A 458,487-nucleotide genomic window follows, 5' to 3' on the forward strand; every position below is an offset into this window, starting at 1 on the left:
CAAGGGAAGTAATGACCCGACTACTGGGTTAACCGAACAAATCCTGCTGGGCGTGAGGTGCTCGGAATTGCGTGGTATCCAGGCCCGCTTCCGCGCGTCGTTCCAGACCCAGGCGCAAGGCCGTGCGGCGAAAACGCTGGCCGATCATGTCGACGAATATTCCGTCGCCCCGCATGCGGTGGCCAAAGCGGCTGTCGTTGTTCTCACCGCCGCGAGATTGACGGATCAGGCTCATCACCTTGCCCGCGCGTTCCGGATAGTGCTCATCCAACCAGGCTTCGAACAGCGGGGAGACTTCTCTTGGCAGTCGCAACAGTGTCCAGCTGGCGGTCCGGGCGCCGGCCTCAGCCGCCCGCGCCAGCAGCGTCTCGATCTCGCAGTCGTTGATGGCGGGGATCACCGGCGCCACCAGCACGCCCACCGGGACCCCGGCTTCATGCAGCTCCCGGATGACCTTGAGGCGTGCCGCCGGGGAAGCGGTGCGCGGCTCCAGCGTGCGCTTCAGCTCGTTGTCGAGCGAGGTCAGGCTGACGAAGACACGGACCAGCCGCTCCCGGGCCATCTCGGCGAGTAGCTCCCGGTCGCGCAGAATCAGCGCGCTCTTGGTCACCAGCGTGACCGGATGGCGACACGCCAGCAGCAGTTCCAGCAACGAACGCGTCGTGCCATGTTGTGCCTCGATCGGCTGGTAGCAGTCGGTATTGCCGGAAAGATTGATCGGCCGGCAGACATACCCAGGTTTGCACAGCTCCTCGCGCAATCGATCCGCCATGCCAGTCTTGGCGATCAGGCGCGTCTCGAAATCGATGCCGGGAGACAGGTCCCAGTAGGCGTGGCTGGGGCGGGCATAGCAGTAAATGCAGCCGTGCTCGCAGCCGCGATAGGGATTGAGCGAGCGGTCGAAGCCAAGGTCCGGCGACTGATTCCAGGAAAGCGCCGAGCGAGGCGCCTCGAGCTGAACCTGGGTGGCGATCCGGCCAGGCACCTCTTCCTCCCACCAACTGTCGTCTTCCGCGATGCTGTGAGTCGGTTGGAAACGGTTGTCGGGATTGTAGGTCGCCCCACGGCCCTTAATTGGCCGGGAAGGGCGAGAGGGAGACGACATGGCAGCGACTCCTGTGGTGGGCGCTTGGTAACTGTTTATTTATACAGTATTGTGAGCCAGCCGTGTCAATTCGGCAAGCGGAGATGCTGCGCCCGCTCGGCCGTCTTCTTCCCGATTTTATGTGCGTCCGATTCAGCTACAGATAATTTTTTTGCCCGCCAAGATTTTTTATGACGGTTTAATAGACGTTTAGATTTTGTTTGAGCTCAATGCTGTCTACCGGTCGACTTACGAAAAAGTTTGTCTTCATGATTAAAGATTGATGCCGTTATTTCTTGATCAAGGAGCACGGCAGTCTTAACCGGACCTTAAATAGGGGAAGATATTTTACTGAGGTTGGTAATTTTACCTTAAGACGCCCCCATCATTATCCGCCTTCTAAAGCCAGCCCAGCCATGGAGAGCTGACAATCCGACTTTAGAGAGGCCAAACCTTAGTGAAGACAACGACCGATCACTCCGTCATTCCTGCACGCAAAGGAGTGACGAGGATTCTGCACGCAGCGAAGTACTCCGCGGCAGGCCTTCGGCATGCGTGGCAACAGGAAGCAGCATTCCGGCAGGAGGTGGTTTTCTGTGTGCTATGTCTTCCTGTCGTGTTGATGGTGGATGTCTCAGGGTTGGAAAGAGCCATGCTCTTCGGCACGGCGGTAATGGTCGTTGTTGTCGAGCTGATAAATTCAGCGCTCGAAGCCGTGGTGGATCGGATCGGGTTTGAATATCACCCTCTTAGCGGTAACGCCAAAGACATGGGGTCGGCATCCGTTTTCATAAGCCTGTTTTTGATGGTGGGAGTATGGCTATGCATACTCCTGTAAATTTTGAACGCCATCTTTTGAGACTGTTTTATGGGTGGCTTTTTTTTGCTCCTGTTTTAATGCTGTTCAAACTTTACGGCGTTGATTTTTACATTGCCGATTATTTTTATTACCTGGAAGGCGGGCAGTGGTTGCTAAAGGACAATGTCATCGCCAAATCCGTTTTTCACGATGACGGTCGTGTCTTGAGCGAGTTGATGGGTGTATTGCTGATAGGGTTTACCGTGACCGCTTTCCTGAAAGAAAGCCTGAGTCACTGGCGACGCCCTCTGCTTTATCTGATTGCGGCCGTCACGGCATCGACCGTAACGGTGAGTGTTATCAAGCACGCGATCAGCATGGAATGCCCTTGGGATCTGGCACGCTACGGCGGTGACCTGCCTTTTATTGGTCTCTTGGAAACCCGGCCTGTCGGCATGCCCGACACAGCGTGTTTTCCCGCAGGGCACGCCAGTGCCGGATACGCCTGGGTGGCCCTGTACTTCTGCCTCGCCGTCAGAGCGACGTGCTGGAAATACGTTGGCCTTGCCCTAGGGCTGGGTATGGGCCTGGTCTTTGGTGTCGATCAGCAACTCAGAGGCGCCCACTTTTTATCCCATGATCTGTTCACGCTCATGATCTGTTGGACATGTAGCACCGTCTTGGGATGGCTGATGTTGAGAAAAATCGGTATTGGCCCCGAATCGAGTAGAGCACATGGTTCAGCGAACTCCCGTCACGATTCACGCCTCGGTTATCACGCAAAAAGGGGGGAGGCATGAGCAAAATCGTTGGCTTTCTGAGTCGTCGCCCTGTCATTAGCCCTGAACTTCTGACGTTAATCGTCTCGATATCGTTTACGCTTTTTTATAACGGCGCGTTCTGGGGGAAGGTATTTGAGCTGCACTCCCCAGGGCTGCCAGGGTCGTGGTTGACCCTGATAGGGTATGGGGTGTTGATGACCCTGATCCAATATGTGGTCTTTATGCTGTTTGCGACACGTTATACTGTCAAGCCGGTTCTGATGGTATTGATGCTGATTGCAGCCAGTGTCAGTTATTTTACGGCTAGTTATCACACCTATTTCGACACGACGATGGTCGTCAATACGTTACAGACGGACCCGCATGAGGTCGGTGAGTTATTGACGGTGGGACTTTTCAAGCATCTGCTTGTCTTTGCCGTATTACCCATCGTGATTCTGCTCAGGCTAAAGGTATCCAGCAGCGGCTGGAAGATGGCGCTCATCAGAAAGGTCGCTTATTTCTTGGGTGGCGTAGCCCTGTTGATCGGGAGCGCGCTGCTGATCTACCAAAGCCTATCTTCGGAGATGCGAAACAATCCAGAGATGCGCTATCTATTAACGCCTGGAAACTACATCGTCTCCCTGACCAGAGTGCTGACTGCCAATGAGAAGAGTCACCTCGAGAAAAAAATACCTTTGAGTGCTGAAGCAACCTACGTGGGCGACGTCAGGCTCAAGTTGATTGTTATGGTGGTGGGTGAGACGGCCCGCGCAGCCGACTGGGGGCTCAACGGTTATGATCGACAGACGACGCCGGAGCTTGCCAAGCGCGACCTGGTCAATTATCCCGATGTAAACTCCTGTGGTACGAGTACGGCCGTATCGGTCCCATGCATGTTTTCTCCCTGGGGGCGAGACAACTACGATGGCACCGCAATAGAACAACATGAGTCACTTCTGGACGTGCTGAAGCTGGCGGGCTTCGATGTGCTTTGGATCGACAATCAGTCAGGGTGTAAAGGCGTTTGCGATCGGGTGTCGAGTATCAAGACGGATTCATCAAAGCTTCAGTTGGGCTGTACTCAAGATGAATGCTTTGACGATACGCTGCGGGAAGCACTGGAAGAAAGAACTAAAGATCTCAAGAAGAACACCGTCATCGTTCTGCATGAGATGGGAAACCATGGTCCCAGCTATTATAAACGCTACCCCAAGTCGTATGAGAAGTTTACACCAGTGTGTCGCCAAGACGATCTCAGTCGATGTGATGCCCAAAGCATCAGGAACGCTTACGATAACGCGATCCTGTATAACGACCACGTCTTGTCCGGGATGATCGATTATCTGAAAAAGCAGGACACCTTCGATGCAACGTTGATTTACGCATCTGACCATGGCGAATCGCTGGGGGAGAATGGCGTTTATCTCCATGGGTTACCCTACTTGATTGCCCCTGACGAGCAGACGCATGTCCCCATGATCTGGTGGCTTTCCAAGTCTATCCTGCGCGATGAAGGAATCGACTACGGTTGCATTCAGTCGAATGCCACCTCGCATCATAGTCACGCCAATCTGTTTCATACCATCCTGGGGTTGGCGCAGGTCAAAACTGACGTATACGATCCGGGTTTGGATATGGCCGCTTCCTGTAAGTTGCCGTGATAAGTCAATGAGCCCCGATCGGGGCTCATGCTGATTTATTCAATCGAAGCGAATTAGCAGTCGTGTTTGATAGATCAGAGTGAGCTGTTCCAGTTCGGACTTGCCATGAAGCCCAAGGCTGTAGAGTGCCAATTTTTCAAGCTATGGAGTGACTATCCTTGATCGATTTCGTTTTACATCTGGATCAGTATCTCGAGATTCTGATTCAGCAGTACGGTATCTGGGTGTATGGCTTGCTGTTTGTTGTTCTTTTCTGTGAAACCGGGTTCGTTGTTACCCCATTCCTGCCCGGCGACTCTCTGCTATTCATCGCCGGCGCTTTCGCGGCTTTGGGTAGCCTCAACCCATGGCTACTGGGCATTCTCCTCTTTCTGGCTGCCGTACTCGGCGATACCGTCAACTACTGGATCGGCCGCACCTGGGGAACGCGTCTGTTTGCCAATCCTGACTCTAAGGTCTTCCGGCGCGACTATCTGCTGCGCACCGAGGATTTTTATGCCCGGCACGGCGGTAAAATGGTCACGTTAGCGCGGTTCGTGCCCATCATTCGTACCTTTGCACCCTTCGTGGCGGGACTGGGGCATATGCGCTATGCCCCGTTCCTGAGTTTCAACATGTTGGGCGCGCTACTATGGATCAGTATTCTGCTATCGCTGGGTTATTTCTTCGGCAATATCCCGTTTCTCAAACACAATATCGACTTATTCAGTTTTGGAATCATTGTTATCTCTTTGCTGCCGGTCGCGTTTGAAATGCTGCGTCATCGTCTGTCGAAATCATCGCATTGATGATATGTAGTGCAGCGAGACGAACAGCTCTTGGGAGTCGTCAATTGTGAAAGCTACCGCGCACAAGTCGTCCAGAATCCGCAAGTGGTTAACCTATGCTCTCGCGGGCATCGTTGTGCTGGTGTTGGCAGGCTCAGCGGTCGGCATGGTAATTCTGAAAAAGCATGGCTACTCGATCGCCGACTATCTTCCCGGCACGGTGGCTCATCAGGTTCCGCCTTATGTGCAAAACGTGACCCGCAATTCAGCTTCCTTGCTGTGGAATACCACGAAGCCAGGCGATACGAGTGTCAACTACGGGGTAACTTCGGATCTGGGCAATACGGTCTCCGGTCAGCCCGGGCTCAGACATGAGGTCAAACTAACCGGCTTGAAGGCGGATACCTTGTATTACTACCGGGTCCAGGATAGTGGCCCACTTGATGATGTTCACGCTTTTCGGACCGCTCCGGGCGTCGAGGCCACGGTGACGTTCGCCGCGCTCGGCGATAGCGGCGATGCCAGCAAGGCGCAGTACCAAATGGCGACCATCATCGCCAAGAGCCATCCGCAGCTGGTGCTGCATCTCGGCGACGTCGTCTATAAGACCGGCGCCGAACGCCAGTACGACTCACGCTTCTATCTCCCCTACAAAGGGTTGCTGAGTTCGATACCCTTTTATCCGTCGCTGGGCAATCACGATGTTCGCACCAATGATGGCCAACCCTACCTGAATGCCTTTGATCTTCCGACGAACAATCCGCAGCAGACCGAACGTTACTATTCGTTTGACTATGGTCCCGTACATTTTATCGCGCTCGATAGTGAGCTATATGCCGGCGACCATTCATTATCGACGCAGGCCCAGAAGACCTGGCTGCAAAAGGATCTCGACCAACGACAGCGCCCATGGACGATCATCTTCTTCCATCGACCGCCGTTCAGTTCGTCGTTGGGCCCTCATCCGGGTGGGGATACACGCATACGCCAGGATCTGGTACCGATATTCGAGCGCGCCAACGTCGATCTCGTGCTCACCGGACACCAGCATAATTACGAACGACTCGAGCCGATCAATGGCGTCAACTATATTGTCTCCGGCGGGGGTGGCGCGGATTTATATCCGATCGAGCCCGGTGAACGCTCGGCCTATGCCGTGTCTCGCCTCAATGTGCTCGAGCTAAAGGCATCGCCCCACGAGTTGAAGGTCTATGCCGTCGGAGAGGACGGCGCCGTGTTCGACAGCGTAAGATTAACCCAGTAGCGAGTGGCCCAGCGTTCGAAGCAGGAGCCTTGAACGACAACGGCGATAAGGGGCAAATCGAGGCGCTTCACGATGGCTGATGTCAGGTAGGCGAAGAGATGACGTTGCCCTCACCAGGCGTCGTACGAAAACCGTGTAGATGACTGAAGAATGGGGGCATGTTGCCGATAACTCCTAAAGCCTTCTGACTAGGCGCTGAAAGCGTCCGGAAGATACAGAGGAAGCGTCGCAATGGTTAATGTTCCCGAGACTCAGGCGATCGAAGAGTACGAGCGCAGGCGACTCATGACGCTGCGGCAGCTCAACCTGCTCGATACCCCGACTAGTGAGAGTTTCGACCGCATCACGCGCATCGCCAGCGAGCTTTTCGATTTACCTATCGCCGCCGTTTCGCTGACCGACGAGGATCGCCAGTGGTTCAAGTCTCGGGTGGGAATCGATCATTGGGAAATACCGCGTTTCAAGGCGTGCTGCGGGGAGGTGGCCGACACATCCCAGGTACTCGTGCTGCCGGATCTGCTCGAATCGCCGCACTACCGTAACAGCCCCCTGGCGCAATCGGGCATTCGCTTCTATGCCGGGGCGCCGCTGCAAACTTATGACGGCTATACCCTGGGCGCGATGTGCGTTCTGGGCCGTGAGCCGCGTAGCGTCACCGACCATGAAATCCGGGTGCTTCAGGACCTGGCGGCGATGGTCATGGGCCAGATCGAGCTACAGCATGCTTTCGGCAGGGTCGATCCGCTCACCGGGCTCTCCAACGGCAGCAAATTCATCGAGGATCTCGAGGACCGGAGCCGGGATAATGCCGGCAGGAGCTGTTTCGCGCTTTACATCGAACTGATCGATATCGCCGAGATGCACTCGTTGCAGCGCGTTCTCGGGCTGGCCTGTCTCGACGAAGCGGCGCGTGAGGCGGCCATACGGCTGCAACTACGGCTGGGCACCGGCAAGGTGCTTTACCAGGTAGGCCTGGGGCAATACGTGCACATCCTGGAAAGCGCCGAGCGATGCCCGGATGAGAGCGAAGCGCTGGATATGGCGTTGGATCTCAGGCAAGTGCTGTTGAGCATGCCGCTCGGCGATGCCGCGCCTTTCATGCTGCATCCAGTGGTGGGGGTGATGCCTTTCCGGCTGGGTGAAATCGCTCCCACCGATGTGCTGCGAACGGCTCAGAGTGCCTGTCAGTCCGCCCGCGACAGCGAAACCGGCGTCAGCCTGTTCTCGTCCGCTCTAGACGAGCAGGATATGCGCCGCTTCGCGCTGATCAGTGGTTTTCGCCATGCACTCGAGGACGCCGGGCAGCTGCAACTGCTCTATCAGCCGAGGGTGTCCCTGGTCTCGGACAAATGCGTGGGCGCAGAGGCGCTCATTCGTTGGCAGCATCCGACTCTGGGTCCGGTCGCCCCTGACGAATTTATCCCGCTGATCGAGCATACGCCCATGGCTCGGCTGTTGACCGACTGGGTGCTGCGCCATGCCGTCGATCAGGCTGCCGTCTGGCACCGGCGCGGCCTGGGGTTGCGAATGTCCATCAATATCTCCGCAGCCAATCTTCTAGAGTCCGATTTCATCACTCGGCTCAAGTCGTATCTGACCGAGCAGGCGTTACCGGTGACGGCCCTCGAACTGGAGCTGACCGAGAGGGCGCTGATCGGCAATACCCGGGCCTCTACCGAAGCGCTCGACGCACTGGTCGAAGCCGGCATCAGAATCGCCATCGATGACTTCGGCACCGGCTATAGCAGCCTGGCCTACTTGCAGGAGGTGCCGGCCGACGTGGTGAAGATCGACCGTTCGTTCGTCGCCCAGATCGATCATGAAGCGCGTAGCCAGACCCTGGTCAAGGCGATGATCTCCATGGCTCACGACCTTGGCTATCATGTGGTGGCCGAGGGCGTCGAGACTGAAAAAAGCTACCGGTTGCTGCAGGCGCTGGGCTGCGACGAAGCGCAAGGGTACTGGCTGGCCCGGCCACTGACCGTCGAAGCCTTCGATGACTGGCTGACGTCACATCGTGGTTTTTAGGCCGGCTTCCAACAAAAACCCCTCGCCACCGTTGGGGGCGAGGGGTTGGCACTACCGATTTCCGGAAGAAGGATCTCAGCCTTTCCAGGTTAGAAACTGAGCTTCACGCCGCCCTCCAGGTAGCGATCCTGGGTGTTGTAGCCATCCACCAGCTGATAATCCTTGTCGAAGGCGTTCTCCAGCTTGGCCGAGAGTTCGACGGTCGGCGTGACCTGCCAGGCGGTACGCAGGTCGACCACGCCGTAGCCGGCGGTGGTGGTGTCGCCAAAGGTGACGGCATCGACATCGCGACGGTCGCCGGCGCTACGCAGTGTCGCTCCGAAGTTCCAGTTCTGGACCGCGTAATCGGCGTCTAGACGGCCGAAGGTCCGGGCACGTCTCTGTAGCCGCTCTCCGGTATCCCGGTCCTCGGGATCCTGATAGGTCAGGCTGGCGCGCAGGGCGAGACCATCCTGATGCCAGCCGCCGCTCAACTCGACGCCGCGGATGCGTGACTCGTCCACGTTGTAGGGGATGTAGGTCAGCGAATCGTAGCTGATTAGATCGTCGATTCGGCTCTCGAAGGCGGTGACTCGGGCATCCCACGGGCCGCGATTCAGCGCCCAGAAGGCTTCCAGCGTCTTCGAGGTTTCGGCGTCGAGATCCGGGTTGGTGCCGTAGGGTCCGTAGAGGTCGATCAGGTTGGGCGCCTTGAACGCGGTGCCGTAGCTGACGCCGACACGCTGGAACTCGGTCAGGTGGTAGGCATAACCCAGATTGCCGGTGGTCTCGTCGCCGAAGCGCGAGTCGTCATCGTAGCGCAGCGATCCGGTCACTTCGTGGGCGCCGTACTGACGCTGAACCATGGCGTACAGGCCGTAGTTCTCGCGGCTGTCCTTCTGGTACTGCGAGCCGTAGGCGTAATCGTCGTAATCGAGCCGTTCTTCACGATAGTCCACGCCCAGTACATCGACGCCATGGCTGCGGGTGAAGCGATGTTGCAGGCCGAGTTCGTTGCGATGCGATTCGGTTCGGCTGTTGCGGTTGCCGGCGTAACGCTCCTCGCGTTGCTCGTCGAAATGTCCGGCGGTGAGAATCATGTCCCAGTCCGGTTCGAGCGCGACATCGAGCTGGCCGCCGAAGGTCTGCAGATAACCCTTGGATCGGCAATCCTGGGAAGCGCCGAGCGCATTGGTCGGGTAACAGTCGTCGTAATCGGTATCGAAGTTCTGGCGCAGGGCATTGAAGCTGAAATCGACTCGATCGCTGAACCGGTGTGACAGGCCCAACTGGCCGCCGCTGCGCTCGAAGCCATCGCGCTCGCCGCTGGTATCGGCCGCGGTGGCGTTGAAGCCATCGCCGTCACGGCGGAACAGGCTGGCGTTGAGGCGGGTATCGGCATCCCCGGTGGACACGAACAGATTCTGCTTGTTGGTGCTGTCTTCGCCGACCCTGAGATTCAGCGCTCCCCGAGTGCCCTCGCCACCGTGCCGGGTGAATATCTGGATCACCCCGCCGATGGCATCGGCACCATAGGCCGCGGCACGCGGGCCGCGCACGATCTCGATGCGCTCGATCGCCTCCGGTGGCAGGAACTCCAGGCTGGCGCCGCCGCTGGAAGCCGAATTGACCCGCACGCCGTCGACCAGCACGACACTGTGATCGGATTCACTGCCGCGGATGAACAGGCTGGTGAGACTGCCCGGTGCGCCGGTCTGAGCAATTTCGATGCCGGCACGCGCCTGCAGCAGTTCGATCACGCTATCGGCCTGGCTGCGTTCGATCTCGGCGCGGTCGATGATGGTGGTACTCGCCAGCACGTCGGCCTGCGACTGTGGCAGGCGATTGGCGGTGACCTGTACGTTGTCGAGTTGCTGCTGTGCGTCGACCCGTTGTTGATTGTCGACTCGTTGCTGTTCGTCGAGTCGTTGCTGGGCCTGGGCCGATAGTGAAGTCATGGCCACGGCGAGCGCGACGCCCGAGGCGACGGCATTATTATGGTAACGCATGCGATGTGATCCCCAACTGCGTACGGAACGAAGACGCAATGGGAGGACGACGTGACGAAGCCCGCCGCGGACAGTGAGAAAGTCCGGGCAGGGGTGCCGCCACTGGATGAGCCCTCCGCATCAACCAGTGAAGAGAAACGTGCCGGTCTCCGGACTCTCGCGCGATGACCTGAAGTCATCCGACACTCACGCCTTCCCATGCCGATGGACGTTCCCTTGACGCGTTGTCCATTCGATCACAGTGGCTGGATGGCCTGGCGGCACATCCGGTGGTGTCCAAGGAAAAGTAGGGTTCCTAACGCGATTACCGTTGCGGGGGCAGTTCAGGGTTTTCACCTGATTCCCGTGCACACGTCTCTCGACGCGCCGGATTGTCGCAGCTTCCTGTCGACAAGTGAATTCCGGCGCCCCGAGGTTCGGGAGCGCGCGCCGAGAGCGTGCGCCGGGAGCGTGCGCCGAGAGCATGCGCCGGGGGCGTTCTCATGGCGTCGGTGAGTTCGGCTCCTGCAGTACCAACTCCACGCGGCGGTTGCTGGCACGGCCGGCGGGAGTGTGATTGCTGGCCAACGGGTGGGTCGAAGCGTAGCCGATCGCGCGCAGCCGCTCGCCGTCGATCCCGGCCATGCGCAGGACACGTACCACCGCCGAGGCCCGAGCCGCCGACAGCTCCCAGTTGGAGGGAAAGCGCGATGTCGAGATCGGAACGCTGTCGGTATGTCCCTCGACCGAAATCGTGCCGTGGAAATCCTGCAGCATCGGAATCAGCCGTTCGACCAGCTCCCGCCCGTTGTCGCTGAGCCCGACGGCACTGCTGTCGAACAGCAGATGATCCTGTATACGCAGGTTGAGGCCGTGGGGAATCGCCGTCACCTCGACGCCATCGATCTGCGGCAGGGCGGGCACCGGTTGCGGATCGGGCAGATCGAACAGCGGCACGCTGAAAACCATCGGGGCTGTGGCCATGACTTTCTCGGGGAGCGCGTCAGGCCCGGGTGAATAGAAGCCGATGTCGCTCGCGACCGGGGCCGGGCTGAGCCGGCGCGGCGGGCGATAGAATTCGCCGATGTTGAGCGCTGGCAAAGCGACGGGCGTCGCCACCGACGGTTTCACCGCCGGGACGTGCAGCGGCAGTGCGATGGAGACCGGCGTATCGACGCTGTCGCGACTGGCCAACTGTCCGCCATATAGTGCCAGCATCAGCACGAAGAACGTGATCAGCAGCATCAGCATGTCGAGATAGCTCATCAGCCACGAATCGCTTTCGCTGCTCCGCCCGCTGTCGTCGAAAGGGCCATCGTCGAACAGCAAATCGGCGAAGGGGCCGCCGGGGGAGATAGCGGCCTGACTCATGCGGACTCGGCCGAGGCGTCGGCAGTCTGCGGACGAGGCGTATCGCGCATCTCGTCATGATAGTCGGCCCGATAGGTATGCAGGGCCTCCTCGATGAACGCCGGCAGCCGCCGCTTGCTGACCATCGCCACGCCTTCCAGAATCAGTGTCATCGCCATCAGCCGCGATTCGGTGCGGCGCTCGAGTTTGACCGCGATCGGCTTGAACAGCAGGTTGGCCAGCAGAATGCCGTAGAACGTTGACATCAGCGCCACCGCCAGACGTGGCCCGATCACCGCCAGATCGCCGGCCTGGATCACCTCGAGCATGTTGATCAGCCCGACCAGCGTGCCGAGCATGCCGAACGCCGGGGCGTAGACGGCCATGGTGCGCAAAATCTGCGCTTCGGTGCGCTCCTTGGCTTTGACCCGCACCATGCGCCAGCGCAACATCTCGCGGATCTCCTCCTCGCGAGTGTTACTGATCACCATTTGCATGCCGGTACGCAGAAACGGGTTGGTGGTGCTGTCCAGGGCGCCCTCGATAGCGCGGATATTGCCGCGACTCCAGTGGCGCGACATCTCGATCAGCTGCTCGAGATCGCTCTCCAGATCGCTTGCCTGGGGCTCGCGCCGGAATACCACGGCGATCTGCCGGCACAGGCGCTGCATTTCCTGCAGCGGGTAGCTGATGAAACTCGCCGCCAGCGTACCAGTCAGCACGATCGCCAGCCCCGGCAGATTGAAGAAGCTGCTGGGGGCCTGGGCGGTGAATAGCACGACGGTCGCCAGTAACAGAGCACTGGCGATGATGCCGATGAGCGTGGAAGGATTCATGAACGGCTCGCAACCTGGAAAACGGGCATGGTGCCCATCTTAAGCGCAGGCGCTTGCCGTCAAAGGCGCTAATTGACGCGTGTATCAGGCGCTTTTTGCACCCGACTGCCGCGCTGTCTCTTCGGCGTGGATGACGAAGCGGGTCGGATCATCGCTGATTACGCCGTCGACGCCCCAGTCCCAGAGCTTCTCGAAGGTGACCGGATCGTTGGCGGTGTAGCAGAACAGCTTGATCTGCTCATCGGCGATCTCCAGGGCGTGCTTGATCTTCAGCTTGCGCCAGTCCAGGTGCAGGCTGTAGGCGGAAAGCCGTTCGGTTTCCAGCCACCAGCGCTTGGGCGCCTTGTCGTCGAGGATGCCGAGACGCAGGCGGTCGGGGTCGGATTCCAGCGCTCGCGCAGCGGTCAAGGCATGACGATCGAATGACGAGACGATCAGCTTGTCGGCCGGCAGCGCCTCCAGCGTCGGCGGCAGCGCCGCCTGGACGAGTTCGATCGCATTGCGTCCCCGGGACACCTTGAGCTCCAGATTGAGGCCCATGCCGAGGCGCTGGATGAGCGTCAACATCGACTCCAGCGTTGCCATGGCTTCACCTCGGTACTGGGGCCCGAACCAGCTACCGGCGTCCAGTTTGGCAGCGCTTTCGGCATCGAGCCTGAACAGCTTGCCACGGCCGTCGGAGCAGCGCTTGAGCCCGGCGTCGTGCCAGATCACCGGCGTGCCGTCGCCAAGCAGCTGAACGTCGAGCTCGACCCAGTCGCAGCCGGCGTCATAGGCGGCCTGAACCGCTGCCAGCGTATTCTCCGGGGCGCGCGCGGAAAGACCGCGGTGGGCGATATAGCGGGGCGTGGCGTTATCGACGTGGTCGGCGCTGGCGGCGGGGCGCGGCTGGGTCATGCGTTGGGGATCTCCGTCGAACGCCGGGGGCCGGCGTTCATGGCTGTCAGAATCGAGGGCGAACGCGCGTCGAGCGGTGGCTGTCGCCGTCCAGGCATTGACCTTCGTTCACCCTCTGCGTGGCGTCAAGCGGGATCATCGCCGAGCCGGGTTCGAGTCTCGTCACTGCCGGTGCGAAGTGTAATCGATCGACGTTACATAGGGGTGACCCGATGGCCGGTTCGAGGGATTCGATGTCGGTCGGAGAGGCTCATGGGATGGGGGCGGAGGTGCTCGAGAGGGGGGCGGCAGGCATAGTGATTGGGCAAGCGGGTGGGGAAGTGGTCGGGGAAGCCGACGGGAAAGCGGTCGGAAGAGTGGCCGCCGGCGGATTATGCTAGGCTGCGCGGCCTAATTACACCGGCCCGAAGCCGCCGGCTGGTTATCCGGCCCGAAGCTGCCGGTTACATCGACCCGAAGCCTCGGATTACACCGGCCTGAAGCCGTCGGTTACGCCGGCCCGGAGCCGTCGGTTACACCGGCCTGAAGCTGTCGGCAGTGCGCCGAAAGGCTACCAGCCAGGGAGAAGCATGATGAAAGTCGTCCACGTCAGAAATCCTGAAACCCGCGAGGCGTGTCTCGCCAAGCTCTGTGCCAGTGTCTACGGTCAGCAAGCCGGCCTGGCGCCGCTGGTGACCTTCGCCGGCACCCAGGGCGTGCTGTTCGAACAGGAGGCCGCACGCCTTTTCGCGCTGACCGAAGACGACGGCACGATTCTGTGTCTGACGCTGATCTCGTCCGACGTCGATGGCGGCACCATGGAGATGGGAATGCTGTCGACGCCTGAAGGCAAGGGCAACACCCGGCATAGCCGGCATCTCGTCAAGACGCTGGCGGAGAAGGCGCCGCTGCGGGTGACGGCGTCCGACGAGGCAGGTGAAGCGTTCTTTCGCGGTTGCGGTATCGAACGCTGGATCGATGGCGATGATGGTCTGCGAGTCGGGTTGGGGCCGTTGCATCCGTCGCCGGTCAACGGCGTGCTGCCCAGCCTGGTACACTTCAACGCCGACGGTATCGTGCGCACCTTCAAGCAGGAGCCGGAGACCTTCGAGGATTACAAGACACGTTTCGTCGCCGCGCTGGAGCGGTACGCGGACATCCTTTGATCGTGGACTCGACCAGCCCCTGCCGGGCAGGTCGCTGAATCCGACGGCGATCCGGCTCGCGTCGTACCTGATCCATACGATCTCTGTCCGCACGATCTCTGGTCCGCACGATCTCTGGTCCGCACGATCTCTGGTCCGGACCGTCTCTGATCCGCGCCGCACTTGACCCGCCTCGGGAATGGCGCTTGGATGGCAGACCGATAGTCATCAGCCTACTAAGGAAACGTCATGGCCAAGCGCATTCAGTTCGCCCGCACCGGCGGCCCGGAGGTTCTCGAGACCGTCGAGTTCGAACCTGCCGCACCCAAGGCGGGGGAAGTCCGAGTCAAGAACCACGCCATCGGGCTCAACTTCATCGATATCTATTTTCGAACCGGGCTCTATCCGGCGCCGTCCATGCCGTCCGGATTGGGTACCGAAGGTGCCGGCGTGGTCGATGCGGTGGGTGAAGGCGTGACCCATCTCGAGAAGGGCGATCGCGTCGCCTACGCTCAGGGGCCGCTGGGTTCCTATTCGGAATTTCACGTGCTGCCGGCCAGCAAGGTGGTCGAGCTGCCCGAGGATATCCCCTTCGAGACCGCGGCTGCCGCCATGCTCAAGGGCTTGACCACGCAGTATCTGCTGCGCCAGACGTTCCCGCTGGAAGGCGGCGAAATCATCCTCTTCCATGCCGCTGCCGGCGGTGTCGGCTCGATTGCCTGTCAGTGGGCCAAGGCCCTCGGCGTCAAGTTGATCGGCACGGTCGGTTCTGCCGAAAAGGCGGAACTGGCTAAGAAAAACGGGGCCTGGGCAACGATCAACTATCGCGAGGAGAACGTGGTCGAGCGCGTTCGCGAGCTGACCGACGGCGCGATGGTTCCGGTGGTCTACGACTCGGTGGGCAAGGATACCTGGCTAACGTCGCTGGACTGCCTGGCGCCGCGTGGCCTGATGGTCAGCTTCGGCAATTCGTCGGGCGCCGTCGAAGGCGTCAACGTGGGCATTCTCAATCAGAAGGGCTCGCTCTATCTGACCCGCCCCAGCCTCAACGGCTACGCCGATACCCGCGAGCGATTCGAGGAGATGTGTCTCGATCTGTTCGACATGCTCGAGAGCGGCAAGGTCAATATCGATATCGCGCAGCGCTTCAAGCTGGATGAAGCCGGCAAGGCCCAGGAAGCCCTGGCCTCCCGCCGGACGACGGGGTCGACGATTCTCGTCCCGTAACCCTCCAACGAATCATTGGCGTATGATATCCAGGCCGGCATCGCGATAGCGCGTTGCCGGCTTTTTCGGTCATGACGGGCGCCATTCGCTCTCATCTGTCCTCGTTCGCACAAGGAGCGTGTCGATGCAGGATGCAACCTGGGTATTCCTGATACTGGCGATAACGCTGGTCGCTTTCGTCTGGGGGCGGTTTCGCTATGATCTCGTTGCCATGGCAGCGCTGCTGAGCTGTGTGCTGCTGGGCGTGGTACCCGCGGACGAGGCTTTCTCCGGCTTCGGCCATCCGGCGGTGATCACAGTGGCGGCGGTCCTCGTGCTCAGTCGCGGTTTCGAGCACGCCGGTGTGGTCGACTGGATCGCCGAGAAGGCGCTCAAGGCGGGTAGCCAGCCGGTCTGGCAGCTAGTGGTCCTGACCACGACCGTGATTCTGATGTCGGCGATCATGAACAATGTCGGCGCGCTGGCGCTGCTGCTGCCGGTGGCAGTCCGGGTCGCCCGCGAACACGGGACTTCGCCCTCCTTTCTACTGATGCCGCTGGCTTTCGGCTCGCTGCTGGGCGGATTGATCACGCTGATCGGCACGCCACCCAACATCATCATCAGCACCTTTCGCGCCAGCCAGGGTGAGGGCGCCTTCCGGATGTTCGATTTTGCCCCGGTAGGTGTCGGTGTGGCGTTCGTCGGGCTGCTGTTCATGGTGCTGGTGGGCCGCAAGCTGACGCCGCAGCGCCAAGGGCAGGCCTCGGCCGCCGAGCTTTTCGAGACCTCGGCCTATCTCAGCGAATTGACGGTAGGTGAGTCGGCCAAGGCCGTGGGCTGGACGCTTCGCGAACTGCGTGAGGTATGCGATGAGCCGGTGCCGATTCTGGGCATCATCCGGGGTGACAAGCAGCATTCGGGGCATCGCTTCTTCGGTCCGCTTCAGGCGGGCGACATTCTGCTGCTCGAAGCGGGACCAGAAGATCTCAAACAGCTGGAGGACAAGGGCGGCTTGACCCTCGGCGCCCGGTCCCGGGATGACGAAGCGGCCGGGGATGGGGTGTCGGAGAGTGACGAGGAAGCGAGCGCTGCCCGCGTTCCCAAGCTGGATGCAGAGGACCTGCAACTGGTGGAAGCAGTGGTGCGTACCGATTCGATGATGATCCGGCGCACCGTGACGCACCTTCGCCTGCTCAATCAGCACGGGTTGCATCTGGTTGCTGTCTCCCGTGACGGTGCGCGGTTGAAGCAACGTCTTCGCGAGGTTCGCTTTCAGCCAGGCGACGTGCTGCTGCTGCAGGGTGACGAGAACGGCCTCAGCGACAGCCTCGCGGCGCTGGGCTGCCTGCCGCTGGCCAGTCGCAAGCTGTCGCTGGGCAAGCCTCGCCAACTGCTGCTGTCGGTGGCGATCTTTGCGGTAGCCATTGCCGCGATGATGTTCGACCTGTTGCCGGCGGCGATCGCGATGTCGTTGGCGGCGCTGGTCACGCTGGCTTCCGGCGTGCTGCCGTTGCGCGAGGGCTACGACGCCATCGAGGGGCCGGTGATCGTGCTGCTTGCGGCGATGCTGCCGGTCGGCCAGGCACTGGAGACCAGTGGCGGGGCACAGATGGTTGCCAACGGCATGATGACACTCGGCGATGGCTGGCCGCCGGTGATCACGTTGGTGGCGCTGTTCGTGATAACGCTGCTGCTGTCCAACGTGATCAACAACGCCGCCGCGGCGCTATTGATGGCGCCGATTGCCGCCAATCTCGCCAGCGGTCTGAATGTCTCTCTCGATCCGTTTCTGATGACGGTGGCGGTCAGCGCCTCCTGCGCGTTCCTGACGCCGATCGGGCATCAGTCGAATACGCTGGTGATGGGGCCGGGCGGCTACCATTTTCGCGACTACTGGAAGCTGGGGCTGCCGCTATCGGTGGTCGTGATGGCAACCGCCATTCCCTTGATTTTACTTATTTGGCCGCTATCGTGAGCCGATCGTCGATTATCGTTGTCTGATCTCGACGACTTGTATGATTTCGACAACGAGTCCGAGTTCAACGACTCGTCTGATCTCGGCGACGGCGTCTGCTTGCCAGGTTCATTATCAGACGCGCCGATGCCGGATCGGCAATGGCCTATCGAGCCTATAGCCTATCGAGCTTATAGCCTTGGGGTTTATAGGAATGGCCAATAGAAATGGCTAATAGAAAGAGCCAGGTTAACTACGATGACATCAGAGCTCACTGACGACAGATCCTCGCCGCTCCGGCGGCCGGTGTTGCGACGGCCGCAACCGCCCAAGTGCCTGTTGGCCGGCGCCATCGTCTCCATCCTGCTGGCGGGCTGTGCCTCGACCCATCATCCGCAGGGCTGGGACGCGACCGCGCCGCCCCAGCCTGCCGCAACGGCTGGCAAGCCCGGCGCCAAGGCTGGCAAGAAAGAGCCCGGCAAGAAAGAGGTTGGCAAGAAAGAGTCCGGCGCCAAGCGCAGAGCATCGGGTTCGACTTCCGATCGGCAGGCCAGTGCGGCCGCTCGAGTGCAGGCGGATGCCGCGGCTGACAAGAAGCGTCTGGGGGAAGCGACCTTTTACGCAGCCTATTTCGAGGGGCGGCCGACCGCCAGCGGCGAGCCCTACGACAGCCGGGCAATGACGGCCGCCCACAAGACATTGCCGTTCGGGACCAAGGTAAAGGTGACCGCGCTGGATTCCGGCGAGACGGCCGTGGTGCGCATCAACGATCGCGGCCCGTTCGTCGATGGGCGCATCATCGATCTCTCCCGGAAGGCGGCGGAGCAGCTCGGCATGGTTCATGACGGTGCCGCCGAAGTACAGCTTCAGATACTGGAATAGACCAAGGTACTGGAATAGCCCCAGATACTGGAATCGCTCCGGATACTCACAGATTCCTCAAGCCGTGCCCCTGAAAAGCCGAAGCCCCCGTTGTTTGGACGGGGGCTTCGATTTATTGCGAGTGATGTTCCACCAGCGGCGTTAGACGGTGGTCTCGTCCTCGGCTGGCGCCGGTTCCCGCACTGTCTGATGGGTGACAAAGGCATCGAACGCGAAGTCGTCGACCGTCAGCATGTCCAGCACCTCGGCTTCGTGCGCACGCATGAATGCCGCATCTTCCTCGCTGAGGACCCCGGCCGCGAGACCGGCGTCGATCCACTGTTCGGGATGCAGCGCGGTCTCCGGCAACGTCTTCTTGGCTCTGGCCTTGTTGAGGGTGCGATAGATCGCCTCGGCACGTTCGGCGTTGGCCAGCAGGGCGTTGTAGCGCGCCAGCGCGTTGTCCTTCTGACCTTCTTCCCAGGTATCCCAGGTATTGCGGGTCAACTTGTGGCGCAGCGCGCTGTCGGTGGAGATCGCCTTGGCGATTTCGCGGGTCAGCGTGTCCTGCGGCTTGTGCCAGCGACGCCCAACCGGCTGGGTGACGAACGATAGCGTCATGCCCAATGCGCGATTGGGCAGGTTGTCGAACAGATCGGCCATCGCCTGCTCGGCGCGATTCAACAGCAGCCGACAGCTGTAGTGGAACAGCGCCGCTTCGTTGTCGACCCGATCCGTCTCGTGCCACTGCTTGAGCACCATCGACAGCAGATACAGATTCGACAGCACGTCGCCGAGACGGGCCGAGATCATCTCGCGCTGCTTGAGCTTGGAGCCGAGGCTCGCCATGGCGGCATCGGCGCAAAGGCTGAAGGCGGAGGAAAGGCGTGCGGCATCCTGCGCGTAGGGCGCGGCGATGCCGTCGAACGGCACGCCCGGCTTGCCCAGTCCCAGCGCCTGGGTGAAGGCGCGCGCACCGTTGCCGAAGATCAGCCCGATATGGCGGAAGAACAGCCGATCGAAAGCGTCGAAGTCATTGGCATCCTTGGCCGCCAGCTCGTCGAGGACGTAGGGATGGCAGCGAATCGCGCCCTGACCGAATATCATCAGATTGCGGGTCATGATGTTGGCGCCCTCGACAGTGATCGAGACCGGGTTGGCGCTGTAGCCGATGCCGAGATAGTTGCGCGGCCCGAGCGTCACCGTGCGGCCGCCGTGGACGTCCATGGCATCGGCCAGCACGTCACGCTGGAATTCGGTCAACTGGCTCTTGAGGATCGCCGACGGCACCGCCGGCTTGACGCCATGATCGATGGTATTGGCGGTCTGGATGACGGCTGCCTGAGTGATATAGGCCTTGGCCGCGATGCGCGCCAGCGGCTCCTGGACGCCTTCCATGTCCGCCACGGCGATATTGAACTGGCGCCGGATTCGGGTGAAGCCGCCGCTCCAGCCCACCGCGTAGCGACCGATGCCGGCGGCGCCCGACGGCAGCGTGATACAGCGACCGACCGAGAGGCACTCGACCAGCATGCGCCAGCCCTGGCCGGCCATGTCGAGGCCGCCGATCAGGTAGTCGAGCGGGATGAACACGTCCTTGCCACGAATCGGGCCGTTCATGAACGGGCTGCCGATCGGATGGTGGCGACGTCCGATCTGCAGTCCCTCCGTCTCGCGGGGGATCAGCGCGCAGGTGATGCCGATATCGCTTTCGCCACGTTCCAGCAGGTTGTCCGGGTCGAACATGCGAAAGGCGAGGCCCACTACGGTCGCGACCGGTGCCAGCGTGATCCAGCGCTTGTCGAACGTCAGCTTGAGACCCAGCACTTCTTCGCCATCGTGCAGGCCACGGCAGACGATGCCGACGTCCGGAATCGACGTGGCGTCGCTGCCAGCGCGCGGGCCGGTCAATGCGAAACAGGGGATCTCGCGGCCGTCGGCGAGGCGCGGCAGGTAATGGTCCTTCTGCGCCTCGGTGCCGTATTTCAGCAGCAGTTCGCCGGGCCCGAGCGAGTTGGGCACGCCCACGGTGCTCATCAGTGTCTCGTTGAAGGCCAGTTTCTGCAGCACGGCGGACTGCGCCTTGGCGGAAAAGCCGAGGCCGCCGTAGGCCTTGGGAATGATCATGCCGAAGAAACGTTCGTTCTTCAGGTAGGTCCAGAGCGCTTCGGGCATGTCGGCACGCTCGCGGGCGATCTCCCAGGCGTTGCACATGCCGGCGGCGACGGAGCACTGATGGTCGACGAACGCCTGTTCTTCATCGCTCAGCCCCGGATTGTCGAAGGCGAGCAGCTTCTGCCAGTCGGGGCGGCCGCTGAAAAGCTCGCCGTCCCAGGCCACGGTGCCGGCATCCAGCGCGACGCGCTCGGTTTCGGAGACCCGCGGGGCGATTTTCTTGTACATGGCGAATAGTCGCGGCGACAACCACAGGCGTCGAATCGGCTTGAGACCACAGACGGCGACGCCGATCGCCGCGATCAGCAGCAAGGTGCCGATCACTTCGGCATCCAGCGCCAGCCCGACGATACCCAGAACCGCCAGCACGGCGATCGCCGCAAGCGCGCCGGCTTCACGACGCATGACGACCAGACAGCCGACGACGGCCAGGACGATGAGCAGCAGTGTGATCATGATGGACTCCGAGAGGAAAACGAAATTCAGACGAGCGTTTGAATTTGATTGTCAGACTAGCCGATCGGCCGCCGGCTGACTAGAGCCGGCGGGGTTATCCTTTGGGCTAGAGCGCCGTGAGCCACGAGTGACGAGCGACGAGCGACGAGCTACGAGCTACGGGCAACGAGCTACGGGCAACGAGCTACGAGCTACGAGCCACGAGCCACGAGCCACGAGCTACGAGCTACGAGCTACGAGCTACGAGCTACGAGCTACGAGAAAAGCTTGCGGGCCCGAAGCTCACGCTTCGCGGGCACGGTCCGAGCCGATCTGTCTTGGCCGCAGCCGACGGTGCAGCCTGTCGAGGTAGAGGTAGACCACCGGGGTGGTGTAGAGCGTCAGTATCTGGCTGATGATCAGGCCGCCGATGATGGTGATCCCCAGCGGCGCGCGCAGGCCGGCGTTTTCGTCGGTGCCGATCAGCAGCGGCAGGGCGCCGAGCAGGGCCGCCAGGGTGGTCATCATGATCGGCCGGAAGCGCACCAGTGCGGCGTGACGGATCGCGTCCTGCGGTGACATGCCCTGATCGCGCTCACACACCACCGCGAAGTCGACCAGCATGATGGCGTTCTTCTTGACCACGCCGATCAGCAGGATGATCCCGATCAGTGCGATCAGCGTGAACGGTGTGTCCAGCATCATCAGCGCCAGCAGCGCGCCGACGCCGGCCGACGGCAGCGTCGACAGGATCGTCAGCGGGTGGATATAGCTCTCGTAGAGAATCCCCAGCACCAGGTAGACCGTGATCAACGCCGCCAGGATCAGCCACGGCATCGCCTCGATGCCGCTCTGGAAGGTGCCGGCGCTGCCCTCGAAATCGACCTGTACCGATGTCGGCAGATGGAGCTCGTCGACGGCCTGGCGAATGCGCGCGGTGGCATCGCCCAGCGAGACGCCGTCCTCGAGATTGAACGAGATCGTCGAAGCGGCGAACTGGCCCTGATGGTTGACGGTAACGGGTGTGGTGCTGCGCTCCACATGGCTGAACGCCGAGATCGGAATCATCTCGCCGTCGTTGCCGCTGACGTAGAGATCGCTGATGGCGTCCGGCGCCTGACGGTAGGGCGCATCCACCTCCATCACCACATAGCGTTGCTCGTCGGCGTCAAAGAGACTCACCACCTTGCTCTGGGCAAAGGCGTTGCCCAGTGCGGTGTCGATGGTGCGCATGTCGACGCCAAGGCGGGAGGCGGTATCTCGATCCACAACCAGCTTGGCGGCCAGGCCGTCGCCGCGGCTGTCGCTGTCGACGCCGGTGATACCGTCGACCTGCTGCATCGCCTGCTGGACCTGGCTAGCACCGTCGCCAAGCAGTTCGAGGTTGTCGCTTTTCAGCGTGATCTCGTATTGCGAGGCGCTGCTGGAGCGTCCGCCGACGCGAATGTCCTGCAAAGGGAACATGAAGGTGCTGACCCCGGTCATGCCCTGCAAGCTGGCGGTCAGACGATTGCCAATCGATTGCGTCGAGCCCTGGCGGTCGGCTTTCAAGGTGATGAACAGCGTCGCCGAGGAGCCGCCGCGACCCGGACCGCCGCTGCCCATGAAGCCCAGTACGCTGTCGACGGCCGGATCGGTCAGCAGCCGCTCGCGAACCTGATCCAACTTCTCCGACACGGCCTCGAACGACAGCGCCTGATCGCCGCGCAGGGTGCCGAGCAGACGGCCGGTGTCCTGATCCGGAATGAATCCTTTATCGACCGCGGTGTACAGATAGCCGTTGAGCACGATCACCGCGACCAGCGACAAGAGCGTCAGGCGGCGGTGCTTCAGCGCGATGTCCAGGGTTCGCGCGTAGCCGTTCAGGAACCAGCCGCCGAAGACGGCCAGACCGCGCTCCCAGGCGGGTTGCCGCTCGCGTCTGGGATGCGGCTTGAGCCAGCGCGCGCAGAGCATCGGTGTCAGTGTCAGCGAGACCAGCAGCGACACCCCGATCGCCAGCGACAGCGTGACCGCGAATTCGTGGAACAGACGCCCGATGAAGCCGCCCAGCAGCAACAGCGGAATGAACACCGCCACCAGCGATACGCTCATCGCGGTAACGGTGAAACCGACCTCCCTGGCGCCTAGCAGCGCCGCCTTGAACGGTTTCACGCCCTGTTCGATATGTCGGGCGATGTTCTCCACCACCACGATGGCGTCATCGACCAGAAAGCCGATCGAGACGATCAGCGCCATCAGCGACAGCGTGTCGAGCGAGAAATCGAATACCCACATCATCGCGAAGGTGCCGATCAGCGAGACCGGTATCACCACGCTGGGGATGATGGTGGCGCGGGCGTTGCGCAGGAACAGGAACACCACCAGTACCACCAGCACCACCGCCAGCAACAGCGTCAGCTGGGTCTCCTGCAGTGACGCCTGAATGCCGGGCGCGCGATCGAGCTGTACGCTGAGATTGACGTTCTCCGGCAGCAGACTCTGGACCTCGTCGAGCCGTTCCCGCACGCCGGCAATGGTGTCGATGATATTGGCACCACTGGCGCTGCTGATGACCAGCAGTACGGCGGGGAGCTCGTTCTGGAAGCCGACGTTGTAGCGGTCCTCCACGCCATCAGTGATGGTGGCTACGTCGCCCAGGCGCATCAGCGAGCCGTCGCCGCCGCGGGCGATCACGATCTGGCTGTAGTCACTCGCTTTCAGCAGTTGGGAGTCGCTCTGGACTTCCCAACGATGCTTGACGGTCTGCACGAAGCCGGTGGGCGACTGCGTCGTGGCCGCACGCAGGGCGCCGGCGACCGCGTCGAGAGTGATGCCGGCATGGTTGAGCTTGCGCGGATCGATCGAAACGCGCACCGCCGGCGACGAGCTGCCGCCGACGTTGACGTCGCCCACGCCGGGAACCTGGGCGATCGGCGGGGCGATTTTGCTGTCGGCGAGCTGATAGAGCTCGCTGGTGGGAATGGAGTCGGAGGTCAGCGACAGGATCATCACCGGCGCCGATGCCGGATTCAGCTTGCGGTAGTGGGGCCTGCTGGTCATGGCGCTGGGTAGCAGCGGCTGGGCATCGTTGATGGCAGCTTGCACCTCCTGGGCGGCCACGTTGATGTCCTTGTCGAGATCGAACTGGATGATCACTCGAGTGGAGCCGTCCGAGCTCGACGAGGTCATCTGGGTGATACCCGGAATTCGCCCCAGCGAGCGCTCCAGCGGTGTCGCCACCGTTGACGCCATGGTCTCCGGATTGGCCCCGCTGAGGCTCGCCGACACCATGATGGTCGGGAACGACACATTGGGCAGCGGCGCCACCGGCAGCCGATCGTAGGCGAGCGACCCCAGCAGCACGATGGCCAGTGCCAGCAGGATCGTGGCGACCGGGCGGCGAACGAATGGCGACGACAGACTCACGGCTTGGCCTCGACCGAGCTGCCGTCATGATCGTCGTCACGACCGGCTTCGTCATCGCGACGGCGGCGTGTAGCCAGTCGATTCCAGCGTGACGCCAGGCGATCGAAAAACAGATAGATCACCGGCGTGGTGAACAGCGTCAACAGCTGGCTGAACAGCAGTCCGCCGACCATGGTTATGCCCAGTGGCTGACGCAGCTCGGCGCCGTAACCGCTGGCGAACATCAGCGGCAGCGCCCCCAGCAGGGCCGCGCAGGTGGTCATCATGATCGGCCGGAAGCGCAGTAGCGCCGCGGTGTGAATCGCCTTCTCCGGCGACATGCCGCGCTCGCGCTGCGCCTCCAGCGCGAAGTCGATCATCATGATGGCGTTCTTCTTGACGATGCCGATCAGCAGGATGATGCCGATGATCGCCACCAGACCCAGCGAGTAGCCGCTGATCTGCAGCGCCAGCAGGGCGCCGATGGCGGCGGACGGCAGCGTCGACAGGATCGTCAACGGATGAATGTAGCTCTCGTAGAGAATGCCCAGCACGATATACATGGTGACAATGGCGGCGAGAATCAGCCACAGCGTATCGCTGGTGGAGTTGGTATACGCCAGTGCCGAGCCACGGTAATCCAGCGAGGTTTGATCGCTGAGCGTCCCGGCGGCCGCCTGGTCGACGGCGTCGAAGGCATCCGACAGTGAATAGCCATCGGCGACGGCGAACGACATCAACGCCGACGGGAACTGGTTCTGACGCTGCAGCGACAGCGGCGTGGTGCGCTCGGCCAGGGTGACCAGCGTCGACAGCGGCACCAACTCGTCGTCGTCATTGCTGACGTAGAGCCGCGACAGCGCTTCCGGGCCGTCGTCGTTAGCCGCATTGGCGGCGAGCACGACCCGATACTGGCTGGCCTGGGTAAAGATCGTCGAGATCAGGCGCTGGCCGAAGGCGTCATAGAGCGCATCGTCGATATCGGCGACGCTGACCCCGAGGCGCCCGGCGCGGGCACGGTCGATGGTGACCTCGAGCTTGCGTCCCTCGTTCTGCACGTCGCTGCTGACATTGGCAATGGCCGGCGAGCGCTCGAGCGCCGCCAGCAGTTTGTCGGCATCGGCGTTCAGCGCTTCGCGGTCGCCTTGGGTCAGCGAGAACTGGTAGGGATAGCGACTGATGGTGTCTTCCAGCGTCAGATCCTGTACTGGCTGCAGCGCGAGGGAGAGGCCGGGGACATCGTGGCTGGCGTTGCGCAGGCGCTTCAGCACGCTGTTCAGGTCGCCACGATCGTCCAGCGGTTTGAGATTGATCGAAAGCCGGCCGCCGTTGAGCGTGGTATTGGTGCCGTCGATGCCCACGCTCGAGGAGATGTTGGCGACGTCGGGGTCTTCGAGCAGCCGATCGACCAGCTGCTGCTGGCGAGCGGACATTGCCTCGAACGATGTCGACTGGGTGGCCGTCGTGGTGCCGCGAATGACGCCGGTATCCTGTACCGGAAACAGACCCTTGGGCGTGGCGAGGAACAGCAGCGCGGTGACCCCCAGGGTGGCGACCGCGACCAACAGCGTCAGTGTCTGATGACCCAGGATCCAGTCCAGGGCGTGTTCGTAGCCGCGAGTGACGCGGCCGAACAGCCCCTGGCGGTTGCGGACCAGGGTCTCGTCGTCCTCGTCGTCGGCGTCATTCCCGCTACCGGCGTCCTCCGGACGATGTTTCAGCCAGCGCGCGCAGAGCATCGGTGTCAGCGTCAGCGAGACGAAGGCCGAGATCACGATCGAGATCGCCAGGGTCAGCGCGAACTGGCGGAACAGCACGCCGACCACGCCGCTCATGAACACCAGCGGTATCAGCACCGCCAACAGCGAGATCGTCAGCGACAGGATGGTGAAGGCGATCTGACGCGAGCCCTTGAGCGCCGCGGCCAGTGGCTTCTCGCCTTTCTCGATGTAGCGGGTGATGTTTTCCAGCACCACGATGGCATCGTCGATGACGAAGCCGGTGGCGATGGTCAGCGCCATCAGGGTGAGGTTGTTGAGGCTGAATCCTGCCAGATACATCGCGCCGAAAGTGCCCACCAGCGACAGCGGCACCGCCAGGCTGGGGATCAGCGTGGCCGGAATGTTGCGCAGGAACAGGAACGTCACCATCACCACCAGGCCGATGGCGAGGATCAGCTCGAACTGGACGTCTTCTACAGCGGCGCGGATGGTAGTGGTGCGGTCGGTGAGGACGTCGACGTCGACGCCGGCCGGCAGCGTGTTCTCCAGCCCCGGCAGGCTCTGCTTGATGGTGTCGGCAACGCCTACGACGTTGGCGCCGGGTTGACGCAGCACGTCGATCAGGATGGCGCCCTGACGATTGGCCCACGCCGACAGATTGGCGTTCTCGGCGCCGTCCTCGACGCTGGCGACGTCCGACAGCCGCAGCACCGAGCCGTTGTCGTTCTTGAGAATCAGGTCGCGATAGCCGCTGGCCGACAGCAACTGGTCGTTGGCATCGATGCTATAGGCACGGTAGGGCCCATACAGCGTGCCCTTGGCCTGATTGACGTTGGCCGCGGCGACGGCGCTGCGGACCGCCGCGAGATCGAGCCCGTGGGCCGCGAGCTGGCGCGAATCGACCGAAATGCGCACGGCCGGCTGATGGCCGCCGGCCAGCTTGACCTGGCCCACGCCACTGATCTGGGCGATCTTCTGCGCCATGCGCGTATCGACCAGATCGTAGACCTGGGTCAGGGGCAACGTGTCCGAGCTGACCGCCAGCGTCATGATCGGGGTGTCGGCGGGGTTGACCTTGCTGTAGCTGGGCGGGCGAGGCAGATCGTCGGGTAACAGCGTTTCGGCCTGGCTCAGTGCGGCCTGAACTTCCTGCTCGGCGACGCCCATGTCGGAATCGAGCGAGAAGCGCAGCGTGATCAGCGAGGCGCCGCCGGTGCTGGTCGAGCTCATGTCCTCCAGACCCGAGATCTCGCCGAGTTCGTCCTCCAGCGGCGAGGTGACGTGGGAGAGCATCACGTCCGGCCCGGCGCCGGGATAGAGCGTGGTGACCTGAATGGTCGGAAAATCCACCTCCGGCAGCGACGAGATCGTCAGCAGCCGATACGCCAGCGCGCCCGCGATCAGGATCGCCAGCATCACCAGCGAGGTGGCAACCGGGCGCAGGATGAAGAGGCGGGACGGGTTCATGAGGCGCTGCCGCGATTCGCACTGTTATCGCTGGCTTGGTTCGCAGCGCTCCTGCTGGTCTGGTTCTCGGCGCCACCGCCGGCCGGGTCGGCGACCTCGTCGCTGGACTCTCCCGGCAGGGCATCGCTGACCACCCGAACCTTGGCGCCTTCGCGCAGGCTGTCGACACCGTCGACTACCACGCGCTCGCCGGCCTCGACGCCTGACGAGAGCGCGCTCTGGGAGTTCTGGGTCGCCACCAGCGTGACGTCCCGACGGGTGACAGTATTGTCAGCCTTGACCACGTAGACGTAGTTGCCGTCCTGGCCGGTCTGAACCGCCGGCTCGGGCACGATGACCTGGTCACGCAGGATCTGCGAAACCAGGCTGACATCGACATAGGCGTTGGGGTAAAGCCCCCCGGCCGGATTGTCGAAGGTAGCGCGCAGGCGAATCGTGCCGGTGGCACTGTTGATGTTGCTGTCGATGCTGCTGAGCTGACCCGAGTAGGTTTCGCCGTTGGTGCCGGTGACACTGACCTGGGGGCGATCGCCATCGGTCAGACGACCCCTGACGGTATCGATGTAGCGGCTGGGCAGCGAGAAGATCACCGAAATCGGATCGAGCTGGGTAATGGTGACGATCGGATCGTCGTCGCCGAGCTGGATGATGTTGCCGGGATCGACGTTGCGGATCCCCACCACACCGGTGATCGGCGCGACGATGTCGGTGTAGTCGAGCTGCACCTGGGCGCTCTGGACGCTGGCCCGATCGCTGGAGACGGTACCCTGGTACTGGCGGACCAGCTGGCGTTGCTGTTCCAGCTCCTGCTTCGAGACATAGTTGGAGCCAATCAGCTTTTCATAGCGCGCCAGATCCTCTTTCGCCGAGGCCAGCTGAGCCTGATCCTGAGCCAGTTGGCCCTTGGCCTGGTCCAGCAGCGCCTGATAGTCGCGCGGATCCACCTGGGCAATCCGCTGACCTTTCTTGACCGTCTCGCCTTCCTCGAAATTGACTGACAGCAGTTCGCCTTCGACACGCGGCCGCACCGTCACGCTCGAGAGCGGACGCACGGTGCCCAGCGCGGTCAATTCGATCGGCAGATCGCCCTGGCTGGCCGCGACGGCGGATATCGCCGTCGCCGGTGGCGCGCCACCGGCCGGCCCTGCGGCGTCTGCGGCCGTTTCGGACTCGCCGCCGCGGCCAAACACGTAATAGACGACGGCGGCCACGATGACGATCAACGCCAGCAACCAAAGCCAGCGTAGCGGGCGACGAGCGCGAGACGACGAAGGAGAAGAGGACATGTCGAGAAGCGTTCCTTGTACTGACTTTATGACGTGGCCCCACACCGATCGAACGGGCCTGGGTCTAATGAGCCTGAATCTAATGAGCCTGGGCCGAATGAAACTAGAGCCGGACGAACGTGGAGTCGAACTAGCGTAAAGGCGAACTCAGTGTAACGGAACACTGTTCGCACAATGCGCAATTAGCGCGCAAATAATCGCACGACAGCCAGCCGACAATGGCGCGGATGACAGCGACAGACGAAAGAAGCCCGGCGCCAGGGCCGGGCTGAGGAACAGACGAAGTTGGAACCCAAAAAGCGTGTCAGGCGCTTCTGGCCGGTGTCTGACGCGCCGGTGCGCCGTTGGCGACGTAGTAGGGGGCTTTAGACGTCGGCAGCGGTTCGCGGTCACGAACGCAGTCGGCGAGTTTCTCGGCAATCATGATGGTGGTTGCGTTGAGATTGCCGGTCACGATCTGCGGCATGATCGACGCATCGATGACGCGCAGGCCCTCGATGCCATGCACGCGGCCTTCATGGTCGACCACGGCGTCGTCATCGGATCCCATGCTGCAGGTGCCGCAGGGGTGATAGGCGGTTTCGGCATGCTCGCGAACGAAAGCATCGAGCTGTTCATCGGTCTTGACGTCCGGCCCCGGGGAAATCTCTCGACCGCGATAGGCATCCATCGCCGGTTGATCGATGATCTCGCGGGTCAGCCGGATCGCGGCGCGGAATTCCTTCCAGTCACGCTCGGTCGACATGTAATTGAACAGAATGCTGGGTGCGCTACGCGGGTTCTTGTCGACCAGCTGGACGCGGCCGCGGCTCTCGGAGCGCATCGAGCCGACGTGGGCCTGAAAGCCGTGGGCCTGGACCGCGCTCTTGCCGTTGTAGCTGATCGCGATCGGCAGGAAGTGGTACTGAAGGTTGGGCCACGGTTCACTGTCGTCGCTGCGAATGAATCCGCCGGCCTCGAACTGGTTGCTGGCACCGATACCCTTGCCCAAGAACATCCACTCCGCGCCGATCTGGGGCTGGTTGTACCACTTCAGCGACGGATACAGCGAGATCGGTTGCTTGCACTCGTACTGGATGTACATCTCCAGGTGATCCTGCAGGTTCTCGCCGACGCCCTTGAGATGGTGCACGACGGGAATGCCGAGCTTTTCCAGCAGTTCCGGGTTGCCCACGCCGGAGCGCTGCAGGATCTCCGGCGAGGCGATCGCGCCGCCACACAAGAGCACCTCTCGCCGAACCAGGGCCTGACGCGGCTGGCTGTTGTTGAGATGGTCGTGCAGATAGTTGACACCCACGGCACGCTTATCTTCGAACAGAATGCGATCGGTAGTGGCGTGGGTGACGATGGTCAGGTTCTCGCGCTGCTTGGCGATGTCCAGATAGCCGCGGCCCGTCGCGGCGCGGCGCCCGTTGGGCGTCGTCGTCCGGTCCATCGGCCCGAAGCCTTCCTGTTGATAGCCGTTGAGGTCGTCGGTGCGCGGATAGCCCGCCTCGACACCCGCGTCGATGAAGGCCTGGTAGAGCGGGTTGTTGCCGGCTTTCGGGGTCGCCACGCTCAGCGGGCCGTCGCCGCCGTGATAGTCGTTGGCACCGATGTCGCGGCTTTCCGCCTTGCGATAGTAGGGCAGGCAGTCGAGATAGCTCCAGCTTTCCAGCCCCGGCCGCTTGGCCCAGTTGTCCAGATCCAGCGCATTGCCGCGGATGTAGCACATGCCGTTGATCAACGAGGAGCCGCCCAGGCCCTTGCCACGGCCGCATTCCATGCGACGGTTGTCCATGTGCGGTTCCGGGTCGGTCTCGAACGCCCAGTTGTAGCGTTTGCCCTGCAACGGGTAGGCCAGCGCCGCCGGCATCTGGGTGCGGAAATCGGCGCGGTAGTCCGGTCCACCAGCTTCCAGCAGCAGCACGCTGATGGCCGGGTCCTCGGTCAGACGCGTCGCGAGCACGTTACCCGCCGAACCGGCGCCAATGATGATGTAATCGAATTCCTGAGCCTGTTGCATACACACGCTCCTTATTAGAAGAAAATGGGCTACGAGCTACGAGCTACGAGCTACGAGCTACGAGCTACGAGCTACGAGCTACGAGCTAGAGAGTTCAAAAGCGATCCGAGCATTCGGGAAAGCTGAAAAGATTCGTCGCGCCATTGGTGGCCAATGGAATGGTCGATGTATCCCACCTCGAGACCAATCAGTGTCTGAGTGGCAAATTCCCCGCAGGAGCCTTTGGCAATCGAGACGAATCGAAATTTTTCGCGCTCGGTATAGCGTTCAAAGCCTTCCGCGATATTGCTGGGGATCGAGAGAGCCGACCGCGTAATCTGATCCTTGAAGCCAAAGTCACGAAGTTCAGCCAGTTCACGATAGACCGCCACGCTGAGATCCTTGCTACGAACCCAAACCGCCATTTGCTCATGCTTCATTGCCAATCGCCTTATGGAAGTCCAGCCTCCGGTGCCTCTATCGACTGGGGGCTCGTAGCTCGTATCTCGAAGCTCACGGCTGATGTCAGAACACCGATTCGAACGGCCCCATCTCGATCTGCACCGATTTGGTTTGGGTATAGTGCGCCAGCGTCTCGACGCCGTTCTCGCGGCCGATACCCGACTGCTTGTAGCCGCCGACCGGCATTTCGGCCGGGGAGTCGCCCCAGGTGTTGATCCAGCAGATACCCGCTTCGATCTGATGAATGACGCGGTGGGCGCGATTGAGGCTTTCGGTGAACAGGCCGGCGGCCAGGCCGTACTCGGTGTCGTTGGCGCGGCGGATGACCTCCTCTTCGTCATCGAAAGCCAGAATCGCCATGATCGGGCCGAAGATCTCTTCGCGAACGATGCGCATGTCATCGTCGCAATCGGTGTAGGCGGTGGCCGCGACCCAGGCGCCCTTGCCGAAATCGCCGTCGGTCATGCGGTTGCCACCGACGAGCAGGCGCGCGCCGTCCTGCTTGGCGATCTCCAGATAGCTGGCGACTTTCTCCAGGTGCTCGAAGCTGACCAGCGGGCCGAAGTTGGTGGCGGGATCCAACGGATCGCCGGCCTTGATGCGGTTGACGCGCTCGATAATCTCGGCCTCGAAGGCCTCCTTGACCGAACGATGTACGAACACGCGGGTGCCGTTGGTGCAGACCTGGCCGCTGGAATAGAAGTTGGCCATCATCGCCCCGTCGGCGGCGCGATCGAGATCGGCGTCCTCGAATACGATCAGCGGCGACTTGCCGCCGAGCTCCATGGTGACATCCTTGAGCGTGGAGCCGGCTGCGGCGGACATCACCTTCTTGCCGGTGCCGACTTCGCCGGTAAAGGTGATCTTGGCCAGCCCTGGATGCTCGGTGAGCATGGCGCCAACGCTGCCGTCGCCCTGAACGACGTTGAACACGCCATCGGGAAGGCCGGCCTCGGTAAAGATCTCGGCCAATCTCATCACGGTCAGCGGGGTGACCTCGCTCGGCTTGAAGACGACGGCATTGCCGGCGGCCAAGGCCGGGGCCGCTTTCCAGCAGGCGATCTGGATCGGGTAGTTCCACGCGCCGATGGCACCGATCACGCCCAACGGTTCTCGGCGGGTATAGACGAACGAGTCTTCGCGCAGCGGAATCTGCGTCCCCTCGATGGCGGGTGCCAGCCCCGCGAAATACTCGAGCGCGTCCGCGCCCGTCACGATGTCGACGCCGGTCGTCTCGCTGATCGGCTTGCCGGTGTTCAGCGTTTCCAGCTCGGCCAGTTCGTCATTGCGTTCCCGCAGCAGCGCGACCGCCTTGAGCAGAATGCGCGAACGCTCCATGCCGGTCATCGCTGCCCACTGGCGCTGGCCGCGCTGAGCGCTTTCGATGGCCTTGTCGACGTCGGCAGCGGTCGCCTGCTGGACGCTGGCGATGACTTCGCCATTGGCCGGGTTGACCGCGTCGAAGGTCTGATTTCCGCTGGCCGGAGTGCGGCGGCCGTCGATATAAAGTGTCTGTGTCTCGAGTCGTGCCATGTGACTCTCCTTCGAATGGCGAATGAAATAGCGTTGCTGGAGTGTTTGTGTGCTTCAGGCGAGCGCTCGAGCCCGGCTTGCGGTGTCAGCGTGTCGCGTATCCGTTCAGGCGTAATCGTTGGCGCGGGTTCTGACGTGGCGTGCCGATTCGAGCTGGACGCGAACATAGTCATAGGCTAGCTGACGGGCGCGGTCGACGTTTAGCCCTTCGGGGGCCAACGCGCCGCGAAGCCACAGGCCGTCGATCAGCGCCGCCAGGCCGCGGGCGGCGTTTCTCGCCTCCCGCTTGGGTAGCACCCGCCGAAACTGACAGCTCAAATTGGAGTAAAGCCGACGATCATTGACGCGCTGCAGTCGCTGAAGCTGAGGGTGATGCATGCTGCTGGCCCAGAAGGCCAGCCAGGTTTTCATCACCGATTGGCTGGTCTGGCTACGGTCGAAGTTGCCGTCGATAATGGCGTGCAGGTGCGCTTCCGGCGGCGCATTGCCCAGTGCCGCGCGGCGCTCCAGTACGGCCGTGCCCAGATCGCTCTGGACGTGACGCATGGTCGCTTCGAGCAGCCCATCCTTGCCGGCGAAATAGTGGCTGATGATGCCGGTGGAGACGCCCGCACGCTTGGCGATTCGCGCGATCGTGGCATCGGCCAGACCCGCTTCATCGATCGCTTCCAGCGTCGCCTGAATCAGCTGACGACGGCGGATGGGTTGCATACCCAGTTTCGGCACGGGCTTGTCTCCTGAATCGGGGCTGTAGAATGAAAGCCTGCGGATGATCCGTTTCGGGGGCCGGTCCCGTAGACCTTGCCCGATGAATGGCTGCGCTAGGGCTGACTGACCTCGAATACGCTAACCTTCATCCATCCCGCTCTCCTTAACTTGGCTTTCATCGCCAGCGAACGCCACCATTATGGAAATTTTTTATTGAACGGTCAATCAATAAAAACTAGTGTATTGTTCTATCGAATGGAAAGTTCAGCATTCGATAAGCAGTGATTATTGACGATAACTCATAATACGATCAGGGAGTTCAAGCATGAAACACCAACCGATCCTCTGGACCCTAGCCAGCGTAGGTTTGGCAACAGCATCGCTGACTCAGGCCCAAGCCCAGACACAACAACAGGAACCCGAGAGCTGTCAGACCGTTCACTTCGCGGAAGTGGGCTGGACCGATATCCAGGCCACCACGGCACTCGCCAGTGTCGTCCTCGAAGATCTGGGTTACGAAGCGACTTCCGACACCGTCTCCGTACCGGTGGCCTACGCGGGCATGAAAGGCGGCGATTTCGACGTCTTCCTGGGTAACTGGATGCCGTCGATGAAATCGATCAGCGACCCGTACATCGAGAAAGGGCAAGTCGATCGCCCTCGCGCCAATCTGGAAGGCGCCAAGTACACCCTGGCCGTGCCGCAGTACGTCATCGACGCCGGTGTCACCTCGATGGCCGATCTCGACGCGCATGCCGATCAGTTCGGCCACAAGCTGTTCGGGATCGAAGCGGGTAACGACGGCAACATGATCATTCAGCAGATGATCGACGATGACGCCTTCGGGCTTGGCGACTGGCAACTGGTCGATTCCAGCGAAGCCGGCATGCTGGCCGAGGTGAAAGCGCGTACCCAGAGCGACGGCTGGATGGTGTTCCTGGGCTGGGCGCCGCATCCGATGAACACCAATTTCGATATCGGCTACCTCTCCGGTGGGGATGACTACTTCGGGCCGGATTACGGCGGCGCCACCGTCTATACCAACACTCGCGCCGGCTATGTCGACGAGTGCGGCAACGTCGGTCAGCTGCTCCAGAATCTGAGCTTCACGCTCGATATGGAGAACGAAGTCATGGGCAGCATCATGGATGACGGTGAAGACGAGAAAGACGCCGCCCGCGCCTGGCTCAAGGCCCATCCCGATACGCTGGATGCCTGGCTCGAAGGCGTGAAAACCGCCGATGGCGAACCGGGATTGCCGGCGGTCAAGGAAGCCCTGGGCGTTTAAGAAGAAAGCCCTGGGCGTTTAAGACCGAAGGCAATGGCGAAAAATCGCCTGGATTGTCACTGCGGGCTTGGGAAGCGCTGAATAAATCGACGAGCGGAGTAAAGCGCGAGGCGTACGGCGCACAGGAACCGGAGCCTATGGGGTATAGGTGAGGATTCCGATCGGACCGGCGCTCCGGCACCGCACAACGAAGTGATTTGCCGGGGACGCCGAGTTCGCGCAGACATTTATGCAGTGTTTCCCTTGTCGAAGCGCGGGCCCGCAGGTATAGTCCGCCCCCATTGCCGCTCGGCAACGTTTGCCGTCTTCAGGCAACCGCGTTGGCTACGTAGCTCAGCTGGTTAGAGCACATCACTCATAATGATGGGGTCCCCTGTTCGAATCAGGGCGTAGCCACCAACGCATCTCTTCTCGATACGCCGTCTCCAGCACGATACTGCCTGAATCCGGGATCCCGTTCTGACCGGGCCACACCCTGTTGGTCACGCAGCGTATTGATTGTGCTGGGTAATTCGTTCTCTCTGTTTTGAACATTACTGCCAGTCGGTCTTGACGCAAAAGACTCAACGCGTATACTACGCCGCGTGCTGAAGGATGGTCCCCGATAGCTCAGTTGGTAGAGCAAATGACTGTTAATCATTGGGTCACAGGTTCGAGTCCTGTTCGGGGAGCCAACATCAGCCAGCGGTGAACGACGATCCCCGATAGCTCAGTTGGTAGAGCAAATGACTGTTAATCATTGGGTCACAGGTTCGAGTCCTGTTCGGGGAGCCATCGCCGACACCGTATGACATCATTGCCGCATCGATCCCCGATAGCTCAGTTGGTAGAGCAAATGACTGTTAATCATTGGGTCACAGGTTCGAGTCCTGTTCGGGGAGCCAATGCGATGATGTTTTTCCTCGCAAGATGATTTCCCTCCGTTTGATGTTTTTTCGCATGCTGCCGTTTTCCTGCCTTCCTGGCGGTTTCTTGAATTCCTCTGCGCACGTTCGTCTGTATCGAAACGTTCATCTCAATATCACCAATCTGTCACGCTGCTGACATAAAACCCCCGCACACTGAGGTCATTCCTGAATAACGGGATCCGACGACCAGGAGCGAGTCATGGCTGAAATGATCGAGCAGCAGGAACTCAAGCGCTACAGCATCGAGCTGACCGAGCGTCCGGATGGTTCCTTTGGCGTCGTTGTCGCCAACGAGGAATCCGACGACAACCTGGAACTGCTGGCCGGGGCGCTGTGTCAGATCGCACTGGACCTGTATCAGCAGTCCAAGTCAAAGACCCACTGAACCGTTATCGCTCGTCCTGCCCTGGGGCGAGCAGCAATACCTGCCTTCCAGTCCATCCAGCTTGCCCAGCTGAGCCAGTCCATCCGAGCCCATGGCGAGCCGCCTGACCTCCTATCTACCGCTCACCGCTCACCCTGCCCCTGTTTCTGCTGACGTACATGCTGTTTTCCGGAATCGTCATCGTTAAGTTGATTTTAAAAATATTTTGTTAATTATAATTAATCAATGTTGGCTATTCTAATTAGCTGGCAAATGATAATGTGTTTTTGACCGCATATACATGTCGGGTAGTGAGAGTTTCTCGACGATAGGTTAAGAATACTTAGCCATGGCTTGCCGATCGGGATTCTAAGCATGGTTTGGTTTTTCTAGGCCTGATACGGATAGTTCTCTAGCTGCAAGAGCACTGAGGCTGGGAGCAATCGAGGAAGGCGATAGAAATACTTTCGCGCGGTCATTTTTTTTTAAAATGTTTTTCACATACCGCGAAGGAAATCGTATGCCTATCCATCATGTCGACGCAGATGACCAATCGAGCATCCGAGATATCTATACCACTGATGCTTCGCAAGTCAGTCTTCCAAAATTCCGGATTCCACAAGGGCGAACTGAACCACACGCCGCTTATTCCCTCGTTCGGGATGAACTATTGCTCGACGGTAATGCGCGCCAGAATCTTGCCACGTTTTGCACTACGTGGGTCGAGGATGAAGTCAAACAGCTGATGTCGGATGCCGTCGATAAAAACATGATCGACAAAGACGAATATCCTCAGACGGCGGAGATCGAGAATCGCTGTGTGCATATTCTTGCCGATTTATGGCACGCACAGAAATCGTGGGAGACGATCGGCTGCTCGACGACGGGATCCAGCGAAGCGGCGATGCTTGGCGGACTTGCATTCAAATGGAAATGGCGTCAACGGCGGGAAGCTGAAGGGAAGGACGCGAGCAAGCCCAATATTGTGACCGGCCCCGTTCAGATCTGCTGGAAAAAGTTTGCGCGTTACTTCGATGTCGAGATTAGAGAAGTTCCGCTTGAAGGGGAGGCGCTGGGATTACAACCCGCGGATCTTCGAAAGTACTGCGATGAAAATACGATAGGGGTTGTTGCAACGCTTGGGGTGACGTTTACAGGCATCTACGAACCCGTGGAAGCCTTAGCGCGAGAGCTTGACGCCATCGAGCGCGACTTGGGGCTGGATATTCCTATCCACGTCGATGCCGCATCTGGTGGTTTTATCGCGCCGTTTATCCAGCGTGATCTGGTATGGGATTTTCAGATCGAACGGGTGCGCTCCATCAATGCATCGGGCCACAAGTATGGGCTAGCCCCGCTAGGCGTGGGTTGGATCATCTGGGCATCAAAAGAAGATTTACCAGAAGATTTAATTTTCTACGTTGACTATCTTGGCGGCAATATGCCGACTTTTGCACTCAACTTCTCTCGTCCTGGCGGAGAGATCATTGCGCAGTACTATAACTTTCTGCGTCTGGGGCGTGATGGTTATACGGCTATTCAGCAAGCCTGCTCCGATACGGCACAGTGGTTGGGCAATGCGCTGGCGAAGATTGGGCCGTTCGAAATGGTTTACGACGGGCATGGTGGGTTGCCGGCGGTGGCTTATAAGCTGACCGATTCCGATCATGGCTTCAGCCTTTACGATCTATCTGAGCGGCTTCGGATGCGGGGTTGGCAGATCGCCTCTTACCCGCTGCCCTCGAATCGTCAGGAAACCGTCGTTCAGCGTATCTTGATCCGACATGGGGTGAGTCGTGATCTGGCACGTTTACTTCTCGACGATATGAAGCGTGCGATTAAACACCTATCGGAAAACCCTGTGCCTAATTCGACGGCCAAACCGGGGTTCCATCATGGTTGACATACATCGTTGTGTTCGATCGGTATCAGGCATCTTCATTCGCTATTCGGGCTTGGCATTTCTATTTTTTACAGGACCTGCCGTTGCCCAGGATAGCGCGTCCTCCGCAGGAGGGCGCGTCATTGGCCAAATCTTCGATAGCGTAAAACCCGTAGCAGAAACCGGAGTACACGGTTTTTTTGAGCTACTCGGAAATCAGCCAATTGCATTTATTCTTCTCGCATTGGCGCTTGGTAATCTGATAGGGAAAGTCGATTTCAAGGGCGTCTCCCTAGGCTCAACGGCTGGTTCATTGCTGGTCGGTGTCATCATTTCGATGGTGGCGGAGGCCGTTTACGGGATCACCTATTCCATCCCTGGAATCTTATCCTCCTTCATGCTCTTGCTATTCATGTATGCACTGGGCTTGAAGGTGGGGCCGCAGTTCTTTTCTGGTCTTCGAAAGGGGGGGCTGGCCTTTATTGGAGTTGGCGTCATCGTTTGGGCATTGAATTGGGTCATTTGCTATTTCGGCGCGTCTTGGGTGGGGTTGGCACCCGGATATGCGACAGGATTGATTTCAGGCAGTTATACCATCACGGCCATTCTCGGTGTCGGTCAGAGCGCACTGTCGAGCGGTGCTTATACGCCCCCTATGGGGATGACAGTGGAAGAGGTCGGAGCCAATATGGCTGCGGCTTATGCCATCAGCTATGTATTATCGAGTGTCGGCATTATCCTGTTGATTCGATATCTGCCGCGGATTTTTGGTCGCGATGCCAAGGCGGATGCGAAGCTGGCCGAGACTGAATACAGTGGTGGCGCGACGCATCCTGTACCGGGAGCGCCTGGCGCGCTAATAATGGGATTCTCGCCGTACGATCTACGCGCGTTTTGTGTGACTCATGAACAGCTCATCGGTCTTAGTCTTGCTCAGCTAGCTAAAGACTACCCTCAGGTACCGATACTGCGTGTCGTGCGAGACCATAAAATCCTCGATTTGTCCGATGATCTCGTGCTTGCGATGAACGACATTGTAACGGTGCGTGGGAACGTACATGACCTAATACTTGAAGAGGGAGAGTTGATAGGACCGGAGTCCGATGAGGCTCTTGCTCGGAATGTTCCTCTGGAAGTGGCTGACGTCCACATTGGCTCTCATGCTATCTCGGGGAAGACGCTTCAAGAGTTGGCAAGTCACGGAACCGGAGGCGTGGAAGTACAGGCGCTTTTCAGAGCTGGCAATGAACTTCCGCTTGGACCAGCTAGCATCGTGTCATTCGGCGACGTGGTGCGTTTGACTGGGCCCGATGCAGCGCTTAAGGCTGCCGCAAAGCAACTGGGCGGACGCGCGATCCTATCGACAATGAAATCCGAGGTGCTCTATCTCGCACTGGCCATGTTGGTGGGCTATCTGGTTGGCATTGTTAGTGTCTCGATCTCGGGTATTCCATTCTCTCTAGGCACTTCAGCAGGGTGTATTCTCGCAGGCGTGGGCGTGAGCTACTTCCGGAGCCGCAATCCTGAGTTCGGCGGGCCGGTTCATGAAGGCGCACGGAGTTTTCTTCAGGACTTTGGATTGAATGCGTTTGTCGTGGTTCTATCTGCGAATGTCGGACCCAAAGTCATCACTGCGCTCGGTGGCGACACCTTGGTGTGGTTGGCCCTAATAGGGACGCTAGGTGCTTTGGTCCCACCGTTGATTGCATTCTGGGTCGGATTTAAATTTTTTGGGCTTAACTCCATCATCGCCGATGGTGCCACCACAGGTGGGCGCAACAGTACGCCAGGACTGAATGCGATCATTGAAGAGTCGGGGAGCTCGGTAGCCGCCGTGCCTTATCCGGTCAGTTACGCTCTGACGACGGTTCTGGCGCTGATCGGTGGCTATTTCTCGATGATTTTATCGTAACTTACCGATGACACCGAAAGTCAGTTCGATAGTTCTTGACGAACTACTTCGGTGTCTATGATGAGCGCATCACTAGTACTGCTTTAAAAGGGAAGATGGCAAAGTTTGAGTGCCGCTATCGCATGCCGTTTGTCTACTGCCTGGCCTGCGACGATCTGAATCTTGCGAGCATGGATGTCTGAAGTTGACTGAAAGCGTCGACGTATGAATGTCGGCTCCGCATCGCATCGGCCACGAGCCGGTAGAGGAGGAAGGTATGCCTGAGTTCATGAAAGCGGCGGTCGTTCACGAGTTTGGCCAGCCGCTGGTAATCGAAGAAGTGCCGGTGCCGCAACCGGGGCCGGGCGAAGTGCTGGTCAAGATCAAGGCCAGTGGCATCTGCCACACTGATTTACACGCCGCTCACGGCGACTGGCCGGTCAAGCCGACCCCTCCTTTCATTCCTGGCCATGAGGGCGCTGGCGTAATCGTTGCCTTGGGCGAAGGCGTCACGCATCTCGAGGAGGGTGACTCCGTCGGCATCGCTTGGCTGCATGACGCTTGCGGGCACTGCGAATTTTGCCTCACCGGATGGGAGACGTTGTGCGAGAGCCAGAACATGAGCGGCTATACCGTCAACGGTAGCTTTGCGGAGTACGCTACCGGTAACGCCGACTATGTCGCACGCTTGCCGGATGGCGTTGACTATGCTGCCATCGCACCGATCCTGTGCGCCGGCGTCACTACCTACAAGGGTATCAAAGAGACCGACACCAAGCCGGGGGAGTGGATCGCGATTTCCGGTATCGGCGGATTGGGCCACATCGCGGTGCAGTATGCGAAGGCGATGGGCCTGCATGTGGTAGCGCTGGACGTCTCTCAGGAAAAGCTCGATCTGGCCAAACAGCTGGGAGCCAATGTCTCGGTCAATGCCCTAGACGAAGACGCCGTCGATCAGGTGATTGCTGCGACCGGTGGTGGTGCGCACGGGGTGTTGGTCACAGCGGTCTCGGTCCCAGCTTTCAATCAGGCGCTCAGCTATGTCCGCCGTAAAGGCACTATCAGCCTCAACGGTTTGCCACCGGGGGAATTCCAAACGCCAATCTTCGACGTGGTGCTCAAACGCATCACCTTGCGTGGATCTATCGTTGGGACGCGCAACGACATGGCCGAGGCTCTGCGATTCGCCGCTGAAGGTAAGGTCAAGGCGCATATTCATAAGACCCGACTTGAAGACATAAACCAAGTCTTCAGCGATCTGGAAAAAGGGGTTGTAGACGGCCGGATGGTAATGGTCATGGAGTAACCCCCTTGGGTGTGTCGCTCCGCTGCATTCTATTACCTCCGGTTCTCTTCGATTGTTCTTCCAATAGTACGAATTTGTCACAGTGCTGGAATATTGGACCGCAATACTATTTCGTGGTTGGGAGACAAAACTCGATAAACGATGAGTACGTCATGGGCGAGTGAATACTTGCCTCTTGGCCCGCCTGAGCTATCTCCAAGCAACGGGCGCCTGTTGGTGCGTCGTGTTCTGGCGTGTCCAATTCGTTCTGTAAACCATCCTTAAATTTGAAGTTAACTAATTGCCGTGACACCATGCCGTCAACCATCGATTTCATATAGGTTGACTAATAGCATGGCGATGCCTTCATTTCCTTCCCTGAGCGCGACGCTGCGCCACGACTGGCAGCGCGACGAAATCCAGACACTGCTGGAGCGTCCGTTCAACGATCTGCTGTTTCAGGCTCAGGGCGTTCACCGCCAGCATTTCGATCCCAACGCAGTGCAGATATCCACGCTGCTCTCGATCAAGACCGGTGCCTGCCCGGAAGACTGCAAGTACTGCCCGCAGTCCGGGCACTACAACACCGGGCTCGAGCGCGAAAAGCTGTTGCAGCTCGAAACCGTGATGGAAGAGGCGCGCAAAGCCAAGGCGGTCGGTGCCAGCCGTTTCTGCATGGGTGCGGCATGGAAGCATCCCACCGCCAAGGACATGCCGCTGGTGCTGGAGATGGTTCGTGGCGTGCGCGCCATGGGGCTCGAAACCTGCATGACGCTGGGCATGTTGAACCGCGATCAGGCCGAGCAGCTCGGCGCCGCCGGGCTCGACTACTACAACCACAACCTGGATACCTCGCCGGAGTATTACGGCGAGATCATTACCACCCGCACCTACGCCGATCGCCTGGAAACGCTCGATCACGTGCGGGAATCCGGCATGAAGATCTGCAGCGGCGGCATTCTGGGGATGGGCGAAAGCGTCAGCGACCGCGCGGGATTGTTGCAGCAGCTCGCCAACCTGTCGGTGCATCCCGAGAGCGTGCCGATCAATATGCTGATTCGAATTCAGGGGACGCCGCTGGAGCACGTCGAGGATCTCGACCCGATCGAGTTCATTCGCACCATCGCCGTGGCCAGAATCCTGATGCCGCAGTCGCATGTGCGCCTGGCCGCCGGGCGCGAGCTGATCAGCGACGAGACCCAGGCGCTGGCGTTCTTCGCCGGTGCCAACTCGATCTTCTACGGCGAGCGTCTGTTGACCGCGCAGAACCCGCAGGCGGCCCACGACCGTCAGCTTTTCGAGCGTCTCGGGTTGCATCCCGAGCAGCGCGAAGACGTCGATGATGCGGCGCATGAGGCCGCCCTCGAGGCGCACGTGACCCGAGCACGGCTAGACGCCATGGTCACTGACGCCACGACGTCGAATACGGCCCGGGCCTGACATGCGTGACACCGCAGTGCCGGGGGCATCATGCAATTCGCCGAGCCATTCACCGAGCGATTCGCCAAACGAGTCGCTAAAAGAGTCGCTGGATGGTTCATTGGATAGCTCGTTGGATTCGATGCTGGCGACGCGCCTGGCACTGCAGCGAGAGCGCCAACGCTACCGTCGGCGCGTGACCACGACAGCGATCGGGCCACGCTTTCGGCGCAGCGGGCGTGAGATGCTGGCGTTTTGCAGCAACGATTATCTGGGACTGGCAGGCGACCCGCGATTGGCTGAGGCGCTGGCCGACGGCGCGCGCCGTTTCGGCACCGGTGGCGGCGCCTCACATCTGGTCTGCGGTCATAGCGAAGCCCACGAACGCCTCGAATCCCGACTCGCCGAGTTGACGGGGTGTCCACGGGCGCTGCTGTTTTCCAGCGGCTACCAGGCCAATCTCGGCGTGATCTCGACACTGCTGGGTCGCGGCGATATCGCCTTGCACGATCGGCTCAATCACGCCTCGCTGCTCGATGGCACCCGTCTGGCCGGCGCCAGGCTGCAACGTTTCGCGCACAACGATCCGGCCGACTGCAGTGAACAGCTCTCCAGGCTCGATCCGGCACGCCATCGACTGGTGGTCAGCGACGGCGTGTTCAGCATGGACGGGGACGTCGCCGATGTCGCCGCGCTGGTGGCGCAGTGTCGTCGACATCGCGCCTGGCTGATGATCGATGATGCTCACGGTGTCGGCGTGTTGGGCCCGCAGGGTCGCGGCACGCTGGCGGATCAGGGGGGCGACCCCAGCGAGGTATCGGTGATCCTCGGCACGCTGGGCAAGGCGCTGGGGACCCAGGGCGCCTTCGTTGCCGGCAGCGAGACCCTGATCGAGGCGCTGATTCAGTTCGCGCGCCCCTATGTGTATACCACCAGCCTGTCGCCGGCCCTGGCCTGGGCCACGTTGACCAGCCTGGACATTCTGCGCGACGAACCGCATCGGCGAACGCAGCTGGCGACGCTGATCGATCGTTTCCGCGAAGGCGCCGCTGCACTGCGCGATTTCGACCTCCACCTGATGCCGTCGCGGACACCGATTCAGCCGCTGGTTCTCGGCCCTCGCTGGGGAGACGCCAGGGGAGGTGGTCAAGACGCCGCGGCCGTCTCGCTGGCGGCAGCACTGGAGGCGTCGGGAATCTGGTGTACCGCGATTCGACCGCCGACGGTCCCCGCCGGCACCTCGCGGTTACGTATCACGCTGTCGGCGGCCCATACCCCAGACGACCTCGAGCGCCTGCTGGCCGCACTGGTCGATAGCGCGCGTCGCCTGATACCGAATCGCGAGGAGGTGACATGAAGACCCAAACGCTGGTGCTGTTGCCCGGCTGGGCGCTGGGGCCGTCACCGCTGGCGCCTCTGGTGCAGGCATTACGTCAGCGGTTACCCGACTTCGACGTCGAGTGCGTCGCCTATCCCGAGCTGACCAGTCATCGCCCGGAAAGCTGGGTGGCGGCGCTCGATCACGCCTTGCCCCAGGATGCCTGGCTCGCCGGCTGGTCGCTGGGTGGCATGCTAGCCACGGCGCTGGCCGACTGGCGCGGGCGGCGGGCACGGGGATTGATCACCCTCGCCACCAATGCCAGTTTCGTTGCCCGCCCCGGTTGGCCCAGCGCCATGACGGCGGAGACGTTCGGCGCGTTTCGGGAAGGAATTCATCGCACGCCCGGGCGTACCTTGTCCCGGTTCGCCCAGTTGAGCGCCCAGGGCGGGCGTGACTCGCGCCAGCTAGGGCGCCAATTGCTGACGGCACTCGAGGCGACTCCGCTGGATCAATCGCTGGCAGGGCTGGCACTGCTGTCGCAGCTCGATCTTCGCGACACCCTGGGCCGGCTGCGAATTCCCCAGATGCATCTGTTCGGCGACAACGACCTGCTGGTGCCGTCGTCCGCCCGCGAGGCCATCGCCGCACGCCTGCCCGCGGGTGGTCGCACGGCATCGATAGCGGACGCGGGTCACGCCTTTCCGCTGACGCAGATCGACGAGACGGCCGAGCTGATGGCGTCTTTCCTGTGCTCGCGTTTCTCTTTATCGCACCCGAAGCCGTGCGTTGGCTCACCGCATCCGCGTTCGCGAGGTGCATCATGACTGCCGAGTCCAATGTTGCGCTTTCGTTTAATGACGCCGCACGACAGGCTCGAATTGCCGCCAATTTTTCCCGCGCGGCGGCCTCCTATGACGCCGCCGCACAACTGCAGCGCGAGGTCGCCGACGACCTGCTGGCCCGACTGCCGCAGGGCCTCGCCCCCCGCACGCTGCTGGATGTCGGCTGTGGCACCGGTTATCTGGTGTCGCATCTGTCGCAGCGTTATGACGCGGTGTCGATCGGCCTGGATATCGCCCCGGGCATGCTGGCCGAGGCGCGGCGGCGGTACGCCGGCCGACCGATACGATGGCTGACCGGCCCGGCGGAACAACTGCCGCTGGCCGATCGCAGTATCGATCTGATGGTCTCCAGTCTGGCACTGCAGTGGTGCGACTCTCTCGATGGCTTCCTGGCGCAGGCGGCGCGGGTGCTGCGGCCGGGCGGCTGGCTGGCGTTCACCACGCTGTGCGACGGCACGCTGGAGGAGCTGCAGCGCGCATGGCAACAGGTCGATGGCGCTCGTCACGTCAACGAATTCATGGCCGAAGCCAGGCTGATCGACGCGCTGAAAACGCCCGGTTGGCAGCTGCAAGACGTGGTCATGACCACACGCCGGACCTATCACGCCACGCCAGCCGATACGCTCCGCGCCCTGAAGCGTATCGGCGCCAACACGATCACTACCTCGAAGCAGGCCGGTGGAGGACTGGCTGGCCGTCGCCGCTTCGCGCAACTGGCGCAGGCGCTGGAAACCTGGCGAGAGGGCGCAGGCATACCGACTCGATACCGCGTCGCCACCGTGCTGATGCAACGTCCTAGTCTCGAGGCAACGTCCTAATCCCGATGCAACGTACTAACCCCCCGGAATTGACTCATGAACGCCTATTTCGTCACCGGCACCGATACCGATGCCGGCAAAACGGTGGTGACTGCGGGCCTGCTGGCGGCGGCAAGACGCAGAGGATTGACCACGGCCGGCGGCAAGCCAGTCGCCTCCGGCTGCGAGCGGGCGCCCCAAGGGCTGCGTAACGCCGATGCGTTGGCGATCCAGGCCCAGTGCCGCCCGGCGCTGCCGTACGAGGCGATCAATCCCTTCGCCTTCGAGCCCGCCATCGCGCCGCAGTTCGCCGCGCGGGAGGCGGGCGTCTCATTGTCGTTGTCGGCCCTGGCCGAGCCTATGCGCGCGCTGCTCGCGCGCCGTGCCGACATCACCCTGATCGAGGGCGCCGGCGGCTGGCGCGTACCGCTCGATGATCACGAATCGCTGTCGGATCTGGTGATCGCACTGGCGTTGCCCGTCGTGCTGGTGGTCGGCGTTCGGCTGGGCGCAATCAATCACGCTCGACTGACGTTGGACGCGATCCGTCACGACGGGCTGCCAGTCGCAGGGTGGGTCGCCAACATGATCGATCCCGAACTGCCGCGAAAGCAGGAAAATCTGGACTCGCTTACCCATTGGCTCAGCGAGCAGGCCGGCGTGCCGTGTCTGGGTGTCGTGCCGTGGTTGGGCAAAGCGCCATGGTTGGGCAAAGCGCCGTGGTTGGAAAAAATACCCGGGCTGCAGGCGCCATCGGCCGAACGTGTCGCCAGCTTTCTGGATATCGAGCCGTTGCTGACCAAGATCACCAATACCCAAACCCCTGACCATGGATATATCGAATGAGCGCCAACAACGACTGGATGCAGCGCGACCTGGCCAGCCTGTGGCACCCCTGTACGCAGATGAAGGACCACGAGACGCTGCCTGTCGTGCCGATCCGGCGCGGCAAGGGCGTATGGCTCGAAGACTTCGAAGGCCAGCGCTATCTGGATATCGTCAGTTCGTGGTGGGTCAATGTGTTCGGCCACGCCAATCCGCGCATCAACGACCGCATCAAGCACCAGCTCGATGAGCTGGAACACGTGATTCTGTCCGGCTTCACCCATCAGCCGGTGATCGAATTGTCGGAACGCCTGGGCCAATTGGCGCCCGCCGGCCTGGGGCACTGCTTCTACGCCGATAACGGCTCTTCCGCCGTCGAGATCGCGTTGAAGATGAGCTACCACTACTGGCGCAATGTCGGCCGGCCGGAGAAGAGGCGCTTCCTCACCATTTCCAACGGCTATCATGGCGAAACGCTGGGCGCGCTGTCGGTAGGTGATGTCGCGCTCTATACCGAGACCTACCGCTCGCTGCTGCTGGACGTGATCAAGGTGCCGGCGCCAGATGGTTTCGGGCTGCCACGGGACCAGTGGATCGATCAGGCTCGTGTCGCCTTCGTGCAGATGGAAGCGGCGCTGGCGCGCCACGCGGACGAGCTGGCGGCGGTCATCGTCGAACCGCTGATCCAGTGCGCCGGCGGCATGCGGATGTATCCGCCGGAGTATCTGAGCTGGCTGCGCGAGGCCTGCGATCACTACGGTGTGCAACTGATCTTCGACGAAATCGCGGTCGGCTTCGGCCGCACCGGCACGCTGTTTGCCAGCGAGCAGGCCGGCATTCGGCCGGATTACCTGTGTCTCTCCAAGGCGCTGACCGGTGGCTACCTGCCGTTGTCGGTGGTGATGACCACCGACGAAGTCTATGCCGCCTTCTACGACGACTACGAAACGCTCAAGGCGTTTCTGCACTCCCACAGCTATACCGGCAATCCGCTGGCCTGCGCCGCCGCGCTGGCCACGTTGGATATCTTCGAACAGGACGGCGTGATCGCCGCCAACCGTGACAAGGCCGCCCTGATGGGGCGGCTCGCCGAACCGATGCGCGATCATCCCCACGTCGGCGATGTGCGTCAGACCGGCATGGTGGTGGCGATCGAGATGGTCAAGGACAAGGCCAGCCTGACCCCTTACGACTTCCGCGAGCGGCGCGGGCTGCGGGTGTTACGACACGCCATGTCGCGAGGGGTGATGCTGCGCCCGCTGGGCAACGTGATTTACTGGATGCCGCCGTACGTGATCACCCCGGAGGAGCTGGGAATGGTGGCGGAAGTCACTCGTGAGGGGCTGGAACTGGCTACCGCGGATTAATAATTTGAAACCCGGCTAACTTCCTGTCGACGAAAGTCGCAGGGCCGTTGGCCGGTGACAGGCAAGTTGGCAGTCACGTCTTGGTCGAGATCATGGCGCATGGGTATCCCCAAGATGATGAAACCTTGGAGGTTTTGGAAGCGGCCCGAAATTTGGCTGGGAGACGTTGGTTTTCCGGCAAATGATATCCCTGCGCTGGAACGATGGAGATCATACGTCATACATGACTACAGGATTGATCCATAAGCGCCATTTTTGGTAGAAGCCTTACCATGATGGCGGCTAAGTACGGATTGTTGCCGTGGCATCGCTTCTCACATAGTGAACTCGCCGATGGGGCATTTTTTCTCATTGTCAGAATTAAAACGGACGTTTTTTATCCGTTGAAAATGACACGGGAAGAAACCGGCTCCAGGAGAGTATTCCCATTCCTGTGTGGAGACAGTCATGTCCATCTATCAGAGCGATATCGATTCACTCGAGCGATTGCGTCTGGAACAGAACGGCCGCTGGAACAACATCGATCCGGAAAACGTGGCCAGAATGCGAGCGCAGAATCGCTTTCGTACCGGGCTCGACATTGCTCGCTACACCGCTGGCGTGATGCGCCGCGACATGCGCGATTACGATGAAGACGCGTCGCGCTACACGCAGTCTCTGGGCTGCTGGCACGGCTTTATCGGTCAGCAGAAGCTGATTTCGATCAAGAAGCACCACGGCACCACGAAGGGTAAATACCTCTACCTCTCGGGCTGGATGATCGCCGCCATGCGGTCCGATTTCGGGCCGCTTCCCGACCAGTCGATGCACGAGAAGACGTCCGTTCCGGCACTGATCGAAGAGCTTTATACCTTTCTAAGGCAGGCCGACGCGCGTGAGCTGACGCATCTTTTCCGTGAGCTGGATCAGGCCAGAAAAAGCGGCAACGAAGTGATGACCCGGGGAGTTCAGGAGAAGATCGATCATTTCGAGACGCACATCGTGCCGATCATCGCCGATATCGATGCTGGATTCGGCAACGAAGAAGCGACCTACCTGCTGGCGAAAAAGATGATCGAAGCGGGCGCCTGCTGCATCCAGCTCGAAAATCAGGTTTCCGATGCCAAGCAGTGCGGGCACCAGGACGGCAAGGTCACCGTTCCCCACGAGGATTTCGTCGCCAAGATCAACGCCGTTCGCCATGCGTTCCTGGAACTCGGCGTGGAAGAGGGCGTGATCGTCGCCCGGACCGACTCGCTGGGCGCCGGCCTGACCCAGAAACTGCCGGTCAGCAAGGAGCCGGGGGATCTCGCCCACCAGTACAACAGCTTCCTGTGTACCGTGCCGATCTGCTCGGCGGACGATGTCAACGAGGGCGACACGATCATCAAGCTCGACGGCGACCTGCGTAAACCGCTGCGCCTGGCCAACGGGTTGTATCGCTTCCGCTCCGACACCGGCGAGGATCGCGTCGTGATGGACTGCATCAACGCCCTGCAGAACGGCGCCGACCTGCTGTGGATCGAGACCGAGAAACCCCACATCGGCCAGATTGCCGGAATGGTCGACCGCATCCGGGCCGAGGTGCCGGATGCCAAGCTGGTCTACAACAACTCGCCCTCGTTCAACTGGACGCTCAACTTTCGTCAGCAGGTCTTCGACGACTGGGAGCGAGAAGAGCAGACAGAAGGGCAACGAGAGGGGCGGTCGCTCTCCGGCATCGAACGCAGCCAGTTGATGAGCGTGGATTACGATGGTTCCGAGCTTGCCCAGGAGGCGGATCGACGGATCCAGGCATTCCAGCGCGACGCGGCCCGCGAAGCCGGCGTCTTCCACCACCTGATCACCCTGCCGACCTACCACACGGCGGCGCTCTCCACCGACGAGCTGGCCGAGGGTTACTTCGGCGAGGCGGGGATGCTGGCCTACGTCGCCGGTGTCCAGCGCCGGGAGATCCGGCGAGGCCTGGCCTCGGTCAAGCATCAGGACATGGCCGGCTCCAACCTCGGCGACGACCACAAGGAGTACTTCTCCGGTGCCGCCGCGCTCAAGGCCGGCGGCGGGCTCAATACCATGAACCAGTTCGGCTGAGCGTTGACTTCGGGTGAGCCTAGCCGATTAGCCCAACCTGCAACGACGGCGGGCCATGTCTCGAGGAGAGACATGGCCCGCTTTTTTATCGCCCCGGGCTCGTAGCCCTTGGCTCGTGGCTCGTAGCTCGTGGCTTCAGCCTACAGCTTGTACGACGCCGGGTTGTCCCAGATGCTGTCCTCCTCGGCAAAGGCCGGGTTGTCGTCGGTGATCGCACGCTCGCCGATCAACTGCATCCAGGAGTCGATGTCGGCGCTGCTGATCTTGCCGTCCGAGCCGTCCTGCTTGTGTAGCGTGTCCAGCAAGGCGAAGAAGTCCTCATTATTGAGCAGGAACTCGGCGGCCGCCTGTTCCTCTTTCGAGTGGCCGTTTTCCGGATCGGCGATCTTTTTCAGATCCTTCTTGCTGACGATATCGTCGCCGCCCGTCCAGTCATTGCCGCCGTCGCCTTCGTCCCAGTTGAAGAGAATGGTATCGATGGTCTCTTTGTGCTCCTGGTAGAACTCCTGGCCGTGGATATTGAGCTGCATCTGGTCCTTGTCGAAATCGAAGAAGAAGTCATCGACGTTGCCATTCTCCTCGATCTCCTGAGTGAACTTGTCGTACTGCTCTGGCTGCGCCTCCCACGCCGCCATGTCTTCGGGGAACCACTCCTTGAACAGGGGGTCGGGCTCCTTGTCGTCGTCTCCGGCGTGCATCATCTCCTTGAAGCCGTAGCTCGAGTTGATCAGGTAGTTGAACTTCTCGCCCCAATCGTCCTCGGTCACGCCATCCTCGGCGAACTGCTCGAACTGATCGCGTATCTTGCCCTCGGTCTCGGCGCCTTTCTTCTGGGCCATTACCGCATTGAGAATCAGGCTGGCGAAGCCGACGCCCAGCCCGATCAGGTTGCCGATAGGGCCGGCGGCACGAAGACCCGCGCCCAGCCCGGAAAGCACGCGCGAAGCCGTCTGCAGTGACGCTCCGATCTCGGCGGCGCCGCCGATGGTGAAGAACGAGCCGGAGACCACGCCCGTCGAACTGGCGGCGAACTCCATCGGGGTGCCGCCGTTCTTGATCAACTGATCCAGCCCAATGCCCGCGACGACGGTATCGAGAATGCCGCCGGCGAAGTCGGTCATGTAGGCCAGGCCCTTGAGCGCAGGGCCGAAGATATTGGTCTTCTTGTTGCTGCTGGTATCACCGCTGGTACCCCCGAGGCCATCGGGCGACGTGCCACCCTGGGTACGTTCTCCGTTGGTCATCACGTCGGCTTCGTCATCCAGCGCCTGGTTAAAGGGCTGCATGGCGACTCTCGACGATTCGCCGTTGGCGGGATCGAAGCGCTGGTGGAGATCGCCGCTGAGGCTGTCGAGGTCGTCCAGCGCGTCACCGGCGCCGCTGGGCAGGGCGCCGCCGTCCGTCGGGCGGACGTCTTCCAGGCGGTTGGCGATCTCGTCCAGCCGATCGAGCTGCTGTGCGCGATCGCTGTCGGAGAGCGTCGGGTCGGATTCGATAGAGGAGCGGATGGCACGATGCTTCTCCATGATGTCGTCGAACAGTGCCGGCGCCTGTTCCGGCATCTTGCCTTTGCCCTTGCCATCGGCATCCATTAACTGGCGGTAATCTGCCACGGCCCGATCGAAGTCGTCGATCTGGGCAAAGCGCTGCTCCGATGGCGTCGCCGAGGAGGCGAAAGGCTGGATCTCTTCGAACAGGTCGTCGACCAGCCCCCTGAGGTCGTCCGCATTCTGGGGCGCCAGGCCCTCCTTCTTCATTTCGACCTTGTCGAGCCGATCCTCGATCGTGTCCAGGCGCTGCTGGATCTCTTTCTTCTCGTCGTCGCTGAGCGAGTCGGAGTCCTTGACGATGCGGTCGACCTCGTCGAGTTGGCCCTGGATATCGTCGACCAGGCCCTGGGCCTTCTGCTCGAAGTCGGCGGCATCCGGTCGATCGAGAAGGGTATCGAACGATTCGAGCTTGCCGCGAACGTCGTCCAATTTGCCCCGCGCCTGCTCGCCAGGGTTGAGGGAGGGCGCCTTGTCGCCATTGAACGTGTCGGGAAAGCGCTCGCGCAGGACTTCGCCCATCTCTTTGTCGAGACCGAGCGCCTGGGTGATATTGGTGGTGCCGAACAGCTTGGTCAGCCGGCTGCCCTCGTCGAGTTTGGGGCCCACCGCATCGGTGATGCCCTTGAGCGCGAAAGGCGTGGTGCCGATGAACACCAGCATGCCGCGCGCGACGGTCATGCGCTCTTGCCAGGTGTCCCCGAAATCGTCACCCGAGCGGCGATAGATGGCGTTGGCCAGCGCTGCGGTACCGCCGATCGCGAACATCGTGTTCGAGCTCATCAAGCTGCGGAACTGGGATTTCAGCGAACTCTGCACGTTGGTGCGCTGGCTGTCGCTGAGCTCGACGATGGGCGGCTGGCCGTCGCGGCTGGTGGTCATGTTGCGGAACTGCTCGTTCACCTTCTTCATGACATCGCGCATGAGAGACGAATCCTTCAGCGCCGTCTCGACGTTGCTCCCGCTCAACGCCGCCGTCTTGATGACCTCTTTGAGGCCGGCGGCGATCGCCAGGATCTTGGTGAACTGCAGCTTTTCCTTCTCCGTCAGATTTGGCGGCACGGTGCCCTTGGGGTCGGTCTTGTCGGCGGAGAGTGCATCCTTCACCGCGTTCCAGACGCCATCGGTGGTCTGGATGCCGAAGGTGCTGTAGGTAATGCCGGTGAGGACGGTCGGCACCATGTCGGCAGCGACCTGCCCCGCGGCTTCCTCGCTCTCCGGCGATATGTCGTCGCCGTTCTGAGAAGCATCGTATTCGGCGTCGATGTCGCTGAGTTCCTCCTCGAGGCCTCTGGCGGTACTGGCCGCCGTGATGCTACCTCTCGCTTCGGCCGCGCGGTCGGGGTCGAGCGCTTGCAGCGTGTTCAGATCATTGTTCAAACGCGTGGCGGCTTCGTCACCGAAACCCTTGTCACGCAGGTCTTCGATGGCATCGAGGTATTCCGCCCCCTTGTCGCCGGTCAACGAGTCGTAGATCTTGTCGGCGAGCCCGTCGCGATCCTTGATCTTGCTCTGGGCCTCCGTCATCGCCTCGTCGGTGAACTTGGCGATTTCCTCGTCCCCGAGCAGTTTCGAGAGCTCCTCGCCGAGCTTCTCTTCATGGATCAGGCCGCGCAGGTCGGCGGGATCCATGCCCTGGGTATCGCTGGCATAGTAGGTCCAGTCGCCGCCGTGATTGACCGTCATGTAGGGCAGATACTGGAAGCTGCCATCGTCCAGTTGGGATTTGAGTTCGAGCAGGCGGGCATACTTCTTGAAGTTCTCGTTGTCCGAGTTTTCCGCCTTCTCCTCCAGCTTCTCCATGTAGAGTTCGGTGACCGTCTTCGCCTCGCCGTCGTCGTTTTCGACGGTGGTCTCCTGCCCCATCAGGTTGGTCTCTTCCGACTCGGGCAGGTCGTGATCGGCAAAGACATCGTCGATGGCATCCTTGCTCGATGTCTGCTGGAAGCTGGAGGCCGCCTCAAAATGCTCCGGTGTCACCCCCTTCGATACCACGAACTTCTCGCCATCGACCTCGACCAGTTTGAGCCCTTCGATGACGTCACCGTGCTCGTCGGTGGCGCTCTTGACGCTGTCTCCCTTGCCGAGAACCGGGATGTCCTCGTCGGCGGAGCGCAGCTTGTAGCCGTCGTCCTCGAGCTCGTGGATCCGGTCCCAGGTTTTCTGTGCGTTGGAAACCGTTTCGAACAACGCTGGCGTCAGGGCCTTCGATACCACCACATTCTTGCCATCGTGGGTGGTGAAGCGAATGACGTCGTCACGCGCGTCGTTCTGCCAACTGAAATTCTTGAAATCGTTGAACTCGGGCGCTTTGGTATCGGCGCCGGCGATGGTGGCGCCATCCTCGACCGCGCCATCGATGGCATCCTGATGCTCGGCGTTACCGCCCAGGGTCGCGTACTGCTCGCTCAGGTAGTCATAGAGTTCCGGATTGTCGCTGCGCGCCACGACGAACTTCTCGCCGTCATGCTCGTAGCGAATCACTTCCGGGCCGACTTCACCGGGCGCGCCGACCTCGGTGTTGTAATAGGAGGGCGGGGTGGCGTCGCCGCCGATGCGCTTGTAGCCGTCCGATTCGCTTTCATTAATGCCGATCAGGCTTTGGTAATCCTTCTTGATGGCGGCGTAGAGCTCCGGGGCGGCGCGTTCGGCGACCACGACCCTGGTGCCGTTCTGCATCTCGTAGCGGATGACACCCTTGGCAACTTCGTCGGGCGGGGCGATGAACCGATAGTCGCTCAGCTTGCCGGGCGGCTCGGCATCCAGCGGCAAGACGCCATAGCCGTCCTCCCCGCTCTCGTTGAGTGCGGTCATCTGGGCGGCATCCTGCTTGACCGTCTCGAACAACGTCGGCGTGGAATGCCGGTCGATCTCTACGCTCTTGCCGCCCTTGGTCTCGTAGCGAATGAGATCATCGCCGATCGTCACTATCTGTTTGTAATCGTTTAGATTCCGGGGCGATTTAGTCCCGCCATCGGCCCGGTTCCACGTTCTGGATTCATCGTCATCGGATTCGGCGGCCTTCTTGCTCAGATTTAGGGTGTTGGACAATGTCGATACCCAACGCTCAGCGCTTTGCTCGCGAGCGGCCGGATCGCTGGTTTCAGGCACGTTATTTGATGCATTCTTCAGCGTGAGTTCCTGGGGCATGACAATGACCTCCCTGTTGTTTATTTAATACTCGTTCAATATCCGCCCGGATTCAGTGCTGATTGGATAAATGCCGTGTTTTTCTGTGGCTAAATCGTCAATGATTGTGGGGTTTGCGTAAGCTGCCGGGCGCCAGTCCGTATCTACGCCTTTTACTTCTAATCGCCTCCCGCCAATCGACGGCGTTCGACCGTTTTCGAATGTATTAATGGACTTATGTTGCCCAGGCGTTTTCTCGCCGCAGTAAGACGTTACGAACCCGCTCGAGCGGCTGACGTACTATTCATCGGGCGCTGAATAACAACAAACTGACGTTTAGGTCGCGACGCGGCCGGGGAGCGTTCATGCCGGGGTTCGTCGACGAAGTCACTCCGCAGTTCGTTAGAGGCTGGTACGTGGCCGATAACCGAGAGCCCGTCGAGCGGGGTGTGATCATTTCGGTTAACGGTGAAGTGCGCTACTGCGCGCTGTGTCAGGAGGCGCGGCCCGATGTGGTCGAAGCGGGTATCACGACCCGCCTCGAAGTCGGCTTTCGGGCGCCGCTCGCGTTGCAGATCGGCGATCTCGTCCGCGTGCGGGCGTTGGACAGCGGCCGGCTGCTGGGCAGCGGATTGGCGGTCGTGATGCCGGAATCCGCGCCGGACGGCTGGCTTTCGGCGATGTCTTACGGCGATCTTCCGGCGTTCCGCCCATTTTTGCAGCCGCTGGCGGCCAGTCTCGACGTTCAAGCGTTTAGGCCGTTGTTCGGGCATCGAGGCAACTTGTCGGCGGTGGGTGTTCGAACGCTGAGGACCTGTTATGTCATCCATCGCGCTCGCCCGCACCACCATGCCGCGTGGCTGGAACGGCTCCATCGTTGCGTGCTCGAGCCCCATGCCGTCGGTGCGCCGTTATTGGAAGCGGTTATCCGACGAGGAGAGTCCGCCAGTCTGATGGTCGAGCATATCGAGGGCCAGACGCTGGGCCCGTTTGTCGCGTCGTCTGTCGCTACGTCCAGCGACGGGGCAGATGACCCAGGCAATCGACCTGATGTCGCATCGACGGCGAGCAACGAGCAGGCGTATCGCGACACCATCGCCTCGGTCATTGCGTTATCGCGCGTCGGTTGGCCCGATGAAATGCGGAGAAGTAAGAGCGATCATATGACCGGCGCTGACATGACCAGCGCAGACACGACCAGCCCTGGGAGTGTCGGCGCTGGCCGAGAGGCAGACCGCCGAGGGCGCCATGCCCTGAGAAGAATGGTCAGAGACGTCTGTCTTTCCGCGTTGAACCAAGGGCGTTGGCTCGAGTTGGCGCTGCTACTGCGAATGGCAAGAATCCTTTACCGTTTACCCCGCGTCGTCTCCCATGGCGATCTTCATCCTCAGAACGTGCTGATCGAAACGCATACCGGCCGGCCGGTGTTCATCGACTGGGATCACGCCGGCATGCTGCCGCCGGGCCTCGATCTTGCTCGATTGCTGCTGAGTGTGCCGCCCGCGCTGGCGGAGCGCTGGATCGGTGATGATCGGGAACGCCGACTGGGATGGCTGATCATGACCTATGTCGCGCAGTCGCAGCGACAGCCTGACTTCCATGCGACCGATGCCGGCGTCTATCTGCGTCGGCGCTTTCGCGAACTCGCCAGTCATGCGGGACTCAATCCCGAGATGACCTCACCGGTTCGGTAAAACCTCGGCTTGCGCTGAGCGGAGTTGCAAAAAGAAGTATGCGAAGAGGACGCGAATTTAGCGATTGATTGGTCTCAATCTACCTTCATGCCAGGTCGGCGAAGCGCTCGATGGTTGGTTGGGCGCGGTGTTCGGCCTGCCATAAGTCGTAATCGCCTTGCACAGCCAGCCAGGTACGCGCCCGACCGATACCGGCCCGCTCCAGGCGAACGGCCAGGTCGGGACTAATCGGCGCCCGTCCGTGAAGAATCCGCGACAAGGTTTCCCGCGCTAGCCCCAGGCGACGAGCCATTTCCGTCACGCTGATATCCAGCGCTGGCAACACGTCTTCGCGCAGCGTCTCACCGGGGTGCGGGGGGTTGTGCATGTAAGTCATGTGCCACCTCCTAGTGATAGTCTAGGTAATTGACCAGCTCGACGTCCGGCCCAGTGAAACGGAAGATAATCCGCCAGTTGCCGCTTACCGTGATTGACCAGAACCCATTCTGTTCGCCCTTCAACGGATGCAACCGCCAGCCTGGCAGGTTAACCGCTTCTGGGTCTTCTGCGCGGTCGAGCATCGCAAGAATGCGCCCCAGTCGCTTAGCGTGATCGGAGCGGATCCCCTTGGTAGTGCCTGTTTCGAAGAAAGCGCGCAGACCTTTATGTCGGAAGCTGATGATCATGCTTGGAGTGTGATGTATTGCATCACGGATGGCAAGCCTTTACTTCACTCGGTAATCGTACCCGGCCCCAACAAGTCTATCTGTGTAATCCACAAGAGTTCGATGGAGCCTCACCAACCAGATATTCTGGACACCCGCAGCGGCGGCTCGGTGTTTGTTGCTAGAATAGCGCAGCAGAAGTTTGAATTCGGATTTATGAGCAGGTGACAACCATGCGTGCGATTGAGTTTGAAGTTGATATTCGAGATGGCGTGGTAAGAATTCCAGACGAGTATGCCCACTTGATGAACAGGCATGCCAGAATCGTCGTGCTCTATGGCGCTTCGGCCGAGGAGGATGGCGTCGCCCGGCAGCGGGAAGGTATCGATTTTTCAGGTGTCAAAGCCCCTTCACTGACCGCTCACGACGGAGTCGAGTATCAAAGGAGCCAGAGGGATGAATGGTAGCTATCTGCTATATACCAATGTCTTCATCAATGCCATTCGGGGTCAGCTTCAGTCACCAGCCGCTTAATGAATTTGACGCGCCGCTTATTAAGTCTATGCGGTCATCACGGAGCTTGAGCTCCTTCGCATCCACCCCTCGCTATCGTCCCGCCAGTTCGCTCATCTCATTGATCTCGTCATATCCTTCCTGAAACTAGCCATCGTCTTCCTGAGAAAAGCCGCACTGGTAGCCGCCATGGCTGGCGGCTTAAAATGCGACCAACGTGGAATGCGGCGGGGTTGTCGTCGACCGTTTTTCGATTACCGGATTCAGACGCTGTAACTCGGTGCAGCCCAGGCATGGAGTGGGAGGAATATGGGTATCGATGCCTGGTTGAGTATCACCACGGTCGTGGCCGTACTCGCTACGCTCGTGTTCACGCGAATCGCGCCGGACGCTATCCTGGTCGGCGCGATGGCATTTCTGATCTTTGCCGATGTGTTGACGCCGGAAGAAGCGCTGGCCGGCTTCGCCAACACCGGCGTGATGACCATCGCGGCACTTTACGTCGTTGCCGCCGCGCTCAAGGAGACCGGCGCGATCAAATGGATCGCGGCGATGCTGCTCGGCCAACCCTCGACCCTGCGTCGGGCGCAGTGGCGCGTCATGCTGCCAGCCTCCATTCTGAGTGCGTTCATGAACAATACCACCGTGGTGGCGATGTTCATTCCCGCCATCCAGGACTGGTCGAATCGCCTGCGGCTACCGCCTTCCAAACTGCTGTTGCCGCTCAGCTACATTTCCATTCTGGGCGGTACCTGCACCCTGATCGGCACCAGTACCAACCTGGTCATCGACGGCCTGCTGCAGAGCCGGCAGGGCGTGTCGCTGGGCATGTTCGAGCTGACCTGGATCGGGCTGCCGATCCTGATCGTCGGCGGGGGCTTTATCCTGATCTTCGCCAAATGGCTGCTGCCCCAGCGCGACGGCACTCACGAGCAGCTCGATCAGATTCGCGAGTACAGCGTCGAGGTGGCTGTCGAATCGGGCGGGCCGCTGGCGGGCAAAACGATCGCCGACGCCGGCCTGCGTAACCTGCAGTTCGGGTATCTGGCCGATATTGAGCGCGGCGATGAGCTGCTGACGGCGGTACCGCCGGACACCAGACTGCGCGACGGCGATACCCTGGTATTCATCGGCACCCCGGAGTGCGCCCGCGAGCTGCGCGAAATTCGAGGGCTGAGCCCCGCCAACGGCAACGTTCAGAAGTTGCAGGTGGCGCGGCATCGGCGCTGTCTGGTCGAAGCGGTCGTCAGCCCGGATTTCGTGGGGATCGGGCAGACGGTGCGGGAGTCGCGGTTTCGCTCGCGTTTCCAGGCCGTGATCCTGTCGATTTCCCGCCACGGGCTGCGGCTGAACGGCAAAGTCGGGGACGTCGAATTTCAGGTCGGCGATACGCTGCTGCTGGAAACCGGGCAGGAGTTCGTCGAGCAGTATCGCTACCGCAAGGATTTCCTGCTGGTCAGCCAGCTCAACGACTCGACGCCGCCGAACTTTCAGAAAGCACCGCTCTCGCTGGGCATCCTCGGCGTGATGGTCGTGCTCAGCGCCACCAATCTGCTGTCCATTCTCGAGGCCGCGTTTCTCGCCGCCGGGGCATTGTTAATGACCGGCTGCCTGACCATGGGCAAGGCGCGGCGCTACATCGATCTATCCGTGCTGATCGTGATCGCCGCGTCGTTCTCGCTCGGCGCCGCGATGACCCAGTCGGGCGCGGCGCAGACCATCGCCGAGCGGGTCGTCGCGCATATCGATTCCCCGTGGCTGGCGCTGGCGTTCGTCTATTTGATGACGGTACTGTTTACCGAGATGATTACCAACAACGCGGCGGCGGTGCTGATGTTCCCCATCGCGATCGCGGTTTCGCAGCAGCTGGGCGTGGATTTCATGCCGTTCGTGATCGCCATCACCATCGCGGCCTCGGCCAGCTTCATGACCGCGCTGGGCTACCAGACCAACCTGATGGTCATGGGCCCGGGCGGCTACCGTATGCATGACTATCTCAAGCTGGGCTTTCCCGTGAGCGTCCTGGTGGGGATCACCTCACTGTTATTGATACCGCGAATCTGGCCGTTCTAGCGCCCTGTACTGAGGAGAGTACCGAGGGGAGTGCAGAAGGGGCGAGCCACACCCACACTCACACCCACACCAGGAGCTCGCGCATGACGATCGATGAACCGCTCAGGCGAGAACTGATCCGCGGCGTGCTCGACGCTGGCCAACGCGTGCTGCAGATCTACGCTCAGGATTTCAGCGTCGAGACCAAGGCCGACGATAGTCCGCTGACCCAGGCAGACATGGCCTCCCACCACGCGCTGAGCGATCTTCTCCAGCGCCTGACGCCCGAGGTCCCGATTCTCTCGGAAGAGAGCGCCCCCATCGCCTACGAGACCCGCCGGCAGTGGTCGTGCTACTGGCTGATCGACCCGCTGGACGGCACCAAGGAATTCGTCAGAAGAAACGGCGAGTTCACGCTCAACGTCGCGCTGATCGACAACGGCGTTCCCGTGTTCGGTATCGTCCACGCCCCGGTCCTCGACGTGACCTGGTGGGGCGATGCCGAGCAGGGCGCCTACAAGATATCGACCGAAGGCGAACGGGCGATCCACGTTCGTAAGCTGCCGGCGGCCGATGAGCGGCCCTGGCGAATCGTTGGCAGCCGTCTGCATGGCGTCGGCGCGTTCGATATCTTCTGCGACCAGTTGCCCAGCCACGAGCGCGTCTCCATGGGCAGCTCGCTCAAACTCTGTCTGGTAGCGGAAGGCGCGGCCGACCTCTACCCGCGGCTCGCGCCAACGTGCGAGTGGGATACCGCCGCTGCGCAGGCCGTGGTCACCGCCGCCGGCGGCTACGTGCTCGACGCCGAAACCCTCCAGCCCCTTCGCTGCAATCAGCAGGACAGCACCCTCAACCCGTTTTTCATCGTCTGCGGGCAGCGCCACGAACGGTGGATCGAGGCTTTGAAAGCGGCGCTTCGCGGTTGACGTGAAGCGTGGCAGTTTTCGGTCGCCATTGAAGTCCTTGTCATTTGAAAACCACTTTTCCAATTATCGAGTAGATATTGGCTATTTTTGCTAGCCGCGATTTAACCGCGCATGACTTTACTGTTTGAGTTATTCGATAACTTGGTATGAGACTAGGTGTGAGATTACCGTTGTTATACGCATGGCTGAACTAATACTCCACCGATATGACTACAAAAATGATTTTGTGATTTCTTGTTAGCTGTTGGCGACAAATGTAATATTTTCGTGTTCGGCTTGGCGTGAGCCGATGAATGAAGATATTTCGTGAAGCTTCGTGCCTTAACGCGTTTGACGATAAATCACAGAATGGCAGCCTAAGCATGAACAAATTAGAAGGTTTGAGCGTACAAGCATCGAACGACGGTGAAGCTAACGATAAAAAGAGTTCATGCCTTGAGCTGGCGCACGATTTAAATCGTCAGAATAGCAAGCCGCAAAAGACATCGTCTGCCGAAAATGTTAAGGGGACAGTTAAAGCACTTTACAAGCATCTGTTTTTGAATCGATGCAAATCGACGAAGATGCGAGTTCAACCTTATAATCAGTTGATGCAAGCCAAGGGTGCGAAAAAAAACCGGTGGCAATCACTTGGCGAGGACCCCTATTTCATACTGTTTCCGACACGTCCTACGGTATTGGAACTGGGCGGCTGGTTTCGACTTGAATATGATTTCAAATGCCAGGAAACGGTAGTTCAACAAATTTATATCGATTATGGTGCGGGTTATCTGCCCGATGTGGCGATTACCTATACGCTGGAAAAAGATCAGCGGGTATTGATACCGTTATTTTTGCCGGTTTCCACTCGGGGTGTCCGGTTGGATCCGATGACCTCCGCTGTCGGTTTTCAAATCGACGATATAATGTTGAGGAAAATAGAGGAGCCCGTTTCGAGCGATAAAATCAATGCGTATCTGCAAACGATCGATCATTCTTCTTTCTTTTTGAGTGCCATGGGGCAAGTGACTCGCTGCCTCGAGGACGGCTATCATTGGAAATCCCTAGGTATCGATCCTTGCTTTTTTGCCAACCTGAAAGAACCGGGTGCCATTGCCGCCGGATGGTATATTGTTGAATTTTGTATCGAGAGCGAATGGGGCCAAGGAGACGCCAAGCTCTATTTTGATACAGGCGACGGATATAATGAAAAGGACTCCGTTATCGTGCCGTTTGAAAACCATAGCACAGCCGTACGGGCGGTATGGATTGACGGCGAAGTCACTGACTTTCGCTTTGACCCCCAAGAGGTGAAAGGCAGGTTTAGTATTCATGGTTTGGAAATGAAGGCCCTAGTCGAGGGACAAGCAATTGATATTATGTTGGCTCGAGTGATGGAGTGTCATACTGACTTTGCAGGACTCACCCAAAGCCAGGCGAAAGCTGCTATCGGTAATAAGGCGGTGGCGTCGCCGGATCGAGCATGGGTCGAATGCTTGCTTGCGCTCTATGATGAAACGTTCGTACTGAAAAGCGACATTGCCAACCAGCGACTCGAATACCAGGATTGGATCGAACGGATCGAGAATAAGAAATGGCCCGCGCTCGATAAAGTTCAGAGCTTCATAAGGCCATCCAACCGCTTGCCAAATATTTCTATTATCGTGCCTGTCTATAATACTTCTCGAAAACTGTTGGAGGCATGCATTGAGTCGGTGCTGGCGCAATCTTATCCCTACTGGGATCTTTGTATCGCCGATGACGCCTCTACATTGGGTTATATTAAAGAGCTGTTATTGAATTATGAAATGCGCGATGAGCGAGTGAAAGTTGTTTTTCGCGAAGAAAATGGTCATATTTCTAAAGCGTCGAATAGTGCGTTAAGTGTTGCTCAGGGTGAATATATAGCTCTGCTCGATCATGACGATGTTCTCTCTCCCCACGCTTTGTATTTTATGGCCACGGCGATCTGCGAAAATCCCAATGCTGCCGTTCTCTATAGTGATGAGGATAAGATCGACGGAGAGGGTAACCGTTTTGAACCTCATTTCAAATGCGATTGGAATTTGGATCTATTTCTATCTCAAAATTATATTTCTCATCTTGGCGTCTACAAAAAATCACTCATCGATAATATTGGCGGCTTCCGAGAGGGCGTAGAAGGAGCCCAAGATCAGGATCTTCTTTTGCGCTGTTTGCGATTAGTGAACCAAGACCATATCGTCCATATACCCCATGTTCTTTATCATTGGCGTGCGCTGGAAGGGTCGACAGCCTTAGCGACGGAAGCAAAAGACTACACCGCAACCGCCGGTATCAAGGCATTGCAAAGCTATATCGAAGAACAGGTTCCGTTGCAAGGAACCGTCTCTCCGGGGCTAGCGCCAAACACCTATCGTATTCAGTGGGCGTTGCCGGCAGCCGAGCCTCTCGTCAGCTTATTGATGCCCACGCGTGACCAGCGAGCGCTGACTGAGCTAGCGATTCGTAGCATTCTGGATAAAACGGTCTACCAGAATTATGAGATCATTATTCTGGATAATGGCAGCGTCGAACCAGAAACCCTTGATTTTTTCGAATCGATACAAAGAGAAGATCAGCGCGTTAAAGTCGTTCAATATGACCAGCCGTTTAATTATTCCGCTATTAATAATTTTGGAGCGAAACAGGCTGCTGGTGAATTTTTGGGTTTGATCAATAATGACGTGGAAGTCATTTCCCCTGAATGGCTAACAGAAATGGTGAGCCAAGCCGCAAGGCCTGAAGTAGGCTGCGTGGGAGCTAAGTTATATTACAGCAACGATACGATTCAGCATGCTGGCGTTATCGTGGGATTGGGCGGGGTCGCAGGTCATTCGCATAAGCATTTTCCTCGAGACGCTGCTGGCTATTTCAATCGATTGAAGTTGGTACAAACCTTGTCGGCAGTGACAGCAGCCTGTCTGGTCCTGCGTCGCGAGGTGTACGAGGAGGTCGGCGGGTTAAATGAAGAAGATCTCAAAGTGGCTTTCAATGATGTGGATTTCTGCCTGAGAGTTCGTGATGCAGGATACCGTAATATCTGGACGCCCTATGCGGAGTTGTATCATCATGAGTCCGTCAGTCGGGGCCACGAGGACACGCCAGATAAAATAGCGCGTTTTGCTAAAGAAATAGAGTATATGAAAGAGCGGTGGGGGGAAAGTTTGAACAGCGACCCCAGTTATAGCTTGCATTTGACGCGAGTTAGAGAGGACTTTTCCATTGGCGGGCTGAACGCGTAGCAAAATTGTCATCCTGGTCGATGATCGTTAGGCACTTTAGTATTTTGGAAGCTTCGAATGATGAGTGGTCCCAGACAGATAAGTCTCCTATCAGCGGCGTAATTTTCGCGAAGCGAGAACGGCGGGCCATATCGACGTCGATGCGGCAACGGAACTGGCCCCGGTCTCACGGCTACCTCGGCAATGCTGCCGATGTCGCTAGGGCAGGCCATCTAGTCTGGACTGACGACGCATGGGTATGCGGCAGTGCGGAGTGCTCGGTATGGGAGGGCACTTGGACGAAGTCCAGATTACAGTGTCAGTCTTGCCAGAGGTTATGTAGGTTTTGTAATAGCGTACTTTGTTAATAAGTGCTGAGAGCCGTTGGGGGTGGGATGAATTACTCGGTTAAATTGTGCGCAATTGCAAAAGATGAAGCGGCATATATTCCTGAATGGATATTCCATCATCTTTATTTTGGCTTTTCTAAAATAGAAATCCATTTGAATGGGACGACAGATAATGGCCGGTGTTTAATTGATGTTTTTCGGCACGTTGAATCAGTTGATATAATGGATTCTCAGGTAGATCTGGAATATTGTATTGGCGAAGATTTGCCGTTCCAGTCTTATATTTATAATAAGTCCATAGAGCTGGAAAGAGGGCGGAGTGAAGGGGCAGCCACTCATGTTATGTTCTTGGACCTAGACGAATTTTGGATTCCAAGAAATTTCGAAACCGGTATTGTAAATGCCATTTATGAAAATGGAGAAAAATCGTCGCTTTCATTTCTTTGGTATTGGAATGTTCCTTCTAGGGAAAAGTCACCTTTTTCTAACGCATTTGATTCTGAAAATTTAGTTCAAGCCAATAGGCACGTAAAATCGCTTGTCAATGTTCGGGCTGATATTTTGAGGTATGTCGTTCATAACGCCCTTCTTCGTAATGAAGACTATTGGTTGGAAAATGGTCAGCGATTCCAGCTGGGGGAACCTGCAGATGAGCACTTTTTGATCAGGAGAGATGTTTTCGAATCACGGTACCTGAATTCTATACCTCCCTATTTTATTTACCACTGTCTTTACCGCAGCGAGATGGAATATGTGTCATCGTTGTCTCGCGGTCGAGCGCATGCAAAAGACAATAGGCCTATTAAAGTTAATAGGTTTGGGTTTGTTCCCTATCCTAACGTGCCGACCTTGAATTTTTCTATAGGCAAGGAAAAACTAAAACGGTATTGCAAGCGATACGAAGAATTTTTAGAACAAATCGAACTGAAGGGCGTTGTAGAAGAATCTCGGCTGTTTGTTAGTAATAGATTTAGTGAGGTCAGCAATCTTGTTGGCTCAAACCCTGAGGTTTTAGAAACTTATGCTGCTATGTTTTCTGGTACTTCATTGGCCTATGCCGGCAAAAAGAACGCTCTTAAGGTTTGCGTCGATAATGCGCATGTAAATAAAGAGCGTCAGTGTATGGTGATTACTGGATGGGGGTATAATGTAGACACAAGCGAATTCGATTTGAACTTAAGTCTTAAGCTGGAAGGTAAAACTTATCCGGTTGATAAGACCTTTGTTAAGAGGATTAATCGCAAGGATGTCCAAATTGCTTATGCTAAAGCCCCCCTGAGCGCTGGCTTCGAAATGACATTTTTTTCTTCGGATCAGGACCTCCTTCATTCTATAAAAGAAAAAGGCTCATTGGTGTTTTCAGACGCACTGCTCTCAAAAGAGGTGCGGTTGAGCTAAGCGTGGCCGCAATTTTTTTAGACTTTTTATAAGCGCTCCAGCATCCAATCTTCAGGTAACCAGTATCGGTCAACTGGTGCCTTCCACGAACGAGAACATAGATCCCGAGCCACACCAAACTCTGCTTGAGAAGACGGCAGCTAGGTCGGGATCGCTTTCCTATCTGCCACATCGTGGCGTGTCACAGGCTCGGCCTTTGCCTGCCTTGCTCGATATCGAATTTGTGGCGGCATCATATTTGATGCATGATGGCATCAAATATGATGCGAGGGCCTAGCGGTGCGAACGACTGTCACTATCGATGATGCTCTGTATGAGCAAGCGTTGGAGTTTGCTGAGCCGGGTATGGACAAACCATCGGACCTCTTTCGTGAGGCCGTGAAGACTTATGTACGGGTACAGGCGGCCCGTCGCCTTGCTGCCTTGGGTGGCACCGCTCCTGAGATGCCAGACATACCACGCCGTCGCGGGGAGCCCGAGGCGCAATGAATGTGCTCATCGATACTTCGGTATGGGTGGATCATTTCAGGAAGCGAAACGACACTCTGGTCGGGTTGATCGAAAAAGATCTGGTATTGAATCATCCAATGGTCCTGGCGGACCTGACTTGTGGAACACCTCCTGAACCACGTGCTCAAACGCTGCAGAACATTGGTCTTCTAAGATCCTGCTATCAGGCTAGCTTGCACGGGGTGATGGGTTTCATCGAGCGCGAAAAGCTGTATGGCCTTGGGTGCGGTTTGGTCGATATGTGCTTGCTTACCTCTACACTCATCATGCCCGGTATACAGCTGTGGACGCTCGACAAGCGTCTTGCCGATATGGCGGAGAGGTTCGGCGTAGCCTATCAGGTGCCAGTGCTTTGACGCTCGGAGCCGCCAAGCTTGCAGGCTCAAGTGGCCTGCGTCATCGACATCGGCGAGTTCGACGTCCAAGACGCCGCTAATGGCGTCACTTTCAATCCCAATCCCAACCCCAACCCCAACCCCAACCCCAACCCCAACCCCAACCCCAACCCCAGTCGCCTACGCGCCATCGCTTTAGCGCTCGCAGCACTCCTCGCAACACCGTCGCAGTAATCCTCGTGATACGCCCCCACCGCCGTCGAAATGGATACTCTCGCTTTGATTTGTAAGAGATTTGCCATGGTTGGCTGAATAAAGTCATGTTCTAATAGTTACCTAAATTAACGCTGTCTATACACCCCCTCCTAGAGATGCACCATTTTGGTTGTAGGCAAGCTGCTGCTGGCACCATACAATCGTAGGGTTATCAGGCAACGGATTGAGACTACTTTTCAGCTCGCTTGATGATCGCATCAGTCAGGGTGTGATGGATGAGATTTCTCAACCACTCTGGCGACTCGCGGATCGCGCGGGGGTAGATCGATCCACCGGCAGTGGCCCCCGAGGGGGAGCCACTGTCGGTTTTCCAGTTTTCGTCCATCAGGTTGAACAGACAACATGCCAAACGTTTTCAACGGGGTGTCCGCCGGTTGCGGTCGGCTAGGAAGGTGGTTAGCGGTGGGGGCCTTGGCCGTGACCTTCGCGGGCTGCGCTTCCCAGAGCCACTACGGTGGCGACAATGTCGGCACCATGGAGGGCGGCGCCGCTCTCGGCCCCGAGATATCCAGCTTTCTAGACAACGCCACCCCCGGCAGCATCACGACTTTCCCCAAGAGCCCGTGGGGCTCTAACGTTTCCGTCATCGTTCAGGAACGCTACTTCGCCGCCAGTGGCCGGCTCTGTGCGCACCTGGATGTCGCAAGAGACGGTGCGCCCGCGAGCGCCAACCGCGCCCAGGTAGCATGTCTCGTGAAAGATAGTGGCTGGTACGCCCAGCGCTTGGTCACGCAGATGTTGGTCAATCCCAGCACTCCGTAACAAAAATCCCTGCTTGAGCGTCTGCGCTCGCGTGTATCGTTTTCGAACAGCCAGATCGTTTGTCGAACCGCTGGAAAGCAGGCCTTGAGCCGCGCGAATACAACAGGAAGTTTCGCATGAAACATGCAGCATCGTTTTTCCGGGCCGGGTGCCTGGTGGCGGTAGCGTGCCTGAACGTCAGTTTGGCCAACGCGCAATCTTTCGGATCCGGCAGCATCGTCCCGCAGGACCAACAGGCCCAGTCGATGACCTCCCAGGTTCAGGGGAGCGACGGTCAGCAGTCCCAGCAGCAGGCGGGCCAGCAGGCGGTCGACGATCAGCCGCGAGCCAACTGGAACAGCTCGAATTACGGTCCGATCGATCCCAACTCAAGCCAGGTCGACCCCAACACTTTGCCGCCGTTCGGGGCCAACCTGTTCACCGGTGGTTTCCGCGGCGTCATGGCCGACGGTCTCAACCCCGGTTACACCATCAAGCCCGGCGACCAGATCAATCTGCGCGTTTGGGGCGGCACCGAGATGCAGAGCGTGCTGACGGTGGATTCCCAAGGCAACATCTTCCTGCCGGGCATCGGACCGCTCAACGTCCAGGGCACGACCAACAGCGGGCTCAACTCGCGAGTCACCTCGGCGATCAAGTCGGTCTATCCGGAAAACGTCGAGGTCTACACCAACCTCCAGGGCGTGCAGCCGGTGGGCGTGTTCGTCACCGGTTACGTCAAGAATCCCGGCCGCTATTCCGGTACGCCCAGCGATTCGATGCTCTACTTCCTCGATCAGGCCGGCGGCATCGACCAGGCGCTGGGCAGCTACCGTCAGATCGTGGTCAAGCGGGGCGGCCGCACGGTCGACACCATCGACCTCTATGACTTCCTGATCAACGGCGAGATGCCGCATCCACAGTTCCGTGACGGCGACACCATCGTGGTCGAAGAGCGCGGACCGGCCGTGGCGGTCGTCGGCGATGTCGAGCGCCCGTTCCGTTACGAACTGGCGGGTGAAACCCTGACCGGTGGCGATGTCAGCAATCTGGCCCGGCTGCGCGCCGGCGTCTCTCACGTGCTACTGCGCGGTGATCGCCCCGACGGGCCAATGGCACGTTACCTGACGCTCGATGAATTCCGCACCGCCACCATCGAACGCGGCGATGAAGTGCTATTCAGTGCCGACAAGCGTAGCGAGAGCATCGTGGTGCAGGTCGAAGGCAGCTTCTACGGGCCTTCACGTTATGTGCTGCCGCGTGACGCCCACCTGGGCGAGTTCTTGAACGCGATCAGCGTACCCAAGAACATGACCAGCTATCAGGACGTTTCGATCCGGCGCGAGAGCGTGGCCGAACAGCAGGAAGAATCACTCAACGAAAGCCTGGACCGGCTCGAGCAGACCTACTTGGGCTATCCGGCGAGGACAACCGGGGAAGGCGAGATTCAGGTACGCCAGGCCGAACTGATCGAGAAGTTTGTGCAGAAGGCTCGCCAGACTGAACCGACCGGCCGTCTGGTCGTCGCTCGCGGCGACAACATCGCCGATATCCGCCTGCAGGACGGCGACGTCGTCACCATTCCGGAAAGCTCGGATTCCGTACTGCTGAGCGGCGAAGTCACCATCCCGCAGGCGATGGTCTACACCCCCGGCATGAACGCGGAAGACTATATTCGACAGGCCGGTGGCATGACACCGCGTGCGGACGACGACCAGGTGTTGGTCGTGCATCGCAACGGTGCCGTGATTCGCGCCGGCGATACCGACGTTCGCGCTGGCGACGAGATCATGGTGCTGCCGGCGGCACCGACCAGCAATATCGAACTGGCCACCAGCATCACCCAGATCCTCTACCAGGTTGCGGTGGCGACCAAGGTCGCGCTGGATCTTTAATCGTAATCGGCTGTACCCAGGCCCCGCTTATGGCGGGGCTTTCTTTTAGTTCTCTCTATTTCGACTCTTTCTACTTTAGCGTTTACGAGAGAGTCATTTTTTAGAGGAAAAGTTATTTGAATCACCTACTGAGGCAAAGTCATGAGTGACATGACTCACCCTTCTCAGCATCAACCCTCCCAGCATCAGCCCATGGAACACCAACCCCGCAGCGCGCTGCGCGTCACGTGGGATGTCTGGTCGGCAATGACGTTGCGCGAATTCATCGCTCGCACCACGGCGGACCGCATGGCCTGGTTCTGGATGATCTTCGAGCCGCTGGCCACCATCGGCCTGATGATTTTCATCCGCACCTATATTCGAAGCTCGAGACATATTTCGGGGGCCGAGTTCATTCCTTGGATGATAGTGGGTTTGATGGGATTCTATATTTTTCGCGCTTGTATGATGGCGCCGATAGGAGCGATCGATGCCAACAAGGGGTTGTTTACCTATCGGCAGATTACTCCAGTTGACTCCGTCCTAGTGCGCTGCTATGTCGAGGGCATGCTGAGAAGTTTTATTTTCCTGGCGTTCATCCTGATCGCGATGCTGTTCAAGATCGATATGACGGCCTATCACGCCGTGGGTGTATTGATGGATTGGCTCTCGTTATGGGCCTTGGGTTCGGGCCTTGGAGTTCTGTTCTCGGTCGTGTGCGGTTTGGTGCCGGAAGTGGGCAAGATCATCAGGTTGATATCATTCCCGCTATTGATTCTTTCCGGCGTTATCTTTCCAGTTACCTACTTCCCCCATCAGGCGCAGGAATACATGCTCTACAACCCGATCCTGCATGGGTTGGAAAGCATGCGGATGAACTACTTCCAGTATTACCATTCCATCGAAGGCATCGATATGACCTACGTCTGGTACTGGGCGCTGACCAGCATGACGTTGGGTTTGATGATGCATATCCGCTTCGCACCGCGCCTCAAGATGCGCTAATCGGCGGAGCCCGAAACGACATGATCGAAATTCGTAATCTGTATAAGCGTTACCACGGACCGTTTGGCGGCAACTGGGTACTCAAGGATATCAACCTGACGTTCCCGACCAATGTGAGTGTCGGCCTGATCGGCCGCAACGGGGCGGGCAAGTCGACCTTGCTGCGCTTGATCGGCGGCATGGATTTTCCCGATAAGGGCGTGATCGACCGCAAGGCTCGCGTTTCCTGGCCGATCGGCCTCGCGGGCGGCTTCAAGGGCAGCATGACCGGGCGCCAGAACGTCAAGTTCGTCGCTCGCATCCATGGGGTCAGGAAAGACATTCATCAGTTGATCCAGCGAGTGCAGGATTTCGCCGAGATCGGCAAATCCTTCGATGAGCCCGTCAGTACCTATTCCTCCGGCATGCGTTCGAGGCTGGCATTTGGCCTTTCGCTAGCGTTTGACTTCGATGTCTACCTATCGGACGAAGCCACGGCGGTGGGGGATAGAGCGTTCAAGCAGAAAGCCAAGGATGCGTTCAACGAACGGGTCAACTCCGCCAGCCTGATCATGGTCTCTCACGGTGAAGGTATTTTGAGGGATCTATGCCAGGCCGGCGTCCTACTCGAAGATGGGCACGCCACCTGGTTCGACGATATCAACGATGCCATCGAGCATTACCACAACACCTCGGGTAAGAAGTAAGCCTTCCTATGACGCAAACAGCTACCACGGCCAGCGCGCCGCATCGATGGTTGGATTTCGCCAAGCGCCAGATCCACTGGACTCTCTGTATCGTCCTGATTCTGCTCGTCAGCTTTTATTGGGCGATCTGGGCTTCTGACCGTTACGTTTCTCATGCTCACGTGATCCTGGAAAGTCCGCAGATATCCACGCCCGAACTCAGCTTCAGCTCGATCCTCTCTGGCGGTGGCGGTACGAACTCGGCGGATATGCTGTTGCTACGAGACTACATGCTTTCCACCGATATGCTGCACTTCCTGGAGAAGAATGCGGACTTCCGTGAGCACTATGCCAATAATGGCGATTTCTTCAGCCAGCTAGGTGACGAAAACGCACCGACGGAAAAGCTGCTGAAATACTTCCAGAGTATGGTTTCTGTCGAGCTGGATGAATATGCCGGTGTGCTAAGAGTTGACGTGAACGCCTTCACGCCGGAAGAAGCCAACAAGATCGCCAAGCTGATGTTGCAGCAAGGCGAGCGCCATATGAACGAGATGGGTCAGCGCCTCGCGCAAGAGCAAGTCAAATTTCTGGAAGAGCAGGTGGGTGTACTCGAAAAGCGCTTCGAAGAAACCCGGCAGGACCTGCTCGAGTTCGAGAACGAGAATGGCCTGGCTTCGCCGACCGCGACGGTTCAGAGCCTGGGCACCGTCGTCGCCAAGCTGGAAGGCGAGCTCGCCAGCCTAAAAGCACAACGCGCTGCCATGGGCAGTTACCAGAGCAAGACCTCATCTCAGATGGTCCAGGTGCAAAGCCAGATCAGTGCACTACAGAGCCAGATCGAAGAAGAGAAAGGCCGCCTCGCGGCGCAGTCCGGTGACGCGCTCAACGCGGTTTCCAGCAAGTACCAGACGCTGCAGCTACGCGCGCAATTCGCACAGGAAGCCTACTCCGGCACCTTGGCGGCCCTGGAAAATACCCGTGTCGAGGCCGCGCGTCAGTTAAAGCAGCTATCGGTACTGCAGTCGCCGACGATGCCGGAGTACCCAGAAAAGCCTGAACGATTCTATATGATTGCGGTGTTTTCTGTTATTGCGCTATTCGTAACACTGATCATTAATATGCTGATCTTGATCGTTAAAGATCATAAGGATTGATTGCTAGTGTTTTGGTGTGAAGTTGATTTTTGGAGAGGCTGTTATGAAAGACTTTAATGTGGTTGGGATAACTAGGTTTAATATAGTTACGAAAGAATCTAGAAGTTGGTTTCATGGGACACGAAATCTTTCTCTTGAAGAAGCGGAAAATAAAGCCTTTGAATATCATTCGATGAAGCATCGGGTTGATTTGCTTAGCTCTTTTGCTCTTAATACATACCAGCATCTGAATTCTGCAAGCGACACATCTTATGGCGTTGTCGTTATTTCCGATAACATGCCGAAAGAGTGGAAAGAGAGGGTGTATGATTTGGTTTCTGTAGTTAATAATGTTGAAATACTTGAAATTCCTGTTGAGTCACAATTTAAAAGTGAGGTATCAAAATACGTAATCTCAAGATTTTCTGGTCGTAAAGTGTTTAGTTATAGGCTAGATGATGATGATGTGCTTTGCGGTGATTACGTGGAAAAAATCCACGAATTATTTAAAGATGCAAGGCACAAACAGGTGATCTGTTTTTCTGACGGTTACCAAATGACACGATACGGAGAGAATGATTTCAGAATAGTAGACAGGAATTGGCCAAATATAGGGCTTGGTATGGGCGTTTTTAACCTTAAAGACGATGGCGAAACTATATTGCATATGGGTAGTCATGGAGATATGGAGAAAAGGCACGATTTTATATCAATTCAAGGTGGGCATCATTGGATCAGAACGTTACATTCAAGCAACGATTCTAAAACAAATAGAATGAAGTCTCCGGCGTTAACGTTGCTTGAGGCAGAAAAAGTTTTGAAAGATAGGTTTCCGCATATTGATCGTTACGTTTTAGAGTCAATGTCAATACGTGACCGCGATCTAGTTACCTAAGGCTAAGACGATTGAGGTGGAATTGTGGCAATAATTAATTTTGCTAATAATAACCCTGAGCTTTTTCCCGAGAAAGTCGTAGATCACGATGAAGGTAGTTACTGTATAGCCTTTGCGTTTGACTATGGCTATTTAAATTGTTTTAAAACAATGATAGCCAGTTTAGCAAGAAATGGAGCATTTTTAAAAAATCAAGTAGTTGTTTACACCGATGACCCTTTAGTTTTAGAGGATTCGTTTGTTAAGTTTGTTGCTGATAAGTTAATTCTTGTCAAAGGGGAAAAGAAAAATATTCTGTACGATTTAGCAGAAAATAACGTAAGGCGCCCCGAGAAAGCAGGTTGGAATAGAGGCACATTTTTAAAATGGGCAGCGTTTGAAGAGCAAGATGTTAAGAACTTGATTTTTTTTGATGTCGACATGATTTGCCTCCAGGAAATGTCTGGTCTTACAAAATTGAACGAGTCAGCGGACTTTTTATGCACTCCTCAGTTTCAAAGGAAACTATTTCCAGATGCAGATTCAGATAATCTGGCTAATTTGAAAAAGATGGTGCGTGGCAGCTATTGGGGGGCGCACAAATCTCGAGTTAATAGCGGTGTAATGATTCTACGGCAAGACCTTTTAAGAAACGATTTCTTTTACGATATCACTAAGTACGTCTCAGAGAGAAACGAGATACATGAGCAGGGTCATCTAAGTAGATTTTTTTCTGAAACAAATGATTTTAAAAGATTTATGCTGCCTGCAGCATATAACTTTCAGGAGATATACCTCAAGCTCCTTGACGACTCTCAGCAGCGCGAGGTTTTGTCTGGGATTAAAATGCTACATTACGCGGGAGGACAAAAACCATGGAAGTTCAAGCCAAATTATGATACCCGAATATCTTTCTTGCTATGGTTTTACTATTCATCTTGCGCAAGCGCTATCAATGTAGTCGGCTAGACTTGGGGTTCCCAAATGAATAAAACTGATTACTATGCTGTAAAAAAATCAAAGCTTATTAATTCGGCTTGGTACTTGCAGCAATATCCTGATGTTTCTATGGCTGGAATTGATCCGGTTCGGCACTATATGAAGTATGGGTGGCGTATGAAGCGTAATCCATGTCGCCGGTTTGATAGTGAGCTTTATTTATCCGATAACCCTGAAGTTGCAAGTTCAGGCCAGAATCCCCTGTTGCACTATATATATCATGGGCGAAAAGAAGGTAGGAGGACGAGTCTTGAATATCTTAATGATTTCGAGAGGGATTTAGAAAAACGGCTAAATGAACACCTATGGGGAGCCTACCCAAGCCATGCATCCAGAGATCTGCAAAATATTGTAGATTTAGAATTCTATGCAGCGTCTTTAAGAGCTAGGGCGGCGTGGAGTCTTGCTAGATGGGAGTTTTTTAACGCTAATTACGAGCGTTCTCTTTATCTAGTAAAGATTTCTGAGGAGCTAGATACAAGTAGTGCGAGTTCAAAAAAACACACCATTTTAAAGTCTTTCTGCTACCTCAATTTAGGTAAAGATGCTGCGGCAGCTCAGGAAATAAAGCGATACGAACAAAAGTATGGATACGATTCGGATTTGGGTCTTGTGTATGCTAATACATTGAATGGTGATTTGGTACGGCTTGAAGCGATAAATAAGTGCTTTGTTTCAAATGGGCTTTCGCCAATTAGTTTGCTTGACCCAAAAAAGGGGTTAAATTTTGAAAACTTGACTTCAATGGTGTTGGGTTCTGGCTTCGACTGCGGAAAAGTTACCGTTATTTTGCCGGTATTTAACTGTGAAAATAACATTGATGTTGCTCTAAGCGGGTTGGCATCACAGACTTATAAGAATATTGAGGTTATAGTAATAGACGACAAAAGTGATGATAATACTTACCAAAAAGCGCTAAAGTGGGCTGAGCTGGATTCTAGGTTTAATGTTTTCAAAGTTGACGAAAATGGAGGGGCGTATAAAGCCAGAAACGTCGGCTTAAAGTATATGACAGGAGATTACTTTACGACCCATGATGGAGACGATTGGTCCCATCCGCAAAAACTTGAGCTCCAAATTCGCTTTTTGGAAGAAAATCCCGATGTTGAAGCTGTCATGCTTCATTGGGTTAGAGCTCTTGAGGGGTTGTATTTCACTCCTAATTGGCGCCCAGGTAAAGAAATAATACACTGGAGTCATTCGTCTTTTCTGGCAAGGCGCAGAGTATTTGAAACATTAGGTGGTTGGGACAATGTTCAAGTTGGTGGTGATACTGAGTATATCTGGCGCGTCCAAGCTAAGTATGGCAAGTTGAGTGTTAGAAAGATACACCCTGGTATGCCTTTGTCATTTGCTATGGATGATGCTGGCTCTTTGACTAGAAATAAGGTCACTCACGTAAAAAGTATCCATTTCGGCCTTAGGCATATTTACCGTGAAATTTGCCGTTGGCGACACAAAAAGTCTAGTATGTCTCCTGTCTCAGGACATGTAGAACACTTCGCTAGCGGGTTTCCTAGCCCTAACAGAATGTTTTCACGAGATCCCATTATGCTCTCTTTTGATGAGCTATATGTTTCTGATTTTTCAGATAAGAAGTTATCTCAGCCGGTTTTCGACGCTATTAGTCAGTTGGATAGAGACGAAGTTAGCAGAGTGGCGTTTTTACATCTGCCTAAGTACGAGACTGTGCCCGGCAGGTTGTTGGATTCTTATTTCAGTGCGCTTGAAAGTGGAGTCGTTCCAGTTGTGCTTGGCGAATACATTAACGCCGAAAAAGTAATGGTAGCTTCTAACCTGATGGAGGGCGGAGCTTCGGAGTTGCGTTCGTCTATTTCAAGTTTTGGGAGGTGCTATTATTTTGGTGATGACTCATTTGAAGAGTATGCTGTGCATACTTAGTGCCTGTTTTTATTTTATTGACTTTGCCATTAGATTTTGCAGACTGCTTTGGTCCACGTAAAAGTGAAAATCGCTCATCTTTTGGGTCTGCACGATTTTTAATGCTGGGACTCTGCTTTTTGGTGTTGCAAGTTTTGCTTTAATTTTGTAGTGGTTTGTTGTTGGTGGCGTCTGACGTTAAAATAGGTTATATCTTTTATTAAAAGCAGCTTTTTTGTTAGCGCCAATGACGGCTGTAGTTTATTTTATCCAATGGTTCGAACTGCATTGACTTGCTGCTCAACAAGCTGGGTTGGTAAGTCGGCTGGCGCTGTGATCTGTGCGTAAGCTAGTTGATATTTCCATAAAATACCTAATGCACGGCGTTTTCACGAACAGGTTAAGGTGCGCGCTGAGTCAGAACGTAGTTGTGAAATAAATGAGTAGTCCTGTAGCCTTAAAGTATCTGGTCGATACTGACAACGCCTCGTGGAAATCATGGTTTTCTATAGAAATGTTGTCAGTAATCATCAAGTTCGCGACAATAATCTACGACAAGTAGGCATCGAAAGGCTACCAGTAGACACTGGACAACATTGATTACCAGGCGGCACAGAGTAGTGATCCTCTAATCCAGCCGTCGGTGAAAGAAGTGGTCGGTGCAGTAGGTAATGAGCTGGGGCATGATGTTCGTGTTTTGCTGCGTAAATCCGGCACCGAGCCCCCCATTCGCGTTATGCTCGAAGCGACCGACGCCGAGACTGCCGAAACTGCAGCCTCGAAAATTGCAGAGCAGATTCGCCACTCCGTAGACTAGGCACTTTGATGCGGTGCCTGCGCTACGGGTGAGCCAGCTAGCTGAAAAATTGTAAATAGTATCGATAAGGATATTGAGTATGAAAGTCGCTGTTGCTGGAACAGGCTATGTAGGTCTATCCAACGCCGTATTGCTGGCTCAGCACCAGGAAGTGGTGGCAGTGGATGTCGTTGCCGAAAAAGTAGAGCAGATCAATGCACGCCAGTCGCCCATTGAAGATGCTGAGATCGAATCGTTCTTTCGGAACAAGAAGTTGAACCTCACCGCGACCTTGAACGGTCAGGAGGCGTATCAGAACGCCGAGTTCGTGATCATCGCCACACCAACGAACTATGACCCGGTCAATAACTACTTCGATACCTCCAGTGTCGAGTCGGTCATTCAGAGCGTAATGGCGGTCAACCCCGAAGCGGTGATGGTGATCAAGTCCACCGTCCCGGTGGGTTACACCAAGGAAGCCTGCGAGCGGTTCGGCACCAACAACCTGATCTTCTCGCCGGAGTTCCTGCGTGAAGGCAAGGCACTTTATGACAACCTGCACCCGTCACGCATCGTCGTGGGGGAACGCTCCGAACGCGCCGAGCGCTTCGCCAACCTGCTGAAGCAAGGCGCGGTAAAGCAGGACATTCCCACGCTGTTCGTGGATAGCACCGAGGCAGAGGCGATCAAGCTGTTCGCCAATACGTATCTCGCCATGCGCGTGGCTTACTTCAATGAGCTGGATACCTACGCCGAAACCCATGGTCTGAACACCAAGCAGATCATCGAAGGGGTGGGGCTCGACCCGCGTATCGGCACGCATTACCACAACCCGAGTTTCGGCTACGGGGGTTATTGCCTGCCCAAGGATACCAAGCAGCTGCTGGCCAACTACGTAGACGTGCCCAATAACCTGATCGGTGCCATCGTCGAAGCGAACCGTACCCGAAAGGATTTCATCGCCCAGGCGGTGCTTAAGCGCAACCCCCAGGTCGTGGGTGTCTATCGCCTGATTATGAAATCGGGTTCGGATAATTTCCGTGCCAGCGCCATGCAGGGCGTGATGAAACGCATCAAGGCCAAGGGCGTGGAAGTGGTCGTGTACGAGCCGGTGCTGGAAGAAGACGAGTTCTACGGTTCGAAGGTGATGAGGGATCTCGAGGCGTTCAAGCAGCGCTGTGACGTTATCATCGCCAACCGCCTGATGGATGACATCGCCGATGTGCGGGATAAAGTTTACACACGTGACCTGTTCGGTAACGACTGACTCGATTAGCATCGAGACTTCCTAATGCTTCCGGGGCCACGGCATGAGCCAGAATAAGACTAACGCAAGCCCGTCAGACAAGCTATCGCCCGCCGAGGCCCTAGAAACGTCGCGACTTGCAGCCTTTAATAAGTCGTTGGAATTCCGGCTGGGGAAGCTCCAGTCCTCCTTGCTCTCAAAGCAGCAGGAGATGGATCGTCAACTTTACCGGCAGTTCGAGGCGTTTCACTGGCTCACAAAGCGGCTCAAGATTCAGGGTCGCTTGCCCCCGTTACGTGGTTGGCCGCTGTCGCCAGATGTGCTGCTGGAACTCCATGAATGGATCATGGAGACTCGGCCCAGGCTGATCGTGGAGTTCGGCAGCGGTTCGTCGACGCTGGTGATTGCTGATGCTTTGTCCCAGGTCGGTGCCGGTCGGCTGGTTTCGATCGAACATTCCGCGCATTACGGCCGGCAGACGCAGGCCAATCTCGAGCGAGAAGGGCTGAGCGAATGGGTCGACTTGCGCATCGGCGAGCTGGAACCGTGGCAGGGTGAGCATCTCAACAACCGAGAAGACCAGACCGTCAGCTGGTATCCGGTGGCGCTGCTCGAGGATCTGCAAAATGTCGATTTCGTCCTCATCGACGGCCCGCCGGCCAAGACGTGCGAGTTCGCCCGCTACCCAGCGGTGCCGGCGTTGATCGATAAGCTTTCCCCCAACGCGGCGGTCTGGCTGGACGACGCCGCGCGCGGTGAAGAAAAGCGGATCTGCCAGAGTTGGACCGAAGTTTTCGGGGGCTCCTTCGAGATGGTGCCGATGGAGAAGGGGCTTGGCGTGTTTACCTTCGAGCGTAAGCCTTCTGTCGATACCGATACCGATACCGATACCGATACCGATACGTCAGGCAATACCAATACCCGCATCGAAACGCCGGACGATACCGATTCCGATACCCGCACCGAAACGCCTGGCGATGCCGAGCGATGAACTTTCCTTCCTTGTGAACCCTGGCCGATCCGGCCAGGGTAGATGATTTCCCTATGAGTCTGACTTTTCTGGTGACCGGTGGCGCGGGCTTCATCGGTTCCGCCGTCGTTCGCGAGCTGATCGGCAATACCGAGCATCGTGTCGTCAACGTCGACAAGCTCACTTATGCGGGCAACCTGGAATCGCTGCCCGCGTTCGTGACCGATAGCGCGCGTTATCGTTTTCATCGGGCCGATATCGGTGACCGAGAGGTGATGGCGCGCATCCTCGAAGAGGCGCAGCCGGACGTGATCATGCATCTGGCGGCGGAAAGCCATGTCGATCGCTCCATCGATGGCCCGGCGGCCTTCGTTGAAACCAATATCGTCGGCACGTATCAACTGCTGGAAGCGGTGCGAAGCTACTGGCAGGCGTTGACCGAGCGAGACGCCAGCCGCGCTCAGCGGTTTCGCTTCCACCATATCTCGACGGACGAGGTCTACGGCGATCTCGCGCCCGAAGATCCGCCGTTTGCCGAAGCCCACGCCTACGCGCCGAGTTCCCCCTACGCTGCCAGCAAGGCGAGCGCCGATCACTTGGTGCGGGCGTGGCGGCGCACCTACGGCCTGCCGACTCTCGTTACCAACTGCTCCAACAACTACGGCCCGTATCACTTCCCCGAGAAATTGATCCCGCTGATGATTCTCAACGCGATCGCCGGCAAGCCGTTACCGGTCTATGGGGATGGTCTCCAGGTACGGGACTGGCTCTACGTCGAAGATCATGCGCGGGCGCTCGTCCATGTCGCGACCCAAGGCGAAGTTGGGGAGACGTACAACATCGGTGGCTGCAACGAGGTTCGCAACATCGATGTCGTTCGAACCGTCTGCCAGTTGCTGGAAGTGTTGAAGCCCGAAAAACCCGCCGGGGTGGGGCGTTACGCGGACCTGATCACCCACGTGACCGATCGCCCGGGTCACGATACCCGCTACGCGATCGACGCGGGCAAGCTGGAGCGCGAGCTGGGCTGGCGCCCGCAAGAGACGTTCGAAAGCGGCCTGCGCAAGACGGTGGCGTGGTACCTGGAAAACCCGCAGTGGTGGCAGCGCATTCAGGATCAGCGCTACCAGGGTGAGCGGCTGGGGCTGGCTGCTACCGTGGATGACGCCCCCGAGACTCCAGCCAAGAACGGCGGGGCGAATGACGCATGAAGATTCTGATTACGGGCGGCAGCGGCCAGGTCGGGTTCGAACTGTGCCGAACGCTTGCGCCATTGGGGCCCATTCTGGCCCCGAATCGCCAGGCGCTGAATCTGGATCGCGCGGATGACGTTGCGGCTTATCTCGAGCGTCATCGGCCTGATTTGATCGTCAACGCCGCCGCCTTCACTGCGGTGGACGCAGCGGAAAGCCAACGGGAGGCCGCCGAGCGGCTCAATGTCGGCTTGCCCTTGCAACTGGCGACCCACGCTCGTGAGCATGGCGTCCCGCTGGTTCATTACTCTTCCGACTACGTCTATCCCGGTAACGGCGACACGGCCTGGCAGGAAGGCGACGCTACCGGGCCGTTGTCTCATTACGGGGCAACGAAGCTGCAGGGTGACGAGGCGATCCAGCAAAGCGGCGCGGCGCATCTGATTCTGCGCACGAGCTGGGTGTACAGCGCGCGCGGCAGGAACTTTCTCGATACCATGCTGCGCCTGGGCCGGGAACGCGAACGTCTGTCTATCGTCGATGACCAGATCGGGGCGCCTACGCCGGCTCGGCTGATCGCCACGGTGACGCTGCTGGCGTTGCGCGAATGGCAGCGCGGTGCGTTGGAAGGCGGTCTCTATCATCTGGCGTCGCGAGGAGAAGCCAGCTGGCATGAGTTCGCGAGCGAGATTTTTCGCCAGGCCATCGCGGCGGGGGAACCGCTGGCAATCTCGCCTGAGGCGGTCTCCGCGATCCCGACCCGCGATTACCCGACGCCGGCCCCGCGCCCGCTCAATTCGCGCCTGGCGGTCGACAAGCTGGAAACCGCGCTGGGGATCACCTTACCGGATTGGCAAACGCAATTGGCCTTGACGCTGGAAGAGTACCTCGCACCCTAGCAGCCCGGTCCATGCCGGGCTTGGCATCTCGACGAAAATGCTACAGTGGGTTCGTTTTCGCCCTTGCTGAGGAGGCATCATGCGGCTTTCAGACAGAGAGATCGGCGCCATCAAAAATGCGGTAAGAGACGTCGTTGGCCGAGATGCACAGGTCAGGCTGTTTGGTTCTCGTACCGATGACGCTGCCAAGGGAGGAGATATTGACTTGATGATTACGGTAGACCGTGCCATCGAAAATCCCGCGTGGGCAATCGCCAGGGTCGAAGCCAAAATTATTCGTCAACTTGGTGAACGCAAGATAGATGTCGTTCTCAACGCGCCTAACATGACCAAGGCATTGATTCATCGCATTGCCCAGGACAAGGGGATGCTGTTATGAATCTCGCGCCGGAAACACAGGCTCGATTGGCCTTCCTTGTACGGGTCGTTGATAAGGAAATAAAACATCTGGACTATGCAGATAGCCAGACTTTTTCGCCCTCGCTTAGCTTGAAGGCCGTAGAGGGCCTTGACGAGAATCCAGAGCTGGCGCTTAGGCTGGAGGCTTTTACCAGCCGGTTTTGTCGGCTTCAAGATACGCTCGGTGATAAGCTTTTGCCGGCACTACTCGATGCTCTCGGTGAACCCGTTAAGGCCTTGCTTATCAATCTGGATAAAGCGGAAAAATATGGTTGGCTGGAATCAGAGGAAGAGTGGTTAAGCCTACGTCAGCTGCGCAATAAAATGATCCATGAGTATATTGAAGATGCTGATATTCTTCACAGTTCACTGATCACCGCTCACGAAAGACTGGGTGTGCTGAAAAAGTTTGCTGGAAATCTGACTTCGCAGGTTCAGCAGTTACAGGAATGGTAATTACACCCTTAGAAAATCCGCAGATTCATGTGGCGACGCACACGGAAGTCGTGAAGGCGTACCATCTCGATGGCCGCAACTAAATCCGCCATATCGAAGTCGTTTGGGCCGTCTGAGAGTGGTGATTGATGAGCCCGAAAGCCAGAGCGAATTGGCCGATCGATCGGATCACCGGCTGTCTGATCAGTATGCAGAACGCTCTAGTGATGAATAAGGATTCAAGATGACACGCAAAGGAATTGTGCTGGCCGGGGGCACCGGCTCGCGTCTCTTTCCGATGACGCTAGGCACGTCCAAGCAGTTGCTACCGGTTTACGACAAACCGATGATCTACTATCCGATCTCGGTGCTGATGTTGGCGGGTATTCGCGAGATTTTGATCATTTCTTCACCGGATGCACTGCCGCAGTACCGCCAGTTGCTGGGTAGCGGTGAGCAGTTCGGCGTCAGCTTCGAGTATGCCGAGCAACCGGCGCCGGAAGGGCTCGCGCAGGCGTTTTTGATCGGGGAGTCGTTCATCGGTCAGGATTCGGTGTGCCTGGTGCTGGGCGATAACGTCTTCCATGGTCAGCACTTCTCCGAGCAGTTACGCGTTGCCGCGCAAAAGCCGCATGGTGCGACGATCTTCGGCCAGTGGGTCAAGGATCCGGAGCGCTTCGGCGTGGTGTCGTTCGATCACTCCGGCCAGGTTAAAAACATCGAGGAGAAGCCCGCGCAGCCGCAATCTCCCTATGCCGTTACCGGGCTCTATTTCTACGATAACGACGTGGTCGAGATCGCCCGCGGCGTCACGCCCTCGGCGCGGGGCGAGCTGGAAATCACCTCGGTCAACAATGCCTATCTCAAACGGGGCGATCTGTACGTCGAACGCCTGGGCCGGGGCTTCGCCTGGCTGGATACCGGGACGCCGGAAAGTCTGATGGAAGCCAGCCAGTACGTACAGAGCGTGGAGCACTGCCAGGGATTGAAAGTCGCCTGCCTCGAGGAGATCGCCTGGAACAGCGGCTGGCTGGATGACGATGCACTGCTGGCATGCGCCGCGATGTTCGAGAAGACCGGCTACGGCGAGTATCTGGCACGTCTGATTTCTCAGCAGAAGGCAGGTTTCGCATGAACTATGAACCGCAAGCGATACCCGAAGTCGTCCTGCTGACGCCGCGCCGTTTCGAAGACGAGCGCGGCTTCTTCATGGAAACGTTTCGTCAAAGTACCTTTCAGGAACACTGTGGCGAGCACACCTTCGTGCAGGACAACCACTCCCGCTCCGCTCGCGGCGTGCTGCGAGGGTTGCACTATCAGATTCGTCAGCCTCAGGGAAAACTGGTGCGCGCCGTGGTGGGTGAGATTCTGGACGTCGCGGTCGACCTGCGAGAACAGTCCAAGACCTACGGCCAGTGGGTCCGCGCGCGCTTGAGCGCCAGCACCGGCCAGCAATTGTGGGTACCGCCGGGCTTCGGTCACGGGTTTCTGGTGCTGAGCGAGGTGGCCGAGGTCGTCTATAAAACCACGGATTACTACGCACCTGACGCCGAACGTGCCGTTCGCTGGGACGACCCCGATCTGGCGATCGACTGGCAGCGAGAGGCGTGGTCCTGGCATGGCGAACCGGAACTCTCGGCCAAGGATCTGGCTGCTCCCGGTTTCTCCACGGTCAGTGATTCAAGAACGTAGCCACCGTTCGAAGCGATGCCGGCTCATGAGAGCGGGTAAAAGCTCCGAGTGGCGCTTGAATCCATTCATGTTATCGAAGCTGGGCAACGAGGAAGATGCTTCCATGTATTTGAAGAAAATCGAGTTTGTCAGAAGTTCAGGGTTTTTCGATGAAAGCTGGTACGTAAAGCAGTACCCGGACGTGAAGAAGTCCGGCCTCGACCCGGCTCTGCATTATCTGAAGTACGGCGAACCGTGGGGACGGCAGCCGTCGCGCTTCTTCGAGCCCAACTACTATCTGAGAAACTATCCGGATGTGCAGTTCTCGGAAACCGGGCCGCTCCTGCACTACCTGATGCACGGCATGAGAGAAGGTCGTCGGCCGGCGAGTAAAGTCTCGCGGCAGTCGGTAGAAAACGCGAAGCAGCAGAGCCGGCGTTCGAAGAAGAAACAGGCTCAGCGCATCAAGGACATCGTCGCGCGGATCTACGATCTCGAATTCTCGAACGTGGCGGTGCCGGAACTCGAGGCCATCGTTCGGGATGAAATTGGAACTTCGCGCCAGCTCGCGCTGTGGGAACTTGGGCTGTGGTACTCCGCGCAATCGACCTCGGCGAGCTTGAGCAAGGCCGGCGCGTTCCTCGAAGCCTTCATCGATTCCACCAAGGATGAAGCCTCGCAAGCGCTGGCGAGAAAGCTGCTTTCGCAGGTTCATGCCAAGTCCGATCGACCTGTGCAAGCGCTCGCCGTATTGGCGGAAGTGCCGGCAAGTCTGAGAGACGACGATTGGCGCCTTTGCCATATCAACGCCGAGCCGGATTTGCTGGCACGGCTGGCCGTCGTCAACGAGCTGTATCAAAGCCACGGGCTCGAGCCGATTCATCTATCGGGAAATGAAACGGCGGGTTTCTACGAGCGTGTTCGGGCCCGGGCCACTACTGCCAGTCCATCGAACTCGCTGGTAAGTGTCATCATTCCCGCTTACAACGCGGCCCAGACGCTGCCGACGGCGATCGAATCACTGCTGGCGCAATCTCATCGCGAGTTGGAGATCATCGTCAGCGATGATGCCAGCACCGACGACACGGTGCAGGTCGCCGAACGTTACGCGGCGAAAGACTCTCGTATCCGTGTGCTGCAAAGCGAGATCAACCAGGGGCCTTACGCCGCGCGTAACCACGCTCTGGATCACTGCGCCGGCGATTACGTCACCACGCACGATGCCGACGATTGGTCACACCCACGCAAGCTCGAAATTCAGGTGGCGCATCTGGATGCCAACCCGCAGATCGTTGCCAACTGCTCGCGTCAGATACGTCTGGAAGAAGATGGCCGTATCTATCTCCGGCCCAAGTCACGCACGTTTGTGCTGATGAACCTCTCGTCGCTGATGTTCCGCCGGCAGCCGGTGGTCGAACGGCTCGGCTACTGGGATAAGGTGCGTTTCGCGGCGGACTCGGAATTCCTGGCGCGCATGCGCGAAGCCTTTGGGCGGGAAGCGGTGGAAACGCTCGACGGCGCGCCACTGTGCTTTCAGCGTCAGGCCGAGGGTTCGCTCACGGCAGACAGCGCGTTCGGCTACCTGGGCTTCAAGACCGGAGCTCGCAAGGAGTACGACGAATCGGCCGCTTATGCGCGCAAGCAGAGCCACTCGCTTCGCTACGGCGCGGAAGGGGCGGCGAAGCACTTTGCCAGACCCAGCCCGATGTTGCCGGACAAGGGCGTCAGCCGAACGCACTACGATGTCATCATCGCGTCCGATTTTCGTCTGCCAGGTGGCACGAGTCACTCCAACATCGAGGAGATCAAAGCGCAGCGCTATTTCGGCCTCAAGACCGGGCTGCTCAACCTGCCGCGTTACGATCTCAACCCGGGCCGCAAGATCAACGACAACATTCGTAACCTCGTCGACGGCGAGTCGGTGTCGTTCGTGGTGCAGGGGGAATCGGTCACCTGTGACCATCTGGTGATTCGTCATCCGCCGGTGGTGCAGCATCTGCAGGATCGTATCCCGCAGGTCTCGGCCAAGCGCGTTTCGGTCATCGTCAATCAGCCGCCGAAGCGGGAATACAGCGAAACCGGTGCGACGCTCTACGATATTCCCACGTGCCATCGCAATATCGTCAAAGCCTTCGGCGTTGAAGCAAGCTGGCACCCGATCGGCCCGCTCGTTCGGGCATCGCTGTTCGACCATCACGCGGATGAATTGGCCAACATCACCCTGGGCGACGAGGACTGGGTCAATATCATCAACGTTGCCGAGTGGCAGCGGGCGCCTCATACGCCGGGCGACGGCCCGATCCGTATAGGCCGTCATTCTCGCGATCAGTACGTCAAATGGCCGGAATCCGCCGAGGTACTACGCGAGCTATACCCGGCTGACGAACGTTTCAGCATTCACGTACTGGGTGGGGCAAAAGCCCCGGCAGAAGTGCTGGGGCATCTTCCGGACAACTGGGTCGTGCATGAATTCGGCTCGGTTCATCCCGCCGAATTCCTCAAGGATCTGGACTTCTACGTCTACTACACCCACTCGGACTGGATCGAAGCCTTTGGCCGCGTGATGTTCGAAGCCATGGCGGTGGGCGTGCCGGTGATCATCGATCCCAAGTACAAACCGCTGTTTGGGCCGGCTGCTATATATGCAGAGGCCTCCGGCGTTACCGAAGTCATAGGTAGCCTAGCGTCTTCTCCTGATCTGTATCAGCGACAGGTTGATATTGCCCATAATTTCGTAGTCCAAATGTTTGGCTATTCTGCTCACAAGAAACGCTTGAACCTACTAACGGAGCGAGAAGAGTGAGAAGTAAAGGCGAACTCTTTTTCGAAGAACTGGCTGAGAAAAGGCCTCTGGAAATAGCGACGAGAAAGAACCTCGACGCTATAGCGAACTTATATAGTCGGGTAAAGAAGCAAGGAGCGCAGTCGTCCGGTTTGGAAGAAGTCTTGTCTGCTGGCTACTGGGCTCAAAACTCTCAGGTTGCAGATGAAATATTAGGATTTCTTAAGATTTATAATTTGATAAAGCTATGGTTTGAGAAAGGCAAGTTGGCCAAGCTTAAGTTGTCTGACGTCAACTCTAAATCTCGAAAAGAGCTGTTTGACTTGGCGAGTCGCGCAATTGAAGGCGGTGATGTTCAAGAGCGGGCTCCAATGGCAGCTGAATTCTTTTGTGGTTTGTTAAAAGAATTTTGTTTTGGCGATGTGGTCGCTCTAAAGCGAGCAGTGACGCGCATTAGTTGTAACGAAGAAGTGTTTAAGGTTTTTTGTTCTCTCGAACAGGGAATGAGTACGTTTTTGCCTGTGAAGCATGAGTTATATTCAGTTGCTGAATTGGGAGATATCCAAAAATTACATTCCTCAGCGCCAGCAGATCCGCGATTTTTGTGTCTTTATAGCGTAAACTTGGGATATTTTAACAAATATTTTAACCAGATAGTGGCAGCATCAAAAGCTTCGTCCGCAACTGGCGGTTCTGTAACTGTCAATGTGGTAAGAGAGAAGGGGGGGGAAGCTGACAAAGATATAATGGAGTATGAGAGTATCGTTGAGACAATACGTTTAACATCAGTTGGAAGTTCGAGGTACAATCTTCAGATTAATGAGGAGTGGCGATCCTCAACTTGGCGAAACGCTAAAACATACTATGCATGTAGTCGTTTTTTGAGGGCCAGGGAGAATATTGAAGATTTGAAATGCCCTATCTTTTTCCCGGACGCTGATAGTATGCCAATGAATTCAATTCAAAAGTTTTTGAAAAGCTTTGATAGTTGGTCTTGCGGAATAGGTGTGACTCGTGGCATTAGGGCCATTTATCCATGGCGAAGAACATTGGCTTCACAGCTGTTTATCAATAAAGAATCTGGTTTGGATGTTTTGCACAATGTGGAAAATTTTATGCTAAGTCAGGGTGGTGCTGAAAAAAACTGGTTTTTAGATCAGAACGCTATTTTTGACGCTGTTAGCGGTATGTGCGGGCAGACCAATGACTTTAAGGTCTTCGATCAGGGCGAATCGGGTTTCCCCTTTATACAAAAAAGAAACACGACTAGTTTCGCTTGAGGTGAATGATATGGCACATGGATGGTTGGCATCGTCATCTTTTTCCAGCAATCCAAATCATTTCAATGGGGTGGCATACACAGAAGATAGTGCCATACTTGGTACCCGAGGGTTCAATAAATATGTCCAAGAAAATGGGGTAGAATCTTTCCTGGACGGGCACCGGGGAGGCAGGTTTTTTGCTTTCTTAAAACATGGAAAAACCGCTTTTGCGATAGTGGACTCCATGGGGCAAGATACACTTTTCTATTATTCTAACGGCGCTGATTGGGCTATTTCTAATTCAGTGCTAACTCTTGCAGAGTATCTCAAAAGTATAAGCGTTCCTCTATCCCTTTATGTGCCTGCATTTCTTTCGTTGCTGACAGGTCAAAATAGCGGAGTTGGTTCTCAATTGGTGTCTAATAACACTCCAATTGCTGAGATCAAAGTGCTGCCTATAGGCAGGCGTGTAGAAATAAATGATTCGGGGTTCTCCATAAAACAAGACTCTGATCTAATTGTGGCTTCAGAGAATAGTTATCGAGATTTGCTAGTCAGCTCCTTGGCGGATAGTGTGCATCAGATAAATTCCTTGCGTGCTTCAGGTATTTCAATAAAGGCTGATCTATCAGGAGGGCAGGACTCGCGCGCTGTTTTTGGTCTCCTAATGCATTCGTGTTTCAATCATAAGCAAAAGCCTCGCATTGTATCCAATCCAAGGAAGAAAGACGATTATGTAGTGGCGCAGTCACTAGCCAAATATTATGGCTGTGATTTGTATTCTAATACTGGTGGAGCGAGGTCTGGAAAATTAAATGATGCTTACAGTGCTTGGAAGACGGCCAACTTTTGCAATTACTTGCCTGTCTACATTCCGAGCTCGGATGAGCCAGATTATTCGTCTATAAAAGCAAACGGTGCAACAGCTTTAGTCAAGAATTTTGCACGTATGAGCCCATTAGAGCATTCTTATAAATTAAAAGAAAAAGCGATTGACTCTGATGCGGCCGAGTTAATCGCTAACGAGTTTCTAGGCTCTTTCGATTCTCTTGACGTTGATAGAGAAGATCCTAGCGCCATGGATTATTTCTATCTGAACTTCAGGTCGCGGTTCCATTATGGTAGAAATTGGTATGCATCACTTATGACCCCGCTTTTTTCTCCACTAATGGATCCCAGGCTTTTTAGAGCATCTATGCTTACATCATTAGAAAAGCGCCGGCGCGGCACTTTGTTTATGGATATTCTTCTAGCAATTGATCCGATATTAGCGCTCCATCCTTATGATCAAGCAGAAAAAGCTTTTTCTGTAAGCAGTATTAGTGGTTCAGAGTTTTGGGGGAAGTCAGCAGGTGTCAATTGGAAAGATGTTAATGAAAAACCTTTTCTGAAAGTCTATGCAGGCGCTGCAGTTGAAAGTCGTAGTGACGTGCCTGCGAAGCATTCATTTGTAGAGAGCGCTTTCGTGGAAAAGATGAGGTCGGATGTCGAGTTTTATTCAAAAAGCTCCGGGCTTGTTAATAAGTATTTTGGCCGTAAGATGATTCAAACTGCTGTGAGTGAGTTGAGTTCAAGCAAAAAATTATCGGATAAAACGCGTCTTGCCTCACAGCTAATTTTCTGTGGAATGCTTGATGAGTTGATTTCTGTATAAAAGAAGCTTTTGGTTATCGACATCTTTTGGTATTGGAAATTCAAGTCAGGGGTAAGTGATGAAGTTAAGCAAACAGGATGGTGGTGACCTTCGCAGTGCTCCGCTTCAGTCGCTGGCGCAAGGATCCATGTTCTGGCGTCCGGATCATGTAGAGCAGTCGCCGTGGCTGGATCACCTGCCCTTAATGTTCTGGTTGATGGAGGCAATGGCTCCCAAGAGGTGTGTGACTCTTGGAGTTGGGCCGGGAAGTCCGCATCTGGCTTTCTGTCAGGGTGTTCAGCGGCTGGGGCTCGACAGCGAGTGCCTGTTGATCGCTGCGGACCAGGACGAGATGGCAGGTGAACTGCATGCCAGGGCGGACCGCCGTTATGGCGCGCTGGCGGGGCGAATCAACGTGTCGCCCCGGCGTGGCGCCAAGCAGCTGGAAGAGGGGAGCATCGATATCCTGGCCTTGGATATTCCCCCCGACGACGAGGACATGGAGGATGTGCTCGAGCGATGGCTGCCTCGTGTCTCCGAGCGTGGCGTGATTCTGATCCCGGGTATCAATCGTCGTGAACCGGGCTGCATCGCACATCAAAACTTCCTGGCGCTGCAGAATATTTATCGCTCCATCACCTTTCATCATGGAGACGGGCTAGGGGTCTTGATCGTTGGCGAGAAGCCCCCCGCGTTACTGGAAACATTAATGTCTCGCTGGAATTCGCCGACAGCGGCACGAACCGTTCGTGAGGTGTTCGCCAGATTGGGTCGCGCTTCGGTGGACCAAGCCATGGCCGATACGCAGAAGGCGCGTTTGCATAGTGTCAAGGAGCGCTTGGAAACCGTCGAGCAGGAACGTCTCGAGCGAGTTGCGCTACTGGCGCAGTTACAGACCCAGTTGAAAGAACGCGACGATTATCTCGAAGAGCTGGAAGCTGATAAGCTGCATTTGGCAGAAGAGAACGCCGATACGCAGCGCAAGATTCAGGGGTTGCAATCCGAGTTGGCGCAAGTCCGTATGGAACTGAGCGACAAGGACTCCGCCTATCAAGAAGTCGAACAGCAAAGGCGCGTGCTCGAAACCACCGTGGCTGAGCGTGATTCTTTGATTGCCGAGAAAGAGGCCAGTATCCAGACGCGGTTTCGTGAACTGGCAACAATGACGAATATTGCCGAAGAAGCCGATCGTCAGACGCAGGTCTTCAAGAATAAAGCAGATCTTTTCAATGAGAGAAACGAGGCTAAGAAACCAGAATTAAAGGCACTGAGAAAACAGCTTAGAAAGCTGGACAGCGAAAAAGCCGCTTGGCAATCAGAGAAGAGTGAGCTTTTAGCTCAGGCCCAGACGACCGAGAGCCTCCAGATCGAGTATGAGCAGGCTCTCGTTAAAATGGCCGAGCTGGAAGCACTGGTTAGCTATCGTGATGCCGATTTACAACAGGCAGAAGAAAGCCTGCGCGAGACAAATGCGAGGAGAGGGGAAGTCGTTAGCCAACTCGAGGAACGGTTGGCATCATTAAAGGCGGACAAGAAAGTCTCTGATCGTAGCGTGGCCGAGCTGGAAGCACTGGTTGGCTATCGTGATGCCGAGTTACAACAGGTAGAAGAAAGTCTGCGCGAAACGAAACAGGCAGAAGAAAGCCTGCGGGAGACAAATGCGAGGAGGGGGGAAGTCGTTAGCCAACTCGAAGAACGGCTGGCGTCATTGAAGGCGGATAAGAAAGACTCTGATCGCAGCGTGGCCGAGCTCAAGAAACTTCTCAAGAAGCGTGAAAAGTCCTTGGCGAGCCGTTTTGATGAGCTGGGTTCGCTAACCGCGGCAATGGAAGAAAAGGATAAAGAGCTTACCCTGCTGAAAGGGGGGGCTGACGGGCGGGCGCGTCAAGGCCAGGCAACGACGAAACCGGGTTCTTCCGCTGGCTTGTTGCACTTCCCTACGTTCAGGGGCAAGTCCGAAAGGCGAAAAGATCTGGAACGCAAGCGCCGTAAACAGCAGGAGTCGCTCGCGGAACTCGAAGCCAGCGAATGGTTCGATTCTCAATGGTATCTCAAGCAGTACCCGGATATCGCCAGCGATGATAGGTATAGCTCGAATCCCGCGCTTCACTATTTGAAGTTCGGCGGTTTCGAAGGCCGCGATCCTTCGCCGCATTTCGACAGCGCGGGTTATCTGGAAGCCTATCCGGACGTGGCGTTCACCGAAATCAATCCGCTGCTGCATTTCATTCGAGACGGCATTGGAGAGGGGCGCTCCCCGCGACCGTGACTCATCCCATGATCGGACATCTCAAACGATGGTTCGGCATCGGCGGTCAGAGACCCGACCCTGACGCCACGCTCGTGGCGAACTCCGGCTGGTTCGATGCCGATTGGTATCGCCTGCAGGCCCAGTCGGCGGGAATGACGGTTCGCGCTGACGATGCCGTGCGTCATTACCTGCGCGAGGGCGGCAACCGTGGGTTGGCGCCATGCCCGCTGTTCGATGCCGCGTGGTACCTGAGCGCCTACCCGGATGTTGCGAACGCCGGGCTCAATCCGCTGGTTCATTTCCTGAAGTTCGGTCAGATGGAGGGGCGGTTGCCGCGACGTAACCGCGCGCTCGCCCGTGATTTTCATCTCTGGCGTGGCGCCGGCCCGGTCATGCTCGAGCGGCTTCAGCGGCTGAGCGAAGCCGAAGATGCCACGGAAGAAGAGCGCCACCACGCACGTTGGGCGCTGGCGCGCTGGTGGGCGTGGCAGGGCGAGCCAGGCAAGGCGATCGATTATCTTCTTCGTGACGGGGAATTGATTGCCTGGCCCAGAAGTCCGGCGCCGGCGTTGCTCGCGCTGGAGTGTCTGGCTCATGTGGGCGCGGATGTCGAGCGGATGGCCGTGCCCCTGGCCGTCCTTGATCGTGATTGGCCGCAAAGCGCAAACACGGCGCTGGCGCATGCCAACGTCTCGGCGGTGTCAGGAGCGGCGCTGGAAAAACGTCTCGAGTGGATCAATGCGCCCTGGCGGCTTCGGGCGTTGCCGACGGTCGGCATCTCGCCCGGCGATGAGGCGCTGATCGATCGGCTCGTCAGCGACACGTCGACGTTCGAGCCGATCCGCACCGAGCGCGGGCCGTTGGTCAGCGTGATCTTGCCGATCTTCAATGCGTCCAGAACGATCTCGACGGCGATCCGCAGTTTGTTCGCGCAGCGCTGGGGTCGGTTGGAGATCATCGCGGTCAACGATGCGAGCACGGATGACACCTCGGAGGTGCTCTCGCGGTTGCAGCAGGCGTGCCCGCCGGGCATGTCGTTCCGGATCGTCGATCAAGCGGAAAATCGCGGTGCCTATGCGGCGCGCAACGCGGGCCTGGCGGTGGCGCAAGGCGAGCTGATCACGACGCACGACAGTGATGACTGGTCTCATCCCGACAAGCTGGCACTTCAGGTGGCCGCGCTCGTGCGGGGCGCTGGCCCGGCGAACATCAGTTTCTGGTCGCGGGCGACGCCTGCGTTGATGTTCCATCGTTGGCGTCTCGAGGACGAAGGCTGGGTGCACCGTAACCTGTCGTCACTGATGTTTCGCCGCGAGGTGTTCGAACGGCTGGGGTTCTGGGACGAGGTTCGCGTCAACGCGGATTCCGAATACCTGGCCAGGATCGAGGCGGCCTATGGAGCGGATTCAGTCGCAGAGGTGGAGCCGGATCTGGCGCTGGCATTCGGCCGGGCTTGCGAGTTTTCGTTGAGCCAGCATGGTGAGACGCACCTCAGCACGCAGTTCGAGGGCGTGCGGGCGCAATATATGGCCGCCGCCCGGCGCTGGCATGAACGCGCCAGGGCGAACGGTGATTTCTATCTGGCGGCGGGCGCCGAGTCGCGGCCGTTCCCGGCCCCGCTGGCGTTTTTGCGTGGCGAACCGAGTGTGGCAAGCGATGACGATCGAGATCTCATCGAGGACTCCGGCTATTTCGACGCCGGCTGGTATCTGCGGCGCTATCCGCAGCTGCAGGACACCCGCATCGAGGCATTCGATCACTACTGGCGGGAGGGTCGGTTTACCAGTCACGATCCGGGTCCTGATTTCAGCCAGTCCGGCTATGCCCGCCAACTGGGCGAGGCGATTGCCCTCGAAGACGCTCTGGTGCATTTCCTGCGCAACGAGCGCTCGGCAGGGTTGAATCCGCTGCCGGTGATCGACGGTCAGCAGACTCGCGGTGGCGATGCCACAGATGCCACGACCGTGTTGCTTTGCGGGCATCAGGCTGGAACCGAGCTCTACGGCGCCGAGCGGAGCCTGATCGACGTTGCCAGCGGCCTCGATGAGTTGGGGTATCGCGTTCTCGTCGTGCTGCCCACGGCCGTCAATGCGTCCTACATCGAGACCCTGCGCCAAAGCTGCAGCGCGATTGCGATACTGCCGTTCGGCTGGTGGCAAAAGGGGCGCCCGCCGGAGCCTGTCACGGTCGGGCATTTCGAGCGTTTGATCGAGCACTACGCGGTTGACCTGGTGGCCATCAACAGTCTGGTTCTGGATGAGCCGTTGGCGGCGGCCCGGCGCCGTAGCCTGCCGGTCGCCGTTCATCTGCGGGAACTGCCGCGGCGGGACCTGGCGCTCTGCGACACGCTCAATGGCGATGCGCAATGGATCATCGAGACCGTGCGACAACGCGCGGATCTGTTGATCGCCAACTCTGGGTTCACGGCGTCCCAGTTCGTGCTGGAGGGCGAGCCGGCAATTCGGATCGCGACCGTCCCCAATACGATCGACATGGCGCCATTGCTGGCGCTGCCGTCTCCCGACATGACCGAGGCGGGTGAGCTGGTGGTCGGCATTCTTTCCAGCGGCCACGCCAACAAGGGGCTTGCCGATCTTGAGACACTAATGGCAGCGCTCGACGAAAGAGAGTTGGCGGTGCGAATCATCGTGTTCGGGCCAGTCACGCCGGCGCTGGAGGCGCTCTGCCAGCGCCGCGGCGAAGACACGTGTGCGAAAGTCGAGCTGGCCGGTTACGTGACGTCTCCGGCGGCAGCATTAGCTCGCGTCCAACTAGTATTGAGCCTCGCACGTTTTCAGGAATCTTTTGGTCGGACGGCACTGGAAGCAATGGCGGCCGGACGGCCGTTCATCGGGTATCATCGTGGCGCGCTGCCCGAGGTGGTGGGAGAAAACGCCGGCGTACTGGTGCCGTTTGGCGACATCCCTGCCCTTGCCGATGCGCTCGCCGGTTTTATCGAATCGCCTGCTCGGCTCTTGTCGATGGGGCAGCAAGGCCGGGAGCGCGCCGTGGCACAGTTTGGATGGAAATCGTTCGTGGCTTCATTGGAAGAAGCCTATTCAGCAGTCTCCCGCAAGCCGGGAGCGCGACAGATGTGATTGGAGTCATTGGTGAAGCTGGCTATCGCTGCAATTGTCAAAGATGAGATCGATTCGCTGGCCGAATGGATTGCTTTTCACCGGGTCATCGGTGCCGACTATTTTTTGATCGCCGACAATGGCAGTACGGACGGTACCAGGGAGTATCTCGAATCGCTGAGCGGCGGCGACTGGTTGCAGACCATCAGTGTGGCGACACCGCCGGATCGGGCACCACAGCTCGTCGCCTATCGCGAACTCACGGCGCTTTGCCCGGAAGACGTGGATCTCATCGCCTTCATCGATGCCGACGAATATATCCTCCCGGTACCGGCAGCGGGTGAAGAGACTTTTGACCCGCGTGCCAGGATGCATCGTTGGCTCGAGGTGCGGTTCGGTGACGGCGAGGTCGGTGCCATCGCACTCAACTGGTGCTGTTTCGGCTCGTCCGGGCATCGATTTCGCAAAGAAGGGCTGGTAATCGAACGTTTCCAGCAGCGCGCCAGACAGGGCTTCGGCCCCAACCATCACTACAAATCCATCGTGCGGCGCACGGCGCTCGACAGGATGCAGAACCCGCACCACCCCGGATTGACCGCCGGCACGATGCTCAATGCCAAGGGTAAGCCGTTCGAGTACCGTCTTTCCCGCGAAGGCGTGCTACGCCGGGGCCTGTCGGAAGAGATCGTGTGGGACGAAGTTCGCCTCAACCATTATCTGGTGAAGTCGGTCGAGGAGTTCGTGCTCAAGAAGGCGCGTCGGGGCAGCGCGGCGACCGTCGGCTACACCAAGACGGCGGTCTATTTCGAACGTCACGACAAGAACGACGAGCCGTGCGGGATGGCCGCCGCCCTGGCGCCGCGGGTTCACGACGAATTACGGCGGTTGGAAACGATCGTCGAGCTCGATCGTCGTCTGGCGGGTGTCGAAGCGCCCGCCGAACCCAGGAAGGATCGCCCGTTCTTTCAGCGCAAGCGTGCCGAACCGTCGTCGCCGGTTCGGCGCCTTGTCGTGGATTATCCGCAGGAGGAAGGGTTGGCTCGGATCGAAGGCGGCCAGACCCTGGTGCAGGGCTGGCTGTTTCTGACCGACGAATTCGCCGATTTCAACCCGGATGCGCGTCTGATCGCGCGCTGGTCGCCGGAATTCGAATTGCGGCAATCGCTATCCAAAAAGCGTGCCGATGTGGTCGCGCACTTTGGCTACGAGAACCCGGAGGATCACCCGCAACTGCAGTGCGGTTTTCAATTCTTTTTGCCGTTGGGTATCAACCACTGTGAACTCGAGCTAGAGCTCGGGCACCAGCGCTGGCCGTTGCAGACGCTGAAAATCCGAACGAAAGCGCAGGCGCCGCAGGAATCCGAGAAGGTGCTGATCGGCAAGAACGACTGGCTCTTTCTGCGGGCGGATACCAACCTCAGCCTGGAGCAGCACCGCGGCAACCTGCTGTTGACGCCAGCCGGCCTGCAGAGCTGGAGAGCCTATTTCCATGCGCTGGAGGCGATTGCCAAGACGCACGAGGCGGAGTGCCGGGTTCTGGTCACGCCTTCCAAGGAGACGGTGCTGGAAGAGGCCTACGGGACGCCCCGGGCAAGCCGTACCGCGATCGACCAGATCCTGCAGCTGGCGTCTAGCACGACGCTGTATCCGGTCGACGTCTTGAAGGCGCTCGGCGATGAGAGCTTCTATCGAACCGATACCCATTGGACTCACAAGGCGGCGATGAAGACATCGGTCGAGCTGGCGGTATCGTTGGGTATCGATCGCAAGGCGCTCGAAAAGCGGTTCGAAAAAGACCGCTACCGCGAGGTCTCGCACAAGGGGGATCTCGGCGGCAAGCTCGAGCCGCCCGTTCTGCAGCCGGTGAAGATTCTCAAGACGTTCTCGAATCAGCGCCTTAAGGTCTACGATAACGCCATACCCAATTTTGGCCGTCTCGCCATTTTCGACAACGACGACCCGCTCGACGACGGCGTTCTGCTGCTTTGCGGGGCATCTTCTAGTGCCGGGCTGTTCAATTATCTTTCGCGAATCTTTGCCCGAGTGATCTTCGTACACACCGCCGGCAATCTGGATGTAACGCTGATCGAGGAGTTCAAGCCGGACTTTCTCATCATGCAGACGACGGCCAGGTTCGCGATTCGTCCGCCGATCACCGACTTCTCGTTCGAAACGTCGTTGAGACAGAAAATCGCGTCACTGGATTCGGAAGCACTGCAAAAGATCGAAAAGAAACGCGTCGTCGCCGATGCTGCGACGGCCAATCCGCCTTGGGAACGCTGGGAAAATCTCTATCAACGCTATGCCACCGAGCGACATGCTCAGCAACATCGGCACGGAGGTGATGCCCCATGAAACCCGATCGTCGTATGGCTATCCGATCGCGCCAGTTCAGACTGCGCTATCCCCGTTTCAGGACCCGCCCCGGGCTGATGCCCATGGGGCAGATGCGTCCGGTCGTCGATAACGATACCCCCGAAAGCGCCGACTACGATTGGCGCGTCGGCGAAGGCGAAGGCAATTTCATTCTGCTTGGGGATCGGCCGACTGCAGGCTGGAACATGATCGAGCTGGGGATCACTCACGATCAAAGATCGGCCGCGGCTTGCATCACATTTGACCTTGGGCGCGGTTTCGAACGGCGCCACAGTATTTTTCTGGTCATTCGGCGCGGCAAGGTCTCCAAGCGTGTCTGCTTCGTGCCTTACGGGACGAAGCGCATTCGGCTCGAGCCACTCGTCGGCCAGCAGGGCCAGTTCCGGATCGAGCATTTCAACTTCGTCTGGCTGACGCCGCGGTTCGCCTATGGCCGCATGATCAATCGGTTGGCGTACGCCGATAAGCGTTTCCACGAAGTCGACGAGAAAGCGATCGTCCGCTCGCTCAAACAGGAAGGCAAGGAAGAGGGCATCAGCTGGAAAAAGCTGATGGGCGCCTACTACGAAGCGACGTTCATTCATTGCGCACCGGAAACCAGCTACGAGTACTGGCAGGAACATATCGAAATTCTGCGGGAGCCTTCGGCGAACAAGGTCGCCCGGCAACAGGCGCAGTTTCAGAATCCGATCGAGCTTGCCGTCGTTCTGATACCCAGCGGTAAAGAAGCCCTGGCGGCGGGGGACCATCATCAGTTGCTCGAGTCGGTTCGCTCGATAACCGAGCAGCGTTATCCCCACTGGCATCTTTACCTCGCGGAGTCTCTACTCGAGGCGCACGATGGTCAGACATGGGCAGAACGCGTGGTGGCTCGAGACGGCAGAATCCGCCGAGTCACCGGTGGTGTGGGCGAGGCAGTCAAGATGGCCTGCGATCCGAACGGCGAGTCCTGTCACTACGTCATGTTCGTGCGCGTTGGCGATCGATTGGGGCTTAACTCGCTTTTCCATATTGCCAACCACTGCCAGATAACACCGGATGCGGCGCTCATCTACGGCGATGAAGATATCATCGACGCCAGCGGTCAGCGGACGGCGCCCAACTTCAAACCGCACTGGAATCTCGATTTTCTGCTGGCCACGAATTACATCGGCCATGCCGCCGCCTTTGCGAAGGATCAGCTCGAATCACGCTTGCAGGTATTCTCGCGCGAAGGCGGTCTCGAGCTGCATCGACTGCTGCTGGAGCTGATCGTTGGCGTGGACGAGACCAGAATTCATCACGTGCCGTTCGTGATCTACCACAACGCCGAAGCCAACCGGGTTTCGCCGGAGCGGCGCATCGACGAGAGCCGTGAAGCCATTTCGGCCTACGTCGAAAGCGTGGATCCTCAGGCGATGGTCAGCCCGGCCGGGGACAAGGGCTGTCGAATCGCCTGGTCGGTCCCTGAACCCGCGCCGCTGGTTAGCCTGCTGGTGCCGACGCGAGACCGTGTCGAGATTCTCAAGCCGTGCGTGGATACGCTGCTGGCCCTGACGAGTTATCCCCACTACGAGGTAATCATTCTCGATAACGGCTCCACCTGCGTGGAAACGCTGGCCTACATGGAGGCCATCGAGAACGACCCGCGTGTTCGCGTATTACGCTACGACAAGCCGTTCAATTACTCCGCCATCAACAACTTCGGCGTGCGGCATGCCAAGGGATCGATCATCGGGCTGGTCAACAACGACATCGAACCCATCAACCCCGACTGGCTGACCGAGATGGTCGGCCATGTCTGCCGACCGGATATCGGCTGCGTGGGTGCCAAGCTCTATTACCCCAACGACAGCGTGCAGCATGGCGGCGTGATCCTCGGTTTGGGGGGTATCGCCGGCCATGCCCATCGGTTTTTCCCGAGAGCGCATCCTGGCTATCAGAACCGGTTGAGCCTGGTCCAGAACCTGTCGGCGGTGACGGCGGCCTGTCTGCTGGTGCGGCGTGAGGTCTACGATGAGGTCGATGGACTCAACGAACGCGATCTCACGGTCGCCTACAACGATGTCGATTTCTGTTTGAAGGTCCGCGAGAAGGGCTATCGCAATCTGTGGACGCCGTTCGCCGAGCTTTATCATCACGAATCGATCTCTCGCGGGGCCGACGACAATCCGGTCAAGCAAGCGCGCGCCAAGCGCGAGGTGGATTACATGCGCCGCCATTGGCGCGAGGCACTTCAGCAGGACCCGGCTTATAATCCTAATCTCACGATGAGCTATGAAGATTTCTCGCTGCGCTGATCGCGATCAGGCCGTTGCGTCACTCGAGGGCCTGGTTTGAAGCCGTATTTACCGTGTCGGTGGCTGGTGTTGAGCGACGGCGCGCATCCGACGGAAGATATCTATTTCAGCCATGTTGCGAAGTGGTTGGCGTCTCGTGGCTATCGAAGCGCCTACGTCGATACCCGCGAAATCTCGCCGTGGCGCTACTGGCCCTGGCAAGGATATGCCTGGCATCGCGCGAACGTGCTGGTTACGCGCTCGCTCAAGGAGCCTTGGCTGGGCTGGCTGGAGCGGCATCGCGACTGGTTCGGCGAGATCTATTATCTGCTCGATGACGATCTGCTGGCCGCGGCGCGGGATCTTTCCGTGCCCGAAGAGTATCGCCTACGCATGCGCGATCTGGTCTGCAATATTCAGCCCAGGCTTTTTGCGCTGGCGGATGAGGTGGTCGTCTGTAGCGAGGCGCTGGCAACCGTGACGCGACACCACCATTCTCGCGTATCGGTGCTGACACCGTCGTTGATTTCCGAATTGCCGGACCTCGACCATCACAAGCGCATTCGCCGCGATATCGGGTTTCATGGCACGCGTGCGCATATCGGCGATCTGGAGGCGATCACATCCGCGATCCAGGCCGTTCATGGACACTATCCACAGAGCGATTTCGAGATCATGCTGGGTGACAATACGCCCGATTCGCTCAAGGCGCTGGAGCGAGTCGAGTGTCCGACGGCGCTGAAATGGCGCGAGTTCCTCGACTATCAGCGAGGGCGGCGATTACATATCGGCCTCGCGCCTTTGTGGCCCTCGGCTTTCAATCGGGGCAAGTCCTGGATCAAGGTGTTGGATATCGCGGTCATGGGTGGGGTGGGTATCTACAGTGCCCGTCCCCCATACTCCGACGTTGTGACTGATGGGGAAGATGGCCTGTTGGTCGAAGATGACCCGCTGGCCTGGCAGTCGGCGCTGGAGCGCCTGTTGGACTACCCGAGCGATACCGAGCGTATGGCGAAAGCCGCAGGCAAGACGGCTGCCGACATCGGCAATACGGTGCAGGCGCAGGAATTCTGGTGGCAACGGACCAAAGGGTAGCTTGGCGATACTGGCTTCAACAGTGAGAGGCTACACGGCATGAAATTCTGGACTCGATATCCGCTCTGGCTCGGTGAACTTTTCACCGGGGCGAAATCGTTCAAGGCCAACCCCATCATCGGTAGTGAGCGGTTGAACCGCTACGGTCTGCACGCCGGTCGGGTATGGTCCGCGTATTGGCTTTCCCGCCTTCGTATGGCGTGGTTCGCACCTGGCGTACCCAAAGCGGATCGCGCGCATTTCCGACAGTACGGCTATGTGCTCAAGGAAAACTATCTGCCCGAGCAGCAGTTTCAGGCTCTGATCCAGGAAATTGGCGCTTTCGAGGGCGAAATTCGCGAGTGCTGCCAGGGTGACACCAACACGCATCGGATTCTGCTGGCGCCAGAAGTCGTCGATCAACTACCGATGGTCAAGGCGGTACTGGAAGACTCCAAATTGAAGCGGCTGTTCCGCTACTGCGCCGGGCATGCGCGCCTGCCGATCTGCCATATCGAGAATGTGCACAACGGCAGTCGGGATAGCGTGACGGAGCGCGACCCGCAGAAGAATCTGCACGTCGACACCTTTCAGCCGACGATGAAGTTCTGGCTCTATCTCGAAGACGTGACCGACGAGAATGGTCCATTCGTTTTCGTGCCCGGTTCCAATCACCCGCATCGTGAGCGGTTGAAGTGGGAATACCAGATGAGCCTGCGAGCCAAGGAACACGCGGACCGTTATACGGCGCGCGGCTCATTCCGGGTGAGCCAGGAGGAAGCCGAACGGCTGGGGGTTTCCGGGCCGCAGCCGTTCCGGGTCAAAGCCAATACTCTGTTGATCGCCAACACTTTCGGTGTTCACGCCAGAGGCAATGCCGAGCCAGGAAGCTCGAGACTGGCGCTTTGGGGCATGAGCCGGACCAATCCGTTTCTGCCGTTGCCGGGGCTAGGGTTCGGTTATTTCAATCGCCTGCAGTATCGCGTGCTTCAGCGTATGCGTCGTCAGGAAGACGCCAGGGCTGCCGCCAAGGGGGGGCAGTCCTCCTGGCACGTGATCGAGCAAAGACGAATCTAGATTTCGCACAAATTTCATTCGTTTTAAAACAAAGCCACCTTCGGGTGGCTTTTTTTGTTTCCGGGCTAGGTGTTGGGGCAAGCGCAGACCGTGAAGCTGTCGAGCTGATTCAGGCGCGAAGAATATTACAAGTCGATTAATCAACGAGCTTATTTTGAGCCGGAGAATAAGTGCTAGAGAAACCATCTTGCTGGTTATTTGATGTTCCGCGATGCTGCTTTGCGCTTTTCCCGAATCCAAAGCTGTTTCGGCCCCCCGAATCCGGCTCATGTTAATCGTCGATATTCAGCATCGTTTTAATAACAGCCAAGCGCCGTGGCGCTTGAGGGATCCATTCATGAAACCGCTTTTCAAAGTTTGCGCCGTTGCCAAGGATGAAGGCCCATATCTGGCGGAATGGGTCTTCCATCACCTGCATTTCGGGTTCGATTTTATCCATGTCTATATCAATCGGACTTCGGATGCTTCGGCCGCGGTACTTGAAAAAATCAATCAGTCACATCCTCAGGTGACGTTCGAGTTCATCGATTGGGTCGATCTCTGCGATCCCGGCGTTAGTAGCAAATTGCAGACCATTGCCTACGCCAGGGAGCTCGACCGGTCCCGGCAGCAGGGCATGGATTGGCTGCTGTTTCTGGATATCGATGAATTCTGGACGCCCGACGACTTCGCTACGCCCGTTGATCGCTTCGTGGCTCGAACGTCTGGTGACCAGAAGCCGGCGCCTATCTGCCACCTGTGGCACTGTGAACTGGGCCAGCACGCGCCGTTTACGCCCCTTCAACGAGGCGCAGGCTACGAGTTGTCTTCGCATTTGAAGACGCTGATTCCGCTCGACGGTGTCGAGATAAAGCACGTGCGGGTTCATCATCCGATTTTTGGAAAATCGGTGGTGCCGGTTGGCGCGGATGGCGAGCCGATGGTTTTCGACGAAAAGCAGCCTGAGCTGGCAAATCGCGCTGCCATTCGCCCCATGAGTGCCTATGTCATTCATCGAATGTATCGTTCAGAGGACGAATACATGGCGATGATGCTGCGTGGCAGACCCTCCCAGAGAAAGCAGTTGAAGCTGAATCGACCGGGTTACCGATCGCACCGGAACGTGACCGTGCGCCACCGTTTCTTCTGGCCCGAACATCCATTTCAGGATTACGATCTGGCCCGCCGCAGCTTCCTGGAAGCGAACGATATCGACAGTATCATCCGCGATGATCGGCGCGCGATTCTCAACAGGGCGAAACTCGCCGTATCGATGATCAAGGAGCTACTGGAAACGCCGGATCGCGACCGCGCCGTCGCCTTCCTGAGAGGCACCCGCCACGCCGTCGTGGCCAGCGACGAAGCGCCGGCTCCCGCACCGGCGGCGATTCAGCCTGTCGCCTTCGAAGGGCAACTCCCGTCCCGATCAGTCCAGGCCGCGCCGGATCATCCCGAATCGGTTCATCCAGAGCCAGTTCAGATAGATTTGACGCAATCAGAGCCGACGCTTTCCGAGTCGGTTCGTCCAGAGCCAATTCAGGCCAAGCGCGCGGCCGAGATGTTACCCGTCGGTGAAACGAGGAGACGGCGTTCCTGGTTTGCAGCGCTGGTAGGGAGGTCTTAAATGAGCGGATATCAAGAAGAACGATTGCAGGACAAGCGGTAGCTGGCGCGTCGAGTTTTCAGGCGCGACTTCAGCAACAAAACGGCCTTGTCATCCATTCGGATAACAAGGCCGTTTTCGTTCTCGCTCTGCCGGTAGCTTGGCGTCAGCCAGTTCGCGCTTTCCACTCGGTCTCCAGCACGTCGAGCGTCTGGTCGATCTGCTCGCGAGTGTGGTCGCAATTGAGGAAGAAGCGCAGGCGCGCGCTTTTCTCGGGCACGGCGGGGTGAAGAATCGGCTGGACGTTGATGTCGTGCTTGAGCAGGGCGTCCGACAGCCCGGCGGCGAGCACGGAGCTACCGACGATCACCGGCACCACCGCGACACCGATGCTCTCGCCGATGTCGAACCCTTTGACCTTGGCCTGCTGCAGGAAGTAGCGCGAGATGTCGTGCAGCCGCCTCAGGCGCTCGGGTTCATCCTTCATGACCTGCAGGGCGGCTAGCGAGGGTCCGGCGACCTGGGCGGGCATGCCCACGCTGTAGAGGAAGCCCGGGGCGAAGTAGCGCAGCATTTCCACCAGTTCCCGACAGCCGGCGATGTAGCCGCCGCAGCCGGAAAGTGTCTTCGAGAGCGTACCCATCCAGATATCGACGTCCGTCGATGGCACGCCGCAGTATTCCCGGAGTCCCAGGCCCTGATCGCCCATTACGGCGAAGGAGTGGGCTTCATCCACCATCAGCCAGGCCTGGTGGCGCTGCTTGATCTCGACGAAGCGCTTCAGGTCCGGGGCGTCGCCGTCCATGCTGTAGAGCCCCTCGATCACCACCAGCACGCGCTCGAATTGGCGGCGATGGCGCGCCAGCAGGTTCTCGAGCGCGGCCGGGTCGTTGTGCGCGAAGCTCATGCGGCGGGCGCCGGATAGCTGCGCGCCGACCACGGTGCTGTTATGGATGTATTCGTCGTGAAGCAGCAGGTCCTTGGGGCCGAGCAGGTAGCCCAGCGTCGACACGTTGGTGGCGTGGCCGCTGACGAAGACCACCGACGCCTCGACCTCGTAGGTCTCGGCGATGGCCTGTTCCAGCTCGTGGTGGATCGGGCGTTCGCCGGATACCGGCCTGCTGGCGGATACCGAACTGCCGTAGCGCTGCAGGGCATCGATGCCGGCCTGAATCACCGCCGGGTGGTGGGCCAGGCCGAGATAGTTGTAGCTGGCGAAATTGATGCATTCGCGCCCGCCGATCACGGTGGTCGCCCCGGCGGTACTTTCGTGGACCTTGAAGAACGGGTCGGGAATGCCGAGCCGCTGGCCGCCTTCGCGCATCATCTTGAGCTGCTGATAGCCCGGATGCCGATCGAAGCGAGTGAAGCGCTCGTCAACGCCAGCAGTCGCCGATTTGGGGGCGGTGTCGCCTTCGGGGCGCTGCTGGCGGCGCTGGCGCGCCTCCTGCAGCAGGCGCTGTTTCAGCGCGTCGCGGGATTGGCTCACGATTTTGCCCCGCCGTCTTCCTGTGATCCATGGCCGTTCTGAAGCACTTGGACACCGTTCTGAAGCACTTCGACGCCGTGCTGAGCGGCCAGACCGCTGAGCGCATCCTCGTCGCTGTCGGATTCCGTATCATCGCCGCGCAGTTTGCCCATCAGGTAATCGCACAGCTTGGCCAGCGTACCAGCTTCACTGAGCACCATCACCGGAACCTGGATGCCCAGGCGGGCTTCCAGTGCGGTGACGAGTTCGACCCCCATCAGCGAGTCGAAGCCCATGTCATAGACGGATTTGTGGATATCGATCTTCTCCTCGTCGATCAGCAGAATCTTGGCGAGTTCCTTGCTGAGCACATCGATCAGGGTGGCGTAGAGCGCTTCCGGCGCCAGACTGGCCAGCAGCTGCTGCAGGTCGTCGTCGCCTTCCTGACTGCCATCGTCCTTGGCCGTGCGGGCGATCTCGCGATAGCGCGGCGCTTCCGCGGTGGGCAGGAAGCGCGCCAGGGCGTGCCAGTCGAGCTCGAGAACACCGAGCGAGGCCACGTCGGCCACCAGCATACGCTCGAGAACGCCCAGCGCGTCGGCGGAGGTCAGTGCCTGACCGCCAAGACGCTCCTGCAGGCTGTCGCGGGTCTGGGTATTGCGGGCCAGGAAGCCGACGTCCTCGATCGCGCCCCAACGGACCACCGTTGCCGGTCGACCTCGGGCGCGACGATTGGCGGTGAATGCTTCCAGCCAGTGGTTGGCGGCCACGTAGCTCGCCTGGCCAGGATTGCCGAACAAGGTAGTGGCGGAGGAGTAGACGACGAAGAATTCGAGCGCATCGCTTGCCGTCAGCGTATCCAGATGACGCGCGCCTTCGAGCTTGGGTGCCATGGCGTGACGAATGCGCGATTCGTCGAGATTGCGGATCAGGCCATCGTCGATGACGGTCGCCGCATGCACGATGCCACGAATCGGCCCAAGGGTCTGACGCGCGTCTTCCAGCACGTGCTCGAGCGCCTGGGCATCGGTCACGTCGCAGGCGCGGACCGCGACCGTGACGCCGAGCGCTTCGAGCCGCGCTACGCCGCTTTTGGCTTCCTCGGTGGTCGCACCACGGCGGCTCAGCAGCAGCAGTTGGCGGGCGCCCTTGGCGGCCAGCCATTCGGCCGTCGCCAGCCCGAACCCGCCGAGACCACCGGTCACCACGTAGGTGCCCGCAGCGTCCAGCGTCAGCGGAATGTCTTTAGGCGCGGCAGCGGCCATCTGCGGCGGGCGTTCGTAGGTGACGACGACCTTGCCGATCTGGCGGGCCTGCTGCATGTAGCGGAAGGCCTCGACTACCCGGTCGCTGCCAAAGGCGATGTACGGCAGCGGCGACAGCGTGCCGTCGGCGAACAGCGCCATCATCTCGGCGAACAGCTCACCGGTCAGCTCGGGCAGCTCGCTCATCAGCTGGTCGGAGTCGACGCCGAAGTAGCTCAGGTTGTTGCGGAACGGGCGCAGGCCGACCTTGGTGTTCTCGTAGAAGTCACGCTTGCCGAGCTCGATGAAACGACCGAACGGCTTGAGCACCCGCAGGTTCTGATTGATCGCTTCTCCTGCCAGTGAGTTCAGCACGACGTCCACGCCATCAACGCCGGTACCTCGGCCGTTGCCGCCGTTCTCCAGGGCCTGTCGTTCAATGACGTTATCGTGAAGAATCTCTTCGGCGAATGTCAGGCTGCGCGAGTCGTAGATGCGCTCGACGCCCAGCAGGCGCAGGAAGTCCTGTTTTTCTGGCGAGCCGACGGTGGCGTAGATCTCGGCGCCCAGCCAGCGGCCGACCTGAATCGCGGCCAGACCGACGCCGCCGGCGGCGCCATGAATCAGCAACCGTTCGCCGGGCTGCACGCGGGCCAGATGCTTGAGCGAGTAATAGACGGTGAAGAAGGTCGTCGGGATCGTCGCTGCGGCGGCGTAGCCGATCTCGGCGGGGATCGGCGCGACGGCGTTGACGTCGGCGATCAGCCGGTCGCTGAAGCTGGCCGGGCCGAAGCCGACCACCGCGTCGCCGGGGCGCAGCGAGCCGTTCGGGTCGCCGACGCTGATCACTTCACCGGCGAACTCCAGACCCAGGGTGGGCCCGGCGAAGCCGTTCTCGATCGCTTCGTCGGAGAGCAGGCCGAGCGCGTACATGACGTCGCGGAAGTTGAGCCCGGTGGCCTTGACCGCGATCTCGACCTGCCCGGGCTGCGGGGCGGGTAGATCATGCGGCTGCCAGCGCAGATGGCGCAGCTGGCCCGGCAGTTCGAAGCCGAGGCTGACGGCGCGATCGCTGGCAGGTTCTTCGGTGCCGACCGGCGTGCCGGGCGCCGCTGCCAGACCCAGCCTGGGTACCCAGCGCTGACCGTCGGTATCCAGCACGATCTCGGTTTCGGCGTCGGGTGCGCTGAGCTCGAACAGCAGCGCATCCAGCACCTCGTGGGGAAGCGAATTCCGGCTCGAGAAGGGAAGATCCAGCAGCCGTACCTGACGATTGCCCGCCTCGTTCTGTAGCGAACGACCGAAACCCCATAGCGCTGCATCTTCGGGGAGCATGGAAAGTGCTGCATCTTCGGGCAGCGTAGAGAGCGCAGCATCCGCAGTGGTGTCGGACGGCTTGGAGAGCTCGGGTAGTGAAGACGAATCGACTGCGGCACCGGGCAGGGTAAGCGAATTGACTGCGGCACCGGGCAGTGTAGAAAAATGCGCTCCCACGCCCAGGGTGATCCACCACAGCGCGGCGTCACTTCCTGCCGATTCCAGCGTCTGCAGCCACTGGGCGGCCAGCACGCAGCGATCTTCCGCTGCGGTTGCCAGCCCACGCAGGTCGACGATCTGGCTCGGGCTGATGCTCTCCAGCGCCAACGGCAACAGATCCCCGGGGGCCAGTTCACTACCGGCCAGGTGCAGTACCGGTTCGTCCAGCGAGCCGAAACGTGTCACCAGTGCGGCGGCGAGCCACGCTGAGGCATCGTCGCTGATCACCAGCCACTGTTCGGAGGACTGGGCTTCGGTGTGCCCGGCAGCGCCAGTGTCGGACCGTGTTTCCTCGGCCGCCAGCGGCGCCTGGGCGGTCAGCAGCTGCAGGCCGCCCTGTTCGTTTTCCAGCGTATGCCGCTCGACCTGACGATAGCCCAGCACGTTCAGCTGCTGGATGACGCTTTCGAGATCAGCCGGGCGCGACTGGGGTTCCATCGGCAGCGACAGGAACGACTGCCAGTCGGTGTCCCCCAGCGCCAGAATCGCGATCTGGGCGTCCTCGGCCAGCTGTGGCGGTAGCCACTGCAGCAGTGTGTCGATCTCGCCCTGGGTGCCATCCAGCGTTACCAGCGCGACGTTGGCGCCGATCTCTGGCGCGGCGGCACCGGGCGTCAGCAGGTCGACGCGCGGATCGTGTTCGGCCAGAGACTCCGCATCGCTCAGCGCGCTGTCTCGCAGCGCGACGAAACGATACTGGGCACGATCGCCTGGAAGACCGCTCATCAGTCGTTCGCCGAGCTGCGGACGCAGCGCCGAGGCTTCGAGCATGATCAGACGCTGATGGGGCGGCAGCAGCTCGAGCGACATGGCGTATTGCGCCAGCCAGGTCTCAGCCAGCGCGTGCCAGCCGCGCTCGCCGACGGCGGTTTGCACCAGTCGGGTCAGGCGCGGCGCGTCCAGCGCCAGCGTGGCCCGGCTATCAAAATGATCGTCGAGGCGCTCTTCGAGCCAGTCCGTCAGATGGAGACCGAAGCGGCCGATGCTGTGGGTCAGCGCGGCGTAGTCCGGGTAGTCCCGGATCAGCAGATTCCAGACCGTCGGCGCGTCGATATCCGGGGTTTCCTGCAGCTGCCAGCCGGCCGGCGTTTCCGACACGATGCCGGTGGCCAGCGCCAGCTCGATCAGCGCATGACGGCGCTGGCGGGCTTCGGTCGCTCCGGCATCAAAACGCCCGGCGAGCAGTTGCCCGTCGCTATCGGCGTAGCCCCGCAGCGCCTCGTCGAGAAATGCGGAAACCAGCGTTTCCAGTAGCGGCTCGACTTCATTGCCATAGCGGCTTTCGGTCACGCGACGATAGTTGTCGACCAGTTGAGCCAGCGCCAGCTCGGCGGTGGCCTCGTCCAGCGGCAGCGCGGCGGCTTCGCGCGGTGCCGGCACCAGGCGATGATCGAGGTAGCTCAAGCGATGCTGAACGGCGTGACGCAGTCGGGCGGCCTTAAAACGCGCGCCTTCGACCACCGCCACGGCATTGCCGGCGGCGTCGAACAGCGCCACGTCGGCGCACAACGAGTGCGGGGCGCGGCTGGTCAGGCGGACTTCCATCGACGCCGGCGGCGCGGCATCGACCTGGAGCTGCAGGCGTTCCAGACGCACCGGCACGAAAGCCAGGCCGCCGGCTTTGGCGAGTTCATCGGCCAGCAGCGGGATGAAAAGCTGAAAAGCGCTGTCGAGGATACCCGGCGCCAGCAGGCAGTCGCGCTGATCCTCGGCAATCGCCGAAGGGAGATCGATGCGAGCCATGGCACGATCTCGTTCGATCCAGACCTCGCTGATCGCCTGGAAGCCGGGGCCGTATTCCAGCCCGACGTGAGCGGCCATCGCCAGATGCTGCGCTCGCGTGACGTCCGCCGGCCGGCTCGGCAACGGCGTGCCGCGACGTGTCAGCAGCAGGCCACGGGTCTGCACGGCGATGCGGGCGCGGGCGTTGAGCGTCCAGGCGTCGTCGCTCGCCGGCTCGCGGGTCTTCATGGTCAGGGTGCCGTCGGCGTCCTGAATTTCCACCTGCATCTTCTTGCCATGGGTGGCATCCAGCAGCAGCGGGCTGAGGATTTCCAGCGCTTCGATATCCAGCAACGGTGACGCCTTGGCGGCCGCTGCCGCGGCGAGCGCGAGTTCGGCGAAGCCGGCCCCCGGGAACACCGTGGCGTCGCCGACGCGGTGATCAGCAAGCCACGGAAGGCGGCGAGTATCGAGCTGGCTTTCCCACGCCATGCCTTGACGTGGCAGACGATAGCCCAGCAACGGATGTTCGTAGTGCCGCGCCATCAGGCCCTGGGAGTCGCCAGTCGTCTTGACCCAGTAACGCTCACGCTGCCATGGGTAGTGCGGCAGGTCGACGAAGTGCCCGATGACCGGGAACCACGCCCCGGGAGAAACGGCGCCGCTGACCAGCAAACTGGCCAGGCTGGACTCCATGGCGCTGGCGCCGTCGTTGTCGCGGCTCAGCGTGGCGATGACCTTGCCGGTAACGGATTGCGCGGTGAGCGCATCGGTCAGGTAACGCCGCAGGATCGGCTGGGCGCCGATCTCGATGAAGGCGCGGGCACCGGAGTCGATCAATGAATCGATCGCCGGCGCGAACTGGACCGGCTCGCGGATATTGAGCCACCAGTATTCCGCACCCAGTTCGCTGCCCGCCAGCGCCTTGCCGGCCACGGTAGAAAGGAACGGAATGCGGGCGTCGCGGGGTGCCAGATGCGCCAGCGCGTCGATGACGTCCTGGCGGATCGAATCCATGGCGGGGCTGTGGAAGGCGTAATCCAGCGCCAGGCGCTTGGCGAAGATACGCTCGCCGGAAAGCGCCGATTCCAGACGCTCCAGCGCTTTCGTCGGGCCGGCCAAGGTCACGCCCTTGGGGCCATTGACGCCGGCGATCACGACCTCGGCATGCGCGGGGTCTTTCAGCCATGCCTGCATCGCTTCGGCGCCGAGGCCGACGGCGGTCATTTCGCCACTGCCACGGGTACGCCCCTGACACGCGCTGCGGTGATAGATGACGCTGACCGCTTCGGCGAGTGTCAGGGCGCCACAGGCCCAGGCCGCCGCAACTTCACCCACGCTGTGGCCGGTCACGGCGGCGGGATGCACGCCTTCGGCTGCGAGCACACGGGTCACGCCGACCTGCAGCGCGAACAATGCCGGTTGGGCGATCTCGGTGCGAGCCAGCCGCTCGTCACCGTCGGTCGAATTCTGTTGATTGGAACCGTCCAGCTCGGCACGCAGCGAGAAGTCGGCATATCTGACGAACAGCGCGTCGACTTCGTCGACGGCGGCGGCGAACACCGCCGATTCACTCAGCAGCGTGCGGCCCATCGCTTCCCACTGGCAGCCGTTGCCGTCGTAGACGAATACCGGGCCGTAGCCGGTATCGACCCGCTCGCCGACGGCGGAACCGGGCACGCTCTCGGCGGCAGCCAGGGCGTCCAGCCGGGTAATCGCATCGGCGGCGTTGTCGATCAACAGCACTGCGGCGTGGGGATGGCTCTCGCGACGGAAAGCCAGGCTGTAGGCGGTGTCGTAGAGCGACACGCCGCCCGCGGTCAGGTTGTCGCTGAGGCGTGCCGCGAACTCGCGCAGGGCTTCCGGGCTGCGCGCGCTCAGGCACAGCGGCAGTCGACGCACGGGTGCATCGACGGCCTCGGATGCCGGCGTTTCGAGCGCAGACTGTAGGATGACGTGCGCATTGGCGCCGCCGAAACCGAACGAGTTGATGCCGATGGTCAGCTGGCCTTCGGCCTTCAGCTTGCGCGGCTTGTCGACGATGTCGAGATTCCAGCCTTCGAGGTCGATCCGCGGATTGACCTTGCGAATGCCGATGGTGGCCGGGACTTCGCGCTCGCGCAGGGCATACAGCGCCTTGGCCAGGCCGGCAACGCCGGAGGCGGTTTCCAGGTGACCGAGGTTGCTCTTCACCGAACCGATCGGCAGCGGCGTCTTGCGCTTCTGGCCGATAGCCGCGCCAATGGCGCGGGTTTCCAGCGGATCACCGACCGCGGTGCCGGTGCCGTGGGCTTCCAGATAGTCGATATCGTCCGGCGTCAGCCCGGCGCGTTCCAGGGTCTGGTTCATCAGCGCGACCTGGGCGTCGGGGTTGGGGACCGTCAGCCCCTTCTTGTAGCCGTCGGTGTTGACGCCGCTACCGGCGACCACGGCCAGTATGCGATCGCCATCGGCGACGGCCGTGTCGTAATCCTTGAGCAGGAAGATCCCGCCGCCTTCGGAACGCACGTAGCCGTCACCGGCTTCGTCGAAGACCTGACAGCGCCCGGTGGGCGAGAGCATGCTGGCCTTGGCGAAGATGATGAAGCCGAACGGATGCAGGTGCAGGCTGATGCCACCGGCCAGCGCCATCGTCGTTTCGCCGCTGCGGATCGACTGGCAGGCCTGGTGAAAGGCGACCAGCGACGAGGAGCAGGCGGTATCCATCGACATGCTCGGACCGTGCAGGTCGAACAGGTAGGAAATCCGGTTCGAGGCGATGCTCGAGGTATTGCCGGTCGCCGTCGAGGTGTCGATCGCCGACATGTCGTCGGCCATGCGATACGAATAATCGAGACTGGCAATGCCCAGGAACACGCCGCACTGGCTGCCGCGCAGCGCCTGCGGCGGGATGCCGGCGTCTTCCATCGCTTCCCAGGTCATTTCCAGCAGGATGCGCTGCTGCGGATCCATCTGGGCGGCTTCACGCGGCGAAATACCGAAAAAGCCGGCATCGAAGCCGGAAATGTCGCCGAGGCTGCCGGCGGCAAAAGTATAGCTGGTGCCCGGATGTTGCTTGTCCGGGTGACGATAGGCTTCCAGGCCCCAGCGGTCTTCGGCGACCGTGGTGACGAGGTCTTCGCCGGTCTTGAGCGCTTGCCAGAAACGTTGGGATGTCGGGGCGCTCGGAAAACGGTGAGCCGCGCCGATGATGGCAACGCGTTTGGTCATTGGGACTCCTTGCTTCGTAGCGCGCGGGCTACGCCTTTCTCAATTCGCACCAAGCTTGCCTGCGTGGTCGATAATTCTGTCGTAGATTGTGGTTCCCAGCTTATCGGCTGGGAGCGTCATCCGCACGTTATCCCCTGAACGGGGCGCTGTCTGCCAGATGAAATAGTTCGTGAAACCATCCGGCTCGCCATGCTGTGCGTAGACTTTCGGCATGATCGGCACATGGTCGCCGTAGAAACCCAGAATGCCGTGCCGGCTGCTTTTATGAAGCTCGTTGTTATCCTGCAGCTCGCTGTTTTGTTGCAGAGAGTCCCTGAGTCGTTCCAGCATACTATCGGTATTGCGTAGATGCCTCAGATAAACCGTTAGCTCTTCGCAACCGGGAGTAACGCCGCCTTCGACCCACCGCTCGGCAATGGCCGGGTCCGGCGTTTCGAGATGGAGCGGGCCGTGATTCTCCATGCTGATCACGAAGATGAACAGCGGTTTTTCGTCCGCCGTTGCCAACTGTTTCTGAACCCGCTCTGCCAGCGCCAGATCGCCGGTGTACTGACCGTCGCGCTCGCTGAGATCGAAATCGGCGATATCGATGAAGGTGTCGAACCCGAGATTAGGGTAGACCCGATCGCGCAGGTAGAAACTGACGGGATACGGATGGATACAAACCGTGCGATAGCCCAGACGTTTGAGGGCGCCGGCGAGATTGTTGACCGGCAGCTTCGAGAGCTGGTGGTAAGGATTGAAACGATGCACGCCGAGCCGTGACGGGGTGAATCCGGTCAGGACCGCGCATTCGGTGCGCACGGTATTGGCGCCCCAGGCGGGCACGTCGAAGCGTCCCGACTGCAGAGATTCGGCCATCAGCGCATCGTATTCACCCAGCAGTTCGCGCCGAATGTCCGGGTGCCAGTCGCGGGGATCGAAGAAAGATTCGCTTTGAACCAGCACGACATTGGGCAGCGTAGCGGGATCGACGGGTTCGGATTCCAGATCCCAGGGGGCGGCGAAGGCGCTGTCGTTGTCGTCGCGGTCGATGGGCAAGCGAGTCATGCGTCCATAGGCCCAGAGATAGGGATAGAGGCCGAGTCGCACGAGATCCTCGTTGGGTTCCAGCGTGCATGCGGGCAGCCGGGGCAGTTGCCAGCTCAGCACGGCGACGGCAGCCGCGGTCAGCGCCAGCGTTCCCGCCAGCGACCAGGGCGCGTCGGCGTGACCGAAGAGCGACGGCTCGAGCCAGAAACCGATGCCGATGGCGATGGCGCCGGCCAGGCTGGCGCCAATCGTCAAGCCGACACCAAAAAACGGGATATAGAGCCGCGGATGGCGAATGGCGTCGATGAAGTATTCGAAATCCTGGCACAGGAAGGGCTCGCGCAACGATGTTGACTTGGTGTTGTTGACCTGGATCACCACCATCTGCAATGACGCGGCGATGACCAGCGCAAACCACGGCCGCTGGACGATCAGAAGCCAGAATGTAAAGTGTAGGGCGGCCGTTGCCAGGTGCACGGCAACCGCGGCTGGCGGGCGTTGCCACAGCGGCTGCGGGCGCGGTTTCAATATCATTTCGCACAGGCTGGTCACCACCAGCGTGGCAATCGCCGCCCAGAACCCGTTCCAGAATCCGTGAATCATCGATGCGCTCCGTCGCCGTGGTCGTGGTCATAACCGAACAGCGTCAGCAGGCGCTGCGAGATCGCCGCCGGTAATACGGCCAGCCACCAGCAGCCGAAATTGAGCGGAAAGGGGAAGCTGATCCTGGCGCGATTCCTTTCGATGCCCTGGGCGATGAACCGGGCGGCGCGCTCGGGCTGCCAAAGAAACGGCTTGGGGCCGGGCATCTCATCGCACATCTTCGAGCTGACGTAGCCCGGCATCACCACGCTGACGCCCACACCGTGCGGCGCCAGCCAGCCGCGCAGCGCTTCGCCGTAGGCCTTGACGCCGGCCTTGCTGGCGCTGTAGCTCGGCGTCACCGGCAAGCCGTGATAGGCGGCCAGCGAGCTCATCAGCACCAGCTGGCCGTGACCGGCGGCGCGCATGCGTTTGCCGAGGTGGTTGCCCATAGCCATCGGCACACGCAGATTGATTTCGAGCAGGCGGCTGGCGTCGTCCCAGTCTTCGCCGCTGGCATCTTCTCCGATATCGATGTTCATGCCGGCATTGACGATCACGATATCCGGCACCGTCGGCGTGCATAGCGTTTCCAGCCAGGCGAACAGGGCATCGTCGTCTTCCAGTGCGACCTGATCCAGCTCGACCTCGGCACCGGCGTGACGACACGTGGCCGCCAGGGTCTCGAGCACGTCGAGCTGGCGGCCATGCAGGATCAGTTGGTTACCCGGCTTCGCGTAGACGGCGGCCAGTGCCTGACCGATGGCACCGGTGGCACCGGTAATGACGACTCGGGTCATGACGCGATCTCATCCATGAGTTGTTGTAAGGGGGAGCGTTCCCGCTGTAACGCCTGAAGGGCGTTTTTCGCCGCCAGGTCGATTCCCGGACGGCAGTAAAACCCGCCGTTGATCTGAACCGTCTGGGCAACGGTCCGGCGGTAGGCCCGGAACAGTTCCGCGTCCGGTTTGGGGACATTGTGCCAGAATTCGTCCAGCGTGCCCTGATGGGTCAGGCCGGCCATGTCATAGACCGGCGAGGCCAGCGTGTGGGTCGGGCAGTCGAAACCGAGCGAGACGTTGCCGGCGGTGCTGTTGACCGTCACCAGTCCGCTGGCGTGCTTGAGCAGTGCCTCGAGATTGCCGCCTTCGAGATAGACGAGGCGGTCGCCCAGATCGTATTCGTGCGTCAGTACCTCGATCAGGCTCGCGTACTGGGCCAGCCCCATGTCGAGGGGATGGTTCTTGATTACCAGGAAGGCATCGCGCGGGGCGTGGTAGGCGAACGATGCGGCCACCTTGCCGATCACTTCCTGCATGTTCTTGTAATCGGAATGGTAGCGAATCTGGGCATCGCTCTTCAGCTGCAGGGGCAGCAGGTAAAACGGCCGTTTGGCGTCCAATAGCGCTTTCACGCGCTCGTTGTCGCGCCGTTTCAGGTACGGCATGCGCATCTTGCGCAGCAGAAAGCCGGCGTATTCCACCGGCGCGGTGACCAAAGCGTGGTTGCGGTAATGCGGGTGGAGAAACGGATTGGCGATCCCCGCCAGATGATAGATCACATCGTGGCGCGCCCGGGTGTGGAACTGGTTGGGAAACGCCATGGGTCGCCCGGCGCTGGGCAGCCGCCTGCCGGCTTCGCGGTACCAGTCCGGATCCCGCGGCAGCAGCGAATGGGCGTTGACGCCTTCGCGCTCCAGCGTCACCCAGTAAGGCCGGAAATAACCTTCCTCGAAGACGTGATTGCGGATACCCCGGCGCCGCGCGGCCAGAATGGCGCGTCGATGCACCGGGCGACGGTCCCCGAAGACGACCTGATCGGTAATTTCGTGGCGATCCCATATCTGCGAAAGATATTCGGGTATGTCCTTCGCCTGTCCGCGGTAGGCGTAGGTATTGCCCTGACGCCAGAAAGCGCTGTCGCCGACGGTGAAATTGATCTTGATCACCTCGTGTCCCGCGGCCAACAGCTGTTCGCCCAGCCGGTCGAAAAACGGCGAGCAGACACCTTGCAGCAACAGAAAGCGTTTGTGCGCGCTGCTCAAAGTCGAAGCACTCAATTCATTGCCTTTGGGAGAACAGGTTGCGGTACAGACGATACAGACGCACACGAAAGGGCAGGCCCGAGCGCTGATCGCGTTGCTGTTGCATCAGCTCGACGGCGGTGTCGGCATTGCAGAATTCGCCGCTCAGAGGATCGACATAGGTCGGATAGATCAGCAGCGCGCCGGCGATCAGGGCATCCAGTGTCAGCTGTCGTTGGCGACGCGGGGAGGATAGCCGATCCTGCGTCAGACCCCAACCGGCATAGAAGGGGAGGCCGTAGGTATGCACATCCACCTCGCGCATCAAGCCTTCGAAGCCCGTCAGCGAACACATGGTATGGATCTCGTCGGCCAGCTCGATCAGATCGATGATGTCGTAGTGAACCAGCTCGAGGTCATAGAGTTCGCTGGCACGCTTGTCGAGCAGACCGACCCGCGCGCCGGAGACCACATCCGGGTGGGGCTTGTAGATGATGAACGCATCGGGTCGGTTGTGCCTGACGGCTTCGAGCAGCGCCTGGTTGGTCTTGATTTCGGGGGAGCCATGCGCGATCGAGGCGTCGCTTTCGACCTGGCCCGGGACCAGCACGATGGGCCGCGAACCCGCTACGCCTTCGGGCAGCGTGGGTAGCGTCTTGCCGCGGACGTTGTATTTCGACAGCTTGAGCTCGGTCAGGCGTCGGCGCAGGCGCTCGGCGCGCGCCAGTAGCGCCGGCTCGAATTCCGTCTCCGTCAGCAGCCGTTCGAGATCGCTTTCATGATTGGCGTCGTAATAGAGCCCGCGTGAATCGAAGGCCAGCGACAGCGGCCGGGTCAGGTCGACCCCTAGCCCGACCGAGCGCACGAACCCATCCTCCATTCGCCACAGTTTGAGTCCGTGCTGACGGCATAGCGCCTTGAGCTCATCGGTGGCCTTCTGGCCCCACACCACCAGACTGTCGCGACCCTCGAGTTCATGGGGCTGCGGCCGGTCGCTCTGAAGGAAGCGCACGCTCGACGCCGGACCGAGAAAATCGGTAATGAAAGCCCGCTTCCAGCTGGAAAAGCCGACTGCCAGCCAGCGTCCGGCGAGGCGATCGCGCTGGCGCTTCTGATCGGCGATCAGATCGATGGTGGCCTCCAGCGTCGAGGGCAGACCGGTGTAGGGGTTGGCATAGCGGCAGTAGCGCAGATAGGCCGCGGCGAAGAGTTCCGGCAGCGAGCGTTGTCGCTGGCGGCGTTCGCAGTGGAGCTCATCGAAGGTCAGTCCCCAGCCGGCATAGAACGGCATACCGAAACAGTGCACCGGCTTTTCCGCCATCAACGCTTCGAATCCCAACTGACTGGTGACCACGTAGACCGCGTCGACAGCGTCGATCAGCGCCCACGGGTTGATGTCGTCGCCGATCAACCGGCAGCGAGGATGTGTCGAGGCCTGAGTCAGATACCCCTGCTTGCGCCCGGCGATGACGTCGGGGTGGGTCTTGATCAGGATTTCGGCGTCCGGATGATCGGCGATCGCGCTCTCCAGCATGCGCTTGAACGAGCTGGCATCGGCCATGCCATGGGTAATCGAGGCGTCGTCGCGGGTCTGGTCGATGACCAAAACCCGCGGCCGATCAGAGGTCGGCAGGGGCCGATCCGGCGCATGGTTGTACTTCGACAGACGACACCGGCGCAGACGCTGCATGGCCTGGCTGGCGCGTGCCAATTCCTCGGTCTCGAAGACGGCCTCGGCCAGCAGTGTTTCCAGATCGGACGGCCGGGTCGCATCGTAGTAGATACCGCTGTAGTCCACGACCAGGCTGTGGGGCTGGGAGTAATGGACGCCCAGCCCCAGCGAGCGCAGGAAGCCATCCTCGATCGCGACATAGGGCAAGCCGCGGCGGGCTGCCATGCGTCTTGCCCGGGTCGATGTGGGCTTCAGTCCCCAACCGAGAATGGCATCCACGGGCTGGCGGCTGCCCGGCTTGAGGCGAACCTGGCGCGAATATTCCGGTAGCAGGCAGCGGATGATGTGCCAGCGTGCCAGGCCCTTGGAGAGGTAGCCGGCCACACGCGGGGAGGACGGTCGCAGAACTGTCGAATCGTTATGCATGGGTCACGAAAAGCCAATGCGGTCCGTCGTCGAAGAGAATTGCGGCATCGCTATTCCTGGGCCGAAGGCCCGACGCGCCGTGAATGTGAAAAGGCGCCAAAGCTACTCAAGTCTGCCGCTTTAGGCAATCGAATGCGCAGTGTACCGCATACCAGGGTGGGCGAGCGCTTTTGCGCTGTAGCGAAATGATAAGAGCAGACATGTCGTGATCACATTCGCAATTGTTAGGTGAGTAGTGAATGCGGCAAATGTAAGCAAACTTTTCTCATAGAAAAATCGATGTTTACGGTATTAACAAATTCACACTTTTCCCGGTGCGGGCGATGTATTTATTTCCTCGCCTTTGTCTCTAAAAACAGGAGGGAGAGCGATTTCAGGCGCTTAACATTTCCCTTTGATGGTTTTATTGAACGTCGTTAATGACGTCCGATTAGCATTTTCTAGACGGGGTTTCTATCGAATATAATCAATAAAAACAATGGTTTACTGAAAGTACTAGTTCGCCGTTTTTTAGCATGATTCCTTCCCGTGTAATGTTTTATTCGACGCACCCCGAAAATGAATTTTGACATTTACATGAGCTTACTTTTGGCGATTTTAATATTTGACTCGAGGGTCTCGTTTGACCGAAAAGGAGTCTCGAAACAACAAATCAAGGCAACGATCGTTGATGTCTGGTCCGTTTCAGGGCCAAGGACTCGGGTTTCGTTACTCTCGATCGGCTGCACGGGAACGTTATGCGCGAACTCACACACAGGGCTCACATGCACCTTCGGCAACTCGAGGCGGAGTCGATCCAGATCATCCGGGAGGTGGTTGCGGAGTTCCGCAACCCGGTAATGCTCTATTCGATCGGCAAGGACTCTTCGGTGATGCTGCATCTGGCGCGTAAGGCGTTCTATCCGGGAACGCCGCCGTTCCCGCTACTGCATGTCAACACCACCTGGAAGTTCCGCGAGATGATCGAGTTCCGCGATCGGACGGCGGCTCAGGTCGGTATGGAACTGATCGAGCATGTCAACGAGGAAGGTCGCGCCGCAGGGATCAATCCGTTCGATCACGGCAGTGCCAAATACACCGACGTGATGAAGACCCAGGCACTCAAGCAGGCGTTGAACCAGTACGGCTTCGACGCCGCTTTCGGTGGTGCCCGCCGCGACGAAGAGGCTTCTCGGGCCAAGGAGAGAGTCTATTCGTTCCGGGACAGAAACCATCGCTGGGATCCCAAGCAGCAGCGCCCGGAACTGTGGAATCTCTACAACGGCAAGGTAAGCCAGGGCGAATCGATCCGGGTGTTTCCGCTCTCCAACTGGACCGAGCTGGATATCTGGCAGTACATCCGTCTCGAGTCGATCTCGATCGTGCCGCTCTACTACGCCGCGCCGCGTCCCACCGTGGTTCGTGGCGGCATGTTGCTCATGGTCGACGATGGTCGATTGCCGCTCGCGGCCGGGGAAGTGCCCGAGGAGCGCTGGGTACGCTTTCGCACGCTGGGCTGTTATCCGTTGACCGGCGCGATCGAATCACGGGCAACCACCTTGCCCTCGATCATTCAGGAAATGCTGCTCACGCGGACCAGCGAGCGCTCCGGGCGTGCCATCGATCACGACGGCGCCGGGTCGATGGAGAAGAAAAAGCGTGAGGGATATTTCTGATGATCCCTCATTCCGCACGGTTCACCCCCAACCTCGAAGGGCATCTCGCCGCGCATCCGGAGAGTAAGACTCACGAGGGCAAGGATCTGCTGCGCTTCATGACCTGCGGCAGCGTCGATGACGGCAAGTCCACTCTGATCGGGCGGCTGCTGCATGACTCCAGGATGATCTTCGATGATCAGCTGGCGGCCCTGACCCGTGATTCGAAGTCGCGAGGCCACCTCGGCGGCGAGCTGGACCTCGCTTTGCTGGTCGATGGACTGCAGGCAGAAAGAGAGCAGGGCATCACCATCGATGTCGCCTATCGGTTTTTTTCCACCGACAAGCGCAAGTTCATCATCGCCGATACGCCTGGCCATGAGCAGTACACCCGCAACATGGCAACCGGGGCGTCTACCGCCGATCTGGCCGTCATTCTGATCGATGCCCGCTTCGGGGTGCAGGTGCAGACGCGCCGACACAGCTTCATCTGCGATCTGCTCGGTATCCGGCATTTCGTGATTGCGATCAACAAGATGGATCTGGTCGGCTACTCCCAGGCGCGATTCCAGGAGATCGTTGCCGACTACCGCGGCTTCGTCAGTCAGCTGGGCGTTTCCGACGTTCGCTATCTGCCGATATCGGCACTGGATGGCGACAACGTGGTCAACTCGAGCCCGCATATGAGCTGGTTCGACGAGCCGCCGTTACTGGCCCAGCTCGAGCAGATCGAGGTGCTGTCGGCGCGCAGCCTGCACGAGCTGCGCTTTCCGGTGCAGTACGTCAACCGGCCCAATCCCAACTTCCGCGGCTACTGCGGGACGTTGGCCGCCGGTGCCGTCGAGGTGGGTGCCGACATTCGAGTCGAGCCTTCCGGCAAGCGCTCTAGCGTCGCTCGAATCGTCACCAATGACGGCGATCTGGACGTGGCGTATGCGGGGCAGTCGGTCACGCTCACGCTGCAAGATGAGATCGATGTCTCGCGCGGGGACGTTCTGGTCGCGGCCAACAGCGACATCGAGCCCTGTACCGCTTTCGTCGCCGACGTGGTGTGGATGCACGAGACGCCACTGGCAGTGGGGCACGAGTACGAATTCAAGGCCGGCGCGCGCGTCGTGCCGGGACGCGTCGTTCGTTTTCTCTATCAGGTCGACGTCAACACCCTCGAGCACCACCCGACCGAGACGTTGCCGCTCAACGCCATCGCCCGCTGTCAGATCGAGGTTGCCGAGCCGCTGGTGCTGGATCGCTATCAGCACTCGCCCGAGACCGGAAACTTCATCTTCATCGACAAGCTGAGCAACCTGACCGTGGGCGCCGGCATGGTGGCCGACGTACTGAATTCGGGCCATGTGGTCTGGCACGACATGGCCGTCACCAAGCACCGGCGCGCAGAGCGCAATCGTCAGAAGCCGAGCATCATCTGGTTCACCGGGCTCTCCGGCGCAGGCAAATCCACCGTTGCGGATGCGCTGGAGCGGCAGCTCTTCGGCATGGGCCACAACACCTACCTGCTGGACGGCGACAACGTTCGCCACGGTCTTTGCCGTGACCTCGGTTTCAGCAATGCGGATCGTCAGGAGAACATTCGGCGCATCGGCGAGGTGGCCAAGCTGATGGTCGACTCGGGGATGCTCACGCTGGTCTCGTTCATCTCGCCGTTTCGTGAAGATCGTCTCGAGGTTCGCCGCATGGTCGAAGCCGGCGAGTTCATCGAGGTCTTCGTCAATACCCCGCTTTCGGTTTGCGAGCGCCGGGATCCCAAAGGGCTTTATCGGAAGGCCCGCCGCGGCGAGATTCAGCAGTTCACCGGTATCAGCTCACCTTACGAAGCTCCCGAGTCACCGGAAATCGAAATCGATACCTCCGCCTGTGATCTCGAGGAAACCGTCAGACGTCTCATCGTGGCGCTGCGTCGCCACCGAATTATCTAGCGGTCATCAATATCCGGAATTCGACATTTCAGAAAGAGAAGTTCACGTCAGGAAGAGAAGTTCACGTGGAAAAGGCGGCAACGACGTTGGGCGCTACAGACACATATCAGGCTAGGTTCTCGGCGATAACGCGCGAGAAATCGAGGGGAAGGGTGGTCGCGATGAGACAGGAAAAAGAGCAGGTCATCAGCAGGAAGTCCGTAACCCGGTGGATGGCTTTGACGTTGGCACTCGCCGCCGTTTCGGGGTGTGCCACGTCACAGCAACACGGTGACTCGATGGCGGCGATGCCCATGGATGGCGCAACGCCGGTAAGCGGTCCGCTCGCCAGCTTTCTCGATCGTGCCGCGCCTGGCAGCGTCACCACGATGGCCACTTCACCCTGGGGTGCCAACGTCTCGATACACGCCCGGGAGCGCTATTTCTCGGCAAGCGGTCGGCGCTGCCTGCTCCTCGACGTGACACGCAATACGGCACCGGCCGGTCTGCCGGTAGGCGAAGTGACCTGCCTGGTGCCGGAAAAGGGATGGTATGCGCAGCGATTGGTGACGGAAATCATTCGCTGAGGATCGATGCCGACGCGCAGTCGGACATGTCCTCGACGAAGCCGTCGAAAGCCGTCGTTCCCGATGCCGGAACGACCTATCTGCCAACGAATCACTGAGTGCCATTAAAGGCATTCAAGCGGATCTCAGTTACCGAAATCCGACGTTCGATGGCCTGAAAACGTGAGAAAGGGAAACATCATGAAGCGGGCAGCAATGATTTTCCGGGCCGTGTGCCTGGTGGCGGTAGCGTGCTTGAGCGCCAACTTTGCTCACGCGCAGGCGATCGGGCTGAGCAGTAGCTCGTTGCTTGGCGGCGACCAGGAGGCCCAGGCGTTGACCTCGCAGTCCGACGATGCCCAGGGTGCCGAGGCCTCGCCGAGAGCGGATTGGAACAGCGGAACCTATGGCCCCGTCGATCCGAATGGATCAGTCGATCCTCGGTCGCAAGCCGTAGTCGACCCCGAGAATCTGCCCCCGTTCGGCGAGAATCTTTTCAGCGGCGGCTTCCGCGGCATGATGGCCGATGGCCTCAATGCCGACTATCTGATCAAGCCCGGCGACCAGATCACGATTCGGGTCTGGGGCGGGGTCGAGATCGATCGCGTGCTGGCCGTGGATGCTCAGGGCAACATCTTCCTGCCACGAATCGGGCCGTTGCAGGTTCAGGGAATATCCAACGCCCAGCTCAATGCCAAGGTGCGCGGAGCGATCAAGTCGGTCTACCCGGAAAACGTCAGCGTCTACACCAACCTCCAGGGCGTGCAGCCGGTGGGGGTCTTCGTCACGGGTTACGTCTTGAATCCCGGGCGCTACTCCGGAACGCCCAATGATTCGGTGCTCTACTTCCTCGATCAGGCGGGCGGTATCGATCAGGCCCTGGGCAGCTATCGTCAGGTCGTGATCAAGCGGGGAAGCCAGGTCGTCGATTCCGTCGATCTCTATGACTTTCTGATCAACGGCGATATCGCTCGGCCCCAGTTTCGCGACGGCGACACCATCGTGGTCGAGGAGCGCGGTCCTGCCATCAGCGTCGTCGGCGCTGTACAGAAAAGCTATCGCTACGAACTGCTTGGCGATGCGCTGACCGGGCAGGACGTGATCAATCTGGCTCGCTTGAAATCCGGCGTCTCGCACGTGCTGCTGCGTGGCAGTCGTTCCTCGGGGCCGATCTCCCGTTATCTGCCACTGGCCGACTTTCGAAGTGCCGAAGTTCGTCGTGGCGATGAAGTGATGTTCAGCGCCGATCAGCGTGACGAGACCATCGTGGTTCAGGTGGAAGGAAGTTACTACGGGCCGTCGCGATACGCGTTGCCCCGCGACGCCAAGCTGGGTGAATTCCTCGACGCGGTCAGCGTGCCGCAGGGCATGACCAGCTACCAGGATGTTTCCATCCGCCGCATCAGCGTGGCTGAGCAGCAGGCGCAATCGCTGAAGGACAGTCTGCGGCGCCTCGAAACCACCTATCTCGGCTATCCGGCGCGTACTGCCAAGGAAGGGGAGATCCAGGTTCGTCAGGCCGAACTGATCCAGCGGTTCGTGCAGAAGGCCTCTCAGGTCAAACCGACCGGCCGTCTGGTCGTCGCTCGCGACGGCAATGTCGCCAATATTCGGCTGCAGGATGGCGACGTCATCACGATCCCCGAGAGTTCGGACTCTGTGCTGCTGAGCGGCGAAGTCATCATTCCTCAGGCGATGGTCTATACGGCGGGCATGAGCGCCGAGGACTACATCCAGCAGGCTGGCGGATTCACGCCCCGCGCCGACGAGGGGCAGGTGCTGGTCGTTCACCGCAATGGTGCCGTCATCAAGGCCGATCAGACCCGCATGCGTGCCGGCGACGAAATCATCGTTCTGCCCGCGGCGCCGACCAGCAACATCGAACTGGCCACCAGCATTACCCAGATCCTCTATCAGGTCGCCGTGGCCACCAAAATAGCGCTGGATCTATGAGCGCGCTCGATCCGCGGTCCTGCCGCGCCCTTGCTGCGGGACAGGGTTTCCGCGGCACCTTCGGGGGGACTCCGTCATGGCTATAGATTCTTCACGATCGGGGCTTTTACCACCGGGCTTCCCGCCGGGGTTTCCCGGGCCGGGTTTCGCAGGACCTCCAGGGGGGCCTTCGCGGTCGCCTTGGCGAGTCGCCCGAAGCGTCTGGTTCGCCATGTTCATGCGTGAGGCGATTTCTCGGACCATGGCCGACCGCATGGGCTGGTTCTGGATGATCTTCGAGCCGCTGGCGATCATCGGCGTGATGGTATCGGTACGCGGGCTATTCATGTCCGGCCGGCATATCGCCGGCGCCGACTACGTCGCCTGGATGGTGGTCGGGCTGATGGGCTTCATGTTGTTTCGCGAGAACATGATGCGTTCGATCGGCGCGGTCGAGGCCAATCGCGGGCTATTCGCCTATCGCCAGGTCAAGCCGATCGATCCGGTGCTGGTGCGCTGCTTCCTCGAAGGCATGCTCAAGTCGCTGATCTTCATCCTGTTCATCACCATCGGCAGCCTGCTCAAGTTCGAGCTGATGCCGGACTACCCGGTCGGCGCGATGATGGACTGGATGTCTCTATGGGCGCTGGGCTGGGGATTCGGGCTGACGCTGTCGGTGCTGGGCGATCTGGTGCCGGAAATCGGCAAGATCGCACGCATTCTCAACCTGCCGTTGCTGTTGCTTTCCGGGGTCATTCTGCCGGTGCTCTACGTGCCCCATCAGTATCGGGAATATCTGCTGCTGAATCCGATCGTGCACGGTCTGGAGAGCATGCGGCTGAACTTCTTCGCCGGCTACCACACGATCGGCGGTATCGATATGACTTACCTGTGGCTCTGGGCGCTGGCGTCGATTTCGCTGGGGCTGGTCCTTCACCTGCGTTTTCGCGATCAGCTGAAAGCGCACTAGGAGATCTGCCCACATGATCGAGATCCGCAATCTCTACAAGCGCTACCACAATCATCACGGCAGCCAATGGGTGCTCAAGGACATCAACCTGACCATCCCCTCCGGTGTCAGCGTAGGGCTTCTGGGCCGCAACGGCGCCGGCAAGTCGACCCTGCTGCGGCTGATCGGCGGGATGGACTCACCGGATCGCGGCGACATCATCCGCAACAGTCGGGTTTCCTGGCCGATCGGTCTGGCCGGCGGTTTTCAGGGATCGATGACCGGTCGCCAGAACGTCAAGTTCGTGGCCCGTATCCACGGGGCGGAGGAAGAAATCGAACGGGTGATCGAGGAGGTCGAGGCCTTTGCCGAGATCGGCAGTGCCTTCGACGAGCCGGTCAAGACCTATTCGTCGGGGATGCGTTCGCGCCTGGCATTCGGCCTGTCGCTGGCCTTCGATTTCGATGTCTACCTCTCGGATGAGGCGACCGCGGTCGGTGATCGCGCGTTCAAGGCCAAGGCTCAGAAGGCATTCAAGGATCGTATCGGCAAGGCCAGTCTGATCATGGTCTCCCACGGCGAGGGGGTCCTGCGGGAGTTCTGCGAGGCCGGCATCGTGCTGGAGAAAGGGCAGGCGCAATGGTTCGACGATATCGAGGATGCGATCGGCGCTTATCACGAAGCGACTGATGGCAAGAAGACCGCGCCGCCGATCGTGCCCCAATCGCTCTCCGAAGCGAAGCAGGCGCTGATGCAGGCCAATCGCGAATTCGAGCAGGTGCGTCTCGACTACCAGATCGCCAGCGACGATCCCGCTCGCAACGATCCGGATGACACCCTGCGCTGGCGCATGGAAGAAGCCCGCGAGCGCATGCATGAAGCGCGCCGCTATGTACAGCAGTTCCAGGCGCAAGCGAAGCCCAGGCCCACGCCCAAACCTCGTAATCGAACGACAGCGCCTACGACACAGACGCCGAACAAGACCCCGAAAAAGACTCCGAAAAAGACAGGTCGGCCATGAACAAGTCAGCTCATACCCATAAGTCATCCCGGTTACGCAAGTCATTCCACTGGATCGTGTGCTTCATCGCGATCGTCGTCGTCTCACTCTACTGGGCGCTATGGGCCAGCGACCGTTATGTCTCTCATACCAACGTGGTACTGGAAAGCCCCCAGCTCGCTTCGCCGACCTTGAGCGTGAGTTCGCTGTTGAGCGGCGGCTCTTCCAGCAATCTCGCGGACATGCTGCTGCTGCGCGATTACATGCGCTCCGTCGACATGCTGAAACTGCTCGTCGATGAGGCGGATTTCCGCAATCACTACGCCAACTCCGGCGCCGATCTCTTCAGCGCGCTTAGCGACGAGAACGCACCGCTAGAGGAGCTGCACGACTACTTCCTTTCGCGGATATCGGTGGAGCTGGACGACTACGCCGGCGTATTGCGGATCGACGTCGAAGCCTTTACCCCGCAGGAAGCCAACAAGATTGCGCAGCTGCTGCTGGAAGAGGGCGAACGCCACATGAACCTGATGGGACAGCGGCTGGCGGAAGAGCAGGTGCGCTTTCTCGAACAGCAGGTTTCGCTGTTGGAAGACAAGTTCCAGCAGACCCGAGACGCGCTGGTCGATTACCAGAACTCCAATGGCCTGGTCTCGCCGACGGGCACGGTGGAGAGCCTGAGCTCGGTGGTTTCGACCCTGGAAGGACAGCTCGCGGTCGCCAAGGCGCGCAAGAGTGCCCTGGCAAGCTTCCAGAGCGTTCGTTCTCCGGAAATCGTGCGCGTCAGCAGCGAGATCAAGGCGCTCAACGATCAGATCGTGCAGGAGCAGGAGCGGCTGGCCCGCCAGTCGGGTGACGCGCTCAACAGCATTTCCTCGAAATACCAGACCTTGATGCTGCGCGCCCAGTTCGCTCAGGAGAGCTACTCCGGGGCGCTGGGGGCACTCGAAACCACCCGTATCGAGGCTGCCCGCAAGTTGAAGCAGGTTTCCGTGCTGCAGACGCCGACGATGCCGGAATATGCCGAGCAGCCGGAGCGCGTCTACAACTCGGTGGTTTTCGCGGTGATCGCGCTATTCATCACGCTGATCATCAACATGCTGATCCTGATCGTGAAAGACCATCGCGACTGACGTTCGCCATCGATCCAGCAATGAGCGTTGCACGACAAACCCACTATGGGTCGTGGCGCTATCAACAGTAGTTTCGACGGGGGAAATACCATGAGCATGACATTCCTAGTGACAGGGGGAGCCGGATTCATCGGTTCGGCAGTGGTGCGCGAATTGATCGAAAAAACGCCACATCGCGTGGTCAACGTCGACAACCTGACCTATGCGGGCAACCCGGAATCGCTGGCTCGCGTCGATAGCGACGAGCGCTACGAGTTTCGTCTGGCCGACATCTGCGATGCGGCGGCGATGGCCAGAATCTTTCGCGAGTATCAGCCGGATGTGGTCATGCACCTGGCGGCTGAGAGCCATGTCGATCGCTCCATCGATGGGCCTGCGGCGTTCATCGAGACCAACATCGTCGGCACCTATACCTTGCTGGAGGCGGCGCGCGTCTACTGGAAAGGGCTTCAGGACAGCGCGCCGCAGAAAGCGGCGAATTTCCGGTTTCATCATATCTCCACCGATGAGGTCTACGGCGATCTGCACGGCGTCGACGACCTGTTCACCGAGACGACACCGTACGCGCCGAGCTCGCCCTATTCGGCCAGCAAGGCCAGTTCCGATCACCTGGTGCGCGCCTGGAATCGGACCTTTGGTCTGCCGACCCTGGTGACCAACTGCTCCAACAATTACGGGCCGTTCCATTTTCCGGAAAAGCTGATTCCGCTGATGATCCTCAGCGCGCTGGCGGGGCAGTCGTTGCCGGTCTACGGCGATGGCAAGCAGGTTCGCGACTGGCTGTTCGTCGAGGACCATGCGCGGGCGCTGGTTCAGGTCGCCTGTGAAGGCAAGATCGGCGAGACCTACAACATTGGCGGCCATAACGAGAAGCAGAATCTCGAGGTCGTCGAGACGATCTGCGACCTGCTCGAGGAACTCGCGCCGCGCAAGCCCCCTGGCGTCGAAAACTACCGGGATCTGATCACTTTCGTTGCCGATCGGCCGGGACACGATCAACGCTATGCGATCGATGCGTCCAAGATTCAACGGGAGCTGGGCTGGACCCCCCGGGAAACCTTCGAAAGCGGCATGCGCAAGACCGTGTGCTGGTTCCTCGAGAACGAGGTGTGGTGGCTACGTGTGCAGAACGGCAGCTACCAGGGCGAGCGACTGGGGGTGACCGCATGACCATCCTGATTCTGGGCGGCAACGGTCAGGTCGGTCACGAGCTGCAGCGGGCGTTGGCTCCGCTCGGGAAATGTGTCTCTCCCGGTCGCCGATCGCTGGATCTGCAGGATGCCGGTGCCGTGGCTCGATTGCTGGACTCGCTACAGCCCAGCCTCATCGCCAATGCCGCTGCCTGGACTGCCGTGGATGCGGCCGAAAGTTCGCGTGACGAGGCCTTCCGGTTGAATGCGGCGCTGCCGGCGCAACTGGCCGATTACTGCGCATCGACCTCGGCGCGGCTCGTGCATTACTCGTCTGACTACGTCTATCCCGGCGATGGAGAAAAGCCGTGGCTCGAGAGCAGCGAGACGGGTCCGCTCTCCATTTATGGCCAGAGCAAGCTGGCGGGTGACGAGGCGATACTGGCCAGCGGTGCCGACGCGCTGATCTTTCGCACCAGTTGGGTCTACAGCGCCCGCGGCCACAACTTCCTGAAAACCATGCTGCGCCTGGCCCGGGAACGCGAGGCGCTTAGCATCGTTGGCGACCAGATCGGCGCGCCGACGCCAGCGCGGCTGATCGCGGAGGTCACGTTGCTGGCGGTGAGGGCACGGATGGAAGGCCGCCTGGCCTCCGGCCTCTACCACCTCGCGCCACGTGGCGAAACCAGCTGGCACGGCTTCGCTCAGACGATCTTTCGCCAGGCCGAAGCCTTCGGGGAGACGTTGCGGGTACAGCCGGATCGGGTGGTTTCGATTCCGACCGCCAATTACCCCACACCGGCGCGACGGCCGCTCAATTCGCGCCTGGCGCTGGAGAAACTCGAACAGGCGCTCGGCATCACGCTGCCGGACTGGGAGTCCCAGCTGGAGCTGACGCTGGCGGAGCTGCTCGAAGCCGAGTAGAGGCCTCTCGTGCGGGAAATTCTCTAATTATACCGTTATCTAACATCTGAATCGATCCTGGCATCGAATAGGAGCTTAACCATGGCACGTAAGGGCATCATTCTGGCCGGCGGTTCCGGCACACGGCTTCACCCGATCACGCAGGGCATCTCCAAGCAGCTGCTGCCGGTCTACGACAAGCCGATGATCTACTATCCGATTTCGGTGCTGATGCTGGCCGGAATCCGCGAGATTCTGATCATCTCGACACCGTCCGATCTGCCGCAGTATCGGTATCTGCTGGGTGATGGCACCCAATTCGGGGTGCGCTTCGAATATGCCGAGCAGCCGTCGCCCGATGGCCTGGCCCAGGCGTTTCTGATCGGCGAGTCGTTCATCGGCAGCGACTCCGTGTGCCTGGTGCTGGGAGATAATCTCTTCCATGGACAGCACTTCACGGAGCAGTTGACCCGGGCCTCGGAAGCGAAAAAAGGGGCGACGGTGTTCGGCTATCTGGTCAAGGATCCGGAGCGCTTCGGGGTGGTGGATTTCGACGCCTCGGGCAAGGCGCTATCGATCGAAGAGAAGCCGATCAAGCCGAAATCGCCCTATGCGGTCACCGGTCTCTACTTCTACGACAACGATGTGGTCGAGATCGCCCATCGGGTCAAACCGTCCGAGCGCGGCGAGCTGGAGATCACCAGTATCAATAACGCCTACCTCGAGCGTGGCGATCTGCGCGTCGAGCGGCTGGGCCGCGGCTTCGCCTGGCTCGATACCGGGACCCACGACAGTCTGCTGGAGGCGGGTCAGTACGTGCAGACGATCGAGCACCGTCAGGGGCTCAAGGTTGCCTGTCTGGAAGAGATTGCCTGGAATCAGGGCTGGATCGATGACGCGACACTGGCCGAACGCGGCAACGCGCTCAAGAAAACCGGGTACGGCCAGTATCTGCTGGAGCGCCTGGAGGACTCGCGACGTGGAGCGACGGTAGCGAAAGCGGCAGCCGTTGGCGGTCAGTAACCCGACGCGCCCCATCGTAGTCTAAGGAACGAATGACATGAATTACGAAAAATTGGCCATCCCTGACGTCGTGCTGATGACGCCCCGAACCTTTGGCGACGAGCGCGGGTTCTTCCTCGAAACGTTTCGTCACAGCGAGTTCATCGAGCACTGCGGCGACTGCACCTTCGTACAGGACAACCACAGCAAGTCCGGCCAAGGCATTCTGCGGGGCCTGCATTATCAGCTGCAACGGCCCCAAGGGAAGCTCGTGCGGGTCACTCGAGGCGAGGTCTACGACGTCGCGGTCGACATGAGGCGCAGCTCAGCCACTTTCGGCCAATGGGTCGGAGCGCTGCTGAATGAAGACAATCGCCAGATGTTATGGGTGCCGCCAGGATTCGCTCATGGCTTCTACGTGACCAGCGACGTCGCCGAGTTCCAGTACAAATGCACGGACTACTATGCGCCGGGCGACGAATACAGCCTGCACTGGAACGATCCGCAGCTGGCCATCGACTGGCCATTGGTTGGCGACAGACCGATGACGTCCGACAAGGACGAGCAGGGGAGTTCTCTGGCTGACGCGGCGACGTTTGCCTAGGCGTCAGTCAGCCTGGATTTCCATCGAGCGCTCACCTGAGCGTTCGTCTCGACGGGATTCGGGCTCTTGGGTACTCGCTATCAGGCGTCAGGCCATCCGGTCTTGCCATCTCGACTTTCTGAGCTGCCCCGCAGGCAGCATCGCACACTCTTGGGAGTTTCTCGGATGAAGATCACCGTTTTCGGTACCGGCTATGTGGGCCTGGTTACCGGCGCCTGTCTGGCGGATGTTGGCCACGACGTGGTCTGTGTCGATATCGATCAGAACAAGATCGATCGCCTGGTTCAGGGAGAGATCCCGATCTATGAACCCGGCCTCGAGTCGATGGTGCTTCGCAACGTGGAAGCCCAGCGACTGCGATTCACGGTCGACGCTGAAATGGCAGTCGCGCATGGGGCCCTCCAGTTCATTGCCGTTGGGACCCCGCCGGATGAGGACGGCAGCGCCGATCTGCAATATGTGCTCGCGGTGGCCGCCACCATTGGCCAGTACATGAATGCTTACAAGGTCGTCATCGACAAGTCGACCGTCCCGGTCGGTACCGCCGACAAGGTCCACGACCGTATTGCAGGCATCCTTGCGGAACGCGCCATCGAACTCTCGTTCGATGTCTGTTCCAACCCCGAGTTCCTCAAAGAGGGCTCGGCTCTGGAGGACTTCACTCGAGGCGCTCGTATCGTTGTCGGCACCGACTCGGATCGCGTCAGCGACCTGATGCGTGAATGTTACGCGCCCTACAACCGCAACCGCGAGAAGCTGATGTTCATGAGCGTCAGGGCGGCGGAGCTGACCAAGTACGCTGCCAACGCAATGCTGGCGACCAAGATCAGCTTCATGAACGAAATTGCCAACCTGGCGGAGCGTCTGGGGGCAGATATCGAGGACGTTCGTCGCGGCATCGGCTCGGATCCTCGAATCGGCTACCACTTCATCTACCCAGGCTGCGGCTATGGCGGCTCCTGCTTCCCGAAGGACGTCCAGGCGTTGGCTCGTACTGCCAGCAAGGTCGGTTACGAAGCCGAGCTGCTCCAGGCGGTCGAAGCGGTCAACAAACGTCAGAAGTCGACGCTGTTCGAGAAGCTTTCCCATGCCCTGGGCGGGGAGCTGGAAGGCAAGACGATCGCGGTCTGGGGGCTGGCGTTCAAGCCGGAAACCGATGACATGCGCGACGCGCCGAGTCGGACGCTGATGGAAGCGCTATGGGCGCACGGTGCCACGGTACAAGCCTACGATCCCGAGGCGATGAAAGAGTGTCGTCGGATCTACGGTGAGCGTGACGACCTGGTGCTGGTGGCAGACCGTATTCAGGCCGTCAAGCGAGCCGACGCGCTGGTGGTCTGCACGGAATGGAAAGAGTTCCGCACACTCGATGCCGAATGGATCCGTGCGCAGTTGACCTTTCCGATCGTGGTCGACGGCCGAAATCTGTTCGATCCGGAAGCGATGTCCGCCGCCGGTGTCGACTACTACGCCGTCGGCCGTGGCAAGACGCTCGTTTCCTCGACTGAAACTCGTCGCTGAGTGACTCTTCGCTGACGCTCGTTCCGAATCCCCGCTGGAAAACGCATCGTCGATTTTCTACGGCGCTTTATTATCGGAATATCTCTATTTACTGTTTTTAATACTGTCGATTATGAGATATCTGATATTGATCGTCGATTTTTAATGAGTGGATTGCTGGATGGTGAATATCGATGAGTAAATTCATCTTCACCAAAAGCCGGGTCGCGATTAACCTGACTAAAGTCTAGCAATAAACTGCGATCGTCGATTGGAAGGTGTTGAAAGTCGAAAGTATTTGACACGCTGAAGTTAACGGCGGGGAAAGTGTGGGCTGTCATGGTTCCGCAACATTGTAGCGATGTCATGTCGTTATTCTGCGACACTTCAAGCCTCAGGGTTCATTTGTTGGTCAGTTTTTCGATTGATTGATCGATACTGGGTTTTGTAGACACGCATGTCGTTAGCCGCGCCGTTAGCAAGATCGACTGTCATGATGAAGATTATGACAGGAATAGTGTTTGTAAAATTTTTAGTTTAAACGCTACTTGATTCAAGAGCCAAGCGATTGAACGGTATTTAAGAGCCCAGCGATTGAACGGCCGATAGGAATGTCGTCGTTTTAGTCAGCCTGCTGTTCGTCGTATCGACACCATGAAAAAGATGAAATCTTCGGCTCCCCGTCAGACGCGCCGAAATGAATAAAGAAACGTCACGATTCGTGGCCAATAACATATCGACGAGGCGTCATCATGCAAGCCAAGAATCGAGCACTACATGAGTTCGGGGCAACCTTTCTTGGGCCCGCGCTGCACGTGTATGCCGAATCCATTGAAGCGGAATCCGACGGCCACCTGCCTGTCTGTCTGGCGCGTGAGGGGTGGTGCTTCCATCGTCTGCTGACTCGCTTGCAGCGTGAATCGTCGATCGATCTACAGCATAACCCTGTCTATCTACGGGTGTCCCGGACGCTGCTTTTCCGCGCCATGCTGGGGTCGGAGACGATCATGCCGATGGCGCTGAGCAATGACTTTGCGGGCAGCATACTGGACCTCATGCGAAAACGGTTCGGTCTCCAGCTGCATGAAATCTTTTCGGCATTGCCGTTCGAGCTTCTTCGCTTCAACTGCGAGCTACCCAAGGACCGGGACCTGGTTCTGCAATGGCTGACGCCACACTTCAATGCCTTGAAAAGCGTCGTTTCTCCGACATATCGGTCATTGGTTGCCTATTTGAGCCGAAGTGGCTTGATGGACCCCGACAAGCGGCCCCTGATGCTGGATCTGGGTTACTCCGGCACGATTCAGAAAATTCTGACCCATATTCTGAAACGGGATACGACCGGTCTCTATTTCATCGCGACCAAGCCGGGTGACTCGGCGATCAGCGATCACCATGCACTGTTGAAGGGTGTTTTTCATGAGGGAGTCGGATGGCGCGACGGCTGTACCATGCTCGACCGCTCTCTGCTTTTCGAATGTCTGTTGACTGCGCCTCACGGACAGATGGTCGATATTCGCCAGAAAAGCAATCGGGAATTCGAATATTTCTATGGGCGTGAAGCGGCAACCCAGCGCCACTTTCAGGATCTGAAAACGGTCTTCGATGGTGCAATCGATCATGTCCTGATGTGTCGACGTCATGGTGTGAATTACACGAGCGAAGATGTGCAGGATCTCTATGAAGTCTTTGCCACTCGCCCCAACTGCATTCCTCATGATGTACGGCACCTTTTTAACGTCGATGACGATATCGCCGGTAACGGTATGGTCAGCCCGATGCAAATGTTCGCAATATAAATCAATAGGCGGGGGCCCACATGAAACCAACGGGAAAAATGATGTCGCTACTACCGTGGCTATTTCAGACCCAGATCGCCAGTGAAGCCCGCAGGAAAAGGCTGGCTGCCGAAGAAGTCTTGGGGATGGATGACAATATCGTCACACCCCAAACCCGACCAGACCTAGACACTGAGGAAGAAGACCGTCAAGAACCGCACATCGATAGTCATAGCTTCGTCACTTTGACTGATGCCGGTGTTATCTCGGACGCCGCTGCGAACGATAATTCACCTGCCGCCGAGTGTAGAACATTCGTTGGCAGTAAGGCCCTCGAAGGCGAAACATCAGCTACCGAAAAGATGCATCCTGATAACGATGACACGATGGTTGCGGTTGGCGATGTAGCCAAAGACCAACCGTTGTCTGAAAGCGATATGGCCGACACGGATAATGTCGTCATCGGAAAAGAACGAGCCGCCAATGACGACATCATAGGCGTAAATATCGATGCAGCTGAGGATGATGCGAAGATCGAGGCTACTGCGGCCGACAGTGAAGATGCAACTATCGAAAAGGACAATATTGCCAACGACGGGATTATGGGCGTGAATAATGGTGCAGCTGAGGATGAACCTGCTATCCATGAAGCCGCCGCGCTCTTACTAACCACGCCCGCTGGACAAATCCTTGCAACTCATGACGATTCTCTGACTGCGGAAGAAATCGCAGTCGAAGCTGAGGGGGATGATGATGAGACGAATCATCCTGGAAGAGCATTCGACAGAGGTCTGGTAGTCAGCGAGGGTCCGGCCGACGGGGAAATGAGTCGCGTCCAGTCTGGGTCGGATCGAGGGTTACGGGTAGCGGATATGCCCTTAGGGGAGACAGCCGGTAATGGTAGTGCCCACGCTGCCATGATGGGGCAGGCGTTCATGGACGCGCTCGGCACGGGGTTGTTCGATCCCAAGTGGTACCAGGCTACCTACGGTTTACGCTTCTCGACGCAACGCGAAGCCTTCGATGACTATATTCGTAAGTCCCGCTTTGCCCCGGTGAACCCGTCACCACGCTTCGATAGCGAGACCTATCATCGGATGTATATCGATGTCTTCCATGCTCAGCAGAGTCCGCTACAGCATTATCTGCTGCATGGACGCAGCGAAAATCGCAAACATGTACCTGCGTCAGTACGCTGGTATCCCCGGGAGATCATCGAGTCCGGCAACACGCTGACCCAGGCGGCTAGCGAGCTGAAAGTCGCGCTCTGCCTACATGTTTTCTACGTCGACTTCCTCGATCGGTTTGCCAAGGCGATCGAGCAGTTCCCGGTGGTCGTGGATGTCTATCTGACGCTGGCGGACGCCAGCTTCGAAACACATGCTCAGGAAGTGTTCGGCAAGCATGCGCGTGTTGGCAAGCTGGAGACTCGTGTAGTGCCTAACCGCGGGCGAAATTTCGGTCCGGCCCTGGTGGAGTATGGTCAGGCGCTACAGGGCTACGATCTGTTCTGTCATCTGCACTCCAAAAAGTCGCTCTATTCGGGCAAGGAACAGACCCAGTGGGCAGAGTATCTGATCGAATATTTGCTGCGCGACACTTCGGTCATTACGCGCCTGTTGAATGCCTACGCGGCTGATGAATCGTTGGGGCTCTACTACCCGACCACGTTCTGGATGATGCCTTCCTGGGTCAATCATCAGACCATGAACAAGGGCTTCATGCGCGAATGGCAGCAGAAGCTGGGGCTGAAACACGTCCCCGAGTTCCTGAGCTATCCCGCAGGGGGGATGTTCTGGTCTCGCCCCGGAGCCATGAAGGGGGTGCTGGATCAGACATGGTCCTATGAGGACTTCCCGGAAGAGCCGTTGCCCAACGACAACTCGATGCTTCACGCGCTCGAGCGAATTCTCGGCCCGCTGGCCGAGAATCTCGGCTACAAGCAGCTGTTTTATTACCCGCCTACCGGCCAGTTTACGACGGATAACGGCTACATCACCGCGAGCTATCACGGTCGGCTGGAGCAACACATCGCCAGTATCCAGGCGCATGCCTGCATCAGTTTCGATGTCTTCGATACGCTGGTTCGCCGTGAGTTCACCGTGCCCGATTACGCCAAGCTGAAGCTGGGAAAAATGCTGGCCGAGCAGGGATTCGTCAGCTCCGCCCAGGCATTCGTCAAGCTGCGCAACGATGCCGAATCGACGCTGCGCCAGCGGGCCAATTATCAGGGTGACGTTCGCATCGAGGCCATCTACGACGAGCTGGCAGATCAGCTGAATGTGGATTCCGAAGCGGCTCAGGAATGGATGGAACTCGAGTACGAACTCGATCTCGAGATGATTCAGCCCAAGGACGAAATGGTCGAGCTGTTCAACCATCTCGCCGCACACGGCCACATTCTCTGGGTCATCTCCGACACCTACTACAACCGCGAACAGGTGGGACTGATGCTGCGCAAGGCCGGTATTGCGGCGGCCTATCGGTTGATGGTGTCGAGCGAAGAGCAGCTGCGCAAGGACAACGGATCGATGTGGCGCAAGGTGAAGCAGGATCTCGCCAACGAAGGTATCGATCGCCATCTGCACATCGGCGACAACGTGGTGGCTGACGCCCAGATGCCCGGCGACCTCGGGCTGACGACGTTCCATATCCTGCATCCGATGGATAAGTGGGCGGCGTTGGGATTCCCGGCAGTACTGCACGGCGCGGATGCGCTGGATGAAATGGAAATTCTCAAGTGGGGCCGCTTGATCAACGAAGTGGGCCGAAATCCATTCATTGGCGAGTGATGGCACTGGCTGATTCGAGCGCCTGGCCGACACCTGGTGTCGGGTTGGCAACAAGAAATCTCGCAGTTGATCTGTCTTCGACGGGCCGAGTCATCCGCTACCGATGGCCGGCGCCGTGCGACGACAGAAGCCGTGGTAAAGGGCGCCGGGAATCCTGGACGTGATGGTTATCAATTTAGTGGTCGAGGGGGATGCGTGACAGCCGATCCAATGCGCGCGGATATCCGCGCCACGATGAACATCTGTTTTACCGCCCTCACCATGGTGCGTGGCGAGAGTGACATCGTCTGGTCATCGCTGCTGCATCATGCCCGCCTGGGGTTCCAGCGTTTGATTGTCATCAGCTATCTGGAACACGACTTTCTGCGCCAGTGCGTCGATAAGCTACGCCAGGATTTTCCTGGCCTGGAAGTCAATCTGGTCGAGCTGGAGAGCCGTGGCCATTTCGGCAGGCGCAAGGCGTTTTACGTCAACCGGGCGTTGTCATTGTTCGTCGATCCCAAGATGGAAAACTTCGTCTACTGCTTCGATGCCGACGAGTTTCTTTCGTTGGGGCCGTACCCGTCGATAGGCGCGTTCTTCTCCGCGTTCGCCGCCGAGTTGCCAGACAGGGTGATCCACGGAACGACAGGTGAGTGCTTTCCGCTGCCCTGGCTCAACCTGATACCCAAGCGTCGCCACTACGAGGAACGGGATCTGAGCGGTCAGTTTCTCGAGGGAGAGTATCTCTGCGTCGACAGCCGTCAGAACAGTCGTCACAAGGTGCTGTTTCGCAAGCGCCCCGGCACGCGCGTGCACATGGCCTATCACCAGGCGTTCGCGGGGGAGAAGGATGTCCCCATTCTGCCGGAGCCCGAGGCCTTGGCGTTCGTCGAAAAGAGCGGGGCCTGCGTCTATCACGTTCCGTTACGCAGCCCCGGCCAGTTTCGGGATCGGCTGGAAGGACCGATGCGACGCGTCATGATCCATTCCGTCAGCGGTCACCCGGCCACGCCTGCCGAGGCGTCTTTCGATATCGCCGCCGAGCTCTACTCGGCGTGTACCGCCAGTCAGCCTCGATTCACGAGTCTTGCCGAAGCCGCAGATGTCTTCGGGGAAGCCATTACCGATAGAAAGATCCGGGCCATCACTCGATTCATCTACCGTCATCGAGTGGACGTCGGCCCGGTTTTGGGATCGGCGAAGTAGTCGCCGCCCCGAGTTGCCTGGGAACTTACGCCAATGATTTCACGCACCGCCAATCAACCCCGTTATCGATTTGCGATGGTCGCCATCGTCAAGAATGAACGTCAGTACCTCCCCGAGTGGATTGCTTACCACCAGCTGATCGGCTTCGAACACTTTTATATCGCCGATCACGGCAGCAGCGACGATACCGAGCTGTTGTTGGCGAAATGGCAAAGCCAGGGATTGGTCACCGCTTGCCAGTGGGAGCCTGAAGAACGAGCACAGATCCTGTGGTATCAGCACGTACTCGAGCACCACGGGCATGAATCGACCTACATGGCCTTTATGGATGTCGACGAATTTCTGGTGCATCCGCACTGCGACAGACCGTTGGAATGGCTAGCTCCCACACTCGCGTCGGAGGAAGTGGGCGCGGTGGCGATCAACTGGCGAATTTTCGGGTCTTCCGGGATGCGGTTTCGCCAGCCGGGAGGCGTATTGGAGCGATTCAGCATGGCCAGCGATTGTGCGCGAGTCGTCAACTGCCACGTGAAATCGATCGTCAAACCTTCGCGGGTACTGTCGATGACGCCACATACGGCACAGCTGAAACCGGGTTATCGCTATCTCTCGGCGGATGGCCAGACGGTGGATTTCATCGAGGGCAAGGCGCAGTCCGGGCGCACCCAAAGCGTGATCGACACGCCGATGAAGATTTACCACTACAACATCAAATCGCAGGAGGAGTTCGTCGATACCAAGATGTCCCGCGGACGCGCCAACATGGGGCCGATGCACTCCCGCGACCTGAGTTATTTTAACCGCCACGACATGAACGACGAGTCGGTCCAGTTCTCGTCGGAGCTTTTGAGTCGCGTTCGCAAGGCCAGTCAGGATCTCGCTCCCGAAGCCTTCCCGGCCCGGCGCCAGCCGTGTTTCTTCGTGCATATCCCTAAGACGGCGGGGACGAGCTTTCGCCTGGGCGCCAAGGCCTATCTCGGTGAAGACCGGGTATGGCACGACTACGGGGAAAAGGAGCCTGAAACCGCTCCCGAAGTGGTGCGCTGGGGCTATGAGCGCCGCGATGTATGGCAGCTGTGGCAGACGCTTTGCGCCCAGGATGTGAAACTGCTTGGGGGCCACGTCCGGTTGGACAAGTACGCGCATCTGGCGGGGCTGCGCCACTGCTTCTCTTTCGTGCGTGATCCCTTGCAGCGCCTGGCCTCCGATTATCATCACTTCGTTCGTCACCATGGCTACCAGGACACGTTCTCGGCGTTCTACCGTCGCCACGACATGATCAATCGGCAGAGTCGCTTCCTGGAGTCGACTCGAATCGAGGCTTTGGGATTCATCGGGCTGACGGAACGCTATCCCGAATCGCTGGCGATGCTGAACGCACTGTATGGCTGGGAAATTCCGGGTATGGCCAAAAATCTGGGCCACGCGTCGCTGGATCATAGCTATGACGTCGATGAGGAAGACGAAAACGCCTTACGGGGGCTGAATGCCGAAGATTTTCAGCTCTATCAGCAGTGTCAGCGGCTGTTCGATTCCCGGCTGGCGCTGTTCGAGCAGGGTCGACCCTTCGTCCACGGCGCGATTCAACAGTGCGTGGCCGACAAGGTGGTGGGCTGGGCCTGGTGGGCCGGCGACGACAGCCCCGTCGAGATCGATGTCTGGGTCAACGATCGCAAGGTCGGTCGCACGCTGGCCAATGCGCTGCGTCCCGGGATGCTGCGATGGGGCGCACCGCGCGGCGCTTTCGTGGGTTTCCATCTGCCGCTCGAGGCCGGTCAGGGGGACATCGTCGATTGCCGCGTCACCCTGACCCAGCAGTCATTGGGTCGCCATCGCGTGCAGCGAACCGTCACTCTCCAGCCCGTGCTGGAACCATGAGGGGCGTACCGATGCAGACCTCGCTGTCGTCGACCTCAGCTTCCAGGGACTGGATGTTCTGGCGCGGCCTCAAACGCTCCACGCGAGTGGTCTGTTACCCCCGTCTGAAGCCCATTCATCAGCTCGAGGCCCTGACGGTCGATGACGGTGTGGCTGGCCTTTATAACTGGCGTTCGCTGGGCAACGATCCGCAATTCGCCTGGCGTCGCCAGCTACCCCTGCCGGGCTGGAACATGCTCGAAATCGGTATCCGCCATGATCAGCCGAGCGGCTCGGCGCGGCTATATGTCGATACCGGACAGGGATTCAACGAGGCGGAAAGTTTTTACCTGACGCTACGGCCGGGGCGGATCGCCAAACGGTTGTGTTTCATCGGGGCCGGTATCCGAGGAATCCGCTTCGATCCGCTGGAAGCGGAAGGGTGCTTCGTCGTCGATCATCTGCGGCTGGTGTGGCTAACCCCATGGTTCGCCCACGATCGTCTGGCTCAGCGGCTGGCCAATCTGCACGGTCAGTGGCTCGAGACGCCCAAGGCCAGGGTGCTTGCCCAACTGAAGTTGAGCGCACAGGCGCAGAAGCTTCATTGGCGCGCGCTGGCGTTGAAGCAGTACGAGGAGACTTTCGTTCGCCTCTGTCCGCGCAAGAGCTATCGGCAATGGCTGGTACAGCAGCCGGTGCTCTCCATCGAGCAGATATCTCGGCAGCTGACCACTTTTTCCTATCGTCCGCTGATCTCGATCCTGCTGCCGACCTATAACCCCGTCATCAAGGATCTCGATCACTGCATCGAGTCGGTGCTGGCCCAGCATTATCCTAACTGGCAGCTATGTATCGCCGACGACGCCTCGACCGATCCCCGCGTGCATGAACGGCTTTCCCACTATGCCGAGCGGGATTCTCGCATCGAGGTGGTCTTTCGCCCGACCAACGGCCATATCTGCGCGGCCAGCAACACCGCGCTGGCACGTGCCCGCGGTGACTATGTAGCGCTGCTCGATCACGACGACCGTCTGGTGCCGGAAGCGCTCTACCACGTGATCGAGACCTTGCAGCGACAACCGCAGGCGGCGCTTCTGTACAGCGACGAGGACAAGATCGATGACTTCGACGAGCGCTTCGACCCGCACTTCAAGCCGGCGTGGAATCCCGACCTGCTGCTGGGACAGAACTATGTCTCGCATCTCGGCGTTTATCGCACCGAGCGCGTCAACTCTCTTGGGGGATTCCGCCAGGGCTTCGAAGGCAGTCAGGATCATGATCTGACATTGCGTTTTTGTGCCGGACTCGATCCGGACCAGATCGTCAGAATTCCGCATGTGCTCTATCACTGGCACGCCGGTCAGGGCTCGACGGCGTCGGCCGCCGTGGAGAAGGCGTACACCGCAGATGCCGGTCTGCAGGCGGTGCAGGACTACCTGACTCGGCACGCCGCAGGCGCGAGTGTCGAGCCGGGGAAATTCCCCAATACCTACCGTGTCCGCTGGCCGATCCCGGATCCCGCTCCACTGGTGAGCCTGCTGATACCGACCCGCGATCAGGTGTCGATCCTGCGGCCCTGCGTCGAGGCGATACTCGAGCGGACGCGCTATCCGCATCTGGAACTTCTGATCCTCGACAACGGTTCGACCTGCCCGCAGACACTGGCCTTTCTCGATGACATCGCGACGGACCCGCGGGTGCGCGTGCTGCGTTGGGCGCAGCCGTTCAACTACTCGGCCATCAACAACTTCGGGGCGCGTCACGCCAACGGGCACATTCTCGGCCTGATCAACAACGATATCGAACCGATCAACGAGGATTGGCTGGAAGAGATGGTCGGTCAGGCCTGTCGCGACGAGATCGGCTGTGTCGGTGCCAAGCTCTACTACCCCGACGGCACGGTCCAGCACGCCGGCGTCCTACTCGGGGTTGGCGGTGTCGCCGGCCACGCGCACAAGTACTTTTCGCGTCACGAACCGGGATATTTCAGCCGTCTGCATCTGGCGCAGAATTATTCCGCCGTTACTGCCGCCTGTCTGGTGGTGCGCAAGTCACTGTTCGATGCCGTGGGCGGTCTCGACGAAGAGAATCTGGCGGTGGCGTTCAACGATGTCGATTTCTGTCTCAAGGTCCGGGAAGCGGGTTACCGCAACCTGTGGACGCCGTTTGCCGAACTCTATCACCACGAGTCCGTTTCTCGAGGCGCCGACGACACCAACGCCAAGCGGCAACGGGCGAGCCGGGAAGCGGATTACATGCGCCGGCGCTGGCGGCATCGACTGTTCGATGATCCGGCCTATCACCCCAGCCTGACACTGACTTACGAGGACTTTTCGCTGCGTTGAGTCGCAGCGGGAAGAATGAATTTCCAGCCTACGAGGGGACTGATCATGAACTATCCGCGCTGGGTGGTTTTGAGTGATGGAACCTGTCCGACCGAAGATATCTACTTTCTGAAATCGGTGGCTCCGTGGCTGCAATCACGTGGCATCGAAGTCAAGCGGATCGACACCAGCTACTGGCGGCTGCCGGTCATGTGCATGCCCTGGCTGGTGGGCGAACTGCGCGATGCCCACATCCTCGTCTGCCGGTCGCTCAACGGCGCCTGGATTTCCTGGCTGGAAGACAACCGTCACCGTTTGTCCACCATTCGCTATCTGATCGACGACGATGTCGATGCCGCTGCGCAAGACGAAGAGCTGCCGGAAACCTACCGGCGGCGAATGGCGCATGTGGCCTCTCACTTGCAGCCACGCTTGCTGGCGATCGCCGACGAAGTGATCGCCTGCTGTGAACCGTTGGCGAGACACTTCAGTCGTCGTCACGATTCGGTTGCGCTCCTGGCCCCGTCATTGATTGCGGCGATGCCGAGTCACGATCATTTTTCGATGCTGGCACCCTGTGTGGGGTTTCACGGTTCTCGGGCTCACCTGGCCGATCTCGAGAACATCACGCCGGCGCTGGTCGATATCCACGAACGCAACAAGGCGTTGACGTTCGAGATCATGCTGGGAGGATTTTCGCCGGTCTCGCTACGCGGGTTGCAGCGGGTCCGGACGCCCAAGCCTCTAGGCTGGCGGGCCTTTCAGCGCTACCGCGGTCGTCAGCGAATGCATATCAGCCTGACGCCGATGCGCGACACGCCGTTCAACGCCGGCAAGACCTATATCAAGTTTCTGGACAACGCGGCGATGGGGAGCGTCGGCCTTTACAGTGCGCGTTCTCCCTACCGGGAGATCGTCTCGCACGGCGAGGACGGTTTACTGGTCGAGGACACGCCCGAAGCCTGGCGTTCGGCGATGCAACAGTTGATCGACGATCCGGCGGGCGCACGTCTGATGGCGCAGAACGCCGCTCGTAAGGCGATGGATATCGGTAATCCGGAGAAGGCTCGAGCTTTCTGGTGGGTGCGCCGGTGACACTGAACGGAAAGTGCGGGAATCGACATTATTGCGCTGAGGTCAAAATAGTGGCGTTGAGGTCAAAATGGTGGCGTTGAGGTCAAGAGAATCGCGTTGAGATCGAGAGGATCGCGTTGACGTCAAGAGGATCGCGCTGATCCCGAGCGTCGATCCTGTGTGAGCACGCCGGCTCCGTTTCCCACTTTGTGTCGCCGCCACGGCGGCAAGTATCTTTAACATGACAGGAAGCTCAATCATGAATATCGAATTTACCGCCATTACGATGGTGAGGGGTGAAGAAGACGTCGTCTTCGCGTCTTTCCTGCATCACCTGCGGTTGGGATTCGACCGGCTCATCGTACTCAGCCATATCGAGCACGATTTCCTCAGAGAGTGCGTCGCCGAGCTGCGTGACCGCTACCCGGAAAAGGAGATCGCCTTCGTCGAGATCGAGGACGAACAGGGCTTTTCCAGGCGCAAAGCCGACTATATCAACGGGGCGCTGGATATCTACCTGAAAAAGGACTGCTTCAACGTCGTCTACGGCTTCGACGCCGATGAGTTCCTGACTTTCAAGAACAGGCTCACGGTCAAGGACTTCTACGCGGCATTCGCACAGCGATTCCCGGGGGAAGAAAATCTGAAGCGATTCTACTTCCGGCTGCCGTGGATCAACGTGATCTGCAAGGAGCGGATCGCCTATCAGCAGGATCTGGAAGGCAAGCTGCTGGAGGCCGAATACTGGTCGCTGGGGGAGCAGGCCTCCGATACCAAGGCGCTGTTCATGCATCGCCAGTCCCATCGTCTGCATATGGGTTATCACTGGCTGATGGCCAAGCAGGATGGCACAGTGCTGGAGCCTGAGGCCGAGATCATGAATTTCGCCCGGGAGTGGGAAGCCTGCATCTATCACTTGCCGCTACGGAGCGTGGAACAGTTCTTCGCGCGGATGGGCAACTACGTTTCCAGTGCGGCGAAACAGGAAAAGCACAACCGCTTGAGCCAGTTCTTCATCGACAATCCGCACATCAATCGCCAGCACTTCTTCGAGATGTGCATCGCGCCGACGCCGAGTTATCCGAGTTACGAAGCGCTCAAGGCGGATATGGGGCCGGCGATCGAAGAGATGGTCTTGATGGCGTTCACCAAGTTGATGGTGAAACCCCGAATCGACATTGGAAGGGCACTCTCTCCGGCTAATTCCTAGGCGGATTCGACGACCGAGCGGGTAGCCAAAAGAGCGGCCGGGTGACAATCACCTGGCCGCTTTTCTTTGTAAGGATAGGGACGGTTCGTCAGCAGAACGGATTGCTCGAAAGCTACCGAGAATCGAACCTAGGGTTTGTACGAAAAGTCTACGAGGCGACCGGTAGGCGAGAGTCCCACAGTAGCCGCTCGATAGGGGAGATGTCCTGGGTCAGATGCGCCACGGCATTGATCACGGCCAGGTCGATGCCTTCGCGATCGTAAAAGCCGCCGTTGATCTGAGTGGCATGAATGACGACTTTGGCGAAGCTTCGAAACAGGCGCCTCTCGGGACCGATCGGATAGCGCCAGAAGTCCTCCAGAGTACTGGCGGAGGTCAATCCAGGCAGGCGGTAGATCGACTCCCCCAGTGCCAGGGTCGGGCACCCGCTCTCCAGCGCTGCAAACCCTTCGCGGCCATTGATCGTTACCAGCCCCGAAGCATGATCGATCAGCGTTTTCAAATCGATCCCGGACAGGAACACCAGTCGCTCGCCCAGGTCGGTTTCTCGCGCCAGATCCCGTAGTCGGCGAACGTAGCCCGTAGAAGCCGTTCCCTTTGGATCGAGAACGACCAGCCGTGTATGTCCCGGTGCGAAACGGGCAAACGAGCCGACGACCCGCGTCACGCCTTCGGCCATATCGGCATAGGGCGAGTGGCAAAGAATTTGGCTATCGCCATCCTGCTGGAGCGGAAACAGAAAGAACGGCTGCCTCTCGTCGAGCAGTCGCCGACAGCGGATGGCAGATCGGCGTCGACCTCGGCCGATGAGTCGTCGATAGTCGATGTCGCCGCAGGATCGGGTGTGACGGCGCGTGTGGCGAAATCGCAGCCAATCGGTCATATCGGCCAGCTGGTAGCCGATATTCCGCACCAGATGTGGTGTGAGGCGCTGCTGGAAAGGTCGGGGAGGCAGCGCGTGAGGGATGGTCGGGCCAACGCTGTGATACCACTCGGGATCCCGCGGAAGCAGCGAGTAGCCGTCGACGCCTTCACGCTCGAGTGTGGCCCAGTAGGGTTGAAAGTACCCGGGCGCCAGAATGTGGTTACGAATGCCGCGTCGTCGCGCTGCGCCCAGCACTCCCTTGTGGACGGGCCGACGGTCATCGAAGGCAACCTGGTCGGTGATGCCATGACGTCGCCACAGGTCGGTGACGAACTCGCCCAGCATGGGCAGGGGATCACGAAAGGTTTCCGCCGATTTCCCATGCCATCCCAGCTGATCTCCAACGGTGAAGTTGACTTTGACGACCCTGTGGCCGTCGTCACTGAGTCGCTGCCCCAGCTGGTCGAAGAAGCGTGAGCGGGGACCTTGCAGGAACAGGAAGGATCGCCTTGCGGGGAACATCGTGTCGATCCCTCTCTCTGGTTATGGACCTTCGGGTATGGACCTTCGGGTATGGACCTTCGGGTATCAGCCTCTGAGCGTGGCCATTTGGAGCTGGACGACCGGATAGAGGCATTGCCTGTCGGCGATAGGTCGTTCGGACATATCGATGAGATATGCCACGGAAGGCCGCCGGTACGCAGACACGAGGTGACTGTAACGCGACTTGGCAGCCCCGCCATGCCGCGTTTTCTTGAATCGGACGGTGGTTTAAATGGTTCTGCAGAGATGAGTCTTGTCAGACCGACTTGCCGTCACCGGCAAGTGGCCTGACAGGCGTTCGACCAGATTTCGACGAATGCTGGCGGTAGGGCGGGGTGCTGAAGACGGGACTGGCGATTCACAAGGTCGTCGTCGGCGTTTGGAAAATCGTGTCGAGCAGGGCATCGATGGTGGGGTGGTGGAAGAAGGTCGCCAGTCGTTCGCTGCGGACGACGCCGATGCCATCGAAGGTTTGCCAGGATGTCGCCGAGCGTTCGCGCAGCCGGTTCAATGAGGGCGCGAGTGCCGCCTGCTCGACGGCTGCTGGTATCGGTGGCATGCCCAGAGCGACGAGCCACTGTCTTTGGCTCGCGTTCTCGGCCTCGTCGAACGCGCCGATCCACTGCCGAGCGCGCGTCTCCCCGACGCCAGGCAGGGCTTGAAGCTGGGCGACATCCAGTTGTCGCCAGGACAATAGATCGTCGACCAGGCCGGCGTCGACCAGCGCGGCCCAGGCGGCGGGGCCAATGCCGGTCATGTCCAGGCCGTGAGCGCTGCCCAGCCATTCCAGCCGGGCCAGGAACTGTTCCCGGCAGCCGGGTGTCAGGCGCAGACAGGACAGCGCGTCGTAGCGTCGAGTGTCGGGCAGCTCCAGCGGCTGTCGTGGCGTGGCCGGTATCACTACCCGGTCGATCTGGGCAATGGTGGCGCCGGCGAGAGAGATCGAAACCTGATCCCCGGGGTGAACATCCAGCGTTTGCCAATGATCCAGCGAGCCCAGGCTGATCGAACTGACTTCGCGGTCGTCGAGCAGGACCGGATCCAGTCGGGCGATCGGGGTCAGGCGGCCGGTTCGCCCGACCGAGACGTCGACGGATTCGACCACGGCCAGCGTCTGCGCCGCCGGATATTTCCAGGCAATGGCCCAGCTCGGCGGCTGCGGCTGCCAGTGTTGCCCCGACGGGCGCTCGCTCCGCTTGATTACCACGCCGTCGGAGGCGAAGGGTAGTCCGGTGCGATACCAGCGATCGCGCCAGTGTTCGACCTGTGCCAATCGGTCGGTCGGGGAGGAGCCCTCGATGCGCCGGGTGTAATGGGCGGTATCGACGAACCCCAGCTGCGTCAGCTGTTCGAGCCGGCTGTTACCGGTCACAGGCCCATCCGGCCAGGCCCAGGCGAAGAAGCCGACCGCCTCGGCATCCTGCGCCGATAACGTCTTCCGGTTCATCAGTCCGGCGACCTGTGAGCGCGCCGAAACACCGCCATCCCGGGCCTGAACGTGGTCGGGCAGTCGCAGGAAGAGCTCACCTTGAAGTGTTATCGGTGCCTCGTTGCCCAGCTGTTGCGGGATGCCGGCTATTCGTTGGGCCTGGGCGGTCCAGTTCTGTCCATACTCGCCGTCGCCTCGACTGATGGCGGAGGCGAGCTTGCCACCGCGATAGACCAGGGTGACCGCGACACCATCGACCTTGGGCTGAATCCATAGCGCCCGCCCCGATTGCCGCGACAACCACTCACCGACGGCCTTTCGATCGGGCAGTTTGTCGAGTCCGGTCTGAGCGAAAGGGTGCTTGAGATCGTCATTAGCTGACGAAGGTGTGGCCTGGTGGGTTGTCGCGGCAGCTGGCTCGAGACAGCGACGCCAGCGCTGCCAGCGACGTTTGGCTTCGTCGTAGACCCCGTCGTCGACCAGGCGTTCGTGACGTTGATAATAGGCCTCATCCCACCGCTCGAGTCGTCGAGTCAGTGCCTCGTAAGCGCTCTGCTGTTGTGCCCTAGCCGCGCCAGGTGGGCATGAGATCTCCAGCGTGCCGGGGTGAACTGCAGGAGTGGGGCTGGGATGGATTGTGTCCGCCTGGGCAATTCCTGATAGACCCAGCCAGAGGAGCACCGCTGCTCGGATCAATGTCGCCATCATGATGTCGCTCTCGAGTCTTCCAGACGTTCAACGACCGATGAGCGATTTTCTGAACCCTTGTTTCTGAATCCTTGTTTTCTGAACCCGTGTTTCCAAGCCCTTATTTTCTAAACCCTAGGCAGGCCGGGTTCGACGTTGCGGCTGCCATCAAGCATTAAACGAAAAAAGGGCCTTGCGAGTTCGCGAGGCCCTTGGCTGATGCTAAATTCGACTGGCTAATTCTGGGTTCGACACGTCGGAGCTTACTGGTCCGTACCTGGCGCCGGATGACCGCACGCCGGGCGCGATAGATTATCCGTTGGACTTCAACTGCACGTAGTCAAGCAATATCTGCGAGGTTTCCTGCAGTTCGGCGCGATCGATCGGTTTGGCATCGTCGGAATCGGCTGCATCTCCCTCGCTGCTATCGTCGGCAGCCGCGCCTTTACCGTCCTTACTGCCGGAACCTTCGCTCGCCTTGTCCTCGGCCTCGCCCGACGTGCTCCCATCTTCGCGGGCATCGGTCCAGTGCTCGAGCGGTTCCATTCCCAGCGCTCGGCGTCGTTGATTCTCCAGCGCCAGCTGCTCGCTTTCCTGGGCGTCCATCTCGCGCTGACGCTGATCCTTGTTGAGACTGATGCTGGTCTGCTGATCGCGTAGACGCTTACTCAACTGGGCCTGCTTCTCGAGATAGACGAAATCGGGATCGTTGGCGATGCGTCGCTCGTGACGGTCCTGCAGTCCCTCAATATACCGCCACGGCTCTCCATAGAGGCGGTACTGCACCGGGCGTACTCGATCCCAGGGCAGGGCGTTGTCGAGGGCGCTTTCACCGATCTCGTCGGGGTCGATCAAGCTGGGATAGAGAATGTCCGGTTCGACGCCGCGATGCTGGGTGCTCTCGCCGGAAATCCGGTAGAACTTGGCGCGTGTCAGCTTGATCTGTCCATGGCTGAGATCGGTCAGGGTCTGCACCGTGCCCTTGCCGAAGGTTCGACTGCCGACCACCAGACCTCGACCGTAATCCTGAATCGCACCGGCAAAGATCTCGGAAGCGGAAGCGGAGAGGCGGTTGACCAGCACGGCGAGCGGGCCGTCGTAGGCGACACCGGCGTCGGTATCGCCATAGAGGTTGATGCGTCCCTGAGCGTCGCGAACCTGTACGGTCGGCCCGCGGTCGATGAAAAGGCCGATCATCGAATTGGCTTCCTGCAGCGCGCCGCCGCCGTCATTGCGCAGATCGAGCACGATACCTTCGACGTCTTGCGCCTTGAGCTTGTCGATCTCCTTGGCGACGTCGCGGGTGGTGCTGCGATAATCGGATTCACCGGCTTGCCAGGCGTCGAAGTCGACATAGAAAGCCGGCACCGTGATGACCCCGATCTTGTGCGTCTCGCCATCACGCTTGACCTGCTCGATCCGGCTGTGAGCGGCCTGGTCCTCCAGCTTGACGGTATCGCGAGTGATTCTGACGGTGTGTGTGCGCGTCACGTCGACGGCCTTGGCGGGAATGACGTCCAGACGTACCGTCGAGCCCTTTTTCCCACGAATCAGATCCACCACTTCATCGAGGCGCATGCCGACCACGTTGACCATGTCGCCATCTTCATCCTGACCCACCGCGACGATACGGTCCGCCGGTTGCAGCACGCCGGCCTTGTCCGCGGGTCCGCCGGGTACCAGGCTCGATACCTTGACGTACTCACCGTCGCTCTGCAGCAGTGCGCCGATGCCTTCCAGCGACAGCCGCATCTGAATATCGAACGATTCGCTCTGCTGCGGCGAGAAATACTCGGTATGAGGGTCGACGGTGCCGGTGACTGCCGCCATCAGCAGCACCAGTACATCTTCGGCGTTGGTCTGGCGTACACGGTTGAGCTGGTTGGTGTAGCGATCATGCAGCGTCTTCTGGATCTCCTGCGGCGACTGGTCGCTCAGCGACAGCGTCAGCGCGGCATTCTCCAGACGTTTGTTCCATAGATCGTCCAGCGAACTCTCGCTTCCCGCCCAGGAGGAATCTTCCCGATCGAGCGCCAAGCGTTCGTTGCTGGCGTAGTCGTAGTCGATCCCCTGATCGACTCTTTTCACCAGCCACTGCAGTCGGGCTTCGAGTCGATCCTGATAATGTGAATAGAATGCATAGACACGATCGAGATCGCCTGACTTGAGCGCATCATCGAGTGTCGTTTCCAGATCGCTGAAGTTGTCGACGTCTCGCTGCAGGAGGTAGGCGCGCTGATCGTCGAGGACGTCGAGCAGGCGCTTGAACGCACGCTTCGACCAGGCGTCGTTGATCTCGACCTCGGCGTAATGCCCATACTCCAGCGATTCGGCGACTTCGCTTGCCGCCTGACGTTGGTCATCCGTTGGGGTGGGACCGGCTAGCGCCGTGACGCTCCATGCCAGCAGTAGCAAACACATGGCCGCGTACCGAGCGGCGACAATCAGGGTCATCAATGAAGCACTCCCGGTTTCCTGTACACTCTCTATTCCCTAGAAGACCACCGGATCCATGAATCTTTTTCAGGTCCGGGATTCATTGTAGCAGTCAGTTTGCGTGACTACAGACCGACATCCGAGGAAACCCATGTCAGACCATGCCGCCGACAAGGCTCTCGAAGATCGCTTGATCGATTTCCTTCAGCATTCGCCCTCTCCCTGGCACGCCACCACCAATCTGGCGGCAAGGCTGGAGGCGGCAGGATATCGGCCGCTCAAGGAAACTGACAGCTGGAAGTTGTCGCTGGGCAAAAAATATTACGTGACGCGCAACGATAGTGCCTTGATTGCGTTTCAACTACCTGACTCTTCGCTCGAAGCGATGCGTATGGTCGGCGCTCACACGGATAGTCCAGCGTTGCGACTCAAACCGCAACCGGCGATCGTCAATAAAGGCTGGCTGCAGTTGGGCGTGCAGGTGTACGGCGGGGCGTTGCTGGCGCCGTGGTTCGATCGCGATCTCGGCATTGCCGGTAGGGTTCACGTGCGCCGGGCCGATGGCACCCTGCAGGGTGTGCTGCTCAACGTGGCGGAACCGGTGGCGATCATTCCCAGTCTGGCGATTCACATGGATCGCGAAGCCAACAATGGCCGTGCGTTGAACGCGCAGACGCAGATGGCGCCGTTGATGATGCAGGGTGGGGACGCGCCGGATTTCGACCGTCTACTCAAGCAGTGGATCGAGCACGAGCACGCCATCGAGGTGGCGGATATCGTCGATTTCGAACTGGGCTTCTATGATGTACAGCCGCCGGCGCGGGTGGGTGTCAATGGCGAGATGATCGCCAGTGCCCGACTCGACAACCTGCTTTCCTGCTTCATCGGTGTCGAAGCACTGTTGGCGGCCGACGGTCGGCAGGGCGCGCTGTTCGTCGCCAACGATCACGAGGAAGTCGGCAGCGCCAGTGCCTGTGGCGCCCAGGGCCCGTTTCTCGCCGACGTGCTGCGGCGCGTGAACTCGGCGCTGGGTGAGCCGGGCGACGAGGGCTTCGTGCGGCTGATCCAGCGCTCGCTGATGATCTCCTGCGATAACGCTCACGCCGTTCACCCCAACTTCACCGACAAGCACGACCCGAACCACGGACCGTCACTCAACGCGGGGCCGGTGATCAAGGTCAATGCCAGCCAGCGCTACGCCACCAACAGCGCCACCGGGGCGCTGTTCCATGAAATCTGCCGTGAAGCCGGCGTGCCCGTTCAACAGTTCGTGACCCGTGCGGACATGGGCTGCGGCAGCACCATCGGACCGATCACCGCGACCGAACTTGGCGTGCCGACCATCGATGTTGGCGTGCCGCAGTTCGGCATGCATTCGATTCGCGAAACGGCAGGCAGTCGTGACCCGGCGTATCTGATCCGCGCGTTGAAGGTATTTTTTGACCGGCCCGAGCTGGCGATCGATTGAGTCTTCCGCCACATTGGCAAGACAGCCACATAAAGCGATGAAAGTGCTCGCTGGCTGGCTGCCGAGCGGCTTTTTCCTTTGAAACGAGTAGTGATGACATGCTCAAGACTCCCTATCTGTTGTTCCTGGGCGATGTGCCCGATCCGTTATCTGCCAAGGTCGCTCAGGGCATTCGTGACTGGCGCCCGGAGTATGCGTTGGGGCAGTACCGGCTACCCGGCTGCCAGGCGGATATGAAGCTTCCGGATCTCGACATCGATGCGGCGGTGGCCCAGGGGGCCAGAACGCTGGTGATCGGCGCGGCGAATCGTGGTGGCGTGATTTCCCGCAGTTGGATCGCCGTGCTCAAGGAGGCGCTGGCCGCGGGGATGGATATCGCTTCCGGCCTGCACAACCTGCTGCGTAATGAGCCGGAGCTGGTGGCGGCGGCGGAGAAGTACGGCGGGCGCCTCATCGATGTGCGCGTACCCCAGGTTCAGTATCCGATCGGCGACGGCAAGAAGCGCAGTGGCAAGCGCTGCCTGGCCGTGGGTACCGACTGTTCGATCGGCAAGATGTACACCGCCTTGGCGCTGGATATCGCCATGCGCGAGCGGGGCGCGAAGTCGAGCTTCCGTGCCACCGGTCAGACCGGCATCCTGATCACCGGTGAAGGCGTGCCGCTGGATGCCGTCATCGCCGATTTCATGGCCGGTTCGATCGAATGGCTGACCCCGGACAACGATGACGATCATTGGGACATCATCGAAGGGCAGGGCAGTCTGTTCCATCCTTCCTACTCCGGCGTCACCCTGGCGCTGATTCACGGCGGCCAGCCGGATGCGCTGATTCTGTGCCACGAACCCACTCGCACGCATATGCGCGGCCTGCCCCATTACTCACTGCCGACGCTTGAACAGCTGCGCGATACGGCGTTGCCGCTGGCGCAGGTGGTGAATCCCGCTTGCCGGGTCGTCGGCGTTTCGGTCAACACCGCCGCCATGCCGGTCGACGAGGCGGATCGCTATCTGGCCGAGCTGGAAACACGATTGAGCCTGCCCTGCGTGGACCCTTACCGCCAGGGCGCCGAGCGTCTGGCGGAGGCGGTGCTGGCATGCTGAAACTGACCGTCGAGGAGCAGGTCTTCCCGCTTGCCGAAGTCTTCACCATCTCCCGTGGTTCGCGAACCGAAGCGCGTGTGGTGATCGCGACGTTGAACGACGGGACGCATGCCGGGCGCGGTGAGTGCGTTCCCTACGCGCATTACGGCGAGTCGGTCGATAGCGTCATCGCCGAGATCGAGTCGATGCGCGATGCCTTGGCAAACGGTATGGATCGCCTCGAGCTGCAGACGCGACTGCCGGCCGGCGCTGCGCGCAACGCCCTCGACTGTGCGTTCTGGGATCTGGAAGCCAAGATTGCCGGCAAGCCGGTCTGGGCGCTTGCCGGCATCGATGAGCCCAGAGCCGAGATCACGGCCTTTACGCTATCCCTGGACACGCCGGACGTCATGCGCGAGAAGGCCAGGCGTCACGCCGATCGGCCGCTGCTCAAGCTGAAACTGGGTGGCGAGGGGGATATCGAACGCCTCGAGGCGGTTCGTGAGGGCGCGCCGGAAGCGCGGATCATCGTCGACGCCAACGAGGGATGGGACCGAGAAGCCTACCAACGTCTGGCGCCGACCCTGCTGGCGCTCGGCATCGGCATGGTCGAGCAGCCGCTGCCGGCTGGAGACGACGCGCCGCTGGCGGAGATCGAACGACCGCTCCCGGTCTGCGCCGACGAGTCTTGTCACGATCGCCGCTCGCTGCCGAACCTGGTGGGTCGCTACGATATGATCAATATCAAGCTCGACAAGACCGGTGGCCTGACCGAGGCGTTGGCGCTCAAGCAGGAGGCGCTGGCCCAGGGTTTCGAGATCATGGTGGGTTGCATGGTGGGATCGTCGCTGTCGATGGCGCCGGCGTTGCTGGTCGCGCAGGGGGCGGCGGTGGTGGATCTTGACGGACCGCTGTTGCTGGCGCGGGATCGTGAGCACGGCATGCGTTTCGACGTTGAGGGTGTGCACCCGGCAACGCCCGCTCTGTGGGGATGAGCAGTCGTCATGGAGCTACACTCTGCGTCGCGAGGTTCAGCGACAATCGGCCTGAACATGAAGACAGATACTAGAGACGGCATGAGATGACACAGCGCACGGTTTACGTGAATGGCGATTACGTCGCGGAACGGGACGCCAAGGTATCGGTCTTCGACCGCGGTTTTCTGCTCGCCGACGGGGTCTACGAAGTGTCGTCGGTGCTGGATGGCAAGCTGATCGATTTTTCCGGGCATATGCAGCGGCTAAAGCGCTCGGCCGGTGAACTCGAGATGGCGTTGCCGTGGAGCGACGAGACGTTGTTGGAGATCCACCGCGAGCTGATCCGACGCAACGCGCTGGAGGAGGGCATGGTCTACCTGCAACTGACGCGAGGCAGCGCCGGCGATCGTGATTTTGCCTATCCGGATGCTTCAACGCCGCCGACGCTGGTGCTGTTCACCCAGGCCAAGGCCCTCGTCGATAGCCGCAGTGGCAGCGAGGGTATTCGCGTCGCGACACAACCCGATTGGCGCTGGACACGGCGTGACATCAAGACGGTACAGCTGCTCTATCCGGCGATGGCCAAGATGGCGGCGAAAGCGGTCGGCGCCGATGATGCCTGGCTGGTCGAAAATGGCATGGTGACGGAAGGGGCCTCCAACAATGCGTGGATACTGACGCACGACGGCGTGCTGGTGACGCGCGAGCTATCGCACGCCATCCTGCCCGGGATCACGCGGGCCGTCGTTCTGGAAATCGCCGCAGCGTTATCGTTGGATGTCGAGGCGCGCGCTTTCAGCGTCTCGGAAGCACAGAGTGCCAGAGAGTGCTTCGTGACGTCGGCATCCTCGTTCGTCACCCCGGTCATCGCGATCGATGGGGTAATGATCGGTGACGGCCGGCCCGGCGATGTCTCGCGCCGATTACGGTCAGCCTATATCGAGGAAAGTCGCCGCCGCGCTATCTGAGTCGCATTCGAAGGTCGTGGACGGTCATTCGATATTCAGCGAGCCAACTGAACCTCCAGCAGACGAAAACGACGAAGCCCGCCGATCGTGAGAACGGCGGGCTTCGTCGTGATATCTGGTGGCTACGCCCTGATTCGAACAGGGGACCCCATCATTATGAGTGATGTGCTCTAACCAGCTGAGCTACGTAGCCTTTGAGGTAGCCATGTCGAGGCAACCGTGTCTAGGTGACCATGTCGAGGTGGACAAAGTCGTCTGACAACGGTTGCGAATACTACCATAACCCGATGAAACGTCAACGCTTTCCCGGGTTCATACCGCATGCTTTCGACGTCCTGCGCCGTGGTCGGTCTCAGACGTTGAAACGGAAGTGCATGATGTCGCCATCCTTGAGCACGTAAGTCTTGCCCTCGAGACGCCACTTGCCGGCTTCCTTGGCACCGTTCTCGCCGCCCAGCGCCACGAAGTCCTCGTAGCCGACGACTTCCGCGCGAATGAAACCTTTCTCGAAATCGGTATGAATTACGCCGGCCGCCTGCGGTGCGGTAGCGCCGATCTTGACCGTCCAGGCACGCACTTCCTTCACGCCCGCGGTGAAGTAGGTCTGCAGGCCCAGCAGGCCGTAGCCGGCACGGATGACACGATCGAGACCGGGTTCTTCCATGCCCATCTCTTCGAGGAACATGGCGCGCTCTTCGTCTTCGAGCTCGGCGATCTCGGCCTCCAGCTTGTTGCAGACCGGCACCACCACGGCGTTTTCCTGAGCCGCGATCTCGCGCACGGTATCGAGATGGGGATTGTTCTCGAAACCGTCTTCGTTGACGTTCGCGATGTACATCGTCGGTTTGAGGGTCAGAAAACCGAAGCTGCGCAGCTGATACTGCTCGTCGGCGTCGAGCCCGAAGCTGCGCAACGGCTGGCCTTCGGCCAGATGCGGTTGGATCCGGTCGAGGATCGCCTTGGTCGCGATCGCATCCTTGTCGCCGCCCTTGACCACGCGCGTCAAACGCTGGATCGAGCGTTCGACGGCATCCAGATCGGCCAGTGCCAGCTCGAGATTGATGGTCTCGATGTCGGCGGTCGGGTCGACCTGGTTGGCGACGTGGATCACATTGTCGTCGTCGAAGCAGCGCACGACATGAGCGATGGCGTCGGTTTCGCGGATGTTGGCCAGGAACTGGTTACCCAGTCCTTCGCCCTTGGACGCGCCCTCGACCAGCCCGGCGATGTCGACGAACTCCATCGTGGTCGGTACCACTTTCTGCGGCTTGACGATCTCGGCGAGTTTGTCGAGACGCGGATCGGGCATTGGCACGATCCCGGTATTGGGTTCGATGGTGCAGAACGGGAAGTTTTCCGCGTCGATACCGGAGCGTGTCAGCGCATTGAAAAGAGTCGATTTACCGACGTTGGGCAAACCGACGATGCCGCAATTGAAGCCCATAATGTGATCCTGAGAACGGTATGATCCTGAAGCCAGCATGCTTTTGGGGACGTTCGGGTCGCGAGACACGAACGACAGCACGACAAACGAATGGCGGGCATTCTACGGGACGCGGCCGACAGGGGCCAGACTCTTGCCAGCTACGAGCTACGAGCTACGAGCTACGAGCTACGAGCTACCCGAGCTACCGAGCGAATCAGTCAGGCTTGAAACTGTGCAGCCGGTTCATGGCCTTGGCCCAATTGCCAGCGAGAGCATCGGGGAGGGTATGGACGGTCTCGGTTAGGACGTCGTCGATCAACTCGCGTTCTCGCTTGCCAGGGCGGCCGAGAACATAGTGGGTGACCAGTTTGGCGCTGCCGGGATGGCCGATGCCGACTCGGAGCCGGTGGAAGCCGTTGGCATTGGCCGACGCGCTGATGATATCTCGCAGACCGTTATGCCCACCGTGTCCGCCGCCCGTCTTGTAGCGGGCGCAGCCAGGGGCGATATCGAGCTCGTCATGGGCGACGAGAAGCTCGTCCGGTGCGATCTTGAAGAACTGGCACAGCGCGGCCACCGAGGCACCGCTGCGATTCATGAAGGTGGTGGGGTTGAGCAGGTGAATATCGTGCTCGCCCAGGCGGACCTTGGCATAAAGGCCCAGAAACTTGCGTTCGGGGCGCAGCGTTTCCGCTGCGCCCCGAGCGATTTGTTCGACCAGCCAGGCGCCGGCATTGTGGCGGGTGTCTTCGTATTCCGGCCCGGGATTACCCAGGCCGATGATCGCTTTCACTGCCATGCCGACTACCTGTTGTCCGGTCTATGACGGAAGATTACTCGCCGTCTTTCGGTTCGCCATCTTCGTCGACGCCTTCACCGGCGATCTCGTCGTCGCTGGCGACGGTCGGGTGCGTGACGCTGACGACGCCGGCATCGTGCTCTTCACCATGGCTGAGCTCGACCAGAGTCACGCCTTCCGGCAGCTTGATGTCGGACAGGTGAATGGTCTCGCCAAGTGCCAGGTCAGCCACATCGACTTCGATGTATTCCGGCAGCTTGGACGGCAGACAGCTGATCTGAACGTCGTTGTTCTGGACGTGGAGTACGCCGCCCTCGTCCTTGACACCTTTGCACGACTCTTCGTTCAGGAAGTGCAGCGGTACGTTCAGGGTCAGTTCGTGAGTCGCATCGACGCGCATGAAGTCAGCGTGAGTGATCAGGGCCTTGTAGGGATGGCGCTGCAGATCACGGATGACGACCTGCTCGCTCTTGCCGTCGATACTGATGTCGATGATCGAGGAGAAGAAAGCTTCGTCTTCGATCGCCTTGTAGAAGGCCGGCTTGTCGATGGTGATCGGCTGCGGTTCAGTGGAACCGCCGTAGATGATGGCAGCGACCTGTTCGTTCTTGCGGCGCAGGCGGCGGCTCGCACCTTTCCCCAGCTCCTGACGAACATTGGCGGTCAGAGTGTAATGATGGGACATTGATTGTCACCTCTAATAGTCAAGTAATGGAAAGCGGCATCGCCCGCGACCAGACGATGCCGTTCCAGTAGGGGCCACTGCCGTCACGGCAGTAGCCCGCGTATCCGCGCGTGATTCCCTGTCGCTATGAACAACCGCTATGAACAACCTATCGTCATGAAACAGCCGAGAAGGTCATTACGAGAGGGTCGTTACACGTGCGATCAGTGGAACATCGCGCTGACGGATTCCTCGTTGCTGACACGGCGAATGGCTTCGGCGATCAGGCCGGCGACCGTCAACTGACGGATCTTGCCACTACGACGTGCAGGTTCGGAGAGCGGTATGGTATCGGCAACGACGAGTTCGTCAAGCACCGAACCACTAATATTGTCCACGGCCGGCCCCGAAAGGATCGGGTGGGTGGCGTAAGCGACCACGCGACGGGCGCCGCGCACCTTCAATGCTTCGGCAGCCTTGCACAGCGTGCCGGCGGTATCGACCATGTCGTCGACCACGACGCAGGTTCGATTCTCGATTTCGCCGATGATGTGCATTACCTGGGCCTGGTTGGCCTGAGGGCGACGTTTATCGATGATCGCGAGGTCGACATTGAGCTGCTTGGCGATGGCGCGGGCACGGACCACGCCACCGACGTCGGGGGAAACCACGACCAGATCGTCGTAATTCTGGCGCTCGATATCGTCGAGCAGAATCGGCGAGCCGTAGACGTTGTCCACGGGAACGTCGAAGAAGCCCTGAATCTGATCGGCGTGAAGATCCATGGTCATGACCCGATCGACTCCAGCCTTGACCATCATGTCGGCAACGACCTTGGCCGAGATCGGTACGCGGGCCGAACGCACACGGCGATCCTGACGGGCGTAACCGAAGTAGGGCACCACGGCAGTGATGCGGGTCGCCGAAGCACGCCGCAGGGCGTCGACCATCAGGATCAGTTCCATCAGGTTGTCGTTGGTCGGGGCGCAGGTCGATTGCAGGATGAAGACATCCTTGCCGCGGACGTTTTCGTTGATCTCGACGGCTATCTCGCCATCGCTGAACTGGCCTACCGTGGCATGGCCGAGTCGGTTATCCAGACTCTCGGCTACCTTGGTGGCGAGGCCGACGTTGGCGTTACCGGTGAAAACCATCAATTTAGACACGCGCGGCCACCTTATGAGAGCGGTTGAAGGTCGGTGAGGACATTCGTTTCGAACCAGGATGGGTGACAAGGCGACAGAGGGAAGACGAGACAAGAGGCAGGATGTCGAAGACACCACGCGTGCCCGCCGACGATACCCGGGAGGATCGTCGAGCTACGTCGAGACGGCAGGAAAAACAACCGCAGCGCCGGTGGGGAAATCGTGTGGGCTGAATGGCCATCGCGTCCCGGTTTCCGTATGCAGGCTTATCGAAATTCAGGAAGTGGCTGGGGTACCAGGATTCGAACCTGGGAATGCTGGTATCAGAAACCAGTGCCTTACCACTTGGCGATACCCCAGCAATTCAATCGCGCTCATTATGCGCAAAAGCGTCAACCGTTGGCTAGGTCTTGACGGAAAACCAGCCGTGGGATCATCAACAGTCTGAGAAGTCTGACAAAAACCGCGTAATCGAAGCGGTCCTGGCAGCACTGACGGTATGGTGACATCACGTCTGTATTCTGTCCAAACCCTTGGCTGCTTTCAGGGCATGGTGCAGCGAAGAAACATCGCTGCTGCGTGCCTTGAAGGCGTGCCATTCGTCCGGAAGCTCGAGCAGTACCTGCTCGGCGTGCGCTTCGTCCTTCAACGGGCAGAAGACGCAGGCTCCGGTCCCTGTCAGCATCGCCTGACCCTGTCGGCCAAGCCAGGTCAGTGCGCGATCGACCTCGGGATATTGCGCTCGCACGGTGCGCTCGCAATCGTTGCGCCACACGGTGTCCGGGGAGGCCCGGTCGAGTGCGCGTCGCATACTAATGACCGGGCTGTCGCGTGTCAAACCGGGGTCGCCGAAAATCGCTGCGGTGGAAATCTCGATGCCGGGATGGATGACGACGAACCAGCAGGGCGGCAGTTCGACGGGGACCAGACGCTCGCCGACGCCCTCGGCCCAGGCGGTATGGCCGCGCACGAAGACGGGGACATCGGCGCCCAGTTCCAGCCCCAGTGCCGCCAGCCGTTCGATCCCCAGGTCCAGCCCCCACAGATGATCGAGTGCCAGCAGCGTGGTTGCGGCATTGGAGCTGCCGCCGCCCAGACCGCCGCCGATCGGCAGGCGTTTTTCCAGTTCGATGATCGCGCCCTGGCGGCAGCCGGTTTCGCGCTGAAGGCGGCGAGCAGCGTGCACGATCAGATTGTCCTCGTGGGCGACACCGGTCAGTGCCGAGCCCAGTTCGATGTCATGGCTATCGGGCGTCGCGGTGAAACGCAGGATGTCACCATGGTCGAGAATCTGAAACAGTGTCTGCAGCGAGTGATAGCCGTCCGGACGACGGCCGGTGATGCGCAGCAGACGGTTGAGCTTGGCCGGCGCGGGCAGGGTCAGCGTTGTCATGGGGCCGCGTCTGATGAAGTTGGGCTGGGTGTGTCGTTCGATGCCCCGTCCGGCATCGCTTCAGGCTGCCACTGATTGACCACCAGCGTGGCGCGAATGTCGTCGTAGGTCATGACCAGCCGGCTCGGCAGCCACAGCGACCCGGCGTAGGTCCAGTCGCGATAGCGGATGTTCCAGCCATCCTGCTGCAGTGTCTTGGGAAACCCCAGCTCGTCCTGGGTCTGATCGTGGGCACGATGAGGCGCCGGCAGGCCGCGAACCCAGTAATCCAGCGACGAGATCGGCAGCGACCACCCCAGCTGCTGCTGCATCAGGGCCTCCGGAGACGAGGCTTCGAAGCGGCCGTCACCCGTGGTCAGACTGACGCGGCCTTGCTTGCCTTCGAGCACGCTGCGTCCGGCGCCAAAGGGTCCGCTGATCAACATGCGATAGTGATCGGGGGCCTGGGACCAGTCGAGGTTGGCGCTGCGACTGTCTTCGGCGGTTCTCAGACCCACCTTGCCGGCCACTTGCCAGGTATCGAGCGCGACGAGATCGTCCTGCTGGCGCTGCCAGTCATCGGGCTGGCGCGGTACGTCCGGCGCTGGCGCCTGTCCGGCGCAGCCGGCCAGCCAGGCGACCACCAGCAATGTGCCAAGCGGCTGCCACCACCGAGTGCGCGGCGTCGCGGCGCGATATGGGCTTTCGGTGGCCGGGAAAGAGTATGGCATCGGGTTATCCTGTAAGTGCAAGAAGAGATGCGAAGCGATCGGCGACGGCAACCATCGACGTCCAGCTCGAGAAGGGGAGCGACCTCGGCTAGGGGGCCAATTGCGGATAGCGTTTCAGGAGGTCGTCGATATCCGGGTGAGAGTCACTGCCCGCCAATGCCGACTCGACCAGTGCGCGGGCCTCGGACTGCTGCTCCAGCGTGACCAGAACCTCGGCCAGGTGCGCGGCCACCTCTTGATCCGGTTGTCCGGCGTAGGCGCGGCGCAGGTAGCCCAGCGCTTTCTGCGGTTCACCGCGTTTGAAATGGACCCAGCCCAGGCTGTCGAGAATGGCCGGGCTCTGCGGCTCGAGAGCATGCGCCCGTTCGATGAGATCCAAGGCTTCGTCGAAGTGCTCGGTGTTTGTCGCCAGGGTATAGCCGAGCGCGTTGAGGGCTGCGGCATTGTCGGGATCGCGAGCGATGACATCGCGCATCTGGGTCATCATCGTCTCGACGTTGCCACGCTCGAACTCTCTCATCGCCCGGGTGTAGAGCAGATCGGTATCATTCGGTGACTGCTTGAGGCTGTCGGCGAGCAGGGCATCGGCGGCAGGAGTCTGTCCGTCGTGGTCGAAGGCCTGAAGGCCGATCTGCGTCAGCGATCCGCGCTGCCCGGGATGACGCAGCATTTCGATGCGCAGGAATTGCTGGGCGTCTTCGGCACGGTCGTTGGCGATCAGCATCTGCGTCGCCACGGCGCGGGATTCGAGGAATCCGGGCCCGGCCGGCACCTGTCGATAGTAGAGCAGAGCGTTATCGATCTCGCCCTGAGTCTCGGCGATGCTGCCCAGCACCAGATAGGTCGCCGGCGGCGTGTCGTCGCGATCCAACAGGGGTAGCAGCAGACGGCGTGCTGGATCCAGCGCCCCGGCATCCAGGTAGAGCTGCGCGAAGCCGATGCGCAGCGACGGCGTATCGTTGTATTGCGCCAGCAGCTGATCGATCTGGCGTTCAGCGGCCGCGACGTCGCCACTGGCAATTTCGGCCTGGGCCAGCGCCAGCAGGAATCGGCTGTCGTCGGGGGCGAACTCGCGCCCACGGCGTGCCGTCGAAGCCGCCTCGGCATAATCGCCGGCATCCAGGGCGATCTGCGATCGGGTGAGCCACAGCTCCGGCAGCTCGGGGTGACGGCGGGTCAGTTGCGCCAGCCGTTGTCGTGCGTCGTCGAGCTGACCATTGGCCGCCTCGAGCCGGGCGGTCGCCATCTGGGCGTCGGCATGATCCGGGTTGGCCGCGGTAAAATCGCGTAGCTGGGCGATCAGCGGCGGCAGATCCGCCTGTGACTCCACCATCAGGTCGGAGAGTTCGAGAAGCTGGGCATCCTGTTCGGCGCGAGCGAGCTTGAGCCTGTGACGTAGTGCCGCAGGCCAATCGCCGCGGTCCACTGCGATACCCGATAGCAGCTTTTCAGGGGCCGGGTCCTGCGGTGCCAGCTGCTGCCAGCGGGCGGCGGCCGATTTCAGCAGTGACGTATCGTCGGTGTAGCGAGCCGCCAGGGTGGCACGCTCGGCCAGGTCGGCGGAACGATAACGGTCGGCGGCTGCCAGATAGCCCTGGGTGGCACGGTGGAAGTCGCCGCGCTGACCGGCCATTTCCGCCAGCAGCACCTGCGACAGGCCCGAGGCATCGAACCCCTGGGTGATCGGCGGCGCCGTGGCCATGGGGTCGTCCAGGGACATGGACGCGTTGTCAGCCGACATGCTTTGACAGCCAGCCAGCAGGGCCGCACAGCTGGCGGCGTAGAACAGACTTTTGGGCATGCCGTCCTCGAGATCGATCAATCGCTCCAGCATAACGGTTGGCGGCCGGGGGTCAATCTCCCGGCACGCGCCATCGGCGTGATTCATTGCCTGCTAAGCGTCTTTTGGCTGTGCTAAAATGGCGCCGCCTGGCTGAGCGGACCACAATAGGCTGTGCTTCTGACCAGTACCGTGCTTCATCCCGATTTCCATGCCGATGTATGGCGCGCGGCTTCGACGGCCTTCGCAGACGCAAAGGTCGGGTCCACGCAAGACAATTGACCGTGATTTCATGACGCTGCTAGCTCTGGGTATCAATCATAGAACGGCTGCGGTCGACATGCGCGAGCGTGTTGCCTTTTCGCCGGCACAGCTCGAGTCGGCGCTGAGCCAGCTGCGGGCGTTGCCCGACGTGCGTGAGGCGGCAGTGCTTTCGACCTGTAACCGCACCGAGCTCTACTGCATCACCGTGGCCGACGGCGAGAGCCAGCTGCTCGAGTGGCTGGGCGCGTTTCACGGCATGCCGGCGCAGGAGCTTCTGAGTTGCGCCTATCACTACCATGAGGGCGAGGCGGCGAAGCATCTGATGCGGGTGGCGGCCGGGCTGGATTCCATGGTGCTGGGGGAGCCGCAGATTCTGGGCCAGCTCAAGGATGCCTACCAGATCGCGCGCCAGCATGCGGGTCTCGGCAGCGAGCTCGAGCGTCTGTTCCAGCAGACGTTCTCCGTTGCCAAGCAGGTTCGCAGCGAAACCTCGATCGGCGAAAATCCGGTCTCGGTCGCCTATGCCGCCGTCAGCCTGGCCAGTCGAATCTTCGACGATTTCAGTCGTGCCCGCGCGCTGTTGATCGGTGCCGGTGAAACGGTCGAGCTGGTGGCCCGTCACTTGCGTGAAGCGGGCATCATGGGGTTGACCGTCGCCAACCGCACGCTGGCGCGGGCTCAGGCGCTGGCGGAGACCTGCGACGCCAGGGCAATCGAACTCAGCGCGATTCCCCAGGCGCTGGAACAGGCTGACATCGTCATCGCCTCCACCGCCAGCGAACTGCCGATTCTCGGCAAGGGCATGGTCGAACGCGCGCTCAAGGTGCGCCGCCATCGCCCCATCTTCATGGTCGACATTGCGGTGCCTCGCGATATCGAGCCCGAAGTCGGCGATCTCGATGATGTCTTTCTTTATAGCGTCGACGATCTTCAGCAGGTGATCGCCGAGAACCGGCGCCATCGGGAAGTCGCCGCGCGTCAGGCCGAAGTGCTGATCGAAAGCGGCGTCAACCACTGGCTGCACGAGCGACGGGTGCGCGGCGCCGGCGACCTGATCCGCCGTTATCGCCAGCACGGCGAGACACTGCGGCGCGATTCCGAGTCCGAGGCGCTGGCGCAGCTGGCCCGCGGCGAGGATCCCGAAGCGGTCATCAAGCGACTTTCCCATCAGCTCGCCAACAAGCTGATGCACGGTCCGACCCTGCGCCTGCGCGAGGCGTCGGGCCAGTCCCGCCACGATATCATCCAGGCCGCCGATAGCTTGCTCATCGAAGGGCCCGCCACGACACAGGACTCGGTATGAAAACACAGGACTGGGCATGAAAGCGTCTTTACGCGAACGACTCGATGCCTTTCAGGAACGTTTCGAGGAGCTATCGGCGCTACTCTCCGAACCCGAGGTGATCACCGACCAGCCACGCTTTCGCGATTATTCCCGCGAGTATGCCGAGCTCGAGCCGCTGGTCGCAGCCTGGCTCGATTATCGGCGCACCGAGGGCGATATCGAGGCGGCCGACCAGATGCGCCAGGACAGCGACCCGGACATGCGCGAGCTGGCCGAGGAGGAGTGGCGCGCTTCCCGGGCGCAGCTCGATGAGCTCGAGGAGGAGGTCAAGCGGCTGCTGGTGCCGAAAGATCCGGATGACAACAACAACGTCTTCCTGGAAGTCCGCGCAGGGACCGGCGGTGACGAAGCCGCGTTGTTCGCCGGCGATCTGTTTCGGATGTACTCGCGCTATGCCGAAAAGAAAGGCTGGGGCGTGGAAGTGGTCAGCGCCAGTCACGGCGAGCAGGGCGGTTACAAGGAAATCATCGCTCGGGTTAAGGGTGATAACGTCTACGCCGCCTTGAAGTTCGAGTCGGGCGCTCACCGCGTGCAGCGGGTGCCGGCGACGGAGTCCCAGGGCCGCATTCACACCTCGGCTTGCACGGTCGCGGTGATGCCGGAAGCGAGCGAAGTCGGCGATGTCGATGTCAATAGCAACGATCTGCGAATCGATACGTTCCGTTCCAGCGGCGCCGGGGGCCAGCACGTCAACACCACGGATTCCGCCATCCGCATTACCCACCTGCCGACCGGGCTGGTGGTGGAGTGCCAGGAAGAGCGCAGTCAGCACAAGAACCGGGCCAAGGCGATGTCGCTGCTGGCGGCGCGATTGAAGCAGGCCGCCGTCGACACGCAGCGCCAGCATCAGGCCGATACGCGGCGTTCGCTGGTGGGGTCGGGCGATCGCAGCGAGCGAATCCGAACCTACAATTTTCCTCAGGGGCGTCTTACCGACCACCGTATCAACCTGACGCTCTACAAACTCGTCGAGATCGTCGCCGGCGATCTCGACGAGGTCATTCGGCCGCTGGTCAACGAATACCAGGCCGATCAGCTGGCGGCGCTGCAGGGCGAGTGATGACGATAGACGATGCCTTGCGTGAGGCGACGGCGCGATTGAGTGCATCGCCGACACCGCGACTGGATGCCGAAGTGCTGTTGGCCCATCTCTGCGAGCGCAGCCGGACCTGGCTCTACACCTGGGGCGATCGTGCCCTGACGGACGATCAGACCGCTCGCTTCGACGCGCTGCTCGAGCGGCGTGGCGAAGGATGGCCGGTGGCCTATCTGACCGGTTCACGCGAATTCTGGGGGTTGGACATTCAGACGTCGCCGGCGACGCTGATCCCGCGTCCCGATACTGAGCGTCTCGTCGAAGTGGCGCTCGAGTCGGCCACGGTGGCGAACGGCGAGCTGCTCGATCTCGGCACCGGCACGGGGGCGGTGGCACTGGCCTTCGCCAGCGAGCGTCCCGGCTGGCAGGTGACCGGGGTCGACCGGGCCGCTGACGCCGTCCGCCTGGCGCAGTCGAACGCCGAGAGACTGGCGATAGCCAACGTGCGCTGGCTGGAGAGCGACTGGTTCTCCGCGTTGTCCGGGCAACGTTTCGATATCATCGTCGCCAACCCGCCTTACATTGCTGCCGACGACCCCCACCTGACGCGGGACGATGTCCGCTTCGAGCCACGCTCGGCACTGGTGGCCGAAGCCGCCGGCCTTTCCGATCTCGCATGGTTGGCCCGGCACGCCTCCGCCTACCTGAAGCCGGAAGGCTGGCTGTGGATGGAACATGGCTACACGCAGGCCGAGACGGTGCGTCACACGCTGATGCATTTTGGCTTTCTAGGCGTCGTTTCGCGACAGGATCTGGCGGGGCACGAGCGAATAACGGGTGGGCAGGGGCCTCGCTGATGGCGGCGATGCCGTCCCGCTTTCCGTCATGTCGCGCGATTGGCGTTGAACGCTTAGCGTTGAACGATAGTTGCCAGGCCAGTTAGTGAATCGTAACCGCTCTGTGATAGTAATAATCCCGCTGCGAGCGACGGGTCGATGAGTGTCTGCTCGTTGATCCTTTCGCCACGCGTTCGGATGGCCCTCGTTCGGCCTCGTGCCATTCACGGAGCGCTTCTATTCACCGGCTGGAACAATTACACCAATGAAAGCCAAGTCTCGATCACTCGATCGAATCGATCTCAACATCCTGCGCTGTCTGCAGGATAATGCCCGTATTTCCTACGTGGATCTGGCTTCGCAGGTGGGTCTGTCGACAACGCCTTGCCTGGAGCGGGTCAAGCGTCTGGAACGGGCGGGTATCATCCGCGGCTACAAGGCCGTGCTCGACCCGCAGGCCCTGCGCGCCAATCTGCTGGTGTTCGTCGAGATCAGCTTGAACACGCAGTCGCCGTCGGTCTTCGACGAGTTCCGCAAGGCGGTCGCCACACTGCCGCAAATTCAGGAATGCCACCTGGTGTCGGGTCAGTTCGACTATATCCTCAAATGCCGTATTCCCGAGATGTCGGCCTATCGTCAGCTGCTGGGAGACGTGGTGCTGACGTTGCCGGGGGTCAAGGAATCCAAGAGTTACGTCGTGATGGAAGAGGTCAAGGAGGAGTTGGCGTTGCCGATCCCCGATCTCGATCCGGAAGACGCTCGATAACGCCCAGGAGCGGTAGCCGATGACGGCCGTTCCTGCGTTTCAGGAAGGTTCATGAACGACGAAGCACTGTTACGCTACAGCCGCCATATCATGCTCGAAGAGATCGACATCGTCGGTCAGGAGCGGCTGCTGGCTTCCCGCGTGCTGATTATCGGCGCCGGGGGGTTAGGCTCCCCGGCCGCGCTCTATCTGGCCGGCGCGGGAGTCGGGTGTCTGTCCATTGCCGATGACGATGTCGTCGAGCTGTCGAATCTGCAGCGTCAGATCGCGCACACGGAGGCCTCGCTGGGCCAATCCAAGGCGAGATCGGCTGCTGCCACCGCCGGCGGTCTCAATGCCGGTTGCGAGATTCGTCCGTTGGAGACCCGTCTCGTCGGCGATGCCTTGCTGGCGGAGGTCGATGCTGCGGATGTAGTGCTGGACTGTACCGACCGATTCTCCAGTCGCTTCGCGATCAATCGGGCCTGCGTCGATACTCGCACGCCACTGGTCAGCGGCGCTGCCATTCGTTTTTCGGGTCAGCTCGCGGTATTCGATCCGCGTCAGCCGGCATCCCCCTGTTATGCGTGCCTTTATGGCGAGCACGGAGATGACGACGCGCTGACCTGTGCCGAAAGCGGGGTGGTCTCGCCGCTGGTGGGCGTGATCGGCAGCTTTCAGGCGCTGGAGGCGATGAAGCTGATCAGCGGGGCCGGCCAGCCCCATCGCGGTCTCTCGACCTTCGATGCCTTGACCGGGCAGTGGCGCCATTTTGCGCTTTCGAGAGATCCCGAATGCTCCGTATGCCGTCGTCATTAGGCGATCGTGTCTCCTCAGGGGTTGTCATGATCGAAAGCCCGATCCCTTGGCGGTGAACTTGAGTCGGTAGTTCGGTTTCATCCAGTATTACTAAAGTATGTGAAAATTCGACTTCCGCATTATCCCCAAAGACTGATAATCTAGTAGCCAGAGCAGGAAATTGGACCGGTTTTCTACCAGATATTGATTTTCGCTATGCAATTTTAAGCTGATTGAGCGAAGCGGACATCAGAAGTTTCAAGCGTAGACCTCGCAGCATTGCGTTTGAGACACGACGAATCGGATGAGAGCGCGCCAACGAAGCGTGCTTTTAGCCACACAGGTTCATGGTCGCGATTCGCGATCTTTTGGCCCGGCATACTTCACCTTCAGAGCGGTAAAGTATGCCGGGCGTTTTTTTGAAAGACCTGCCAGTTGACAGTCACAGGCCGTTATGCGCCTATGCTGCTATTACTGAACTTCTCTAAAGATCTCTCTCGTCCCTCATTTTGATGAGCAAGGCCCTATCGGCCATTCGTTTTTTTAACGACGCTTTCCGAACTTATTGCCGCTGATTTGACCTGCGTTAAGTCGTGTTGGGTAGAAAGCCCGCAACATTGTTAAAACACGTAACATGCTAAGTATTGTTAGTTTTGTTCTGACATGGATGCCCCGCCCTCCTAATTCGTGACGATCCTCGGACTGATAATGAAATTGACCGCACGAGATTTTCGGCCCACCCCGTGTCAGAAGAAAAGCGAGCCCAACATGGGAACGCTTTCTCAGCGTGCCAAGGCCATTGGCATGCCCGTGGGCACATTGAAAACGCGGATCAAAAAACTGATGGATAGTGGTATCGAACGAGAGCGCGCCATCGAAATTGCGCTAAGTCGGCCCGTTGGCCCTCAAGGGCGACCCCGCAAGCCTACCCATCGCTAACGTCTATTTTGTCTCGCCGTCCCGGTATTCGTGAGAGGAGAACTTCGTTTCCCTGGCGGATAACCCGGGTCTTAGATATTCGAGTCGGTATTCAAGCCGATATTCGAGTCGGTATTCGAGCCGGTGTTCGAGAGTGGGTCTTTTGATAGCCCGCGACCCCGAATTAGTGATGAAGGGTCGCGGGAGCCGGCAGGGGCGTCCAGCGCTCAAGAAGACTGAGCGTCCCCGTCCCACTGCGGTTTGCCATCGCGCATCAACACGCGGTCGCTATCGGGTTTGTCGTCCAGCTTGGCTTCGTGCACCTCCCCATCGTAGCGGTATCGAACGTCGTAGCCGACGGTCTCATCCTTGCTGTCGTTGACGGTGCTGCAGCGTTTCTCGGTAGTCTGATAGGTATCGCCTTGCTGCATCCGTTCCTGGACCTGATTGCCGGCGACGCCGCCGCCGACGGCGCCGGCCGCCGTCATGATCTTCTTGCCGCTACCACCGCCAAACTGATTGCCAACCACGCCGCCGACGATGGCGCCGATGGCGGTGCCGGCAATACGATGGTCATCTTCCACCGGGCGCTGATGGGTCACGGTCACGTTTTTGCAGACCTGACGGGGGGACTCGGTCGTCTGTACGATCGGATCGACGCTGACGATATCCGCGTAGCGTGGTCCCTCTTCGGAAGACTGATAGGAACCCACCGCCACGCCGCCGGCGATGCCCAGCGCGGCAATGATGCCGCCAATCATGATCGGTTTGTTCATGGTCCTGCTCCTTTTCCGTCCGCATCGATTTCGTGAGTGCGTGCCAGTTCTCGCGAGAGGCTGGCGCCGAAACCTGGCGGTTCGTGAGAATTTTTCTGGTCCAAGACAAGGCTCATCATGCCGCAGTCGAGGGTCGATCGTTCGCGATTGACTCAGCCACTACGACGCTCGTCTCCAGATACATGAAGTATAATCCGTAAAATTCTGTTAATCGCTCGGGAATCGCGTTCTTGAACGCTGTTTCCATATTGAAAAAGTCGTGTATCCAGATAGCGACACACCGTCTATGGGGCGGTTAATGATATGTCTGAATGGCGTGGAACGAGAGGCGGAGACAAGGCGCGAAGACAGGAGGCAACGACAAGAGGTCAAGACAAGAGACAAAGACAAGAAGCGAGCAGCATCTCGACGGTGGGCGCGGTCGAATCCCGCGCCCTGTATCGGAGGGGTTACAGCGTGAATTCGGCCAGCTTGCGTTCGACCCTGGCCTTTTTCAGTTTGGCGACCATGGGCAGGCCATTTTCGAACGGTGGGAAGTCTTCGCCCACGATCAGTGGCGCGAGGTAACGCCGGCCCGCTTCGCTGATGTAGAGGCCGTCTTCACTGATGTAATCCCTGGGCATGAATTTTTCATGATTGGCGATCTCCGCCAGCGGCGCCGGCTCGATCTTCCAGGTGTAAGGCGATTCCGACACTCGCTTGATGGCCGGCATCATCGAATTCTGGCCGCTCAGTGCCAATTCCACTGCAGCTTCACCGACCGCGTAGGCCTGGTCGACGTCGGTCTTGGAGGCGATGTGGCGCGCGGCGCGCTGCAGGTAGTCTGCCACTGCCCAGTGGTATTTGTGGCCCAGATCCTCCTTGACCATCGATGCCAGCGCGGGGGCGACACCGCCGAGCTGCTTGTGGCCGAAGGCATCGACGCTGCCGCCATCGGCAAGAAAGGTGCCGTCGGCATACTGGGCGCCTTCGGAGACCACGATCACACAGAAGCCGTGACGCTTGACGGCCTCGTCGATGCGCGCCATGACGATTTTCCGGTCGAAGGCGATCTCCGGAAAGATGATCACGTGTGGTGCCTCATCAGAAGAGGCACCGGATAGCGCGCCGGCAGCCGCGATCCAGCCTGCATGGCGTCCCATCACCTCGAGGATGAATACCTTGGTGGACGTGGCGCACATCGACTCGATGTCGAGTGCCGCCTCTCGCGTCGAGGTCGCGACGTACTTGGCAACGCTGCCGAAACCCGGCGAGTTATCGGTGATCGGAAGATCGTTGTCGACGGTCTTGGGCACATGGATAGCCGTTAACGGATAGCCCATCGTCTCCGACAGTTGCGAGACCTTGAGGCAGGTGTCCGCGCTATCGCCGCCGCCGTTGTAGAAGAAATAGCGGATGTCGTGCGCCTTGAAGACTTCGATCAGCCGCTCGTATTCGGCGCGGTTGTCTTCGATCGACTTCAGCTTGTAGCGGCAGGAGCCGAAAGCGCCGCCGGGTGTATGGCGCAGGGCGGAGACGGTTTCATCGCTCTCCTGATTGGTATCGATCAGGTCTTCCAGCAAAGCACCGATGATACCGTTATGCCCGGCGTAGAGATGGCCGATGCGGTCTGCATGACGGCGGCAGGCCTCGATCACGCCACAGGCGCTGGCGTTGATGACGGCAGTGACGCCACCGGACTGTGCGTAGAACGCATTGTGCTTGGCCATGTCGGCTTTCATCTCCTGATGTTCGGATTGCTGAGCTCGCGTTTTCGATCCCGCCATGCGCAGCGAAAGAGCGCGAGTCGGATGCGCGCTCAGCATAGCCGAAAGGCGTATGCCTGTTAATACGATAGCCGTGCCGCCACCACGGTCATTTTTCTGCGACTAGAAGATGAGTGACCGACTGATTTCCGTTCTCAATCGTCCGTTCGGCCGCCAGTCATGGGCCGGTTGGGAGGGTGGGTTCAGAACGCCTTCGAAGGCGGGTAGCCGGGGCCAACGCCCATGAACTGGTCATGGCAGGAGCTCGACATGAGCCTGAAATAGGCGCCGGTAGCCCGGTTCAGGAGGCCGTGCTAGGCTCGCCGGTTCATACGGGGAGAGTGCCGGAGAGCGTAGTGAAGAGAGTTGGGGAGAGAGTCGTGGAGAGAGTTGTTGAGAGAGTAGTGGCATGCACGTTCACGTAGTGGGGGTCTGTGGAACCTTCATGGGCAGTCTGGCGCGACTGGCAAAGGCATTGGGGTATCGAGTCACCGGCTCGGATGCCAATGTCTACCCTCCGATGAGCGTTCAGCTCGAGGAGATCGGTATCGAGCTGATGGAGGGCTATCGCGCCGAAAATCTCACCCTGGCTCCCGACCTGGTCATCGTCGGTAACGCGCTCTCGCGGGGTAATCCGGAAATCGAGGCGCTGCTCGATGCCAGGCTTCCCTACCTTTCGGGTCCGCAATGGCTGGCGGAGCATGTGCTGCCCGGGCGCAAGGTGCTGGCCGTGGCGGGCACCCATGGCAAGACGACAACGGCAAGCATGCTGGCCTGGATACTCGAAACCGCAGGGCTGAAGCCCGGTTTCCTGATCGGGGGGGTGCTGGGCAACTTCGGCCTTTCCTCGCGTCTTGCGGCGCCTGGCGCGCCTTTCGTGGTGGAGGCGGACGAGTACGACACCGCGTTCTTCGATAAACGCTCGAAGTTCGTTCACTACCGCCCGGATGTCGCCGTACTCAACAACCTCGAGTTCGATCACGCGGATATCTTTCCCGATCTGGGCGCTATCGAACGCCAGTTCCATCATTTCGTGCGGACCGTGCCCGGTAACGGCGGGCTGGTGGTCGCCGACGGTGAGCCCGCGCTGGAACGCGTGTTGGCAATGGGCTGCTGGACGCCGGTCGAGCGCTTCGGGGAACGTCCCGACAGTGATTGGCAACTGCTGCTCGATCCCAACGATAGCCGCGCCTTCATGGTTGCGCACGGCGGCGAGCGCCATTCGGTGCGCTGGGGGCTAAGCGGCAGGCACAACGCTGCCAACGGGGTGGCGGCGCTGGCGGCGGCCAATCAGGCGGGAGTGTCGCTGGCCGACGGCTGCCGGGCGTTGACGACGTTCACGGCGCCCAAGCGGCGTCAGGAAGTGCGTGGTGACGTGGCCGGGATCCAGGTGCTGGATGATTTCGCCCATCATCCGACCGCGATTGCACTGACTCTCGAAGGGCTCCACCGGGATCGGCACGGCGGCCGGTTGCTGGCCGTGATCGAGCCGCGCTCCAACACCATGCGCCAGGGCGCCATGAAGACGCGGCTGGCCGACAGCGTGGTGGCGGCCGAGCGCGTCTGGTGGTATCAGCCCCCGGGGCTCGACTGGTCGCTGGCCGAGGTGGTGGCCGGCCATGCTGCCAGCCGCGTCGAGAGCGATCTCGAGATGATGGTCGATGAGATCGTCGACGCGGCGCTGCCGGGTGACCGCATCGTGGTGATGTCCAACGGCGGATTCGGCGGTATCCACGACAAGCTGCTGCACGCTCTGGAGGTCCGTCATGGCGGTACACACTGAGGTTCCACACACCGAGATTTCATCCCGAGCGCCCTATTTTGAGCCCTATGCCGCGCCGATCGCCGTCGCGATCACCGGCGCTTCCGGCGTGCAGTACGGGCTGCGGCTGATCGAGTGTCTGGTCGGTGCCGGGCACGAAGTCTACGTGATGATCTCGAAGGCGGCCCACCGCGTGATCGCGGTCGAAACCGACATCGAGCTACCGGCACAGCCGGATCGACTGGCGCAGGATCTGACGGCCCGGTTCGGGGCGGGCGAGGAACAAATTCGCTGTTTCGGACGGGAAGACTGGATGGCCCCGGTGGCCTCCGGTTCCGGTAACTGGCAGGCGCTGGTGATCTGCCCGTGCTCGACCGGCACGCTCTCCGCCGTGGCCTGTGGCGCCAGCAACAACCTGATCGAGCGCGCCGCGGATGTCGCGCTCAAGGAGCGTCGACAGCTGATCCTGGTCCCCCGGGAGACACCGCTCTCGGCGGTGCATCTCGACAACATGCTCAAGCTCACGCACATGGGCGCCGTCATGCTACCCGCCGCACCGGGGTTTTATCATCGGCCGGACAGCGTCGAGGCGATGATCGATTTCATCGTCGCTCGTATTCTCAACCAGCTGGGCATTGCTCAGACCCTGATGCCCCGCTGGGGGGATTAAGCCGTCTCCGCTTAGAACGGCAGTCGTGTCCGCATGGACGGCAGTCGTGGATAGCGGCAATCAGACGGGGCCAAAGAACACCACGCGCCCGGTTTCCAGTGCCAGCGAGGCGATGCATAGCCAGATCCAGGGCGGCATGTCCCGGCCGGGCTGCTGGAAGTGCTGATAGCTGATGCGAGTCAGCGCGCAGACCGTGAGTCCGAGCAGAGCGCCGCCGACCAGGTCGCTGGCCCAATGCACGCCGATGACCAGCCGGGATAGCGCCATCGGCACGCAGGTGAGGATTCCCAGCCAGTAGGCGTAGCCGCGATAACGTTGCGGCATGACCTGGGCGGCAAAAGCCGCCGTCAACCCAATCACGACGACGATCGTCGATGTGTGAGCGCTGGGGTAAGACATCGAACCGGTCAGGTAGTCCGGTGTGTCTGGCCGTGCCCGGCCGGCGAGATCCTTGAATACGGTATTGCTGACCGCGATGAGACCCAAGGCACCTGCGATATGCAGTAGTCCAGCGAACCGTCTGGCGTAAAGCAACCACAGTAGCCAGGGCGCCATCAGTACGCTGATCCCCAGAGCGTCACCGATCTCGGCCAGCGTTTCGCTGGTCCCGACCAGCCAGCTGCGCTGCAGCAGCTTGGCGAGGGAGTGGATCTGTTGATCCATTGGCAGCGGCCCGTTGTGGGCCAGTACCCACGCCGTCCAGGCGACCAGGGCGATCAGGCTCGTCAGTAGCAGCGACAGTGACGCCAGGGGGAACTCGTTGGCGGGCGGTGGCGAGCAGAGCGATTTCCATCCCCTGGTCAGCACAGGGCTTCGAGCCATGCGTTCTTCCAGCCAACGGTGCAAGCGACCGTCGCCGCTGAGCTGGTAGCGAATAGTCGAGAACAGCAGCGCCAGCGCCAGTACCGCCAGCGACAGCGTCAGCAGCCAGCGTTCGGCGCCGGGAGGCAGGTGCATCAGTTTTTCCCACGATCGCCCCAGCAGATAGCCGGGCAGCAGATAGGCCGGGGCCCATGCCAGGGCGGAGACGATATTGACCAGCACGAAGCGCTTCGTCGGCATCGACAACATCCCCGCGATCATCGGAATGAACGGACGCACGGGGCCCACGAAACGGCCGATGATCACCGAGAGAATGCCATATCGCTGGAAGAAATCGTTGCCCCGGTCCAGCCATCCGGGATGCTGTTTCAACGGCCACCAGTGGGGTATCCGGCTGCGTTGCGTACGGCCCAGCCAGAAGCTGAGGTTGTCACCGATGAAAGCGCCGACAATACCGGCGATCAGCACCAGCCAGATCGGGATGTCGTCGTGACCCGCGATCGAGGCCGCCGCCCCCAGCAGCACGACGCCGGGAACCACGATGCCGACGATGGCCAGCGATTCGATCAGCGCCACCGACAGGATGATGACGAGCAGCAGTTCCGGCGGCGGGGCGAGGGAGTAAAGCCAATGGGTGATATTCAAGCGTGAGGTTCCAGCAATTTGTTGGCGGCGGCTTCGAGGCGTCGTGAAAACGCTTCAGCGCTTTCATCGATCTGCAATGTACACACTCGGCTGTAGCTTTCCAAAGACCCGATCTCGGGATGAGTGACGGCGGTGACCGCGTTCGAGAGCCTTTTGGCAGCGGCGATGGCGCCGGGTTCCGCGGCGTTGGGCAATACCAGCCAGAAAACATTGGCGCGATACTCGCCGAGAAGATCGCTCTGGCGGCTGTTGTTGGAGACCACGTCGCTGAAACTCGCCGAGAGAATTTCGCGCAAGTGGCCGCCGAACTGATCGCTGGCCTGATCCAGCTGCGGGATATACACGACCAGCACGCTCAGCGGCCGGTCGAGAGCGGCTGCCCTGGCGACTTCGATTTTCAGGTTTTCCCGAATGCAGCTGCCGGAAAGTCGCCTGTCGCGGCGCCACGGCGTCAAGGTGAAAGGTGACGTCTTCGCCGAGTGATCGAGAAGGAGAGTCAAGGTGGCGGCGGCGAGGGTCAGCCACCAGCCGAGCGCCAGATTGAAAAGCGTCATGTACGCGTCGCCGAGCACAACCAGCAGGGCCGGCACGACTGCCAGCGACAGTATCAGCGCGGTTAAGGGAGGCAACAGCAGGAAGCCCAGGGCGACCGAAAGCCCCAGCCACAGCATCGGCGTTGCGCTGCCCGGTGCCTCCACGGCGCACAGGATCAGGCCGCCGGCCAGCAACAGACGGTCGGCCACGGCCGCGCCGAGATGGCCCAGACACTGCAAGGGGATCGCTACCAGCAGCGCGATCGCGAGTAGCGTGGGCGGCAGGATCAGATCGTAGTGGCGCATCAGGTGCTCCCACAGCGCCAAACCTACGAGCAGCCCCAGAATGAGCAGCTGTGCGACCAGCTTGTAGCGACTCAATGCCACGACTGCATCTCCGAAACCGGTGTCGACGGTTTGCTATGGTAGCGGGTGAAGCGGTCGCCGATTTCCGCCAGCGGGGTCGAGGAGATTTCCCGTTGCGGGGCGATGGCGTATCTCAGCTGCTGTCGGCGAAGACTGGCTGCTTCGGCATTGGGCGCAATCAGAATTACCGCGACGCCGTAGTCGTTGAGGCGATAGGCGCGTTCGTAGGGCGCGAGCTGCTGGCGCAGACAGCGACAGAGCTGTTCCATGTCGGCGGTCGTCGACCGGGCGCAGCCGTAGAGGACGACTTCGCTATGCAGTATCTCTCGCTCGGATCGCTTCAGTTCGATCTGGATGTCGGCGTCGAGCTGGGCGGGGGGAAGCAGCCATTCCGGTGTCGTGGGGGGCGTCGCCGTCGAATGCCTTTGCCGCTCCAGGCACAGAAGCCACACGATCGCCAACGAGACGCTGACGACGATGGCGGTCGGCAGCGGCAGCGCCCAGCCGATGTCGGCCACGACCAGCACGTAGGCCGCCACGTTCAGGGCCATTCCGATTCGCCCGGTCATTCGGGACAGGCATAAAGGCAGCAACCACAGCCATAAACTGGCTTCGGTATGGCGCGTCGCGAGCAGGAGACCACATAGCAGGATGACGGCGACCGGAAACCAGCGCGAGAGACGCGGAGATGAGAAGCGGATCAGGAAGAGTGCAAAGATGGCTCCGCTGAGCCAGGCGATCATCCTGACGGTGTCTTCGGCCAGCCAGCCCGTGAGCAGGGCAAGCAGCAAGGTGAACGCCAGAAGAGTTTGAAGGCCGGGGCTTTTGTACTTGCTTTGCATGGTGGCTTATATTGGACCGATTGCGAATGACAGGCGCGGTTATTCATCGACTATCGCATGCGCCCGACTGACCGTATAGCGCCGATGCGTCTGACCTGACCGTTTTTCGCCCTGGCGGGGAAGCGGCAGATTTCGATTCTGAATCGCGCCCGAAGCGAACTGTCACCGAATCATCATCGAGACGGAAAGAGTACACCATGCAGCAGACTGCGACCGCCCGGGTCGAGGACATCGTTCAGTACATGCATCTGTTGGGGCAGCGTGCTCGCACCGCCAGCGCGGCCCTGCGCCGCGTCGACAGCGGGCGCAAGAATGCTGCCCTCGAGGCTATCGTGGCCCGACTGGACGCCGCGCGTCCGGCGTTGGCGGAGGCCAACCAGCAGGATCTGCAGCGCGGTCGCGACAACGGCCTGAACGAGGCGTTGCTGGACCGCCTTGCACTGACTCCGGAACGAATCGACGCCATGATCGCCGGCGTTCTGCAGGTGGCGGCGCTAGCCGATCCCGTCGGGCAGATCGACGGTCTCGGCTATCGGCCGAGCGGCATTCAGGTAGGTCAGATGCGGGTCCCGTTGGGAGTGATCGGCATCATCTATGAGTCGCGCCCCAACGTGACCGTCGAAGCCGCGAGTCTTTGCCTGAAATCGAGCAATGCCTGCATCCTGCGGGGAGGCTCGGAAGCCGCGGTCAGCAATGCCGCGATCGCCGAATGCATTCGTCTGGGGCTCGAGGACGCCGGCCTGCCGGAGGATGCCGTCCAGGTGGTGGCGACGACGGATCGCGCCGCCGTCGGCACCTTGATCACCATGCCGCAGTTCGTCGACGTTATCGTTCCGCGTGGCGGCAAATCGTTGATCGCCCGCGTTGCCAGCGAAGCGACGGTACCCGTGATCAAGCATCTCGATGGCATCTGTCACGTCTACATCGATGCCGGTGCGGATATCGACAAGGCGGTGGCCATCGCCGACAACGCCAAGACCCAGCGCTATTCGCCGTGCAACACCATGGAGACGTTGCTGGTTCACATCGATATCGCCGCGCGGGTACTGCCGCGACTCGCCGCTATCTACCGCGAAAAGGGCGTCGAGATGCGCGGATGCTCGCGTACGCGGAGCTGGATCGGCGATGCCGTCGCGGCCACGGAGGCGGACTGGACGACGGAATATCTGGCGCCGATTCTGGCGATCCGGGTCGTCGATGACTTCGATCAGGCCGTCGATCATATCAACACCCACGGCTCTCAGCATACCGATGCGATCGTCACGGAAAACCTGACCCTGTCGCGACGGTTCCTGGCCGAGGTCGATTCCAGCTCGGTCATCGTCAATGCCTCGACACGCTTTGCCGATGGCTTCGAGTACGGCCTGGGCGCCGAGATCGGCATTTCGACCAACAAGCTTCATGCCCGCGGCCCGGTCGGACTCGAGGGGTTGACCACCCGAAAGTACGTCGTCTTCGGTGATGGCCATGTACGGAGTTGACGTGCAGGACGCCTCCTTTCCTCGAATTGCGATGTTGGGGGGGACGTTCGATCCGGTTCACATGGGGCATCTGCGCAGTGCCGTCGAGCTGGGCGAGGTGCTGGCGCTGGACGCGGTCCACATGATTCCGGTGCACGTGCCGCCGCACCGCCAGGCGCCGGGTATCTCCGCCGAGCATCGCCTGGCGATGCTGAAAGCCGGCATCGGTACCACGGCCGGGCTGGTGGCGGACGATCGTGAAGTGCGTCGCTCCGGTCACTCGTACTCAGTCGACACGCTGGCGTCATTGCGTGAAGAGTGGGGCGAGCTGGCGCGACTGGTCATGGCTGTCGGCCACGACGCCTTTCTGGGACTCCCCGACTGGCATCAGCGCGAGCGTCTGCTGTCGCTCGCGCATATCGTGGTGATCGACCGGCCCGACCATGACGCGCCGTTGGAGCCAGAGCTGGCGGCATTGATCGAGGGGCGCGAGGTCTCGACGGTGGAGACGATGATGGCGGCTCCGGCCGGCAACCTGTTGAGACTGCGACTGCCCAGTCGGATGGCGATTGCCGCGACCGAGGTTCGTCGGCGTTTGCAGCAAGGGCTCAGCGTACGCTATCTGATCCCCGAGCCCGTCGAGCGCTATATCGAGAGCCACGGCCTCTATCGCGAGCCCGGGGCTGGCGTTCAGGCGTTATCCGAGTAAAATGCGCGACTCCCGGATTCCGGGAGTCGCGATTCCCCGTTCAAGGGGGTTATATGACGAGGAGCTATGCAGACAGATACGCTTAAATCACTGGTGGTGGAAGCGCTCGAGGAGCTGAAGGCTCGCGATGTCGTCGAGCTGGATGTAGCCGCATTGACCAGCGTCACCGATGTCATGGTGGTCGCGAGCGGAACTTCCTCGCGCCATGTGTCAGCCCTGGCCGACAACGTGGTCGAGAAGGCCAAGGATGCCGGGCTGCGTCCGCTGGGTATCGAGGGGCAGCAGGGCGGCGAGTGGGTGCTGGTCGATCTGGGTGACGTGATCGCGCATGTGATGATGCCGGAAACGCGTCAGCTCTACGATCTTGAGCGGCTCTGGGCCGATCTGCCGACCGATTCGCAGCGCACGGAAACCCCGGACCGGCAAGAACTACGTGGGCAAGAACTAAGTGGGCAAGAGCTCCGCGGATGAAGATTCGACTGCTTGCCGTTGGCTCGCGCATGCCAGCGTGGGTGGAGGCGGGCGTCGAGGAGTACCGCAAGCGGTTACCGCGTGAAATGCCGTTCGAGATCGTCGAGATTGCTGCGGGCGCCCGCGGCAAGAACGCCGATGTCACTCGGGCGATCCAGGCCGAAGGCGATCGAATGCTGGAAAAACTGCGCGATCAGGAACATATCGTCGCGCTGGAAGTCGAAGGGACGTCCTGGTCCACGGAGCAACTGGCCGAACGCCTGGGTATCTGGCGCCAGGAAGGTCAGGATATTGCCCTGGTGGTAGGCGGACCCGAAGGGCTCGATCCCCGTGTCGTCGCCCGCGCCCGGCAATCCTGGTCGCTCTCTGCGCTGACCCTGCCGCACCCGCTGGTTCGGGTCGTGCTGGCGGAGCAGCTCTACCGTGCCTGGTCATTGCTCTCAGGCCACCCGTACCACCGTTGATTCAGAGAGTCAGTCGCTTGTTCCCACTCGACGCTAACCAAAGCGACGCCCCTGGACGCTGCGCCCGTTCGACGTCGTCCGTCGCACTGAATCGCCGTTCTAGACATGCGTAAACGTCGGGAAAACGTCAAGAATCACGAGCGCGAAGTGCGTGTCTTTCGTAACCGCTCGCTGGTGGCAGTGCTGATCATCGTGTTGATGGCGGGCGCGCTTTTCTCCCGTCTGGTCTATCTCCAGGTCATCGAGCACGACGTCTTCATCACGCGCTCCGACAGCAACCGCATGCGGGTCGAGCCCCTGCCGCCACGGCGAGGGCTGATCTACGACCGTAACGGCAAGCTGTTGGCGGAAAATCGGCCCACCTACAACCTCACCATCGTGCGCGAGCGTGTCGACGATCTTGATACGACGTTGCAGCGACTGATCGATATTCTGGATCTGCCCGAAAGCGAGGTGGATGCCTTTCGCGCGCGCTCTCTGCAACGTCAGCGGCCCTATCAGCCGGCGCTGCTGATGAGCGATCTGAGCGAGGATCAAATCGCACGCCTGGCAGTGAATCGCTATCTGCTCTCCGGGGTCGAGGTCGAGGCGCAGTTGATGCGCTACTACCCCGACCCGATCGTGATGTCGCATGTGCTGGGCTACGTCGGAAGAATCAACACCGAGGAACTGGCCGAGCTGGATCCGGGCAACTACGCCGGCACGCACTTCATCGGCAAGACGGGAGTCGAGTCCACCTACGAGGATCAGCTGCATGGCAAGGCCGGTCTGCGCAAGGTCGAGACCAACGCCCGCGGTAGAGTTCTGCGTGAGCTGGATCGGGACCCGGCGGAGCCGGGCAAGGATATCGAGCTGACGATCGACAGCCGACTGCAGCACATGGCCTATGACCTGCTGGACGGCCGGCGCGGCGCGATCGTCGCGATTCAGCCCAAGACGGGCGATATTCTGGCGATGGTTTCGGCACCGGGTTTCGATATCAACAAGTTCGTGACCGGCATCTCCTACAAGGATTATCAGGCCCTGCAGAACAATCTCGACCTGCCGCTGTATAACCGCGCGGTGCGAGGTCAGTATCCACCGGGGTCCACGGTCAAGCCGTTCGAAGCGTTGGGCGCCCTGCAGAATGGGGTGGTCAAACCCAACGATATCATCTACGACCCCGGCTATTTCCAGCTGCCCAACGATACCCGGCGTTACCATAACTGGTTGCGCTGGGGGCATGGTCGTGTCGACCTCGAACGGGCGCTGGAAGTCTCCAACAACACCTACTTCTATACCATGGCCTACCGGCTGGGCATCGATCGACTCTCCGAGACCATGCATGAGTTCGGCTTTGGCGAGGTGACGTCATTGGATGTCCAGGGCGCCTTGCCGGGCCTGATGCCCTCGCGCGAATGGAAGCGCGAGAAGTACAACCAGGCCTGGTACCCCGGTGAAACCCTTTCTGCCGGCATCGGTCAGGGTTACTTCATGGCGACGCCGTTGCAGCTGGCAACGGCCACCGCGACGCTGGCCAATCACGGGCACTGGGTACGGCCGCACCTGGCCAAGCAGGTTGGCGATGAAGCTATCGAGCCACCGTTTGCGGGTACCAAGCCGGATGTCCAGATCGACCACGCGCGCTGGTGGCAGGATGTCTATGAGGGCATGGAGGCGGTGCTTCACGGCTCCGAAGGGACCGCGCGCAAGGTCGGCGCTGGCATGCAGTACGAGATGGCGGCCAAGACCGGTACGGCCCAGGTTTTCTCGCTGGGCCAGAATCAGAAGTACGACGCCGACGAACTGACCGAACGCCTGCGCGATCATGCCCTTTTCATCGGTTTCGCCCCGGTCGACGACCCTCAAATCGCGATCGCCGTGATCGTCGAGAACGCCGGCGGCGGGGTATCCGGGCTCGGTCGTGAGCTGACCGATGCCTGGCTGCTGCCGGACAGCGAGCTGAAGAACCAGCCGGGTACCACTGTCAACGAAGAAGTCGAGAGTATCGATGGCGATTGATTTTCAACGCGTTGCACCGCGAACGCAGCGAGCGCGGGTCGGTCGCAAGCGCTCGCTTTGGCTGCGGCTGCATCTCGATCCGTGGCTATTGGGGATTCTGCTGCTGCTGATCTCGTTCGGGCTGGTCGTGCTGTACAGCGCCAGTGGCATGTCGGCGTCGACGACGATGGCCCAGGCCATTCGCATGGGCGTGGCGCTGGTGGGTGCGGTCGTCATAGCTCAGTTCTCACCCGGCATTCTCTTTCGATGGACGCCGGTGGCCTACGGTGCCGGTCTGTTGATGCTCGTCGCCGTCGAGATCATGGGAGACATCGGCATGGGCGCCCAGCGCTGGCTGGAGATCGGCCCGTTACGGTTTCAACCTTCTGAGTTGATGAAGATCGCCATGCCGATGATGTTGGCGGCCTACCTTCACCGGAGACCGCTGCCGCCGACCTGGCGCGACCTGGTGGTGTGTGCGGTGATCGTCGGTGTTCCGGTACTGCTGATCGCCCGTCAGCCTGACCTGGGGACATCGTTGCTGGTCACCTGCGCTGCGGTCTTCGTGATCCTGCTGGCGGGGCTCTCCTGGAAATTCATCCTTGCCCTGGCAGGTCTGGCGGGAGCGGCGATGCCGATGCTGTGGATCAGCATGCACGACTACCAGCGTCAGCGAGTGTTGACCTTTCTCAATCCCGAAAGCGATCCGCTGGGCGCCGGATGGAACATCATTCAGTCCAAGACGGCGATCGGCAGTGGCGGCATCGAAGGCAAAGGCTGGGGTTTGGGAACGCAATCCCAGCTCGAGTTCCTGCCCGAGCGTCATACCGACTTTATCGTCGCCGTGCTTGGGGAGGAGTTCGGGCTGATCGGCATGAGTACCATTCTGGTGCTCTATCTGTTGCTGGTCTCGCGAGGACTGGTGATGGCCAACAATGCGCAGGATACCTACGGGCGCCTGCTGGCCGGCAGCATCGTGTTGACCTTTTTCATCTACGTCTTCGTGAATATCGGCATGGTGACCGGCATTCTTCCCGTGGTCGGGGTTCCATTGCCGCTGGTCAGCTACGGCGGGACCTCCAGCGTGACCTTGATGGCCGGGTTCGGTATTCTCATGTCGATTCATACGCACCGCCGTCTGTTGACACACTGACGGTGGATGAGCCGCAAGCAGGGAGCCAGTCGCGCATGCCGCTGCGTTGTAAGCAGGAACGTCGGTTTCGCATCACGCTGTTGCTGATCGGGCTGTTGTGTTCGGTCGGCCCGGCGGCACAGGCGGACGACGACTTCGATCCCGCTACGCACCCCGAGGTGCGAACGATGCTCGATTCGCTTAGCGAGCAGGGTCTGGCGAGTCGCGAGCTAAATGCCGCGATGCAGGCCGCGCAGTATCGCCCGCAAGTGCTGGACGCCATGAGCCACGCTGCGGAGCGGCGGCTGCGCTGGGATGAATATCGCGATATTTTCATACAGCCACAGCGGATTCAGCAGGGTGTGGCGTTCCTGAACGAAAACCGTGACGCCCTGGCGCGGGCCGAGCGGGTTTATGGCGTGCCCCCCGAAGTGATCGTCGCGATTCTGGGTGTCGAGACCCAGTATGGCCGGCACAAGGGCACGCATCGGGTGCTCGACTCGCTGTCGACGCTGGCCTTCCATCATCCGTCCCGTGGGGCGTTCTTTCGCGGCGAGCTGGAGGCATTTCTGGGAATCACCCTGGGTCAGGGTGTCGATCCGACGACACTGCTCGGATCTTACGCAGGGGCGATGGGCTACCCCCAGTTCATTCCGACGAGCTATCGAGCCTACGCGGTCGATTTCGATGGCGATGGCCTGAAGGATCTCTGGAACAATCCGGTCGATGCCATTGGCAGTATCGCCAACTACTTCAGCGAGCATGGCTGGCAGCGCCATCAGCCGGTGCTGGTCGAGGCGCGCGGCCCGGATACATTGCCACCCTCCATCGACTTCAATCGCACCGAGCCACCGAATACGTCGGTCGAGGCGCTGAAGCGTGTCGGCATCGAACCGACGGCGGGAAATCTGTCGTCCACCGACGAGGTGGTTCCACTGGCGCTGGATTTCGCCGACGGTCACGTGCGCTACGTGATGGGTTTGAACAACTTCTACGTGATTACGCGCTACAACCACAGCCATCTCTATGCCATGGCGGTGGCCACGTTGGCTCAGCGCATTCAGACGGCCATGGGTGAGGGCGCGTGACCCTGTGGCATGGCAGGTGGCGGGCGCTTAGCGCGATGCTGGCGCTGGCGTTGCTGGTTGGCTGTGCCGGTGGCGGCGGCTCGCAAAGCGGCGGCGGTCGCTACTCGATGGACCGGGATGCCTATCCGGAAACCCCCGAAGATGTGGCCAACGTGCCTGACGCCGTGCCCAGGGTCGAGCCGCGTTCCAGAAGCGGTAACCGCTCGAGCTATTCGGTGTGGGGTAAGACCTATCACGTGCTCAACGACCCCACCGGCTATACCGCTGAAGGCCGCGCTTCCTGGTACGGGGCCAAGTTCCAGGGCTACGACACGGCCAACGGCGAGACCTACGACATGTACAAGATGTCGGCGGCGCACCGTTCGCTGCCACTGCCGACCTATGCACGAGTCACCAATCTCGATAATGGCCGCAAGGTCATCGTGCGGGTGAATGATCGTGGCCCGTTTCACAGCGATCGTCTGATCGATCTTTCCTATGCGGCCGCCGCGCGGCTGGGAATCCTCAAAGGCGGCACCGGTCGAGTCAAGGTCGAGGCGATTGACCCCGTCGCTTGGGCGCGTGATCACGATCGCTCGACCGATGCCGCCGCGCGCGTTGCCCGTAATGATTCCGACTCTCGACCCGCTACCGAACCGTCTCGATCCACGTCCGGTCGGGCGCTGTCCGCGAACGGCGCCGATCTGGACTCTGATCTGAATTACGAGTCGAGTATCGATCCCGTTCTCGCGGCGGCGAACACGAATCGGCCGGCGCAGAGGCAAGCGTCTTCATCGGCCGGCCGTGACGGGTCCTCGATGTCGTCAAAAACGTCGTCGACGGCGGGGCAGCGATATGTCCAGGTGGCCGCGCTCGGTTCGCAAACCGGAGCCGAAGCATTGAAAAGCCGACTGCAGGGCTTGCTGTCGCAGCCGGTTCGCATTGACAATGCGTCCCCTCCCTATCGTGTCCAGGTCGGGCCTATCAATGACCTGGCGTCGCTCGAATCCATCAGGGCTACCCTGCGAGACGCCGGCTTCGGCCAAGTGATCTTGGTAGCACCCACTCAGTAACCCTTGTCCAGTGAGAACCCGATTGTCATGAAAGCGTTGTTCACTTCGTCTGTTTCACGCCTGGTCATCTCGGCATCGCTATGCCTGGGCCTGCTTTCATCTCCGGTCAGTGCCCAGCAGCCCACGCCGGACAGCCAGATGTCGCAGACCAATCCGAAAACGGACCAGTTGATCCCGTCGCCGCCCGATCTGGCCGCCTCGTCGTGGGTGCTGATGGATGCGTCCACGGGGCAACTGCTGGTCAATCACAATGGCGATCAGCGCCTGCCTCCGGCGAGCCTGACCAAGATGATGACGGCCTATATCGTCGAGCAATCGATCGATAGCGGCAGTATCGCCGATAGCGACATGGTCAGCGTCAGCGAGAATGCCTGGCGGACAGGCGGTTCGCGCATGTTCATTCAGGAAGGCACCCAGGTCAGCGTCGAAAATTTGCTGCGTGGCGTGGTGGTGCAATCCGGCAACGATGCCAGTGTGGCGCTATCAGAATACGTCGCGGGTAGCGAGTCGGCTTTCGCGGATCTGATGAATCAGCAGGCCCAGCGTATGGGCATGCAGAACAGCCATTTTATGAATCCCACCGGGCTGCCGCACGACGACCACTATTCGTCTGCTCATGACCTGGGGATTCTGGCGCGTCATATCATCACGGACTTCCCGGACCACTATCAGGTCTATTCCGAGAAATATTTCACCTACAATGATATCCGTCAGCCCAACCGTAACCGGCTGCTATGGCGCGATCCGGATGTCGACGGCCTGAAGACCGGTCATACCGAAGCCGCCGGCTTCTGTCTGGTGGCATCCGCCAAAAAGCAGGATACGCGTCTGATTGCCGTGGTCATGGGGACTAACTCCGATGAAGCGCGCGCCGCGGAGACGCAGCGTCTGCTCAACTATGGGTTCCGCTTCTTCCAGACTCGAAAGCTTTACGATGCCGGTTCGGTGCTCAATGAAGCGCGCGTCTGGGGCGGTGACAAAGACACCGTGCGCCTAGGCGTTCAAAACGAAGTGAGCATGACCGTGCCGCGGGGCAGTGCCGACAACCTGACCGCTCGTCTCAATCTGCCGGAAACGTTGCACGCGCCAATAAAGGCAGGGCAGCAAATGGGCACGCTCGAGATCAAATCCGGTGATGAAGTGCTGGGCCAGGAGCCACTGGTGGCACTTGAGAGCGTCGAGGAAGGGAGCATTTTCAAACGCGTGTGGGATTCGATCGTCCTGTTCGTGACCGGGCTGTTCGACTGAGCGCGTCCATCGCCAGGTTCGAACCCTGCAAGTCGAACTGGGGTGTCGTTTGCCGGCGGCGCCCCGGTCTCGAGCTTGCAAAAATCCGCTCCTGGCTGGCATCAGTTGGTGAGCGGGTTAATGTTGAGTAGAATGGTCGGAAATCGACTGCAGTGCCTGACATGCCATGACCCGGAAATCAAAGATTCAACAGCCTCAGACCTCAAAGGCTCAGACGCCGAACGATGTCGATCTTCCCCGACCTAAGGTCGAGTTCCCGTGCGATTACCCGATCCGCGTGGTCGGCGATGCGGCCGAAGACTTCGTCGCGGCGGTCAGCAAGGTGATCGAGCGCCACGCGCCGGGATTCGATCCGGCATCGATCAAGCTGACCGACAGTCGCAATGCTCGTTTCCAGTCGATCCGGGTCGTCATTCACGCCACCGGGGAGGCGCAGCTGGATGCGCTGTTCCAGGATCTGAAAGCCACCGGCCGCGTCCACATGGTGCTGTGACACCGATGTCGTCACTTCCGCTTTATCGCCTCGGGCGTCAGTCCTACCTGCCGGTGTGGCAGGCGATGTCGCGCTTCACCGACGAGCGTACTGGCGAGACGCCGGATCAGCTATGGCTGGTCGAGCACGAACCGGTCTTCACCCAGGGGCGTGCCGGCAAACCGGAACATCTGCTGACCCCGGGAGACATCCCCGTGGTTGCCAGTGATCGGGGCGGGCAGGTGACCTATCATGGCCCCGGTCAGGTCGTGCTCTATCCGCTGCTCGATGTGCGGCGGCGGGGATTGGGGGTTCGAGAACTGGTGACGCTGCTCGAGCATGCCGTCATCGATCTGCTGGCGACCCATGGGGTCGACGCCCAAGCCAGAGCGGATGCGCCCGGCGTCTATGTCGGGGCGAGAAAGATCGCCTCTCTGGGGCTTCGCATTCGGCGCGGCTGCAGCTTTCACGGTGTTGCGCTCAACATCGATATGGATCTGTCGCCGTTCGCACGAATCAATCCATGTGGCTATGCCGGCCTCGCGATGACCCAGTTACGCGATCAGGTGCCGGGGCCGCTGTCATTCGCCCGAGAGGCCGATCGCCTGGCGGCGTGTTTCGCGCAGCGGCTGTCCGCGACGCTCGATGTTCAGCAACAGTTGCCACGGGCTTTCGAACCGCCACAGGCTTTTGAACCGTTAGCGACTTTCTAGCTAGCGGCGTTCCACGACTATCAGGAAGGGACCTATGACCGAGACGACCGTCATGCCAACGCCCGAAACCAAGAAGCCGGCCCGCGCCGAGCGCGGCGTCAAGTTGCGGGGTGCCGACAAGGTATCGCGGATCCCCGTCAAGGTCATTCCGACCGAAACGCTGCCGAAGAAGCCGGATTGGCTGCGCGTCCGAATGCCGGTTTCGCCGCAGGTGACGCATATCAAGCAGACGTTGCGCAAGCACGGGCTGCACACCGTCTGCGAAGAGGCGTCCTGTCCCAATCTTGGCGAATGCTTTAGCGGCGGTACGGCGACCTTCATGATCATGGGCGACATCTGCACCCGGCGCTGCCCGTTCTGTGACGTGGCGCACGGGCGTCCCAATGCGCTCAACGAGAACGAGCCTCGCGAGCTGGCCGAAGCCATTGCCGAAATGCGCCTCAACTACGTGGTGGTGACGTCCGTCGATCGTGACGACATGCGCGATGGCGGGGCACAGCACTTTGCCAACTGCATCCGCGAGATTCGCCGTGACAGTCCGGATATCGAGATCGAGGTGCTGGTGCCCGACTTCCGCGGGCGGATGCAGGTGGCTCTCGACATTCTCGAAGGCGAGGCGCCGGACGTCTTCAACCACAACCTGGAAACCGTCCCCTCGCTTTATCGCAAGGTGCGACCCGGGGCGGACTATCAGTGGTCGCTGGACTTGCTGAAAGGTTACAAGGCACGTCGTCCGGAAGTGATGACCAAATCGGGTTTGATGCTGGGGGTCGGTGAAACCGACGAGCAGGTCATCGAGGTGATGCGCGATCTGCGCGCCCACGATGTCGACATGCTGACGTTGGGCCAATATATGCAGCCCTCGCGTAACCATCTGGCGGTCGACCGCTGGGTGCATCCCGATACCTTCGACTGGTTCGCCGAACAGGCCAGGGCGCTGGGTTTCAAGCATGTCGCATCGGGCCCGCTGGTACGCTCTTCCTACCACGCCGACAAGCAGGCGCACGGAGTCCAGGTAAAGTAGACGCCGTGGTCCTGCATTGACCGGAAAATGCGACGGGCCTGCCGAATGACCATCGGCAGGCCCGTTTTGCGTTTGATGGTCATGAACGGACTTCTGGCCAATGCGACCAGGAATGCATCCGATAACGCGCCATCGGCGTATTCATGGAGTCGCTCAGCGAGCGACTCGACGGCTTTTCATTGATTACCCGATGGTTTCCTCGGTTATAAAGAGTTCGCACTATGAATGCACCGGAAATTCCTCGCCAAGAAGCAGAGCGTCTGATCGCCCTGCGGGGTCTGCAGCTGCTCGATTCGAACGCCGACAAGGGGTTCGACCGACTGACAGAGTTGGCGACAAAGATCTTCGATCTACCCATGGCGATGATCACGCTGATCGACGAGGATCGTCAGTGGTTCAAGTCACATCAGGGGCTCAAGGTCTGCGAGACGCCGCGGCGGATCTCGTTTTGTGGGCATGTCGTTGCCGATGGTCAGCCAATGGTGATCAACAATGCGCTACGGGATCCGCGGTTCTCGGACAACCCACTGGTCACCGGGTCGCCCTTCATCCGGTTCTACGCGGGGTTTCCACTATTCGTGGCTCCGGGAGTCTGTGTGGGGACGTTGTGCCTGATAGGGACGCTGCCGCGGGCCTTCGAGGACGCAGAGATGGATCGACTGAGACTCCTCGCGGCACAGGCCGAAGAGCTGATTGAGTTGCATGTACTGCGCGCCCAGGCGCGCCAGCGCGAGACCCTGGCTGGCTCCACCCACTGACGGCTCTCGCTGGACGGCATGCCAACGATTCTCGCTGGCCCGGCTTTTTAACTACCCTCGGCGGGAAGACACAGTAGCGTCGGCGTCTCGATCGGGGCCATCGGTTTGCGGAAATGCGCGTTCAATTCCGGTAGCAGCTCGCGTACGAAGCGCAGGAAAAGCTCCGTCACCGGCGTGGGGTAGCGATCCTTGGGGTAGACCGTGCACCACGAGCGCCTCAGCGGGAAGCCGGGAATGGTCGGACTCGCCAGCAGGCCGGATGCCAGCTCCAGTTGTACTGCCAATCGCGGCAATACGGCCACGCCAAGATGCGCCATCACGCCCTGCTTGATGGCCTCGTTGGTACCCAGCTCGATGGTATGGTGCAGGGAAATGCGCTCCCTCGCGGCAAAATCCTCGAACGCCGTCCGCGCACCGGAACCCGGTTCCCGCATCAACAGATAGTGTCGCGCGAAATCCTCGAGCGTCGCCCGATCGGCCGTCACCAGCGGATGGCCCGGCCAGACGACCGGAATCAGCTCATTGTCCAGGATGGGCATGAATACCAGGTTGGGGTCCTCCGGCACCATGCCCATGATCACCAGATCATCCCTCCTCTCCGCTAGCCGTTCCAGTGCCTGCGCGCGATTGCACACACGTAGCCGAATCTGAACCTCGGGGTAGCGAGCCCGAAAGCGCGCCAGAATATGGGGCACCACATACTGCGCGGTGGAGACGGCCGCCAGGTTGAGCTCGCCGCGAATCGTGCCGGCCAGCTCCGACAATTCCATCTGTAAACTCGAAACCTGTCCGAAGATCGACTGCGTCGACGCCGCCAGCGCGTCGGCGGCCGGCAGGATGTGCAGCGTTTTCCCGGCGTACTTGAACAGCGGCTGGGCGAGTGCCTGCTCGAGCTGTCGAATCTGGGCGCTGACCGCGGGTTGTGTCAGCCCGAGCTGCTCGGCAGCACGCGAGTAGGATTGCTGACGGTGAACGGCCTGGAAGACCTGGAGCTGACGGAACGTCAGTCGATTGAGCAGATTGGGTCGTGACATTCGGCACGCTCTCAGGGACAGGTATAAGGTTGAGCTTATAGGTTGGCAAAGAAATATCAATTTTTCTATTGGATCACGGATGGCTAGCGTAGAAGGAGAGACGAACGACCTGTCCACGCGCAATCCGGAGGCCAAACGGTGTTCAAGAAACTGCTTATCGCCAACCGCGGCGAGATCGCCGTGCGTATTGTACGAGCCTGCGCCGAGATGGGCATCCGGTCAGTGGCAATCTACACCGAGCCCGATCGGTTTTCGCTTCACGTCAAAGGCGCGGACGAGGCCTATTTCATGGGCGATGAGCCGCTGGCGGGCTATCTCGACCCGCGGCGCATCGTCAGCCTGGCACGGGAAACGGGCTGTGACGCCATTCACCCCGGCTATGGCTTTCTGTCCGAAAGCGCCGAGTTCGCCCGGATCTGCAGTCAGGCGGGCATCGCCTTCGTGGGGCCCAGCGCCGAGGTCATTGCCAAAATGGGTGACAAGACCGCGGCGCGAGCGGCCATGCGCGAGGCGGGCGTGCCGGTCACGCCGGGTTCCGAGGGAAATCTCGCCGATCTCGACGAGGCGCTGACCGTTGCCGAGGAGATCGGCTACCCGATCATGCTCAAGGCAACCTCCGGCGGCGGTGGGCGCGGCATTCGGCGTTGCGATACGCCGGATCAGCTCGGCCAGGCCTGGGACCGGGTGATCTCCGAAGCGACCAAGGCGTTCGGCAGCGCCGAGGTGTTCATGGAAAAGTGCGTGGTCGACCCGCTGCATATCGAGGTCCAGGTGCTGGCGGACAGTCACGGCGGCGTCATTCATCTGTTCGAGCGCGACTGCTCGATCCAGCGGCGCAATCAGAAACTGATCGAAATTGCCCCCAGTCCGCAGCTGACGCCTGAGCAGCGCAGCTACGTCGGCAAGATGGCGGTGCGCGCCGCCCAGGCCGTGAGTTACGAGAACGCCGGCACCGTCGAATTTCTGGTCAAGGACAACGAAGTCTTCTTCATGGAGATGAATACCCGGGTCCAGGTCGAGCACACCATTACCGAAGCGATTACCGGCGTCGATATCGTCCGCGAGCAGCTGCGCGTCGCCGCCGGGGAGCGCCTGGCCTACCGCCAGGAGGACATTCGTCACCAGGGCTATGCCATCCAGTTCCGGATCAACGCCGAGGATCCCAAGAACGACTTTCTGCCGAGTTTCGGACGCATCACGCGCTATTACGCGCCCGGCGGCCCGGGCGTGAGGACGGATACGGCGATCTATACCGGCTACACGATCCCCCCGTACTTCGATTCGATGTGCCTCAAGCTGATCGTCTGGGGCATGACCTGGGAAGAGACGCTCAATCGTGGCATTCGCGCGCTCAACGATATGCGTCTGCAGGGCGTGAAGACCACGGCACCGTATTATCAGGAAATTCTGAGACATCCCGAATTTCGTGCCGGCCGTTTCGATACCGGGTTCGTTCCCGCCCATCCCGAACTGCTCAACTACTCCGTCAAACGCAATCCGGAGGAGGTCGCATTGGCGATCGCCGCGGCCATCGCCGCCCACGCGGGACTCTGAATCCGTCGAATCACGATAAGCCGAAATCAGAATAGCCGGAATGGACCCGAATCAGGATCAGGAGAAAGACATGAACAACGCCAACGGCTCATCCGTCAGGGTCAGCGACGTCGTCCTGCGCGATGGACATCAGTCGCTGATCGCCACGCGCATGCGAACCGAGGACATGCTGCCGATCTGCGCCAAGCTCGACGCCATCGGCTTTCATTCGCTCGAAGTCTGGGGCGGCGCCACGTTCGACGCCTGCGTGCGCTTCCTCAAGGAGGATCCGTGGGAACGGCTGCAGTCGTTGCGCGAAGCGCTGCCCAATACGCCGTTGCAGATGCTGCTGCGCGGCCAGAATCTGCTCGGCTACCGCCACTATGCCGATGACGTGGTCGAACGTTTCGTGGCCAGTTCGGCCGACAACGGGATCGATATCTTCCGGGTGTTCGATGCGCTGAACGATCTGCGCAATCTGGAAACCGCGATGAAGGCGGTCAAGGCCAGCGGCAAGCACGCTCAAGGCACGATCTGCTACACCGTCAGCCCGGTCCACACGCGTGACATGTATGTGGAGCAGGCCAAGCGGCTGGTCGATATGGGGGCGGATTCTATCGCGATCAAGGACATGGCCGGCCTGTTGACGCCCTACGCCACCGGAGAGCTGGTGGAAGCCCTGGTCGAGGCCGTGGATGTGCCGGTGCATCTGCACGCGCACGCCACGTCCGGCCTTGCGTCGTTGAGCCAGATGAAGGCGGTGGAGGCGGGGTGCCGGCATATCGATACCTGTATCTCGGCCTTTGCCGGCGGTACCAGTCACCCGTCCACCGAAGCCATGGTCGCGGCGTTCCAGGAGACGCCCTACGACACCGGGCTGGATCTGGTCGCGCTCAAGGAAGTCGGTGATTATTTTCGCGAGGTCCGCAAGAAGTACGCGGCTTTCGAGAGCGAGTACACCCGCGAGGATGTCAGCGTGCAGATCTGGCAGGTGCCGGGCGGCATGATGTCGAACCTGGCCAACCAGATGAAGGAGCAGAACGCGCTGGGCCGGATTCAGGACGTCTTCGACGAGATTCCCAAGGTTCGTGCCGATCTCGGTTATCCGCCGCTGGTCACGCCGACCTCGCAGATCGTCGGGACCCAGGCGGCCATGAACGTGCTGACCGGCGAGCGCTACAAATCGATCACCAATGAGGTGAAGCGTTATCTGCTGGGTGGCTACGGTCAGCCACCGGCCGCCGTGAATGCGGAAGTGCGGCGCAAGGCGATTGGCAATGAACCCGTGGACGAAGGGCGGCCCGCCGATCAGCTAAAGCCGGAGATGACCAGGCTCAAGACCGATATCGGCGAACTCGCCGGCTGCGAGGAGGACGTGCTGACATTCGCCATGTTCCCGGATCTGGGACGGGAATATCTGCAAGGACGGCGTGACGGCACCCTGGTGCCGGAGGCGATCCCGGCGCCAGAGGCCGCGGGTGGCGCCAGTCGTCCGGTTTCCGAAGGCGTGCCGACCGAGTTCGTCATCGACGTTCACGGAGAATCCTATGAAGTGCAGATTACTGGCGTTGGCAGCAGCAGTGGCAGCAAGCGTCGCGTCTATCTGACTCTCGATGGCATGCCCGAAGAGGTCGTGTTCGAGGCCAAGGACGAGTTCGTTCAGGAGAACAAGAGCGGTGGACGGGCCAAGGCCAGCTCGCCGGGGCACGTCACCACCTCGATGCCGGGCAATATCGTCGACGTGCTGGTGGCCGAGGGTGACAGCGTCAAGGAAGGCCAGGCCGTGCTGATTACCGAAGCCATGAAGATGGAGACGGAAGTTCAGGCGCGAACCGGGGGTACCGTCAAGGCGGTCCACGTGGCCAAGGGCGATCGCGTCACCCCGGGTGAAGTCTTGATCGAGATCGAATAGTGGGGGGAGACCGAATAGTGGGGTGAGACCGAATAGTGGGGGGAGACCGAAGCACGGGTCGATTCCCCGCTGAGATCGGCGTCATCAGGACAAAAAAACGCGGAGCCGGGCTCCGCGTTTTTCGTTTCATTTTATCGTTTCATCGAAGGGCGCCACGGCGCTTACGCTACGGCTTACTCTTCAACCTGAATGATCTTCAGGGTGTTGGTGCCGCCATGGGCGTTCATGTGATCGCCTCGCGTCAGGATGACATGGTCGCCTTTCTTGGCGAGTCCGAGGCTGACCAGCTCCTTGATCGCGCCGGCGTTGATCTCGGTCAGCGGGAAGCGAGAGCTGTCGAAAACCAGTGATACGACGCCGCGATAGAGTGCCATTCGGCGCTGGACCATGGGAGTTTCGGCCAAGGCGACAATGGGTAGCCCGGAACGGATGCGCGAAGCGATCAACGGGGTATAGCCGGAGGCGGTCAAACAGGCAATCGCGACTACGCCGGAGAGGTGGTTGGCGGCATACATCGCCGAAAGCGCCAGGGTCTCGTCGACGCGGCTGAAGCCTTCGTGGATGCGGTGCTGCGACTGTTGAGCGGCGCGCTCGCGCTCGGCGCCGAGGCACAGCCGATTCATGGCGCGGATGGTTTCGACCGGGTAGTCGCCGGCGGCGGTTTCCGCCGACAGCATGACCGCATCGGTGCCATCGAGAACCGCATTGGCGACGTCGAACACCTCGGCGCGAGTGGGCAACGGCGACTCGATCATCGACTCCATCATCTGGGTCGCGGTGATGACTACCTTGTTGAGGCTGCGGGCGCGGGAGATGATGCGCTTCTGCACGCCGATCAACTGGGCATCGCCAATCTCGACGCCGAGATCGCCGCGAGCCACCATTACCGCTTCCGAGGCGCGGATGATGTCGTCCAGCGTTTCCGGGTCGGCAACGGCTTCGGCACGTTCGATCTTGGCGACCAGGCCGATCTCCTGACCCGCCTCGCCGAGCAGCTCGCGAGCGTACTGCATGTCGGCGCCGCTACGCGGGAAGGAGACCGCCAGATAGTCGACACCGATATCGATCGCGGTCTTGAGGTCTTCCTTGTCCTTTTCCGTCAGCGCGGCTGCGGAGAGGCCGCCGCCCTGCTTGTTGATGCCCTTGTTGTTGGTCAGCTTGCCGCCGACCTTGACCTTGGTGAAGATTTTCGGGCCTTCGATGCGCTCGACTTCCAGGACCAGGCGACCGTCATCCAGCAACAGGGTGTCACCGACGGCGACGTCATCGGCCAGCTCGGCATAGTCGCAGCCCACGCGCTCACTGTCGCCGGCATCGCGATCCAGCGATACGTCGATCAGGAAGGGCTGGTTCTTCTCGAGCTTGACACCGCCTTCGGCGGCAAAGCGGGCGATCCGGATCTTGGGACCCTGGAGATCGCCGAGCGCCGCCACCGCACGCCCCTGACGTTCCGCGGCTTCACGTACGGCCATGAGCCGGCGACGATGATCTTCGGGATTGCCGTGGGAGAAGTTCAGACGGACGACGTCGACTCCGGCTTCGATGATGGCGTCCAGTACTCCCTCGCGATCCGTGGCGGGACCCAGCGTAGCGACGATCTTGGTGCGACGAATCGGGCCGTGAAACGCTTGCTGCATAGAGATTCTCCTGGTGGCTGAGTGAGTCATCCGGCGCGCCAAAAAAAGAGAAATGATCCGCGGCGGAAAGAGGTGGTGATTTTACAACATGGCGATCATCTTGTCCGAAGCGTCACGACTGGTGTGACAGCGATGCGACTGTGGCGCGATGCCGAGGCGACTGCGGTAACAGGAGATCCGCTCAGGTCGTCATAGAGTGACCACGTCAGCATGTCATGCTGATGACGTACCGTCAGCGGCGCCAATTTAGCCAAGTGTAGCGCGCCTGGCCACGATGTGACATGAACGCAAGGTCGGAGAGGCCCGGGGCCGAGATGCCTTTCCCGGCTTGGAATCTCGGTACAAAGACCCATTATGAAGAGCCAAGGTCGCGCCGCCGCCAGGATCGGGGGAAGTCAAGCTTCGGCTGGCGCGCCGAGAACGGCTAGGGTAGGGTAGGCGCATTTTCCGGCCAGGCTCCGTTTTCTGTCGCCACTTTCCGTCGCTGAACACGTGCCAGCGGCCACTGGCGCCGCATGCTACGAATTTTCGGCACTCAGTGGAATCTGCCGTGTAGCCTGTAAAAACACAGTACTTGGTAACATTCACCGCACTCTATTTATTTAGCCGCACTCTATAAAAGAAGCAGGAGAGCTATGGGCAAGTCACTGGTTATCGTTGAGTCACCGGCCAAGGCCAAGACCATTAACAAGTATCTCGGCAACGATTTCGTGGTGAAGTCGAGTGTCGGGCATATCCGTGATCTGCCGACCAGTGGTTCTTCCAAGCAGGCCAGCGATCCCAAGGAGCGGGCGAGACAGGCGGCGATCACCCGCAAGATGTCGCCGGACGACAAGGCGGTTTACAAGAAGCAGAAGCAGTGGGATCAGTTGATTCGCCGCATGGGGATCGATCCCGAGCATGGCTGGCAGGCCAACTACGAGATCCTGCCGGGCAAGGAAAAGGTGGTCGAAGAGCTCAAGAAGCTCGCCGACAAGAGCGACACCATCTATCTCGCGACCGATTTGGACCGCGAGGGGGAAGCGATCGCCTGGCACCTGAAAGAGACCATCGGCGGCGATGACTCGCGCTACAAGCGTGTCGTGTTCAACGAGATCACCAAGAACGCCATTCAGGAAGCGTTCAAGCAGCCCGGCACGCTCAACATCGCCCGGGTCGAGGCGCAGCAGAGCCGTCGCTTTCTCGATCGCGTGGTCGGCTTCATGGTCTCTCCGCTACTCTGGAGCAAGGTCGCGCGCGGCCTCTCCGCCGGTCGCGTGCAGTCGGTGGCGGTACGCCTGATCGTCGACCGGGAGCGCGATATCCGCGCGTTCAACCCGGAAGAGTTTTGGGACGTTCATGCCGACATGATCACGTCGGACGGAGAGCCGGTCCGTTTCGAGGTGGCTCGTGAAAAGGGCGAGGCTTTCCGCCCCACGTCGGAGAAGGAAACGCTGGAACGTATCGCGCCGCTGCGTCGGGAAGCATTCGACGTCACCAGCCGCGAGACCAAGCCCACCAGCTCCAAGCCCAACGCCCCGTTCATTACCTCGACCCTGCAACAGGCAGCCAGTGGCCGCCTGGGGTACTCGGTCAAGAAGACGATGACGCTGGCTCAGCGGCTCTACGAGGGCGGCTACATCACTTACATGCGTACCGACTCGACCAACCTGTCCCAGGATGCGGTCGCCGGCGTGCGTGATTATATCCAGGCGGAATTCGGCGAACGTTACCTGCCGGAATCGCCGATTCGCTACTCGAGCAAGCAGAACGCCCAGGAGGCCCACGAGGCCATCCGGCCGTCCAACGTCAAGCAGCGGGCCGACGATTTGCCCGTCGAGCGCGATGCTCAGCGTCTCTATGAACTGATCTGGCGCCAGTTCGTGGCCTGCCAGATGGTGCCGGCCCAGTATCTCGCCACGACGCTGACCATCGAGGCCGAGGGCTTCGAGCTCAAGGCGCGCGGCCGGGTGCTCAAGTTCGACGGCTACACCCGCGTGATGAAGCCGATGGCGAAAAAGGACGAGCAGGCGCAACTGCCGGATATCGAGGAGGGCGCGACGCTGCAGGTCGAGCAAATCGATCCGCAACAGCACTTCACCAAGCCGCCGGCACGTTATACCGAAGCCAGCCTGGTCAAGGAGCTGGAGAAGCGGGGCATCGGCCGGCCGTCGACCTACGCGGCGATCATCTCCACGATCCAGGATCGAGGCTATGCCAAGCTAGACAACCGGCGCTTCTACGCCGAGAAGCTCGGCGAGATCGTCACTGATCGTCTGGTGGAGTCGTTCAACGATCTGCTCGACTACGGCTTCACCGCCCGGATGGAGGATCGTCTCGATGAAGTCGCCGAAGGACACGAGCAGTGGCAGCAAGTGCTCGACGCGTTCTACGCCGATTTCAAGCAGAAGCTGGAACGCGCCGAGGGCGACGAGGGCATGCGTCCCAACGATCCGGTCGAGACCGATATCGCTTGCCCGACCTGCGGCCGCCCGATGCAGATTCGCATCGCCTCGACCGGCGTGTTCCTGGGCTGCTCCGGCTACAATCTGCCGCCTAAAGAGCGCTGCAAGACCACCATCGACTTGATTCCTGGGGATGAAGCAGTACCGGAGGAGGCCGACGAGGCCGCCGAAACCGATGCGTTGCGCGCCAAGCGGCGCAACCCGAACACCGGTACGGCGATGGATAGCTATCTCATCGACGAAGGCCGCAAGCTCTATCTCAGCAACGATGACGACGGCTATTACGAGATTGAGCAGGGCCGTTTCCGGATCAAGGGCTACGACGGTCCGGTGATCGAGTGCGATAAGTGTGGCTCCGAAATGCAGCTCAAGAGCGGGCGTTTCGGCAAGTACTTTGCCTGCACCAACGAGGCATGCGGCAACACCCGCAAGCTGCTGAAGAGCGGTGAGGTCGCGCCGCCCAAGATGGATCCGATTCCGATGCCGGAACTGGCCTGTCAGAAAGTCGACGATCATTACGTGCTGCGAGACGGCGCCAGCGGCCTGTTTCTGGCCGCCAGCCAGTTTCCCAAGAATCGGGAAACGCGACCGCCGCTGGTGAAAGAGCTCAAGGCACACGCCGATGCGCTGCCCGAGAAGTATCACTTTCTGCTCGAGGCGCCCAGCGAGGATCCGGACGGTCGGCCGGCCCAAATCCGGTTTTCGCGCAAGGCCAAGAGCCAGTTCGTGATGACCGACGAAGATGGCAAGGCGACCGGCTGGCGCGCGACATTCGAAGACGGCCGTTGGCAGGTGGAGGACAAGCGCAAGTGACGTCTGTGGCCCGCACCAACCAGCTGCTCTACCAGGCTGACCTATTGCTGGCGCTCGGGGCCGATGGTCAGAACGAGGAGGTGAACCGCGACGAGCATGCGACGGCGCGGCGCATGGCGCTGGAAGAGGCGGCGCTGGGGCAGCTGGAGCTGGCTTTGAATGCGCTGCTTCGCGAAGTGACCGAGCATACCGATCTGACTCACGATGATTGGCGAGCCTGGCTGCAGGCCACCTCGGTCCCCGTCGCTGAGCTCGAACGCCTACGCTCGTTGGCCGATGACGCCGAGAGCTGGCTAGCCATGTTGCTGGAACGGTTGCGGGCATTGCATGGTGACGAGGGCGCGGCGCGGCGCGAGGCGCCGCGTCGGCTGATTGCCAGCGCCGGAGAGCCGACGCTTGCCGAGACGTTGCGCTGGTGCCACCGAGAGTTCAGGGCGCTGTTGCCATCGCTGCGTGAGGGCAGCAGCGAATGGTGACCGGCGCGGGGCGGTCGTGCTAGTCTGATCAATAGATGATAACGACCGGGGCTCAGGCTCTGGTCGTTTTTTATTGGTCTCGCCTTTTGCCCGATTCGTGACGGCCAATAGATCGGTGTTTGACTGCCAACGCTCGCTGAGCGACGCGCGGACCGAATAGTACGCAACGAATTTGTCTAGAACGAAACAGCACAGAACGAAAGAGAGAGGTCAGTCGTGTCCGATACCGCGATTCTGGAAATCGTCGAACTTGCCAATGGGGAAGTGGTGCTGCGGCCGGCGGAAGCGACCGGCGAGCCGCTCGTGTCGATCCGCTTTTCCGAAGAGGCCGTCGAGCTGCTGCGCCGCAATCGCTTCGAGGTCGCCCGCGAAATGCTCGATCATGCGATTACCCGCACTCACCTGTGGGAAGGCGATGAAGAGGAGTCGTCGGAAGCCGAATTGGCGACCGTACACTAGCTTCATGGCATCCGACGGGACCAGCGAGTCCGGTTCCGTCCTCGAGATGATTTCCCTCCAATTGATTCGATCCTACTCCTCCCGGAGACCCTGCGATGGCTCAGCCGTTAACGACGCCGATCTCGGCCGGCATCATGCCGGATGCTTCCGCTAGCACGACGTCGGAAGCTTCCGCTACCACGATGCTCGATCACCGGTCACTGGATAGTGAAGCGATTCGCGAGGCACGGCGGGATCTCGCCGCCTGTTTCCGGATGGCTGCTGCCCTGGGCATGGGAGAAGGGATCTGCAATCACTTCTCGGTGATGGTGCCGGGATGGAACGATCGCTTCCTGGTCAATCCCTACGGGCTGGCGTTCGAAGAGATCACGGCTTCGAGTCTGCTGATCTGCGATTTCGCGGGGCGGGTGCTCTCCGGCGAGGGGGCGCCCGAGGCGACGGCGTTCCATATTCACGCGCGGTTGCATCTCAACAAGCCCGGCGCGCGGGCGGCGTTTCACACCCACATGCCCAATGCCACGGCGTTGACCATGACGGCTGGCGAGCCGCTGCTGTGGGCGGGCCAGACTGCACTCAAGTTCTACGGTCGTAGCGTGGTGGACGACCACTATAATGGCCTCGCGCTGGATAGTGCGGAGGGCGATCGAATTGCCGCTGCCATGGGCGATGCCGATGTGGTGTTCCTGCGCCATCATGGCGTGATCGTCACGGCGCCGACGATCGCCGAGGCCTGGGATGATCTCTACTTTCTGGAGCGCGCCGCGGAAGTGCAGCTCAAGGCGATGAGTTCCGGCCGGGAAGTGCTGGCGGTGGATCCGGCCGTCGCGGCCACCACGGCGGCACAGATGCGACTGGAGGACCCCGAAAGTGCCCGGCTTCACCTGGCTAGCGTGCGCCGTCGTCTCGAACGTGTCGCCCCGGATTACGCTGACTGAGCGCCACCCCGCAGCGCCAGACCCGCGCTGCAAAAGGCCAGTCCGGCGATCCTACAGCGCCAGACCTGCGATCAGCGCCGCGATCACCGCGATGACAACCGATGTCAGCGCGATCGTCAGCAGGCCGCGCCGGCGTGTAGCGCTGAAGATGAAGAACGTGGGGAAGGCGATGGTCATCGCGAGCATCGAGATTATCCAGGCAAAGTTGGCCATCGAGCTTGCGGCTCCTGCAGCGAAAGGGTGAGCGTCGTTGGGCGGCATTATACAGATCGCGAGCGCCGCTGCGGGGTTCTAGGTTCATTGACGGTTCGACGGTGCGCGACGTGGGTCGCGGTCAATTCTGGAGGGACACTGATGGCGACTGGCTGGCCGAAGACCGAAAGCGGTGCGCTTCGCCTGTCGACGGCCGTGGCGGCGGCCATTGGCGCGGTGGCGTTGACGGTTTCGGTGCTGTCCGCTTCTCAGGCGATCCTGCTCGATGGCCTGTTCAATGCGATCTACGCCGTGGTCGGGCTGTTCACGCTGCGGGTCGGGCGGCTGGTTATCGCACCGGACGATGACACCTATCCCTTCGGCTATGGCTATTTCGAATCGATGGTCAACGCCTGCAAGGGCCTGCTGATGCTGGGCGTCTCCGCCCTGGCGCTGTTCAATTCCGTCACCGCACTGCTCACCGGCGGCAACACCATCGCCGCGGGTATCTCCATCGTCTACGCCGCTCTGGCGACGGCGGCCTGTACGCTGACGGCTCTCGTGCTGCGTCGAGTCAGTGGTCATGTCCGCAGTCCGTTGCTGGAAGCCGATATCGAGAACTGGCGGGTCAACGCCCTGATCTCGGCGGCGGTGCTGTTGGCTTTCTGCCTGATTCCCGTGGCTCGGGCGCTTGGCTGGCATGCCATCGTGCCCTACGTGGATGCCTGGCTGGTCATCGCCGTCGTGCTGCTGTGCCTGGGGGTACCGGTGCGCGTGGCCAGGACCGCGATTCTGGAGCTGTTGAATCGGTCTCCGCGATCGGCCTTGGTCGATCCCGTTCGGGCGTCGATTTTCGGGGCGTTGGCGCCGCTTCCCACGCGGGCCGTCTATGTCCGCATGGTACGGCCGGGCAGGCTGCTCTATGTCACCGTGCATGTGGTGCTCGACGAGGCCCACCCGTTGACCATCCGGCAGGCGGATGAGTGGCGGGCCACGCTCGACGCCAGCGTACGTGAAGTGTCGGCACCGGTGATCGTCGAGACGCTGTTCACTGCGGAAGAGCGCTGGGCCGCGCCCAGCGCCGGTCACGGTATTGCCGAATCCTGACCCCGTGTCTTCGCGCCGTACCGCCCGCTCAGCGCAGTTTGGTCAGACGCAGCTCGGCGAGCTGGGCCGGGGGCAGAAAAGAGTCCGAACGCGCCTCTTCCCAATAGTTCTGGAACACCGTGTGCTGGCTGTTGCCGTTGAGCAGCTCGTCCGGCTTCAGAAAGGTGAACAGCTTGTCGTAGGACTGGATTTCGTCGGTGGAAACGCGGCGAATGATATGCTCCGGCCCCAGTTCCGCGGGATGCTGCAGGCCGGCGGCGGCGAGCATCTCGGCCAGTCCCTTGAGCGTGTTGTGATGAAAGTTGTAGACCCGCTCGGATTTGTCGGCGACGTCCAGATGACGACTGCGACTGGGATCCTGGGTCGCCACGCCGCTGGGGCACTTGTCGGAATGGCAGTTGAGGGCCTGAATGCAGCCCAGCGAGAACATGAAGCCGCGGGCGGCGTTGCACCAGTCGGCGCCCAGCGCCATGGTGCGGGCGATGTTGAAGCCGGAGGTGATCTTGCCGGCGGCGCCGATCTTGATCTCCTCGCGCAGGCCGGCGCCGACCAGGGTGTTGTGCGCCAGCATCAGGGCTTCGGTCAGCGGCACGCCCAGGCGGTTGATGAACTCCAGCGGTGCGGCGCCGGTGCCGCCTTCGCCGCCGTCGACGACAATGAAGTCGGGGCGCTGACCGGTCTCGCGCATCGCCTTGACCATCGCGAACCACTCCCACGGGTGGCCGATGGCCAGCTTGAAGCCGACCGGCTTGCCACCGGAGAGCTCGCGCAGCCGGCCGATGAACGCCATCAGTTCCAGCGGCGTGGAGAAGGCGCTGTGGCCGGCCGGAGAGACCACATCCTGGCCGACTGGCACTTCGCGCGCTTCGGCGATCTCGGCGGTCACCTTGGCCGCGGGCAGGATGCCGCCATGGCCCGGTTTTGCGCCCTGCGATAGCTTGATCTCGATCATCTTGACCTGTTCGTCGCGCGCATTGGCGGCGAAGCGCTCTTCGTTGAAGCTGCCGTCGTCATGACGGCAACCGAAGTAGCCGGAACCGATCTCCCACACCAGATCGCCGCCGTGAATCCGGTGATAACGCGAAATAGAACCCTCGCCGGTGTCGTGATAGAAGCCGCCTTTGCGGGCACCGGCGTTGAGCGACTCGATGGCGTTGCCGGACAGCGAGCCGAAACTCATCGCCGAGACGTTGAACACGCTGGCGGAGTAGGGCTGGCTGCAGAGACTGCCGCCGATCTGGACGCGAAAGTCGCTGTCGTCGATGTGGGTGGGCCGTAGTGAATGGTTGATCCATTCGTGGCCCGGGGCATACATGTCTCTCAGCGACCCGAACGGCTTCTTGTCGCTCTCGTTCTTGGCCCGTTGATAGACCACGGCGCGCTGTTCCCGGGAAAACGGGCGCTCGTCGAGATCGGACTGGATGAAGTATTGGCGAATCTCGGGGCCGATCGATTCGAGAATGTAGCGACAGTGGGCCAGGATTGGATAGTTGCGGCTGACGGTACGACGTTTCTGGCGGGTATCGTGAAAGCCGAGCCATGAAAGGCCGCCAAAGATGACGACACCCCACCACCAGTTCGACGAAGATGAGAGCCCGATAACGGAAACGACCAGCAGGCAGAGGCTGGCAATGAAGGCGGCGTTGCGTAACGGTAAACGTGAAAGACCCGTGGCGGTGCTCATGCGGACATCGACTCCAGACTGATGAAATCGCGGCAGCATGGGCGCCACCGCGACCGTCAAGGATAGCGCAACGCTGGGCGTTGCGGCCAACGCCACCGACGGCTATTTTGGAATGCCGATTCGGCCTCGCCGAAACATTGCCTTGCGGCCGACGCCGCTCGCCGAGTGACTCAGCGCTTTCCTGATTGACGCACGGCCTGCATCCAGCGGATTCGGGCATGCCTGATTTTTCGCCCATTTGATACTTTGCCCTTTTGATACTTTGCCCTTTTGATACAAGGAATGCCTGAGCTTGAGACATCACCGATCCTTTCTGCGGTTGCGACTGCTCCTGCTGGTGCTTCACGGCTACATTGGCTGGCGATTGCTGCCGGACCTTTCGGCGGGTATCTGGGGGTGGCTGGTCGGCGGCGGCTATCTGCTGGCCAGCGCGATCATGATTCCGCTGGTGGTGAGGGTGACCTGGCTCAATGGGCGCTGGCTGGCCTGGCCGGTGGCATTGATGGCCGGGGTGTTCTCGTTTCTGCTTCAGCTCACGCTGTTGCGCGACATTCTGCTGGTGGCCTGGAGCCTGGTTGCAGCCACCTCGACCCCGGCGGTTCATGTCAGCGCTTGGGTAGTGCTGGCCGCGACGCTGGTGCTCTCCGGCTATGCGCTGTGGCAGGCGAGGCGGGTGCCGCGCACGGTCGAGATATCGGTGCCGCTGGTCGACCTTCCGCCCGTGCTGGACGGGTTCGTCATCGTTCAGCTCAGTGACTTGCACGTCGGCCCGACGATCAAGCGCGACCATCTGCAGCGTATCGTCGAACGGGTCAACTCGCTGGCGCCGGATCTGGTCGCGATCACCGGCGATCTGACCGATGGCCGTGTCGCAGAGCTGGAAGAGGACATGGCGCCGTTGGCGAGTTTGAGCGCTCGCCACGGGGTCTACTGCGTGACCGGCAACCACGAGTACTACAGTGAAGCGGAAGCGTGGGTCGCGGCGTTTCGTCGGCTGGGAATGCGCGTGCTGATCAACGAGTGTCACTACGTCGAGCATGACGGCACGACGCTGGCCGTCGCCGGCATCACCGATCTATCCGCGGGGTACTATGTCGCCAGCCATCGGAGTGACCCCGTGGCGGCCGCCCGGGATATTCCGTCAGGCATGACGCGGATATTGCTGGCGCATCAACCCAATTCGGCCCCCCTGGCGGCGGAAGCGGGATTCGATCTCCAGCTCTCCGGTCACACCCATGGCGGTCAGCTGTGGCCCTTCAGCATGCTGGCCCGACGCGCCAATCGATTCCTGGCGGGATTGGGCAAGCAGGAACGGATGTGGATCTACACCAGTCGCGGAACCGGCTACTGGGGGCCACCGATGCGCTTTGGCGCGCCGGCGGAGATCACCCGGATTCGACTGACGGCGGCATAGGCCCGGATTCGAAGGATATCGACAAATCCGAATTCGGCGCCATGAAACGCAGCGACAAAAAAGCCAGCGATACGATCGCTGGCTTTTTCGTGGTGCCATTCAGTGGCGTCTCACGCCGCCTTGACCTTGCGGTTGAGGGTTTCCAGCAACCCGTCGATACGCTTGAGGCGATCTTCCGCTTTTTCCATCTCCCCGTGAAAACGCAGCGTGTCGGCGCCGTCGAGCTTGTACTCGCCGGGATGGCGCTGAATCAGATCGACCAGCGTCATCGGATCGACCTGTGGATCCGGGCCGAAGATCACCCGGCCGCGCTCGGCGCCCGCCTCGAGCTTGACGATGCCGAGGCGCTCGGCGCGCTGGCGCAGTCGCGTCTGTCGAAACAGCGTCTTGAGCGGCGGCGGGAGCAGGCCGAAGCGATCGATCATCTCCACCTGCAGTTCCTTGAGCGCGCTCTCGTCGGCCGCACTGCTGATGCGCTTATACATGATCAGACGCTGCTGAACGTCCGGCAGGTAGTCGTTGGGGATCAGCGCCGGCAGGTTGAGGTTGATCTCGGTGCCTTCGTCGAGCGGGGCTTCGATGTTGGGCGTCTTGCCAGACCGGATCGCCTTGACCGCGCGATCGAGCATCTGCATGTAGAGGCTGTAGCCGACGGTCTCCATCTGACCGCTCTGCTCGTCGCCGAGCAACTCGCCGGCACCGCGAATCTCCATGTCGTGACTGGCCAGCGTGAAGCCGGCGCCGAGGTCGTCGCTCTGGGTGATGGCTTCGAGTCGCTTGATCGCATCCCGGGTCATCGCCTTGGGCGGTGGCGTCAGCAGGTAGGCATAGGCCTGATGGTGGCTGCGCCCGACGCGACCGCGCAGCTGGTGCAGCTGGGCCAGACCGAACTTGTCGGCGCGCTCGATGATGATGGTATTGGCGCTGGGAACGTCGATGCCGGTCTCGATGATGGTGGAACAGACAAGGACGTTGAAGCGCTTGTGGTAGAAGTCGGACATCACCCGCTCCAGCGCCCGCTCGGGAAGCTGACCGTGGGCGACGCCGACGCGGGCCTCCGGCACCAGTTCGCGGATCTTCTCGGCGCTGGCCTCGATCGATCTGACCTCGTTGTGCAGGAAGTAGACCTGACCGCCACGCAGGATTTCGCGCAGCAGCGCCTCCTTCACCACCGGTTCATTGCGCTGCTGGACGAACGTTTTGACCGACAGCCTTCGCGCCGGCGGCGTGGCGATGATCGATAGATCACGAATGCCGTTCATCGCCATGTTGAGCGTACGCGGGATCGGCGTCGCCGTCAGCGTCAGGATATCCACCTCGGCACGCAGCTGCTTGAGGCGCTCCTTCTGGGCGACCCCGAAGCGGTGCTCTTCGTCGATGATCATCAAGCCCAGGTTGGAGAGCTTGACCGATCTGGAGAGCAGCTTGTGCGTACCGATGACGATATCGGCACGACCTTCGGCCATGCGCTTCAGCGCGTCGGTCTCTTCCTTGGCACCGGTGAAGCGAGACAGCATTTCGATCTGCACCGCGGTGTCGGCGAAGCGATCGCGGAAGTTGTCGTAGTGCTGCTGGGCCAGCAGGGTGGTGGGGACCAGCACCACCACCTGGCGGCCGGAATTGACCGCGAGGAACGCGGCGCGCATCGCCACTTCGGTCTTGCCGAAGCCGACATCGCCGCAGACGACTCGATCCATCGGCCGCGGCGCGGTCATGTCGTCGATCACCGCCTCGATGGCAGCGTGCTGATCCGGCGTCTCCTCGAACGGAAAGCTGGCGGCGAAGCGCAGATACTCATCGCCGGGCATATCGCTGGCGAAACCCTCTCTGGCTTCCCGGCGGGCGTAGATATCGAGCAGTTCGGCAGCGGTGTCGCGAATTTTCTCGGCGGCTTTCTTGCGGGCCTTGTCCCAGGTGTCGGAGCCCAGTTTATGCAGCGGGGCGAGCTCGTCGCTGGCTCCGGCATAGCGGGAAATGAGCTGCAGATTGTCGACGGGGACGTAGAGCTTGGCGCCGCCGGCGTACTCCAGCGCCAGGAACTCTGCCGCCTGACCGCCGGCAGTGATCATTTCCAGCCCCATGTAGCGGCCGACGCCGTGATGCTGGTGCACCACCGGCGATCCGGGGCGTAATTCGGAGAGATGGCGCACGGCCAGCTCGTTGTCGTCGGTGACCTTGGCGCGGCGACGCGTCTGGCGCACTACGTCGCCGTAGAGTTCGGTCTCGGTGACGATCGCGACGTTGGGATCGCCAAGCCACAGCCCTTCGTCCAGGGCGCCCTCGGCGATCGCGAAAGTCTGATCGCCGTCCAGAAATTCCTGCCAGCCATCGATATGGGGCATATCCCGATGGAGCGGTGCCAGGGCTTCATCGAGGGCCTCTCGGCGCCCGCGAGACTCGGCGACGAACAGAACGCGCAGATCGCGGTGGGCGTCGAGGAACGTCTCCAGCGTCGCCAGCGGGCGTTGGGCCCGAGCATTGATCGCCACCGCCGGGGGCGGCTGCGTCGCGCTGGCGATGGCGTGACGCGTTTCCGGATCGGTGACGAATTCGAGACGCGGGTGCTGCTTGATCGCGGCGAACACTTCGGCCGCGGGCACGAACGCCTTCGCCGGCGGCAACAGCGGGCGAGTGGGATCGACGCCAAGGTTCTCGTAGCGACCCTCGATCGAACCCCAGTGGTGCTCGGCGGCTTCGAACACGTCGGGAAGCATGGCGATGCGGGTCTCGCTGCCTAGATGCTCGAACAGCGTGGCGGTCTCCTCGAAGAACAGCGGCAGGTACTGCTCGAGTCCGGGAGAGGGTATGCCCTTGATCGCATCGACATACAGCGGGCACTGCCGCGGATCGACGTCGAACAGCGTCTCGAAACCTTCGCGAAAGCAGGCGATCGCCGAGCGTGACAGCGAGTACTCGTGCGCCGGCAGCAGGTCGATGCGTTCGATCTTGTCCTGGGTGCGCTGGGTGTCCGGGTCGAAGCGCCGGAGCGAGTCGATCTCGTCGTCGAACAGGTCGATACGCAGCGGCGCGCTCGTGCCCATGGGGAAGAGGTCGATCAGCGAGCCCCGCATGGCGTACTCGCCGGGTTCGTAAACGGTTTCCACCGCCCGGTAGCCCGCCCGCGAAAGACGCTCGCGGAAGCTTTCCCGATCGAGTCGATCACCCGTGGCCAGCGTCAGCACGCGACCGGCCACGTATTCCCGCGGCGGCAGGCGCTGCATCAGGGTATTGACCGAAACCAGCACGATGCCCTGGGTGCCCTCCTGCAGTTCCCGCAGCGTTCTGAGGCGCTCGGAAACGATGTCCTGGTGGGGCGAGAAGCTGTCGTAGGGCAGTGTCTCCCAGTCAGGGAACGGCATCACCGGCACCCGGGCGAAGAAGCGCAGGTTGCTTTCGAGACGCTGGGCGCTAGCCGTATCCGGGGTGACCACCAGAAGCGGGGCGTCGTCCGCCAGACGTGCCAGGGTCAGCGCGATGGCGCTTCCCTGGGGTAGTTGGCAATAGCGGGTTTCGCGCGTGCCAGTCGGCAGAGGCGGGGTGAGCGGTGTGTAGTGCGACATGAGCCTTTCGAAGAACGAATTTGCGTGAGGGGATGATAGCAGGCTGGGGCTGAGCCGGGGACGTCGCGCCCGATTTCTTGTTGTTGACTCGGCCATTCCGGCTGCCGTCGTGGTTTTCCCGCCGCGGTCGTTCACTTCGACTTTTGTAGTGAAACTACAGCTTCTGCGACTACGGGGAGATTGCGGTGTGTTCTGTAGAGTGCGGATAATAATCGGGTTTTTAGCCAGCTCGACGCTTCCGGCAAGGATTGGTCAACGGCCCGATCGATCAATCCGACCCCCAAATTCGACCCGCCCATTCGACCAGAGAGGCCCGCTTGTGAGTCAGGAACAGCTCGATACCGTCTTCCAGGAGTGGCAGGACAACGAAGCTCGCGCGGAAGAGATGATTCCGCTACTCGGCAAGCTCTATCGTCAGTACAACGTCATCCCCTCGCTATTCGGACGCTCGTTGATCAACCGCTCCGTCACCCGGATCCTCAAGAATCACCGTTATGTCCGCAAGGTCGAGGGAACCGAGCTCTCCATCGCCGAGACGCTGCCGATGGTGCGCGCCATGAGCGAAATGGAGCTGGGGCCGGCGCATATCGATATCGGTCGGCTGGGCGTGGCGTTCAAGAATTCCGGTGAAACCGACGTCGTGGCGTTTCTCGAGCGCGAGCTGGCCGATATCGTCGGTGGGCACGACAGCGGCGGCATGGGCGGCGAGCCGCAGGACGTGGTGCTCTACGGCTTCGGACGTATCGGCCGTATTCTGGCGCGGATCATGATCGAGAAGGCTGGCGGCGGAAATCTGCTGCGGCTGCGGGCCATCGTCGTACGCGGTAGCGGCGACGACCTCGAAAAACGGGCCAGCCTGCTACGCCGCGATTCGGTCCACGGCCCGTTCTCCGGCTCGATCGATATCGATCATGACAACCACGCACTGATCGCCAACGGCCATTATATCCGGATCATCTATGCCGATTCGCCGGCCGAGATCGACTACACCACCTACGGCATCGACAACGCGATCGTGGTCGACAACACCGGCAAGTGGCGCGACCGGGAAGGGCTGGCACAGCACCTGGAGTGTAAAGGCGTGGCCAAGGTGCTGCTGACGGCACCGGGCAAGGGCGATCTCAAGAACATCGTTCACGGTATCAACCACCAGACCATCGGCGAAGACGACCGCATCGTCTCGGCGGCGTCGTGCACGACCAACGCCATCGTGCCAGTGCTGAAAGCGATCGACGACGAGTTCGGCATCTTGCACGGTCACGTCGAGACCGTGCACTCCTATACCAACGACCAGAACCTGATCGACAATTACCATAAGGGTGATCGTCGCGGCCGCAGTGCGCCTCTCAACATGGTGCTGACCGAGACCGGTGCGGCCAAGGCGGTCGCCAAGGCGCTGCCGGCGCTGGCGGGCAAGTTGACGGGGAACGCGATTCGGGTGCCGACACCTAATGTCTCGATGGCGATTCTGAACCTGTCGCTGGAGAGGGAGACCGACCGCGTGGCGCTCAACGAGTACCTGCGCCAGATGGCGCTGCACTCGCCGATGCACAAGCAGATCGACTACGTCGATTCGCCGGAAGTGGTGTCATCGGACTTCGTCGGCAACCGTCATGCGGGGATCCTGGACGCCAAGGCGACCATCGCCGACGGCAAGCAGGCGGTGCTCTACGTGTGGTATGACAACGAGTTCGGTTACAGCTGCCAGGTGGTGCGGATCCTGCAGTACATGTCGCGCGTCTGCCACCGGTATCTCCCCGCCACGGCTTGACTCGTCCATTAAACTTTAGTCTAAAAAGTCTCGGCGATGTCGAGACTTTTTCGTTATCTGGCAGCCGGGGTGGCGTGTGGGCGAGTAGTCTTCCGCGGCCCGGATCATTATACTGGTGCGCGTTTTTCGGCGTGGTCCATCGAGTTCCAGGACCATGGAAGTCACCCTTTCTGATAAGAAAAGTCTTCGGATTCCGTGAGGTCTTCTCCTGTTGCCGCTTCATTGGGTGCCGCTGAGAGGACATGCTTGACGTCCGTCGAACCTTTTTCCTTATTGCCATCAGATTCGACAACTGGGCGAGACTATGATCGAAGTCAAACGAGGCCTGGACCTTCCCGTCGCCGGGGCGCCCGAACAGCGTCTCGACGAGGGGCGCGCCGTGCGCCACGTCGCGCTGCTCGGGTCCGACTACGTCGGCATGAGGCCGACCATGGAGGTCCGCGAGGGCGATCGCGTAAAGCGGGGCCAGGTGTTGTTCAGCGACAAGAAGGTGGCGGGCGTTCGCTTTACCGCGCCGGGCGCTGGTGAAGTGGTCGCCATCCATCGTGGCGAGAAGCGTCGCCTGTTGTCGGTGGTCATCAAGCTCGACGAGGAAGAGCAGAGCGAGACGTTCACGGCCTACGGGGCGGACGGGCTGTCCTCGCTCTCGAGGCAGCAGGTCGTCGATCAACTGGTCGAATCCGGCTTCTGGACGGCGCTGCGCACTCGGCCTTTCTCGCGGGTGCCGGCACTCGACGCGGTGCCTGCGGACATCTTCGTGACCGCGATCGACACGCACCCGCTGGCGGCCGACCCCAAGCTGATCATCGATGCCGATAGTGACGCTTTCCGCCACGGACTCGAGGTGATCCGCCATCTGACGCCGGGCAAGGTTTTCGTGGCTCGTCGTGGCAACGCTCAACTGCCGGGCGACGATCTGGAAGGGGTGCAGGCCGAGGGCTTCGAAGGGCTGCATCCGGCGGGGCTGGTGGGTACGCATATCCACTATCTGTCGCCGGTCGGTCTGCAGCGTCAGGTGTGGCATCTCGACTGCCAGGACGTGATCGCCATCGGCAAGCTTTTCGCCGAAGGCCGTTTCGATCCGACCCGCGTGATCGCTATCGGCGGGCCGCGAGCTACCAATCCGCGCCTGGTGCGGACGCGTCTGGGCGCCAGCAGCGAAGAGCTGCTCGAAGGCGAGATCGAGAAGCCGGAGGATACGCGCGTCATCTCCGGGTCCATCTTCGGCGGTACCCAGTGCGAAGGCAGTCGTCAGTTTCTGGGCCGTTTCCATCGCCAGTTCTCGCTGCTGGAAGAGGGCAACAAGCGCGCGTTCATGGGCTGGCTGTCGCCAGGTCGCAACCGCCATTCGGTCATGGGAATCTATGTTTCTCAATTCCTGGGCCTGCCCAACTACGCGCCCAATACGTCGACCAACGGCTCCGAGCGTGCGATGGTGCCGATTGGCGCCTACGAGAAGGTGATGCCGCTGGACATCATGCCGACGCAGCTGTTGCGTGCCCTGATCGTCGGCGATATCGAAGCGGCCATGGAGCTCGGCTGCCTGGAGCTGGATGAGGAAGACCTTTCGCTGTGCACCTATGTGTGCCCGGGCAAGTACGAGTACGGTCCCATCCTGCGCGACAACCTGACCATGATCGAGAAAGAGGCCTGATGATGGGGATTCGCAATACGCTCGACAAGCTGGAGCCTCATTTCGAGAAGGGCGGCAAGTACGAGAAGTTCTATGCCCTGTATGAGGCGGTCGATACGATTTTCTATTCGCCGCCCAGCGTCACCAAGAGCATGACCCACGTGCGTGACGGGATCGACCTGAAGCGCATCATGATCACGGTCTGGGCCTGCACGTTCCCGGCGATGTTCTTCGGCATGTACAACGCCGGCTATCAGGCCAATCTGGCCATCGCCGACGGCTTCAGCGCCATTGGCGGCTGGCGTGAAGTCCTGACCATGGCGTTGGCGGGAAGCCATGATCCCGGCAGCATCTGGGCCAACTTCGTGCTGGGCGCGACCTACTTCCTGCCGATCTATCTGGTGACCTTCCTGGTGGGCGGTTTCTGGGAAGTGCTGTTCGCGGTCAAGCGTGGCCACGAGGTCAACGAGGGGTTCTTCGTCACCTCGGTACTGTTCGCGCTGACGCTGCCGGCGACGATTCCGCTGTGGCAGGTGGCTCTCGGCATCAGCTTCGGTGTGGTGATCGGCAAGGAAATCTTCGGCGGTACCGGCAAGAACTTCCTCAACCCGGCACTGACCGGGCGTGCCTTTCTCTACTTCGCCTACCCGGCGCAGATCTCCGGTGACAGCGTATGGGTGCCTGCCGACGGCTTTACCGGCGCCACGGCACTGTCCAACGCCTCGCTAAACGGCATGGACGGGCTGCATCAGCAGTACAGCTGGTGGGATGCTTTCTTCGGCTTCATCCAGGGCTCGGTGGGGGAAACCTCGACGCTGGCGATCCTGATCGGCGCGGCGGTGCTGCTGCTGACGCGGATCGCGTCCTGGCGCATCATGGCGGGTGTCATGCTCGGCATGATCTTCACTGCCTCGCTGTTCAATCTGGTTGGCTCCGACAGCAATCCGATGTTCGCGATGCCGTGGTACTGGCATCTGGTGCTGGGCGGATTTGCCTTCGGCATGGTGTTCATGGCGACCGATCCGGTATCGGCGTCGATGACCAATCGTGGCAAGCTGATCTTCGGTGCGCTGATCGGCGTGATGACGATACTGATTCGCGTCGTCAATCCGGCCTTCCCCGAGGGCATCATGCTGGCCATCCTGTTTGCCAATCTGTTCGCGCCGCTGATTGATCACATCTTCGTGCAGGCCAACGTCAAGCGTCGCCGCAAACGCCTGGCCGCGCTGGCGCCCGCCGAGAAGGAGGCTGTCTGATGGCGAGCAACAACTCGATCAAGAAGACGCTGATCGTCGCGTTCTCACTCTGTGTGATCTGCTCGGTGGTCGTCTCTTCCGCTGCCGTGGTTCTCAAGCCGAAGCAGGTGCAGAATCAGGAGCTCGATCGCAAGAGCAACATTCTACAGGTGACCCAGCTCTACAAGCCGGGTGACGACGTCGAAGAGAAGTACGCCGAGCTGATCACGCCGCGCGTGGTCAATCTCGAGACCGGGGAATATTCCGAGGATCTGGATCCGGGCAGCTACGATCAGTTCGATGCCGCCAGGGATCCGGCCACCTCGCGCACGCTGTCGGGCGACGACGATATCGCCGGTATCGGCCGTCAGGAGAATTTCTCCACGGTCTATCTGGTCGGTAACCCCGATGACCCGGAGCAGATCGTCATGCCGATCCGCGGCCAGGGGCTGTGGGGGCTGATGGAAGGCTTCTTGTCCGTGCGGGGTGATGGCAATACCATCGTGGGTCTATCCTATTACGACCAGTCGGAAACGCCGGGACTCGGCGGTGAAGTCGACAATCCGCGCTGGAAGGCCAAGTGGGATGGCAAGAAGATCTACGAGGGTGGCGATTTTCAGGACCCTCAGATTCAACTCGTGAAAGGCGGTGCCAGCGGCGAATATGAAGTCGATGCGCTGTCCGGAGCCTCGCTCACCAGTCGAGGTGTCACCAACATGTTGCGGTTCTGGCTGAGCGAAGGCGGCTATGCCCCCTATCTCGCCCGATTCCACGGCGATTCCCAAGGAGGAGCGTGAAGATGGCTACGGACTCCGTAAAAGACATCGTCCTGTCACCGGTCTTCAAGAACAACCCCATTGCCCTGCAGGTGCTGGGGATCTGTTCGGCCCTGGCGGTGACCAACTCGATGAGCGTGTCGCTGGTCATGGGGCTGGCGGTGATTGCCGTTACGGCCTTTTCCAGCATGTTCGTCTCGCTGATCCGCAATCACATTCCATCGTCGATCCGGATCATCGTGCAGATGACCATCATCGCCTCGCTGGTCATCGTGGTCGATCAGGTGCTGCGGGCGTACGCCTATGACATGTCCAAGCAGCTGTCGGTATTCGTCGGGCTGATCATTACCAACTGCATCGTCATGGGGCGCGCCGAAGCCTACGCCATGCAGAACGGCCCGGTGATGAGCTTTCTGGACGGGGTCGGCAACGGTCTCGGCTATGCGGTCATTCTGCTGGTCGTCGGCTTCATTCGCGAACTGCTGGGCTCCGGCAGCGTGTTCGGCCTGACCATTCTGCCGACCGTCCAGAATGGCGGCTGGTATGTGCCCAACGGGCTGATGCTGTTGCCGCCGTCGGCGTTCTTCGTCATCGGGCTGCTGATCTGGATATTGCGCTCGCTCAACCCGGAGCAGGTCGAGAAGACCGAATACCGGATCGTTGCCAACAGCAAGGCCAAGATCAAGGAGACCGCTAATGTTTGAGCACTATCTCAGCCTGTTCGTGAAGGCGGTCTTCGTCGAGAACATGGCGTTGGCGTTCTTTCTCGGCATGTGCACGTTCCTGGCGGTGTCCAAGAAGATATCCTCGGCCATCGGCCTGGGTATTGCGGTCGTGGTGGTGCTGACGATCACCGTGCCGGTCAACAACCTGATTCTGACCTATCTGTTGAAAGCGGGCGCTCTTACCTGGACCGGTCTCGAGGGTGCCGAGAATATCGATCTCAGCTTCCTGGGGCTGTTGAGCTATATCGGTGTCATCGCGGCCATCGTCCAGATTCTGGAGATGTTCCTCGATAAATTCGTGCCCTCGCTCTACAACGCGCTGGGCGTGTTCCTGCCGTTGATTACCGTCAACTGCGCGATCATGGGCGCGTCGCTGTTCATGGTGCAGCGCGACTACACCTTCGGCGAGTCGGTGGTCTACGGCGCCGGTGCCGGTGCCGGTTGGGCGCTGGCGATCATGGCGTTGGCGGGCATCCGTGAGAAGCTCAAGTACAGCGATGTGCCGGGTAGCTTGCAGGGGCTCGGCATCACCTTCATCACGGCGGGTCTGATGTCGTTGGGCTTCATGTCCTTCTCCGGCATTCAGCTCTGAGGTCAAGGCAGCGCTGGACTCAGGGCAGCGACGTCAACGCAATAAGGAAATAGGAATCCGACATGGTCGATACATCCATCATCGTGCTCGGCGTCGTCATGTTTACCGTGATCGTGCTGGGGTTGGTAGCGGTCATTCTGGCCGCACGCAGCCGGCTGGTGAGCAGCGGTGACGTGGCGATCGAGATCAACGGCGATCCTGATAATACGGTAACGACTCAGGCCGGGGGCAAGCTGCTTCAGACCTTGGCGGCCAACGGTATCTTTCTCTCCTCGGCATGCGGCGGCGGCGGTTCCTGCGCGCAGTGCAAGTGTCAGGTGAGCGACGGCGGCGGCTCGATTCTGCCGACCGAGGAGTCGCACTTCACGCTGCGCGAGAGAAAGGAAGGGTGGCGTCTGTCTTGCCAGGTGCCGGTCAAGCAGGACATGAAGATTCGCGTTCCCGACGAGGTCTTCGGCGTCAAGAAGTGGGAGTGCGAGGTCACCGAGAATCCCAATGTCGCCACTTTCATCAAGGAGCTGAACCTCAAGCTGCCGGAAGGTGAAGAGGTGGCGTTCCGTGCCGGCGGCTACGTCCAGCTGGTGGCGCCGCCCTACGACGTCAAGTTCTCCGACTTCGATATCGAGGAGGAGTATCGCGGCGACTGGGAGAAGTTCGGCCTGTTCAATATCTCTCACAAGAGCGACGAAGAGGTGATCCGCGCCTATTCGATGGCGAACTATCCCGAAGAGAAAGGGCTTCTCAAGTTCAACATCCGGATCGCGACGCCACCGCCCAAATCGAGCCATCCGCCGGGTCTGATGTCGACCTACGTGTTCGGCCTGAAGCCGGGTGACAAGGTCACCGTGATGGGGCCGTTCGGGGAGTTCTTCGCCAAGGACACCGAGGCGGAGATGATCTTCATCGGTGGCGGTGCGGGCATGGCGCCGATGCGCAGCCACATCTTCGACCAGCTCAAGCGGCTGAAGGCTTCGCGCAAGATGTCGTTCTGGTACGGCGCGCGCTCTTGGCGTGAGACGTTCTACAACGAGGAGTACGACCAGCTCGCCGAAGAATTCGAGAACTTCGAATGGCACCTGGCGCTTTCCGATCCGCAGCCGGAAGACAACTGGGAAGGCGCAACCGGGTTCATCCACAACGTGCTCTACGAGAACTATCTCAAGGATCACCCGGCTCCCGAAGACTGCGAATACTACATGTGCGGGCCGCCGATGATGAATGCTTCGGTGATCAAGATGCTGACCGACCTGGGCGTCGAACCCGAAAACATCATGCTGGACGATTTCGGCGGATGAGCGAACGGCTCGAGCGCAGAGTGACGGGGCCGATCCTTCTGGGGTTGGCCCTGTTGCTATTCGTACTGCTGACCGGGTGCGAGCGCGAACCTCAGTCCTACCGGCTGGAAGGTCCGATCTTCGGCACCGGATTCCATATCACCTTCTACGGTGATTACGATGACGATCAGCTGGCCCGGATCGAGCAGTCGGTCAAGGATTCGCTGCACCGGGTCGATCACCTGATGTCGACCTACAAACCCGATTCCGAACTGTCCCGTTTCAACCAGTCGCCGGTGGGCCAGCCATTCGAGCTGTCGCCGCAGACGGCAGAAGTCGTCCGAGAGGCGATCCGCGTGGGCGACATGTCCAGTGGCGCCTTCGACGTTACGGTCGGTTCCGCGGTCAATCTCTGGGGTTTCGGTCCGGACCGGCATCCCGATCGAGTGCCCGACGATGACGACATCGCCAAGGCGTTGAAGGAAGTCGACTACAAGGCACTAGAACTCGATGGCAATCGACTGACCAAGACCAAGCCGGTCTACGTCGATCTGTCCGGCATCGCCAAGGGCTACGGCGTCGATGCGGTCGCCCGGGCGCTGGACGATCTCGATGTGGGTCGCTACCTGGTCGAGGTTGGCGGCGAGATTCGAACACGCGGAGACAAGCCGGGTGGCGAGCCGTGGCGAATCGCGGTGGAAAAGCCGCTCTCGAATGAACGCAGCGTGCAGCGTATCATTGAGCTGGACGACTCGGCGGTGGCGACCTCGGGCGACTATCGCAACTATTTCGAAAGTGATGGCAAACGCTACTCGCACACCATCGATCCGCGAACCGGGCGGCCGATCACACATCATCTGGTTTCCGTGACGGTCATCACGTCTGACTGCATGACGGCCGATGCGCTGGCCACGGCAATCGACGTGTTGGGCCCCGAGGCAGGCTACGCCATGGCGGAGCGCGAGAACCTGGCGGTCTATCTCGTCGTCAAGACGGCGGAAGGCTTTGAAACGCGGATTTCTTCGGCGTTTCAGGGTTATCTCAAAGATTCGGACAAGGAGGATCAGTCATGACAATCTGGATTCTGGCCTTTGCCATCATGCTGCTGCTGGTAGCCGGCATGGCGATTGGCGTCATCCTTGGGAACAAGCCTATCGCCGGGTCCTGTGGCGGTCTCAATACGCTCGGGCTCAAGAGCGGATGTGAGATTTGCGGCGGTAGCGACGAAGTCTGTGAGGAAGAGAGCCGCAAGAACGTCGCTGGCGCCCGTCGCCGCAGCGATGAAAACCGCGGCGCGGATCTGGGCTATAACGCCGTCAAGCGTTGAGCAGCGGCAAGACCGGGGTCGCTTGTCGACGTCACGAGCTCATAAGGTCGTACCAGCCATCGGGTAAGGAGTAGGCGAAGCAAATGGCAGTTCACAACTATGACCTCGTGGTCATTGGCTCGGGCCCCGCGGGCGAAAGCGCCGCGATCAATGCGGCCAAGCACGGCAAGCGTGTCGCGATCATTGAAAAGCAGTCTTCGGTCGGCGGCAACTGCACCCATTGGGGCACCATTCCTTCCAAGGCCCTGCGGCATCAGGTCAAGCAGATCATGCAGTTCAACACCAACCGCATGTTCCGCGATATCGGCGAGCCGCGCTGGTTCTCCTTCCCCAAGGTTCTCGAGCGCTCGCGGGTGACGATCGATCAGCAGGTCGAGCTGCGTACCAAGTTCTACGCCCGTAATCGGATCGATCTATTCTTCGGCGTCGCGCACTTCCGCGACGAGCATACCGTAGTGATCCGGGACAACCATGAGGGATCGGAAGAGCTCAGCGCGCCGCAGTTCGTGATCGCCACCGGTTCGCGGCCGTACCGTCCGGCCGACGTCAATTTTCGCCATCCGCGCATCTACTGCTCGGACACCATTCTGGGGCTGTCACACACCCCGCGGACGCTGATCATCTACGGCGCCGGTGTGATCGGCTCGGAATATGCCTCGATTTTTTCCGGTCTCGGCGTCAAGGTCGACCTGATCGATAACCGCGACCGACTGCTCTCCTTCCTCGACGATGAGATCAGCGATGCGCTCTCCTATGAGCTGCGCAATTACGGCGTGCTGATTCGCCACAACGAGGAATACCAGAGCGTCGAAGGCGACGAGGCGGGCGTGGTGGTCAACCTCAAGTCGGGCAAACGCCTGCGTGCCGATGCCTTTCTGTGGGCCAACGGGCGCACCGGCAACACCGACGAACTGGGACTGGAGAACATCGGCCTCGAACCCAACGGCCGGGGTCAGCTTCAGGTCGACGATCACTACCGCACCTCGATCCCGCACATCTACGCGGTCGGCGACGTGATCGGCTGGCCGAGTCTGGCCAGTGCCGCCTACGATCAGGGGCGCAGCGCCAGCGACGAGTTCCTGGGCGAGGACTTTCGGTTCGTCGACGACATTCCCACCGGCATCTACACGATTCCCGAGATCAGCTCCGTGGGCAAGACCGAGCGCGAACTGACCGAGGCCAAGGTGCCTTACGAAGTGGCCCAGGCGTTCTTCAAGGATACCGCGCGCGCGCAGATTACCGGCGATACCGCCGGGATGCTCAAGATCCTGTTCCATCGCGAGACGCTGGAAATCCTGGGCATCCACTGTTTCGGCGATCAGGCTTCGGAGATCGTGCATATCGGTCAGGCGATCATGCAGCAGAAGGGCAAGGCCAATACGCTGCGTTACTTCATCAATACCACGTTCAATTACCCCACCATGGCCGAGGCGTATCGAATCGCCGCCCAAAACGGCCTGAATCGGCTGTTCTGAATCGGAAGCGACTGTTCCGGGTCGAACGTTCCCAGTCGATCGCGCCGAGTTAATCTCCCGCCGCCCCTGAATCGGACGCCTTCACCCAGGCGTTGGGTTCAGGGGCTGGGTTTCAGAGACCGGATTTCAGAGATCGGACTTCAACGACCATCACACCGCCGGCACTCTGTACGTCATGCCCAAGAGGCATCGTTCGCGACCGCTGCCGTCATCCCCGATCGATAGCCTCGTCTTTGCGTTGATGGTCGATGGCGATCTGCAGTGCTGGATCGCGATAGCGATAGACCCGCAGGCTCTTCAGAAAGACATCATCCTCGAGGCGTTGATCGGAGCGTTTGGCGCGGGTTCGGGTGGTCGGCGGCGTGACCGGCGGATCATTGAGATGGGGTAGCTTCAGCGCCGGATCCGGAATGAACAGCGGCAGTGGCAGATTCATGGCACGCCGCATGCGGCCGTCTTCCAGCGCTTCACGGAAGAACAGGTTGGCTCGCATCACCGGCGCCTGCTGCTGGATCTGCGCTAGCGGCTCGCTATCCGGGATATCGCCGAGTCTGCGCAGCTGGATTTGAATGTGCGCGGCCGACGTGTCCATCTGTTTCAACTTGGCCTCGGCTTCGGCGACGCTCAAGCGTTTGATCGAACGCCCGCTGGTGTACCACGCCAGCCGGACGCGGGAGAGCGGGGCATCAGCGACCGGAAGCTGGCGCCAGCACTGTTTGAGATGCAGGCGGGCCAGTCCCTGGCCGCGCAGATGATCGTGTAGGACCGGATGCCGGAAGGGCAGGACGGCCTTGATTTCGGGAATCAATCGGGGCGCGGACTGACGTATGTGCTTGAGTGTCGCGCCAAAGCGGGCTTTACCGAGATTCACCGCGGCAACGGCCTCCATGAGCGCCGGGCCGGCGGCGATCACGCCGATGTAGTTGCGTGTCTCGCGCCCGTCTTGCCCATCCTGGTACCAGAAGTCGGTCAGTGCGCGACGCAACCATTGTGCGTCGACGCTCGACTCGCCCAATGCCCAGGCGGGCGTCGGCCGTTCGGCGTACGTCGTCGCCAGATGCTCGACGGCGTCGATCAACCGATCGAAGTCGGATTCCAGCTCGGCCAGCAAGCGATACTGCAATTCCATGATGCACCCCTGAAAGTGAACGCCATTTTATACCGTTATCTTAGCTGTTTTGTCCAGTCGGCCCTGGCTAGCTATTCCTGCCCGGTGCTCGGGGAATCGTTGAACAAGGGATGCAAGACGCCCCGACGCCATCCCGGCAGAAGCAGGGACGACGTGGGCGTTGCCGTCAATGCGACTCGAACCAGAAATCGATATCGCAGGCCTAGCGGTCGCGGTAGCGGCGAGTCAGGTCGCCGTAGGCATCGATGCGGCGATCCCGCAGGTAAGGCCAGATACGGCGAACATCCTCGCTACGTGCCAGATCGACATCGACGAGCCGGTTTTCACTGGCCTCGCCGGCATGCGTCAACAGCTCGCCCTGGGGGCCGCAGACGAAGCTGCCTCCCCAGAAGTCGATGCCTTCGCCGACCCCGGAGAGATCGGGCTCATGGCCTACCCGATTGGCGACGATCACCGGCAGGCCGTTGGCGACGCCGTGGGAGCGCTGAATCAGCGTCCAGGCATCCTTCTGGCGCTGTTTTTCCGCCGGGTCGTCGGATGGCGTCCAGCCGATCGCAGTGGGATACAGCAACAGTTCGGCACCCGCCAGTGCCATTAGGCGTGCGGCTTCCGGGTACCACTGATCCCAGCACACCAGCACGCCGAGGCGGCCGACGGAGGTATCGATCGGTTCGAACCCCTGCATGGTATCTTCGTCGCCGGGCGTGAAGTAGAACTTCTCGTAGAAGCCGGGATCATCGGGGATGTGCATCTTGCGGTAATGACCGACCCGGCCCTTGGCACGATCCAATACGATGGCGGTGTTGTGATAGAGACCGGCAGCGCGGCGCTCGAAGATCGAGCCGACGATGACGATGTCGAGTTCCCGGGCGAGTTCGGCCAGCTTCTGCCCGGTGGGGCCGTCCAGCGGCTCGGCGAGATCGAAAAGATCGGTGTCTTCGCACTGACAGAAGTAGTGGGTCGCGTGCAGTTCCTGCAGCAGTACCAGTTCGGCGCCCTGGGCGGCGAGCTCGCGGATGCCGGCTTCGCTCGCTTCGAGGCTGCGCTGTTTTTCCGGCCAGGCCTGCTGTTGTACCAGACCGACTTTGAGCGTCTTGGACATCGTCCCTCCTTAATCCTGGAAGAGCGCGGGGTTCAGCGCACCGCGCGGCAACTGCATGGTCAGGCAGTGTAGGCTGCCATGCTGACGGATGACCGCACGACAGTCGACCGGTATCACCTCGCGACCCGGGAAGGCGCCGGCCAGCACCTGCAGTGCCCGGAAATCGGCTGCGTCGGCGTAGGTCGGCACGAGCACGGCGCCGTTGATGATGAGAAAGTTGGCATAGGTCGCCGGCAGCCGATGGCCGTCGTCCGGATCGAAACAGGCCCGGGGCCAGGGCAGCGGCAGCAGGCGATAGGGCGAACCATCCTCGCGCCGGAAAGCCTTGAGTTCGGCTTCCATCGCGCAGAGTGCCGCGTAATGCGGGTCTCCAGGGTCGTCGCAACGAACGTAGGCGATCGTCGCCGGATCGCAGAACCGCGCCAGCGTGTCGGTGTGGCTGTCGGTATCGTCGCCTTCCAGATGGCCGTGCTCGAGCCATAGTACTCGGGATATACCCAGTCGTTGTGCGAGGTGGTCTTCGATGGCCTCGCGGTCCAGGCTCGGGTTGCGATTGGGATTGAGCAGGCAGGCACTGGTGGTAAGTAGCGTGCCTTCGCCGTCGGTGTCGATGGCGCCCCCTTCGAGTATCAGGTCCTGAGAGACTACCGGCGCGGCGAAGACCTGCTGCGCGGCCAGTGCCCGGGTCAGGGCATCGTCGCGCGCGGCGGCGAACTTGCCGCCCCAGCCGGTGAAGACGTAGTCGAGCAGTTCGATCGAGCCGTTGCGCTCGATGGCGATCGGGCCATGATCCCGCGCCCAGGTATCATCGCTGGCCACCACCACCAGATGACGGCGCTCGGCCGCGACACCGAGCGCCTGGAAACGCGCGCTCAGACGTTCGCGCTGCGCTTCGTCGTGCACGCCGATCAACACCGGCTGATAGCGGGTGATCGCCACGACCATCGCTTCCAGTGTCGCCTCGATATGCTCGAGCAGCGGCGCCCAGTCACTGGTCGGGGTCGGCCAGGTCAGTTGAATCGCATCCTGGGGATGCCATTCGGGGAACAGACGCAGGGTCATGGTGTCTCCATTGCGCATAAGTGCCGGTGTGCGTCAGGGCCGATGTCGAGGACGCGGCATTGTAGAGCCTGATTGCGGCGATGCAAGCCGGCGTTCGGCGCCGTTCGACAGCAGTTTCCAGGTCCGCCCGTCGCCGGTTTTCGTTGATCGCCAGTGTAGCGTGGGCCGGCCGGCTGGCAAGCGGCGAGTGACCCGACAAACTAGCGGTTTTCGGGAACCGCCAAAAACCCGTAACATGAGCCGCTGCTGACAAGGAACCAAACCTGATGCTCGACCGTTTACCCTTTCTGGTGGGCCTGAGATACGTCCGGGCCAAACGACGTAATCACTTCATATCCTTCATTTCACTCACCTCGATGCTGGGTCTGGCCTTGGGCGTCGCCGTGCTGATACTGGTGCTATCGGTCATGAACGGCTTCGACCATGAGCTGCGGACTCGCGTGCTCGGGATGGTGCCGCATACCCGTATCGAACAGCAGGGCGGCATGCAGGACTGGAAAGCGCTGGCCGAGAAGGTCGATCAGCACAAGGACGTGGTCGCTTCGGCGCCCTACGTGCAGCAGCAGGGCATGTTCTCGGCGAGCGGGCGTACCCAGGGGGCCATGGTCACCGGGGTGCAGCCGGAATACGAGCGCCATGTCTCGATCATCGATCAGCACATGCAGGCGGGCACGCTCGATGAGCTCTCTCCCGGCAGCTGGCACGTGGTGCTGGGTTCGCTGTTGGCGCGCAATCTGGGTGTCGGCGTGGGCGATCGCGTGACGCTGCTGGTGCCGGAGGCGTCGATCACGCCGGGAGGCGTTTTCCCGCGCTTGAAACGCTTTACCGTCAGCGGCATCTTCAAGGTCGGCGCCGACCTGGACGCCAATCTGGCGTATGCCAACATCGAGGACATGCAGACGCTGGCGCGCCTCGGCGACAAGGTCGATGGCCTGCGTCTGGAGCTCGACGATCTGTTCCAGGCGGGGCCGGTGACCCGGGATATCGTCTCGAATCTGGGTTCCGGTTACCGGGGCATGGACTGGACCTATACCCACGGCAACCTGTTTCAGGCGATCCAGATGGAAAAGCACATGATCGGTCTGTTGCTGATGGTGATCGTGGCGGTGGCGGCGTTCAACATCGTCTCGACGCTGGTGATGGTCGTCACCGACAAGCATGCGGACATCGCCATCCTGCGAACCATCGGCGCCAAGCCGAAATCGATCATGGGCATCTTCGTGGTGCAGGGGCTGGCGATCGGCATCATCGGGATCGTGATCGGCGTCGTTGCCGGGGTGATTCTGGCGCTGACGGTATCCGACATCATTGCCTGGGTTCAGGCGGTCACTGGCATTCAGTTCCTCGATCCCAATGTCTATTTCATCAGCTATCTGCCGTCGCGTCTCGAGATGAGCGATCTGGGTGTCATCGTCTCCAGCGCCTTCGGGCTGACCTTCCTGTCGACGCTCTATCCGGCGTGGCGAGCGGCGCGTATTCAGCCGGCCGAGGTGCTGCGTTATGAGTGAAGTCAATTCCCGGTCATCGTCCGTCAGCGGAGACAACGTCATGCTCGACTGCCGCCAACTCACACGAACCTACAGCGAAGGGCCGCAGGACCTCACGGTGCTGGATCATCTGGATCTGCAGGTGCGGGCGGGAGAGCGGGTGGCCGTCGTCGGCAGCTCCGGTTCCGGCAAGACCACGCTGCTCAACCTGCTGGGCGGTCTCGATCGTCCCAGCGGTGGCGAGGTCATCATTGGCGGACAGTCGCTGGCCGGGCTGGGCGAGGCGGCGCTGGGCAGCTTCCGCAACCGCTATATCGGTTTCGTCTACCAGTTCCACCATCTGCTGGCCGAATTCACCGCGGCGGAAAACGTGGCGCTGCCGCTGATCATTCGTGGTCAGACGCGCAAGGTCGCCGTCGACAAGGCCCAACGCTTGCTGGATCGCGTCGGCATGGCACCCCGGGGCGCGCACAAGCCTGGCGAGCTATCGGGCGGTGAGCGCCAGCGCGTCGCCATCGCCAGGGCGCTGGTCACCGATCCGAGCCTGGTGCTGATGGACGAGCCCACGGGCAACCTGGATCAGACAACGGCGGCCAATATTCTGGCGATGATGGACGAACTGGCAGCGACCACCGACTGCGCTTTCGTGGTGGTCACCCATGACATGTCGCTGGCAGCCCATCAGGATCGCATGATGCGACTCGACAAGGGCCAACTGACCGCCGTCGACGCGGTTTGAACCCGCTTCGATAATTTCCGCAGCCGCTAAAGCTGACGCCGCCCTGGACGATCAACAGTCCAGGGCGGCGTTTTTTTGCGTTCCCGCCAGACGTCGAAATGGTGCTCGAAATGGCGAAGGGCCGAGGCTCAGGGATCAGCCGAACTCGATGAAATCACTGCTTCTGTCGGCGCTGGCGTCGTTTTGCCCGACGACGCCAGCTGCGGGAGATCTGGAAGCGCCAGATCAGGCGCACCAGCACGTTACTGACGATGGCCAGTACCAGGCCGACGACGACCGAGCCGACGGCCAGCGGCAGAATGATGTTGGCCATCTGTTCGGCGATCCACATCGTGGTGATGTGGTCCGGTACCTGACGTGCCGGGTAATTCAGGACCCAGGCCCCGACGCGGTAATTGAAGTAGAACACCACCGGCATCGTCAGCGGATTGGTCAGCCAGACCAGACTGACGGACAGCGGGAGGTTGCCGCGAAAGCAGTAGGCACCGAAAGCGGCCAGCACCATCTGACAGGGGATCGGCAGCATGGCCGCAAACAGGCCGACCATGCAGGCGTTGGCAACGCTGCGACGCGAGAGTATCCACATCGCCGGATCGTCCAGCATGTGATGCATGAAACGCAGAGAGCGAGTGCGCTGCAGCCTCTCCTGGCTGGGAATGTAGCGTTGTAACCATCGACGAGACATGAGGCCGCTCGCTGAACGAAGAAGGCCCATTATCCATACAACTCCAAGGCCCCGCCATGTTAAGTCCGTCGTTAGATCGCCACTCCGAGACTCCATTCGTTGGCGGTCGCTGAGGTTCGGCGCTTGATCGGCGCGCTCACGAGACGCATGGGCTGGGGAATGCCGCTGGCCATGGCGGCGATCGGCGGCTCTTTCCTTGGTTCCCGCATCGGCTCTATCGCCGGTTATCCTGGGGGTGATGCCAGCACTTTAGGGTGGAGCGTGTACGGCGGCGCCGTCCTGCTGCTGGCAATCTCGGCATGGCGACGTTCGCTATGGGCGGGCGCAGTGGTGCTGGCATTGCTGGCCTGTGCTCATGGCGTCGGCCAGCAGCGTGAGGGCATGCTGCCATTGGCACTCGCCGGACACGATTTCACGCTGACCGGCCGAATTCAGACGCTTGATGTCGATGCACGCCGGGCCCGCTTCCGATTTCAGATCGATGACTGTCGCCCCCGAAGGGCCGGTGACACCTGTCCCGATAGTCGCAGGGTCAGGCTCTCCTGGTACGGCGCCCCCGAACTCGAGCGGGGAGAGCGTTGGGAGCTGACAGCGAGGCTGCGCCAACCGCTGGGATTCGCCAACCCCGAGACATTCGATTACGGCGCCTGGCTCTGGCGCGAGGGCATCCAGGCGCTCGGTTATGTCCGCGATGATGCCCCGCGACGTCTCTCCGAGGCGCCATTCTCCCTTCGTCAGTCGGCGCTCGCGCGGCTGGACGCGGTGGACATCTCGCCACTGGGTAAACGTTGGCTGAGCGCCTTGACTCTGGGCGCCGGAGATCGCCTCGACGATGATGACTGGCAACTGCTGAACGCCACCGGGACGACGCATCTGATGGTCATCTCCGGCCTGCATATCGGCCTGATTGCCGCGCTGTTTCTGTGGCTTCTGAGACGGCTATCGCGCTGGTTTCAACCCCTGGCCTGGCGGATGACGATCTGGCCCTGGCTGGGAGCCGGCGTGGCCGCTTTCGCCTACGCGGGTCTTGCCGGCTTCGAGCCGCCCGCCGTTCGCGCGGCAATCATGGTCGCGGTGGGATTGTGGGCGGCGAGCGGGCGTCACGCACCGGGATGGTGGCAAGCCTGGTGGCTGGCCCTAGCACTGGTGGTGATCTGCGACCCCTTGGCGCCGTGGAGGCCTGGACTGTGGCTCTCGTTTGCCGCCGTGGCAGTGCTGATCCTGGCCTGGTCGGGGCGTCCACGGCCCGCCGGGTGGCGAGGTGGCGGCATCGCGCTGCTTCGCAGTCAGTGGCTGCTGGCGCCGATCATGGCCGCCGCGGTGCTGCTTGCCTTCGGCCGCCTGTCGCCGTTGGCGCCGGTGATCAACCTGTTTGCCGTCCCGCTGGTCGGCAGTGTGATGGTACCGCTCGGTTTTCTGGGATGGCTATTCGCGGCCTGGCCGACGCCGGCCGGCTGGGCGTGGTGGCCTTTCGATCATCTCGCCAACATGCTGGCGTACCTGCTGACCAGCGCGTCCGACGTCTTGCCGCTGTGGACGCCCGACCCCTGGTGGCGGTGGCCGGTCTCCATCGCCCTGTTGCTGTGGGGCATGATCTGGCTGCTTCCAGGGGTGGAACGCAGGACGCGGCTATGGGGTTGCCTGCTGCTGGCGCTGCTCGTGACGCTGCTTCAGCGCCCCGACCTGGGCGAAGGGCGACTGATCGTCACCGTCTACGACGTCGGCCAGGGCCAGCTGGTCCAGCTCGAGACCCGGGATCGGCGGGTGCTGATGGACACGGGGCCGCGCTTTGCCTCGGGTTTCATGCCGGCAGCGCTGCTATGGTCGCCGGGGCAACGATTCGATGACGTGATCGTCACCCACAGCGATACCGATCACGCGGGCGGCATCGCCGCGCTGCGCCAGGGCCATCGCGTCGAGCACTGGTGGGCACCGCGGGGAAACGAACTGGCGCTGCCGTCGCGTCCTTGCGAGGCTGGCGACGAGTGGCGCGATGACGGCGTCTCCTGGCGGTTTCTGTCGCCACCTCCTGGCGAGATCGCGACGAACCGCAATGATCGCTCCTGCGTATTGCTGGTGACCGCGGGCGAGCGGCGGGTGCTGATTACCGGCGATGCCAGCGCGGATCGGGAACGCGCGTTCGCCGAGACGTTGCGGCGAGGATCGTTGGGCGCGCGCCCCATCGACGTGCTGGTAGCCGGCCATCACGGTAGCGCGACCAGCTCGTCTCGGGCGTTGATCGCCGCGGCCCGCCCCGTCGACGTGGTTTTCAGCAGTGGGCGCGGTAACCCGTTCGGTCATCCGGCACCTGCGGTGGTGCAGCGCTTCGTCGATGCCGGTAGCCGAGTCTGGAATACCGCCTACGATGGCGCCGTGCGCATCACGCTGTCGGCGTCCGGCGTCGAGGTGCGTGCCCAGCGCCATCCGGGATGGTCGCGCCGGTCGGCTGTCGACCGCGAGGATGTTGGGGTAGAATCCAGCCCCTGAATGCGCCCGAGCCGCGCGATGGTGGATGGCATTGCTGCATGCATCCGTCCGCTCTGCATCTGCCCGGGCGCCGATTTTTCCCGGTCGAACGGAGTCAACGTGTCACAAGCTTCCAGTTGGGCACTTTATCGACGCCTTCTCGAATACGTCCGTGTGGAATGGCGTTCTTTCGCTGTGGCGGTGGTCGGCTACGCGATCTATGCCGCCTCGAGCACTGCGTTGGCAGAGATGATGAAACGCCTGATCGACGGGATACAGCATCCCGATGCGAGTTTTCGTTATTTTCTGCCGCTGTTCGTGATCGGCATGTTTGCGGCGCGTGGCGTGGGGACCTTTCTGGGAACCTATTTCATGAGCAATGTGGCCCGCAACGTGGTGCACCGGCTGCGTTGCAACGTGTTCAACCACATGTTGCACATGCCGGGGCGCTTCTTCGACACGCACTCGAGCGGCCATCTGATTTCGCGAGTGACCTACCACGTCGAACAGGTGACCGGCGCCGCCACCAACGCGATCACGATCATTCTGCGGGAAGGCCTGTTCGTGATCGGCCTGATCGGCTACCTGTTCTGGACCAACTGGCTGTTGACGCTGATCTTTCTCGGCGTCACGCCGCTGATCGCACTGGTGGTGCGTCAGACCAGCAAGCGCTTTCGCAAGATCTCGCGACGCATCCAGAACTCCATGGGTGACGTGACGCACGTGGCTTCCGAAGCCCTGAGCGGTTATCGCGTGGTGCGCACGCATGGCGCGGAAGAGTACGAGAAACGCCGTTTCGAAGCTGCCAGCAACTACAATCGCGAGCAGAGCATCAAGGAGGCGATGACCAAGGCGACCAGCACGCCGATCATCCAGCTGCTGGTGGCGCTGGCGCTGGCCGGGCTCGTCTGGTTGGCGATGGCGCCGGAGCTGATGAACGCGATGACGCCGGGCGAGTTCGTGGCATTCATTACCGCGGCATCGCTGATGGCCAAGCCGATCCGGTCGCTGACCGACGTCAACAGCATCATCCAGAAGGGGTTGTCGGCATCCCAAGAGCTGTTCGGCTTGCTGAACCAGCCCACGGAGCGCGACGAAGGCACGCGCCTGCCTGAGCGGCTGGTAGGGCGCGTGCGCTTCGAAGACGTGCGGTTTGCCTACGGCGACGATCAGCCCGAGGTGCTCAAGGGTATCGATCTCGACGTGCCGGCCGGGCAGATGGTGGCGATCGTGGGACGCTCGGGAAGCGGCAAGTCGACGCTGATGGGTCTTCTGCCGCGATTCTATCGGCCCACCGAAGGCCGCATACTGGTCGACGACATCGATATCCAGGAGTACCAGCTGTCACCGTTGCGCCAGCAGATTGCGCTGGTCTCTCAGCAAGTGACGCTGTTCAACACCACGATTGCCGACAACATCGCCTACGGCGTGCCCGAGGCCGGCCGGGAGCAGATCGAGTCCGCGGCGAAAGCGGCCTATGCGCATGAGTTCATCGAACAGCTGCCGAACGGCTACGACACCGTGGTCGGCGACAACGGCGTGATGCTCTCCGGCGGCCAGCGTCAGCGCCTGGCAATTGCCCGCGCGATCTTCAAGGATGCACCGGTGCTGATTCTGGACGAGGCAACCTCGGCGCTGGATACCGAATCCGAGCGCTACATCCAGCGCGCGCTGGAGGTCGTCTGTCGGGATCGCACCACGTTCGTGATTGCTCACCGGCTGTCGACCATCGAGCGCGCCGATCGTATCGTGGTCATGGATCAGGGCAATCTCGTCGAGAACGGCACGCATGCCGAGCTGCTGGCCCAGGGGGGCGCCTACGCCTCGCTCTATCAGCTGCAGTTCCAGGAGCAGGCGTGACGCCGATCGAGCGCGCCTGGTATCGGGGGGCGCGCTGGCTGAGCCTGCTCGGTCCGCTGGAAGCCCTTTACCGCCGTGGGGTAACGCGACGACGCGACGCTTACCGCTCCGGTCGCCGTGAAGTGTGGCAGCCGCCGGTGCCGGTGGTCGTGGTAGGCAATCTGTCGGTCGGGGGGACGGGAAAATCGCCGCTGGTGGCCTGGCTGGTGCGCTGGCTCGAGGAGGACGGCTGGCGGCCGGGCATCGTGTCGCGGGGCTACGGCGGCAAGGCCGATTGCTACCCGCTGTCGGTATCGGCAGAGACGCCGGTCGTGCAGAGCGGTGACGAACCGCTGATGCTGGCCCAGCAGACCGGGGCGCCCGTGGCCGTCGATCCCGATCGCCCACGGGCGGCGCGCTGGCTCCTCGAGCATTCTCGTTGCGATATCCTGATTGCCGACGATGGCCTGCAGCACTACGCGCTGGGGCGAGCGCTGGAGCTGGTGGTGGTCGACGGGAAACGAGGTTTCGGAAACCGTCACTGTCTCCCGCGGGGGCCGCTGCGCGAGCCGCTTGAGCGCCTGACGGAGGTCGATGCACTGATTGGCAACGGCGGGCTTCAATCGCTGTCGGCTGCCGATGCGAAAGATGTCCCGCGGTTCACGATGACGATTTCTCCCAAGGCCTGGCGTCACCTGAGCAGTGGCGCGCGTTACCCCGTCGATTCGACGCCGTTCGCGCTGGATGCCCCCGTGGCGGCAGTGGCCGGAATCGGTCACCCGCAACGCTTTTTCACGACACTCGATGCCCTGGGGATTCCCCATCATGAGCACGCCTTCGACGATCATCATCGCTTTTCAGCCACCGATCTGCCTGCCGCGCCGAGGATCGTGGTCATGACGGCCAAGGACGCGGTGAAGTGTGCCGATTTCGCGGATGACCGCTGCTGGGTGCTGGATGTCGAAGCGGCCCCGGAAGCCGCGTTCATCGATTGGTGGCGTGCACGGGTCGATGGGTGGCGGCCGCGCTCGCCGTAAAGCGTTTCGCTCCGGGCTCGTTCTGCGCAGGTTTCGTTCTGCTCTAGAATAACAGCGGTGATGGCGCGATCATGGCGCCAGACTGTCGCGTCGGTTCATCGGACGCATGAATGGCATAAACAGGAATTTCTGAGGAGAAGTGGCCATGGATAAGGAATTGATAGCGATGCTGATCTGTCCGGTCAGCCATAGCGAGTTGACCTACGATCGCGAGCGTCAGGAGCTCAAGAGCTCGGTCAGCGGGCTGGCCTATCCGGTTAGAGATGGCATTCCCGTGATGCTGGAAAACGAAGCCCGGATCATGCCCACCGAGGAAAAACTCGGTAAGGCAGCGCCGGCGCCATGAGTGATTTCGTCGTCGTGATTCCGGCTCGCTACGGCTCCAGCCGGCTTCCCGGCAAGCCGTTGATGGAGATCGATGGCTTGCCGATGGTTCAGCATGTCTGGCTGCGGGCCAAGGAAAGCGGCGCGTCCCGGATCGTGATCGCCACCGACGACGTCCGGATTGAGCGGGCCGCTCAGGCTTTTGGGGCCGAAGTGGTGATGACGCGAAGCGATCACCCCTCGGGCACCGATCGGCTGGCCGAAGTCGCGGACGCGCTGCAACTGACGGCGGAGACCATCGTGGTCAATGTCCAGGGTGACGAGCCACTGCTGCCCGCCAGCGCGATCGACCGCGTGGCCGAGCGGCTCGCTGCCGATACGCAGGCCTCCATTTCGACGCTTGCCGAGCCGATCCACGATGTCGATACGCTGTTCAATCCCAACGTGGTCAAGGTCGTTACCGACCTGACCGGGCGCGCGCTCTATTTCTCGCGGGCGCCGATCCCGTGGGATCGCAATGCCTGGAAAACGCAGCCGCCGACGCTGCTCGAGACCGATGCATGGCTACGCCATATCGGCCTCTACGCTTATCGAGTCGGATTTCTGGCCGATTACGTCAGCTGGCTGCCGGCCCCGCTCGAACAGCTCGAACAGCTCGAGCAGCTACGGGCGCTTCAGCACGGGCATCTCATTCAGGTGGCCACCGTCTCCTCGTCACTGCCCGGCGGCGTCGACACGCTGGAGGATCTGGAGCGCGTGCGCCGGCATTTTCGACAGCGGAGCGAGGCATGAACCAGTCGCGATACGAATGGCGAATTCTGTTCGTGTGCATGGGAAACATCTGCCGTTCCCCGACGGCGGAAGGCATGCTGAGAAAGCGTCTCGATGAGGCGGGTCTCACGGATCGTGTCGAGGTCGATTCTTGTGGCACGGGCGACTGGCACGTCGGCGCACCGCCGGACGATCGCGCCATCCAGGCTGCCGCCGATCGAGGGGTCGACCTCGGCGGACTGCGCGGGCGCCAGCTGGCCCTCGAGGACTTCGCCCATTTCGACGAGATTCTGGTCATGGATGCCGACAATCTCGAGCGGGTGCTCGATCGGGAACCGGCCGGCAGGCGTGCGCAGATATCCCGTCTACTTCACTATGCCGGGGAACCGGGGCAGGATGTGCCGGATCCCTACTTCGGCGGCGAGGCGGGCTTCCAGCAAGTGCTGGATCAGCTGGAGCTTGCAGTGGAAGGGTTGCTGGCTTCGTTGCGGCAACGTCTGGGCGTGACCTGATGTCTATAGGGCGGGGCGCGGATGGCGGGCTCGAGTTCGATCGGGATCTTTCCTTTGCCAACACTCTGGCGTTGCCCAGTCGGGCAGAGCACTTCTGGCACGCCCGCACCGAGTCTGGGGTCGGCGACGGGCTGGAGCTGGCCAACGCACATGGCTGGCCGATCACGGTGCTGGGCGGCGGCAGCAACCTGCTGTTGCCGCCAGCGATCGGGGGACTCACGCTGCGGGCGGACATCGAGGGCGTGGCGTTCCGCCAGGGGCGCGGCGACAGGGTCCACGTCGAGGTCGGGGCGGGGGTCGGCTGGCATGCGCTGGTCGAGGCCTGCGTCGGGCGCGAACTATGGGGGGTCGAGAATCTGGCGCTGATCCCCGGTCTGGCCGGGGCCGCGCCGATTCAGAACATCGGTGCTTACGGCGTCGAACTTGCCGATGTGATCGACTGGGTCGAGCTGGTGGATCGGCGTGACGCCCGAATGCAGCGGTTGGATCGAGACGCCTGCGATCTGGGCTACCGCGACAGCGTGTTCAAACGGGAATTGGCCGATCAGGTCGTCATCACGCGACTGGGGCTGACGCTGTCGACGCGGCCGCGGCCGCAACTCGACTACGGAGTCCTGCGTGAGCGTGTAGCGGCGACGCCGAGTGCGCGGGACGTGTTCGAGGCGGTCTGCGCCATCCGCCGGGAGAAACTTCCCGATCCGATTCGAACGCCCAATGCGGGCAGCTTCTTCAAGAATCCGCTGGTCACCGCGGCGGTCGCTTCACGGTTACTGAGGCAATTGCCGTCCATGCCGCACTATCCGCAGTCCGATGGTCAGGTCAAACTGGCCGCGGGCTGGCTGATCGACCAGTGCGGGCTGAAAGGGCGCCGTGAGGGTGCCTTCGGCGTACATGATCGTCAGGCTCTGGTGCTGGTCCACTTCGGAGGCGGGACGCTGGAAGGACTACTGGCATTCGCCGACAAGCTGGTCGATGCCGTTCGGGAGCGTTTCGGCGTGGTGCTCGAGCGCGAGCCGCGCCGCGTCGACGCGTCAGGAATCTATACGCCAGAAACCGGTGTCGGTGCCCCAACAATCAGGGCGTCGGATGGATAACGGCAGGCTCGATTCCAGGCCAGGAACGGCAATCAGAAACGGCAATCAGAGCCGTTAATCAAGAGCCGGCGACTAAATCAGTAGACAAGAAAAAGCCCAGACAAATGTCTGGGCTTTTCGTTTGCTGGACGACGCGTCGGCCGATCAGCTGTCGCTCTGACCGCCTTCACGACGACGCTTTTCACGCGGGTCGTTGTGAGCCCGGCGCCGTGGCCGGCTCGGCTCACCATCATCGCTTTCGGCAGCGACGGTCGTGGCCTGGGTCGATGACTCGATCGTCGAATCGGTCGTTGGCTCGGCCGTCTGGTTTTCCGACACCTGCACTTCCGTTGTCTTGTCGCTGGACTCGACGTTGGCGGATTCCGGCGAATGCTCACTGACGTCGGTCGGACGAGTCTGCTCGGGCTTCGCGCGCTTCGTCGTCGGCGTGTCTTCGGCCTGCGGTGCAGGCGTCGCTTCCGGCGTTACGATCTCCGCCATCGGCTGGGTCTTGGCATCCTGCATGACAGACGGCTTGTCGGTCGTCGGCGAAGACGCGATATCGGCGTCGGGCGATGCCTTGTCAGCGGCCAACGTTTCGTCGCTGGAGACATCAGCCGGTGAGGCCTTCACCGATGACGAAGCCGCGGCGCTCGGGGTCGCCTCATCGCGGGTCGGCGTCTCGTTGTTCGAGGACTCGCTGACTGGCGCTTCGGCGGGGCGCTCGGCAGACGCGGCGGTCGCTTCGACGACCTGGCTTTCCTCGACCGACGCTTCAGCCGGTTTCGGAGTCGATGTCGGCCGGGCTACGTCCGCGGCAGCCGGTGTCGGGCTAGCGACATCGGCCTGACGTCCGCTTTCTTCGTCCTGAGACGGGGTAGACGGCATATCGGGCTTTTTGGCGCTATCGTCGGTAGCCGTTGCAGGCGTTGTAGCCGGCTTGTCCTGCTCGGCCGTCTTCGATGTCGCCACGGCTTTGTCTGCCTTCGCCTCGGCGGCCTTAGCTGCAGAACCCTTGATTTCAGAACTCTGGGCTTCAGAACTTCGGGCTTCAGATCCGTTGGACTCGGAGCCTTTGGCCTCGGTCGGTTTTGCTTCAGACCGCTTGGCTTCGGACGGCGGGGTTTCAGACGACCTGGTTTCAAACGACTGGGCTGCGGTCGCCGGAGTATCAGCTGACCCGGTTTCAGAGAGCTTGGTGCTTTCGCCAGTCTGAGGAGCAGTCGTTACGCTAACGGCATCTGCATCGACAGCCGTTGTCGCTGCATCCGTTTCCTCGGCTGTCGCCGTCTGCAGCCGCTGCTGCTCTTCGACTGCGGTCGGGTTCAGGGCGTGCTTGCGTGAGCGGTTGCGCGGATTGTTGCGCGTGCGCTTCGGCTTGCTGTCGACGCTGTCCTTCGAAGAGCTCTGTTTTTTCGAAGAGGTCTCGTTCGAAGCGCTCTCATTCGAAGCGCTCTGGGCCGCGACGGCCTCTTTGGCTACGGACGGCGTATCACCAGCGTCGGAACGTGACGGCTTGTTGTTGCCTGACTGGCTACCGCTGTCGGACTTGGTCGGCTCTTGACTGGCGTCATTCTCTGCCTTGTCGGCCTTGCCGTTACGATTGTCCTGACGCGGCTGACGATTCTGGCTTTGGCGATTGTCGCCACGCGAATCACTGCCGTTATGACGATCATCCTGGCCTCGACGGCGACGATTATTGCTCTGACGGTTGCCGTTTTCCCCTCGCGCATTGTCGCTACGAGAACCGTGGTCGCTACGAGAACCGTTGTCGCCACGAGAGTCGTTGCCGTTACGCGCGTTGCTGTCTCCGGAGCGCGCATTGCCATCGTTACGCTTGGCGCTGGCGTCGCTGCGCTGATCGTTGCGTTGAGACGAGGAGCGCGACGAACGCGAGCTGCCGGAACCGCTGCCGCCGTTTCCGTTGCGGGGTGTGCCCGTCGAGGAATCGCCGTTGCCACTGTTCTGGCCACGCTGGCTGGGCGTCGTGCTCGGCTGCGGCACTTCTTCATCGGCCCGCCGGCGTCCGAACAGCCCTCGGAAGAGCTGCATCAGCCCGCCGTTGGCAGGTGACTGCTGCGGTGCCGCGGGTGCCGACGGCTTGACGCCGGAGGAATTGGCCTGGCCGGGCTTGCGAGCCTGGCTGGAACCGGTGCTAGGGCTGGGTTCTGCCGCAGGTGCAGGCGCGGGTTTTTCAGGTTCCTGATGCAGCGAGTCCGGCGCGGGGGCCGTGTGCTGAACGGTCTGTACGGCGGCCTGGGTGCGCTGGATCGGCTTGGCGAGTGTCGTCTCCGGTTCCTTGAGCAACTCGCTGTCGACGGAGATCTCGAAACTCGATTTGATCTCGTCGCCGTCTTCGGAGACGTGGTCGTCGCGGAAGCGCAGCACCTCGTAGTGCGGTGTATCCATTTCGGGGTTCGGCAGCAGCAGAACCTTGACACCCTGGCGACGCTCGACGTCGGAGAGCACGTTGCGCTTTTCATTGAGCAGATAGGTCGCCACCGGTACCGGCAGGATGGCGCGAATCTGAGCGCTGCGTTCCTTCATCGCCTCTTCTTCGATCAGGCGCAGGATCGACAGGGCGATCGAGCGCACGTCGCGAATGGTGCCCTGGCCGTCACAGCGCGGGCAGACGACACCGCTGGTTTCGCCGAGAGAAGGGCGCAGACGCTGGCGCGACATTTCCATCAGACCGAAACGGGAGATGCGGCCGATCTGGACGCGGGCACGATCGAGCTTGAGCGCATCGCGCACCCGATTCTCGACATCGCGCTGATTGCGCGCCGGCGACATGTCGATGAAATCGATGACCACCAGGCCGCCGATGTCGCGCAGACGCAGCTGACGGGCGATCTCGTCGGCCGCTTCCAGATTGGTCTGCAGTGCGGTCTCTTCGATATCGGCGCCGCGGGTGGCACGTGCCGAGTTGATGTCGATCGATACCAGGGCTTCGGTGTGGTCGATGACCACCGAGCCGCCGGAAGGCAGCTTGACCTCACGCTGGTATGCCGTCTCGATCTGGGACTCGATCTGAAAGCGCGAGAACAGCGGCACATCGTCGGTATAGAGCTTGATCTTCTGCTGGTAGGAGGGCATCACCTGACGGATGAAGCTCAGGGCCTCCTCGTGCACGTCCTTGCTGTCGATCAGGACTTCGCCGATGTCCTGACGCAGGTAGTCGCGCATGGCGCGAATGATGACGTTGGACTCACGATAGATCAGGAACGGGGCAGGGCGCTTGACCGCTTCGGTGGTGATCGCTTCCCACACCTGCACGAGGTAGTCGAGATCCCACTGCAGCTCTTCCGGCGAACGGCCGATACCCGCGGTGCGCACGATCACGCCCATCTTGTCGGGCAGGGTCAGTTGACCCATGGCTTCCTTGAGCTGGCTGCGCTCTTCACCTTCGATGCGGCGAGAGATACCGCCCGCGCGAGGGTTGTTGGGCATCAGCACCAGAAAGCGCCCGGCCAGGCTGACGAAGGTGGTCAGCGCCGCGCCCTTGTTGCCGCGCTCTTCCTTATCGACCTGGACGATGACTTCCTGGCCTTCCTTCAGGACTTCCTTGATGTTCGGTCGGCCCGACGGGTCCTTGGAAAAGTATTCGCGGGAGATTTCCTTGAGCGGCAGAAAGCCGTGGCGCTCGGCACCGAAGTCGACGAAAGCGGCTTCGAGGCTAGGTTCGACCCGGGTGATCTTGCCCCGGTAGATGTTGGCCTTTTTCTGTTCCCGGGCACCGGATTCGATGTCCAGATCGTAAAGGCGTTGTCCTTCGACGAGTGCGACACGCAGCTCTTCCGGCTGTGTCGCATTGATGAGCATTCTTTTCATACGGTCTCGCTAATTGAGCGTGCCGGTGGAAGGCGTGCTGCAATTGGCGACGACGAACCGCTAGCGGTCGTGCTGTGCTCGCGCACATGGATGAAGCGACCCGGCAGGATAGACCAGCGTGGCGTGTACCGTAACGAACTCAGCGTGAAACACATGCGAGAACCGCGTCAGGGACTCGAGGGAAGTCTGCGGAAATCACGTATCGCAGGGCCTGCAACGGCCATTGATACGCGTGCCGGTCGACGCTCGTCGAGCCCAGTGGCGTGCTTGCTCGTTACCATTACATCGTTGCTTTCAAGACCTGCTTTTTACGGGTGCTACACGAACATGGGTTGAGTACGAAACGGTGGCAGGACATGTCACGGCGCGTTTTTCGTCGACGCATCCGGTCCTGCAGACTGCCGTCTATATCACTTGGCATTGTTCGGTTCGGCGACGCCTTCCACTGGTACCTGTGGATTTCCCGCGAGCAGGGCGCTGTGGGTAACAGTCGCGCTCTCGAGTCGGGGCCTGGCGTTCCAAACGTGTTTTGATCACTCCAGCAGCCGTGAGCGGTTGGCTTCATTAACTCTCTGGAAGATCGAGACATTTGTTCACTCCGGCCAGCATAGTCAGTGGCTGGCGCCTGAATGGGCAATCGCCCATCGAGTGAGTTCGCAATATAACAGTAATGCCGAGGCAGCGGCAATTGAGCTCGCGCTGCCGGTTCCGTGCGTTAGAATGGCCGCCGCGGCGGCGCGGAAGGCGCCGCCGCCTTTTCGAGTCGCGCCATCCAGGGAGTCGAGCATGGCCGAAGGCCAGGAAGTTCAGTTTATCGAGGTCAGCGAGTCGCAGCAGGGGCAGCGGATCGACAATTTCTTGCGTACGCGGCTCAAGGGCGCGCCGAAATCGCTGATCTACCGCATCGTTCGCAAGGGCGAGGTGCGGGTCAACAAGAAACGGGTCAAGGCGGACTATCGCGTCCAGGCCGGCGATCTGGTGCGGGTGCCGCCATTGAGGCTGGCCCCGGAGAGTGCGGTCAAGGAGGCCAGCGAGGGCCTGCGCAATCTATTGGCCGGCAGCGTCGTCATCGAAGGTCCGGACTGGCTGGTGATCAACAAGCCGTCCGGATTGGCAGTACACGGGGGGAGCGGCGTCAAGATCGGGCTGATCGAGGCGCTGCGTCAGGTGCGCGAGGATCTGGATTTTCTCGAGCTGGTGCATCGCCTCGACCGGGATACTTCCGGCTGCCTGCTGCTGGCCAAGAACCGGGAGTCGCTGCTCTCTCTCAATACCGCATTGCGCGAGCGTCGGGTGGACAAAGGCTATCTGGCTCTGGTGCAGGGGCGATGGCCGGCGCGGCGCGACTATGTGAGCGCGCGGCTGGATCGCTACGATGCCGGCAACGGTGAGCGCCGTGTTCGGGTGGATGACAACGGCAAGGTCTCGCGGACCCGATTCGCGGTGCGTGAAACTTTCCCGAAAGTGACGCTGATCGAGGCCGAGCCGGTCACCGGCAGAACCCATCAGATTCGAGTGCACGCCGCCCACGCCGGTCACGCCCTGCTGGGAGACGACAAGTACGGCACTGCGGAAGGTGGGTATCTGGCGCGATCCCTGGGGCTGGACCGGCTATTTCTGCATGCATTGACGCTGACGTTCCCCGACCCCAAGAGCGGACGTCCCGTGCAGGTCAGGGCGCCGCTGGAGCCAGGGCTGGAAAAGGTGCTGGAGCGTGCTCGACGTGGCCAGTGAGATGACGAAGGCAGATGCCGATCGCCGGCGGCTGGCAGCCCCTCGCTGTCGTTACCGGTTGGTCATCTTCGATTGGGACGGCACCTTGATGGACTCGGCGGAGCGGATCGTTGCCTGCATGCAGACGGCCGCGCGCGAGCTGCAGTGGGACGTGCCGAGCGCCGCCGCGGTACGCGACATCATCGGCCTGGGGCTGCCCGAAGCGATGGAGCAGCTCTTCCCGGGCATCACCGCCGTTGAGCAGGATCGTCTGCGTGAGACCTACGGTCATCAGTTCCGTCTGGCCGATCGTATTCCGGCGCCATTTTTCCCCGGCGTCGCCCAGGGAATCGAACGCTTGCGAGGGGATCCGACCTGTCGCTTGGCGGTGGCGACCGGCAAGAGCCGACGTGGTCTGGATCGTGCATTGAATCACGACGCCTGCGGCGACTGGTTCGTTGCCAGCCGAACCGCCGATCTCACACGTTCGAAACCGCATCCGCAGATGCTCGAAGAGTTGCTGGTCGAATGTGAAGTGACGGCGGAGGAGGCGGTGATGATCGGCGATACCGAATATGATCTGGAAATGGCCCGGGCGATCGGCATGGATCGTGTCGCGGTGACCTACGGGGTGCACGAGCGGGAGCGCCTATTACGCAGTGAGCCGCGTTTCGTTGCCGAGGACTTTCCCTCACTCGTCGAATGGCTGTTGGCCTGACGGTTCGTGGGCAGACCCTGAGTGTTGAACATCAGCAAGGAGAGCGTGGTGAGCGACGATCGATGCGATGACTGGACCCAGGGGCCTGAGCTGACACGGGAAAACGCCGAGCGGCGCAAGGCGGCGCACTCTGGTGCCGGCGAATCAACCGGTGCGGATAGCGATCCCGATACGGTGCGCTTGGCTGAAGTGCGGATGATGGACCGTTGGATCGGCGGGGTGCTGGCCGAGCAGCGGCGTTCCCGGCGCTGGAAAATTTTCTTCCGTCTGCTGTTCGCTCTGCTCGTGATTGCCGGGCTCTGCCTTAGCGCCTATACCCTGTTCCTGGCCCAGGGCGACGGGATGTCGGCCGGCAAGCGCCATCTTGGCGTCGTCGATGTCAGCGGGCCCATCGATGCGAACGGTCAGGCCAACGCCGAGCGCATCATCGAAGGTCTGCAGCAGGCGTGGCAGGATCCGGGCGCGGATGCGGTGGTGCTGCATATCAATAGCCCCGGCGGCAGTCCGGTGCAGTCGCAGCGTGTCTACGATGAAATACGCTATCTGCAAGAGCAGGGCGACAAGCCGATTCTGGCGGTGATCGAGGATATCGGTGCCAGCGGCGCCTACTACATGGCGTCGGCGGCAGACCGCATCTACGCCTCGCCGGCGAGTCTGGTCGGATCCATCGGCGTCATCAGCGCGGGATTCGGTCTGGAGGGCGCGATCGACAAGGTCGGCGTCGAGCGGCGCGTGTTCACGGCCGGCGAGAACAAGGCGTTCATGGATCCGTTCTCCGAGATTTCCCCGTCGCAGCGGGCGTTCTGGCAGTCGGTCCTGAATACCACGCATCGCCAGTTCATCGATGCCGTCAAGGCCGGGCGCGGAGATCGTCTCAGCGACGATCCCAAGCTGTTTTCCGGGCTGATCTGGACCGGCGAGCAGGCGAAGTCGCTGGGCCTGATCGATGACATCAGCAATCTCGAGCAGCTGTCTAGAGCGCGTCTCGGAGAAGTGAGCCTCAGAGATTACACGCCGTCGCTGGATCCCTGGTCGCTGGTCTCCAACAAGCTCACCAGCGCGGCGGCCCACTGGCTGGGACTGAGTAGTCCCGCATCGCCGGTGCGCTATCAGCTACCTTGACCGTTTCCCTGATGGCCTGCCAACGGATTTATGCCTGCCTCTCGCAGCAGCTCGCACAGCTTGATGAGAGGTAGGCCGATCAGGGTGTTGGGATCATCGCCTTCGAAACGTTCGAACAGGGCAATGCCCAGGCCCTCCATGCGAAAGCTTCCCGAGCTGTCGTAGGGGCGGTCGCGCGATACGTAGCTCTCGATCTCGGCGTCGCTCAGTTCCCTGAATCGAACGTGATAGGTCTCGTGAACGACCCGATGGCGTCCCGCCCCGGTGTCGATCAGTGCAAGGCCGGTCATGAAGCTTACCCGGTGACCCGAGAACCGGCGCAAATTGGCGCAGGCGGTCTCAAAGTCTCCGGGTTTGCCCAGGATGTCGCCGTCGAACAGCGCCAGCTGGTCGGAGCCGATGACGAGATGATCGGGATAGTCTGCAGACACCGCCTGCGCCTTTGAGAGCGCGAGGCGGTGAGCCAGAGTGACGGCGTCTTCTCCCTCGCGTCGGCTCTCGTCGATCTCGGGGGCGGCCCATTGATAGGGAATTTCCAGGCGATTCAGCAGCTGTCGCCGGTAGCGGGAGCTTGAGGCAAGTACCAGTCGAGACATGGACATCCTTATCTTGTCGGTCAGTGAAAGCCGGTCTTGTCGGGCAGTGACGCCAGCGGCGCCGGCAGTTCGAGTACGATATGTGGCATGGCCCGTGTGAGACTCGAGTCAGAACCCGTCGGAGCCTGGCCCGATGCCGGTTCGAGCCGGGGTTCTTGAACATGGCCCGGGCCTGGTTTTCGAGCTCGGCTTTTGAGCCTGATTTTAAACACGGGTTTTAAGCCTGCCTTTTAAACAATAGGATAGCGCGATCCAAGCGCTTTGACAGGGACCCGGCAAATCCCTATGATGTCGCGCCTATGTTGACCAGACGACTTCCCCCGACCGTCGAGCCCTACCGGGCAGCGGCAAACCAAGAAACCATCGAGGGTCTCGTTGACCTCGAGAAATTGACGCGCCTGAAAGACGAGATTGGGCCGCAGCAGGGCAGTGCAATCGTCAAGCTGCAGTTCGATGTCGATACACAGCGTCGTCATCTCATCGATGGGGAGCTGGAGGCGGATCTCATGGTCCCTTGCAGGCGCTGCCTGCAGCCCATGCCGGTGTCCGTTACGAGCCACTTCAAGCTCGCGGTCGTCAGCGATGACGCCTTGGCGGCGGAAGTGCCCAGCGACTATGAGCCGGTGCTGGTCAACAACGAACAGCTGGACTTGCTGGGGGCTGTGGAGGATGAGTTGATTCTCAGCCTGCCCCAAGTGGTCTATCACGATGAAGCCGATTGCGCGGTTTCTCGTGAGCAGATGAGCAGCGGTGACGCTTCGATCGAAAAAGCGGCCCGCCCTGACAATCCCTTCGACGTCCTCAAGTCGTTGAAGGGAAAAATTTGAACCTGAAAGACATTGACGTTGGAGTCATATCATGGCCGTTCAAAAAAACCGTAAGACCCGTTCCAAGCGTGGCATGCGTCGCGCTCACGATGCCCTGACCTCACCGGCCCTGTCCAAGGATCCGGAAACCGGTACTACGCACCTTCGTCACCACGTGGCGCCGGACGGTTATTACCGTGGCCGCAAGGTCGTCGAAGTTTAACGAAACCTCAGGCGTTTCGTCAGGCAGTGCGCATCGCCATCGATGCCATGGGCGGGGACTTCGGTCCCCGCGCCACTATTGGCGGATTGCTGTTGGCGCTGGCCCGTCATCCTGAGCTGGAGCCGCTGGTCTTCGGGCCGCGAGAAGAGCTCGAAACGCTGATCGGGGAGCTGGCTCGTGCCCCGCAGGAAGCCGCCAGCGTCAAGCGCATCACGATCGTCGACGCGCCACGGGTGGTGCTGCAATCCACTCCGCCCAGGGAAGTTTACGAGGATCCGACGGCAACCAGCCTCTACGGCATGCTGGAAGCGGTGCGCGAGCAGCGGGCTGTCGCCGGCATTACCTGTGGCAATACCGGCGCGCTGGTCGCGCTGGCTCGGCGTGAGCTGGGCAGTGTTCCGGGTATCTCGCGCCCGGCGATCAGTTCGGCAGTGCCGACCCGCAAGGGTGGGCGCTGCTATCTGCTCGATCTCGGTGCCAGCGTCGACGTGCATGCCCGGCATCTGGTCGATTTCGCCCACATGGGGGCGCTAATGGCGCGTGTGGTCGATGGCGTGGCGGTGCCGCGCGTCGCGCTGCTCAACATGGGTGTCGAGGCGAACAAGGGTGTCGCTCGCGTGCGCGAGGCGGATGCACTGTTGAGAGCGCGTGGCAGCAGCGACTTCGAATATACCGGCTATCTCGAAGGAGATGGAATCTTCTCCGGGCAGGCCGATGTCGTCGTCTGCGACGGCTTCGTCGGTAACGCCGTGCTCAAGGCAAGCGAGGGGGTGGCTCAGATGCTGCTCAAGCGGTTGCAGGCGAACTTCGACTCTCACTGGTCGACGCGCCTGGTCACGATGCTGGCACGGCCCGCGCTGATGCGTTTCAAGGCGCAGCTCGACCCCGTGCGCCATAATGGCGCGAGTCTGCTCGGGCTCAATCGTATCGTGGTCAAAAGTCACGGCAACGCCGGGGCGCAGGCTTTTGCCTTTGCCATCGATCGTGCAGTGCGTGAAGTGGAAGTCGGGCTGCCGGAGCATTTTCGCGCTGCATGGTCTCAGGACGCAGCGACGCCCGTTATCTCGTCGACCGTCAGCGACGGCCGAGTGGATAGCGGGTCTCGTGATTCGACGAGATCCGACGATTCATCACTTCAAGGGTGAGCGCGATGACGCAATCACTGGCTTTGGTCTTTCCGGGGCAGGGCTCGCAGCAGATCGGCATGCTGCGAGAGCTGGCCGAACGTTACAGTGTCGTACGCACGACCTTCGATGAAGCATCGGAGGCATTGGGCTACGACCTCTGGCATGTCGTCCAGGAAGGACCCGAAGAAGAGCTCAACTCGACGGCTTGTACGCAACCTGCGCTGCTGACTTCGAGCGTCGCGATCTGGCGTGTCTGGCAGGAGCTCGAGGGGCCTCGCCCCGGCATGATGGCGGGGCACAGCCTGGGCGAGTACAGCGCGATGGTCTGTTCCGGCGCGCTCGGTTTTGCCGAAGGTGTCAGATTGGTTCGTCTGCGAGGCGAGGCGATGCAGCAGGCGGTGCCGGCCGGCGTCGGCGCGATGGCGGCGATTCTGGGTCTGGACGACGCGGCAGTCGAAATGGCCTGTCGGGATGCCGCTCAATCGGAAGTGGTTTCCGCGGTCAACTACAACTCGCCCGGGCAGGTCGTGATTGCAGGCAATCAGGCCGCCGTCGACCGTGCCATTGCGCTATGCCAGGAGGCGGGCGCCAAGCGGGCCCTGCCGCTGCCGGTCTCGGTACCGTCGCACTGCGCGCTGATGCAGCCTGCTGCCGAGCGAGTCGAGGCCGCCATGGCGGCGCTGGAATTCAAGCTGCCGCGCTATGCCGTCTATCAGAACGTCAATGCCCAGGTTGCACAGAGCACCGAGATACTTCAGCAGCGCCTGGTCGAGCAGCTTTACCAACCGGTCCGCTGGACCGACTGTGTCAACGCGATGTTCGAGGATGGCGCCACCGTATTCATCGAGTGCGGCCCGGGCAAGGTGCTGACCGGATTGAACAAGCGCATTCAGCGTCAAGCGAGGGGTATCGCGGTCAACGATCCCGATACCCTGGTTTCGGCGCTCGAGCTGGCGCGTGATGCGCTGGACGTCCAAGAGCCTTAAGGGATGACATCATGACCGAACGTAGAGTTGCGCTGGTCACGGGGGCGAGCCGCGGTATCGGCCGCGCGGTAGCGCGCGAGCTGGGGCGCCAGGGGCGCATCGTGATCGCGACGGCGACCAGCGAAGCCGGCGCTGCCAGAATCGACGACGACCTCAAGGCCGAAGGCATCGAAGGATTGGGTCTGGCGCTGGACGTGACCGATCAGAACAGTGTCGATGCGGTGTTCAAACGTATCACCGAGACCTTCGGTGCGCCGACCATTCTGGTCAACAACGCCGGCATCACGCGTGACAATCTCTTGATGCGGATGAAGGAAGACGAGTGGGATGCGGTGCTCGATACCAACCTCAAGTCGGTCTATCGTGTCTCCAAGGCCGGCCTCAAGGGGATGACGCGAGCGCGCTTCGGCCGTATCGTCAACGTCAGCTCCGTCGTCGCGATGATGGGGAATCTGGGACAGGTCAACTATGCTGCTGCCAAGGCGGGTATGGAAGGGTTCACCCGGGCCCTGGCACGCGAAGTGTCGTCGCGGGCGATCACGGTCAATGCCGTGGCGCCGGGCTTCATCGACACGGATATGACGCAGTCTCTACCGGAAGCGCAGCGTGACGCGCTTCTGAAACAGATTCCGTTGGCGCGACTGGGCCAGCCGGAGGAGATCGCCGCCGCGATTGCTTTTCTCGCCAGCGATGCAGCCGGGTATATTACCGGGGAAACGCTGCAGGTTAACGGTGGCATGAACATGCGGTAATCCTCCCGCGACGCGGGTTGCGTCGTCTGGGGGCGGTCTATAAACTACCCGCAGCTTTTTAGCTGGCGGATTCGTACCACTAGGAGTAACGACATAATGAGCACCATCGAAGAGCGCGTGAAGAAGGTTGTTGCCGAACGCCTGAACGTCAAGGAAGAGGACATCCAGAACTCCTCATCCTTCACCGAAGACCTCGGCGCGGATTCGCTGGATACCGTCGAACTGGTGATGGCACTCGAAGAGGAATTCGACACCGAAATTCCCGACGAAGAAGCTGAAAAGATCACGACCGTTCAGGAAGCGATCGATTACATCGTTTCTCATCAGTAAGCCTGGCGTGCTCCGCTGAAGCGGAGATAGGCCAAGCTGCTTGATAGTGTCGATGACAGTATCGATGTTCGGAAAGCCGCTCTCAGTGAGAGCGGCTTTCTGCATTCTGGGACACCCGCTCGGGAAGCGCTGTCTTGAGACGGGGCATTCAGCCCGGCGGTCAGGCATGGTGGCCGGCAGCTTCGGGCGTAAGCTCGGGCCCGGATAGAAGAGTTGGCGACGGGTTGGTGATGAGTTGGCGTTCGAAATCCGAAAGGCGGAAATTGGAAGGCCCGGGCGCCCGGGAAGTGTCATGCCAAAGACCCGGCTTACGACGCCCATCTCTCGGGTTGTTCAGGTATAATTCGCGCCAGTCGGGCCGAGGTCGAGGTGGCAATCCGGCGGGACGATGACAGTCGAGGGATCGTCCTTCATGAGCCGCGCCTAAATGGCCATCAGGAAGTTCGGAGGAGATTAGATGCCGCGCAGAAGAGTGGTGGTGACCGGAATGGGGCTGGTAACGCCAGTCGGCAACACGGTCGAGGAGAGCTGGAAAAGCCTTCTTTCAGGGACGAGCGGCATCACGCCGATCGAGCATTTCGACACGACCGGTTTCAATACGCGGTTCGGTGGTGCGATCAAGAATTTCGATATCGGCGAGTATCTCAATCCCAAGGATGCTCGCAAGATGGACCTGTTCATTCAGTACGGAGTGGCCGCGGCCACGCAGGCGTTGCGTCATTCCGGAATCGAATGTACCGAGGCCAACGCCCATCGCATCGGGGTTGCCATCGGCTCGGGCATCGGCGGTCTTCCGATGATCGAGCGTAACCATGACTCTCTGCGCAAGGGTGGCGCGCGCCGGATCTCGCCGTTTTTCGTGCCGGGGTCGATCATCAACATGATCTCGGGCAGTCTGGCCATTCAGCATGGTTTCAAGGGCCCTAACATCGCCATCACCACTGCCTGCACGACGGGCACGCACAACATCGGCTACAGCGCTCGCACGATCGCCTACGGTGATGCCGACGTGATGTTCTGCGGCGGAGCCGAAATGGCGACCACGCCGCTGGGTCTTGGCGGATTCTCGGCTGCCAGAGCGCTCTCCACCCGCAACGACGATCCTCAGGCCGCTAGCCGTCCCTGGGATCGCGATCGCGACGGTTTCGTGCTGTCCGACGGTGCCGGTGTCATGGTGCTCGAGGAGTACGAACATGCCAAGCGCCGCGGAGCGACCATTCATGCGGAGTTGACCGGCTTCGGCATGAGCGATGACGCCTTTCACATGACCTCGCCGCCGGAAGATGGCAGCGGCGCGGCGGCGGCAATGGCCAACGCGATTCGCGACGCCGGCATCGATTCCTCCGCCATCGATTACATCAATGCGCATGGCACCTCCACCTCGGCGGGCGACGTGGCGGAAAGTCGTGCGGTCGAGCAGGTCATGGGGGATCGCGCTCGTCAGGTGGCGGTCAGTTCGACCAAGTCGATGGTCGGGCACCTGTTGGGGGCTGCCGGTGCCGTCGAGGCGATCTTCTGCGTGCTGGCGATTCGCGATCAGGTCGCGCCGCCGACCATCAATCTCGACAATCCGGATGAGAACTGCGTGCTGGATTACGTGCCCAACACCGCGCGCGATATGCCGATTCGCACGACGCTGTCGAACTCCTTCGGGTTCGGCGGGACCAATGGTTCCCTGATCTTTACCCAGGTCTAGTCAGCGATGCGCGACGCGACACTGCCGATCGACGACCGGGGTCTGGCCTATGGCGACGGCCTGTTCGAAACGGTACTGGTTCGGGATGGACAGCCGTTGCTGTGGGACTACCACATGGCGCGTCTCGAACTGGGGATCGATCGGCTGGCCTTGCCGCGGCCGGACTTCGACGCGTTCCATGCGCTACCGGCGCAATGCGGGCCGGGCCTTCGGGTTCTCAAGCTGATGTTGACGCGCGGTAGCGGTGGCCGGGGGTATCGTCCGCCCGAAGCGCCCGACCTGCGATGGCGCTGGAAGGATTCGCCCTTCGAGCCGTCGCCCGGACGCTGGTTCGAAGGCGTCGCGGTACGGTGTTGCGAGCTTCGCCTGGGCATCCAGCCGCGTCTGGCCGGTATCAAGCATCTGGCCCGACTGGAAAACGTGCTGGCGCGACAGGAGTGGCAGGACGACGCGATCGCCGAAGGGTTGCTCTGTGATAGCCAGGGCCATCTGGTCGAAGCCACGGCGATGAACCTTGTCTGGCGTCGCGCGGGGCGGCTCGAGACACCGTTGCTCGATCGTTGCGGTGTCGACGGTACGCTATTGAGCGCGCTGGACGAAATCGTCGATCTCGATCGGGTACGCGTCGGGCTCGATACCTTGCTGGCGGCTGATGCCGCCTGGCTGATCAACAGCGTTCAGGGCGTGTGGCCCATTCGCCGGCTCGATGATAGCGCCGGCAACGCTCTCAAGCAGTGGTCGCTCGAATCGAACGATACTTTCCGCCACGCTGCCCATCGGCAGTTGGGTTATCCGCTGAACCTCGGCGATTGACGCCCGTATCATGCTCAGGAGCCGCCTCTGCGCGGCTTCCGGCGATTAAGGAACAACATGCGTGTCCTCAAAATTCTGATCGTGCTGCTGGTGGTGGCGACGATTGCGGTCTTTGGCGGGTTTCACTACTGGCAGAAACAGCTCGATGCGCCGATCGCGATCGACCAATCGACGATCTACGAGGTGCCTCGCGGCGCCGCTTACACCCAGGTCGTGCATGACCTCGCGAGCCGCGGCATCATCGATGCAGCGTGGCCCTATCAGCTGCTCGCGCGCGTCGCGCCCCAGGCCACCCAAGGGTTGCGTGCCGGGGAGTTCGAACTCGAGCCGGGGATGAACGGCCGTCAGCTCATCGCGCATCTCTCCAGCGATCAGGTCGTGACCTATCGGCTGACGATCCCGGAAGGCTGGACCTTCAAGCAGATGCGCAGACTGCTGGATCAGGCGCCCAAGCTCGATCACCGTACCCAGGACATGAGTGACGACGACGTGATGGCAGCGTTGGGACATGCAAAGACCCATCCCGAAGGCCAGTTCTTTCCCGACACCTATCGCTATCACAAGGGGGTGACGGATACCGAGATTCTTCGCCGCGCCTACGATCGTATGCAGCAGACCCTGACCAGCGTTTGGGACGAGCGCGACGAGGGCCTGCCCATCGACTCGCCCTATCAAGCGCTGATCCTCGCCTCGCTGGTCGAGCGGGAAACCGGCGTGCCCGACGAGCGCGGCGAGATCGCCGGCGTGTTCGTGCGCCGTCTGCAGAAGGGGATGCGGCTGCAGACCGATCCTACTGTCATCTACGGCATGGGCGACAGCTACATCGGCAACATCACTCGCGCCGATCTTCAGCGCCAGAACGCCTACAATACCTACGTCATCGATGGCCTACCGCCGACGCCGATCGCGATGCCGGGGTTGGGCTCGTTGAAAGCGGCCGTTCACCCGGCAGAGGGCGATTCGCTCTATTTCGTGGCGAAAGGCGATGGCTCGCACCAGTTTTCCAGGACGCTTCAGGAGCACAATGCTGCCGTCCGCCGTTACATTCTGAATCGCGATTGAGATCGCGGCGCCAGCAGATCCACGACCCCGACCACAGCGACGAGACGACAGCGCATGAGTGCAGGCGATATCGAACAGCGGCGCGGCCGCTTCATCACGTTGGAAGGCGGCGAAGGCGTCGGCAAGACGACCAACGTCAACTTCGTCTGTGACTGGCTGACGGCGCGAGGGATCGAGGTGGTGCGTACCCGCGAGCCCGGCGGTACGCCCGGCGCCGAAGCGATCCGCGCACTGCTGCTGGACCCGACGCGTGAAGAGTCCTGGAGCGACGACGCCGAGCTGCTGCTGGTCTTCGCGGCTCGCGCCCAGCATCTCGCCGAGCGTATCCGCCCGGCGCTCGACCGGGGGGCCTGGGTCGTCTGTGATCGTTTCACCGACGCCACTTTTGCCTACCAGGGCGGGGGCCGCGGGGTGGATCTCGAGCGCATTCGCACCCTGGAAACACTGGTCCAGAACGGCTTGCAACCCGATCTCACGCTGCTGCTCGATGTTCCACTGATCGTCGCCGCGCAGCGTGTGGCAGGACGTGGCGCGCAGCTGGACCGTTTCGAGCGCGAGCGGGATACGTTCTTCGAAGCCGTGCGCGCTACCTATCGGTCGCGGGCCGAAGCCGACGCCCGCTTCGCGATCATCGACGCCTCGCCCTCGCTGGAGCGCGTCCAGTGCGCCATCGCCCAGTGTCTGGAACAGAGGGTGGCGCCATGGCTATGACGCCACTGCCGTGGCAGCACGATCGCTGGCGAAAGCTGATCGAGCTCCAGGATAGCGGTCGTCTCCCGCATGCCTTGCTGCTGTCGGGGCCGCGCGGTATCGGCAAGCAGCCGCTGGTCGAGGCGTTGATCGCACGCACCCTGTGCCGGGCGCCGGGCGACGTCGCCTGCGGCGAATGTCACGGTTGCCGGATGCTGGGAGCGGGCTATCATCCCGACCTTCTCAGCGTGGGGCTGGTGGAAAAATCCCGTCAGATACGCGTCGATGCGATTCGCAAGGTCAACGGTTTCGTCGCCCAGACGGCGCAGCAGGGCGGCTATCGCGTCATCCGGATCGAACCGGCCGAGGCGATGAACGTCGCCGCCTCGAACGCGCTGCTGAAAAGCCTAGAGGAGCCGGGCGAGCGGACCCTGTTCATTCTGGTCTCCGATACCCCCTCGCGGCTGTTGCCGACCATTCGCTCGCGCTGTCAGCACTGGAACCTGGTGGCGCCGCGGCCGGAGGAGGCCGAACCCTGGCTGCGAGAGCGTCTGGGCGACGGCGGCGAAGCGCGTTTCTGGCTGCGTGTCGCCGGCGGCCTGCCGCTGCTGGCCGAAGAGCTGGCCGGCGCCGACGCTCGCCAGCTGCGCCAGGATATGCGCGAACTCTTCGATGCGCTGGTCCGCGGCGGGGAGCCTGTCGGTGAAGCCGCAAGGCTCGATGCGCAGTCACTCGATCGCATACTATGGTATGGCATCGGCTGGCTCGAGGATCTGATTCGCCTCGGCCTGTCGGGCGATCCGCAGCAGGTGCGCAACAGCGATTTGCTGCCGCTCTATCGTCAGGCGGCCAAGAACGCCCGGGTCCGCGACTGGTTCCGACTGCTCGATTACGCCCGCGAGCAGCGCCGTCTGGTGGCGGCCGGTGGCAACCCGAATCCGCAGCTGGTGCTCGAGGCCTGGCTGGTTCGCTGGTCGGCCCTGCTGCGATCCTGAGCGCGCCGACGTCATCGATCTTGCCGCCGGCACCCCGTATTCGTCTCTACCCATTCTGGAAATTTGCATGTTCGTCGATTCTCACTGCCATCTCGATCGCCTCGACCTGACGCCCTACGACGGCGACCTCGATCTGGCGCTGGAGGCCGCTCGGGCCCGCGGCGTCCATCGCTTTCTGGCGATCTCGACTTCGCTGGATGGCGCCCCGAATCTGGCCGAGATCGCGAGACGTCATGACGATGTCGATATCAGCATCGGTCTGCATCCGCTTCACGAGGTAGCCGTGGAATCCGGTGGAGTGGAGCCCGACAGCAAAACGATCCAGGAGTGCGCGGACCGTTACGGCGCGGTGGCCATCGGCGAGACCGGGCTCGACTTCCACTACGACAGCGTGCCACGGGACGTTCAGCGTCGACGATTCGTTGCCCACCTGGAGGCCGCGCACGAACTCGAACTGCCGGTGGTCGTTCATACCCGCGAGGCGCGCGACGAAACCCTGGCGTTGATCCGCGAATACATCGATCCCAAGGTGGGCGGCGTACTTCACTGCTTTACCGAGGATCTCGACATGGCGCGGGAGGCGGTGAGATCGGGGTTTTATATCTCGCTATCGGGGATCGTGACGTTCGCCAGTGCCGAGGCGCTGCGAGACGTCGCACGCCAGGTGCCGCTGGACCGGCTGTTGATCGAGACCGATAGCCCGTTTCTCGCCCCCGTTCCCCATCGCGGCAAGCCCAATGAGCCGCAGTGGGTGGTCGAGGTCGCCGAGTGCATCGCGCGGGAGCGGGGTATTACCGTCGACGAAGTGGCGATGCAGACCCGCGCCAACTTCTATCGGCTATTCTCCGCCACTGCGCCTGACGCTCAGCGTGACAATCCATTCGGGTGACGGAGTTTCATCCACGTGAAGACGTCATGATCCGGAGGCCACGATGAAACTCGATACGCTGTTCCAGCAGTTCGACGGGCAAACCATACCGCCGCTCGAGCAGTGGGATCCGCCTTCGTGCGGCGACATGGATCTGGTGATCATGGCCAACGGTGACTGGGTGCACGAGGGCACGCCGATCCGGCGTCCGGCGCTGGTCAGCTTGCTGAGCCGCGTGCTTCGGCGCGAAGCCGACGGCGACTATTTCCTAGTGACGCCGGGGGAGAAGCTGCGCATCCGTGTCGAGGATCTACCGCTGCTGGTGACGGACGCCGACCCCGTGGGGGCGGACTGGATGGCGACAACCGCCTGTGGGGATCGTGTGGTGCTGGATGGCGCCCATCGATTGTCGTTGTCGCTGACACCGAGCGGGGAGTCACTGCCCGCGCTGCCCATTCGTCACGGACTGCAGGCCCGCCTGCACCGCAATCTGTTCTATCGCTGGGTCGAAACCGCCGAGCAGGATGGCGATGAGATCGGGCTGTGGAGCGGTGGCATCTGGCACTGTCTCGGCCGCACCGACGACGTGGCGCCATGAGCGATTCGATGAGCGATTCGATGAGCGCGGCGACTCCCGCCGCCGCACCCAACGACGAATTGACGGCGGAACAGCGTGCGGTGATCGGCCATCTCGAGGGGCATGCCCGCGTGGCTGCCGTCGCCGGGGCCGGCAAGACCACGACCCTGGTTCGGCGCGTACTCCATCTGCTCGCCGGCGGTGAAAACCCGCGGCGCATACTGGTATTGATGTTCAACCGTGCGGCGCGCGACGACTTCCGCGCCAAGCTGGCGCGGGAGGCGCCCGCGGGCGTCGCTTTACCGGAAGTGCGCACTTTTCACTCGATCGGCCATCGCTTGACCCAGAGCCTGACCCGCTGGGGCTATCTACCGCCGCGTCAACTGCTGCAGGCGGAATGGCAGCGGGAGCGTCTATTGCGTCAGGCGGTGATGCAGAGTCTGGAATCGACCGACAGCGAAACCCGCGAGGCGGCACTCGATGCGGATCGACTCGAGGCTTTCGGTCAGTTCTGTGATCTGGTCAAGGCCGAGGTCGCCACGCCGTCCGAGCTGTTCGAGAAGCTCGGCTACACCGGCAGCGAACGCCACTTCATCGATGCCTTCGATGTGGCCGAGTCGTTGCTGGAATCTGCCGGACAGATGACCTATGCGGATCTGCTCTATCGTCCGCTGCGATGTCTCGAGGCGCACGCGGAGGCGCGTCGCCGCGTCGAGGGATTTCTCGGCCACGTCATCGTCGATGAGTACCAGGACATCAATGAAGCCCAGCTGCGGCTGCTCAAGTTACTGTCCGGCGATGCGGCACAGGTGATGGCAGTCGGCGACGCCAATCAGTGCATCTATGAGTGGCGGGGCGCGCGGCCCGACGCGATGCTGGCGCGCTTCGATGGTCTGTTCGGTCGGGCCAGCGAGTATCCGCTTTCTTACACGTTTCGCCACGGCCATGCCCTGGCGCTGGCAGCCAATCATGCCATTCGCGGCAATCGCCAGCGCTGGGATCAGCTCTGTCTGGCGGCGCCCGGCAATCCATTGACTCGATTACAGGCGGGCGCGGGGGCCGCCAATCTGCTCGAGGCGCTGCAGCGCTGGCATGCCGATGGCCGGCGCAGTGACGAAGCCTGCGTACTGGTCCGCAGCTGGTCGTTGTCGGTCTCGGTGCAACTTCAGCTGCTGCGGGCCGGCATACCGTTCCGTCTCGCTCAGGAAGAGCGGTTCGTGTTCCGGCTGCCGTTGGTACAGGCGCTGGCGGGCTATCTCCAGCTGGCGCGTGAACCTCGGCGCCTACACGATCCGGGCCATCTGGTTCTGCTGTTCTCCCAGCCCACGACCTTCGTCGCCCAGGATCGCGTGCGCCGTCTGGTCGAGGAATTGGCCCGGACTCAGCAGTGGCCTGCTCGCGAGGCCTCGGTGCTGGCGGGTCTCAAACCCGGCCAGCGTCGCCATCTCAAGCGGCGCTGGCAGCTGCTCTGTGAGCTTCCCAAGTTGGCGACGTGGCCGCCGGCCAAGCTGCTCGAGCATGTCGTCGATGCCATCGACGCCGAGAAGATCCTGCGGCGCTCGGCCGCACGGCGGGAGAAGGGTGACGACGACGTCCGACTGCTGGATGTGTTGATCGAACAGGCCGGCGAATTGGCCAACGACCCGGATGCGTTCATCGAGCTGCTACGCAATCCGGTAGAGAACCGGCCGGATGGCGTGCTGATCAGTACCGTTCACGGTGCCAAGGGCCTAGAGTGGCCGCTGGTTGTCGTATGGGGGCTCAATGAAGAGGATTTTCCCCATTTCAGTCGCGACAATCCGCTCTCGCCGGAACGGCTGGAAGAGGAGCGACGGCTCTACTATGTCGCCATCACCCGCGCCCGGGAGCACTTGCTGCTGATCCACGACGGTGGCGATCATCGGCCGAGCCGCTTCCTCGAGGAGACCGCGCTGGAGGATTGCTCCCGCGTCGACCGGGCGATCCAGGCCGGTGCCGAAACCGCCGTCGCGGTGCGCGAGCCGGAGATGATCGGGACTTATCTGACGCGCATCGGCCTGGAGCGCGGCGGTCAGTGGGTGACACTCGAGGCCCGGGAGTCGCCGACGCCGACTATCGACCCCGGCAGAGGCGCCGCCGTCGAGAGCGGCACCAACGCGTCGTGGCAGGTCGGAGATCGCTTGCAGCACGCAAGCTTCGGCGAGGGCGAAATACTGGTGGTCGAGGGCAACGCCGCCAACCCGGTGATCGATGTGCGTTTCGAGACGGCCGGCCGGCGGCGTCTGATCGCGACCCGAGCGCCAGTGACCAAACTGTCCGGAAACGGGAGATGAACCATGAATGCATCCGTTCTTGTCACACCAGAAGCGCTGCGCGATAGCCTCGCCGGTGAGAGGCCACCGCTGGTTCTGGACTGCCGCGTTTTTCGTGGCGATGAAAAGCCCGGAGATCGCCGCTACCTTCCTCAAAGTCTGTCTCTGGATCTCGAGCGAGATCTATCGGCGGAACCGGGCGAGGGTGGTCGACATCCGTTGCCTTCTCGGGGTGATTTCACGGCAACACTTCAAGCCTTGGGCGTCACGCCGGAGCGTCCGGTCGTTGTTTATGATGACAGTGGCGGGCAGCTGGCCGCCGCTCGGGCCTGGTGGATGATCGCTTGCTGGGCAGGTCATCCCGACGCTCATCTATTGGATGGCGGGCTTGCTGGCTGGCAAATGATTGGTGGCGAACTGGTGAAAGTCCCTGTCGAGCCCGCAAATCAGAGCCGCTGGACTCCGTCATTCAACGATGACGTGCTGGTTTCAGTAGAAGTGCTTTTAGAGCAGGGTGGCCAGTTGGTGGATGCCAGAGCCGCGACACGTTTTCGAGGGGACGAAGAGCCTTTGGATTCGATTGGGGGTCACATTCCGGGAGCCGTGTGCCGTCCCTGCACGCAAAACCTTGAGACCTCCGGTCGTTTCAAGAGTCCTGGCCAGCTAGCCGACGAGCTTCCGAAAGGAGAGGCTCTGACGGCGTACTGTGGCTCGGGCGTTACCGCTTGCCACAACATCCTCTCCTACGCCGTCGCGGGTTTGCCGCTGCCTCGGCTTTATGCCGGTTCCTGGAGCGAGTGGATTCGCGACCCGGCACGGCCGATCGCGACCGGCGATGCCTGACACCGCCGGTCACGGAAGCGTGCGTTCGCTGTGACGGACTACATGTTCGGGTAGTTGGGCCCGCCGCCACCCTCGGGTGCTACCCAGGTAATGTTCTGGGACGGATCCTTGATGTCGCAGGTCTTGCAGTGAATGCAGTTCTGGAAGTTGATCCGGAACTGCGGCTCGCCCGCTTCGTCGACCACTTCGTAGACTCCGACCGGGCAGTAACGCTGCGCGGGTTCCGCGTATTCCGGTAGATTCTTCGCGATCGGAATGGCCGGATCGCTCAGCTTCAGGTGGCAGGGCTGGTTCTCGTCGTGGTTGGTATTCGACAGAAAGACCGACGAGGGCTTGTCGAACGACAGCTTGCCGTCGGGTTTGGGGTAGTCGATCGGCGTCGACTCTGATGCCTTCTTCAATTGATGATCCGGTGTGGTATCGCGCTGTAGCGGTAGCTTGCCGCCGAGCCACTGATCGACGAAGTTGAATGCGCCGCCGCCCACGGTACCGAACTTGTGAATGGCCGGGCCGAAGCTGCGACTGGCCTGCAGTTCCTGCCACGCCCAGCTCGACTCCCAGGCGTTGGTGAAATCGCTGAGTTCCTTGCCGCCTTCATCACCGGCGGCGATTGCCGCGAATACCGTTTCGGCGGCGATCAGTCCCGACTTCATCGCGGTATGAATACCCTTGATCTTGGCGAAGTTGAGCGTGCCGGCATCGCAGCCCAACAGCAGGGCGCCGGGCATCGTCATCTTGGGCAGGCAGTTGGCGCCGCCCTTGGTGATCGCGCGTGCGCCGTAGGCCACGCGTTTCCCGCCTTCGAGATGACGCTTCAGCAGCGGATGGTGCTTCATGCGCTGGAATTCGTCGAAAGGCGAGAGATAAGGATTGCGGTACGCCAGGTCGACGATCAGCCCTACCATCACCTGCTGGTCATCGCCGTGATAGAGAAACCAGCCGCCGTGGCTGTCGCCGCCATGGTCCTTGTCATCCAGGGGCCAGCCGGAACCGTGCAGCACCAGCCCCGGCTCGTGCTGCTCGGCGGGGACGTCCCAGAGCTCCTTGAAGCCGATGGCGTAATGCTGGGGATCGCGACCCGCGTCGAGCTCGAAGCGCGAGATCAACTGCTTGCCGATATGCCCCCTCGCCCCCTCGCAGAACAGCGTGTACTTGGCGCGCAGCTCCATGCCGGGCATGTAATTGGCGGTTTCGCTGCCATCGGCGGCGACGCCCATGTCGCCGGTGAGAATGCCGCGAACGACGCCCGCGTCATCGACGATCGCTTCCTGCGCGGCGAAGCCGGGGAAGATCTCGACGCCCAGCGCTTCGGCCTGCTCGCCCAGCCAGCGGCAAAGGTTGCCGGCGCTGATGACGTAGTTTTGATCATTGGCGCCGGTCGAACCGGCGTGGCCGGTGTTGTGCATCGACTTGGGCACCAGCGCATTGGGCAGTTTCTGCGCCTTGGCGGTGTCCTTCAGCAGGTAGAGCTCATCGCGCAGCACCGGCGTATTCAGCGGCGCGCCCCGCTCGGCCCAATCGGGGAATAGCTCGGTCAGGGCACGCGGCTCGAATACGGCGCCGGATAGGATATGGGCCCCGACTTCCGAACCCTTCTCGACCACGCAGACCGAAAGCTCTTGCCCGGTCTCGTTAGCCTGCTGCATCAGACGACATGCCGCCGACAGGCCGCTGGGGCCTGCACCCACGATCACGACGTCGAAATCCATGGATTCACGTTCCAAACCCGATCTCCTTGCTGGCTAGCGGGGCGCTGGCGAATACGGTAGCCGTGCACGCCCGCTCGGTCTGTTTTGTCGACGGCTGCTGCCACCGTTTTTTATAGCCTAACGTCAGTCAGGTGCCTCATGTTATGCCTGAGTGCGCTTTTCTTATGCGAAGGTGCTGCTTCGGCAGTACCCCGTTGATGCGCTATCATCGCATTTTCGCCCGTCGATGTCCCCGGCGATGCACCATGCTGGAACGGAAGACGGGCCCCGAGTTGACCTTGGCCGACGTCGACGTGATTCTATATGCGCCGACGTTTTTGCTGTCTGGCATCACGTCAAAAGGGTGGTCGTGACATCTCGATCATCGACGTCGACCAGCGCCCGCCGGGTCGGTCTATCAATAGCCTGCGAGGACAACCATGCGAGGCCACTCATGAAAGTACTCGTCGCGGTCAAACGCGTCATCGATTACAACGTCAAGATCCGGGTCAAGGCGGATCACTCCGACGTCGATCTGACCAACGTCAAGATGGCCATGAACCCGTTCTGCGAAATCGCGGTGGAAGAGGCCGTTCGTCTGAAAGAGAAAGGCGTCGCCTCGGAAATCGTTGCCGTCACGGTGGGCCCCAAGGCCGCTCAGGAACAGCTGCGCACGGCGCTGGCGCTGGGTGCCGATCGCGCCATTCACGTCGAGACCGACGAACGTGTCGAGTCGTTGACGGTGGCCAAGCTGCTCAAGGGCGTGGTTGACGAAGAGAAGCCCGATCTGGTGATCCTGGGTAAGCAGGCGATCGATACCGACAACAACCAGACCGGCCAGATGCTGGCGGCGTTGACCGATATGGGGCAGGGCACCTTTGCCTCCGAGGTCGCTTTCGGCGAGGGCGTCGAAGCCGGTGAGGTACGCGTCACTCGCGAGATCGACGGCGGCCTGCAGACCGTCGCGCTCAAGCTCCCTGCCGTGGTGACGACCGACCTGCGCCTGAACGAGCCGCGCTACGCCAAGCTGCCGGATATCATGAAGGCCAAGAAGAAGCCGCTGGAAACCAAGACACCGGAAGCGCTGGGTGTGGCGGTGTCCAGCGGGCTCACGTTGCTCAAGGTCGAGACGCCTGCCGAGCGCAAGGGCGGCGTCAAGGTAGGCTCCGTGGATGAGCTGATCGACAAACTCAAGAACGAAGCCAAAGTGCTTTGATAGGAGCTGATCGCATGAGCATTCTGGTTCTGGCCGAACACCACAACGGCCAACTGGCCGCCGGCACCGCGCATGTCGTCGGTGCCGCGCAGGCCATCGGTGGCGACATCGATCTTCTGGTCGCGGGTGAGAACGTTGGCGGTGTCGCGGAAGCTGCCGCCAGGCTCGACGGCGTCGCCCGGGTACGGGTGGCCGACAACCCGGCGTACGCCCACCAGCTGCCCGAGCCGCTGGCGGATCTGCTGGTCGCGCTGGCCGATGAATACAGCCACGTACTGGCCGCGGCTTCGACCGAGGGCAAGAACGTGCTGCCGCGAGTGGCCGCGCTCAAGGATGTCTCGCAGATTTCCGAGATTCTGGGCGTCGAGAGCGCCGATACCTTCACGCGTCCGATCTACGCCGGCAACGCCATCGCCACGGTGCAGTCGAGCGATCCGCTCAAGGTGATCACCGTGCGCACCACGGCATTCGATGCGGTGAGCGAAGGCGGCGCGGCGTCCATCGAAGCGCTCGATTACATTGCCGACAGCGCGCGTTCGCGTTTCATCGGCGAAGAGCTTGCCCAGAGCGAGCGTCCGGAGCTGGGCGGTGCTCGAGTCGTGATTTCCGGCGGCCGTGGCATGGGTAACGGCGACAATTTCAAACTGCTCGACGGAATCGCCGACAAGCTGGGCGCTGCCGTCGGCGCGTCGCGGGCGGCGGTCGATGCCGGTTTTGTGCCCAACGACATGCAGGTCGGCCAGACCGGCAAGATCGTCGCTCCCGATCTCTACATTGCCGTGGGTATCAGCGGCGCGATTCAGCACCTGGCGGGGATGAAGGACTCCAAGGTGATCGTGGCGATCAACAAGGACGACGATGCGCCGATCTTCCAGGTCGCGGATTACGGTCTGGTGGGCGATCTGTTCGAGATCCTGCCCGAGCTGGAACAGAAGCTCTAGACGACTCGCGCACGCAAGCCGCGTTCGACCCAACCGGTGCCTGAGGGCGCCGGTTTTTTTATGGCGGTGTCTTTTTGATAAGGCGGCCCGATCCGGCGACATGCTCGCCAGCGAAATCATGGGCGATAACGCCGAGAAAACGAGACGATATCATGCGGATTGATAATTGTTCTTGTTTGTATTAGCGTATCGCATCGAATTCAGCGGCGTTACATCGCCGGTCCGGTGATGCTCGTCACCGGCTGCTGACTGCTCATACGCAAGGAGATAGCGTGGTGCATGATTTCTCGCGCAGGCGAGGCCAGAGGCGTCTGTTGGCGTTCTGCCTCGCCGCCATGAGCCTGGCCGCGGCCGGCCCGGCATCGGCTCAGGACTCGCTCAGCCAGTCCAGCATCCAGGCTCAGCAGACCCAGGCCGAACTTCAAAGCCGTATCGATGAAGCCGACGACGCCACGCGCGACGCGCTGGAGCGTCTGCGTCAGGCCAACCAGCAGGCCGACCGACTGGAGAGTTACAACGCCGAGCTGGCGCCGATCGTCGACAACCAGGCCAAGCGAATCGCTTCCGAGCAAAAGGCACTGGCGCAGATTTCGGTGACGCGTGAAGCGTTGCCGGGGGAGCTGCGCCAGATGGTCGAGCAGTTGCGCGCAATGATCGAGGCGGATATGCCGTTCCTGCGCGACGAGCGTCTGGCACGCGTCGACGATCTGGAGCAGATGCTGACCCGTGACGACGCCTCCCAGGCGGACAAGTTGCAGCGAATCTTTTCCGTATGGCGCACCGAGCTCGACTACGGTCGCGAGATGGATCAGTGGAGCGGTCCGCTCGACGGTGCCCAGTCCGAAGCGGCGAGCCAGGGTAGCCAAATGGCGCGGGAAGTCGACTATCTGCGTGTAGGACGCACCGGCTGGTACTACGTCACGCCGGACGACCGCGCGGGCGGTGTCTGGAGCGTTGCCAACGGCGAGTGGGAAGTGCTCGATGGCGATCAGATCGACGAGGTTCGCCGCGGTATCCGCATCGCTCAGGATCAGAGCGCGCCGGCGCTGCTGCATCTGCCGGCCTCACTGGCCGTCGAGAACGGTCGGGCATCGACGGAGGACCAATCATGAAGCGTCACGCATGGTGGTTGGCATTGCCTCTCGTCGCCACGCTTCTCACCCCGGGTATTGCCGTTGCCCAGTCCGACGCAGGAAGCGACACGACGCCGTCGATGCAGCAGGTGCTCGAATCATTCCGCGCCGATAGCCAGGCCGCCGAGCAGCGCGACAGCCAACGACTTGAGGCGTTGCTGGATGACAGGCAGGCGCTGCAGCAGGCCGTTTCCGATGCCGAGCAGCGGCTGCAGCAGGCGCAGGCTCGACGGCAACAGCTGGACGATCGTCAGACCGCGCAGCAACGGCAGCTGGCGGAACTCCAGCAGCAGCGGTCGGATCAGGCCGGGGATATCGGCGATATCTCCGGCATCGTCAAGCAGCAGGCCAGCGAGCTACGAGATGCCTTGGGCGAGAGCTGGCTGACCGTGGGCGGTGACGCTCGACTGCCGCCTCGGCTGGACGATCATGGGCTGGTCGATCGACAGACGTTCGATCAGGTACGTCAGGCTCTCGCCGGCCTGGTCGCGGAAAGCGGCCGTGGTGTGCGCTTTCAGGCGCCGGTAGCGGGCAAGGACGGCGATGTCGCCGAGCGCCAAGTAGTGCGCCTGGGTGACACCCTCGCCTTCAGCAACGGCGATCTGCTGCAACGCATCGGCGAGGATGGAAGGCTGGCGGTGTACCCGGTAACGCCCGGCGATGCCCGGCAGTCGTTACAGGCCTTTCAGCAGGGTGATGGCAACCAGATCGTGGTCGATCCCACCAATGGCGACGTTCTCGATGCGCTGTCTCGACAGCCCAGTCTGTGGCAGCGCTTTCAGCAGGGCGGCTATGTCGGCTACGTGATCGTCGCGCTGGGGATCGTCGGGCTGCTGATAGCCTTGGCGCAGTATGCTTATCTCGTGATCGTCAGTGGCCGGATGCGCCGCCAGATGCAGGCGCCGGATACGTTGCATGACGACAACCCGCTGGGCCGGGTACTCGAGCGCTTCGCGGCACTGGGGCGCGATCATGCGCCGGAAGCACTGGAGGCGCGGCTCGACGAAGCTCTGCTGGCAGAGCAGCCCCGGCTGGAGCGCGGTCAGCCGATCGTCAAGCTGATCGCCGCGGTGGCGCCGCTGCTGGGTCTGCTGGGTACCGTGACCGGGATGATCGTCACTTTCCAGTCGATCACCGTGTTCGGCACCGGCGATCCGCAGTTGATGGCGGGCGGGATCAGTCAGGCGCTGGTCACCACCGTGCTGGGCCTGATCACGGCCGTGCCGCTGCTGTTCGTCAATACCGCCTTGAGCAGCCGTAGCCGGCGGCTGATCGGCCTGCTGGAAGGCCGGGCCAGCGCCGTGCTCGCCGAGCATCTCGAAGCCGAGACCGCTGCTGCCGCCCACGCCGAGGAGCGCCGTCATGGTGCCCACGCTTGAGCCGATCCGCTGGCTGATCAGTTCCGGCGGCGAAGTGCTGGTATTGATCATGCTGGTGGCAATGGCGTTGTTCGCGATTTCGCTGGAGCGATTGTTCTACTGGCGATTCACGCATCGGCGTGCGCGCCGGGTGCTGATCGAAGCCTGGATCCGGCGCCGTGATCACTCGAGCTGGAGCGCGTTGACGCTGCGCGAAGTCTGGACGCGCGAACTGATCGCGCGGCTGCGTCTGCCACTGCCTTGGCTCAAGTTGCTGATCGCTCTCTGCCCGCTGCTGGGCCTGCTGGGAACGGTGACGGGGATGATTCAGGTTTTCGACAGTCTGGCGCTGACCGAAAGCAGTCAGGCCCGGGCCATGGCCGATGGCGTCGCCCAGGCCACGCTGCCCACGTTGTGCGGCATGGCCGTCGCCGTGGTCGGTCTGCTTTTCGTCACTCGTCTGGAACAGATCATTCGGCGCGAGGATCAGCGGTTGCATGACCGTATGGCCCGCGCCGTGGAGGACTCTCATGCGTAGGCGCCGGTTGCGGGAAGCTAGTGACGACTCGACCGGTATCGATCTCACGCCGATGCTGGATGTCGTCTTCATCATGCTGATCTTCTTCATCGTCACCACCAGTTTCATCAAGGAGAGTGGCGTCGAGATCGAGCGCCCCGAGTCGAGCGAGGCCACGGCACGTCAGGATACTCAGGTGCTGGTCGCGATCACCGGCGAGGGCGCGGTGTGGGTCGATGGCGAGGCGGTGGATGCCCACCGCGTCGGCGCCCGTGTCGCCCAGCTGGTATCCGGTGACGGTAGTGTCGTCGTCCAGGCCGACAGGAACTCGACCACGGGCCTGCTGATTCAGGTCATGGATCGCATTCATCAGGCCGGCGTCGACAACGTGGCCGTTGCCGCCAATCGGGACGCCGGTTGATGCGTAGAGTGGCCGGACTCGCGGGTGGCGCGCTGCTGACGCTGCTGGTGTTCTATCTGCTGGCGCTGCTGGTCGCGCCGCCGGAGCCGGATCGCACCCAGATCGTGACGCCTACCTCGATCTCGATGGTCGACGCGCCGGAGCAGGAGCAGGCGCAGCCATCTCCGACCTCGCCGGCATTGCCGACGCCGCCCAGTGCGCCGCCACCGCCGCCCGCGGCGGCACCCGTTCCGGCAGCGGAAACGCCAAGCCAGGTGGAGATCCCGGAGCCCGAGACGCCGCCGATGGAGACGCCGGATGCGAGTCTGGACGCGTCGCTACCCGAGTTGAGCGAGGCGCGGCCGGAGCCCCAGCCTGAGCCGGAACCTCAGCCAGAGCCGAAGGCGCAACCCGAGCCGCAGCCTACGCAGCAAACCGTGGCGGAATCGGCGCCACAGCCGCAATCCGAGCCGTCGCAGGCGGAGCCCGCTCCGCAGCAGCCGCCGAAAGGCACGCAGGCCTCGCCCCGCGATGTCGGCCAGCTCCAGCCCACCAGCCGGGTCAATCCGTCCTATCCCATGCGTGCACGCCGGCGGGGCATGGAGGGGTACGTCGAGGTGAGCTTCATTATCCAGCCTGACGGGCGTGTCGATACCGGTAGCCTGCGGGTGATCGATGCCGATCCCGCCAATGTCTTCGATCGTGCCGTCGAGGAAGCCGTGTCGCAATGGCAGTTCCCGCCGGCCGATGACGTCAGGCGCGCCACGCAGCGCATCCAGTTCCAGTTGGAGGGCTGAGGATGAGTTCGACGGTGGTCCGAGATCTGCGCAAGCGATGCTTGACACTGATGGCCGCGGGCCTGATCGGCCTCGGCGGCGTTTCGTCGGCCCAGGCGGAAGGGCCGGCGCTGCGTCCGGACATGATTCAGACGCTGCACTCGATGCAGTCGCAGCTCGAGGCCGGTGATAATGCGGCAGTGGCCTCGCGTGCCGCGGCTTCGGCCTCGCGGCTGCAAGGAGGGAATGCCGCCGACCGCTGGGGGCGCGCGCTGTTCCTGCAGTTGGCCGCGTCGGCCAATGCCCGGCAGGGAAACGATAGCCAGGGGGCGGATCAGTTGGCCGAGGCGCGCGGCATCGACGAGGTTCCCGATGCCCGCCGGCTGGCCTGGTTACGCCAGGAAGCACAGCTTCGGCTGAGTGCCGGTCAGACGGAACAAGGCGCGGATCGACTGACGCAGTGGGTCGAACGAAGCGGCGGCGACGACACCTCTCGTTGGCTGCTGGTACAGGCGCGGGCCTCGCTGAAAGAGTGGTCGGCCGCGGCCAATTCGCTCGATCGCCTCCGCCAATCCGGCGCCGAGGGGTGGAGCTCCTCACAGCAGCAATTGGCGAGCACGGTCTACCAGCAGACGGGTCGGTTCGACGACGCTTTGGCGCTGCTCGGCGACGATGCGAGTTCGCCGGACGTCTGGCGACGAGCGGCGGGGCTGGCGCAAAGGGCGGGAGATGACGGCCGCGCTGCCGCGATCTGGGAGAGCGGCTGGCGTCGTGGGGCGTTGACCTCGCGCGACGATCTGCTGCAGCTGGCGAAGTTGCATATCGCCGGGGGAACGCCGGCACGAGCCGCCGAGTATCTGCAGCGCTGGCTGGATGACGGCCAGCTGCAATCCAGCCCCGCGACGCTGCGCTTGACCGCCCAGGCCTGGACTGCGGCTCGCGATCACCACCAAGCGCTGACGGCGTGGCGCAAGCTTGCCGAACAGAGCGGTCGCACAGAAGATTGGCAGCAACTCGCCGAGCTCGCATACGGTTGGGGCGAATGGCAAACGACGCTGGATGCGTTCTCGGCATTGAGAGAGGCAGGCGGCGACATGTCCGGGCGGGATTGGCTGCTGCAAGGCATTGCCACGGCACAGCTGGACGATCAGGACGCGGCACGCGACGCGTTCCGCCGGGCCAAAGCTGCGGGCGTCGATCAGGCGCAGCAGTGGCTGGATTCGCTGGATTAGAGAATGCGATCTCTGACGCGGGCCACGAAACAAAACGGCGACGTCTGGGATTCCCAGGCGTCGCCGTTTTGGTTCAGCGAGTTCGTGGTGTCGCTGCGCTTGTCGATCGACTCGGCTTGGGCCAAATCGCCTCAATCCAGCGCGAACTCGGTCCACACCGGGGCATGGTCGGAAGGCCGCTCCATGGCGCGCAGGTCGTAGTCGATACCCGAGTGGCGCGTGGCGCGGGCCAGCGGTTCGGTAACCAGGATGTAGTCGATGCGCAGCCCGCGCTTGGGTTCGCGATCGAAGCCCTTGGACCGGTAGTCGAACCAGCTGAAAGTGTCGCTGTCATCGGGGTGGCAGCGTCGATAGCTATCTTCGAGACCCCACGCCTTGAGGCGTTCGAGCCATTCCCGCTCTTCCGGCTGAAAGCTGGTCTTGCCCTCGCGTAGCCAGCGCTTGCGGCTGTCTTCACCGATCCCGATGTCGATATCGGCCGGCGAGATATTGAAATCCCCCATGATCGCCACGCGCTCGGAAGGCTCGTGCTGCGTCTCCAGCAAAGCATTGAGCCCGGCGTAGAACGCCCGCTTGTTGGGGTACTTGGTCGGGTGCGCGATATTCTCGCCCTGAGGGAAGTAGCCGTTCCAGACCGTCAATGGCGCACCGTCTTCCATCTTCAGCGTCACCCCGATCAGCCGACGCTGCGCTTCCTCGCCGTCATCGGGCAGCCCGTAATGCACGGATTCCGGTGCCACTCTGGTCAGCATTGCCACACCGTAATGGCCCTTCTGGCCGTGGAAGTGGACGTTATAGCCCATCGCTTCGACTGCCTCGCGTGGGAATTCGCTGTCCTGGACCTTGGTTTCCTGAAGACCGATGACGTCCGGCGCGTGAGTCTCGATCAAGGCGGCGAGCTGGTGCAGCCGGGCGCGGATACCGTTGATGTTGAAGGAAACCAGTCGCATCAGTCGGAGTCCCCATTCTTCGAAGCGTCGCTGTCGGTTTTGGAGGCGTGCAGCGGTAGCGGCGGGGCACTCTGGCGCTGACGCTTGCGCTCGGCCTGGAGTTTTCGCTGCTGAGTCTTCTTGTCGACATAACGGCGGGACGGGGCCACCGCGTCGGGGTTGTCATGGCGCCAGCGGCGGTAGTCCTTGCGCTTTCCGGTACGAATCGTCACCTTGTCGGCCAGCGACTTGGTCTTCTTTCTGCGAGTCATGCGCGCGACCTATAGCGGTTTCCATCGAACGATTTCCATCGACAGTCTCGACAACGCCACGCCGAGACATGGCGTCGCGAAATGAGACATCGGGACATTACCTCGTATTCTAACAGCCAGCGATGCAGGTGCCAGCGCTTAACGACCGCGCTCGCCGCCCCTCGACGTTCGATAGCGCCCGAGCGCCTGACAAGCCGTTGATTGGCAGGGCGACGAGACGTGGGTCGACTGGGCGAGGAGACGTTGATCGACTGGGCTCGCGACGTTAGCGGGCTGGGCTGATATAATGCCCCCGGCTCGCGCTGGGCTCAGCCCCTGCGAAGTCGTCAATCGTCGCGTCGAGGTATCGTCTAGAAGCACTGCTTGGCATTAGCTGTCTAGCACTACCTAACCTAGAAGTACCCTCCTGGAGGGCGTGAACGCCTGTCCCGCCGCGCCGATGTCGGCGTCGTCGAACAGGGCGCCAGCCGTCGCGAGTCAAACCGTCAATCGATTTCGGACATTCGTCATTACTATGAGTGAGTCTGACAACACCCAGCCCCCGGCAGAGAATCGCAGACCCAAGCGGCGTCGGCGCAAGCCACGTAAATCCCAGTCCCGTAACGCTTCCGGCTGGTCGCTGAAGCAGTTTCAGGTCGAGCCTGTTGCCGGGCGCTGGCGGTTCCATGACTTCGACCTGCCGACTCCGCTGATGCGGGCGATCCAGGCCGAGGGCTTCGAGTACTGCACGCCGATTCAGGCCGAAGCGCTGATGCACACGCTGCTCGGCGGCGATGTGGTCGGCAAGGCGCAGACCGGAACCGGCAAGACGGCCGCGTTCCTGATCTCCATGCTGGCCTATTTTCTCGAAGAGGAAGCGCCGGACGGACAGAAGCCGGGGACGCCGCGCGCGCTGATCGTTGCGCCGACCCGCGAACTGGCCCTGCAGATCGAAAAGGATGCCAAGGCGCTGGCGCGGTTCACGTCGCTGAACGTGGCGAGCGTCGTCGGTGGCATGGACTACCAGAAGCAGCGCGATCAGTTGAGCAAGAATCTGGACGTGCTGGTGGCAACGCCGGGCCGACTGCTCGATTTCCAGCAGAAGCGGGATATCGACCTGTCTCAGGTGGAAGTGCTGGTGCTGGATGAAGCCGACCGGATGCTGTCGATGGGCTTCATTCCCGACGTCAAGCGCATCATTCGCTACACGCCCAAGCCAGTGGAGCGTCAGACCTTCCTGTTCTCGGCGACCTTCACGCCGGATATCCTCGGTCTTTCCGAGCAGTGGACCCAGAACCCGGCTCACGTCGAGATCGAGGTGACCCACGACAACGCAGCCAACATCGATCAGCGTGTCTATCTGGTCAGTGACAGCGACAAGCGCAAGCTGCTGTTCAATCTGGTCAACCAGGAGGCGATGGAGCGGGTCATCGTGTTCGCCAACCGTCGCGATCTCGTCCGTGAGCTGGATCAGCTACTGCGTGAACAGGGCATCAATGTGGCGATGCTTTCCGGTGACGTGCCGCAGAGTCAGCGCATCAAGACGCTGGAGCGTTTCCGTGAAGGTGAAGTGAACGTGCTGGTGGCGACCGATGTCGCCGGGCGTGGCATTCACATCGAAGATGTCAGCCACGTGATCAACTTCACACTGCCGGAAGACCCGGAAGACTACGTTCATCGTATCGGCCGTACCGGCCGGGCCGGCGCCCAGGGCGTATCGATCAGTTTCGTCGGCGAGGAAGATGCGTTCTCGTTGCCCGAGATCGAGAACTACATCAACGGCAAGCTGCCCTGCGAGCATCCGCCCGAATCGATGCGGCCCTGAGCGGCTGACATCCAGGGCGGCGCAGATCCCTGAGGCTGTTCTCCGGTAATCGCCCACCCTCGGTGGGCGATCCTTTCCCGATACCATTCCGCTCCGGAACGCGCATGCTCGACGAACCCCTCAAGCAACAGATTCAAGAGGCTTACCGGCGCGTGCTCGAGGGGCTGGAGCTCACGCCGCGCTACGGTCAGCGCCTAATGATCGCGGAAATCGCGCGGACGCTGGCGTCGATCGAGCAGGACGAGCAAGGTCGGAGAACCTCCAACGAGCACGTCTGTGTGCTGGAAGCCGGTACCGGAACCGGCAAGACGCTCGCCTATCTATTGTCGGCACTGCCCGTGGCCAAGGCCCGCGGCAAGCGTCTTGTCATCGCCACCGCCACGGTGGCGCTCCAGGAGCAGGTTCTGAATCAGGATCTGCCGATGCTCAAGGCGCACAGTGGCCTCGACTTCGAATACGCGCTGGCCAAGGGGCGGGGGCGTTACCTCTGCGTGGCCAAGCTGGACCAGGCGCTGGAAGGGGCCGAACCCAATCCGACGCTGTCGCTGTTCGAGCAGACCATCGCCACGGATGCCGGGGGTGACTTCCCTCAGCTGATTCAGGAGATGGCCGATACCTACGCGTCGGGGAACTGGGAAGGGGATCGTGACAGCTGGCCGGTCGCCATCGATGATCGCGACTGGCGGCGGCTGACGGTGGATCATCGTCAATGTACCAATCGCCGCTGCGGTCATTTCGGCGCCTGCGCCTATTTTCGTTCGCGCCGGCATCTCGAGCAGGCCGATATCATCGTTGCCAACCATGATCTGGTGCTGGCGGATCTGGCGCTGGGCGGCGGCATGGTGTTGCCATCGCCCAAGGACTGCATCTACGTCTTCGATGAAGGGCACCATCTGCCGGACAAGGCGCTGGATCATTTCTATCATCGCTTCGGGATCAACGCCACGCTGCGCTGGTTGCGAACGTTGAAGAAATCGCTGACCGAATTGAACACCGCGCTGGGCGCTCAGCCCACCTTGGCACGACTGCTGGCCAGCTTTCCCGAGCGGATAGCGGCGCTGGAGCCCCGGCTCGGCGATGCCTATGCCATGGGTCATCAGATCGCCGGGCTGAGTGCCGGTGCCGGCGATGAAACGCAGAACTTCCGCTTCCCCAACGGCCGCGCCCCCGAGCCGCTGGTCGAGCTCGCTCAGCAACTGGTCATACCGTTCGCCGAACTCTCGCGCGACCTGGAGACGATGAGCGACATCCTGCGCGAGAGCCTCGATCCGGATAAATCCACCGGGCTCCCGCGGGAGCAGGCCGAACCCTGGCTGCCATTGACGGCGCTGCTTCATGGCCGCGCCCTCGAGGCGCACGCGCTATGGTCGGCCATGGCCAAGCCCGATCCGGCCGGACAGGCGCCACAGGCGCGCTGGTTGACGTTCCAGAGTTTCGGCGGTGAGCCGGAGCTTACGTTTTCCGCCAGTCCGGTATCGGCGGCGGAGACGTTGGCGCGTCATCTCTGGGGAAGCTGCTACGGGGCGGTGGTCACTTCGGCGACACTGACGGCGCTCAACCGCTTCGAACGCCTGCAGGAACGCGCCGGACTGGCCAACCGCTACCGCTATCAGCGCCTGCCGAGTCCGTTCGACTACTCCCGTGCGACGCTCAGCGTGCCGCGCGAGGCGGTCGAGCCCGGCGATGCCATGGCCCACGACCGCTCCATCGTGCAGTTCATCGAAGGCCTGGCCGACGACGAAGCGGTGCTGGTGCTGTTTTCGTCGCGCAAACAGCTGCGCAGCGTGGCGGATGCGCTACCGGAGCCGTGGGCATCGCGGCTGCTTTCCCAGGATCGACTGCCCAAACGTGAACTGCTGGAGCGTCATTGCGTCGCCGTCGATGCCGAGAAGGGGAGTCTGATCTTTGGTCTGGCGAGCTTCGCCGAAGGCATCGATCTACCCGGTCGTTACCTGACCCACGTGGTGATTACGCGGCTGCCGTTCTCGGTGCCGGACGATCCCGTCGGTGCGACGCTCGCCGAATGGATCGAAAGCCAGGGCGGCAATCCGTTCATGCGAATTTCGGTGCCGGATGCGTCGATCAAGCTGGTGCAGGCGTGTGGACGATTGATTCGTAAGGAGGACGATAGCGGGCGTATCTCGTTGCTGGACCGGCGCGTGCTGACGCGCCGCTACGGCAAGGCGTTGCTGGATGCGCTGCCGCCGTTCCGACGCCAGATCGAGGGCGTCGACATGGGAGACCCGGTCAGGTCCTGAATCTCGATGTCGCGGCATGTCGTCTCGAATGAAAAAACGCCCGATGCTGGTTCGCAGCATCGGGCGTTTTTCTGGATCGTGTTCGCTTTGGCGGGATTCGCTTACGAATCAGTCCTCGTCCTGCTGGCGCGCCTTAAGCGGTGACTTCAACTGCTCTGCCATCTGGGTCAGTGTGCGTTCGGTGGTCGGCCAGTCGATGCAGGCGTCGGTGATCGAGACGCCATATTCGAGCTGACTGCGATCTTCCGGAACCTTCTGGCTACCCCAGCCGATGTTCGACTCGATCATCAGGCCGATGACCGAACGGTTGCCATCGAGAATCTGATGGGTCACGTTTTCCATGACCAGCGGCTGCAGCGCCGGGTCCTTGTTGGAATTGGCGTGAGAGCAGTCGACCATGAGATTGGCCTTCAGGCCGGCCTTGTGCAGCTCCTGCTCGGCCAGCGTGACGCTGACGCTGTCGTAGTTGGGCTTGCCGTTGCCGCCGCGCAGCACTACATGGCCATAGGCGTTGCCGCGAGTGCGAATTACGGCAACCTGGCCGGACTGGTCGATACCCAGGAAGTTGTGCGGGCTGGCCACCGACTGCAAGGCGTTGACTGCCACATCCAGGCTGCCATCGGTGCCGTTCTTGAACCCGACGGGCCCGGACAGGCCGGAGGCCATCTCGCGATGAGTCTGGGATTCCGTGGTGCGTGCGCCCACGGCCGACCAGCTGATGCAGTCCTGCAGATATTGCGGCGAGATCGGGTCCAGCGCCTCGGTGGCCAGCGGCAGCCCGATCTCGGCCAGATCCACCAGCAGACGACGAGCGATGTGCAGGCCCTCTTCGATCTCGAACGAGTCGTTAAGGTGCGGGTCGTTGATCAAGCCTTTCCAGCCGACCGTGGTGCGGGGCTTCTCGAAATAGACGCGCATCACGATATAGAGGCTGTCGCTGACGGCATCGGCCAGCTTGCGAAGGCGTCTGGCGTAGTCGCGAGCGGCATCCGGGTCGTGGATCGAACACGGGCCGATGACTACCAGCAGACGTGGATCTTCACGATCCAGAATGCGCTGGATGGTCTGGCGCCCTTCGATGACCGTGCGCTCGGCGGATTCCGTGAGCGGAATGTTCTGCTTCAACGCTTCCGGGGTAATCAGGACATCCTGGGAAAGAACGTTGAGATTGTTGACCTGCTGTTCCGACATGCTGGGGCCCGTTGACTCTGATTAGTGACTGCGCGTGAAGCGCGTACTATGGAGGCTGCGAGGTGTAAAAATCAACTTTCGGGCTGTTGTCGAGCCGCGAGACCGGGTCGAATTTCAGGAAATCGAGCCCGGAATGATAGTTTGATGGGGCAGGATAAAACCCAAACGCCGGGGCAGCTTCGCGTGCTAATCCAGCGTTTCTGTTATAAGTTGCACGCCTGTCATTGAATCGCGAGCTCGAGGGCTCCAGGTTGGATCATGAGCGTATTGTTTCCTAGTCACCACACTTGTCACCGCCGCGCTGTCACTCGACTTCCGCTTCCGCCGTTTTCCGTCCCCCACTGTACGGGGAGGGTCTGAATGGGTGTCCGAGAGACCGACCAACAGCTCGTCGAACGCGCGCAGAAAGGAGATAGCCGAGCTTTCGATCTCCTGGTCAAGAAGTATCAGCACAAGATCCTCGGCTTGATCAGCCGTTATGTTCAGGATCATTCCGAAGTTCAGGACGTTGCCCAGGAAGCTTTCATCAAGGCCTATCGTGCGTTGGGAAGCTTCCGCGCCGAGAGTGCCTTCTATACCTGGATGTATCGAATCGCCATCAATACGGCGAAGAATTATCTGGTATCGCGGGGGCGTCGTCCGCCCGGCAGCGATCTCGACATCAGTGATGCCGAAATCGTCGATCAGAGTGGACGACTATCGGATATCGAATCCCCCGAGGCGGCGATTGCCCGTGACCAGCTCGAAGCGGCGGTGTTCGAGGCGATCGATAAGCTGCCCGACGATCTGCGTACCGCGATCACCCTGCGTGAGTTCGATGGGCTCTCTTACGAAGATATCGCCACGATCATGGAGTGCCCGGTGGGTACCGTGCGCTCGCGGATATTTCGGGCTCGTGAAGCCGTCGATAAACATATCGAGCCGCTGCTGGAACATGGTACCGGCAATGCGGTCAATGATTCCTGAATGATGTAGAGGTGCTCATACGCGGATGTCTCGGCGAGGGGCGTGTCGCGTCCGGTAAGGGATTCATCGGTCTTCGCTGGAAGTTGGCGACGGTCAGCGAATGAAAGATGAATCGAAAATGAACTGTCGTCGATTTTTGTCGTCGTAGTAGGGGCAGATGATGGCCAAGGCAGCGCAGGTGATGGCCATGGCGTCGTCGACCGGGGACACCCGGTCATGATGAGCCGGTGACACAGAGGTCGAGCTTGCGCGTCTCGAAAGGCGTCGATCAAGCTGACGCGCCTCCAGATGTCATTCTGAACGTTGCCGTCATTCAACACGTGGCGAGCCGCAAGGCCGAGTGTGAGGGTGTAATCATGAAACAGGTGCACGAGTCTTTTTCCGCACTGATGGATAACGAAGCCGATGAATTCGACCTGAGACGAGTTCTCAAGACGATGGGTGCGGCCTCGCAAGAGGGCGACACCTGGCGTCGATATCATCTTGCTCGAAGCATGATGCGACGTGAGCGCGATGCGATCGTCGACATCGATATTTCCCGCGATGTGATGGCTGCCATTGCCGACGAGCCGCAGCCGGTTCGGGAGTCCGGTAGCGAACCGACGAAGCGCCATTCGTTCTCGATGATGAGTGGAGCCGCCGTTGCGGCCGCGGTATCGCTGATGGTGATCACCGGCGTTCAGGTCTACAACAGCCAGTTTGGTGGTGGCACCACGGTATCGCCGGACGTCGCGTCCAGCAGTGGAGCGGCTTCGTCGGCGGGGGCACAGCCTTCGCTGGCCTCGGAACAGATGTCAGGCGGGCAGGGCGGTGCGATGCAGGCTTCCATGCAGGCGCCCATCTCCAACGGCCTGCCGTATGCGCTGGGTGGCGCTGGCAGCTTTGGCAGTGGCAACCCGGGTAACGGCGGTAACAGCGGGTTGATGACCGTCGGTGAGCAGGTCATGCAGCCGATGTTCATGTCTCCAAGCACGCGCCAGTCGCCCAATATCGACAGAGAGCAGGCGCAGACACTGCAATCCTATCTCGAGCGTCATTCTGTCGGGGCCGCCTACAGCACCGGCGACAACTGGATGCCATTGCTGCGCACGCCGGGTGGCCTGTCCGCCCAGATCGGCAGCGCCGGAGCTACGGACGCGCGTTGATGTTCCGGATCTCCCCCCGGGCCCCTTGGGCCGCGGTATTCGCCGTAGTGGCAGCGTCGGCTGCCATGCCGGCGTCATCGCTTGCCGATGATCGAACCGGCCAGGAAACCTTCGACTGCGGTAATCTTGGCGCGGGTAGTGACAGTGATGTCTCCCCCGACGCGTTATTTCAGCGCAGTCTCTGGGCCAGCCACTGCTACAACTTCGGAGCGCGTGCCGTCCGCATCAGCTTCGATGGTGTCAGAACGCTGGCGCTGACCCACAGCGTCGAAGACGGGGTCGAGACAGAGTCCGCCAGATTCCTTGATGGCCCGCCCATCGCTGTGGAAAAGCGAGGCAGCGTAGGCCAAGGCTCGAAAAAGAGCGCCCTGGGCTTCTCGGCCGGCGTCGCACCCGCCGAGCTCACTCGCCAGATCGTCGCACACTACGAACTCCAACCGATGGCGCTCGAGCGGATCGCCGGCCGCCCGGCATGGCGACTCGATGTCGAACCGCAGGACGGGCTGCGCTACGGCTACCGCCTATGGCTCGATCGCGAGACAGCGTTGCCGCTCAAGCGCGAGATGATCGGCATCGACGGGCAGATTCTCGAAACCTTCCAGATAACCGATCTTCAAAAGCCCAAGCTCTATGCCGGCACGTTGCGTCTCGGGCCAGGCCTCCAGCCTGCGGACTCCCCGTGGCATGCGCAGTGGCTGCCTGCGGGTTTTACCGCGCAGCCGATTCCCCCGGAAAGCCCTGACCAGAGTGCTCGGGTGGAGCATCGCCTTTACAGCGACGGCCTGACCAGCATCAGCCTGTTCGTCGAACCCATGGCCAATGACCGGCGCGCCTTGCTGGCGGGTATTCATCGTCTGGGTATCTCCTACGGCGCTGTTCGCCATGTGATTCATCAGGGTCGGCCCATGCAGATACTGGTGCTTGGGGAGGCCCCGGCCGAGGTGCTGGCACGCATCGCCTCGAGCGTGGCGTGGAATAATGAAGATGGCGCCAGCGACACCGCTGCCGATAGTTTCGATGACATCTCCGCTGATAGTTCCGCTGAATAGTTCCGCTGGTGGTTCCTGACGGTCCTTCCCCGTAGCTTCTGATGGCATTCCCGAGCATGGGCCAATGGCTGAACCGCTGCTGGCGGGCCCTGTTTCTTCGTCCCGTCTGCTCGTCGATAGCCGTTGGCGATAGCGAATCGATGGCTGCCGCCGCTGCAAAGAAACTTTACATCCCGTTGAACTCTTGCCGGTTTTTCGTATCAATGACTGTGGTCGCCGCGTCTTGTCATCAGCCGCGGCGACGATGCGATGACGTGAGGTTTATCAGCGGCGCTTAATTTACCCCTCACGGCCATCGATCTTCTCAACGTGTGACTCTCAGAGTCTTCATCGATGTTTAGGAGTGTTTATGGAACGCATGACAAGATGGTTCGCTCCGTGGCTCTTGATGGCCGTGACGTTATTGTCCGTTCAGGCGGCACAGGCACGCGAACTGCCCGACTTTACCAAGCTGGTCAAACAGGCTGCGCCCGGCGTCGTCAACATCGCCACGACCAGCAGTGTCAGCGCGTCCAGCGGCCCTTACGGTCAGCAGGACGTCCCCGAGATATTCCGACGTTTCTTCGGCGATCAGATGCCGCAGATCCCCGGTAGCCCAGGCGGCCAGGGTGAAGAGGAGGAGCGTAAATCCCTCGGGTCGGGATTCGTCATTCGTAAGGATGGCTACATTCTGACCAACGCCCACGTGGTCAAGGATGCGGACGAGATCATGGTGCGGCTGAACGATCGGCGTGAGCTGCCGGCCAAGCTGGTGGGTTCCGACACCCGCACCGACGTGGCGTTGCTCAAGGTCGACGCCAACGATCTGCCGACGTTGAAGATCGGTGACTCAGACGATCTGGAGGCCGGCGAGTGGGTTGCCGCCATCGGCTCTCCGTTCGGTTTCGACCATTCGGTGACGGCCGGCATCGTCAGCGCCATCAACCGCACGCTGCCGAGCGAGACCTACGTGCCGTTCATCCAGACCGATGTAGCGATCAACCCAGGCAACTCCGGCGGGCCGCTGTTCAACCTCGACGGCGAGGTCGTGGGTATCAATTCGCAGATCTATACGCGTAGTGGCGGTTTCATGGGTCTATCGTTCGCGGTACCGATCAGCGTTGCCATGAATGTCGCCGATCAGCTGCGCACCGAAGGTCATGTCAGCCGCGGCTGGTTGGGCGTGGTGATCCAGCCGGTGTCCAAGGATCTTGCCGAATCGTTCGGCCTCGACGGCACCAACGGTGCGCTGGTATCGGACGTCAGCGATGACAGCCCTGCCCAGAAGGCTGGTCTGAAGGCAGGCGACGTGATTCTGAGCGCCAACGGGTCGGATATCCAGGACTCCACTACGCTGCCCCGCGTGGTCGGTCAGGTGTCGCCGGGCGATGAGGTCAAGCTTCAGGTCATGCGTGACGGTACCGAGCGCGACATCGACGTGACCGTAGGGGATTGGCCGGAAGAGATGGCCGCCGACGGTTCGCCATCCAGCGAATCCTCCAACGATCAGACCCAGTTGGGTATCGCGGTCAGCGATCTCAACGATCAGGAGAAGCAGCAGCTGGATATCGACAAGGGCGCGCTGGTGCGTCGCGTCGACCCGCGTGGCGCGGCGGCTTCCGCAGGCATTCAGCCGGGGGATGTGGTCGTCAGTTTCGATCAGAAGCCGATCGACAGCGCCGACCAGTTGATCGACGCGGTCAAGAAAGCCGATGACGATCGCGCGATTCCGGTGCGAATCGTGCGTGACGGCAACTCGCTGTTCGTGGCGCTGCGCCTGAAGTCCGGCGACTGAGCCGGGTTACGCGAACAGCAACGCGTTGCAGCCTACACAGCCCCGCTCGAGCGGGGCTGTGTGCGTTCCGGTTGTCGCTGTCTTTGCCCCGGCCATGTCGGTACAATGCGCCCAATTCGAAATCGACCGCGCGACTTGGCTACAGCACTCCGTGCGGACTGCGCGTGTACAAATGACCGGTAAGGCTTAAATGGCAGACGCTGCAAGTAACGAGCAACTGAAGTTCATTCGCAACTTCTCGATCATCGCCCATATCGACGCTTAATCTCCCCGCACTGCCTCCCTCTGTATCCCGCTAAATCCTACCATTTCAATGGTTTATTCCTTGTCTGGCTCGATCTGACCCGCACTGTTTCGCGCTGATTCTGTCAGCTATGCGCTAGAAATGTGTACTCACCTGTGTACATACTTCGCGCTCAAAATGCTTTTGCGACTGGAGTATGTACACATGCCGCTCACCGATGCCTGGCTGAAGGCCGCACACCGCAAGCCGCGTGAGACGCCAACGGAGAAGGCGGACCGCGATGGCATGGGGGCGCGCGCCACTCGTGCCGGCAAGGTCGTCTTCCAGATGCGGTTTCGTTATGGCGGCAAGCCAGCGCGGATGGATCTCGGTAGCTACCCTGCGATGACGCTCAAACAGGCTCGAGAAGAGGCATTGAAGAGGCGTTCTCAGCTAGAGCAGGGCCATGACCCCAGGTTGCTGCGGAAAATGGAACAGGCGTCGATTGCGGAGGCTCACACCAATGAGACGCTAGTGCGCGAGTGGTACGTGCGTTATTGCGAATCCCAGAAAGCCGGTGCGCGCGAGATCCTGCGTAGCTTCGAGCTACACGTATTTCCTACCCTCGGCACATTACCGGCCGACCAGACAACGCTCCGGACGTGGATGGAGTTGCTCGAGGATCTCGCCCTGGCCAAGCCCAGGATCGCTGAGCGGGTGCTCTCCAACATGAAGCAGGCCCATAAGTGGGGTGCCAAACGGGGTGTTATCGCGCAGCAGCCGTTGGCGTCGATCTCTGCTGTCGAAGATCTGCGAGTGAACCGTAAACGTGTGGCGGGGCGAGTTCTGAGTGATCGCGATTTGTGGGTGCTCTGGCACGCCCTGGAGCGGTCACGGATGCCGCTGCGCTCCAAGTTGTTCGTCAAGCTCTCGCTGCTATACGGCTCCCGCCCGGGCGAGCTGATCGGCGCCAAGCGGAGCGAGTTCGATTTCGATGCAGGGGTGTGGGAGATACCGCCGGAGCGGCATAAGACGGGTCGGAAGACGGGGAAATCTCTCAGGCGACCGGTTATCGCCGAAGTTGCACCGCTAATCCGGCAAGCAATGTCGCTATCTCTCGTACCTGATCGGCTCTTCAGCGGCGAGTCGAAGGCGGTCCCGCTAGGTGACCGATCGGTACTGAGCTTTCCCTATGCTGTGCTCGGGGTGGCGCAAAAGCAGATGGGAATCGAGATGGCCCATTGGTCGATGTATGACCTGCGCAAGACGGCCCGGACACGCTGGTCTCAGCTTGCAGAGCCTCACGTCTGCGAGATCATGCTGGGCCATGTTCTGCCGGGCGTCTGGCAGGTCTACGATCGTTACGACTATCTCGAGGAGCAGGCTACGGCGTATCGGCTTTGGCATGAGCAGGTCATGCGGATTGTGTCTGGCGATCTTCCCAGCGAGTAACGTCGGCGCGACGCCAACGCGATTGGGCACCATGGCCACCCTGAACCACCGGCCGAGGAAAGCCGCGAGAAGTCTGCCACCGCTTCAGTGTATCCGGTGAGCGGCCGTAGCGGTCGCAGAGGTCGGTTGTCGTGTACATCTCCGGGTTGGTCATCAGGTCTCTCCTGTCTGTCTTTTGAAGCTTGTTGATCGATCGTCGTGCTGGCCACTCATGGCTCATCACTCCTCAGACGTGCGTTTTCCGCTTCCAGTACCCGACAGCGGGTGCTGAACTCTTCGCCCAGATCAAGCGCCTCGCCCAGCATGGCGTTGGACGCCTGAAGCTGGTTACCCAGTCGGGTGCCGTGGTTGCGGGCCTTTTCGACGGCCTGGGCGGCTTCCGTGAGGTTGTCGTGCAACAGCGCCACTTCCTGGCACAGATCGTCATAGCTCTTGTTCATCGCCGCATCCCCTTGGCTTTGTGGTCACGAAGGCCCTGGCAATCGACGCAGGTGGTTGCCCAGGGGGCGACTTCGCGTCGGCGGGCTGGGATCTCTACCCCGCAGTCCTCGCAGTAGGGATCGGTGGCCACGTCCACTGGTAGTCGGTGCCGAGCGAGTGAGTGGGCGAGGTGACGCTCGATGACGGCAACGGCGTTATCTGCTGCATCAGCCATGGGGTTGCTCCTTCATTCGCTTCTGCACGCTCGGCAACTCGCTATAGCAGCCTTTACAGGTGCTTCTCAGACCGTCCGGCTGGCGTCGGTCGCCGTAGAAGAACTCGCGATCTGCCGGAAAGTCCTCTTCACAGCTCACGCAGATCTTGGTTTTTCCTTCGAGGGTGCTCTCGATATCAGCCATGGTTGAGCTCCTCGACGGTCTGGCTGTCGCGATACGCGCAGCGGTGGTTGGTGACGGCCTGGCGTAACGCTTCTTCGCTGTCGAATGAGACGACCATCGCGAAGCGGTGGCGCGTTTCGCCGATGTTTGGTGCCAGCACGGCAAGTTCGCCGGCGTCCTGCAGCGTGCCGCGGGGCACGGCCATATCGACGCCGGTCCAGCGGGGTTTCTTCGGTACCAGGCGCGGTTCGTTCGGGATTCGTTGAGCCATGTCGGTCTCCTTTGTTGTCAGATCCCTTCCGGGAAGTACTCTTGAACGCCTTGCCACTCGGGCAGGGCTTCGGGTTTAGCGAATCGGTGAGCCATGGCGCGCACCATGCGTTCCTCGATCTCGACCGATTCCATTTCTTGGCGGACCTCTTCGCTGGCGCGCCACTCTCGATACCGCTGGAGTTGCTCGTCGAGCTCCTCCTGGGTGAGTTCTTTCGGGGTCAAAAGGGCCTTGGGGACGAGGCTTTGGCCGTCGCCCGGGGCGGGGTCCGTACAGTTAGTGACACAAGTCCAAGGGTCGGCGGCTTCGCCACCTCCCGAACGGCCCGCCCCTGCAGCGCTGCGCTTGGGCCGAACGTCCCAGCGATACAGGCGGGTGAGAAACTCGGCCGTTCGACCTTTGTGGTCTTTCACTACCAGGCCCTTGGGAACCTTGATCTCGTCGCCGTAACGTCCGTGCTCGACGAAGCTGCGGTTCATCTCGCCGGTGGCGTGGCTGAAGTCGTGGTCTTTATCGCCTGTGCGGAACGCGGGGATGCTCCACGGCTTGATCGGCTGATCCTTGCGTGGCGTGTTCGGGCCGCCCATTAGGCGTAAGAACTGATCCCAGTGACCGCCGAGGGCGGCGGTGCGGATCTGGTGGAGCACGTTGGCGATGCTGGCGCGGGGCTGGGTCAATTCTTCCCAGCGCTTGAGTTCGTCTTCCTGCTGCTCTGTCAGGCGGCGGACTTCACGCCAGACGGTGACGCTAGGCAGGCCGAGAAACTGGAACTGGCGAATGCCCCAGGTCGCCGCCCACGCTTCGATGCGGGGCGCGCTGTCGTTGAGGTCATGGCCGTAGCTGTCGAGGTGATCGCCGTCGACGCCGGCTCTGCTGAACTGCTCGCCATTGATGTTCTTCGAGATGTACTTCGCCACGTAGCCGGCGGCGGTACCGCGCTGGGGGTCGATGGTCTCGACCTTGAAACGGGCCGTCGTTTTCTGGCCGAAGCGGTCGAACAGCTCTTGCGGCGATTCCGCCTCGGCGTAGTCGCGCAGCGTTTCGGTCACAGCCTCGACATGATCCGGCTTGGCCCAGACCAGCATGTGCCAGTGAGGCGTGCCGTCGTGGTGAGGCTCGACGACACGAATGCCGTAGATACCCAGCCCGTCACGGGCGAGCGACGAACGCGCCTGCGCCCACAGCTTCTGCAGGTACTGCTGTGCGTCGCGGGGCGTGCTGCCGTCGTATTTCGGATTGCGCTGCGAGCTGCTGGCCAGCACCGGGTGAAAACGGCTCGGCGTGGTCAGCGTGAAGAACAGGCCGACGTGGCCGAGCCGCATTCCCTCGACCTCGGTATCGCGAATCCGCAGCATCAGCTCGGCGCGTCGATGGTCCGGGTTCGCCAGCCCCAGCTCGGCCAGTTCCGCAAGGGTGTAAACCTGATCGTTCTGGTTGATCGCCTCAATGGTTTCCAACAGCGCTCGGTTCCGCACTTTCTGGGATCGGCGACGCTCGACGGTCAGGTCGCTGCAGTAGATCCCCGCGCGCTTGTGAACGCGGCGCGCTTCACGCATGACCTGCTCGATCCGCCGGCCGGTGATGCGGCGCAGTTTGCGGCGCCACCACTTGTCGCAGCCCAGCCGGGCGATCTGCTCGGCGCGCTTTGACTTGGGGCTGGGCGGGGTGATGCCATGCAGGCGGGCGCGTTCCCGCGCCTGGGCTAGCGCCATTTCATCGGCGACGGCAATGCTCATCACCGGGGCGCGTTCCCACTGGAAGACGGCGAGCAGCGGCACGCTCGGCGCCGGCGGCGTCAACGGATTGCGCGCCTGGGCGATCAACAGGGAAAGCTGACGTGCCTGGGCGGAAATGGTCTCGCCATTCAGGCGCGGCAGGTGGCGAGGTGGCGGCAACAGGCCGAGGCGCAGCCGGCGATTGTGATTGGCGATGTTGCCGATCAACTTATTGCGCACGTCTTCGATGCCCATCGCCTGTGCCTTGGCGTAGTCACACAGCGCGTCGTCATCGTGGGTGGCATTGAGCGTGACAACCACCAGGCGTTTCTCGACATCGGCCAGCCAGTCACACGCGGCCAGCAGGCCCTCGGTGTGAGTGCCTTGACGGCGGATCTCGGCAAACGCCCGGCGCAGGTCGGCGGCCAGTGTCTCGAAGCGGTCGAACACGCGACCCGGGTCGATGAAGCGAGATTCATGGCGGCGCAACCAGGTATTGCCGGCGGCATTGCCGTGTCTCTCGGCGATCTCGACGAAAACTGCCGCGAGGCTTTCGGCCAGTGACGTGAACCGATCGAAGATCGACTGACGCCACCGATGACAATCCGCCGTGCCGAATTGGAGTGATTGCTCGACCGCGGTCATTCCGCCCCCTGTTCGATCAGGTTGAGCCAGTGCAGCGCCTCACACATTCGGCCCGCGTCCAACGCTCGGCGGGCATTCGCGGCCAGATCCCGGCTCGGGTGGGCATGGCGTTCGGTACCCAAGCGGCTACCTAGCTGCTGGGCGTAACGGCTCATGCGGCCGATGGCGGCGCGGATAGCGTCGCGATCGTGTTGGCTCATCTGTTCGATGCTGCGCAGGGCGTCGCGGGGTTCCATCCCGGCGCTGGCCAGGACGGCTTTGCGCTCGGCCAGTTTCAGGCCCGACCACAGCGCGATGAGATCCCGATCCTCGCAGCGAGCGTGCAGCTCGGCGCGCAGGGCGCCGAACCCCGCGCGGCCGTCCGGCTGGACGACCGACAGATGCGCTTTCGATGGGGTGACGGAGTGAGTGGCAGTCATGGCGATCTCCCGGTTCACTGGATGGGACGCGGTTGGATGACCCGCAGGGCGCCGCGGTCGCGGGCCTGTTCTCGCTGGGCGAGCAGGTCGCCGACCGTGAACGGAATCGGCGTGCCGCCGGCGGTGCGCAGCACGACGACCTGGGCCGTGCTGGCATCGAGGTCGATCCACGCCACCTGATTGAGCGATTCCAGCTCGGCGCTGGCGTGAATGGCGGCTAACTCGGCGGCGGACTCGGTCAGGTCGTACTCGCTCATCAAAAACTGGGTGCAGTTTTCGAGCGCCGTGGCGCGTTTCAGCCCCCGGCCGTAGCGCAGCAAATACCCGATCGCCGTGTTTTCAGAGTCGAACTGAGGGGCCCGGCCGGCTTTGAAGCCAGCGGGAGCGGTTGCGATGGTCATGGTGTTTCTCCGTTAGGAGTGGCTTAGGTGAAGCGCTTGGTAATTCGTTGGTTGCAGTTATCCGCAACGCCTCGGAATCCGCATCGGCACTGGACGTGATACACGCGGTAGTGCTGATGGAGCTGTTTCGACGTGCGGATCGTCACGCGCGCCTTGCAGTCGGGGCAGGCTCGGTCAAACACGGTCACCCTCCCGGCCCTGGGTTAAGAGCAGTTCGTGGAACATGTCTTTCGGCGGCTTCATCGGCTTCATCTCGTAGGGCAGATGCTTGGCGAACCGGCGTTGGTATTCGGGGTTCGGGATCCCGCTAGGGCTGATGGTTTCGTCCACCACGTATTCGCCTCTGCCGTGCCAGCCGCAGTACTCGTTGGTGCAAAACAGATAGGTAACGCGGTAGTCGCTCAGCATCTGTTTCGACGTCCGGACGATGCAGCGTGAGTGGCATTCGAAGCATTCCCATTCCGGGCGGCGTGCATCGCGTTGGATTGCGACCTCCCGGCGGCAGAACGTTTTCTCTTCTTCGCTCAGTGCCGATGCAACGATGGTCTTCTTCGCCAGATGCGTGGCATTGCCACACCAGCCGCACGCGGGTTCGGTGCACTGCTGGTAGGTCACGCCAGGCCCGCCCGGTAGCAACTTCGAATGGCGCATTCGACTTGGTGCGCCGCACTCTGGGCAGGTCCATAGGTTGCGCATCGGGTTACGCTCCGAGGTCTAGTTGTGATAAGTGTTTCGTTGCGTTACGCAAAGTCACGCTTCAACTCCACAATCCGAATGAGGTGCCGAATGGCAGAACGCGATATCAAGCTTCCTAAGAGCTCGCCCAACTGGGCCGCGCATGAGGTCATCCTCGAGATGGCGAAAAGCGGTGCTTTCAACACAACATCAGGAACGACAAGAAATACGGGCGAACACATGGGTGATTGCGTTACCGCTGCTCATCAGAAGATTGCGGACTACTACCGCTCGCTTCAGGGCGACTGAATGCCTCGAAGCCTGCACGCAGTGCGGCCGCGAGATCGGTCGCGCTTTGCTTGAGCGTCTGTCTCGGTAGCTGCTGATGTTGGGCAAGCTGGCCAATCGCTCTAGCGATGGTTTCATCGGCTAGTCGCTCCTGATCGGGTGTCGGGTTGAATAGTCGTTGTTCGTTCATGATCGGTTTCTCCTTACCGGGGCCAGCGTGCGTGGACCGGCCGCGCGTTGGGACATGAGCCGCAGGCGACGCCGTACCAGGAATTCGGCCGCCTGATCGGTCGTTTCCAGCCCCTGCTGATCACGTACCGCCTCCAGCACCCGCTGTGTATCGGGGTCGGCGTCGAACGTGGTTTGGCGTGTATTGGGCATGGGCACCTCTTGAGGACCTTTGGCGGGCCTTAATGGAGCTTCGGAATCGTCTGCGAAACAGCGACACTGACGGCATCGAACTCATGGATGTCGCGTACGCCCAGCATTTCGAGCGCTTCCCGCATCACCATCTGGCGCAGCAGGGCGGCTTTCTCGATGCCGGTGTAATCGACCAGCGCATCGATCAGGTTGTCTTCGTATTCATCCAGATTGATGCCAGTGCGATGGGCGCGGAGGCGCTTGCTGTTCTGTTGCATGGCGGCGATTCCTTGCGTTACTGAATGGGCGGTTGAGTGGGGGTGTGACGGCGGTAATGGCTGACACCGCGCAGATAGATGATTCGGGCCATGGAGGCGGCCGAGCGCACTTCCTCGCCCGCGATGCGCTCCAGTTCGGCGCGCTCTTCGGGGAGAAGACGCATCGCGACAGGCTTTTCAACGCCTCGCGGACTACGAGTGGGCTTCGACGGCTTGACGTCCATGGGGTAAGCTCCGAGTTAGTGTGACGCTAAATGATTTTGTGAACTCAGAATGATATCCAAACGGATATCTGTCAAGAGTGAGAATTCCTTTTTGAGTAACATTGGCGAAAGGTTGCGGCAGGAGCGTACCCGATTGGGTATGTCTCAAGAGGATTTCGGCGCCATCGGCGGCGTCAAGAAAGTCGCGCAGTCCAACTACGAAACCGGCAAACGGCATCCTGATACCGCGTATCTCGAACGGATACTGCAAATCGGTGTCGACGTGCATTTCGTCCTTTACGGATCTCGTTTGGATATCACGGCTTCTCCTGAACCAGTCGCCCTGATGAGAGGCACCGAGCCAGTGCCGATGTATGACATCGAGGCGGCAGCGGGGGCGGGTCGCATGTTCGATGCCGAGACGATCCAGTCGACGTTCTATCTGCCCGTCGAGCTATTCGAGGCTGAGGGCGTGGATCCGGCCCAGGTGGTCGGCGTGACCGCGCGTGGCGATTCCATGGGCGACACGATCCGCGACCGCGAACAGGTGCTGGTCAATCGCGCCCAGCGCACACCGGATGGTGTGTTCCTGCTGCGTATGGGTGATGAGCTACGACTAAAGCGCGTACAGCGTGTGGCCGGTGGGGCTTGGCTACTGATCAGTGATAACCCGGCCTATGAGCGGGAACTGATAAAGCCGGAGGATCTCGGCGGGGTGGAGATCATTGGGCAGGCATGGCGGAAGGTGGGAAGGGTTTTTTGAACTGAAAACAACTTTAGTCGAATTATATTCACGGTGATTATATGTTCACGGTAGAGCCGCATCCGTTAGTTGATGAACGAAATAAATGTATTTCTATTATGACCGTAATGTCAGTTGATAGATACTTAAGCCTTGTATATGACGTATACGGAAATAAGGGTAATATTGAAGGGCAAAGGGCACCTTTAAAAACTACGACCGCATCCAAGATTCGTGGCCGTATGGTACAAGACATTCGAGATGGAACTGTCTTGCCGCCTTTAGTTTTAGGGGCTGTTGTGGATGGCGATTTTTACCGTAAATTAGTGAGGGGCGACGGGTTTTCTATCGAAGATTTTGTACAAAGATTCTCTTCTGATATCTCGATAATCGACGGCATGCAAAGGACTACAGCTCTTATTGAGGCGCTAGAGGGCGATGAGTTAACTAGAAGAGAAATTAGGGTTGAGTTCTGGATGTCAGAGGACGTTCATAGTTTAATATACAGAATGCTTATCCTCAATACCGGGCAGGTGCCTTGGGATATTGTTCGTCAGCTAGATACTGTTTACAAGTCTCTACTAAATAAAATAAAAGAAAAGGTTGTTAACGTTTCTGAGATATTTGTTCAGTCTGAAGAGAGCCGAAGAAGAACTAAAGCTGGTCAATACCAAAGTAAAGCCGTAATTGAGCTGTTTCTGACCTTCTCTTCTCGGCGTACAGAAGTAGATTTGAAAGATAGAGTTGCGGAAGATTTCGCCAAGCTGGATATGGTTGAAGCATTATCTAACGATCTCTTTTTGGACTATTTTGTAAAAGTTTTTGATTATTTGGCAAAGTTTGATACGCAGTTTGATCGAATATCCGATGCTTTCACTGATGAAGGCCAGCTGAAGTTCACTTCAGGCCGAAAGGTCTTCGCTGCTTTTCCTGCTCTCGTAGGCTTCGTGACGGCATTCTCTAACTTTCTTTTCAAAGGGCCAGGCTTTGCAATTGACTGGGACGCTGCTGAGGAAAAAATGCAAGATGCTTCAGACCGTTTAGACCAGTTATTAAAAGCTATGTCTGCTATGGATGAAAATCGGCTCAGAGACTTTTTGCAACTAGATCTATTAAATACCGCGTTATCTAACCGAAAAGTATCTCAAGTTGGAAGGAATGAGCGAGATTTTTTCCGTCAAGCTTTCGCATCCATGATAGATAATGCCTACGAGCTCACGGATATGTCTCCTTGTTGGAGAGCGCAGGGATAGCATATGAATCATAGAGATAAAATCAAAGGGATGTTTCTGCCTCTTTGTGATAAGGCGGAGGTTCAGTATATAGAGGGGTATCATAAAACTAATGCTGAAGGTTTAACCAAGGAGGACAGGGTAAACATTGATCATGCTTTGCGTGGATTTAATGCAGAAAGCTTACGTGTTACATGGCTATATCCTAGATATAAAATGCTATGTTATAGCATAGATGCTGCCAAATATGTTGCTTTGGTATTACCCCAGATTTTTCAAGAGCCAAACTTGATAGATGCTTTGATCGATTTTGGCTTGGATTATGTTGAGGTTGATTATGGCCATTTTCTTGCTCTCGTGAATTCGTCTGGTACTATAAGTGTAGATGACGCCGTTACTCTATCTGAATTATACAATGTTCTTGGATATGATGGCTCGGAATTTCTTGCTAAGTCGCCCGAAGTATCCCTCCATGATGTTATGAGTTTATATGAACAAGTTATAGTGTTTGAAATTCCCGTTTTGCTAATGTTCGAAAGTAGCCACCTTCAGGTAGTTCTTGCTCAGAAATTTCCAAGTTTTAGACCGCACACTGAGCTTAGTTACGACCCTGAAAGGCTGACAAGCTTGTCTGCATTACCTCATGCTAGTTCACCAAATATTTACCGAAGCCTGATTTCGTCCTCTTACTCTCAAGCATTCGTTGATCTATTTCGTTGTTTTGAAAGTTTTTACTATGTTCCATGGATGCTTGATTTAAAAGCTAAGCTAAATCTTTCTCAGTCGTCACGCTCCATAAAAAAAGTTGTTAAAAGTAGTATTGATTGGAATTTGAAACATGGCGATTCTCTAGCGCAGATGTTTCAACTTGCAGCAACTAACGGAGTTCTTTCCACATTGTACCTTAGGGATATTAAAGATGAGCTAAATATCAATGTCAATGAGCAGGGTGAGTTAGCAGGTTTTCAGTCACGCGTGAAACTTAGCCCTGATTTTCCATACCCCGAGCAAAGTGTTCTAGCGGAACGCCTCTCTACTTTTATTTACGCATTGAGAAATCAAAATGTTCATCATGAAGATTATGATAGAGGCGAAGCAATTTACGAGCTAGACGATAAGCAGTGGTCTTGTGTGTATAATATCTGCTTAGACCTTCTGGAATATTTCTATCTGACTTATAAAGCTGAAGTTTTATTGCCAGCATGAGTTTTGATTTAATTTATTGAACAAGCTGAGTATTCAGCCGCGTTTATCTATAAATCACAACTCCGCGATTCGCTCATCGCATCGGTTAATTCGATCTCGTTGGTCCAGCGGCATAGAGCGCTATTGCCATCTACCCTGTAGCCATGTGCAGCCGTTTCTCTCTCTACAGCAACTACCCGCGATTCGCTCACCGCGTCGGTGAGCTTCGCGTCGATCATCCCCCGGCGCCACGCTACAACGTGGCGCCTGGAACGTGGATCGCGTCGATTCGTCGGCAGGCGGATGATCCGCAACTGACGTTCGATAACGTGTGGTGGGGCTATAAGCCGGAGTGGGCGGGGGAGACAGCGCCGCAGCCGATCAACGCCCGTGTCGAGACGGTGGCCACCTCCAAGTTCTACCAGGCGGCGTTTCAGCGTCATCGGTGCCTGATCCCGGCCGATGGCTGGTTCGAGTGGCTGCCCGGTACCAAACCGAAGCAGCCGCACTTTCTGTGCCGAGAGGATCGGGAGCCGTTCTTCTTCGCCGGCATCTGGACCGAGCGCGCCGACGGCAAGCCGGGCGCCGCGATCATCACCGAACCCGCCCGCGGTTCAGCGGCTGACGTTCACGACCGCATGCCGTTGATTCTGACCGATGAGAGCATCGAGCCCTGGCTGGATCCCAACCTGACCGACCGCGAGACCATCCGACGCTTCGTGCGCCATGTCCCCGCCGAGGCGTTCACGCATTGGGCTGTCTCTACCCGCATGAACAAGCCGGGCGAGGGGGATGACGAGGGGCTCCTAAATCCGGCCTAACCCTTGGCTCCCGGTATCTCATCCCATCTTGTCGTGTAACGGGGCGATCGATGCGCGCAGCGCAGGTGCCAGGCCGCGCCCGCACTCGGCGTGCCGATCCTGACGGTGCCGCGCCCCATCTTTTGATTCAGTTCGTCCATCACGCCCATCAACTTTTCGCTGCGTTCCCGGTCGGCGTCGCTTTGTGGCGCGTTAAGCAGGGAGAGCTGTTCGGTGGCGCGGTCGCAGATCTCCATCAACATTACGCCGCCTTTCATGTAGCGCTTGTTCGGCGCGTGCAGGCGTTCGAGTACCTGAATGGCGGCGCCGACGATGGTGCGGCCGTCGTCGGTGGGGTTGTCCAGTTCGATGATCATGCTGGGGTTGTGCTGGGCGAGATCCTGCCGGTGCGGGTTGGTGCGCAGGAAGACGAGCACGGCGCGGCAGAGCGAGCCTTGCTTGCGCAGTTTCTCGGCGCTGCGCTGGGCGTGCTGCCGGATCGCCTCGCGGATCTCGCCCTTGTCATTGGTGAGCCGGCCGAAGCTGCGGCTGGTCATGATGCGCTCGCGCGCGAAGTCCATGCCGATCATCTCGATGGCGGGGGTTTCCTGCAGCTCGAGCACGGTGCGCTCGAGCGTGACCGAGAAGCGGCGGCGGATCTCCTTGGCGTTCTGGCAGCGGAGATCCCAGGCATTGCGGATACCCATACCGCTGAGCTTCTCGGCGAGGCGGCGGCCGACGCCCCAGACGTCGCCCAATTCGAAACGCTGCAACAGGCCTTTGGTTTGGGAGCTATCGGGGTAGAGCACGCAGACGCCGCCGAAGCCTTCGATCTTCTTCGAGGCGCGGTTGGCCACCTTGGCCAGCGTGCGGGTGGGGGCGACGCCGATCGAGACGGGTATGCCGGTGTACTGCTTCACCTGGCGCCGGAGTTCCCGAGCGTGCTCTTCGAGCTGGCCGGGGGCAAATCCAGAGAAGTCGACCCAACATTCATCGATCGAATACGGGTCGATGCCGGCGCTGAATTCTTCGAGCACCGCCTGGACTCGGCTACTGATATCGCCGTAGAGCTCGTAGTTGCTCGAGAACAGGGTGATCTCGCCGCGGGCGACCTGTTCCTTCAGATAGTGGGCCGGGGTGCCCATCTTGACGCCGAGCGCTTTCAGCTCGTTGCTGAGCGCGATGACGCAGCCGTCGTTGTTGCTCATGACGCCGACGGGCTTGCCGTTCAGGTGAGGCTGGAACAGCCGTTCACAGCTGACGTAGAACGAGTTGCAGTCGACGATCGCGATCATACCGGGAACTCGATGTGGTTCGAGCGCACGACGCCCCAGATCTGCGACTCGACGCCGTTGAGGGGAATCGGTGGGTAACGGTTGCCGCCGGAGCAGAGCAGTTGCCATTGGCCGCGCTCGATCCACTTCTTGACCATGAATTCGCCTTCCACCAACGCCAGCACGATGTGACCGGCGCGGGCGGTGACGGAGCGATCGACGATCAGGTAATCGCCTTCCTGGATGCGGTATTCCTCCATCGAGTCGCCCACGGCCTGGAACAGGAAGGTCGCGGCCTTGTGCTTGATATAGCGCTCGTTGAGATCGAACGACCGGCCGGCATAGTCCTCCGCGGGGCTGGCGAACCCGGCGATGCCGCAGCGGGCGAGTACGTCGGGGCAGGGAATCTCAAGACGGGGTGAATCCGGCCGCAGGGTGCCGAGCAGTTTGACGTTGGACATGGTGCATTCGCCTTCCTTTGAAATGCTGTATGGGTATACAGTATTTATTGAAAAGCGAGCGCCGGGCAAATGATTCTTTGGTAGCCCGGTGGACGAAAACGGAACGAGACCGGCCACGGCGCGGCTTGGGCCGATAATGAAAATTTTGCATACGTGGGGACGTCATGCAGGTGCAATATCTGGGACCGCTGATGATGGGGCTGGGGCATCCGGCGTTGATTGGCTATGACCTGGGAAGCTGGCCGGCGAGCTGTTTCGCGGTTGAGCTGAAGGCGGGTGCTGGCTTCGACGGCCCGCTGATCGAGGGCGATGTGCTGATCGCGGACGAAGACCGGATGATCGGCAATGAGGATCTGACGATCGCCAAGGTGGAAGGCGAGCATCTGCTGGCGAGAGCCTGGCGAATCGGCGGCCGCGTGCGGTTGATACCGCTGCACGGCCGGGAGTCGCTCTTTGCTCACGACGAGATGCTGTTGGGCGTGGTGGTCAGCCAGGCGCGGCGGTATGTGGTGTGATTAGGAGGCCTTATCGCGGAGCCAAGAAGACAGCCCCGCGTCGACTACCATCCGGGCTAGATCGTTGGGGCCAATCAGATGTGCATCGCAGCCTTCAGGCTTCACCACCTTTCCCGTATGCCAGACGAAGAACATCTTGTGAAATGTCTGGCTCAACTCGTGGGTTTCCCAGTATTCCAAGAACTGTTGCTGGTTAGTCGAAGCTTTGACCTGCACGAAGCCTCGTTCTTGAGTCGTGGGAAGTAGCAGCTCGAGATCGACGTGCTTCTGCGTCTTGCCCATGACACCCACGCGACGCCATCCACTGGCGGCGAACACGAGATCGACTAATAGCTCGAAATCCTGCCATGTCAGTTGCTTCATCAGAGCGATATTGGCGGCAACTAGCGCCTCCTCGGCTTGCCGAGCCGCTAAGACGTCGGGTGATTCTATCCCGTTGATCTTGCGCTCTAAATACGCCTTGGGGCCGACCTGACAAATGGTCCCTCTGAACCCTTGCACCCGCAGTAGCCGGCCCGAAAGCTGATCCGTCGAGAGCTGCGTGCCCGTAATCGAATGGCGATGCCAGCCGTCCAAAGTCTTGCGGCAACGTCTATCATCGTCCAAACGCCAAACGGCTCCCGTTGGGCGGCACCAATAGAGACAGCTGTCATGGATCGTGATGAAAACGTCCTCTGCAGTCGACTCGTGAAAAGTCCTTATCTGCTGCGTGTCTCGCGTGGCTGCTCCAGCGCTACCTTTCCGCCGCTCAAGCCACAGTTGCTTCACTGCATCCCAGTCTCCCCGTTCGCACATCTCCATGGGAGTCTGGTGATACCCAAATAGCAGAACACCTTCGGCAATGGCCTCGCGTTCCCAACTGCCGCCCGAGCCTAATTTTATATAGTGCGCATTCCGAATCTGAATCGTCATATCGACTAGCTCGTCAATTACCGTTTTTTGAATGATTCAACGACACAGAGACTCGCACGGCGTGCCGTCGTTGTCGCCGTCCAGCCTACCATTGCCGCACTGCTCAAGGTGAAACCGCGCCTCGGCGCAGGACCGCATCTGCCCGCAGGTCTTGCGCGTCGTGCAGCTGAAACCGTCGTCGTTCGCTGACTGAAGTGGCTCCGGGCGCGGGGACTCGGCCACCTGTCGGATCGTCGGCGCCGTCTCGTCGACATAAGGGTTGCCGCTGCCTTGGATCGCGGCGATACGCCGGTTTCGCTCCCGCTCCCAGTCGCTCACCGGGTCGGCGTTGGCCCACGCCTGGAACAGCTGTTGTTGCTGCCGACTGATCTGGATGCTGTAGGTGTCGCGCATGTACCAGTAGGTGCGTGCGACGTCACCGCGCACGTCCGCCGGCGGCTCGAAGGTGCGCTCGGGGAAACTGACCTTTGCTTGGCACTGGCCATACTGGTAAGCGTCGCCGCCGGCGATCATCCCGTAACGCATGTTGGAGCGGTCACCGTTCACCTCGCCAACCGATGGCACGAGATTCACCAGATCCGCCTCGGCCTGCCGGAACACGGGATCGTTGGCGCGGCAGTTGCGCCGCCCGCCGTCCTGCCAGCACTGGCGCTGTCGACCGAAATCATAAGCGGGCATGACGTGCTCCCACTCGATCCGCGCGGCGCGCTTGGGCTGTTTGCGGATCTCGTAGCCGCAGCTCGCGAGATCCGGCCCCGCATCGAAATCGAATTCGCAGCCGCAGTAGAACGTCTGATCCTGATCGTAGTAGACCTGGTCCTCGGCGATCCGCTTGGCGGCGGAGAAGGAAGTGGGCGGCGCGGCGAGGGCGGGTAGGGCGAGTAGCGAGAGAACGAAAATCAATAAGCGCATGCTGGGCTCCGGTTTCAGCAGGCGCGGATTTTAGGGGTAAGGCACTGATAATGCATCAGGCCCTAAAAGGACCTGATGGTTGGGCTCAATTTTTGTCTTTGGGCGGATTCGGATCTCTGCCATGGCTGTCGGGGTTCTGGATTTTCCCATCACGGCCATGAGGAATTAGCTCGGTACCCTGGTTTTGGCTAACACCCCGACCGTAATCCATAGCTTCCGCTTTCGTATCGAAGTGGCCACTGGATCGATCAGCACCGTCCCGTTTTACGTCCCATCCTCCATCCGGGTTCGGGACGACATGATGCTCTTTTCTGCTCATAACGCTCACCTCACACCAATATCGAGTTTTGAAAATGCACACCATGTAGTGGTAGGTGTACAAAAATCTACCGTATATGGGTATGTGGCGTTTCACAATACCTCTTAAGCAGTTCGCTCAGACAAAAGAGATGTTGCCAACTCGCACCGTACACGGGTGATGTAGCCGTTGCCGTCGAGGCTGTCTTCGACTTGGGTGGTGAGCCAGTCGGGGCCGTCGATGCCGGCTTTCCAGCCGGTGAGTGTAAGCGGCGTTTCGGGCATGAGGTCGGCACGGCCGTGGGCGAGGGTCAGTTCGAACGTGGCTTTGCCGCGGTTGATGCGGCGCAGCTCGGCCTTGGCGGCGTCGAGGGCATCGGCTTCGGTGGCGTAGGTATCGCGCAGATCCTTGAATTTGTCACCGGTACCGGCGATGGCCGTTTTCCGTTTGCTGCCGGCGGTGTCGTTCCAGTAGGCGCGCACGCCGGTATAACTGTCGCGATCAGTGCGGCTGTAGCGGTGCTGGTCGCCATCGCGGCGAGTGAGCGAGACGCGGGGCAGGGCGAGGCCGCTGGCTGTGAGTGCTTCACCGGCAAGCGTAAACAGCATGCGCTCGGATTTCACCGCGGCGATGGCGTCGAATCGCTTGCCCAGCCGGGTGATGAAATTGAGATCCGATTCGTCGGTCTGGTCGATATGTCCGATGCGGATGCCGCCCAGAGTCTCGCCGATGATCGGGGTGAGGTCGTGCCGTTTGGCGATGGTGTCGACGATCTCGGCAATGGTGATGTCATGCCAGGACTGCGAGCGCTTACCGGGTAGCAAGTTGCGCATGTCGGCGGCGCGGGCGCGGATGGTGACCCGGTCCGGCGAGCCGCTGTGCTCGACCTCGTCAACAATGAACACGCCGCGATCGATAAGGCCCTCGTCGTGCCAGCCGATGGCGACATTCAGCGGGGCGCCGTGAGGGGGCAGCGCCAGGCGGCCGTCATGATCGGTCAGGCTGATATCGAGCTGATCGGCTTCGCCACCGCGCTGGCTGGTGATGCGCAGGTTGATCAGCCGGCCGTTGATGCGCGGGGTGATGTCCTGCCCGTCGAGCGTGATGCGATAGCCAGGGCGGTGGTAGCCGTTGGCGGCGCTCATGCGTAGGCCCCGGCGAGGCGGGCGAGTGATGAGGTCGTGAAATCGCCGAGCAGGTCGGTTCTGTCATCGTCGACATGCTCGAGCGAGAGCGTGAATTCGATCTTTCCGGCGGCGCCGTCACGAAACAGCACGCTCGACGTTTCATTGACCTTGGTGATGACCCACAGCCCATATTGCCGCCCGGTACCTTCAACCAATGGCCACGCCTTGCCCTGATCAGCCATGTCGCGGATATCGTCCAGGTCCAGCCGCCCGCCGGTGAATTCCGGTAGCAAGGTGCCGGTGAGGGTAATGGTGTCCGTTCCCGGGCCGATAAACTGATACGCCGGCCGGTCGCCAACTCGGGACTGTGAGGCGTGGCGCCATTCTGTTGCGCGCTGGAGTTGCTGGTAGGGCACGCTACTGGTTTCGAACACAAACATGCCGAGCGCCATGAGCATCGCGGGTATCTCCTTTTCTGATTCGCTATTCGCGGTCCCACATCGACGAGCGGCCGCGGGCGGCTTGCTCACGCTGGGCGTCGGCGAGGGCGCGCTGGACTTCCTGCGCGACTTTGCGGGCTAGCGCTTGCTCGTCCATGCCTGGCGAGGCGGTGACGTTGATGTCGCCGAGGGTGATGCTGTTGTCGTTGACCTGCTGGCCACCGCCGGCACTGATCGGCGGGCGGGTGTCGAACTGGATCGGCTCGGCGCTGGCATCGATCGTGGGCAGCTCGGGTAGATCCAGCCCCACACGCAGGGCGGCGAGATCCGGCATTGCCGGCATGTTGATCCGCGGGGCGTTGAGCGACGGCAGTTGCGGCACGTCGATGCGCGGGGCGTTGAGCGATGGCAGTTGCGGCACGTCGATGCGCGGCGCGCGAATCGTGTTGAGGTCGGGCAGCTGGGGCCGTTCGATGCTGGCGCGGATGCCGGGTAGATCCGGTAGGCGCGGTGTCTCGATGCGCGGGACGTTGAGCGCCGGCACTTGCGGCACGTCGATGCGCGGCGCGCGAATCGTGCCGAGATCGGGCAGCTTGGGCCGTTCGATGCTGGCACGAATGCCGGGCAGATCCGGCAGGCGTGGCGTGTCGATGCGCGGGACATTGAGCGACGGCAGCTGCGGTACATCGATGCGCGGGGCGCGGATCGTGCCGAGGTCGGGCAGCTGGGGCCGTTCGATGCTGGCGCGGATGCCGGGTAGATCCGGTAGGCGCGGTGTCTCGATGCGCGGGGCGTTGAGCGACGGCAGTTGCGGCACGTCGATGCGCGGGGCGCGGATCGTGTCGAGGTCGGGTAGCTGGGGCCGCTCAATGCTGGCCCGGACCCCGGGCATGTCCGGCATCTGTGAGACATCGATCGCGGGCGCAGCGGCGGCGGGTAGTGACATCGCGCCCAGGGCGATGCCGGCGCCGGCACGTTTGACACGGCGAGCGATCTCGTCAATCCGGCGGGCGGGTTCGTCGCGCTGGCGATCGAGGCCGACGTTCAGGCCGTCCACGGTGTAGCCGCCGAGCTGGGCGAACACGCGGGATGGGGAGTGGATGCCGAGCTTGTCGGCGAACCAGCCTTTCACGCTGCTGGCGATGCCGGTGACTTTGTCCTTCAGTGCGGCGAGCTTACTGGTTAGCCCACTGATCAGGCCTTCGACCGTCCAGCTGCCGAACTCGGCGAACACGCGCGACGGGCTGTTGATACCCAGCACATCGGCGAACCAGCCCTTCACGCTGCCGGCGAGGCCGGTGATGGTGTCTTTGATGGCACCGAGCTTGCCGGTAACGCCGCCGATCAGGCCGTCGACGATGGCGCCGCCCAGAGTGCTGAATTTCTCGGGGATGTCGACGCCCAGCGCGGATAGCGCGGCGGTGATGCCGCGATAAAGCAGCCCAATCGGATTCCAGTTGAGTAGCAGCTGCATGACGCTACCGATGCCGCCATCGAACGCGGCTTTGACCTCGGCCCAGCGGCCCTTGAAGAACTGGGAGATGGAACCCCAGTTGCGATAGATGAGATACGCGGCACCGGCGATCGCGGTGACGGCGAGGCCGATCGGGTTGAGTAGGAAGGCGCGCCCCACGATAGCGGACACGCGGCCAACCCAGAGCAGGGCGTTACCCAGCGCCGGAAGGATCTTGCTGGTAAAAGAGAAGACCTTGCCGCCCAGACCGCCGGTTTGGACGCCGAGCATGGCGAGGCCATAGCGCACGGTGACGATGGGACCGAGGATCGAGGCCAGCATGATAGTGAACGCGCCGCCCACGGCGACCAGCGCGGCGAGGCCGGCGGCGGCCTTGGCGATGCCGCCGGCGAGTTCAGGATTCTGTTTTATCCAGTTGCCGACGCCGCGGGTAATGGCGGTGATGTTCTGGATCAGGCCTCGCAGCGGGCCTTCGTTTGTGTCGGTGATCGAGATGCCGACCTCTTCCCAGGCCGATTTCAGGCCCTTGAGATCGCCACCGATATTGTTGGCCATGGTCTTGGCCATGCGGTCATTTTCGCCGTTCGCTACCTGCAGCTTGGCGATCAGATCATCCAGCGCTCCGGTACTCATCTGGCTGACGAGCTCGGCCATACCGCTGCCGGCTTCGGCACCGAAGATCTGCTGTAACGCCTGTTTGCGATCCGCGTTGCCGAGATCCTTGGTGGCGGCGTTGATGTCGCGGAGGATGTCGGGCATGTCCCGCATCTGGCCGTCGGCATTGGATACCTGAATGCCGAGGTTCTCGATGACGCCGGCGGCTTCCTTCGACGGGTCGGTCAGCCTGTTCATCATTCCGCGCAGCGTGGTACCGGCCTGGCTGCCCTGAATGCCGATGTTGCCGAGCAGACCGGCCATGGCGCTGGCTTGCTCCAGCGTCAGGTCGAGATCTTCTGCGCCGCCTAGGTATTTGACGGTTTCGCCGAGTTTTTCCAGATCCACGTTGGCTCGGCTGGCCGTGGCGGATAGCACATCAGCGACGTGGCCCATCGACCCCTCTTTCTCGAGGTCGATCTTGAAGGTGCCGGCGATGTTGGAGGCGATATCCGCGGTGCGCCCCAGCTCGGTGTTGTTGGCCAACGCCAGGTTGAGCACGTCGCCCATTGACGTCTTGATGGCTTCGGCACTCATGCCGGCGCGGAGCAGGAACTCTTGGCCGGCGCCGACTTCGCTGGCGCTGAAGGCGGTCGAGGATCCGAGATCGCGTGATTGCTGCTTGAGCGCCTTGAAACGCTCATCATCGGCGTCGAATCGACCGACGGCCTGCACGGCGCTCATTTGCTCGCCGTAGGCAACGCCCGGCGCGAGCATCCGGGCGCCGGCATAGAGACCGGCGCCGCCGGTGGCCAGCCCAGTCATGCCGGCGCCGCGGATGGCGTTCGTCCGGCCGATGCCGCGATGGAATTGGTCGGAGGCTTGCTGCGCCCGGCGCTGCGCGTCGGCGAGGCTGCGTAGGCGCTGGCGCTGCTGATCGATGTCGTCGGTGGTGCTGCGAATCTTGCGGCCGAGATCGCGCTCGGCGTCCGACAGTTTGCCGGTCATGCCGTGGGTATCGCGCAGGCCGCGGCGCAGGGTACGGGCCTTGTCGGTCTGGGCGGCATACTGGCGCGAGAGTTCGCGGGCTTTCTTGATGGCCTGGTCGCGCTCGCGGTTGAGCTCGGCGGTATCGCCTTCGGTGGTGCGCAGCTGGCGCGATAGCTCTTTGACCCGTTCGCGCTGGGCTTTCAGTGCGTCGCCGCTTTCGGATGCCTGGCGCTTGAGTTCCTTGAACCCGCGTAGGTCTTTCTGGGCGCGTTCCAGGTTCTTGAGCTGATCGCGGCTGGCCTTCAGTGCCTTGGCGGTTTCGCTGCTGCTTTCGGTGACGCGCTTGAGCGGCTTGGTGACCTTATCGACGGCGTCGAGGATGACCTGGAGTTTGAGATCGCGCGCCATGGGAGTCCTCGGAGGATGAGCGTTTGCGGGCGCGCTCGCGCCAGTCCATCAGTTCGCGGAGGGTGAATTCCGCGCAGTCGGTGGGGGTCCAGTGGAACACGATGGCGAGATCCGCCATCGCGTCTTCGACGTTGCCGGGCAGGCTTATGCGGCCTCGCCCTTGGCCCGCTTCGAGAGCAAAAAACCGGCGATCTCGCCGCCGAGCTGGACCAGGTCTGCAGGGTCCATCTGGCGCACTTCGGGCTCGGTGAGGCTGGGATTCGAGAGGCGCGGAATCAGTTTGATCAACGCGTCGGTGTTGAGCTGGAGCACGTCGGCCAGGGCCACGCCGCGCAGTTCGCCGGCGGACGGCTTGCGCAGGGTGATGGTGTCGATGGTGGTTTCCCCGCGTTTGATCGGCTCGTCGAGCTCGATCGGGTCGGAGGTTTTGGCGCTGGTCTTGGCGGCTTTCTCGGTCATGGGTTCCACTCTCGTTTCAAGGTCGTACCACCCCGGCGGGGGTGGCGGGATTCTGTCGGGGCTGACGTAATGCACCGATTACAGGCCGATATTGGCGCGGCGCTGGGCGTAGCGGTCTTCGCCGTTGACGACAAACAGCATCGTCGGAAGGTCGATCTCGATGACGGTGGCGCCGTTGATGTTCAGCTTGTAGTAGCTGAGCGTCGACGTGACGGTGTGTTCGGTGTTCTCGCCGTCCTGGGCATCGCCCATGTCGATCTCGGTGTGACGGCCGCGCATGACGACCTCGACGGGGATTTTTTCCTCGTCGTCATCAGACTCGTAGCTGCCGGTCATGCGGAGTAGATCGGCGTCGATTCGGCTGGAGCCGAAATTGTCGAAGATGGCCTCGACGAGACCGCCGACGGTCCACTCGCACGTCATGAGGCCGTCGAATCCGGTATCGATGCCGACGGTGCCGTCCATGCCGCCACCGCGCCATTCCTCCATTTTGCGGGCCAGGGTGGGCAACGTGACGGACTGAACGGTGCCCTGCCAGTTGTCGCCGTTGCCGAACAGGTTCATCGATTTGAGTTTGCGGGGGAGTGCCATGTGTCAGGCTCCTGTCGTTGTTCGGTGGCGATTAGCTGAGCGCGGCGACGCGGTCGGCGAAGTCGGCCAGGTAGGTGTCGGTGATGCGCTGCTGGAACCCGAGATCCTCGAGCGGCGGTACCGGGGTGTAGTCGTAATCGATGCGCAGCTTGCCGGCTTTGAGCGATGTCGCGGTGTTCAGCGATTCGTTCAGCCAGGCGCGGCCGTCGACGATGTAGCCCAGCGACTTGAGTTCGCGCATCTTGGCGTTGATGCCTTCGATGATGTCCCGCGCCAGCGAGGCGTGGAGCGGTTTATCGATTGCCCAGAGATGCGCCTCGGCGATCGTGTCCGCGAGGATCTGCGCGGTGCGGGTGTAGTTCTCGAACGGGAACAGGGATTCCGGGCCAGCGCAGGTGCGCGAGCCCCAAAAGCGGTAGCCGGATTGATTGATGAGTGTGGTGACGTCGGCGGCGTTGAGGATGCCAGCGTCGGTGTCCGGCGATTGAAGATCCCAGAACACATCGGCGCTGATGCCGGTGACGCCGTTGACGGTGACGTTGGAGATGGTTTTGTGCCAGCCGTTTTCGGTATCCAGCTTGGCGCGCAAGCCGAGCGCGCGGGCGACGGCGCTGACGGTGACGGTTTCCTCGGCGGCGGTGTCGAACGCTTCGAAGTTGGGCCAGATGATCATGAGTTCGCGGGCGCCGAACTGATCGCGATAGCTCGTCGCGTCGGTCAGCGTGTTGGCACCAAACGCCGAGGCGTAGGCGAACGCGCGGAGATCCTGCGCGATGCTGACGAGGGCGGTGGCCACCGGCTGGGTGTCGAGTTCCGGTGCGCCGAGAATGCGCGGTTTGACGCCGAGTCGGTTCTCAGCGGTTAGTAGCGCCTGCAGGCCGGTGCGGCGGTGGTTCTCTGTCACGGTACCGATGACGTTCGAGGTCGTTTCGCTTTCGTCGTCACCCTCAGCGACGCGCACGACGACCACGATCGGGCTGGCCTGGTCGGCTATCGCCTGCAGCGTGCGACGCAGCGTGCCTTGGGTACCGGCGTTGCCGATGGCGCTGGAGACGCTGGTGACGAGGACCGGGGTGTCGAGCGGGAATGCGTTGGCGTCAGCATCCGGGCCGGTGCAGACGACGCCGATAACGGCGGTGGAAACGGTGCGGATGGTGCGCGTGCCGTCGTTGATTTCGACGACGCGAACGCCGTGGTGGTATTGGTCGAGAGCCATGTCGAGTCCTGATCAGGGGAGCGATGGGAATGGTCAGGCGTTCATGGTGTGGGGGCTGGTAGGCTGGGGCGAGCGGTTGGCGTTGTAGAACGGGGCTCTACCATTATCGGCGGTGGCCGCGCAGCTGGCCGTGGCGCGTAGACATGAAAAAGCCCGCCGGGCGGCGGGCTTCAACAGGACGGGGCGTGTGTTAGCTGCTCGAATAATTGCTAACGGTGATATGGCAGACGCCATTTATTTGTTTCAAGACAGTTGTTGCGGAAGAGTTTTTCGCTGAAAACCATAAGTAATCTGGAGTCTCTCCCTCATATTCAAGTCTTTCATCGTAGGCGAGCAGTGCTGCGCAGCTTTTAGAAGAGGTAAGCTGCAATGATGTGGTGGCCGCGCACCTGTCTTCGTGCCTTATAAAGGTAGTGTCTTTTAACATCGCCTCGCCTTGATGCCCAGCGGTGGAAATGAATCTTATAAAGTCTGTAGATTGGTTGGCTACTGTTGTAGTTTTTATATTATCACCGGGAAAGCTGTCATATACGCGCCTCATCGTGTCTTCGCAGCCTGTAAATCCGGCTTCTTTGGCGTTCCTGATCATGGTTTCCGACAGTTGACGGTCGGCATGAGCTAGACCTGTGGTTAACGCCAGTAAAATTGCCCCGAGAAAGACAGTGGCTTTTTTCACGAGATCCCCGCGTCAATGAATGTCAAAGGTTCATCGGCCTGAGGATGACGTTCTTGAGGAGCGGACACGAAAAAGCCCGCGCGTGGCGGGCTTCGGTGGTCAGCGATGATCGCGTCAGCTCGGAGCCGGCAGCAGCGAGAGCGCGATGAGCAGCAGCAGGCAGGCGATCAGCGGGGCGAGCCAGTCGAGCAGGGAATCCCGCGTCCAGCCTTTCGCGATTCCTTCCCACCATTTCACCGGCAGTGTTTCGCCCCAGGTCCAGCCGCGATGCACGCCGAGCTTGTACTCATGCTGAGTGCATTCGCGCGCGATGAACCATGTCACAGCGACGGCGAAGCCGATGAGTACCGGGCTCTCGACCCCGATCAGGGCGAGTAACGCCGAGAGGGTGATCATGATCAGCAAGGCGAACCCGACGTGTTCCCAGTTGGATCGGCTCATGACAGTACCTCCGGTTTTTCGGGCCACTCGATCGCATCTGGAGCATCGGCAGTCTCGGGAATATCGCGCAGGGCCTGGCGATACTGTTTGACGGCGGCGAGCTGCTCGTCGGTCAGCGGGTAGTCCGGCATCACGGCGTAGTCGCTTGCCCGGAGGAGAGCGTCGCGGCGGGCGCGGATTTCGGCCCACTGCTGGTCGGCGATCGCGGCGTCGATGATCGCATCTGGCAATCCCTGCGCTTCAAATTGCTCGCGGCTACCTGCGTAGTACGTACGGTTGTCATAGTTTATCTTCATGTGTTGTCCTCGGTTCAGGGAATCAGATAATCAAAAGAGACGGCATCAGCGCCTGCCGGATACATCTCTATACCTTCATCAGAAGAATGTGCTCCGACGCGGATCAGTGCAGCACCTCCGTAGCGATTCGCGACCAACTTGCCAGCGATCCCCGTCGCTTCGGATACAGCGAGCACCAGTGTCGCGAGTGCTCGGTCTGCTGTGACCAATATCGAATACGGGCTTTCTCCGAATTCCACTGTTGTTGCGAGGTTGTAGCGATAATCGAGCGCCACGATGGCCCCAACGCTACGAATCAGCGCGTTTGAAATCTCGGATGCCGATTCAGGAATAATTCCGTCTGCTGCGGGGTGACGAATAACTAGACCGTAAAATGTTAAAGAGCCTTGTGTCAGACTCCAAGAGAAAGGCGTTTTATCCGTCGAACCCTTGAAGTAAACAACGGCGCGGCTACTCAGGGTTCCTGCATTTCCTGAGTTGTACAGCATCAGATTTTGATTATTAAAACTGATGCTTTTATCAACGACGTACGTTTGACCTTCCCCTAAAAAAATCTTATGCGTACAGCCCGAAACACCTCTCTCAAGAGCGCTCGCTAGCGTTTTTTTAGGGGCACTTGATAATTCACCCGAGTTTTTGTCATCGCCGCTGATTCCATCGACAAATGTTTGAATATCGAGCATATTTCGCAGCGTATTAGGCACACTCGCCGTCGCTTCATCGACTTTATCGTCGATCTCTCTCATCTTGCCGCTCACGGTCGAGAGCAATTCCCGGCCGACGGTGACGACGTTTTTCATTTCATCCATAACGCTCATGGTCATGCTCCTGTCGTGGTGTTGATTTGCGTGATGCCGTCGCGGAAGGCGTCGGCGAGTTCTACGAATCCATCACTCAGCGTCTGCTCGAGCGCGTCGACGCGCGCCTTGGTCGCTTTCTCGCCAAGCTGTTGCTGAACCGTGGCGGCGAAATTCGGGTTGTTGCCGAGCGCGGCCGCGAGTTCGTTAAGCGTGTCGAGTGCCTCAGGAGCCGATCCGATCAGTGCCTGGACCCGGGCATCGATTTGGGCGGGCGTCAGGGTGTCGGCGATGTCCGCTTTATCGGCGAGCGCAGGCACGGTGAGCGTCAGTGTGACGTCGCCGGATCCGTCGAATGTCACGATTCCCTGGCCATCGCCGCCGAGGCTGATTGCGCGCGCGGTCGTCAGGCGGGCAGCGCGAGATGCGCCGGCGCCTAGAGTGTTCTCGGCGTTGTCGAGATAGGTGCGCGGGTAGATGTCCTCGAGGTTCGCCTTGTTGCGGAGCTTGCCGTCGATCGCGCCGAGGGCATTGCTGATCGCGGTGCGAAGCCCTGAAATCTGTTCGGTCAGGCTCATGTCATGGCCTCGGTTTTTCCGGTGGTGTGGTCGAACACGTTAGTGAGCTCGGCGACGAGATCCGTGACGGCGCGATTCGCGGCGCGGGCCTCGCGCGAGGCTTCGGCGGATTGCGCCACGGCGGCGTTGACGCGGGCGAGGTCATGGACCGAGAGCGTGCCGGCCGGCCCTTGGCGCCCGGCGCTGACGACCTGGCGCGGTGCTTCGGGGCGTTTGATGGTGATCGTCTGACCGCCGGCCAGGCGTACGTCAATGCGGTGTTTCTGGTTCATGTGGTCCTCAGTCGTCGATGACACCGTCCAGCAGACGGGCGGCCCCGATCAGCAGCGAGTAGACGTCTCGGCCCAGCGTCACGCGTAGTTCATAGCGGGCGCCGTTCCAGTCCGTAGGCTCCCATCCAACAGTGGCCAGCGGCGGGATCCGAACGGCGAGGGCGCCGGTCTCGGGCGTGATCGTGATGCCGTCGGCCTCCGTCAGCTCGACCAGGTCGCGCGCGGCCGTCGCGATGACGAATCGCGCTGTCGCCCCAGTGAGGTCCACTGGCGTTGAGCGTTCGGCGTCTTCGGTCGACCACTCGACCTCGAACGCGTAGGTGGTACCGGCGACGACGCTGATCAGCGGTGCGCTCATCGCTTCTCAAGCTCCAGCACGCGGAAGTGAAGTTTTAACGTCTCGGACATGTTGGCGAGCGTCGCCGCCGCGTTCGCTGCGTACTGCTCGCCCCAGGCGGCGAGTGAGAGATCCGCGCCGGTGCTCTCGACCGTCACGGATTCGGCGGGCAGGGCTTCCAGCCGGAGATCGAAGGCCAGCAGCAGCGGTACCGAATTGGAGATGTAAGCGAGCGGTCGGGTGTCCGACCAGACGGCGAGCATCGCGCCGCTATCCAGGATGAATCCGACTTCTCTCACCCAGAATTCCGGGCCGTCACCATCGACCACGCCGGTGACGTGGATCTGCTGGTCGCCGATGCGTTCGCCGTCGGCGATCTCGATGCGGCGGCGTTCATTTTTGAGCCCGGTTTCGTTGGCGCTGGGCGTGCGGCCGTTGTCACCCAGGGCGATATGCGTGATGCGCGCGGCGACGCCGTCGCCCTGGGCGTTGAATACGGCGTTGATGCCGTCGAGCGTGATGACCGGGACGAGGGCCGTACTCATGCGGGTGTCTCCATTGTTCGGTGTGTGAGTGCGAATGCGCGGCAGGTGGCGGCGGCGAGCAGTCGGGCCGGGGCGATCGAGGCGCGGTTGCGGGATTCGGTACTGAATCGGCCGACGGCGCGGGCGGTGGTCGCGGCACCGGCGGCCAATCCACTGCGCAGCGTGGGCGTTCGATAATCGGCTGACGCATCGCGACATGTGAACGCGCCGGGCGTTGCCGTGGCCGCCGTGACGAGACCGGCAGTCGCCGCGACGGGGCGATAGATCGGGCGAGCGTCGTTGTCGCTCAGCGCGCCGGCGCTCATGCCGCCCCCGGCTCCGAGCGTGTTGGGACCAAACTTCACGCCGACGCGCAGGCTGTAGTGACTGCGGGCGTTCTTGGCGGCGTCGATCGTTGCGCGCAGCTCTTCGTAGAGCTCGGGACCGATCAGCGCCGGCGCATCCGGTACCAGGTTCTCGTTGACGTAGAGCGTGGCGTTGAACGTGCCGCGCTCAAGGTTCGGCGTGGTCTCGAACCATTCGGCAATCGTTACGTCGACGCCCAGGGCGCCGAGCGCCCGATCGATCGCGGTGCGGGTGCCTTTCATACGATGCACGTCGAACGATGCGGCAATGACATTGCGTTGCACGCGCTCCGACCACGCCGACGACCAGTGGTCGACGGAATAGGCCCATGCCAGAAACGGCAGCAGGTGCGCCGGGCAGGTGGCCGGATCCCAGAGCGTTCGCAACGGCACCGGCGGCTCGATGACGAGCGCCTCGGCGGTGCGGCGCTCGAGCGCGGTGCGGTTCGGGGGCAGTAGCTGGCTCATGTGCGCCTCACTGTCGTGACGGTGACGGCCGTGCAGCTGGGCGCCTGGCTGGGCTCGGCGCGGAGATCAGACCAGCCGGTGAGGGTGACGGCGGCGACGCCCTCGACCGTCAATGCGGCGTGGATACCGCTGCGCGTGACCCAGGCGCCGAGGCGGTGGCGTGAATCGACGTAGGCGTTGAGGCGTTGGCGTGCGGTGGTTTCGACGACATCGGCGTCCGGGCCGTCCTCGAGCGTCAGCGTGGCGGTAATCGCATAGTCGGCGAGGGTGGCCGGCTGCACGGTGACACGATCGGTCAGCGGCCGGCGCTCGTCGATGTGATCACGCACGGCGTCGAGCACATCGGCGCCGGGAATGCCATCGCCGGAGCGGGAAAGGATCGTGACGATGACATCGACCGGCTCGGGGCTCTCGACAGAGACGTCAAGCACGTCCGCATGCGCGGCGCGGGCTTGGAACTCATACGCACCGACGGGGCCGGCGACGGAAAGCGATTCGAATGCGAGCTGGATGCGTGAGCGGAATTCGGTGTCGCTCTCGAGCGTGGCCGATACCGGCGGCACGGCGTCCGGGTCGCCGGCGTCGATCACCAGCCGCTCGGCGTCGAAATTCGCGCCGAGCTGGTCGAGATCTGACGCGCGGGCGAAGGCGAGCATGTTGGCGCGCGCCGCCTCGTTGATGCGCTGGCGAAAGACGATCTCGCGGTAGGCGTTCTCTTGCAGCAGCTTGTTCAGCGGCTCGGATTCGAGTTCGAGACGTGCGGCGAGGTCGGCGCGCTCATCGGCCGCGTAGAGCGCGACCAGGCGCGACTTTCGCTCGGCGAGCAGCGTCTCGAAATCGATGGTCTCGATGACGTCCGGCGCGGGGAGCTGGGAGAGGTCGATCGCGGTGGTCATAGCGTCACCTGCACGTCGATAGGCTCACCGTCGCCGGTGTCGACTCGGTTTGCCGCAATCGCCAGCGTCAGCCGGCCGGGGCGCTCGGTGGAGACGGTGCGAGTGATCTGTTTGACGCGGATCCGCGGTTCCCAGCGCATGAGGGCTACGACGGTTGCCGAGTAGGCGCGCAGCGCGGTGGCGCCGTTGAGCGGCTGGTCGATCAGTTCGGGCAGCAGCGAGCCGTAATCCCGGCGCATGACGCGGGAGCCGATCGGTGTGGTGAGGATATCGGCGACGGATTGGCGGATGTGTTCGACGCCGTCTAGCGCTGTGCCGGTGATGCGGTTCATGCCAGCCATCAGGAGACCTCGCCCGATTGTTGGCTGCCGCGCTGGACGTCGTCATGCGTGTGGCTCGAGCTGATGTTCTTGCCGTTGCTGGTCACGGCGCCGGTGAATTTGACGTCGCCGGCCATGGTCGCGGTCTTGCCGCTCGGCTGGCTGAAATTGCCGTTCAGCGTGAGGTTGCCGTTGATGACGGTATTGGCGTTGACGATCGCGCCGCCTTTGGCCGTGGCGGTGAGTTTGGCGGCGGTGGTGACGGTGACGTCGGCCTGGGCGTCGATCGATGCCGAGCCGGGGAGCGTGGCGCGTAGGTGGCTCGCTTCGTGGTCGTACTCGATCACGGCGCCGTCCGGCATTAGCCAGTGGGTCAGGTTTGGGTCGTTGACCGGCGGAGGGTTTTCACTGGAGTTGATGCCCATCACTACGATGGCGCCGCGCATCTCGCCGCCGGGGGCGAATAGCAAGACTTGCTCGCCTTTCGTCGGCGGGTTCCATGTGCGGGTCTTGCCGGCGCGTTGCTCGCGCCAAGGGATCCAGTCAGTGAGCAGATCGCCGGACTGCACGCGCACCCGAGCGGCAGCGTGATCGATTTTTTCGACCGTGCCGATGCGGATCAGATTGTTGAGCAGTCGGGCAATTTCGACGGAGTTCATGACGGTCCGGGCTGAGTGGCTATGCCGCTATCGTCCTCACGGTGGCGGCGGCTGGCGAGCGGTGCGCGTTGTAGAACGGGCGGCTACAGGTCGCCGTCCAGAAAATCGAGGATCCCGTCGCTGACGCGCTTCCGGTCGGCATCGCTGAACCCGAGCAATTCGCGTTCGGCGTACTTCACGCGGGGGCCGTTTTCGGTAACTCGATCTCGCAGGCCGTATTGATGGGTTCGGGCGATGCTGGCCACGCGGCCGAAAAAGCCGGCGGTGGCAGCGTTGGGGCTGGATCTTGTGCGCAGATATTTTGCAGTGCGGATTTTGGAGAACATGGCATCGCGACGGATGGTGCCCTGGCGATCGCGGGAGCGGCGCGGGGCGAACGGGGAGCCATCGGGGTTGTGCTGGCTCTTGATGCGTTCGCGCTGGCTGCGGCGCAGGTCGGTTGCGACCAGGCGGGCAAGGCGGCGACGTTCATGCGCCTGGAGGCGGGCGAGGAGCGGGCCTAGCCAGTCGTCGAGCTGCTGGAGATCATCGCTGGCCACTATCTTCTCCCGGCGTTTCCCACTCGGCGATGGAGATAAAATCGCCGCCGAGGCGTTCGCGGATCAGCAGTTCCCAGCGCACGCCACAGGCGGGATCTTCGAACTTGGGCATGCGGTGCTCGGCTTCGATGCGGCCGGTTTCACAGTCTCGGCGAGCGACGACGCGCTCGGTTAGCTGGACGCGTAGCGCGAGATCGACGGCGCTGTTACTGAGGATCTCGGCTTCGAACGAGACGGCTTGCTTCGGATCGAGATCGGGCTGGTAGATCGAGAGCCAGTCGAGCAGCGGAATCATCACTGCGTCGATTTCGTCGGCGTAGTCCGTCAGCACCAGCTGGGCGGTGAACGTGTAGCCGTGGGAGAGGTTGGGGCCGCGGGCGAATTCAATCGAGCCATCTTCGACGAACGTCAGCAGTCTGTCGGGATCGCGGGCGAGCCCGGGAACGGCGTCAATCAGATGCTGGCGTAGGGCGGTCAGTTTCTTCATCGAGGGCGTCCGTTCCGTTCAGGGCGTCGACTAGGCCGTTATGTCTCGTCGCACAGTCGTGGTACTGCCAGGCCCAATCGCGCATGGTCAGCACGAGATCACCGCCGGTGCCGTCAGTCAGCGGGGGTAGCGTCGTCGGGCATTTGCGTATCAGGTTCTGCTGAATCGGGGGCTCGCCCGGCGGCGGCGTTGTTGAGCAGGCGGACAGCATCAGCACCGAGACAGACGTTGCGATACATCGGTTTTTCAATCTCACGGACGATTCCCCGGTCGATGACGCGTTCGTTGGCGTCGAGCGTTGAGAGCCGGGCTTCGACGACGCCGGCGATGACGGATTCGCGGGCCAGTGCTTTGTCGGCGGTGGCCTGCGCGGCTTCGATGGCTGTCAGGCGTTGGCTATCTTCGAGCCAGCCCCGAGTGAGCCAGCCGGCGGCAGCAGCTGCGGTAATAGCGACGGCGAAGAGAGCCGCGAGAATCCGGGCCTTCATTCGAGCCCCATCAAACACAGTTCGCGCTCGGTGGCGCGTCGTTTGACCAGCCCGGCGAGTTGTCGGCCGCCGGCGTATACCCAGCGCTTGAGCTGATCGCAGGCGGCGCGGACGTTGCCGGCGTTGAGCTGTTCGAGCAGGGTCGAGCGCTGAAATGCGCCCACACCGACGTTAAAAATGAACGAGGCGATTCCGGCACGGCGGGCGGGCGGCATCGTCGCATTGATCTCCGGCGATACGTTGCGGTCGATGGCATCGAATGCGGTACCGAGGTCGCCGGCGAGTAGCGCCTCACACTCTTCCGGCGTTTTGGTCTGGTGAAGCTCAACGGTCGGGCCGGTGTGGCCTGTGCAGATCGTGGGTATGCCGACCGGATCCGGATACGCCTCGAGCTCGGTGCCTTCGTAGTGGCTGACGACACCGATGGCCAGCGACAGCGCGAGGCCGCACGCGCCACCGACGGCGCCGCCGCCGAGCCAGCGGCTGATGTTCTTCATGACTTTCTCCGGTCGAGCCAGGCGCGGATCTGTGCGAGGTACTTGGGCACGATCAGGCCGATCTGCAGAGCGAGATACGCAAGCGTCAGGATCGTGATCCAGTCCGACGGGGTCATGCCGCCGGCGTGGAGCAACGAGACGATGGCCGGCGGCGTTGCCTTGACGGCTTCGGTTGAAATGCTGAGCTGCTGGGCCATAACCATCCCTGCGTTTGCGATGAGTAGCGTGATCAGCACGACGAGCGGGTCGGGCTTGTGATTGTGGTGTCGGATCCGGGGTGTCATGGCGTCAGTCCCATAGCTGCACGGTGCGAGTGCTGGGCGTCTGCGTTGCGATATCCGGCAGCGTCACGAGGGTCGCGCTAGGGAGAATCGGGCCGAGATCGGCGAGGCCGGGATTGGCGTCGAGCACTCGCTCGGTGACGCCTGCGGTCTGGCCGTAGGCTCGATGGCAGATGCGATCCAGCGTGTCGCGCTGCTGGCTGCGAACAGTGCGGGGCATCAGATCAGCTCCACGGTGGCGTGGGGGCGGTCGAGGATTTCGCTAACGGCCCAGCGGGCATCCCGGCGGTACGTGTCGCTGGTCTGGTCATCGAGATCCCCACGGTCGCGGCTGGCCGCGGTGGCGTCGTAATCCCGGTAGCGCTCGAGCAATTGCGCATGCGCTTCGGCGAATACCGCGCGTTTGTAGAGCGCGGGATAAATGCCGGCCGGTTGCCAGATGGGTTCCGGGACCGCGTCGACGGCCAGGTAGCCGGCGAGGATCTGGTCGGCCTGCCAGTGGCGCAACACGCGGTTGGTACTGGCCATGGCGGTCAGCAAAACATCGGTGATGCGCTGGGGCGTGACGGTGCCGTCGACGCGGTGGGCGTCGCGGAACTCAGCGGGGTCGATGTCCGGCCAGAACGGGTTATTGGGGATCGGGTCCGCTTTGGTAGCGCTGGCGTTGCCGGCGGCGACGAAGCTGCTCATTAGCGGGCCCTCCTGATTGGTTAGTCCGAAAAAAGGGGGTGGACGAGGGTTTCGGGAGAGCCTGGGCTTTCCGTCACCTTCGTGCCCCCTTGCCGTCGGGGTCGACTCGTTGTCAGCTCTTGGCTTCAGGCGCCGGGCTGGTGATGGGCTGCTGGCCGTTGCCCGACTTGGTGTCGGGCTCGGGCTCGGTTTGGTTCTGTTTCTTGAGATCGCGCTCCAGCTTCTCGATGTCCCGTTTCACGCCGATGCGATCGTTCAGCTCGTAGGCGCGTTGGTATTCGGCAATCGCTTCCGGCACGTCGCCGTGCGCTCGGTGGCTGTTACCCAACGCTTTGTGCAACTTGGCGCGGATCTGGTCATGCATGTCCGCGCCATCGGTTAGCGTGTCGATCTCGCGCAGGGCGTCGAGTAATGAGTCGTCGTCTTCGGCCAGCGCGAGCGCCTGGTCTGCTGACTCCTCGACGAGTATCGCGGCGGTGGAACGCTGGAACTGCTCGCCAGGGTCGAGATCGTGCTGGATCGCGTAGCGGGCGATGCTCAGCGCGCCTTCGATGTCGCCGATATCGATGCGCCAGAGCATGACGCGCATCAGCACTTCGTCCTGTGCGCCCTGGCCCGCCTCGAGCACGCCGTCGACGTACTCGACGTAGTTCGGCAGGATCTCGCGCTTGACCTCGATCTTGCGTTCGACGGATTGGATGGATTTCAGCCGGCGATAGTCTTCGAACAGCTGCGCCTGCATCAGCTCGAAGGCCTCGCCGTGCATCGGCGCTTGGCCGGCGTCACCGGCCGCTTTCGCGGCGGTAACGCGCTCGTAGTGTTTGCGGATTGAGCTGGCCATGATTACTCCCCGGTGCCAGCGTCAGCGGCCGCGTCGGCGAATTCGATACCCTCGATCAGGCAGCCGAACCCGTAGTCTTCGACGACGTAGGCGTCATTCGAGCTTTCGAAATTGACGATCCGCTTGCGCTCGGGTTTGTCGATCAAGTGGCGGCGGCGAGAGCCTTCCTGCCAATAGATCGACAGATTGTCGGTGGAGGTGATGAAAATCGCGTTCTCCGGCATGAATGCAGCCTGCATCGCGTTCTGCCCACCCATGCGCTTGGCGGCCATGATCAGGTCGAGCGCGCGGGCCTCGGAGGGTTGCTCCCACTGGTTGATCTTGGGCAGGTATTTTTCGGTCATCATGGAGCGACCGACAATGGCGACCAGATCGGTGTTATCGCGGTACCACGGCTCGACCAGTGAACTCACCGCCTCGTAGACAAGGGCATCAAGGTTCTGGAACTCCTGGCCCTTGCCGATTTTCACGCCATTGATAACGCGGGCGGCGGCGTTGTTGCGGTACTGCTGTAGCCACCCGATGTTGACGTCCTCGAGCATCGGGTTCGCTGTGCGGTCAGTCTGTTTGGCGGCCGTCTTGCCGTTGAACCCGATCATGATCCGATCGAGGGCTTGCTGTTTGACGATCGCGTCGCGCACCCGGGCCTGAAAATCGGGGAACTTCGACCAGGCGTCGAGCTTGCTCCATTTAAGGAACGTGTCGAACTCCGTCGACAGGCACTCGTAGTCGTGTGCCTCGAGACTGGTCGGGTCGACCGGGATCCGGTCGCGGACATCCGTGTCTGTGCGACCGGCGATGGGGCCGTTGATGCCGAGCCCGAGCTTTTCGCCCTTGAGGTCGCGCACTCCAGTGATGTTGACGCGCTGCAGAAATTCGCTGGATTCCTGGATCTTGGTTTCGAGTGTCTGCTGCACCGACGGCTCGACTTCGAAAGTCGAGAACGCGTTCTCGACCCCGTTGATCTGAGCGAGCCGCGCGGCGTAGGCGTTGAGGTGTTTTCGGGTTTCGTTGCGCATGGTCTCTCTCAGCAGTCGGTTTCGATGGAGTCGTTACCGCCGGTGGCCGGCTGGCGTTGTTTGAATCGCGGCGTCTTGTCGAGCGTCGAATAGAGTTCTTCGAAGCGCGTCTTCAGGTCGGCGTGCGCGGTCTGCAGTTCGCTGAATGCGGAGGCGGTGGGGCGCTTGGCGAGATCGTCGGCTAGTTCGCCGTGACGCTTCACGAATAGACCCAGGGTTTCCTCCAGCTCAGAGCGGAAGGCGTCGAAGCCCTTATCGGTCTTGGCGTCGTGCTTGGCGAACAGCGCCTTGACCCGATCGGTGAGCGAAGGGCCCTGATCCTTCGGCGGCTTCTCGCTGAAATCGAGTTCGGTTTCGACTGCAGCGGAAAACAAGTTGGTGGGGCGAGTCTTGCGCCCAGCGAGCGGGGACTGATCGCCAGCGCCCGCGCTGAATTGCAGCATTTGCGTGCCGAGCGATGCCGGGCTGTCGGTGACGGCGAGACCAACCAGGTACGGTTCGCCGGTACCGGCGAAATCGGGGTCCACTTCCATGGACGAATAGACTTTCTGACGCAGCTGGTTAAGCGCCTTGAGTTCGTCGGTGGGGTCGATCTCGGCGAGCAGCTGGAGTTTGCCCTCACCATTCTTTTCGGCTTTCAGTGCGGTGACGTCGCCATACGCCTTGAACGGGCCGTCGGGAAGAATCCCCTTGATGTGCTCGAGGTTGATTCGGCACCCGTATTTCTCGGGATCGAAATTGGCCGCCATTTTCTCCAACCAATCGGCAGGGATGTTGCGGTCGTCGGTGGTGGCGCCTTCTGTAGCGATGCGATGCCAGGGCATGTAGCGGTCTCCGGGAGCGAGCGGGCAAACACTGCTGTTCGTAACGTAAGTGGCGTCAGGTTCCGCGTCCCGGCGGCGCGGCTCAATGAATCCGCGTTGTAGAACGGCGGGTGACAAACCGTTGACCGATAACGGTTTCCGGCGCGTCGGTACGCTGGCCGCATGAACCTATCTCCCCAAATAGCGCCGAAATTGCCGCTTCAACCTGCCCCGGATTCGCCGGCCGCTGTCGACTCGACGCTAGATGTCGTCGATAGCGACCGCCTAAGCGCGCGCCATCTCTACTGGATGGGGTGGCGTATCGCTCGTATCGCCGAATTCATGGATCTACCGCGTGCCACGATCAGTAGCTGGAAACAGCGCGAGAAGTGGGACGACGCGACGCCATCGCAGCGGGTCGAGGGCGCGCTCGAGGCGCGGATGGTCAAGCTGATCAGCAAGGACGCGAAGGAAGGGCGGGACTTCAAGGAGCTTGACCTGTTAGGCCGGCAGATCGAGCGCCTGGCGCGAGTTCACAAATACGAGGTAAGCGGAAAGGAGGGCGATCTCAACCCGAACATCGAGCGGCGTAATTCCGGCGAGAAGCGCAAGCCGAAACGCAACGATGTCGGCGACGAAGGCGTGATCCAGATCGTCGAGGCGTTCGAGTCATCGCTGTTCGAGTACCAGCGGCATTGGTACCGGGCCGGTCAGCATGAGCGAATCCGCAACCTGCTCAAAAGCCGCCAGATTGGCGCGACCTGGTATTTCGCCCGGGAAGCGATCGCCGACGCCCTGGAGACCGGCAAGAACAAGATCTTTATGTCGGCGAGCAAGGCTCAGGCTCATATTTTTCGCGCCTATATCGTCCAGTTTGTCAAAGAGGTTACCGGCGTCGAACTAAGGGGCGATCCCATCATATTGGCCAACGGTGCCGAGCTGCATTTTTTGGGGACCAACACGAAAACAGCCCAAGGTCGCACCGGTGACACCTTCCTTGACGAGTATTTCTGGATTCATGGGTTCGAACAGTTTCGCAAGGTGACTAGTGGTATGGCGCTCCACAAGCAGTGGAAGCAAACCTATTTCAGCACCCCGTCCTCCGTGGCGCACGAGGCATACCCGTTTTGGACCGGTGATCGCTATAACAAGCGCCGGGCGAAATCCGATCGCGTCGACATCGACGTCAGTCATGCGGCGCTGGCCGGTGGTGCTCGCTGTGCTGATGGGCAGTGGCGCCAGATTGTCACTGTGCAGGATGCCATCTCCGGTGGTTGTGATCTGTTCGACATCGATCAGCTCCGGCTCGAGTACAGCGATGACGAGTTCGCCAACCTGCTGATGTGTGAGTTCGTCGACGACAGCCAGTCGGCGTTCCCGATGATGACGATGCAGCGCTGCATGGTGGATTCGTGGGACGTGTGGCGGGACTGGAAACCGTTTGCCCGGCGGCCGTTCGGTGAGTCGCCGGTGTGGATCGGCTACGACCCGGCGGGCGACGGCGAGGGTAGCGACGGCGCGGGGCTGGTCGTGCTGGCCCCGGCGAAAAACCGCAGCGACAAGCACCGGATCCTCGAGAAGCATAGGCTCAAGGGACAGGACTACGAGGCGCAGGCCGAGTTCATTCGCAAGATCACCCAGCGCTATAACGTCCAGTTCATCGGCATCGACACCAACGGCATGGGCGAGGCCGTGGCACAGCTTGTCGCAAAATTCTTCCCGCGCGTCACGCGCTACCGGTACACGCCCGACAGTAAAGCGGCGCTGGTTCGCCAGGCTCAGCACATCATCGAGAAAGGGCGGCTCGAGTTCGACGCGCGTGACGTGATCATCGCGCAGTCGTTCTCGTCGATCCGTCGCGAGCTGACCGCGAGCGGCCGCCAATTCACCTACGCCGCGGGCCGGAATAACCAGACCGGGCACGCGGATCTCGCCTGGGCAACCATGCATGCCCTTCATAACGAACCGATCGACGTGCTGGCCGAAGGCGAGCGCGGCAAATCCATGATGGAGATCTACGGATGAAAGCTACGGCCGACAAACCGCGCGTCCGCGTGCCCGCAACACTAACCGCGTCGACGCCGGCGCGGGCGGAATCTTTCACGTTCGGCGACCCGGTACCGGTCATCGACATGCATGATTTTCTCTACACCGGCTGCTGGATGCTTGGCTCGCGATGGTTCGAGCCGCCGGTCGATCTGGCAGCGCTGGCGCGGACCTATCGGGCGACGGCGCACCACGGTTCATCGCTGCAGGTAAAACGGAACATTCTGACGCGTTCGTTCATTCCGCACCCGTTGCTGAGCCGGCGGGCGTTCCGGTCGCTGGTGAATGATTATCTGGTGTTCGGCAACGCCTACGCCGAGCGCGTTTTCGGTCGGCTGGGTCGGCTGCTTGAGATCCGGCCGGCGCAGGCCCGGTACGTGCGGCGTGGCGTCGAATCGGGACAGTTCTGGTGGACGTGCGATTGGCGCCAGCCGGTGGAGTTCGAGCGAGACTCGGTCATTCATCTGATGGAGCCCGACATCAATCAGGAAATCTACGGCGTGCCGGACTACCTGGGCGCGATGCAGTCGATCCTGTTGAACGAGAACGCCACGCTGTTCCGCCGCAAGTACTACCTGAATGGCTCGCACGCCGGTTTCATCCTCAACGTCACCGATGAGGCGATGAACCAGGAGGACATCGACGCCATGCGCGAGGCGCTCAAATCCTCGAAGGGCCCGGGAAATTTCCGGAACCTGTTCCTGTATACGCCGGGTGGCAAGAAAGACGGGGTGCAGCTGATCCCGATCAGCGAGGTGGCGGCCAAGGACGAGTTCGCCGGCATCAAGAAGACGACGCGAGACGATACGCTCGTTGGCCACCGTGTGCCGGCGCAGCTGATGGGCGTGATGCCGGACAACGTCGGTGGGTTTGGTGACGTGGAGAAGGCTGCGCGGGTATTCGTGACCAACGAGCTCGAGCCGCTGCAGGCGGTGTTCCTCGAGATCAACGACATCGTGGGGCAAGAGGTGGTGCGGTTTCGGCCGTATGAGCTGGGCGCGGCCCAGGAGGAGGGGGCGCCACTCGTTTAGAGAAAGCGCCCGGCGGCCACCGGGCGCATCGCCTGAATCTTCCTGATTCCTGTCACTCCCTTGGACCTCACAGCGACGGCCAGATCTTAACGAAAAGCTGTATAAATAGACAGGTGTCAGGATGTCCCAGAAACCGATTCTTCCATGGATGGGCGGCAAACGTCGCCTTGCGAAACAGATCTTGCCGCTGTTCCAACCCCACCACACCTACGTCGAGCCATTCTGTGGCGGCGCCGCACTGTACTTCATGAAAGAACCCAGCCGGGTGGAGGTGATCAATGATGCCCATGGCGAGTTGGTCAATCTCTACCGGATCGTCAAACATCACCTCGAGGAACTTGTCCGGCAATTCCGCTGGGCGCTGGTCAGCCGTGAGGAGTACCTCACTCAACGAGAAGTGGATCCGGCGCATCTGACCGATATCCAACGCGCCGCGCGGTTCTTCTACCTGCAGAAGCTGGCGTTTGGAGGAAAGGTCTCGGGGCAGACCTTTGGCACCTCGGCAGCCAGCCCGCCGAGGCTCAATCTCTTGCGAATCGAAGAGGATCTCAGTGGCGCTCATCTTCGATTGGCGCGGACGTTAATCGAACATCTTGACTGGGCAGAGTGTCTCCGACGATACGATCGGGACGAGACACTTTTCTATCTGGATCCACCGTACTGGGGGACCGCCGGATATGGGCGCGACTTCGGGCTCGAGCAGTACGACCACATGGCGGAGTTCGCAAAGCGATCGAAAGGCCAGGTCGTCATCAGCGTGAACGATATACCCGAAATGCGGACCGCGTTCGATGGCCTGAACATCAGCACGACCCAACTCAAGTACACCGTCGGACGTCAGATGACAGAGGCGCGAGGGGAGCTGATTATCTCCAACCGTTGACGGCTTAAGCTGGTACGACACGGCCGCCCACTTGGGCGGCCGTGTCATTTTCTGAGTCGGCTGACGCATGGCCCCTCTGGAGCTGCCCAGCACCGCTGCCGCGCCGTCGACTCCCCGCCCCGCCTGCGCGCTAAATGGGTCGGTTTTGTTGCAGTGTTGCAGATGGTGGCCGGCCGCGCCGATGCTGGGGCGACCCAGGGTTTTACAACGAAATTTATTGATGCGGAATGATGCGTTTTGCGCCGTAGTGGAAGGGAGATGTGGCGATGGCTGTTTGCGGTCTACGTCGCGCGGCAATGAACCAAACCTCGCCGCACTAGTCTGCTACTTGGTTTCAAAGGAAGCTTCGCCCGGATTGGAGTTTTGGCTGGTTGATACCCGCGTAGTGCGTTTGAGGACATTGATGCGTCGTCGCGCTACAATGCCGGCCATCTTTTTCCTACCAGCTCGCCGGCAAGAAAAATTCTATGTACAGGGCTGCGTACACACCCCAGGTTTCATTGGATGTCAAAAGACGAAAACTCGACTGATCTCAAGTACATACGGAATTTTTCGATCATCGCCCATATCGACCATGGCAAATCCACCCTGGCGGATCGCATCATCCAGTTCTGCGGGGGGCTGACGGATCGCGAGCTCAAGGAGCAGGTGCTCGATTCGATGGATCTCGAACGCGAGCGGGGCATCACCATCAAGGCGCAGTCGGTCACGCTCGACTATCAGGCGCAGGATGGTCATACCTATCAGCTCAACTTTATCGATACGCCGGGGCATGTCGACTTCTCCTACGAAGTGTCGCGCTCGCTCTACGCCTGCGAAGGGGCGTTGCTGGTGGTCGACGCGGGTCAGGGCGTCGAGGCGCAGTCCGTCGCCAACTGTTACACCGCCATCGAGCAGAATCTGGAAGTCATCCCGGTTCTCAACAAGATGGACCTGCCCCAGGCCGATCCGGACAAGGTGGCTCACGAGATCGAGGAGATCATCGGCCTCGACGCGCAGGATGCCATACGCGTGTCGGCCAAGAGCGGCCTCAATATCGATCTGCTGCTCGAGCGTCTCGTTCGCGACATACCGCCACCCCAGGGGGATCGTGAAGGCGATCTCCAGGCGCTGATCATCGACTCCTGGTTCGATAATTATCAGGGCGTCGTGTCGCTGGTGCGGCTGTTCGACGGCACGCTGAAAAAGGGCGACAAGATCCGGATGAAGTCGACCGGTCGCGATTGGGACGTGACGGATATCGGCTATTTCACGCCCAAGCAGAATTCCACCGGTATCCTGCGGGCCGGCGAAGTCGGCTTCGTCATCGCCGGGATCAAGGATATCCAGGGCGCGCCGGTCGGTGACACCATCACGCATACCAAGACCAAGGACGTGCCGCGCCTGCCCGGTTTCCAGAAGGTGAAACCGCAGGTCTACGCGGGCATGTTTCCGATCAGTTCCGATGACTACGAGGACTTCCGCGACGCGCTCGAGAAGCTGGCGCTCAACGATGCCTCGCTCGATTACGTGCCGGAAAATTCCGACGCGCTCGGGTTCGGCTTCCGTGTCGGTTTCCTGGGCACGCTGCACATGGAGATCGTCCAGGAGCGGCTGGAACGCGAATACGACATCGATCTGCTGACCACGGCGCCCACGGTCAATTATGAAATCCTGATGGATAACGGCGAGCTGGTCACCATTTCCAATCCGTCGAAGCTGCCGGACATGGCCAACGTGGCGGAGATGCGCGAGCCGATCGTGCGCGCCAGCATTCTGGTCCCGCAGGAGTACGTGGGCAACGTCATCTCCGAATGCGTCAATCGGCGTGGCGTGCAGCTCGACATGCAGGTGCTGGGCAACCAGATGCAGCTCGTCTACGAACTGCCGATGGCCGAAGTCGTGATGGATTTCTTCGACCGTCTCAAGTCGATCTCCAAGGGTTATGCGTCTCTCGACTACAGCTTCGAGCGTTTCGAGGCGGCCAAGCTGGTGCGCCTGGATATCCTCATCAACGGGGAGCGTGTCGACGCCCTGGCGCTGATCATTCACCGTGATCATGCCCACTCTCGCGGCCGCATCCTGGTCGACAAGATGAAAGAGCTGATCCCGCGTCAGATGTTCGACGTCGCCGTCCAGGCGACCATCGGCGGCAGCGTGGTCGCGAGATCCACGGTCAAGGCGCTGCGCAAGAACGTGACGGCCAAATGTTACGGCGGTGATACGTCACGCAAGAAGAAACTGCTGGAGAAGCAGAAAGCCGGCAAGAAACGCATGAAGCAGGTGGGTCGTGTCGAAATACCCCAGGATGCGTTCCTTGCCGTTCTCAAAATGAACGAGTAGGAAAACAGGTCATGGATTTTTCGCTGTTACTGGTGTTGGCTGTCGCCATCACAGGGCTCGTCTGGTTGCTGGACAGCCTGTTCTGGCGTCGCTCACGTCATCGACGTCAGCGGGCCGATGCCGAAGCCAAGGGCGATGGCAAGACCGCAGAGTTCAAGGATCCCTGGCCGGTCGATTACGCTCGCTCGTTCTTCCCCGTGCTACTGATCGTGCTGGTGCTGCGCAGCTTCATCATCGAACCGTTCCAGATTCCTTCCGGTTCCATGCGTCCGACGCTCGAGATCGGCGATTTCATTCTGGTCAACAAGTTCAGCTACGGCCTGCGACTGCCGGTCATCAATACCGAAATTGCGGATCTGGGCGAGCCGGAGCGGGGTGACGTCATGGTCTTCCGCTTCCCGGAGGACCCGTCGGTCAACTTCATCAAGCGCGTCATCGGCTTGCCTGGCGATCGCATTCGCTACGAGAACAAGCAGCTCTACGTCAACGGCGAACCGGTATCCAAGTCGATGACCGACTCCGATCCGGCGGAGGCGCCCGGCGAAGAGCTGTTCACAGAGCATCTCGGCGATGTCGATCACAGTATTTTCAACAATCCGCAGAGCCCCGGGCCGCAGATGCGCGAGATCGTGGTTCCCGATCATGAATATTTCATGATGGGCGACAACCGCGATCACTCCAACGACAGCCGCTACTGGGGCTTCGTGCCGGAGAAGAATATCGTCGGCAAGGCGTTCGCAGTGTGGATGCACTGGGATGGTGGATTACCTAGCTTCAGTACGGTGCGACAGATAAACTGATCCTTATATAGCCGGAAGCTAAAGCAACCGTTGCGCCGCCCGGCGAGACCATCGGGTTTCGGTTCAGGTAACGGCAGTGACGCAGCAACTCGCGGAGCGGGCGACGGGCTATCCCGCGCCCGCTTTGCTTCGAAGACAACGACTCTTTGTTTCAAATAAGACTTGGTTCAAAGATAACGACTCAATGGGAATGACGTGAGTGATCCTCTGCAAGGCTTCAGCCGTCGTATCGGCCACGACTTTCGTGACCCGGCGCTGCTGGAACTGGCCCTGACGCATCGAAGCGTCGGCGGTTCCAACAACGAAAGACTCGAGTTTCTGGGAGACTCGATCGTCAATTTCGTGATCGGCGAAGCGTTGTTCAAGCGCTTTCCGGCCGCACGCGAAGGTCAGCTGTCCCGGCTGCGAGCAGGCCTCGTCAAGGGTCAGACGCTGGCCGTGGTGGCCCGCGAATTCGAACTGGGCGGCTGTCTGCGGCTGGGCTCAGGGGAGATGAAAAGCGGCGGACATCGGCGCGATTCGATTCTTGCCGACGCCTTGGAAGGGGTCATCGGCGCCATCTATCTCGATGCCGGTATGGATGTGGCACGCAGCCGCGTGCTGGCCTGGTTCGGTACCCGGCTGGAGGCGATCGATCTGCACAATACGCAGAAGGATCCCAAGACGCGGCTGCAGGAGTTTCTGCAGTCTCGCCAGCAGGCGTTGCCGCGCTACGAGGTGATTTCGGTCGAGGGTGAAGCACACTCCCAGACCTTCAGCGTCGAGTGTCATGTCTCGATGCTGGGCGACGAATCGCCGACGCTGGGAGAGGGCTCCAGTCGGCGCATCGCCGAGCAGCAGGCCGCCGAACTTGCGTTGTCCAAACTCGAACCCTCAAAGGGCAAGCGCCAATGACACAGAGCTGTGGTTTCGTCGCGATCGTCGGGCGCCCCAACGTGGGCAAGTCGACCCTGATGAATCGGATCCTGGGGCAGAAGATATCGATCACTTCGCGTCGTCCGCAAACGACGCGTCATCAGGTGATGGGGATCAAGACCGAGAACGAGGTCCAGTTCGTCTACGTCGATACGCCGGGTATTCACCTGCAGACCCGCGATCGCAACAAGGCGATCAACCGGTTCATGAACCAGGCCGCGACGCAGGCGCTGCGCGATGTCGACTGCGTGGTGTTTCTGGTCGATCGCACCCGCTGGACGGACGAAGATCAGGTCGTTCTCGACAAGCTGACCCATGTCGATGCGCCGGTGATCCTGGCGATCAACAAGGTAGATTGGCTGGAGGACAAGACGACCTTGCTGCCGTGGCTGGAATCGCTTTCGGCGAGACGCGAGTTCGCCGCGATTCTGCCGATTTCGGCCAAGGACGGGACCAACGTGCCCGAACTCGAGGGCGAAGTCGCCAAGCGTCTGCCCGAGGGCGTGCACTATTTCCCGGATGACCAGATCACCAACAAGAGCCAGCGGTTTCTGGCGGCCGAACTGGTACGTGAAAAGGTCATGCGCCAGCTGGGCGACGAGCTTCCCTATCAGATGACCGTCGAGATCGAAGAGTTTCGCGATGAAGGCAAGGTCATTCACATTAGCGCGCTGATGCTGGTCGAGCGTCAGGGCCAGAAGAAGATCCTGATCGGCGACAAGGGCGAGCGGATCAAGAAGATCGGTATCGAGGCGCGTCAGGAGATGGAGCGCGCGTTCGACAGCAAGGTCATGCTCAACCTCTGGGTCAAGGTCAAACGCGGCTGGTCCGACGATGACCGTGCGCTGAAGAGTCTCGGCTATAACCACGATTGAACGACGGCCAGCGACTTCCTTGCTGACCTACGCTTTTCTCAAGAGACAACGGCAATGACGCCCCAGCCGGCCTACCTCCTGCACAAGCGGCCTTACCGGGAAACCAGTGCGCTGGTCGATGTCATCACCCTCGAACACGGCCGCGTGCGCGCCGTGGCCCAGGGGGTGCAGCGAGCGGGCAGCAAGTCGCGCAGCAAACTTCAGCCCTTTGCGCCGCTGCATCTGACCTGGGTCGGCGACGGAGATCTCAAGCGCCTGCGGATGATGGAAACCAGCCAGAGCGCGGTATTGCTGGCCGGTGAGGGGTTGCTCTGCGGTTTTTACGCCAACGAGCTGCTGACCCGTGCGCTGCCGGTGGGTTTGCCTGCAGGGGACGTATTCGCCATCTACGCCTGGGCGATCGAGCGTCTGACCCGTCCGGCGGAGCGCGCCACCAGCCTGCGCCGCCTCGAGATCACGCTGCTGGAAACGCTGGACGCCGACCCGGTGTTTCTCGATCTGGACGACGCGCCGCTCGACCCCTCCGTACGTTACACCTATCTGCCCGAGAGTCGCCGATTCATGCCGATTGCGGCGCATCTTCCCGGATGGGACGGCCGCAGTCTCAAGCTGTTGGCGCGCGGCGACTGGGATTCACCGGGGCTGGCCGGTTTGAGCAAGGCCTTGACCCGCGCCGCCCTGGCGCCGTTGCTCGGCAATCAGCCGTTGCGCTCCCGAGAGCTGATGCAGCGCCTCGGTCAGCGTCGTCGGCAGGGACATTCCTGAGCGTGATCGATGTCGGGTTCGGTTTTTGTATCGAAGACCCGCTGCGACACCATTCTCGTTTTGCCCACCACAGCTTTTGCCTATCACAGCTTTTGTCTATCACAGCTTCTACCTATCAAAACAAGGAGATCGAGCCGATGATCGCTACCCGAATCCAGTTGGGGGTCAACATCGACCACGTCGCGACGTTGCGCCAGGCACGCGGGTCCCGCTATCCCGATCCCGTCCAGGCGGCGCTGCTGGCCGAGGAAGCCGGCGCCGACGGTATCACGCTGCATCTGCGCGAAGATCGCCGCCATATTCAGGAGCGAGACGTCGAGCTGATTGCGGCCGTACTCAACACGCGCATGAATCTGGAGATGGCCGTCACCGAAGAGATGATCGCGCTGGCCGAGCGGCTGAAGCCCAGTGATGTCTGCCTGGTACCGGAAAAGCGCGAGGAGTTGACCACCGAAGGGGGCCTCGACGTCGCTGCCGGCCGTGACGCCGTCACCGATGCCTGCACGCGTCTGGCGGCCGCCGGCTGCCGGGTGTCGCTGTTCATCGATCCCGAACCGGCCCAGATCCAGGCGGCGTTCGAGGCCGGTGCGCCCATCGTCGAGTTGCATACCGGTGCCTATGCGGAGACTACCGGTGAGGCCCAGCGCCTCGAGTACGCGCGCCTGGTCGCCGCCGCGGAGTTCGCCGACGAGCTGGGGCTGGTGGTGAATGCCGGTCACGGTCTGCACTATCACAACGTCGAGGCGGTCGCGGCCATCGCCGGTATCCACGAGCTCAATATCGGCCATGCGATCATTGCACGAGCGCTGTTCGTCGGTCTCAAGGAAGCCGTGGCGGAGATGAAGCGGCTGATGATCGCGGGCCAGGAGTCGGGGCTCGTCGCCCAGATCGAGTCTTTCGACCACGACCACGACCACGACCATGAACACGATCATGACGCCGACGATGACCACGGCCACGTTCACGCGTAAGACCCTCAGCGATTCGCGGTGATCTTCTGGTCGTCGGCCCATACGATGAGACGATCGCAGGCGGCCATCAGGTCGCGAAACGCCTCACCGCAATCGTCCAGCGGCTGGCGCCGGGCTCGATTCTCCAGTACGTCGCAGCTCGCCGATAGCTGCGGTACGCCGCAGTAGCGACAGCCGCCGCCGAGCTGGTGCGCGATCTCCACGAGCTGTTCGACGTCATGGCGCTGCCACGCATCCTGCAGTTGGCGGCGGTAAGCGGGCAGGCTCGCGACCAGCATCGTCAGCATCTCCTCGGCGAGCGCTGCGCGATTGCCGCTGAGCCGTCGCCCCTCGGCCTTGTCGACGACCGGTAGATCATCGGGATGCGATGACGGGCGGGAGCCCGCGGTAGTGGCGGACGCCGCAAGGCCCCGTTGCGGAGGCGGAATGGTGGCGCCAACGCTGGGCGGCGCCGCTAGCGGCAAGTAGCGGCCCAGCAGGTCTCTCAGAAGACGCTCGTCCAGCGGCTTGATCAATCTCTCGTTGAAGCCGTCATGCGCCAGGCCGTTCTTGTCTCCCAGACGCTTTTCGTCCACGGAGCTGTTTTCGTTCTCCAGCCCGTTCCCATCCTCGGGGCAGTTCTCGTCCTCGACAGTTTCGCGGCCTTCGGCGCTGCCGCTATCCTCAACATAGGCCTCGTACGCTGCCGGCTCGGCGGTCATCGCGATGATCGGTTTATGTTCCCATGCGCGACTCAGGCCTCTCAGGCGACGCGTTGCCTCGACGCCACCGGCATCGGGTAGACGCAGATCCATCAGTACCAGATCGAGGGTCTCTTCCTCCGCAACGGCATAGGCTTCCGCGGCCGTTCCGGCGATCACCACGTCGACACCGAAGATGGGAAGCAGGGCGTCCAGATAGTGTTGCGAGACTTCGTCGTCATCGACGACCAGGACGCGAGGGCGGGGAAGTAGCATCCGTTGACGGCGTTCGGCGAGCATCTTGGCCAACGTCCGGCCGAGAATGTAGCGCGATATCGGCAGCCGTAACACGACGCTTCCCCTCGGCAGACGCCAGTTGAGTGGCTGGCTCGGCGCGACGTTGGCGACCACCAGACAGGGACGCTCCATGGTGTCGAAGCGCGATTGCCAGGATTCGCGGGCCTCGGGTTCCAGGTCCTCGATGTCGATACCGATAATCGCCAGCTGACTCGTGTCACTCGGAACGATCGGAAAATCCGCCTCGGCCAGCGATATCGGGCGCGCGCGCCAGCGCTTCAGCGCGTAATCGAGGAGATAGGCAAGCCGCGCATGGGGTTGCCACAGCGCAATCTCCGCGCCTTCGAGGTCGAATTCCGCCGGGCGGACGTAGGGTGCGCACGCTTCCAGCCCGATGTTGGCAACGAGGGTGTGCCCCTTGCCCGAGCGCGCGCCCAGCGCCAGTGTTCCGTTCATATTCGCGACCAGACGATGGCAGATGCCGATGCCGATGCCGGCTTCGGCATCGCCCGGTCGCGCCGGGCCACGATCGACCGCCTTTTCGAGGCGCTTGCCGTGTGCTGGGCCGAGGCTGCCACCGTCGCTGACGCTCAGACGCAACCGCACGGCGCTGCCTTCACGGCTCTCGAGGACGACTCGAACGACCACATCACCCTCGCCGCCATACTTGATGGCATTGTTGATCAGGTTGGTCAGCAGTTGGCGGATGCCGACATCGGCTCCAACTAGGCGAGGGGGAACATCGTCGTAGACGATCGCCAGCAGCGTAATGCCCTGTGACTGCGCCAACGGGGTTTGTAGACACAGGACTTCCCATAGCACATCGGTGATGTCGAACACGTTGTCGGCGCGGCAACGGCGGGTGTCCCCCAACACATGGTCGACGGTGTCAAGTAGCCCGTTGGAAGCCAGGTGGATATGACGCAGCCATTCCCGTTGCTGGGCGTCGAGAGGACTGTTCTCCAGCAGCCGACAAAACCCCAGCACCCCGGAAAGCGGGGCGCGCAGTTCATGGCTGACATAGCTGAGATCGGCCTCGGGAAGGGCCTGGGGGAGTGATGTCGGCGAAGGCGTCGGCGGAACGTGCGATGATTCGCTGTTCTTCTCGTTCTCGATTTCGAGCTCAGTGTCGACCAGTTCCCGCTGGCGCCCGATCTCTTCGCCGCGGCGCGATTGCCGCCAGGCCAGTACCGCCGGCGAGGCCAGCAACAACGCCACCAGCGGCGTCCACCAGTCGTACCGGCCCTGGGGGACGGGGCTTGCGCGTTGGGGATCGAGGCTCAGGTCCAGCCAATAGCGATGCGTCGATTGCGAGCCGGCAAATTCCTCCAGCGGCTGAACCCATCGCTGAACGCCATCGTGATGGCCGGTGTGCAATGTCGGCGGCAGTGTTTCCAAACCGGCAGGAGGCGGCATCGACCCCGTGGAATCGCGGGCATTGCCGCTTTCATCTCTGAGCGTGGCGTTGAGGATCGCCGGGTCGCGAGTCAGGCGGGTCAGCAACTCATGGACCTGAGCCATGTCCTCGTTCTGCGCAGCTTCGGCCAGTGATGGCGTGAAAACACGATTGATACTCTGCAGCCTACGAGACAGCATCTGGCTGTTGCCATGATGCCATTCCCAGGCATGCCACCCGGTAAACCCGAGCAGCAGCAGGGTAGATAGCGTCGAAAGCAGAATCACCCAGCGTGGAACCATGAATACTCGAAGCCCTTGACGTTCTCTTGGCGTTTTTATCGGCGATTACCTATAAAACCGTAATCCTGGACGTCACTTGAATCGACTATATCTTACGAAGGGTTTCTCAGTATCGTCTCGAGACGCCAATGCCAGCGCACGAGTCGGTGTCGCGTCACGATGACCGCTGTCATGTCCCCCGCTGGCTTCGATATACTGGTGTCATTCCACTTACCGATTTCAGCCGGCCGCTTCGACCAATGGCCTCGACTGAAACCGTCCAGACTTTGGCTTCAGGAACTTCTCTATGGCATTTCCCACACTCGCGCAGACCGTCGGCAATACGCCGTTGGTGAGACTCGCCCGCATCAACGCCGGGCGCGACAACACGATTCTGGCCAAACTGGAGGGTAACAATCCGGCGGGTTCGGTCAAGGATCGTCCGGCGCTTTCCATGCTTCGCGAAGCCGAAACCCGCGGCGACATTTCGCCGGGCGATACGCTGATCGAGGCAACTTCGGGCAACACCGGCATCGCGCTGGCCATGGCCGCCGCGGTGATGGGTTACCGAATGGTCCTGATCATGCCGGACAGCGCCTCCAGCGAACGCAAGCAGGCCATGGCGGCTTACGGCGCCAGGCTGATCGGGGTCAGCAAGGAGGCTGGCATGGAAGGGGCGCGAGACCTGGCCGACGAGATGATCGCGCGAGGAGAAGGCAAAGCGCTCAATCAGTTCGCCAACCCCGACAATCCGCTGGCCCATTACCGCACCACGGGTCCCGAACTCTGGGAGCAGACCGCGGGTCGCATCACCCATTTCGTCAGCTCCATGGGCACGACTGGAACCATCATGGGGACGTCGCGCTATCTCAAGGAGCGCAATCCGTCGATCGAGATCGTGGGCCTGCAGCCGGCGGATGGCGCCAGCATAGCCGGTATCCGCCGTTGGCCCGAGGCGTATCTGCCCGATATCTTCGAGCCCCAGCGGGTCGACAGGGTGCTGGATATCGGCCAGCAGGAGGCCGAAGAACATATGCGCCGGCTGGCCCGGGAAGAGGGCATTTTCGCCGGCGTCTCGTCCGGCGGGGCGCTAGCGGGGGCGCTGAAAGTCGCCGAACAGGTGGATAACGCGGTCATCGTGTTCATCGTCTGTGATCGTGGCGATCGCTATCTTTCCACCGGCCTTTACGCGCCGGAAACCTGATCATGGCGATGCTGGGAAAAAGACGGATACCTGCCGCGCGGCGTGAACGACAGCCGGTGCCGACCACGTCGGGACCAAAACCCGACGACGGCTCGCTGATCATCGAGCGGCTGGCGCACGACGGGCGTGGCGTGGCGCGCAATGCCGACGGCAAGACGGTGTTCGTCGACGCCGCGCTGCCGGGGGAGCGGGTGGACGTTGCGATACATCGCCAGCGCAAGCGCTATGACGAGGCCCATATTCGTGAGCGCCTCAGCACTGCAGACAGTCGCGTCGAGCCGCCGTGCATTCATGCCACGCGCTGTGGTGGCTGTGATCTTCAGCATCTGAGTGTCGACGGTCAGCGCGCGCACAAGCGTCAGGTGCTGATCGAGCTGCTCGGCCGGCAGGCGATCGAGGTCCCCGGAGACGTAGCGATGCTGGTCGGCGACGCCGCCGGCTATCGGCGTCGGGCGAGGCTGGGCGTCAAATGCGATGCGCAGGGTCGCGTTCATCTCGGCTTTCGAGCGCGGGGCAGCGAGCAGCTGGTCGATATCGACAGCTGCCATGTGCTGGCGCCACCGCTGGCGGCGCTGTTGCCACGGCTGCGGGCCCAGCTCGAATCGCTCGAGGCGCCCCGACATGTCGGGCATCTCGAACTGCTGCTGACCGATGCCGACATTATCACCGTGGTCGTTCGTCAGCTGCGCGATGTGCCTGAGGACGCGCAGCGCTGGCGGGCCTTTGCCGCACGTGAAGGTCTGGCTTGTGCGCTGCGTCGAGGACGGCAATCGACCGATCTGATCTGGCTGGGCGACCAGCCGCGGCTGATCACGGTCGTCGAGGGCGGCCGGCGGCAGCTGTCGCTCGCGCTGGCGCTGGCGCCGGGGGATTTCCTGCAGGTCAACGCCGAGATCAATCAGCGGCTGATCGATACGATGAGGGATTGGCTCGCACTGCGTGGCGACGAACGCCTGCTCGACCTGTTCGCCGGCATCGGCAACTTCTCGCTGGCTCTGGCCGACGACGTGGCCGGGGTCACCGCGGTCGAGGGCAGCCATGAAATGGTCGCGAGGCTGCGAGACAATGCCGCGGACAACGCATTGGACATGACGGTATTGCAGGCCGATCTCGGCGATCCCGGTGCGGCGGTCGAAGATCTGCTCGCCGAGCATGACACGGTGCTGCTGGATCCGCCGCGGGACGGCGCCGATGCGCTGTGTCGTCGGCTGGCGGCAAGCGACGTCGCGCGGGTCGCCTATATCTCCTGCGATCCGGCGTCATTGGCGCGAGACGCCACGCATCTGCTGGCCGGGGGCTTTGTCCTGTCGCGTCTGGCCATGGCCGACATGTTTCCACATACCGCGCATCTGGAATCGCTGGCGCTGTTCGAACGGCCAGGTCGTCTCGAACGGCCAGATCGTCTCGAACGCGAAAAACGTCTCGAACGGCCAGCGCCTCAGGATGGCAGTCTCGGTAGTCCGGTTTCGGGAGGCAAGCACTAGCATGGTGAAAGTGCGAGAGAGTGAGCCGTTGGTCGATGACGGCAGTGTCGATCTGGACCTGTGGCTGAAACGGCTGCAACAAGACGTCGAGCTACGCGCCCCGGAGCGGATACGCCTGGCCTGCGAGCTGGCGCTTCGCGCCAGTGAGCGTGAGGCGCTGGGCTCGGCCGAGACGCTGCCCGATCAGACGCTGCTGACCGGGCTGGAGATGGCCGATATCCTCAGCCAGCTCAAACTGGACCAGCAAACGCTGGAGGCTGCGATACTCTATCGTAGCGTCCGCCGGGGGCTTTTGAGCCTGGAAAGCGTGGCCAAGCAGATGGGCAGCGAAGTCGCCAAGCTGATCGAGGGGGTGCTCAGCATGGCCGCGATCAGCCAGCTTCAGGCGCCCAAGCACGGTCTGTCCCAGCACAATCAGCAGGACAATCTGCGCAAGATGCTGGTGACCATGGTCGACGACGTGCGTATCGCGCTGATCAAGATTGCCGAACGGACGTGCATGCTGCGCCAGGTCAAGGATGCCTCGCGAGAAAAGCGGCTGCGTGTGGCGCGTGAGGTCTTCGACATCTACGCCCCGCTGGCGCACCGGCTGGGTATCGGTCAGATCAAGTGGGAGCTCGAGGATCTGGCTTTCCGCTATCTGCACGAAACCGAGTACAAGTCGATCGCCAAGCAGCTGGCGGAAAAGCGACTCGCCCGTGACCGTTATATCCATGAAGTCGTGGACACGCTGGAGACGCTGCTGGAGCGCCAGGGCATCCTGCGCTATCAGGTCGATGGCCGGGCCAAGCATATCTATTCGATCTGGCGGAAGATGCAGCGCAAGCGCATCGATTTCTCCCAGGTCTACGACGTGCGGGCGGTTCGTATTCTGGTGCCCGAGATCGCCGACTGCTACACCACCCTCGGGGTGGTGCACTCGCGCTGGCACCATGTGCCCAATGAATTCGACGACTATATCGCCAATCCCAAGAAGAACGGCTATCAGTCGCTGCACACCGCGGTCATCGGCCCCGAGAACAAGGTGCTCGAGATCCAGGTGCGCACCTTCGCCATGCACGAAGAGGCGGAGCTCGGCGTCTGCGCCCACTGGCGCTACAAGGGCATGGACACCGACGCCAAGAGCCGGGGTTACGAAGAGAAGATCGCGTGGCTGCGCCAGGTCCTCGAGTGGCAGGAAGAAGTCGGCGACGTCGGCGATTTCCGCGAGGGGCTGGCGAGCGACGTGGCGCCGGATCGGATCTACGTGTTTACGCCCGACGGTCACGTCATCGACATGCCCCAGATCGCCACGCCGATCGATTTCGCCTATCGCGTGCATACCGAAATTGGCCATCGCTGTCGCGGTGCCAAGGTCGACGGCCGCATCGTGCCGCTGACCTATCGGCTCAAGACGGGCCAGCAGGTCGAGATTCTTACCGCCACCAAGAGTGCGCCGAGCCGCGACTGGCTCAACCCCAATCTGGGCTATGTGCGCACCTCAAGGGCGCGCTCCAAGATTCAGGCCTGGTTCAAGCTGCAGGCGCGCGAGCAGAATCTCGACGAGGGCAAGGCGATCTTCGATCGCGAGTTTCGCCGACTCGACATCGACGGTGTCGATCTCGAGCGTCTGGCGGCTGCGGTCAACTACCTCGAGGTCGAGGACATGTACGCCGCGATCGGGGCGGGCGATCTGCGTATCGGCCAGGTACTGCATCAGGCCCAGCAGCTGTTCGGCGAAAGCGACGATCAGGAGCAGCTCGATCGCCTGCTGACGAAGCCGCGGCGCCATCAGGGCAAGGAGCCCAGCGACGGGATCACCGTGCTCGGGGTCGGCAATCTCAAGACTGCGATGGCCAACTGCTGCCACCCGGTGCCGGGGGATCAGATCATCGGCTATATCACCCAGGGTCGCGGTGTCACCATTCATCGCCAGGATTGCTCCAACGTGCTGCAGTTGCGCAGCGAGGAGCCGCGGCGGATCGTCGACGTCGAGTGGGGTCAGAAAGAGCAAGCCCAGTATCCGGTGGACATCGAAATCGAAGCCTGGGATCGCTCCGGGCTGCTGCGCGACGTCACCCACGTGCTCTCCAGCGACCGCGTCAACGTGACCTCGGTCAATACAGTGACGGACAAGTTCGACAACATCGCGCGAATGCGGATCACCTTGGAGATCGAGAGTCTGGAGGCGTTGGAGCGCATCTTCTCGCGCATTCAGCAGCTACCCAACGTGATCGACGTCAAACGGCTGAGACAGGGCGCGGGGCAGGGTCACGGGCCACAATGAGGATCAAGGTTTGAGTATCGAGGACAAGACCGCCATGCCACCGCCTGCCGACCTCCGACGCCCGGACTCGCGACGTCATTCCCTCGATGACCTGCTGACCCTGATGGCCGTGCTCAGGGATCCCGACCATGGCTGCCCGTGGGACATCAAGCAGCACTGGGACACCATCGTTCCCCATACCCTCGAAGAAGCGTACGAGGTCGCCGATGCCATCGAGCGCCGCGCCTTCGAGGAGCTGCCCGGTGAACTCGGCGATCTACTGTTCCAGGTCGTCTACTATAGCCAGTTCGGCCGGGAGGAAGGGCGCTTCGACTTCGACGATGTCGTGGATACGCTGACGGCCAAGATGCTGCGACGTCATCCGCATGTCTTTCCCGACGGCACGCTGCATTCCCGACGCGGTAGCGGTGGTGACGCGGAAAGTCAGGTGGCCGAGCGGCAGGTCAAGACCCGCTGGGAAGCATTGAAAGCCGAAGAGCGGGAAGCCCGCGTAACCGATGGCGCCGGTGCTTCGGCGCTGGACGATATCCCCACGGCGCTACCGGCACTGAGTCGCGCCGCCAAGTTGAGCAAGCGTGCTGCCGGTCAGGGTTTCGACTGGCCGGACGAGCGCGGCGTCATCGACAAGATCCGCGAGGAACTCGCCGAGGTCGAGACGGCGCTGGCCGAAAACGACCGGACCCACGCCCAGGAGGAAGTCGGCGATCTGCTGTTCGCTGTCGTCAATCTGGCACGGTGTCTGGGCTGTGACCCGGAACAGCAGCTGCGCGGGACCAACGCCAAGTTCGAATGGCGCTTTCGTTACGTCGAACGTGCCCTCGCGGCAAGCGACTCCGCGACTGATCGTGCCTCTCTGGAGGAGATGGAGCGCCATTGGCAGGCGGCAAAGCGCGTAGAGAACGCCTCGCGCTCCTGATCCATGTCGTAAATTTACGACTAATGTCGTTTTCCCGCCGGTCGACTCTTTCCCCCAGATCGTTATGCTGATGTTTTCAGCGGTTTATCCCAGTGATATCGATCTGCTGGGATCGGGGTCGCCACCTGGCGCCCTGTCTAGCCATAGGGAGGGATGCCATGAGTCCAGAACAGGAAACGTCGCTGCACGAATCATTGCGAGACAACGTCCGGCTGCTGGGCGATAGCCTCGGCCGCACCATTGCCAAGGATCTCGGCAGTGAGTTCGTCGATCGCATCGAAACGATCCGTGCCCTGGCCAAGAAAGGGCGACAGAGCGCCGAAGAAGCCGATCGCCGCGAACTGATCGATTACCTGCGGGCGCTCCCTGACCAGGAGTTGCTACCGGTCACCCGGGCCTTCAACCAGTTTCTCAACTTCTCCAATATCGCCGAGCAGCACTATCGCGCACGCTTTCGGCGTGTCGAAGATTACAAGCCCGGCACCCAGCCCGATCTGGGCGAACTGCTCCAGCGCGTGGGGGCGTCGGGCCAATCCTCGCGGCAATTGGTCGATGCCATCGCCGACATGCGCGTCGATCTGGTACTGACGGCACATCCCACCGAAGTCATTCGACGCACCTTGATTCAGAAATACGACGCCATCGATGACTGCCTGCGGACCATCGAGGACAGCGGCGATCATCCGGAAGTACTTCAGCGCGCCCAGGGCCGATTGGAAGAGCTCATTGCCCAGTCCTGGCATACCGACGAGATTCGCCACGAGCGACCCACGCCCGTCGACGAGGCGAAATGGGGCTTCGCGGTGATCGAAAACTCGCTGTGGGAGGCGGTCCCGACGTTCCACCGCGACCTGGATGCGTTGCTGATGGAGACGGCCGGTGAGCGGTTGCCGCTGGAAGCGTCGCCCATCCGCTTCGCCTCGTGGATGGGGGGCGACCGGGACGGCAATCCCAATGTCACGTCCAGCGTCACCGAAGAGGTTCTGCTGCTGGGGCGCTGGATGGCCGCCGATCTTTATCTGCGCGATCTGGAGCAGCTCAAGGCCGAGCTGTCGATGTGGAAGGCCAACGATGCGCTGCGCGCCGAGGTCGGAGACGACGCCGAACCCGGATCCCGCCAGGCTGCAGAGCCGTATCGCGCGCTGCTCAAACGCTTGTCGACCCGGCTGGAGGCGACTCGGGCATGGGCGCGAGCGCGACTCGATGGGGAGCCGCCCGGCGATGATCCCATCATCGAGACGCGCGAGCAGCTGTTCGCGCCGCTGCTGACCTGTTACCGCTCACTGTGCGATGTGGGGCTGGAGACCATTGCCAACGGCGTACTGCTGGACACGCTCAGACGCGTGGCGGTCTTCGGGGTCAATCTGGCCAAGCTCGACGTCCGCCAGGACGGTACCCGCCATGCTCAGGTCTTCGAGGAGCTGACCCAATACCTCGATGTCGGCGCCGACGGCAGCCACTACCGTGACTGGGACGAATCCGCGCGGCAGGCATTTCTGCTCGAAGAGCTGGCCTCGCCGCGGCCGCTGATTCCGCCTCGTTGGGAGTGCTCGGCCGAAACCCGGGAAGTCCTCGACACGTTCGGCGTGATCGGCCGCGAGCATCGTCAGGCGCTGGGCACCTATATTATCTCCATGGCCCAGCAACCCTCCGACGTGCTGGCGGTGGCGCTGCTGATGAAGGAAGCCGGCAACGGCGTGCGTCTGCCGATCGCTCCGCTGTTCGAGACGCTGGACGATCTGGATCGGGCGGGTGACGTGATCGAGCGTCTGCTGGCACTGCCGGGGTATCGAGAGGTCGCCGGCGACTATCAGGAAGTGATGATCGGCTACTCGGATTCGGCCAAGGATGCCGGCCAGCTGGCGGCGGCCTGGGCCCAGTATCGTGCCCAGGAGCGGCTGGTCGACGTGTGCCGAGAGGGCGGCGTATCGCTGACGTTGTTTCATGGCCGCGGTGGCACCGTCGGCCGCGGCGGTGGCCCTGCCCACGCCGCCATTCTGTCGCAGCCGCCGGGCTCGGTGAACGGTAGCCTGCGAGTGACCGAGCAGGGCGAGATGATTCGCTTCAAGTTCGGCCAGCCCGATATCGCGCTGCGTTCGATGGAGATCTACGTCTGCGCGGTGCTGGAAGCGACGCTGTTGCCACCGCCCGCACCCCGACCCGTGTGGCGCGAGGAAATGGATCGCCTGGCCGATATTGCCCATCGTGCCTATGTGGGCGTAGTGCGCGAGGATCCCGACTTCGTGCCTTACTTCCGGGCGGTGACGCCTGAAGGCGCACTAGGCCGGCTGCCGCTGGGGTCACGTCCCGCCAAGCGGCGTCAGGAGGGCGGCATCGAGACGCTGCGTGCCATTCCCTGGATATTCGCCTGGACCCAGACTCGCCTGATGCTGCCGGCCTGGCTGGGTAGCGGCGAAGCGTTCTCCAAGCGTCTGGAAGAAGACGGCGGGCTCGATCGGCTGCGAGAGATGCGCCAACAGTGGCCGTTCTTCGGCACCTATCTCGATATGCTCGAGATGCTGCTGGCCAAGTCGGATCCGCTCATCGCCGCCTATTACGAGAAGCGGCTGGTGGAGGAGCCGGCATTGACCCGACTGGGTGAGTCGCTGCGTCAGCGCTTGGTCGATCTGGAAGCCGTGCTGCTGCGGATCCTCGATCAGCGCCGTCTGCTCGACAATACGCCGTTGATTCGTCAGGCGATCGAAGTGCGCAACCCCTACATCGATCCGCTGCATGGTCTTCAGGCCGAACTGCTGCAGCGTAACCGCGATGCCGACGGCAATATTACACCGGAGCTTTCCCGAGCGCTGATGGTAACGATGGCGGGTATCGCTGCCGGCCTGCGTAATACCGGCTAGGCGCGAGAGATGCCGCAAATCCTGCTATAACGATAGTGACCGGCCTGCATGAAAATGCGGCCGGTCATCGACCCGTCGACAGGGAGCGCGGCATGGAGTTCAAGGATTACTACGCGGTGCTGGGCGTGGAGCGCGATGCCACTCAGGAAGAGATCAAGCGCGCCTACCGCAGACTGGCGCGTAAGTATCACCCGGATGTCAGCCAGGAAACCGATGCCGATGCGCGCTTCAAGGAACTGGGTGAGGCGTACGAAGTCCTGAAGGATCCCGAAAAGCGTCTCGCCTATGATCAGGTGGGTCAAGGTCAGCGGGCCGGCGAGGATTTCCGGCCGCCGCCGGACTGGGATGCCGGGTTCGAATTCCGTGGCGGTGGCTATACTCAGCAAGGCCATTCGCGAGGCGACTATTCAGCGGGAGGCCATTCACAGGAGGACAGCGCCGCTTTCAGCGATTTCTTCGAATCGCTGTTCGGGCAACGCCGGGCAGCCGGCTTTGGTTCCGCAGCCTCGAACGGCGATCCCGGCAGCGCGCGGTATCGTGATCGCGGTGCGGGTCTGCGCGGAGAGGATCATCATGCCAAGGTGTCGATCGCGCTCGAAGACGCCTATCGCGGCGCCACGCGGACGCTGACGCTCCAGAGCGGTGAAATCGATGATCAGGGTCGGCTGCGACCTCGCCAGCGTACGCTGAAAGTTCGTATCCCCAAGGGCGTCAAGCAGGGCCAGCGAATCCGCCTGGGCGGGCAGGGCGAGGCGGGAATGGGCGGCGGACCGACCGGCGATCTCTATCTGGAGATCGAGTTCGATCCCCATCAGCGCTATCAGGTCGAGGGGCGTGACGTCACGCTGATTCTGCCCGTGGCACCCTGGGAAGCGGCATTGGGCGCGACGATCGCGGTCCCGCTACCCGAGGGATCGGTGGAGCTCAAAGTGCCGCCGGATTCCCGGGAAGGACGGCGCTTGCGACTCAAGGGCCGAGGCATTCCCGGCCAGCCGCCGGGCGATTGCTACGTGACATTGAAGATCGTTCTGCCGCCGGCGACGAATGACGACGTCAAGGCGGCTTATCGCCAGCTGGAAGCGGTGGCGAACTTCGATCCCAGAGCGGCAGCGGAGGAGAAGCCATGACCATCCACGATCTCACCCAGGTCCCCGTCGACAACCTCGACGAAACACCCGTCCTGACGCTTGGCGAACTGTGCCGGACCTGCACGGTCCATGCCGAGTGGGTCATCGAGCTGGTCGACGAGGGCGTCATCGTTCCCGATGGCCGCCGGCGCGAACAGTGGCGGTTCTACGGCGCGAGCCTGCACCGGGTCAGAGTTGTCCAGCGTCTGCAGCACGATCTGGGGGTCAACCTGGCTGGCGCAGCCCTGGCACTCGAACTCATGGATGAGGTGGCACGATTGCGCCGGAGAGTTGGCGAATAGCCGGTCGCTTGCCGATCACCGAAGGGATATCGCAAGCGCCTTCGAGAGCGTTTGCGGCCAACATCGTGATTGAAACCGGCAATATCGACCTCGATATTTTGGAATGTCAGTAAGTTTACGACGATAGTCTTGTCGCAGAAAAACGACTCTCATCATCAAAATGAGCGTGCTACGCTTGTTCCCACCTCCAGTTTTTCTGCGATCCCCCAATGCGTATCAAGGCGATGGAAACGCGGTCGTTATCGATCGATATCGACCCGCTGATTGTGCATGCGGCGCGGCGCTTAATCGATTCACCTGAGCGCCGTATTCTCGGCCTTGTCGGCGCCCCCGGTTCCGGTAAAAGCACGCTTTCCGAGGCGCTTCTCGCGGCGCTGGGCGATCAGGCACAGGTCGTACCGATGGATGGGTTTCATCTCTCCAACCGCCAACTGGTCGCGCAGGGTCGCGAACAGCGAAAAGGCGCGCCTGACACGTTCGATGCGTTCGGCTATCGCGATTTGCTGCTGCGTCTTCGTACGCCTCATGACGAATCCGAAATTGTCTATGCGCCGGGGTTCTATCGCGAGATCGAGGAGCCCATCGCCGCCAGTATCGCCGTTCCACCGGTAACGTCCTTGGTCATTACCGAGGGCAATTATCTGCTGCTCGAGGATGAACCCTGGCCACAGGTGCGAGAGATGCTGGACGAGGTATGGTTTCTCGATGTCGACCGAGAGCTACGCGAAGAGCGTCTGGTGGCTCGGCACAGGCAGTTCGGTCGTACCCAACAGCAGGCGTTGGACTGGGTTCGCACGACCGATGCGCCCAACGCCGAGCGTATCCAGGCCGTAGCTGCCAACGCTGACCGTCAGCTTTGGTGGAGCGGGACCCGCATTCGTTTCAAAGATAGTACCTAGTCATTCGAACCGGGCAATTCGTCATCCAGGACGCCCGATTTCAAGGAGAGAAGCATGAACGCACACGCTACCGCCAGTGGTGGGCCGAAGCGTAAAGGGCTGGTCGTCATGGTGTCGGTCGTCGCTGCGCTAGGTGGCCTGCTGTTCGGTTACGACACCGGCATTATCGGTGTGGCGCTACTGGGGCTGTCGAAGCAGTTCGCCCTCGACGACACGCTCAAGCAGCTGGTGACCGGCGCCATTATTCTTGGCGCGATCTTCGGCTGCGTGGGCACGGGCCGGCTGTCCGATCGGCTCGGGCGGCGCTGGACGATCGTGCTGGTCGGCGCGGTGTTCGTCGTCGGCTCGATTCTGTCGGCGACCTCGACCAGCGTCGGCATGCTGATCGCGGCGCGGTTCATTCTCGGGCTTTCCGCCGGCAGCGCGACGCAGATCATTCCGGTCTACATCGCCGAAGTCACACCGCCGGAGCATCGCGGAAAACTGGTGGTGATGTTCCAGTTCATGGTGGTGTTCGGCATTCTCGTCGCCTATCTCGTGGGCTACGGGCTGGGCGAGCAGTGGCGCTGGATGTTCGGTCTGGGCACCGTACCCGCGGTCATTCTGATGCTGGGCATGCTGTTTTTGCCGGAAAGCCCGCGCTGGCTGGTGAGCAAGGGACGCGAACCCGAAGCGCTGCATATCCTCGAGCGAGTGCGCGCCAGCCGCGAAGGCGCTCAGACCGAGATGGACGAGATCAAGGAGGTCTCGGCGCGTCCCGAAGGCACCTGGCGTGACCTGTTCCAGCCGTGGATCCGTCCGGCGCTGGTGGCCGGCGTGGGGATCGCGATGTTCTCTCAGATCACCGGCAACAATGCCCTGATCTACTATGCGCCGACCATTCTGAGTCAGGCCGGTTTCGGCGACAGCGCCTCGGTGCTGGCGGCCATCGGTGGCGCGGTACTGATCAATCTGGCGACGATTCTGGGGATCTTCCTGGTCGATCGCATCGGCCGAAAACGCTTTCTGCTGTGGATGGTGCCCGGCTCGGCGGTGGCGTTGGTGATCATGGGGCTGCTGTTCATCGGTGGTGCGCCCGAGGACGCCTTCAGCCAGTACGCGCTGGTGGCGTGTCTGGCGATCTACATGGCGCTCAACTGCAGTTTCGGTGTCTGTCTGTGGCTGATCAACGCCGAGGTCTACCCGCTGTTCGTGCGGGGCAAGGGCGCCAGCATGGGTGCGTTGAGCCACTGGGTGTTCAACCTGCTGGTGACGCTGACCACGCTGTCGCTGATCAGCACGCTGGGCACTTCCGGCACGTTCTGGCTTTACGCCGTGATCACTACGATCGCGCTGGTGTTCATCGTGCGCTACGTTCCCGAGACCAAGGGCCGCTCGCTGGAAGAGATTGAGAGCGATCTGAAAAAGGGCGTGTTTTTCCCGGCGGACAAGGCCAAAGGCAAGTCGCAGTCTGATTCGCCAATCCGATCTGAAGCCGCCAGCACTACCGAATGAGGGGTTGATACCGATACCACTGGAACAACGCGAACGGCCGATCCCATGGATCGGCCGTTTGCGTCTCGGGCCATCGATTCGAATCGTGGCCCACGCGGGCAGGTTGGTAGCCGGTAGGAGAGGTGTTATCTAGGCCGGCGTTGCCCGGTAGAGCTCAGTGAGCGCTGGTGTGGCGAGTTCATGGCGAAGACCCGCATCGATCAGTGGCCAGAGAATGGCGTCACGCTCCGTGGGACGACCGGCGAGCACGTCCTGCAGCATCGAGGAACGGTTGGTTGCAGTGGCCTCGATCACGCCGTCGATCAGCGCCTGCCAGCCCGCGGCGGGTGGTTTTATACCCTCGGCCCGCATGATCCGGTCGATCTCCGAGATCAACGCCTCGATCCGGGGGCGGAACTCGGCTCTCGCCAGTTCGCCGTTGCGAACCCCATGGCTGGCGGTCAACGGATTGATCACCGCGTTGATCGCGAGTTTTTGCCACAGGCGCTGGCGGATGTCGGCGCAGGCGGTAGCGGCGATCCCTGCCTGGCTCAGATCGTCGGCGACGACTGTTGCCAGTGCGGCATGGCGGCCGGCCAGATCGCCGATCCAGGTTTCTCCGGCGGCGGCATGAACCACGTCGGGTCTGGAGAGGTGGAAATCAGAATGGGAATCGCCTTCGGGCTCAGGCCCAGGCTCGGGCATCGGACGATAGGCGGCCTCGGTGGTCGAGGCGCAAAGCACCGGCCCTGTCCAGTGTTCGCTGATGCGAGGCTGTACCTGGAAGCCGTTCTGTAACAGCAGCAGCGGCGTGGTGGGCGCAAGCGACGGCGTCAAAGCATCGAGTGCGGCCCGGGTATCGTGAGACTTGGTCGCCAGTACCACTAGGGCCGGGACGCTGTATTCGCCCCGTTTGGCGATCCAATCTTTCAGTCGTTCGCGCGCCAATGCGATCTCGACATCCCTGCCATCCACCTTGCGCAGGCGAATGGCGGGCTGCGCCGGGTGCTTGCCCAGCGGGATGACGGGCCGAAACGCAGCGAGGGAGGCGGCAAACAGCTGTCCGAGCGCGCCGGCGCCGACGATCAGCCACGGCGCATCGTCGCTTGACGCTGGGCCTTGGCCTTCGATGCATCGAGGCGTGCCGGCCGTAAGCGTCATGAGGTCCGCTTCCGGGTGCGGCGAGGCGGCGTCGGCTTGTCACCCGTCGAGGATGTCGCCTGGCTCTTTTTCGGCGAAGAACTGCTCGTCGAAGAACTGCTCGAAGAACGACTCGTCGAAGGGCGACTCGTTGACGAACTGCTCGTCGAAGTACTACGCCGAGACCTGCTGCCGCTCGACCTGCGGGCGCCGGCGCCACGCTTGCCGCCTTTGGCACTCTTGCGTGGCGGGGCTTCCGGTGCCGGTCCTTGCGTCGATGCCTTGAGCGCCTGATTGAGTCGGCCGGCATCCGCCTGGCCCAGCAGCGCGCGCAGATCGCTGACCAGCGCTTCCAGGAATGGCGCCGGTGCATCCTGACTTTCGGCGATCGCCGAGAGGCGCTGTTCCCATAGCGCGGTACGCTCCGGCCGCGTTGCCGCCGGGGGCAGCGAGTCGATCAGCGCGTGTCCGGTACGCGTCGCCTTGATGGCTTTTTTGTCGCGAATGAGATAACCCCGTGTCAGCAGCGTTTCGATGATGCTGGCCCGGGTCGCTTCGGTGCCGAGACCGTCCGACTCGCGCAGTGTCCGTTTGACCGCGGGATCCTCGACATAGCGCGCGATGTTCATCATCGCCTTGATCAGGCTGGCATCGGTGAACGGTTCCGGCGGGCGGGTTTCGCGGGCTTCGCAGCCGGCATCGGTCACTGTCGCCGTCTCGCCCTGGGTCAGCGGCGGCAGAGCGGGGACGTCGTCGCGGGTGGTGAACAGTGGCTTCCAGCCCGGTTCGATGATCTCGCGCCCCTGGGCCTTGAAGCGCTCGTCGAGGATGTCGAATAGCGCCTGCGTCTCGTAGGTCTCGAGTGCGGGATAGAACTGGGCCAGCACGTTGCGCGCGATCAACCGGAACAGGTTGGCCTCGTCGCGGTTCAGCTTGTCCATGTCCGCCGGCCGCCCCGTCGGTGCCAGCGCGTGGTGGGCGCCGACCTTGGCGTCGTCCCACGCCTTGGAGCGCAGGCCGAAGTCGGCCTGTTCGGCCCAGCCGCGCAGCTGGTCGTCGCGTCGGCAGGCGCTGATCAAGGTCTTCGCCGCCTCCCGGTGGTGGGCGGCGGGGAGATAACGGCAGTCGGAGCGCGGATAGGTGATCAACTGATGACGTTCGTAGAGCGTCTGACAGACGTCGAGCACCCGCTTGGCGGATAGACCGTGGCGGCGCGCGGCATCGATCTGCAGCGACGACAGAGAATAGGGTAGCGGCGCGGCCTGTCGCTTGCGCTTCTGGTCGAGCTGGGCGAGATGGCCCTGGGCGCCGGCGAGCCGTTGCGCCAGCGCCTGGGCCGGTCGCGGGTCGAGCAGGCGGCCCTGTTCATCAAAACACGAGCCATCAAAACACGAGCCATCAAAACATGAGCCGTCGAGCGGGTGATTCTCGCCGGGCTGCCACCAGGCGCGCAGCGAACCGTGGGCCACCTGGAGATCGGCCCAAAGCACGTAAAACGGTTTGGGTTCGAACGCCGCGATATCGCGATCGCGCCTGACCACCAGCCCCAGTACCGGGGTCTGCACCCGGCCCACCGACAGCAGGCCATCAAAGCCGGCCTGGCGGCCGATCAGCGTCCAGGCACGAGTCAGATTGATGCCGTACAGCCAGTCCGCCCGGGAGCGCGCCTCGGCAGCGGCATAGAGAGGCTGGTAACGCTGGTTGTCCTCGAGGCTGGCAAGCGCCTTGACCACCGCGGGACGGTTGAGATCCTGTACCCGCAGACGCTGGGTTTCCCGGCGCCAGCCGAGATGGTTCAACACTTCCTGCACCAGCAGTTGGCCTTCGCGATCCGGATCGCCGGCGTGAACCACGCTGTCGGCGCTTTTGATCAGCTTGCGCAGCACGGCCAGCTGGCTGCGTGCCTGGCTTCTGGGCACCAGCTGCCAGCGTTCGGGAATGATCGGCAGGTCATCGAGCCGCCACTGCTTGTATTTCGGGTCGTAACGTTCGGGTGGCGCCTGTTCCAGCAGGTGGCCGAGGCACCAGCTCACCACGGTATCGCCGGCCTCGAGATAGCCTTCGCGCCGCGTTGCCCTGACCGGTAGCGCGTCGGCGATGGCGCGGGCGAGACTCGGTTTTTCGGCGACGATCAAACGCATGAAATAGGCTCCGCTGAATGGCTTTTATTCGACATCCGTCGATCATTTCTCCAAATGGCGGCGAGCGCGAACCAGCGCCCGATACCACTGGCGATGCGGCGTACCCACGGCCGGCGGTGCCATGCTCAGGTAGCTGACGTTGGCCGTCTCGGCGCGATCCAGATTGACGTTGGTCAGCATCTGCAGCGTGGCTTCCCGCGCGCCGTACTGGCGCTGCAGGAAAGCCATCGCCTCCGGTTCCAGCGCGACGCGGTAATGCCTGACCAGCGCCAGCGCCAGCGACTCCGCGGTGCGCGACAGGTCGGTCTCGATCTCGCGGACCATGGCCGAGCCCATCGCTGCCTTCGCCGCTACCGAAAGGTTGGGCTCGAGCTGGCCGAAATCCGCCGCATTGGTACTGTTGATGGCACGCTGCACCGCCGGTCGCGACAGATGCACGTGGGGCTCCAGCGCCAGAAATATTTCCACCGCCACGCGTTTGGCGCTCTCGACCCCGACGCTGAGCTGGGTGTCTCGTCCGACCTGGCGCAACCGCTCGCGCAGCGTGCCGATGTTGGCCTTCTCGAGGTGACGGCCGAGATGCTTGCACACCACCGCCTTGGCTTCGTCGTTCAAAGTGATCTTGCTTTCGCGAATGCGCAGGCCGCGCCGCCCCGGGCCCAGGCGCAGGCGAGTAGTGCTATCGGAAAGATCGGCACTGACCGCTTCCCAGCGCTGGGCCATGCGCAGTCGATGAGCGTGGCTGCGGCCGACTTCGTCGTAGGCACTGGACACGCTCTTGTAGAGCTTGATCGCGTTGGTCAGCACTTCCGCCTGGCGGCGCAGCGTCTGACGATCGTCGCTGCGTCCGGTATGGATGGCATGGGACAGCGCATGCGTCTGTTCGCTCAGCTCATCGATGGCGGCAACGCTGTGGGCCAGCAGGGCGTCGGCGCGCTGGCCGGAAACGCTTTCGGCGAGCGGCGTCACCGAATGCTCGACGAGATAGGTGTTCAGCGCCTTCAGGCGCGAGAGACCGGTGGCCTGGGCGATCCGATGTCGAGCCCGGGCTTCTTCCAGGCTGTCGAAGGCCCGAGCCAGCTTCCAGCGGCCGCGGTATTCGAACGACAGTACCGGGATTTCCCGTCCGCTGATCAGTTCGAACGCCAGAATCACCATCTCCTCGACGTCCTGTAGCGTCATCAGCAGATCGTTGTCGTGCTCGATCGAGGCCATGACGCGCTCGATGAAGTGTTCGTCTCGCGGCACGCCGTATCGCGGGTCCGGAGCATGGCCCTCGAAGCGATCCCGCAGCAGCGTGATCGCGGCAGGCGCCAGGTCGTAGAGTTCGATGAAACGTGGCTCGATATCGTCGCGGTAGATCTCGACCAGATCGCTGACTCGGGCGTGGAGGCCGACCCGCCGATAGACGTCGATCTGGCCGATCAGGCGAGCGCTGTCACGGTCGTCGAGCAGCTCCAGTGCCGCCAGTTCGACCCCTTCCGGCGACAGATCCTGCTTGCGCAGCAACATGGCGGCCGCTTCACGACGCCGGGCATCGCCTTCGAGGCTCTCGACGATCAGGTTGCGAGTGGCCAGCAGCAGTTCCGGCAGCGTCTTGATGACCCGCTCGATACGACTCGAGGTGCGTTCCAGCCGGCGCCCGCCTGTCAGCTGGTGCAGCAAATTGGCCATGATCCCGGCGGCACCGGTGATGACCGTGAACGAAATGAAGAAGATGTAATTCTCGAGCGTCGGCGCCTTGCCGTAGCCCAGTAGGTAGCCGCCCCAGGCGCCGAGCAGGGTCACCGGCCCCGCGGTCCACAGGATCTGCATCAGACTGATGGTCCACGGGACTTTTTCGACCGCCGCCGTGATCCGACGAATTTCGTCGCGACCCTCGCGTTCGAGTCGCACCTGCGGGGTATCGCTGGCGACCGACGGCGACGGGCGGCGAAACGGAATCGGCAAGAGCACGGGCGCTTCTCTTTATTGACGGCGATTGGTTATTGACGGCGATTGGGCTGGCGGCGGCTAAATTATCACCCCATGCCGGCACTCGCCAGCGCTCTGGGCCGGCATGCTAGGATAGGGCCAGAAAACGGAGGAATGCCATGCTGACAGCTTGGGTCGAACAGCTGCTGGGCTTTGCCAGCGGCGCCCTCGAGGCGATTCGCGCCAATGAACACTACCCGACGATGATGGCATGGGCTCGCAGTGAAGGGATCGAGCATTGCGGCGGCAGCCTCGATCTGGCTCAGGCGCTTGCCCCCCTCATCTGGAATCAGACGCCGCTGGTGCGGCGCGGCTTCGACACCGAGCCACTGGCCGAGCCGAAACGCGACGAACCCTGCTGGTGCGATTCGGGACGCCTCTATCGTGACTGCTGCGCACGAGTCGAGATGCCCAGCGTGATACCCGATCACCTGATGTGGATGCTGTCGCTGCGCGAATGGCGCGGCGAGACGCTGAAGGCCGCGCTGGAAAGCCGCAAGGCACCGGCACAGGCGTTGCTGGAGGCCGGCATCGTATCGGCGGAAAGCGGCAACAATGGACGGGCGCAGCAGATTCTGGAGTCGCTGTTCGTGGGCGATCCCGACTGGGAAGCGCTGCAGGAGCAAATCGAACCGGCTTTCGAGATTCTGGTCGATCTGTATCAGGAGCGAGGCTTTCATCGCAAGCGTGCGGCGCTGGTCGAGAGAGTGATGGCGGACGGGCCGGACTTCCTGCGTGGTGCGGCGCTCGAGCGGCTGTGCCTGATGCATCTGGACAGCGGCGATCTGGCCAGCGCGCGAGAAGCGTTCCAGAGTGCCCAGCGGACCCTGCCGGATTCGCCGTCGCTGGCTTACATCGAAGCGATGGTGTTGCTCCACGAAGGCAATATTGGCAAGGCGCGGCAGCGGGCGGCGTTCTGGTGGCGGCGGCTGTCGCGTCAGCACCATCTGGATCCGGATCAGCTCGAGTTCATTGCCGAACTCGCCGACGATCCCCAAGCGGCGCTGGCGGAACAGGTGATCCACTCCGAGCAAGTGCTGTCCGGCCCGTTGACAGCGCTGCAGGCGCTGCTGCATACCCAGCAGCGCCCGCCGCGACTGGAGCTTACTCATTCCGACGAACGCGGGCTGCTGTACGAACCCAGCGCTCGCGAGGCGTCGCTCTACCGCGGCTGGGCCGAGGCTTGCGAGGTAGAGATCGACGAAGATGCCGCGCTCGGGTTTCTGGGGGATCCCTGGGTGACGGCACCGCAGTGGCTGCAGGCGCTATGTGCCAATCCCGAGTGGCTCGATGCGCCCCGGGTGATGCAAGCGCTGACTCTGGCGCTGGCCAGCCGCTTCGGCAGTCTGCCGTGGATGGTCGATACCTTCTTCACGCCGCTGGCCGAACGCTACGGTTTCTGGCTCAACCAGCTCGAGGACGCCGGCGGCAGCTTCTCCTGGCACGATGCCGACAATGCCACGCTGCTGAGAACCGGTCTGGCGCTGGTCATCGGCATGGAGCGTGGCGCAGGTCAGGAAGCACGGAAGCTGGCGCAGCGTCTGCTGGCGCTGGACGAAGAGGACAGCTTGGGCCTGCGGGAACTGGTGATCGATCAGCTGCTGCGCGAAGGGCGTGACGAGCAGGCGCTGGCGGTCAGCGAACAGGGCCCGGAAGGCACCGAGATGCTGGGGGTGCAGATGGGTCGCGTGCTGGCGCTCTATCGGCTGTCTCGTCACGAAGACGCCCTCGGCGTGCTGAGGGAGGTGTGTTCCTCCAATCCCTATATTCTGCCGGTGCTGTGCGAAGACAGGCCACGCCCGGCGCGACTGGGAGAAGATATGCCGGAGCCGGGCACGCGTGCCGAAGCGTGGCAGTATCGCCAGTTGATGCGAGACCAGTGGGTCGCCTCCGACGGCGCCCTGGACTGGCTCTCGCAGCAGCGCCGGTCACTGGCCTGATTCGACCTCGACTGCCTCGGGCCGCCGCCGATTATTGGCGGCCCGACGTCCACGAGTCCGACGTCCACGAGTCCGACACCCACGAGTCCGACACCCACGAGTCCGACACCCACGAGTCCGACACCCACGAGTCCGACATTTCGCGAGCCCGTCAGCGCAAGCTGGCGGGCTCGCGGTCGTTGTGTTCGGTGGCGCCTGATTCGGTGTCCCGCTCGTCCTCTTCACTGTTTTCGTCACGATCCGGGCCGAGCGTCGGCAGGCGTCGGTTCAGCCACCACGCCAGCGCTACGGCCGGCAGACCCAGCAGGCAGACGATCCCGAAGAAGCTGGCGTAGCCGACGTCGGCCACCACCAGCCCGGAGAACCCGCCGATGAACTTGCCGGGCAGCGTCATCAACGACGAGAACAGCGCGTACTGGGTCGCGGTGTAGGTACGTGATGTCAGACTCGACAGGAAGGCGATGAACACGGTGCTGGCGAGACCGTTGGCAAGATTGTCACCGGTGATGGCCACGATCAGCAGCGCCAGACTGTCGCCGCCGATGGCCAGTAGGGAGAACAGCAGATTGGTCAGCGCCACAGTCAGCGCGCCCACGATCAGCATGCGGCCGATGCCGTAGCGAACCACCAGCAGCCCGCCGAGAACGCCGCCGCCAATGGTCATCAGCACGCCGAAGACCTTGGTGACGCTGGCGATGTCGCTCTTGGTGAAGCCCAGGCTCAGATAGAGCGGGTTGGCCATCGCCGCCATCGAGATATCGCTGATCCGGTAGAGACCGATGAAGACCAGCAGCCACAGCGCCAGGCGACCATAGCGCTGAAAGAAATCACTGATCGGGCAGATCACCGCGGCGATCATCCAGACGCCGGTCTGGCGCTGCCAGTGGCGGCGATCGCGACTATGGCGCAGAAACCGTTTTACGCGCGGATGAAACAGCACCACGGTGAGGCTCTGCGGGCGCGGCGGTTCGGGGCGAACCAGCACCGTGATCATGCCGACGCTCACCAGAATCGCCATGCTCAGGTAGGCGATTGCCCAGGATGCGGCGTCGGCGATGTAGAGCGCGCCGGCACCCGCCATCACGATGCCGATGCGGTAACCGATGATATAGGTCGAAGCCATGGCGGCCTGGATGGACGCTTCGCCGGACTCGATGCGATAGGCGTCGATGACGATGTCCTGAGTGGCTGCCCCGAAGGCGGTGAGCAGGGCGAACGCGGCCACCAGTGGCAGGTGGCCGGCAGGGTCGAGCCCGGACAACCCCACCAGCCCGGCAGCGATCAGTGTCTGACCCAGCAGCATCCAGCTGCGCCGCTGGCCGAGGAAGCGGCCGATCAAAGGCAGCCTCACGCGATCGACGATCGGTGCCCAGAACAGCTTGATCGAATAGAGCAGCCCCACCCAGCTGAAAAAGCCGATGGCGGCCACTTCGACGCCGCTGTCCTCGAGCCAGGCGGTGAGGGTCGAGAACACCAGCAAGTAGGGCAGCCCGGCGGAAAATCCCAGGAACAGCAGGGTCACGACCGGCGCCCGCAGATACACGCGCAAGGATGTCAGCCAGTCACGTGGCTCGTGTTGCATGCAACCTCCAAAGGAAACGCTGCCTAAATGTCTGCGCAGGTGAATCGCTGCGTTGCGCGGTGCTGGAGCGCCAGCCCGGTCGAATCCTCACCTATACCCCATAGGCTCCGGTTGCTGCGCTCCGTGCGCCTTGCGACGGAATGCCGCCCACTTCATCCTGCTCGCCGATTTATTCAGTGTTTCCAAAAACCGGATCGACCCGCCGCGGGCGGACGAGTCGGGTCGAAAATGGTACTCTAGATGGGCGGTCACGTCTGGCTCGAATCTATCCTGAAAGAACTATCCCGAGCCATCATCGCGATGAGGCATGGTGACCCCGGAACGATGGGCGGCGACTGACATTATCTTTGTTGGCAGCTGTGACTGGCAGCTGTGACTGGCAGTTGTGTCCAGTGGCTGAGTCCAATAGCGACGAGCAGGAAGGGATTACCGATGGCCAGTGAATCGACGCAGGATGGTGAATCGCTACCTCGTTGGTACGTGATCCAGTGCAAGGGCGGCGAGTCGTTTCGTGCCAGTGAACATCTCGACAATCAGGGCTACGAGGTATTTCACCCGGTGCTCGAGGTGCAGAAACGCCGGCGCGGCAAACTGGCCTGGGTGGCCGAGCCGCTGTTTCCCCACTATCTGTTCATTCGCCTCGATCGTATCGCCAGCAACTGGCGACCGATTCGTTCCACCCGCGGCGTCCTGCGGTTGGTCAGCTTCGGTCAGGAGCCAGTGTTCGTGCAGGACGCGCTGGTCGATACGCTACGCGATCGCGTCGCTGCCGACGACAGCCGCGACCGCGCCAATGTCTACTATCGCCAGGGCGATATCGTCGAGATCACCGATGGGCCGTTTCGTGCCCTGCAGGCCGTCTTCGAGGCGCAGAAAGGCGAAGAGCGCGCTATCGTGCTGCTCAATCTGCTGCAGCAGACCCAGCGCCTCGAGGTACCGGTCGACGCCTTGCGCAAGCACACCTCGTAGTTTTTCAAAGGGGCTTTTCACCGAGCAAAGAGGCTTTTCACCGAGCCTTTCAGTCGTGCACTCGAATGCGTTCTAAGCGCCGGTTATCGGCGTATCGGGTCTATCTCATCCTTCAACCGCACTGAATTCATCCTCTGTCTGGAGTCATCATGAGCCAGCTCGTTATCGAGCCGTCCCGCGTTGCGACCCTTCACTATGCCCTGCTGGATGCAAACGGCCGCACGCTCGACGATTCGCGCGCGCGCCAGCAACCACTCGAATACCTGCATGGGCATGGCAATCTGTTTCCAGCGCTGGAGGCGGTACTGGCCACTCACGGCCCCGGGGCGCGCTTGAGCGCGACTCTGGTACCCGCCGATACCTATGGCGAACGCGACGAGGCGCTGGTCAGCGACAGCCCTCGTTCGTCGTTTCCGGAAGACCAGAGGCTCGAGGCCGGCCAGCGCTTTCAGGCGCAAGGGCCGGACGGCCCGCGGACGGTAACGTTGGTCGCCGTCGACGAGTCGCGGGTCACCGTGGATGCCAACCATCCGCTGGCGGGAGAGACGCTGACCTACGAGATCGAGATTCTCGAGGTGCGCGAAGCGACGCGGGCCGAGCTGGCCAAGGGCCACCCGTTGCCACCGGGGACGTCACATACCGAGGTCGAAGACCGCAAGCAGTAGCGAGGCTGCGATGCTGCTCAGCGCGCCACCCACCAGCGCGTGAACCACGCCTGCATCACCAGTTCCGGATAGATCGTGCGACCCAGGCTGCCGTTGTAGCGGGCCAGGGCGTGGGTCCAGTCGCCGTTTTCGCGGTCGAGATAGTGAGCCAGGATGGTACAGCCGTAGCGCAGATTGGTATCGATATCGTGGAGGTCGTCCTGCGTTCGGCCGATCTCGGCTTTCCAGAACGGCATCACCTGCATCAGCCCCAGCGCGCCGGCCGACGAGACCGCGTTCGGTTGGAAGCGACTCTCCACATCGATCAATGCCAATACCAGCTCCGGCGGCAGCTGAGCCCGCCGAGCTTCGGCGTGAATGCGCTCGAGCAGCGCCAGCCGGGCGCGGCGGGAGGGGTAGGCCTGGGGTTGGCGCCTGGCCAGGCGCGACTGCATGTCCAGCAGCCACACCTGAGCGTCGAAGGCATCCTCGAAACCGTCGGGTGCGGCCATGGCGCGGGACAGCGCATCGAGCAGATCCTGAGACGGGGGCTCCCCCGCTTCATCGGATTGCTTGGCAGGCGCGATCGACTGTGCCAGCGCCATGTCGGCGCTCGGCAGCCCGGCGACGACGAGCCAGATCGCCGTCACCGGAATGGCGGAAAGCCGAGTCATCACTCTGTCGACCGATCAGGCGAAGCGGGTGTCCAGGAACGCTCGGAGATTATCCAGCGCCACCATCGTGACTTCGCTGTCGCGGCGCCCCTTGTACTCCAGCTCGCCGTTATCCAGCCCACGGTCACCGATGACCAGACGGTGGGGAATGCCCATCAGCTCCTGGTCGGCAAACTTGACGCCGGGACGCAGGTCGCGATCATCCAGCAGCACGTCGATGCCGGCATCCGTCAGCTCCTGGTAAAGCTTGTCGGCGGTTTCGCGCACCCGGTCCGACTTGTGGGCGTTCATCGGCACGATCGCCAGCCGGAAGGGCGCAATGGCGTCGGGCCAGATGATCCCGCCGGCATCGTGATTCTGTTCGATGGCGGCGGCAACGACGCGAGTAATGCCGATCCCGTAACAGCCCATCCACAGCGTCGCCGGTTGACCGCCGTCGTCGAGCACGGTGGCATTCATGGCCCTGGAATACTTCTGGCCGAGCTGGAAGACGTGGCCGACTTCGATGCCTCGGGTGATCGAAAGCGTGCCCTGACCGTCGGGTGACGGATCGCCCTCGACCACGTTACGCAGGTCGGCGACCTCGGGCAGCGGCAGATCACGCTCCCAGTTGATCCCGAACAGATGCTGGTCGTCGACGTTGGCGCCGGCACCGAAGTCGCTCATCAGGGCGACACTGTGGTCGATGATCAGCGGCATCGGCAGCTTGATCGGACCTAGCGAGCCGGGGCCGGCGCCGATGGCGGCCCGAATTTCCTCTTCACTGGCCATGGTCAATGGCGCGGCGACGGCCTCGAGGTTCTCGGCCTTGATCTCGTTGAGCTGATGATCGCCGCGCACCATCAGCGCGATCAGGCCGCCGTCGGCAGCGTGGACGATCAGCGTCTTGACGGTCTTCTCGATCGGCAGATCGAAGCCTTCGACCAGCGCGGCGATGGTGCGAACGCCCGGCGTGGGAACCTGACGCAGGGTTTCCTGGGGCGCGGCACGCTCGGCGCCCTGGGGCGGCAGCGCCTCGGCCTTCTCGATATTGGCGGCGTAGTCGGAGCCGGTGGAGAACACCACGGCGTCTTCGCCGGAATCGGCCAGCACATGAAACTCGTGCGAACCGGTGCCGCCAATGGAGCCGTTGTCGGCCAGCACCGGACGGAAATCGAGGCCCAGGCGGGTGAAGATGCGGACGTAGGCGTCGTACATGCGCTGATAGGACGCCTTGAGGCCGTCTTCATCGCTGTCGAACGAATAGGCGTCCTTCATGATGAATTCGCGCGAGCGCATCACGCCGAAGCGCGGCCGGATCTCGTCGCGGAACTTGGTCTGGACCTGATAGAAGTTGGTCGGCAGCTGCTTGTAGCTGCTGATTTCGCGCCGCACCAGATCGGTGATGACTTCTTCATGCGTCGGGCCGACGCAGTAGTCGCGCTGATGACGATCCTTGAGACGCAGCAGCTCGGGGCCGTACTCGTCCCAGCGGCCGGATTCCTGCCACAGCTCGGCGGGCTGGACAGCCGGCATCAACACTTCCTGCGCGCCCGCCCGATCCATCTCCTCGCGGACGATACGTTCGACCTTGCGTAACGTTCTCACGCCGACCGGCAACCAGGTATAGAGTCCCGAGGTCAGGCGACGGATCATGCCGGCACGCAGCATCAGCTGGTGGCTGACGATCTCCGCGTCGGCGGGCGTTTCCTTGAGGGTCGAGATCTGTAGTTGGCTGGCACGCATGGGGTGTTCTTTCCTGTATTCATCAGCGTCAAGCGGAACGCGGCATATGCTCGATATGACGTGATCGGCAGTGATTCGTCGGGCCGCCAGTATAGAGATGCGAACTGCAGGCAGGAAAGGGCGACTGCCAAAAAGCATTCGCGAACGCCTCGATGGGTATCGAGTGGCGCGGCCTCTCGTCTGCGGTCTCTGATATCGGTCTCTGGTATCGCTCTTTCCACTCATGCGATCTTTTCTATCTCGCGATCTTTCCTATAGTGAGAGTCAGGGCCGCGTCCGGCATCGTCGGAACAGACGAGCGGAGGAGGACACCATCGCAAACCCGTCGTAGGCGGCCCGCGGCGGCGGGAGGTGTGTCATGATTCATCACGTCTGGGGACTGCTCACGCATCCCAACCGCGAATGGCAGCAGATCCGTGGCGAGAACGAAACCATCTCGCATTTCTACGGCTCCCACGTGCTGCTGATGGCCGCCATCCCGGTCGTCTGCGCTTTCATCGGCACCACGGTGGTGGGCTGGCACTTCGGAACCACCGAAGACGGGCTGGCAAAGACCGTCAGCGTCTCGCCGACGACCGCTGTGCTGCTGGCTATCATCTTCTATGCGCTGATTCTGGGCGCCATCTGGTTGATGGGTAATGTGATCCATTGGCTGGCACGTCGCTATCCGGAACGCCCGGATCTCAACCACTGCGTCGTGTTCGCGGGCTACATGGCGACACCGATGTTCCTGAGTGGCGTGGTGGCCCTCTACCCGCTGGTGTGGCTGTGCCTGTTGGCGGGCATCGCCGGGCTCTGCTACACGGCCTACCTCGTCTATGCGGGCCTGCCGTCCTTCCTGGCAATCGATCAGCACGAGGGCATGCGCGCCTCGAGCGCCGCGCTGGCTATCGGCGTGCTGGTGCTGGAAGCGCTGCTGGCGATCACCGTATTGCTGTGGGGCTACGGCGCGTCGCTAGTCTGATTCAAAGGCGGCTCCTTCGGCGCCCGTACCTGAAATGCGGGCGTCCTCCCTGATGTCTCGTCTGCGCATATCGTCTGGACTTGTCGTCTGGACTTGTCGTCGGCTGATGGATTAGGTTACCTCGCGTTACCTACATGTCACTGGAACCCTGCAATGCAACCTCGTTTTCGACGCTTGATGGCTGGCGCTGTCGTGGCCGGCTTGATGCTATCTCTCACCGGCTGCGGCACACTTTTCTATCCGGAGCGCAAGGGCCAGCTTCAGGGGCGTGTCGATCCCGGCGTAGCCATTGCCGATGGTCTGGGCCTGCTGCTGTTCATCGTCCCCGGCGTGATCGCCTATGCGGTGGACTTCTCCAACAATACGATCTATCTCCCGGGGTCTCACGACGCCTCGATCGATCGGGTGCACTACGATGGCCAGTTGAGCGCTGATTCCTTGATGGCGATGATCGAAACCCGAACCGGTCGGAATCTCGATGCCGATTCTCGCACTGTCGTCGTCGAGCGGGTCGCGACCCTGGATCAGGCGCTGTCGACGCTGGCGTTCGACGATCGACTCGAATTCGACCATCGAAACGTCGCCGATTCGTGAGGAAAGCGTAATCTGCTGACAGAGGTAATTTGCTGACAGAGACTGGGCCTGTGGATACACCGTCGTCGACGGTGTCGTACGTCTGCTGATAGGGAGATTGGTCATGCGTACCTTTGAATGCCATCACTGTAATCCGCCAAGTCGGCTTTTCTTCGATAACACTCAGTGTGTGGTGTGCGATGCCGAGGTCGGCTGGTGTCCCGTCTGCCATGCCATCGCCGCGATGCTGCCGGACAATGAAGTCGGCTATCGCTGCGCCAATGCCGGCTGCGGCACGGCGCTGGTGAAATGTTTCAACTATGCCAGCGAAAACGTCTGCAACCGGATGCAGACTCCAGCTGATCATGCGGCCTACGCCGGGCTCTGCGATTGCTGTCGTCATAACGCGGTCATTCCCGACCTGTCGATCGAAGGGCACCGTGAGCGCTGGGCAGCGCTCGAGGCCGCCAAGCGCCGGTTGTTCTACACGCTGGACCTGATCGGCCTGCCACATCCTTCCCCGCAGGACGATTCGCTGCTGCCGCTGAGTTTCGCGTTCATGGCCGACGCTCTGCCGGATGCGGGGTTGTGGCGCTCCACCGGCAGTACCGAGAAGGTCTACACCGGCCATGCCCAGGGTCTGATCACGATCAACCTGATGGAGACCGACGATGCCGAGCGCGAACGTCTGCGCGTCGACATGAACGAGTCTCATCGAACCTTGATCGGCCATTTTCGACATGAGATCGGCCACTACTACTGGGATCTGCTGGTCAAGGGTCAGGATGAAGATGCCAGTCGCGCTGTCTTCGGCAATCATGACGACCCGACCTACGCCGAAGCACTGGAGCGCTATTATGAGCAAGGGCCGGCACCGGACTGGGCCAGGTCTCACGTATCGGCCTATGCCACCATGCATGCGTGGGAAGATTTCGCCGAGACCTTTGCTGCCTATCTGGATATCGTCGCGGTACTGGATACCGCGGAAAATCTGGGAATGCGGCGGGCAGCCAACGATGGCGGCATCAATGGCATGATCCTGTCCTATCAGCAGGTGGGCCTGGTACTCAACGAACTCAATCGCGAAATGGGAATGCTCGATATGGTGCCGCTGGTCATCACCCCGGCGATTCGCGACAAGCTCGAATACATCCACCAGGTCGTATCGCGAGGTGCCGCTTCCGCGGATTCGCTCCGCTAGCTGGCGATTCTGAAGTAACGCCCGCCATCACGTTCGAAATACGTCCCGAAGCCACGCAGGACAAGCCCGTGGAGACGTAACGATGTCGGAATTGGGTGGCGGAGCCCGTCACCCGGTTTCCACTGTCACGCTCTTGGCTCTTGGCTCTTGGCTCTTGGCTCTTGGCTCTTGGCTCTTGGCTCTTGGCTCTTGGCTCCTGGCTCCGCTGTCCGATCAAGCCGGTTCAATCCTCGTCATCGTCGACGAGCGCTGACTGCTCCTGGCTTTGCGCGGCCATCACCGGCCGCTCGCTCACCGCGAAATAGGCACTGGCAATGGCTTCGTGAAGGTTGTTGAAGCCGATTTGGAATTCATCGATCAGCCGGTGCAGCTGTTCCGGTGCGCGGGCCAGCGCCTGAACATCCGCCTCGGCGACTTCGGCGCGGATCAAGGTGGCAACGGCCAGCGGTCGATCGTGATGGGGGAGCGACTCCAGCTCCCAGCTGACCTCTTCCAGACTGCGCAGCACGGAGCGGGGCAGGGCGTGGTTCTGCAACAGGAAGCGCAGCACATCGGGCCCGCGGACGCGCAACCTCACCTGCTGACGGTACATCTGATAGGCAGTCAGTGACTTGAGCACGCTCATCCATTGCAGATGCTCGAAGGGAATCAGTTCTTCCGGATTGCGTGGCAGCAGATTGTTGGAGCGAACATCGATGATGCGGGTTGTCATGTCGGCGCGTTCGAGATGCCGACCCAGTGACAGGAAGGTGCGCGCTTCGGTATGGCTCAGCGTTCCTTCGATCAACCCGGTCAGCGTCTGGCAGGCACGCGTCACGCTCTTCAGAAAGCTGTCGCGGCTACGGGGTTTCAATCCGGTGAGCGTCTGTTCGCTGATTTCGAGATAGCAGTGATTGATCTCTTCCCAGATCTCCCTCGGGACCACATCGCGGGTCGTGCGTAGATTTTCCCGAGCGTTGGCCATCGACGATAAAATCGAACTGTCGTGTTCGCGGGACAGGCACAGAAAATCCACCACGTTGCGTTCGTTACGCTCCTCGAAGAGGGCATCGAACACCTCTCCGCTACCGGTGATATCGATCAGCGTCGACCAGCTCAGCGCCGCCTTGCCCGGCATGTCGAGCAGCAGATTGCTGTTGACGCTGATCAGCCGGGCAGTGTCTTCGGCGCGTTCGAGGTAGCGGGCCAGCCAGTATAGGTTCTCGGCAACTCGTGACAGCATGATTTCACTCCCCCTCGGTTTCGACGATCCAGGTGTCCTTGCTCCCGCCGCCCTGGGAGGAGTTGACCACCAGCGAGTCCTTCACCAGTGCCACGCGCGTCAAGCCGCCCATGGTGACGTGAGTCTCGGGGCCGGAAAGGATGAAAGGTCTCAGGTCGACATGGCGGGGCTCCGGCGTGCCGTCGAACAGCGTCGGCGCGGTGGAGAGCGCAAGCGTAGGTTGGGCCATGTAGTTGCGTGGGTCGGCTTCGATACGTCTGGCGAATTCCCGGCGTTCCTCGTCGGTGGCGCGCGGGCCGATCAGCATGCCGTAGCCACCGGACTCGTTGGCCGGCTTGACCACCAGCTCGTCGAGATGCTCGAGCACGTAGCGGCGATCGTCCTCGAACATGCAGAGATAGCTGGGCACATTGGGAATCAGCGGTTCCTGATCGAGATAGTACCGGATCAGCTGAGGCACAAAGGCGTAGACGACCTTGTCATCCGCGACGCCGGCGCCTGGAGCATTGGTCAGAGCGACCTTGCCCGCGCGCCAGGCTCGCATCAGCCCCGGCGTGCCGAGCATGGAATCCGGAATGAACGCCTCCGGATCCAGAAACAGGTCGTCGACGCGGCGGTAGATCACGTCGACGCGTTTGAGGCCATCGACGGTGTGCATATGCACGACATCGTCGTCGTCCACCGTCAGATCGGAACCCTGTACCAGTTCCACGCCCATCTGCTGGGCGAGATAGGCGTGTTCGTAATAGGCCGAGTTGTAGATGCCCGGCGTCAGCACTACGATCTGGGGCTCGTCATGGTGACGCGGCGACATGCTCGCCAGCATGTCGTAGAGCTGGGCAGGGTAGTCATCCAGCGGCAGAATGCGACCGGTCTCGAACAGCTCGGGCAGAACTCGCTTGGTCACGTTGCGGTTCTCGAGCATGTAGGAGACGCCGGAAGGAACGCGAAGATTGTCCTCGAGCACGTAGAGCGTGCCGTTGCCGTCGCGAACCAGATCGGAGCCGCAGATGTGCGCCCAGACGCCGTGGGGCGGATTGATTCCCATGCACTGCGGGCGGAAATTGACCGACTGCGCCAGCACCTCCTCGGGAAATACGCCATCCTTGATGACTTTCTGGTCATGGTAGAGGTCGTCGATGAACAGATTCAGCGCATCGACGCGCTGCTTGAGGCCGGCCTCCACGGCTCGCCACTCGTTGGCCGGGATGATGCGCGGCACGATATCGAATGGCCAGGCCCGGTCGATGGTGCTGCCCTCTGAGTAGACGGTGAAAGTGATGCCCATGGTCCGGATGGCGACTTCCGCCGCGATCTTACGTTCATCGAGTTCCTTGGCCGTAAAGCTCGAAAGCATGTCGCATAGCGGCTTGGCCGCATCACGCGGCGAACCATTGTCATTGAGTAGTTCGTCGTAGAAGTGCTGGCTCGGGTACTGCTTCCAATCCACATTGCCCATGGGAGAACACTCCTGTCTGCGGGGTCGAAGACGCTTTTTTGGGTGTTGTCGCGTCGCCCGTTGCGGCAAAACCGTTTATATGGACGTATATAGAGACGGGTATGGAAGAATTCGGTCGTCGTGACTCGGCCTATGTCGCTGTCCGCCAGGCCGTCGTCGAACGTTCCGTCTTCAGCATAGTGAGAAGCGTATGCGGGTGTCACGCTGAACGCCTACGCTGATAGCCTGAATTTGCTCAATCGTGCCCGCGCATACCCACAACAAGATCGTCAATCGAGCCAAGAGATCGCCATGACCCTACGTGTTGCGCTGTCTCATCGTACCTCTTACGTCTTCGACCGGCCGGTTCACCTGTCGCCGCATCTGATCCGACTGCGGCCGGCGCCGCACTGCCGCACGCCGATCGAAGCCTATTCGCTGGAAATTTCGGCCAAGCCGCAATTTCTGAGCTGGCAGCAGGATCCCTTCGGCAACTTCATCGCCCGCGTGGTCTTCCCGGAGCCGGTGACGCGACTCGACGTGGCGGTCGAGGTGATCGCGCCGATGACGGTGATCAATCCGTTTGATTTCTTCGTCGAGAGCTACGCCGAGAATTATCCGTTCGCCTATCCGCCGGCCCTGCGCAAGGAGCTGGCGCCTTACCTCGAGATCGGCGAGCGCGGTGAACGCCTGCTGGCCTGGCTGGCGGCGGTGCCTAGAGACGAGCGCGGTATTGCCGATTTTCTGGTAATGCTCAATCAGCGCCTGCAGCAGGACATCGGTTATCTGGTGCGCATGGAAGCGGGCGTCCAGAGTGCCGAGGAGACGCTGGAGAAGGCGCTGGGTTCGTGTCGGGATTCTGCCTGGCTGCTGGTGCAGATCGCGCGTCATCTCGGCCTGGCGGCGCGTTTCGTCTCGGGTTATCTGATTCAGTTGACGGCCGACGTCAAGGCGCTGGATGGGCCCTCCGGGACCGAAACCGACTTCACCGATCTCCATGCCTGGGCCGAGGTCTTCGTGCCCGGCGCGGGCTGGATCGGTCTCGATCCGACTTCCGGCCTATTGGCCGGGGAAGGGCATATTCCGTTGGCGGCGACGCCGGAGCCGACCAGCGCCTCGCCGATCGTCGGTTACTCCGACGAGTGCGAGGTGACGTTCGATTTTTCGATGAGCGTCGAGCGGATCCACGAGGATCCACGTGTCACCCGGCCCTATAGCGACGATCAGTGGCAAGCGATCGAGCGTCTCGGCGAGCAGGTCGATCGCCGTCTGACTGCCGGAGACGTGCGCCTGACCATGGGCGGCGAGCCGACCTTCGTGTCGACCGACGACATGGAGGCCGACGAGTGGAACACTGCCGCCCAGGGCCCGACCAAGCGACGGCTTTCCGGCGAGCTGCTCAAGCGGCTGCGGCGCGCCTTCGCCCCGGGCGGTCTGCTGCACTACCGGCAGGGCAAGTGGTACCCCGGCGAACCGCTGCCACGCTGGGCACTGGCCTGTTACTGGCGGCGGGACGGTCAACCCGTATGGCATGACGAGCGTTGGCTGGCCGACGACGGCGCTCAACCCGGCCACGATGCCGGGGACGCGCTGCGCTTCGGCGAGGCCTTGGCCGGGCATCTGGGTGTCAACGCGAATCATCTGCTGCCCGGATACGAAGACGCCTTTTACTATCTGTGGCGCGAGCAGACCCTGGCGCTGGACGTCGATCCGCGTCAGCACGATCTCGATGACGATGAAGAGCGTCGGCGTCTGGCGCGGCTGCTGGAGTGTGGCCTCGGGAGCGTGGTCGGCTACGCGCTACCCCTGCGTTACGCACCGCGATTGCACGGTTGGCAGAGCGGCGAATGGCCGCTGCGCCGCGATCATCTCTATCTGATTCCCGGCGACTCGCCTATGGGCTTGAGATTGCCGTTGTCGTCACTGCCACAGGTAGCGTCTGGCGACGTCGATCAGCCGCGTTCACTGTGGGCGCCATCGGTTGCGCTCGAAGATTCGCATGCCGGGGTGACACGACGCTACCAGGCCGTGCGCCAGGCCGTCGAGGCGGGCCCCGCGGGTGCGCAGCGCGAGAGTGCCGAGAGCCTGCCCTACAGCGCCTTGAGCGGTGGGCGCCGGCCCGGATCGGCGGGGCAGGCGGTCGCCGACGAAGCGGTCAGCGACCGGCCCGGTTCGATCAACGATCAGCCCGAGACCATCAACACCAGCCTGTGTCTGGAAACGCGCGCCGGCCAGCTCCATGTCTTCGTACCGCCGATGACCCGGCTCGAGCACTATCTCGAATTGATCGCGGCGATCGAGCAGACCGCCGCCATGCTCGAGATGCCGGTGGTCGTCGAGGGCTATCCGCCGCCCGCCGATCCGCGCCTCAAGCAGTTCATGATCACCCCGGACCCCGGCGTGATCGAGGTCAATATCATGCCGGCTGAAAGCTGGCCGGCCCTAGTGGCACAGACCGAGACGGTCTACGAAGAGGCCCGGCAAACCCGTCTCGGCGCCGAAAAGTTCATGCTCGATGGCCGTCACACCGGCACCGGTGGCGGCAATCACGTCACCCTGGGCGGCGCCACGCCCGCGGATTCGCCGTTTCTGCGACGCCCGGCGCTGCTCGGCAGTCTGGTCAGCTACTGGCAGCGCCACCCGGCGCTCTCCTATCTGCTCTCGGGGCTTTTCGTCGGCCCGACCAGTCAGGCGCCACGCGTGGACGAGGCACGCCATGAGTCGCTGCACGAACTCGAAATCGCGCTGGCGCAGCTGGAGCGAGAGGAGACCGCGCAGCCCTGGCTGGTGGATCGGCTTTTCCGGCATCTGCTGACCGATCTCACCGGTAATACCCATCGCGCGGAATTCTGCATCGACAAGCTCTATTCGCCGGACAGCGACACCGGAAGGCTCGGCCTGCTCGAGCTGCGGGGCTTCGAGATGCCGCCGCACCCGCGCATGAGCCTGATGCAGGGTTTGCTGATCCGCGCGCTGGTCGCGCGCTTCTGGGATCGGCCGGCGTACGGCAATCTGGTCCGTTGGGGCACTGCGCTGCACGACCGCTGGATGCTGCCGCACTATCTCTGGCTCGATCTCGAGGAAGTGCTGGGCGATCTCGCCAATGAGGGGATGACTTTCGCGCTCGAGTGGTTCGCGCCGTTTCTGGCGTTTCGATGTCCGGTACTGGGTCGCGTCCAGTATCAGGGCCTCGAACTCGAACTCCGCCAGGCGATCGAACCCTGGCACGTGCTCGGCGAAGAGGCTTCCGGTGGTGGCACGTCGCGCTATGTGGACTCCTCGGTGGAGCGACTGCAAGTCAGGGTCAGCGGCATGAGCGGGGATCGGTATGTCGTGACCTGCAACGGGCATCGTGTGCCGCTGAGGGCCACGGATCGCAACGATGAAGCCGTGGCCGGAGTGCGTTACCGCGCCTGGCAGCCGCCGTCCGCGCTGCATCCACGGATACCGGTTCATGCGCCGCTGGTGTTCGATATCGTCGATACCTGGAATCGGCGTTCGATCGGTGGCTGCAGCTATCACGTGTCGCACCCGGGCGGACGCAATTTCGAGCGCTTCCCGGTCAATGCCAATGAGGCGGAGGCACGGCGTCTGGCCCGGTTCGTGGCTCATGGTCATCGTCAGGGTGTCCACGATGTGCCCGAGTTGAACGTCAGTCGCGATTATCCGTTCACGCTCGATCTGCGCGAACGCGGAACGGAAATCGACTCGCGCCATGGCTAAACCGGGATATGATAGCGGCCGATAGAAGGGCGTCGTCCGTGGAACCGGCGGCGTGGCATCCTTTTGCCGAGCATGGCGTTCTTTTGATGAACTTGGCGTTGCTGTGATGAGTGACGCCCTTTGGATGAATAGGGGAACCGACGATCTCGTCGATCCCCATGGCACCGGCAGGAGCCCGGTGATGACCGGCCGCTGGGAAGGAACCCGGCGCATACGCAGATAAAACACGATGGTGGCGAGCGAAACGCTTCGGACTCCCTGGTTGGAAAGCTACGCCCCCGGCAGCGCTCACGATGCGTTGATTGCCAGCGATGGCTCGGTGCGCCAGCGCTGGCTGCCACTGTTGCATCAGTTGGGACAGCTGGGGCGGGAGGCGCTGGTACAGCGAGCCGACGAAGTGCAGCATCTGCTGCACGAAAACGGCGTGACCTACAATCTTCCCAACGACGAAGCCGGTAGCCGGCGTCAGTGGTGGCTGGATCCACTGCCGTTGGTGATCTCGCCTCAGGAGTGGCAGCCACTCGAACAGGGTTTGCGCCAGCGCAGCCGGTTGCTGGCCGCCGTGCTCAAGGATATCTACGGGCCACGCCGGATGCTGGCGGAGGGCGTGCTGCCGGCCGATGCGCTCTATGCCAATCCTGCTTTTCTGCTCCCCTGCGATCAGCTGTTGAGCGAAGACGATCCCGGTCTGCTGTTGCACGGGGTGGATCTGACCCGCGATGCGCGCGGCCACTGGCGAGTGCTGGCCGATCGTGTCCAGTCGCCTTCGGGCGTGGGCTTCGCGCTGGAAAATCGCATCGCCATGGCTCGCGCGCTGCCGGATCTCTATCGCCGAGCGCCGCTGAGACGGCTGGCGGGCTTTCTGAGCGCCCAGCACCACTCCCTCTCATCGTTGTCACGCCTCAATTTCGATCACCCCACCATCGCGTTGCTGGCGCCGGGCTCCGGGCATGACAGTCATTTCGAGCATGCATACCTGGCCAACTACCTCAATCTGGCCCTCGTCGAGGGCAGCGATCTGGTGGTACGCGATTCGCGTGTGTGGATGCGCACGCTGGGTGGCCTTCAGCCGGTGGACGTATTGTTGCGTCACATCGGCGATGCCTGGAGCGACCCGCTGGAACTGCGCGGCGACTCGCTGATCGGCGTTCCCGGCTTGCTCGAGGCGATTCGCGCCGGTGGCGTCGGTGTGGCCAACCCCCCGGGCGTGGGCGCGCTGGAGCATCCATTGATCGCGGCGCACCTGCCCATTCTATGCGAGCGACTGCTCGGCGAAACGTTGCAGATCGAGGGGGTCGAGCGGCACTGGTGCGGCCAGCCGGAGGGGATGGCCTGGGCGATGGCCGGATTCGAGACGCTCGCTTTCCAATCCCTGGATGAAGGGTCGGTTTTGATCTCGGTGGTCGATTTGAGCGAGGAAGCGGCCAGCCAGCTGCGCCAGTCCATCGTCGCCCACCCGGATCGTTACGTCGCTCAACAACCGCTGGAGGCGGCTACCGCGCCGTTTTTCAGTCGCGACTGCGCCGAGCTGACACCACTGTCTTTCAATGTGCGTTGCTTTACCCAGGCGGTCTTCGACGCCGACTATCGTTTCAGGGCTTACGAAACCATGCCCGGCGGCGTTGCCTGGCAGGGCGCCCCGGGCAGCGCGATGCGATCCAGCCAGTGCGTCAAGGATGTCTGGATCACCGCGGATCAACCGCAGCCGCATGTCAGTCGGTTGCGGCGTTCGCGTCAGCCGCTGGTGGTGACGCGCGATGGTGCCGATCTGCCGAGTCGTGTTGCCGATAGCCTGTTCTGGGTGGGACGCTACGGCGAGCGACTCGAGGGACGGTCTCGACTACTGCGCGAGGCCCTCTATCGGCTACTGGAACAGGATCAGGAAGGGCTGGCGGATGAAACGCTGATCGATCTGCTGCATCTGATGGAGCCCGATTCCGCGTCGCCCGATGCATTGCCGGTGGAACCTTTCGTCGCGCATCGAGAGCGGCTGCTAGCGCTGTTTCAGGAGAGCCGGGACGGTGGTCTGCCGATGCTGATCTCGCGCATGGTCAACAACTGTCGCGCCGTGCGTGACCATCTCGGTGACGATGCCTGGCGCGTCTTCAATCAGCTCCGTCAGGAGTCCGCGCGATTGCCCTACGCCGGGATCGATCAGGGCCGACGATCGGTCGAGACGCTGATCACTCAGCTGGCGGCTTTCTTCGGTCTGTGCAACGAGACCATGCCGCACCACTTCGGTTGGCGTTTCATGGATATCGGACGTTTTCTCGAGCGAGCACTGGCGACCTTGAGGCTGTTGCGGCTGGCATTGATCGATTCGGCGCATGCCGGCGAGTCGCTGTGGGACGTGGTGCTGACGACGACGGATAACGCCACCGCCTATCGAAGACGTTACCGCAGTGAGCTGCATCCGGCGGCCATTCTCGATCTGCTGCTGTTCGACGAGGCCAACCCGCGCTCCGTGGGCTACATGTTCAAGCGCCTGGAACGTCAGATCGAACGTCTGCCCCAGCCGAGCAACACGCCGTATCGCAGCGATGAAGCAAGGCTGCTGATCAAGGCTCGTTCGGCGTTGCACCTGGCCGATCTGGCGCTGCTGGCGAGACTGGACGACGACGCCGAGGCCAAAAGCGCGCTGTCGGAACTGCTCGATGCCCTGACCGCGCCGCTCGAAAGGTTGTCGCTGGCCATCGAGCATAGCCATTTCAGTCACGTCGAGGCGCCGCGCCAGCTGGTTCCCATGCAGGCGCAATAAATACGCTGCCCGTTGCTCTGGGCATGGTTCTTCGGCTCGCTCGCCACAGGATTTCAGCATGCGCTACCGCGTTCGCCATACGACTCGCTATGACTACGCCTCGCCTGTCTCGCTGTGTCACAACGAGGCGCGCCTCACGCCTCGGGTATTGCCCTGGCAGAAGATCGAGACCACTGAGCTTACGATCGAGCCGCGCCCGGCGGTCGTCAGCGAACGCGCTGATTTCTTTGGTAATCGAGTGACGCGTTTCAGCGTTCAGGAGATCCATCTGGCATTGTCGGTCACCGCCTCGACCGCACTTCAGACCCAAGGGCGCCCGCTGCCGCCGAGCGAGGTCGACAAGGATTGGCAGTCGGCCGCTAGCCATGCCCCTCGATTGCCCGAGCTTCGCCAATTTCAACTCGATTCGCCGTTCATCATGCGGGAATCGGCACTGCGAGCGTTCGCGATCTCCAGCTTTCCGTCCGGTCGTCCGTTACTCGAGGCGGTGGGGGATCTCAACCGCAGGATCTTCGAGACGTTCACCTACGATCCCGAGTTCTCGACGCTGGCGACGCCGGTGCGGGAGGTTCTCCGGGCGCGGCGCGGCGTGTGCCAGGATTTCGCGCATCTGATGATCGGCAGCCTGCGCTCGCTGGGCCTTGCCGCCCGCTACGTCAGCGGCTATCTGGAAACGCTGCCGCCGCCGGGGCGCCCCCGGCTGGTCGGCGCCGACGCGTCGCATGCCTGGGTCGCGGTCCATGTCCCGAACTGGGGTTGGCTGGAATACGATCCGACCAACGGCAATCTGCCCGGCGAGCGTCATCTGGTGCTGGGGTGGGGAAGAGATTACGGCGACGTGCCACCTCTCAAAGGCATCATGAACGGTGGCGGCGTGCATGAGCTCGAGGTCGCCGTGGACGTCGCGCCGATCGGTGATGGCGACGAGGTCTCGCGACAGGGCGCGTTGAGCGGCATCTGACCCATCGTTCAGCTGCTGTCCCCGGCCAGCCGCCGTCCGGTCGGACCGCCAGATTCTATTCAGGGTCAATTCAGAGCCAGCGTCAGGGCGAGGGGCAGGGTTCAGCCGTGGCGCGGTGGCGACAGGACGAACAGCGACAGCAGCCCGGCTGCCAGTCCCCAGAACGCCGCGCCGACGCCGAACAGCGTTACCCCTGAACCGGTCACCAGAAAGGTGATCAGCGCCGGCTCGCGCTGATGGCTTTCGAGCAGGGCACGGTGAAGACTGCCACCGATGGTGGACAGCAGTGCCAGGCCGGCAATCGCCAGCACCAGGCCCGAGGGCAAAGCATCGAATAGCGTGCCGATCGAGCCGCCGAAGAGTCCGGCCACAAGATAGAATCCGCCGGCGCAGATCGCCGCCGGGTAGCGCCGATCCCTGTCGGGGTCGACTTCCGGCCCCATGCAGATCGCGGCGGTGATCGCAGCTAGACAGACGCTGAAGGCGCCGAACGGCGCGAGAACGAGCGTCGCCAAGCCGGTCCAGATCATCAGCGGCGAAATAGGCGCGTCGTATCCGGCCGCGCGCAAAGTGGCAACGCCCGGGGCATTCTGCGACGCCATGGTCACCACGAACAGCGGGACGCCCACGCCGATCAGGCTCGATAGCGAGAAAGTCGGCCAGACCGGCTGGGGTGCGGTGATGGTCAGGCTGGCCTGATGCGTATCGATCTCGCCCAAGGCTGCCGCCACGCCGAGTCCGACCAGCAATACCATGACGATGGCGTAGCGGGGCTGCCAGCGCTTGGCGGCGAGATAGGTCAGAAACATGGCCAGTACCAGCACGAAATCGCCTTCCAGCGAGGCAAAGGCCTCCAGCCCGAAGCGCAGCAGCACGCCGGCGAGCATGGCGGCGGCGATCGATTGTGGAATGATCTGCATCAGCCTGGCGAACCAGCCGGTAATACCGCAGATCAGGATCAGGACCGCGCTGAACAGGAAGACTCCGATGGCCTCGCTGAGCGGAAGGCCTGGCAGACTCACTGCCAGCAGTGCCGCGCCGGGCGTCGACCAGGCGGTCAGAATGGGTTGCCGATAGTGCAGCGAAAGCCCGATCGAGGTAACGCCCATCGCCAGGCCGAGCGCGCTCAGCCAGCCGCCGATCTGAGCGGGGCTCGCACCGGCTGCCGCGGCTGCCTGAAAAATGATCACCGCGGAGCTGGTGTATCCGACCAGAACCGCCACGAAACCGGCCGTGACGTGTGACAGAGTGATCCTGGGCAAGGCGAATCGACGGCCGGTGGGTCTGCGAGCCATGAAAGGTCTCTCGAAGGCGATCTGGAGTGTGCGTTATAACGCACACGCTGAAACAATGGCAATGTGCGCGATAACGCACGCCGCTGTATTCTCGAGCTTTGCCGGCTCAATCGCCATGGCTGCGGCGGTGGATCGCGGGTAGCGTGGCGTCGGTAGCTTCTTTGAGGACAACCTGTTGGGAGACAGCATGGAGGCGGACCTGACGGCCATCGGCCGCCACTTGAAAAAGCACCGCAGCGAGCGCGGCTGGAGTCTTGACCGGGTCGCTCGGGAGAGCGGCGTGAGCAAGGCGATGCTGGGGCAGATCGAACGCGGTGAATCCACGCCGACCGTATCGACGCTGTGGAAAATAGCCAGTGGGCTGCGAGTGCCGCTTTCAGGCTTTCTGGTAGCGGAAGGCGCGCTACAGCGCCCGACAATGGCACCGCGCCATCACGATGCCTCGGGGATGATCGTGACGCCGCTGTTCGCATTCGACCCTGCGCTGGGCTTCGAGATGTTTCTGATCGAGATGCCCCAGGGCACGCTCAGCGAATCGACGCCGCATGCCGCCGGGGTCGTGGAACACCTGATCGTGCTGGAAGGGGTGATGGAGCTGCGCCTAAGCGGCGATTGGCAGACCCTCTCGGCCGGAGACGTCGTTCGGTTTCCGGCGGATCAACCCCATGCCTATCGCAACCAGTCCCGAGCGCCGGCCAGAATCCATGATCTGATTCACTATCCGTTCAGCCCGTGAAGCGCCGCGGGTATCGGTTTTCACTGGCCTTGATCGCGGTCTTCTGGTCTGTCCTCGCAGTGCGCTGACCTCGTCAGGTCATTGGTGGCCAATTCGTCGTCTACCAGAGCTCCGCCAGCCAGTGCCTGGGGCGGGTAGCGGACCAGCAGCGCCCACAGCGTCGCCGCGGTATCGACGTCCGGCTGGCCGCTGTAGCTGGCCGGGCGAAAATGCATCTGGAACGCTCGTAGCACGTTCCGAGTGCGGCCATCCAGCTCGCCGGTGATATCGATGGCATAGCCATAGGCGTTCAAGGCTTGCTGGATCTGCCGGATCGTGGGGGCGCAACGCGTGAACTGCTGGCGGTAGGCGACGACATCGGCGTCGTTCGGCCAGGCCCCGATACCGGCGTCGTGAAGTCTTTTCCACGGGAAGCGCGGGCCCGGATCGATCTTGCGTGACGGCGCGATGTCCGAATGGCCCAGAATCGCCGTCGGCGGCAGCTGGTAGCGGTTAACGATGTCCTTTGCCAGGGCGATGACCGCCTCGATCTGTGCCTCGGAATAAGGTTGCCATTGTCGCCCACGCGGTGACATGTCCTGCGGGCCGCGGTTGACGATCTCCACGCCGATGGACGTATCGTTGAGCTGCGTGCGGTCTTCCCAGGCGCTGATGCCGGCATGCCAGGCGCGATCTCTCTCGTCGACCAGTTGCCAGATCCGAGGCAGGCTATCCGTCGTCGCAGGCTGCCTGGGTACCAGGTAATGCGAGCTGACATCGGGCCCCAGCAGGGTGTGCATCGCTCTGGATTCGTCGGAATCCGTGTAATGCAGAATCAGGTAGCGGATGCGCTGGTTGTAGGCGCGGGAGGGATGCGCTTGATCGGCGATGTAGCCGTCTCGGACTTCGCTGGTGGGGGTGCCGGCGCAACCGGCCAGCATGATCAGCAGCAGCCAGCCGGTCAGATGACGCATGATGCCCAGGGGCAGTTCCTCGCGATTGAATGTCATAGCACGCTCAGCAGGTAACGGGTCAGCAGGCCCAGCGTCAATGTCAGCGAGAAACTCAACATCGTGCCGAGCAACACGTATTCGGTCAGTTTGCGATCACGGTCTTCATACAGATCGCCGAAGCGCAGCACCGATTTGGCCGTCAGCAGGAAGCCGATCGCGGCCATCTGATGGCTCAATACGAAAGTCAGAATGAGAAAGCGCTCGAGCATGCCGATTCTGGCTCCCGCATCGGCCAGCGTGCCGCGGGTATCCACGCCTTCGCTCCAGCGTCGCATGATCAGCGCGATCAGGATCGAGGCGGGGCGCATCACCACGAGATAGACCAGCGCGATCAGCAGGGTCTGAGGCTGCCATAGCAGGTCGAGTTCGACAGGGAATCCCGACAGGCTGGCATCGATGATCCACCACCACACGGCGGCCAGAATCGCCAGATGCAACCCCTGATCCACCAGGAAGAAACTGACTCTGCGCGGTGGGGTATAGCTCTTGAGTACGTCGATCAGCCCGTGGGTCAGCCCGATGATCAGCATGGCGGCAACGGCTTTCAGGATGTCGACGCCAAATACGACCATGACCGCCAGGCTCGACAACGAATGAATACCCACATGCCAGTAAAGGGATAACGCGCGCCAGTGATCGCGCTGCTTCTGGCTCGCCCAGGTGTCGCTCTGCAAGATGAAATCCGAAAGCGTGTGGCACAGCAGCAGAGCCAGCAGCAGCGACAAGTCGATCTCGTTCATGTCAGCGCCTCCAGCCGTAACCGGGCAAGATCGAGGAAGTCGCGAATCAACGTCCAACGCGCGGCGCTCAGGCGGCGGTTGACAGTGGGCTGGGAACGTTCCAGTCGTCGCGCGAGTTCGCTTTGAGAGAGGTCGGTCGTCAGGCTGAAGCGGACCACTTCCGCGGCATTGTGGCTCCAGTGGCTGATGATGTCGTCGGCGAAGCGGACCAGCAGCTCCAGATCGGGCTGTGGCGGCGTGATGAACAGCCCCAGGCGCTGATGGCCGCGACTCGATATATCGTCCAGACCTTGCCCGGAACGCACGAAAGCTTCTCCATCGGCATCGACGAAATTGTCTAATATGGGCATCTCGCTCTCTCCGATGCCGACCGCAATTCGGGCATCCCACATCTGCTGTCGAGAGGGCGAGTGCTCGATGAGACTCGCCCGCATGATGACGGCCGCGATAAGGGCATCCTGGGGTCTGGGTATCGCCAACTGGAAAGCGTCGCCACGAAATCGCATGCCTACCGCGCCGAGCATTGTCTCGAGACGCCCGAGGCCCGTGTCCATCGCCCGACGCAACTTGCGCTTGTCGGTAATATCACGGGAGGCAACGATGTCTCCGCTGAGCACGCCGATCACTGACATGAGGCTCCTCGCAGGTAGTTTCCGATTGGGGATGTTAACTATAGCGTAAAAAAGCTATTTTTGGATTTATGCATGAAAAAGGCTATAAATAAAGCGTATTGCCGATATGCCGATAAGCTCAATCTAAATAAGGGCTGTATAAATATACAGTTATTGCGTGTAAAAAAATATTACCTGAATGGCACGAGCCGTCCAGTTTGCGTCGAGACCCCACAATCTCTGCGGCGCGATCTCAAAGGTTCGGCAGTGGAGTGTCGCAGAGCGGGGGATCGGCCAGTTCGGATTCGGCAGGGGTGGAAGGTGGAGAGTGGGATCGGGGCGCGCCGATCAACCTTGCCGCGACCCGATTTCTACCATGCGCCTTGCAGTCGTAGAGCGCCTGGTCGGCATGCGTGATCATATCGTCGATATCGACCAGCAGACCATTCGGGCTGGTCACGACTCCGACGCTGACGGTGACGACGTCAGCCACCGGTGAATATTCGTGGGGCAGTCCCAGTGCCTGAATCATGCCGCGCATGGCATCGGCCAGCGACCAGGCTTCCTCTTCGTCGATATTGATCAGCAGCACCAGAAACTCTTCGCCACCCAGACGTATGACCACGTCGGTTTCCCGGCGAAAGGAGTCCTTCAGCACGCCGGCAAGATCGACCAGGCAGGCATCTCCGGCGGGATGGCCATAGTTGTCATTGAACGGTTTGAAGTGATCGACATCGATCATCATTGCGGAGACCGTGCAACTCAGCCGCCGGCTCAGCGGAATCAGCATGTCGAGACGGCGCTCGAGCAGACGGCGATTGCCTAGTCCGGTCAACGGATCATTCAATGTCTGTTCCAGCAGGGCGGCATTGTGACGACGAGACTCTTCGATCAGCGTCTGCAATTGCCTCGCCAACAACCCGACGGCATCGAGGCGCTGCGAAAGTTCGGCGGGCATCTCTTGCGGCGTATCGCTGAAATCGTGTTCTAGGCTGACATGATCCGTCAGGCGCCGTATCGGCATCAGCAGGCAGCGGTCGAGTAACCACAGGCTGGTCCCCAGTCCCAGCAGACCGACAGCCACTGCCCCCAGCACGATGATCGCGAATGGACGCCCCGCGGCAGCCTGCCAAGCGACTCCCACTATCAGCGCCGAGGTACATAGCCAGATCCCGCCGACTGCGCCTGTCGTCTGTTTCAAGAAATGAATTTTCATTGTAGGTATTGTCTTCCATCGAGGTCGCAGGTATCGATGCATCGCTTTTTTGCGTAGCCGTGGTTATTGTGTCCCGCCTTGTCTACGGTGTTGCCGTTGCCCGGTCTTGAGGTCGAATTTCATGCCTGGCTCCGATGCTCGACCGTTGCATGGAAGGCCAAATGCAAGACTGTCGATATTTGGCCGGCTACTAGTCGATATCGACGGTATGAAGCAGAAACTGTAGCGCTGAAGGCCGGCGCACGGAAATGACCCAATAGCCTTGATGGGTGAACTTTTCATGCGACGCTATTTGCTTATTGGAAATTTCATCCGGTAGCGCCGATGGAGAGCGCCATGGATTCCGGCCCTGTGTCGTGCGCCCCGGCGGTCTTTCGATCGCGGCTCTTCAGGTGTCTGGTAAGGTTCACCGGCGCCTGTTTCATTGTCTATTCCCCGTCGACATTATTTCGGTCATTATTTTCCTACGGCTATCTTCCTATTTCGGTATCGTTAAGTCAGAAAAGACTCGATTGTCGATCGATAAAGAACGATCCACATAGAACCACCCACAACGAGCAATGGGTAAAGTTATTGAACCTGAAAACAGGTCCGAGACAACTATCTCGAGAAGGGTAATCAGAGCGAGTCGTCACTCACCTGGACCTCAATAGAGATTTGTTATTGCTCGACTTTAAAAAAATCATCCGGGCGCGCTTGCAAGTTGGCGGATATCCGCAATAATGATCACGCTTAAACCAATCCGCAACGGAACAACGAACGCATGTCTCTACTTAGCGATTACGTCAAAAAAGAACAGCTCCTGAAGCAGTTGGAAGAAGAGCTGAAACGCATGGAAGGCGATCAGCGCCTGAAAGCCGAAATCGAGTTCAAGGAAAAGCTCGAAGCGCTGATGGCCGAGTACGGCAAGACGACACGTGATGTCATCGAACTGCTCAACCCGAAAGCCGATAGTGCACCGGTGGCGGCTGGTCAGACCGGTTCCACCGGCGGGCGTCGCAAGCGCAAGCTGAAGATCTACAAGAATCCCAAGACTGGGGATGTGGTCGAGACGCGCGGTGGTAACCACAAGACGCTGAAAGCCTGGAAAGACGAACACGGCAGCGATACCGTCGAGTCCTGGGTCGTCAGAACGGAAGACTGAGCGCTTTCTAACTTTTTACGCGCTTAGATGAAAGAACCCTCCGCCGTTGTGTCTCGGCGGAGGGTTCTGCGTTCAAGCGCTTTTCGAGGTTTGAAACGGCATGCTGGAAACGTCAGGCCTTGGAGCTGATGCCGCCAAATCCGTGATGGCGGGATTCACCGTTGCGACCGTAGACGCTGCCCCCAATGGCACGATTGAGAAAATCGATAGCCTTCTGGTTGTGCTCCAGGCGCGCGGAGATGATATGGCCATTCAGCCGATTGCTCCGGCGAACCTGCTCCGCTAGCTGACGAGTATGCTGCCACGTAACGTGGTGATCCAGCGCCTGGGCAAACTGCTCTGCGCCCTGGCTTCCTAGACTGAACCCCATTGTCTGCTGATATTCGCGGCGTTGTTTCTCGATGCTGTCGAGCTCGTGGAGCTGCTGCTGCTTGAGTGCGGCCAGGGCGCTCAGACGCTCCCCATCGACATTGCCCTCGCCGAGACAGCCGGCTTCCTCATCGAGCGTTTCAGCGAACGCCTCCAGCAGGGTCTTTTGCTCGACAATCAGTTCGGCTGGCGTCATGCGGCGGTTCCTGAAACGGGTTTTAAGATCGGAGGTTCAGCGCTCACCCAGCATATCGCGGACGCTTTTAACCAGACCGTCGGCAATCTTGCCGGTGTCGAGCTCGAGGCGGCCTTCGGAGATCGCCTGGCGAATCTCGTTGACGCGAGCGGTATCGATGTCACTGCTGTCATCGGCAGTCGCGATCTGACTCAGCGTCGTTCTGGAGCCGGCGGCCGTGTGAGCACTCTCGACCGTCTCTGCACCTTTGCGCTGCTCCGTGGCTTCGTTTTGAGCCGGACGAGTCAGGGGATGTGTTTGATCGATTTTCACGGTCATTACCTCATGGCTGGATGCACGATCCTGTGCTTGCCTACGTTATCGGCAGAACCCGGGGGAGCTGAAAGAGATTCGGGCAGAGTTTTGTGAAGAAATTTATCTGAACGGTTCAGAAATCGACTCGCAGTTGATCCTGGCCCGTCACTCGGCCCTGCAGAATCTGGTTGGATTCCGTCTTGAGCCGAATGGTACTCCCCAGCCCGCCATTATCCAGTGCCTCGACGCTACGGCTGACATGAAAGCCCTGGCCGACAGCGGTGAGTACTACCGTGTCTCCCCGTTTTACCATCCATGGCTCTCTGAGCATATTATCGGTCAATACCGCGCCGTCGGGAATGCGCCGGGTCGCGATCATGCCTGCGGCCTGACCGATGTCGTCGAGATAGCCGCGTCGCAGCCGCGAGATGTCCGACTCCTGCCAGCCAAGCTCTGCCGCATCGATTCGCTGTCCGGGAGCGATCGATTGCTGTACCACCAGATGGCGAACCATGGCCGAGACCGTTGCCTGCAGGTAGCGCGTTCGCTCGCCCTCACTCCCGCAATGTACACCGACCGTGACCCGACCCTGGGGAATGCCGGGTCGCGGTAGAAATGGCTGCGGCGCCGGACAATCGCCCAGATCGGCAGCGCTGTCCCGGATCTCGATCGTCACCTGGTCGCCGAGCGAGGCGGTTCGCTGTTCGAGAAAACGCTTTACGCTGGCGGATACCGTGTCGCCGGTCGGCAATTCGGCATCGGCTTGGGCGATCGAGGGTATCGGTAGCAGAGAGAGTGCAAACAGCGATGCCATCAGCGTCGTAGCGCCGACCCACAGCAGTCGCCGGAGAGCAGGGCGGTATTTCGATCGGGGGCGCTGGGCTGCTTCTGGGGGGGCGACACGCATATCACGGCTCTCGGTGGGTATGCTCTAGGTGACTAGTGAGGAGCGCGGTACATCGCGTCGATTCATATCGCTGGCACATGTGTCCCGTAGCCGTTCTCGGATACATGGCGCCCATCGACGCAATCCTCCACGTTGGATAGCGATTTTAAGCCTGAACCTACAAGAGCATTGATGAAAATGGCGCGCAATTAACGGTCTGTTTACACGTTTGATGCGAGCCTCCCGCCGCTATTCTCCATCCTGTCAATTTTCCAGCGAACGCCATTCGAGGTGCATACGGCATGTTCGACAAGTTGGATAACGCGCTGCGCTTTCAGCAGGAAGCCATCAATCTGCGTGCAGAGCGTCAACAGGTGCTGGCGAACAATATCGCCAACGCCGACACGCCCAACTTCAAGGCACGCGATTTCGACTTCCGTGCCGAGTTGAATCGGGTCATGGAACAGGGCCGTAGCGAGTCGTCCGGCGGACTGTCGCTGACGCGGACGTCGGCTCGTCATATTCCGGCTCAGGCCAGCGGTAGATCGGGCGTGGAAAATCTGGGCTATCGCATGCCGGATCAGCCGAGCCTCGACGGCAACACGGTCGACATGGATCGCGAGCGCTCGGCCTTCGCCGATAATTCGATGCGCTACCAAGCGGACGTCACTTTCGTCAGCCGTAAAATCCAAGGGCTGAAGAAAGCCATGCAGTCGGAGTAACACGATGTCGATGTTCAGTGTATTCGAGATTTCCGGTTCGGCGCTGTCGGCCAATTCACAGCGCATGAACGTAACCGCCAGCAACCTGGCCAATGCCGACAGCGTCGCTGGGCCTGACGGACAGCCGTACCACGCCCGGCAAGTGATGTTTCAGGCGATGAGCCAACAGGATGGCAGCGCGGGCGGGGTGCGGGTCAACGGGGTCGTCGAGGACGACACCACGCCGATGCGCATGGAGTATCGCCCCGGGCATCCCTTGGCCAATGACGAGGGCTATGTGCAGATGCCCAACGTCGATCCGGTTAACGAGATGGTCGACATGATCGCCGCCTCTCGCTCTTACCAGGCCAACGTCGAGGTCATGAATACCGCCAAGACGTTGATGACCAAAACACTCACGATCGGCGAAGGCTGATCGATGCGGCTCATGTCAGGTCGGGTCGTATCCAGTCGGATCACATCAAGGAGACGTCATGTCCAGTCCGGTGATCGGTAGCAGCACGCTTGCCAATATCAATGGCGCGGCCGCCAAAAGCAGTACCACGGGAGTCGATTCCGGCAGCCAACTCAATGATCGCTTCATGACGCTACTCGTCACGCAGTTGAAGAATCAGGATCCGACCAGCCCGATGGAAAACTCGGACATGACCGCGCAGCTGGCGCAGATCAATACCGTCAGCGGTATCGAGAAGCTCAACGACAGCCTGTCCGCCATCACCGACCAGATCGATGCGGGACAAGCCTTGCAGGCCACGGCGTTGATCGGGCAGGGCGTGATGGTGCCGGGCAACGAGATTCTGGTCGGAGCATCCGAGGAATCCAGCAGCGATGTCGTTACAACGCCGATCGGCGTGGAGCTGGACAGCGCTGTCGAAGATCTTCAGGTCGATATCCGCGGTGCCAGTGGCGAAATCATCGACAGCTTCTCGACCGGGCCGCTGGAAGCCGGCGTGCATAGCTTCACCTGGGATGGAAAATTGGCCGATGGCACAAGCGCCACTACCAATAGTACTTACACGGCTTCCCTCACCGGAACCGTGGGAGACGAGACATACGCACCGACGACCCTGAATTACGCTCTCGTCAACGGCGTGATTCAGGGCGCGAATGGCGCTCAACTCGACTTGGGATACGCTCAGGATCCCGTGGCGCTCTCGGAAGTGCGTCAGATTCTCTGAGTGAGATCAGTAGCGACAAAAAACCGTTCTAGCTTACGCAACCGATAAACGCAGAGGATCAGTCATGGGCTTTTCACAGGCATTGAGCGGCGTCAACGCCGCGTCTCAGCAGCTGGATGTCATCGGCAACAACATTTCCAACTCTCAGACCAAAGGCTTCAAGAGCGGGTCGGTGCAGTTCTCCGATGTCTTCGCCAACAGCGCCGTGGGTCTGGGGACTCGGGTTTCCGGTGTGCTGCAGGACTTCAATAGCGGCAGTCTGGAATCCACCGGGCGGGATCTGGACGTGGCCATCAGCGGCGATGGTTTCCTGCGTTTTCAGCAGGAAGGAGAAGTTGGTTATTCACGCAATGGTCAACTGACCCTGTCCGCTGACGGCTATTTGGAAAACGCGCAGGGTGCTCGTTTGATGGGGTATGGTCTTGCGGATGCCGGTGATGTCACTTCCGGTGTCATCGCCGGGGGGCAGCCACAGGTGCTGAATGTGCCAGCATCCGATATGCCGGCTAAAGCTACTGGCGTCACCGGGAGCGGTATCAATATTCAGCTCAACCTCGATGCCACGACGGATGCGGAAGATCCTTCAACGGCCGTTCTCTATAACAGTCTAGATGCGAAAACTGCGGAAGATACCACGCAGCGAACGTCGCTTCCCTACAACTACTCCAACAGCTTCACCGTCTTTGATTCCCAGGGCGCACAGCATAACGCCACTATTTACTTCCAGAAGACCGAGGACAATACCTGGACTGGGCGTCCCTCGCTGGACGGTGTTTTAGCCCCCGCGGATCAAGAGTTGGCGCTGGAGTTCGACGCATCCGGTAAACTCGACACCATCAATGGTGCTGACGCCACCGCCATTCCGGTTGCCTGGCCAGAACTGTCCTTCACCGCCAATGAGCTTGGCGCCGGTGTTGAGGACATCAATGCCACTTTCAACATGGCCGGAACAACGCAGTACGCCAACGACTCCACGGTCAAGAGCCTGTCTCAGGATGGTTACGCCTCTGGCGCGCTGGTCGGTATCAGCTTCGCCGATGATGGCTCCATCGTTGGCAGCTATGCCAACGAGAAGACTGTCGATCTTGGGCAGATAAGCTTGGCGACATTTCGTAATCCGGAAGGCTTGAGTTCTGAAGGAGGCAACCTATGGTCAGCAACCTCCGACTCGGGCAATGAACTGTTGGGTATTGCCGGTACCGGTACCTTGGGATCGATCGAGTCCGAGACGCTGGAAGCCTCCAACGTCAATCTGACACAGGAACTGGTCAACCTGATCATCGCCCAGCGTAACTATCAGGCCAATACCAATTCGATTCGCACCCAGTCTGACGTCCTGGACCAGGTTCTGCAGCTGCGCTGATGACGATATGCCGCCGATCACGATGTGATCGGCGACAATCTCGCTCCCACAGGGTTTTAACATGGATAGAATTCTCTATACCGCCGGCGGTGGCGCGAGTCAGACCATGGCGCAGCAATCGGTGGTCAACAACAACCTGGCCAACGTCAGCACGCCGGGATTTCGCGGCGAGCTGATGGCGCTTCGCGCGGTGCCGGTAGAGGGCGAAGCGCGCCTGCCGACACGTGTTGCCTCGATGATGACCACGCCGGGCGCGGACTTCACGCCGGGCAACATCAACACGACCGGACGCAGCCTCGACGTTGCCCTGCAAGGGGGCGATACCTGGCTGGCCGTACAGTCCCCGGATGGCGGCGAAGCCTATACCCGGCGCGGTGATCTGCAGGTCGACTCGACCGGTTTGCTGACCTCGCTCGGCAACCCTGTGCTCTCGGACAACGGTCAGGCGATCGTAGTACCGCTTGGTGGCGACGTGACGATTGCGGCCGATGGCTCGATCAGCGTGCTGGAGCCGGGTCAGAATCCCGATGCCGTGGCCCCGTTGGCGCGCCTCAAGATGGTGGCGCCGGGCAACGACAACCTGGTGCGCGGCGAAGACGGGCTGTTTCGCATGACGCCGGCGCAAGGTCAGGACATCGCGGCGCCGATACCCGCCGACGATACACGGCGCCTGGTTCCCGGTGCGCTCGAAGGCAGTAACGTGACCGCGACCGATGCGATGATCTCGATGATCGACAGCGCCCGTCGTTACGACATGCACATGAAGGTGATCGAAAGCGCGGACGAGAACGAGCAACGCGCCAACAGTCTGCTTTCTCTGACCAGCTGATGCCAGCCGCCGCGCTAGCTCACCGATAATAGGGTTTCTCTCATGATCAAGTCTTTATGGACGGCCAAGACGGGGCTGGAGTCGCAGCAGGTCAAGCTGGACGTGATTTCCAACAACCTGGCCAACGTCTCGACCAACGGCTTCAAGCGCTCTCGCGCGGTGTTCGAAGATCTGCTGTACCAGAACGTGCGTCAGCCTGGTGCCCAGTCTTCGGTGGTCGATACGCTGCCTTCGGGTATGCAGGTGGGTACCGGTGTGCGCCCGGTCGCGACCGAACGGTTACATACGCAAGGCGGACTGCAGAACACCGAGAACTCCCGCGACCTGGCGATCAACGGCAAGGGCTTCTTCGCCGTGCAGATGCCGGACGGCACCACCGGCTATACCCGCGATGGCAGTTTCCAGGTCAACGAAAACGGCCAGCTGGTGACCGCCGGCGGCTATCCGGTCGATCCGCCGATCGTGATTCCGCAGAATGCGCTGTCGATCAGCGTGAGCCAGGACGGCGCCGTCTCCGTTACTCAACCCGGCACGTCGCAGAGCAACGAAGTCGGGCAGATGATGCTCTCCACCTTCATCAATCCGACCGGTCTTCAGAGCATTGGCCAGAACCTGTATCTGGAGACCGATGCGTCGGGGCCGCGTACCGATCTCAACCCGGGGCTGGATGGTGCCGGCAAGCTTTATCAGGGCTATGTCGAAACCTCCAACGTCAACGTGGTGGAGGAGATGGTCAGCATGATCGAGACGCAGCGTGCCTACGAGATCAACAGCAAGGCCGTCGAAACTTCCGATCAGATGCTGCAGCGTCTGACCCAGCTATAACCGAGGAAGACGCGTGTCGCCGAACCTGGAACTAGGCCCGATGTGGCGCAGGATGATGATGTTGATCGGCCTCTCTCTGGCGCTGATCGTCTCCGGCTGCGCCCAGATTCCCCGCCACTCCGTGGTCGAGGATTCGGCGCCGGTGGAGATACCTTCGACGCCGCCGGTGCAGGCCAACGGTTCGATCTATCAGGCCAGATTCGGCTTTCAGCCACTATTCGAGGACCGCCGCCCGCGCCAGGTCGGCGACATCATCACCATCGTGCTCGATGAACAGGTCAGTGCCAGCAAGAATTCGGCGGCCAATGCGACCCGCAATGGCTCCACCTCTTTTACACCGACGACGGTGCCTGATGCGCTCGATTTTCTCGAAAAGTACGGTACCGACCTCGAAGGCGAGAATGTCTTCAACGGTTCGGGCGGCGCCAACGCCAACAACACCTTCACCGGCACCATTACCGTGACCGTCTACGATCTGCTGGCCAACGGCAATCTCAAGGTGCGTGGCGAGAAGCAGATCGCGATCAATCAGGGCACCGAGTACATCCGGTTCTCCGGCGTGGTCAATCCTCGAGCGATCAGCGGGGCCAACACCGTGCAGTCGACCCAGGTGGCCGATGCCCGCATCGAATATATCGGTGATGGCTATATCAACGAAGCGCAGACCATGGGTTGGCTGCAGCGCTTTTTCCTCAACATTTCGCCTTTCTGATGCCTATGTCTCGTTCGTTCCCGTCGCCGGACCCGCGCTGCCCGTCACGCCGATCACCGCTGGCGACAATCGTGCTGCTGTTGGCGGTCCTGCTGTTCAGCGTGAGTGCCCAGGCGCAGCGTATTCAGGATCTCGCCAACTTTTCCGGTGTGCGTGACAACCCGCTGGTCGGCTACGGCCTGGTCGTTGGCCTGGACGGTACCGGTGACCAGACTACCCAGGCACCGTTTACCGGTCAGAGTGTTACCAACCTGCTTTCGCAGCTGGGCGTCACGATCCCCGCGGGCACCAACATGCAGCTGCGCAACGTGGCGGCGGTCATGGTCACCGCCAAGCTGCCACCGTTCTCGCGTCAGGGTCAGGAGATCGATGTCACCGTCTCATCGGTCGGCAATGCCGATAGCATTCGTGGCGGGACGCTTTTGATGACCCCGCTGAAGGGGGCCGACGGACGTGTCTATGCGCTGGCCCAGGGCAATGTCTATGTCGGTGGTGCCGGCGCCGAGGCCGCAGGCAGCAGCGTTTCCGTTAATCATCTGGCGGCGGGCCGCATTCCGGGCGGGGGGCTGGTCGAGCAGGAAGTTCCGATGCGCCTGGGCGACGCCAACGGTACGCTGGATCTGTTCCTCAAGGATTCCGATTTCGAGAACGCCCGGCGGATGGTGGCGGCAATCAATCAGGAGTTCGGTGCGCCGGTGGCCGCCGCGCTCGACGGTCGCACGGTCCAGCTAAAGTTGCCGGGCAATGACAATGATCGGGTCAACTTCCTGGCGCGAGTACAGGGGGTGAACGTCACCACCGAACGCGGCCCGGCCAAGGTCATCCTCAATGCGCGTACTGGCTCGGTGGTGCTGTCCGATACCGTGACGCTCAATCGTGCCGCCGTGGCTCACGGCAACCTGTCGATCGTTATCGATTCCAATCCGCAGGTCAGCCAGCCCAACGCACTGTCCGGCGGAAATACCGTGGTCGTGCCCAATGCCGATATCACCGTGCAGCAGGAGGGCGGCGCATTGCAGATAGTTCAGACCAGCGCCGACCTGATGGAGGTGGTCAATGCCTTGAACGCGCTGGGGGCATCGCCGCAGGATCTGATGTCGATTCTGCAGGCGTTGAAGTCGGCCGGCTCGCTCAATGCCGAACTGGATATCATCTGATGGCGATGAGCAACGATCTCTCGGGGCAGTTCGCGCTTGATGTCCATAGCGTACAGAAACTCAAGTACAGCGCTGCCAACTCGCCGCAGGGCAGTCTCAAGGAGGCTTCGCGTCAGTTCGAGGCGATCTTCCTGCAGATGATGCTCAAGAGCATGCGCGACGCCAGTCCCAAATCCGGACTGCTGGAGAGCCATCAGATGGACATGATGCGCTCGATGCAGGATCAGCAATGGGCGCAGCAGCTCGCGGGCAAGGGCCTGGGGCTCGCCGATCAGCTGGTTCAGCAGCTCGAAGGCAGCGGGCTGCCGGGCACCGCGGCGCTTCCGGGAGCCAGCACGGCCGACGACAGCTCGGCGCTGATTGCCGGTATCCCGAGAGGGACGCCGCGCCTGCTGCATGGCGGTCTGCGTACGCCCGGATTCGTGCCGAACGCTTCGGAACGCGCCTCGGCCGGCTTCGAGTCCGACGCGCTCGGCTCGGCGGCGACCGCCGCGAACTCCACACCTTCAGCGTCGGCGACGAGCGAATCCGACGATCGCCCGGCTCACGTTCGCGCTTTCCTGGACAGTCTGGCCGGGCCCGCCCAGCAGGCCGAGCAGTCATCGGGTGTGCCCGCCGAGCTGATCCTCGCTCAGGCCGCACTCGAAACCGGCTGGGGCCAGCGCGAGATCCCCACCGCCAATGGCGGCAACAGTCATAACCTTTTCGGCATCAAGGCCGGCCAGTCCTGGCAGGGCGCCACCACCGAGATCACCACCACCGAGTATGTCGCCGGGCGGCCGATCAAGATGGCCGATCGCTTCCGGGTCTATGACTCCTATGCCGAGGCGTTCGCCGATTACGCCAAGCTGATTGGTGACAATCCGCGTTATCAGGGCGTGGTCGCGGCGGCGTCGCCCGACGTGGCAGCGCAGGCATTGCAGCAGGGCGGCTATGCCACCGATCCGCGTTACGCCGACAAACTTCGAGGGATCATGGCGCAGCTGGGTACGCTCGAATCCTCGGCCGGTAGTGATCTGTTGGCCGCGTCCAGCCGCGTCAATAACCCTTTCGGCCCCGACGCACTGCCCACTGCCATCTTCTGATCGGCGGTAACAATTCGTTGCGAAATCACGCCTTGGAAGGTTCAAGAAGTGACGGGCGCCGCCGATAAAAATCATGACCTTGCATGGACATCGCCCGGATTGACTCGGCGTTTCACGGGAAAGCGATATGAGCCTGTATTCGATTGGCCTTAGTGGTTTGAGCGCGGCGCAGAACGCGCTGTCGACCACCAGCAATAACATCAGCAACGTCTATACCGACGGCTACAGCCGCCAGTTGACGCTGCTGGGACAGAATGGCACTGGCGATGCGGCCGGCGGTTCCGGCGTCAGCGTCGACGGCATTCAACGTCAGTACAATGGCTATATCAGCTCGCAGCTCAATCAGGTCAACAGCCAGCAATCGGCGCTGGAAACCTATCAAAGCCAGGTCAACCAGGTCGACGACCTGTTGGCAGATAGCGATTCCGGTCTGACCACGCTGATGCAGGGCTTCTTTTCCAGCGTCGAGGATCTGACCGGCGCGCCTGCGGATGCGGCGGCGCGAGAGGGCGTGTTGGGCAGCTCGCGCAGCATGGTGGCTCAGTTTCGCGCCTATGACAGCTATCTTGGCGATATGCGCGAGGGCATCAATGGCCAGATCGGCGACGTGGTCACCCAGGTCAACAACCTGAGCGATCAGATCGCCGGTCTCAACAAGCAGGTCACGCTGGCGCGGGCGCGAAGCGGCGAAGAGCCCAACGCGCTGCTGGACCAGCGCGACAAGCTGGTCAGCGACCTCGGCGAGCTGGTCGATGTCAACGTCCAGGTCCAGGATGGCTCGACCTATCAGGTGTCGCTGTCCAACGGGATACCGCTGGTCGCCGGTAACAAGTCGTTCGATCTCGTCGCGGTCAAGAACAGCGATGACCCCTCCAGCATCACGATCGCCTACGAGGATGGCGCCGGCTCGCAGTCGCCGCTCAAGGAGTCGGTCATCAAGGGTGGCGAGCTGGGCGGGCTGATGAGCTTTCGCCGCGAAACGCTGGATAACGCCCAGAACCAGCTCGGCCAGTTGGCGGTGACCCTGGCATCAAGTTTCAACGCGCAGCATGAAGCCGGCGTCGATCTCAACGGTGATGAGGGCGAGGCGTTCTTCGATATCGGTAGTCCCACCATCGTCAGCCGTTCGACCAATAACGGCAGTGGTTCGATGTCCGCCGAATATGGCGATATCAGCCAACTGACATCGGATGACTACCGGTTGACCTATCAGGCCAATGGCTCCTACTCGGTCGAAAATCTGAGTAGCGGCGATATCAGTACTGTCTCTCCAGAGGATGGCACGTTATCCGTTGGCGGGGTAACGCTGGCACTCGGCGGCAACCCGGCCGAGGGGGATGTTTTCACGCTGCAGCCCACCCGCAACGCGGCCGCCGGATTCGATGTGGCGTTGAGTGATACCAGCAAGATCGCCGCCGCCGATGGCGACAGCGGTGGCAGTGGCGACAACCGCAACGCGCTGGCGCTGCTGGACCTGCAGAATCAGAAGCTGGTGGGTGGCAGCGCCACGCTCAGCGGCGGCTATGCCGCGATGGTCAGCGATGTCGGCAACCGTGCCGCGATCACCCAGGCCAACCTCACCACGCAAGAGGGATTGAGCGATCAGCTCTTCGCCTATCAGCAGGCCGACTCCGGCGTGAATCTGGACGAGGAGTACGCCAACCTGATGCAGTATCAGCAGTACTACTCGGCCAACGCCAAGATCATCGAAGCGGGTTCGACCATCCTGGATACGATCTTGAATCTGCGCGCTTAAAAAGCCGCTGAACGTCGTGATTGTGAAGCGTCGTTATTGAACAGCTTTTGATCGCGCCTTTTATCGTGGCGCCATCGAGGCATCATCGAGGAGAGTGCCGTGCGTGTCAGCACCGTAATGATGTTCGAGCGCAGTGTCAGCTCGATGAACCGCCAGCAGAGCGCCTTCATGGAAGTCGGCGAACAGATCGCGTCCGGTAAGCGCGTCGTGCGTCCGTCCGATGACCCGCAGGCCGCCTCGCGTGCCGTCGGGGTGTCGCAGTCGCTGGCCAGCAATAGCCAGCAGAGCGATAGCCGCGTGACCGTGCGCAACTCTTTGAGCCAGGAAGAGAGCGTTCTCAATAGCGTTTCCGACTCCCTGACCCGGGCCAAGGAGCTGATGGTTCAAGCCGGCAACGGCACGCTGAGTGACGCCGACCGGCAGTCGATGTCCACGGAATTGCGCGGCGTCTACGAGGCACTGCTGGGCCAGGCGAACTCGACCGACGGTAACGGCAGCCATCTCTTCGGCGGCTATCAGGACGGGGCCGCACCGTTCGTCAAGGATGCTTCCGGCGCGGTGCAGTACGAAGGTTCCGACCAGGTGCGTCAGCAGAAGGTCGACTCCTCGCGGCTGATGGAAGTGGGCAATACCGGGACCGATGTCTTCCAGACCGTCGCTGCCGGGTCCGGTTACGTAGCCAAGGCCGACGCGGGTAATGCTGGCAGCCTCACCTTCACCGGCCCACAGGTCACCGACACCACCGCCGACGGCTATGGCGACAGCTACGCCATCTCGTTCGGTGACAACGGTGACGGGACGTTCGAGTATACGATCAGTGGTGGCCCTGAAGATGGCACAACGGGCACCTATGACGGCTCCAGCGCCACGCTGGAATTCGGTGGTGTCCGTTTGACGCTGGAAGGCGCGCCCGAGGACGGCGACTCGCTCGCGGTGGGTACGGCGCAGAGCATGGATCCGGACGTCTTCACTACCTTCGAGAACATGCTCTCGGCGCTGGAGAATCCGCTCGATTCCGACGCCGACAAAGCGGCTTTCGCCAATACGCTGTCGACCTCCAGTCGGGAGATGGACAACGCGCTGGACAACGTGCTGACCGTGCGTGCATCCGTCGGGGCGCGGCTCAACGAGCTGGACACCCTCGACACCGTGGGTAGCGACCGTAAAATCAGCTACACCCAGACCCAGAGCGATCTGATCGATCTGGATTACACCACCGCCATTTCCGACTACGTGCTACGTCAGGTAGGGTTGCAGGCGTCGCAGAAAGCCTTCGTCGATCTACAGGGGACCTCGCTGTTCGATCTGATGTGAGATTCGGTGTCCATGTTAGGCGGGCCAGGCCGGGGTCGATCGGTGGGCACGACACGAGAGAGGGGCGTATCCATCCGGATGCGCCTCTCTTTTTCGTTCGAGTGTCATGCAACGCGAATGGGTCGAAAAACGTCAGGGTCGAAGCACGTCAGGGATCGAAAAGCGCGGGCTGACGCGAAACCGAATGTCGATGCCGGGCTTTACCCTCGAATCACCCAGCCACCGAGTCAGGACGAGCCGGCCATCTGCTCGATCATGCCCTGCATGAAACGGAGCTGCGTATTGAACAGGTCGCTCCAGAAACCACCCAGATCCGGAATCAAGGCAGTGATAAGCACCAGGCCAGCGGTCAAGGTCATGGGAAAGCCCACCGAGAAGATCGACAGCTGAGGCGAGGCGCGGTTGAGAATCCCCAGCGAAAGATTGATCAGCAGCAGAGCGGTGATGATGGGGATAGCCATCAGCAGGCCGGAAGAGAAGATCGTGCCGCCCCAGCGGGCCAGCGTCTCGGCGAAGCTGGCATCGATCGAGGTCGACCCGATCGGCAACATCTCGAACGTCCAGGCCAGGATTTCGATGGTGACCAGATGCCCGTTCATGGCCAGGAACATCAGCAGCGTCACCACCTCCAGCAGGCGTGACAGCACCATCGTGTTGGTGCCGGCATCCGGCTGATAGAACGTGGCGAACCCCAGCCCCATCTGCATGCTGATGAATTCACCGGCCGTCTGTACCACGGCGATCATCACCCGCAGTACCAGCCCCATGGCAACGCCGATCAGGATCTGTTGCAGCATCAGACCGAAACTTTCCAGCGAAAACAGCGGAATCCCCGGCATCGGCGGCAGCGTCGGAGCAATGGCGATGGCAATGCTGGCACCAAACAGCGCCTTGACCGGGGTCGGCACGCTGGGAAGGCTCCATAGCGGCGAGGCCATGAAGAAGGCAAGAATGCGCACCGTGGGCCAGAAGAACAGCTGAAGCCAGCTCAGCCACTGGGCGGAAGTGATGTCGATCATCGCGGGCGTTGCCGCCTCAGCTCACCATCATGGGAATATTCTGCAGCAGCTCCCGAGTGAAATTGACCAGCAGCTGAATCATCCACGCTCCCGACACGATCAACATGGCGAAGACGCCCAGGATCTTGGGAATGAACGACAGCGTCATTTCGTTGATCTGGGTCGCGGCCTGAAACAGGCTGACCAGCAGGCCGATCAGGAGCGCGGTCAGCAGCAGCGGGGCGGCCATCATCAGGGTCACTTTCATGCCCTGATAGGCCATGCTCATTACCATTTCCGGGGACACTGTTCACCTCCGTGCGATGGCGGCCAACCCACGACGCCGCCAGCCGTTCAAGAAAGATAGAAGCTCTGGGTCAGCGAGCCGATCAGAAGCTGCCAGCCGTCGACGAGGACGAACAGCATCAGCTTGAAGGGCAGGGAAATCGTCGCCGGTGGCACCATCATCATCCCCAGTGCCATCAGCACACTGGCGACGACCAGATCGATGATCAGAAACGGAATGAAGATCGTGAAGCCGATCTGGAACGCCGTCTTCAGTTCGCTGGTCACGTAAGCGGGAACCAGGATGCGCATCGGCACGTCTTCCGGGCCCTGCATCTCACCGACATCGGCAATCCGGGCGAACATCGCCAGATCGGCCTGGCGCGTCTGCGCGAACATGAACTCGCGAAAGGGTTGGCTACCCCGGTCGAGGGCTTCCTCCAGCGAGATCTGTTCGGCCGAGAACGGTTGCCAAGCCTCGTCATACACCCGGTCCAGCACCGGCGACATGATGAAGAAGGTCAGGAACAGGGCGAGCCCCAGCAGCACCTGGGTGGGCGGCGCGGACGGCGTGGCCATGGCGGTGCGCAACAGGCCCAGCACGATGATGATCCGGGTGAAGCAGGTCATCATCAGCAGCATCGCCGGCAGAAAGGCGAGCGACGACAGAAATAGCAACGTCTGCAGGCTCAACGACCAGCGTTGCCCACCGTCCGGCATCGGTTCACTGATGATGCCCGGGAGCGCCTGTGCGAGAGTCCCGTGACTGGCCGTCAACACTGTTAGTGCCACCAGCGTCACGACCAGGCCACGGCATTGACGATAGCCCCGTCTCGCCGCGGCGATGCGCGTAGCCATGATGCCGGCGGGCGGGGCGGCGACCGCTGCGCCGAAGATGGCCATCAGGAGTCGACCCCGCCACCGTCCCGCGAGCTCCGGCGCTTCAGGGAGTCTCGTGCGTTGTGCTTGAGCGCCTGCCCGAAACGGCTGGCGAATGAGCCGGGCAGCGGTGACGCCGCGGGGTCTACGGCGGGCGGGGTAGGCGGATCCATGCTATCCAGCCTGGTCACCTGGCCGCCGCCGATACCCAGCACCAGCCAGCGATCGGCGACCTCGACGATCACCACGCGCTCGCGTTGGCCCACGGGCGTGCTCGCCACGACCCGCAGATGTTGCGTTCCTGCGCGACGATTGGGCCCCAGGCGCTTCAGCAGCCAGGCGCAACCCAGGATGATCGCGATGACCACGAGCAACGAGATGGCCGTCTTGCCGATCATCAGCAGACCGATCCCTTCACCGCCCGCGTGGGCTGCCTGCTGGAAGGTGTCGTCTTTCATCGATTCAGTTTTTGGACGCGTTCGGACGGCGTGATGATCTCGGTGATGCGGATGCCGTACTTGTCCTCCACCACGACCACTTCGCCCTGGGCGATGAGATAGCCGTTGATCAGGATGTCCATCGGCTCACCGGCCAACCCATCCAGTTCCACCACCGAACCCTGGGCCAGCTCCAGCAGCTGCTTGATGGTGATGCGCGTTCGTCCCAGTTCCACCGACAGCTTGACCGGGATATCCATGACGACGCCCAGATCCCGCGTCTGGCGCGCGTTGTCGCTGCCTTGATCGAAGGACTGGAACACGCCGATATCGGCGGCTCGGGACTCGCCTGAGTTCGCGGTGGCGGTAGGCTGGACGGGTTCCTTGGGCGCGGCCTTGTGAGCGTTGGACTCGGCGGCTTTGGACTCGACGGCGTTGGGCTCAGCGGCGTTGGGCTCGGTGGCTTCAGGCTCGACGCCCTGTTCCGCCATGGCTGCCGCCCAGAGATCTTCGGCATCTTCCTGGCTTGCGTTATCGGAAGCTCCCTGCTGGGATCCCGGTTTTTGATCGTCACTCATTGTCAAAGTCCTTCATGGCGGAGTACGTACCATGGTCGATAAGATGCTGCACCCGCAGGGCGCGCTGGCCATGCCGGGTACCATATTCACAGGCCATGACCGGAACGCCGTCGACGCGCACGCCGAGAGTCTTGGGGAGATCGATGGGCAGAATGTCGCCGACTTCCAGTGCCAGCACGTCACCGATGGTGGAAGGTATCTCGGCGAAATCGGCGATCAGTTCGACCTGGGTTTGCTTGATCTCGCCGGCCATCCGCGACTCCCACTGGGTGTCGTCGCTGTCCAGGGCGCCGATCGGACTGGATAGAATGTCCCGGATCGGCTCGATCATGGAAAACGGAATACAGATATTGAAGTCGCTGGCCAGGTTGCCGACCTCGAGATGGAACGTGCTGTTGACGACGATCTCGTTGGGCGAATTGGTGATATTGGCAAAACGGACCTGCATCTCCGAGCGCATGTAGTCGATCTCCAGCGGATAGATCGATTTCCAGGCGTCCTCGTAGCCCTCCAGCGCCAAGGACATCAGGCGCTGAATGATGCGCTGCTCGGTGGCGGTGAATTCCCGGCCATCGGATTTGGTCAGGAATCGACCGTCGCCGCCGAACAGGTTATCCACCACCATGAATACCAGGCCCGGCGGAAACACCAGCAGAGCGGTGCCCTTCAGCGGCTTCAGGCTGATCAGGTTGAGATTGGTGGGCACCGGCAGATTGCGCGCGAATTCGCTGTAGCTCTGATAGCGCACGCCGGACACGGTGATGTCGGCGCTGCGTCGTATCAGGTTGAACAGCGCCATCCGAAAGAGACGCGCGAAACGCTCGTTAATGATGTCCAGCGCCTGCAGTCGCTCGCGAATGACCCGGTGCTGGTTGGCCGGGTCGAACGGTCGGGTTTGACGGCCGCTCTGGGAATCGTCGGCCGGCTTGTCGTCGTCGCCGCCGCTGACCCCGTTGAGAAGGGCGTCGATCTCTTCCTGCGACAGTAAATCGTCTTGGGACATGATTGGCCTGGCGTCCGCTTACTGCACGATGAAATCGGAAAACAGCACGTCATCGATGGATAACTGGGGCTGCGGCGTGGTGATCGGCTCGTCGAACAGACCGAGAATCTGCTGCTTTATCCGGGTCTTGCCTTCGGGCTTGATCAGCTCTTCCGCACTCTTGCCGGAAAGCAGCATCAGCAGCCGGCTGCGGACTTCCGGCATGTGCTGCTCGAGGAAATCACGGGTTCGTTGGTCGTCGACGCGCAGTGAGAGACCCACGTAGAGCAGACGATCACCGTAATCGCTCTGCAGATTGACCGTGAACGGCTGGATGGTGACGAAGATCGGCACCGGCGGTTCGACCGGCTCGTCCTCGACGACGTCGGTGGTATCGCTGCCACCGCGGGCATCGAGATAGAAATAGACGGCGACCGAGCTGGCTACCGCCAGCAGAACGATCAATAGTCCCACCAACATCAGGGTTCGGCTTTTACGGGGTGCGGACATTGCTTCTGCCATTGCGGATTATCTCGGGAAGTTGCTGCGGATTATGCGGGGCGAGGGCTCGTGACGATCGCTGGAAAAGACGCCTTGCGACTTGCCAACTTCCCCTTTCATGCCCCGAAATCTAACGGTGGGCATGGGTTGCCAATGCCGTCGCATAGCGTAGTGATGGCGTGATGTCGCGGCGAACGTTCGCCAATCGCCACCCGTATTATCGGCAGCGCCGGCTAGGCATAAAGGCTGATATTGCCATTCGACCTGAGGTCGACCTGACGGAGAACGGACTCGTCGCCGGTATCGATGGGCGCGGCGGTCAGCAGCGCGCCGCCGGGAACCGAAGCGCCTCGCCGCCGATCATCGCCGGAAGACTGATCCTGAAACTGGTTTTGCTGAAATAACCCCTGATCACCTACCATCGCTTCACCCAGGGCGATGCCGCTATCGGCCAACGCCTGGCGAAGCTGGGGGATCGCCGCCTCGACCGCCGCTCGGACCGGCGCATGGGCCGAGAGGATCTGGAGCTGGGCCTGTTGATCCTGAACCGTCAACGTGACACTCAGCGGCCCCAGATCCTGGGGATGAAGTCTCAGCGACATCTGTTGATCACCGCGCTGATGCATCTGCAGCACCTGCTGGCCGAAAGAGGCCGGCCACTGGGGCGACTGAACGGCAGTGGTGATGGCGGCCGGCGCTGCCGATGCCGCCGGAGTGGAAGCGCCGGTGGCATTCGAGAGCGAGGCGGTCAGGCTGGCCAGCGAACCGGGATCGGGACGATCGCCGGGTGACGCGCCCGAATTCAGATTGCCGAAGTCGCGATTGCTCGCCAACGTCGCATCGAGCCTGTCACCCGCGGTCAAATCGCCCTGCGGCATGGGCTGACCCGATGACGTGCCAGTGCTCGGCGAGAGATTACCCGGAACGAGATTGCCCGGCACGAGGTTGCCCAGTGATCCCGGCTTGCCGTCGAGATCCGACGAGGCGTCCCCGGTTGCGGCCTGGGAACCGGCGTTGACGCGAGTCGATGCGCCCGGCTGCTGGCTCGCCGCAGCCAGTACCTTCTGGGCGATGCTCGCGAGCTCGCCGGCATGGCCTGTGGGCGCCCCCAACCCGGTCCGCTGGAGCGCGGCCTGGGTTGCGGTCGATCCGCCAGCGGTATTGCCGACGCCGTTCGGCATCGATCCCGCCGATGTCATGTTCAGGGGCAGGGCGGCGAAGAGCGCGGCAAGCCCCTGGGTGTCGGGCGCTGCCGAATCATCGTCGGCCGCCGCGGTATCGGATGCTGTGTTACCACTCTCTTTGCCGCCTGCCAGCTTTTCGAGCGCGGCGTGAAGCCCGGCCATGTCGCCCGTCTCGAGCGACTGCAGAATCTGCTGCGCATCCGTGGAGGCCGGGTCGGATCCCTGAGAGCCGCCCTGCGCCTGCCGTGATTCCCGCGTCGTTCGCGAAGCCGCCACGTCCGCCGAAGAGGGCGTTGTCGTCTTCTCTTCAGAGGGCGTCTGGCCTGAGGACGTCAGGTCATTGGACGCCTGGCTCGTGTCCGGCTGCGAACTCGCGCCCGATGTGGATGTTGTCGAGGAACGCGGCGCTGGATTCTCGCTGCTGGCGCCGGAACGTTGCGGCTTTCCGGCATTCGCCGTGCGCTGCATGACATCGGCGAACGGCGCGTTGGCCGAGTTCGAGGATGCACTGCTCCGGGCGTCGGTGTTTCGCGCCGAAGAGGAGGACGTCGCAGCGGTAAGAGAGGAGAGTTCCATGAACGATGGCGCCAGAGTGATTATCGTTAAGTTTTTTGATGCAGAGTGGCACCGGACACGAGAACCGGGACCCGTCTTGCGAACAGCCGGCTACCGGTGCGCGCCATCTTGTTGACGACGACGCAACTGCGCTGCCATCTCGTCGCTGTGGCGCTGCTCATGGCGTGACAGCTGGTGGGCCGCTTCGCTCTGCCGTCGGCTATGCAGCGTTTCGTAGGCGTTGAGCTTGCGATGCTCGCCCTGCCAGTGCTGTTTGCCGTTCTCGACACGCGATTGCTGCTCGCCGAGCCGGCGCTGCTGCTGCTCGATCGCGTTATCCAGCGAGCCGATGAACTGCTGATAGTCGCGCCACTGGCTGGAAGAGACGCCTTGCGTCAGGCTGTCGTGCAGCTTGCGCTGATACTCGTCGCGATAGCGCTGAAGCTGAGCCAGCTGATCCTGGGCCTCCTGCTGCTGGCGCTGCAGGTGGCCAAGAGTCTCGACGGCCTTGTCGCTGCTGCGCTGGGCAAGATCTCGAAGCATCTGCATGGCGGGTCTGTTGGCCAAGACGTCACCTCCTGTTCATACCGTGAGTGCGGTGAAGCCCGATACCGTTGGGATCTTTCACCGGTTGCCATTGTGACCGCCCGGGCGGCGTGGCAAACGCTCGAGAAACGCTAGAAAAGGCGACTATTCCATCAGCCGGACAGGCGAGGAGAGGTGAGCGAATCCGGTAAGTCAGTCGGCAATGGGGATGAGTCGGTCCAGGTCGGCATGGGTGGGCGCCAGCTCCGCGATCTCGTTCATACCCTGCTGCAGGAACGACTCGAGCCGCGGATACAGGGCGACCGCGCGGTCAAGCTGCGGATCCTGACCGCTGATATAGGCGCCGACGTTGATCAGATCGCGGTTGCGCTGGTAGCGGGAGATCATCTGCTTGAATCCCTGCGCCTGGCGCAAGCGCTTGGCTTCGACCACCGCCGGCATCGCTCGGCTGATCGAGGCTTCGATATCGATGGCCGGGTAGTGGCCGCTTTCTGCCAGTTGGCGGGAAAGCACGATATGGCCATCGAGAATGGCGCGTGCGGAGTCGGCGATCGGATCCTGCTGGTCGTCGCCTTCGGTCAGCACGGTGTAGAACGCGGTAATCGATCCCCCGCCGCGCTTGCCGTTGCCGGCGCGTTCGACCAGACCGGGCAGCTTGGCGAAGACGGAGGGCGGATAGCCCTTGGTCGCCGGCGGCTCGCCGATGGCCAGGGCGATCTCGCGCGCGGCCATGGCGTAGCGGGTCAGTGAGTCCATGATCAGCAGGACATTGCGGCCCTGATCGCGAAAATCCTCGGCCAGGCGGGTCGCGTAGGCTGCGCCCTGCATGCGTTGCAGCGGCGAGGTGTCGGCCGGGGCGGCAACGACCACGGCGCGTGCCAGGCCATCTTCGCCGAGGATGTTCTCGATGAAGTCCTGAACTTCGCGGCCACGCTCGCCGATCAGGCCGACGACGATCACGTCGGCATCGGTGAAGCGGGCCATCATTCCCAGCAGCACGCTCTTGCCGACCCCGGAGCCGGCGAACAAGCCCATGCGTTGACCGCGGCCGACGGTCAGCAGGCCATTGATGGCGCGAATGCCGACATCGATGGCGGTATCGATGGGCGCGCGAGACAGTGGGTTGATCGGTGGCGTCTCGAGCGGAGCGTGCGGGGCCTGTTCCAGCGGGCCGTGGTCATCCAGCGGGCGGCCGTTGCCGTCGACGATACGACCCAGCAGGCCATCCCCCAGCGGAAATCGACGTGCGCTGGCGATATCCAGGCGATTGCCGCTTAGCGCCAGTACACGGGCACCGGGCAAGAGACCGCTGGTGTCGGCCAACGGCATCAGGAAGAGCTTGTCGCCGGAGAAGCCCACCACTTCGGCCTCGGCGAAGCGTTCGTCGTCGCCACTGCCATTGCCGGCCGAGAGTTCGATCAGGCAGGCACTGCCCAGCGGGAGGCTGATGCCGACCGCTTCCAGAACCAGACCGGTAGCGCGGGTGACGCGACCCTCGTAGCGATAGTGGGAGAGTGATTCCACCCGATGGCTGATCTTGGCCAGGGCTTGACGCCAGCGTTGATGGTGAGGGGAGTCCCCTGAGTCTGCCTGGGTGGAGGCCGGGTCACTCATCATCGGCCTCATCCTCGGCGTCCGGCTCCGTCGGGGGCTCGGGGCTTTCGCTGACCGACGGTGCCTTGCGTTGGCGGCGCTGACCCAGAATCGCCTTCCAATGGGTGCTCAGGCTGGCGTCGAGGCCGCCGCCGGCACTGGTGGCACGGCAGCCGCCGCGTTCGAGCGCCGGATCGGGATGGCACTCCCAGCCGCTGGCCGCGAGCGTTTCCCCCATCGCCGCCGTCACCAGTTCGAGATCCGCCGGATGCAGCCATAGGCGCGGTTTGCCGTTCAACGTGGTGTCGGCATCGAGCAGCTCGCGCACCACGCTGAGAATCTGGTCGGGGTTGGCGGCGAGAGATTCCCCTGCCAGCTGGCGCCCGGTAATGAGGGCCAGCTCGATCAGTTGGTCGGCGACTTCGGTATCCAGTGACGTCAAGGCATGACGAAAGTTGTCGGCAAGCTCGGCGAGGGGATTCAGAGTCATTTCCAGACGTTTCTGGAACTCCAGCTCGGCGGCGGCGTTGGCCGCTTCCAGGCCTTCCTGATACCCCGCCTGGTAGCCCTGTTCGTGGCCCTCGCGGTGGCCGCTCTCGAAGCCTTCGCGCTCGGCCTTTTCGCTGGCTACCTGACGCGCCCTGGCGTCTGCCTCCTGCTGCCGGCGTTGACGTTGCGCCTCGGCATCGAAGACGGGGTGTCCGGTGTCCGACGTGTGTTCGTGGCCGAGATCTTCCATCTGCCAGCGATGCCACTCACCGGTGGTCTCGAGAGCCGGCGGGTTGCGTCGATCAGACGTAGCCATCGTCGCCACCGCTCAAGGCGATCTCGCCGGAATCGGCAAGACGGCGCACCGTACCCAGAATCGCTTTCTGTTCGTTTTCGACCTGCGACAGCCGAATCGGCCCGCGGTTTTCCATATCCTCGCGCATCAGCTGGGCCGCGCGCTGGGACATGTTGCGCGTGAACTTGTCGATCAGTGCCTCCTCGGCCCCTCGCAGCGCAATGACCAGAGAGTTGGTCTCGACCTCGCGCAGGATCATCTGGATGCCGCGATCGTCGATGTCCAGCAGGTTCTCGAACAGGAACATTTCGTCGATGATGCGCTGGGCGAGGTCCTCGCTGTGCGCGCGGACGACGTCGATGACCTGCTCTTCCTGAGCGGTGTTCATCAGGTTGAGAATCTCGGCCGCGGTTCTGACGCCGCCCATCTTGCTGCGCTTCAGGTTGGTGCCGTCGAGCATCGAGGTGAGCACTTCGGTGAGTTCCTGCAGCGCCGCCGGCTGCACGCCGCTGAACGTGGCGATACGCAACATGACGTCGTCGCGCAATTTTTCGTCGAACAGCTCGAGTATGTCCGCCGCCTGGGAGCGCTCCAGGTGGACCATGATCGTGGCGATGATCTGGGGGTGCTCGTCGCGGATCAACTCTGCGACCATCGACGCTTCCATCAGGTTCAGCGAGTCGATGCCCGAGGACGCATTGTTGGTCTCGAGAATATCCTCGATCAGGCTGCTGGCGCGTTCGCTACCCAGGGCCTTGGTCAGGACCGCGCGAATATGGTCGTTGGAGTGCAGGTTGATGGCGGTGAACTGCTCGGCCTCGTCATGGAAGTCCCGCAGCACCGCTGCCATTTCCTCATGGGAGACCTGTCCGAGCTTGGCCATCTCCTGGCTGATGTCCTGTACTTCGCGGGTGGAGAGGTACTTGAACACCTCCGCGGCGCTGTCCTCATCCAGCGACAGCAACAGGATGGCGCCACGTCGGGCGCCGGTCATTTCCAGCGTCATGATTTTTCCATCCAGCTTCTGACGACCATGGCGACCAGGCGCGGATCTTCTTGTGCCATTTCACGAACGTCCTTGAGGTCCTGCTCGTAATTCGAGGCGCTGCGCCGGTTACGCTCGCGGCTTTTCGCGGCGCTGCCGCCGCCAGCATCGCTGACGGTCTGATAGTTCGCGGCGCCGGCCGCGGCCGCTGCACCGGAGGGGGGAGCTGCGGGCGCTGCCGCGGGTGCCGGGATGGGCTCCGGGGTCTGACGCCGGATCAATGGTTTCAGCACCTTGAACCACAGGAACAGGGCGGCCAGGGCCACGAGCAGATACTTGAGCGCGCTCTTGGCCAGGTCCCAGACTGCCGGCCTCTGCCACCAAGGCTGAGCGACGAAATCCGAAGTCTTGATCTGGAACGGACTGTTGACCACTTCGAGAGCATCGCCGCGCGTCTCGGAGAACCCCATCGCCTGACGCACCAGTCCCCGAATCTGATCCATCTCGGTATCGCTCAGGGCGATCTGAGTCGGGTTGCCCTCGTCGTCCACGCCGTCTTTGTAGTTGACGACGACCGCGACCGAGAGACGATCGATGCCGCCGCTATGCTGTTTGACGTGATCGACGGTTCGATCGACTTCATAGTTGATGGTGCTGTCGCGACGGCCCTGGCCGGTATCGGTGCCGTTGTCGTCCGTCTGGGCCGTATCGTCGGTAGTGGCGTCATCCGCCTGATCGGCGTCGTCGTCTGCGTTCTGGGCCTGCGTGGCCGGATCGTTGATCGGCGAGGTGGCCACCCCCGGCGGCTGATTGCTCAGCGCGCCGGGAACGCCCATGGCGAGATCGCTATTGCTCTGGAACGACACGCTGTTCTGCTTGCTGCGCACTGCGGCGTCGTGGGGAGACTGATTGGGGCCGTAGCGCTCCGAGGTCTGTTCCCGCTGAGAAAAATCGATCTGCGCGGTGACCTGGGCCCGCACGTTTCTCGCACCGACGATAGGTGCCAGGATCGCCTCGATGCGATCGGCGTATTGATTCTCGAGATTGCCGACATAATCGAGCTGGCTGCCGTCGAGCTGATTGGCGTCATGGCTCGGCCGGCTCAGCAGGTCGCCGTTCTGATCGATCACGGTGACATCATCGACGGCCAGCTGAGCGACGCTGCTGGAGACCATGTGGACGATCGCGTTGACCTGGCCTTCGCCGAGTACGCGACCCGGTTGCAGGTCGAGCACCACCGAGGCGGTGGCGGGCTGACTCTCGCGGACGAAGACCGACGGCTTGGCCATGGCCAGATGCACTCGGGCGCGGGCGACGCTGCCCAGCGTACCGATGGTGCGCGCCAGTTCGCCTTCGAGAGCACGCTGATAGTTGATCTGTTCCGCAAACTGGCTGATACCGAAAGCCTGATCGTCCATCAGCTCGAAGCCGACGCCGCTGGCCTCGGGCAGACCCTGTTCGGCCAGCTTCAGACGAATCGGACGGACCTGATCGGCAGGGACCAGCAGCGCCTGGCCGCCCTCGCTGAATTCGTAGGGCACGCCCATGGCATCGAGCTGGTTGATGATCCGGCCGCCATCGGCGTCTGTCAGTGTCGAATAGAGAACGCGATATTCCGGGCTGCGAGCCCACAGCAGCAGCGCGATCACGATCGCCACGGCAGCGGCGCCGGCGATGATCAGCGGGATGCGCGGATTCGTCTGCAGCTTGCTCAACCAGTCGCGGCCGCCAGCGGTCGTCCCCGAATCGGCTTGCCGATTCGAAGCCCGGGCGGAGGCGTTGCCTGAACCTTGGGTGTCGTTGGGCGACGCGGCCGTGCTCATGTCGGGCTCCGATCAAGGCACGCGGTACGATCCAACGACCTGAGGTGTTCCATCGAGAGGGCGCGACCCATCGGGGCGCGATCCGTCAACCTGGTACGACTAGACAACATAGCAGTAGTCTGCTCCCTGCAACGCGTCTGCTCATCCGTGACTCGACCCGCTCGGAGCGTCCGTCCGATGCGGCCAAGACCGGGGCGTAAATTTGATGGCAGCCATTATGTGTCGCTCTGTTAACCGTGAAGGTAGGAAAAGCCGGTGTTTTCACACGCATTTACCGCGATAGTGATTGGCTGGCTATTGATAGGCTGCGAGCGTCGAATCCATCGGCAGCTTTTTTGAGCGCGTTCGCTATCGATAAAGAGCCGCTGCTGCAGTGAGTCGCTACTGCAAAGAGCCGCTGCCTAGAACCGCGGCTGCGATTAGCTGTCGTGCGGATAGAGAATCGTCTTGTAGTCAAACCGTCACACAGGGAAAACTCCATGAGTGCTCCAGCCATCCAGGCGGCGCTTCAGCAGATGCAGGCGTTGTCGGCCCAGGCAAGCGGTCAGAGCGCGAGTCCGTTGGCTCCGACCGCCGAGACCGGCGGTAGCTTCGCTGGTGAGCTTCAGGCATCGCTCGGTCGAATCAACCAGATGCAGCAGACCGCCAATCAACAGGCGATGTCGTTCCAGGCCGGCGATCCGAACGTGGCGTTGAACGACGTGATGATCGACATGCAGAAGGCGAGCGTGGGCTTCGATATGGGCGTGCAGGTGCGTAACCGCCTCGTGACCGCCTACAAGGAAATAATGGGGCTGCAGGTCTAAAACCGCGTTCCGCTCCTGCCGGCGCTTCGACGCGGTCTGCCGTCTTAACTGACGGCAGGCCTTTGCCGTCGTTCAGGCGGGGTGCTGGCGATGCCGTCGCCAGGTGTCCACCGAGTAGAAGCCGAGCCCGATCCAGATCAGTACGAAGGTGATCAACTGGGAGGCGGAAATCGGCTCACCGAACACCCACAGCGCCAGCAGGAATTGCAGTGTGGGGTTGAGATACATCAGAAAGCCGACGGTGGAGAGCGTCAATCGCCGCGCGGCGCCGGCAAAGGCGAGCAGCGGCAGGGTGGTGATGACCCCGCTGACGATCATCAGTGCGGTGGTCCCGGCACCGTCTCCGAAGTGGGACTGGCCATGCCAGCTCAGCCACACCAATGCCACCAGGCTCAACGGCAGCAGCAGACTCGTTTCGACCAGCAGGGCCGAGAGCGCATCCAGCGCCACGCGTTTGCGCAGCAGGCCGTAGGTGCCGAACGTCATCGCGAGCACCAGGCTGATCCAGGGCAATCGCCCCAGCATCACCAGCTGCAGCACGACGGCTGCCAGCGCCAGACCGATCGCCAGCATCTGCCAGCGGCTCAGCCGTTCACGCAGCACCAGCATTCCCAGCGCCACGTTGACCAGCGGTGTCATGAAGTAGCCCAGACTCGCCTGGAGCACGTGGTGTGTTTCCACCGCATAGATATAAAGCCCCCAGTTCAGCGCAATGAGCAGCGCGCAACCCAGACTCCAGGCCAGTCCGCGAGCCAGTTCCCGGGAGCTTCGAAAGCTCCGGCGCAGTGCCGGCCAGCGACCCATCAGCGTGACCACGACAAGCAAAAAGGCACAGGACCACAGAATTCGCTGCACCAGGACTTCGAATGCCGGTACGCCGTCGAACAGCGAGAAGAATAGCGGGAAGCATCCCCACATGGCGTAGGCGGCAACGCCGAACATGACGCCGCGACGCGCCTCGCTTGGGATTGGCGACGATGCGGCAGAAGCCGTATCGGTCGTCGGTACTCGAGAAGTCTCCGTAGAAGAACCAGCCATGTTCGACGCTCCGTGTCGTGAATCCGTAATCTATCATGACCCGTACCTCTCGGCCGCCGCGCCTGATGACGCTGGCCCGAAGTTTGCCCGCGGGCGGTGTGCAATACGATTCGAACGAGGAATTCCATGACTGAACTACGCGTGAGTCTGGTGCAGAGCGAGCTGCACTGGGAGGATCCGGCAGCCAATCGTCGCCTGCTGGATAGCCGTATGGGAACGCTGGACGGCAGCCAGACCGATGTCATCGTGCTGCCGGAGATGTTTGCCACCGGATTCACCATGAATGCCGAACTCATGGCCGAGCCCGCCGATTCGAGCCCGACGCTCGAGTGGATGCGCCGCCAGGCACGTGAGCGGGATTGCATCGTGACTGGGAGTCTGGCGATCGCTGAAGGCGGTAACTGCTACAACCGGCTGATGTGGATGACGCCGGAAGGGCGGGCAACGGTTTACGACAAGCGCCACCTGTTCCGGATGGGCGACGAGCCGAGACACTACGCCGCCGGCTCGCGACGTCAGATCGTCGAGGTCAAGGGCATGCGTGTCATGCTGTCGGTCTGCTACGACCTGCGGTTCCCGGTCTGGCTCCGTCAGCAGCCGACTGCCGAGCAGCCATTCGAATACGATGTGTTGCTGTGCGTTGCCAACTGGCCGGCCCCACGTCGACACGCCTGGCGGACGCTACTAAAGGCCCGTGCGATCGAGAATCTGAGCTATGTCGTCGGGGTCAATCGTGTCGGCGAAGATGGCAATGGCTTGCCCTACGCCGGAGATTCGATGGTCGTGGACTTCAAGGGCGAGCCGCTGGCCGATCATCCGGTAGACGAGGGATTCGTCGAGACGGTAACGCTGTCGGGATCGGCACTGTCATCGTTTCGCGATAAATTCCCCGCCTGGAGAGACGCAGATGGCTTTGCGTTGGCCGATTCCGATGACGACCTGCATGAGTAAGGATGGGCCATGATCCGAACCTTTCGCCTCGATCAGAACGATTTCAGAGAGCTCAGTGAAGGCCCCATCGACGCACGTTTGTGGGAAGCCAACTGGATCGATGCCTATGATCTCGACGACGAAGACCGCGCGGCACTGAAACCCTTTCTCGCGGACGAGTTGCCCGCCAATACCGATATCGAGGAGATCGAATCCTCGGCGCGCTTCTTTACCGATACCGATGGGCTGCACGTTCACTCACTGTTTCTGGCACGCAACGAAGGCAAGCATCAGACCAATACGGTGGTTTTCATCCTGCAACCCCAGCGCCTGCTGTCGCTGCGCGAGGACGATCTCGCCGATTTTCGACTGTTCCGGCTGAGAGCGCGGCGCGGTCAGGTCAAAGCGGCCTCGCCGCAATCGCTGATCGTCACGCTGTTCGAACAGAAGGTAGAAAACCTGGCCGACGGCATCGAGGACATGCACCGCGACCTCGAACAGGTCAGCCACATGGTACTGGAGATCGAGGATGCCGATCTGGAGGAGGCGATCGACCAGTTGGCCAAGGTCGAGGATATCGTCGGCAAGATACGCCTGTGTCTGATGGACACGCAGCGCTCGCTCTATTTCCTCATCCGGCATCTGCGTTATTATGGCGAGCTGCAGGAGCAGGCCAAGGAGGCGCTGCAGGACGTCGAGGTGCTGATGTCCCACAGCACCTTCCTGTCCGACAAGGTCAACTTCCTGATGGATACCACCCAGGGTTTCATCAACATCGAGCAGAACCAGATCATCAAGAGCTTCTCCATCGCCTCGGTCGTGTTCCTGCCGCCGACGATGATCGCCAGTATCTACGGGATGAACTTCGACGTGATGCCGGAACTTACCTGGAGCTTCGGCTATCCGATGGCGATCGGCTTGATGGCGTTGTCGGGCATTTCACCTTATCTCTATTTCAAATACCGCGGATGGCTGTGAGCCTGCCGCGAGCCAGGGGTTTTCAAATTCATGCGGTTGGATCGATTTCTTAGCGAAGCCACGGAGCTCACGCGCAGCCAGGCCAAGCGTGCGCTGCGTCAGTTCGAAGTCAGCGTCGACGGCGAAGTCACGCGAGATGCCTCATATCAGGTATCCGACGATCAGGTGGTGCGATGGCAGGGCGACACCCTGGAGCGGGTCGGTTGGCGCTATCTGATGTTGCACAAGCCGGTCGGCGTCGAGTGTTCGTTGCGACCGACGCATCATCCTTCCGTGCTGAGTCTGATCGATATCCCGCAGATCGAGCGGGTGCATCCGGTGGGGCGGCTGGATCTCGACACCTCGGGCCTGCTGCTGATCAGCGACGATGGCAAGTGGACGCACCGCGTGACGTCGCCGAACCGCGCCTGCGTGAAGCGCTATCGGGCGACGTTGGGTGAACCGCTGGCAGCGGGCGAGGCAGAGCGTATTGCGGAGCGGTTTGCCGAGGGCGTCGAGTTGAACGGTGACGACCGGCCGACCCGACCGGCAACCTTCGAGGCCGTCAGCGACACCGAAGTGCTGATCGGTGTCACCGAGGGGCGTTACCACCTGGTCCGGCGCATGCTGACCGCGGTGGGGCATACGGTCGAGGCACTGCATCGCGAAGCGATCGGCCCGCTGGAGCTCGATCCCGATCTCGAGCCGGGGGAGTGCCGGTATCTGCGGCCGGAGGAAATTGCCGCGTTCTAGGGACGATTGCCGGACTTCGGGCCAACGATGTTGCCGTTGGTCACTTCTCCATCTGTTACAAGGTCAAAGTTTATACCGTTATCTTTTTTCAAAACTTAACGATAACGCAACTTCTTAAAAGCAGTCATCAGGCCAGTGACGAAGCGTCGATCAACGCTCGGGTATAAGCCGAGCGGGGCGCTTCGAGCAGTGTTTCGCACTGGCCCTGTTCGACGACCTTGCCCTCTTTCAGTACCAGTATCCGATGGGCCATCGCGCGTACCACAGCGAGATCGTGGCTGATGAATAGGTAGCTGAGGCCATGCCTGGCCTGGACGCTGCGTAGCAGTTCGATCAGCTGCTTCTGTACCGTGCGATCCAGCGCCGATGTCGGTTCATCGAGTACCAGTAGCCGGGGTTTGAGAATCAAGGCGCGAGCGATGGCGATACGCTGGCGCTGGCCGCCCGAAAACTCGTGCGGGTAGCGGTGGCCGCAATCCGGCGGCAAGTCGACTTCCCGTAGCGCTTCGGCGATCCGTTCGGTCACGATCGACGCGTCGAGTTCGGGGTGATGAAAGCGCAGCCCTTCGCTGATGATATCGGCGACCGGCATGCGCGGGGACAGCGAGCCGTAGGGGTCCTGAAATACGATCTGGAAGCCGCGTCGCTGGCGCCGGAGCGCGTTACCGCTCAATGAATCCAGGCGCAGGCCGTCAAAATGGATCTCGCCGCTGGCCGGCAGCAGGCGAATCAGGGCAGCCGCCAGGGTGCTCTTGCCGGAACCGGATTCACCCACCACGCCGAGTGTTTCTCCCTCACGCAGTTGAAGCGACAGCGGCTCGACCGCGACGAAAGCGGGCGGCCCGGGGCGCAGAAACGGCTTGGGCCGGGCAAAGGTGACGCCCACATCGTTGGCGCTCAGCAGCGTCGCGGCATTCTCTGGCACGGGCAGCGGCCGGCCGGCGGGTATCGCGTCGATCAGCTGACGCGTGTAGGCGTTCTGCGGTGTGTCGAAAACATCGGTTGTCGGCCCGGCTTCAACGCATTCACCGTGGCGCATGACCACCACGCGACCGGCATGACGCCGCACCAGGTTGAGATCGTGGCTGATCAACAGTAGACCCATACCGTAACGATCACGCAGATCGTCCAGAAGCGCCAGAATCTCCTGCTGAACCGTCACGTCCAGCGCGGTGGTGGGTTCATCGGCGATCAGTAGCTGCGGATCGTTGGCGATCGCCATGGCGATCATCACCCTCTGGCGCTGCCCGCCGGAAAGCTGGTGGGGCCATGCCGCCATCAGCTCATCGACCCGGGGCAGCTTGACCTGCGTCAGCAGTTCGCGGATGCGGCCCTTGGCGGCCTGACCTCGCAGCCCCTGGTGCAGTCGCAGGGTTTCTCCCAACTGCTTGCCAACGCTGTGCAGCGGATTCAACGACGTCATCGGTTCCTGAAAGACGAAGCCGATCCGGCCGCCGCGTAGCGCGTTCCACTGGCGCGGCGAGAATTCGCCGAGATCGCGGCCGTCGAAACGCCGTTCGCCCTCGATATCGGCCCCTGCGGGCAGCAATCCCAACGCCCCCAGCGCGCTGACCGACTTGCCCGAGCCGGATTCGCCGACCACGGCCACCGTCTCGCCGCGATCGACGTGAAGATCCAGCGAGTCGACCGCGACGTGGCTTCCGAAGCGGACGGTGAGACGACGAAGTTCGAAGAGTCGGTGGTCGCTCATGGCAGACTTTCCTGACGCGGTCGGTTTGCCGGGGCTTGGGGCCCGGCGGCAGGGGGATTCGGAATCCGGGTCGCTGTGAGGATATGGCGCGGATCGAAAGCGTCGCGAAGCCCTTCGCCGATGAACACCAGCAGCGATAGCATCAGGCTCAAGGTGATGAAGGCGGTAACGCCGAGCCACGGCGCTTGAAGATTGTTCTTGCCCTGGGCGACCAATTCACCCAGAGAGGGCGAGCCCGGCGGCAGCCCGAACCCCAGAAAGTCCAGCGCCGTCAGGGTGGTGATGGCGCCGGTGAAGAGAAACGGAATGAACGTTAGCGTGGCGACCATGGCGTTGGGCAGCACGTGACGACGCATGATCAACCGCGAAGGCAAGCCCATGGCGCGAGCGGCTCTGACGTACTCCAGATTGCGGGCACGCAAAAATTCCGCGCGCACGATATCCACCAGACCCAGCCACGAAAACAGCAGCATGATGCCCAGCAGCCACCAGATGTTGGGCTCGACCAGGCTGGCGAGAATGATCAGCAGGAATAGCACCGGCAACCCGGACCAGATCTCGATCACGCGTTGGCCGATCAGGTCGACCTTGCCGCCGAAATAACCCTGAACGCCGCCGATCACGACACCCAGAAAAATCGAGCCGATGGTGAGCGCCAGAGCGAAGGCCACCGACAGTCGAAAGCCGTAGAGGACGCGGGCAAACACGTCACGGCCTTGGTCATCGGTCCCCAGCCAGTGGCGGCTGCCGGGCGGCGAGGGCACCGGCCCGCGCACGTCGCGATCGAGGGTCTGATACGAAAATGGCACCGGTGGCCACAGCATCCAGCCGTTGCTGGCGATCTGCTCGAAAACCACGGGATCGCGATAGTCCGCCGTCGTTGGCAGGAAGCCGTCGAACTCGGTTTCCGGATAATCCACCAACAGCGGCACGTACCAGTGGCCGTCGTACTGCATCACGATCGGTTTGTCGTTGGCGATGAGCTCGGCGCCCAGGCTGACGATGAACAGCACCCCGAAAATCCACAGCGACCAGACCGCGCGGCGGTTGCCACGGAAGACCTGCAGGCGTCTCTGGGTGATCGGCGACAGATGCCGGCGGCTCGATGTCATTAGGACTCCCGGGTGCCGAAATCGATGCGAGGGTCGACCCAGACGTAGGTCAGATCCGAGACCAGCTTGAGCACCAGCCCGATCAACGTGTAGAGATAGAGCGTGCCGAAGATCAGCGGATAGTCGCGCTGCATGACCGCCTCGAATCCGAGCAGGCCCAGGCCGTTGAGGGAGAAGATCACCTCGATCAGCAGCGAGCCGGTGAACAGGATGCCGATCAGCGCCGCCGGCATTCCGGCGATGATGATCAGCATGGCATTACGGAAGACGTGGCCGTACAGTACGCGGCGCTCCGAGGCGCCCTTGGCTCTTGCCGTCAGCACGTACTGCTTGTGGATTTCGTCGAGGAAACTGTTCTTGGTGAGCATGGTCAACGTGGCGAAACTACCGATGGCCGAGGCGAGGACCGGCAGCGTGATATGCCAGAAATAGTCCTGGATCTTGCCGAGCAGCGACAGCTCGCTGAAGTTGGACGACGTCAGCCCGCGCAGCGGGAACCAGTTCCAGTAGCTGCCGCCGGCGAACACCACGATCAGCAGGATGGCGAACAGGAACCCGGGAATCGCGTAGCCGACCACCACCGCGCCCGACGACCAGACGTCGAAAGCGCTGCCGTGGCGCAGCGCCTTGCGAATGCCCAGCGGAATCGAAATGAGATAGACCAGCAGCGTGGTCCAAAGCCCCAGCGAGATCGACACCGGCAGTCGATCCAATATCAGATCGATCACCGGCTGGCCGCGAAACAGACTGTCGCCGAGATCGAACGTCGCGTAGTCCTTGAGCATCAGCCCGAAGCGTTCCCAGGCCGGCTTGTCGAAGCCGTATTCCTGGGTCAACTGCTGTCGCAGCTGTTCGTCGACGCCATGGAGTCGCTGCGCGCTGCCGCTGCTGTTGCCACCACCATTGCTACCGTCACCGCCGCCGCTTTCGAGACCGGTGCTGGCGTTGCTGTTCAACCCTTCGAAACGCGCCATCATCTGATCGATGGGCCCGCCCGGGGCGGCCTGGACGATGATGAAGTTGAGCAGCAGAATTCCCAGCAGAGTCGGGATCATCAGCAGCAGGCGGCGAACGATATAGCTGGCCATGATCGACAATCACTCCTGGCCGCGCTGACGCGCGGTGACGGCTCGAGCGCGGTCGGGGTCGACCCACCACACCGTGAAATCGGGAGTGTAGCGCGGGAAAGGCTTGGGGTAGTCGAACTTGTCCCAGACCGCGACGCGAGTGCCGTCGAAGTTCCACTGCGGGACCACGTAGAAACCCCATCGAAGAACGCGATCGAGCGCCCGCGAGGCGATGTCCAGTTCGTCGCGGCTGTCGGCCTGAATCAACCGATCGACCAGCGCGTCCACCACCGGGTCATGCACGCCCGCCAGGTTGCGGCTCTGTGGCACATCGGCATAGTCGCTGGTCCAGAAGTCCCGCTGCTCGTTGCCAGGGTTGGCCGACTGCGGGAAGCTGCCGACGATCATGTCGAACTGGAATCCGCGCAGGCGATCGAGATACTGGTTGACGTCGACCACGCGAATCTTGCTCTGGATGCCGAGCCGTTCGAGATTGCGCACGAACGGCTGGGTAATCCGCTCCCACTGACTGTCGTAGAGCAGAAATTCCAGCGTGAACGGCTGGCCGGTGGCGAGGTTGACGAGTTTGCCGTCGCGCACGTCGTAACCGGCTTCGCGGAGCAGATCGAGCGCCTCGCGCAGCCGTGGCCGCAGTGCCTCCGGCTGGGGGACCGGAAGCGGCTGGTCGAATACCGCGTCGGGCAGTTGGTCTCGATAGGGCGCGAGCAGTTTCAGCTCGGCATCGTCCGGCAAGGCCTTGGCGGCCATCTCCGAGTTCTGGAAGTAGCTATTAGTACGTTGATAGGCGCCGTAGAAGAGGTGCTGGTTGATCCAGTCGAAGTCGAACACCAGGCCGAGCGCGCGGCGAACCTTGGGATCCGAAAGCTTGTCGCGTCGCGTGTTGAAGACGTAGCCCTGCATTCCCGCCGGCTGGCCATCTGGAACGATGACTCGCTGGATCGCTCCGTCCTCGACAGCCGGGGTATCGTAGGCGGTCGCCCAGTTCTTGGCGCTGCTCTCGATGCGCATGTCCAGTGCGCCGGCAAGAAAGGCCTCGAGCGCCACGGACTGATCGCGGAAGTAGTCGTAGATCAGCCGATCAATATTGTAACGCCCGCGATTGAGCGGCAGGTCGCGGCCCCAGTAGTCGTCGACCCGACGATAGACGATGCGCCGACCAGGATCGATTTCAGCGATCTCGTAGGGGCCGGATCCCATCAGCTTGCCGAGCGTCGGTTTGGTGAAGTCCCGGTCCTGCCAGTAGTGCTCGGGTAATACCGGAAGCTGACCCAGGATCAGCGGCAGCTCCCGCGACTGATTGTTCGAGAACTCGAAGCGCACAGTGCGCTCGCCAAGCGCCGAGGCCGATTCGACGCTGGCGTAGTAGGCCCGATAGAACGGCGAACCCTTGTCGCGCAGCAGTCGAAAACTGAACACGACGTCCTCGGCGGTTACCGGCTTCCCGTCGTGAAAGCGCGCTTCGGGCCGGATATCGATTTCCATCCAGTGGCGGTCGGGATCGAGACGAATACCGCCGGCCAGCAATCCGTACATGGTGAACGGCTCGTCGGCGCTGGATTCCATCAGCGTGTCGTAGATCTGGTTGAGGCCGTCGGCTGGCGTGCCCTGGATGATGAACGGGTTGGTGGAGTCGAAACTGCCGTTGGCGGCCCGGCGCAGCGTGCCGCCCTTGGGCGCGGCGGGGTTGGCGTAGGGCAGATGGTCGAAGTCCGCGGGCAAGCCCGGGTCGTCGTAGAGGGCGATGGCGTGAACGGTCGGCACGTCGCCGGTTTTTTCCACGGCGCTTTGTTCGGCGGTGGTTTTTTCCTCGGCGCTTTTTCCTTCAGCGCTCTTTACTTCAGAGTCATGCTGCTGGGCGAGCGCGGCTGCTGGCAACACGATGGCCAGCGCCAGCGCGACCGTCGCCAGTAACCCTCGGAATCCAGCCATCGTCGACATCCTTTTCTCACGTGTCGCAGATCTTGTACGGGTGCCAGCAAGGGCATCAGGCGCTATGGCACCGGGCATGCCGACATCCAGGCGCGGCGACGCTTCGACACGTTGTACCGGCAACGGCCGTGATTTCAAAGCGCTATTTCCCGACGCCGTCGGCGCTTGACCTCCAAGCGCTATCGACGAGCATTGCTGTTTTGCGCCATTGCCGTGGCCGGAACCGTCAGGGTCTGTCCGACACGGATGGTGCTGCCCTCGAGGCCGTTTTCACGACGGATTTCGGCAACGCTGGCACCGAAGCGCGCGGCAATGGCGGAGAGGGTGTCGCCGCGTCTGACGAGGTAGCGGTCGAGTACCGTTCGTTCGGCGGCGGGTAGCGTTGCCAGGTTGGCGAGAAACCGCTGCTTGACCCCGACGGGCACGAGGATCGTGGCATCGTCGCGAGGGCGCGTGGATGCCCGCTTGAATCCCGGGTTGAGCTGGCGAAGCGTCTGGGGATCGACCCCGGCGAGATCGGCCGCCATCGACAGTGTCAGCGGGCCGTCGGTGGGGACCTGGGCAAACTGGACGCTATCGGGTATTTCCGGTAACACCACACCGTACTGTTCCGGCTCCGCGATCACTTCGGACAGCGCCAGCAGGCGCGGAATGTAAGCCATGGTTTCGGCGGGCAGGCGCAGGTGCCAGTAATCGATCGGGTCGCCGCGATTGGCGGCGGCCTCTCTGGCCGCATTCACCGTGCCGGCGCCAGCGTTGTAAGCCGCCAGTGCCAGCAACAGGTCGCCATCGTACCAGCGGTCGGCCTGCTGCCGGATATAGCTCATCGCGGCGCCAGTGGCGGCCACGACATCGTGTCGACCGTCGTACCAGGCGGTGCGCGATAGGCCCATGGCGTCGCCGGTGGCGGGCATGAATTGCCAGAGACCGGCGGCACCGCCGGGGTTGGTGGCGGTAGGGTCGTAGCCGCTCTCGATGAACGGCAGCAGGGCGATCTCGCCGGGCAGATCACGCGACCGCAGTTGCAGGGTAACCCAGCGCAGCCAGGGGCGGGCCTGGGCCGCCACGCGCTCGACGTGCTGTGGGTGTTCCCGATACCACTCCAGCCACTCGGCGACTCGGGGGTTGGCCGTCTCGTGAGATAGACGAAACGCCTCGCGCAGGCGAAGCCAGGCGTCCGGCAAACGATGCTTCTGCAGTTTCAGCGATGACCAGAAGGTGCGCTGGGGCGCACTGGCCTGGGCATCGGCGCCGCTGCCCGCGATGGCAGTCACGGGCAGCGCGGAGAGTAGCAGGCTGCCTGCCAGGCCAACGAAAACCTGGCAGCGCCTCGATCGGGAAATCATGTGTTCGACAATCCTTGATGACGCTGTCGCAAAACCGGATAAGGCGAACAGCGAGTAACCTCGTCTTTCATCGCAATGCTAAAAATGATCTTTCCACGCCCGCAGGGTGGCAAAAGCCTCCATACCGTTATCGGCAGCACCGCGCTGACGTAAAGTCTCGAGCAGCCCAGGCTCGTCGATGCGCAGGAACGGGTTGATCTGTCGCTCACGGACCAGCGTGGTCGGTAACGTCGGGCGGTCCAGCTCACGGGCTGTGCGACACTCGTCCCGGTAGGCATCACGGGCCGCATTGTCGGGTTCGGCCGCTGCAGCGAAGGCGAGGTTGGCAAGCGTGTATTCATGGGCGGCAAACACCAGCGTGTCTTCCGGCAGGGTCTGGATCTTGGCCAGTGATTCGTACATCTGCTCGGGCGAGCCCTCGAACAGGCGCCCGCAGCCACCGGAGAACAGCGTATCGCCGGCGAACAGCAGACCCGGTGTCCCGGGAGCGTAGAAGGCGATATGATCCAGCGTGTGGCCGGGTACGGCAAACACCTCGAAGCGTCGCCCGAGGACGCGGCATTCGTCGCCTTCGCCGACGCGATGGTCGATACCGGCAATGGCGTCGTTGGCGGGACCGTAGACCTTGGGAGAGTAACGCTCGATCAGCTCGGCAAGCCCGGCGGTGTGATCCTGGTGATGGTGAGTGATCAGGATGGTGTCCAGGGCCAGGTTTTCCTGCTCGAGCCAGGCGATAACCGGAGCGGCGTCGCCGGGATCGACGACGATGACGCTATCCTGGTTGTCCTGGCGCAGTACCCAGATATAGTTGTCCTGCAACGCGGGAATCGGTTTCACGGTCAACATATGGCATCCTTCTGCGGCGGCTTCGTCCAGGGAGTTCCACGTTCGGGTTTCGGCGTCGACGGCGAATATCGCTCGATCCGCGCGACCCATCGCTCAGATCCAGGCATTGCCCGGAGGTTCCCCAGGCCGTCTGGAAAAGACCTTACTAAAATGACCTTTTTAGTACAGGAACCGTCGTCGAACCCGACGAGCCACCGTTTAAAAAGCGATAACCTTGGGGAGTAAAGTCGGTCGTGTCAATCTCGCCCACCGATCCGGGTTTGCAGGCAATCGTCCGCGAAGGGCGTCGATTCTGGGAATCGGCGCCCGGCCTCTCGCTGTGGCGGGCGGAGCGTGCATGCCTGGGGCCGCACTGCGAGCATCATCGGGGGATCGTCAGCCTGCAACTGGGCATGGCGCCGTTGATGAGCGACATGTGCCCGATCCGCCATGCGCTGGACTGGGCCCCGACGCCCGACCTCGTTCGTGGTGCCAACAGCCTCGTCTGCCTTCCCGATCGTCTTCCGCTCGCCGATGACAGCCTCGATCTGGTGGTGCTGCACCATCTGCTCGAAGCCGTCGAGCATCCGCATCACGTCCTGCAGGAAGCCGCACGCGTTACCCGCGCCGACGGGCGTCTGCTGGTGTTCGGCTGGCACCCGTTCGGTCCCAATGGTCTGCGTCCGCGGCAGCGGCCCGCGCCGTGGCAGCAGCAGTGGCGTACTCCCGGCCGCCTGCGCGACTGGCTGGCGTTTGTCGACTTCGAGATCGAGCGGGTAGACTACTGCGGCTTCCGACTGCCCGGTCGCGCCAGCGGAAGTGAGCGGCTCGAGACGTTGGGCCGGCGCTACAATCTGCCGCTGGCCTCGGCTTACCTGATGGTGGCCCGGCGTCGCAGCATTCCGGTCCAGCCGATCAAGGTGCGGGAGCGAGTGCTCGGTGGCAACAAGTCCGGTGCCTGGCTAGGGCTCGCCAAGGAGACGGCGCACGCCCGCGGTCGGCGTGACGAAGAGTCTCGCCGCGGCGCTGGCCCCGCGCCCTTGCCCAGTCGGGTCGAGCTCGAGGCCGCCGACAGCGATCAGCGAACGGCGACGTCAAGTGACAGCTTCAATGGCGTCGTCGATGCCAATGCTAGTGCTAGTGCTAGTGCCAGTGCTGTGACCCGCACTCGCACCTCCCAGACGACCGCCTGACATCAAAGTCCGACTTCACAGAGAGTTTACGTCTTGCCTGCTCCAAAACCCGATTCGACGATGCCCGCCGTGACGATCTATACCGACGGCGGTTGCCGTGGCAATCCTGGCCCCGGTGGCTGGGGTGCGTTGCTGGTTTCCGGCCACCATGAGAAGCCCTTGAAAGGGGGGGAGGCCGAAACCACCAACAACCGCATGGAGCTGATGGCGGCGATCCAGGCGTTACGGGCGCTGGATCGGTCCTGCCGGGTTGCGCTCTGGACCGACTCCCAGTATGTCCGCAAAGGCATCACGGAGTGGATCCATGGCTGGCAGAAGCGGGGCTGGAAAACCGCGGCCAAGCAGCCGGTGAAAAACGCCGAACTGTGGCGGGAACTGCTCGCCGAGACCCAGCGCCATGCCATCGAGTGGCATTGGGTGAAGGGCCACAGTGGCCATCAGGGCAACGAGGCCGCCGACCGCCTGGTCAACGAGGCGATCGATGAAGTCGTCGCGGCGCGGCGGTCTTCAGTCCGTTGAGCGTGCCTCGACAGAAATTTCTCCCGTACAACGAGTGACGGCGGCCAGGCACTGAGTCTACGGGCACTAGGTTTACAGGCACTGGGTCTACAGGCACTGGGTCTACAGGCACTGAGCCTCCGGACATTCAAGCCTCCGGACACAAGCGAGGATAACGGTATGCGTCAAATCGTCATGGACACGGAAACCACCGGTATCGATCCGCGGGAAGGCCATCGCATCATCGAAATCGGCGGCATCGAGCTGGTCAATCGCCGGTTCACCGGACGGACCTATCACCAGTACGTCAACCCGCAACGGGATATCGAAGCGGAAGCCGTCGAGATTCACGGCATTACCAGCGAAAGGGTCGCCAACGAGCCCGTCTTCGCGCAGATCGCCGACGACCTGTGGGAGTTCATGCGCGGCGCGCAGCTGGTGATCCACAATGCCCCGTTCGACGTCGGCTTCTTCGATCATGAGTTCAAGTTGCTGAACGCGGCCCGCGGGGAGCCGGTGCTGGGGCCGGTGGCCGAGCACTGCAGCATTCTGGACACGTTGAAGATGGCGCGGCAGATGCACCCGGGGCAGCGCAACAGCCTCGACGCGCTGTGCAAGCGCTACGACATCGACAACGGCCAGCGTGTGCTACACGGCGCGCTGCTGGACTCCGAAATCCTGGCCGAAGTCTATCTCGCCATGACCGGGGGCCAGACCGCGCTGTCGCTGGCCGGCAACGACACCAGCGAGAATCGGGAGTCCGGCGGCGCCAGCGGCAGGCGTCAGGTCGAGCGCAACGGCTCGACGCTGGCCGTGGTCCAGCCGAGCGCAGCCGAGTGGGAAGCGCATCAGCAGCGCCTTGAGCAGATTCGCCAGGCAGCGGGTCAGTGCCACTGGGATGCCTTGACTCTGCCGGAGACCCCACGCTGATGTTACAACGCGAGATGCCGCCGGCGGATGCCAAGGGCGGCTGGCTGCTGCGCATGAGCGACAACGGCGTGGCGTCGGATGCCGGCAACATGCTGATTCGCTGCGAACGCTGGCCGGAACGGTCGCTGCCGCTGGGTTACTGGCTGGGTGAGCCCGTGGCCGTGGTGGTCGAGGAGGGGCGCGACGATTGGCCGGCGTTCCGCGATTGGCTTGCGCAGGTGCCGGCCGCGCAGAGCGAGCTGTTGGCAACGGCGCTCCAGGTCACGTGCTGGGAGCGGGATCATCGCTTCTGTGGACGTTGCGGCCATGCCACACGGCGGCTCGTTCACGAGTTCGCGATGCAGTGCGATAATTGCGGTCTACGCGGCTATCCGCGTATCTCGCCATGCATCATCACGCTGGTGACCCACGGCAAGGACATGCTGCTGGCGCGCAGCCCTCGATTCCCGCCCCAGCGCTACTCGACGCTGGCCGGCTTCATCGAGCCGGGCGAGGCGGTGGAGGCTGCGGTCAGGCGAGAAGTGATGGAAGAGGTGGGTGTCGATGTCGGTCGCGTCAGCTTCTTCAAGAGTCAGTCGTGGCCGTTCCCGCACTCGCTGATGATGGGATTCTTCGCCGAAGCCGCCAGTCGGTGCATCCGCATCGACGGGGAAGAGATCGTCGATGCGGCCTGGTTTCGCCCGCAGAAGCTGCCGCAGCTTCCGCCGGTCTACTCGATCTCGCGCCAGTTGATCGACACTCACTGCGAATCGGTGGCGGTGCGCTGATCGGGCCGACTCAGGCCTTGGATTTGCCGAACAGCTTGGGTAGCCGGCTGGCAAGGCCGATGTCGCCCTTGACCTTGACCTTGCCCGTCAGCAACGCCTGCATGGTATTGAGTTCTTTCCTCACCAGCGCCAGCAAGGTCTGCGTGTCGCTGATGATGGTGACGCTAGGGTCCGGATGACGGCCGGGTTGGATATCGAGCACGCCGTGATCGATCGACATGTGGTAGTCGTCGACATCGTCGAGATCGAATTGATAGATGGCCGACACCGACTCGGCAGCCTCGGCGTCGAAGCGCGCGCGAAGCTTGGCAATCAGTTGCTGGTCTTCCATGAGGGTCTCTCCGGTCACAAAACGCTAAGCAAATCATTGCCCATATTTTCATGCAAGTCTCGTGCAAGCGCATGCTGGCCTCAACCAGGCGCCAGACGATCGTCGGGGCGAAAACGAGTTTGGCGTGGACGGCTCGGATAGAACGAAGGCCTGGAAACGGGTATTTCTCAGTGCAAGGAGCGTGAAGTGATCGAATGGCTGGCCGACTATGGCCTTTTTCTGGCGAAGACCGCCACTCTGGTGATCGCCCTCGGGGTGATCCTGACATTGATCGCCCACGGGCGACGAAAAGGGCAGAGCGGCGATGGGGCGACGTTGAAGGTCGTCGAGCTCGATGAGCGCTTTCAGCGTCGGCGCCGACAGCTGCGTCTGGCGGCTGAGCCCAAGGCGAGCCGGCGCCAGCTCGCCAAGCGGCTCAAGAAATCCGGCAAGCAGGCTGACAAGCAGTCCGCCAAGGAACTCGCGGATGCCAATACCGAGCGAGTCTGGGTGCTGGATTTCAATGGTGACCTCAAGGCGTCCGGCACACCCGCGCTGGCCGAGCTGGTATCGCTGCTGCTCGAGGAGATTCGGTCAGGCGACGAGGTCGTGCTGCGGCTGCAGTCGGGCGGCGGGCTGGTCCACAGTTATGGATTGGCGGCGGCCCAGCTCGATCGTCTTCGCGACGCCGGGGCCCGACTGACGGTATGCGTCGACAAGGTCGCGGCCAGCGGCGGCTACATGATGGCATGCTGCGCCAACCAGCTGATCGCGGCGCCCTTTGCCGTGATCGGGTCGATCGGTGTCGTGGCCCAGATACCCAATGTCCATCGTCTGCTCAAGAAGCACGATGTCGACGTGGAACTGCTGACGGCCGGGCGCTACAAGCGCACGCTGACCGTACTGGGCGAAAACAGCGAAGAAGGGCGAGCCAAGTTTCTCGAGGATCTGGCCTCGACTCATGATCTGTTCAAGCATTATGTCGGGGAGCGACGCCCCGGGCTGGATGTCGAGTCCGTCGCGACCGGCGAGATCTGGTATGGCAGCCAGGCGCTGGCCGCCGGCCTGATCGATGCCGTGGGCACCAGCGACGCCTATCTACTGGAGAAGCAGCGCCAGCGAGCTCGGGTATTGAAGGTATCGCTGGAGACCCGCACCGGCCTGATAGGCAGGTTGGGCAAAGGCGTGGACAGCCGTCTGGAAAAAGGCGTCGATGGCGTGCTTCAGCGCGTCGACGATCTGCGCTGGCAGCGCCGCTAGTATCGCTTCGCTATGGATGTCAGCCGATGTCCAGCTCGCCGAGCGTCTGAATCAGGCGCTCGGCAGCATTGCCTTGGAGCGAGTAGTAGATCACCTGCGAGCTGCGACGGGTCGATACCAGACGCTCCTGGCGCAGCACCGCCAGATGTTGTGACAGCGCTGATTGACTCAGCGTCATCTCCTGGTTGATCTGGGTAACCGAACGCTCGCCACGCATCAACAGGCACAAGATGCGCAACCGGCTTTCGTTGGCGATAGCCTTGAGCGTGGCCGTGGCAGGGCCGATCTGGTGATCGCCGAGCGGGGTAACTGTGGTCGTCATAAAAAATTCCGCATTCGCGTTGGCGGGTTGCCAACACTGAACCGGCGGTTCAGTCTCGCGTCATATTAGCTTAATGTAACTTAGTGTTACAATAGTTTTTTAACCCGTGACAATCGGTAGTTTTTCTGGCCGTTGATCTTCCCAATCTCTATAATATGTGCCCGCTATTCGCGGGCGACGCCATCACGGCGTCACAACCACGTCATCCAGAGGGTTCCCTTACCCCTCGGCCACGCTCCGGTAGACACACGCTTCATGGGTCAGAAGCGCCGGCAAACGAAAAAGGTTCTCCATGTTGACACTCGACAGTCGCCAACTCCGGCTCGCCCTGTTCTGGCTGGTCAGTTTTCACGTGCTGGTGATCACCGCCAGTAACTATCTGGTTCAGCTACCCTTTACGCTCTGGGGTTTACATACCACCTGGGGTGCTTTCAGTTTCCCCTTCATCTTTCTGGCGACCGATCTGACGGTCAGGCTATTCGGCAAGTCATCGGCGCGGCGCATCATCGCCAGCGTGATGTTGCCAGCGTTGCTGGTTTCCTATGGCGTATCGGTGCTGTTCCAGCAGGGCCGCTTCCAGGGCTTCGAGGCGTTGGCGCAGTGGAATCTGTTTGTCGGCCGGATTGCGCTGGCCAGTTTCATGGCCTATGTGCTTGGTCAGCTGCTCGACATTCACGTCTTCGATCGGATGCGCCGGCTTCGCGCCTGGTGGGTCGCGCCGACGTTCTCCACCATCCTGGGGAATCTGGCGGATACCTTCGCGTTCTTTGCGATCGCTTTCTGGCAGGGGCCGGACCCCTTCATGCGGCAGCACTGGGTCGAAATCGCCTGGTTCGACTACGCCGTCAAACTAACGATCAGCCTGGTTTTCTTCCTGCCGTTGTATGGCGTGCTGCTGGCCTATCTGGGGCGGCGTCTGCTGACGCAGCGCGACCAGTTGAACCTGCCGGGCATATCGCGCCAGCGAAGTTGAGGGTGTCGTGACGCGACGGATCGGCGTTGCGGCGCAGGCTTTGTTATTCTGCTCCAACGGTATAAGGCAGATTATCAGGAGAGACGACGTTGCAACTTCATTGTATCGATACCGGTGAGCCGGAGAACGCCCGGACCGCGCTTCCGCTAGTCGTGCTGCACGGCCTGTTCGGCAGCGCCGACAACTGGCGTTCCCATATCAAACAGTGGCAGAGCGAGCGTCGCGTGATCGCGGTCGATCTACGCAATCATGGTCGCTCGCCGCATGTCGACGGCATGCGCTATGCGTCGATGGCGGCCGATGTGATCGCGCTGCTGGATACGCTCGAGATCGACAGGATCGACCTGTTGGGCCATTCGATGGGCGGCAAGGTCGCGATGACGCTGGCACGCCTGCATCCGGCGCGGGTGGCTCACCTGGTCGTCGCCGATATCGCCCCGGTGGTCTATGCCCATGGTCACGACGACATTTTCACCGCCATGCGTCGGGTCGAGGCGGCCGAGCCGGCCTCCCGTCGCGATGCCGGCAGGCTGATGGAAGAGGCGATCGACAGCGCGCCCACGCGGCAGTTTCTGGCCACCAATCTGGTGAGCGACGACGACGGCGTGATGCGCTGGCGCGTAGGGCTCGACGAAATCAGTGCCGGCTATGAAGATATCGTCGCCGCCCCCGATGGGGACTCACCCTTCGAAGGGCCGACACTGTTGATCCGTGGTGGCGCGTCACCCTACGTGCGAGACGAGTATCGCGATGCGGTCGAGGCCGTTTTGCCCAACGCGGAGTGGCAGACGCTGGACGGTGCCGGCCACTGGCTGCACGCCGAACAGCCGGAAGCGTTTCGCGAAGCGGTGAATCGCTTCATCGACGCTCCGTAGCTCGTCATATCAGCCGATCTCGCGCCGTATCAGTCGATTTCGCCATCGATGGGGATGGCCTCAATCGTCGGGCTCGGCGCGGCAATGAAGCGATTGAGAATGCGGTAGGTATCGATGTCGAAGCCGCGAGTGTCGGGCAGCACGTCGAGTTCCTCGAGCCGTCCGACACTGCCTTGATAGTGCCAGTGATCGACGATATGTAGCCCGGTCTCGCCATGGCGATTGGTTTCGCGGAAGGCGACCCGGCCGGGCCAGGGCCAGTTTTCGATGCGCAGCCGCTCCATGGCATCGCGCGCTCGCGAGGCGTGGTCGTCAAGAGTCTCTTCACCGCAGCAGGCGCCACGGCAGCGCCCGATCTGATAGCCGAAGCAGCGCCCGCTGCCCGCTTCGAGCCCCAGTATCCGCAGACAGAGCGATTCATCGGTAGCGATGCCGCGTAATGTCATCTGCGCATCGCGACGGTTGCGGAACAGGCCATAGAACTGCGTTCGTGCCGTGACCACCCATTGGCCGTCGGTCAACGTCGGCCGGGCATCGCCCTCGGGCCAGTTCCAGCTCACCATGCGGACGCGCTTGCGCAACTGGCGGTTGTAGAGCGGCACCCAGCGCTTGATCAAATCGGCCTCGAGCAGTTGCGCGCCGAGATCGCCGCTGGTCCGGAGCCAGGCAATGCGCTGGGTCTGGACGATCATCTGGGCGTGCCGACGGCTGGCCGGCTGCTGGACGTGACTGCGGATCCGGCTACGGATATCGACACTCTTGCCGACATAGAGCGGTAGATCGTTGAGGCCGAAGAAGACGTAGACACCCGGCCGGGCGGGAAGCGCGGCCAGGCCATCGAGTGAGACGCTGGGGAGCGTCTCGACCGGGTCCTGCTGCGGGTCGTAGCGCCAGGGTTCGGGGCGCGAGGAATCGGGGCGCGAGGAATCGCCGCCGGTTGAATTCGAACTCATGTCATCCACCGGAATGCGTGTCACTGGGACGCGTTGAGATCCACCGCGAGACGAGAGACCGGACTCTGCGCCTTGATCTGGCCCCGTTCGAGCAGGAAGGCTTCGAAGTCGCGATAGCGCTTGGTATCGAGCGCCGAGGGGCGTAGCGCGAAGCGCGGCAGGGTGGCTTTCCACGCCGCGGCGTTCAGCGGCGTATCCAGCGACGGATCATAGCCGATGAAGCTCTGCCAGGCGTCGTCAGGATGGTTGATGATCCAGGAGGTCGCCTCGCCGATGGCATCCATGAAGCGTCGATCGGCATCGCGATGCTGATCGAGCGTGTCGCGATTGGCGACGAAGATCAGCTCGTCGTAGTCGGGGATCCCCTGCTCCTCGATATAGAACGCCTTGCCTTCGACGCCTTCCTGTTTCATCTGCGCCAGCTCGAAATTGCGGAACGCGCCGGTCACTGCATCCACTTTCTCGCTGATCAGGGCAGGTGTCAGCGAGAAGTTGACGTTGACCATCTCGACATCCTTCAGGCTCAGGCCGTTGTGCTCGAGCATCGCCGCAAGCAGCACTTCCTCGACGCCGCCCACCGAGTAGCCGATCTTCTTGCCCGCAAGCTGGGAGATATCATCGATTCCGCTGTCCGCGCGCACCAGCAGTGCGTTCAACGGCGTCGCGATCAGCGTGCCCACCCGGACGACGGGTAGCCCCTGGTCGACCTGCAGATGCAGCTGAGGTTGATAGCTGACCGCAAGGTCGATACGCCCGGCGGCGACCAGCTTGGGCGGAACGCTGGGGTCGGCGGGAGACTGGATATCGACGTCCAGCCCGCGCTTCTCGAACAGTCCGCGCTGCTTGGCGATGATGATCGGGGCGTGGACCGGATTGACGTACCAATCGAGCATCACGCTCAAGGGGATCATCTGCGGTGGCGCCAGGTCGTCGTCGTTGTCCTGCGCCAGTGCCGGCGAGGCTGATGTCAGACCGAACAATGCCAGGCCGACCAGAGTCAGACCGAACAGTCCCAGGTTCATGGCCAGCCTGCGGTACCACGGCGTCGAGCGTGAAGTCATCATTCCGGATTCCCTCGTTGGGTCGAATGGATGGTCTTAGGTGTTCGTCTCAGGTCATGCGTTCAGCCGATGGCCTGAAGGCAAGGCGCGGTTGTCGGCGCCAGACGTCATATCGGCTTCAGTCATCGGTCGTTATCCGGTCCTGCTGCCACGGCATCGCCAGTCTCAAGGCGGCGTCGACGCCGAAGTAGAGCAGCAAGGCGAACGCGACCAGCACGACCAGGGCGGCAAACATCAGGTCGATCTGCAGCCGGGCATTGGCGTTCAGCATCAGGTAGCCAAGCCCCTGACTCGAGCCCACCCATTCCCCGATCACGGCGCCGATCGGCGCGGCGCTGGCTGCCATGCGCAGTCCGGAGGCGAGCGATGGCAATGCGGCCGGCAGCTGGACCTTCAACAGCCGCTGACGTCTGCTCAACCCGAATGTCCGGGCCAGATCCAGCCACCCCTGGGGCGTCTGGCGCAGGCCATCGTAGCCGGTCGAGGCCACCGGAAAGTAGATGATGACCATGGCCATCAGGATCTTGGGGCCGATGCCATAGCCGAGCCACAGCATCAGAATCGGCGCCAGCGCGAACAGCGGAATGGCCTGACTGATCAGCAGTAATGGCAGCAGCGTTCGGCGTAGCGCCCGGAATCGAGCCAGCGCCAATGCGGTGGCCAGCCCCAGCAGGATGCCGCCGATCAGTCCGGCCACGATCTCGATGGCGGTGATGCCGGCGTGATGGGCCAGCAGTCCGCGCTGCTCGATCAGGGCGCGGCCGACGGCCAGCGGCGAGGGCAGAATATAGCGGGGCACGCCGGTCAGCGTCAGAATGAGCTGCCACACCGCGACGAGGACGACGAGCGCCAGCAGCGGGCGCATCCAGCGACCCCAGCCGAGACGGTCAGTCATGATCGGGCTCCCGCAGCTGGGTTACCATTTCGGCCTGACGACGTTGCAGTTCGCTGTCATCGAGTGGGCGAGGGCGAGAGCCGTCGGGTACTTTAATCGATACCAGCCGAGCCGGCTCTCCCTTGAGGACCAGAATCCGATCGGCCAACCGCAACGCCTCCAGTGGATCGTGAGTGACCATGATCACGGTGCGATTGGCCAGCAGCCGACTGGCGAGTTCGTGGAGTTCCAGCCGCGTGATGGCATCCACGGCGGAGAAGGGCTCGTCCATCAGCACCACGCTCGCGTTCTCGAACAGGGTGCGGGCGAGGGCGACACGTTGACGTTGCCCGCCGGAAAGTTCGTCGGGCCACTGATCGGCCTTGTCGGCAAGACCGACTTGGTCCAGCAACTGCGAGGCGCGCTGGCGATCAGCGGGGGTGGGACGCCCTCGCCAATGGGCGCTGAGCATCACGTTGCCTGCCACGCGCTGCCAGGGCACGAGCAGATCCTGTTGCGCCATCCAGGCCAGCCGACCCGTCAGCGGCGAGCCGTCGCTGGTCTCGAGATCGATATGATGGTTGTCAGGCAGTTTCAGGCTGGCGATCATGCGCAGTAGCGAGCTCTTGCCGCTGCCGCTACGGCCGAGTAGACAGGTCCAGCTGCTTGCCTCAAAACAGGCCTGAAGGTCGTGAAACAGCGGGCGATCACCGAAGGTCAGCGAAGCCTGCCGGACGAGAAGTCCGGGTGGTGGCATGACAACTCCCGTTGAGGGGAACCGGAAGAAGACATGCGAGAACTGCTGGCATTTCCTCCGCCGGTACTAGCCGGTTCAGGTTCCAGGGTTGTGCATGGCTGTTTACAATCGCGTTCTCGATGGCTCGATCGCGCCTGCAGCCAATTTCACTCTCAGCCCGCGTGACGGGCACCCCTATCCAGTGCCCCGAATTGTACGCCGACCAGCGCCGCCTGCCCACCGGCAATGGTGGCGCTCCTGCAAGGATGATGTTCATTGACGGCTTTCGACGACTCGCCCCACGCCTCCCCCGAACTGACGCGACGGGTATCGGTAATGACCGGCAAGTCACTGGCGCCGTTGGCGCTGCGCTGGCCAGACAGCGCCAACTGGCTGTGGCGTAGTGAGGAGCTGTCGCCACAACTGTTCAAGCTGGCGAGAAGGTCGCCGACGACTGACCCGTTCTGGCGAGGTCTTCAGCGGCTGTTCGGGTTTGACCGCTGGCAGTCTGCGGAAGCCTTGACCCAACTACCGGGCATGCTGCCGCCGCGACTCCCGCTGGCTCCGCTGCCGATGACCTATCTGGGGCGATTGCAGGGCGCACCGCTCTGGAGCCTGCCCTGGCGGCGGGCGGAACCGCCGCCAATGGGCGTGGCGCTGGCGCAACATCTCGGCCATCAGCTGGGAATCCTGCATCATGAGGCGCTGCCGGGGTTCGGCCATCCCGCGGGCGACGTGGCGCCGCTGTCGCGTTGGCCGGAACGGGCCCGGCGCTTCCTCGAACATCATCCCCAGCGTGACTGGGTGGGTGGGGCGCCGATCTTTCCGGTGCCCACACGGGCTGTCTGGTCGCTACCCGACCTGCGTAGCGATCAGTTCCTGGCGGGGGCGACGGACTGGCTCTGGAGTGACTGGGAAGCCCTGGTGTGGGCGCCGCTGGAATTCGATCTGTGTCTGCTCGAACTGATTCTCGCCACCACGGGCCAGCGTGACGCTTTCGTCACCGCGTATCGTCGCTATCAGCCCCTGCCCGCGCTCGGCGCGTATCGTGCCGGCATGCGGGTATTGGCGCTGGCGTTATCGCTGCATGGCGAAGACGGAAAAAACTGGGTATACGCACACCCTCACTGGCTAAAAGATTAAATTCACAGCACTTTTCAGCGCCGCAAGCTTTCGCGGACGTGGCATACTGTGGCTTGAATCTTGCCCTTTCAACCTGACCAACGGGCTCAGTCTTGGACTCGATCAATAGCCTTTTCCTCGTCTGCGGGGCACTGATAGCCCTCAGCATCCTGGCCAGTCGCGTCTCGTCGCGAATCGGCGTACCGCTGCTCGTCATCTTTCTGGGTCTCGGCATGCTCGCCGGGGAGGAGGGTGTGCTCGGCCTGCAGTTCGACGATTATTCCCAGGCGTTTCTGATCGGCCATCTCGCGTTGGCGATGATCCTGCTCGATGGCGGCCTTCGCACACGGTTCAGGACGTTTCGCGTGGGCCTCAAGCCCGCGCTCTCGCTGGCGACCATCGGTGTCTTCCTGACCAGCGGCATTGTCGGCCTGCTGGCGATGTGGTTGCTCGATCTAAGTCTGGTCGAGGGTCTTCTGGTGGGCGCGATCGTCGGCTCGACCGATGCCGCGGCGGTGTTCTCGATGCTCAAGGGCCAGGGCGTCAATCTCAACGAGCGGGTAGGGGCGACGCTCGAAATCGAGTCCGGTACCAACGATCCGATGGCGATCTTCCTGACCATCACGCTGGCCGAGCTGTTGACGGGGGCCGTCGGTGGAATCTGGGATACGCTGATGCACTTCATTCTCCAGTTCGGCTTGGGTCTCGCGGTCGGACTGGGTGGAGGTTGGGTGTCGGCCAAACTGCTGCGCTGGCTGGACCTGGCGCCGGGTCTCTATTCTCTGCTGGCCCTGGCCCTGGGATTCTGCATTTTCGGCGCGACCAGTGCCGCCGGTGGCAGCGGATTCCTGGCCATCTACCTCACGGGCCTGATGATCGGCAACCAGCCGGGCCGCCATCTCAACCATATTCTGCCGGTGCATGACGGGCTGGCGTGGCTCAGCCAGATCGGTCTGTTCCTGGTGCTGGGGTTGCTGGTGACGCCGTCCGAGATGATCGACTACGCCATCCCCAGCGCGATTCTGGCAGTGGCGTTGATCGTGCTGGCGCGTCCCGTCGCGGTGATGGTCTCGCTGCTGCCGTTCTTCAATTTTCGTTGGCGCGAACTCTTTTTCATCTCCTGGGTCGGGCTTCGAGGCGCGGTACCCATCGTGCTGGCAATCTTCCCCGTCATCAGCGGTGTCGAAAACGCTTCGCTCTATTTCAACGTGGCGTTCTTCGTCGTGTTGATTTCGCTTCTGCTTCAGGGGTCGACGCTGGCACGCGTCGCGGTCTGGATGCGCGTCGTGCTGCCGGAGAGCACCACGCCGGATCGGCGAGGGCAGTTGGGCGTATTGCCCGAAAACGACTATGAGATGTTCATCTACAAGGTCGAGAACGAATCGCTCGATGACGTGCCGATTCGCCTATTGCGTCTACCGTCAGGCACGTTGATCTCCGCGATTTTCCGCCAGCACGCGATGCTGCACCCCAAGGGGAGTACGCGCCTTCGTCTGCGCGACGTCATCTGTCTGATCGGGCGAACCGGTGATCTGCCTTCGCTCAACCGCCTGTTCAATGGCGAAGCCAAACTCAAGCGGGAGCGTGCTTTCTTTGGCACGTTCACACTGGATGGCGAGGCGCTGATGCAGGAAGTGGCCAATGCCTACGGCTTGACCTTGAGCCCTGGCGAGCAGGAGATGACGCTTGGGGAGTTCGTGGCGCTTCGGGTCGGGGGCCATCCCGTGGTCGGGGATGACGTCGATTGGCACGGATTTCACTGGGTCGTCAACGAAATGGAAGGCAATCGCGTGACCCGGGTCGGCCTGCGTCTCTATCACTGAGCCAACAGTGAAGACAGCGAAGAGGTGCTGGGCTCAATTTAGCGGCAGCCCAAGAAAGAGACCGAGGCGTACTACTCGACTTCAGCCTCGTCGGTGGGATTATCCAGTCGCTTGCCGGTCTCGCGGGATGTCATCCGGTTCATGCTGTCGGCACGTTTCTGAGCCTGGGAGACATCGGCAAAATGGCCGAGGCTGCCACCGGTATCGCCATCATAGACCTCGTAGCAAACCTCGGCCGGATTACCCGGTTTGTGAGTCTTTCTGATCTCGACGAACGGTTCTGACATGATGGAATCCTCCTGAAAAGGGGTCGGCTATCAGGTTAGCCGAGTGGCCCGTGTTGTACAGCGGCGCGGCGGTTGTCGCCAAGGCGATGATTCGCCGACGGTACCGTCACTTTATGTCACTTGATGAACAGCTCCATGAATGACGAATGACCGCTCAATCTGGATCCAGATCCCACTGCAAACCGAATTGAAGGCCGTTGATGGCCTCGTCGATGAGACCGTCGTTGCGGCCGCCATTGCTATCGTCCGCTTGCTCTCTTGCCACCTGCGTCTGAGGATCCGGCCACCCACGCCTGGCCATGCATAGCTGATACTCGGGCTCACCCCCGATCTGGTGGGTCTGGCGCTCACAGGTACTGCTGTCCTGCAGGAAATTCGTGGCCGTCAGCCGCGGCTTAGCCGACACACAGCCTGCCAGAAGAAGGGGAGCGATGAGGAAAATTAACGCGCGGTACATTGGCTACATCACTGAAGACTAGGTTCAGGTTAGCACCGTTCAGGCCTGTATCCGCATCGTCATCCCAAAAAAGCCTAACCCCAGCCGCCATTTACAATGCGTGACGGGAGCCGATGTCGCACATACAGCAGGGTGTGCGCCTGGTCGCGCAGGTAGTCGAACGGATGATTCACGAAGCGAGGCCTGAAGTCGGCGAGCACCAGTTGAGCAGCACGTCATGACGAGTGATGTGAATGACATGAACTCTGTCGTTGTCATCGAACTGCTCGACGAGCCGTTCCCAGACATTCACCGGCTCACCCTTGCCTCGACTGATCGTCACCTGATGGCGGCGATTGGCGTGGGCCACCGAGATAAGCTTTTCCACACGGCGTCTGAGCCTGGCTTCAGGCGTTGGAAAGGAAATGACCATCGAACGCTCCGTGATTACTGTTTATCCATACAGTATCGATCAGGATGGAGACGAAAACAATCGCGACGCCGAAATCAAGTGGCAGGGCGCGGCGATTGGTCCGCCTTGCCGATAATCAGCGCGAGAATGGCGTCGCTCGGGAAAGATTACTGCGGGTGGCTCTCCATATAAGACTGGATCGCGGACATGGTGGTCTGCATATCGTCGCAGAAAGCCTGTGAGGGCTCGAAGTCAGCGCCGCTTGCCAGCTTCTTCATCTCTTCGTCGTGATTGGAAACCTGACCATTCTCCCGCAAGCCTCGCGCCATGCTGGTCAGATCCTGCTGGGTTTGCTGCGGATTATCGCTGCTGGAAATGTAGTCATCGATCTGCTGCGTCTGCTCACTGACATGCTTCATCAAGCTATCCGACGTGCACTCGAAGTCGACCGCGAGCGCCTGAGTCGAGGTGAATACAGCGCCGATAGCGACGGCGAAAGCAATATTTTTTATATAATTCAAAGCGGTAACCATCTTTAAGGCATTGGCTGCCCACTATGACAGCTTTGGCTTCTGCACTCTAGAGGTGGGTTGAAGAGGGTTAGCGAGTCGCCGAGCGGGGATCAGCAGTCTTCCGTGATCGGGAAGAACGCGGCGACTGCCATTGAGGTGTCGGGTTTTCCTTGCAAGGCCAGCTTGCAAGGCGCGAAAGATACTGGCGAATACGCGTGAGTCGAGGGTCGGGAGGAAGAAGAGGGCGGTTTGACAGGCTAAAAAACGACAAAGCCCCGCAGCACATAGGCTTACGAGGCTTTCAGAATGTAGGGTGGCGGAGGGACAGGCCGCCTAATTGTAATCTACCCTCGTATCATTCCATATAAATAACCATTCAATATCAGCCGGTTATAGCTAGCTGTTGTCTAGGGTTGTCTATTCCAATATCATCCAATCTTACGCCAATGGTGGGAAGGGATGGTGGGAAGATGCCTCAAGTCGCAAAGCCAATGTCAGCAAAGAAAGTCGATGCTCTCAAAGCTGGAGCCCATGCAGTGGGAGGTGCTGCTGGGCTTTACATTGTGGTGGCGCAGTCTGGTGGCCGCTCATGGCTGCTACGTGCCAGCGTCAACGGTAAACGTCGCGAGTTCGGACTAGGCAGCTATCCAGCCATTACCCTTGCAGAAGCACGAACGAAGGCGTTAGAGGCGCGTGAGCGTATCTCGCAGGGCATCGACCCTATCCAGCACCGGCGAGCGACGCAGGCCGAGCAGGAAGGGCGGAAGACGTTCGGCGAGGTTGCCGAGATAGTCATTCAGCAAAAGCAAGATGAGGCGCGCAACGCCAAGCACGCGGCGCAATGGAGATCCACGCTCGAAACCTACTGCAAGCCAATATGGTCGATCGATGTCGATGCGATCACTATCCACGACGTTCTAACAGTGCTGAAGCCAATTTGGGTGAGCCGAACGGAAACGGCTACGCGTGTGCGTCAGAGGATTGAGGCGGTTCTCGCCACTGCTATCGTGCATGGCTGGCGACAGGGAGATAACGTTGCGGGCTGGGACAGATACCTAAAACATGCGGGCCTGGGGAGCCCGGCAACGCTAAAGAAAAAGCGCTGGGAAGCGTTGGGCAAGAAAGGCGGCCATCACGCGGCGCTTGATTGGCAGGACGCCCAGGAATTCATGGCTAAGCTAAGAGAGGAGAGCACGCTAACCGCTCGGCTAGTGGAATTCATCATGCTTACGGCTGCTCGATCAGGCGAAGCTAGGTTCGCGACGTGGGACGAGGTAGACCTAGAATCCCGCGTATGGACCATACCAGCCGAGAGAATGAAGGCGGGCCGCGAGCATAGGGTGCCGCTGTCAGACGCCGCTGTGAGGCTCCTTGAGGGGATGCCGCGCATGTACGAGTCGGACATCGTATTTCCCGGCAATCGTGGTCGCCGCACGAGTGAGAACACGCCCGCGCAGGTTATCAAGCGCCTCGGGTACGGCGTCACGGTTCACGGCTTCCGGTCGACTTTCCGAGATTGGGCGGCGGAGTGCACTAACACCCCGAACCATGTTGCCGAGATGGCATTGGCGCACACCATTAAGAACGCTGCGGAGGCCGCTTACCGGCGTGGCGATCTACTGGAAAAAAGAAGGGCGTTGATGGAGGAATGGGCGGGGTTCTTGGAAGGAAAAAGCCCCGACACAGTGGCCGGGGCTTAGGGGTTTAGCGGATCAGTTCGAGAGTGACTGGCAGGCCGTGGGTAATTCTCATGTCGTACCGCTTGGCTAGGCTGTATACCGCGCCAGAAACCGCCAGACTGGTTCTATGCGGGAGCGCTGAACGGATGTCAGGCATCGCCATAGGCCCTTTGTGCGAGGCGACAAGCTCATAGACTAGTTCGCGCAGGGGGCGAGACGGGAAGGCGACAATATCCCTACCAGCGGCCCGTAACTCGATCTCGCCGAGCGCCTCAAGCCTGTTAACTGCGTTGTGTGCGATCTTGCTGCTACCCAGTTCACGGCGGCTACGGGAAGTCAGATCAGCCACCAATAGCCCGCCGGGGGCGTTGGCGATTTCGTATCTTGCGACTTGCATGAATGTTTGAAAAAGGGCGTTCATTTTTTACTGCTCCGAGTCTTGCAGAGCGCTCCGGGATTTGGTATCGTTTCCCGGTGGTGCTGTAACACCACGCTCTGCGGTATTGAGAAAGATGATTAAGAGGCTGCCTTCGGGTGGCCTTTTCTTTTGCTGCGTTTTGCGATGATGATGTGTATTGCTGCGTGGAGCGATTGCCCTAGGACCAGTCCTAAGGCGAATAAGACATCTGTCGTCATTGGAATTCGGCCTCTATGAGTCCGTCCAGTATCTCAAGCTGATGCCAGCCGAACCGCTGACCGTACCACGGTGCACTAACCTGTTGATACATAATGAATTTCCCGTTATAAGTTGGCTCTAGGGGCTTGATTGCCATTCTTACTGCTCTCGTCTTTCTGATCGGCGGGTCAGTCACCCCCGCCACCAGCCAGCCGTCTTCCAACTCAACCAGTCTCAGCGGGATAATGGGGCTGGCTATCCAGCCCTCGCCTGTCGCTAGTGCCGCAGCCAGCTCGTTACGTGCCTCTGCTAGGGTGGTCATTCGTCGTCGTCCTTCTTCTTGAATGGAATAACCCGCAGCGTCGAGCCTTCCGGCGTGTCTGGTAGCGCCTCTCGGGGCGTGCAGCGATCATGGCTGAGCGCTTTTAGCTCAAGCACCGCATCAACGCCGACATACTCAACGCCTGCATACTCTTTGATGTCGCTACACAGCCCATCAAAACCCATAGATGCTGCGTCTAACGGTTTTACGCTGCGCTGTCCGTCGTCGGCCTCTACCAGGGCAAAGGCGGCAACGGGCGTATAAATAAAGCCGTCCCCGTCCTGATACCTGGCAACCCAGCCTTCGGCGGGGAGAATCTGCAAGATAGTGGTCATGGTTGGTTCCTTTGGTTGGTTGATTAGTACGTGTGCAGCGTTTCAGCTTTTGCGCCTGGCTTGGTATGAATAACGGCTTCCTGAATGGCTCGCTCCACGACACCAGTAAGGGAGCTTTCACCCATCTTGAATAGTCCGTTAACACCGGCCATGTCCCGCAACTTGCGGCGCGTCAATGGCTTGGAATTCGCGTCTGCCTCTCGAATAACCTCGCGCAATTTGTCGACGGTCGATTGATAACGCTCGTCAGCCTTGCGGTCCGCTGCGTTGGTCTGGCTTGGCGTATCCGTGACCTTCAGCACGCCACCAATGCCGCGATCTAGCCATACCTCGTCAACGTCCGTTCGGTAGTTGCTTTTCACCACTCGGAAAATGACTTTCTTGGCCGCATCGTCCTTAGCGATTCCGTAGTTCTTGGCGTTTTCCGGCTTTAGCTTGGCGAGGGTCGCCACGAAGCGCAGAGCATCCGAGAATGCGGAACCGCCGCGCATATCGTCCACGCTTTCGCCCGTGGAGCCTTTGCGGCTGTGGTGTGCAACCAACACGGTAACGCCGGTCTCTTTGCGGATCTGTTCCAGCACTTCGGCAAAGCGAGTGTTGTCGTCGTTGCTGTTCTCTTCACCAGAACGAAAGCGGCTGACGGGATCGATAATAATCAATCGGAGGTTATCGATTGCATTTGCGATCTGGACAATCCGGCTAATCTTTTCCTGAACCCGCTCACCATCCTTAATAAGACGCCAGTCTTCCCCGACGACGCTGTAAGGAAGGAAGTTTTGCCCGACCAGCTCTTTGTCCAGATGATGCCCGCACCACGGGGACTCATCGATAATGGCATGTAGGCGGCGGCTAATTTCGTCGTTGTCGTCCTCAGCCCCAAACATAAGGACAGCGCCGGGACGGTCCACCTTGTGACCCATAAACGGTGTGCCGGTAGCAACGCTGGCTGCTAGCTGCATGAGCCAGAAGGATTTACCCGTTGAGCCAGGAGCAACGACAGCAGCCGCGATGGGTTCAGGGATCAGACCCTCGATGACGAACTTCTGAGGAGGCGGGCGTCTTGCCAGCAGGTTGCTTGCGCGGATCTTGTCGAGAAACTCCGATACCTTGCGCTCGGCGTCGGTCGCGACTTGCTCGATGCCAGAAACATCGTTACCAGCCTCGATCCAATCGCTAACATCGCCTTTCTCTGGCAACCCGGGAAGCTCTACGACGCGCACAGAGGCGGCAATCTCGCCCAACCCATCCCGCACGGCAGAGGCATGTTTACGGCCAGCCTCGTCGTTATCTGGCAGAATGATGACCTTGCGCCCCTTGAACCACTGATTAAGCGCTGGCTTCCAGTTGTTGGACCCGCCACTATTACAGCTTGCCAGCAAGCCACGCTCTGCCAAGTTATCGGCGTCCTTCTCGCCTTCGACGATATAAACCGTTTCCTCTGGGCGAGATAGTAGCTCTGGCAGGCGGTAGGGGAGCGGAATAACATCCTTCACCGACCAGCTCCAGTCACCACCGTTGGGGCGACGCTGACGGAACGATTTCGGTTCCATGCGGCAAACTTGGTAACGTAGCTCGCCGTTTTCGTCGGCGTAGTCGTAGGTCTGGACGATGCGGGGCTGTGACTTCTGGGCCGGTGTAGCTGCTTGCTGGTCGCTTGGGGCGTAGCCTTTATCGACAAGCCACTGATGCGCCTCTTTGCACCCATGAAGGCCCTTTTGCGAGACGATGAAGTCGAGCACGCCGCCGCCTTCGCTTTCCTCGTGAGAACGCCATACGCCGCGCTCTACGTCGATAGAAAGGCTGCCGTGGTTGCCCCAGCGCCATTCTGGCCCGCTCCGGGTCTTGGGTTCGCCCAGCAGATCCAGAGCAACGGGCTTCATCAAGGCCGCGTAGTTGGTCTGATCTGTAATCATCGGGCAGCCTCCGAGGCTTCCAAATCCCCGAGCCGCCAGCGGGTGCAGCAGGTACTGATCTTGATAGGGGCTGGAATCCTACCGTCTCTAGCCCAATTCCAGACTGTAGGCACGCTTACGCCGTAGCGAGTAGCCACCTGTTTCACTGAGAGGAATTTCTGGTTTTCCATCGTGTACGTCCTATTTAGGGCGCACATAGTCAGAGGACACCTTGCAGAGCACGTTGAAAGTGCTATCATAGGTGTGCGGCATAGGTCTGGAGGGACCATTCCGCCGCTCTGCTATGAGCGTTAAGTTGAAAGTATTCAGGCTTCGGCCGATGGCCCCGTTGACGGTTGCACCCGTCGCGGGGCTTTTTCATGTCTGGCTGTTCACCCTTAGATAAGATTATACACCATCGATTTCTTGACTCTTACGCATAGATGTGATCCTTTTCTGTGAATTGCCTGTGTGTAAAATACGCAGCCCAGTAACCATGCGGTCTACAGCCCGTTTACATATTTGCGACATTAGAATTTTCTGATTTTCATAATTGCGACATCCTAGGAATGGTGCCTCTCCCGCTGTAAGTGGTCACTAACCTAAATTCCGTCGTTTCCCGCCGTCTTGTGCCTTTCGCCGGGGCAAAGCACTAGATATGCCCAGGCTCATCCGCGCCTAATGCTCGACCCTATATACGGATAAAGATATGAGCGCGCCTTCTGGCGCTCCTATAAGTGGAGTGGTGTGAAAACCACTATCTCTTATAGGGAAAAACCACACCAGTCCAGCCCTAGTGCCACGGGGCTTCCAGCGGTGTACTGGTGTGAATACACCAATGCACCACCAAACCCGGCGAACCGCTCAACCGCGCGGGCTCCAGTGGTGTGATTTAGTTTGTGGTGTGAATACACCAGTACACCAGTACACCAGTAGCAAGCTAACCATCCAAAGAAGGCCCATAACACGGGCTTGGCAGCCCTACTTAGTGTGCGGCCGGTGTTTATTCCTCAGTGGTGTAGTGGTGCACCACACCAGTCACACCACACCACACCACGACCAGCCTGTTACCCGTCTAAATGCCAGCAGTTAACAACCCAGCCCCAAGCCGTACTACCCTCTCGAATCTGTCAACCTCGCCACGATTGAAGGTTAACAAGTCATTCGAATTTCACCGTTGGCGTCGGGATGGCGGGAAGGGTGTCTCTATCTAATTGATTAATAAGGGAACGCGGCGGAGAGCTTCTCCGACACACTAAGTGCCTATCACGTGCATGGTAAAATAGCAAGCATATACCGCACAGATAGGCACCATTTATGCCCAAACAACCAGAATTCCCCGTCAGCTACTCCAGCGATTGGTTAGAAAAACTCGACGGCAGAACGATTCTCGCCCGAGCCGTACACCAGCGATACGCAGCCCTAACCGACGACCTGGGTGGCGTGGATGCCCTGAGCTACCAACGCCGCAGCTTGGCTAAGCGAGCCATTTACATCGAAGCCGTGATTGAGCGCCATGAGGCTGCATTGTCACGCGGCGAGGACGTTGACATGGGGCGACTCACACAAGCCACGAACAGCCTGATCGGTCTGCTGAAGGCGCTCGGTCTGGAGCGCAAGGCTAGGGACGTGAGCCTGACTGATTACATCAAGGCTCGCTCATGATCACCATCCGCGATGCCATGACTGACCCGGCGCTATTCGGCAATCAGTTCGGTGGTGCCTCGTTCGACGCTTGGAGAGCCCTGCTGGCTGGATTCTACGGCTTGAGCCTGAACGATGACGAGCTGACGCATTGGTCCGAGCTAACGGGGCGTACAGAGGCACCCAAGGCCGCTCATGATGAGCTGTGGATAGCAGCAGGTAGGCGAGGCGGGAAGTCGCAGGCTACGGCCTTGCTGGCGATCTATGAAAGCGTGTTTCAAGACTACAGCGGCAAGCTCTCTCCCGGTGAGGTGGCGCATGTAATCGTCGTGGCTCCAGATCGTGGGCAAGCCAAAAGCATCATGCGTTATGTGTCGGGGATGCTCCACGGCAACCCGATGATGGAATCATTGATAGTTCGCGAAGATCGCGAATCAATCGAGCTATCAAACCGCACCACCATCGAGATCGGCACGGCGTCATTCAGGACGACACGAGGCAAAACGGCTGCCTGCGTAATAATTGATGAGATCGCGTTCCTCCGCAGCGAAGACTCCGCTAACCCTGACAAAGAGATCATCGCCGCATTGCGCCCAGCACTCGCCACGCTCGGTGGGAAGCTAATCGCGATCAGCAGTCCCTATAGCCGACGCGGCGAACTCTGGGAGTCCTACCGCCGCCATTACGGCAAGAACGACGATCCTATCCTTGTTGTTCAGGCAGCTAGCCGGACCCTTAATCCGTCCCTGCCTCAGTCTGTCATTGATAGGGCAATGGCTCGTGACGAAGCATCCGCGAAGGCGGAGTATTTGGGCCAGTTCAGGGTCGATGTCGAAGGCTATATCACCCGCGAGGTGGTCGAGGGATGCACGGTGCCTAACAGGGTCGAACTGCCGCCTGTACGCGGCGTGCGCTACACGTGCTTTGTTGACCCTTCTGGCGGCTCCTCTGACGCCTTCACAGCCTGTGTGGCGCACCTGGAGGACGAGACTGTCGTGGTCGATGCAATCCGCAGTCGCAAGCCTCCTTTTAGCCCCGAAGCTGTCATTGCCGACTATGCCGAGCTGGCTAAGTCGTACGGCTGTAGCAGCGTTACCGGGGATCGCTATGCGGGGGAGTTTCCCCGGGAGCTTTTCCGTAAGCACGGCGTCCAATACGAGCTTTCAGACCGTCCACGTAGCGACCTTTATAGGGATCTGCTGCCGCTAATGAATTCCGGGCGCGTTGAATTGCCTGAGTCTGACCAATTACTTAAGGAGCTTGTTGGGCTAGAGAGGCGCGTTAGCCGCAGCGGAAAGGATTCAATCGATCACGGCCCAGGCGGGCATGACGATATGGCTAACTCGGTGGCGGGTGCAGTGGTAAATGCGGCGGGTAAAAGTAAGTCTCAGAGCTGCATTATTCTCAGAGGTCGATTCCGTGGATAAAAAAAAGCCGCCCCGATGAAGGAGCGGCAATATGACCAACCATGAAAGACAAAACAGGAACACACAACCAATCTTAACATATCACGCAAGGGAACATTCATGATTAGTCTACAACGGCGGACGGTGTGCCATGTCCGAGGTATTTGAAAATATGGCGACTCGCATTTCTAGCGGTATTCAAATTCTGTTCGTAGCACTTCTGGCATGGGCTGGAATAACGCTGGTCAATCTCAATAGCCAGATTGCCGTGGTGAATAGCCTTCTTGAAACACAAGGCCAGATAATCACCGAGATGCGCTCTGACATGCGATCTACTTATGCTCGCAATGACCGAGTTAGCCAACTTGAGTCCCGCGTTACAACGCTGGAAGGCAAAATTCGGTGATTCTGAAAATGGTAGAATAGTTGTTGTGGGGCGGCGGCAATCGCACACTTCCAAAGCTCCATAGCCAACCAAATCAAAAGGGAACACACAATGTCTGATTTCATCGTTAATGGCCCATCCGGGCAGTTTCTACATGCCAATGCATCTCAAAGTAAAGCCGAGCAGTTGAGCGAGATCAATCGCCTTCGTCGCCAACTCGACGAGGCCGAACAGAAGATCATCGGGCAGGGTGCCTATAATTCAGGCACCCTGTATGAAGCCCCCGACGTTGACGAGCTGGCGAGCGATCGGCACGAAGCGACAAACGCCAGTGCTGGCGACGATTACCAAGCGCCGGACATCTGAGGAGGCCGATATGGATATGCTGAACAAGGTAACCCGAGCCGTAGACAGCGGTGCTTTAACCGCGCAAGAGCTTGACGCCCTTTACAAAGAATTCAACGCCTACCGCGAATCGGTTAACGCTGAGCTAATGCACGGCGTAAAGGCCGACACGTTTACTGAAGAGCTGTCTCGTAGGAAGCAACTCGAATTCGAGCAGGCGAACTTTGATCGTGTCGGTCGGATGCTGCATAACGCACTTGTCGAGCGTAAGCGGGCCGATGTTTATGACGCATTGCCGGAGCGCGTCGAGGCTATTACTGCGTTGGTTGATGAACTTGATCAACTAGAGATGAAGATGACAGGTTTGGAGGCGGAATTGTCAGTCGCTTCTAAGTCATGGATCCGCGACCGGATTAACTTCCGTATTTCCATGGATCGCGATCTATCCGAGCGTGTGGCGGCCCGTTCTAGAGTCACTGACGCGGGATTAAGGCGCGGTTTAGTCGACCAGCTGAGCGACGTGCCACGCAAATAAGCAAGCACTAAAGAGAGAGCCCGGCCAAGTGCCGGGCTTTCTTGTTTTGGTAGAATAGAAGGTGGGAACACATATTAATTATCGAGTAATAAACCATGGATCTAGGATCATTAGCGTATAACATCACGGCGGATACTACGTCGCTTAATCGCGCCGAAAGCCGTATGGATGACTTCACCGAATCGGCGCAACGTGCAGAACGTGAAGTCGGTTCTTTTGGGCGCAGTACGAAGAAGTCGGGCGCAACCGCAGCCACCGCAACCAATCAGATGCAGCGGGGCTTTCGCAACGTCGAGGGCGCTATTCAACAGGCCAATCGGCAATTAAGCGTGCTTGATACCATTGCCCGTGGTGTCGCGGCTGGCATCGCGACCATTGGCCTTGCACAGCTAGGTCGTGACGCTTATTCAGCAATTGCCGGATCTCAGCAGCTCCAGGCGTCATTGAAGACCGTCACAGGGTCGGCAGAAGCCGCTAGTGCCGCATGGGCGCAGTTACTCAACTTTGCCAAAGAAACGCCCTATGGGCTAGACCAGAGCGTAAACGCGTTCATCCGCATGAAGTCGCTTGGCCTTGATCCTACAGAGGCGGCGTTGCGGTCGTTCGGCAATACTGCATCGGCGATGGGCAAAGACCTCATCCAGTACGTTGACGCCGTCGCTGACGCCACGACTGGTGAGCTGGACCGGTTAAAGGAGTTCGGGATAACCGGCAGTCAAAGCGCCAATCAAATCGCCTTTACCTTTCAAGGTGTTACGACGACTGTCGCCAAGAATTCAAAAGCTATCACCGGCTACCTAGAGAACATCGGTAACACGACGTTTGCTGGTGCCATGGGCGATCAGATGGCAACGCTCAACGGCCAGATGTCGAACCTTGAAGATGCCACTTTTCGGATGTGGCTGGCTGTGGGCGACCGTGGCGCTACTGACGCATTTGCTGGCGCTATCGGCCAAGCGCAGCAGGCTGTTGAGGGCCTGATTGGCGCGATCAACAACGGCGCGTTCGACTGGCTGTTCGATGCCATCGGCGACATCAACAAGCAAGGCGACGAGTTCATCGATTGGGTCCAGCAGATCCATAGCGACTACACCAGCGCCATGAATGCCATAGGCGCCGCCAACCTTCGCGCGCAAGCCTCGTGGATCGACATGAAGGCTACCGCCGTACAAGCCTTCCAAGGCATCGTAGGCGGCGCGGCTGATGTCATTAACGCTGGCCTGATTCCGTTGCAGAAGGCGCTTAACGGGCTAGACCAAACCTTTGCCAACCTGCTTAAAAATATAGGCGGCGCGCTGGGGCCAGCTGGCAAAGAGTTCCTTGCGTGGGGCGAGAGCATTGAGGCTGGGCTGATCGAGCCTATCGGTATTTCGGTTAAGGCCATGAATGATTATGTCGTGGCGGCGGCTTTCCAGTCTGGAGAGCTACGCAATCAAGCTAATGCGCTTGAGCAGGCAAGCACGCAGGCGAAGGTGCTAAGCGATGCCACCGATACCGTTACGCGAACCACGACGAACAGCACACAGGCGACCACGGAGGCCGCCAAGGCGCTGAATAAGACGGTCAATGCATATCGTCAGCTTCTGGAACAGTACAACCCGCTACTGGCCTCGCAGCGCGAATACGGCGATAACGTCAAGACGATCACCGCGCAAGAACAGTCCTACTGGCGAGCCCTCAAGAATGGCTCGATAACGCTAGGGCAGTACAACGCGGCAATGGCACAGGCTGCCGTGTTACGCCGCAAGCTGGGCACCACGTCTGAAGGCTTCCAGAGCGTCTACGGCTTTGGCTCGAATGCCAAAGGGGGAGCTCGGGAGGGAAGCGAGTGGGATACCTGGCTTGAGTCTGCGCGAACTGCCTTTAGCGACTTCGACAATTTGAACAAGCAGGCAGCAGAGAGCTTTACGTCGGGCTTCGGTAATGCCATTGAGGGCATGGTGTTTGATTTTGACAACCTTGGAAGCGCTGCTAGCAACGTCTTCGAGAGTATCGGGCGGACAGCGATAAATACAATGGCGCAAATGGCAGCTCAGAGCGCAATTCAAGCCGCTTTCACTGCATCTTCATGGGCGCCAGCCGCTGCTGCAACATCCATATCCACATTTGGCGGAGCTGTGGCAGCAGGCATGGGCGCGCTCGCCGGTGTCGCAAGCCAAGCTGTTGGCTTGTTCGGATTCGCAAACGGAGGATATGTCAGCGGTCCAGGCACTTCTCGCAGCGACTCCATACCGGCCGCACTGTCTAATGGTGAATTCGTTGTTAATGCTGCTGCCACTAGGCAGCACCGACCAATGCTTGAAGCTATGAACAGCAACCGCATGATGTCGTCTGGAACAAGCGGGCGAGCAGCCAACGACGAAGGGAACGGGGGCGATGTATCCGTTCCGGTGACCATCTATAACAGTACCGACTCGCGCGTTACTGCTAAGGACGACGGAAACGGTGGCCTCACCGTTGAGGTGATGAAAGCCGAGTTCGCCAAGGACATGCGGACCAATGGCCAGATGTACCAGGCTCTAGAGCAAAACACGAACGTGCAGAGAAAGGGCAGATAGCCTTTGCCATGAGATGGCGGGAAGAAAGGTAAGAAACAAAAAAGGCCCTGTAAAAACAGGGCCTTATCGTGTGCGGTGGCGGAGGGACAGGGATTCGAACCCTGGGTAGGCTATTAACCTACGCCGGTTTTCAAGACCGGTGCATTCAACCGCTCTGCCATCCCTCCGGCTTACGGCGTGGAATACTACCAGCTGATCCGAATACGTCAACAGGTTCTTTAGCTTTCAACAACTTATTTCGCCTCGAGCCGGTCGCATAACGCTTGTCAGGGGAACTTTGCAAGGGCATTGTGGTCCATGGGTGAGTTTCAACAGAACTGAGGGGACTACAATGGATTTTCGAACGTCGCACGACATCACAGATCGTCGATCGAGCGCGGTCAGCACCAATAAGGTGTTGCGTAACACCTACATGTTGCTGGCCATGACGCTGCTATTCTCTGCCGTGACCGCCGGCGCCGCCATGGCGATGGGTGTCACGCAGCTCAACATTCTCGTATTCTTCATCGGGGCTTACGGCCTGATGTTCCTAGTTCACAAGACCGCCAATTCCGGCGCGGGCATCGCAGCGATCTTTGCCTTCACCGGGTTCATGGGTTTCACACTGGGGCCAATCATTGACCTCTACCTGTCGATTCCCAACGGGGCGCAGCTGGTGATGACGGCGCTAGGCATGACGGCCGCGACGTTCCTGGGGCTGTCGGCCGTTGCGCTGATCACGCGCAAGGACTTCAGCTTCCTGGGCAACTTCATGATGGCAGGCGCCATCGTGCTGGTACTGGCCATGGTCGCGGCAATGGTCTTCAATATCCCCGGCCTGGCTCTGGCGGTATCAGCCGGTTTCGTGCTGTTCTCGTCAGCGGCGATCCTGTACCAGACCAGCGAGATCGTGAATCGCGCGGGTGAGACGAACTATATTCTGGCGACCGTCACGCTCTACGTGTCGATCTACAATCTGTTCCTCAGCCTGCTGTCGATTCTGGGCGTCATGTCTCGCGACTAGCGATCATGGTGTGACATCGGCTATCTCGGGGCCCCACTACGGTGGGGCTCCGTCGTTTGATACCATGTCATCGGTTCGACCCTCTATGACCGATCGGATGAACGGGAGCCGCGGTGTCATGCTGAATTACGCGTTGCTGGTCCATGGCGCGCCCTATAGCCACCAGGCGGCGCTATCGGCGTTGCGTTTTGCGGATACCGTCGTCACGAGCGGGCATCGGCTGGCAAGCGTGTTTTTCTACCACGACGGTGTGCACAATGCCTCGGCGTTGATGTCGCCGCCGCAGGACGAAGTCCATTTGGCCGAGGGCTGGCAGCGGCTGCACCAGGATTATGGTACCCAGCTGCTGGTCTGCATTGCAGCCGGTCTGCGGCGTGGCCTGTTGAGTGCCGACGAAGCCAACCGTCATGGTCTGGCCTCGCATAATGTCGAAGCTCCGTTCGAACTGACCGGCATTGGCCAACTGGTCGATGCCATGCTCAACAACGATCGACTGATCACGTTTGCCCCATGACGAGTGTTCACGTTTCCGACATCGAGCCGCAGGACGTACTGATCGTGCTGCGTCATCCGCCCCACGGCAGCCATTGGCTACGCGAAGGGATCGACGTGGCGCTGGTCGCGGCGGCGTTCGGCCAGCGTGTGGGTCTGCTGTTCCAGGGCGATGGCGTCTATGCGCTGCTGGAAGGTCAGCAGAGCGGCGCGCTGGGCCAGAAGGGCACCCATCCACAGCTGGCGATGTTGGAGATGTACGATATCGAGTCGCTATGGGTCAGCGCAGCGGCGCTCTCGGAACGCGGCCTGTCGGTAGACGAGTTGATGTTGCCGGTGAAGCCCTTGGGCGCCGAAGCGGTGGCCGAACTGATGCAGGTCCAACCCCATACACTGATTTTCTGAGTCCGGAACGCATCCCATGCTGCTGCATCTGCTTAACCGATCTCCGCAGTCGACGGCCGTCTATCGAGACCTGGGCGAGGCTTTCGGCGTGAATGATCAGCTACTCTTGATCGAAGATGCCTGCTATGCAGCGCTGCCAGCTTCCAGCGGCGTGCTCGAGGCCTTCGGGGGGCGGATTTCGGTACTCGAGGAAGATCTGGTATCTCGCGGCCTGGCGGGGCGAGTGAGCCCGGAGATTACCGTGGTGGATATGAAAGGGTTCCTGGCCTTGACGGAAACCCATGAACGCTGCGTGAGCTGGTTCTGATGGCAAAGACAAAGGCAAGAACGTTGATGGTGGAAGGCCAGCCCGTCGCACTGGATCCGGAAGGCTATCTGGTATCGCTGGATGATTGGTCGCCTCACGTCGCCGAGGCATTGGCGGCGGAAGACGGTCGTGAGCTGACCCCCGCTCACTGGGAAGTGATCGAGGTATTGCGTGATTTTTACCAGCGCTTCGAGGCGGCACCAGCCATGCGCCCGCTGGTCAAGGCGGTGAAGCAGTCGCTGGGCGCGGAGAAGGGCAGTTCGATCTATCTGATGCAACTCTTCCCCGAAAGCCCGGCCAAGGTCGGCGCCCGGTTGGCCGGTCTGCCCAAGCCGACCAACTGTCTCTAGTTCATGATCTTCCTGGAATTTCGGACATGAATTTTCTCGCCCACGCTTGGCTCTCCCGCCACGGCAGCGATGACTTTCTCTACGGCAATCTGATCGCCGATGGTGTCAAAGGTGCGCATCTCGAATCCTGGCCGACGGCAGTGGCTGCCGGCATCCGCCACCACCGCCGGGTCGATGCCGGCATCGATCATCACGCCGAAGTTCTGCAGTTGTTGCAGATGGCGCCGAGAGCGCAGCGGCGTTATACCGGTATCGCGCTGGATCTGGTGTGGGATCACTTCCTGGCTAGTCGTCACCCGGATGCAACGCTGGTCGAACGCTGCTACCGGGTACTGGGCGAGCGCGAGGCACCCGCGCGTTTGGCCGGGATGGTGCCGGTGATGATCGAGGGTGACTGGTTGCAGCGCTACGCGGACTTCGACTTCACCTGCCGCGCCATCGCCGGTATCGGTCAGCGCCTGCGTGGCCCCAATCAGCTCGCGGCGCTAACGCCCTGGTTGCGTGACGAGTACGCCAATCTCGAAGCCGCCTTCGTCACGCTATGGCCGGAGATGCAGCACCGCTTCAGCGAATGACGGGATACCGACACCGCCTGCGGTCCGCAGGCATCGTCATCTGGCTCTCGTCATCCAGGCTCCGTCACCGGAGCCATAGACAGTCGACGCGGTCGCCGGGGCGGATATGGCTATCGGCCGGAATCACCGCGAACGCATTGGTAGCGGCGCAGGATGTCAGTACCGCCGAGCTCTGTTCGGGATAGACGCTTGCGACGATACGTTCGCCGTAGAATTCGAGATTGGCGCGCATGTAATGGCGGCGCCCCTGGGTACGGGCTTCGAACTGCGCTTCGGCGCTAACCACCGGAAGCGACTCCCTGTCACGACAGCCCTGGAGCCGCCCAAGCAGCGGCCGGAGATAGAGCCAGGCGCCGACGTAACTCGATACCGGATTGCCGGGCAGGCCCACTAGCCGCGCCTTGCCGATCGTTCCCAGCGCCAGCGGCTTGCCCGGGCGCATCGCCAGACGCCACAGCGAGAGTTCGCCGAGCTGCTCGAGAGCCGGTTTGACGTGATCCTCCTCGCCGACGCTGACGCCGCCCGTGGTCACGATGATATCGGCCTGGGCCGCGGCTTCCCGCAGTCGCGCCAGCGTGGTGTCGAAATCGTCCGCCACCTTGACCTGGCTGACCAGATCACCGCCGAAGTGGCGGATCAGCGTGGCCAGCATCGGGCCATTGCTGTTGTAGATCTGGCCGCGGGCCAGCGCCTGCCCCGGCTCGACGATCTCGTCCCCGGTCAGCAGCAGCGCCACTTTCGGGCGTCGAACCACATTCACCGTCGACAACCCTTGCCCCGCCAGCAATCCCAACGCCGCGGCGCCGAGGCGAGTGCCTGCCGCGAGAAGCGGAGCGCCGGCGCTGACGTCGAGCCCTCGTAGACGCACGTTCTGGCCGGGCTGGGTAGCCGGAATCATCGCCACGTCGCCGTCCAGCTCGACGTTCTCCTGAATCGCCACGCAGTCAGCGCCGGGCGGAATTTCGCTACCCGTGAAAATGCGGGCACAGGTGCCGGGGGCGAGCGGCTGCGCGGGGTGGCCGGCAGGAATGCGTTGGGAGATCGGCAGATGCCGGCCGCTGTCTTCGCTGGCCAGCGCGTAGCCATCCATGGCGCTGTTGTCGGCCGGCGGCACGTCGATGGTGGCCAGCACGTCTTCCGCCAGCACGCGATCATCGGCATCGAAACAGTCGATGATTTCGCCTTCGAGACGCTCGACGCCATGGAGCAGCGCTTCCAGCGCCTGCTCGACGCTCTGGAGTCCATCCGTGGGTCCTTTGGCGCTCGATTGTCCGGTCGTGGATCGCTCAGCCATGAAGTTGCGTGCCTCGCTCGGGGATGACCAGGTTGGCGAAGTTGCACGGCCGGTGCCGGCTATCCAGCTGCTCTTCGAGGATACGATCCCAGCCGGTGCGGCAGGCGCCGGTCGAACCCGGCAGGCAGAAGATCACGGTGGCGTTGGCAAGCCCGCCCAGACAGCGGCTCTGGATGGTGGAGCTGCCGATCTCCTCGAACGAGAGCTGGCGAAAGAGTTCGCCAAAGCCCTCGATGTGCTTGTCGAGCAACGGCGCAACCGCTTCCGGGGTGGAATCGCGGCCGGTGAAACCGGTGCCGCCGGTGGTCAGTACCACCTGCACGCCAGCATCGGCGATCCAGGCCGCCACCACCGCGCGGATCTGGTAGATATCGTCCGGCACGATGCGCTTCTCGACCAGACGATGGCCGGCGCCTTCCAGGCGTTCGACGAGTGTCTGGCCGGAACGGTCACTGCTTTCGTCACGCGTGTCCGAGATCGTCAGCACCGCGATCGACAGCGGGATCATGGCCGATTCGCTCATGATTCCCCCTTGCCGTCTTCAGTTGCCGCCTTGCGCGCTTGACGGGCTTCCAGTGCGGCGAGCTGCTCGTCGCTGGCCGGCGCCTGATAGTGCGCCTTCCATTCGGAGTAGGGCATGCCGTAGACATACTCGCGCGCCGTTTCGTAATCCAGTTCGGTACCGCGCGTCTCGGCCGCAGTGACCAGCCACTTGGAGAGACAGTTGCGACAGAAATCGGCCAGGATCATCAGGTCGATGTTCTGGACGTCCTTGTTGTCATCCAGATGGCGAAGCAGGCGCCGGAAGGCGGCGGCTTCGAGTTCGGTACGGGTCTGTTCATCGAGGTGATGCATGACGGGCTCCTGTGGTCTCGGAGGTGAAAGGTTCGATACCCGCGTCGATGCCGAGCGTTCGAGGCTATCGCGTGATATGGGAATAGTCGACGAATCGTGAGGATAGCCGATGAATCGCTAGTCGCCGTCGCCGGGAGTGCAGACCGAGAGCACCACGGCATCGGCATCGCTGGTGGAGACCAGGGCATGGCCCATGTCGCTGTCGAAATAGAGCGAATCTCCGGCGGTCATCGCCAGCGGCTCGTAGAATTCGGAATAGATCAGAATCTCTCCCTCGAGAATCATCAGAAATTCCTCGCCATCATGGCGAACCCACTCCTGAAACTCGTCGAAACGACGCGCGCGCACGATCGTCTTGAACGGGATCATCCGCTTCTGCGCCAGCTGGTACGACAGCAGCTCGTGTTCATAGGTCGGCGTGGGATGCTGCTTGCCATCACCGCGGGGCGTGAGATCGCGACGTCCGCTGGATTGGCGCTTGGGCTTGGTGGGCTTGAGCAGTTGGGGCAGATCGATGCCCAACCCGGCAATCAGTTTCTGGACGGCGGTGAAGGTCGGCGAAATCTGATTGTTTTCGATCTTGGACAGCGTCGAACGCGCCAGGCCGGTACGGGTGCTGACATCGCCCAGCGTCCACTGATTCGAAAGCCGTATCTCCTTGAGCCGCTCACCCAGACGCAGGGGTTCGACGAAGGCTTTGCGACCGGCGGCAATACGCAGCGCGGCATCCTGATCGTTACTGGCGGCCATGAAACTCTCTGTCAGGAGCGTGAAAAGTCGTTGACGGCATGAGGGCGAAGAATATCACAGCCAGTCGCTCGGGCTCTGCGCCGAAACCGACCTGACGGCGTGTCAGGGCGAATACGGTTGCCCCAGCAGCGCGGTCAGGTGGGCTTCGACGCTCACAGGCAAGGTCTTCAAGTGATAACCGCCTTCCAGCACCGAGACCAGCCTGCCGCCGGCATGTCTTCGCGCGATATCCATGGCCAGTGTGGTGACCCAGTAGAAATCCTCGTGATCGAGTGCCAATTGCCCCAGCGGATCGTCACGATGGGCATCGAAGCCGCTGGAGAGCAGCACCAGCTGAGGGCGATGTCGTTCCAGCGCCGGTAGCCATTCGCGTTCGACCGCGTTTCTGAAACCGAGGCTACCGGTGCCGGCCGCCAACGGCGTATTGACGATGTTGGGCCAGTCTCCCGTCAGATAGCGCCAGGGGTAGAAGGCTTCCTGATAGCTGCTGCAGATCAGGATCGCCGGATCGTCGTGAAAGATGTCCAGCGTGCCGTTGCCCTGATGGACATCGAAATCGAGGATGGCGATACGCTCGATGCCGTGAACGGCACGAGCGTGGGCCGCCGCCACCGCGACATTGTTGTAGAAGCAGAAACCCATCGCCAGCGACCGTTCGGCGTGATGGCCGGGGGGGCGCACGGCACAGAAGACATTGTCGGCGCGATTGCCGCAGACCAGATCGACGCCTCGCACGGCAGCGCCGGCGCCCAGCGCCGCGGCGTCCAGCGAATGCGGGCCCATCCGCGTGTCGCTATCGAGCTGATGGAGGCCGCTTTGCGGTCGCTGTGCGTCCAGCGCACTGAGGTAGTCTGGCGCATGTACGCGTTCTAGCTGGAGCCGCGTTGCCGGGCCGGGCTCGGACTGCATGGTCTGCTGGAGCAGGCCGCTCAGCATCAGCTTGGCGCGGATGGCCTCGAGCCGCATTGGCGACTCCGGATGATGAGAGCCCATGTCATGCAGCGCGATATCGGGATGCGTGAGATACGAAGTGATCATTGAGACTCGCCGGCCGGTTCGAGGTGGCTTCATTCTGAGCCAGAGCAGCGGCTGCGTCACACCGTCACGTGTCGACTTTGGTCTATGAGCTGAACCTCAACGGTCTGACCGTGTAGGGTTGAAACCCTCATAGCCGATGTCGAGAGGTCCACCGTGGCCACGCAGTTCTTGCGCCGATTCTTTGCTCCCCGCTCGCTGGTAGTGGTCGGAGCCTCCCCCAAACCCGAATCCATCGGGGGGATGGTGCTGCAGAATTTGCTCCAGGCGGGATTTCCCGGCCCGCTGTGGGTGGTCAATCCGCGGGGCTACAAGGAGGTGCATGGCGTGACCTGCTTTCGACGCATCGCCGATCTCCCCGAGACGCCGGATCTGGCCGTGGTCTGTTCACCGCTGGAAAGCGTGCCCGAGGTGCTGGAGCGATTGGGTGACAGGCAGGTCCGCGCGGCGCTGATCGTCTCGGGCGGGGTGTCGCTCGACCCCGATTCGAAAGCCGGCGCGGCACTGCGCCGACGCCTGCAGAGAGCGACGCTGCGTTCCGGCATGCGCGTACTCGGCCCTGAGTGTCTGGGTGTCGCCGTTCCGTCCGTGAAGCTCAATGCGACCTATGCCAGTCAGCCGATCAGCGATGGCACCGTCGCCTATCTGGGTCAGTCGGGCATGCTGGGCAATGCGATGATCGATTGGGCCGCCGGGCGCGAAGTCGGCTTTTCACATCTGGTGACGCTGGGCGACAGCCTCGACGTTCAACTGCCGGATGTCATCGACTACCTCAATCAATCCGGACGTTGCCGAGCTCTGCTGCTGCATCTGGAAGACGTCCGCAACGCGCGCCACTTCATGACGGCACTGCGCGAGTCCTCACGCAACCGGCTGGTGCTGGCGATCAAGAGCGGGCGCACTGCCGAGGCAACACTGAGCCCGGTCCCGGCGACGGCCGGGATCGACCGACGTGACGCCATCGTCGATGCCGCGCTGGCCCGTGCCGGGGTCGTGCGCGTCGACGATTCCGACGAACTGTTCGATGCGCTGGAAACGCTGTCGCGGTTCAAGCCGCCGAAGGGCGACCGTCTGGCGATCGTCTCCAATGGCGTCGGTCCGGCGCTGCTGGCGATCGACAAGCTGATCGACGGCGGCGGTCTGCTGGCCGAACTCAGCGAGGCATCCGCCCAGGCACTGATCACGCAGAAGCTGGACGTCAGCCGCCCGGGGCGCAATCCGGTCGATCTGGGCGGCAGCGCCACGCCGGAAGACTATCTGAGTGCGCTGGAGATCGTGACGCGCGATCCTAATGTCGACGCGGTGCTGGTCCTGCACGCGCCGACACGACTGGCGCCGTCCCTGGCGACCGCCAATGCGCTGGTCGAGGCGCGCCAACGCTTCCGGCATCGCCTGCTGGTGAGCTGGATGGGGTTGAAGGAGGCGCTGGATGCCCGTGCGGCCTGCAACCGCGCCGGCATTCCCAGCTACGTGTCACCGGAGAAGGCCGTCAGAGCCTTCCTGCACCTGGTGCGCTATCGCCAGGTACAGAACCTGTTGCAGGAAACCCCGCCATCGCTGCCATTCGACTCCAGCGCCGAGATGCGCCAGCGCTGTCACGCGCTCATCGACGATGCCCTGGCACGCCAGCGGGATCTGTTGACCCACCAGGAAACTGGCGACGTTCTGGGGGCTTATGGTATCGAGTGTGCCCCCAGCGAGTACGTGTTCGATCTGGAGCAGGCGGAGCGGGCCACCGAACGGCTGCAGGGGCCGTGGGCGGTCAAGGTCGTCCATCGTGACAACTGCGAGCCGTTTCGCTATGGCGGGGAATCGCGTCGGCAGGCTGCCTCGCTGATTCAGGATCTGGAGCAGCCCGGCAGCGTGGTGGATGCCGTCGTCCGTCTGGAGGCGCGTGTCAGCGAAGCGCTGCCGGATAGCCCCATCTACAGCTACTGTCTCCAGACCATGCAGCGCGGCAAGGGTTCGCTGCAGTTGTGCGCCGGCATCACGCGAGATGCAGAGTTCGGCCCGGTCATCGTCTTCGGCACCGGGGGATACAAGATCGATGTCATGGCGGATCGCCAGACGGCGCTGCCGCCGCTCAACATGCGGCTGGCGGAAGAGCTCATCGACCGTACGCGGGCAGGCCGGTTGATTCGCGAGCACAGCGACGATCCCCAGGAAGCGATCACCTGGGTCTCCCGCCTGCTGGTCAAACTGTCTCAGATGGCCTCCGATCTGCCGCGTCTCAAAGGGCTCGAGATCAATCCGCTGTTGCTCAATCACGAGGGCCTGCTGGCGGTCGATTTCGCGCTGGATCTGGGGGCGGCATCGATACAGGCGATCATGCCGTACCCGGAACAGCTAAGAGAAACGGTGATGCTGGCGGGAATGGACGTCGAAATTCGTCCGATTCGAGGTGAGGACGCGCCGCTGATTACCCGTTTTCATACCTTCCTGTCCGAGCAGAGCATTCGTTACCGCTACTTCCACCACAAGGCGGTGCTGTCGACCCGGGATCTGGCCCAGCTGAGCCAGATCAATTACGACCGCCAGATGGCGTTCATCGCGGTGCGGCGTCGTGAAGCGGTCGACCAAACAGAGGCCCCGGGTACCAAGGCGGCCGACAATGCGCCGGCCGGCGAGGAGATGCTTGGCGTCGTGCGGGTCTGGAACGATCCCGACAACATACGCACCGAGTTCTCGATCATCGTCAGGGACGATCTTCATGGCGCTGGCCTCGGGCGCCGCCTGATGCAGAAGATGATCGACTACAGCCGACAGGTAGGGACCCTGGCGATGGTGGGGACGATCCTGAGCGACAATCTGCCGATGCGGCGTCTGCTGGCCGGACTGGGATTCGAGCTGCGCACCAATGTCGAGGAGGGCGTGCTCGAAGCCACGCTGCGGCTGAACGATCCCCAGAGCGAATGGCAGCGTCACCGGCTGGAGACGGCGCTGGATTGAACGTGAGCGGGGGAGAAGAAGGGGTGATGGAAGTTGAACGCTCATTCAATTATAGGATATTGTCGTTTGAAGGGTTATCGATAAAACCGTATGATGCGAAACCTAATAACACTAACAGATACCGTTCGACACGCGTCTTAACGACGTCGTAGAGGACTTCTTCTGCTTTGCCAACCTAGGCCTGACATGACCGACACACAGCAAACCAAGATTCAAGTGCGAAACTTGAGCAAGGTGTTCGGCGACGACACCAAGAAAGCGCTCAAGCTGCGTGACGAGGGTCTCAATCGTGCCCAGATCCTCGAAAAAACCGGGCAGACGCTCGGTCTCTCCAACATCAACTTCGACGTCCGCGAAGGTGAACTTCTGGTCATCATGGGGCTTTCCGGTTCCGGAAAGTCGACATTGATCCGTTGCTTGAACCGGCTGATCGAACCGACCGAAGGCGACATCATCATCGGCGGGGAGAACATCCCCCAGCTCAGCGACAAAGCCCTGCTGCACTGCCGTCGTCGGCATTTCTCGATGGTGTTCCAGAACTTCGCGCTGTTCCCGCACCGCACGGTGCAGATGAACGCCGAATACGGACTCGAGATTCGCGGAATCGCCAAGGCCGAACGGGCCGAGAAAGCCAGGAACTCGCTCAAGCAGGTCGGACTCGACGGCTGGGAGCATGCTTACCCCAGCCAGCTTTCCGGCGGCATGCAGCAGCGTGTCGGGCTGGCCCGAGCGCTGGCCAACGACTCCAGCGTGCTGTTGATGGACGAGGCCTTCTCCGCGCTCGACCCGCTGATCCGGCGGGACATGCAGCAGGAGCTGATCGAGCTGCAGCACCGCATGAAGAAGACCACGATTTTCATCACCCACGATCTCGACGAAGCGCTCAATATCGGCGACCGCATCATTCTGCTGCGGGATGGCGAAATCGTGCAGATCGGCACGCCGGAAGAGGTGCTGACCAACCCCGCCGATGACTATGTGGCGCGTTTCACCGAAGGCGTCGATCGGTCCCGCGTCGTCACGGCCCGTCGGGTGATGCGCCCGGTTCGTGCCACGGCCCGTCATGATGACGGCCCGCGTACGGTGCTGCGCAAGATGAGCGAGAACTCGCTGGATTCGATCTACGTCACCGATCGCGAGCGCAAGTTGCTGGGGATTCTGGAGGCGGAAAGCGTCGAGGAAGCCGCCAAGGCCGGTAAGGATACGATTCGTGATCTGGTGGTGACGGATTTCCCTCACGTGGGCCCGGAAGAACCGCTGGCTACGCTGTATCCGATGTTCAAGGGCAAGAGTTTTCCCGTGGCGGTCATCGATGACGAGCAGCGGCTGCTCGGCGTGGTGGTCAAGGGTGCCGTACTCGAACAACTGGCGCAGACGGGAGAACACTGATGGATTTCGATATTCCAAGAATTCCGCTGGGCGACTGGATCGAGAGCGGACTCGACTTTCTGACCACCGAGTTTTCCGGCGTGACCCGGGCGATTTCCCGGGGGACGCAGGCCGGCATCAATTTGCTCAACGACGGTTTGATGTGGTTGCCTGAATGGGCGCTGATCTTGCTGGTCGCGCTGCTGTGCTGGAAAGTCGGCGGTCGTCGTCTGGCGATCGGCGCCTTGCTGGGCTTGGGCCTGATCTGGAATCTGGGTCTCTGGGATCCGATGATCCAGACGCTGACGCTGGTGGTCATCGCCACTTTGATCGCCATCGTGATCGCGCTGCCGCTGGGAATTCTGGCAGCGATATCCGATCGCTTCTATAGGGTGATCATGCCCATTCTCGATTTCATGCAGACGATGCCGGCGTTCGTCTACCTGATCCCGGCCATTCCGTTTTTCGGCATCGGCTCGGTATCCGGCATCTTCGCCACGGTGATCTTCTCGATGCCGCCAGCGATCCGCTTTACCACTCTCGGGATTCGGCAGGTGCCGAAAGACCTGATCGAGGCGGCGGATGCCTATGGCTCCACGCGTAGCCAGAAGCTGGTCAAGGTTCAGTTGCCACTGTCGCTGCCGACACTGATGGGCGGTATCAACCAGACCATCATGCTGGCGCTATCGATGGTCGTGATCGCGGCGATGATCGGCGCCAATGGCCTGGGTAGCGAAGTATGGCGCGCTATCCAGCGCTTGCGCCCCGGCGAGGGTTTCGAAGCCGGTATCGCGGTCGTGATCATGGCGATGTTGCTGGACCGCCTGACGCAGTCTCTCAGCGGTAAAAAGAAAACGAAATAAGCATAAAGCAGCGTCAGATTCTCGAAGGCCAGAGTCCCGAAAGCCAGAGTCCCGAAAGCCAGAGTTCCGAAAGCCAGGGCCCCGAAAGCCAGGGTCCAGAAAGCCAGAGTTCGAAGTGTTAGAGATTGAAGAGCAGGAGTCCGATGCTGCCAGCGTTTCGCCGGCAGCATCGGTAGCGGTACGCAAACCACAAGAAGGGGAAAGTCGATGACACGTAACGTAATGTCGCAAGCCGTTCGCTATGGCGCCTTGATGATGGCCGCCGGCATCAGCATGACCGCCGGTGTCGCCCAGGCCCAGGACGACAAGGGAACCATCAAGCTGGCCTACGTCGAATGGGCATCCGAAGTCGCTTCCACCAACGTGATCCGCGCCGTACTCGAAGAACAGGGGTACGACGTCGAAATGAACTCTCTGGGTGCCGCCGTGATGTGGCAGGCCGTGGGAACCGGCGATGCCGACGCCATCGTGGCTGCCTGGCTGCCGACCACGCACGGCGACTATCTCAAGAAAGTTCAGGATGATGTCGAAGATCTCGGCCCCAACCTGGAAGGGACCAAGCTTGGGCTGGTCGTACCGGAATACACCGATATCGACTCGATCGATCAGCTGAACGATCACGCCGATGAATTCGACGGCAAGATTGTGGGGATCGATCCGGGCGCGGGCCTGATGTCACAGACCGAAGATGCTATCGACGAGTACGGCATCGACAAGCTGCAGCTGCAGTCGAGCAGCGGTGCCGCCATGACTTCGGCGCTGGCCGATGCGGTCAAGAATCACGAGGACATCGTGGTGACCGGCTGGACGCCGCACTGGATGTTCGCGCGCTGGGATCTCAAGTATCTCGACGATCCGAAGAAGGCCTATGGCGATGCCGAGCACATCAGCACCGTCGTGCACAAGGGCCTGAAGGACGAGATGCCGCAAGCCTATGCGATTCTCGACAATTTCAACTGGACGCCGGATCAGATGGGCGAAGTCATGCTCATGAACCAGAAAGACGGTTCGGATCCTTACGAGAACGCCAAGAAGTGGGTCGACGAGCATCCCGATGTCGTCGCCGAATGGACTGACGGTACTGCCGACTAACGCAGCCCCGCGTCAATGCCAAAAGAACGCCCGGTCATGATGGCCGGGCGTTTTGCGTTCTGGGCTTGGAAATCTCAGTTCGAGAAACCATAGCCTCGGAGATCACTGCCCCAGAGATCTCAGTTCCGGAAGCCACGGGCTCGGAAATCTCAGTCTGAGAAGCCACAGACTGGCACGTCGAGCAGGTTTCCCGAAGGCCGTCACGGCGCCAGACGGGTGCGATGCCATTCGGTGGCCTGGCTGTCTCGACGGGTGTAGCGCACGCGATCATGCAGCCGGCTGCGCTGCCCCTGCCAGAACTCGATCGTCTGCGGCACGAGCAGATATCCGCCCCAGTGCGGCGGCCGTTCGACAGGCTGGTCGGTGTAGACCTGCTCGAAGCGTGCCAGGCGTTCTTGCATCCAGTCCCGGTTGGGAATCTCGACGCTTTGCTGCGAAACCCAGGCGGCCAGCTGGCTCTTGCGAGGGCGGCTAGAGAAATAGTCGTCGGACTGCTGAACATCTACCTTTTCGACGCTACCCTCGACACGGACCTGCCGCTGCAAAGCGGGCCACCAGAATACGACCGCGGCATTGGGCACGTGGGCGAGCTCATTGCCTTTCTGGCTCTGATAATTGGTATAGAAGCGGAAACCCTGCGGGTCGAAACCTTTCAGTAACACCACACGGGCGTGGGGATGCCCCTCGCTGTCGACCGTTGCCAGGGTCATGGCGTTGGCGTCCAACCCTTCACTTTCGATGGCCTGGTTCAGCCAATCCTCGAACAGGGGAAGTGGCGTGTCGGGAGTATTTTCCGGCGCCAGGGCTTCGCCTTCGTAATCCCGTCGCATACCGGCGAGGTCGCTCATCAGTGATTCTCCATGCGTACGCTATGAATGGTGACCATTGTAGCCTGACCGAGCACGGTGATGATGCCCCCGGCTCTTAGTCATTAGGCTCATCCCCTGATTTGGTCTCTGGTAGCGGTTCTGGCAACGGTCTCTGGCTCCGCTCATCACCTTGGCCCGGCGTATCACTGTTCCGGGTCGACGTGGCATTAGCCAAGGGCCGCGTGAAGCGCCAGCACTAGCCCGCAACAGCACCAGCCGAGAACGGCATAGGGTAGATTCCAGCGCAGCATGTCGCGCACGGCAATCTGGTAGCGCACGCAGATGGCCAGGTTGCTGCCGGACAGTGGGCTGCTACCGGTTCCCAGCGCCCAGCACATCAGAAACAGCATGCCGAGCAGGGTGGGATCGGGATGCAGCGGGGCGATCAGCGGCGCCAGCGTGGCGATGCCGATCAGCGGATGAATGCCGGTAAAGGAGATCACCACGATCACGCCCAGCGCAAACCAGGCCTGCCAGTGGCCGAAATGATCGATCGGTAGATCGAGCCCGTCAGGCAGGCTGGCCAACAGGGCGGCTAGCCCCGTCGAGATGACGCCGGCACCCAGAAACAGGGCGAACTGGGGTGCCAGCCGCTGGAGTCCATGGGTGAACTGGTGGCGCATCCGGTCACGTCGATGATCGCGTGGCATCAGCAGAAACGAGAACACTGGCGCGACGATGGCGATGATCAGCGGAATGGAGAGATCGGGTCGCCACAGATGCAATGCGATGACCACGACGGCCAGTATACAAGGCATCAGCAGCGCACTTTTCCCGATCGGGTAGCCGACGAAAGGGGCGTTCAATCGCCGGATGTCGATCCAGTTGAGCGCGAGCAGCAGAGCCGCCGCCAACAGCCCCCACGGGAGCAGGCTCAGATAGTCGAGCCCCGGGGCGTAGGTCAGGGCGACGCCCATGGCGACGAAGAAAGGGGACCAGGCGGCAGCGGCGGTGAAACCACGCCCGACGATGAGCGCCTGCGAGCGGGTCAGCTTGCCGTCGCGCTGCATCCGCTCGCCAAACAGGAAGACCACCGACAGATTGATCGCGGCGCCGAATAGATGTGCGCCCAGCATCGTGCCGAGCATGCTGCCCGAGCGCTGATCGTCGCTATCGGTCGGCGGTGTCGCCATGGTCAGAAAACTGACGCCGGCGAACATCATCAGCAGTGACTGGTTGATGGTCAGGGCATGCAGCAGGGGATAAGGGGTCCCGCGGATCAGCGCTACCGCCCATAGCAGCAGGCCGGCGCCGAACAGGGTGCCGGCCTGGCGACGCGAGGTTCGTGGCAGCTTGCGGAACAGCCTAAGCGTGGCAAGCCAGGCCAGTATTGCCGCCGGCCAGATTGGCCAGCCCAACAAATTGCTGGCCACGCTGAGTACCAGCATGGCCAGAATCAGTACGCTGGATGGTCTCACGAGGTGGGACGATCGATCCGGCCGCGCAAGCGAACGTACCGATAGGCCATGATCGCCAGGCCGGCGGCGGCCAGAATCTCGGCGCCGACCAGCACCGAGCCCCCGCCCTTGGCAATGATCATGATCCCCTGAACGACGTAAAGCACGCCCAGCGCCGTCAGCCAGATATGGCCACGACGCCGCTGCATCAGCAGCGTCGGCAGGAACAATACCAGCGGCAGAATTCGAACCAGTATCGCGGCCGCCTGGGCGTGCTGCTGCAGGTAGTGCCAGATGCCACTGACCACCAGCAGGGCCAGCAACGCCGCGTAGGCCATCCATACCCCCCGGCGAGCGGCGTTCAGGGCGGTGGCGTCAGCGGTCGGGGACGATGACAAAGTCATGAACGCGCATCCCGCATCGACTCGAGCGCCAGCGAGAGTTCGGCCAGGCGGCGCCCCTGGGCCATGGCCAGCGCGCGCTCATCGGCATCGACTTCACGGTCCGCATTGGGTCCCGCCAGATGACTGGTGCCGTAGGGCGTTCCGCCGCTCTGAGTGCTCAGCAGGGCGGTCTCGCTATAGGGAACGCCGGCGTAGACCATGCCGTGATGCAGCAACGGAATGAGCATGGTCAACAGGGTGCTTTCCTGGCCACCGTGCAGGCTGGCCGTCGATGTGAAAGCGGTAGCCGGCCGGTCGACCAGTACACCATTCATCCACAGGCCACTGGTGGTATCGAGAAAATACTTGAGCGGTGCCGCCATGTTGCCGAATCGCGTCGGGCTGCCCAGTGCGAGGCCCGCACAGTGGCGTAGATCGTCTTCGTCGACATAAATGGCGCCTTCGTCTGGCACTTCCGGGGCGGTCGCTTCGCAGACCGGAGAAACCGGTGGGACGGTCCGGAGTCGGGCCTCGATGCCCGAGACGCTCTCGATGCCTGCAGCCAGCTGCTCCGCCAGGGTTTTCGTCGCGCCCTGACGTGAATAGTAGAGAACGAGAACGTAAGGGACGGCAGAGCCGCGGTTGGCGGTACGATCAGTCATGAAATTCCCTCGGGCGCACGGGTGGTGTCGGTACTGAAACGTTAGATCAGCTGGAGAACGGCCTGGGGTGGGCGCCCGACCACGGCATACTCGCCATCATCGGCGATCGGCCGCTGCATCAGGCGCGGATGCTCGACGATGGCATCGATGATCTGTGCGCGTGTCGGCTCGTCGATGCCCCGCATCTGCCACTCCGTCTCTTCACGGCGAAGTATCTGATCGGCATCGTCGCCCAGACGCAGTGCCAGCCCCTCCAGCTCTTCGCGGGAAAGCGGATCGTTCAGATAGCGGCGTTCGATGACTTCGACGCCGCGGGACTCCAGCAGGGCAAGCGCTTCGCGGGACTTCGAGCAACGCGAATTGTGGTACAGCGTCAGCGTAGGCATCGGTAAGGCATAACCTTGTTCTGTCAGCACGAGATCTATTCGCGCGGGCTTGTCAGCACGGCATCTGTCGTCACGGCATCTATCAGCGCGGGCCATTTCAACAAGGGCCATCTCAATACCGGCCATGCTAGCGCGAGGTTATCGGACCCGCATTGTAGCGGTTATGGCGACACAGCCTCAATCACGGCTGCGCCGCGGCGGCGCGGGCCTGTTCCGGGATGCGCCGATAGACCCAGGCGATGGTGCCGTCTTCGAGCTTGACGCTCTCCCGGGTATAGCGAATTCCCAGTCGTTCGTAACGATCCAGGGCTTTCAGGGCATCGGGACTGACCGTCAGCACTTCCCCCGGCACCTCGGCGTCCGCCTGCGGCAGGATGTCGAGATCCTGCCGGCGGTATCCCTTCAACGTGGCATCGCGCGTGTCAGCCGGCGTTCCCATGATGACCCAGCGCAACCAGTCATAGCGCAGAGTGCCGTAGACGAAAACGTCCTGCTCCGGCACCCGGTCGTCGATGACCGCGGTTTCCGCGGGCTGGTAGCCGTAGGGGCTCATGAAGGTATACCAGAAATATCCGGCGCCAATGGCGATCGCCGTGATCAGCAGGACGAAAAACCCGATGAGAAGACGTCTTGTCATGAAAGACCCTGATCTATGTGGAGAAGCTAAGGGGGACGTGTCGAAAGACGTTTCGAGAGACGTTTCAAGAGACGTTTCAAGAGACGTTTCAAGAAGCACTGCTGCCAGCATACACAATGTGCAGACGGCGCAGCGCTGGAGAAGAAACGACACGCCGTTGATCGAGCTCCCGAACCCCGTGCTAGCATTTGAAGTCGAAGCACCAATGAGGTATCGATGAAGGAACGCCATCATGAGTCACGCGACCAACGACCACCAGGCATTCCGTGATGCTTTGGGTAACGATGTGCAGCCTCTCAGAAAGGGCCGCGACAAGGCCGCGCTCGCCCGGGCTCAAGCGTCGCCGTCGGAGGCCCAGCTGGCGCGTCGTGCCAGTGCGCAGCAGGCCGGTGACGACCAGCGAGACTTCCTGTCCGACGGGTTCGTCGACCTGTTAGGCGCTCACGATCCGATCGAGTTCCGCCGCGACGGCATCCAGATTGGGGTGCTCGAAAGGCTGCGTCACGGTGGCTATGCCGCCGAAGCGCGTCTGCATCTTCTGCGCATGCCGGTGATCGAATGCCGTCGTGCGGTGTTCGGCTTCCTCCGCGACACCTACGAGCACGATCTGCGCAGCGTTCTCATCGTGCACGGACGTTCGCGGGATGACGATGGCCGGTCCAACGTGGTGCGTTCCTATCTCAACCACTGGTTGAAACAGTTCGAACAGGTTCAGGCGTTCAGTTCGGCGCCGGCCCATCAAGGCGGTCTGGGCGCGACCTTCGTGATGCTGCGCAAGTCCGAACGGGCGCGGGCCAACAATCGTGAGCGCCAACAGAAACGCCGTGGTTGAAGCAGTGAGCAGGACCGATTCGGCTAAAACGCAATGACCCCGGCCAGGGCCGGGGTCATTGGGAGATATGGGTAACACCTTCTCTGCTCTATCGTTCTTTCAGGCGTCGAGCAAAGAGCGGTTCGCTCAGATCCACGGCCGGCTGATAGCTGACGGTGAAAGCCTTGAGCGCCTTCAGGGCCGGTTCGAGTTCCTGGTCCTCACGCAGTGCCAGCGCATCGAAGCCGCAGCGGCTCATGTAATAGAGCTGATCGATCAGGACGTCACCGATGGCGCGCACTTCGCCGGCGTATCCGAAACGTTCCCGCAGCAGTCGCGCCAGCGTATAGCCTCGGCCATCGGTAAAGGCGGGGAAGTCGATCGCGATCAGGGCCGTCCGTTCCAGCTCGGCGACCAGTTCCGGTGTCAACTCGGTGTCGCTTGACAGCCACGGGGCCAGGTCGTCCTGATTCGCATGCTGCTGCCACAAGGCGAGCGGCACGATAGCGGGGCGGCTCTCGGGCAGGCTTTCCGCGTCGCGGAAGAGCACCCAGGTGTCGGCGGCCGGTTTGCCAAGCTTGATCAGCGCACTCGTGGCAGTGACGGCTTCCTGGGCGTGTTGATGGGCTTCTTGAAGCTCCTGTTCAGGCTGCATAGACACGCTCCTTGAAAGCCTGATGGCCGACACGGCGGTAGGTATCGAGGAAGCGCTCTTCATCCAGACGCTTCTCGACGTAGACCTGCAGTACCTTGTCGATGACGTCGGGAACGTCTTCACGGTAGAAGGAAGGGCCCAGGATCTTGCCCAGCGAGACATCGTCGTCGGCGTTGCCGCCCAGCGATATCTGGTAGTACTCCTCGCCTTTCTTGTCGACACCGAGAATGCCGATGTTGCCGACATGGTGATGACCGCAGGCGTTCATGCAGCCGGAGATATTGAGATCGATCGGGCCGAGGTCGTAGAGAAAATCGAGATCCTCGAAGCGCTCCTGAATCGCCTGGGCGATGGGGATCGACACCGCGTTGGCCAGCGAGCAGAAATCCCCGCCCGGGCAGCAGATGATGTCGTTCAACGTGCCCACGGTGGGGTTGGCCATGCCCAGCGCGTCCAGCTGCTGCCATAGCGCTTCGATCTCGTCGACGGGGACGTCCGACAGCACCAGATTCTGCTCGTGGGTGACGCGCAGTTCACCGAAGCCGAAGGTTTCCGCGAGATCCGCCACGGCATCCATCTGATCGGCGGTAATATCGCCCGGCGCCGCTTCGCGCCGTTTTAACGACAGGGTAACCGCCTTGTAGCCCGGCACCTTGTGATCCATGACGTTGTTGGTCACGAAGCGGGCGAAGGCGCGATTGTCCTGACGCAGCTGGTCGAACGCGACGATCGCGGACTCGGCCACCGGACGACGCGCCGGCTCGGGGAAGTGGGTCTTGGCTTCATCCACCGCGCCGTCGTTCAGCGTCTGCGGACCATCCTTGAGATGGGCCCATTCGGCCTCGACGCGGCGGGCGAATTCTTCGACGCCCAGCGCCTTGACCAGGATCTTGATTCGCGCCTTGAACTTGTTGTCGCGACGACCGAACTGGTTATAGACGCGAACGATGGCTTCGAGATAGGTCAACAGATGCTGCCAGGGCAGGTCGGCACGGACCACCTCGCCGATCATCGGCGTACGCCCCATGCCGCCGCCAGCGAGCACGCGGAAGCGCAGCTCGCCGGCGTCGTTCAGGAACAGTCGCAGGCCGATGTCGTGGACGTGAATCGCGGCGCGGTCATGGGTGGCGCCTGTCACCGCAATCTTGAACTTGCGCGGCAGATAGGCAAATTCAGGGTGCAGCGTGGACCATTGACGAATCAGCTCGCACCAGGGGCGTGGATCGACCACTTCATCCTTGGCGATACCCGCGAACTGGTCGCTGGTGGTGTTGCGAATGCAATTGCCGCTGGTCTGGATCGCGTGCATCTGAACCTTGGCCAGATCCGCCAGGATATCGGGGACGTCTTCCTGCGCCGGCCAGTTGAGCTGCAGATTCTGGCGGGTGGTGAAGTGGCCGTAGCCGCGATCGTAGCGGCGAGTGATCGTCGCCAACGCATGGAGCTGATGGCTGCTCAACATGCCGTAAGGGATAGCGATCCGCAGCATGGGCGCATGGCGCTGAATGTACAGGCCATTCTGCAATCGAACCGGACGAAACTCCTCTTCACCGAGCTTGCCGGCGAGATAGCGGTCCATCTGGTCACGGAACTGCGCAACGCGCTCGTCGACGAGCGTCTGGTCATAGGAATCGTAGCGATACATCGGGCCTGATCCTGCTAGTCATGGATTGCCAATGAGTGCACCTTACCGCGGGCGCTTTATTCTACAAAAGAATAAATACTCATAATTTGTTGCTTTATCGTTATTACGGACTGGCCGTCACGACGCCAGCGCAGAGCTCGAATCCCGTTCGTTGTCACCGGCCTGGGAAGCATCCGGATCGTAGGAGAGCACGGGCGATAGCCACCGCTCCAGCTCTGCCAGCGGCATCGACTTGCGCTGTGCCAGCCCCTCGACCTGATCACGACCGATCTTGCCGGTGGAAAAATATTTCGATTCCGGATGCGCGAAGTACCAGCCCGAAACCGCCGCCGCCGGCCACATGGCAAAACTTTCGGTCAGCGTGATGCCGGTGTTTTCGGTGGCGGCAAGGAGACGGAACAGGGTGGCCTTTTCGGTGTGATCCGGGCATGCCGGATAGCCGGGCGCAGGGCGGATACCCTGATATTTCTCGGCGATCAGGGCGTCATTGTCCAGTGTTTCCTCCGGCACGTAGCCCCAGAACTCCTTGCGCACGCGCGCGTGCAGCCGCTCGGCAAACGCTTCCGCCAGACGGTCCGACAGCGCCTGCACCAGAATCGCGTTGTAGTCGTCGCCGGCCGCTTCGTAACGCTTGGCCAGTTCGTCGGCGCCGTGGCCGGAGGTCACCGCGAATCCGCCGATCCAGTCGAGCTTGTCGCTGGGTTCTCCGTTCTCTCGATAGCGCGGTGCGATGAAGTCGGCCAGGCTGTGGCAGATGCCGTCGCGGCCCTTGGTGCTCTGCTGGCGAATGTGATGAAGGCGCTCGATCACGGTCTCGCGGCTCTCGTCGGCATAGACCTCGATCACGTCGTCGTCGACGCTGTTGGCAGGCCACAGACCGATCACGCCACGGGCCTGGATGTGACGCTCGTCGATCAGCTTGCGCAGCATGACCTGGGCATCGCGGAACAGGTTGCGAGCGGCTTCGCCGACCACCTCGTCTTCGAGAATTCGGGGATACTTGCCCGACAGCTGCCAGGTCATGAAGAACGGCGTCCAGTCGATGACTTCGACCAGTTCCTCGAGGTCGTAGTCGTCGAACACGGTGAGCCCGGGCTGGATCGGCTTGACCGGCTTGAAGTGCTCCCAGTCGATCTTGAAGCGTCGCTCTCTGGCAGCGGCGTAACCGATGTCCGAGGCCTTGGGACGCCGCTTGGCGTTGCGCTCGCGGACCTGATCGTATTCGTGTTGGATATCGGCAAAGTAGCCCGGCTTCTGCGCCGGCGAGAGCAGGCGGCTGGCAACGCCCACGGCGCGGGAGGCGTCGCTGACGTAGATCACCGGCTCGTCATACTGCGGCGCGATCTTGACTGCCGTGTGGGCTTTCGATGTGGTGGCGCCGCCGATCAGCAGCGGCAGCTGGAAACCCTGGCGCTTCATCTCCTTGGCGACGTGGACCATCTCGTCGAGCGACGGCGTGATCAGACCGGACAGGCCGATGATGTCGGCGTTCTCCTCGCGGGCAGTCTTGAGGATTTTCTCGGCGGGCACCATCACTCCGAGATCGACCACGTCGTAGTTGTTGCACTGCAGTACCACGCCGACGATGTTCTTGCCGATGTCATGAACGTCACCCTTGACGGTCGCCATGATGATCTTGCCCTTGGACTGCACCTCGCCGGACTTTTCCGCTTCGATGTAGGGAATCAGATAGGCAACTGCCTGCTTCATGACCCGCGCCGACTTGACCACCTGGGGCAGGAACATCTTGCCGGCGCCGAACAGGTCGCCGACCACGTTCATGCCATCCATCAGCGGGCCTTCGATCACCTCGATCGGGCGTTCGGCCGCGGCTCTGGCTTCTTCCGCGTCCGCCTCGATGTAAGCGGTGATGCCCTTGACCAGGGCGTGTTCGATCCGCTTGTTGACTTCCCAGCTGCGCCACTCGAGATCTTCCTTCTTCCCGGCGCCGCCGCCATCGCCTCCTCCGTTTTGACGATAGCGCTCGGCGACCTCCAGCAGTCGTTCGGTGCCATCGTCACGGCGATTGAGCACCACGTCCTCGACGGCTTCGCGCAGCTCGCTCGGCAGATCATCGTAGACGGCCAGTTGGCCGGCGTTGACGATGCCCATCGACATGCCGGCCTTGATGGCGTGGTAGAGGAACACCGAGTGGATCGCTTCGCGCACGGCGTTGTTGCCACGAAACGAGAACGACACGTTGGAAACGCCGCCGGAGATCATCGCGTGGGGCAAATTCTCGTGAATCCACTGCGTCGCCTCGATGAAATCGACGGCGTAGTTGTTGTGTTCCTCGATCCCGGTGGCGATGGCGAAGATATTGGGATCGAAGATGATGTCTTCGGCGGGGAAACCGATATCGTCGACCAGCAGCCGATAGGCGCGCTGGCAGATTTCGGTCTTGCGCGCGAAGGTATCGGCCTGACCCTGCTCGTCGAACGCCATCACCACGATGGCGGCACCGTGGCGACGGCACTCGTTGGCCTGATGGCGAAACGACGCTTCGCCTTCCTTCAGCGAGATCGAGTTGACGATCGCCTTGCCCTGGATGCACTTGAGGCCGGCCTCGATGATCGACCATTTCGAGGAGTCGACCATGATCGGTACGCGGGCGATATCGGGTTCGCCGGCGATCAGGTTGAGGAAACGCACCATCGCTTCCTCGGACTCCAGCATGCCCTCATCCATGTTGATGTCGATCACCTGGGCGCCGTTCTCGACCTGTTCCAGCGCCACTTCCAGGGCGGTGGTGTAGTCCTCTTCCTGAATCAGGCGCTTGAAGCGCGCCGAGCCGGTCACGTTGGTGCGCTCGCCGACATTGACGAACAGCGAGTCCGCTTCGATGTTGAACGGCTCGAGACCGGAGAGTCGGCAGGCGGCGGGGCGCTCGGGGATGGCTCGCGGCGCCACGCCCTCGACGGCGCGCTTGACGGCTGCAATGTGCTCCGGCGTGGTACCGCAGCAGCCGCCGATGACGTTGATCAGGCCGCTCCGGGCGAATTCACCCACGATCGCCGCCATCTCTTCCGCGGTCTGGTCGTATTCACCGAATTCGTTGGGCAACCCCGCATTGGGGTGGGCGGATACGAAAGTGTCGGCCTTGGCGGCAAGTTCCTGCAGGTAGGGTCTGAGTTCTTCGGCACCCAGCGCACAGTTGAGGCCCACCGAGAGCGGCTGGGCGTGACGCACGGCGTTCCAGAATGCTTCGGTGGTCTGGCCGGACAGCGTGCGTCCGGAGGCGTCGGTGATGGTGCCGGAGATCATCACCGGCAGGCGCTCGCCACGAGACTCGAACAGCGCCTCGAGGGCGTAGATGGCCGCCTTGGCGTTGAGCGTGTCGAAGATCGTCTCGATCAGGATCAGATCGGCGCCGCCGTCGATCAGCGCCGTGGCGGCCTCGATATAGTTGTCGCGCAGTTGGTCGAAC

At 61.2% G+C, this 458,487-nt stretch carries 402 protein-coding genes, 7 tRNA genes and 1 riboswitch (2 of these 410 only partly in view); of the genes, 241 read left to right on the forward strand and 168 right to left on the reverse strand.

The window, feature by feature from the left end:
- Positions 1-12, forward strand: the end of a protein-coding gene (locus tag ACUN9V_RS03810; protein WP_445510701.1) for a (R)-mandelonitrile lyase. The gene continues 402 nt to the left of window position 1, outside the view; the window shows 12 of its 414 coding nt (coding positions 403-414); its start codon lies off the left edge, out of view; it ends in the stop codon at positions 10-12.
- A gap of 16 nt (positions 13-28) precedes the next feature.
- On the opposite strand, the gene ACUN9V_RS03815 is transcribed toward ACUN9V_RS03810, so the two are convergent.
- A complete protein-coding gene (locus ACUN9V_RS03815) occupies positions 29-1,105 on the reverse strand; it encodes a PA0069 family radical SAM protein (protein ID WP_445510400.1) in 1,077 nt (358 codons plus the stop codon).
- 565 nt (positions 1,106-1,670) lie between these two features.
- Between ACUN9V_RS03815 and ACUN9V_RS03820 the strand changes: the two genes are divergently transcribed.
- The 6 genes from ACUN9V_RS03820 to ACUN9V_RS03845 all read left to right on the forward strand — a co-directional run bounded on the left by ACUN9V_RS03820 (position 1,671) and on the right by ACUN9V_RS03845 (position 8,367).
- Complete coding sequence (locus ACUN9V_RS03820) at positions 1,671-1,922, forward strand: diacylglycerol kinase (protein WP_439304592.1); 252 nt, start codon at positions 1,671-1,673, stop codon at positions 1,920-1,922.
- On the forward strand, positions 1,907-2,683 hold the full coding sequence (locus tag ACUN9V_RS03825; protein WP_445510401.1) for a phosphatase PAP2 family protein: 777 nt from the start codon (positions 1,907-1,909) through the stop codon (positions 2,681-2,683). The genes ACUN9V_RS03820 and ACUN9V_RS03825 overlap by 16 nt, the downstream gene beginning before the upstream one ends.
- Entirely contained in the window at positions 2,680-4,308 is a 1,629-nt protein-coding gene (locus ACUN9V_RS03830) for a phosphoethanolamine transferase (RefSeq protein WP_445510402.1), read from the forward strand. The genes ACUN9V_RS03825 and ACUN9V_RS03830 overlap by 4 nt, the downstream gene beginning before the upstream one ends.
- Positions 4,309-4,466: 158 nt before the next feature.
- On the forward strand, positions 4,467-5,096 hold the full coding sequence (locus ACUN9V_RS03835) for a DedA family protein (protein WP_445510403.1): 630 nt from the start codon (positions 4,467-4,469) through the stop codon (positions 5,094-5,096).
- A gap of 46 nt (positions 5,097-5,142) precedes the next feature.
- Positions 5,143-6,339: a purple acid phosphatase family protein gene (locus ACUN9V_RS03840; protein ID WP_445510404.1), complete on the forward strand. Its 1,197-nt coding sequence runs from the start codon at positions 5,143-5,145 to the stop codon at positions 6,337-6,339.
- Positions 6,340-6,570: 231 nt separating this feature from the next.
- Positions 6,571-8,367 carry a putative bifunctional diguanylate cyclase/phosphodiesterase gene (locus ACUN9V_RS03845; protein WP_445510405.1) on the forward strand — a complete coding sequence of 599 codons (1,797 nt, stop codon included), beginning with the start codon at positions 6,571-6,573 and terminating at the stop codon, positions 8,365-8,367.
- An 89-nt stretch (positions 8,368-8,456) separates the two neighbouring features.
- Here ACUN9V_RS03845 and ACUN9V_RS03850 read toward each other — a convergent pair whose 3' ends face one another.
- The 4 genes from ACUN9V_RS03850 to ACUN9V_RS03865 form a co-directional block, all read right to left on the reverse strand.
- The gene (locus ACUN9V_RS03850) at positions 8,457-10,355 is read right to left on the reverse strand and encodes a TonB-dependent receptor domain-containing protein (RefSeq protein ID WP_445510406.1); all 1,899 of its coding nucleotides are present in this window, start codon (positions 10,353-10,355) and stop codon (positions 8,457-8,459) included.
- Positions 10,356-10,478: 123 nt separating this feature from the next.
- Positions 10,479-10,725, reverse strand: a riboswitch (cobalamin riboswitch).
- Positions 10,726-10,835: 110 nt separating this feature from the next.
- A complete protein-coding gene (locus tag ACUN9V_RS03855) occupies positions 10,836-11,705 on the reverse strand; it encodes an OmpA family protein (RefSeq protein WP_445510407.1) in 870 nt (289 codons plus the stop codon).
- Positions 11,702-12,520: a motility protein A gene (locus tag ACUN9V_RS03860; protein WP_075561762.1), complete on the reverse strand. Its 819-nt coding sequence runs from the start codon at positions 12,518-12,520 to the stop codon at positions 11,702-11,704. The genes ACUN9V_RS03855 and ACUN9V_RS03860 overlap by 4 nt, the downstream gene beginning before the upstream one ends.
- An 84-nt stretch (positions 12,521-12,604) precedes the next feature.
- On the reverse strand, positions 12,605-13,417 hold the full coding sequence (locus ACUN9V_RS03865) for a glycerophosphodiester phosphodiesterase family protein (RefSeq protein ID WP_075561761.1): 813 nt from the start codon (positions 13,415-13,417) through the stop codon (positions 12,605-12,607).
- Positions 13,418-13,986: 569 nt separating this feature from the next.
- Here ACUN9V_RS03865 and ACUN9V_RS03870 point away from each other — a divergent pair.
- The 4 genes from ACUN9V_RS03870 to ACUN9V_RS03885 all read left to right on the forward strand — a co-directional run bounded on the left by ACUN9V_RS03870 (position 13,987) and on the right by ACUN9V_RS03885 (position 18,583).
- The gene (locus ACUN9V_RS03870) at positions 13,987-14,562 is read left to right on the forward strand and encodes a hypothetical protein (protein WP_445510408.1); all 576 of its coding nucleotides are present in this window, start codon (positions 13,987-13,989) and stop codon (positions 14,560-14,562) included.
- Between the two features lie 228 nt (positions 14,563-14,790).
- Complete coding sequence (locus tag ACUN9V_RS03875) at positions 14,791-15,768, forward strand: NADPH:quinone reductase (RefSeq protein WP_445510409.1); 978 nt, start codon at positions 14,791-14,793, stop codon at positions 15,766-15,768.
- A 124-nt stretch (positions 15,769-15,892) separates the two neighbouring features.
- Complete coding sequence (locus ACUN9V_RS03880; RefSeq protein WP_445510410.1) at positions 15,893-17,722, forward strand: SLC13 family permease; 1,830 nt, start codon at positions 15,893-15,895, stop codon at positions 17,720-17,722.
- A gap of 237 nt (positions 17,723-17,959) precedes the next feature.
- Positions 17,960-18,583 (forward strand): septal ring lytic transglycosylase RlpA family protein, encoded by a 624-nt coding sequence (locus tag ACUN9V_RS03885; RefSeq protein WP_445510411.1) that lies wholly within the window; start codon positions 17,960-17,962, stop codon positions 18,581-18,583.
- A 141-nt stretch (positions 18,584-18,724) separates the two neighbouring features.
- Here ACUN9V_RS03885 and ACUN9V_RS03890 read toward each other — a convergent pair whose 3' ends face one another.
- The 8 genes from ACUN9V_RS03890 to betI form a co-directional block, all read right to left on the reverse strand.
- Positions 18,725-21,193 carry an acyl-CoA dehydrogenase gene (locus tag ACUN9V_RS03890; protein ID WP_445510412.1) on the reverse strand — a complete coding sequence of 823 codons (2,469 nt, stop codon included), beginning with the start codon at positions 21,191-21,193 and terminating at the stop codon, positions 18,725-18,727.
- A 282-nt stretch (positions 21,194-21,475) separates the two neighbouring features.
- Complete coding sequence (locus tag ACUN9V_RS03895; protein ID WP_445510413.1) at positions 21,476-24,580, reverse strand: efflux RND transporter permease subunit; 3,105 nt, start codon at positions 24,578-24,580, stop codon at positions 21,476-21,478.
- Complete coding sequence (locus tag ACUN9V_RS03900; protein ID WP_445510414.1) at positions 24,577-27,747, reverse strand: multidrug efflux RND transporter permease subunit; 3,171 nt, start codon at positions 27,745-27,747, stop codon at positions 24,577-24,579. Before ACUN9V_RS03900 ends, ACUN9V_RS03895 begins: the two co-directional genes overlap by 4 nt.
- On the reverse strand, positions 27,744-29,033 hold the full coding sequence (locus ACUN9V_RS03905) for an efflux RND transporter periplasmic adaptor subunit (protein ID WP_445510415.1): 1,290 nt from the start codon (positions 29,031-29,033) through the stop codon (positions 27,744-27,746). Before ACUN9V_RS03905 ends, ACUN9V_RS03900 begins: the two co-directional genes overlap by 4 nt.
- A 304-nt stretch (positions 29,034-29,337) precedes the next feature.
- The gene (gene betA, locus ACUN9V_RS03910; RefSeq protein WP_445510416.1) at positions 29,338-31,038 is read right to left on the reverse strand and encodes a choline dehydrogenase; all 1,701 of its coding nucleotides are present in this window, start codon (positions 31,036-31,038) and stop codon (positions 29,338-29,340) included.
- A gap of 71 nt (positions 31,039-31,109) precedes the next feature.
- Positions 31,110-31,457, reverse strand: a complete 348-nt coding sequence (locus ACUN9V_RS03915) for a four helix bundle protein (protein ID WP_439305289.1) — start codon at positions 31,455-31,457, stop codon at positions 31,110-31,112.
- 85 nt (positions 31,458-31,542) lie between these two features.
- Positions 31,543-33,012: a betaine-aldehyde dehydrogenase gene (gene betB, locus ACUN9V_RS03920; protein ID WP_445510417.1), complete on the reverse strand. Its 1,470-nt coding sequence runs from the start codon at positions 33,010-33,012 to the stop codon at positions 31,543-31,545.
- Between the two features lie 105 nt (positions 33,013-33,117).
- Positions 33,118-33,738, reverse strand: coding sequence for a transcriptional regulator BetI (betI, locus tag ACUN9V_RS03925; RefSeq protein WP_439283541.1), 621 nt, complete (start codon positions 33,736-33,738; stop codon positions 33,118-33,120).
- 307 nt (positions 33,739-34,045) lie between these two features.
- On the opposite strand from betI, the gene ACUN9V_RS03930 reads away from it, so the two are divergent.
- From ACUN9V_RS03930 to ACUN9V_RS04005, 16 genes are all read left to right on the forward strand, one after another.
- Complete coding sequence (locus tag ACUN9V_RS03930) at positions 34,046-35,008, forward strand: choline ABC transporter substrate-binding protein (RefSeq protein ID WP_439283539.1); 963 nt, start codon at positions 34,046-34,048, stop codon at positions 35,006-35,008.
- 322 nt (positions 35,009-35,330) lie between these two features.
- Positions 35,331-35,407 (forward strand) — tRNA-Met (locus tag ACUN9V_RS03935).
- Positions 35,408-35,606: 199 nt separating this feature from the next.
- Positions 35,607-35,682: transfer RNA gene (locus tag ACUN9V_RS03940), tRNA-Asn, on the forward strand.
- Positions 35,683-35,706: 24 nt separating this feature from the next.
- Positions 35,707-35,782 (forward strand) — tRNA-Asn (locus ACUN9V_RS03945).
- Positions 35,783-35,816: 34 nt separating this feature from the next.
- A tRNA-Asn gene (locus tag ACUN9V_RS03950) sits at positions 35,817-35,892 on the forward strand.
- A 223-nt stretch (positions 35,893-36,115) separates the two neighbouring features.
- Positions 36,116-36,301 carry a hypothetical protein gene (locus tag ACUN9V_RS03955; RefSeq protein WP_075561163.1) on the forward strand — a complete coding sequence of 62 codons (186 nt, stop codon included), beginning with the start codon at positions 36,116-36,118 and terminating at the stop codon, positions 36,299-36,301.
- A 499-nt stretch (positions 36,302-36,800) separates the two neighbouring features.
- The gene (locus ACUN9V_RS03960) at positions 36,801-38,183 is read left to right on the forward strand and encodes a glutamate decarboxylase (RefSeq protein WP_439283537.1); all 1,383 of its coding nucleotides are present in this window, start codon (positions 36,801-36,803) and stop codon (positions 38,181-38,183) included.
- Positions 38,176-40,074 carry an aspartate:alanine exchanger family transporter gene (locus ACUN9V_RS03965; protein WP_439283535.1) on the forward strand — a complete coding sequence of 633 codons (1,899 nt, stop codon included), beginning with the start codon at positions 38,176-38,178 and terminating at the stop codon, positions 40,072-40,074. The genes ACUN9V_RS03960 and ACUN9V_RS03965 overlap by 8 nt, the downstream gene beginning before the upstream one ends.
- Before the next feature lie 256 nt (positions 40,075-40,330).
- Positions 40,331-41,359 (forward strand): alcohol dehydrogenase AdhP, encoded by a 1,029-nt coding sequence (gene adhP / locus ACUN9V_RS03970; RefSeq protein ID WP_439283533.1) that lies wholly within the window; start codon positions 40,331-40,333, stop codon positions 41,357-41,359.
- A gap of 339 nt (positions 41,360-41,698) precedes the next feature.
- Positions 41,699-42,778 (forward strand): biotin synthase BioB, encoded by a 1,080-nt coding sequence (gene bioB / locus ACUN9V_RS03975; protein WP_445510702.1) that lies wholly within the window; start codon positions 41,699-41,701, stop codon positions 42,776-42,778.
- A gap of 100 nt (positions 42,779-42,878) precedes the next feature.
- Positions 42,879-44,114, forward strand: coding sequence for an 8-amino-7-oxononanoate synthase (bioF, locus tag ACUN9V_RS03980; protein ID WP_445510418.1), 1,236 nt, complete (start codon positions 42,879-42,881; stop codon positions 44,112-44,114).
- A complete protein-coding gene (locus tag ACUN9V_RS03985) occupies positions 44,111-44,902 on the forward strand; it encodes an alpha/beta fold hydrolase (RefSeq protein WP_439283527.1) in 792 nt (263 codons plus the stop codon). Before bioF ends, ACUN9V_RS03985 begins: the two co-directional genes overlap by 4 nt.
- Positions 44,899-45,738, forward strand: coding sequence for a malonyl-ACP O-methyltransferase BioC (gene bioC / locus ACUN9V_RS03990; RefSeq protein ID WP_445510419.1), 840 nt, complete (start codon positions 44,899-44,901; stop codon positions 45,736-45,738). The genes ACUN9V_RS03985 and bioC overlap by 4 nt, the downstream gene beginning before the upstream one ends.
- A gap of 36 nt (positions 45,739-45,774) precedes the next feature.
- Positions 45,775-46,563, forward strand: coding sequence for a dethiobiotin synthase (gene bioD / locus ACUN9V_RS03995; protein WP_445510420.1), 789 nt, complete (start codon positions 45,775-45,777; stop codon positions 46,561-46,563).
- Positions 46,560-47,909 (forward strand): adenosylmethionine--8-amino-7-oxononanoate transaminase, encoded by a 1,350-nt coding sequence (locus ACUN9V_RS04000; RefSeq protein ID WP_439283521.1) that lies wholly within the window; start codon positions 46,560-46,562, stop codon positions 47,907-47,909. Before bioD ends, ACUN9V_RS04000 begins: the two co-directional genes overlap by 4 nt.
- A 447-nt stretch (positions 47,910-48,356) precedes the next feature.
- Positions 48,357-49,979 (forward strand): isocitrate lyase, encoded by a 1,623-nt coding sequence (locus ACUN9V_RS04005; protein WP_439283519.1) that lies wholly within the window; start codon positions 48,357-48,359, stop codon positions 49,977-49,979.
- Between the two features lie 140 nt (positions 49,980-50,119).
- Here the strand turns inward: ACUN9V_RS04005 and ACUN9V_RS04010 are convergent, their stop codons facing one another.
- Positions 50,120-54,676: a hypothetical protein gene (locus ACUN9V_RS04010; RefSeq protein ID WP_445510421.1), complete on the reverse strand. Its 4,557-nt coding sequence runs from the start codon at positions 54,674-54,676 to the stop codon at positions 50,120-50,122.
- Between the two features lie 344 nt (positions 54,677-55,020).
- Between ACUN9V_RS04010 and ACUN9V_RS04015 the strand changes: the two genes are divergently transcribed.
- Positions 55,021-56,349 carry a phosphotransferase family protein gene (locus ACUN9V_RS04015; RefSeq protein WP_445510422.1) on the forward strand — a complete coding sequence of 443 codons (1,329 nt, stop codon included), beginning with the start codon at positions 55,021-55,023 and terminating at the stop codon, positions 56,347-56,349.
- Between the two features lie 85 nt (positions 56,350-56,434).
- Here ACUN9V_RS04015 and ACUN9V_RS04020 read toward each other — a convergent pair whose 3' ends face one another.
- Positions 56,435-56,725, reverse strand: coding sequence for a HigA family addiction module antitoxin (locus ACUN9V_RS04020; RefSeq protein WP_445510423.1), 291 nt, complete (start codon positions 56,723-56,725; stop codon positions 56,435-56,437).
- A gap of 10 nt (positions 56,726-56,735) precedes the next feature.
- Positions 56,736-57,014, reverse strand: coding sequence for a type II toxin-antitoxin system RelE/ParE family toxin (locus ACUN9V_RS04025; protein ID WP_445510424.1), 279 nt, complete (start codon positions 57,012-57,014; stop codon positions 56,736-56,738).
- Positions 57,015-57,226: 212 nt separating this feature from the next.
- On the opposite strand from ACUN9V_RS04025, the gene ACUN9V_RS04030 reads away from it, so the two are divergent.
- The 34 genes from ACUN9V_RS04030 (at position 57,227) to ACUN9V_RS04195 (ending at position 102,751) form a co-directional block, all read left to right on the forward strand.
- Complete coding sequence (locus ACUN9V_RS04030; protein WP_445510425.1) at positions 57,227-57,460, forward strand: hypothetical protein; 234 nt, start codon at positions 57,227-57,229, stop codon at positions 57,458-57,460.
- A gap of 355 nt (positions 57,461-57,815) precedes the next feature.
- On the forward strand, positions 57,816-59,579 hold the full coding sequence (locus tag ACUN9V_RS04035) for an SLC13 family permease (protein WP_445510426.1): 1,764 nt from the start codon (positions 57,816-57,818) through the stop codon (positions 59,577-59,579).
- 83 nt (positions 59,580-59,662) lie between these two features.
- Positions 59,663-60,484: a 3'(2'),5'-bisphosphate nucleotidase CysQ gene (gene cysQ, locus ACUN9V_RS04040; RefSeq protein WP_445510427.1), complete on the forward strand. Its 822-nt coding sequence runs from the start codon at positions 59,663-59,665 to the stop codon at positions 60,482-60,484.
- A 293-nt stretch (positions 60,485-60,777) separates the two neighbouring features.
- Entirely contained in the window at positions 60,778-63,726 is a 2,949-nt protein-coding gene (locus ACUN9V_RS04045) for a glycosyltransferase (RefSeq protein WP_445510428.1), read from the forward strand.
- Between the two features lie 374 nt (positions 63,727-64,100).
- Positions 64,101-65,453: a glycosyltransferase family 2 protein gene (locus ACUN9V_RS04050; RefSeq protein WP_445510429.1), complete on the forward strand. Its 1,353-nt coding sequence runs from the start codon at positions 64,101-64,103 to the stop codon at positions 65,451-65,453.
- Between the two features lie 485 nt (positions 65,454-65,938).
- On the forward strand, positions 65,939-66,319 hold the full coding sequence (locus tag ACUN9V_RS04055; RefSeq protein WP_445510430.1) for a VapC toxin family PIN domain ribonuclease: 381 nt from the start codon (positions 65,939-65,941) through the stop codon (positions 66,317-66,319).
- Positions 66,320-66,337: 18 nt separating this feature from the next.
- On the forward strand, positions 66,338-66,532 hold the full coding sequence (locus ACUN9V_RS04060; RefSeq protein WP_445510431.1) for a hypothetical protein: 195 nt from the start codon (positions 66,338-66,340) through the stop codon (positions 66,530-66,532).
- 459 nt (positions 66,533-66,991) lie between these two features.
- A complete protein-coding gene (locus ACUN9V_RS04065) occupies positions 66,992-67,336 on the forward strand; it encodes a DVU3141 family protein (RefSeq protein ID WP_445510703.1) in 345 nt (114 codons plus the stop codon).
- Between the two features lie 116 nt (positions 67,337-67,452).
- The gene (locus ACUN9V_RS04070) at positions 67,453-69,210 is read left to right on the forward strand and encodes a polysaccharide biosynthesis/export family protein (RefSeq protein WP_445510432.1); all 1,758 of its coding nucleotides are present in this window, start codon (positions 67,453-67,455) and stop codon (positions 69,208-69,210) included.
- Between the two features lie 141 nt (positions 69,211-69,351).
- Positions 69,352-70,194 (forward strand): ABC transporter permease, encoded by an 843-nt coding sequence (locus ACUN9V_RS04075; protein ID WP_445510433.1) that lies wholly within the window; start codon positions 69,352-69,354, stop codon positions 70,192-70,194.
- 20 nt (positions 70,195-70,214) lie between these two features.
- On the forward strand, positions 70,215-70,880 hold the full coding sequence (locus ACUN9V_RS04080) for an ABC transporter ATP-binding protein (RefSeq protein ID WP_445510434.1): 666 nt from the start codon (positions 70,215-70,217) through the stop codon (positions 70,878-70,880).
- Positions 70,881-70,888: 8 nt separating this feature from the next.
- Positions 70,889-72,016, forward strand: a complete 1,128-nt coding sequence (locus ACUN9V_RS04085) for a chain-length determining protein (RefSeq protein WP_445510435.1) — start codon at positions 70,889-70,891, stop codon at positions 72,014-72,016.
- Positions 72,017-72,059: 43 nt separating this feature from the next.
- On the forward strand, positions 72,060-72,890 hold the full coding sequence (locus tag ACUN9V_RS04090) for a glycosyltransferase (protein WP_445510436.1): 831 nt from the start codon (positions 72,060-72,062) through the stop codon (positions 72,888-72,890).
- A gap of 24 nt (positions 72,891-72,914) precedes the next feature.
- The gene (locus ACUN9V_RS04095) at positions 72,915-73,838 is read left to right on the forward strand and encodes a glycosyltransferase (protein ID WP_445510437.1); all 924 of its coding nucleotides are present in this window, start codon (positions 72,915-72,917) and stop codon (positions 73,836-73,838) included.
- A 15-nt stretch (positions 73,839-73,853) separates the two neighbouring features.
- Positions 73,854-75,770, forward strand: a complete 1,917-nt coding sequence (locus tag ACUN9V_RS04100) for a glycosyltransferase family 2 protein (RefSeq protein WP_445510438.1) — start codon at positions 73,854-73,856, stop codon at positions 75,768-75,770.
- Positions 75,771-76,401: 631 nt separating this feature from the next.
- Positions 76,402-76,566: a hypothetical protein gene (locus ACUN9V_RS04105; RefSeq protein WP_445510704.1), complete on the forward strand. Its 165-nt coding sequence runs from the start codon at positions 76,402-76,404 to the stop codon at positions 76,564-76,566.
- 79 nt (positions 76,567-76,645) lie between these two features.
- On the forward strand, positions 76,646-77,812 hold the full coding sequence (locus tag ACUN9V_RS04110; protein ID WP_445510439.1) for a nucleotide sugar dehydrogenase: 1,167 nt from the start codon (positions 76,646-76,648) through the stop codon (positions 77,810-77,812).
- Positions 77,813-78,002: 190 nt separating this feature from the next.
- Positions 78,003-78,782: an O-methyltransferase gene (locus ACUN9V_RS04115; protein ID WP_445510440.1), complete on the forward strand. Its 780-nt coding sequence runs from the start codon at positions 78,003-78,005 to the stop codon at positions 78,780-78,782.
- A gap of 53 nt (positions 78,783-78,835) precedes the next feature.
- On the forward strand, positions 78,836-79,972 hold the full coding sequence (gene rfbB, locus ACUN9V_RS04120) for a dTDP-glucose 4,6-dehydratase (protein WP_445510441.1): 1,137 nt from the start codon (positions 78,836-78,838) through the stop codon (positions 79,970-79,972).
- Positions 79,969-80,853 carry a dTDP-4-dehydrorhamnose reductase gene (rfbD, locus tag ACUN9V_RS04125; RefSeq protein ID WP_445510442.1) on the forward strand — a complete coding sequence of 295 codons (885 nt, stop codon included), beginning with the start codon at positions 79,969-79,971 and terminating at the stop codon, positions 80,851-80,853. The genes rfbB (ACUN9V_RS04120) and rfbD (ACUN9V_RS04125) overlap by 4 nt, the downstream gene beginning before the upstream one ends.
- Before the next feature lie 79 nt (positions 80,854-80,932).
- Entirely contained in the window at positions 80,933-81,232 is a 300-nt protein-coding gene (locus ACUN9V_RS04130) for a nucleotidyltransferase domain-containing protein (RefSeq protein WP_110691992.1), read from the forward strand.
- The gene (locus ACUN9V_RS04135) at positions 81,229-81,708 is read left to right on the forward strand and encodes a hypothetical protein (protein ID WP_445510443.1); all 480 of its coding nucleotides are present in this window, start codon (positions 81,229-81,231) and stop codon (positions 81,706-81,708) included. The genes ACUN9V_RS04130 and ACUN9V_RS04135 overlap by 4 nt, the downstream gene beginning before the upstream one ends.
- A 223-nt stretch (positions 81,709-81,931) precedes the next feature.
- Entirely contained in the window at positions 81,932-82,822 is an 891-nt protein-coding gene (rfbA, locus tag ACUN9V_RS04140) for a glucose-1-phosphate thymidylyltransferase RfbA (protein ID WP_445510444.1), read from the forward strand.
- On the forward strand, positions 82,819-83,379 hold the full coding sequence (gene rfbC, locus ACUN9V_RS04145) for a dTDP-4-dehydrorhamnose 3,5-epimerase (RefSeq protein WP_445510445.1): 561 nt from the start codon (positions 82,819-82,821) through the stop codon (positions 83,377-83,379). The genes rfbA (ACUN9V_RS04140) and rfbC (ACUN9V_RS04145) overlap by 4 nt, the downstream gene beginning before the upstream one ends.
- Before the next feature lie 103 nt (positions 83,380-83,482).
- Positions 83,483-86,161, forward strand: coding sequence for a glycosyltransferase (locus ACUN9V_RS04150; RefSeq protein ID WP_445510446.1), 2,679 nt, complete (start codon positions 83,483-83,485; stop codon positions 86,159-86,161).
- A complete protein-coding gene (locus ACUN9V_RS04155) occupies positions 86,158-87,420 on the forward strand; it encodes a hypothetical protein (protein WP_445510447.1) in 1,263 nt (420 codons plus the stop codon). Before ACUN9V_RS04150 ends, ACUN9V_RS04155 begins: the two co-directional genes overlap by 4 nt.
- Before the next feature lie 10 nt (positions 87,421-87,430).
- The gene (locus ACUN9V_RS04160) at positions 87,431-89,056 is read left to right on the forward strand and encodes a hypothetical protein (RefSeq protein ID WP_445510448.1); all 1,626 of its coding nucleotides are present in this window, start codon (positions 87,431-87,433) and stop codon (positions 89,054-89,056) included.
- Between the two features lie 58 nt (positions 89,057-89,114).
- Entirely contained in the window at positions 89,115-91,304 is a 2,190-nt protein-coding gene (locus tag ACUN9V_RS04165; protein WP_445510449.1) for a hypothetical protein, read from the forward strand.
- 8 nt (positions 91,305-91,312) lie between these two features.
- Positions 91,313-94,384 (forward strand): glycosyltransferase, encoded by a 3,072-nt coding sequence (locus ACUN9V_RS04170; protein WP_445510450.1) that lies wholly within the window; start codon positions 91,313-91,315, stop codon positions 94,382-94,384.
- 12 nt (positions 94,385-94,396) lie between these two features.
- Entirely contained in the window at positions 94,397-96,718 is a 2,322-nt protein-coding gene (locus ACUN9V_RS04175; RefSeq protein WP_445510451.1) for an alginate O-acetyltransferase AlgX-related protein, read from the forward strand.
- Positions 96,715-99,018 carry a glycosyltransferase family 2 protein gene (locus ACUN9V_RS04180; protein WP_445510452.1) on the forward strand — a complete coding sequence of 768 codons (2,304 nt, stop codon included), beginning with the start codon at positions 96,715-96,717 and terminating at the stop codon, positions 99,016-99,018. Before ACUN9V_RS04175 ends, ACUN9V_RS04180 begins: the two co-directional genes overlap by 4 nt.
- A 36-nt stretch (positions 99,019-99,054) precedes the next feature.
- A complete protein-coding gene (locus tag ACUN9V_RS04185) occupies positions 99,055-100,092 on the forward strand; it encodes a glycosyltransferase family 1 protein (RefSeq protein WP_445510453.1) in 1,038 nt (345 codons plus the stop codon).
- A gap of 39 nt (positions 100,093-100,131) precedes the next feature.
- A complete protein-coding gene (locus ACUN9V_RS04190) occupies positions 100,132-101,148 on the forward strand; it encodes a phytanoyl-CoA dioxygenase family protein (protein WP_445510454.1) in 1,017 nt (338 codons plus the stop codon).
- Positions 101,149-101,416: 268 nt separating this feature from the next.
- Entirely contained in the window at positions 101,417-102,751 is a 1,335-nt protein-coding gene (locus ACUN9V_RS04195) for a glycosyltransferase family 2 protein (RefSeq protein WP_445510455.1), read from the forward strand.
- A 145-nt stretch (positions 102,752-102,896) separates the two neighbouring features.
- Here the strand turns inward: ACUN9V_RS04195 and ACUN9V_RS04200 are convergent, their stop codons facing one another.
- The 6 genes from ACUN9V_RS04200 to ACUN9V_RS04225 are packed head-to-tail and all read right to left on the reverse strand — an operon-like array spanning position 102,897 to position 117,645.
- Positions 102,897-104,219, reverse strand: a complete 1,323-nt coding sequence (locus ACUN9V_RS04200; RefSeq protein ID WP_075561190.1) for an aminotransferase class I/II-fold pyridoxal phosphate-dependent enzyme — start codon at positions 104,217-104,219, stop codon at positions 102,897-102,899.
- Positions 104,216-111,910: an SDR family NAD(P)-dependent oxidoreductase gene (locus ACUN9V_RS04205; protein WP_445510456.1), complete on the reverse strand. Its 7,695-nt coding sequence runs from the start codon at positions 111,908-111,910 to the stop codon at positions 104,216-104,218. The genes ACUN9V_RS04200 and ACUN9V_RS04205 overlap by 4 nt, the downstream gene beginning before the upstream one ends.
- 39 nt (positions 111,911-111,949) lie before the next feature.
- Positions 111,950-113,545: an LTA synthase family protein gene (locus ACUN9V_RS04210; RefSeq protein ID WP_445510457.1), complete on the reverse strand. Its 1,596-nt coding sequence runs from the start codon at positions 113,543-113,545 to the stop codon at positions 111,950-111,952.
- Complete coding sequence (locus tag ACUN9V_RS04215) at positions 113,542-114,324, reverse strand: SDR family NAD(P)-dependent oxidoreductase (RefSeq protein ID WP_445510458.1); 783 nt, start codon at positions 114,322-114,324, stop codon at positions 113,542-113,544. Before ACUN9V_RS04215 ends, ACUN9V_RS04210 begins: the two co-directional genes overlap by 4 nt.
- Complete coding sequence (locus tag ACUN9V_RS04220) at positions 114,321-115,583, reverse strand: capsule biosynthesis protein (protein ID WP_246837633.1); 1,263 nt, start codon at positions 115,581-115,583, stop codon at positions 114,321-114,323. Before ACUN9V_RS04220 ends, ACUN9V_RS04215 begins: the two co-directional genes overlap by 4 nt.
- Before the next feature lies 1 nt (position 115,584).
- Positions 115,585-117,645, reverse strand: a complete 2,061-nt coding sequence (locus ACUN9V_RS04225; protein ID WP_445510459.1) for a capsular polysaccharide biosynthesis protein — start codon at positions 117,643-117,645, stop codon at positions 115,585-115,587.
- Positions 117,646-118,382: 737 nt separating this feature from the next.
- Between ACUN9V_RS04225 and cysD the strand changes: the two genes are divergently transcribed.
- The 19 genes from cysD to ACUN9V_RS04320 all read left to right on the forward strand — a co-directional run bounded on the left by cysD (position 118,383) and on the right by ACUN9V_RS04320 (position 144,134).
- Complete coding sequence (cysD, locus tag ACUN9V_RS04230; RefSeq protein WP_083627667.1) at positions 118,383-119,300, forward strand: sulfate adenylyltransferase subunit CysD; 918 nt, start codon at positions 118,383-118,385, stop codon at positions 119,298-119,300.
- Positions 119,300-121,213: a sulfate adenylyltransferase subunit CysN gene (gene cysN, locus ACUN9V_RS04235; RefSeq protein ID WP_445510460.1), complete on the forward strand. Its 1,914-nt coding sequence runs from the start codon at positions 119,300-119,302 to the stop codon at positions 121,211-121,213. Before cysD ends, cysN begins: the two co-directional genes overlap by 1 nt.
- 161 nt (positions 121,214-121,374) lie before the next feature.
- A complete protein-coding gene (locus ACUN9V_RS04240) occupies positions 121,375-121,779 on the forward strand; it encodes a DVU3141 family protein (RefSeq protein WP_445510461.1) in 405 nt (134 codons plus the stop codon).
- 180 nt (positions 121,780-121,959) lie between these two features.
- Positions 121,960-123,711 (forward strand): polysaccharide biosynthesis/export family protein, encoded by a 1,752-nt coding sequence (locus ACUN9V_RS04245; protein ID WP_245392154.1) that lies wholly within the window; start codon positions 121,960-121,962, stop codon positions 123,709-123,711.
- Positions 123,712-123,922: 211 nt separating this feature from the next.
- Entirely contained in the window at positions 123,923-124,660 is a 738-nt protein-coding gene (locus tag ACUN9V_RS04250) for an ABC transporter permease (RefSeq protein ID WP_075561200.1), read from the forward strand.
- A 13-nt stretch (positions 124,661-124,673) separates the two neighbouring features.
- Positions 124,674-125,660 carry an ABC transporter ATP-binding protein gene (locus ACUN9V_RS04255; protein WP_110691973.1) on the forward strand — a complete coding sequence of 329 codons (987 nt, stop codon included), beginning with the start codon at positions 124,674-124,676 and terminating at the stop codon, positions 125,658-125,660.
- The gene (locus ACUN9V_RS04260; RefSeq protein WP_445510462.1) at positions 125,657-126,772 is read left to right on the forward strand and encodes a chain-length determining protein; all 1,116 of its coding nucleotides are present in this window, start codon (positions 125,657-125,659) and stop codon (positions 126,770-126,772) included. Before ACUN9V_RS04255 ends, ACUN9V_RS04260 begins: the two co-directional genes overlap by 4 nt.
- 96 nt (positions 126,773-126,868) lie before the next feature.
- Positions 126,869-127,942, forward strand: a complete 1,074-nt coding sequence (rfbB, locus tag ACUN9V_RS04265; protein ID WP_439283652.1) for a dTDP-glucose 4,6-dehydratase — start codon at positions 126,869-126,871, stop codon at positions 127,940-127,942.
- Complete coding sequence (gene rfbD / locus ACUN9V_RS04270; protein WP_445510463.1) at positions 127,939-128,826, forward strand: dTDP-4-dehydrorhamnose reductase; 888 nt, start codon at positions 127,939-127,941, stop codon at positions 128,824-128,826. Before rfbB (ACUN9V_RS04265) ends, rfbD (ACUN9V_RS04270) begins: the two co-directional genes overlap by 4 nt.
- A gap of 81 nt (positions 128,827-128,907) precedes the next feature.
- Complete coding sequence (rfbA, locus tag ACUN9V_RS04275) at positions 128,908-129,828, forward strand: glucose-1-phosphate thymidylyltransferase RfbA (RefSeq protein WP_075561203.1); 921 nt, start codon at positions 128,908-128,910, stop codon at positions 129,826-129,828.
- A gap of 37 nt (positions 129,829-129,865) precedes the next feature.
- A complete protein-coding gene (gene rfbC / locus ACUN9V_RS04280; protein ID WP_445510464.1) occupies positions 129,866-130,411 on the forward strand; it encodes a dTDP-4-dehydrorhamnose 3,5-epimerase in 546 nt (181 codons plus the stop codon).
- 165 nt (positions 130,412-130,576) lie between these two features.
- Positions 130,577-131,932 carry a UDP-glucose dehydrogenase family protein gene (locus ACUN9V_RS04285; protein WP_445510465.1) on the forward strand — a complete coding sequence of 452 codons (1,356 nt, stop codon included), beginning with the start codon at positions 130,577-130,579 and terminating at the stop codon, positions 131,930-131,932.
- A 986-nt stretch (positions 131,933-132,918) separates the two neighbouring features.
- Positions 132,919-133,710: a hypothetical protein gene (locus ACUN9V_RS04290; protein WP_445510466.1), complete on the forward strand. Its 792-nt coding sequence runs from the start codon at positions 132,919-132,921 to the stop codon at positions 133,708-133,710.
- Positions 133,711-133,730: 20 nt separating this feature from the next.
- Positions 133,731-136,481 carry a rhamnan synthesis F family protein gene (locus ACUN9V_RS04295; RefSeq protein ID WP_445510467.1) on the forward strand — a complete coding sequence of 917 codons (2,751 nt, stop codon included), beginning with the start codon at positions 133,731-133,733 and terminating at the stop codon, positions 136,479-136,481.
- A gap of 195 nt (positions 136,482-136,676) precedes the next feature.
- Entirely contained in the window at positions 136,677-137,669 is a 993-nt protein-coding gene (locus tag ACUN9V_RS04300) for a hypothetical protein (protein WP_445510468.1), read from the forward strand.
- A 33-nt stretch (positions 137,670-137,702) separates the two neighbouring features.
- Entirely contained in the window at positions 137,703-139,547 is a 1,845-nt protein-coding gene (locus ACUN9V_RS04305) for a glycosyltransferase family 2 protein (RefSeq protein WP_445510469.1), read from the forward strand.
- A gap of 11 nt (positions 139,548-139,558) precedes the next feature.
- Entirely contained in the window at positions 139,559-141,871 is a 2,313-nt protein-coding gene (locus ACUN9V_RS04310; protein WP_445510470.1) for a glycosyltransferase family 2 protein, read from the forward strand.
- Between the two features lie 45 nt (positions 141,872-141,916).
- Positions 141,917-142,945, forward strand: coding sequence for a glycosyltransferase (locus ACUN9V_RS04315; protein ID WP_075561209.1), 1,029 nt, complete (start codon positions 141,917-141,919; stop codon positions 142,943-142,945).
- A gap of 238 nt (positions 142,946-143,183) precedes the next feature.
- Positions 143,184-144,134, forward strand: coding sequence for a glycosyltransferase family 2 protein (locus ACUN9V_RS04320; protein WP_157957488.1), 951 nt, complete (start codon positions 143,184-143,186; stop codon positions 144,132-144,134).
- A 148-nt stretch (positions 144,135-144,282) separates the two neighbouring features.
- On the opposite strand, the gene ACUN9V_RS04325 is transcribed toward ACUN9V_RS04320, so the two are convergent.
- The 3 genes from ACUN9V_RS04325 to ACUN9V_RS04335 all read right to left on the reverse strand — a co-directional run bounded on the left by ACUN9V_RS04325 (position 144,283) and on the right by ACUN9V_RS04335 (position 150,112).
- Entirely contained in the window at positions 144,283-145,521 is a 1,239-nt protein-coding gene (locus ACUN9V_RS04325) for a capsular polysaccharide export protein, LipB/KpsS family (protein ID WP_445510471.1), read from the reverse strand.
- A 379-nt stretch (positions 145,522-145,900) separates the two neighbouring features.
- Entirely contained in the window at positions 145,901-147,679 is a 1,779-nt protein-coding gene (gene ligB, locus ACUN9V_RS04330) for an NAD-dependent DNA ligase LigB (RefSeq protein ID WP_445510472.1), read from the reverse strand.
- Between the two features lie 291 nt (positions 147,680-147,970).
- Positions 147,971-150,112 carry a carboxy terminal-processing peptidase gene (locus ACUN9V_RS04335; protein WP_445510473.1) on the reverse strand — a complete coding sequence of 714 codons (2,142 nt, stop codon included), beginning with the start codon at positions 150,110-150,112 and terminating at the stop codon, positions 147,971-147,973.
- A gap of 133 nt (positions 150,113-150,245) precedes the next feature.
- On the opposite strand from ACUN9V_RS04335, the gene ACUN9V_RS04340 reads away from it, so the two are divergent.
- The 4 genes from ACUN9V_RS04340 (at position 150,246) to ACUN9V_RS04355 (ending at position 154,586) form a co-directional block, all read left to right on the forward strand.
- Positions 150,246-151,562: a M18 family aminopeptidase gene (locus ACUN9V_RS04340; protein ID WP_445510474.1), complete on the forward strand. Its 1,317-nt coding sequence runs from the start codon at positions 150,246-150,248 to the stop codon at positions 151,560-151,562.
- Between the two features lie 98 nt (positions 151,563-151,660).
- The gene (gene dgcN, locus ACUN9V_RS04345) at positions 151,661-152,662 is read left to right on the forward strand and encodes an N-acetyltransferase DgcN (protein ID WP_445510475.1); all 1,002 of its coding nucleotides are present in this window, start codon (positions 151,661-151,663) and stop codon (positions 152,660-152,662) included.
- A complete protein-coding gene (gene dgcA / locus ACUN9V_RS04350) occupies positions 152,656-153,636 on the forward strand; it encodes an N-acetyl-D-Glu racemase DgcA (RefSeq protein ID WP_445510476.1) in 981 nt (326 codons plus the stop codon). The genes dgcN and dgcA overlap by 7 nt, the downstream gene beginning before the upstream one ends.
- 86 nt (positions 153,637-153,722) lie before the next feature.
- Positions 153,723-154,586 carry a D-amino-acid transaminase gene (locus ACUN9V_RS04355; RefSeq protein ID WP_445510477.1) on the forward strand — a complete coding sequence of 288 codons (864 nt, stop codon included), beginning with the start codon at positions 153,723-153,725 and terminating at the stop codon, positions 154,584-154,586.
- A gap of 116 nt (positions 154,587-154,702) precedes the next feature.
- Here the strand turns inward: ACUN9V_RS04355 and ACUN9V_RS04360 are convergent.
- The 9 genes from ACUN9V_RS04360 to ACUN9V_RS04400 all read right to left on the reverse strand — a co-directional run bounded on the left by ACUN9V_RS04360 (position 154,703) and on the right by ACUN9V_RS04400 (position 162,524).
- Positions 154,703-154,779, reverse strand: a tRNA-Met gene (locus ACUN9V_RS04360).
- Between the two features lie 159 nt (positions 154,780-154,938).
- Positions 154,939-156,030, reverse strand: coding sequence for a redox-regulated ATPase YchF (ychF, locus tag ACUN9V_RS04365; protein WP_075561223.1), 1,092 nt, complete (start codon positions 156,028-156,030; stop codon positions 154,939-154,941).
- A 196-nt stretch (positions 156,031-156,226) separates the two neighbouring features.
- Entirely contained in the window at positions 156,227-156,811 is a 585-nt protein-coding gene (pth, locus tag ACUN9V_RS04370; RefSeq protein WP_445510478.1) for an aminoacyl-tRNA hydrolase, read from the reverse strand.
- 34 nt (positions 156,812-156,845) lie between these two features.
- A complete protein-coding gene (locus ACUN9V_RS04375) occupies positions 156,846-157,496 on the reverse strand; it encodes a 50S ribosomal protein L25/general stress protein Ctc (protein WP_075561225.1) in 651 nt (216 codons plus the stop codon).
- Positions 157,497-157,699: 203 nt separating this feature from the next.
- Positions 157,700-158,641: a ribose-phosphate pyrophosphokinase gene (locus ACUN9V_RS04380; protein WP_188113771.1), complete on the reverse strand. Its 942-nt coding sequence runs from the start codon at positions 158,639-158,641 to the stop codon at positions 157,700-157,702.
- Positions 158,642-158,904: 263 nt separating this feature from the next.
- Positions 158,905-158,979, reverse strand: a tRNA-Gln gene (locus tag ACUN9V_RS04385).
- A gap of 149 nt (positions 158,980-159,128) precedes the next feature.
- Positions 159,129-160,013 carry a 4-(cytidine 5'-diphospho)-2-C-methyl-D-erythritol kinase gene (ispE, locus tag ACUN9V_RS04390; protein WP_445510479.1) on the reverse strand — a complete coding sequence of 295 codons (885 nt, stop codon included), beginning with the start codon at positions 160,011-160,013 and terminating at the stop codon, positions 159,129-159,131.
- On the reverse strand, positions 160,010-160,723 hold the full coding sequence (lolB, locus tag ACUN9V_RS04395) for a lipoprotein insertase outer membrane protein LolB (RefSeq protein WP_445510480.1): 714 nt from the start codon (positions 160,721-160,723) through the stop codon (positions 160,010-160,012). The genes ispE and lolB overlap by 4 nt, the downstream gene beginning before the upstream one ends.
- Before the next feature lie 88 nt (positions 160,724-160,811).
- Positions 160,812-162,524 carry a tetratricopeptide repeat protein gene (locus ACUN9V_RS04400; RefSeq protein ID WP_445510481.1) on the reverse strand — a complete coding sequence of 571 codons (1,713 nt, stop codon included), beginning with the start codon at positions 162,522-162,524 and terminating at the stop codon, positions 160,812-160,814.
- Positions 162,525-162,795: 271 nt separating this feature from the next.
- On the opposite strand from ACUN9V_RS04400, the gene hemA reads away from it, so the two are divergent.
- The 5 genes from hemA to ACUN9V_RS04425 all read left to right on the forward strand — a co-directional run bounded on the left by hemA (position 162,796) and on the right by ACUN9V_RS04425 (position 167,548).
- Positions 162,796-164,070, forward strand: coding sequence for a glutamyl-tRNA reductase (gene hemA, locus ACUN9V_RS04405; RefSeq protein WP_110691946.1), 1,275 nt, complete (start codon positions 162,796-162,798; stop codon positions 164,068-164,070).
- A 16-nt stretch (positions 164,071-164,086) separates the two neighbouring features.
- Positions 164,087-165,172 (forward strand): peptide chain release factor 1, encoded by a 1,086-nt coding sequence (prfA, locus tag ACUN9V_RS04410; protein WP_445510482.1) that lies wholly within the window; start codon positions 164,087-164,089, stop codon positions 165,170-165,172.
- Positions 165,172-166,005: a peptide chain release factor N(5)-glutamine methyltransferase gene (gene prmC, locus ACUN9V_RS04415; RefSeq protein ID WP_445510483.1), complete on the forward strand. Its 834-nt coding sequence runs from the start codon at positions 165,172-165,174 to the stop codon at positions 166,003-166,005. The genes prfA and prmC overlap by 1 nt, the downstream gene beginning before the upstream one ends.
- Positions 166,006-166,249: 244 nt before the next feature.
- Entirely contained in the window at positions 166,250-166,750 is a 501-nt protein-coding gene (locus tag ACUN9V_RS04420) for an Lrp/AsnC ligand binding domain-containing protein (protein ID WP_445510484.1), read from the forward strand.
- Between the two features lie 51 nt (positions 166,751-166,801).
- Positions 166,802-167,548: a HesA/MoeB/ThiF family protein gene (locus ACUN9V_RS04425; RefSeq protein ID WP_445510485.1), complete on the forward strand. Its 747-nt coding sequence runs from the start codon at positions 166,802-166,804 to the stop codon at positions 167,546-167,548.
- 1,124 nt (positions 167,549-168,672) lie between these two features.
- On the opposite strand, the gene ACUN9V_RS04430 is transcribed toward ACUN9V_RS04425, so the two are convergent.
- Positions 168,673-169,221, reverse strand: coding sequence for a glycine zipper 2TM domain-containing protein (locus tag ACUN9V_RS04430; RefSeq protein WP_445510486.1), 549 nt, complete (start codon positions 169,219-169,221; stop codon positions 168,673-168,675).
- Positions 169,222-169,670: 449 nt separating this feature from the next.
- Entirely contained in the window at positions 169,671-170,930 is a 1,260-nt protein-coding gene (locus ACUN9V_RS04435) for a 6-phosphofructokinase (RefSeq protein WP_075561322.1), read from the reverse strand.
- Positions 170,931-171,375: 445 nt separating this feature from the next.
- On the opposite strand from ACUN9V_RS04435, the gene mpl reads away from it, so the two are divergent.
- Together mpl and ACUN9V_RS04445 are read left to right on the forward strand one after the other, a co-directional pair.
- The gene (mpl, locus tag ACUN9V_RS04440; protein ID WP_445510487.1) at positions 171,376-172,749 is read left to right on the forward strand and encodes a UDP-N-acetylmuramate:L-alanyl-gamma-D-glutamyl-meso-diaminopimelate ligase; all 1,374 of its coding nucleotides are present in this window, start codon (positions 171,376-171,378) and stop codon (positions 172,747-172,749) included.
- Complete coding sequence (locus tag ACUN9V_RS04445; RefSeq protein ID WP_445510488.1) at positions 172,733-173,398, forward strand: flavin prenyltransferase UbiX; 666 nt, start codon at positions 172,733-172,735, stop codon at positions 173,396-173,398. Before mpl ends, ACUN9V_RS04445 begins: the two co-directional genes overlap by 17 nt.
- Positions 173,399-173,458: 60 nt before the next feature.
- On the opposite strand, the gene ACUN9V_RS04450 is transcribed toward ACUN9V_RS04445, so the two are convergent.
- The 3 genes from ACUN9V_RS04450 to ACUN9V_RS04460 are packed head-to-tail and all read right to left on the reverse strand — an operon-like array spanning position 173,459 to position 176,606.
- Complete coding sequence (locus ACUN9V_RS04450) at positions 173,459-174,865, reverse strand: bifunctional DedA family/phosphatase PAP2 family protein (protein ID WP_445510489.1); 1,407 nt, start codon at positions 174,863-174,865, stop codon at positions 173,459-173,461.
- Positions 174,862-175,785, reverse strand: a complete 924-nt coding sequence (locus tag ACUN9V_RS04455; RefSeq protein WP_445510490.1) for a diguanylate cyclase domain-containing protein — start codon at positions 175,783-175,785, stop codon at positions 174,862-174,864. Before ACUN9V_RS04455 ends, ACUN9V_RS04450 begins: the two co-directional genes overlap by 4 nt.
- The gene (locus ACUN9V_RS04460; protein ID WP_445510491.1) at positions 175,776-176,606 is read right to left on the reverse strand and encodes a hypothetical protein; all 831 of its coding nucleotides are present in this window, start codon (positions 176,604-176,606) and stop codon (positions 175,776-175,778) included. Before ACUN9V_RS04460 ends, ACUN9V_RS04455 begins: the two co-directional genes overlap by 10 nt.
- A gap of 197 nt (positions 176,607-176,803) precedes the next feature.
- On the opposite strand from ACUN9V_RS04460, the gene ACUN9V_RS04465 reads away from it, so the two are divergent.
- The 13 genes from ACUN9V_RS04465 (at position 176,804) to ACUN9V_RS04525 (ending at position 189,177) form a co-directional block, all read left to right on the forward strand.
- Complete coding sequence (locus ACUN9V_RS04465) at positions 176,804-178,087, forward strand: glutamate-5-semialdehyde dehydrogenase (protein WP_445510492.1); 1,284 nt, start codon at positions 176,804-176,806, stop codon at positions 178,085-178,087.
- Complete coding sequence (nadD, locus tag ACUN9V_RS04470; protein WP_445510493.1) at positions 178,074-178,775, forward strand: nicotinate-nucleotide adenylyltransferase; 702 nt, start codon at positions 178,074-178,076, stop codon at positions 178,773-178,775. Before ACUN9V_RS04465 ends, nadD begins: the two co-directional genes overlap by 14 nt.
- A gap of 66 nt (positions 178,776-178,841) precedes the next feature.
- Positions 178,842-179,246: a ribosome silencing factor gene (gene rsfS / locus ACUN9V_RS04475; protein ID WP_445510494.1), complete on the forward strand. Its 405-nt coding sequence runs from the start codon at positions 178,842-178,844 to the stop codon at positions 179,244-179,246.
- Positions 179,243-179,710, forward strand: coding sequence for a 23S rRNA (pseudouridine(1915)-N(3))-methyltransferase RlmH (gene rlmH, locus ACUN9V_RS04480; RefSeq protein WP_445510495.1), 468 nt, complete (start codon positions 179,243-179,245; stop codon positions 179,708-179,710). The genes rsfS and rlmH overlap by 4 nt, the downstream gene beginning before the upstream one ends.
- Positions 179,711-179,815: 105 nt before the next feature.
- Positions 179,816-181,711 (forward strand): penicillin-binding protein 2, encoded by a 1,896-nt coding sequence (gene mrdA / locus ACUN9V_RS04485; protein WP_075561242.1) that lies wholly within the window; start codon positions 179,816-179,818, stop codon positions 181,709-181,711.
- Positions 181,701-182,843, forward strand: coding sequence for a rod shape-determining protein RodA (rodA, locus tag ACUN9V_RS04490; protein WP_445510496.1), 1,143 nt, complete (start codon positions 181,701-181,703; stop codon positions 182,841-182,843). Before mrdA ends, rodA begins: the two co-directional genes overlap by 11 nt.
- Positions 182,844-182,878: 35 nt before the next feature.
- On the forward strand, positions 182,879-183,910 hold the full coding sequence (gene mltB, locus ACUN9V_RS04495; protein ID WP_445510497.1) for a lytic murein transglycosylase B: 1,032 nt from the start codon (positions 182,879-182,881) through the stop codon (positions 183,908-183,910).
- A 35-nt stretch (positions 183,911-183,945) separates the two neighbouring features.
- Complete coding sequence (locus ACUN9V_RS04500) at positions 183,946-184,962, forward strand: septal ring lytic transglycosylase RlpA family protein (protein ID WP_445510705.1); 1,017 nt, start codon at positions 183,946-183,948, stop codon at positions 184,960-184,962.
- A gap of 27 nt (positions 184,963-184,989) precedes the next feature.
- Positions 184,990-186,210 carry a D-alanyl-D-alanine carboxypeptidase family protein gene (locus ACUN9V_RS04505; RefSeq protein ID WP_445510498.1) on the forward strand — a complete coding sequence of 407 codons (1,221 nt, stop codon included), beginning with the start codon at positions 184,990-184,992 and terminating at the stop codon, positions 186,208-186,210.
- Positions 186,211-186,376: 166 nt separating this feature from the next.
- Complete coding sequence (locus tag ACUN9V_RS04510; protein WP_445510499.1) at positions 186,377-186,703, forward strand: HP0495 family protein; 327 nt, start codon at positions 186,377-186,379, stop codon at positions 186,701-186,703.
- Between the two features lie 5 nt (positions 186,704-186,708).
- Positions 186,709-187,395 carry a lipoyl(octanoyl) transferase LipB gene (gene lipB / locus ACUN9V_RS04515; RefSeq protein WP_445510500.1) on the forward strand — a complete coding sequence of 229 codons (687 nt, stop codon included), beginning with the start codon at positions 186,709-186,711 and terminating at the stop codon, positions 187,393-187,395.
- Between the two features lie 34 nt (positions 187,396-187,429).
- Positions 187,430-188,419, forward strand: coding sequence for a lipoyl synthase (gene lipA, locus ACUN9V_RS04520; protein WP_445510501.1), 990 nt, complete (start codon positions 187,430-187,432; stop codon positions 188,417-188,419).
- Positions 188,420-188,640: 221 nt separating this feature from the next.
- Positions 188,641-189,177, forward strand: coding sequence for a GAF domain-containing protein (locus tag ACUN9V_RS04525; protein WP_110691933.1), 537 nt, complete (start codon positions 188,641-188,643; stop codon positions 189,175-189,177).
- Positions 189,178-189,224: 47 nt separating this feature from the next.
- Here ACUN9V_RS04525 and ACUN9V_RS04530 read toward each other — a convergent pair whose 3' ends face one another.
- Entirely contained in the window at positions 189,225-190,211 is a 987-nt protein-coding gene (locus tag ACUN9V_RS04530; protein ID WP_075561248.1) for a LysR family transcriptional regulator, read from the reverse strand.
- Between the two features lie 138 nt (positions 190,212-190,349).
- Between ACUN9V_RS04530 and ACUN9V_RS04535 the strand changes: the two genes are divergently transcribed.
- A complete protein-coding gene (locus ACUN9V_RS04535; RefSeq protein ID WP_075561249.1) occupies positions 190,350-191,765 on the forward strand; it encodes an acetyl-CoA carboxylase biotin carboxylase subunit in 1,416 nt (471 codons plus the stop codon).
- Between the two features lie 70 nt (positions 191,766-191,835).
- A complete protein-coding gene (oadA, locus tag ACUN9V_RS04540; RefSeq protein WP_445510502.1) occupies positions 191,836-193,656 on the forward strand; it encodes a sodium-extruding oxaloacetate decarboxylase subunit alpha in 1,821 nt (606 codons plus the stop codon).
- A 173-nt stretch (positions 193,657-193,829) separates the two neighbouring features.
- On the opposite strand, the gene pyk is transcribed toward oadA, so the two are convergent.
- Complete coding sequence (gene pyk / locus ACUN9V_RS04545) at positions 193,830-195,293, reverse strand: pyruvate kinase (RefSeq protein ID WP_439283323.1); 1,464 nt, start codon at positions 195,291-195,293, stop codon at positions 193,830-193,832.
- A 635-nt stretch (positions 195,294-195,928) separates the two neighbouring features.
- On the opposite strand from pyk, the gene topA reads away from it, so the two are divergent.
- The 4 genes from topA (at position 195,929) to ACUN9V_RS04565 (ending at position 200,420) form a co-directional block, all read left to right on the forward strand.
- A complete protein-coding gene (topA, locus tag ACUN9V_RS04550) occupies positions 195,929-198,550 on the forward strand; it encodes a type I DNA topoisomerase (protein ID WP_445510503.1) in 2,622 nt (873 codons plus the stop codon).
- Positions 198,547-199,026, forward strand: coding sequence for a DUF6586 family protein (locus ACUN9V_RS04555; protein ID WP_445510504.1), 480 nt, complete (start codon positions 198,547-198,549; stop codon positions 199,024-199,026). The genes topA and ACUN9V_RS04555 overlap by 4 nt, the downstream gene beginning before the upstream one ends.
- Before the next feature lie 216 nt (positions 199,027-199,242).
- The gene (locus tag ACUN9V_RS04560; RefSeq protein ID WP_075561254.1) at positions 199,243-199,485 is read left to right on the forward strand and encodes a hypothetical protein; all 243 of its coding nucleotides are present in this window, start codon (positions 199,243-199,245) and stop codon (positions 199,483-199,485) included.
- A gap of 95 nt (positions 199,486-199,580) precedes the next feature.
- Positions 199,581-200,420 carry an aldolase gene (locus ACUN9V_RS04565; RefSeq protein WP_445510505.1) on the forward strand — a complete coding sequence of 280 codons (840 nt, stop codon included), beginning with the start codon at positions 199,581-199,583 and terminating at the stop codon, positions 200,418-200,420.
- Positions 200,421-200,471: 51 nt separating this feature from the next.
- Here the strand turns inward: ACUN9V_RS04565 and ACUN9V_RS04570 are convergent, their stop codons facing one another.
- Complete coding sequence (locus ACUN9V_RS04570; RefSeq protein ID WP_157957485.1) at positions 200,472-200,633, reverse strand: hypothetical protein; 162 nt, start codon at positions 200,631-200,633, stop codon at positions 200,472-200,474.
- Positions 200,634-200,774: 141 nt separating this feature from the next.
- Here ACUN9V_RS04570 and ACUN9V_RS04575 point away from each other — a divergent pair, with 141 nt between their 5' ends.
- On the forward strand, positions 200,775-201,719 hold the full coding sequence (locus ACUN9V_RS04575; RefSeq protein ID WP_445510506.1) for a cation transporter: 945 nt from the start codon (positions 200,775-200,777) through the stop codon (positions 201,717-201,719).
- A 28-nt stretch (positions 201,720-201,747) separates the two neighbouring features.
- On the opposite strand, the gene ACUN9V_RS04580 is transcribed toward ACUN9V_RS04575, so the two are convergent.
- The gene (locus tag ACUN9V_RS04580; protein ID WP_445510706.1) at positions 201,748-203,034 is read right to left on the reverse strand and encodes an FMN-binding glutamate synthase family protein; all 1,287 of its coding nucleotides are present in this window, start codon (positions 203,032-203,034) and stop codon (positions 201,748-201,750) included.
- 661 nt (positions 203,035-203,695) lie between these two features.
- On the opposite strand from ACUN9V_RS04580, the gene ACUN9V_RS04585 reads away from it, so the two are divergent.
- Positions 203,696-204,817 (forward strand): metallophosphoesterase, encoded by a 1,122-nt coding sequence (locus ACUN9V_RS04585; RefSeq protein WP_445510507.1) that lies wholly within the window; start codon positions 203,696-203,698, stop codon positions 204,815-204,817.
- A gap of 110 nt (positions 204,818-204,927) precedes the next feature.
- On the opposite strand, the gene mfd is transcribed toward ACUN9V_RS04585, so the two are convergent.
- The gene (gene mfd / locus ACUN9V_RS04590) at positions 204,928-208,377 is read right to left on the reverse strand and encodes a transcription-repair coupling factor (RefSeq protein WP_445510508.1); all 3,450 of its coding nucleotides are present in this window, start codon (positions 208,375-208,377) and stop codon (positions 204,928-204,930) included.
- A gap of 319 nt (positions 208,378-208,696) precedes the next feature.
- Between mfd and ACUN9V_RS04595 the strand changes: the two genes are divergently transcribed.
- From ACUN9V_RS04595 to sthA, 10 genes are all read left to right on the forward strand, one after another.
- Entirely contained in the window at positions 208,697-210,148 is a 1,452-nt protein-coding gene (locus ACUN9V_RS04595) for a glyceraldehyde-3-phosphate dehydrogenase (protein ID WP_445510509.1), read from the forward strand.
- A 304-nt stretch (positions 210,149-210,452) separates the two neighbouring features.
- On the forward strand, positions 210,453-211,802 hold the full coding sequence (locus tag ACUN9V_RS04600) for a Na(+)-translocating NADH-quinone reductase subunit A (protein WP_445510510.1): 1,350 nt from the start codon (positions 210,453-210,455) through the stop codon (positions 211,800-211,802).
- Positions 211,802-213,037 (forward strand): NADH:ubiquinone reductase (Na(+)-transporting) subunit B, encoded by a 1,236-nt coding sequence (locus tag ACUN9V_RS04605; RefSeq protein ID WP_075561262.1) that lies wholly within the window; start codon positions 211,802-211,804, stop codon positions 213,035-213,037. The genes ACUN9V_RS04600 and ACUN9V_RS04605 overlap by 1 nt, the downstream gene beginning before the upstream one ends.
- Positions 213,034-213,813 carry a Na(+)-translocating NADH-quinone reductase subunit C gene (locus tag ACUN9V_RS04610; RefSeq protein ID WP_445510707.1) on the forward strand — a complete coding sequence of 260 codons (780 nt, stop codon included), beginning with the start codon at positions 213,034-213,036 and terminating at the stop codon, positions 213,811-213,813. Before ACUN9V_RS04605 ends, ACUN9V_RS04610 begins: the two co-directional genes overlap by 4 nt.
- A gap of 2 nt (positions 213,814-213,815) precedes the next feature.
- On the forward strand, positions 213,816-214,496 hold the full coding sequence (locus ACUN9V_RS04615; protein WP_445510511.1) for an NADH:ubiquinone reductase (Na(+)-transporting) subunit D: 681 nt from the start codon (positions 213,816-213,818) through the stop codon (positions 214,494-214,496).
- On the forward strand, positions 214,489-215,109 hold the full coding sequence (gene nqrE / locus ACUN9V_RS04620) for an NADH:ubiquinone reductase (Na(+)-transporting) subunit E (RefSeq protein WP_075561265.1): 621 nt from the start codon (positions 214,489-214,491) through the stop codon (positions 215,107-215,109). Before ACUN9V_RS04615 ends, nqrE begins: the two co-directional genes overlap by 8 nt.
- Before the next feature lie 62 nt (positions 215,110-215,171).
- Positions 215,172-216,404, forward strand: a complete 1,233-nt coding sequence (gene nqrF, locus ACUN9V_RS04625) for an NADH:ubiquinone reductase (Na(+)-transporting) subunit F (protein WP_445510512.1) — start codon at positions 215,172-215,174, stop codon at positions 216,402-216,404.
- Positions 216,401-217,456 carry an FAD:protein FMN transferase gene (locus ACUN9V_RS04630; RefSeq protein ID WP_445510513.1) on the forward strand — a complete coding sequence of 352 codons (1,056 nt, stop codon included), beginning with the start codon at positions 216,401-216,403 and terminating at the stop codon, positions 217,454-217,456. Before nqrF ends, ACUN9V_RS04630 begins: the two co-directional genes overlap by 4 nt.
- Entirely contained in the window at positions 217,453-217,710 is a 258-nt protein-coding gene (gene nqrM / locus ACUN9V_RS04635; protein WP_445510514.1) for a (Na+)-NQR maturation NqrM, read from the forward strand. The genes ACUN9V_RS04630 and nqrM overlap by 4 nt, the downstream gene beginning before the upstream one ends.
- Positions 217,711-217,793: 83 nt before the next feature.
- Positions 217,794-219,185, forward strand: a complete 1,392-nt coding sequence (gene sthA, locus ACUN9V_RS04640) for a Si-specific NAD(P)(+) transhydrogenase (RefSeq protein WP_445510515.1) — start codon at positions 217,794-217,796, stop codon at positions 219,183-219,185.
- Between the two features lie 208 nt (positions 219,186-219,393).
- Here sthA and ACUN9V_RS04645 read toward each other — a convergent pair whose 3' ends face one another.
- From ACUN9V_RS04645 to ACUN9V_RS04655, 3 genes are all read right to left on the reverse strand, one after another.
- Positions 219,394-220,314, reverse strand: a complete 921-nt coding sequence (locus tag ACUN9V_RS04645; RefSeq protein ID WP_445510516.1) for a DNA replication terminus site-binding protein — start codon at positions 220,312-220,314, stop codon at positions 219,394-219,396.
- A gap of 202 nt (positions 220,315-220,516) precedes the next feature.
- Complete coding sequence (locus tag ACUN9V_RS04650) at positions 220,517-221,416, reverse strand: carbon-nitrogen hydrolase (RefSeq protein ID WP_445510517.1); 900 nt, start codon at positions 221,414-221,416, stop codon at positions 220,517-220,519.
- Between the two features lie 9 nt (positions 221,417-221,425).
- Positions 221,426-222,478 carry an agmatine deiminase family protein gene (locus ACUN9V_RS04655; RefSeq protein ID WP_445510518.1) on the reverse strand — a complete coding sequence of 351 codons (1,053 nt, stop codon included), beginning with the start codon at positions 222,476-222,478 and terminating at the stop codon, positions 221,426-221,428.
- Between the two features lie 266 nt (positions 222,479-222,744).
- On the opposite strand from ACUN9V_RS04655, the gene ACUN9V_RS04660 reads away from it, so the two are divergent.
- Positions 222,745-223,986, forward strand: coding sequence for a lipoprotein-releasing ABC transporter permease subunit (locus ACUN9V_RS04660; RefSeq protein WP_445510519.1), 1,242 nt, complete (start codon positions 222,745-222,747; stop codon positions 223,984-223,986).
- The gene (locus tag ACUN9V_RS04665) at positions 223,979-224,704 is read left to right on the forward strand and encodes an ABC transporter ATP-binding protein (RefSeq protein ID WP_445510520.1); all 726 of its coding nucleotides are present in this window, start codon (positions 223,979-223,981) and stop codon (positions 224,702-224,704) included. The genes ACUN9V_RS04660 and ACUN9V_RS04665 overlap by 8 nt, the downstream gene beginning before the upstream one ends.
- Before the next feature lie 154 nt (positions 224,705-224,858).
- On the opposite strand, the gene ACUN9V_RS04670 is transcribed toward ACUN9V_RS04665, so the two are convergent.
- Positions 224,859-225,389 (reverse strand): DUF2062 domain-containing protein, encoded by a 531-nt coding sequence (locus ACUN9V_RS04670; RefSeq protein WP_445510521.1) that lies wholly within the window; start codon positions 225,387-225,389, stop codon positions 224,859-224,861.
- A gap of 147 nt (positions 225,390-225,536) precedes the next feature.
- Here ACUN9V_RS04670 and ACUN9V_RS04675 point away from each other — a divergent pair, with 147 nt between their 5' ends.
- The 7 genes from ACUN9V_RS04675 to murB all read left to right on the forward strand — a co-directional run bounded on the left by ACUN9V_RS04675 (position 225,537) and on the right by murB (position 233,432).
- The gene (locus ACUN9V_RS04675; protein WP_445510522.1) at positions 225,537-227,876 is read left to right on the forward strand and encodes a DNA internalization-related competence protein ComEC/Rec2; all 2,340 of its coding nucleotides are present in this window, start codon (positions 225,537-225,539) and stop codon (positions 227,874-227,876) included.
- 99 nt (positions 227,877-227,975) lie between these two features.
- On the forward strand, positions 227,976-229,715 hold the full coding sequence (gene msbA, locus ACUN9V_RS04680) for a lipid A export permease/ATP-binding protein MsbA (protein WP_445510523.1): 1,740 nt from the start codon (positions 227,976-227,978) through the stop codon (positions 229,713-229,715).
- Positions 229,712-230,731: a tetraacyldisaccharide 4'-kinase gene (gene lpxK, locus ACUN9V_RS04685; protein WP_445510524.1), complete on the forward strand. Its 1,020-nt coding sequence runs from the start codon at positions 229,712-229,714 to the stop codon at positions 230,729-230,731. The genes msbA and lpxK overlap by 4 nt, the downstream gene beginning before the upstream one ends.
- A 145-nt stretch (positions 230,732-230,876) precedes the next feature.
- On the forward strand, positions 230,877-231,077 hold the full coding sequence (locus tag ACUN9V_RS04690) for a Trm112 family protein (protein WP_445510525.1): 201 nt from the start codon (positions 230,877-230,879) through the stop codon (positions 231,075-231,077).
- Entirely contained in the window at positions 231,074-231,847 is a 774-nt protein-coding gene (gene kdsB, locus ACUN9V_RS04695; RefSeq protein WP_445510526.1) for a 3-deoxy-manno-octulosonate cytidylyltransferase, read from the forward strand. Before ACUN9V_RS04690 ends, kdsB begins: the two co-directional genes overlap by 4 nt.
- Positions 231,844-232,338: a low molecular weight protein-tyrosine-phosphatase gene (locus tag ACUN9V_RS04700; RefSeq protein WP_445510527.1), complete on the forward strand. Its 495-nt coding sequence runs from the start codon at positions 231,844-231,846 to the stop codon at positions 232,336-232,338. The genes kdsB and ACUN9V_RS04700 overlap by 4 nt, the downstream gene beginning before the upstream one ends.
- Positions 232,338-233,432 (forward strand): UDP-N-acetylmuramate dehydrogenase, encoded by a 1,095-nt coding sequence (gene murB, locus ACUN9V_RS04705; RefSeq protein WP_445510528.1) that lies wholly within the window; start codon positions 232,338-232,340, stop codon positions 233,430-233,432. Before ACUN9V_RS04700 ends, murB begins: the two co-directional genes overlap by 1 nt.
- A gap of 144 nt (positions 233,433-233,576) precedes the next feature.
- Here murB and ACUN9V_RS04710 read toward each other — a convergent pair whose 3' ends face one another.
- Positions 233,577-237,242 (reverse strand): Rne/Rng family ribonuclease, encoded by a 3,666-nt coding sequence (locus ACUN9V_RS04710; RefSeq protein WP_445510529.1) that lies wholly within the window; start codon positions 237,240-237,242, stop codon positions 233,577-233,579.
- Positions 237,243-238,028: 786 nt separating this feature from the next.
- Between ACUN9V_RS04710 and ACUN9V_RS04715 the strand changes: the two genes are divergently transcribed.
- Genes ACUN9V_RS04715 through sppA form a run of 3 tightly spaced genes read left to right on the forward strand, consistent with a single transcriptional unit; the run spans position 238,029 to position 240,795 of the window.
- The gene (locus ACUN9V_RS04715; RefSeq protein ID WP_445510530.1) at positions 238,029-238,976 is read left to right on the forward strand and encodes an RluA family pseudouridine synthase; all 948 of its coding nucleotides are present in this window, start codon (positions 238,029-238,031) and stop codon (positions 238,974-238,976) included.
- 1 nt (position 238,977) lies between these two features.
- Positions 238,978-239,673 (forward strand): HAD-IA family hydrolase, encoded by a 696-nt coding sequence (locus tag ACUN9V_RS04720; RefSeq protein WP_445510531.1) that lies wholly within the window; start codon positions 238,978-238,980, stop codon positions 239,671-239,673.
- 48 nt (positions 239,674-239,721) lie between these two features.
- Positions 239,722-240,795 carry a signal peptide peptidase SppA gene (gene sppA, locus ACUN9V_RS04725; RefSeq protein ID WP_445510532.1) on the forward strand — a complete coding sequence of 358 codons (1,074 nt, stop codon included), beginning with the start codon at positions 239,722-239,724 and terminating at the stop codon, positions 240,793-240,795.
- On the opposite strand, the gene ACUN9V_RS04730 is transcribed toward sppA, so the two are convergent.
- Complete coding sequence (locus ACUN9V_RS04730) at positions 240,783-241,391, reverse strand: Maf family protein (RefSeq protein ID WP_445510533.1); 609 nt, start codon at positions 241,389-241,391, stop codon at positions 240,783-240,785. The two genes, sppA and ACUN9V_RS04730, sit on opposite strands and share 13 nt — an antisense overlap.
- A gap of 299 nt (positions 241,392-241,690) precedes the next feature.
- Between ACUN9V_RS04730 and ACUN9V_RS04735 the strand changes: the two genes are divergently transcribed.
- The 15 genes from ACUN9V_RS04735 (at position 241,691) to ACUN9V_RS04805 (ending at position 255,450) form a co-directional block, all read left to right on the forward strand.
- Positions 241,691-242,218 (forward strand): YceD family protein, encoded by a 528-nt coding sequence (locus ACUN9V_RS04735; protein WP_439303373.1) that lies wholly within the window; start codon positions 241,691-241,693, stop codon positions 242,216-242,218.
- 31 nt (positions 242,219-242,249) lie between these two features.
- Entirely contained in the window at positions 242,250-242,420 is a 171-nt protein-coding gene (gene rpmF / locus ACUN9V_RS04740; protein WP_075561288.1) for a 50S ribosomal protein L32, read from the forward strand.
- Positions 242,421-242,446: 26 nt separating this feature from the next.
- Entirely contained in the window at positions 242,447-243,565 is a 1,119-nt protein-coding gene (plsX, locus tag ACUN9V_RS04745; protein ID WP_445510534.1) for a phosphate acyltransferase PlsX, read from the forward strand.
- Between the two features lie 5 nt (positions 243,566-243,570).
- Positions 243,571-244,533 (forward strand): ACP S-malonyltransferase, encoded by a 963-nt coding sequence (gene fabD / locus ACUN9V_RS04750; RefSeq protein ID WP_445510535.1) that lies wholly within the window; start codon positions 243,571-243,573, stop codon positions 244,531-244,533.
- Between the two features lie 8 nt (positions 244,534-244,541).
- A complete protein-coding gene (fabG, locus tag ACUN9V_RS04755) occupies positions 244,542-245,285 on the forward strand; it encodes a 3-oxoacyl-ACP reductase FabG (protein ID WP_445510708.1) in 744 nt (247 codons plus the stop codon).
- Between the two features lie 96 nt (positions 245,286-245,381).
- Positions 245,382-245,615 carry an acyl carrier protein gene (gene acpP, locus ACUN9V_RS04760; RefSeq protein ID WP_075561292.1) on the forward strand — a complete coding sequence of 78 codons (234 nt, stop codon included), beginning with the start codon at positions 245,382-245,384 and terminating at the stop codon, positions 245,613-245,615.
- A gap of 457 nt (positions 245,616-246,072) precedes the next feature.
- A complete protein-coding gene (gene fabF, locus ACUN9V_RS04765; RefSeq protein ID WP_445510536.1) occupies positions 246,073-247,311 on the forward strand; it encodes a beta-ketoacyl-ACP synthase II in 1,239 nt (412 codons plus the stop codon).
- Between the two features lie 6 nt (positions 247,312-247,317).
- Complete coding sequence (gene pabC, locus ACUN9V_RS04770) at positions 247,318-248,124, forward strand: aminodeoxychorismate lyase (protein ID WP_445510537.1); 807 nt, start codon at positions 247,318-247,320, stop codon at positions 248,122-248,124.
- A gap of 57 nt (positions 248,125-248,181) precedes the next feature.
- Positions 248,182-249,186 carry an endolytic transglycosylase MltG gene (gene mltG, locus ACUN9V_RS04775; RefSeq protein ID WP_445510538.1) on the forward strand — a complete coding sequence of 335 codons (1,005 nt, stop codon included), beginning with the start codon at positions 248,182-248,184 and terminating at the stop codon, positions 249,184-249,186.
- Between the two features lie 54 nt (positions 249,187-249,240).
- Positions 249,241-249,897, forward strand: coding sequence for a dTMP kinase (gene tmk / locus ACUN9V_RS04780; protein ID WP_110691903.1), 657 nt, complete (start codon positions 249,241-249,243; stop codon positions 249,895-249,897).
- Entirely contained in the window at positions 249,888-250,871 is a 984-nt protein-coding gene (locus tag ACUN9V_RS04785) for a DNA polymerase III subunit delta' (protein ID WP_110691902.1), read from the forward strand. Before tmk ends, ACUN9V_RS04785 begins: the two co-directional genes overlap by 10 nt.
- Positions 250,872-250,938: 67 nt before the next feature.
- Complete coding sequence (locus ACUN9V_RS04790) at positions 250,939-251,760, forward strand: TatD family hydrolase (RefSeq protein WP_445510539.1); 822 nt, start codon at positions 250,939-250,941, stop codon at positions 251,758-251,760.
- A 43-nt stretch (positions 251,761-251,803) separates the two neighbouring features.
- On the forward strand, positions 251,804-252,337 hold the full coding sequence (locus ACUN9V_RS04795) for a DUF1285 domain-containing protein (RefSeq protein WP_445510540.1): 534 nt from the start codon (positions 251,804-251,806) through the stop codon (positions 252,335-252,337).
- The gene (locus ACUN9V_RS04800; protein ID WP_445510541.1) at positions 252,334-254,628 is read left to right on the forward strand and encodes an ATP-dependent helicase; all 2,295 of its coding nucleotides are present in this window, start codon (positions 252,334-252,336) and stop codon (positions 254,626-254,628) included. The genes ACUN9V_RS04795 and ACUN9V_RS04800 overlap by 4 nt, the downstream gene beginning before the upstream one ends.
- A gap of 3 nt (positions 254,629-254,631) precedes the next feature.
- Positions 254,632-255,450: a sulfurtransferase gene (locus ACUN9V_RS04805; protein WP_445510542.1), complete on the forward strand. Its 819-nt coding sequence runs from the start codon at positions 254,632-254,634 to the stop codon at positions 255,448-255,450.
- 38 nt (positions 255,451-255,488) lie between these two features.
- Here ACUN9V_RS04805 and ACUN9V_RS04810 read toward each other — a convergent pair whose 3' ends face one another.
- Positions 255,489-257,159, reverse strand: coding sequence for an electron transfer flavoprotein-ubiquinone oxidoreductase (locus tag ACUN9V_RS04810; protein ID WP_445510709.1), 1,671 nt, complete (start codon positions 257,157-257,159; stop codon positions 255,489-255,491).
- Positions 257,160-257,592: 433 nt separating this feature from the next.
- Between ACUN9V_RS04810 and ACUN9V_RS04815 the strand changes: the two genes are divergently transcribed.
- From ACUN9V_RS04815 to ACUN9V_RS04850, 8 genes are all read left to right on the forward strand, one after another.
- On the forward strand, positions 257,593-258,354 hold the full coding sequence (locus ACUN9V_RS04815; RefSeq protein WP_075561301.1) for an electron transfer flavoprotein subunit beta/FixA family protein: 762 nt from the start codon (positions 257,593-257,595) through the stop codon (positions 258,352-258,354).
- A 14-nt stretch (positions 258,355-258,368) separates the two neighbouring features.
- Positions 258,369-259,295 carry an electron transfer flavoprotein subunit alpha/FixB family protein gene (locus tag ACUN9V_RS04820; RefSeq protein WP_445510543.1) on the forward strand — a complete coding sequence of 309 codons (927 nt, stop codon included), beginning with the start codon at positions 258,369-258,371 and terminating at the stop codon, positions 259,293-259,295.
- Between the two features lie 272 nt (positions 259,296-259,567).
- Entirely contained in the window at positions 259,568-260,407 is an 840-nt protein-coding gene (locus tag ACUN9V_RS04825) for a DUF3450 domain-containing protein (protein WP_445510544.1), read from the forward strand.
- On the forward strand, positions 260,404-261,807 hold the full coding sequence (locus ACUN9V_RS04830; protein ID WP_445510545.1) for a MotA/TolQ/ExbB proton channel family protein: 1,404 nt from the start codon (positions 260,404-260,406) through the stop codon (positions 261,805-261,807). Before ACUN9V_RS04825 ends, ACUN9V_RS04830 begins: the two co-directional genes overlap by 4 nt.
- Positions 261,791-262,324, forward strand: coding sequence for a MotA/TolQ/ExbB proton channel family protein (locus ACUN9V_RS04835; RefSeq protein WP_445510546.1), 534 nt, complete (start codon positions 261,791-261,793; stop codon positions 262,322-262,324). The genes ACUN9V_RS04830 and ACUN9V_RS04835 overlap by 17 nt, the downstream gene beginning before the upstream one ends.
- Complete coding sequence (locus tag ACUN9V_RS04840; RefSeq protein ID WP_445510547.1) at positions 262,317-262,724, forward strand: ExbD/TolR family protein; 408 nt, start codon at positions 262,317-262,319, stop codon at positions 262,722-262,724. The genes ACUN9V_RS04835 and ACUN9V_RS04840 overlap by 8 nt, the downstream gene beginning before the upstream one ends.
- On the forward strand, positions 262,724-263,500 hold the full coding sequence (locus ACUN9V_RS04845; protein ID WP_445510548.1) for a TonB family protein: 777 nt from the start codon (positions 262,724-262,726) through the stop codon (positions 263,498-263,500). The genes ACUN9V_RS04840 and ACUN9V_RS04845 overlap by 1 nt, the downstream gene beginning before the upstream one ends.
- A gap of 2 nt (positions 263,501-263,502) precedes the next feature.
- The gene (locus ACUN9V_RS04850) at positions 263,503-264,711 is read left to right on the forward strand and encodes a heme biosynthesis protein HemY (RefSeq protein WP_445510549.1); all 1,209 of its coding nucleotides are present in this window, start codon (positions 263,503-263,505) and stop codon (positions 264,709-264,711) included.
- Positions 264,712-264,842: 131 nt separating this feature from the next.
- Here ACUN9V_RS04850 and xthA read toward each other — a convergent pair whose 3' ends face one another.
- Both xthA and ACUN9V_RS04860 read right to left on the reverse strand, forming a co-directional pair.
- Entirely contained in the window at positions 264,843-265,661 is an 819-nt protein-coding gene (gene xthA / locus ACUN9V_RS04855) for an exodeoxyribonuclease III (protein WP_445510550.1), read from the reverse strand.
- A complete protein-coding gene (locus ACUN9V_RS04860; RefSeq protein WP_075561307.1) occupies positions 265,661-265,912 on the reverse strand; it encodes a hypothetical protein in 252 nt (83 codons plus the stop codon). The genes xthA and ACUN9V_RS04860 overlap by 1 nt, the downstream gene beginning before the upstream one ends.
- A gap of 514 nt (positions 265,913-266,426) precedes the next feature.
- On the opposite strand from ACUN9V_RS04860, the gene rhlB reads away from it, so the two are divergent.
- Both rhlB and dinG read left to right on the forward strand, forming a co-directional pair.
- A complete protein-coding gene (gene rhlB / locus ACUN9V_RS04865) occupies positions 266,427-267,716 on the forward strand; it encodes an ATP-dependent RNA helicase RhlB (RefSeq protein ID WP_075561308.1) in 1,290 nt (429 codons plus the stop codon).
- A gap of 104 nt (positions 267,717-267,820) precedes the next feature.
- Positions 267,821-269,974 carry an ATP-dependent DNA helicase DinG gene (gene dinG, locus ACUN9V_RS04870; protein WP_445510551.1) on the forward strand — a complete coding sequence of 718 codons (2,154 nt, stop codon included), beginning with the start codon at positions 267,821-267,823 and terminating at the stop codon, positions 269,972-269,974.
- A 108-nt stretch (positions 269,975-270,082) separates the two neighbouring features.
- Here dinG and ACUN9V_RS04875 read toward each other — a convergent pair whose 3' ends face one another.
- Positions 270,083-271,165 carry a 3-deoxy-7-phosphoheptulonate synthase gene (locus ACUN9V_RS04875; protein WP_075561310.1) on the reverse strand — a complete coding sequence of 361 codons (1,083 nt, stop codon included), beginning with the start codon at positions 271,163-271,165 and terminating at the stop codon, positions 270,083-270,085.
- Between the two features lie 360 nt (positions 271,166-271,525).
- On the opposite strand from ACUN9V_RS04875, the gene rpoE reads away from it, so the two are divergent.
- From rpoE to ACUN9V_RS04900, 5 genes are all read left to right on the forward strand, one after another.
- Entirely contained in the window at positions 271,526-272,131 is a 606-nt protein-coding gene (rpoE, locus tag ACUN9V_RS04880; protein ID WP_075561311.1) for an RNA polymerase sigma factor RpoE, read from the forward strand.
- 356 nt (positions 272,132-272,487) lie between these two features.
- On the forward strand, positions 272,488-273,276 hold the full coding sequence (locus ACUN9V_RS04885; protein WP_445510552.1) for a sigma-E factor negative regulatory protein: 789 nt from the start codon (positions 272,488-272,490) through the stop codon (positions 273,274-273,276).
- Positions 273,276-274,325 (forward strand): MucB/RseB C-terminal domain-containing protein, encoded by a 1,050-nt coding sequence (locus tag ACUN9V_RS04890; protein WP_445510553.1) that lies wholly within the window; start codon positions 273,276-273,278, stop codon positions 274,323-274,325. The genes ACUN9V_RS04885 and ACUN9V_RS04890 overlap by 1 nt, the downstream gene beginning before the upstream one ends.
- A 349-nt stretch (positions 274,326-274,674) precedes the next feature.
- Complete coding sequence (locus ACUN9V_RS04895) at positions 274,675-276,099, forward strand: DegQ family serine endoprotease (RefSeq protein ID WP_439283225.1); 1,425 nt, start codon at positions 274,675-274,677, stop codon at positions 276,097-276,099.
- A gap of 448 nt (positions 276,100-276,547) precedes the next feature.
- Positions 276,548-277,774 carry a tyrosine-type recombinase/integrase gene (locus ACUN9V_RS04900; protein ID WP_445510554.1) on the forward strand — a complete coding sequence of 409 codons (1,227 nt, stop codon included), beginning with the start codon at positions 276,548-276,550 and terminating at the stop codon, positions 277,772-277,774.
- Here ACUN9V_RS04900 and ACUN9V_RS04905 read toward each other — a convergent pair.
- The 13 genes from ACUN9V_RS04905 to ACUN9V_RS04965 all read right to left on the reverse strand — a co-directional run bounded on the left by ACUN9V_RS04905 (position 277,737) and on the right by ACUN9V_RS04965 (position 283,868).
- Entirely contained in the window at positions 277,737-277,994 is a 258-nt protein-coding gene (locus tag ACUN9V_RS04905) for a helix-turn-helix transcriptional regulator (protein WP_445510555.1), read from the reverse strand. The two genes, ACUN9V_RS04900 and ACUN9V_RS04905, sit on opposite strands and share 38 nt — an antisense overlap.
- Entirely contained in the window at positions 277,984-278,214 is a 231-nt protein-coding gene (locus ACUN9V_RS04910; protein WP_445510556.1) for a hypothetical protein, read from the reverse strand. Before ACUN9V_RS04910 ends, ACUN9V_RS04905 begins: the two co-directional genes overlap by 11 nt.
- The gene (locus ACUN9V_RS04915; RefSeq protein WP_445510557.1) at positions 278,211-278,429 is read right to left on the reverse strand and encodes a TraR/DksA C4-type zinc finger protein; all 219 of its coding nucleotides are present in this window, start codon (positions 278,427-278,429) and stop codon (positions 278,211-278,213) included. Before ACUN9V_RS04915 ends, ACUN9V_RS04910 begins: the two co-directional genes overlap by 4 nt.
- Positions 278,422-278,613 (reverse strand): hypothetical protein, encoded by a 192-nt coding sequence (locus tag ACUN9V_RS04920; RefSeq protein WP_445510558.1) that lies wholly within the window; start codon positions 278,611-278,613, stop codon positions 278,422-278,424. Before ACUN9V_RS04920 ends, ACUN9V_RS04915 begins: the two co-directional genes overlap by 8 nt.
- Positions 278,606-278,863, reverse strand: coding sequence for a hypothetical protein (locus tag ACUN9V_RS04925; RefSeq protein ID WP_445510559.1), 258 nt, complete (start codon positions 278,861-278,863; stop codon positions 278,606-278,608). The genes ACUN9V_RS04920 and ACUN9V_RS04925 overlap by 8 nt, the downstream gene beginning before the upstream one ends.
- 17 nt (positions 278,864-278,880) lie before the next feature.
- Positions 278,881-281,223, reverse strand: coding sequence for a replication endonuclease (locus ACUN9V_RS04930; protein ID WP_445510560.1), 2,343 nt, complete (start codon positions 281,221-281,223; stop codon positions 278,881-278,883).
- The gene (locus tag ACUN9V_RS04935; RefSeq protein ID WP_445510561.1) at positions 281,220-281,642 is read right to left on the reverse strand and encodes a hypothetical protein; all 423 of its coding nucleotides are present in this window, start codon (positions 281,640-281,642) and stop codon (positions 281,220-281,222) included. Before ACUN9V_RS04935 ends, ACUN9V_RS04930 begins: the two co-directional genes overlap by 4 nt.
- A 14-nt stretch (positions 281,643-281,656) precedes the next feature.
- Complete coding sequence (locus tag ACUN9V_RS04940) at positions 281,657-282,043, reverse strand: hypothetical protein (protein WP_445510562.1); 387 nt, start codon at positions 282,041-282,043, stop codon at positions 281,657-281,659.
- Between the two features lie 174 nt (positions 282,044-282,217).
- Complete coding sequence (locus ACUN9V_RS04945; protein WP_445510563.1) at positions 282,218-282,739, reverse strand: ogr/Delta-like zinc finger family protein; 522 nt, start codon at positions 282,737-282,739, stop codon at positions 282,218-282,220.
- A gap of 232 nt (positions 282,740-282,971) precedes the next feature.
- Positions 282,972-283,196: a hypothetical protein gene (locus ACUN9V_RS04950; protein WP_445510564.1), complete on the reverse strand. Its 225-nt coding sequence runs from the start codon at positions 283,194-283,196 to the stop codon at positions 282,972-282,974.
- Positions 283,193-283,387, reverse strand: coding sequence for a hypothetical protein (locus ACUN9V_RS04955; RefSeq protein WP_445510565.1), 195 nt, complete (start codon positions 283,385-283,387; stop codon positions 283,193-283,195). The genes ACUN9V_RS04950 and ACUN9V_RS04955 overlap by 4 nt, the downstream gene beginning before the upstream one ends.
- Positions 283,388-283,416: 29 nt before the next feature.
- A complete protein-coding gene (locus ACUN9V_RS04960; RefSeq protein WP_445510566.1) occupies positions 283,417-283,644 on the reverse strand; it encodes a hypothetical protein in 228 nt (75 codons plus the stop codon).
- Positions 283,645-283,661: 17 nt separating this feature from the next.
- Positions 283,662-283,868: a hypothetical protein gene (locus ACUN9V_RS04965; protein ID WP_445510567.1), complete on the reverse strand. Its 207-nt coding sequence runs from the start codon at positions 283,866-283,868 to the stop codon at positions 283,662-283,664.
- 49 nt (positions 283,869-283,917) lie between these two features.
- Between ACUN9V_RS04965 and ACUN9V_RS04970 the strand changes: the two genes are divergently transcribed.
- The 4 genes from ACUN9V_RS04970 (at position 283,918) to ACUN9V_RS04985 (ending at position 287,827) form a co-directional block, all read left to right on the forward strand.
- Positions 283,918-284,610 (forward strand): XRE family transcriptional regulator, encoded by a 693-nt coding sequence (locus ACUN9V_RS04970; RefSeq protein WP_445510568.1) that lies wholly within the window; start codon positions 283,918-283,920, stop codon positions 284,608-284,610.
- Positions 284,611-284,651: 41 nt separating this feature from the next.
- Entirely contained in the window at positions 284,652-285,842 is a 1,191-nt protein-coding gene (locus ACUN9V_RS04975) for a hypothetical protein (protein WP_445510569.1), read from the forward strand.
- A 3-nt stretch (positions 285,843-285,845) separates the two neighbouring features.
- Positions 285,846-287,027 (forward strand): hypothetical protein, encoded by a 1,182-nt coding sequence (locus ACUN9V_RS04980; protein ID WP_445510570.1) that lies wholly within the window; start codon positions 285,846-285,848, stop codon positions 287,025-287,027.
- Positions 287,028-287,170: 143 nt separating this feature from the next.
- Positions 287,171-287,827: an SOS response-associated peptidase gene (locus ACUN9V_RS04985; RefSeq protein ID WP_445510571.1), complete on the forward strand. Its 657-nt coding sequence runs from the start codon at positions 287,171-287,173 to the stop codon at positions 287,825-287,827.
- Here ACUN9V_RS04985 and ACUN9V_RS04990 read toward each other — a convergent pair.
- Entirely contained in the window at positions 287,824-289,101 is a 1,278-nt protein-coding gene (locus tag ACUN9V_RS04990) for a Y-family DNA polymerase (protein WP_445510572.1), read from the reverse strand. The genes ACUN9V_RS04985 and ACUN9V_RS04990 overlap by 4 nt on opposite strands.
- A complete protein-coding gene (locus ACUN9V_RS04995) occupies positions 289,098-289,541 on the reverse strand; it encodes a LexA family protein (protein WP_110642234.1) in 444 nt (147 codons plus the stop codon). Before ACUN9V_RS04995 ends, ACUN9V_RS04990 begins: the two co-directional genes overlap by 4 nt.
- Positions 289,542-289,705: 164 nt before the next feature.
- On the opposite strand from ACUN9V_RS04995, the gene ACUN9V_RS05000 reads away from it, so the two are divergent.
- Entirely contained in the window at positions 289,706-290,056 is a 351-nt protein-coding gene (locus ACUN9V_RS05000) for a hypothetical protein (RefSeq protein WP_445510573.1), read from the forward strand.
- Here ACUN9V_RS05000 and ACUN9V_RS05005 read toward each other — a convergent pair whose 3' ends face one another.
- The 32 genes from ACUN9V_RS05005 to ACUN9V_RS05160 form a co-directional block, all read right to left on the reverse strand.
- Positions 290,057-290,968 carry a hypothetical protein gene (locus ACUN9V_RS05005; protein WP_445510574.1) on the reverse strand — a complete coding sequence of 304 codons (912 nt, stop codon included), beginning with the start codon at positions 290,966-290,968 and terminating at the stop codon, positions 290,057-290,059.
- Between the two features lie 36 nt (positions 290,969-291,004).
- Positions 291,005-291,880, reverse strand: a complete 876-nt coding sequence (locus ACUN9V_RS05010; protein ID WP_445510575.1) for an endonuclease — start codon at positions 291,878-291,880, stop codon at positions 291,005-291,007.
- A gap of 85 nt (positions 291,881-291,965) precedes the next feature.
- Positions 291,966-292,244 carry a DUF2188 domain-containing protein gene (locus ACUN9V_RS05015; protein ID WP_445510710.1) on the reverse strand — a complete coding sequence of 93 codons (279 nt, stop codon included), beginning with the start codon at positions 292,242-292,244 and terminating at the stop codon, positions 291,966-291,968.
- Between the two features lie 59 nt (positions 292,245-292,303).
- On the reverse strand, positions 292,304-293,323 hold the full coding sequence (locus tag ACUN9V_RS05020; protein WP_445510576.1) for a contractile injection system protein, VgrG/Pvc8 family: 1,020 nt from the start codon (positions 293,321-293,323) through the stop codon (positions 292,304-292,306).
- On the reverse strand, positions 293,320-293,763 hold the full coding sequence (locus ACUN9V_RS05025; RefSeq protein ID WP_445510577.1) for a phage tail protein: 444 nt from the start codon (positions 293,761-293,763) through the stop codon (positions 293,320-293,322). The genes ACUN9V_RS05020 and ACUN9V_RS05025 overlap by 4 nt, the downstream gene beginning before the upstream one ends.
- Positions 293,764-293,788: 25 nt before the next feature.
- Positions 293,789-297,211, reverse strand: a complete 3,423-nt coding sequence (locus tag ACUN9V_RS05030; protein WP_445510578.1) for a phage tail tape measure protein — start codon at positions 297,209-297,211, stop codon at positions 293,789-293,791.
- Positions 297,165-297,329: a GpE family phage tail protein gene (locus ACUN9V_RS05035; protein ID WP_445510579.1), complete on the reverse strand. Its 165-nt coding sequence runs from the start codon at positions 297,327-297,329 to the stop codon at positions 297,165-297,167. Before ACUN9V_RS05035 ends, ACUN9V_RS05030 begins: the two co-directional genes overlap by 47 nt.
- A gap of 26 nt (positions 297,330-297,355) precedes the next feature.
- On the reverse strand, positions 297,356-297,670 hold the full coding sequence (locus tag ACUN9V_RS05040) for a phage tail assembly protein (protein ID WP_445510580.1): 315 nt from the start codon (positions 297,668-297,670) through the stop codon (positions 297,356-297,358).
- Between the two features lie 78 nt (positions 297,671-297,748).
- Positions 297,749-298,261, reverse strand: a complete 513-nt coding sequence (locus ACUN9V_RS05045; protein ID WP_445510581.1) for a phage major tail tube protein — start codon at positions 298,259-298,261, stop codon at positions 297,749-297,751.
- Between the two features lie 31 nt (positions 298,262-298,292).
- Positions 298,293-299,477, reverse strand: a complete 1,185-nt coding sequence (locus ACUN9V_RS05050; protein WP_445510582.1) for a phage tail sheath protein — start codon at positions 299,475-299,477, stop codon at positions 298,293-298,295.
- Between the two features lie 190 nt (positions 299,478-299,667).
- Positions 299,668-300,153: a hypothetical protein gene (locus ACUN9V_RS05055; protein WP_445510583.1), complete on the reverse strand. Its 486-nt coding sequence runs from the start codon at positions 300,151-300,153 to the stop codon at positions 299,668-299,670.
- 114 nt (positions 300,154-300,267) lie between these two features.
- Entirely contained in the window at positions 300,268-300,594 is a 327-nt protein-coding gene (locus tag ACUN9V_RS05060; protein ID WP_445510584.1) for a hypothetical protein, read from the reverse strand.
- Positions 300,591-300,890, reverse strand: coding sequence for a tail fiber assembly protein (locus ACUN9V_RS05065; RefSeq protein ID WP_445510585.1), 300 nt, complete (start codon positions 300,888-300,890; stop codon positions 300,591-300,593). The genes ACUN9V_RS05060 and ACUN9V_RS05065 overlap by 4 nt, the downstream gene beginning before the upstream one ends.
- 14 nt (positions 300,891-300,904) lie before the next feature.
- Positions 300,905-301,708: a hypothetical protein gene (locus ACUN9V_RS05070; RefSeq protein WP_445510586.1), complete on the reverse strand. Its 804-nt coding sequence runs from the start codon at positions 301,706-301,708 to the stop codon at positions 300,905-300,907.
- Positions 301,709-301,710: 2 nt separating this feature from the next.
- Positions 301,711-302,265, reverse strand: coding sequence for a hypothetical protein (locus tag ACUN9V_RS05075; protein WP_445510587.1), 555 nt, complete (start codon positions 302,263-302,265; stop codon positions 301,711-301,713).
- Positions 302,262-302,537: a hypothetical protein gene (locus ACUN9V_RS05080; RefSeq protein ID WP_445510588.1), complete on the reverse strand. Its 276-nt coding sequence runs from the start codon at positions 302,535-302,537 to the stop codon at positions 302,262-302,264. The genes ACUN9V_RS05075 and ACUN9V_RS05080 overlap by 4 nt, the downstream gene beginning before the upstream one ends.
- A gap of 7 nt (positions 302,538-302,544) precedes the next feature.
- A complete protein-coding gene (locus tag ACUN9V_RS05085) occupies positions 302,545-302,895 on the reverse strand; it encodes a hypothetical protein (RefSeq protein ID WP_445510589.1) in 351 nt (116 codons plus the stop codon).
- The gene (locus ACUN9V_RS05090; protein ID WP_445510590.1) at positions 302,892-303,419 is read right to left on the reverse strand and encodes a phage tail-collar fiber domain-containing protein; all 528 of its coding nucleotides are present in this window, start codon (positions 303,417-303,419) and stop codon (positions 302,892-302,894) included. The genes ACUN9V_RS05085 and ACUN9V_RS05090 overlap by 4 nt, the downstream gene beginning before the upstream one ends.
- On the reverse strand, positions 303,416-304,231 hold the full coding sequence (locus tag ACUN9V_RS05095; RefSeq protein ID WP_445510591.1) for a phage tail protein I: 816 nt from the start codon (positions 304,229-304,231) through the stop codon (positions 303,416-303,418). Before ACUN9V_RS05095 ends, ACUN9V_RS05090 begins: the two co-directional genes overlap by 4 nt.
- Positions 304,228-305,127 (reverse strand): baseplate assembly protein, encoded by a 900-nt coding sequence (locus ACUN9V_RS05100; protein ID WP_445510592.1) that lies wholly within the window; start codon positions 305,125-305,127, stop codon positions 304,228-304,230. Before ACUN9V_RS05100 ends, ACUN9V_RS05095 begins: the two co-directional genes overlap by 4 nt.
- Positions 305,124-305,468: a GPW/gp25 family protein gene (locus ACUN9V_RS05105; RefSeq protein WP_445510593.1), complete on the reverse strand. Its 345-nt coding sequence runs from the start codon at positions 305,466-305,468 to the stop codon at positions 305,124-305,126. The genes ACUN9V_RS05100 and ACUN9V_RS05105 overlap by 4 nt, the downstream gene beginning before the upstream one ends.
- Positions 305,468-306,106: a phage baseplate assembly protein V gene (locus ACUN9V_RS05110; RefSeq protein ID WP_445510594.1), complete on the reverse strand. Its 639-nt coding sequence runs from the start codon at positions 306,104-306,106 to the stop codon at positions 305,468-305,470. The genes ACUN9V_RS05105 and ACUN9V_RS05110 overlap by 1 nt, the downstream gene beginning before the upstream one ends.
- An 83-nt stretch (positions 306,107-306,189) precedes the next feature.
- Complete coding sequence (locus ACUN9V_RS05115) at positions 306,190-306,645, reverse strand: phage virion morphogenesis protein (protein WP_445510595.1); 456 nt, start codon at positions 306,643-306,645, stop codon at positions 306,190-306,192.
- A complete protein-coding gene (locus tag ACUN9V_RS05120) occupies positions 306,632-307,132 on the reverse strand; it encodes a phage tail protein (protein ID WP_445510596.1) in 501 nt (166 codons plus the stop codon). The genes ACUN9V_RS05115 and ACUN9V_RS05120 overlap by 14 nt, the downstream gene beginning before the upstream one ends.
- A 113-nt stretch (positions 307,133-307,245) precedes the next feature.
- Positions 307,246-307,620 (reverse strand): hypothetical protein, encoded by a 375-nt coding sequence (locus ACUN9V_RS05125; RefSeq protein WP_445510597.1) that lies wholly within the window; start codon positions 307,618-307,620, stop codon positions 307,246-307,248.
- Positions 307,617-308,117, reverse strand: coding sequence for a lysozyme (locus tag ACUN9V_RS05130; RefSeq protein ID WP_445510598.1), 501 nt, complete (start codon positions 308,115-308,117; stop codon positions 307,617-307,619). The genes ACUN9V_RS05125 and ACUN9V_RS05130 overlap by 4 nt, the downstream gene beginning before the upstream one ends.
- Entirely contained in the window at positions 308,114-308,401 is a 288-nt protein-coding gene (locus ACUN9V_RS05135) for a hypothetical protein (protein ID WP_445510599.1), read from the reverse strand. The genes ACUN9V_RS05130 and ACUN9V_RS05135 overlap by 4 nt, the downstream gene beginning before the upstream one ends.
- Before the next feature lie 4 nt (positions 308,402-308,405).
- A complete protein-coding gene (locus tag ACUN9V_RS05140) occupies positions 308,406-308,618 on the reverse strand; it encodes a tail protein X (RefSeq protein WP_445510600.1) in 213 nt (70 codons plus the stop codon).
- Positions 308,618-309,088 (reverse strand): head completion/stabilization protein, encoded by a 471-nt coding sequence (locus tag ACUN9V_RS05145; protein ID WP_445510601.1) that lies wholly within the window; start codon positions 309,086-309,088, stop codon positions 308,618-308,620. The genes ACUN9V_RS05140 and ACUN9V_RS05145 overlap by 1 nt, the downstream gene beginning before the upstream one ends.
- 112 nt (positions 309,089-309,200) lie before the next feature.
- The gene (gene gpM / locus ACUN9V_RS05150) at positions 309,201-309,929 is read right to left on the reverse strand and encodes a phage terminase small subunit (protein ID WP_445510602.1); all 729 of its coding nucleotides are present in this window, start codon (positions 309,927-309,929) and stop codon (positions 309,201-309,203) included.
- A 2-nt stretch (positions 309,930-309,931) separates the two neighbouring features.
- Entirely contained in the window at positions 309,932-310,948 is a 1,017-nt protein-coding gene (locus tag ACUN9V_RS05155) for a phage major capsid protein, P2 family (protein WP_445510603.1), read from the reverse strand.
- A gap of 8 nt (positions 310,949-310,956) precedes the next feature.
- Positions 310,957-311,889, reverse strand: coding sequence for a GPO family capsid scaffolding protein (locus ACUN9V_RS05160; protein WP_445510604.1), 933 nt, complete (start codon positions 311,887-311,889; stop codon positions 310,957-310,959).
- A gap of 75 nt (positions 311,890-311,964) precedes the next feature.
- Between ACUN9V_RS05160 and ACUN9V_RS05165 the strand changes: the two genes are divergently transcribed.
- The 9 genes from ACUN9V_RS05165 (at position 311,965) to pdxJ (ending at position 322,359) form a co-directional block, all read left to right on the forward strand.
- Positions 311,965-313,776: a terminase large subunit domain-containing protein gene (locus ACUN9V_RS05165; RefSeq protein ID WP_445510711.1), complete on the forward strand. Its 1,812-nt coding sequence runs from the start codon at positions 311,965-311,967 to the stop codon at positions 313,774-313,776.
- Entirely contained in the window at positions 313,773-314,828 is a 1,056-nt protein-coding gene (locus ACUN9V_RS05170; protein ID WP_445510605.1) for a phage portal protein, read from the forward strand. Before ACUN9V_RS05165 ends, ACUN9V_RS05170 begins: the two co-directional genes overlap by 4 nt.
- A 121-nt stretch (positions 314,829-314,949) precedes the next feature.
- Positions 314,950-315,711, forward strand: a complete 762-nt coding sequence (locus ACUN9V_RS05175; RefSeq protein ID WP_445510606.1) for a DNA adenine methylase — start codon at positions 314,950-314,952, stop codon at positions 315,709-315,711.
- A gap of 504 nt (positions 315,712-316,215) precedes the next feature.
- Positions 316,216-318,033 carry a translation elongation factor 4 gene (lepA, locus tag ACUN9V_RS05180; RefSeq protein WP_445510607.1) on the forward strand — a complete coding sequence of 606 codons (1,818 nt, stop codon included), beginning with the start codon at positions 316,216-316,218 and terminating at the stop codon, positions 318,031-318,033.
- 11 nt (positions 318,034-318,044) lie between these two features.
- Positions 318,045-318,833, forward strand: coding sequence for a signal peptidase I (gene lepB / locus ACUN9V_RS05185; RefSeq protein WP_075562410.1), 789 nt, complete (start codon positions 318,045-318,047; stop codon positions 318,831-318,833).
- A 207-nt stretch (positions 318,834-319,040) separates the two neighbouring features.
- Complete coding sequence (gene rnc, locus ACUN9V_RS05190) at positions 319,041-319,727, forward strand: ribonuclease III (RefSeq protein ID WP_425353386.1); 687 nt, start codon at positions 319,041-319,043, stop codon at positions 319,725-319,727.
- Complete coding sequence (era, locus tag ACUN9V_RS05195; protein ID WP_445510608.1) at positions 319,724-320,623, forward strand: GTPase Era; 900 nt, start codon at positions 319,724-319,726, stop codon at positions 320,621-320,623. Before rnc ends, era begins: the two co-directional genes overlap by 4 nt.
- 54 nt (positions 320,624-320,677) lie before the next feature.
- Positions 320,678-321,388: a DNA repair protein RecO gene (gene recO, locus ACUN9V_RS05200; RefSeq protein WP_075562407.1), complete on the forward strand. Its 711-nt coding sequence runs from the start codon at positions 320,678-320,680 to the stop codon at positions 321,386-321,388.
- 137 nt (positions 321,389-321,525) lie between these two features.
- Positions 321,526-322,359 (forward strand): pyridoxine 5'-phosphate synthase, encoded by an 834-nt coding sequence (gene pdxJ / locus ACUN9V_RS05205; RefSeq protein ID WP_445510609.1) that lies wholly within the window; start codon positions 321,526-321,528, stop codon positions 322,357-322,359.
- A gap of 5 nt (positions 322,360-322,364) precedes the next feature.
- On the opposite strand, the gene ACUN9V_RS05210 is transcribed toward pdxJ, so the two are convergent.
- Positions 322,365-325,034: an Hpt domain-containing protein gene (locus tag ACUN9V_RS05210; RefSeq protein WP_445510610.1), complete on the reverse strand. Its 2,670-nt coding sequence runs from the start codon at positions 325,032-325,034 to the stop codon at positions 322,365-322,367.
- A gap of 286 nt (positions 325,035-325,320) precedes the next feature.
- Between ACUN9V_RS05210 and cysM the strand changes: the two genes are divergently transcribed.
- The 9 genes from cysM to ACUN9V_RS05255 all read left to right on the forward strand — a co-directional run bounded on the left by cysM (position 325,321) and on the right by ACUN9V_RS05255 (position 337,563).
- Positions 325,321-326,217: a cysteine synthase CysM gene (gene cysM / locus ACUN9V_RS05215; protein WP_445510611.1), complete on the forward strand. Its 897-nt coding sequence runs from the start codon at positions 325,321-325,323 to the stop codon at positions 326,215-326,217.
- 2 nt (positions 326,218-326,219) lie between these two features.
- Positions 326,220-327,701: a 23S rRNA (uracil(1939)-C(5))-methyltransferase RlmD gene (gene rlmD / locus ACUN9V_RS05220; RefSeq protein WP_445510612.1), complete on the forward strand. Its 1,482-nt coding sequence runs from the start codon at positions 326,220-326,222 to the stop codon at positions 327,699-327,701.
- 1 nt (position 327,702) lies between these two features.
- Positions 327,703-329,967, forward strand: a complete 2,265-nt coding sequence (gene relA, locus ACUN9V_RS05225; RefSeq protein ID WP_445510613.1) for a GTP diphosphokinase — start codon at positions 327,703-327,705, stop codon at positions 329,965-329,967.
- A 34-nt stretch (positions 329,968-330,001) separates the two neighbouring features.
- Positions 330,002-330,883 (forward strand): nucleoside triphosphate pyrophosphohydrolase, encoded by an 882-nt coding sequence (gene mazG / locus ACUN9V_RS05230; RefSeq protein WP_445510712.1) that lies wholly within the window; start codon positions 330,002-330,004, stop codon positions 330,881-330,883.
- Positions 330,884-331,041: 158 nt separating this feature from the next.
- Complete coding sequence (ppc, locus tag ACUN9V_RS05235; RefSeq protein ID WP_445510614.1) at positions 331,042-333,741, forward strand: phosphoenolpyruvate carboxylase; 2,700 nt, start codon at positions 331,042-331,044, stop codon at positions 333,739-333,741.
- A gap of 92 nt (positions 333,742-333,833) precedes the next feature.
- On the forward strand, positions 333,834-334,868 hold the full coding sequence (locus ACUN9V_RS05240; protein ID WP_445510615.1) for a DnaJ C-terminal domain-containing protein: 1,035 nt from the start codon (positions 333,834-333,836) through the stop codon (positions 334,866-334,868).
- Positions 334,865-335,170, forward strand: a complete 306-nt coding sequence (locus ACUN9V_RS05245; RefSeq protein WP_075562399.1) for a chaperone modulator CbpM — start codon at positions 334,865-334,867, stop codon at positions 335,168-335,170. Before ACUN9V_RS05240 ends, ACUN9V_RS05245 begins: the two co-directional genes overlap by 4 nt.
- 209 nt (positions 335,171-335,379) lie before the next feature.
- Complete coding sequence (locus ACUN9V_RS05250) at positions 335,380-336,069, forward strand: nucleoside/nucleotide kinase family protein (RefSeq protein WP_075562398.1); 690 nt, start codon at positions 335,380-335,382, stop codon at positions 336,067-336,069.
- A 54-nt stretch (positions 336,070-336,123) separates the two neighbouring features.
- A complete protein-coding gene (locus ACUN9V_RS05255) occupies positions 336,124-337,563 on the forward strand; it encodes a sugar porter family MFS transporter (protein WP_445510616.1) in 1,440 nt (479 codons plus the stop codon).
- Positions 337,564-337,692: 129 nt separating this feature from the next.
- Here ACUN9V_RS05255 and ACUN9V_RS05260 read toward each other — a convergent pair whose 3' ends face one another.
- Genes ACUN9V_RS05260 through ACUN9V_RS05270 form a run of 3 tightly spaced genes read right to left on the reverse strand, consistent with a single transcriptional unit; the run spans position 337,693 to position 342,779 of the window.
- On the reverse strand, positions 337,693-338,703 hold the full coding sequence (locus ACUN9V_RS05260; protein WP_445510617.1) for a ketopantoate reductase family protein: 1,011 nt from the start codon (positions 338,701-338,703) through the stop codon (positions 337,693-337,695).
- On the reverse strand, positions 338,700-340,823 hold the full coding sequence (locus ACUN9V_RS05265) for a DNA topoisomerase III (protein ID WP_445510618.1): 2,124 nt from the start codon (positions 340,821-340,823) through the stop codon (positions 338,700-338,702). Before ACUN9V_RS05265 ends, ACUN9V_RS05260 begins: the two co-directional genes overlap by 4 nt.
- A 42-nt stretch (positions 340,824-340,865) precedes the next feature.
- Positions 340,866-342,779: a hypothetical protein gene (locus tag ACUN9V_RS05270; protein WP_439283197.1), complete on the reverse strand. Its 1,914-nt coding sequence runs from the start codon at positions 342,777-342,779 to the stop codon at positions 340,866-340,868.
- A gap of 137 nt (positions 342,780-342,916) precedes the next feature.
- Here ACUN9V_RS05270 and ACUN9V_RS05275 point away from each other — a divergent pair, with 137 nt between their 5' ends.
- Positions 342,917-344,737 (forward strand): SEC-C domain-containing protein, encoded by a 1,821-nt coding sequence (locus ACUN9V_RS05275; protein WP_075562395.1) that lies wholly within the window; start codon positions 342,917-342,919, stop codon positions 344,735-344,737.
- 151 nt (positions 344,738-344,888) lie between these two features.
- Here ACUN9V_RS05275 and ACUN9V_RS05280 read toward each other — a convergent pair whose 3' ends face one another.
- Entirely contained in the window at positions 344,889-346,319 is a 1,431-nt protein-coding gene (locus ACUN9V_RS05280) for an AmpG family muropeptide MFS transporter (protein ID WP_445510619.1), read from the reverse strand.
- Between the two features lie 432 nt (positions 346,320-346,751).
- Between ACUN9V_RS05280 and rfaH the strand changes: the two genes are divergently transcribed.
- Both rfaH and ACUN9V_RS05290 read left to right on the forward strand, forming a co-directional pair.
- A complete protein-coding gene (rfaH, locus tag ACUN9V_RS05285; protein ID WP_439283193.1) occupies positions 346,752-347,288 on the forward strand; it encodes a transcription/translation regulatory transformer protein RfaH in 537 nt (178 codons plus the stop codon).
- Between the two features lie 149 nt (positions 347,289-347,437).
- Positions 347,438-347,953 (forward strand): FKBP-type peptidyl-prolyl cis-trans isomerase, encoded by a 516-nt coding sequence (locus ACUN9V_RS05290; protein WP_439283191.1) that lies wholly within the window; start codon positions 347,438-347,440, stop codon positions 347,951-347,953.
- Positions 347,954-347,970: 17 nt separating this feature from the next.
- On the opposite strand, the gene ACUN9V_RS05295 is transcribed toward ACUN9V_RS05290, so the two are convergent.
- Positions 347,971-348,606 (reverse strand): lytic transglycosylase domain-containing protein, encoded by a 636-nt coding sequence (locus ACUN9V_RS05295; protein WP_439283189.1) that lies wholly within the window; start codon positions 348,604-348,606, stop codon positions 347,971-347,973.
- A gap of 15 nt (positions 348,607-348,621) precedes the next feature.
- Entirely contained in the window at positions 348,622-350,331 is a 1,710-nt protein-coding gene (locus ACUN9V_RS05300) for a proline--tRNA ligase (protein ID WP_439283187.1), read from the reverse strand.
- Positions 350,332-350,689: 358 nt separating this feature from the next.
- Between ACUN9V_RS05300 and ACUN9V_RS05305 the strand changes: the two genes are divergently transcribed.
- The 3 genes from ACUN9V_RS05305 to ACUN9V_RS05315 all read left to right on the forward strand — a co-directional run bounded on the left by ACUN9V_RS05305 (position 350,690) and on the right by ACUN9V_RS05315 (position 353,069).
- The gene (locus tag ACUN9V_RS05305; RefSeq protein ID WP_075562389.1) at positions 350,690-351,295 is read left to right on the forward strand and encodes a Yip1 family protein; all 606 of its coding nucleotides are present in this window, start codon (positions 350,690-350,692) and stop codon (positions 351,293-351,295) included.
- A gap of 153 nt (positions 351,296-351,448) precedes the next feature.
- Positions 351,449-351,889 carry a hypothetical protein gene (locus ACUN9V_RS05310; protein ID WP_445510620.1) on the forward strand — a complete coding sequence of 147 codons (441 nt, stop codon included), beginning with the start codon at positions 351,449-351,451 and terminating at the stop codon, positions 351,887-351,889.
- Between the two features lie 103 nt (positions 351,890-351,992).
- Entirely contained in the window at positions 351,993-353,069 is a 1,077-nt protein-coding gene (locus tag ACUN9V_RS05315) for a zinc-binding metallopeptidase family protein (protein ID WP_439283183.1), read from the forward strand.
- A gap of 223 nt (positions 353,070-353,292) precedes the next feature.
- Here ACUN9V_RS05315 and ACUN9V_RS05320 read toward each other — a convergent pair whose 3' ends face one another.
- Both ACUN9V_RS05320 and ACUN9V_RS05325 read right to left on the reverse strand, forming a co-directional pair.
- Complete coding sequence (locus ACUN9V_RS05320) at positions 353,293-354,291, reverse strand: alpha-E domain-containing protein (protein ID WP_439283181.1); 999 nt, start codon at positions 354,289-354,291, stop codon at positions 353,293-353,295.
- A gap of 4 nt (positions 354,292-354,295) precedes the next feature.
- Entirely contained in the window at positions 354,296-355,750 is a 1,455-nt protein-coding gene (locus ACUN9V_RS05325; RefSeq protein WP_075562385.1) for a circularly permuted type 2 ATP-grasp protein, read from the reverse strand.
- Positions 355,751-356,041: 291 nt separating this feature from the next.
- Here ACUN9V_RS05325 and ACUN9V_RS05330 point away from each other — a divergent pair, with 291 nt between their 5' ends.
- The 3 genes from ACUN9V_RS05330 to ACUN9V_RS05340 all read left to right on the forward strand — a co-directional run bounded on the left by ACUN9V_RS05330 (position 356,042) and on the right by ACUN9V_RS05340 (position 363,171).
- Positions 356,042-359,452, forward strand: a complete 3,411-nt coding sequence (locus tag ACUN9V_RS05330; protein ID WP_445510621.1) for a transglutaminase family protein — start codon at positions 356,042-356,044, stop codon at positions 359,450-359,452.
- 262 nt (positions 359,453-359,714) lie between these two features.
- Entirely contained in the window at positions 359,715-362,210 is a 2,496-nt protein-coding gene (locus ACUN9V_RS05335) for a circularly permuted type 2 ATP-grasp protein (protein ID WP_445510622.1), read from the forward strand.
- Between the two features lie 58 nt (positions 362,211-362,268).
- On the forward strand, positions 362,269-363,171 hold the full coding sequence (locus ACUN9V_RS05340) for a transglutaminase family protein (protein WP_445510623.1): 903 nt from the start codon (positions 362,269-362,271) through the stop codon (positions 363,169-363,171).
- A 101-nt stretch (positions 363,172-363,272) separates the two neighbouring features.
- Here the strand turns inward: ACUN9V_RS05340 and ACUN9V_RS05345 are convergent, their stop codons facing one another.
- Entirely contained in the window at positions 363,273-364,466 is a 1,194-nt protein-coding gene (locus ACUN9V_RS05345) for a benzoate/H(+) symporter BenE family transporter (protein WP_445510624.1), read from the reverse strand.
- Between the two features lie 187 nt (positions 364,467-364,653).
- Here ACUN9V_RS05345 and ACUN9V_RS05350 point away from each other — a divergent pair, with 187 nt between their 5' ends.
- Complete coding sequence (locus tag ACUN9V_RS05350; RefSeq protein WP_445510625.1) at positions 364,654-365,202, forward strand: helix-turn-helix domain-containing protein; 549 nt, start codon at positions 364,654-364,656, stop codon at positions 365,200-365,202.
- Between the two features lie 20 nt (positions 365,203-365,222).
- Here ACUN9V_RS05350 and ACUN9V_RS05355 read toward each other — a convergent pair whose 3' ends face one another.
- The 4 genes from ACUN9V_RS05355 to ACUN9V_RS05370 form a co-directional block, all read right to left on the reverse strand.
- Positions 365,223-366,191, reverse strand: a complete 969-nt coding sequence (locus ACUN9V_RS05355) for an N-acetylmuramoyl-L-alanine amidase (protein WP_445510626.1) — start codon at positions 366,189-366,191, stop codon at positions 365,223-365,225.
- Positions 366,188-366,934 carry a DUF3307 domain-containing protein gene (locus tag ACUN9V_RS05360; RefSeq protein WP_445510627.1) on the reverse strand — a complete coding sequence of 249 codons (747 nt, stop codon included), beginning with the start codon at positions 366,932-366,934 and terminating at the stop codon, positions 366,188-366,190. Before ACUN9V_RS05360 ends, ACUN9V_RS05355 begins: the two co-directional genes overlap by 4 nt.
- Positions 366,931-367,566, reverse strand: a complete 636-nt coding sequence (locus ACUN9V_RS05365; protein WP_445510628.1) for a hypothetical protein — start codon at positions 367,564-367,566, stop codon at positions 366,931-366,933. The genes ACUN9V_RS05360 and ACUN9V_RS05365 overlap by 4 nt, the downstream gene beginning before the upstream one ends.
- Before the next feature lie 232 nt (positions 367,567-367,798).
- Entirely contained in the window at positions 367,799-368,746 is a 948-nt protein-coding gene (locus ACUN9V_RS05370) for a GGDEF domain-containing protein (RefSeq protein ID WP_445510629.1), read from the reverse strand.
- Positions 368,747-369,524: 778 nt separating this feature from the next.
- Here ACUN9V_RS05370 and ACUN9V_RS05375 point away from each other — a divergent pair.
- Positions 369,525-369,905, forward strand: a complete 381-nt coding sequence (locus ACUN9V_RS05375) for a histone-like nucleoid-structuring protein, MvaT/MvaU family (protein WP_445510630.1) — start codon at positions 369,525-369,527, stop codon at positions 369,903-369,905.
- 112 nt (positions 369,906-370,017) lie between these two features.
- On the opposite strand, the gene ACUN9V_RS05380 is transcribed toward ACUN9V_RS05375, so the two are convergent.
- From ACUN9V_RS05380 to flgA, 3 genes are all read right to left on the reverse strand, one after another.
- Positions 370,018-370,470 carry a flagella synthesis protein FlgN gene (locus ACUN9V_RS05380; protein WP_445510631.1) on the reverse strand — a complete coding sequence of 151 codons (453 nt, stop codon included), beginning with the start codon at positions 370,468-370,470 and terminating at the stop codon, positions 370,018-370,020.
- A 36-nt stretch (positions 370,471-370,506) separates the two neighbouring features.
- Positions 370,507-370,782 carry a flagellar biosynthesis anti-sigma factor FlgM gene (gene flgM / locus ACUN9V_RS05385; RefSeq protein WP_445510632.1) on the reverse strand — a complete coding sequence of 92 codons (276 nt, stop codon included), beginning with the start codon at positions 370,780-370,782 and terminating at the stop codon, positions 370,507-370,509.
- 115 nt (positions 370,783-370,897) lie between these two features.
- Entirely contained in the window at positions 370,898-371,671 is a 774-nt protein-coding gene (gene flgA / locus ACUN9V_RS05390; RefSeq protein WP_083627800.1) for a flagellar basal body P-ring formation chaperone FlgA, read from the reverse strand.
- 281 nt (positions 371,672-371,952) lie between these two features.
- On the opposite strand from flgA, the gene flgB reads away from it, so the two are divergent.
- From flgB to flgL, 11 genes are all read left to right on the forward strand, one after another.
- Positions 371,953-372,372, forward strand: coding sequence for a flagellar basal body rod protein FlgB (gene flgB / locus ACUN9V_RS05395; protein WP_075562372.1), 420 nt, complete (start codon positions 371,953-371,955; stop codon positions 372,370-372,372).
- A 4-nt stretch (positions 372,373-372,376) separates the two neighbouring features.
- Positions 372,377-372,787, forward strand: a complete 411-nt coding sequence (flgC, locus tag ACUN9V_RS05400; RefSeq protein ID WP_110691854.1) for a flagellar basal body rod protein FlgC — start codon at positions 372,377-372,379, stop codon at positions 372,785-372,787.
- 58 nt (positions 372,788-372,845) lie between these two features.
- Entirely contained in the window at positions 372,846-373,550 is a 705-nt protein-coding gene (locus tag ACUN9V_RS05405; protein WP_445510633.1) for a flagellar hook assembly protein FlgD, read from the forward strand.
- Between the two features lie 64 nt (positions 373,551-373,614).
- Positions 373,615-374,913, forward strand: coding sequence for a flagellar hook protein FlgE (gene flgE / locus ACUN9V_RS05410; protein WP_445510634.1), 1,299 nt, complete (start codon positions 373,615-373,617; stop codon positions 374,911-374,913).
- 61 nt (positions 374,914-374,974) lie between these two features.
- Positions 374,975-375,742 carry a flagellar basal body rod protein FlgF gene (locus ACUN9V_RS05415; protein WP_445510635.1) on the forward strand — a complete coding sequence of 256 codons (768 nt, stop codon included), beginning with the start codon at positions 374,975-374,977 and terminating at the stop codon, positions 375,740-375,742.
- Between the two features lie 42 nt (positions 375,743-375,784).
- Positions 375,785-376,567, forward strand: coding sequence for a flagellar basal-body rod protein FlgG (flgG, locus tag ACUN9V_RS05420; protein WP_075562367.1), 783 nt, complete (start codon positions 375,785-375,787; stop codon positions 376,565-376,567).
- A gap of 40 nt (positions 376,568-376,607) precedes the next feature.
- The gene (locus ACUN9V_RS05425; protein ID WP_445510713.1) at positions 376,608-377,279 is read left to right on the forward strand and encodes a flagellar basal body L-ring protein FlgH; all 672 of its coding nucleotides are present in this window, start codon (positions 376,608-376,610) and stop codon (positions 377,277-377,279) included.
- A 5-nt stretch (positions 377,280-377,284) separates the two neighbouring features.
- Positions 377,285-378,436 carry a flagellar basal body P-ring protein FlgI gene (locus ACUN9V_RS05430; protein WP_439283149.1) on the forward strand — a complete coding sequence of 384 codons (1,152 nt, stop codon included), beginning with the start codon at positions 377,285-377,287 and terminating at the stop codon, positions 378,434-378,436.
- A complete protein-coding gene (gene flgJ / locus ACUN9V_RS05435) occupies positions 378,436-379,521 on the forward strand; it encodes a flagellar assembly peptidoglycan hydrolase FlgJ (RefSeq protein WP_445510636.1) in 1,086 nt (361 codons plus the stop codon). The genes ACUN9V_RS05430 and flgJ overlap by 1 nt, the downstream gene beginning before the upstream one ends.
- Positions 379,522-379,648: 127 nt before the next feature.
- Positions 379,649-381,277 (forward strand): flagellar hook-associated protein FlgK, encoded by a 1,629-nt coding sequence (gene flgK / locus ACUN9V_RS05440; protein ID WP_445510637.1) that lies wholly within the window; start codon positions 379,649-379,651, stop codon positions 381,275-381,277.
- Between the two features lie 99 nt (positions 381,278-381,376).
- A complete protein-coding gene (flgL, locus tag ACUN9V_RS05445) occupies positions 381,377-382,591 on the forward strand; it encodes a flagellar hook-associated protein FlgL (protein WP_445510638.1) in 1,215 nt (404 codons plus the stop codon).
- Positions 382,592-382,818: 227 nt separating this feature from the next.
- On the opposite strand, the gene fliR is transcribed toward flgL, so the two are convergent.
- The 13 genes from fliR to fliF form a co-directional block, all read right to left on the reverse strand.
- Entirely contained in the window at positions 382,819-383,610 is a 792-nt protein-coding gene (gene fliR, locus ACUN9V_RS05450) for a flagellar biosynthetic protein FliR (protein ID WP_445510639.1), read from the reverse strand.
- A 16-nt stretch (positions 383,611-383,626) separates the two neighbouring features.
- The gene (gene fliQ / locus ACUN9V_RS05455) at positions 383,627-383,896 is read right to left on the reverse strand and encodes a flagellar biosynthesis protein FliQ (protein ID WP_075562360.1); all 270 of its coding nucleotides are present in this window, start codon (positions 383,894-383,896) and stop codon (positions 383,627-383,629) included.
- 47 nt (positions 383,897-383,943) lie between these two features.
- A complete protein-coding gene (gene fliP, locus ACUN9V_RS05460) occupies positions 383,944-384,732 on the reverse strand; it encodes a flagellar type III secretion system pore protein FliP (protein ID WP_445510714.1) in 789 nt (262 codons plus the stop codon).
- Between the two features lie 44 nt (positions 384,733-384,776).
- Positions 384,777-385,211: a flagellar biosynthetic protein FliO gene (gene fliO / locus ACUN9V_RS05465; RefSeq protein WP_445510640.1), complete on the reverse strand. Its 435-nt coding sequence runs from the start codon at positions 385,209-385,211 to the stop codon at positions 384,777-384,779.
- Positions 385,208-385,768: a flagellar motor switch protein FliN gene (gene fliN / locus ACUN9V_RS05470; RefSeq protein WP_445510641.1), complete on the reverse strand. Its 561-nt coding sequence runs from the start codon at positions 385,766-385,768 to the stop codon at positions 385,208-385,210. Before fliN ends, fliO begins: the two co-directional genes overlap by 4 nt.
- On the reverse strand, positions 385,761-386,771 hold the full coding sequence (fliM, locus tag ACUN9V_RS05475) for a flagellar motor switch protein FliM (RefSeq protein WP_445510642.1): 1,011 nt from the start codon (positions 386,769-386,771) through the stop codon (positions 385,761-385,763). Before fliM ends, fliN begins: the two co-directional genes overlap by 8 nt.
- A gap of 18 nt (positions 386,772-386,789) precedes the next feature.
- Complete coding sequence (fliL, locus tag ACUN9V_RS05480) at positions 386,790-387,260, reverse strand: flagellar basal body-associated protein FliL (protein ID WP_245392142.1); 471 nt, start codon at positions 387,258-387,260, stop codon at positions 386,790-386,792.
- A 224-nt stretch (positions 387,261-387,484) separates the two neighbouring features.
- Positions 387,485-389,011, reverse strand: coding sequence for a flagellar hook-length control protein FliK (locus ACUN9V_RS05485; RefSeq protein WP_445510643.1), 1,527 nt, complete (start codon positions 389,009-389,011; stop codon positions 387,485-387,487).
- Between the two features lie 90 nt (positions 389,012-389,101).
- Entirely contained in the window at positions 389,102-389,557 is a 456-nt protein-coding gene (gene fliJ, locus ACUN9V_RS05490; RefSeq protein ID WP_139313622.1) for a flagellar export protein FliJ, read from the reverse strand.
- 171 nt (positions 389,558-389,728) lie between these two features.
- Positions 389,729-391,153: a flagellar protein export ATPase FliI gene (gene fliI, locus ACUN9V_RS05495; protein WP_445510644.1), complete on the reverse strand. Its 1,425-nt coding sequence runs from the start codon at positions 391,151-391,153 to the stop codon at positions 389,729-389,731.
- Positions 391,143-391,934 (reverse strand): flagellar assembly protein FliH, encoded by a 792-nt coding sequence (locus tag ACUN9V_RS05500; protein ID WP_445510645.1) that lies wholly within the window; start codon positions 391,932-391,934, stop codon positions 391,143-391,145. Before ACUN9V_RS05500 ends, fliI begins: the two co-directional genes overlap by 11 nt.
- Positions 391,921-392,919, reverse strand: a complete 999-nt coding sequence (gene fliG / locus ACUN9V_RS05505; protein WP_075562351.1) for a flagellar motor switch protein FliG — start codon at positions 392,917-392,919, stop codon at positions 391,921-391,923. The genes ACUN9V_RS05500 and fliG overlap by 14 nt, the downstream gene beginning before the upstream one ends.
- On the reverse strand, positions 392,916-394,721 hold the full coding sequence (fliF, locus tag ACUN9V_RS05510) for a flagellar basal-body MS-ring/collar protein FliF (RefSeq protein ID WP_445510646.1): 1,806 nt from the start codon (positions 394,719-394,721) through the stop codon (positions 392,916-392,918). Before fliF ends, fliG begins: the two co-directional genes overlap by 4 nt.
- A gap of 479 nt (positions 394,722-395,200) precedes the next feature.
- Here fliF and fliE point away from each other — a divergent pair, with 479 nt between their 5' ends.
- Positions 395,201-395,527 carry a flagellar hook-basal body complex protein FliE gene (fliE, locus tag ACUN9V_RS05515; RefSeq protein WP_445510647.1) on the forward strand — a complete coding sequence of 109 codons (327 nt, stop codon included), beginning with the start codon at positions 395,201-395,203 and terminating at the stop codon, positions 395,525-395,527.
- 72 nt (positions 395,528-395,599) lie between these two features.
- Here the strand turns inward: fliE and rarD are convergent, their stop codons facing one another.
- A complete protein-coding gene (gene rarD, locus ACUN9V_RS05520; RefSeq protein WP_445510648.1) occupies positions 395,600-396,565 on the reverse strand; it encodes an EamA family transporter RarD in 966 nt (321 codons plus the stop codon).
- Between the two features lie 126 nt (positions 396,566-396,691).
- Here rarD and ACUN9V_RS05525 point away from each other — a divergent pair, with 126 nt between their 5' ends.
- The 3 genes from ACUN9V_RS05525 to ACUN9V_RS05535 are packed head-to-tail and all read left to right on the forward strand — an operon-like array spanning position 396,692 to position 399,205.
- The gene (locus tag ACUN9V_RS05525; protein ID WP_445510649.1) at positions 396,692-397,516 is read left to right on the forward strand and encodes an amidohydrolase; all 825 of its coding nucleotides are present in this window, start codon (positions 396,692-396,694) and stop codon (positions 397,514-397,516) included.
- A gap of 9 nt (positions 397,517-397,525) precedes the next feature.
- Positions 397,526-398,473: a magnesium/cobalt transporter CorA gene (gene corA / locus ACUN9V_RS05530; protein WP_110691838.1), complete on the forward strand. Its 948-nt coding sequence runs from the start codon at positions 397,526-397,528 to the stop codon at positions 398,471-398,473.
- 30 nt (positions 398,474-398,503) lie between these two features.
- Entirely contained in the window at positions 398,504-399,205 is a 702-nt protein-coding gene (locus ACUN9V_RS05535; protein ID WP_110691837.1) for a pseudouridine synthase, read from the forward strand.
- Between the two features lie 127 nt (positions 399,206-399,332).
- On the opposite strand, the gene ACUN9V_RS05540 is transcribed toward ACUN9V_RS05535, so the two are convergent.
- From ACUN9V_RS05540 to gloB, 6 genes are all read right to left on the reverse strand, one after another.
- Positions 399,333-400,916, reverse strand: a complete 1,584-nt coding sequence (locus ACUN9V_RS05540) for an ABC transporter ATP-binding protein (protein WP_445510650.1) — start codon at positions 400,914-400,916, stop codon at positions 399,333-399,335.
- Positions 400,913-402,028 carry an ABC transporter permease gene (locus tag ACUN9V_RS05545; RefSeq protein ID WP_445510651.1) on the reverse strand — a complete coding sequence of 372 codons (1,116 nt, stop codon included), beginning with the start codon at positions 402,026-402,028 and terminating at the stop codon, positions 400,913-400,915. The genes ACUN9V_RS05540 and ACUN9V_RS05545 overlap by 4 nt, the downstream gene beginning before the upstream one ends.
- Positions 402,028-403,116, reverse strand: a complete 1,089-nt coding sequence (locus ACUN9V_RS05550; RefSeq protein WP_445510652.1) for a microcin C ABC transporter permease YejB — start codon at positions 403,114-403,116, stop codon at positions 402,028-402,030. The genes ACUN9V_RS05545 and ACUN9V_RS05550 overlap by 1 nt, the downstream gene beginning before the upstream one ends.
- Positions 403,117-403,125: 9 nt before the next feature.
- Complete coding sequence (locus ACUN9V_RS05555; protein ID WP_445510653.1) at positions 403,126-405,045, reverse strand: ABC transporter substrate-binding protein; 1,920 nt, start codon at positions 405,043-405,045, stop codon at positions 403,126-403,128.
- Between the two features lie 179 nt (positions 405,046-405,224).
- On the reverse strand, positions 405,225-406,391 hold the full coding sequence (locus ACUN9V_RS05560) for a transglycosylase SLT domain-containing protein (protein WP_445510654.1): 1,167 nt from the start codon (positions 406,389-406,391) through the stop codon (positions 405,225-405,227).
- Positions 406,392-406,469: 78 nt separating this feature from the next.
- Complete coding sequence (gloB, locus tag ACUN9V_RS05565; RefSeq protein WP_445510655.1) at positions 406,470-407,237, reverse strand: hydroxyacylglutathione hydrolase; 768 nt, start codon at positions 407,235-407,237, stop codon at positions 406,470-406,472.
- Positions 407,238-407,470: 233 nt separating this feature from the next.
- Here gloB and ACUN9V_RS05570 point away from each other — a divergent pair, with 233 nt between their 5' ends.
- From ACUN9V_RS05570 to nudC, 4 genes are all read left to right on the forward strand, one after another.
- The gene (locus ACUN9V_RS05570) at positions 407,471-408,409 is read left to right on the forward strand and encodes a methyltransferase domain-containing protein (protein ID WP_445510656.1); all 939 of its coding nucleotides are present in this window, start codon (positions 407,471-407,473) and stop codon (positions 408,407-408,409) included.
- Positions 408,410-408,469: 60 nt separating this feature from the next.
- The gene (gene rnhA, locus ACUN9V_RS05575; protein ID WP_075562338.1) at positions 408,470-408,928 is read left to right on the forward strand and encodes a ribonuclease HI; all 459 of its coding nucleotides are present in this window, start codon (positions 408,470-408,472) and stop codon (positions 408,926-408,928) included.
- A gap of 159 nt (positions 408,929-409,087) precedes the next feature.
- Entirely contained in the window at positions 409,088-409,837 is a 750-nt protein-coding gene (dnaQ, locus tag ACUN9V_RS05580; protein ID WP_445510657.1) for a DNA polymerase III subunit epsilon, read from the forward strand.
- On the forward strand, positions 409,837-410,604 hold the full coding sequence (gene nudC, locus ACUN9V_RS05585; protein WP_445510658.1) for an NAD(+) diphosphatase: 768 nt from the start codon (positions 409,837-409,839) through the stop codon (positions 410,602-410,604). Before dnaQ ends, nudC begins: the two co-directional genes overlap by 1 nt.
- Positions 410,605-410,614: 10 nt before the next feature.
- On the opposite strand, the gene ACUN9V_RS05590 is transcribed toward nudC, so the two are convergent.
- Positions 410,615-410,935, reverse strand: a complete 321-nt coding sequence (locus ACUN9V_RS05590) for an SCP2 sterol-binding domain-containing protein (RefSeq protein WP_075562335.1) — start codon at positions 410,933-410,935, stop codon at positions 410,615-410,617.
- 186 nt (positions 410,936-411,121) lie between these two features.
- Between ACUN9V_RS05590 and sohB the strand changes: the two genes are divergently transcribed.
- Positions 411,122-412,174, forward strand: coding sequence for a protease SohB (gene sohB / locus ACUN9V_RS05595; protein ID WP_445510659.1), 1,053 nt, complete (start codon positions 411,122-411,124; stop codon positions 412,172-412,174).
- A gap of 19 nt (positions 412,175-412,193) precedes the next feature.
- On the opposite strand, the gene ACUN9V_RS05600 is transcribed toward sohB, so the two are convergent.
- Complete coding sequence (locus tag ACUN9V_RS05600; RefSeq protein ID WP_075562333.1) at positions 412,194-412,496, reverse strand: ArsR/SmtB family transcription factor; 303 nt, start codon at positions 412,494-412,496, stop codon at positions 412,194-412,196.
- Between the two features lie 292 nt (positions 412,497-412,788).
- Here ACUN9V_RS05600 and ACUN9V_RS05605 point away from each other — a divergent pair, with 292 nt between their 5' ends.
- On the forward strand, positions 412,789-413,469 hold the full coding sequence (locus ACUN9V_RS05605) for a 7-cyano-7-deazaguanine/7-aminomethyl-7-deazaguanine transporter (RefSeq protein WP_075562332.1): 681 nt from the start codon (positions 412,789-412,791) through the stop codon (positions 413,467-413,469).
- Positions 413,470-413,558: 89 nt separating this feature from the next.
- Positions 413,559-414,344: an alpha/beta fold hydrolase gene (locus ACUN9V_RS05610; protein ID WP_445510660.1), complete on the forward strand. Its 786-nt coding sequence runs from the start codon at positions 413,559-413,561 to the stop codon at positions 414,342-414,344.
- A 29-nt stretch (positions 414,345-414,373) separates the two neighbouring features.
- Here ACUN9V_RS05610 and ACUN9V_RS05615 read toward each other — a convergent pair whose 3' ends face one another.
- The 4 genes from ACUN9V_RS05615 to ACUN9V_RS05630 form a co-directional block, all read right to left on the reverse strand.
- On the reverse strand, positions 414,374-415,297 hold the full coding sequence (locus ACUN9V_RS05615) for a hypothetical protein (RefSeq protein ID WP_445510661.1): 924 nt from the start codon (positions 415,295-415,297) through the stop codon (positions 414,374-414,376).
- A gap of 20 nt (positions 415,298-415,317) precedes the next feature.
- Positions 415,318-416,361, reverse strand: a complete 1,044-nt coding sequence (locus ACUN9V_RS05620; RefSeq protein ID WP_445510662.1) for an ABC transporter substrate-binding protein — start codon at positions 416,359-416,361, stop codon at positions 415,318-415,320.
- A gap of 115 nt (positions 416,362-416,476) precedes the next feature.
- Positions 416,477-417,253 (reverse strand): ABC transporter permease, encoded by a 777-nt coding sequence (locus ACUN9V_RS05625; protein WP_445510663.1) that lies wholly within the window; start codon positions 417,251-417,253, stop codon positions 416,477-416,479.
- Positions 417,246-417,989 (reverse strand): ABC transporter ATP-binding protein, encoded by a 744-nt coding sequence (locus ACUN9V_RS05630; RefSeq protein WP_445510664.1) that lies wholly within the window; start codon positions 417,987-417,989, stop codon positions 417,246-417,248. Before ACUN9V_RS05630 ends, ACUN9V_RS05625 begins: the two co-directional genes overlap by 8 nt.
- Before the next feature lie 255 nt (positions 417,990-418,244).
- On the opposite strand from ACUN9V_RS05630, the gene ACUN9V_RS05635 reads away from it, so the two are divergent.
- Positions 418,245-419,111, forward strand: coding sequence for a hypothetical protein (locus ACUN9V_RS05635; protein WP_445510665.1), 867 nt, complete (start codon positions 418,245-418,247; stop codon positions 419,109-419,111).
- A gap of 92 nt (positions 419,112-419,203) precedes the next feature.
- Positions 419,204-420,913, forward strand: a complete 1,710-nt coding sequence (locus ACUN9V_RS05640) for a potassium/proton antiporter (RefSeq protein ID WP_439283090.1) — start codon at positions 419,204-419,206, stop codon at positions 420,911-420,913.
- A gap of 71 nt (positions 420,914-420,984) precedes the next feature.
- Here the strand turns inward: ACUN9V_RS05640 and ACUN9V_RS05645 are convergent, their stop codons facing one another.
- The 4 genes from ACUN9V_RS05645 to ACUN9V_RS05660 form a co-directional block, all read right to left on the reverse strand.
- Positions 420,985-421,200 carry a hypothetical protein gene (locus ACUN9V_RS05645; RefSeq protein ID WP_075562325.1) on the reverse strand — a complete coding sequence of 72 codons (216 nt, stop codon included), beginning with the start codon at positions 421,198-421,200 and terminating at the stop codon, positions 420,985-420,987.
- 154 nt (positions 421,201-421,354) lie between these two features.
- Positions 421,355-421,657 (reverse strand): hypothetical protein, encoded by a 303-nt coding sequence (locus ACUN9V_RS05650; RefSeq protein ID WP_445510666.1) that lies wholly within the window; start codon positions 421,655-421,657, stop codon positions 421,355-421,357.
- A 169-nt stretch (positions 421,658-421,826) separates the two neighbouring features.
- A complete protein-coding gene (locus ACUN9V_RS05655) occupies positions 421,827-422,069 on the reverse strand; it encodes a DUF1654 domain-containing protein (RefSeq protein ID WP_439303461.1) in 243 nt (80 codons plus the stop codon).
- Positions 422,070-422,215: 146 nt separating this feature from the next.
- The gene (locus ACUN9V_RS05660) at positions 422,216-422,467 is read right to left on the reverse strand and encodes a hypothetical protein (protein ID WP_445510667.1); all 252 of its coding nucleotides are present in this window, start codon (positions 422,465-422,467) and stop codon (positions 422,216-422,218) included.
- Between the two features lie 563 nt (positions 422,468-423,030).
- Between ACUN9V_RS05660 and ACUN9V_RS05665 the strand changes: the two genes are divergently transcribed.
- Positions 423,031-424,260 (forward strand): tyrosine-type recombinase/integrase, encoded by a 1,230-nt coding sequence (locus ACUN9V_RS05665; RefSeq protein ID WP_445510668.1) that lies wholly within the window; start codon positions 423,031-423,033, stop codon positions 424,258-424,260.
- Between the two features lie 4 nt (positions 424,261-424,264).
- Here the strand turns inward: ACUN9V_RS05665 and ACUN9V_RS05670 are convergent, their stop codons facing one another.
- The 5 genes from ACUN9V_RS05670 to ACUN9V_RS05690 form a co-directional block, all read right to left on the reverse strand.
- Complete coding sequence (locus tag ACUN9V_RS05670) at positions 424,265-424,660, reverse strand: hypothetical protein (RefSeq protein ID WP_445510669.1); 396 nt, start codon at positions 424,658-424,660, stop codon at positions 424,265-424,267.
- A gap of 211 nt (positions 424,661-424,871) precedes the next feature.
- Positions 424,872-425,177, reverse strand: coding sequence for a hypothetical protein (locus tag ACUN9V_RS05675; protein ID WP_445510670.1), 306 nt, complete (start codon positions 425,175-425,177; stop codon positions 424,872-424,874).
- Positions 425,174-425,512 (reverse strand): hypothetical protein, encoded by a 339-nt coding sequence (locus tag ACUN9V_RS05680; protein ID WP_445510671.1) that lies wholly within the window; start codon positions 425,510-425,512, stop codon positions 425,174-425,176. Before ACUN9V_RS05680 ends, ACUN9V_RS05675 begins: the two co-directional genes overlap by 4 nt.
- Before the next feature lie 23 nt (positions 425,513-425,535).
- The gene (locus tag ACUN9V_RS05685) at positions 425,536-427,425 is read right to left on the reverse strand and encodes an AAA family ATPase (RefSeq protein ID WP_445510672.1); all 1,890 of its coding nucleotides are present in this window, start codon (positions 427,423-427,425) and stop codon (positions 425,536-425,538) included.
- Positions 427,422-427,694: a helix-turn-helix transcriptional regulator gene (locus tag ACUN9V_RS05690; protein ID WP_445510673.1), complete on the reverse strand. Its 273-nt coding sequence runs from the start codon at positions 427,692-427,694 to the stop codon at positions 427,422-427,424. Before ACUN9V_RS05690 ends, ACUN9V_RS05685 begins: the two co-directional genes overlap by 4 nt.
- Positions 427,695-428,721: 1,027 nt before the next feature.
- On the opposite strand from ACUN9V_RS05690, the gene ACUN9V_RS05695 reads away from it, so the two are divergent.
- From ACUN9V_RS05695 to ACUN9V_RS05720, 6 genes are all read left to right on the forward strand, one after another.
- On the forward strand, positions 428,722-429,069 hold the full coding sequence (locus ACUN9V_RS05695) for a hypothetical protein (RefSeq protein WP_445510674.1): 348 nt from the start codon (positions 428,722-428,724) through the stop codon (positions 429,067-429,069).
- Positions 429,066-430,475: a hypothetical protein gene (locus ACUN9V_RS05700; protein WP_445510675.1), complete on the forward strand. Its 1,410-nt coding sequence runs from the start codon at positions 429,066-429,068 to the stop codon at positions 430,473-430,475. The genes ACUN9V_RS05695 and ACUN9V_RS05700 overlap by 4 nt, the downstream gene beginning before the upstream one ends.
- Positions 430,476-430,605: 130 nt before the next feature.
- Complete coding sequence (locus tag ACUN9V_RS05705; protein ID WP_445510676.1) at positions 430,606-430,860, forward strand: hypothetical protein; 255 nt, start codon at positions 430,606-430,608, stop codon at positions 430,858-430,860.
- Between the two features lie 90 nt (positions 430,861-430,950).
- The gene (locus ACUN9V_RS05710; RefSeq protein WP_445510677.1) at positions 430,951-431,205 is read left to right on the forward strand and encodes a hypothetical protein; all 255 of its coding nucleotides are present in this window, start codon (positions 430,951-430,953) and stop codon (positions 431,203-431,205) included.
- Between the two features lie 10 nt (positions 431,206-431,215).
- Positions 431,216-431,719 carry a hypothetical protein gene (locus ACUN9V_RS05715; protein ID WP_445510678.1) on the forward strand — a complete coding sequence of 168 codons (504 nt, stop codon included), beginning with the start codon at positions 431,216-431,218 and terminating at the stop codon, positions 431,717-431,719.
- A 164-nt stretch (positions 431,720-431,883) separates the two neighbouring features.
- Positions 431,884-434,277, forward strand: a complete 2,394-nt coding sequence (locus tag ACUN9V_RS05720; protein ID WP_445510679.1) for a hypothetical protein — start codon at positions 431,884-431,886, stop codon at positions 434,275-434,277.
- 76 nt (positions 434,278-434,353) lie between these two features.
- Here ACUN9V_RS05720 and ACUN9V_RS05725 read toward each other — a convergent pair.
- A tRNA-Ser gene (locus tag ACUN9V_RS05725) sits at positions 434,354-434,444 on the reverse strand.
- A 164-nt stretch (positions 434,445-434,608) separates the two neighbouring features.
- Here ACUN9V_RS05725 and ACUN9V_RS05730 point away from each other — a divergent pair.
- From ACUN9V_RS05730 to ACUN9V_RS05755, 6 genes are all read left to right on the forward strand, one after another.
- Positions 434,609-435,280 carry a Bax inhibitor-1/YccA family protein gene (locus ACUN9V_RS05730; protein ID WP_445510680.1) on the forward strand — a complete coding sequence of 224 codons (672 nt, stop codon included), beginning with the start codon at positions 434,609-434,611 and terminating at the stop codon, positions 435,278-435,280.
- A 121-nt stretch (positions 435,281-435,401) separates the two neighbouring features.
- Positions 435,402-435,794, forward strand: coding sequence for a sulfurtransferase complex subunit TusD (gene tusD, locus ACUN9V_RS05735; protein ID WP_445510715.1), 393 nt, complete (start codon positions 435,402-435,404; stop codon positions 435,792-435,794).
- Positions 435,791-436,177, forward strand: coding sequence for a sulfurtransferase complex subunit TusC (gene tusC, locus ACUN9V_RS05740; protein WP_445510681.1), 387 nt, complete (start codon positions 435,791-435,793; stop codon positions 436,175-436,177). The genes tusD and tusC overlap by 4 nt, the downstream gene beginning before the upstream one ends.
- A 16-nt stretch (positions 436,178-436,193) precedes the next feature.
- The gene (gene tusB, locus ACUN9V_RS05745; protein ID WP_445510682.1) at positions 436,194-436,484 is read left to right on the forward strand and encodes a sulfurtransferase complex subunit TusB; all 291 of its coding nucleotides are present in this window, start codon (positions 436,194-436,196) and stop codon (positions 436,482-436,484) included.
- Positions 436,484-436,834, forward strand: coding sequence for a TusE/DsrC/DsvC family sulfur relay protein (locus tag ACUN9V_RS05750; protein ID WP_445510683.1), 351 nt, complete (start codon positions 436,484-436,486; stop codon positions 436,832-436,834). The genes tusB and ACUN9V_RS05750 overlap by 1 nt, the downstream gene beginning before the upstream one ends.
- A 26-nt stretch (positions 436,835-436,860) precedes the next feature.
- Positions 436,861-437,409 (forward strand): acyl carrier protein phosphodiesterase, encoded by a 549-nt coding sequence (locus ACUN9V_RS05755; protein WP_445510684.1) that lies wholly within the window; start codon positions 436,861-436,863, stop codon positions 437,407-437,409.
- A 64-nt stretch (positions 437,410-437,473) separates the two neighbouring features.
- Here the strand turns inward: ACUN9V_RS05755 and ACUN9V_RS05760 are convergent, their stop codons facing one another.
- From ACUN9V_RS05760 to ACUN9V_RS05780, 5 genes are all read right to left on the reverse strand, one after another.
- Positions 437,474-438,703, reverse strand: a complete 1,230-nt coding sequence (locus ACUN9V_RS05760) for a molybdopterin molybdotransferase MoeA (protein WP_445510685.1) — start codon at positions 438,701-438,703, stop codon at positions 437,474-437,476.
- Positions 438,696-439,226 (reverse strand): molybdenum cofactor biosynthesis protein B, encoded by a 531-nt coding sequence (gene moaB, locus ACUN9V_RS05765; protein ID WP_445510686.1) that lies wholly within the window; start codon positions 439,224-439,226, stop codon positions 438,696-438,698. The genes ACUN9V_RS05760 and moaB overlap by 8 nt, the downstream gene beginning before the upstream one ends.
- Entirely contained in the window at positions 439,223-439,558 is a 336-nt protein-coding gene (locus tag ACUN9V_RS05770) for a DUF1244 domain-containing protein (protein ID WP_439283063.1), read from the reverse strand. Before ACUN9V_RS05770 ends, moaB begins: the two co-directional genes overlap by 4 nt.
- 117 nt (positions 439,559-439,675) lie before the next feature.
- Positions 439,676-440,308 carry a helix-turn-helix domain-containing protein gene (locus tag ACUN9V_RS05775; RefSeq protein ID WP_445510687.1) on the reverse strand — a complete coding sequence of 211 codons (633 nt, stop codon included), beginning with the start codon at positions 440,306-440,308 and terminating at the stop codon, positions 439,676-439,678.
- A 102-nt stretch (positions 440,309-440,410) separates the two neighbouring features.
- Positions 440,411-441,346 carry a histone deacetylase family protein gene (locus ACUN9V_RS05780; protein WP_445510688.1) on the reverse strand — a complete coding sequence of 312 codons (936 nt, stop codon included), beginning with the start codon at positions 441,344-441,346 and terminating at the stop codon, positions 440,411-440,413.
- 153 nt (positions 441,347-441,499) lie between these two features.
- Between ACUN9V_RS05780 and ACUN9V_RS05785 the strand changes: the two genes are divergently transcribed.
- The 4 genes from ACUN9V_RS05785 (at position 441,500) to ACUN9V_RS05800 (ending at position 447,615) form a co-directional block, all read left to right on the forward strand.
- A complete protein-coding gene (locus ACUN9V_RS05785; protein ID WP_445510689.1) occupies positions 441,500-444,292 on the forward strand; it encodes a bifunctional acetate--CoA ligase family protein/GNAT family N-acetyltransferase in 2,793 nt (930 codons plus the stop codon).
- 186 nt (positions 444,293-444,478) lie between these two features.
- Complete coding sequence (locus ACUN9V_RS05790) at positions 444,479-445,681, forward strand: quaternary amine ABC transporter ATP-binding protein (RefSeq protein ID WP_075562310.1); 1,203 nt, start codon at positions 444,479-444,481, stop codon at positions 445,679-445,681.
- Complete coding sequence (locus ACUN9V_RS05795; protein ID WP_439283055.1) at positions 445,681-446,523, forward strand: ABC transporter permease; 843 nt, start codon at positions 445,681-445,683, stop codon at positions 446,521-446,523. The genes ACUN9V_RS05790 and ACUN9V_RS05795 overlap by 1 nt, the downstream gene beginning before the upstream one ends.
- Before the next feature lie 207 nt (positions 446,524-446,730).
- On the forward strand, positions 446,731-447,615 hold the full coding sequence (locus ACUN9V_RS05800; RefSeq protein ID WP_075562308.1) for a glycine betaine ABC transporter substrate-binding protein: 885 nt from the start codon (positions 446,731-446,733) through the stop codon (positions 447,613-447,615).
- A 200-nt stretch (positions 447,616-447,815) separates the two neighbouring features.
- On the opposite strand, the gene pdxH is transcribed toward ACUN9V_RS05800, so the two are convergent.
- The 6 genes from pdxH to ACUN9V_RS05830 form a co-directional block, all read right to left on the reverse strand.
- Positions 447,816-448,466 carry a pyridoxamine 5'-phosphate oxidase gene (pdxH, locus tag ACUN9V_RS05805; protein ID WP_110691812.1) on the reverse strand — a complete coding sequence of 217 codons (651 nt, stop codon included), beginning with the start codon at positions 448,464-448,466 and terminating at the stop codon, positions 447,816-447,818.
- A gap of 185 nt (positions 448,467-448,651) precedes the next feature.
- Positions 448,652-449,902, reverse strand: a complete 1,251-nt coding sequence (locus ACUN9V_RS05810) for a hypothetical protein (protein ID WP_445510690.1) — start codon at positions 449,900-449,902, stop codon at positions 448,652-448,654.
- The gene (locus ACUN9V_RS05815; RefSeq protein WP_445510691.1) at positions 449,899-450,285 is read right to left on the reverse strand and encodes a DUF2069 domain-containing protein; all 387 of its coding nucleotides are present in this window, start codon (positions 450,283-450,285) and stop codon (positions 449,899-449,901) included. The genes ACUN9V_RS05810 and ACUN9V_RS05815 overlap by 4 nt, the downstream gene beginning before the upstream one ends.
- Positions 450,282-450,926, reverse strand: a complete 645-nt coding sequence (wrbA, locus tag ACUN9V_RS05820; RefSeq protein WP_075562304.1) for an NAD(P)H:quinone oxidoreductase — start codon at positions 450,924-450,926, stop codon at positions 450,282-450,284. The genes ACUN9V_RS05815 and wrbA overlap by 4 nt, the downstream gene beginning before the upstream one ends.
- Positions 450,927-450,967: 41 nt before the next feature.
- Positions 450,968-451,312 (reverse strand): arsenate reductase family protein, encoded by a 345-nt coding sequence (locus ACUN9V_RS05825; protein WP_075562303.1) that lies wholly within the window; start codon positions 451,310-451,312, stop codon positions 450,968-450,970.
- 181 nt (positions 451,313-451,493) lie between these two features.
- A complete protein-coding gene (locus ACUN9V_RS05830; RefSeq protein ID WP_445510692.1) occupies positions 451,494-451,949 on the reverse strand; it encodes a gamma-glutamylcyclotransferase family protein in 456 nt (151 codons plus the stop codon).
- A 232-nt stretch (positions 451,950-452,181) separates the two neighbouring features.
- Here ACUN9V_RS05830 and smrA point away from each other — a divergent pair, with 232 nt between their 5' ends.
- Positions 452,182-452,781 carry a DNA endonuclease SmrA gene (gene smrA / locus ACUN9V_RS05835; RefSeq protein WP_445510693.1) on the forward strand — a complete coding sequence of 200 codons (600 nt, stop codon included), beginning with the start codon at positions 452,182-452,184 and terminating at the stop codon, positions 452,779-452,781.
- 88 nt (positions 452,782-452,869) lie between these two features.
- Here smrA and ACUN9V_RS05840 read toward each other — a convergent pair whose 3' ends face one another.
- The 3 genes from ACUN9V_RS05840 to metH all read right to left on the reverse strand — a co-directional run.
- Positions 452,870-453,415, reverse strand: a complete 546-nt coding sequence (locus ACUN9V_RS05840) for a DUF934 domain-containing protein (protein ID WP_083627794.1) — start codon at positions 453,413-453,415, stop codon at positions 452,870-452,872.
- Entirely contained in the window at positions 453,405-455,060 is a 1,656-nt protein-coding gene (locus ACUN9V_RS05845; protein ID WP_445510694.1) for a nitrite/sulfite reductase, read from the reverse strand. Before ACUN9V_RS05845 ends, ACUN9V_RS05840 begins: the two co-directional genes overlap by 11 nt.
- A gap of 117 nt (positions 455,061-455,177) precedes the next feature.
- Positions 455,178-458,487: the 3' portion of a methionine synthase gene (gene metH / locus ACUN9V_RS05850; RefSeq protein ID WP_445510695.1), read on the reverse strand. Its footprint extends 488 nt past the window's final position; the window shows 3,310 of its 3,798 coding nt (coding positions 489-3,798); the start codon falls outside the window, past its right edge — the gene reads right to left on this strand; it ends in the stop codon at positions 455,178-455,180.

It is taken from the genome of Salinicola sp. V024 (assembly GCF_052645315.1).

What these genes read in the sequence shown, in the direction of transcription:
- ACUN9V_RS05020 (WP_445510576.1), bottom strand. Translation starts at nt 293,323, where the DNA reads ATGAGCGCCGCCAACGGCTACCACCGCCCTGGCTATCGCATCACGCTC.
- ACUN9V_RS05620 (WP_445510662.1), bottom strand. Translation starts at nt 416,361, where the DNA reads ATGATGACTTCACGCTCGACGCCGTGGTACCGCAGGCTGGCCATGAAC.
- rfbD (WP_445510463.1), top strand. Translation starts at nt 127,939, where the DNA reads ATGACCATCCTGATTCTGGGCGGCAACGGTCAGGTCGGTCACGAGCTG.
- adhP (WP_439283533.1), top strand. Translation starts at nt 40,331, where the DNA reads ATGCCTGAGTTCATGAAAGCGGCGGTCGTTCACGAGTTTGGCCAGCCG.
- ACUN9V_RS04075 (WP_445510433.1), top strand. Translation starts at nt 69,352, where the DNA reads ATGAGTGACATGACTCACCCTTCTCAGCATCAACCCTCCCAGCATCAG.
- hemA (WP_110691946.1), top strand. Translation starts at nt 162,796, where the DNA reads ATGACGCTGCTAGCTCTGGGTATCAATCATAGAACGGCTGCGGTCGAC.
- ACUN9V_RS05110 (WP_445510594.1), bottom strand. Translation starts at nt 306,106, where the DNA reads ATGAACTCCGTCGAAATTGCCCGACTGCTCAACAATCTGATCCGCATC.
- kdsB (WP_445510526.1), top strand. Translation starts at nt 231,074, where the DNA reads ATGAGTGATTTCGTCGTCGTGATTCCGGCTCGCTACGGCTCCAGCCGG.
- dgcN (WP_445510475.1), top strand. Translation starts at nt 151,661, where the DNA reads ATGCTCAAGACTCCCTATCTGTTGTTCCTGGGCGATGTGCCCGATCCG.
- ACUN9V_RS05750 (WP_445510683.1), top strand. Translation starts at nt 436,484, where the DNA reads ATGGCAAAGACAAAGGCAAGAACGTTGATGGTGGAAGGCCAGCCCGTC.
- rhlB (WP_075561308.1), top strand. Translation starts at nt 266,427, where the DNA reads ATGAGTGAGTCTGACAACACCCAGCCCCCGGCAGAGAATCGCAGACCC.
- ACUN9V_RS05060 (WP_445510584.1), bottom strand. Translation starts at nt 300,594, where the DNA reads ATGAGCCGATCCAACTGGGAACACGTCGGGTTCGCCTTGCTGATCATG.
- ACUN9V_RS04355 (WP_445510477.1), top strand. Translation starts at nt 153,723, where the DNA reads ATGACACAGCGCACGGTTTACGTGAATGGCGATTACGTCGCGGAACGG.
- dinG (WP_445510551.1), top strand. Translation starts at nt 267,821, where the DNA reads ATGCTCGACGAACCCCTCAAGCAACAGATTCAAGAGGCTTACCGGCGC.
- ACUN9V_RS05415 (WP_445510635.1), top strand. Translation starts at nt 374,975, where the DNA reads ATGGATAGAATTCTCTATACCGCCGGCGGTGGCGCGAGTCAGACCATG.
- ACUN9V_RS04130 (WP_110691992.1), top strand. Translation starts at nt 80,933, where the DNA reads ATGCGGCTTTCAGACAGAGAGATCGGCGCCATCAAAAATGCGGTAAGA.
- ACUN9V_RS05010 (WP_445510575.1), bottom strand. Translation starts at nt 291,880, where the DNA reads ATGCGCTTATTGATTTTCGTTCTCTCGCTACTCGCCCTACCCGCCCTC.
- ACUN9V_RS05095 (WP_445510591.1), bottom strand. Translation starts at nt 304,231, where the DNA reads ATGAGCCAGCTACTGCCCCCGAACCGCACCGCGCTCGAGCGCCGCACC.
- ACUN9V_RS04115 (WP_445510440.1), top strand. Translation starts at nt 78,003, where the DNA reads ATGGATCGTCAACTTTACCGGCAGTTCGAGGCGTTTCACTGGCTCACA.
- lipA (WP_445510501.1), top strand. Translation starts at nt 187,430, where the DNA reads ATGACCGAGACGACCGTCATGCCAACGCCCGAAACCAAGAAGCCGGCC.
- ACUN9V_RS05775 (WP_445510687.1), bottom strand. Translation starts at nt 440,308, where the DNA reads ATGGCCGCCAGTAACGATCAGGATGCCGCGCTGCGTATTGCCGCCGGT.
- ACUN9V_RS04325 (WP_445510471.1), bottom strand. Translation starts at nt 145,521, where the DNA reads ATGTTCCCCGCAAGGCGATCCTTCCTGTTCCTGCAAGGTCCCCGCTCA.
- ACUN9V_RS03875 (WP_445510409.1), top strand. Translation starts at nt 14,791, where the DNA reads ATGGCCAAGCGCATTCAGTTCGCCCGCACCGGCGGCCCGGAGGTTCTC.
- ACUN9V_RS03850 (WP_445510406.1), bottom strand. Translation starts at nt 10,355, where the DNA reads ATGCGTTACCATAATAATGCCGTCGCCTCGGGCGTCGCGCTCGCCGTG.
- ACUN9V_RS03825 (WP_445510401.1), top strand. Translation starts at nt 1,907, where the DNA reads ATGCATACTCCTGTAAATTTTGAACGCCATCTTTTGAGACTGTTTTAT.
- ACUN9V_RS04600 (WP_445510510.1), top strand. Translation starts at nt 210,453, where the DNA reads ATGATCGAAGTCAAACGAGGCCTGGACCTTCCCGTCGCCGGGGCGCCC.
- fabD (WP_445510535.1), top strand. Translation starts at nt 243,571, where the DNA reads ATGACGCAATCACTGGCTTTGGTCTTTCCGGGGCAGGGCTCGCAGCAG.
- ACUN9V_RS04205 (WP_445510456.1), bottom strand. Translation starts at nt 111,910, where the DNA reads ATGACCAAACGCGTTGCCATCATCGGCGCGGCTCACCGTTTTCCGAGC.
- rnhA (WP_075562338.1), top strand. Translation starts at nt 408,470, where the DNA reads ATGCCCGCCGTGACGATCTATACCGACGGCGGTTGCCGTGGCAATCCT.
- ACUN9V_RS05100 (WP_445510592.1), bottom strand. Translation starts at nt 305,127, where the DNA reads ATGACCACCGCGATCGACCTCTCCCAGCTCCCCGCGCCGGACGTCATC.
- ACUN9V_RS05295 (WP_439283189.1), bottom strand. Translation starts at nt 348,606, where the DNA reads ATGACTCGGCTTTCCGCCATTCCGGTGACGGCGATCTGGCTCGTCGTC.
- mltB (WP_445510497.1), top strand. Translation starts at nt 182,879, where the DNA reads ATGCCGCTGCGTTGTAAGCAGGAACGTCGGTTTCGCATCACGCTGTTG.
- pabC (WP_445510537.1), top strand. Translation starts at nt 247,318, where the DNA reads ATGCGCGACGCGACACTGCCGATCGACGACCGGGGTCTGGCCTATGGC.
- ACUN9V_RS04420 (WP_445510484.1), top strand. Translation starts at nt 166,250, where the DNA reads ATGAAAGCCAAGTCTCGATCACTCGATCGAATCGATCTCAACATCCTG.
- ACUN9V_RS05730 (WP_445510680.1), top strand. Translation starts at nt 434,609, where the DNA reads ATGGATTTTCGAACGTCGCACGACATCACAGATCGTCGATCGAGCGCG.
- ACUN9V_RS04295 (WP_445510467.1), top strand. Translation starts at nt 133,731, where the DNA reads ATGAAACCAACGGGAAAAATGATGTCGCTACTACCGTGGCTATTTCAG.
- tusB (WP_445510682.1), top strand. Translation starts at nt 436,194, where the DNA reads ATGCTGCTGCATCTGCTTAACCGATCTCCGCAGTCGACGGCCGTCTAT.
- ACUN9V_RS05665 (WP_445510668.1), top strand. Translation starts at nt 423,031, where the DNA reads ATGCCTCAAGTCGCAAAGCCAATGTCAGCAAAGAAAGTCGATGCTCTC.
- nqrM (WP_445510514.1), top strand. Translation starts at nt 217,453, where the DNA reads ATGACAATCTGGATTCTGGCCTTTGCCATCATGCTGCTGCTGGTAGCC.
- corA (WP_110691838.1), top strand. Translation starts at nt 397,526, where the DNA reads ATGATCCGAACCTTTCGCCTCGATCAGAACGATTTCAGAGAGCTCAGT.
- flgG (WP_075562367.1), top strand. Translation starts at nt 375,785, where the DNA reads ATGATCAAGTCTTTATGGACGGCCAAGACGGGGCTGGAGTCGCAGCAG.
- lepA (WP_445510607.1), top strand. Translation starts at nt 316,216, where the DNA reads ATGTCAAAAGACGAAAACTCGACTGATCTCAAGTACATACGGAATTTT.
- ACUN9V_RS04895 (WP_439283225.1), top strand. Translation starts at nt 274,675, where the DNA reads ATGGAACGCATGACAAGATGGTTCGCTCCGTGGCTCTTGATGGCCGTG.
- ACUN9V_RS05630 (WP_445510664.1), bottom strand. Translation starts at nt 417,989, where the DNA reads ATGCCACCACCCGGACTTCTCGTCCGGCAGGCTTCGCTGACCTTCGGT.
- ACUN9V_RS05315 (WP_439283183.1), top strand. Translation starts at nt 351,993, where the DNA reads ATGCGTACCTTTGAATGCCATCACTGTAATCCGCCAAGTCGGCTTTTC.
- murB (WP_445510528.1), top strand. Translation starts at nt 232,338, where the DNA reads ATGTCTATAGGGCGGGGCGCGGATGGCGGGCTCGAGTTCGATCGGGAT.
- ACUN9V_RS03855 (WP_445510407.1), bottom strand. Translation starts at nt 11,705, where the DNA reads ATGAGTCAGGCCGCTATCTCCCCCGGCGGCCCCTTCGCCGATTTGCTG.
- ACUN9V_RS05560 (WP_445510654.1), bottom strand. Translation starts at nt 406,391, where the DNA reads ATGATTTCCCGATCGAGGCGCTGCCAGGTTTTCGTTGGCCTGGCAGGC.
- ACUN9V_RS04445 (WP_445510488.1), top strand. Translation starts at nt 172,733, where the DNA reads ATGGCGGTACACACTGAGGTTCCACACACCGAGATTTCATCCCGAGCG.
- ACUN9V_RS04915 (WP_445510557.1), bottom strand. Translation starts at nt 278,429, where the DNA reads ATGGCTGATGCAGCAGATAACGCCGTTGCCGTCATCGAGCGTCACCTC.
- ispE (WP_445510479.1), bottom strand. Translation starts at nt 160,013, where the DNA reads ATGACAACGCTGACCCTGCCCGCGCCGGCCAAGCTCAACCGTCTGCTG.
- ACUN9V_RS04965 (WP_445510567.1), bottom strand. Translation starts at nt 283,868, where the DNA reads ATGGACGTCAAGCCGTCGAAGCCCACTCGTAGTCCGCGAGGCGTTGAA.
- ACUN9V_RS04080 (WP_445510434.1), top strand. Translation starts at nt 70,215, where the DNA reads ATGATCGAAATTCGTAATCTGTATAAGCGTTACCACGGACCGTTTGGC.
- flgJ (WP_445510636.1), top strand. Translation starts at nt 378,436, where the DNA reads ATGGCGATGAGCAACGATCTCTCGGGGCAGTTCGCGCTTGATGTCCAT.
- gpM (WP_445510602.1), bottom strand. Translation starts at nt 309,929, where the DNA reads ATGGCCAGCTCAATCCGCAAACACTACGAGCGCGTTACCGCCGCGAAA.
- ACUN9V_RS03830 (WP_445510402.1), top strand. Translation starts at nt 2,680, where the DNA reads ATGAGCAAAATCGTTGGCTTTCTGAGTCGTCGCCCTGTCATTAGCCCT.
- ACUN9V_RS04500 (WP_445510705.1), top strand. Translation starts at nt 183,946, where the DNA reads ATGCTGGCGCTGGCGTTGCTGGTTGGCTGTGCCGGTGGCGGCGGCTCG.
- ACUN9V_RS03870 (WP_445510408.1), top strand. Translation starts at nt 13,987, where the DNA reads ATGATGAAAGTCGTCCACGTCAGAAATCCTGAAACCCGCGAGGCGTGT.
- ACUN9V_RS04525 (WP_110691933.1), top strand. Translation starts at nt 188,641, where the DNA reads ATGAATGCACCGGAAATTCCTCGCCAAGAAGCAGAGCGTCTGATCGCC.
- ACUN9V_RS04785 (WP_110691902.1), top strand. Translation starts at nt 249,888, where the DNA reads ATGGCTATGACGCCACTGCCGTGGCAGCACGATCGCTGGCGAAAGCTG.
- ACUN9V_RS05120 (WP_445510596.1), bottom strand. Translation starts at nt 307,132, where the DNA reads ATGAAGAAACTGACCGCCCTACGCCAGCATCTGATTGACGCCGTTCCC.
- ACUN9V_RS04085 (WP_445510435.1), top strand. Translation starts at nt 70,889, where the DNA reads ATGACGCAAACAGCTACCACGGCCAGCGCGCCGCATCGATGGTTGGAT.
- ACUN9V_RS04045 (WP_445510428.1), top strand. Translation starts at nt 60,778, where the DNA reads ATGAAGATATTTCGTGAAGCTTCGTGCCTTAACGCGTTTGACGATAAA.
- ACUN9V_RS04910 (WP_445510556.1), bottom strand. Translation starts at nt 278,214, where the DNA reads ATGAACAAGAGCTATGACGATCTGTGCCAGGAAGTGGCGCTGTTGCAC.
- ACUN9V_RS03960 (WP_439283537.1), top strand. Translation starts at nt 36,801, where the DNA reads ATGCCTATCCATCATGTCGACGCAGATGACCAATCGAGCATCCGAGAT.
- ACUN9V_RS05795 (WP_439283055.1), top strand. Translation starts at nt 445,681, where the DNA reads ATGGATTTCGATATTCCAAGAATTCCGCTGGGCGACTGGATCGAGAGC.
- ACUN9V_RS04985 (WP_445510571.1), top strand. Translation starts at nt 287,171, where the DNA reads ATGTGCAGCCGTTTCTCTCTCTACAGCAACTACCCGCGATTCGCTCAC.
- ACUN9V_RS05070 (WP_445510586.1), bottom strand. Translation starts at nt 301,708, where the DNA reads ATGAGCGTTATGGATGAAATGAAAAACGTCGTCACCGTCGGCCGGGAA.
- ACUN9V_RS05845 (WP_445510694.1), bottom strand. Translation starts at nt 455,060, where the DNA reads ATGTATCGCTACGATTCCTATGACCAGACGCTCGTCGACGAGCGCGTT.
- ACUN9V_RS04900 (WP_445510554.1), top strand. Translation starts at nt 276,548, where the DNA reads ATGCCGCTCACCGATGCCTGGCTGAAGGCCGCACACCGCAAGCCGCGT.
- ACUN9V_RS04335 (WP_445510473.1), bottom strand. Translation starts at nt 150,112, where the DNA reads ATGACCCTGATTGTCGCCGCTCGGTACGCGGCCATGTGTTTGCTACTG.
- cysD (WP_083627667.1), top strand. Translation starts at nt 118,383, where the DNA reads ATGCGCGAACTCACACACAGGGCTCACATGCACCTTCGGCAACTCGAG.
- ACUN9V_RS05770 (WP_439283063.1), bottom strand. Translation starts at nt 439,558, where the DNA reads ATGCATCACCTCGATGAACAGACCCGTACCGAACTCGAAGCCGCCGCC.
- ACUN9V_RS05645 (WP_075562325.1), bottom strand. Translation starts at nt 421,200, where the DNA reads ATGTCAGAACCGTTCGTCGAGATCAGAAAGACTCACAAACCGGGTAAT.
- ACUN9V_RS05015 (WP_445510710.1), bottom strand. Translation starts at nt 292,244, where the DNA reads ATGGTGTGCATTTTCAAAACTCGATATTGGTGTGAGGTGAGCGTTATG.
- ACUN9V_RS03880 (WP_445510410.1), top strand. Translation starts at nt 15,893, where the DNA reads ATGCAGGATGCAACCTGGGTATTCCTGATACTGGCGATAACGCTGGTC.
- rfaH (WP_439283193.1), top strand. Translation starts at nt 346,752, where the DNA reads ATGGCCAGTGAATCGACGCAGGATGGTGAATCGCTACCTCGTTGGTAC.
- ACUN9V_RS05590 (WP_075562335.1), bottom strand. Translation starts at nt 410,935, where the DNA reads ATGGAAGACCAGCAACTGATTGCCAAGCTTCGCGCGCGCTTCGACGCC.
- ACUN9V_RS04285 (WP_445510465.1), top strand. Translation starts at nt 130,577, where the DNA reads ATGAAGATCACCGTTTTCGGTACCGGCTATGTGGGCCTGGTTACCGGC.
- ACUN9V_RS05155 (WP_445510603.1), bottom strand. Translation starts at nt 310,948, where the DNA reads ATGCGCAACGAAACCCGAAAACACCTCAACGCCTACGCCGCGCGGCTC.
- ACUN9V_RS04800 (WP_445510541.1), top strand. Translation starts at nt 252,334, where the DNA reads ATGAGCGATTCGATGAGCGATTCGATGAGCGCGGCGACTCCCGCCGCC.
- rsfS (WP_445510494.1), top strand. Translation starts at nt 178,842, where the DNA reads ATGCAGACAGATACGCTTAAATCACTGGTGGTGGAAGCGCTCGAGGAG.
- ACUN9V_RS04670 (WP_445510521.1), bottom strand. Translation starts at nt 225,389, where the DNA reads ATGTCTCGTCGATGGTTACAACGCTACATTCCCAGCCAGGAGAGGCTG.
- ACUN9V_RS04030 (WP_445510425.1), top strand. Translation starts at nt 57,227, where the DNA reads ATGCGTGCGATTGAGTTTGAAGTTGATATTCGAGATGGCGTGGTAAGA.
- ACUN9V_RS05840 (WP_083627794.1), bottom strand. Translation starts at nt 453,415, where the DNA reads ATGCAGCCTGAACAGGAGCTTCAAGAAGCCCATCAACACGCCCAGGAA.
- pth (WP_445510478.1), bottom strand. Translation starts at nt 156,811, where the DNA reads ATGGCAGTGAAAGCGATCATCGGCCTGGGTAATCCCGGGCCGGAATAC.
- ACUN9V_RS04675 (WP_445510522.1), top strand. Translation starts at nt 225,537, where the DNA reads ATGGGCTGGGGAATGCCGCTGGCCATGGCGGCGATCGGCGGCTCTTTC.
- rfbD (WP_445510442.1), top strand. Translation starts at nt 79,969, where the DNA reads ATGAAGATTCTGATTACGGGCGGCAGCGGCCAGGTCGGGTTCGAACTG.
- ACUN9V_RS04575 (WP_445510506.1), top strand. Translation starts at nt 200,775, where the DNA reads ATGGCGACTGGCTGGCCGAAGACCGAAAGCGGTGCGCTTCGCCTGTCG.
- ACUN9V_RS05170 (WP_445510605.1), top strand. Translation starts at nt 313,773, where the DNA reads ATGAAAGCTACGGCCGACAAACCGCGCGTCCGCGTGCCCGCAACACTA.
- rarD (WP_445510648.1), bottom strand. Translation starts at nt 396,565, where the DNA reads ATGGCTGGTTCTTCTACGGAGACTTCTCGAGTACCGACGACCGATACG.
- mrdA (WP_075561242.1), top strand. Translation starts at nt 179,816, where the DNA reads ATGCGTAAACGTCGGGAAAACGTCAAGAATCACGAGCGCGAAGTGCGT.
- ACUN9V_RS04790 (WP_445510539.1), top strand. Translation starts at nt 250,939, where the DNA reads ATGTTCGTCGATTCTCACTGCCATCTCGATCGCCTCGACCTGACGCCC.
- betA (WP_445510416.1), bottom strand. Translation starts at nt 31,038, where the DNA reads ATGCAACAGGCTCAGGAATTCGATTACATCATCATTGGCGCCGGTTCG.
- mltG (WP_445510538.1), top strand. Translation starts at nt 248,182, where the DNA reads ATGCGTGTCCTCAAAATTCTGATCGTGCTGCTGGTGGTGGCGACGATT.
- ACUN9V_RS05345 (WP_445510624.1), bottom strand. Translation starts at nt 364,466, where the DNA reads ATGGCTCGCAGACCCACCGGCCGTCGATTCGCCTTGCCCAGGATCACT.
- ACUN9V_RS03865 (WP_075561761.1), bottom strand. Translation starts at nt 13,417, where the DNA reads ATGACCCAGCCGCGCCCCGCCGCCAGCGCCGACCACGTCGATAACGCC.
- ACUN9V_RS05330 (WP_445510621.1), top strand. Translation starts at nt 356,042, where the DNA reads ATGACCCTACGTGTTGCGCTGTCTCATCGTACCTCTTACGTCTTCGAC.
- fliM (WP_445510642.1), bottom strand. Translation starts at nt 386,771, where the DNA reads ATGTCCCAAGACGATTTACTGTCGCAGGAAGAGATCGACGCCCTTCTC.
- xthA (WP_445510550.1), bottom strand. Translation starts at nt 265,661, where the DNA reads ATGCGACTGGTTTCCTTCAACATCAACGGTATCCGCGCCCGGCTGCAC.
- ACUN9V_RS04945 (WP_445510563.1), bottom strand. Translation starts at nt 282,739, where the DNA reads ATGCGCAACCTATGGACCTGCCCAGAGTGCGGCGCACCAAGTCGAATG.
- fliL (WP_245392142.1), bottom strand. Translation starts at nt 387,260, where the DNA reads ATGTCCGCACCCCGTAAAAGCCGAACCCTGATGTTGGTGGGACTATTG.
- ACUN9V_RS04050 (WP_445510429.1), top strand. Translation starts at nt 64,101, where the DNA reads ATGAATTACTCGGTTAAATTGTGCGCAATTGCAAAAGATGAAGCGGCA.
- ACUN9V_RS03915 (WP_439305289.1), bottom strand. Translation starts at nt 31,457, where the DNA reads ATGAAGCATGAGCAAATGGCGGTTTGGGTTCGTAGCAAGGATCTCAGC.
- dnaQ (WP_445510657.1), top strand. Translation starts at nt 409,088, where the DNA reads ATGCGTCAAATCGTCATGGACACGGAAACCACCGGTATCGATCCGCGG.
- rfbA (WP_445510444.1), top strand. Translation starts at nt 81,932, where the DNA reads ATGACACGCAAAGGAATTGTGCTGGCCGGGGGCACCGGCTCGCGTCTC.
- ACUN9V_RS04860 (WP_075561307.1), bottom strand. Translation starts at nt 265,912, where the DNA reads ATGACTCGCAGAAAGAAGACCAAGTCGCTGGCCGACAAGGTGACGATT.
- ACUN9V_RS05255 (WP_445510616.1), top strand. Translation starts at nt 336,124, where the DNA reads ATGAACGCACACGCTACCGCCAGTGGTGGGCCGAAGCGTAAAGGGCTG.
- rlmH (WP_445510495.1), top strand. Translation starts at nt 179,243, where the DNA reads ATGAAGATTCGACTGCTTGCCGTTGGCTCGCGCATGCCAGCGTGGGTG.
- ACUN9V_RS04245 (WP_245392154.1), top strand. Translation starts at nt 121,960, where the DNA reads ATGAAGCGGGCAGCAATGATTTTCCGGGCCGTGTGCCTGGTGGCGGTA.
- ACUN9V_RS04890 (WP_445510553.1), top strand. Translation starts at nt 273,276, where the DNA reads ATGTTCCGGATCTCCCCCCGGGCCCCTTGGGCCGCGGTATTCGCCGTA.
- ACUN9V_RS03900 (WP_445510414.1), bottom strand. Translation starts at nt 27,747, where the DNA reads ATGAACCCGTCCCGCCTCTTCATCCTGCGCCCGGTTGCCACCTCGCTG.
- ACUN9V_RS05175 (WP_445510606.1), top strand. Translation starts at nt 314,950, where the DNA reads ATGTCCCAGAAACCGATTCTTCCATGGATGGGCGGCAAACGTCGCCTT.
- fliG (WP_075562351.1), bottom strand. Translation starts at nt 392,919, where the DNA reads ATGACGCTGGAAATGACCGGCGCCCGACGTGGCGCCATCCTGTTGCTG.
- tusC (WP_445510681.1), top strand. Translation starts at nt 435,791, where the DNA reads ATGACGAGTGTTCACGTTTCCGACATCGAGCCGCAGGACGTACTGATC.
- ACUN9V_RS05355 (WP_445510626.1), bottom strand. Translation starts at nt 366,191, where the DNA reads ATGACATTCAATCGCGAGGAACTGCCCCTGGGCATCATGCGTCATCTG.
- ACUN9V_RS05625 (WP_445510663.1), bottom strand. Translation starts at nt 417,253, where the DNA reads ATGACTGACCGTCTCGGCTGGGGTCGCTGGATGCGCCCGCTGCTGGCG.
- rfbC (WP_445510464.1), top strand. Translation starts at nt 129,866, where the DNA reads ATGAATTACGAAAAATTGGCCATCCCTGACGTCGTGCTGATGACGCCC.
- ACUN9V_RS05555 (WP_445510653.1), bottom strand. Translation starts at nt 405,045, where the DNA reads ATGGCTGGATTCCGAGGGTTACTGGCGACGGTCGCGCTGGCGCTGGCC.
- ACUN9V_RS04655 (WP_445510518.1), bottom strand. Translation starts at nt 222,478, where the DNA reads ATGACCCTGCGTCTGTTCCCCGAATGGCATCCCCAGGATGCGATTCAA.
- ACUN9V_RS03845 (WP_445510405.1), top strand. Translation starts at nt 6,571, where the DNA reads ATGGTTAATGTTCCCGAGACTCAGGCGATCGAAGAGTACGAGCGCAGG.
- ACUN9V_RS05660 (WP_445510667.1), bottom strand. Translation starts at nt 422,467, where the DNA reads ATGAAGCATGTCAGTGAGCAGACGCAGCAGATCGATGACTACATTTCC.
- ACUN9V_RS04930 (WP_445510560.1), bottom strand. Translation starts at nt 281,223, where the DNA reads ATGACCGCGGTCGAGCAATCACTCCAATTCGGCACGGCGGATTGTCAT.
- ACUN9V_RS04905 (WP_445510555.1), bottom strand. Translation starts at nt 277,994, where the DNA reads ATGAGCCATGAGTGGCCAGCACGACGATCGATCAACAAGCTTCAAAAG.
- ACUN9V_RS04720 (WP_445510531.1), top strand. Translation starts at nt 238,978, where the DNA reads ATGACGAAGGCAGATGCCGATCGCCGGCGGCTGGCAGCCCCTCGCTGT.
- cysN (WP_445510460.1), top strand. Translation starts at nt 119,300, where the DNA reads ATGATCCCTCATTCCGCACGGTTCACCCCCAACCTCGAAGGGCATCTC.
- ACUN9V_RS04310 (WP_445510470.1), top strand. Translation starts at nt 139,559, where the DNA reads ATGCAGACCTCGCTGTCGTCGACCTCAGCTTCCAGGGACTGGATGTTC.
- ACUN9V_RS04995 (WP_110642234.1), bottom strand. Translation starts at nt 289,541, where the DNA reads ATGTCCAACGTCAAACTGCTCGGCACCCTGCGGCCGGATTCACCCCGT.
- ACUN9V_RS05500 (WP_445510645.1), bottom strand. Translation starts at nt 391,934, where the DNA reads ATGGCTACGTCTGATCGACGCAACCCGCCGGCTCTCGAGACCACCGGT.
- ACUN9V_RS05525 (WP_445510649.1), top strand. Translation starts at nt 396,692, where the DNA reads ATGACTGAACTACGCGTGAGTCTGGTGCAGAGCGAGCTGCACTGGGAG.
- ACUN9V_RS05035 (WP_445510579.1), bottom strand. Translation starts at nt 297,329, where the DNA reads ATGGCGGATCTCGCCATCGTGTTCCACTGGACCCCCACCGACTGCGCG.
- ACUN9V_RS05605 (WP_075562332.1), top strand. Translation starts at nt 412,789, where the DNA reads ATGTTGACACTCGACAGTCGCCAACTCCGGCTCGCCCTGTTCTGGCTG.
- fliI (WP_445510644.1), bottom strand. Translation starts at nt 391,153, where the DNA reads ATGATGAGTGACCCGGCCTCCACCCAGGCAGACTCAGGGGACTCCCCT.
- ACUN9V_RS05040 (WP_445510580.1), bottom strand. Translation starts at nt 297,670, where the DNA reads ATGACCGAGAAAGCCGCCAAGACCAGCGCCAAAACCTCCGACCCGATC.
- ACUN9V_RS05080 (WP_445510588.1), bottom strand. Translation starts at nt 302,537, where the DNA reads ATGAACCAGAAACACCGCATTGACGTACGCCTGGCCGGCGGTCAGACG.
- ACUN9V_RS05265 (WP_445510618.1), bottom strand. Translation starts at nt 340,823, where the DNA reads ATGCGTTTGATCGTCGCCGAAAAACCGAGTCTCGCCCGCGCCATCGCC.
- ACUN9V_RS05685 (WP_445510672.1), bottom strand. Translation starts at nt 427,425, where the DNA reads ATGATTACAGATCAGACCAACTACGCGGCCTTGATGAAGCCCGTTGCT.
- ACUN9V_RS05075 (WP_445510587.1), bottom strand. Translation starts at nt 302,265, where the DNA reads ATGAGCCTGACCGAACAGATTTCAGGGCTTCGCACCGCGATCAGCAAT.
- betB (WP_445510417.1), bottom strand. Translation starts at nt 33,012, where the DNA reads ATGGCACGACTCGAGACACAGACACTTTATATCGACGGCCGCCGCACT.
- ACUN9V_RS05825 (WP_075562303.1), bottom strand. Translation starts at nt 451,312, where the DNA reads ATGCCTACGCTGACGCTGTACCACAATTCGCGTTGCTCGAAGTCCCGC.
- smrA (WP_445510693.1), top strand. Translation starts at nt 452,182, where the DNA reads ATGAGTCACGCGACCAACGACCACCAGGCATTCCGTGATGCTTTGGGT.
- ACUN9V_RS04605 (WP_075561262.1), top strand. Translation starts at nt 211,802, where the DNA reads ATGATGGGGATTCGCAATACGCTCGACAAGCTGGAGCCTCATTTCGAG.
- fabF (WP_445510536.1), top strand. Translation starts at nt 246,073, where the DNA reads ATGCCGCGCAGAAGAGTGGTGGTGACCGGAATGGGGCTGGTAACGCCA.
- ACUN9V_RS04000 (WP_439283521.1), top strand. Translation starts at nt 46,560, where the DNA reads ATGAGCGCCAACAACGACTGGATGCAGCGCGACCTGGCCAGCCTGTGG.
- ACUN9V_RS03890 (WP_445510412.1), bottom strand. Translation starts at nt 21,193, where the DNA reads ATGATCACACTGCTGCTCATCGTCCTGGCCGTCGTCGGCTGTCTGGTC.
- ACUN9V_RS04845 (WP_445510548.1), top strand. Translation starts at nt 262,724, where the DNA reads ATGCGTAGAGTGGCCGGACTCGCGGGTGGCGCGCTGCTGACGCTGCTG.
- mfd (WP_445510508.1), bottom strand. Translation starts at nt 208,377, where the DNA reads ATGTCGCACTACACACCGCTCACCCCGCCTCTGCCGACTGGCACGCGC.
- ACUN9V_RS05535 (WP_110691837.1), top strand. Translation starts at nt 398,504, where the DNA reads ATGCGGTTGGATCGATTTCTTAGCGAAGCCACGGAGCTCACGCGCAGC.
- ACUN9V_RS05800 (WP_075562308.1), top strand. Translation starts at nt 446,731, where the DNA reads ATGACACGTAACGTAATGTCGCAAGCCGTTCGCTATGGCGCCTTGATG.
- cysM (WP_445510611.1), top strand. Translation starts at nt 325,321, where the DNA reads ATGGCATTTCCCACACTCGCGCAGACCGTCGGCAATACGCCGTTGGTG.
- ACUN9V_RS03905 (WP_445510415.1), bottom strand. Translation starts at nt 29,033, where the DNA reads ATGTCCTCTTCTCCTTCGTCGTCTCGCGCTCGTCGCCCGCTACGCTGG.
- ACUN9V_RS04615 (WP_445510511.1), top strand. Translation starts at nt 213,816, where the DNA reads ATGGCTACGGACTCCGTAAAAGACATCGTCCTGTCACCGGTCTTCAAG.
- nadD (WP_445510493.1), top strand. Translation starts at nt 178,074, where the DNA reads ATGTACGGAGTTGACGTGCAGGACGCCTCCTTTCCTCGAATTGCGATG.
- ACUN9V_RS04940 (WP_445510562.1), bottom strand. Translation starts at nt 282,043, where the DNA reads ATGACCATCGCAACCGCTCCCGCTGGCTTCAAAGCCGGCCGGGCCCCT.
- ACUN9V_RS04070 (WP_445510432.1), top strand. Translation starts at nt 67,453, where the DNA reads ATGAAACATGCAGCATCGTTTTTCCGGGCCGGGTGCCTGGTGGCGGTA.
- rpoE (WP_075561311.1), top strand. Translation starts at nt 271,526, where the DNA reads ATGGGTGTCCGAGAGACCGACCAACAGCTCGTCGAACGCGCGCAGAAA.
- ACUN9V_RS04715 (WP_445510530.1), top strand. Translation starts at nt 238,029, where the DNA reads ATGGCCGAAGGCCAGGAAGTTCAGTTTATCGAGGTCAGCGAGTCGCAG.
- ACUN9V_RS05705 (WP_445510676.1), top strand. Translation starts at nt 430,606, where the DNA reads ATGTCCGAGGTATTTGAAAATATGGCGACTCGCATTTCTAGCGGTATT.
- ACUN9V_RS05145 (WP_445510601.1), bottom strand. Translation starts at nt 309,088, where the DNA reads ATGAGCAGCTTCGTCGCCGCCGGCAACGCCAGCGCTACCAAAGCGGAC.
- ACUN9V_RS04430 (WP_445510486.1), bottom strand. Translation starts at nt 169,221, where the DNA reads ATGAACAAACCGATCATGATTGGCGGCATCATTGCCGCGCTGGGCATC.
- mpl (WP_445510487.1), top strand. Translation starts at nt 171,376, where the DNA reads ATGCACGTTCACGTAGTGGGGGTCTGTGGAACCTTCATGGGCAGTCTG.
- ACUN9V_RS05310 (WP_445510620.1), top strand. Translation starts at nt 351,449, where the DNA reads ATGCAACCTCGTTTTCGACGCTTGATGGCTGGCGCTGTCGTGGCCGGC.
- lipB (WP_445510500.1), top strand. Translation starts at nt 186,709, where the DNA reads ATGTCGTCACTTCCGCTTTATCGCCTCGGGCGTCAGTCCTACCTGCCG.
- ACUN9V_RS04005 (WP_439283519.1), top strand. Translation starts at nt 48,357, where the DNA reads ATGTCCATCTATCAGAGCGATATCGATTCACTCGAGCGATTGCGTCTG.
- ACUN9V_RS04795 (WP_445510540.1), top strand. Translation starts at nt 251,804, where the DNA reads ATGAAACTCGATACGCTGTTCCAGCAGTTCGACGGGCAAACCATACCG.
- ACUN9V_RS04920 (WP_445510558.1), bottom strand. Translation starts at nt 278,613, where the DNA reads ATGGCTGATATCGAGAGCACCCTCGAAGGAAAAACCAAGATCTGCGTG.
- ACUN9V_RS05550 (WP_445510652.1), bottom strand. Translation starts at nt 403,116, where the DNA reads ATGGCCAGCTATATCGTTCGCCGCCTGCTGCTGATGATCCCGACTCTG.
- ACUN9V_RS05710 (WP_445510677.1), top strand. Translation starts at nt 430,951, where the DNA reads ATGTCTGATTTCATCGTTAATGGCCCATCCGGGCAGTTTCTACATGCC.
- ACUN9V_RS05675 (WP_445510670.1), bottom strand. Translation starts at nt 425,177, where the DNA reads ATGACCACCCTAGCAGAGGCACGTAACGAGCTGGCTGCGGCACTAGCG.
- mazG (WP_445510712.1), top strand. Translation starts at nt 330,002, where the DNA reads ATGCCACCGCCTGCCGACCTCCGACGCCCGGACTCGCGACGTCATTCC.
- ACUN9V_RS03985 (WP_439283527.1), top strand. Translation starts at nt 44,111, where the DNA reads ATGAAGACCCAAACGCTGGTGCTGTTGCCCGGCTGGGCGCTGGGGCCG.
- ACUN9V_RS05050 (WP_445510582.1), bottom strand. Translation starts at nt 299,477, where the DNA reads ATGGCTCTCGACCAATACCACCACGGCGTTCGCGTCGTCGAAATCAAC.
- ACUN9V_RS05250 (WP_075562398.1), top strand. Translation starts at nt 335,380, where the DNA reads ATGCGTATCAAGGCGATGGAAACGCGGTCGTTATCGATCGATATCGAC.
- ACUN9V_RS04135 (WP_445510443.1), top strand. Translation starts at nt 81,229, where the DNA reads ATGAATCTCGCGCCGGAAACACAGGCTCGATTGGCCTTCCTTGTACGG.
- ACUN9V_RS04260 (WP_445510462.1), top strand. Translation starts at nt 125,657, where the DNA reads ATGAACAAGTCAGCTCATACCCATAAGTCATCCCGGTTACGCAAGTCA.
- ACUN9V_RS04850 (WP_445510549.1), top strand. Translation starts at nt 263,503, where the DNA reads ATGAGTTCGACGGTGGTCCGAGATCTGCGCAAGCGATGCTTGACACTG.
- ACUN9V_RS05375 (WP_445510630.1), top strand. Translation starts at nt 369,525, where the DNA reads ATGTCTCTACTTAGCGATTACGTCAAAAAAGAACAGCTCCTGAAGCAG.
- ACUN9V_RS04465 (WP_445510492.1), top strand. Translation starts at nt 176,804, where the DNA reads ATGCAGCAGACTGCGACCGCCCGGGTCGAGGACATCGTTCAGTACATG.
- ACUN9V_RS03815 (WP_445510400.1), bottom strand. Translation starts at nt 1,105, where the DNA reads ATGTCGTCTCCCTCTCGCCCTTCCCGGCCAATTAAGGGCCGTGGGGCG.
- ACUN9V_RS04255 (WP_110691973.1), top strand. Translation starts at nt 124,674, where the DNA reads ATGATCGAGATCCGCAATCTCTACAAGCGCTACCACAATCATCACGGC.
- ACUN9V_RS04190 (WP_445510454.1), top strand. Translation starts at nt 100,132, where the DNA reads ATGAAATTCTGGACTCGATATCCGCTCTGGCTCGGTGAACTTTTCACC.
- ACUN9V_RS04950 (WP_445510564.1), bottom strand. Translation starts at nt 283,196, where the DNA reads ATGAACGAACAACGACTATTCAACCCGACACCCGATCAGGAGCGACTA.
- gloB (WP_445510655.1), bottom strand. Translation starts at nt 407,237, where the DNA reads ATGTTGACCGTGAAACCGATTCCCGCGTTGCAGGACAACTATATCTGG.
- ACUN9V_RS04960 (WP_445510566.1), bottom strand. Translation starts at nt 283,644, where the DNA reads ATGCAACAGAACAGCAAGCGCCTCCGCGCCCATCGCACTGGCATCAAT.
- ACUN9V_RS04305 (WP_445510469.1), top strand. Translation starts at nt 137,703, where the DNA reads ATGATTTCACGCACCGCCAATCAACCCCGTTATCGATTTGCGATGGTC.
- ACUN9V_RS04885 (WP_445510552.1), top strand. Translation starts at nt 272,488, where the DNA reads ATGAAACAGGTGCACGAGTCTTTTTCCGCACTGATGGATAACGAAGCC.
- ACUN9V_RS05290 (WP_439283191.1), top strand. Translation starts at nt 347,438, where the DNA reads ATGAGCCAGCTCGTTATCGAGCCGTCCCGCGTTGCGACCCTTCACTAT.
- ACUN9V_RS04840 (WP_445510547.1), top strand. Translation starts at nt 262,317, where the DNA reads ATGCGTAGGCGCCGGTTGCGGGAAGCTAGTGACGACTCGACCGGTATC.
- ACUN9V_RS04510 (WP_445510499.1), top strand. Translation starts at nt 186,377, where the DNA reads ATGACCCGGAAATCAAAGATTCAACAGCCTCAGACCTCAAAGGCTCAG.
- lepB (WP_075562410.1), top strand. Translation starts at nt 318,045, where the DNA reads ATGGATTTTTCGCTGTTACTGGTGTTGGCTGTCGCCATCACAGGGCTC.
- ACUN9V_RS04875 (WP_075561310.1), bottom strand. Translation starts at nt 271,165, where the DNA reads ATGTCGGAACAGCAGGTCAACAATCTCAACGTTCTTTCCCAGGATGTC.
- ACUN9V_RS04240 (WP_445510461.1), top strand. Translation starts at nt 121,375, where the DNA reads ATGAGACAGGAAAAAGAGCAGGTCATCAGCAGGAAGTCCGTAACCCGG.
- ACUN9V_RS05760 (WP_445510685.1), bottom strand. Translation starts at nt 438,703, where the DNA reads ATGGCTGAGCGATCCACGACCGGACAATCGAGCGCCAAAGGACCCACG.
- ACUN9V_RS03885 (WP_445510411.1), top strand. Translation starts at nt 17,960, where the DNA reads ATGACATCAGAGCTCACTGACGACAGATCCTCGCCGCTCCGGCGGCCG.
- ACUN9V_RS05365 (WP_445510628.1), bottom strand. Translation starts at nt 367,566, where the DNA reads ATGTCAGTGATCGGCGTGCTCAGCGGAGACATCGTTGCCTCCCGTGAT.
- ACUN9V_RS04375 (WP_075561225.1), bottom strand. Translation starts at nt 157,496, where the DNA reads ATGTCCCATCATTACACTCTGACCGCCAATGTTCGTCAGGAGCTGGGG.
- ACUN9V_RS04645 (WP_445510516.1), bottom strand. Translation starts at nt 220,314, where the DNA reads ATGGAATTGCAGTATCGCTTGCTGGCCGAGCTGGAATCCGACTTCGAT.
- nqrF (WP_445510512.1), top strand. Translation starts at nt 215,172, where the DNA reads ATGGTCGATACATCCATCATCGTGCTCGGCGTCGTCATGTTTACCGTG.
- relA (WP_445510613.1), top strand. Translation starts at nt 327,703, where the DNA reads ATGGTGAAAGTGCGAGAGAGTGAGCCGTTGGTCGATGACGGCAGTGTC.
- ACUN9V_RS05350 (WP_445510625.1), top strand. Translation starts at nt 364,654, where the DNA reads ATGGAGGCGGACCTGACGGCCATCGGCCGCCACTTGAAAAAGCACCGC.
- bioB (WP_445510702.1), top strand. Translation starts at nt 41,699, where the DNA reads ATGCCTTCATTTCCTTCCCTGAGCGCGACGCTGCGCCACGACTGGCAG.
- ACUN9V_RS05815 (WP_445510691.1), bottom strand. Translation starts at nt 450,285, where the DNA reads ATGACTTTGTCATCGTCCCCGACCGCTGACGCCACCGCCCTGAACGCC.
- ACUN9V_RS04150 (WP_445510446.1), top strand. Translation starts at nt 83,483, where the DNA reads ATGTATTTGAAGAAAATCGAGTTTGTCAGAAGTTCAGGGTTTTTCGAT.
- flgE (WP_445510634.1), top strand. Translation starts at nt 373,615, where the DNA reads ATGGGCTTTTCACAGGCATTGAGCGGCGTCAACGCCGCGTCTCAGCAG.
- ACUN9V_RS04810 (WP_445510709.1), bottom strand. Translation starts at nt 257,159, where the DNA reads ATGGATTTCGACGTCGTGATCGTGGGTGCAGGCCCCAGCGGCCTGTCG.
- fliR (WP_445510639.1), bottom strand. Translation starts at nt 383,610, where the DNA reads ATGATCGACATCACTTCCGCCCAGTGGCTGAGCTGGCTTCAGCTGTTC.
- ACUN9V_RS04925 (WP_445510559.1), bottom strand. Translation starts at nt 278,863, where the DNA reads ATGGCTCAACGAATCCCGAACGAACCGCGCCTGGTACCGAAGAAACCC.
- ACUN9V_RS04035 (WP_445510426.1), top strand. Translation starts at nt 57,816, where the DNA reads ATGGGTATCGATGCCTGGTTGAGTATCACCACGGTCGTGGCCGTACTC.
- ACUN9V_RS05790 (WP_075562310.1), top strand. Translation starts at nt 444,479, where the DNA reads ATGACCGACACACAGCAAACCAAGATTCAAGTGCGAAACTTGAGCAAG.
- pdxJ (WP_445510609.1), top strand. Translation starts at nt 321,526, where the DNA reads ATGATCGCTACCCGAATCCAGTTGGGGGTCAACATCGACCACGTCGCG.
- ACUN9V_RS04425 (WP_445510485.1), top strand. Translation starts at nt 166,802, where the DNA reads ATGAACGACGAAGCACTGTTACGCTACAGCCGCCATATCATGCTCGAA.
- ACUN9V_RS04815 (WP_075561301.1), top strand. Translation starts at nt 257,593, where the DNA reads ATGAAAGTACTCGTCGCGGTCAAACGCGTCATCGATTACAACGTCAAG.
- bioC (WP_445510419.1), top strand. Translation starts at nt 44,899, where the DNA reads ATGACTGCCGAGTCCAATGTTGCGCTTTCGTTTAATGACGCCGCACGA.
- ACUN9V_RS05325 (WP_075562385.1), bottom strand. Translation starts at nt 355,750, where the DNA reads ATGGGCAATGTGGATTGGAAGCAGTACCCGAGCCAGCACTTCTACGAC.
- moaB (WP_445510686.1), bottom strand. Translation starts at nt 439,226, where the DNA reads ATGAGCGAATCGGCCATGATCCCGCTGTCGATCGCGGTGCTGACGATC.
- ACUN9V_RS04570 (WP_157957485.1), bottom strand. Translation starts at nt 200,633, where the DNA reads ATGGCCAACTTTGCCTGGATAATCTCGATGCTCGCGATGACCATCGCC.
- nudC (WP_445510658.1), top strand. Translation starts at nt 409,837, where the DNA reads ATGTTACAACGCGAGATGCCGCCGGCGGATGCCAAGGGCGGCTGGCTG.
- tmk (WP_110691903.1), top strand. Translation starts at nt 249,241, where the DNA reads ATGAGTGCAGGCGATATCGAACAGCGGCGCGGCCGCTTCATCACGTTG.
- ACUN9V_RS05000 (WP_445510573.1), top strand. Translation starts at nt 289,706, where the DNA reads ATGCAGGTGCAATATCTGGGACCGCTGATGATGGGGCTGGGGCATCCG.
- fliF (WP_445510646.1), bottom strand. Translation starts at nt 394,721, where the DNA reads ATGAGCACGGCCGCGTCGCCCAACGACACCCAAGGTTCAGGCAACGCC.
- ACUN9V_RS04055 (WP_445510430.1), top strand. Translation starts at nt 65,939, where the DNA reads ATGAATGTGCTCATCGATACTTCGGTATGGGTGGATCATTTCAGGAAG.
- wrbA (WP_075562304.1), bottom strand. Translation starts at nt 450,926, where the DNA reads ATGACTGATCGTACCGCCAACCGCGGCTCTGCCGTCCCTTACGTTCTC.
- ACUN9V_RS05360 (WP_445510627.1), bottom strand. Translation starts at nt 366,934, where the DNA reads ATGAACGAGATCGACTTGTCGCTGCTGCTGGCTCTGCTGCTGTGCCAC.
- flgA (WP_083627800.1), bottom strand. Translation starts at nt 371,671, where the DNA reads ATGCGTGTCGCCCCCCCAGAAGCAGCCCAGCGCCCCCGATCGAAATAC.
- ACUN9V_RS04215 (WP_445510458.1), bottom strand. Translation starts at nt 114,324, where the DNA reads ATGACCCGAGTCGTCATTACCGGTGCCACCGGTGCCATCGGTCAGGCA.
- fliN (WP_445510641.1), bottom strand. Translation starts at nt 385,768, where the DNA reads ATGAGTGACGATCAAAAACCGGGATCCCAGCAGGGAGCTTCCGATAAC.
- ACUN9V_RS04700 (WP_445510527.1), top strand. Translation starts at nt 231,844, where the DNA reads ATGAACCAGTCGCGATACGAATGGCGAATTCTGTTCGTGTGCATGGGA.
- rfbB (WP_439283652.1), top strand. Translation starts at nt 126,869, where the DNA reads ATGACATTCCTAGTGACAGGGGGAGCCGGATTCATCGGTTCGGCAGTG.
- ACUN9V_RS04935 (WP_445510561.1), bottom strand. Translation starts at nt 281,642, where the DNA reads ATGACTGCCACTCACTCCGTCACCCCATCGAAAGCGCATCTGTCGGTC.
- cysQ (WP_445510427.1), top strand. Translation starts at nt 59,663, where the DNA reads ATGACGATCGATGAACCGCTCAGGCGAGAACTGATCCGCGGCGTGCTC.
- ACUN9V_RS05615 (WP_445510661.1), bottom strand. Translation starts at nt 415,297, where the DNA reads ATGAGTTCGAATTCAACCGGCGGCGATTCCTCGCGCCCCGATTCCTCG.
- ACUN9V_RS05695 (WP_445510674.1), top strand. Translation starts at nt 428,722, where the DNA reads ATGCCCAAACAACCAGAATTCCCCGTCAGCTACTCCAGCGATTGGTTA.
- ACUN9V_RS05680 (WP_445510671.1), bottom strand. Translation starts at nt 425,512, where the DNA reads ATGACCACTATCTTGCAGATTCTCCCCGCCGAAGGCTGGGTTGCCAGG.
- ACUN9V_RS05720 (WP_445510679.1), top strand. Translation starts at nt 431,884, where the DNA reads ATGGATGACTTCACCGAATCGGCGCAACGTGCAGAACGTGAAGTCGGT.
- ACUN9V_RS04830 (WP_445510545.1), top strand. Translation starts at nt 260,404, where the DNA reads ATGAAGCGTCACGCATGGTGGTTGGCATTGCCTCTCGTCGCCACGCTT.
- ACUN9V_RS05755 (WP_445510684.1), top strand. Translation starts at nt 436,861, where the DNA reads ATGAATTTTCTCGCCCACGCTTGGCTCTCCCGCCACGGCAGCGATGAC.
- ACUN9V_RS05650 (WP_445510666.1), bottom strand. Translation starts at nt 421,657, where the DNA reads ATGTACCGCGCGTTAATTTTCCTCATCGCTCCCCTTCTTCTGGCAGGC.
- sthA (WP_445510515.1), top strand. Translation starts at nt 217,794, where the DNA reads ATGGCAGTTCACAACTATGACCTCGTGGTCATTGGCTCGGGCCCCGCG.
- ACUN9V_RS04710 (WP_445510529.1), bottom strand. Translation starts at nt 237,242, where the DNA reads ATGAAAAGAATGCTCATCAATGCGACACAGCCGGAAGAGCTGCGTGTC.
- ACUN9V_RS03955 (WP_075561163.1), top strand. Translation starts at nt 36,116, where the DNA reads ATGGCTGAAATGATCGAGCAGCAGGAACTCAAGCGCTACAGCATCGAG.
- ACUN9V_RS05140 (WP_445510600.1), bottom strand. Translation starts at nt 308,618, where the DNA reads ATGCCCCGCACTGTTCGCAGCCAGCAGCGCGACACGCTGGATCGCATC.
- ACUN9V_RS05305 (WP_075562389.1), top strand. Translation starts at nt 350,690, where the DNA reads ATGATTCATCACGTCTGGGGACTGCTCACGCATCCCAACCGCGAATGG.
- ACUN9V_RS05275 (WP_075562395.1), top strand. Translation starts at nt 342,917, where the DNA reads ATGCTGACAGCTTGGGTCGAACAGCTGCTGGGCTTTGCCAGCGGCGCC.
- ACUN9V_RS04100 (WP_445510438.1), top strand. Translation starts at nt 73,854, where the DNA reads ATGAATAAAACTGATTACTATGCTGTAAAAAAATCAAAGCTTATTAAT.
- ligB (WP_445510472.1), bottom strand. Translation starts at nt 147,679, where the DNA reads ATGATGGCGACATTGATCCGAGCAGCGGTGCTCCTCTGGCTGGGTCTA.
- ACUN9V_RS05280 (WP_445510619.1), bottom strand. Translation starts at nt 346,319, where the DNA reads ATGCAACACGAGCCACGTGACTGGCTGACATCCTTGCGCGTGTATCTG.
- ACUN9V_RS04225 (WP_445510459.1), bottom strand. Translation starts at nt 117,645, where the DNA reads ATGCATAACGATTCGACAGTTCTGCGACCGTCCTCCCCGCGTGTGGCC.
- ACUN9V_RS04970 (WP_445510568.1), top strand. Translation starts at nt 283,918, where the DNA reads ATGATATCCAAACGGATATCTGTCAAGAGTGAGAATTCCTTTTTGAGT.
- ACUN9V_RS05300 (WP_439283187.1), bottom strand. Translation starts at nt 350,331, where the DNA reads ATGCGTGCCAGCCAACTACAGATCTCGACCCTCAAGGAAACGCCCGCC.
- ACUN9V_RS05090 (WP_445510590.1), bottom strand. Translation starts at nt 303,419, where the DNA reads ATGAGTACGGCCCTCGTCCCGGTCATCACGCTCGACGGCATCAACGCC.
- ACUN9V_RS04435 (WP_075561322.1), bottom strand. Translation starts at nt 170,930, where the DNA reads ATGGCCAAGCACAATGCGTTCTACGCACAGTCCGGTGGCGTCACTGCC.
- ACUN9V_RS04630 (WP_445510513.1), top strand. Translation starts at nt 216,401, where the DNA reads ATGAGCGAACGGCTCGAGCGCAGAGTGACGGGGCCGATCCTTCTGGGG.
- dgcA (WP_445510476.1), top strand. Translation starts at nt 152,656, where the DNA reads ATGCTGAAACTGACCGTCGAGGAGCAGGTCTTCCCGCTTGCCGAAGTC.
- ACUN9V_RS04505 (WP_445510498.1), top strand. Translation starts at nt 184,990, where the DNA reads ATGAAAGCGTTGTTCACTTCGTCTGTTTCACGCCTGGTCATCTCGGCA.
- ACUN9V_RS04650 (WP_445510517.1), bottom strand. Translation starts at nt 221,416, where the DNA reads ATGTCCAAGACGCTCAAAGTCGGTCTGGTACAACAGCAGGCCTGGCCG.
- ACUN9V_RS05545 (WP_445510651.1), bottom strand. Translation starts at nt 402,028, where the DNA reads ATGACATCGAGCCGCCGGCATCTGTCGCCGATCACCCAGAGACGCCTG.
- ACUN9V_RS04340 (WP_445510474.1), top strand. Translation starts at nt 150,246, where the DNA reads ATGTCAGACCATGCCGCCGACAAGGCTCTCGAAGATCGCTTGATCGAT.
- bioD (WP_445510420.1), top strand. Translation starts at nt 45,775, where the DNA reads ATGAACGCCTATTTCGTCACCGGCACCGATACCGATGCCGGCAAAACG.
- rfbB (WP_445510441.1), top strand. Translation starts at nt 78,836, where the DNA reads ATGAGTCTGACTTTTCTGGTGACCGGTGGCGCGGGCTTCATCGGTTCC.
- ACUN9V_RS03930 (WP_439283539.1), top strand. Translation starts at nt 34,046, where the DNA reads ATGAAACACCAACCGATCCTCTGGACCCTAGCCAGCGTAGGTTTGGCA.
- ACUN9V_RS04165 (WP_445510449.1), top strand. Translation starts at nt 89,115, where the DNA reads ATGAAGTTAAGCAAACAGGATGGTGGTGACCTTCGCAGTGCTCCGCTT.
- ACUN9V_RS05260 (WP_445510617.1), bottom strand. Translation starts at nt 338,703, where the DNA reads ATGACGCTTACGGCCGGCACGCCTCGATGCATCGAAGGCCAAGGCCCA.
- acpP (WP_075561292.1), top strand. Translation starts at nt 245,382, where the DNA reads ATGAGCACCATCGAAGAGCGCGTGAAGAAGGTTGTTGCCGAACGCCTG.
- ACUN9V_RS04110 (WP_445510439.1), top strand. Translation starts at nt 76,646, where the DNA reads ATGAAAGTCGCTGTTGCTGGAACAGGCTATGTAGGTCTATCCAACGCC.
- ACUN9V_RS04160 (WP_445510448.1), top strand. Translation starts at nt 87,431, where the DNA reads ATGGCACATGGATGGTTGGCATCGTCATCTTTTTCCAGCAATCCAAAT.
- rfbA (WP_075561203.1), top strand. Translation starts at nt 128,908, where the DNA reads ATGGCACGTAAGGGCATCATTCTGGCCGGCGGTTCCGGCACACGGCTT.
- ACUN9V_RS04025 (WP_445510424.1), bottom strand. Translation starts at nt 57,014, where the DNA reads ATGATCATCAGCTTCCGACATAAAGGTCTGCGCGCTTTCTTCGAAACA.
- ACUN9V_RS05830 (WP_445510692.1), bottom strand. Translation starts at nt 451,949, where the DNA reads ATGACAAGACGTCTTCTCATCGGGTTTTTCGTCCTGCTGATCACGGCG.
- ACUN9V_RS04170 (WP_445510450.1), top strand. Translation starts at nt 91,313, where the DNA reads ATGATCGGACATCTCAAACGATGGTTCGGCATCGGCGGTCAGAGACCC.
- nqrE (WP_075561265.1), top strand. Translation starts at nt 214,489, where the DNA reads ATGTTTGAGCACTATCTCAGCCTGTTCGTGAAGGCGGTCTTCGTCGAG.
- ACUN9V_RS05240 (WP_445510615.1), top strand. Translation starts at nt 333,834, where the DNA reads ATGGAGTTCAAGGATTACTACGCGGTGCTGGGCGTGGAGCGCGATGCC.
- ACUN9V_RS04690 (WP_445510525.1), top strand. Translation starts at nt 230,877, where the DNA reads ATGGATAAGGAATTGATAGCGATGCTGATCTGTCCGGTCAGCCATAGC.
- ACUN9V_RS05540 (WP_445510650.1), bottom strand. Translation starts at nt 400,916, where the DNA reads ATGAGCGACCACCGACTCTTCGAACTTCGTCGTCTCACCGTCCGCTTC.
- ACUN9V_RS03965 (WP_439283535.1), top strand. Translation starts at nt 38,176, where the DNA reads ATGGTTGACATACATCGTTGTGTTCGATCGGTATCAGGCATCTTCATT.
- ACUN9V_RS05125 (WP_445510597.1), bottom strand. Translation starts at nt 307,620, where the DNA reads ATGAAGGCCCGGATTCTCGCGGCTCTCTTCGCCGTCGCTATTACCGCA.
- ACUN9V_RS04730 (WP_445510533.1), bottom strand. Translation starts at nt 241,391, where the DNA reads ATGTCTCGACTGGTACTTGCCTCAAGCTCCCGCTACCGGCGACAGCTG.
- ACUN9V_RS05485 (WP_445510643.1), bottom strand. Translation starts at nt 389,011, where the DNA reads ATGGAACTCTCCTCTCTTACCGCTGCGACGTCCTCCTCTTCGGCGCGA.
- ACUN9V_RS04195 (WP_445510455.1), top strand. Translation starts at nt 101,417, where the DNA reads ATGTTAATCGTCGATATTCAGCATCGTTTTAATAACAGCCAAGCGCCG.
- prmC (WP_445510483.1), top strand. Translation starts at nt 165,172, where the DNA reads ATGACGATAGACGATGCCTTGCGTGAGGCGACGGCGCGATTGAGTGCA.
- ACUN9V_RS05700 (WP_445510675.1), top strand. Translation starts at nt 429,066, where the DNA reads ATGATCACCATCCGCGATGCCATGACTGACCCGGCGCTATTCGGCAAT.
- ACUN9V_RS04460 (WP_445510491.1), bottom strand. Translation starts at nt 176,606, where the DNA reads ATGCAAAGCAAGTACAAAAGCCCCGGCCTTCAAACTCTTCTGGCGTTC.
- ACUN9V_RS05105 (WP_445510593.1), bottom strand. Translation starts at nt 305,468, where the DNA reads ATGGCTGGCATGAACCGCATCACCGGCACAGCGCTAGACGGCGTCGAA.
- ACUN9V_RS04565 (WP_445510505.1), top strand. Translation starts at nt 199,581, where the DNA reads ATGGCTCAGCCGTTAACGACGCCGATCTCGGCCGGCATCATGCCGGAT.
- ACUN9V_RS04665 (WP_445510520.1), top strand. Translation starts at nt 223,979, where the DNA reads ATGAGTGAAGTCAATTCCCGGTCATCGTCCGTCAGCGGAGACAACGTC.
- ACUN9V_RS04210 (WP_445510457.1), bottom strand. Translation starts at nt 113,545, where the DNA reads ATGATTCACGGATTCTGGAACGGGTTCTGGGCGGCGATTGCCACGCTG.
- ACUN9V_RS05715 (WP_445510678.1), top strand. Translation starts at nt 431,216, where the DNA reads ATGGATATGCTGAACAAGGTAACCCGAGCCGTAGACAGCGGTGCTTTA.
- fliO (WP_445510640.1), bottom strand. Translation starts at nt 385,211, where the DNA reads ATGAAAGACGACACCTTCCAGCAGGCAGCCCACGCGGGCGGTGAAGGG.
- ACUN9V_RS04955 (WP_445510565.1), bottom strand. Translation starts at nt 283,387, where the DNA reads ATGCCCAATACACGCCAAACCACGTTCGACGCCGACCCCGATACACAG.
- rlmD (WP_445510612.1), top strand. Translation starts at nt 326,220, where the DNA reads ATGGCGATGCTGGGAAAAAGACGGATACCTGCCGCGCGGCGTGAACGA.
- ACUN9V_RS05340 (WP_445510623.1), top strand. Translation starts at nt 362,269, where the DNA reads ATGCGCTACCGCGTTCGCCATACGACTCGCTATGACTACGCCTCGCCT.
- ACUN9V_RS04290 (WP_445510466.1), top strand. Translation starts at nt 132,919, where the DNA reads ATGCCGATGGCGCTGAGCAATGACTTTGCGGGCAGCATACTGGACCTC.
- flgK (WP_445510637.1), top strand. Translation starts at nt 379,649, where the DNA reads ATGAGCCTGTATTCGATTGGCCTTAGTGGTTTGAGCGCGGCGCAGAAC.
- ACUN9V_RS05670 (WP_445510669.1), bottom strand. Translation starts at nt 424,660, where the DNA reads ATGAACGCCCTTTTTCAAACATTCATGCAAGTCGCAAGATACGAAATC.
- ACUN9V_RS04980 (WP_445510570.1), top strand. Translation starts at nt 285,846, where the DNA reads ATGAATCATAGAGATAAAATCAAAGGGATGTTTCTGCCTCTTTGTGAT.
- ACUN9V_RS04990 (WP_445510572.1), bottom strand. Translation starts at nt 289,101, where the DNA reads ATGATCGCGATCGTCGACTGCAACTCGTTCTACGTCAGCTGTGAACGG.
- ACUN9V_RS04835 (WP_445510546.1), top strand. Translation starts at nt 261,791, where the DNA reads ATGGTGCCCACGCTTGAGCCGATCCGCTGGCTGATCAGTTCCGGCGGC.
- ACUN9V_RS04320 (WP_157957488.1), top strand. Translation starts at nt 143,184, where the DNA reads ATGAATATCGAATTTACCGCCATTACGATGGTGAGGGGTGAAGAAGAC.
- ACUN9V_RS04805 (WP_445510542.1), top strand. Translation starts at nt 254,632, where the DNA reads ATGAATGCATCCGTTCTTGTCACACCAGAAGCGCTGCGCGATAGCCTC.
- ACUN9V_RS04735 (WP_439303373.1), top strand. Translation starts at nt 241,691, where the DNA reads ATGTTGACCAGACGACTTCCCCCGACCGTCGAGCCCTACCGGGCAGCG.
- ACUN9V_RS04010 (WP_445510421.1), bottom strand. Translation starts at nt 54,676, where the DNA reads ATGCCCCAGGAACTCACGCTGAAGAATGCATCAAATAACGTGCCTGAA.
- ACUN9V_RS05405 (WP_445510633.1), top strand. Translation starts at nt 372,846, where the DNA reads ATGTCCAGTCCGGTGATCGGTAGCAGCACGCTTGCCAATATCAATGGC.
- ACUN9V_RS05655 (WP_439303461.1), bottom strand. Translation starts at nt 422,069, where the DNA reads ATGGTCATTTCCTTTCCAACGCCTGAAGCCAGGCTCAGACGCCGTGTG.
- flgC (WP_110691854.1), top strand. Translation starts at nt 372,377, where the DNA reads ATGTCGATGTTCAGTGTATTCGAGATTTCCGGTTCGGCGCTGTCGGCC.
- ACUN9V_RS04820 (WP_445510543.1), top strand. Translation starts at nt 258,369, where the DNA reads ATGAGCATTCTGGTTCTGGCCGAACACCACAACGGCCAACTGGCCGCC.
- ACUN9V_RS05245 (WP_075562399.1), top strand. Translation starts at nt 334,865, where the DNA reads ATGACCATCCACGATCTCACCCAGGTCCCCGTCGACAACCTCGACGAA.
- pyk (WP_439283323.1), bottom strand. Translation starts at nt 195,293, where the DNA reads ATGCAGCAAGCGTTTCACGGCCCGATTCGTCGCACCAAGATCGTCGCT.
- ACUN9V_RS05135 (WP_445510599.1), bottom strand. Translation starts at nt 308,401, where the DNA reads ATGACACCCCGGATCCGACACCACAATCACAAGCCCGACCCGCTCGTC.
- ACUN9V_RS05380 (WP_445510631.1), bottom strand. Translation starts at nt 370,470, where the DNA reads ATGACGCCAGCCGAACTGATTGTCGAGCAAAAGACCCTGCTGGAGGCG.
- ACUN9V_RS04580 (WP_445510706.1), bottom strand. Translation starts at nt 203,034, where the DNA reads ATGTATGCCCCGGGCCACGAATGGATCAACCATTCACTACGGCCCACC.
- ppc (WP_445510614.1), top strand. Translation starts at nt 331,042, where the DNA reads ATGAGTCCAGAACAGGAAACGTCGCTGCACGAATCATTGCGAGACAAC.
- lolB (WP_445510480.1), bottom strand. Translation starts at nt 160,723, where the DNA reads ATGCCATACTCTTTCCCGGCCACCGAAAGCCCATATCGCGCCGCGACG.
- ACUN9V_RS05130 (WP_445510598.1), bottom strand. Translation starts at nt 308,117, where the DNA reads ATGAAGAACATCAGCCGCTGGCTCGGCGGCGGCGCCGTCGGTGGCGCG.
- ACUN9V_RS05065 (WP_445510585.1), bottom strand. Translation starts at nt 300,890, where the DNA reads ATGAAGATAAACTATGACAACCGTACGTACTACGCAGGTAGCCGCGAG.
- ACUN9V_RS05045 (WP_445510581.1), bottom strand. Translation starts at nt 298,261, where the DNA reads ATGGCACTCCCCCGCAAACTCAAATCGATGAACCTGTTCGGCAACGGC.
- ACUN9V_RS05210 (WP_445510610.1), bottom strand. Translation starts at nt 325,034, where the DNA reads ATGGTTCCACGCTGGGTGATTCTGCTTTCGACGCTATCTACCCTGCTG.
- ACUN9V_RS04530 (WP_075561248.1), bottom strand. Translation starts at nt 190,211, where the DNA reads ATGTCACGACCCAATCTGCTCAATCGACTGACGTTCCGTCAGCTCCAG.
- ACUN9V_RS04315 (WP_075561209.1), top strand. Translation starts at nt 141,917, where the DNA reads ATGAACTATCCGCGCTGGGTGGTTTTGAGTGATGGAACCTGTCCGACC.
- rfbC (WP_445510445.1), top strand. Translation starts at nt 82,819, where the DNA reads ATGAACTATGAACCGCAAGCGATACCCGAAGTCGTCCTGCTGACGCCG.
- ACUN9V_RS05600 (WP_075562333.1), bottom strand. Translation starts at nt 412,496, where the DNA reads ATGACGACCACAGTTACCCCGCTCGGCGATCACCAGATCGGCCCTGCC.
- flgB (WP_075562372.1), top strand. Translation starts at nt 371,953, where the DNA reads ATGTTCGACAAGTTGGATAACGCGCTGCGCTTTCAGCAGGAAGCCATC.
- ACUN9V_RS05690 (WP_445510673.1), bottom strand. Translation starts at nt 427,694, where the DNA reads ATGGTCCCTCCAGACCTATGCCGCACACCTATGATAGCACTTTCAACG.
- recO (WP_075562407.1), top strand. Translation starts at nt 320,678, where the DNA reads ATGACGCCCCAGCCGGCCTACCTCCTGCACAAGCGGCCTTACCGGGAA.
- ACUN9V_RS05085 (WP_445510589.1), bottom strand. Translation starts at nt 302,895, where the DNA reads ATGAGCGCACCGCTGATCAGCGTCGTCGCCGGTACCACCTACGCGTTC.
- ACUN9V_RS04975 (WP_445510569.1), top strand. Translation starts at nt 284,652, where the DNA reads ATGTTCACGGTAGAGCCGCATCCGTTAGTTGATGAACGAAATAAATGT.
- prfA (WP_445510482.1), top strand. Translation starts at nt 164,087, where the DNA reads ATGAAAGCGTCTTTACGCGAACGACTCGATGCCTTTCAGGAACGTTTC.
- topA (WP_445510503.1), top strand. Translation starts at nt 195,929, where the DNA reads ATGGGCAAGTCACTGGTTATCGTTGAGTCACCGGCCAAGGCCAAGACC.
- ACUN9V_RS05030 (WP_445510578.1), bottom strand. Translation starts at nt 297,211, where the DNA reads ATGGCGCGCGATCTCAAACTCCAGGTCATCCTCGACGCCGTCGATAAG.
- era (WP_445510608.1), top strand. Translation starts at nt 319,724, where the DNA reads ATGACACAGAGCTGTGGTTTCGTCGCGATCGTCGGGCGCCCCAACGTG.
- ACUN9V_RS04090 (WP_445510436.1), top strand. Translation starts at nt 72,060, where the DNA reads ATGAAAGACTTTAATGTGGTTGGGATAACTAGGTTTAATATAGTTACG.
- ACUN9V_RS04180 (WP_445510452.1), top strand. Translation starts at nt 96,715, where the DNA reads ATGAAACCCGATCGTCGTATGGCTATCCGATCGCGCCAGTTCAGACTG.
- rpmF (WP_075561288.1), top strand. Translation starts at nt 242,250, where the DNA reads ATGGCCGTTCAAAAAAACCGTAAGACCCGTTCCAAGCGTGGCATGCGT.
- ACUN9V_RS05005 (WP_445510574.1), bottom strand. Translation starts at nt 290,968, where the DNA reads ATGACGATTCAGATTCGGAATGCGCACTATATAAAATTAGGCTCGGGC.
- ACUN9V_RS05425 (WP_445510713.1), top strand. Translation starts at nt 376,608, where the DNA reads ATGTGGCGCAGGATGATGATGTTGATCGGCCTCTCTCTGGCGCTGATC.
- ACUN9V_RS03860 (WP_075561762.1), bottom strand. Translation starts at nt 12,520, where the DNA reads ATGAATCCTTCCACGCTCATCGGCATCATCGCCAGTGCTCTGTTACTG.
- ACUN9V_RS05430 (WP_439283149.1), top strand. Translation starts at nt 377,285, where the DNA reads ATGTCTCGTTCGTTCCCGTCGCCGGACCCGCGCTGCCCGTCACGCCGA.
- fliE (WP_445510647.1), top strand. Translation starts at nt 395,201, where the DNA reads ATGAGTGCTCCAGCCATCCAGGCGGCGCTTCAGCAGATGCAGGCGTTG.
- oadA (WP_445510502.1), top strand. Translation starts at nt 191,836, where the DNA reads ATGAACAACGCCAACGGCTCATCCGTCAGGGTCAGCGACGTCGTCCTG.
- ACUN9V_RS05780 (WP_445510688.1), bottom strand. Translation starts at nt 441,346, where the DNA reads ATGATCACTTCGTATCTCACGCATCCCGATATCGCGCTGCATGACATG.
- rodA (WP_445510496.1), top strand. Translation starts at nt 181,701, where the DNA reads ATGGCGATTGATTTTCAACGCGTTGCACCGCGAACGCAGCGAGCGCGG.
- ACUN9V_RS04250 (WP_075561200.1), top strand. Translation starts at nt 123,923, where the DNA reads ATGTTCATGCGTGAGGCGATTTCTCGGACCATGGCCGACCGCATGGGC.
- ACUN9V_RS04400 (WP_445510481.1), bottom strand. Translation starts at nt 162,524, where the DNA reads ATGCCCAAAAGTCTGTTCTACGCCGCCAGCTGTGCGGCCCTGCTGGCT.
- ACUN9V_RS04660 (WP_445510519.1), top strand. Translation starts at nt 222,745, where the DNA reads ATGCTCGACCGTTTACCCTTTCTGGTGGGCCTGAGATACGTCCGGGCC.
- fliP (WP_445510714.1), bottom strand. Translation starts at nt 384,732, where the DNA reads ATGGCTACGCGCATCGCCGCGGCGAGACGGGGCTATCGTCAATGCCGT.
- ychF (WP_075561223.1), bottom strand. Translation starts at nt 156,030, where the DNA reads ATGGGCTTCAATTGCGGCATCGTCGGTTTGCCCAACGTCGGTAAATCG.
- ACUN9V_RS04020 (WP_445510423.1), bottom strand. Translation starts at nt 56,725, where the DNA reads ATGACTTACATGCACAACCCCCCGCACCCCGGTGAGACGCTGCGCGAA.
- ACUN9V_RS05320 (WP_439283181.1), bottom strand. Translation starts at nt 354,291, where the DNA reads ATGCTGTCACGAGTTGCCGAGAACCTATACTGGCTGGCCCGCTACCTC.
- ACUN9V_RS04015 (WP_445510422.1), top strand. Translation starts at nt 55,021, where the DNA reads ATGCCGGGGTTCGTCGACGAAGTCACTCCGCAGTTCGTTAGAGGCTGG.
- ACUN9V_RS05025 (WP_445510577.1), bottom strand. Translation starts at nt 293,763, where the DNA reads ATGCTCATGGCGCTCGGCATGTTTGTGTTCGAAACCAGTAGCGTGCCC.